This window comes from Spongiibacter sp. C9W (genome assembly GCF_057370015.1).
Window position 1 is genome coordinate 2011637 of record NZ_CM170672.1, and the last position, 457642, is coordinate 2469278.

The window sequence follows — 457642 nt, forward strand, 5'->3', positions numbered from 1 at the left end:
TAAATCAGGCAAAAACTGCAAGTAGCTGCCGTAATGCCAAAGTTGCTCGCGCAGCGGCGGACGCAGCTGGCGATGCACCTCGTCTAACAATCGGTGCAAGCGTTGCCGACGCCACATCCGGTTCATGCCACACTCAACAAAGGGCGCAGCTAGCGGTGTCAGCAGTAATACGCCCACCATCCCCGCCGCCGCACCACTGATTGAAACCCATGCGGGCACACCAACCCAACTCGACCACCAAGCGGCTAACCAGCCTTGATTTGCAATATATAAAGAGCTGGCTGCCGACGCCCCCAACAGAGACGCGCTGCCAAACAACACTTTGTCACTCAGGCCTCTGCCGGCAAGCCCGAGAGCGAGGAACACCAGCATATCGCGACTGCTATCCTGGCTTAGCCCCCATCGCGCGACGGCTTGCTTCAGGCGCCGCTCAGCCAACCCTGGCTGCAAGGGCGCCAACTCGGACTGCAGCTGCGCGACCGCATTGGGGTCGTAATTTGGGTGAGACGCCAGCCGATTCATCAGCAGCGTTTGCAGCCCATAGAGGTCAATCACGTGGTCTGCCAACAGCCGGGCAACAGCCTGCTCTTTACCGGTAAGCGGCCTGACGCTGTGAGGTCTGCGGCGAACGATCCGCCACAGGCTGCGTGGCAGTGCCGCTAAATCCGCCGGAATATCTCGGCGGTGCTGCCAGTGACGGCGCACAACGGCGGGCAAGGCTCTGAACTCGCGACGGTACACCTCATCCAGCCGCTCATGTGCTTGCAGGAAATGCCGGTCGATATCCTCGGCCAGCTCGCTCGCCCACTGCTCCACAGCCTGCGAAGGCTGCCGGCTAGGCCTCACCGCGGCCCCCTGCACTCACTAGGCCCAAGCATTTTTCAAAAATGCCTTGTAAGCTACTGACCATGCAAACAAAATACCCCTATTAACACAGCAAGCGGCCACCGCCATGTCAGAACACACCGAATACGTGAAATGGTTTAGAAATTCCGCACCGTATATCAACGCCCACCGTGGAAAAACCTTTGTACTGATGCTCGGCGGCGAGGCGATAGCCGATGCCAATTTCGCGAATATTGTGCACGATATCGCTTTGCTAAACAGCCTTGGGGTGCGGCTGGTGCTCGTGCACGGCGCCAGACCTCAGATAGAACAGCGCGTCAGCGACGCAGGCCTGTCCAGCCAATTCCACAATGACTTACGCATTACTGACGAACAAGAGCTGCGCTGCGTAACCGATGCTGCCGGCTCACTGCGCGCCCATATCGAAGCCCTGCTGTCGATGGGCGTTGCCAACTCGCCCATGCACGGGGCGGCCATTCGCGTTTGCTCAGGCAACTTTGTCACAGCCCGCCCGATGGGCGTGATCGACGGAGTCGACTTTAAGCACACCGGCGTGGTCCGCAAGGTCGATGCCAGCGCACTCCGCCAGCAGCTGGATCAGCAGGCCATCGTATTGTTGTCGCCACTCGGCTATTCGCCAACGGGAGAAATCTTCAACCTGAGCGCCGAAGACGTCGCCGTTCATACCGCCGCGACCCTAAAAGCCGACAAGCTGATTTTGCTCACTGGCGCCGCAGGTTTATTAGACAGCGAACAGCGCCTGATCCGCCAGTGCGAATACCGTGATGTCGATGCCGAACTGCAACGACAGCCCACCCTGGGTAGAGACAGCATCGTGCAGGCGGTTGTTGACGCCGGAGACCTGGGCATTGATCGCTGCCATATGGTCTCGTATTCCGAGGACGGCGCCCTATTGCAAGAGCTCTTTACTCGCGACGGCGCGGGTACGCTGGTAACCCAGGAACATTACGAGCAACTCCACACCGCCAGCATTGACGATATCGGTGGCATCTTAGCGATAATTGAGCCGCTGGAGGCGAGGGGCGTATTGCTGAAACGCTCGCGCGAGTTGTTGGAAAATGAAATCGGTCATTTCAAGATTTTGGTTCGCGATGGCATGGTCATCGCCTGCGCAGCACTTTACCCTTACGCCGAAGCCGGCGCCGGGGAAATAGCCTGCGTCGCCACGCACCCCGACTACCGCGGCGCCGATCGCGCCGAGCGATTGCTGGCCCAACTTGAGCGGGAAGCCCAGCAACAGGGGCTAAACCAGGTTTTTGTACTAACCACGCAAACCGCTCATTGGTTTCAAGAGCAGGGCTACGTGCAATGCCCCTTTACCGAATTGCCCGAAGCCAAGCAGAAACTCTACAACTTTCAGCGCAACTCAAAAGCGTTTATCAAAGCACTGTAACGGGGAAGGTAGTTAGATAATGCGAATTCCCCGAATCTATACCTCGCAAGCCCTAAGCAATGGCCAGCAGCTTGAGCTGGAGGAGCGCGCAGCACACTACCTGCTGCAGGTGCTGCGCATGAAAGTGGGCCGCTCTGTGCGCCTGTTTAACGGCGACGGCAACGACTATCTGGCCACCATTTCCGACGCCAACCGGCGCCAGTTGTGGTGCTCGGTCACTGATGTCGACAGCTCGCAGGACTGCGAGTCACCGCTGCGAATTGAGCTTGGCATTGGTCTCTCGAAGGGCGACCGTATGGACTGGGTTGTTCAGAAAGCGACTGAACTGGGCGTTGCGCGGATAGTGCCCTTGCGCAGCGAACGGGTCGATGTGAAGCTCAATGCCGAGCGCGAAGAAAAGAAATGGCGGCATTGGCAGCAAGTCATGATCAGCGCCTGCGAACAATCCGGCCGCAGTCAGCTGGTAGATGTCGCCGCCCCTCAGGAACTTGAGCACTGGATCGATAGCTGCCGCGCCGATTACAAAGCGGTACTCAGCCCTCACCACGGCGAGGATGTCGCTCCGCCGCCGGCCCCAAAAAGTGTTGCCTTATTGGTGGGCCCCGAAGGCGGACTCACTGACGATGAGGTTGCCCGTAGCATCGAGCTGGGCTTTCACTGCATGGCCATGGGGCCGAGAATTCTGCGCACCGAAACGGCACCACTGGCGGCGATCAGTGTTCTTCAGGCGCGCTGGGGAGATTTTGCCTAGCGATCACTCCGCCTGCTCTGCAGGGGAGAGTTCCGTGAGGATCTTTTCCTCAAGTACATCAATATCCGGTATCAACAAGCGTTGACCATGCACTTCAACGTCGGCAAAAATCGCCGGCTGGTCCTCACAGTGGTCCAAGGTTTTAACATCGCCGGCGTGAACACTTAACAAGTGGGGCACCGACGACAGCAAGATCGCGTAGTGCGGCAGCCGCTCGCGGTCGTTGAGTCCGGCCATCACCGCCACTTGCCGGATCGCTGGCTCTGCAGGCAACTCACCGTCGCGCAAGCCCTCAAAGCACACCAGTGGAATCTCGCGCTGGCGCCAGCGCAACATCCCCAAGATGAAGGTCGATGACATGGCAGAGCTTAACTGTCGCGCACTGGCAACCTCTACCACGCAGCTATTGGGTAGCAGCAGCCCGCCACCGGCGATGGGCATGATCAGGTTCGCCAAGGAGGCATCAGGTAAGGCATGCATCATTCCGCGTCCACCTTCGACATAACTTCCTCAATCGCTTTTAACAGCTGTATTTCCTGATAGGGTTTACCCAGGAAGCGCGTGACACCCAAGCCTGACGCTCGCTGGCGGTGCTTCTGGCCGGTACGCGAGCTAATCATAATAATGGCAATGTCCTTGAAGCGCGGCGAGCTCTGCAGGCGGCTAGCCACCTCAAAACCGTCCATCCTCGGCATCTCTATATCCAGTAATATGACATCCGGCAGCGCGTCCATTTCCTGCAACTGGTTGACGGCTTCCAGCCCATCGCGCGCCAGCGTGACCTTCATCTGCTGACGCTCAAGTAAGCGCGACGTCACCTTGCGCACAGTCACCGAATCGTCGACGACCATGACATGTTTGACGGGAACGTCGCTGCTGGGCAACTGCCCCTGCATTTCAGAACCACTCAAGCGCCGCGTTGCATCGGCGCGGATGCTTGCCAGCATATCCAAAATCACCACCACACTGCCGTCACCCAGCACCGTGGCGCCAGACAATCCCGGCACGGCGGCAAACTGCGGCCCCAGTGATTTCACCACCACTTCCCGCGAACCCATCAATGAGTCGACCTGCACCGCGGTGGCCGGCTCGGCATTGCGAATCAGCAGTACAGGTTTCGGCTCCAACTGGCCCTCTAAGTGGGGGGCAGACACGCCCATCAACTGGCCCATATAGCGCAGCTTGTATTGCTGGCCGGCATACTCAAAATCCGGCCCACCATCTTCGTAGTAAACCTCCAGCTCATAAGGGCTGACGCGCACGATGCCTTCGATGTTGTTCAGCGGTACGGCATAGACCTCGCCCCCGACACTGACCATCAGTGCGCGGTTAACGGACACCGTAAACGGCAGTCGAATTTCAAAGCGACTGCCCTGGCCTTGCGAGGTGCTCACCTCGATGGAACCGCCGAGCTGCTTGATCTCGCTGTGCACCACATCCATACCCACGCCGCGGCCGGAGATCTGCGTAACATTGTCTGCTGTGGAAAAGCCCGCATGGAAAATAAAATCGAGTAACTGACGCTCGCTAAGTTCAGCCCCCGCTGCAACCAAGTGCATGCGCTCAGCCTTGGCCCGAACCGCAGCCAAATCGATACCCGCGCCATCGTCGCTAATCGTAATCACGACATCACCGCCCTGGCGGTCAAAGCGCATCGACAGTTCACCCTGAGCAGGCTTACCGCTTTGCTGACGCTGTTCCGCCGACTCTATGCCGTGGTCGATGGCGTTTCGCAGCATGTGTTCCAGCGCGGGAATAATCCGCTCTAACACCCTGCGGTCCATTTCGCCTTCGGCGTTGTAAACCTTGAAGTCGACGTCTTTATTCAGCTCGCCACACAGCTGACGAACGCCGCGCCGCAAACGCGGAACCATGCGAGAGAAATGCACCATCTGCGAGTGCATCAGGCCTTCTTGAAGCTCAGTATTTACTCGCGACTGCTGCAATAGCAAGGTTTCCATATCGCGACTTTTATCGACGACCGTATTGCGCAAATCGACCAAATCCGATGCCGACTCCAACAGTGCTCGCGACAGCTGTTGCAGCTGTGAGTAGCGGTCGAACTCCAATGGATCGAAGCCCTCAGCCCCCTCACTCTCCATTTGCTCCTGGCGGTGAATAATTTGCGCTTCGGTTTCCATGTCCAGCCGGCGCACCTGCTCCTGCAAGCGCTCAACGGTCATTTCCATTTCTTCCAGTGAGAAATGAACTTCACTCACCTGTTCTTCGATACGACCACGAGCAATCGAGGTTTCACCGGCGAGGTTGATCAAGCGCTCCAACAACTCAGAGGGTACTTTGATCATCTCCTGCGGGCCGCGAGCCTGTATCGCAGACCACTGCGGCGCCGTGCCTTCAGCAGGTTTAGGAGCCACTTCCTCCGACGCTGGCGCGACCTCTAAGGTCACAACCGGTTCTGCGGGGGTAGGGGCGGCTACCTCGGTGTCCAAACCGTCGAGCATTGCCACCAGTTTGTCTTGCGCCTGCTGAACAACCGGCAGCAAGTCCGCCAACGGCGCCTCGCCTTTGGCGAGGGATTCGGAGATTTCGGTTTCCATCTGGTGGGCGAAATCACCCATCGCCGTTAGCCCGGTAAGGCGCGCACCACCCTTAAAGGTGTGCAAATAACGCTGCACATCGTCTAGGTAGCGGGGATTGTCGCGATCTTCATCCCAACTGTGCAGGGCATTGTCCAAGCCCTCTAGTAAGTCCCTTGCCTCTTCCATAAAGATTTCGAGAATATCCGGGTCGATATCCTCAATATCGGCCGCGGGCAATGGCGCTGCCATCGCGGCACTGTCTTCAGGAAACTCAGCCGATGACGCAGCCGATGACGCAGCCGATGAAGGAGTAGCGGCAAGAGCAGCGGCGGGCGTTTCGACAAGCGCCGAGGCGTCGAAGTCGCGCAGCTGCTCAAGCAGCTCTGCATTCACCTCGGCACTGTTTTCCGCAGCAATTTGATTCAGGTCGTCCATCAGTTGGTCGAGGGCACGCTCGGTCAACTGCAAGAACTCGGCCGGTAATGGGTCGCGACCATGGCTGAGCAATACCTGCAGGGCCTGCGCTATTTCGGCGGTGCTTTCACTGCCAATATCCTCTGCGCGCTGGGCGAACTGCCCCATTATCGGCGCGTACTCCTGCATGACCGAGGCAGTTATCGGCTGATCGGCATCGCGAATTTTATCGATCAAGCCCTGAATATGATCGCCAAAGGTGAGTAAGAACTGATTTAGCGCATCAGGGGCTATTTGGCCGGCTTGTCGCTGGGCCTCGGCGGTTTCCGCCTGCGCCATCAAGCTGATTTCGGCCTGCTGAATACGTTCGCGCAACGCCGATGATGCCTCCAAACTGGAAGCCGGGCTGTGGCGCAAACGCTGCACTAGCTTGCGCGTTTCCGCCAGCACATCAGCGACCAACTGTATGAACGCTTCATCCACCGCGATGCGCATCGAGCGGGCTTCTTTTACCAGCCCTTCCAGCGGCGTAATAATACTGGCCACCGCCCATATTTCGGCCATTTTCGACGAGCCCTTCAAGGTATGTAGGGCGCGCTGCAACTCATCGCTGAGATGAACGGGATAGCTGTAAACACCTTGAAGAAACTGCTCAACCTGGCGCAGGTGAACTTCCGCCTCGCCGATAAACACGGCGGTTAGCTCGGCTTGTTCTCCGTCGCTGGCGGCAGGCGCCGGCGCACTGAGCTCCGGACTTTGCTCCTTTGCCAACAACTCAGCATCGGCAAGTAAATCGCGCAACTGCGACGGTGGTAAGGCCCTTTTATGAGACAGCTCTTCGATCAGCTCGGGGAGTATTTGAGCCGCTCGCTCAACCACACCAAGGCGCAGCGGATCCATCGTGAAGTAACCGTCGACAACCTTGTTGAGCATGTTCTCAATCGCCCAAGCAAAGTCGCCACACTGCTCCGCCCCCGCCATTCGCCCACTGCCTTTCAGGGTGTGGAAGGCTCGGCGTACGTCCGCTAACAGTGACGGCGATGACAGGCCATCGCGCCAGCGAGGTAACTTCTCGCCCAGGCTTGCCTGAACATCTCCAGCTTCCTCGATGAAGATATCGAGCACATCGGGATCTAGAGCCAGCTCTTCTGAGGTGGCGACGGGATCGACAAACTCTTCGCTCTCGTCCTCAGCTAAGGATGCCTCGTCAGCCGCCTTAACCGGCATGGCAACGATATTATCTGGCGCGCTTTGGTCGACGGGATAGCCCAGCCTTGCCACACACTCCGCAGCGACCCGAATCAGCCCTTGGTCTTCTACCCTCGGCCCGTCGGCACTGCGCTCCAGGTAATAATCAACGGAAGTCATTGCATCGGCCAACGCGTCGAGCATTGGCCACTCTGGCACCTGTTCGGCGTCCACTAATTGCTCGCGAATGTAATCCGCTGCCCGTCCCATCACCGCAGCGGCATCGGCGTGTTCGCTGGCCTGCAACGCGAGCGCCAAATCGCTGATACGCTGTGGCAAGCCCTGCAAATAGTGATGCTGGCATTGTTCTGCCACATAGTTGACGAGCGCTTCCTGAATGTCTGCCAATTCGGCGCGCGCTGCACCAATCGTCGACTGCTGCTCACCACTCGCCGGCAGTTGGGGTGCAACAGGCTCTGGCTCAACATCGAGCTGTTCGGCCACTCTCGCAAGCACGCGGCTCAAGCTAAGCTGTGCACTCTCAACCCCGGATTCAATACCGGCAGCCGCGCTGCGCAGCGCATACAGAGGCTGGATTAAGCCCAATATCGCCATGGCGTCGGCAATAACCTCGACCCGTTCATTTAAGCGACTGGCTTCAACGCCGCTATCCAGCTCTGCCGATAAATCCCGCAATGCCACAACCAAGCGCGGCTGGGCGGTGGCGATAAACTGCTGCTGGCCCTCAAAAGAGGTGAGACCGGTGGGGAAACCCTGAGTCTTGCGAAGCCGGCTCAGCGCCTCGCTCTCGTTGGCACTGCACAGTGCGTAGAACACAATATCGTCGAGCAAGGCATGTCGCGACGCATCGGAGGGTGCGCCGTTGGCAAGGGTGCGAATTTCATGCCCCAAGCGGTGCAGGAAGTCGATGCGCACCGCACCCGCGGGGAGACGATCAGCCTGAATCGCCTCAATAAGTACACTCGCAGACTGCCACAGCAAATAGCTGGCCTGCTCACTCTGTAAGCGCGCAACGCGGCTACAGACTTTATGCAGATAGGCGAGATTTTTGTCGTCGTCGCCACCGTCGAGGTAGGCCTTAAGGGCAATTTGGTACATTTTGTGAAGCTTGGCCATTAACTCAGCCAAGTCATCGCGCTGCAGCGAGGGTTCCACCGCGAGCTGTGTTTGCGAGGCCTCAAACAGCAGCCCCGAGGAAAGCAGGCGACCACCGCGCGCCGCGCGCAATTCGTTGAAAACGAGAATAAGATCGACCGGCAGTTCGCTGCGCGCATTGCGCAAAGAGTCGAAATATCGAGGTAACGCCTCACAGGCAACGGCAACTGCTTCCAGCAGGTCTCCGCGCTGCGCCACCGGTACGTCGCGCTCTATCACTCCGGTTACGGCAGCTTCCATTTCTGCCAGCAACAGCGCGGCACCGCTGAACTCGATCATTTGCAGCGAGCCCTGCACTTGGTGCAGCTGACCGCTGAGTGGCTCAAGCGTTGCCGGCTCACTGCTGTGTAACGCAGAATCGCGAATCATCGCAGCACATTGCAGCAGTGTGGCTTTAAGCTCTTCGCTCAGCCACTCCAGCGCAATAAAATCTCGGCGGTCACTCATATCCGTCAGCCTTTGTTCCTATTTTTCACCGACAGCCCCTGTCGGCCAGCGCTCAGGGCTTATGCTATTGGTTCGGCAAGGTGAAACCGGCCACCGAGCTGCGCAGGTCGTCGGTCATGGTGGCCAACTCCCCAATCGAATTCGCTGTTTCGGTACTACCCGCTGAGGTTTGCGAAGTAATTTCTTGAATGATCTTCATCGTTGACGAGATTTGCCCCGCCGACTTCGCCTGATCGGCCGCTGCGTTTGAGATCGTTTCGATCAATTCCGCCAATTCCTGAGATACCGTTTCGATCTCTGTTAGTGCGGCACCCGCGTCCTGAGCAAGGCGTGCCCCCCGGACCACTTCCGAGGTGGTTTGCTCCATGGAAATAACCGCTTCATTGGTGTCGGACTGAATCGTTTTTACCAGGGCCTCAATCTGCTTTGTCGCACCCGACGAGCGTTCAGCAAGACGCTGAACTTCATCCGCGACCACCGCAAAACCACGACCCGCATCACCGGCCATCGAGGCTTGAATAGCAGCATTCAGCGCCAGGATATTGGTCTGATCGGCAATATCGTTGATCAGCGAGACGATGTCACCGATCTCCTGCGTCGACTCACCCAGTCGCTTGATACGCTTGGATGTCTCTTGAATCTGCTCACGGATATTGTCCATGCCTTTTATCGTGTTCTGTACGACTTCAGCACCGGTATTAGCGATCGCTACCGAGCGCTGGGCAACCGCAGCAGATTCACGGGCATTGCTGGATACTTTATCGATCGTTACCGCCATTTCGGTGATGGCCGCCGAGGCACCGGCAATTTCGCGGGCCTGACTCTCTGAGGCCTCGGCCAAATTCAGCGCGGTGGCCTGTGACCCCTGGGCCGCGAGCGACACCTCCTGCGCGGTTTCGTTAATCTGCGAAACCAAGACCCGCAACTGGTCGATGGTGTAGTTAATCGAGTCGGCAATCGCACCGGTGAAGTCCTCGGTCACCGTTGCCGACGTTGTCAAATCACCGTCGGCCAAATCAGCCAATTCATCAAGCAGGCGCAAGATTGCCGTTTGGTTTCGCTCGTTGGTTTCCGCCGTTGCCCGCAAACGCTGCTGCGCAGTGCGGATGGAGTTCATACCCAATAAGCCAAGTGCAATAACAACGACGCCCACAAAGCCAATCGCGGTAACCACCGACAGTGGGCGCTCTTCATCAAGCCGGCTAATGCGACTGGAAAGGTTACTGGTGACCTGCATAATCTCCGGAACATTTACGACAATCACGCCTGCCGCTTCTGCCGACTTCAGTAGCTCCGGAGACACTTGGAAAATTTCGTCCACCGAACCACTAATCATCTGAAAGTCCTGCCCGACCCGCATCAGCAGGTTGCGCGCATTTTTGTCGGCAACCGGGGCCACGCCGATCGCCTTATTGCCCGCCAGCATGCCGCGCAGTACCGTACCAAATTCATTGGCGTCGACCGTAAACTGCTCGGCTGCCGCGGTGGCCGCATCGGTGCCTTCCAACATGCGGTCTACGTTGCGCGCAATCCGCTCCAGTAGCAGGGACTGGCGCTGAGCAATGGCCACTTGGTTCGCCGAGGCATCGCTTTTGAGCATAATGCCTACAACTTTGTTGTAGGCATCTTGAAGTTGGGGGATGAGTTGGTTGAGGTTTGCAGCGACCTCGTAGAGAAAAACGATGCGCTCGCGGTTGCTAACAATGGTTTCTGCAGCACTGTCTACCTGTGCCCACAAGCGATTGAGCTGAGCAATGTCGCCGCCGAGCATGTCCGCCGGCGAGGGCAGGTCTTTGCTCCCCTCCACCAGTTCGCGACGCACCGCACCAAAATTCCGCTGCGCCCTGGCAAGCGTATCAAAGGAGGCGGTGTCACCCAGCGCGGCCTCGCGCGACGCATTGGCCAGCTGCTGCGCATAGAGACGCATTTCACCCGTCAACTCCAAGTAGCGCTGATCGTAGCCGGCATCGCGCAGTATCACATAGGTGTTAAAGCCTGCCCCGATAAACCCAACCAGCATCAATGCGACAATAACACTGGCCGCACGCCCCGTTTTTAGCTTAGCGGCATCGCCTTTTCTTGCTGCTTTCATTTGCCCCGACTCCAGGATATTTCCATGTTTTTCTTGTCGTTGTCGCGCCTATACGGCGACGTCGTAGAAGTCTCTGACTTCCATCAGTTTTAGTGGTCTGAATAGCGCCCATTCCCGGCTGCCCTGCCGATAAACACCGTCGCTGAAGCGCTGCATTGGCGGCAAAATACTGCCGAGCTCTTCACTGAATGCATCCGCGTGAAAATGCTGCATACCGAAAACGTCATCCACGACCAGGCCGGTATAGATCTCGCCGCGCTCAAGCACCAATACGCGGCGCTGACCACTGGCCGTTGCGGATGTGTCATCAAGGAATTGTGCGAGATCCAGCAGCGGCAACAGACGTCCCCGCACATTGGCAACGCCTTTGATCCAGCTTTTCACACCCGGAAGCCGAGTTGCCGCAGGCTCGCTGAGGACTTCAACAATTTCGCCCATAGGCACCACACAGTACTGGGAACCAATAGCGAAACCGATACCGCTCCACAGGGATTCTTGGCTGTCGGTTTGTTCGACAACGTCGCCGTCGGCACGGCGACTGCGACGGGCCAGCTCACTTAGATAACGAAAGGCGCTCTGCGCTTCGGTCATGGTGACGGGCTACCTTAATTCAGAACTGACTCAATGGTTTTGATCAACAGCTTGCCGTCTACCGGCTTAGTCAGGTAGCCCTTCGCCCCCTGACGCTGCCCCCAGAGGCGATCCGTTTCTTGATCTTTCGTGGTAACAATAATCACCGGTACGCTGCTGGTATCAGGGTCCCGGCTGAGCTGACGTGTTGCCTGAAAGCCATTGAGGCCCGGCATCACTATATCCATCAGTACAACGTCGGGGTTTTCCGCTCGCACCAGCTCAATGCCCCGCTCGCCACTCTCTGCAGTAATCACGTCGTAGCCGTTTTTACTGAGAATTTGGCGAATCTTCACAATTTCTGTGGGCGAATCATCAACGATCAATACACGTGGCATTACATCCCTCTCGCAGTAGCACCCCTGTTTTGTAGATTCAGGGGTTTATAGCAGGCCTTTCTGTGCGGCCCTTTTATGTGGTTTATATTTATTATCAGTTTGATACGTGTGCCTGAATGGCATCGAGTAATTCATTCTTACTGAAGGGCTTGGTCAGATACTGATCCGACCCAACGATACGGCCTTTCGCTTTGTCGAACAAGCCGTCCTTACTTGAGAGCATGATCACCGGCGTCGACTTAAACTCGCTGTTGTTCTTGATCAAGGCACAGGTTTGGTAACCATCGAGCCGAGGCATCATGATATCGACAAAAATAATATCGGGCTTGGTATCGGCGATTTTTGCCAGCGCATCAAAGCCATCTATTGCCGTCACCACGGTGCAGCCCGCCTTGGCGAGCAAAGTCTCCGTCGTTCTGCGAATGGTTTTACTGTCATCGATGATCATGACCTTCAGGTCAGAAAAATTGGCTTCCATAAACTCACAACCTTATTCTGTGCCAATCCGATAGCGTCGCGACGGTGCGTCGCAACCTATTTTCAGAGCGAAATTTTTACCACGGAATGCTCGCACCCGCCATCATCTTATTATGTAAAAGCGCCCACTGGCAGGCGGCTTTACCGCAACACCAATTGCCGTAAGCACGGGGAATACGGTATTTTAGTTGAGCGATGAGAGCATGCTCCACAAAAGAGCATAGCGCGTTTACCCGTAGATAGCGCCTCCCTCATGAAGGCCCCTACCCAAATACCTCGCCATCATCGCAAGGCCTTCGGGTTGCGTCCCCATATTCATTAAGGGTTTGGGAGCTGTCTCACATATTTGCCACAGGTGATTAAATGACGATTCGCTTAGGCGTGGTCATGGACCCGATCGAACAGGTCAACTACAAAAAAGACTCCACTCTCGCCATGCTGTGGGCCGCCGACGAGCGCGGCTGGCATATCGATTACATGACGCTGAGCGACCTGTATATCACCGCAGGGGCTGCGCGCGCGCAGGTGCGCAAGATCACCCCATTCAAAAACCCCGACAACTTTTATCAGCTCGACGACGCCCAAGACATCGACCTTGGAGAACTTGACGTCATTTTGATGCGCAAGGACCCCCCATTCGATAACGAGTTTCTCTACGCCACTCACATACTGGAACTGGCCGAACGCCAGGGCGCCATGGTGGTGAACCGCCCCCAATCACTGCGTGATTGCAACGAAAAGCTGTTCGCACTGCAATTCCCCCAGTGCACACCGACCCAGCTGGTCAGCCGTGACCCCGCCCGCTTGCGCGCCTTCCACCGCGAACACGGCGACGTCGTCATGAAGCCACTCGACGGTATGGGCGGCAGCTCTATCTTTCGCCTGCGCCCCGACGATGCCAACGTTTCAGTGATCATTGAAACCCTCACGAACCACGGCCGCACCATGACCATGGCACAGCGCTACCTCCCCGAAATTAAAGAGGGAGATAAGCGCATCTTGCTGGTCGACGGCGAGGTGGTCGATTACTGCCTGGCGCGGATTCCCGCCGCCGGAGAGAGCCGCGGTAATTTGGCAGCAGGTGGCAGTGGGCGGGCACAGCCGCTCAGCGAACGCGACCGCTGGATAGCCGCCCAGGTCGCTCCGGTAGCACGCGAAAAGGGTCTTCTTTTTGTCGGCCTGGACGTTATTGGCGACTCGCTGACGGAAATCAATGTCACCAGCCCTACCTGCATCCGCGAAATCGATGCGCAGTTTGGCACCGACATTGCCGGCCAGCTCATGGATGCAATTTCGAATAAACTGGCAGCCAAACGGGCCCGGTAATCCATGGCCGTCGCCTTCCCTATTCACGAAGAGCGTTCGGACTCGCCCGAGCGCCTCGGCTTTATTTTCTGTTTCGCAGCGGCGCTGCACGCAGCACTTATTTTGGGCATCAGCTTTTCTGCGCTGAGCAGTGATCCAAAACTCCCCAGCCTCGAGGTCACGCTCGCGCAATATCAAAGCGAAAATGCGCCGGAAAAGGCCGACTATATTGCCCAGCACGACCAATTAGGCAGCGGCAGCCTGAAGGACAAAGCAGAGCTTAGCAGCCGGATAGATAGCGCCTTTCACGATAATAGCGCGCCACCTGAACACGTTTTCAAACAAGCGAAGGCCCAGCAGGCCAGTGAAAATCGCGCCATTCTCCACAGTCGCAACGCCAGTGCGCAGCACATCACTACGGACCAAAACGCCGATAAGCGCCAGCCGCAGCCTCTCAATGGCGATGACGATATGACCGAGCTGAGCGAGAACATCGCGGCGCTCGAAGCCCAACTTGACCACCTAAACCAGGCCTATGCCAGCATGCCCAGGCCGAAATTTATCACCTCCGTCGCAACCCGAGGCTCACCCGACGCCTTGTATCTGGACCGCTGGGAGTCACATGTTGAGCATATTGGAAACCTGCACTACCCGGAAAGCGCCCGAAAACAAGGCCTGACTGGCGAGCTACGCATGCTGCTTATGCTTTTCCCTGACGGCCGTATCGATGAGGTGAGAATTATGCGTAGCTCTGGCCACCCGGAGCTCGACAAGGCGGCGAACCGAATCGTCAGACTTGCGGCCCCCTACGAAGCCATTCCCAAAGATGTGCTCGATGGCAAAAATCGCCTGGGCATCGTTCGCACCTGGCGCTTCGAGCGCAACAGTCTGCGCGCGAACAGCCGCTAGCGCTTGAGATTGGCAAAAATTACCCCATACTAAAACTTACTGCGCTAACTGCTTGCCTCGGAGCTGTTATGGCTGAGCCCACCTTTTCGTCAATGCAGGATCACTTCCTTGTCGCCCTTCCCAACCTCGGCGAAGGCATTTTTGCCCATAGCCTGGTGTATCTCTGCGAGCACGACGAGAATGGCGCTATGGGCTTAATCGTCAACCGGCCGCTGGATATGGATGTTGAGGAAATTCTGGCCCAGCTCGACTTTGACGAACCCGGGCAACACCGCAAACAGCCCGTCTTTGCCGGCGGTCCCGTTCATACAGACCGCGGTTTTGTTTTGCATCGCCGCGACAAACAGCGCTGGGATGCCAGCCTTGAAATCAGCCCCAAACTGGCGCTTACCACCTCACTGGACATCCTCGACGCTATCGCACGTGGCAGCGGCCCCGCTGACACACTCATTGCCCTTGGCTATGCTGGCTGGGCGCCCGGCCAATTAGAGGAAGAGCTCGCCGACAATGCCTGGCTGTCACTACCCGCTGACGATAAAGTTATTTTCGATACGCCTGCCGATCAACGTGTCGATGCTGCACTGGCGAAACTCGGCATTAATTTCGCCCAGCTCGGCTCCGATAGCGGCCACGCCTGAAGAAGGCCCTTCGCTGCGCTACAATGCCGCCTCCCCAATAGAAAACTACCCTTATGAGTGCAGCACAACGTTATCTCGCCTTTGACTATGGACTCCGCTGGATTGGTTGCGCCGTGGGCCAAAGCCTCACCGGCAGCGCGTCAGCACTGAAGTCGCTGCGCGCCAAAGATGGCATTCCGCAATGGCATGAAATTGAGGCGCTACTGAAAGAATGGCAACCGCAAACCGTGGTCGTCGGGCTACCGTTAAATATGGATGGTAGCGAGTCAGAAATGTGTCAGCGCGCGCGAAAGTTCGGCAACCGCATTCACGGTCGTTTTGGCGTTGCAGTCGACTTTGCTGACGAACGACTGTCCAGCTTCGAAGCCAAAGGGGAGCTGATTGAGCAGGCAGGCAATCAGGCTTTCAAAGACCGCGGCGTCGACGGACTCAGTGCTGCGATCATCTTGGAAAGCTGGATGCGGGAGCAGGGGCAAAATTAGCCCCCTGCAATCTAGCGGCGGCCAATGCCGCCCGGGGTGTCCTTTTCCACCTCTTGCATCGTCAAGTTACCCGCCGCACTGTGCATCTGGTCAACGTCGTTGTCGGCGCCCAGCTTGATCAGCAGCCGCAGATCGTTCGCCGAATCCGCGTGAGCGATGGCATCCTGGTAAGTAATTTCACCCGCCACGTAAAGGTCGTACAAGGCTTGATCAAAGGTTTGCATCCCCTGCTCGGTGGACTGGCGCATCAGGTCTTTCAACGCGGCCACTTCGCCCTTGCGAATCAAATCCGCGGCCAGGGGTGTATTAAGCAGTATTTCCACACAAGCGCGGCGGCTCTGACCATCGCGGGTCGGCAGCAGCTGTTGCGCCACCATCGCCCGCAGGTTCAATGACAAATCCATCCATAGCTGACTGTGACGCTCAGGGGGGAAGAAATGCAAGATTCGGTCGAGTGCCTGGTTGGCGTTGTTGGCGTGCAGGGTGCAGAGACACAAATGCCCGGTTTCAGCAAAGGTGATGGCGTGCTCCATGGTTTCCCGCGAGCGCACCTCACCGATCATGATGACATCCGGTGCCTGGCGCAGCATATTCTTCAGCGCCACTTCAAAGGACTCCGTATCAATGCCCACCTCGCGCTGAGTAACGATACAACCACGGTGCTGATGCACAAATTCGATGGGGTCTTCCACGGTGATAATGTGGCCGCGCGAGTTTTCGTTGCGGTGACCGATCATCGAGGCCAGCGACGTTGATTTACCCGTTCCCGTCGCACCGACAAAGATAATTAGCCCGCGCTTGGTCATCGCCAGATCCTTGATCGTATCCGGCAGCCCAAGCTCATCGGTGGTGGGAATGCGCGTTTCAATTCGGCGCAACACCATCCCCACCAGATTACGCTGATAAAAGGCACTGACACGGAAGCGACCAATGCCCCGCGAACTGATGGCGAAGTTACACTCTCTATCGCGAACAAACTCGCGGCGCTGTTGCTCATTCATCACGCCCAGCACAACTTCCCGAGCCTGCTCGGGGCTCAGGGCATTACTGCTCATGGGAATCAGCTGGCCATTGAGCTTCACCGAAGGTGGCACCCCTGCCGAAATAAATAAGTCTGAAGCGCCTTTTTCCTGCATGATGCGCAGCAGCTTCTCGATTTCCACCCTACTCTCCTCGGCGCTCGCGCCCTCTTATTCTAAAAATTCTCGGGGAAGCGCGCTTTTAATTTAGCCGCATCGCGCGTGACCTGCCGCTTGGACAGCAGCTCTTTCAGGCATTGATCCATCGTCTGCATACCAACATTCGCCCCAGACTGGATGGCTGAATACATTTGCGCGACTTTGTCTTCACGAATCAAATTACGAATGGCGGGCGTGCCAATCATAATCTCATGGGCAGCAACCCGTCCGCCCTCCGGTTTCTTCAGCAGTGTTTGCGAGATAACCGCCTGCAGCGATTCGGAGAGCATGGAGCGCACCATAGACTTCTCTTCCCCTGGGAATACGTCGACAACCCGGTCAATGGTTTTTGCCGCAGAGGTGGTGTGCAGGGTCCCGAATACCAGGTGCCCGGTTTCAGCGGCCGTCAGTGCCAAACGAATGGTTTCCAAATCGCGCAGCTCCCCCACCAGGATGATATCGGGGTCTTCACGCAGCGCCGAGCGCAGTGCCTCGTTAAAGCCGTGTGTGTCGCGGTGCACCTCGCGCTGGTTCACCAGGCATTTCTTCGACTCGTGTACAAATTCTATGGGGTCTTCAATAGTTAGAATATGGTCAAACTTGTTGTCGTTGATATAGTCGATCATCGCCGCGAGTGTCGTCGACTTACCCGAACCCGTGGGGCCCGTCACCAACACCAGCCCGCGCGGCAACATGGATACGTCCTGAAAGACCTTGCCCATACCCAGGTCTTCAAGGGTCAGCACCTTCGACGGAATTGTCCGAAATACCGCGCCAGCACCGCGGTTGTGGTTAAAGGCATTTACCCTGAAGCGGGCAACACCGGGCACCTCAAAGGAGAAGTCGGTTTCGAGGAATTCTTCGTAGTCACGCCGCTGGCGGTCGTTCATAATCTCGTAAATCAAGCTGTGAACTTCGCGGTGCTCCATGGGCGGCACATTGATGCGCCGCACATCGCCATCGACACGAATCATCGGCGGCAGGCCGGCAGACAAGTGTAAATCCGAGGCATTTTGCTTGGCGCTAAACGCCAGCAACTCTGTAATATCCATGATTCTCCTTAGTTACAGCAATAGTTACAGCAATGGGCAGGCTGCCGCTCTCTATTATTATGCGTAGTAGGATAATGCGTTACCGCAGCGCGCCAACACAATGCTTTTATTATGGCAGCACCCTATCAACCACAACGCGACGTGGAGCAAAAAATAGCGATGACTCACTCCCAGGCACTGTCTTCAAATATAGCATCCCTGCGAGCGCACATTGCTCAATGTGCCGCTGATGCGCGGCGCAATCCAGCAGAAATTACCCTGCTAGCGGTAAGCAAAACCCGCAATGCCGACGAAGTTGCCGACGCAGTGGCCAACGGCCTGGATAATATCGGCGAAAACTATCTGCAAGAGGCCAGGGAAAAACAACAAGCACTGAGCCACCTCGATATCTGCTGGCACTTCATTGGCCCGATACAATCCAATAAAACCCGCGAGATCGCCGAACATTTCTCTTGGGTGCACAGTGTTGACCGACTCAAGATCGCCCGTCGACTCAGCGATCAGCGGCCAGCATCACTAGCCCCGCTGAATATTTGCTTGCAGGTCAACATTAGTGAGGAAACCACAAAGTCGGGGGTATTACCCAGCGACGCACTGGATCTCGCCCGAGGCGTCGCTGCACTGCCGGGGCTCAGACTCCGCGGCCTCATGGCCATCCCCGCCGCCAGCACCGACCTTGCCGAGCAGCGGCAAGCGTTTGCGCAACTTCGGCAACTTCGCGATCAAATCGCATCAGCGCTACCCGGGCTCACCCTCGACACGCTGTCGATGGGGATGTCCGGTGATATTGACGCCGCCATTCTCGAGGGCTCTACTCTGCTGCGCGTCGGCACCGCCATCTTTGGCCCGCGAACACCCGCCACGAATTAGGGCGCGCCCACATTCATCACGCAACCGACGTTGTCTGAAATGGCTTAAGGACGTAAGCCGGGCTGAAAGTCAGCGCCAGCAGCGATAATTTAGTGAGTGTAAACAGCCCCTAACTTCAGCCCCCATTTGCAGCCTGATATACTCGCTGGCCTATTCGCCTTGCCAGCGCGGCAAGATAGCACCGGAGGTTCTCGTTGAGCACAGCAACAATCGGATTCATTGGCGGCGGCAATATGGCTGCCAGCATTATCGGCGGACTGCTCGCCAGTGGCATCGACGCTGAGAATATTCGCGCGGGCGACCCCAACGCCGACAGTCTGTCCAAGCTGTCAGCGCTGGGCAATATTCAAACCAGCCAAGACAACCACGCGATCATTCCCGGTTGTGATGTGATCGTTATGGCAGTCAAACCGCAACTTATGAAAACCGTTGCCGGCGAAATCAGCGCACTGGTACAGCAACATCGCCCGATGGTCATCAGTATTGCAGCAGGCATCACCAGCGACAGCCTAAACCGTTGGCTTGGCGGCGATTTAGCAATCGTGCGCTGCATGCCCAACACCCCCGCGCTACTTCGCTGCGGCGCAACAGGGCTCTATGCCAATGATGCCGTCTCCGAGCAACAGCGCCAGTTGGCAGAAAAAATTATGCAGGCCACGGGCCTGGCGCTCTGGGTAGACAGCGAAGCGGATCTGGACGCCGTTACCGCGGTGTCTGGCAGTGGCCCGGCCTACTTCTTCCTGTTGATGGAAGCGATGCAAGCCAGCGGTGAAAAGCTGGGACTAAGCAGCGAGCTAGCCGCCAAGCTCAGCCAGCAAACGGCCCTTGGTGCCGCCAGAATGGCACTGGAGGGCGATGTGGATGTCGCCGAGCTACGCCGCCGCGTCACCTCACCAAAGGGCACGACTGAGCGCGCGATCACTATTTTTGAAGACGGCGGCTTTCGCCAACTCGTCGACGCCGCACTCAGCGGTGCGGCCTTGCGGGCCGAAGAACTGGGCCGAGAGCTCGAAGGGGAATAAAACCAGCCATGTCAGCATTCAATGATATTTCCTATTTACTGCTTAACACGCTTATCAGCCTGACCCTGCTGGTCTTTATGCTGCGGTTAATTTTGCAGCTGGTGCGGGCCGACTTTTACAACCCGATCTCTCAGGCCATTGTGAAACTCAGCAACCCGCTAGTGCTGCCCCTGCGCCGTTTACTGCCGCCGCTGGGCCGCATCGACAGCGCATCGTTGTTACTCGCCTTTGCGGTGCAGGCAATAGGCATTACGCTGCTGTGCAAAATTCTGTTCGGCGTATTCCCAAACCCTGCGCAAATTCTGCTCTGGTCAGTCATTGGCCTGTGCGCGATGGTTCTTAACCTGTATTTCTTCGCCATCATCGGCAGCATTATCCTTAGCTGGGTGGCTCAGGGTAGCTACAACCCCGGCGCGCAATTGCTCTACCAAATCACCGAGCCGGTCATGGCGCCGTTTCGCAAGTTAATACCACCACTCGGCGGACTCGACCTTTCGCCAATACTGGTGTTTCTGAGTATTAATGTTTTGGAAGTTCTGCTCCGCCATATGGGGGCGTCCGTCGGCCTTCATCCCGCACTGGTAATGGGTTTGTAGCAGCCCAGTGGCAGACTTTTATTCCTGGCAGGACGATACGCTGATATTGCGCTGCCACGTGCAGCCGGGGGCCAGTCGCGAAGAGTTTGCCGGGCATCATGGCGAGCGCCTGAAGGTGCGATTGCGGGCAGCGGCGGTAGACGGCAAAGCCAATCGGGCACTTTGCGCCTTTCTCGCGTCCCAATTCGGGGTAAAAAAAGCCCAGGTCAGCCTGTCGTCAGGCGCGCAAAGTCGACAAAAAACCCTTAGAATTCAAACACCCGGCAAGCTGCCGGAAAATTTGCACATCACCGCCGTTAACAAGGGGTAATTCAGGAAGGTGACACACCAGCCAGAGCAACAAGACAGCGTCGGCATCGTCACGCCACAGACCCTGCATTTTGATCAGCCACTGGCGCTCTCCTGTGGTCGCAGCCTGCCCGAACACGATATCGTTTTTGAAACCTACGGCGAGCTAAATGCCGCGCGCAGCAATGCCATTCTGATCTGCCACGCACTCAGCGGCCACCATCACGCCGCGGGGCGACACCACCCCGATGAGCGCAAGCCCGGCTGGTGGGACAGCTGCATTGGGCCTGGAAAGCCGATCGACACCAATGTGTTCTTCGTGCTCAGCATTAACAATATCGGCGGCTGCCACGGCTCTACCGGCCCCACCTCCACCAACCCGGAAACCGGAAAGCCCTGGGGGCCGGACTTCCCGCCGTTACGCTGTCGCGACTGGGTGGAGAGCCAACGCCTGATGATGGCGCACTTTGGCATTGAGCAATGGGCCGCCATTATCGGTGGCAGTCTCGGCGGTATGCAGGCGATGCGCTGGGCACTGGAGTACCCCGATGCCATGCGCCACTGCGTCGTGATCGCCTCGGCAATGAAGCTGTCGGCGCAGAATATCGCCTTCAACGAGATCGCTCGCAATGCCATTTGCTCCGACCCCAACTTTCACCAGGGCCGCTATCTAGAGCACGACACGCTGCCCCGCCAGGGCCTGGCACTGGCCAGAATGATCGGCCACGTTACCTATTTGTCCGACGACGGCATGAAGGAAAAATTCGGCCGCGACCTCAAGGCCGGAGACCTGAAACTCGGCTCCCAAGGGCCCGTGGAGTTCCAGGTAGAAAGCTACCTGCGCCATCAGGGTTCGCGCTTTGCCGAAAGCTTCGACGCCAACACCTATTTATTGATGACGAAGGCTCTGGACTACTACGACTTGGCCCGCGAGTACGACGACGATCCAGTCGCGGCATTCAGCCACGCCAAGTGCCGATTTATGGTGATGTCATTTACCTCGGATTGGCGCTTTGCCCCGGACCGGTCGCGAGAAATCGTCGATGCCTTAGTCGCGGCGGGCAAATCCGTTAGCTACGCAGAAATTGAGGCGAATCACGGACACGATGCGTTTTTGATTCCCATCCCGCGCTATATGGCGGTATTCAACGCCTACATGAAACGTGTAGCGGAGGGCCTGTGATGCGCTTTGACCTGACCCTGATCCAGCCCTGGATCAAGCCCGGCGCCCGGGTTCTCGACCTGGGCTGCGGCGACGGCACACTACTCAAAACCCTGGCTGAAGAGAAGCAAGTTTCCGGCTTGGGCCTGGAAATCGACCCCGATAATATTACCGAAGCGCTGAGCAAGGGCGTGGATGTTATCGAGCACGACCTCAACACCGGCCTGGGGAATTTTCGCGACGACAGCTTCGATGTTGTGGTGATGACGCTGGCCCTGCAAACGCTGCGGTATCCGCACCTCGTTATCGACGAAATGCTGCGGGTCGGCCGCGAGTGTATCGTCACTTTCCCGAACTTTGGCCACTGGCGCAGCCGTTGGCACCTCACGGGCCGCGGACGAATGCCGGTGAGTAAGTTTTTACCCTACACGTGGTACGACACGCCCAATATCCACTTTTGTACCGTGCGCGACTTTGAAGCCCTGTGCGAAGAAAAATTCATCCGCATTCTCAACAGCAGCGTAGTCAGCGGAGACAACACGCAAGGGGCCCTCGCCCAGCGCTTTCCCAATGTGCTCGGGGTGACGGCGGTCTACCATATTAGTAAATAAACCACTGCAAACGGCAAGGAAATGAACATGAGCGCAGCCCGCCAACTCGTAATGCTGATGATTGTAGGCCTGTGTGCATGGCCCAGCCTCGCCCAAGACCCCGCCGCGCCGGTGTCGCCGCCCACATCGCAAACCTTCGGCGCTGACACCGTTTACTTCAATGTTCTCAACACCGGTTTTCTCACCCCTGAGGTTGCCCGAAGCTATGGCATTACGCGCGGCAAGGACAAATTCCTCGTCAATGTATCGGTTCGACATGCCAGCGATGGCACAAGCGAGCCTATCCGGGCCACAGTCAGTGGCAGCAGCTCAGACCTGATACACCGAACGCCGCTGAACTTTAGAGAAGTCATCGAGCAGGATGCTATTTATTACATCGCCGAGCTGTCCATTGATGGCAAACAGGAAACCCGCGATTTCCGCCTGCGCGTGAACACCGCCACTCGCCCTCAGCCCTACGATATTCAGTTCAATAAAACCCTGCATATAGAGAATTAAGGCATGACCTTAAAAATTGTCGTCGCAACAGGCAACGCTGGCAAACTCGCCGAATTCAGCCAGCTTTTGGGTGAGCGTTTTTCAATGATCAGCCAGCGCGACCTGCAGGTTGAAGAGGCTGAGGAAAACGGCCTAAGCTTTGTTGAGAATGCCCTGATTAAAGCGCGCAATGCCGCCCTGCAAACCGGCCTGCCAGCACTGGCAGATGACTCCGGGCTGTGCGTCGACGCGCTGGGCGGCGCGCCCGGTATCTATTCCGCCCGCTATGCCGGTGCCGGCGCGAAAGACGCCGACAACAATGCCAAGCTGCTGCGCGATCTGGCTGACATCCGCCAACGCAAAGCCCACTTCCACTGCGCGCTGGTATTTGTTCGCCACCCGGAAGACCCCGCCCCGATCATTTGCGAGGGCCGCTGGCTGGGCGAGGTTGTGGATACACCACGAGGCGAAAACGGCTTTGGCTACGACCCCCATTTTTTTATCCCCGCGCTAAACAAGTGCGCGGCGGAGTTGCCCCCCGAGCAAAAAAACCGCCTCAGTCACCGCGGCCTCGCCGTTTCTCAGCTGGTGAAGCGCCTGCCCACCGAATTCGGCGGCAGCTAAGCAGCCCCCCGCCACATTGGCTGACCGCCACGCCCGCGAACCGGCGGCTATCTCCGCGTCACAATTGAGCAAAATGGCGGTTTCGAGGTCACAAGGGAATCGCTATGCTGTCACCACTACTGGGTAAACACCTGCCCGCACCACAATAAGGAGTGTAAGCGCATGATGAAATGGATACTGCGCGGCCTATTACTATTGGTCGTTATTATCGTCGCCACAGTGGCCTTTGCACTGGAACCTATCGCCAAGTGGGCGATAGAGAGCGAAGGCAGCAAAGCCGTCGGCGCCAAAGTCAATGTCGACGACGTTGATATCCAGCTCTATCCGACCCATTTCGCCCTGTACGGATTGACCGTCGCCAACCCCAATGAACCGATGAGCAACCTGCTGGAAAGCGAGAAGGTGTCGGCCGACGTCGACAGCACGGCGCTGATCAAGCGTCAGTTTATCGCCGATCAGGTCTTATTGTCCGGGTTGCAGATGGCCACCGAACGCAGCACGCCGGGCACCCTCGACGGCAGTATGCCGCCCGCCATGCCCAAAGAAGAAGGCGGATTGCCCAGCATTGAGCTGCCCGACGCCAATGCCATTATGGCCGAAGAGCAGGCAATTATTCAGGCCGAGGTGGAGGAGATCGAAAACGGCTTCAAAACCCTGGAGGAAAAGTGGCAAGAGAAATCAAAGACGCTTCCTCAACAGGAGCGCCTCGACGAATTTAAAGCGCGCTGGGAGGCACTGAAAGAGAAGAACACCTTTGAGCGCATTGCCGGTGCCAAACAGCTGCGCGATGACATCAAAGACGAGCTCAAACAATTCAAAGGGCTGAATAAGGAAATTTCCGCCGACGTGGATACCGCCAAAGCCTTAAGTTCACGCGCAGCCCGGCTGCCCGCTGCACAGTCGCAGCGCATTATGAGCAAGTATGGCGTAGACCAAGGCACCGACGGCATGTTGCGCTTCCTGCTGGGTGACGATGCGACAAAGTTCGTGCAGCGCGGCCTAACGCTTTATAAGCAAACGATGGGCGAGCTCGCCGCGAAGGAATCCTCTGCGCCCAGCGAGCCCGCCGGCAGCAGCGAACTGCCCGTCAGCATACTGATTCGCGAAGTGCTGATCGACGGCTACCAGATGGTTGGCGAGCAAAAGCTGGCTTACAACGGAAAAATTGAAGACATAACCGACAAGCTTGAAAAGCCCATTGCCATGAAACTGCAAGGCGGTGTTGAGGAGCAGGCGCAATTGCTCATCGACGGTCTGTTTAAGCAGCAAAATGATGCCATGAGCGCCAACGTAAGCATGACCCTCAAGCAGCTGCTGCTGTCAGGTATCGCGCTCTCACAAAGCCCGCAGCTGCCGCTCCAGCTCGAGCAGGGGTTGGCCGATATTGCCGCGAACTTCTCTCTCAATGGCGACGATCTTAGCGGCTCGGTAAAAGGCCTGGTCAACCAAGCTAAAATTCTCGTGGCCAGTGCGGGCGGCGAAAACCCAACCGCGCAACGCCTGGCTCGCGCGCTGGAGGGTGTCAGCAAGCTGGTGATGGACATGCGCGTGAATGGCAGCGTCGACGACCCCATCGTTAATCTCAAGTCCAACCTTGACAGCATTTTGGGCGACGTTCTGGGTGAAGAGTTGAAGGGCCAACTGAAAGAGCTGGAGGCCTCGCTAAAGTCTGATATTCAAAACAAATACGGCAGCGAGCTCAACCAACTGCAAGAAAAGCGCGAATTGTTGGCCAGTTACAAAGACCTGCTCGGCGACCGCGAAGCGGCAATGGAAGCCTTGATGCAGGAACTGGCGCGCAAAATGCTGTAGCCCTGTGTCATGCTGTAGCCCTACGTCGACCCGGGCCTGCCTTGCACTGACTCATCGAGGCAGGCCCGCTATACTTCCCGCCCCCGTTTAGCCATATTTCGGAACCCCCATGAACAAAGACACTTTGCTCGCGGCCCTGGAGGCCGGCAGCGCCCAATTTACTGATGTTATCGAGTATATCGACACGAACTTCGACTTTACGCCCACGGCTTTTCGCAACGGCGATACGCACAATGCCGCCAACAGCAATAATGGTTCCTGCAAAATTTTTGCCTTTGCCCTGCGCGAAGGGCTGAGCGAGCAGGCCACACTTCAGGCTTTCGGCGACTATTATCGCATCGATGTACTTCAGCACCCCGACGGCGATGATCACGCCAATATCCGCAACTTTATGCGCAGCGGCTGGACCGGCATCGCCTTTGAGGGCGAAGCGCTCACCGCCAAGTAGTCAGTAAGGCTGCAGCCCCCGTCGGTAGGCGCCCGGGCTACGCCCGGTCCAGCGACGAAAGGCGTGGCAGAAATTCGCCGTTTCACTGTAACCAAGGCGCTCAGCAATGGCTTCCAGGCTGAGTGCCGGATCGGCTAAGCACTGTTCGGCCAGCTCCCGGCGCACATCTTCTTGAAGCTGGCGAAAACTGTGGCCCTCATCGCGCAGTTGGCGCCGCAATGTGCGCTCGGAAACACCCAAACGGCGGCACACCACTTTGATCCCCGCAAAATGGCTCTCGGCAATCAATTGACGCAAGCGAATCTCGAAGGGCCGCTCACCATGCTGCTGAGCAATCAGGTCCCGGCATTGGCGCACACAGGCGGACCAGGTAATCGGGTTTGCCTGAGGCAGGGGTTTCAGTAATTCCTCGCGATGAATGTGGGCGCGAGTATGCTCCGCCGCCCACTGAATCTGCACGCCGGCCATTCGCTCCAATTCCGCCGCGTAGTCTGGCCTCGGCAAACTGATCTCCACATCAATGACCGGCAATCGTCGACCTGCCGCTTCCGCGGCAATAATCAAAGTGATCACCAAATCACGCTCAATAACGAAGTTTCTCACCGGACCGGCCGGGTAATCAGCATGCACCTCAACCGTGGCAATGTCGCCATCAAGCTTCAGCTCCAGGCCCGCGAAACTGTGGGTGAGCTCGATAAACTCGTGAGCCACTTCAAAGGCCTGTATTAAATTTTCGCTGCTGGTCAGCGCCAAGCCCCACACACCAAAGGCGCCGTAGTGGTAGCGCAGGCCAACACGAAACGCCAGGTCGGCACGCGGGTTGCTGGCCAGCACATGCTCGATAAAGGCGATTTCCTGCTCCCGACGTATCAACGCGCCGGGCGTTTCCAAAAAGTCCCGAGTCAGGTGAGTGGCGACCAATACGGCATCGGTATCCAGTGCCAGCTCATCGAGCGCCTGGCACAACACGAGTAGTCCCAGCGCGGGGCGCAGCGCATGGTAGTTTGCCGACTCATAATTGTTATTTTTATCCATGATGGCCGAAATTAACAATAATAGAGGTCAGTCGCAACATGGGCAGCTCTAACAAGGCGGACTAAGCTGGGCGAAGATAATAACAAGGCGGAGACCTATCTCATGGCAAACACCACATCTTTCGTGTCGATTACCGACCTTACACAACGCCTGCGCTGGCTGTGGCTGGTCAACGCGGCCGTGATGCCCTGGGTATTACTAATTGGCATTATCCCCGCGGAGCTCACCGGCAACGTCGCGTGGCTGATGATCGGCTATCCGCTGTTTTACATCGGCGTCCCCCTGCTCGACCGCTTACTCGGCCAAGATCCGAATAACCATGCAGAAGAGGACGTTCCAGCACTGGAGGCCGACGGCTATTTCAAAGCCGCATTGTTCTGTGCACTCGGCGGCTCTATCGCTGCGCTCTGCGCCGGTATCTATTATGCGTGGTGGGCCGATCTGTCGATCTGGGGTTTGGCAGCACTGTCCGTTTCCTGCATGGGCTTTGGCGGCGGCCTGCTCAATCTGGGCCACGAACTCGGCCACAAGCGCAATCGCAGCGATCGCTGGGCGGCCAGCCTAGCCTTGGGTATCGCCGCGCTGCCGCACTTCAATGTTGAACACAATCGCGGTCACCACCGCTATGTCGCGACACCTGACGATCCGGCCTCATCAAAAATGGGCGAAACTTTCTACCAATTTATTCTCAGGGAGCAGCCTTTAACCTGGTACCGTGGCTGGAAGCTGGAAGCGGAGCGCCTGGCTAAGAAAGGCAAGTCCGTTTTGTCACTGGAAAATGAAATCCTACCCGGCGTGATCATCGGCCTCAGCTTTTTCACGGCGATAGGCCTGCTGTTTGGCCCTGTGATTCTTGGCTTTGCTCTGTTCAGTGCATGGTTGGGACATATGAACCTATCACTGGCCAACTACATTGAGCACTATGGTTTGCTGCGCGGCAAAGACAGCAGCGGCCGCTATGAGCCCCCTCGCCCACAGCATTCCTGGAATCAAAATGCGCTGGTATCAAACCTGTTTACCTTCCAGCTGCAGCGCCACTCTGACCACCATGCACACCCCAGCCGCTCCTACCAATGCCTCCGCCACTTCGACGACGTGCCTCAGCTGCCATGGGGCTATTACGAAATGTTCTTGCTCGCATATATTCCACCACTGTGGTTCAAAGTGATGGATAAACGCGTTATTGAATGGGCTGGCGGTGACCTGGAAAAGATCAATGTGCTGCCAGGCAAACGCGAAAACTACGCTAAGAAATTAGCGTTCGCCGCGTAACCGCCTCATAAAAAAGGGGGCCTTTTGCCCCCCTGCTCATCACTACAGCGGCAGGCACTCGCCACCAATGCCCGGCACTTGGTCCGGCGCACACAACGGTAACGTCGGCGAGTCATCCGGCTCATCTGAACTGCCGTTACAGGCATCGGCATTGTCGTAACTACTATCAACGACGTCATTGATCCATTGGCTCACCAGCGCAAAGGCGCCGCTGTGGACAGTGCTTCTGGCGATGGGCGGCATCTTCGCTGCCAGGCTGGTGGCCTCTGGCCCCAGTCGATAAGGCAGAATAGACTCCGCGGCACTTCCCGGTACGATGTCATACTCTCGGCCGCCGCGCCCCTCGGTTCCACTGGCAGTCGGCCCCTTACAAATCCCATAGGTGTCATTCACCTCACGGAAGACATCCAGATAGAAGCCGGTATTCTGAGCCAGACCCCGACGGTTATGGCAGTGGGCGCAGTTGACCTCCAGATAACTTCGCACCCGGGCTTCAATATCGGCATCGCTATCCGCATCGGCACCGGAGTCGCCAGGAACATTAAAGATCGGGTTTCTTTCAATATTGGTGATGTAGCTAGTGACTGGATCGAGCTGCAAGCCCGCTGGGCAGTTTTTCATCAGGCCGTTGCGGCACCAATACAAGATCTGGTTTTCACCATTCACCGGGTGTTGCTCAATGCCAGCGCTAATCGGCGATTCACTGGCAAACGGGCGATTCAGATTGCGCACTTTGGGCCCGATCGGGGCCGCACCGGTTTCCGCATCGTCATTCGAATGGCAGCTCAGACACTGATTCGCATTGGGCAGTAGGTATTCGTCGGTGGCGCCGTTATACAGTTCACCGCTGTTTACATCGTGGTAATTCCACGACACGCTGGCAACCCCTCCGCCCTGGGCGAGGCGGGCAACCCGCTTACCATTTTCCTGCCCCCAGATGTATTCCAAACCATCCCAGTAAACCTGTTCGCTGCTGGTTTTACGCTTGATCAGCAAACGCGTCTCCACCACCTCTTCGCTGTTGGTGGCTTCATCGGCAAAAGCAAAGCTCTTCGCGATGATTGTTCCCACCGGGAACAGGATCGTTGCATTGCTGCCATCGGCGCCATCTCGGTAAACGGCCTGCTCTCCCTCTGGGATAAACACTGCGCGATACTTGGTGGAGTAGTCGGAAAACAGCTTGCTGTTTAAGACAAATGGCACACCGCGGCCGTTGGGCATGCTCCGAGGATCCTCCGCATCAGCGAATAGCTGATACTGATCCAACTGCGGACAGTTGACGCGGTAGGCCGCTGCGTTGATCTCGCCCGCGGGGATGGATGCCTCGCACAGTGCGTCGATCTCAGCCTGAGTAGGCGCGGGATCAACGGCGACTGACGGCTCAAACTCAGGAATGACAATAGGCGGCAATAACGGCAAGTTACTGCCGTACTGATCGTCACATTTATGGGGGCTAATATCGGTATCTGCAGCGAAACCCTGCAGCCCTTGCACCACCTCGATAAGGTCATCCGCTGACTCTGGTGGCGCATTAAGCAGTAACTCCAGGCCCTCGGTACCATGGAAGTTGGCGTAGGCTAAGCTGTCACCATCGAAGTTATTGTCATCATCGATACAAGAGAACCACCACTGGGGCTTTTTGCGCTCGGCAGTCGCGGTATCAAACTTGTAAGCGTTGTAGCGGCAATCCGGGTTGGGGTAGTGGTTACCGGAGATGGGCTTGCCCTCTTCATCCCGAGGGATAGGCTGGCCTTGATCATCTGTAGGATAGGGGCAGTTTTCGTCGTAGCTGTCTGCATAGCCATCCCAAACAATATGCGCGCCGCGGTATTGGCCCGTAGCGGCCGCCACCTTCAAGCCGACCAGCAATGGAAACGCCGATGTTACCTGCTCGCCCTCTGTCGCCAAGATTGTCGCGAAATCCGGCTGGGGAACATCATTACCGTTGTTCTTAAAGGTATTGTTGAAAATATGCACACCCTCGGTGTACATATCCAGGCGCCGATCACCGGGTGGCCCCATCAACTCGTAGCTGGTGTGTACGATACCCGCTGTGCCGTGATCTTCGAAAACGTTATCGAACACGTCGATTTTATCGTAGCCGAGGGTGATCATACCGACCCCCCGGGGAACGTTTGCAACCAAACTGCCCGGCTCAGCAAAGTTGTACGTGTTATTGTTGCGGGCAATATTTTGATACATGCGCGTGCGGCTGCCGTAGCGAGTTAGGCCATCGAGGTCGTAGATCAGGAAACCGCCGGTATTACACTCGGCAATATTGCCCATGTATTCGCCGCCGCGCACGTTCTCGATCTCAAATCCGAAGACATTAAATGCCGCGCGACTGTTGCGAATGATCGCATTATCGGTCTGGCCAACGTAAATCCCGGCATCTGAAGCACCGACCGACTCCGCATTCTCAACCAGGATATTCTGCGAATTGACCGGGTATATACCGTAGCGCCCCGACAGAATACTGACGGTGTAATCCGGCGATGTGGTATCGGTTTCAGTGGGGTTTGGGTTATTCGGGTTATGCCGCGCCGGATCGGTACAGGCAACCTGGAGCTTTTCTCGGTAATTTTCTGCCGTCACCGGGTCTTCGTCGGCGGTATTGCGGCCACTCGACCAAAAGGCCCTCACCCGACGCAGGGTGCCGTGATCAACCCCCTGAAGCTTAAAAGCGTCGCCCGGCGAGTCCAGAACGGTGAGGTCCTCGACAACCACCCCGCGGACCGTATTGGCTAAAAAGCCCTCTTGCGAGCTACTCTCCTTGAAGGACAGGATCGTTTCGTTCATCCCCTGGCCTTTGATGTGAATATTTTCCGTGGAGGAAATCTGCAGCCCTGAGCGCAGCTCAAAGTAACCTTCGCTAAATTCGATAGTGTCACCGGGGCGGGCGGCGATCATCGCCGTCACCATATCATTGGTGGCGGACTCTCCCGGCTCAATGACAAACGTTCGGCCAACAACGGGCTCCTGGTCACCGCCACCATTGTCGCCCGGAACATCGCCCGAGCCACCCGACGAACTCGAACCGGAGCCCCCACACCCTGTCAGCGCCGTTAATAATAAAAGTATTCCCGCGAGATAACGCATCATCACTCACTACCTATGGCCAATATAGTTATTCTCATTCATGCATTAGGTGTGCCATAGAAGCTACACCTGCACACCTCAGCAGCAATTTGCCCGAAAGGCTATCAGATACTCACTAATACATAAATTAATAAATTGATGCCGTAGAGGACTGAAAGAAGAAAAATGCGGATAAAAAAAGGGGCCTAAAAAGGCCCCGTAAATTTGGTGTCATCGTATTCGATCACCGCCGCCCATTTCGGCAGTGTCCCGTCATGTGATGTCACCCGTCCCAAAACTGCGACGGCACATCCTTGCTCCAGCTTACTGACGCGTATCAATATCCTTTGCATCGCCGTTTTCTTGCGCACTCGCCGCTTTAACGCTGCGCACCGGCATCAAAGAGTGCCAGGCGACAAGCGCGACTGCGAACGCAAGTAAAAATAGTCCGGGTGTCATAACGGTATACCTTGTTCTCGCTCGGATTCGCCGATTTTCGACGTTTGTTATACGTTAGACGAGCAGGAAATAATTGGTATACGCAGTTACCACAGTCCAGAGAGTAGGATTGTTACATGCCTCTCGCACAGCGGCAAGCCACTGCGCGAGAGAGAGCGCCCCTACCAGCGATAGCTGGCTTGTAAGGCGAAAGTGCGGGGGTTGTTGATCAAACCGTGGTGCGTGGTCGCCCCGGTGATGGTTTTCGCGGTGGGCGCATCAACACCGTAGACAACGATCAGCTCATCACTGAGGTTTTTACCCAGCAGGGCCAGTTCCCAATCGCCTTCGATAGAGGAGATTGCCAAGCGGCCGTTATAGGTAATGTACGCTTCTTGCTTAATACGGTTATCCATATTGGGCGAAGGGTGGTACTCGTCGGTGAAAATCGCATCCACGTTGGCGCGGAACATCAGGAAATCCCACAGCGGGCGCTCGTACGACAGCAACAAGTTACCGGAGTAGTCGGCAACATACTGGTTAGTCTTGCCGCTGTAATCACAGTTGATGCCATTGGGGTTGTCTGGAACTTGATCCTGAATACAGGTACCGAATTGGTGGTCCTGGAACTCAAAGTCAAGGAAGGCCAAGCCACCGGCAAGCATCAGGTTCTCGGTTAATGCCATCCGGCCGTCTAGCTCAATACCCTGAGAGATTGCGCTCGCCGCATTCCCCACGTTGAAACCAAGGGTGCCGTCAAAGACACTGACCTGCAGGTTGTCGAACTCGGTGCGGAATAGCGCAACATTCAACTCAGCGGCACCATCGAGCAGCGTCGACTTAAAGCCCAGTTCGTAACTCAGCGCTTCCTCTTCTTCGAATTCGAAGCTACCGATCAACACTTGCTGGTTAGTACCTGTTGGCGCGTTGGGGTTGATCGGCGTGGGATCAGCGCTGGGTGACGAATTCGAACGAGCGTCGAAACCGCCGGATTTGAAGCCCTTACTTGCCGTGAAGTACGCCATCAACTCATCGGTGGCATCCCACTGGAAGTTGATCGACGGTGCGAATTGCAGCTCTTCGCGCTCGCCTTTGAGGTCGTGACGCTCAGCAGCAAAGCTGACTGCAGCGGCGGTGTCCACTTCGCCAATAGGCTGAATAGAGCCGTCGTCCAAGCCGAACTCTAGTTTGCGAGACGCTTCTTTATTTTCCCAGGTGAGACGACCACCCAATGTCATGCGGAAAGTATCCGCCATATTCCAAGTGGTTTGCAGGAAAGTAGAAGCGATGCTTGATTCGCTGTAGAAGTTACGGGGAGTGCGGATGCCACGCAGTGCATTACCGGCATCACCCACACCCAGCAATTCAAAACCTGTTGCACCGGCCAGCGGATCCAGGTCACCGCGCGCACCGCCTTCCAACAAATCGGCCGCGTTAACAAGCTGCGGAATAATGTCTGAGGGGAGGTAGAGCGAGTCGAAGAAGTCCAGCTCGCTGTATTGGAAGTAGGCGCCACCGATAAATTCAAAGGTTTCGCCAGCGGGCGAGATCCAGCGGAACTCCTGGCTGAACTGCTTGTACTCTTCCTGGAACTCAACCTGGAACAGCGGAGCACCGGTAAAGTCACAGTCACAGTCTTCGTCGTACTCATAACCCATGATGCCGGTGATGGACGTGAACTGATGGTCGTCACGATACCAATCCAGGTTAGCGGTAAAGTTGTAGGTATCGTTGTAACTAAAGTCGCCATTGCTGTGACGCTTACGATCGGCCTTGTTGTTCAGTACGCCTTCATCCGAGTCGATATCAACCAAGGAGCCATTCGGCTGCAATTGAAGAATATTGAGAATTGGCGCCGGCAGAAGACCAACCAAACCACCCAGTCCACCCACGTCAGGAAAGACGGTACGATCCATAATCTCGCCGTAGGTACGTCCCTGGAACAGGAATACATCGGAGTTGGACTCGTAGTTAGTGATGATTTCCGAGTTTCGGCCCACCACGTCGAAGCTACCCGCTTCAACTTTAAACATCGCCGTAACGTTATCGGTGACATCCCAGCCTAGCTTCAAGCGGAATGTTTCTTCATCGCGCTGCGCTTCGTCGCGATCCAGGACGAGGTTTTCCATAAAACCATCGAGTTCGCGCTTACGCGCAGCGAAGCGGTAAGACCAGCGGTCACTGATGGGGCCACTGACAACCAAATCGACAATGCGCTCGTTTTGGTCTGGCTCGTAGGTAACCTGAACGTTACCCTCAAAATCTTCGGTGGGATCCGCTGTTTTGATGTTAATCGCACCAGCGATGCTGTTTTTACCTAGCAGGATGTTCTGCGGCCCTCGCAGCACTTCCACCCGAGATAAGTCCAAGAATGGTGCACGCGCCAACTGAGCGCGGCCAAAGTAGATACCATCGACATACATACCTACAGACTGCTCAAAGCCCTGGTTCTCACCAGAGCCGATACCGCGAATGTAAATATCGGTACCGATGCCGGACTCAGACATGGTGAAGTTGGGAACATAGGCCTGCAGGTCTTCTATTTTCGCCAGGCCCGCCTCCATCATTTTCTCACCACCAATGGCGCTCACCGATACCGGCACGTCTTGCAGGCTCTGCTCGCGCAGTTGAGCGGTGACGACAACCTCTTCTAGCACCGGCGCTGCATGGGCGAGACCACCCACCAAGCTTAACGGTAATAAGGCGCTGATCCGTTTCTTCATTGTGACCCTCGTTTTTCAAGAAGTTAAAGCTGTTACCGAGCTCCACGAAAACCCGGCGATATTGTTGTTATCGGTAAGGCGGCAAGAATGTTGTTTTCCTGTTTTTTTACTTGGACGTTCGCTCTCGGCGAATTATGCTCTCGCTCTCTGCAAACCGAACCTCTATAGCATCCCGCAGCGTGAAGTATGCACAATCTTCATGTGCATACCATTGGCATGAATTACTTTTTTTTAATTTTTTTCAGTCAACGCAAAGAAATTACCCTCAAATTCCGCAAATAACGGCGACGTTTAGTGGAAAATTACCCACAGCACTCCGATTTTTCAGCCGCTGTCCTCTGCAACCTGAGGGTGCAGGCCCGATACAAGATGAAGGTCTCGCTGCGGGAATGGCACCGTAATACCCGCCTCATTCAGCGCGGTATCCAAGGCCCATAGGTAGGCAGAGCGCGTTGAGCTTTGCTGCGCAGCAAATTCAGGCTTAACCCAAACTAACAGCTCAAAATCCAAGCTTGAATCGCCAAAACCTTTCATTTGAAGGGTGGGTTGATGCGACGGCGAATCCAACAGGGTCTGATGCTGCGCCGCTACCGCTGCCAACACAACCTCTCGCAGGCGTTCTTTATCGGTTCCGTAGGCAACGCCAAAGGGAATACGCAGGCGACAGAAGTTATTGCTCAATGTAAAGTTGGTCACCTTCCCGTTCACAAACTCCGAGTTCGGCACCACCACTTCTGCGTTTTCGAGAGTCGTAATTAAGGTTGCCCGAACGCGGATTTCACTGACCACGCCAATCACGCCGCTCTCCAGCTGAACGTAGTCACCGACCTTCAGTGAACGTTCGACCAAAATAATCAAACCGGAAACAAAATTACTGAATATCGCCTGAAGCCCAAAGCCAATGCCCACAGATAGCGCAGAGGCGACCAGGGCCAGCTTAGAAAAATCGATACCGACAACAGAGAGTGCGAAAAAACTGCCCAGCACCAACACAACATAGTGGGTGAGGCGTTCCATGGTGTAGAGGGAGCTGGGACTAAAGCCACTGCGCCGCGAGGCAATACCCCTGAGGCTTCGACGCAGTGTTTTGGAAATCACCAGCGCAGCAACGACAATCACCGCCCCGGCGAGCAGTGTCCCCAGCGTAATGGGCCGCTCACCCAGCGTGATAAGCGGGTAGTTCAAACTACTCTGGACGTTCAGTAGAAAGGCTTCAGGGCTAATAGCGTGTTCCTCACCAGCAAGTACCGCCACGGCAACTTGTTAGATATATAGCGCAGTTGGCGAATTCTACCAGCGATTGACGCTAGCGGCGCCAGCTAATTGTTGCCCCCCACACCACCGGCATAGCGGTATAACGACCGATGGTATCGAGCTGGTTGGTCACGTTATTGTAGTAGTACTCATCGGTGATGTTGCGCCCCCACAGCTGCACCTTCCAAGGCCCCGCCAGCGGCGCAAAGCCTAAGCGCGCATTGATCACCGTATAGTCTTCCATGAAAAAGCGTGGGTCTTTCTGCAAGGAGGCATTGGTCTCACCCCGATAGCTCAGGTCGCCGCCTATGGAGAGCTCATAGTCGTCGAACAGCGGCAAGGTGTATTCAGCAACAACGGAGTATTCCCATTGCGGGCTGTAATTAAAGGGCTTGCCGCTGAAGTCAAACTCTTCACCGTTGCGATCGCCACTGATGAACTCTTGTACTTCAGTGTCCAGATAGGAGGCCTGAAGGGCGAGGAACAGGCCCGCAAAGGGCGTCATTTTCAAGTCCAGCTCAGCGCCGCGCACGGAGGACTTGGGCGCATTGCGAAGCGCTGGCAACGCCCCGAAAATGGGGTCGCGAAAGTTCGTTACCAGCTGCTTGTCTCGGTAGCGGTAGTCGAATACCGAGGCATTCAATTGCATGCGCTCAAATAAGCGCAACTTCGTTCCCAGCTCTATAGCATCCAGGCGTTCCTGCGTCGCGGGCGCATACTGCACCGAGTCCGAAATATTGATCAGCGGGAAGCTTCCCGACTTGTAGCCCCGACTCAAGCCCAAAAACACTAGCTTCTCCGGCGCAAACTCCCAATCCACGGCGATGCGTCCGGACACGTTATCCTCGTGCAGCTCACCAAAAAACCGGCCGGGGCGACGTGTTTCACTGTCGAGGGTAAAACACCCACCGCGCTCTGCTCTGCCCGGTGCATAACCGGCCATCGGCGCCTGCGCCAGGCTGATCAGCGTTATCGCATTGGCCAAGCCTATCCCTCTGTTCTGGGCTCCCGGTGCTTCCTGATCTGCACCGGGGTCGTCCTCCACATCAACATCGCGGGAGCAACCGTTAAACTCACGCAGCTCGTCGGTATAGCGCGCACCAAGAGTCAGCTTCCAGTCCTCAGCGAATTGCCACTCGGTGTTGGCAAAAATCGCCGCCACTTCTGCCGTTTGATTCCCACCAAAGCCGGAGCGATTGTCCAGCAATGCAAAGCCGTCACCGAGAAGGCCACCCAGCGGGCCAACCGGGAAGACGATACTGACGTTTTCGTGGTGAAGACGCTGGAATTCATCGACTTCGTCCTCACTGTAGTTCACGCCTAACTGCCAAAACAGGTCGTCACCCAATTCGCCGGAAAAACGGAGTTCCGCGTTGTAAAAATCGCTTGTTGCGAACACATTTCGTTCTGTATTAACGGTATCCAGACCCGACTGGGGAATAAAGCTACCGTCAGACTCAAACCGACCCGCCGATAGCAACAGCACCATATCGTGGCGCTCGTCCAACTGATAATCCAGGCGCAGCCCACCCGAGACAAAACTATCGTTCAGGCGAAAGTTCAGCCCATTGTTCGGCCAGTCGGCTGCCTGAGCATCGTCAGTATCCGGATCATTAACGGGGTAATTAGCCACGTCAGGGTGCAGGCCAAAATCGCCGAGGATGGCGTTTTGCGACTCAATGGCAATGACCTGAAGCGCTTGCGGTTCTGAGCGATCGCGCCAGCCCGACAGGTGGGTATTCACGCTCCATTGCTCGCCGCCTTCCCAGCGTAGCGACAACCGCGCGGCATCGCGATCAACCTCTCCTAAACGGTCGTAGCCGAAGCGGTCGTATTCATTGCCGGGGTCGCGCCCCGTTTTGCCATTGTAGGCATCACTGCCCGCATAGCGCGTGCGGCTGCGTTGCCAACCCTCTCCCGATTGCGTGGTGGTATAAGCCAGTCGCGCGAACACGGTATCTGTGACCGGGCCCGACACAAAACCCTCGGCAGCCAGCGTATCGAAACGGCTGTAACTGAGGTCGCCGCCGTATTCGAATTCTTCACTGGGCTTATTGGCAATATAATTGATCGCGCCACCAGTGGTATTGCGGCCGTAGAGCGTGCCCTGCGGGCCTTTCAATACCTCAACGCGCGCCAGATCGAGGTTGCTGCCCTTGCTCATAACCGGGAACGGCAGATTGAACTCGTCAACGTACACACCCACTGTGGCGCTGGCAGTCTGGCTGTTTTCGTTAAAGCCGACCCCACGCAGGGTATAAATAGGAACGTTAAACCCGCCATCCGCGTAGGAAAACCCTGGCAGCAAGCGACCCAGGTCGCGCGTATCGGCCACACCGAGGGCAGTCAAATCTTCGCCGGTGTAGGTGGCAATCGCCAGCGGGATACTGTTGGCCCCTTCCTCTTTCTTCTGGGCGGTGACGATAATTTCTTCAATGTCCAAGCCCCGACTGGGCGTCACGGCCTGAGCCTGTTCGCTCAGACCAAATGCGACAAGGAATAAAAACTTAGGAAGCAGAGAGGGCGTTTGACGAGCCACAAAGATCACCTTTTGCTAACACCGCAACGCTAGCGCGGCATAAAATGACGCGAATGCTAGCAAAATGTGTCGTAAAGCTGGATTTTTTATATAGACCGAAGCGTTATATCCATATAACTAATTCTCGGCTAGGCGATTCGTGGCACTGCGCCATTGCCGCAGAAAGGAATCTCGCTGATCCTCACTAACCGCCGCTCGTCCCAGCCACACGCTTAAGATCACCTGCGCGGCCTGCGCGTCTGCCAGGGTGCCAAGGTGAGCCTCGTTGTGATGCAAACTCAAGCCAACATCGGGCTGCCAGCTGAGCCGGTACTTGTCTCCCTTTTCAACACCGAGATACCAACTATTAAAGGTATCAATGGCGCGACGATGAGGTGCTAACTCCTCCTCGCTGTAGCCGTCCGCCAAGCTGTCATCAGTCAATTTGCGAAAACGCTCGGCAGACACCGACAAGCCGTAGCGAATAATAATTTGCTTGGCATAGCTGGGCGTAAGAATGTCTCCCTCCGCGGGCATCGCTTGCTCACCATCCACCTGTAATTCAGTGTAGGTAATTTCCTTCCAGAGCAATTTATAGGTGTCAGCGGCCACTGTTTGCCAGTTCAAGGCCTGGGCAGTCCCCGCCACCCCGGCAAGCAGGGTCATTACCACTACAAATCGCCAACCGCCTGCTAATTTACGCATCGTGCACCTCTTCACTTAAGTAACGCAGCTGTTTGCGTCCGAGTAAGAAAAACACTGCCAGCTTCAATACCACCGGCGCCGCAACATAAGCCGCCGTGATCGCCCAATCAGGCGGCACCGACGCTAATTCTGGTTCAAGCTGGCTACCCAGCCATAAATAGCCCACACCAACAGCCAGCCCCATCGCCGCCTTACCCAGCATGCTCCACAGTGCAAATAGACTGGCCGCGATGGCGGTATTCGGTTTTTCTGCCATCAGCTTCTTTGCCAGACCTGTCTGCATCGCTGAGGGAATTGCCTGATCCGCACCGAGCATCAAACCGGTGCCCACACTAATCGCTATAAACCAGTACGCATCGCCTGCCCCAAGCAGTATGGCAAAGCTAAATAAAACCGCCGACAGCACCAACCCGAGGCGCCAACAGAACAAGCTACCCCACCGCCGCGCGAGACCGTACCACAGCGGCACGGCAAGCAGACCCGCGAGGAAATAGCTCAGTAGCGCGGCCGGAATCATTGCCTCGGCCTCCAACACCTCGCGCATAAACAGCACCAGCACGGTACCGGGAATCGCATTCGCCAACATGTTTAAAAACCAGGGTACCGCCAATGCCGACACGCGCGGCTCGGCCAACAGATGGCGAAAAGGTGCCGCTTCAGTGCCCGGCGGCGGGCGATGACTGCCCTGATATAAAACTGCCACCAAAAGCAGGAGAAGCATGAAAGCCGCCACCGTAATCAGGTACTCCGGTGCAAACACCGCGGGCGCCAACATGGCCAGTAGCGTGCCAAACAGCAACATGGCCTCTCGCGCGCTATTAAACGCTAAACGCTGGTCGTCATCCCGGCTAAGCGTCACTGGTAGCGCAAGCCAGGGCACCGTAATCAGCGTCCACCCCAGCATCAACACTACTAATGCCAACAGCAGGCTAACCGTTGGCCAGGGATGAGGCAGGAATAACAGCGAGGCCGCACTCAGTGTCATGAGCACCCAGCCAGCGAGCCACAATATTCTTCGCGCACCGAGCCGGTCTACCAACGCGCCAACGGGCAAATCTGTGACAACATCGGCAAGTCGCGCTAAAAAGAAAACTGCCCCGACAAGGGCATAACCATAATTGCCCTGCTCAGCCAGCCACAATGGCACGTAAATGTAAAAGGGCAGCCCAAGGGCGGACAGGGGCAAACCGGGCAGGGCATAGCGAAACAGCCTTCGGGATTGGGACATGGTAGTATCTCCTTAGATCGCTGAGCACGGACCGGCACAGCCAACACCCTGTTAATCATTTCCCGAAGTCCGTATAAAGTGACATAAGAACAAGGAAAAGTGATCGCAATAGTGAGGGAATACGTAACTAATAACTCATAAGATCAGAATTGCCCGCACTATGACAATCAAACAAAGCATCGCCATTATCGGCTCAGGTATTTCGGGGCTGAGCTGTGCTTGGCTTCTGCAACGCAGTGGCCACGCCATCACCGTATTTGAAAAAGACGATCGCCTAGGCGGTCACAGTAACACCGTGGAAATCTCCACAACCGCGGGCACCACGGCGGTGGACACCGGCTTCATCGTGTTCAACGACAAGTGCTACCCCAACCTTGTTAACCTTTTCAAGCAGCTCGGCGTCGACAGCCTCGCCACAGACATGTCATTCGGCGTGTCGCTTGACGACGGCAGACTCGAATACAGCGGCTCGAACTCACTGGCCACTATGTTCGCGCAAAAGCGCAACCTACTGCGCCCTCGCTTTTGGAAAATGCTCTCGGACTTGCTGCGTTTCTACCGAGAAAGCGAAAACTGGATGGAAACTTTGCCTGACAGCATGTCGCTGGGAGAACTACTGAAACGAGAGCGCTTCGGTGCGGGTTTCTGCGACGACCACTTACTGCCAATGGGTGCCGCCATCTGGTCAACGCCGGTAAACCAAATGCTCGCCTATCCGGCCAAAACATTCCTGCGCTTCTGTAAAAACCACGGATTGCTGCAGGTAAAAAATCGGCCGACGTGGCGAACCGTGGTTGGCGGTTCAATCGAGTATGTGAAACGGCTGTCTGCGCCGTTCGAGCAGCACATCAAGCTCAACTGCGGCGTTTCCCGCGTTGACCGTTTCGAGGACCACGTGATTGTTGTCGATGACTCTGGAGAGTCTCATCGCTTTGATCAGGTGGTCTTTGGCTGCCACGCCGATCAGGCGCTCGCTATGCTCAGCCAAAGCAGCGAGGCCGAGCGCAAGACGCTTGGCGCCTTCCGTTACGAGGAGAATCGCGCAGTGTTGCATTGCGATCCTCGTTTGCTCCCCAAGAGGCCGACTGTTTGGTCCAGCTGGAATTACATGGGAGACCGCCAGCAAGGTGAGACCAAGGTCTCGGTAAGTTACTGGATGAACGCCCTGCAGCATTTACCATGCGCAGAGCCCATCGTCGTCTCGTTGAACCCGTTGACCGAGCCCCGCGCTCGCCACGTTTTTCGCGAGTTCAGCTATCAGCACCCGGTATTCGATGGCAAGGCACTGGCAGCGCAAACAGACCTCTGGGCATTGCAAGGTCAGCAACGCAGCTGGTTCTGCGGCAGTTATTTTGGCTACGGCTTCCATGAGGATGGCATCCAATCGGGGCTCGCAGTGGCAGAGCGCCTCGGTGGCAGCCTGCGCCCCTGGCAGGTAAAACCGGAGGACGATCGTATCAATCTGCCGCTGCCTGTTGAGGTTAGCAGTTCAGCAGCATGAGTGACGCAAGCAGCGCCCTGTATCGAGGCGAAGTGCTCCACCATCGCTTTCGGCCAGTAAAGCACCGCTTTCGCTACCGTATCGACAGCTTTCTGTTTGACCTGGACAAACTCGAGCAAGACGCCGCGCGCTGTCGCCTGCTGTCGGTGAACCGGTTTAACCTGTTTAGCTTTCACTACCGCGACTTCGGCGCTGGCGATGGCCGGGCGCCGAAAGACTACCTCCAACAAACGCTTCGCGAGCACGGTATTGAGGAGCCACTCTATCGTGCAGAATTATTGTGCTACCCGCGCATCCTTGGCTACACCTTTAACCCCCTCAGCGTTTACTACTGCTACAACGCCAGTAATGACATCTTCGCGGTGCTGTACGAGGTCAGCAACACCTTCGGGCAGCGTCATAGCTACTTAATTACTGCCACAGGTGAAGGCCAGAAAGAGATTATTCGTCAGCGTTGCGATAAAGCGTTTTACGTTTCACCCTTTATCCCTATGGAGGCGACTTACCACTTCCGGCTGCGCAAACCAGGCCCCCGATTGGCTGTTGCAATACGTGAGACCGAGGACGGCAAAGCGCTGTTGCACGCTGTATTTCGGGGTGTTCGCCATACACTAAACGACTGGAATTTATTGGGCAGTTTCTTCCGCCTGCCGTTCATGACCGCCAGCGTGATGGTTGCCATTCACTGGCAGGCGCTTAAGCTCTATATCAAGGGTATGCGAATACTTCCCCGCCCCGCTGAACCAAAATACCCTGTCTCTCGTAATGACTCGTAAACCATAAACGTAATCGTTAACGGGATACGCGATGAAGACAGCCGCCATAGAATTACAGCACCAGCTTGGCACCAGCTGGTGGGGAAAACGCCAACGGAACTTGCTGGCAAAGGTGCTTGCACCGCTCGCCAATGCCAAAATCGGTTCACTCACAGTCACTTTACCCAACAAAAGTCAGCTCAGCTTTGGCGACCAACATGACAAGCGGCTGGCACCCAGTGTGATTCTTAATAACTGGAAAGGATTGCGTAAAGCCTTTAGCGGCGGCTCTGTCGGATGGAGCGAAGCCTATATGGATGGCGATTGGGATTGCCCCAACTTGGCTGAGCTAGTGGAGTGGATCGTGGTCAACGAGGAACACTTCGGCGATATGCTGGCGAGCGGCAAAACCAAGCAGTGGCTGCAACGCCTGCAACACCGGCGTAACGCCAACAATAAGCGCGGCAGCAAGCGCAATATTGCCTACCACTATGACCTGGGCAATCACTTTTATCGCCACTGGCTGGACGACAGCATGACCTACTCGTCAGCACTATTCGACGAGGGCATTGATGATTTGCGCAGCGCCCAGCACCGCAAATATCAGCGCTTAATTGACGAACTGGCGGTGCAAAGTGGCGACCGCGTTTTGGAAGTGGGCTGCGGCTGGGGCGGCTTTGCCGAACAACTCTGCCAACAACAGGATGTCTCCCTCCACGGCATCACCCTATCCAAAGAACAGCTGAGCTATGCCCGGCAACGTATCGCGGACGCTGGCCTTAGCGGCCGAGCCAAATTTAGCCTCACCGATTACCGCGACACCCGCGATCAATACGACCACATTGTTTCCATAGAAATGCTTGAGGCTGTCGGTGAACAGTACTGGCCAACCTATTTCGACACCCTGTATGCCCGCCTCAAGCCAGGCGGCAGAGCGGCAATACAGGTGATCACCATCGAAGAAAAACGTTTTGAAGGCTACCGCGACAACCCGGACTTTATCCAGCGCTACATCTTCCCCGGTGGCATGCTGCCCAGCCCAGATCTCTTCCGCTCCCATGCCAGCAAGGCGGGCTTCGACATAAAAAGCGAGCTACCCTTTGGCCTGTCATATGCCAAAACCCTGGCGCACTGGGCGACGGCGTTTAATGCGCGCTGGGAAGACATCGTCCCGCTGGGGTTTGATCAACGCTTTAAACGCATGTGGCAATACTATCTTGGCTATTGCGAAGGCGGCTTTCGCGCGGGCTCGATAGATGTTTATCAATTCGTGCTTGAGAAGCCCCATTGAGCCCCGTAGCCATCATCGGCGCCGGATTGAGCGGCCTGCTTTGCGCAAAAATGCTCAATGAGTGCGGCCTACCCGTCGCCGTCTTTGAAAAGTCGCGCGGCCTGGGCGGGCGACTCGCCCGGCGCAGACACCCCTGGGGTAACGTTGATATCGGCGCCCCCTTACTTGCCCTGACGCCAGAGCAGTTGCAATACTTCCCTAGGGACGCCATCAGCGCCCAACCATATACCACCGCGCAGTGGCGCGACGGTAAATTACTGCCTCAAGCAACCCAAACACACTACACCGCGGCGGGCAGCAACAACCAACTATGCCATGCTCTGGCTGACGGCATTGAGGTTCGCCGGGGCCAACGGGTAACCGCCATTCACCCAACATCAACAACGCTGTCATTGCGCGATGACAAAGGGGAGGGGCTCGGTGATTTTTCGGCGGTGATTCTCGCCACCCCCGCCCCCCAAGCGCGAGACCTGTTACCCACAACCAGCTCTCTCACCATTGCCGAATCACCCTGGCAAGCGGGCTGGACGGTGATTGTTCAATTTGACGGTGCGTGGGCGCCGAGCGAGATTATCGATATTGAATCGCACGCGATACTGCGTCGAATTGTTTGCTTGTCGTCCCCGCCAGGGCGGGACCATCAGCACTGCTATTCCATCGAGCTGACCGACGATGCCAGCCACCACTTTGAACAACGCAGCGATAACGAAATTATCGATAGGGTGATGACTGAGTTGGCATCGATAGCGCCCACGCCACCACTGCTACACAGCGACATACAGCGCTGGCGTTTCGCCAGACCGGAAACAGCAGTTATCAGCGACTCACGGCGTGCTGACGACAGCTTAAAAATAGCATTGGCGGGGGATTACTGCGTTGGAGGCAATGCGGAAGGGGCGCTACGCAGCGCCACCTTCGCGGTACAGCGGGTAAAACAGTGGTTGGCCAGCGCCTGTTAGCTATCTGCCTCGGCTGCTTTTTTGGCTGCTGCAGCATTGCTGCCGTCAATCCAGGGTTTCAGCAGCTCCAACGCTGTTTTATCGCAGGGCGGCAGATCTTCTTCGCATTCACGCAGCGGCGTCACGCGATCACCCCATTTAATGAGTGCCGCCCCCCAGGTTAGACCTGCACCAAAGGCGGCTGTCAAAATGTGGTCGCCGGGCTTGATGCGGCCCTGCTCAAGCGCTTCACACAACGCGATCGGCACCGTCGCGGCAGAAGTGTTGCCATATTTTTCAATATTAACGATGACCTTTTCTTCCGGCGCCTTCAAACGCTTCATCAGCGTTTCGATAATACGAATATTCGCCTGATGCGGGACCAGCACATCCACGTCTTCAGCAGCCAGCCCGCACTTATCAAGTACGTCCGTTACCGCTTGGCCCATGCCGCGCACCGCGCGTTTAAATATTTCCGGCCCCTCGAAATTGATATCGTAATAACCATCGATACCGGCAAAGCGCTCACGAACGGTACCGGAATCACGCGCCGACAGAATATCGCGCGCGTCGCCATCGCAACCCAAACGCTCCGCAAGCATGCCGCTTTCTTCTTCACCTGCTTCAAGGATGACTGCGCCCGCACCGTCGCCAAACAGCACCGCTACATCGCGCATGCTGTAGTCGAGGAAATAGGGGATTCGATCCGCGCCGATTACCAGTACTTTCTTCATTGCACCAGAACGGATCATGGCCGTGCCCACACTTAGACCATAAACAAAACCCGTGCAGGCCGCATTGAGGTCAAAAACCGCCGCATTGGTCGCGCCGATACTGTCCTGCACGAACGACCCCGAATTCGGAATCAGCGTATCCGGGCAAGCGGTTCCCATAATGATCATGTCCAGCTCGGCAGGGTCGAGGTCGGCAGCGGCCAGGGCGCGCTTTGCCGCCATGCTTGCCAGAGTCGCGGTGGACACATGAGAGATTCTGCGCTCTTTGATCCCGGTACGCGTCGAGATCCACTCATCAGACGTATCGAGGAAGGTTGTCAGGTCTTCATTACTCAGCACAGCGGGGGGAACGCATTTACCCCATCCAGTTATCGTCGCGTATGGCATGCACAGGTATCCTCTTCAGTGATGAGCGGCATTATGCCGAGCCAGATCGTTGCTGTCACGCCGCGCATCCAACGGGATATAGAGAGGCAAGCAGGGCCGTTTTGCACCAAAATGATCACTACTTCACAGGCTATACGTATAATCCCTTAGTCGATTGGGCCTTTTTCTGATCATCTGCAAGATTACAGCGTGCTAGCATAGTGACACACAAACAAGCTGTAAGAACCGTGTTGTAAATTCAGAGCGTGGTAAGTATGAAAACGAACAAACGTTGGGGCAATGGCGCCCGAGTAGATGATCTGGTAACCGGCAAGAAACTCCTGCTTGAGGCGGCCGTAAGCTGCTTTGCAGCGAAAGGCGTTAAGTCTACAACCATCGAAGACATTGCCAATGTCGCCAACGTGACGCGGCGGACAGTTTATCGCTACTTCACCGGCAAATCCGACATCATCTCTTCGCTTGTCGATATTGAGCGCAATCGCATGTTCGAACAGCTCAAGGATGTCGTTGCAGAGTATAAAGAGGATTTCCCTCGTATGCTGGAAGAGTGTATTTGGTTTACTGCCAACTACCGCCCCGCCGAGGACAACCGCCTGGAAATCACCAGCGGCCGCAATTCCGCAGAGATCATGCCGCACATCGACAACGATGAGTCCGACCGCCTGTGGCGCGAACTGCTCATCGAGCCGCTGCGCAACTACAATGCGCAAACCGGCAAGAGCCTGAGCATTGATGACCTCGTGCCGCTAACTGGACGCTTGGCACTGATTTACCGTCAGCACCCTGTTAGCAAAGCTGAATTCCACGCCAGCATGCGCGCACTGCGCTTCTAATCTCAGCTCCCCCCGCTTTATCTAAACGGCCGCTAGCTTCTAGTGGCCGTTTTTTATTTCTCGCTCTTCTATAGTTAGTTGGCTCATATCACTGCTGCATTGCGCACGCGAATCCAACAAACTAATACGGCCGTATTAGATAAAAATAGTAGGAGCCGATCTATGAATTTTGATTTTTCCGACGACCAGAAAACCATTCAGGACCAAGCTCGTTTCGTATTGAGCCGAGAATGCCCGCCAGACCGCGCGCGACAGGCCCTTGAGCACGCGAGAGCCTATGACGAAACACTGTGGAAACAGGTGGCCGAGCTTGGCTGGCCCGCCATCGCGATCGACGAAGAATTCGGGGGGCTCGGCATGGGCTACCTGGAGCTGTGCGTCATCGCCCAGGAGCTGGGTCGCGCAGTGGCACCACTGCCCTTTACCGCCTCAGTCTACCTTGCCACCGAAGCGGTAAAACTCTGCGCCAGCGACACCCAGAAGGCTGAATGGCTTCCTCAGTTGGCCAGCGGCGACGCCATAGCCTGTGTTGCCCTGCCCGAAACGCGCAGTATCAACCACGGCGCGATAAATACCGTTACGGCTAGCGACACCATCTTGAACGGCACGGCTCAGGCTGTTTTGCACGGCCACGCCGCTGATTTCGCCATTGTTGCTGCGCGCGATGACGCCGGCCGCATGGCCTTTTATAAGGCAGACCTCAACAACAGTGCCATACAACGCCAAGTCCAGCCGACAATCGACCCCAGTCAGGCAATGGCCACACTTCAATTTACCGACGCCCCCTCTGAGCCGTTGGGCAATGGCGAAGATTTCTCCCATTGCTATCAACAGCTACTTGATCGCGCCGCCGTACTGCTCAGCTTTGAGCAAGTAGGTGGCTGTGAAGCCGTAATTGATATGGCAAAAACCTATACCGAAGGCCGCTACGCATTTGGTCGCCAAGTTGCCTCCTTTCAGGCGATTAAACACAAGCTCGCTGATATGTTTGTGGCAAAGGAGCTGGCGAAATCCAACGCCTACTATGGGGCGTGGGCCATGACCGATGGCGAACGTGAATTGCCTCTGGCCGCCGCCACCGCTCGCGTCAGCGCGATAAACGCCTACTACTTGTGCAGCAAAGAGAACATTCAGGCCCACGGCGGCATGGGGTTTACCTGGGAGTTTGACTGCCACCTTTACTACCGACGCGCCCAGCTACTCTCAAGCGTTATCGGCAGCGCCCCCGTCTGGAAAAACCGCCTCACCGAACAACTGCTAACTGCTTAAGCACCGGAGCTGACAATGGACTTCAAAGATACCCCCGAACAAGCAGCATTTCGCGCAGAAGTACGCCAATGGCTCACTGCCAATGCGCGCCCAAAACAAACCGGCGCGGGTCGCCCCTCCCAGGCCGAACGCTATGACGATGCCAAACGCTGGTACAAAAAAGTGGCCGACGCGGGATTTGCCTGTCTCGACTGGCCTAAAGAGTATGGCGGCGCCGGCTTGAGCCAGATCCACAAAGTGATTTGGTCTCAAGAAGTGGCCAATTATGCCGAGCCCGATGGCTACTTTGTTATTGGCATAGGCAACTGTGGCCCGGCGATTATGCACTTCGCCAGCGAGCAGCAAAAACAGCACTTGCTACCAAGAATGGCCAGCGCTGAAGATGTTTGGTGCCAAATGTTTTCAGAACCGAGTGCCGGCTCCGACGTCGCCGGGCTGCGCACCAGCGCAGTCAAGCAAGGTAACAAATGGGTAGTAAACGGCCAGAAAATCTGGACCTCTGGCGCCCAGCACTCGGACTACGGTGTTATTTTGTGCCGCACCGATACCGAGGTGTCTAAATACCGCGGCATGACGATGTTTTACATCGATATGCACCAGCCCGGCGTGGAGGTTAAGCCCATCAAGCAAATGGATGGCGACGCGCATTTTAATGAAGTATTTTTCAATGACGCCGAGATTCCAGACAGCCAGCGGCTCGGCGAGGTTGGCGGCGGCTGGGGCGCTGCGCTGTTAGTGCTCATGAACGAACGCCTGGCGATCTCCGGTGTCCAGCCGGACGGCTTCCCAGAGCTCCTGCAATTAGTCAAAACGCTGCAGATAGACGGCGAGCCAGTATCCGACAACCCCTCTGTGCGCGAGCACTTGGCCGATTGGTACTGCCAGCACGCCGGGATCAAGGCCTCCACCAACCGCATGCTCACCGCTGTGGCCAAAGGGGGAATGCCCGGCGCCGAAGCCGCGCTCGGAAAACTGGTCGGTGCCGTGATGAATCAAGACATTGCCAACTATGCCCTGCAATTGCTCGGTGAAAGCGGCCCGGTGATGAACCCCGACTTCGCGCCGCAGCAGGCCCACTTCCAGAAAACCGCCCTGTTCTCTCCCGGTATTCGCCTGGCGGGTGGTACCGATGAAGTCATGCGCAATATCATTGCCGAACAGGTATTAGGCATGCCTCAGGAGCCCAGAGCGGATAAGGGCATGGCATTCAAAGACATCCCATCCGGCAACCAATCTGCTTAGCCAGCATGTACGGAAGTGATAGTCGGTAGCGGCCAGGCCTGTTAACAGGCCCTAGGTAAATGCCGCTACCGACTATTGCGTATACGCAGGAAGATATGACATTGCTACAGTCACTCCAGTATTAAAAATACCGAATCACTGGGGGCTACCATGGCAACGCAATTTTTAAAGCGCCGCTCCAACGCGCAATTATCGGCAAAAAAAGACACCGACAGCATTTTCCGACCTCGGGCCGCCGCCCGCCGTCTTTCTCGCCTAGGCCTCAACCACAGCGAATGGTGGCTGAGCGTGGACTACGCGGAATTCATCGACGCCAGCGCCAACACCGCTCGCGCTTAAGCTCAGCAATTCACGTGATTATCAACACCGATATGCGGTGACACATCAACCAAGGCAACGTGTGCTAACACCGTGCACAGCGCACATTTTTCTGCAGCACTTCACTGATTACGGGCTTTTCCCTATACTGCTGCCGAGCCGCTATCACTATGGTTAACACTCGAACAGCGCAACTAATTAAGCGCACAGCAGAGGACACAGTGATGGCAACAGCAGCGAACAGCACAAACTCTATCTTCAGCGAAAATAAGCATCGCGGCCGCCCTATCGATCAATTCCGTAGCAACCGCGATGAGTGGTGGCTCAATGTGAACTACGCTGAAACCATTGATATGAAAGATGCCATTAGCCACCAGGCAATGCGAGTCAACGCGGCGCGCTAGTTTTCGCCGCGCAATTAGGGCGCGGCACTATGATTAACTGGCAAGACGTCGACACCGTTCTGTTAGACATGGACGGCACACTACTCGACCTGCACTACGACAATTTTTTCTGGACACAGCACCTCCCCCGCCGGTACACCGAGATTCATGGCGGCGACCTCCAAACCGTTAGTGAAGAACTGATCGCGCGCATCATGGCTGAGCGCGGCTCACTGAACTGGTACTGCCTCGACTACTGGTCTGAAGAGCTTCAGCTCGACATCACCGCGCTCAAACGCGAAATTAGCCACCTGATTCGCATGCACCCCAGCACAGAACGATTTTTGAATGCCCTGCAACGCAGCGGCCGGGATGTTTGGCTGGTCACCAATGCCCACCAGGGCGGCCTCGATATCAAGCTGGAAAAAACCGGCCTTGGTCAGTGGGTTCAGCGCATCATTACCTCTCACGAACTCGCACTGCCCAAGGAGGACGACACCTTCTGGCAAAAGCTCGCCCAACACTGGCATTACGAGCCCGCTCGCAGCCTGCTGATTGACGATACCGCCACCGTGTTAGACTCTGCCGCTCGCCACGGTATACGCCACTTAATTACCATGAAGCGACCCGACAGTCGCGCGCCCCTGCGCCAGGGGTTAAGCTACCCCGCTATCGAGCATTTTGACGAAATTCTGCCAATACCACCGCGAGACCGAGATTGAGCAAAGACATACAACGCCTTCGCCTGGATAAGTGGCTGTGGGCCGCCCGTTTCTACAAAACCCGCAGCATCGCAAAACAGGCCATAGAGGGCGGCAAAGTGCATTATAATGGCGCCCGCTGCAAGGTAAGCAAGGAAGTAGAAGTGGGCGGCATGCTAACGCTGCGCACCGGCTGGGACGAGCGCGAAGTCGAGATTATCGCTATCTCCGACCAGCGGCGTGGCGCGCCCGAAGCCGCCTTACTCTACCGCGAAACCGACGCCAGTATCGCCAAGCGCCAGCAGAATGCGGCCGACCGGAAAGCGCTGGGGGCTGCAGCGGGGGTGCTGCGCAGCGAGCGCCCCAATAAGAAACAGCGCCGCCAAATTCACCGATTCCGCGAACAACAGGACTAAACAGCCCCTTATGAGTGATCAAGTTCACCGCTTCATTTTCGACGGCAGTGATGTGCGAGGCGTGCATATCCAGATCCAGCAAAGCTACCGCGAGATGCTGGAAAACCACCACTACCCGCCAGCCGTCGCGGCTTTGCTGGGGGAATTCTTGGTTGCCGCAGCCCTGCTGAGTGTGACCATTAAATTTCGCGGCAGCCTGATTCTGCAGGTTCGCGGGGACGGCCAGGTCCCACTCATTATGGCCGAGGCAAATTCCAACGGCGATATTCGCGGCATTGCTCGCGACGCCGGCCAGGCGATCGGCGAGGACTTTCATAGCCTGCTGGGCAACGGCCAGCTAGCCATCACTATCGACCCTGAAAAAGGGCAACGTTATCAAGGGATTGTCAGCTTAGATGGCGCGAATCTCGGCGCGTGTATAGAGGCCTACTTCCGCCAGAGCGAGCAATTGGCCACCCGCTTGTGGCTATCCGCCGATGGCGAAACCGCCGCGGGCATCCTGCTACAAGAGCTGCCGGAGCAACAAAGTGATGCCGCCGTTTGGCAGCACCTCACCACCCTGGCCGATACCGTTCAACAAGAAGAGCTACTGACACTCAGCGCAGACCGCTTGCTGTACCGCCTGTACCACCAAGAAACGGTGCGGGTATTCGAGCCCAAGTCGCTAAAATTCGTCTGTAGCTGCAGCCAGCAACGCATGGAATCCGCACTGGTTTCTCTGGGTCGAGAAGAGCTGGAGAGCATTCTCAGTGAGCAGGGGAAAATAGATAGCCACTGCGAGTTCTGCCACCGCCAATTCCACTTTGACGCCGGGGATATTGCCAATCTCTTTGGTGACCCAGCGCCCAACACTCGACATTGAGTGAAAAAAAACCAAAATCGCCGCAGATCGGCGGCGATCAGGGTTAGCGCCGCTTGGCGATTTTTGCAATAATAGCCGCCTTCAAAATCTGGCCACCCGCGCGGGGGGTTTACCCCGATCAACTGTGACCTCCTAATGTCCCCAGGGACGACGTGACAGGAATACCGAGAATGAGTGCTGAAACAACTGTTTATAAAGATTTAACCCCCGCCCAATTAATCGAGCAAGCGCTGGCCCGCGGCGAAGGCCAACTGGCCGACACAGGCGCGCTGGTGGTAACCACTGGCAAGCGTACCGGCCGTTCTCCCGGTGACCGCTTTGTTGTTCAAGAGCCATCAACGGCTGACAGCATCGATTGGGGCAGCGTTAACCGCCCCTTCGACGCCGCCAAATTTGATGCGCTGTGGAGCCGTGTAGAAGACTACCTCGCCGACCACGATCGCTTCGTTTCTAACTTGCACGTTGGCGCTCACGAAGATCACTACATTCCCGTTGTCGTTAACACGCAAACCGCTTGGCAAGGCCTGTTTGGTCGCAACATGTTTGTACGCCCTGAGAAGTACAACCCAAAAGCCAAGGAAGAGTGGACAATTCTGAACTGCGCCGGCTTTGTATGCGATCCCGAGCGCGACGGCACTAACTCTGACGGCTGCGTCATCATTAACTTCGCCCAGCGCAAAGTACTGCTGGCAGGCATGCGTTACGCCGGTGAAATGAAGAAAGCCATGTTCTCTGTGCAAAACTTCCTGCTGCCCGAGAAAGACGTTATGCCAATGCACTGCTCAGCGAACGTCGATGAGCAAGGCAACACCACCTTATTCTTTGGCCTGTCTGGCACGGGTAAAACTACCCTGTCTGCCGACCCTAGCTGCTACTTGATCGGCGACGACGAGCACGGCTGGGCGAAGGGCTCGGTATTCAATATTGAAGGCGGCTGCTACGCTAAAACCATCAACCTGAGCCAGAAGAACGAGCCCATCATCTGGGACGCCATCCGCTTCGGCGCCATCGTTGAAAACGTAGTAATCGACCAAAACAGCCGCACCGCAGACTACGATGACACAAGCCTGACGGAAAACGGTCGCTGCTGTTACCCACTGGAAAACGTTGAAAAACGCGTTATCGAAAATGCCGCCGGCGAACCGAAAACCGTTATCTTCCTGACTTGTGACGTGTCAGGCGTTTTACCTCCGATCTCTATCCTGTCCAAAGAAGCGGCGGCTTTCCACTTCCTGAGCGGCTACACCGCCCGCGTTGGCTCAACTGAGCTGGGCGCAGAAGCAGGTATCCACCCCACTTTCTCCACGTGCTTTGGTGCGCCCTTCATGCCGCGTCCCGCAGGCGAATACGCCGAGCTGTTGATGAAGCGCATCGAAGACTTCGACTCTCAGGTTTACCTGATCAACACCGGCTGGACTGGCGGCTCAGGCGCTGCTGGCGGCACCGGTTCGCGCTTCCCCATCCCAGTGACTCGCGCTGTGGTTGCCGCGGCACAAAGTGGCGCGTTGATCGGCGCAGAAACCGAGCAACTGGATATTCTGAACCTGACTATCCCCAAGGCAATTCCGGGCGTAGACGACAAATACATCAACCCACGCAAGGCTTGGGGCGACGAAGCAGCCTACGACCAGGAAGCCAGCAAATTGGCGAAACTGTTCCAAGAGAACATCACCAAGTTTGACGTCTCTGACGCTATCGTAGCCGCTGGCCCGAAAAGCTAAGCGAATAATAGCCGGATAGCAAAAAGGGCAGCCCTTGGGCTGCCCTTTTTTATGCGCGACGGTTTCATACTGAAACCGCCCGTCACTGCGGCACTTCTCTATTAGCGTATTACGCGACGGCCAAGTGCTCACTCACGTGGAATAACCGGCGGCGCAGGCCCGTCAATTCAAAGGGCCGCCACTGACCCTCTCGTTGAGAGAGACGGTCGGCCAAGGCATACAGCACTGCCAAATTATGGGTCATCCCCATATGGCTCGCTGGTACCCGTAAATTTTCGCTCTGTTCGCCCGGTTCCTGATGAACGCAGTACTTCCAATCCACAATACCGTCACTGGCGCTATACATCGCCGTAGAAGGCACTGGCGGCGCACTGCACCACTCCTCCCGCCAATTCAGCATGGGGTCATCCATCGCCCCAGGGTTAAGCATTTCGTATAACTTCAACACAGGGCCGGATACACCGCGCATTTCCGGAATATTTACCGGCGAGCCCAGTGTCACCACCTGGCGAATAAAGTCGGGATTCCGCTGGGCAAGGCTGCGAGCATATATGCCACCCAGGCTCCACCCCACCAGACTGACTTTACGCCCATAGCGGCTCGCCAAATCCTTTACATGGCGCTCGAAATTCAGGTAAACCTGCTCGCGCAGCCCTGTATTCAGCCCCTGCTCCCAACCATAGGCATCGAACCCAGCTTGACGCAAAGCTCGTCGCATTACCGAGGTTGCGACATCGCTGGTCATAAATGACGGCGCAATCACCACTGGGTGACCGTCGCCTGAAGATAAATGACGGTGAAAACCGCGCATGGAGACTGCCGAAAAAATCTCTGCAAGAGAACGCAACTCTTTCGCGGTACTGCGTGAGGCCGCAGCATTAGTGCTAGTTTCCATCTTTTTCTCTCTTATTATTCGGGTTCGTAACAGCGACCCTGTCATATTATCTAAACAATATTCGGCGGCACTGGCAATCCTTTCCGTCACCTCCTACCAGCCGTGAGATAATTCGACCCTCTGCGACACAATGTTTGGAAACGTGCACTTTAGTATGCCCTTTCTAATTTTTATGCGTAACGTTCACCCCATACAGCGAGACCGGCGGCCAGCAGTTTGCGCCGTCGCTGATAACACACATTACGGGGCACCCCCCAAGAGAGGAACGTACTATGAGCGACGCAAAAACTAACTTCGTTGAGAAAGCAAACACTGTTGCCAAAGATGTATTTTTGGCTCAACTGGGCTTGGCTGGTAAAGCGTTTGAGCAAAGCCAAGAGCTGGCTAAATTGGCCGAAGAAAAAATCAAGGCAACTGAAGCTAAGTACAAAGATCTGTACGCAAAGCGCAACGAAATTTTTGAAGGCCTGGTAAGCCGTGGCGAGCAAGTACAAAGCAGCGCCATTGCCAAGTTTGAAGAAAGCAAAGAGCAAGTTGTTGCCAAGATCAACGAAACAAAAACCGAAGCGACTGCCAAGCTTGAGTCAGTAAAAAGCGAAGCGGTAGACGTGCGCATTAAAGAGCTGCGTGAAAGCCTGGAAAGCAACCTCGAAAAGGTAAAAGGCTTGGTTTCTCGCAAGAGTGAAGATGCTATAGCAACAGAAGCTGCTGCATCGTAATTGAGCATTTTGGCGGTCACTTTGACCGCCTACCCCCCTAGGTCCTTACCCTAACTATGCTTTGCACGATGCGCCAACTTGGTCATCGTGCTTTTTTGCATCAGTGCGGAGCTCCACTCTCACTGCTGCGCAAAAACGTTTCGCACATTGGAGAATCTTATGAGCAACGACAGCAAGAAAAGCCTGAAAGACGTTTCTTCTCAAGCCGGTGAACTGGCAAAAAGCATTTGGCTGGCTGGCCTTGGTGCATACGGCCGCGCCTACGACGAAGCACAAGAAGTCTACGAAAAAGCAAGCAAAGACAGCCCACGCCTGTTCAAAGAGTTGGTCGACAAGGGCAACAAACTGGAAGTGCAAGCTCGCGAAAAACTGGGCGAAGCCAGCAATATTGGCAAGACTATTTCCATTGAAGAGCGCATCAGCAAAATGCGCGCAAGCCTGGGCTTTGGTCACACTGCCAGCGCCGACGACCTCGAGCGTCTCGAGAAAAAACTGGATGCACTGAGCAAGAAAGTCGATGCACTGAGCAAGGCCAGCAAAGCGCCAGCAAAGGCGGCCCCCGCTAAGAAAGCTGCCGCGAAGAAAACTGCAGCCAAAAAAGCGCCCGCGAAAAAGGCCGCTGCAAAGAAAGCTGCCGAGTAAGCCCTTCGCGACCCGCTTTTTAGCGGGTCGCGTCCTCTCTGGACAAGCGCCCACAGGCGTGTCACTTTAACGCCCTGTCGATGAATATGGGTGGTTAACTCAGGGATGAAAACCCGCGAAAAAATCCTGCTGGCAAGCTTGGCCCTGTTCAATGACGAGGGCGAAGCCAACGTCACCACCGTCGATATCGCCAATGAGCTGGACATCAGCCCCGGCAATCTCTACTACCACTTCCACGGCAAAGAAGAAATTATCGAAGAGCTGTTCTCTGCCTTTGAGCTAGAGCTCAGCGATATTCTGCAAGCCCCGCTGCAAAAAAGCCTAAGCCCCCAAGACGCTTGGTTTTATCTGTATATTGTTTTTGAGCAACTGTTTAAGCACCGTTATTTATACCGCAACCTCAACGATATTTTACAGCGTTACCCCGATATCGACCGTCGCTTCCGCAAACTACTCAATCTAAAATTACAAGCTGCCGAAGCCGTTGCCGAAGAGCTGGTCGCCGCGGGAATTCTGGACACCACCGGCACACCACTTTCGCGCCTCTGCGACAACGTCGTACTCAATCTCACATTCTGGCTAAACTACAACAGCCTGAGAGAGAAAAATTGCGCCGACGAGATCACCATCCACCGAGGCGTCTTTCATCTTATGTCGCTGGTTGCCCCCTATCTCACGGCGGACTTCCGCTACTTCTACGACGAGTGCTGCACCCTTTTCGACGTATTAACCAAAGACGCCTAAAACCTCGCCGCGAGCGCGAAGTTTCTGCATAATGTGGCGTTTTTACGCGGTATCAGGCCACACATTATGCAAGCAATTTCGAGTCGTATTGCCCAGGAATTGGGCGTAAAGGAATCACAGGTCAGCGCCGCTGTTAACCTGCTTGATGACGGCGCCACGGTCCCCTTTATTTCTCGTTACCGAAAAGAAGTCACCGGCGGGCTCGACGATAGCCAAATGCGCGAGCTGGAGAGCCGCTTAGGCTACCTTCGCGAAATGGAAGAGCGCCGCGATAGTATTCTTAACAGCATACGCGAGCAGGGCAAACTCAGCGCCGAACTTGAGGCAGATATTCTGGCGGCAGATAGCAAGAATCGACTCGAAGACCTCTATCTCCCCTACAAACCCAAACGCCGCACCAAGGGCCAAATTGCCATAGAGGCTGGCCTGGAACCGCTGGCCAATGCCCTGTTCGACAACCCAAACCTCGACCCGAACACTGAGGCAGCCGCTTACATCGACGCCGAGCAGGGTCTTGCCGACAGCAAAGCCGTGCTAGACGGTGCCAAATATATTCTTATGGAGCGCTTCAGCGAAGACGCCAACTTGATCGCCAAGCTGCGTAGTTACCTGTGGGAAAACGCGCAGCTGAGTAGCACGGTAATGGCTGGCAAAGAAGAAGAGGGCGCAAAATTTCGCGACTATTTCGCGCACAGCGAGCCGCTAAAAAGTGCCCCCTCTCATCGCGCTTTGGCCATGTTCCGCGGCCGCAATGAGGGCATTCTGGCGCTGAGCTTGGTCGCGGGTGAGCCGGAGGTCAAAATTCACCCCTGTGAACTGATGCTGGCAGAACACCTATCCATAGAGGATCAAGGTCGCCCCGCCGACAGTTGGCTACGGGAAGTACTGCGCTGGACCTGGCGAATCAAACTCTACACCCACCTTGAGACCGATCTGCTTGGCCGGCTTCGAGAGCAAGCCGACGCCGGCGCCATTGAAGTGTTTGCCAGAAACTTAAAAGACCTTCTACTCGCCGCCCCAGCAGGGCCACGTGCGACCATCGGGCTCGACCCCGGCCTGCGCACCGGTGTTAAAGTCGCAGCGGTTGACGCCACCGGCAAGGTATTGGATCACGGCGCTATTTTCCCGAATCCACCGCAAAATCGACAAGCAGAGGCCGCTGCCAGCCTGCTCGCGATGATTAAAACTCACAATATAGAATTGATCGCCATCGGTAACGGCACCGCCAGTCGCGAGACCGAGCGCTTTGTTAAAGACCTGCTTTCCGCCCACCCCGAACTGGGCTGTACCAGTATCATGGTCAACGAGTCAGGGGCATCGATCTATTCCGCATCGGAGTACGCGGCGCGGGAATTCCCCGACCTGGACGTAACCATCCGCGGGGCCATTTCTATCGCCCGACGATTGCAGGATCCGCTGGCCGAACTGGTGAAGATAGATCCCAAGTCCATTGGTGTTGGCCAGTATCAACACGATGTCTCGCAAACGGCGCTGTCTCGTAGCCTGGAAGCCGTCGTTGAGGACTGTGTTAACGCCGTCGGCGTGGACGTGAATACCGCATCACCTGCGCTGTTGTCGCGGGTGTCGGGGCTCAATCAGTCGATATCGGCGAATATTGTCGACTACCGCAACCAGCATGGCGCCTTCCGCAACCGCGCGCAGCTGATGGAAGTCACTCGCTTTGGGGCCAAAACCTTTGAGCAAGCCGCCGGCTTTTTACGCGTAATGGGCGGTGAAAACCCTCTGGACAGCTCTGCGGTTCACCCAGAGTCTTACTCCGTAGTGGAAAAAATTGTGCAGCGCTGCGGCCGAGAGGTCAGTAACCTGATCGGTGACAGTCGCTTCTTGAAAAGCCTCAACGCCGCCGACTACGCCGACGACAGCTTCGGTATCCCCACCGTCAGCGATATTATTAACGAGTTGGATAAACCGGGCCGCGACCCGCGGCCAGAATTCAAAACCGCCGAATTCAAAGATGGCATTGAAAAGATCTCTGACCTTGAAGCCGATATGGTGCTGGAAGGCGTAGTAACCAATGTGACTAACTTTGGCGCCTTTGTGGATATTGGCGTTCATCAAGATGGTTTGGTCCATATTTCTGCGCTTTCAGAGAGCTTTGTAAAAGACCCTCACAGCGTTGTGAAGGCCGGCGATATCGTGAAAGTGAAGGTCATGGATGTTGATGCCGCGCGTAAGCGTATTGCCCTGTCCATGCGCCTGAGCGATCAGGCCAGCGATCACCAAGCCGAGGGCAGGGGCGGCCGCCGACCTGAACGCAGTAATCGCGACGTCAAACAGCAGCAGAAAAAACAGCAAAACGCCCCCAGCGGCACGATGGCAGCGCTCTTTGCTCAAGCGAAACAGGGCAAAGGCAAACGCCTGTAGCGGCTATTGCGGGAGCCGCTCCGGGCAGCTCCCGCGCAGGGCACTGCCCCCTGGCCGCTGCAGTAAATCATTGCGACTATCCGCAATATTTTCGTCCTGCGGCGCCAAGGCCAATGCACGTTCCAGGGCATCAAGGGCGAGCTGCGAACAACCCTGCGCATGCAGGGCGTAGGCATAGTTATTCCAGACTGACGCGCGTTCTGACGCAATCGTAAGTGCACGCTCATAGCTATTTATCGCACCAGCGAAATCACCCTGAGTATAGGCGGCATTGGCCAGGGCCAGCCATGCCAACACGCTGCCTGGCCATTCATTTACCGCGCGCTGATAAAAGTCCATCGCACGCTTAGTATCACCGGTTTCCTCAAAGGCGTGGGCACTCTTCAAATAGGAAACAGGCATTGCCGTGACCGGCATCACCGATGCCGGAACCAGCACTCTCGCCCAGTGTTTTGCCCGCGCCCACGTTGCAGCAAACGTTGCGAAACCCAGCCGATAATATGCCTTCTCGCCAGAGTGCAGGAGCAGGGTACTGGAACTGAGGTCATAGCCCACTGCCAGCGCATAATGCCACTGCGGCCACCAGCTCAAACCGAGGTTTTGTAGCACCAAAACCGGGTTACCCGCATTGAGCTCTCTTAATAAGTCTTCGAATTTTGGTGCGAGAGGATAGGGCAACAAACCGATGCGTCTTCCCGCGGCTTGCATATCAACCGTTAAACTACCCTTGCGCTCGGGCATAAAACTCATGTCAGCGACAGACTGCTGATCAATGTGAATATCGCGATAATTCGCCACAGAGCTTAACGCCGCGGGACCGCAGTAATAGGCCTGCTGAGCAACGAAGGGAACATCGAGCTTACGAGTCTCTGCCAAGTCATTCAGGGTGGCAGGGGGAAGTGTGGGAACACTGCTGCAGGCAACCAGCAGCAGCGCCCATATAACAAGTAAAGAACGCAACGGTCTTTAGTTGGCCGCGTTCACAAAGGGAAAGATGTCGGTAATCCCGAGTACATCGGTAATGAAAAACACCAGCACAACAAAGGCGAGTAAACCCACCGCACCTGCACCGGCGGGCATATCGTCCATATTTGCTTTTAGGCTGGCCAGCTCATCTGCCGTCAGCGCATCGATGCGGGCATCGACATCGTCGATAGAGATACCGAGGTCAAGCAAGCGCTCGCGAACATCGTCGCGGTCGAGCGCCGACTTCAACGCCGCTTTGTCCTCGGCAAGGCTGTACTCACTGATCGTCACCGACGTATCGACCATGGCCGCAGAGGCCGTCGTCGCGGCCAGGCCCATCCACGAGAGCAATACACTCATAAAGATCGCGGCTAACTTTCGTGATTTATTAAATTTCATACTCTCTCCCATTTTTGTCGAAAAAGATTACCTGCAGAGCTGACCGTGAAACGCAGCGCCATATCGTCCAGCGTTACGTGCTAGCTAGCCCCCTGGGTTTTCCAGCACCAGCTCGCCATTAACAACAGGAATCTGCTCGCCCGGGCGCTGCGCTAAGGTAACGGTGCCCGGCTCACCATCAAGACTATAGCTGACTTCATAGCCAATGACGCGCTGCTTAGGGTCTTGCAGGGTTTGGCAGCGGCGCTCTGTGCGGGTTTGCACATTCTTGCTCTGCATATCTTCCTGAATACGCTTGCCCGCGTAGCCACCTGCAGCCGCCCCCGCCACTGTCGCGAGCTTTTTACCGTTCCCGCCACCCACTTGCTTACCGATAACCGCGCCGAGTACAGCGCCGACTACCGTGCCAGCTATTTGATTGCTGTCGCGGCTCGGTGCCTGCTCCTGCACCACCTCGTCGTAACACTCTTCACGGGGGACAAAATAGGTTTCGGTAATTGGCTCAACAGACAATACCTGCGCATAGCGCGGCTGCGACTCCAGGTAGTGGTAACCGCCATAGCCACCCGCCGTGGCCAGCGCAACCGCACCAACACCAGCGGCAACAACTGCAAACTTAGACATTGTTATCTCCTCTTACTGATACTTCTCTGACCAGCGAGCGCCGACAAAGTGCGCCGCTAAAAGGAACAACAATTTACAGTCGCCGTTCAGCTGCGGTTCAGCGACATCTTTGCCTGCTGACAACTACAGTAAGATCACTAAGTAGATAAGTATTTCACTCAGTTGCTGCGCCGCCCCCAGTGCATCTCCGGTATACCCTTGTATACGGCGCGACAAATACCGCCCAAAACCCAGCCGAAAGCCCCCCAAAATCAGCAACAAGAGCAGCCACTGCGAGGCCTGTGCAAAGCCTGATAACAACAGAACAGGCAGCCCTGCCAATAGCCAGTCACTCAGTGATAGCGCGGTCGCCAGAGGCTTCGACTTTCCTTCACCGCTCACATAGGGCATATCGATCAGAAAGGAGATGGCCAACCAACGGCTCACCACTTGCGCGATAAGGATTCCGCCAACCGCTTGGGCGATCGGCATCGCCGCCAAGCTCGCTGCCTTAATGGCTAGCACCATGAATAACGCGGCGGTGCCATAGCTGCCGATGCGCGAGTCTTTCATGATGCGCAGCACGTCATCGCGGCGCCATCCGCCGCCAAAGCCATCGGCGCTGTCGGCCAAACCATCCTCATGAAAGGCGCCTGTCAGCAACAAGCCCACTGCCATACTCAACAGCACCGCCAACAGCGGGTTATTAAACAGCGCAAAAAAAACCAGCAAGGCAATAGCCGTTACGCCACCAATCAGCAACCCCACGAGAGGAAAGTAGCGCGCTGTACCATCAAGCTTTTCGGGGCTGAAGTCAGGGTCTTGGGGAACAGGAATACGACTCAAAAAGCCCAGCGCCAGCAGGAATATTTGCCACTCGCGACGCAGTGACGCTTTATCAAAGGGGGGCATAGGAGAGGGCTCAGTGATTAAAAACCCTGCGATTCCAGCACAGGCAATTAAGCCCTGCAAGGGCAGGGCTTAACAGGGGGCCTATTGAACGGTGATACGACGCGGCTCCGCTGCCGCAAGTTTAGGTATGTGTAGCGCCAGGACGCCGTTTTCTACCTTAGCAGCAATCTTCTCCTGATCCACGGTATCGGGCAGCGAGAAGCGGCGAACAAATTCTCCTTGCCAGCGCTCGTTTACCGCCAACTTTGCGTCGGCATAGTCGATAGTGCGCTCGCCCTTAACCGTTAGCACGCCGCCGTCAACGCTGACCTCAATCGCCTCTCGGCTGATACCGGGAACATCCATACTTAGCAGGTAGGCGTCGCCCGCCTCACTGATATCCACAGCAGGCGCCCACGCACGACGCGCCTTCTCGGCCGGCTCACCGCGGCTATCAAAATTGCGGCTTAGGTCTCCAAATAATGTGAAGGGCAGATAGCTATTCATAAAACCACCTCCAATAACGCTTCAACACAATTTCAGCTTTCGCTGTTGAACATTATCTGGGTATTGGCGTCGCATATTTCAAGTGCATGTCGACACGCTATTAGCTCTGCTACACTTGTCGCGCAGCACAAACTCCTCTTTTTTCTGGTTAAAGGACAACGATATGAGCATCCAAGCTGGCGATAAAATCCCCGACGTTACGCTCAAAGTTATGGGCGAAAAGGGCCCCCAGGACATCACCACTGGCGACATATTTAGCGGTAAGAAAGTTGTGCTGTTTGCCGTGCCCGGTGCCTTCACCCCCGGCTGTAGCCTCACCCACCTACCTGGCTATGTCGTGCACGCCGACACGATCAAAGCCAAGGGTGTCGACAGCATCGTGTGCATGTCGGTCAACGACGCTTTTGTGATGGATGCCTGGGGTAAGAGCCAAAACGCTGAACAGCTGCTCATGCTCGCCGACGGCAACGCAGAACTCACCGCCGCACTGGGCCTGGAAATGGATGCCAGTGGCTACGGCATGGGCAAACGCAGCCAGCGCTTTGCTTTAATTGCAGAAGATGGTGTCGTAAGCTTTATTGCCGTTGAGCCAGCCGGTGGCGTCGATGTCAGCGCCGCTGAAAAGATTATTGAACAGCTGTGATCCGGGAATGAATAGTGTTGAGCACCGCCCCCAGGTGCTGGTGTTCGACAGCGGTGTCGGTAGCCTGAGCATCGGCGCCGAAATCCACCATTTGCTTCCCGATATTGACCTGCTCTACGCGATGGATCGCGGCGGCTTCCCCTACGGCATGTGGCAGGAGGATGCACTGGTAGAACATATTCTCCAGCGTATTCACACCTTGCTACAGCGCCATCGCATCGATATCGTGGTGGTCGCATGCAACAGCGCCAGCACTGCCGTGCTACCCAGTTTACGACAGCAAGTCTCCCTTCCTGTTGTGGGTGTCGTGCCCGCCATTAAGCCTGCCGCCCTGCAAAGCAAAAGCCGTGTTATTGGCCTGCTCGCCACGCCCGGCACCATAAAACGGCGCTACACTGCCGAGCTAATCGACACCTTTGCCAGCGACTGCACCGTGCTATCGGTAGGAGCAGAAGCGCTGGCACCGGCGGTGGAAACGTTATTCTGGCAGGACGAGGATTCCCCTGACGTTTGGCAGAGTGTGGCAGCCGCATTTCACCAACACCCCAGCGCAAAAGCGCTGGACACAATCGTATTGGCTTGCACCCACTTCCCTCTGGTTAAACCACAACTAGCCAAACACCTCCCGGGAATCCATTGGATAGATTCTGGTGAAGCCATTGCGCGGAGAGTGAAAGATTTGCTTGAAAATAATCGCTACATTCGCGAAGGCAAGGGGCGTCAACGCGCGTGTATTCTCGGGGCAGAAGCGGCCAGCCAGACTCTGGGCGATAAGCTCGCCACCCGCGGCATTGAACTCATCGCAGATTAAAGCGCTCAGCCTCGCGGTTATAACGCTCCACCGCCGCCGACATCTCCGCCATCGCGGTATTGTAACGAGCGATGCGCTCTAACCGGCGTTGCGCCGTGTCATACCCGGTTCCCTTGGCGGTTTTTTCCATGGCGTCCAGGCACTTTAGGTAACGACCTTGCTCGTCGACATAACGCTCGAGTTGCTGGCGCAGCTGTTGCATCTCGTCGCGGCTTGCCGCCTCGCCATCGGGGAACTGCTTGGGCGGCGCAGGCAGTTTGCAGGCCGCCCAGCTGGATAGGGGCATCAGGCAAACGATCCAAAGCAGGATGACTGCGCGCTTCATTGCATCTCCAGAAAGAGTAGGTTGCGCACTAGTATAGCTGCTACCCATACAAAAAAGGGCGCCCAGTTGGACGCCCTTTTCATTTATCTGACCAGATTCACACTTGCCCTTACAGCGAGCGTGGGTCGAAGCCACCGGCATAGAACTGAGAATACCATTTGCGGAATTTCGCGATAGGGCCGTCGCCGTCACACAAAATTGGCAGTGGGCGATAGATCTTGTTTTCCCAGATGGGCTTATCTTCCTCAAGCTGGCCAACGATATTGGCGATAATCGCCGCGTTCACACCACCTTTCTGTACTTCACCGTTAACCTTGGGCTGGGTGAAGGCAAAGCGGACATGCACCGTGTCATCGTCAATCGGCGTAGTTAGCCCCATCAAGAAGGTATCGGCGATACCTTCAAACTTAGTGAAACCCTGGCCGGGGCCAGCGCTACCAGTACGGATTGAGCCGCGTACCTCACCGCGTGGCGTCGGCATGTTGGCCTGCTGCAAACCGCGCACCATAGGGCCGTCGTAGGTGGTTTCCCACTCGGGGAACGACGCCGTACCGTGGACATATTTAAAGTGAGCAGGGTCAGCCGCATTTTCTGCCATTTCCTGAGCGTGAGTATTCAGAATCCATTCGTAGCGATCCAGCGGTGACCAATCGTCAGAGTTTGCCTCGTCGTGCTCAATAACTTCCCACTTCGGCGCTTCGCCTTCTGGGTGGTACCACGCCCAAATAACTTGGTTAATTTCACGCACCGGGAAAGACTTCAAACACTTCTGGCCCTTCACTTTAGGCGGCATATTCTTCGCGTAAGGAACCTCAACACATTCACCTTCCGGGCTAAACTTCCACGAGTGGAAAGGGCAGACAATATTGTTACCTTCTATACGACCACCACCGGTGCCCGAACGCTCGTGAATACCGTGGCCCAGGTGAGCACCGAGGTGGGGACAGTACGCTTCCATCAATACCGCGCGACCGGCTTCTGTACGAAACAAGACCAGCTCTTGGCCGAAGTAATGCACAGCGCGGGACTCGCTGGGAGCCAGTTCGTCAGAAAAAGAAACCGCAAACCACCCATACGGCATGGGCATGGGGTAGCGTTTCACAGTAGTTGTTGTGGTAGTCATTGACTTGTCCTCAGCTCTAACGCAGAAAGATCGCCGCAAGGCGGCTAAAAACCCTATAAAAAGAAGGCCTATTCACGACCTCCAGAGTAAACGTTGCCAGCTGCCAGACAATGACAAAATGAGACATCCCACTGGCAAAATACGACAGTGGGGGATTCTAAGGCCAATAAAAAAACGGTCTCTTCGCTACTGGCGCCAGCTGCGCAGCTTCTCCATGAACACATCGGCGCCCATGCGAATTAGCGACTCATCAGCAGAACCGGGCTTGGCACCGGTGTAAATAATGGCTTCTTGTACAGCGATTTCCTTGGCGACATCTTCCAGTGTTTGCTGGTCCACCTCTTCGCCGTCAGCCGTTTCAATACGCCCCTCGGCCGCCGCACGGATCTGCGCCGCCTGCTCACTGTCTGGATCTATCCCCGCACGCTCCATCACCGCTATGGCAGCAAAACGCTCACTGGCCTGGCGGTGTGAAATCGCTTCACCCTGCGCATTATAAGCACCGTCGTTGGGCTTATCCGCAATTTCTGGCGATTGCCCCATGCTTATGCGAATCATCGCCGCCTCTTGCGAATAGGGGTCGACACCCGCTTTTTTGACCGCCGCCTCTACAGCGACGGCATCTGCTAATGCGCTGGCCGATATCGCCTGACCAAAGCGGTCGTAGACCTGCCAATCGGCACGCGCCTGGGCACCACCTGCGTTGCCCTTGGCGGCGTAGGTATCGCCAGTTTTTTGCTTGTTTTTACCGTGAGCATGCCCCTGTGCGGGCTCTCCCGGTGCTTTATTCTGGCCGGGCGCATGGGCCTTGCCGTAAGCATTGCCATTTCCGGGTTCAGCTTGCACAAGGCTTGCGCAGGCAAGCAGCATTACAATCGCCAGGCTGTATTTCATAAACACTCTCTCAACATGTTATTGCTTACAGGCTACCCGCCCGCAGGCTGTGATAATATCGACGGATGACTACAGCCACTCCGCCACTGCAAGATCGATTTGGTCGCCAGGTAGACTACCTGCGCCTCTCCGTTACCGACCGCTGCGATTTTCGCTGCGTCTACTGCATGGCCGAGGACATGACCTTTCTACCCCGGCGCGACATCCTTAGTCTGGAACAACTCTACGACATTGGCGCCGCATTTGTGCAATTGGGTGTCACAAAAATTCGTTTGACCGGCGGCGAACCGCTGGTGCGCCGCAATGTGCTGTCTCTGGTGGAGCGCTTAGCGTCGCTGGACGGCCTCGAACAATTAAATATGACCAGCAATGGCGCCCAGCTGGATCGCTATGCTGAGCCCCTGTATCGCGCGGGCTTAACCGGCATCAATATCAGCCTGGACAGCCTCCGCGAAGATCGCTTTAAAGAGCTGACGCGCGTTGGCGAACTGAGCAAGGTATTGGCCGGCGTCGACGCCGCCAAAGCCGCCGGTTTTGAGCGGATTAAATTGAATGCGGTCATTATGAACGGCCGCAACGACGACGAGATCCTGGACTTGGTGGATTTCGCCCGCGACCGCCACGTCGATATCAGCTTTATTGAAGAAATGCCCCTCGGCCATATCAGCGAGCACGACCGGGCGCTCAGTTTCTGCAGCAGCGATGAGATTCATCGGCGCATACACGCGCGCTACCCACTTACCGCCAGCGCGGAAACCAGCGGCGGTCCGTCGCGCTATTACCGTATGGCTGACAGCGCAAGCCGGGTTGGTTTGATCTCTCCCCACAGCCACAACTTCTGCCATCTCTGCAATCGCGTGAGGCTGACCGTTGAGGGGCGTTTATTGCTTTGCCTGGGCAATGAATACTCCGTCGACCTCAAAAGCGTGCTGGAAAACCAGCCAGAACAGCTTCAGCAACGAATTATCGACGCCATGGACATCAAGCCTGAGCGCCACCACTTCGACCTGAATGATGAGCCTCAGATCGTGCGTTTTATGAATACCACTGGCGGCTAAGCGCCATGCAAGCGCAGCAAATTATCGAGCAGCTTAAACTGGAAGCCCACCCCGAGGGAGGCTATTTCAGACGCAGCTTTACCCACCCACAAACCACTGGCGACGGCAGTGGACAGCGCCCGCTGATGAGCAGCATCTATTATTTGCTCACCGCCGACAGCACCACTGGCTACCTGCACCGCAATCGCAGCGGCATCCTGCATTTTTGGCAGGGCGGCTCCCCCCTTCACTACACGCTCTTGAAAGAAAACGGCGGTGTTGAGCACCTTGTCATGGGCCCAGACCTCGAAAAGGGACAGCATCTGCAGCTCTATGTGCCCGGCGGATGGTGGAAAGCCTCCCAGCTCAAAGAAGGCGACTACGGCTTGATCTCCGAAGCGGTTAGCCCGGGTTTCGACTACCGCGACCATGAATTTGCCAACGCCGACGATATTCAGGCAGGCTACCCACGGCACTGGCAATCTCTGCAGCAACTAGTGCGGCCCTAGGCAGCGAACACAGGACTCTGTATGAATACGGCGAGACAAGCCATCGATAAACTGATTTCACAGCTGGCCGAGCAGGGCTACATCGCCAGCGAGCAAATCGCTACCACCCTGCACCTTGCCCGCGCGCTCCAGCGCCCTATTCTGATTGAGGGGCCGCCCGGCGTTGGCAAGACCGAGCTCGCCAACGCTAGTGCGGCGATGCTCAAGTTGCCGCTGTTTCGACTGCAGTGTTACGAAGGTTTAGACGAAAGCAAGGCACTGTACGACTGGAAATACAGCAAGCAACTGCTCTATGTGCAAGTGCTAAAAGAGCAGCTACAAGGCATTCTTGGCGGCGCCAACGACCTGTCCGCAGCCGTGGAACGCCTGCACAACTTTGATGACATTTTCTACTCAGAGCGGTTTCTGGAACCTCGCCCTCTGCTCAGCGCGCTGCAAAGCGATGACGGCGCCGTACTCTTGATCGATGAAATCGACAAAGCCGACTACGAATTTGAATCGCTGCTGCTGGAGATCCTCGCCGACTTCGCGGTCACCCTGCCGGAAATTGGCACCCTGCGTGCCAAACACAAGCCGCTGGTGCTTTTGACCAGTAACAATACCCGCGACCTCAGCGATGCACTCAAGCGACGCTGCCTGCACCTGTACATCCCCTTTCCCGAAGCAGAGCTAGAGAGCCGCATCGTGCAAAGCCGGGTACCAGACGTCGCCGACAGCCTGCGCCAACAGCTGGTCACTTTTGTGCACGGGGTTCGTCAGCTCGACCTGAAAAAACAACCGGCCATCAGCGAAACGATCGACTGGGCGCGCAGCCTGCTTCTGCTCCATGCCGACAGCCTGTCCGCCGCACTGGTTGATGACAGCCTGAATGTGCTGCTGAAATACGAGGAAGATATCAACATCGTGCAGCCTGAAATCACCCGCCTACTCAGCCAGCGTTACTGAAACAACGTGGAAGCCACCTTACTGCAGTTTATTCGCCACCTGCGCCATGCCGGGGTCGGTATTTCCACCGCAGAAACGCTAGACGCCATGCAAGTTGCTGTCAGCCTTGGCTATGGTGATCGCCAGCTTTTACACGACGGCTTGGCGAGCTGCCTAGCGAAGTCAGAGGAACAACGTCAGTTGTTCAGCCGCTGCTTCGCCCAATTCTTTGACCTGGCAGAAACACCCAACGACACCACACACACCGTCGACCCAGAGGCACAACAAGACCGCAGTGCCGACGACGGCGAAACCGCGGGCGAGGGCGAGGGCCAAGGGCAGGGTGGCGGTGGCGGCATGGGCAGCGATGCACTGCGCGCGGAGCTGATGCGCGCCGCAGGCGACGTCGACTTGGCCGCAATGCAATACCCCACCCAACGCGGCATATTCCGCCGCCGCATCCTCGACGCCCTCAATGACAGCGGCCGCCGCGAGCGTATCGCCCAATTGGCCAGTGGCAGCCCACCAGAGCAACAACAGGCTCGGTGGCTGGAACGCGAGCGGGAAACGCAACTGGCACAACTCAGCGAACTGCTAGACCGGCAATTATTGCTCAACAACAATGCCGCTACCCGCGAGTTTCAAGAAACCTTAATGCGCGATAGCCAGCTGTCGGCACTGGACACCTACTACCGCGACCGCCTGCCGCCGCTGATACGCAAGCTAGCCAAAAAACTCGCCGCCAAGCACCGGCAGCGTTATCGGCGCGCCAAATGCGGCCGCTTAGACCTCGGCAAGACCTTGCGCCGCAACATCGCACTCGGAGGGGTTCCCTTCCATCGCTACTGGAAAAGCACCCGCCGCGAAAAAAGCGAAATTTTTGTGCTGTGCGACCTCAGTGGCTCGGTTAGCAACTGGTCGCAAGTGCTAATGCTGTTTATGCAGGCCCTGGCCGACGTACTCCCCAACACACGCAGTTTTGTTTTCTGTGGCGAAAGCGTTGAAGTCAGCGAGCTATTCCGCCAGCACGATGCCGACGAGGCCCTCGCGATTATTCAGCAGCGCCACGGTATGGGCAGCAGCGACTACGGCCGCGCGCTGAACAGCTTTCGCCAGTTAGTTGAAGAGCGCGTCAATCGCCGCAGTACCATCATTATTCTCGGCGACGGCCGGGGCAACGGCGGCGACACCGGCATTGCCGCACTGCGAGAGCTCTACCACCGCGCCCGCCTGGTGCTGTGGTTCAATCCAGAATCCCAGAGCCGCTGGAATACAGGTGACTCGGAAATACGCCGCTACCAGACGGCGTGTCACTACGTGGCGGAATGCGGTTCACTGCGCAAGCTCGAGCGTTTGCTGGACGAGCTGCTGACACTGATTCGGTAAAAAACGGCAAATATTGCCATTAGTTTCGCAAGCGGTCGTGCCGAGCGCGAACAAACTGTTTACTATTAGCACCGCCGACAAGCAGGAATCCGCGAGTCATCATGAATAAGTTCAAGCACTTTATCGGCCAGTCATTTATTGGCGGCATCCTTGTTATCGCCCCGATTGTTATCCTGCTGCTGGCATTGCGCTGGGCGGTAAATGCCGTGCAAAGTTTGATCGCGCCGCTCACCGAGCCACTGGTGAAAATTAGCGGTGCGCCACCTGCTTTGATCGATGTTGTTGTTATTGCACTGATTTTATTCGCCTGCTTCGTGGTGGGAACCTTGGTCGCCACCAGCGCCGGTCGCTTCGCTCAGGGCTTTATCGACCGCCACCTGTCACGTTTCGCCCCCGGCTACCGGCTGATCCGCGACATCCTTCAGCAAATGTTTGGCAACGACAGCAACTCGCCCTTTACCCGCGGCGAGGTCGCCATCGTTCAGCTCTACGGCCGCGACGTTCCCACCCAAGCCACCGCCATCGTCACCAGTCGCCACGACAATGGCTGGTTTAGCGTATTCGTTCCCACTGGCCCCAACCCCACCTCGGGCTTTGTATACCACCTTCCCAGTGATTGCGTTACCTTGCGGCCCGATATAAAACTCGACGCGGCATTTAAATCCATTATTGCCTGTGGCGCCGGTTCCGCTGAATTGGGCGTGTGTCGCAATAACGACTTACCACTGGGCGCAGAGTAGGATCCACCATGAGCCCCCAGCGCCTGATGATGCCCGTCGTCAAGGTCTGCAGCTTTACCATCGCCGTCTTCGGCCTGAGCCTGATGCTGCCACTGGCCACCGCATGGATTTACAGCAGTGACAACGCCGCGGCCTACACACTGGTGCTGCTCGTCTGCGAAAGCCTGGCACTGGCCGGCGCCATAGCCACCTGGAATTACCAGATTCACGCGCTCACGCCGCGCCATATGTTCTTAATTACCAGCGTGAGCTGGCTGCTGATGTCCCTGCTTGGTGCCTTACCGCTGCTATTAACAGACACGGTGTTCAGCCTTAGCGATGCCGTTTTCGAGTCGACTTCAGGGCTGACGACAACCGGCTCAACGGTGCTTACCGGCCTGGACAATCTGCCCGCCGACATCCTGCTGTGGCGCTCCATGTTGCAATGGATAGGCGGCCTCGGCGTTATTGCCATGGCCGTGGCGATACTGCCATTCTTACGCGTTGGCGGGATGCGCCTTTTTCAAACAGAGTCCTCCGACTGGTCAGACAAAGCGCTGCCGCGCGCCAAGACGATGATCAGCCGGATCATCTATTTTTACCTGGTACTCACCGCGCTGTGTACCGGCGCTTATATGCTGGCCGGAATGGACAGCTTCCACGCCATTAACCACGCGATGACCACGCTATCGACGGGCGGCTTTTCCACCTCGGACAATTCCTTCGCTCAGTTCGACGACCTGGGAAGCCACTGGGTGGCGATTGTGTTTATGATGATCGGTGCGCTGCCGTTCACCCTTTATGTGCAATCGCTGTCACAACGGCGCTGGCTATTGTGGAAAGATCAGCAGCTGCGCGGCTTCGTATTGATCGTCATCGCTGCCTGTTTAATCCTCAGCCTCTACCAAATACTGGTGAATCATCAGGCGCCGCTGCGCGCCCTGACACTGTCCAGCTTTAACCTTATCTCGGTAATCAGTACGACCGGCTTCGCCAGCGGTGACTACAGTCACTGGGGGCCATTTGCCGCCGCACTGTTTTTCTTCGCGACGTTTATGGGTGGCTGCTCGGGCTCGACCAGCGGCGGGGTGAAAATGTTTCGCTTCCATCTGCTCGCCATTAGCCTGAAGGAATCGCTTTCACGGGCCCTGCACCCCCGCGCGGTCGTACCGAGGCGCTACAATGGCCACAAGGTAGACGACGCGATTCTTCTGTCATCCGTTGCCTATTTATTTGTCATGCTGATCAGCCTGATGCTGATTACCTTATTGCTCAGCTTCAGTGGCGTCGACTTCGATACTGCGCTCACGGGGGCCAGCACCGCACTGATGAATGTTGGCCCGGGGCTGGGGGAGTTGATCGGGCCAGCTGGCAACTTCGCCAGCCTGAGTGATACCAGCAAGTGGATTTTAAGTGTGGGAATGCTACTCGGACGCTTGGAATTTATTACCGTGTTGGTGCTGTTCACCCCGGCCTTCTGGCGCAGCTAAGTTTCACCGCGGGCGAAACTCAGGCGAACCAGCTCACTGCTAGCGGCACAAACAGGGCTGTGAACGCGCCCGTCAGGCACAGCGCCAAACTGGCAAAGGCACCGGCCACCGGGCTGCGCTCGAAGGCGCGCGAGGTACCAATGGCGTGGGCGGCCAGCCCCAGGCAGAAGCCCCACAAACGGTCATCACGGATATTTAGCCGCTCAAACAGCCAGCTGATTGTGGTGATGCCCGCCACCCCGGTGAGAATCACTGACCCAACGGCAACCGACGTAATACCGCCAATTTCTTCAGTCACCGTAATCGCGATCGGCGTGGTGATCGACTTGGTCATCAGCGACAGCAGCGTTTCCTGTGTCGCCCCGAGCCACCACGCTAACAACAACGCCGAGGCGCACGCAAACGTCGCGCCAAAAAACAGCGTGACCAATAAGGGGCCAGCAAGCTCGCGGAGCAGGGGTAATTGCCGATACAGCGGCACTGCCAATGCAACCGTGGCCGGCCCCAGCAAAAAGTTGAGCCAGTTAATATCCTGGTAGTAGGCAAAGTAATCAAGCTGCAGGGCTTTTAAGGCGACAGCAATCAACACGGCCCCGCTAATCGTCGGGTGCAACATCGCCATTTTGCCACTGCGAGTGTAGGCCCACATTGCGCATTGATAGGCCAGCAGGGTTAATGTCAGCCCAAACAGCGGGGTGTGCATCAGCTCAGTCATGGCCTTGCTTCCGACCGCGCGTTAGCATTTTCAATAACAGGCCGCAGGCAATCATCGTCAGCACGGTGCCAACACTTACCGCGGCAATAAAACCCGGCCATTGATCCGCAAAGCCAGCGCCAAGGAAGAACACGCCGGCCGCCGGTGCCATCAACAGCATCGGCAGCAACTCAATCAACCGCTGACTACCTTGACTCAAGCCCTCGGGCACCGCGTCGTCGCGCAGCGCGCCGCGCACACACAGCAGGATAAACAGCAAGAACATGCCCAGCACCTGCCCCGGCAAGGGCAAGCCCAATACCCGCTGCAGCCATTCACCGGCTAATTGGCAGGCAAATAAGGTGAGAAATCCCGCCAGCATTAACGGCGTACCCAGGGCAGGGCGCTCGCCACGGCGGCCAAGGCTAAACCGACAAAGGCGATCAACGACCAGGTTGGCATGCTCATGCCGAACATGGTCCAGACCACTTCTGCGCAGTTGCCATCACCCATCAGCAGTGTGTTGAACGCCTCGCTCATTGGTAGATTCTCAAACATGTATTCCAAACTCGGACCACACGCCGGTACTTGCTCCGGTGGCAACCCTTGCAGCCAGATTTGCCTATAGGCAAAACCGCCGCCCGCGGCACAGCTGGCAAACATAAGGCCACCGGCAATATAACGACCCAGTTGTTGTGGATGGAAGATCAGCGCCATCACCGCAACAACGCCGGTGAAAACAAAGAAGGCCCGCTGGGTAATGCACAGAGGGCAGGGGTGCAGGCCATCAACGTACTGGGTGTACAGCGCGTAGGCCAGTAAACCGGTGCAACAAGCAAAGATAAAAAAGTAAATCCAGCGTGAGCTGATGGCCATGATAATTCCCTTGTTGTGGTTAGCTGCCGCCGGTTCCGCTCGGCAAGTCAGGCGGTAGCTCCGTTGGCAAATTCGTCGCTGAGCTGAGCGAGCAGGCGCGGGTACAAGGCCAGAAAACTGGCTTCGATCTCACCCTGCATAGGCGTCAGGATCGCCCCGCAGTCACTGAGCGGATTGTCCCGCTGCAAACGGCGGGCAATGCGCGCTAGCGTACGCTCAATATTATGCCAGTCTTGCAGCGAGCACAGAACATTGTATTCGGCCAGAAAACGGCTCTGGCGCCGCGCAGCCTGAGGGAAGTGCCGACTGTCTGCCTGCAATTGTTGGTAACACTGCTCGCTGAACGCCGCCAGCGCCTGGGGCGCTGTATCCAGCCAGTCGGCCTGCCAATGGCGACTCAAGAAGTGGTCGTAGCACACGTCCAGGGCAATGCCGCCGTAGCGTCGAAAGTGGGCGGGGAAGGCGCGCAGGCACTGACGCGTGGCTGGGTCGCTATCGGTGAGCGCATCAATGCGCCGATGCAGGCGAATCCCCTGTTCCCAGTGACTGGGATATTCGCCCTTCAGCGGCCCTTTAACATGATCCCCTAACAGTGCACCCACTAGCAGGCCGTGATCGGCCTCTCCACGGCGACGACGGATGACGTCGGCAATATGGAAGTGGGCAAGGAAGTTCACAGGGCTTTATATTGCTGGTAGAAACGCGCCAGATAATCCTCGAAACTGCCACTATTCTCCGCCTCAATCTCAGCCTGCTGGGCCTGCGACTCCACTTTAAGGCCAGCGAAACGGCTGACATCGGAGGGCAGCAGCGGTGACTGCTTAAAGCGCTCAGCGTGCTCCTGGGACTGGCGTAAAGCAAAGTTGAAGAAGCTGCCATCGCGCTGCTGGATTTCATCGAGAATGCGCGCTGAAGGCGTTAGCGCAGGGTTGCGCAGCTTGGCTCGCTGCGCGGCACAGCTTTCCCGGTAGTGTGTTTCACCGTGCGCCCGGTCAAGCTGCTCGGCAAGCGCGTCAATATCATCGAGCAGGGATTCTCCCCACTCGACCAATAAACGTTGTTCACCCGCCTCGCCGGTCAAAGTCAGGCCGGGCTTGCGCCCTTCGTTAACCACTTTTAACAGGTTATCGGTGATCGCCGCATTGGCGTCATCGTCACACAGGTCGCTGTTTTGGCACAGGCAGAACAGCAGGAAAGCATCGATAAAGCGCACCTGCTGCGCATCGATACCCAGAGGCAGTAGCGGGTTCACATCCAAGCAGCGAACCTCTATGTATTCCACGCCACCGCGACGCAACGCACCCAGCGGAATCTCGCCGCTGTCGGTCACCCGCTTGGGCCGAATGGGGCTGTAAAACTCGTTTTCGATTTGCAGCAGACCACTGCTCAGCTGCTCACTGGCGGGAATGCGTTCGTAATCTGCGTGCGAGGTGGTAATGGCGTTGCGCAGTGTGTCGATGTAAAAATCGAGGTGGTTGTAGCAGATATCGAGATTCTTCTGGGCATTGCTCTGGTAACCCAGATCTCCCATTCGCAGCGAGGTCGCATACGGCGCATACAGCGTGTGCTCCCCCCACTCCTGGAGATTGTGGCTCTGGCCATTCACAAAACACTTAGACACCGCCGGGGCAGCGCCAAACAAATAGATCAACAACCAGGAGTAGCGGCGAAAATTACGAATCAGCGCAAAATAGCTGTCGGTAATAAAGTCCTTGTCGGCTTTTCCCTCACCGCCCTGAAGCTGAAAGAGCGCATCCCACAGCGCTGGCGGCAGCGAGAAGTTGTAGTGGATACCCGCGATGGTTTGCATTTTCCGGCCGTAGCGATGGCCCAAACCAAGGCGGTAGCGGGTTTTCATAGTAGCGGAATGGCTGCTGCCGTATTGTGCAACGGGAATGTCGTCGCTGGCTGGCAGACGGCAGGGCATGCTGGCATTCCACAACATCTCGTCGCCAAGACTACCGCTGGCAAAGCGATGAATGCTGTCTAACTCAGCCAGTGTTTCCTCTATGCTCTCGCTCACCGGCGTGATGAATTCCAGCAGCGCTTCAGAAAAGTCCGTCGTGATTGACGGATGGCAGAGCGGTGAACCAAAGGCCTCGGGATGAGCGCTGCGCGATAACAGGCCGTCGCCATCCATTCTCAGGCTTTCCTTTTCGATACCGCGACGGATCGCTCTCAGTAGACTGTGCTGCGCAGGCTCGGCAAGAAAAGCCAGCCTTTGCTCAAAACGTGTAGCCAATACTCTATCCTCGGCGGGGCGCGAAAAGGCCAAACAGTGTAATTCCGCCACCTATTGTGAACAAGCTTTGCCGCAAACGGGATTGCCAGCCCCGCAGCGGCCTGTTAAAAAATGACTTTTCGCACACCAAAAGAGAACACCGCATGAGTCTTCCCCAAGCCGGCATTTTTGTCGAAGGCAGTCATCGTCATATCTTTCTCGAATTTGAATTGTTAGACGCCACCAGTGACGCGGCGTTACAGGCATCGTTGGCAAACGCCATAGGCGCCCTTCAAGACCTCGACGGTCGCCAGCTCAACGTCGTTTGGGCCTTCGGCGCAGACTGCTGGCAGCGGCTGGGCCGCTCTCAACCCGCCGGGCTAAAACCCTTCAGCGCGGTCGGCAATGGCGCCGTCGCCGCCCCCGCCACACAGCGCAGTATTTTACTTTGGCTCAATGGCGACGGATACAGCGCATTGTTTGACGCCGCCATGAAAGCCAGCGAATTACTGGCGGACGTGGCTGCCGTTTCCCTTGAGATAAACGGCTTTCTGTACAAAGACTCCCGCGACCTGAGTGGCTTTATCGATGGTACCGAAAACCCGAAAGGAGAGGGCCAGCGCAAAGTTGCACTGATCCCCGAGGGCCAACCCGGCGCCGGCGGTAGCTTTGTGCTCTCGCAGCAATGGCAGCACAATTTGAAGCACTTTCGCGCAATGTCACAACACGAGCAGGAAAAAGTGATCGGTCGCACCAAGCCCGACAGTGTCGAGCTGAAAGGCGATGCCATGCCGGACGACTCACACGTGAGTCGCAGCGATGTGAAGATCGATGGCGTGGCACAAAAATTATATCGGCGCAGCGTTCCCTATGGCGGAGTCTCTCAGCACGGTCTTTACTTCCTGTCTTTTAGCTGCGAGATCGAGCGATATGACCACATTTTAGCGAGCATGTTTGGCAAAGCCGACGATGGCATTGTGGATCGCTTGAATGATTTTTCGACGCCGCTAAGCGGCAGTTACTGGTTTGCACCGTCGGCGGCGGAACTTTCTGATTTGGCGTCTGACTAAGATTACGAAGTCTCCTACTCTAGGTATGATTAGGGCGCCCCAAGCGGCGCCCCTTTTTTTGCCTGCTAAACCCCCTCAGCCTCTGACAACGCCCCCGCCATTGCCCCCCGGATACTGGCGACCATCGCCCGCACCGCCTCCATACGCGAATAGTTTGGCCTGACCAACAGGCAGATTTCCCTACTCGGCGGCGGCGTACCAAAAGGCACGTAATGCAGCCCCTGATCTTCGTCGGCGGGGCGTACAGCGAGCTGCGGCATCAAGGTAATACCCAGGCCACTGGCGACCATATAGCGCAGGGTTTCCAGGCTGGTAGCCTGAAAGCGTTGGTCCTCTTTCGCCCCTGCTGAAAAGCAATAGTCCAAGGTTTCATCACGCAGGCAGTGGCCATCTTCCAAAGTAAGCACTAACTGACCATCCAGATCAGAGAGCGCAGCGCGATCCAGTTTTGCCAGCGGTGTATGGTTTGGCGCCGCCAACACCAAGGGCTCACGGTAGAGGTTGTAGCGCTCCACATTTTCGATGCTGTCCAGCCACGACAAGATCACCACATCGAGTTTGCCGTCATCCAACTGCTGCAACAGAACATGCGTCTGGTCTTCGTGGAGATAAAAATTCACCTCCGGCAAGTCCCGCCCCAGTGGCCCCATAATATGGGGCAGTAAGTAGGGCGCCACGGTGGGGATCAGGCCCAGGTGGAAGTCACCCGACAGCGGTGCCGACAGTGCCCGCGCACTGTCCTCAAAGTCTTCAGCAGCGCGCAGAACAGCCCTCGCGCGCCCAATCAAGGCCTCGCCCGCGGGCGTCAGCATCACTCGCTTGCGGTGGCGTTCAATCAGCACCAAACCGATCTGCTCTTCCAGTTTCATAATTTGCCCGCTCAGCGTCGGCTGACTGACAAAACACGCCTCGGCCGCACGGCCAAAGTGCTGGTGGCGCGCCACTGCATCGAGGTATTGCAAATCGCGAAGTTTAACCATGGCTCCTCCTTGCTTTAGCGCAGCATACCATAGGATTTATCTATTGAAATAATTATTACGATCGATTAGATCGCATTTAAATCCCTGCGTAGACTCACTCCTGTCTTCACATTTTCGACGCCAAACAATTCAGGAGAGCACTATGTTCCCAACGATTATCAACAGCAAAGTACAGCCCTTCACGGCAACCGCCTTCCACCAGGGTGACTTCATCGACGTTAGCGATGCCGACCTGAAAGGCAAATGGTCGGTCGTGATGTTCTACCCGGCCGACTTCACCTTTGTCTGCCCCACCGAACTGGGCGATATGGCTGACCACTACGCGCAGCTGCAAGAGATGGGTGTTGAGGTTTACTCCGTGTCCACAGACACACACTTCACCCACAAAGCGTGGCACGACAGCTCCGACACCATCGGCAAAATCCAATTCCCGATGATAGGCGACCCCACCGGCAAGATCTCGCGCAACTTCGGTGTAATGATCGAAGAGGACGGCCTGGCCCTGCGCGGCACCTTCGTAATTAACCCCGAGGGAGAAATCAAGGTCGCCGAACTGCATGACCTGGGTATCGGGCGGTCAGCGAAAGAGCTGGTTCGCAAGGTGCAGGCAGCACAGTATGTCGCCGAACACGACGGCGAAGTCTGCCCAGCAGCTTGGCAGCCTGGCGAAGACACGTTGTCACCGTCTCTGGACCTTGTCGGCAAAATTTAAGGCCACACCGGCCCCAAACGGGGCCGCTCTTACCGACTCAATCTACAGGGAGCCACTATGTTAGACCTGAAAATGAAACAGCAACTGGCAAACTACTTGGAAAACCTGAAAACGCCGGTAGAGCTGGTCGCCTACCCCGGCCAGGGCGAGGCCTCCCTGCAACTGGAGGCACTGATTCAAGATATTGATAGTCTTTCCAGCGAAATTCGCGTTCGTCGCGATACCCATGCCGACGTCCGCCGCCCTGCCATGGGCGTGCGCCCAGCAGCCGGCGACACCGAAATTCGCTTTGCCGGTTTACCTCTGGGGCACGAGTTCACCTCGCTTGTGCTGGCCATTCTTCACAGCGGCGGCCACCCAATGAAAATTGACCCGGCACTGATCGAGCAAATCCGCGACCTGGACGGCGAGCTGCACTTCGAAACCTATATTTCGCTGAGCTGCCAAAACTGCCCCGATGTCGTTCAAGCGCTGAACATGATGGCGGCCATCAACCCCAACATCCGCCACGAAATGATCGACGGCGCACTTTTTCAAGATGAGGTCAGCGAGCGCAACATCATGGCCGTACCCTCGGTGTTGTTAAATGGCGCGCCGTTTTCACAGGGCAGGATCAGCCTTCAAGATATTTTGCAGAAGGTCGACAGCAATGCAGGAGAACGTCGCCGCGCCCAGCTGGCCGATAAAGATGCCTTCGATATGCTGGTTATCGGCGGTGGCCCCGCCGGTGCATCGGCAGCCATCTATGCGGCGCGTAAAGGCATCCGCACGGGAATTCTGGCCGAGCGATTTGGCGGCCAGCTGATGGATACCGTCGGTATTGAGAACTTTGTCTCGGTATCAAAAACCGAGGGGCCAAAATTGGCGGCGAACCTGGAAGCGCACGTCAGTAGTTACGACGTCGATATTATGGAGGGACAGTGTGCCCGCGGCCTCAGCACCGACCAGCAAGGCCTTATCCGCGTTGATATCGGCGACGGCATGGCGCTGCGCAGCAAATCGGTGATGCTCGCCACCGGTGCCCGCTGGCGTGAAATGAATGTTCCCGGCGAACAACAGTACCGAGGCAAAGGTGTGGCCTACTGCCCACACTGTGATGGCCCCTTATTCAAGGGTAAGTCGGTAGCCGTAATCGGTGGTGGCAACTCCGGCGTTGAAGCAGCCATTGACCTGGCTGGCATTGTCGAGCATGTCACGGTGTTGGAGTTTGACAATACCCTGCGCGCCGACGAGGTGCTGAAGCGCAAAGCCAACTCCATGGCGAATATCGAATTTATCCTGAACGCGCAAACCACCGAGGTACTCGGCGATGGCGAGCGTGTAACCGGCCTGCGATATACCGACCGCAATTCCGGCGCATCGCACGACCTTGCACTGTCGGGCATTTTTGTTCAGATCGGTTTAGTGCCCAACACGGAATTCCTGCAGGGCAGCGTGGCGCTCAGCGAACGCGGCGAAGTGATCACTGGTGACCGTGGTGAGACCTCAATGCCCGGAGTGTTCGCGGCTGGCGACGCAACCACCACCCCCTACAAGCAGATTGTTATTGCCATGGGGGACGGTGCCAACGCCGCTCTCGGCGCATTCGACTACTTGATTCGCCAATCGGTAAGCGATGCGCAAACCGACGGCGACCAACACCAAGCTGCCTGATTCTCTCACCCTGTGCGACACCCCATGCTTGCCCCGGTATCGGGGCTTTTTTAGTGGCGCGACGTCGTACGCGCTTCGGCTCTGTGGTCCAACTGATTTGCCCAGTCTTCAAGCAGCTTGGCATTGCGATCATTTTTACGAAAGGCTATGTCGGCAATGTCGCCGACGATCGGTACCGCGCCCAGGGCAAAGTCCAGGGCGATATTGCCAAGCATTTTTACCTTCAGTGCCCGCGGCGCCGATGCTTTGTGGGCCTGCCAGACAATGCCCAAGCCGAGCAGCGCACCGACCACGTCACCGGCCACAGGAAGTAGACCCAGCAAAGGGTCAATACCGATACGCCAACGGGTAAACGGAATTCCCCAAGCGCCGTCGAGTAGCGTCGCCCACTGACGGCTGCGACGCACCCGCAGTGCGATGCTGTCATCCGTCATTTTTTGGCAATGATATAAACCGCGTGGATAATGCCGGGAAGGTAGCCGAACAGCGTAAGGATGATGTTAATCCAAAAGTGTTTGCCAATGCCCACCTGCAGGAATACACCGAGGGGCGGCAGCAAAATGGCAAAGATGATGCGGATGATATCCATAAAAAAATCCCTGATAAACAAGCTGTTGAGTAACTTAAGGTAGCACAGAAAAAAAAGCGCCGTGAACCTCGGTAAGGCACCGGCGCAAATGGAGGAAGCGCAAATCTCTGCGGTATAGAGGCGTAACAGCCCCTAGAACTGCACGCGGCCCTCTAGGTAATAAGACCGGCGGGGCTCCAGAGTGCCGCGAAAACCGCCAACATCCAACACGGTTGGCGAGCCAATGCCAATCGTCATCTCGTCGGTAATATTCTTACCCACCAAGGCCAGGGACCAGTCGCCATTGCTGTCGCCGAGCGCCAAGCGCGCATTGAACTTTGTGTAGGCACCCTGAATGCCGCGAGGGTCGAGGTCACCCGAGGTAAAATGGGTATCTTTGAACGAGGCATCAGCCGTGAAGTCGAGCATTAAATCGGCTGGCATGGGAATACTCACCGTACCCGATAGCGTGGCCGTCCACTCCGGCGTCTGTTGATTTTCTTTGCCGCTGAGGTCGCATATATCCTCGTCGGCAGTGGCCACACAAGGCCCCTCTTTGTATTCGAGCCACTCAAAATCCAAGTAGGCAAGCGAGCCGCTGAGCATAAACCATTCACTCATTAGCCAGCGCCCATCCAGCTCTACACCTTTCGTCAATGCACTACCTGCATTGGACACCACAAAACCGGCTACGCCATCAAAGACACTGACCTGCATGTCTTCGTACTCAACGTGATACACGGCAATATTCAGTTCCGCCGCGCCATCAGCCAGCTGCATTTTACTGCCTACTTCTATGGCATCGGCCACTTCGTCTTCAAACTCAAAGTTCTCGCCACCACCGCCCGGCCCATCTTTGGCATTGTTGTTGCGCGCGTCAAAACTGCCTGACTTCGCCCCGCGGGTAACGGTGGCGTAGGTCATAATGTCTTCATTGAGATCCCACTGAACATTGACCGACGGCAAGGTGACACCCACCTCGCGGTCACCCTCGATCTCATGCTCCTCAATGTTCAGCGCACCCAGTACGGTCGCGGTAACCGGATCAACGGGATTTTTCGTTCCCGACTGATAGAGGAATAATTCACGGAAACCGGTTTTTTTCTCGTTCACGTAACGCAGGCCCAGTGTTGTTCTCAGGGAGTCCGTCCAGTTGAACGTTACCTGGGCAAAGGTCGACCACGCCTCGCTGTCCATGTAGAAGTCTTTTTCAAGGTCCGCAGCCACGTTGGTCTGTGTATTGATCAGGCAGCCCACCGGATTGCGGCCCGCATCTGCCAGTGCGCCATTGCGCACCTTCAAGGGCGTAGACTCGTAGAAGGTCATCTCACCCTCCTGATAGAAGGCACCGACAATGTAGTCGATAAACTCTCCACCTGGAGAGGTAAAACGGAACTCCTGGCTGCGTTGGTCGTACTCTTCAATACCTAACAGCGGCACGGTATCAAAACTGCTGGAATCGCCGTCAAACAAGTCCTCTGATTCGAAGCCGGTCGCCGCGGTTACCGAGCTAAACGTTCCCTTCTCAAAATCGATATCGACGTTGAGTGTGGCATTGTAATTATCGATTTCGGCGTACTCTTCGGCGTCGGTATTTTTAATGGTTCTTCGTAAATTCAGGTGGGTAGGTTGCAAAAACAGGCGGGTTATCGGTTGATAGTAATCGACCAAAACCACCAGCAACCGACTTCCCGCCTGTGTTTACTGATTCTGCGCTATCTCAGCATTTATTTGAAGGTTTTCAAGCCGACACACACAAGATAGAGGGGGGCTGGCTACACCTTCACCTGTCCCGCGATCGCGGGGTTCATCCTCGTTGCTCAAACTGTGGCAGAGCCTGCCGACAGGTTCATGACCACCGCCACCGGCGTGTTCGCGACCGGGACTTCTTTGGTTATCAAGTCATGCTGCACATTGAGATCGGGCGCGTTCGCTGTGATACCTGCGGTGTTCGTGTTCAGCGGATTGCCTGGCTTTCTCCTTGTAAGCGTCTGACACGCCGACTACAGAGCCATGTAGAGGGGCTGTGCCGTCTTTTGCCTATCAAGCATGTTGCCTCGTTGCTGGCGCTGAATTGGCACACTGTTAAAGCCATCGACAAGCAGCGATTAGAGCGAGAGCTCGGTGATCCCGACTGGTCATCTGTAACGCGCTTGATGATGGATGAGTTTGCCCTCTTTAAGGGGCACCGCTACGCCACTGTGGTCGCAGATGCGGATACACAGGAAGTACTCTGGGTCGGTGAAGGCCGTAGCCGAGAGTCCATTCGCCCATTCTTTAAACAAATGGGCCGTCATTGCCAGCATATCCAGGCAGTCGCCATGGATATGAATACCGCCTTCGACCTCGAGGTTCAGCAGCATTGCCCCCAAGCCAGGGTTGTTTATGACCTGTTTCATGTCATCGCCAAATATGGCCGAGAGGTGATTGATCGAGTCAGGGTAGATCAGGCCAATCAACTCAAGGGGAACATGACAGCCCGAAAATGGATCAAGCGCAGCCGCTGGGTATTACTGAAAAATCGAGAGAACATGACGGGTGACCAGCAGAGTTATCTCGAGGAGCTATTGGCCGCCAACCAATCCCTCATGACCGTATACCTCCTCAAGGAGCAGCTCAAAGAGGTCTGGTACTGCCGGTCTCAATTAGTGGCTCTGCGGCAATGGAAGCTCTGGTGGAAGCAGGTACAAGATAGCGCTATCAAGCCCTTGCAAGACTTTGCGAGAAAGCTAAAGCCTTACCTTCCCGGTATTCTTGCCTCAGCCATCCACCCACTCAGTACCAGCAAGCTGGAGGGAATGAACAACAAGATAAAGGTGATCAAGCGAATGGCATACGGGTATCGGGATAACGACTATTTCTTCATGAAGATCAGGGCGGCGTTCCACCCTGATTTACGATGAACCTTTTTAATGCCGTCCAAGGTGACATTTTCACCGCTACAACCTGTCAGTGCGCTCTCGTGCGTAATTTCAAACTGACGACCATCCTGCTTGCGATTGGTTTTTTCAAGCTTCAGGCTGGTCGTGACGTCATCGCTGGGCAGCCAACCAAAGGTGATACGGCCTGAGAATTCCTCGACGCCCGGTTCATCGCGATCGACAGCGGGGTTTTCATTGGTCATATAACCATCTTCGTCTCGCGTTCTCACCGCCGCACGAATGCCAAAGGTATCGCTGAGCGGCATCGACAACATTGCAGAGATTTCCCGCTGGCCATCCGGGCCGCCACGCAGCGCGCTAAAGTTCGCCTCCAGCTCGTCGCCAGGCTTGGCGGCAATCAAACTCAGTGCACCGGCAATCGCATTTTTACCGAACAGGATAGACTGCGGGCCGCGCAGCACCTCCACTCGCTCTAAATCCATGAAGGCGCCACGAGTTTGGTGGGGGCGCCCCAAGTGAACGCCATCCGAGAATATGCCCACCGACAGCTCAAAGCCCTGGTTTGAACCGGAGCCCACGCCGCGCATATACACATTGGGAATTAAGCCGCCTTCCACCAGTTTAAAATTCGGCGTGTAATCGGAAAGGTCGCTCAGGTTTTCAATGCCGGCTTTTTTAAGCTTGTCACCGTCCAGTGCGGTTACTGAAACCGGTACATCCGACAAAGACTCCGCGCGCTTCTGCGCGGTCACGATCACTTCTTCCAGCTTGAGTTGCTTGGCGGGCTCAGATTCGGCAGCGCCGGGCAGGGGAGTAGCCATTAGCGCACTCGCCGTGAGTGCGCCAGACAAGGCTTTGTGCATAGTCGATCTCGCTTTTATAGTTATTGATGCGATGCTTAGCGACTTTCAGTATTGCACTATTTTCAATATCTGTACATTAGCCAGCTGTCTGGCCGCCATCAATGGCAAACGCGACACCGGTAACAAAGCGCGCCTCCTGCGATGCCAGATAGGCCACGGCGGCGGCAATTTCCTCGGGCTGACTCATTTCCAACAGGGGGAACATACGCCCCAAAAGCGCGGGGTCGGCCCCTTCCGGCATTTCAAATTTAGCACTCAGCGGCGTTTCCACCGCGCCGGGACAGACGGCATTCACGCGTACGCCCTTGCCCGAGAACTCCATTGCCAGCGACTTGCTTAACATCACTACCGCGCCCTTGGTTGCGCAATAGCCCGCGTTGTAGGCCAAGCCCTCCAGGCCCGCCGTCGACGCCATATTAACGATGTTCCCCCGGGTCTCCACCAAGTGGGGCATTGCTGCCTGGCACATGTAAAACACCCCGTTTAGATTGATCGCAACGATCCGCTGCCATTCCTCTGCGGTAATGTCAGCAAGGTTGCGACACAGCGATATGCCGGCAATATTACACAGCACATCCAGCCGTCCGAAATCGATCATGCATTGGGCAACTGCTTGCTGGCAGCTGTCGATGTTAGTCACGTCCAGCTCTTGGCACTGTACTCGGGCAGAGGGCGGCATGAGGCTGAGCGTTTCCTCTAGACCGCTCATATTCACATCGCAGAGCATAACGCTTGCGCCCTCTTGCGCCAGCCGAATCGCCGTAGCGCGCCCGATACCCGACGCCGCGCCAGTAACCAGCGCAACACTGCCCTTATGTCTTTGCATATAATTATTCTCCCTAACTCAGCACTCTGCCCTGTTAAATTCGCTGGGCCGGCGCCATGTCACCCGGCCCGAGCAACGCCAGCGCCAACATCAAATAGAACACGCCGCCTAGCGCCACTGCCAGCCAATTCCAACCCTGTATTTTATCATTCAGCTCTACAGGGGGTTGCTGAACAGCGTTGATACAGCTCATCGCGGCATTTGCCGGCAGCAGGGCACTAAAAGACAGTATCGCCAACAGGCCCACTGGCGCTTCAAATTGCGACAGCACCTGAAAGGCAAGATAGAGGAGCGCCCACGCGCCGGCGACAAGCGTGCTTGCTATGTACCATTCTTTAAGCTGGTCGCGCAAATGATCAAACAATACATAGGCCCACAGCGGCGCGAACACGGCTCGCCAAAATGGCATCATCTGTGCGCCGGTTTTTTCTTTCACGCGCTGCCAGTTTTTATAAAACCAAAACACCTCATACAGCCCCAGCGTGCATACCGACATGACAATGAACTTTGTCGTTGATACCGCAAAGTAACCGGGGAATTCTGCACCTTGATTGGCCGCTGACTTCTGCTCTAGCGACGAGGATTCTTCCATAATCTATGATCCCTTTAACTGTTCATTGCCGACCTTATCGACGGCCCTGCAGCCAATAAAGCTGACCCGCCAGCGCGCTCAACCAAAGTACCGACACGCCGTAGTTAAGGCGCTGGTATACGCCAAAGTTTTCCCCTGACTCGATGGCTGCAGCCATGGGCCACAAGTTCAGAATTGCCAATGCGCAGCAAGCGGCTGACAGCACAGCCAGCCAGCGACACTGCAGCACGCGCCAGCTGAGGCTACCCCACAGTGCGCTCGCTATCAGTAAACTCAAAAACATCACCGCCCCAAAAAGATTGTGCAGCTGCTGATCAACAGAAGGAGACGGCGGATTACAACCCATGTCGCAGGAAAACAGGCCAGCTCCGATACTGGCCACGCCATGTACACCTATGAGCACGGCGCTAAACTTTGCCAACCGGGAGTGAGGGAAGGTTTTGAAAACCGCATAGGCGAACAGTAGAAACAGCCCGCCCAACGGGAAATTATTGATCAGTGGTGACAGCACATCGGTCGGCGCCCCAGTCGCGCCCAATTCACTCAGCGCTTGGTGGCGATGGCTATAGCCAGGGTAGAACGATGCGGCGAGCATCACCCCAACTAGCAGCCAAAGAGGAATTACAATACCGGCGATATATCCCAGCCGGCGCCAATCTTGCGCCATACACTCATTCCTTGGTGTCACCGCTGGCCATACAGGCTAGCGCGCCGCCGAAGCGCTGTGTGCTCCAGCGGCGCAGCGTGCATTACAGCTGACTGATGTCCCTTACAGCGCCTTTATCTGCACTGGTTGCCATTTTGGCATAGGCTTTGAGCGCTGCAGAAACCTTGCGCGGACGCTCTTTTAGTGGCTTCCAGGCCTCGCTGCCTTTGGCATCCATCGCCTTGCGGCGCTTAGCCAATTCAGCATCATCGAGCAGCACATTAATGGTGCGCGCGGGAATATCAATGCGAATGATATCGCCCTGCTCTACCAAACCAATGGCGCCGCCCGCTGCGGCCTCTGGTGAGGCGTGGCCGATCGACAAGCCAGATGTACCGCCCGAGAAGCGGCCATCGGTCAGCAGCGCACAGGCCTTGCCCAAGCCTTTCGACTTGATGTAGCTGGTGGGATACAACATCTCTTGCATACCCGGGCCACCTTTGGGGCCTTCATAGCGCACAATCACCACGTCGCCGGCTTTTACACGGTCATTGAGGATGTCATCAACCGCATCTTCTTGGCTCTCGCAGATATGCGCCGGGCCTTCAAAGACCAGGATGCTTTCATCCACGCCCGAGGTTTTTACAACACAGCCGTCCTCCGCGATGTTGCCATGCAGCACCGCCAAACCACCTTCTTCCGAGAAAGCGTGCTCCAGCGAGCGAATGCAACCATTTTCGCGGTCGGCATCCAGTGACGACCAGCGCGTGTCCTGGCTAAAGGCGGTTTGCGTCGGAATCCCTGCGGGGCCAGCCTTGTAAAAGGTTTTCACCGCGTCGTTGTCGGTCACCATGATGTCCCAGGTTTGCAGGGCCGAGGCCACACTGCTGGCATGCACGGTAGGCAGGCCGGTGTTGAGCAGGTCAGCGCGCGCCAACTCACCGAGAATACCCATAACACCGCCAGCGCGGTGCACGTCTTCCATATGGTAGAGCGGTGTATTCGGTGCAACCTTACAGAGCTGAGGCACGCGGCGAGATAATTCGTCGATGTCCTTCATGCCAAAGTCCAGCTCCGCTTCCTGAGCGGCGGCAAGCAGGTGGAGAATCGTGTTCGTTGAGCCGCCCATGGCAATATCGAGTGCCATCGCATTATTGAACGCCTCACGACTGGCGATATTGCGCGGCAGCACGCTGTCGTCGTCTTCTTCGTAGTAGCGCTTGGCAAGCTCAACAATTCGGCGGCCGGCTTCCAGAAACAGTTTCTCGCGGTCGGCGTGAGTGGCCAGCAACGAGCCGTTACCCGGCAGCGACAGACCCAGCGCTTCGGTCAGGCAGTTCATCGAGTTCGCGGTAAACATCCCGGAGCAGCTGCCACAGGTTGGGCAAGCTGAGCGCTCATATTCCGCCACGGTCTCATCGTCCGCATTTTCATCCACGGCAATCACCATGGCATCAACCAGATCCAGTTTGTTTTCCGACAGCTTGGTTTTTCCGGCCTCCATCGGGCCGCCAGAGACAAAGATAACCGGAATATTCAGACGCATCGCTGCCATCAACATTCCCGGAGTAATCTTGTCGCAGTTGGAAATACAGACAATGGCATCGGCGCAGTGGGCGTTGACCATGTACTCAACGGAGTCGGCGATGATGTCCCGGCTCGGCAGGCTATACAGCATGCCGTCGTGGCCCATCGCAATACCGTCATCTACAGCAATGGTATTGAACTCTTTTGCCACACCACCCGCTTTCTCAATTTCGCGGGCAACCAATTGCCCCATGTCCTTGAGATGGACATGGCCCGGCACAAACTGGGTAAAGGAGTTGGCAACAGCGATGATGGGTTTATTAAAGTCATCATCTTTCATACCCGTGGCGCGCCACAGCGCTCGGGCACCTGCCATATTGCGGCCGGCGGTGGAGGTTTTGGAACGGTATGCAGGCATGCTGACCTCTTTGTTAAATCGACTCTCCATTTGAGCCAGCCAGTTTAACACAGGGCCGGGCACTCACCCTATGCCTGCACAGGACTATCCGCGACACAGCGAGCAGACTACACTGAGCACCATCAAAGCTCAGAAACTCGGCGAAGGTAAGGCAAAAACGTATGGAACAGGCGATAGACGCAGCACAGGGCATTTTACCTACCTGGCTTGGGCTCTGGGTGCCAGCGCTTGTTGCCCTGCTGCTGATCGTCATTGGCTGGCTGATTACCCGCAAGCTCTTCAGCGTTCAGAAAGAGCACGGCGCCGACATCCGCTACCGCGAGCAGGGCATGCGCCTGGTGTTTCGGCTGCTCGGCCTGGTTGCGCTGATAGCCACCTTACCCATGGACAGCGAATTACGCGGACAGCTGTTTTCGCTGGTCGGTCTGCTCGCCTCTGCGGCAATCGCGCTGTCGTCAACCTCGGTTATGGGCAACCTGATGGCGGGTTTTATGCTGCGCACCGTCAACAGCTTCAAAGCGGGCGACTACATAGAGTTTCGCAATGAATTGGGGCGGGTGAGCCAACTCGGCTTATTGCATGTGGAAATCCAAAACGAAACCAGCGAATTGGTCACCGTACCCAACCTGTTGCTGGTGCAGGAGCCCTACAATGTGGTGCGCTCCTCTGGCACCGTGGTGTCGGCGGACGTATCGCTGGGTTACGACGTTGACCGCCGCGATATTGAGGCCGCACTGTTAAGTGCCCTCAATAAAGCCGAGCTGGAAAACGGCTTTGTGCAAATTCGCGAACTGGGCGATTTCTCGGTGCTCTACCGCGCCAGTGGATGGCTGAAAGAAGCCTCTCTGCTGGTTAGCACGCGCTCCAAATTACGCGGACGCATGCTCGATGCACTTCATGATGCCGGTATCGAAATCGTCTCACCAAACTTTATGAACCAGCGCGTACTCAATGCCGACGAGCCTATTATTCCGGTTAAACGCCGCTATTACCGTGAGACTCACAACGATGGTCACGCCGAAGAGGTTTTATTTAATAAAGCCGAATTGAGCAGTGCCGTTACCGCACTGGAAAATAAAATTAACGCACTGAAAACCCAGTTGAAAAACGAAGAAGAGCCCCTGGAAGGCGAGGCCCGGGAAGCGGTGAAAGCCGAACTCGGCGCGCTTACAGAAGAGCTCGAAGCCGCTCGCCTGCTGGCAAAAAATGAAGCGGAGAAAGATCGCGGCACTGCCAGCGAAGAGGAATAATCAGGCGTCGCGACGCTGCTGCGCCAGCCAGTCATTGATCGCCAGGCCAGTCCCCATATCCCACCCTTTAAGCTGCTCAACAGGAATGATTTTATAGTCGTCCAACTCGTGATTCAGGCGAATCTCTCCGGCCGCTTTCACATGGTAGGCGATGATCACTTGGTTTTGCTGAGCAAAGGGGTAAACCCCCACTAAATCAGTTTCCAGGGCGTGCAGATTAAGCTCTTCCATGGTTTCGCGGCGAGCGCACTCCAGAGGGTCTTCGCCCGCCTCAAGAAAGCCCGTAATAATTGAGTAGAAAGCTTTGGGCCATGCCACATTGTGTGCCAGGACCACGCCGCCGTCCACTTCGACAATCATCGCCACAACGGGCACCGGGTTGTTGAAATGGACGTAGCCGCAGCCCCTGTCCGGGCAGCCACTGCGAATTTCGTTGTCCACCAAAACATCGCCCATAGGACTGGCGCACTGCGGGCAGTAATTCATGGTTTTTTCCTTAAACGATAGGGCGGGGTGAGAGCCCCGCCGCCACGATAACTATTCACAATAAACTATTTAGGTAGCGCACGGCGCAGTAGGAAATAACCCAACACACCGGACATCAACGAGCCGACAATAATCCCCAAGCGTTCGTCAAACAGTTGGTTTACCCCGGTCTCCTCGAAGGCGAGCGACCCGATAAATAAACTCATGGTAAAGCCGATACCACACAGTGCTGCGGTACCGTACAAGCTCATGGTATTCATACCTGAGGGCATCTCGGCCAAACGCAGTTTTATGGCCAGGTAGCACAACCCGAATATACCTATCTGCTTACCCAGGAATAAGCCTGCGGCAATACCCATTGGCACGCCGTGCATCAATTGCTCAACGCCCACACCGCTTAGATTGATACCGGCATTGGCAAAGGCGAACACCGGTAGCACAAAAAACGCCACCACCGAGTGCAGGTCGTGCTCCAGACTTTTTAATGGTGATGGATTATCCGGGTCGTTACTGCGCAGGGGAATGAACATCGCCATCACTACTCCGGCCAAGGTGGCGTGCACCCCCGACTTCAACAAAGCCACCCACATAATGGTGCCAAGTAATATGTATGGGCTGTTGGCACTCACGCCGCGGCGATTGAGAATAATTAACGCGGGAATACAGCTAGCGGCAATCACCAGCGCCGCAATGGAAATATTAGCGGTATAAAACACCGCGATGATAACAATCGCACCGATATCATCAAAAATTGCCAGCGAGGTTAGAAAGATCTTTAAGCTCACCGGCACCCGTGAGCCCAGCAGGCTTAAGACGCCCAGCGCGAAAGCAATGTCCGTTGCGGCGGGGATCGCCCAGCCCTGCATGGCAACAGGGTTTCCAGCATTAAAATAGGTATAAAACAGCGCCGGTACCGCCATACCACCGACGGCCCCGATACCCGGCAATATAATATTGCGGGGGTCAGACAACTCGCCCTCAACAAGTTCGCGCTTTAACTCCAAACCCACCAGGAAAAAGAACACAGCCATTAGGCCGTCGTTAATCCACAATAATAGCGGCTTGGCTATTTCCAGCGCGCCGACGCGGACTTCTACGGGTGTGGTAAGGAGTAATTCGTAATAGGGGGAGAGGGCAGTGTTGGCAAAGATGATCGCCAACAAGGCAGAAAACATGAGTAGCAATCCGCCGGAGGACTCTTGTTTAAAGAAATTAACGATAAATGAACCGTTGGTATTCGCCATAAGTCTCCTTCTGAAAGGGCGTAGTCGCGGAGTGTTGACACCCAATAAACAAAACACTCGACGCTAATATTGCATCAGCCGTCGCCCGCTGTCAGCAAAAACCGGCACTCGCCCCCAGCGAACACTCAGCGACATCGCACCAAGCCGTCATGGATTGCTATGTGCCGGGAAAGGCGATTTCCGACGAAAATTGACTGTGTTGATGACCGACTAGCCCTCAAGGAATTCACTGAGGATGCTATCGATAAAGGCAAAGCCGCGCTCGCTACAGGCGATACGCTGAGGATCGTCAATTAACAGGCCGCGAGCCTGCAGGCGCTCGAGGGTCGGCGCAATAGCCGCAAGAGGCAGGCCGGTGCGCTGTGAGTAAAGCGCGCTCTCAACACCCCCGCGCAGGCGCAGTGCATTCATCATAAACTCAAACGGCAAGTCCGCATCGATAACGCCTTGCGATTGACTGGTTCGCGACGGAGAGCGGCTCAAATAGTCCTCAGGCTTGCGGGTTTTTTGGTAGCGTCGCACGCCGCTAGCCAAAGTCACTTTGCCGTGAGCACCAGCGCCCAGCGCCAAATAGTCGCCAAAGCGCCAATAGTTTAGATTGTGGCGAGCATGGCGACCGTCGCGGGCGAAGGCCGAGACTTCATAGCGCGTCAGGCCAGCGTCTGACAGCAGCGCAAAGCCCGCTCGCTGCATGGTCATTAATGCGCTCTCTTGGGGTAGCTCGGGCGGGCGCTTGTAGAATTCTGTATTCGCCTCGATGGTGAGCTGATACCAGCTGATATGTGGCGCGCCGCTGTCAATCGCGATGCGCAGATCATTGAGTGCATCGGCTTCAGTCTGGCCACTTAGCCCGTGCATCAGATCAATATTGAAGTTGTTGTAACCCGCGTCGCGCGCGCTGGCAATGGCTGCCAAGGCGTCGCCGGCGCTGTGAATGCGGCCGAGCTTTTCCAGCTGCTGGGCATCAAAACTTTGCACCCCAATCGACAAGCGGTTGATACCCAGCTCGCGGTAGGCGGCAAAGCGACCCTGCTCGAGCGTGCCGGGGTTCGCTTCAAGGGTAATTTCAATATCGCGGGAGAACCTCAGGCGCTGGCGCAGGCCCTCAAAGAGTTGCGCATACGCGTTGGCCGAGAACAGACTGGGCGTACCGCCGCCGATAAAGATAGAGGCCAGCTCACGGCCCTGAATGTAGCCGAGGTCTTGGTCGAGGTCTTCGAGCATGGCGGCAATGTATGCCGCCTCCGGCAGGTCGCCGCGCTGGGCGTGGGAGTTAAAGTCGCAGTAGGGGCACTTCCGCACACACCAGGGAATATGAATATACAGCGACAGAGGCGGCAGTTGCGCCCCGACGCTACTCATTCCAGGCCCAGCTCCGACCAAATATCGTCGACTTTCTTCACCACGTCGGGGTCTTTAATAATCGGTCGACCCCATTCCCTGTCAGTTTCGCCCTGCCATTTATTCGTGGCGTCCATGCCCATTTTCGAGCCGAGGCCAGAGACCGGCGAGGCGAAGTCCAGATAGTCGATCGGTGTATGCTCAACCATCACCGTATCGCGCTGTGGATCCATGCGGGTGGTGATCGCCCAAATCACATCGTTCCAGTCGCGGGCGTTGACATCGTCGTCGCAGACGATGACAAACTTGGTGTACATAAACTGGCGCAGGAACGACCAAACACCAAACATCACGCGCTTGGCGTGTCCCGGATATTGCTTTTTAATCGTGACCACCGCCATGCGATAGGAGCAGCCCTCCGGCGGCAGATAGAAATCGACAATTTCCGGGAACTGCCGGCGCAGCAAGGGCACCAACACCTCGTTCAAGGCGACACCCAGCACCGCTGGTTCATCAGGCGGACGGCCGGTGTAGGTGCTGTGATAAATCGGGTTTTCACGGTGGCTAATATGCGTCACGGTGAACACAGGGAAGCGGTCGACTTCGTTGTAATAACCGGTGTGATCGCCATAGGGGCCTTCGTCGGCCATCTCTTCCGGGTCGATGTAACCTTCGAGAATAAACTCACAATTCGCGGGCACCTGCAGATCGTTGCTGAGGCTCTTCACCAACTCGGTTTTTTCACCGCGCAGCAAACCGGCAAAGGCGTATTCACTGAGTGTGTCGGGCACCGGCGTCACCGCGCCAAGGGTCGTCGCTGGGTCGGCCCCCAGCGCAACAGAAACGGGAAAACGCTCACCCGGGTGCTGCTGTTTGAACTCCTGAAAATCCAGTGCGCCGCCGCGGTGAGATAACCAACGCATAATCAGCTTGTTTTTGCCGATCACCTGCATGCGATAAATGCCCAGATTTTGCCGCTCTTTGTTGGGACCGCGGGTAATGACCAGCGGCCAGGTAATCAGCGGCGCGGCGTCTTCCGGCCAGCAGGTTTGAATAGGCAGCAAGTGTAAGTTGACGGCGTCGCCCTGAATCACCTTTTGCTGGCACACCGCCTTGGACACCATCTTCGGGCCCATATTGAGCACTTGCTTGAAGATCGGCAGCTTACTCCAGGCATCGCGCAGACCTTTCGGGGGATCAGGCTGGCGCAAAAATGCCAACAGCTCTCCCACCTCTTGCAGCGCCTCGATATCTTTTTGGCCCATGCCCATGGCCACACGCTTTTCAGTGCCGAATAAATTTGCCAGCACCGGCACGGAGTAACCCTTGGGGTTTTCAAACAACAATGCCGGTCCGCCTGCTCGCAGTACGCGGTCGCAGATTTCGGTCATTTCCAGGTTGGGGTCTACAGGATAGCTGATACGCTTCAACTCGCCTTGTTGCTCAAGGTAGTTGAGAAAATCGCGGAGGTCTTTGTGCTTCATAATCCGGTGTCCGATATCCGGCGCCCGGCGGGCGGGGGCGGGGTTTCGCCACTGCGGCGAACCCCGACAGCGGCCTTATTTACGCTTCATTGAATCGAAAAATTCAGCGTTGGTTTTGGTGTCTTTCAGTTTGTCGATCAGGAATTCGATCGCCGGCGTGTCTTCCATACCGTGCAACAGTTTGCGCAGAATCCACATGCGCTGCAGCTCGTCTTCGCTGGTTAGCAGCTCTTCGCGACGGGTGCCGGAGCGGCGAATATTGATCGCGGGGTAGACGCGCTTCTCGGCAATTTTACGATCCAGGTGCAGTTCGTTGTTGCCCGTCCCTTTGAATTCCTCGTAGATGACCTCGTCCATCTTCGAGCCGGTGTCGATCAGTGCGGTCGCGATAATGGACAAGCTGCCGCCTTCCTCAACATTACGCGCCGCACCAAAGAAACGCTTCGGGCGCTCCAGTGCATGAGCGTCAACACCACCGGTCAACACTTTGCCCGAGCTCGGCACGATCGTGTTGTAGGCGCGAGCCAGGCGGGTAATTGAGTCCAGCAGAACCACAACATCCTTTTTGTGCTCTACGAGGCGCTTGGCCTTTTCGATGACCATTTCCGCCACCTGCACGTGACGCGCCGGCGGCTCGTCGAAGGTCGACGCCACTACTTCAGCCCCGCGAGCACCCACCGAGCGCTGCATCTCGGTTACTTCTTCCGGACGCTCGTCGATCAGCAATACAATGACGTAGCACTCGGGGTTGTTGCGGATAATACTCTGCGCGATGTTCTGCAGCATCAGCGTTTTACCGGCCTTTGGCGGCGCAACAATCAAACCGCGCTGCCCCTTACCAATGGGCGCAGCCAGGTCGATAATACGACCGGTTAAGTCTTCAGTAGAGCCGTTACCCAGCTCTAAGGTTAGGCGCTCATTGGGAAACAGAGGCGTGAGGTTTTCAAACAGAACTTTGTTCTTGGACTGCTCTGGACGCGTGAAGTTAACCTCATCAACCTTCAACAGAGCAAAATAGCGCTCACCTTCTTTCGGCGGCCGAATCTTACCGGCAATGCTGTCGCCCGTGCGCAGATTGAAGCGACGAATCTGGCTGGGTGATACGTAGATATCGTCAGGGCCAGCGAGGTAAGAACAGTCGGCGCTGCGCAGGAAACCAAAGCCGTCTTGCAAGATCTCCAGTACACCATCGCCGTGAATGTCTTCACCACTTTTAGCGTGACGCTTCAGAATCGAGAAAATGATGTCTTGTTTGCGAGAGCGGGCAATATTGTCGAGGCCGATCTCTTTGGCGATGTCGAGCAGTTCTTGGGCGGACTTGGTTTTTAGGTCAGTAAGGTTCATAGGTTTTGGGTTGTTGGCTTCGATTTGATAAGGCTTGGACGATACGCAGGAACGGCAAAGTCGCGGCCGGCGCGTGCTCGACGTATTAAGCAGATATGAAAAAATTAAGGTGTTATTTTTGAATATTTTGGGGATTGATCGAACTCTATCACCGAATGGCAGGTCCGTAAAGCAGAAAAGAAAAGGCCCCGCGTTAGGCGAGGCCTCTTGCTATTACAGTGCGCTGTCAACGAAGTCGCACAGCTGCGACTTGGACAAGGCGCCTACTTTGGTGGCTTCAGCATTACCGCCTTTGAAGATCATCAGCGTTGGAATGCCACGAACACTGAATTTGGCAGGGGTTTCTGAATTGGCGTCAACGTCGATCTTGCAGATCTTGATCTTGCCAGCGTAATCGCCAGAGATCTCATCAAGGACCGGCGCGATCATTTTACAGGGGCCACACCACTCCGCCCAAAAGTCTACCAGTACTGGCAGATCGGACTTCAGCACTTCTTCTTCAAAGCTGCTGTCGGTGACGTGAACGATGTTGTCGCTCATCTTGGTTCTCCAAGTTGATATCGTGATAACGGAATCGCGGATGATAACACAGCTCTAGACGCGATGTGAAAGCCATCAACATCGGCCTGCGCTGGCCAGCGCCGCCAGCGACCGCTATGCTAGCCGCCGTATCACTGACTAAGCTTAACGCCATGCCGCGCCTACTCTACAGCCTGTTCTTCTACCTGATTTTACCACTGGTCCTGTTGCGACTAGGCTACCGAGCACTGCGCGCGCCCGACTACCGCCGCCGCATCGGTGAACGCTTTGGCTTTGTCTCAGCGCCCGAGCAAACAGGGGGGTTGTGGGTACACGCGGTTTCCGTTGGCGAAAGCATCGCTGCCGCGCCGCTGATACAACACATGCTGGACCGACACCCAGAACTGCCCATTGTCGTCACCTGCATGACACCCACCGGCTCCAGCCGGATTCGCGCCATGTTTGGTCAACAGGTGCACCATGTCTACGCCCCCTACGACCTGCCTGGTGCCGTAGCCCGCTTCCTGCGCCGCACCCAGCCGCGCGCGGCAGTCATTATGGAAACCGAGATCTGGCCAAATATGGTGCAAATGACAGCGCGGCGCGGCATTCCTGTTGTGCTCGCTAACGCCCGTCTTTCCGCGCGCTCAGCCAGAGGCTACCAACGCCTATCCGGACTAAGCCGGCCAGTGATACAAGCCTTTAGCCGGATCGTCGCCCAGGGTCAGGACGACGCCGAACGCTTTCTGAGCATTGGCGCCCACGCTGATCAACTGCGCGTTTCCGGCAGCATAAAGTTTGATGTCGCCATTCCCGATACCCTGCGCCAACACGCACGGCAGACGCGTGAGCAATTTGGCCAGGGCCGTCCCGTGTGGATCGCCGCCAGCACCCACGACGGCGAAGACAGCATATTACTGGACGCCCACCAGCGCGTACTCAATCAACAACCCGATGCCCTGTTGGTATTGGTGCCCAGGCACCCCGAACGCTTTGACGCCGTTGCCAAGTTGGTGGCCGCCAAGGGCCTGCGCTGCCAGCGTCGCAGTACCGAGAGCGCCATATCCCCCGACACTCAGGTTCTGCTGGGCGATACCATGGGTGAACTACTGCTGCTGTTGGGCACCGCAGATATAGCCTTTATCGGTGGCAGCCTGGTGCCGCGCGGCGGCCACAACAGTTTGGAAGCTGCCGCCTGGGGCTTACCGGTACTGGCCGGCCCCAGCGACTTCAACTTTGCACAGATTAGTGAATTATTGCAGACCGCTGGCGGCCTGAGCCTGCTAGACAGTGCCGAAAGCATCGCCGCTGAACTCATCGCCTTGTTTGCCGACAGCGAGATGAGAGAAACCCGCGGAGGCAACGCCCTGGCCGTTGTCGAGGCCAACCGCGGCGCACTGGCAAAACTGATTGAGGAAGTTGAGGGCGCGCTAACTCGTTAGTGCGCCCTCCGAAAGGGAAGATTACGCGGCGGGAACCGCGTTAGCAGACGGGAATATCAGCGTTTGCCATTGCCGTTCAGCAATACTGCATCACCTTCCTGCAGCCACTGATTAAGCCCCTGCACATCCGCCGGGCTTAGAGTGCCAGCGTTCAGCTTGAGCTTGAGCATATCGACAACGTAGTCGTAGCGGGCGTTACTGTAGTCACGCAGTGCCGCATATAACTTGCGCTGGGCGTCCAATACATCAACCACGTTGCGCGTGCCGACATCGTAACCGGCTTCGGTCGCATCCAGGGCGCTACGCGCAGAGACAATATTCAGTTTGCGCGCCTTCACGGTTTGCACAGCAGTATTCACCGCAATGTGCTGGGCGCGCGTGCCGGCAATAACCTGGCGCTGCGTTAGCTGCGCGGTGTACTGCGCCGAATTGTATTGCTCGTAGGCTTGGCGGCGACCCGCACTAACGCCACCACCGGTAAACAGCGGCACCGTCAGCGTGACACGCAGGGCCTCAGTTTCATACTCACTGTCTGGCGGCACAGCAAAGGAACTGCTGGGGTTGAAACGCCGCGAGCCGTCCAGGTCTTCCTTGGTGTAGCTGAAGCTACCGCTAATCTTTGGCAAGTGCTCGCTCTTTTTCGCACGGGCATTTTCATAGGCGGAACCAGACGCCGCCGCTGCCACCTTGAGCTGGTAGTTGTTCTTTAAAGCCATATCGACCCAGGCTGCGCGACTGGCAGGCAGTGGATTATCGATAGGGAAACTCTCTTTCAATGACCACAGCTTGCCGTGATCTTTGCCTGTAAGGGTAGTGAGGTTCTCGCGGGCGATCGCCAGTGCGCCCTCAAAACCAAGGCGCTGAGCCACGGTAGAGTCGTATACCGCGCGCGACTCATGCACGTCGGTAATCGCGATCAGGCCAACATCAAAGCGCTGCTGCGTTTGCTCAAGCTGGCGCTTGGCCGCGCGCTCTTCTGCACGCGAGGCATCGAGATTTTCCCGCGCCTTTAGCACTTCAAAATACGCTTCGGATACACGCACAATCAGCTCTTGCTGGTCATACGCCAACTGCGCCTTGGCGCGCTCGGTGACTTTTTGGCCCGCCTTAAAGCTGAACCACGCCGGCAGATCGAAAATGGCCTGGCTCAGGCTCAAGGAGTAATTTTCCGTTTCCGAGCCGGTATGCACCTTCTGGTCAATTATCGACGTCGACCCACCACCGAGACCGCCACCGGAGAACGTTGTGCTCTTTGACTGCGAGTCGGTTTCGGTATCCTGGTAGTAGGCTTGGCCACTCAGCTGGGGTAACAGCGCTGAGCGACTGAGGTTTTCAGACTCCAGATCGGCGCGGTAGGTCGCCTCTGCGGCTTTTAACTGCGGATCGTTATTCACTGCAAGCTCGTAGACATCTAGCAATGTGTCGGCATGGGCGCCGGAAATACCCAAAGCCAGTGCAACAGCTGCACTGAGAAAGTGACGTTTGGCAATCATAGAGTTAACCTGTTCTGCTAACGGAGGGGCTGCGTCAGGCCCGCAGTGTATCAGACTCGTCCTATGCGAGAATGATTATTAAAAAATCTTATTGAATTAGAACGCAAATTCGGGAGCCTTGTGAAGACGCCGAACTACCAAGTTGACCTCAACGCGCATCTCGCCGACTGTGAGATGAATTACCTGCGTTTGCAGAAGTTACTGCCCGACGCCCTTCAGGCCGGTGACGAGCTCTGCATTGGGGTAGGCAATCACGCGCTCAATATTCGTGTGCGCGAGTGCGCGCCGTACACCAGCTTTCTCGACTTGCGTCTGGCCCAGGCAAAAACACAAACCTGGGCCGCTATGTGCTTACAGGTGCGTATCTATCACGACGCAAAACTTGCCGAGGTCAGTGGCGCGGAGCAGGTCTACGCCCTGCGGCAACGCTACGACTACCCGAATAATAAAATGTTCCAACGCGACGAAAAGGCCCAGCTAAACCGCTTTCTTGGCGAATGGCTAAGCCAGTGCTTGCGGCACGGTCACCGGCACGACAGCGCCGTATTAGAAAAGGTCAGCGCGACCGGCACACAATTTTAGCAGCGAGACTGCAGTCGCAAATCACACATTTATTGTCGCGGGGCAACGCCCTCTGATGGACTGCGTCTGGATTTGTGGCAACCCATACCGTATAAAAGCCGAAGATATTAACGAGGCTTACTGTGAACAGCGCCAACGCAACAGCGACTCCCGCTTTCTGCTTAGTGCAGATTACCGACTGCCACCTGGGCGCCAGCCCGGGCAGCTCGCTGTTGGGCATGGATACCGACCACAGCCTCGACGAAGTGCTCGCTTTGGTGCAACGCCAGCACCCACACATCGACATGCTGGTGGTCTCTGGCGACCTCTCGGGTGACAGCAGCGCCGCCGCGTATCAACGCCTCCTTCCCAAGCTCGAGGGGCTCGCGGACACGATTGTATGGCTACCCGGCAACCACGACGAACCCGCCACCATGCACCAATGTGCGGGCGAGGCGCTGATGCCAAAGCAGGCGACACTCGGCAACTGGCAGCTGTTATTTTTAAACTCGGCGGTTAGCGGCCAAGTAGGCGGTCATCTCGCTGAAAGTGAATTGGCGCTGTGCCGCCAACACCCCTGCGACAGCAACACCTTAATCTTTGTTCACCACCACCTGAATAAGCTCGGTGCCGAATGGCTGGATGAGCAACTGATTGATAACGCCGATGCGCTGTTCGATATTCTCGACGACAAACCAGGCGTGGCGGCCATTGTATCCGGCCACGTACACCAAGCCTCAGCGCAGCGCCATCGCCAGCAACGCTTGCTGACGACGCCGTCAACCTGTATACAATTCGCGCCTGGCAGCCGCGACTTTGCCCTGGACGACCTAAACCCCGGCTACCGTTGGTTCGCCCTGCACACCGACGGCAACTGGCAGACAGGCGTGGAGCGCGTTAGCGGTGTGGAATTTACGGTAGATAAAACGGCAAACGGCTACGAATGAGCGCAACAGTCATTTATATACACGGCTTTCTCTCCTCCCCCCAATCACACAAAGCACAACTGGTTAAACACTACTTTGCCCAGCACCACCCGTCGGTCAGGCTGTGTATTCCCAGCATGCCCAACAACCCGGCAGGCGCCTTTGCCAAACTGGAGCAAGTGGTGGAAGAGGAACTGGCTGCAGCGCCGGACACCCTGGCACTTATCGGTAGCTCGCTGGGCGGCTTCTTCTCGACCGTACTGGCCGAGCGCCACCAGCTAAAAGCCGTGCTGGTCAACCCGGCGGTTACCCCGGGAGAGTGGGGAGAGCAGTTCATCGGTGAATACGACAACCCCTATACCGGCGAGCATTTCAGCGTGACCGAAGAAGACCTCGCCTGCCTGCGCAGGCTAACGCCAGCCGACATTACACCCGGGCACTACTGGCTAATGGTGCAAGAGGGCGACGAAACGCTGGATTACCGCCTTGCCGTGGCGGCTTATCACGACTGTAAGCAGCTCGTTGAGCCCGGCGGTGACCACAGCTTCGTGAATTTCGAAGCGCATTTGCCCGCAATAGTGGAATTTCTGGGCGTGGCTGGTTAACAATAGCCGACCCAAACCGATTCATTCACGGCGCCGCGATGCGGCCTCGCAGTGGTAGAGCATGTCACAATACACCTCACAATCGATCGAAGTCCTCACTGGCCTTGAGCCTGTGCGCAAGCGTCCGGGCATGTACACCGACACCGCCCGCCCCAACCATCTGGCGCAGGAAATTATCGACAACAGCGTCGACGAAGCACTGGCCGGCCACGCCAGCCAGATCACCGTCACCCTGCACAACGATGGCTCGCTGAGCTGCGCCGATGACGGCCGCGGTATGCCGGTAGACATCCACCCGGAGATGGGCCTGCCAGGTGTCGAAGTGATTCTCTCCACCCTGCACGCCGGGGGTAAATTCTCCAACGACAACTATCAGTTCTCCGGCGGCCTCCACGGCGTGGGGGTATCGGTGGTCAACGCCCTGTCATCCCTACTGGAAGTCACCATTAAACGGGACGGCCAGGTTCACCAGATGCGCTTTGCCAATGGCGACAAAGCCTCCGACCTGGAAGTCATCGACAGCTGCGGCAAGCGTAATACCGGCACCCTGCTGCGCTTTTGGCCCGATGCCCAATACTTCGACAGCGCCAAGTTTTCCGTGCGCCGCCTCAAGCATGTGTTGCGTGCCAAAGCCGTACTCTGCCCGGGCCTGAAAGTTATTTTCAAAGATGAAACCGGCGAAGAGAGCGAGGAGTGGTACTACGAAGATGGCCTGCCCGACTACCTGGCCAGCCACACTCGCGAATACGAAACGTTGCCTGCGCAACCCTTTGTCGGCCATTTCAGTGGCAATACCGAGGGCGTGGACTGGGCTGTGCAATGGCTGCCCGAAGGCGGCGAGCCGCTGGCCGAGTCCTACGTGAACCTGATCCCCACCGCTCAGGGTGGCACCCACGTTAACGGCCTGCGCAGCGGCTTGCTGGATGCCATGCGCGAGTTCTGCGAGTTCCGCAATATGATCCCGCGCGGCGTAAAATTGACCCCAGACGATATCTGGGACAAATGCAGCTATGTGCTGTCTTCCAAGCTGGCCGACCCACAATTTTCCGGCCAGACCAAAGAGCGCCTCAGCTCCCGCGAAGCCTCTGCCTTTGTATCGGGCGTGGCCAAAGATGCCTTCAGCCTGTGGCTTAACCAGCATACCGAAGAGGCCGAAAAACTCGCCGAGCTGTGCATCAGCAATGCCCAAAGCCGACTACGCAAAGCCAAAAAAGTGGTGCGCAAGAAAGTCTCCGCCGGACCGGCACTGCCCGGCAAACTGGCAGACTGTGCCGGTGTAGAGAGCGAGCGTTCAGAACTGTTCCTGGTGGAAGGGGACTCAGCGGGGGGCTCGGCTAAACAAGCTCGCGACCGTCAGTTTCAGGCCATCTTGCCGCTGCGCGGTAAAATTCTGAATACCTGGGAGGTGGACTCCCAGCAAATTCTCGCCTCGCAGGAAGTTCACGACATCTCCGTGGCACTGGGGGTCGACCCCGACTCCGACGATTTAAGCGGCCTGCGTTACGGTAAGATCTGTATTCTTGCCGATGCGGACTCCGACGGCGCCCACATCGCCACGCTATTGTGCGCGCTGTTCCTGCGTCATTTCCGCACAATGGTCGAACAGGGTCACGTGTTTATTGCCATGCCACCGCTGTACCGCATCGACGTTGGCAAAGAGGTGTTTTACGCCCTCGACAACGATGAAAAGCAGGGCATTATCGACCGCATAGAGGCGGAAAAAATCAAAGGCAAAGTGTCTGTCACGCGCTTTAAGGGCCTCGGTGAAATGAACCCCTTACAGCTGCGCGAAACTGTTATGGACCCGGATACTCGCCGGCTGGTGCGCCTTGGCATCGAGCCCGGCGACGACACCGATGCCCTAATGGATATGCTGCTCGGCAAAAAGCGCGCTGCAGACCGCAAGCAGTGGCTTGAACGCAACGGTGACGAGGCCGACATCATCGTTTAAGCCCTGTCATAAATTCACAGTAAAAGCGTCGCCAGCAAGCATTCACTAATTGTGGCCGCCGCGTAGTATCGGCAGGCACACACTAACAATAATAGGAATGCACCATGGAACAGCAACGGGAACCGATTCCCGGCTGGGCGCGCGCTTTTCTCGCCCTTGTCGACAAACTCATCTGGAACGCACCGGGCAAACCGCGCATTCGCGTTGCCTGGGCGGTGGACTTCCACAAGATTTTTACCCTGTTCATCATCTACGCCATGATGAATTACTACGACAATTTCACCACCACCGCCTGGGTCTACCTTGGCCTGCACGGCATTTATGGTTACTGCTGGCTGATTAAAGACTTCGGTTTTCGCGACCACCAATTCAACGACCGCATCAGCCTACTTGCCTCCATCAACCTCTATGTTTTTCTCATCGGCTGGTACTGGATCACCCCTTGGCTGCTGATTTCACGCTTCATCGAACCCAGCGGCACGGTCGTGTTTGCCGCCATTGCCATTCACACGCTCGGCGTGGTCACCATGATGGCCGCCGACGGCCAGCGCCACTGGATACTTAAATACCGTCAGCAACCAGGGCTGATTACCGACGGCGTCTACCGCTACACCCGCAACCCGAATTACCTCGGCGAGCTAATGCTGTACGCCGCCTACCCGATGCTGGCCCAACACTGGATCGCCTGGGCGATCTACGCGTATATGGCCAGCTATTTCCTGGCGCGGATGAAGAACAAAGATCACGCGATCTCCCGTCACCCGGGCTGGCAGGAATACAAACAACAAACCGGCTTGCTGATACCCTGGCGCTTACTGACCGGCGCCGCCATTGCCGACCGCCTAAAGCAATCCCCCTCGCACCCGGAGGCCAGCATCAATGCAAAATGAAACTTCCTGGAAGCGCTTTTACCGCTTCGCCGCATTCTTCAACTTCGCGGCGGCGTTTATGCTGCTATTTGCCACTGAGGCCTTCTTTGCCCTGCTGCAAATGCAAAGTCTCTATGTGCCCGAGCTACTGCCCTGGGCCCATCAATTTGGCGTGCTGGTATTGGTGTTTGGCTTTGGTTATTGGCGCATTGCCGGCAACCCAAAGGACCACAAAGACATTATCTGGATGGGTTGCATCGGCAAAACCCTGGTCTTCGTTGCGGCCTGGGTGGATACATTGAGCTTTCCGGCACTGATGCCCTTCGCTATTTTTGTGATCGCCGATCTCGCCTTTGCGGTGTTTTACGGTCTGTACCTACTCAACCATGCCCGATACGAGGGTCAGCGCCAATTGCGCTAGCGCTCAACGCACGCGTAGTGCTTGTGGAAGGCTCCTGGGCCTTCCACCTTTTTAATTCTCATCAGACTCTATCGCCCGACGCTCGCGATCATAGTCATCGTAGGGCTGCACCGTCTGCGCGATACATGCCTCGTACTGAGAGGGCGGCAGCTTATCGCACTCGAAACGGTTACTCGCCTGAATACTCTCGTATAACTCTCGGCTCGCACAACCGCTGAGTAAAAACAGCGCGCCAACCGCCAATACACCTTTCATCCGCATACTCCAACAATGTCGCTAGCGCCGACGCCCGCCTGTTTTAGGGCCATTCTGTCGCCGTGGACGCGACTTGCCAGCCGCCCCTGCGTTGCCCGACAAACCGCCCACCGCTTGATTGATCTCCGCCATTTCCTCAGCGCTGAGGTTGCGCCACTGACCGAGCTTCAACGCATCCAGTTTGACGTTCATAATCCGCGTGCGCTTGAGCCGCGTTACTTCATAGCCAAAGTGTTCGCACATTCGCCGAATCTGGCGATTCATACCCTGCACCAAGATAATTTTGAACACATTGCGACTGAGGATCATGACCTTGCAGGGCTTGGTAACGGTGCCGAGGATAGGCACGCCTTTGGCCATTCGCTCGGCAAACTGTCCGCTCAACGGCTTATCGACGGTGACGATATATTCCTTTTCGTGGGCATTTTCAGCACGCAGAATTTTATTCACGATGTCGCCATCGCTGGTCAGAAAAATCAGCCCCTCGGAATCTTTATCCAGGCGACCCACGGGAAAAATGCGCTTTTTGTGGCCGACGGCGTCGATAATATTGCCCGGCACATGGGCTTCGGTGGTACAGGTGATGCCCACCGGCTTGTGGTAGGCGATATACACCCTGTCGGTTTTATCCGGGTTTACCGTGCGAATGCGTTTGCCTTCCACCATCACGACATCGCCAGGCATCACCTGTGCGCCGAGACCGGGGCGTTTACCATTGATACTGACTTGATTCTGCAAAATCAGCTTGTCAGCTTCGCGACGCGAGCAATAGCCCGAGTCACTGATAAACTTATTTAAGCGCCGTCCTTCACCATTACTCACGCTGTATCTCTCTTTACTTGCTACTCACGCCCGCTACCGATGGTGGTCTCGGGATAACAAGTCTGACACAGAAATCATTGAGATAAACTACAAGCGCGGAGCAAAGCAGGGGCGAGGGAGAAAAAAGAGGTGGTCGCCAGGGCGATAGCGGCCACCTCCCTCCCCGAGGGGATTCTTAACGGGCGGTATAGCCACCGTCCATAACCAGTTCCGAGCCGGTCATATAACTTGCCGCGTCGGAAAGCAAAAATACAATACCCTGGGCAATTTCCTCTGCCCGCGCCATACGTCCCATCGGGATACTGGCCACCACGCGCGTAGCAAAGGCATTGGCGTCGTCCTCTGACAGCTTGGCCAGGGCGCCGCTTACCAGAGGCGTTTCTACATAACCCGGGTGAAGGGAGTTCACGCGAATACCGTAGTCGCGATCGGCACAATACAGCGCCAGTGACTTGGTCAGTGCGCGAACGGCGCCTTTGCTGGCGTTGTACGCTGGCAGCATTGGGTCGCCGACAATGCCTTCAATCGAGGAGACATTAACGATCGCACCGCCGCGCGATTTCATGGCCTGAATGGCCGCGCGACTGCCGAGAAAGACCGCGTCGCTATTGATGGTCTGGGTGCGCCGCCACCCCTCCAGACTTTCTTCCTCGGGGCCGCAAATTACTGCGATACCCGCGTTGTTCACAACGCCATCCAGCTGACCAAAGCTGGCGACAACCGTTTCCATGCAATGCTGCCACTGCTGCTCGTCGCACACGTCCAAGGGAAAGAATTCCGCATCGGCGCCCGCCGCGCGCAGTGCCTCACACAGTTCTCGGCCAGCGTCCTGATCGATATCGCTCACCGCCAGCTTCGCACCTGCTGCCGCCAGGGCATGGCACGCCGCCGCGCCAATGCCTTTGGCCGCACCCGTGATCAACACCACTTTGTCTTTACAATGAATACTCATCACACTCTCCTACGCTGCGGTGAAACCGCCATCCACGGTCAGCTCAGCGCCACTGATATAGGCGCTGGCATCACTGGCGAGAAACAGCGCCGCATTGGCAATATCCTCTGCTGTACCGAGCCGCCCCATCGGGATCATCTGCTGCTCCAATACCGCACTGGCTTCCTCGCGAGACTGGGTGAGCCCAACATCCACAAAGTCGTCGTAAACCTGTTCGGCCATGGCGGTATCGATCAAACCGGGGTGCAGCGAATTGACGCGAATGCCGTAGCCAAAGCGGGCGAACTCAACCGCAGAGTGCTTGCTGATGGAGCGCACCGAGCCCTTGGTTGCACCGTAAATGCTGTGGCCAGGGACGCCGATTAAACCGGCGATAGACGACAGGTTTATCACGCTGCCGCCGCGACCAAAGCAGCCGCTGGGCTGCATGGTTTCAGCCGCATAGCGCAGGCCGAGAAACACCGATTGCACATTGACCTCGTGGATACGGGTCAGTTGCTCTACCGAGTTGTCTTCCAGGCGGCCGCCAATGTATATGCCAGCGTTGTTCACCAGAATATCCCAGCGGTTGTGCCACTGTTTCAACTCTGCCACCAAGGCCTGCCAGTCTTCCTCCAGCACCACATCTTGCTGAATAGCGCGCGCGTCAAAGCCCTGTTCATTCAGCTCCGCTGCCAGGCGCTGACAGGCGGCCACATCGATATCACTTAGCAGCACCGAGGCGCCCGAGTAAGCCATGCGCTGGGCGCAGGCCTTGCCAATGCCCGCCGCTGCTCCGGTCACCACAGCGACTTTGCCCTGCAGCGAAAAAGGATTGTTCTCTTTCATTGTTATTTTCCGTTGAGTATTGATGTTCAGCGCGCGGCGATATTCACGACCGCGCGACCACGAATTTGCCCCTGCAAGATTTGCCCAGCGGCGTCAGGAAGATTGTCGAAATCAATCTCAACTGCCATCGCTTCCAGTTTGTTCAGGTCGACAGACTCGGCCAAACGCTGCCATGCGCGCTCACGCAGCGCCATTGGCGCGTGTACCGAGTCCACGCCCAGCAAGGCGACATTACGCAGTGCAAAGGGCATCATATTGCCGGGTAAGTCCAGACCCTGGGCCAGGCCGCACGCGGCCACGGCGCCGTTGTAGTGAAGTTGGGCAATAACATTGGCCAGGGTATGGCTGCCACAGGAATCCACCGCCGCTGCCCAGCGGGGCGCCTGCATCATCTCACCGGCTTCTGACAACTCGCGGCGATCAATCACGGAGTTTGCACCCAGGCTCTTTAAATAGTCGCTTTCTTCAAGGCGGCCCGTCGACGCTGCCACGGTATAGCCCAGGCCCGCCAACAACATAATGGACACGCTGCCCACTCCCCCCGACGCGCCGGTTACCAGCACTTCGCCCGACTCAGGACTAATACCGAGCTGCTCCAGTCGCAGCAGAGACAACATCGCGGTGTAGCCCGCCGTACCCAGCAGCATGGCGTGGCGGGTAGTGAAAGCCTCAGGCACCTTCAACAGGTAGTCGCTCGAAATACGCAGGCGCTGGGTATAGCCGCCATTGTGCGTTTCTGAGGCGCCATAGCCATTCATCAGCACCTTGTCACCGACCTGAAAGCGGCTGCTCTCAGACTTAACCACAGTGCCTGCCATATCAATACCGAGAATCAGCGAAGGCTTTTGAACAATGGGAATGGCGTCGCTCATCGCCAGGCCATCTTTGTAGTTAACGGTAGAGTATTCCACCGCCACCTCCACATCGCCGTCGCCAAGCTGCTCGCTGCTGAGCTGCTGAAATTCAACGCGGTAGCCACTGTCGTCGCGTACGCCAAGCAAGGCTTTGTATGTCTCTGTCATGGTGAGTCCTTTTGTTGTTAGTTACCCAAGCGGCGCAGGGCGCCGTTGGTTAAATAGCGGTTATAAATATCGTGATCGTTCACGCGCATCCGGTGGCCGCCAGAAATTTCTGCCAGTTGTTCTATGCGGGTCATTTTTCCGGTCTGCACATCGAAAGCGTGAACATGGCACCACGACCAATAGGGGTGCTTACCGTCCATTACCCGGCGATCGCCGTCCTCGTATAGCCCATAGGCACCATCGAAGGAACGGAACAGATCGCCGCGCCGGTCAAAGGTGACCATACCCAGCGGCAATTGGGTGCGCGCATCAAACCACACCCGTTTAACGCCGACGGGTGCGCGCGGGAAGCCCGTGGGCTTGGCATCAACGGCAATGGCTTCGGGCACTAATTCCACGTCGGTATCCCAGAAGGTTTCTCCCTGTGGGCCGCCATGGGTGTTGTGCGACCAATCCTCACTTTGTGAGGCCCAGCCACCGCTGACGGCGGCCAGCATGGGGCCGCGCCACACCACTTTGTAGTCGCCCCAGGTGTGCAGGGGGTCACCCGCCGCCCAGGCGTCGGACAGGTATAGCGATGAACCCGGCACCAATGGTTCAAAGCGCTGGTCGGTGGGGAAGCGTCGAATGCGTTTAAAATCGGGAATGTAGCCGTATAACTCGGGAAATTTGTTTTGGTCGTAGTGCCAAATGTTCAAGAAGGACGTGCCGCGTACGCTGTCCGGCGCCGTGAAAAAGACGCTCTGATAGCGCAGCTTGTCTTCGTGGCCCTTCCAGTAAACGCCGGGCAGTACCAAACGCCCCGTCGGCGCATATTCAGCCCAGCCATTTTCGTAGCCGTAGCTGACTTTGCCGTCGCGGTTGAGGTCGTATTCGCGGATCGCATAGAACGAAGCATCGTGTCGCCCCCAGCTTAACGTTAGGCCGGCAAAAAGCTCCACACCGGTCTTGGCATCGGGAAAGGGCAAGCCACCAATCCAGGGTTTGCCGTCGGCCGTCACAACATTGCCATTGTCGTCAAAGCGCGCTTGGCCGCGGTGGCGAAAGCTCGCTTCCATATATTCCCATGGGCTCAGCTTCATCACATCGCGGGTGGTCTCACGCAACCTCAAGCGACGCCCCATGTCTTTGACTTGCATGTACTTTACCGGCTCGAGAAGATCTTTTACCAGCTCGACATTCCCGGCGTCGATCACATCGCCGACCTTGAGCTTGCCGCCGGTATATTGCTCTATCGACAGCAACTCCTCTGGATAAGCCGCCGCATAATCGCCGTGTTTTTCCATTGCCGCCCAAGCCGGCATCAGCAGGCCCGCACCGACAAAACCTGAGCCTACACGCAAAAATTCACGCCGGGAAAACTGCCGGTCAAACCGCCTGATATGAAAACTCATGCAACATCCTCGCGGTAAAAAAGCCGGCGACAAAGTCGCCGGCAAGGTCCCATTACTTCCTGAGGGTGGGGGTAGGGTTCGCTAGAATTGGTAGGCTACGCGCAGACCAAATTCATCGGCCCAGTCCACGGTTTGCATGATATTTTCATTCTCGTTGGCGCCATCAACGTAGCCGTCCATGTGGTTGTAGAACATTTCTATGTTCCAGTTACCGGAGGGCTTCCATTTCAGAGCCGGCTGCACAAACAAGCCGCCGCGCGTGTCATACAACACCGACAAATCTGCTCGCCATACCAAGCCGGGGAAGGGCTGCTGAAGGGCTAATACCAAGCCATTCCAGCCACCATCCACACCTTTAGGCGTGTTGTTTACCGTGCCGCCCATACCACTTAAGTGGCGGCCAAACAGATCGCTCTCGCTGCGGTGCATCCACTGGAAAACCATGTAGGTGGCAGGAAAACTGCGGCTGAAGCGCTGATATTTTTCTAATACCAGGGCAGTCACGTATTCATCTTCAACAATGTATTCCTGCCCCAGGTCGATAGGGGTAAAGGTTTTGTCCGGCGTGAAGGAAACCTCGAAGTTCAGAATCAACTGATCCGTCCAACTGCCGGGCTCGCCACTGAATACATAGCTGACACCAGTGCCGAAAACATCTTCGCGGTGGTAGGTGCGCTCAATGTGGCCGCGCAGACCACCCCCGCCCTGACCAGACAGTGGGTTATTCAGGAAACCACCCGTCAGGATAAAGAACAGATCGAGCTCTTCTTTTGCCGCATCGATGCCCTGAACAGGCCGTGCCAGCAGCAATTGCGATGCGGGGAAGTCGGTAACAATTTTGTTCAGACCTTCGGTGCCGTCAAGGCGCGCCATACCCGCATAGGTAAACCACTCCTCAGCACTCCATACCCCGGTGGGGTCAATTTCAAGCGGGGTCTCCGCAAGGATGGCTCCCGACAAGGGGATGCCCGGTGCATCGCGGTTCACACCCGACTTGGTCCAGCGCACAACACCGTCGGGGTTGTAGCGGTTGGTATACATAAACTGCAGACCAAAGTCGCCGATAAAGCCTTTCAAGCGGAAACCGCTATTCACTTCTTCGTCAACACTGCTGTAACGATCGTGCACGGTAAACTGCGAAGGAATCACGTTGTAGGGCGTGTTCGGGTTGCCGTAAATGGTCGGCTGGAAGCTCTGCGCAAACATGTCCAGTTCCCAGTTGGAATTCAGCTGGTAGGACACGCGGATGGCCGGTGAGGCGATACGCTCATCGGCGTACTCCTCGGAAGCGAAATCGAAGATTGAGTGACGGCGCAAGTCCAAGCCGTTGGCCACGTCGAATACCCGGAAGAACAAGGCCTGTCCCCAGGCAATTTGCTGGTTACCGGCGCGCACCAATAGTGGCCCGTTCTGATAATCCAGGTACAGCGACGGAAAGTCGACCATGTAGTTGTCGCCAGCGATCTCCAGAGGATTCTGTTCACCGCCGTTTTCAAAGTCGTCGTACTCAAAATAATTAGGCTCGCCATAGAGGTAGCCCGCGGCGTTGCTGTTCACCGAGTCCGGATCAAATTCATCGTATTCGGCTGCGTCAAAAATGCCGCGCAGCTTTGCCGTCGCTGACCAGTTGTCACTAAACTTCAGCTGCAGGGTGCTCTCTAAACGCACCTGGCTGTGATTAAAATCGTTGTCGGCCGGAACACCGTTGCGCGTCGCCGTGTCCGAGATCGGTGCACTGATAGGAATGGGTAAATTCAGGCCGAGCAGCGTGCCCACGTTGAGGCCACCGTTACGCTCAACCTCCTTGCCATTAAAGAGGTTACCGCGCTGGTTGTAGGGGTTTTCGTCACTTACCGTTTTGGCAGCCAGCTCTACACGAATCAAACCACTAAGGCTGTAGTCGACACCCAGCAGCTCACCACTGGCCGACCACGATGGACTAGACAGTGCCATCGCCGTTGTGGCGAGAGCCCAATTAAGCCGATTATTATTTTTCATCTCGCTTCTCCGAGGCTATTTTTAAAGAGAAATTTTGATCACTTTGGCTTGTTCACCGACGGCATAAAAAGCGTTACCGAGTACCGCAATGTCGCTGTACCAGCTTTCTAAAAATGCGTCGTGATTCAGTACCCGCGCCTGACTGCTGGTCGGCGAAATACTCAAGGCCTGACGAATTCCCGTCGCGACCGCCTTACCATCCGCGCGGATGGCAACATCCATCAAGATGGCGTCGCTATTACTGGTTATGGCTTTCCAGCTGTCGCCACCATCCTTGCTGCGCAATACCGTTCCGCTCTGACCAACCGCATAGGCCAAACCGGTATCGCTGAGGGCGAGGCCGAACAGCGACGCTTCACCGCTGTGCAGCGACTGCCAGCTTTTCCCGGCGTCATCAGAGCGGGCGATCATGCCAAACTCACCGACAATGTAGATGCGACCGCGCGCATCAATTGCCGCGTTATACACATGTGGCTGATAGTTCTGACCGATCAGTGCTGGCCAATCGATCTGCGACTGCTGCCAGCTGCGACCACCGTCTTGGGAACACAGCACCGCACCAAAAGCGCCAGTGGCAACCGCCAGACCGAAGTCTCCCTGCGCAACGGCAAACAAGCGCTCTTTTACAGGTGCCTCGACGGCCTTCCAGCCGTCGCCGGCATTGTGAAAAATGCCGCCCTGCTGGCCCACAGCCAACAGGTTGCCCTGGCGCTCCGACACCGCCAGTAGCGCGCGACTATCACCAACATTGCTGTTGCTCTGCCACTGGCTACCGTCGCGGCTCTGCCATAAGCGGCCATTGCTACCCACGGCAAGCAAGCCGTCACTGCTGGTATTCACGCCGAAAAGCACATCGTGGGGATGACCTCGGTGTACCTGTTCGCTGCTGGCTGCGGCGGCGGGCATCGCCCCCGCCGTCAGCAGCAGCGCACAAACCCCCGCGGCAACGCGGTTCTTAACGCTAGCCATATCAGCCTCCCAGGCGCTGCATCGCTTGCACGGTGAGGTACTTGTTGTACACGTCGACATCGCCGGGATTGAAGTTGGTCTTGTAACCGCCCGTTACGCCCTTGGCCTGTACAAAACGGCTCATGCGGTTGGACTGCACGTCGTGGCTGTGAACACTGGACCAGGACCACGCGGGATGGGCGCCGTCCATATTGGTCATCTTGTCGTTCGACTGCTGCGCGTAATGCGGCTCGAAGGACTTCCAGATCTCACCGCGACGGTCGTAGGTCACGTAGGCGACATACATTTGGTTGCGTACATCGATCCATACACGGCGCTTACCCACGGGCGCACGTGCATAGCCGGTTGGCTCCGACTCCAGCACGATGCACTCAGGCACCAGTTCCATGTAGGTGTCGAAGAAGGTCTGGTCTTTAGGGCCACCGTGCACGGGTTTTTCCCAGTTGTCGTGATAGCCACCGTGGAAATTGCGCGGACCGATGCAACCCAGCATTGGCTGGCGGCCGACAATTTTGTAGTTGCCCCAGGTTTGCAGCGGGTCACCCGCCGCCCAGGCATCTGACAGGAACAAAGTGATACCCGGTACCAGCGGCTCAAAACGCTGGTTAGTGGGGAACTGTCTTACCCGACGGAAAGCGGGGATATAACCGTGCAGTTCGGGGAATTTACGTTGATCGTAATGCCAAATATTCAGGAACGAGGTACCGGCACTGTCGTTAGGCGCGGTGAAGAATACCGACTGGTAGCGCAGCAAGTCTTCTTTGCCCTTCCAAACCTGACCGTCGGAACGTGACGTGGTATTCAGCTCACTCCATACAAAGTCGTACTGGTAAGACAGACTGCCGTTATTGTCTATATCCCAGTCGCGAACCGCGTACTGCGACCAGTCGTGACGACCCCAGCTCATCGTTAGGTTGTACTGCGCCTCTACACCATTTTTGGGTTCGGGGAAGGGGTTACCGCCAACCCAGGGCTTGCCGTCTTTTGTCCACACATTGCCGTCACTGTCGAGCACAGCCTTACCCTTATTGCGCAGGGTGGCCTCGAGGTACTCAGCGGGGTAGAGCTGCGTAATATCTTTCACCGGTTCAACAATGTGAATACGGCGACCCATGGTTTTTACTTGCATATACGCAACGGGGTCGAGCAAGTGCTTCACATGTTCAACGTTATCGGCGGTAATCACATCGCCCGGTTTGATCTTGCCCTTGGTTTGCATCTCGATAGACAACAGTTCATCGGGATAGGCCTTACTCATGTCAGCGCCGTTGGCGATCAGTGGCCACAGCGGCGCAATCACGCCCGCTGCACCAATACCTTTAACGGTTTTTTCCAGGAAACTGCGACGGCTAAAGTCAGTATCGTATTTTTTAATATGCATCGTTTACCTCCGGGTGGAACCCTTGATTATCTTTTTATTGATTGTCGGTCAGCTCAGGCTCAGCTGACCGCCTCGGCCCTGATTGCAGCGCGTTGCTGAACGGCTGCGCGCTCGTCTTCTTCTAAAAGTTTGCTAATGTCCATGCCCTCGCCCAAGACCAGAATGTCTTTGCTGGACACGAATTTCGGCTTCATTACCCACACCAACAACGGCAGCACTACCAGCGCGATCACCATGTTGATCAGCATCACCAGCACCAGCAGCAAGCCCATGTCGGCCAGGAATTTCAGGCCGGACAGGAAGTACCAGGGGAGAATGCCCAGCAGCATGATGCTGGCGGTGAACATGATGGCTTTACCGGTAGTGGTCAGCGCTGAGGTAATGGCCACGCCATAGTCCTCACACTCGTGATATTCCTCACAGATGCGGCTGAGCAGATAGATGCCGTAGTCGATACCAACGCCGACACCAATGGCAGCAACCATCAGCGAGTTGATGTCCAGACCAATGCCCATGAACGACATGCTGGTGGTTAAAATCATGTTGGACAGGTTAACCGGGATCAGCAGTACCACACCGGCAACCACCGAGTGATAGGCATAGCTCGACACCGCCAAAATGACCAGGTTGAGCAAACCCATAATCAACCAGTGGTAACGCTCTACCACATGGTTAATGGCCTGTTGGATAGCGATGGTGCCGCTGCCGAGGCGCACAGTGAAAGCGTCGTGGTCTGCACCCACTTGCTCCACGGCCGCCCGCGCAGCCGCCAGCGCGTTGTCGACGGTGTCTTGTTTGTTATCGGCATACCAAAAGGACACAGTGGAGTTTTGCAATTCAAAGTCCACGACATTCGAGAACGCTTTGGGGCTCGTTCCCATCAGTACTGCCGACGCCGCAGCGTTAACGGCTCGGTCGTTATTGTCCAGCGGCAACCACTTGCTGTGGCCACCGGAGATCAGCCGGTTGGCATCCATTAAGTAATCGGCAAAAGACAACGTCGCCCGCGGTGCGTGCTCGCCCGATTCCATAATCGACTGCAGCTGCAACATCGTTGCCACCGCATCGGCTTGTTTGGCCACGCGATCGCTTCCGCTGTCGCCCTTCGCCTCCAGGATCACTTCGAGGGTATTCACACCGGGGAAGTGATTATTGATCTGGGCCACCGATACGTTGTACTCAGAGTCCTCCCACAACAGGTTGCTGCCCTCCACCGGATTACCGATCTGAATACGCATCGAGTGGTACAGCGAGAACACACCCACCGCGATCACCACAATCATGGTGTAGGGAGCAATACGACCTTGGGACAGGCGGGAAATACTGGCTAGTGCTGCTTTCACCTTGCCGTGAAAACCACCGGAATGATCGCTGACAATCTTTTTCAGGTTGCGCGGCTCAGGCAGCACTGACAGCAACAGCGGCGCAAGAAATACCCCAGTCGGCGCTAACATCATTGCCCAGAAACCGCAGAACAGCGCGAAGCGTTCCATTGCCGGAATCGGTGCGATAGAGATCAGGAAGATACCCGCAGCGTCGGTGATAATGCCCAGAATAGAGGGCGCCATCATCACGCTGGTTGTTAAACCTGCGGCTTTTACCTTGTCGCCGAGTTGATCGAAAATTTCATAGAAACGCTCGGTGAATTGTACGCAGTGACTAAACGAACGCGCGATCAACAGCAGCGGTACAATCATCAACAATGGCTCGATCGGCATCTTCATCCATCCGGCAAAACCAAAGCCCCAGATCGCGGCCACAATACTGGCAAATATCGGTGTAACAACACCCGCCATGTTCTGCGTATACAGCACCAGGGCGATGACTAATGCACTCAGGGTAATGGCGAAAATACCGATCATTTGATGCTGGTATTCATAGACCCAACCGGTCAGTGCTGGCTGGCCCGCCATGTATACATCGTGATTCGCATCCGTCGCATCATCGGCCAGCTTTTTTACAAAGGCGAAGGCCTCACCGTAGTCCAGGCGCTGCTCAATAAATGTTGCGGTTACCAATGTTGCGGTTTCGTCTTCTGAAATAAGAAACCGACGTGCATTCGGCGACTTGCGAACATTGTCTTTAAATTGCTGCACTTCTTCGGGCGTTGCCGGCACCGAATCACCCATCAAAGGCTGGGCGTCAATACCGAAAGGCGTCGCCTCTGCATAGCGCGCTTTTGCCGATGCGATCGATAGTATCTGGTCGTGATCCACCCCCGGCGACAAGTCTATGTCGCGAGTGAGATCCCAGACTTTTGACAGCGTTTCAGCATTGTATATATCGCCGTTTTTATTCTTCACCATCAAGGTGAATGTCAGTGGATTACCGAAATTCGGATGGTCCTTAAAAACATGAATAAACGGGTCGTCCTTGGGAAGCAGGTCTGAAAAAATGGTTTCTAAACGGACATTTTTCAAACCGGCGGCAAAGAACAGGGTTATTGCGAGAAACAATATCGAAGCAATTATTCGGTGCTCAAGCACCGCCATTGCAATTCGGCCTCTTATATTATTCATCTTGCCGGTCCTTCAAGATCGCGGAAAATTAGTCATTAATTTTCCCGCGTATTATTTTTTTTAACGTATCAACGAGAACGTGATTAGCAGTCAGATTAATCGCTTATTAAAAGGCCGGTAATGCCTGTTCCCGACCCTTTTGCTGTTAATTTACGACAGCGTTTTCCAGCTATGACGCGAAGTCATAAACATGATTTTTTTGCTCTTGGAAAAGCTGATAACAGAAGCGCGCCTGCGGTTTTTCCGAGGCGGTTTTCGGTATTTCTGACATGACCTGGATGTAGCTCGGCAGCTCTGTTCTACCCAGCACGGCTCGACAGTGATCGAGTAGTTTTTGCGGGCTGAACAAACACACATCCACCGGCACTACCGCGGCAATGACATCTTTCTCGCCGGGCACACCACTGGTGGCGGGAATACCATAAACAAAAACATCGGCGACATCGGGATACTCGGCGATGGTTTTTTCAATTTTTGCGGTATCGATAAATTCGCCATTACGGCGAATTTCATCACCCTTACGGCTGTCGAAATAAAACCACCCGTCCTCATCACGGTGACCAATGTCGCCGGTAAAGAACACGCCGTTTTGTACTTTCTTCGCCGATGCTTCTGGATTTTTAAAATAGCTTACTGCCAGTGTGGGTTGCCCTGGCGCCGCCTCGAACACAATTTCGCCGCGCTCATTCGGGGCGCATTCGCGGCCGTCTTCGTCGATGACTTTGGCAATCAGGCTGGCGGGGGGCTTACCGATACTGCCGATGGGGCCACCCGGTGGATTAAAGGTCATCCCACCTTCGGCGGCCCCGTAAAATTCGAACAGCTCAACGTCGAAACGACGTTTGAAATCTTCCCATATTGCGGCGGGCATACCCGCACTGAGAATATAGCGAACCGGATTATCGGCATCGTCGGCTTTGCGCGGCTCACTGTATATTGCCGTGGTCATGCCGCCGAGCAGGTTAAACATGGTGCAGCCATAGTGGCGGCAAATATCCCATAAACGGGATTTACTAAACTTGCGGCTAATGACCCCGCGCAGGCCCATTTTTAACACATTGCCCAGGGTAACCAGTTGCGCGTTAGCGTGGGTTAGCGACAGGCCGGTGTAGGGCCTGTCGTCTTCCTTCAGCCCAATTGCGGGGCCGATCGATGCCACATTATCAAAACGTGTATAGGGCGCGCGTATCGCTTTTGGGTCGCCGGTGGTGCCAGAGGTATACAGCATTTGCATAACCTCGTCGGCGCTTTCTACCCGACAGGCACGCTCTTCATAGGGACCGGAAATCACGTCGCTGTATCGTGCCACGCGCTCGTCAGCCGATTGCAGGCTAACCTTCTCGCCGGTATCCATCACCCAGATCCAGCGGATCTGCGGCATGTCCTTACACACCTGGTAAACGCTATTAAAGCAGTAGTCTGCACAGACCACGCCCGAGCACTCGGCCCAGCTCAGCATATAGCGCAAACGGTCGCCGCCGGTACGCGGATCAATCGGCACGTATACCGTGCCCGCCAGCGAGCTGCCAACCATGCAGTCGATAAATTCCGGGTGGTTTTGCATCACTAAAGCAAAGCTACTGCCGCGCTCCATGCTCTGCTCCAACAAGGCCTGGTTGACTCGCTGGCCTTGTTCCCACAAATCGCGGTAGCTTCGCTTTTCATCTTCAAAGCCACCACAGGGTTTAATGTTTACAAATGTCAGCACGTCCAGATCGGGCTGTTGCTGCATTTTCGCCTCAATTAAATTGGCGAATATTCGTTGATCTTTCATGGTGTCCCCCAACAGTCTTATTCTTTGGACAAAATGCTTAACACCAGCGCAGCAGCGTCGCTGCCAATGAAGCCGCCGCCGTTTTCAGCCAGAGCATGCTTCGCGCCGTGAACTTGTCGGTCTCCCGCCTCGCCGCGCAGCTGTGTTACCAACTCGACGATTTGGGCGGCACCGGTGGCGCCAATCGGGTGACCCTTGCGCATTAGCCCACCCGAGGTATTCACCGGCACGCGGCCGCCCAGCGTGGATTCACCGCGAGCGACAAAGTCGCCGCCTTCGCCTTCTGCACACAGGCCGAGGTATTCGTAGTATTTAATTTCAGAGATCGCCGAAGCATCGTGCAGCTCTACGCAGTCGATATCGTCGGCGCCGATGCCCGCTTGCTGATAAATGGCTTCCGCGGCCTGCGGCACCATTTCCGGCTCGTCGTCAACGCGGTCCCAACCACTGTGCAGAGAAGAGGCGCGTACGCGCACGCAGCGCGACATACCCAGCTCTCGCGCTTTCTTTTCACTCACCATGACCAGCGCCGCCGCGCCATCGCCAATGGGTGCGCACATTGGCAAGGTCAATGGGTCGACAATCGCACGCGCCGACAAGACGTCTTCGGCGGTAATACGGTGGCGAAATTGGGAGAGCGGGTTGAGGCTGCCGTGAATCGAGTTCTTCGCCGACACCGCCGCCAGTTGTTCACGGGTGGTGCCATACTGGTGCATATGTTCACGCGCCCAGGTGGCGTAAATATCGATAAACAGCGATCGACTGATACCGGCCTGGCTCATATCCAGGTCCATGCCGATGGCGGCATTGCGGGCTTGCAGGCCTTCTCGAATACTGTCCATCTGGTCGATATCCACCGCGCCGGTAAATACCGAAAAGGTTTTTTCTTTATCTTGGTGATAGAGCTTTTCGTAACCACACACCAGCACCACATCGTAGACGCCGAGGCTGATCATGGTGGCGGCTTGCTGAAAGGCCGTCGCCGAGGTGGCGCAGGCATTTTCGACATTGATAACAGGGATGCGCCCAATGCCCATGTTGCGCAGCACCACCTGGCCTGGCACACAGACTTGGCCGGTAATAACCGCCGCCGCGCCATTTCCCATGTAGGCGGCGTTCAACTCAGAGGCTTCCACATCAGCATCGCGCAGCGCCTGCTGAATAGCAGCGCCGGCGAGCTGACTCAAACTCTGGTCAATAGCATTCCCAAAGGGCGTCATGCCGACGCCCGCAATATAGGCTTTTTGTTCCACGGGGTTCTCCGGCTTAGTTGCCCAGTTTTTCTTCGTCGATCAAGTAGCTGCCGCCCTTAATAGCGAGCACTTCGTTGCAGCCGTCTTCAATCATTGATGCGCGGGCATCGCGGAGCATTTTTTCCATCGGGTACTCGCGAGTCAGGCCATTGCCGCCGAATATTTGTAGCGCATCGCTGCACACTTCAAAGGCCTGTTGCGTGCCGGTGGTTTTCGAGAACATGGCTGAACACAGCGAGGGAATCGCCGTTGCCGGGTCGTTGTTGTAGTCGAGGGCACGACGCGTCACTGCGCGCGAGGTCTCCACCTTGCGGAACATATGGAAGAGGCGGCTTTTCACCGATTGGTGATGAATAATCTGCGTGCCACCGGCAACGCGCTCGTGAGCGTAGTCCAGCGCCATGTCCGCAGCCGCCTGCGCCAAGCCAGTGAAAGTAGCCCCCATCAGTGCGTTGGCTTCAGCGTGAATGCAGTACACCGCGCGCTGGTAATCTTCAGGACCAGCCAGTAGATATTTGCGTGGCAGTCGTACGTTGTCGAAGAAAATTTCACCCTGGTTCAGCGCGCGCTGCCCCATTTTATCCAGCGGCTTGCCGCGAGAGATGCCCGGCAGGTTCATCGGAAAAACCAGCACGCAGCCATTGTGCGGATCAACACCATTACCGCTGTCGGCCGCGCAGTACAGAATACAAACGTCGGCGATCACGCCATTGGAAACCCACGCCGCTTTCTGGCCATTCAGAATAATGTCGTCGCCCGTCAAATCTGCAACCAGATTGGGGCGGCAGTACTTGCCACCCGGCTGAGCGGCAGCGCCGTTGGGGTCGAGCATGTCTGAACCGTGGTCGGGCTCAGTAATACCCCAGCAGCCAAGCATCGTGTCGGGGAATTCTTCCAGCAGGTCGGCGCGACCAAATTTGGCAGACAACCACTGCGGCAAAATACCGGCACCCACAGAAATCGCCAGACCGGCGTCGCCATAGCCCAGCTCTTCAAACAGTATGCTAAACAGCAGGGCGGCCTCGCGCGGCGGCATCTCTGACAAGGCTTCAATCGTTACGCCCAGCTCCAAGTACTTCTCACGGAATTCCCAAAAGCGCGAATCCTTGGCAATCACCTCTTCCGGGCTCAGCTTATCCAGTTCAATACCAATGGGGCGCACCACGTTAATCGCAAAGTCGCGCAGGGTTTGTTGGAATTCAGCAATATGCTCGGGCAAACTCGCCTCGGCACCTGAGATGGTCAGCTTGCTTTTGGGGGTAGCGGGCCAGCGGTACAGAGGGGCTTCTAAGTTGCGGTAGTCAACATCCACAGGGCCTGTGGCAAGAGCGGTATCGTTCATGACATTTCCTCTACTTCGTTATGTTTGTTATGTGTAAGCGATATCGATGTGAGGATAGTAGCCAGCGCCCCGGCAAAGTTAGATGTTTACAGCAGACAATCTGGTTGTTAATTTACGACAGCAATTTTCAGCGCGTGACGTGTTCATGGAGATTCGATCTTCTTTATCAGTGCCGCCGGCCAGACATCTTGGCTACGGTCTAAACCCCCTGATTACCCTGCTCAAGGAGCATGGTGCAGACCCCTTGCTGGTGCTGGATAAAGCCAATATTCCACCCGAAGCCTTGGACAGCCCTACCTACCAACTTACCCCACAGCAGGAATTGAGGTTTACCTCCGAGGTGATTCGCGCACTGGATAAGCCCGAGCTGGGACTGGTGGTGGGCAGCCGCTATCACCTGTCGGCGTATGGCTTATTGGGACTGGCGGTGATGACCAGCGAGAACCTGCTTCAGGGTATGCAGGTGCTGTATAAAAATATTCTGATGACGTGGACCTATATGCAATGGATAACCACCATTCGCGACGACCGCGCCTATATCAGTTTGGAACCACTGCGCGACCTCGGTGACAGCCACCAATACATGATTGATCGCGGCCTGGTCGCCTCGCATATTATTTTTAAGGAAGCCCTCGGCCAGCCCATTCCCGTGCACGAGGTGCATTTACGCCAGCCGGAACCCAGCTACGCAGAAGAGTACCGACGCTATTTCAACTGCCCAGTGTATTTCGAAGCTGCCGAAAACTGCTATGTCTTCGACAGCGCGCTGCTGTACCAAGAATTGCTGCAGGCCGAACCGGAAACTGCCCGCATTTACGACAGCCAGTGCGAAAAGATATGCGAACAACTGGCCAAGAATTACACCTTCTCGGACGTGGTGCGCAATCAAATCCTGTCATCACCGCGGGAAATTTTTACACTGGAAACCATCGCCGATCGCTTAGGCATGACCGCTCGCACGGTGCAGCGCAAGCTCAGCCAGGAAGACAGCAGCTACAAAACCATTCTGGAAGACGTGCGCAAAAACCTGGCCGTGGAGTACCTGCAAACCACCTCATTTACGCTGGAAGAAATTGCCGTGCGCCTCGGCTATGCGGACTCATCCAGCTTTTGCCATGCCTACAAACGCTGGACCGGTGTTAACCCCGGCGAGCGCCGTCAGGCTGCGGGTGCGCCGCGAAACTGAGAGGGCGGACAGCCCGACCAGCGCCGAAAGGCATGGCAAAAGTGAGCGGCATCGCTATAGCCCAGCAGCGATGCCACCTGCTCAATCGACATTGCCGTGCCCTGTAAATACTCCCGCGCCAACTCATAGCGCAGGTCATCAACAATTTTTTGATAGCCACTACCGCTCGCACTCAGCCGCCTCCGCAGCGTGCGTCCCGAGATATTTAACTTTTCAGCCACCGCCTCAATACCCGGAAAGTAACCCGGCCTGAGCAACAGCATTTCCCTCACTTCATCAACAATATTGTGCTCTTCCGACAGGCGCGCCTTGATGCGCTCGCAGCGGTCGATGCACAGCGCCGCGGTATCGCTGTCGCACTGCAACAAGGGTGTTTCCAATACATCGAGGGAGAAACGCATGGCGTTCTCTGTTGCGCCAAACGTGGGAGCCACGCCAAACACATCCCGGTAACGACTCAACTCCACCTGCCGGGCGTGGCGAAAGCACACCTCAGCAGGGTGGAAGTCATCGCCCAGCAAGCCGCGCAAAATCATGAAAGTGGCGGTCATTTCCCGCTCACTAAGCATCGGCACATCTTCGGCGTGGTAGTCATCGGCAGCCATGGCCATCACCACAAAGCCGTCTTCAACGCGCATGTGATGCTCGTAAAACGCAAAACTCAGCTCCACAAAGTGGTAGGCCAACTTCAGCGCCTCGCGCATTGTCGAGGCACTCATCAATGCGTAGCCATACAAGCCAAATACGCTCAGTGGATAGCAACTGCCCACATACAAACCAATACCGGGGTCACCGCTCACCCGGCGCAGGTTGCGCAGGAAGGTCAGCTCCTGACTGAGGTTAACGTGCTGTTCCGGGCGCTCCAGGATCGACAGCGACAAACCCGTGGCTGTGAGCGACTGCGCGACAGAAATGCCCTCGCTGCGCAGCTTCATCAACGGCGCAAGAATGGTTTTGGCAGAGTGGTATTTGGGCTTCATGGGTCACCGATTTTTTGCTCACGCTAGCATCGCTGTCCTCATTTCGCAAATAGCTGTCCTCATTTCGCATTCAGACGAGAGCATCACTTAATTAACGTAATTAGCGACGCAAATCGCCGCTCAGGCGGCGTGGCCAAGTACTCACTGAAAAACAAAAATTACAGGAGCAAGACCATGTCAGAAGCACCCAAAATTCTCATCTATGGCGCAAGCGGTTACACCGGCAAACTCGTGGCCGAGTGCCTGGCGCAGCGCAACCTGCCCTTCTACTTTGTTGGTCGCAACCAGCAAAAACTCGAAGACGCCCTCGCCATCGTGGAAGAGCGACTGGGCCACAAAGCCCCCGCCACCATCGTTCGCGCCAGCAACGACAAAGCCGAATTGGCGCCACTGTTTGCAAAAGTGGAAGTGGTTATCAACGTTGCCGGCCCCTTCATGCAGCTGGCATGGCCGGTGGTTGAAGCCTGCCTGGAAAACAACTGCCACTACCTGGACACCACTGGCGAGCAAGACTTCGTGATCGCCGTTCGCGACAAATACGGCAAGGCTTTCGCCGACAAAAACCTGTTGCTCAACCCCGCCAACTCCTACATGTGGGCAGCGGGTGCCCTGGCCGCTGAAGTTGTACTGGAAACCGAAGGCGTCGACACTCTCGACATTACCTACCAGATCAATAACGCGCTGCCTTCGCAGGCCTCAACCAAATCCTTCCTGCGCATGGTAAACAACCCGCAGTACATGATTAAAGAGGGCGAAATGGTTGAGTGGCAGGGCGACCGTCACTTCACTGTTTGCGTTCCCCACCTGTCGCAGCCGGTGCTGGCCCTGCCCTGGAGCGGTGGCTGTGAGCCCGCTTGGTACGAGCACGACGACCGCGTGCGCAACTGTCGCGTACTGACCGCTTTCGGTGATGAAATCATCGAAAACGTCGTTGCGGTTATCCATCGCTTCAACGAAGAATCCAAGGGCATGAGTCAGGAAGAGAAGGAAGAGCTCACCAACCGCTACGGCGATGAAATGACCCCCGCCGAGCCACCCAAAGACGATCGCGACCTGCACCGCACCGTGATCACCTGTATTGGTCAGGGCCGACAAGTGACGACGGTGTTCCCGCTGTCGCTGAACGCTCCGTATACCTTTACTGGTGAAATCTGCGCCGAGGCCGCCCAACGCCTGCTCAACGGCCAACTCAAAGCCGCCGGTTTCCAAAGCGCCACAGGGGCATTCGGACACCGCGAGCTGCTACAAACCTTCCACGAACTGGGTTACACCAACCTGCCAGCGTAAAACTAACAAGCCCCGCTTTCGCGGGGCTTTTTGTTTGGCTGACGACGGCTTAAGAATGTAAGAATTAAGGCGAGTAAACGCCGCGAATCGCGGTCAGGGCAGCAGGCAAAACAAAACCGTTGATCTGCCGCCTAAAGCCGCCACGTGTAACTCAAACTTAAACCGAAAGCTTTCGCATCACTCGGTTTGATGGCGTCGCTTTTTAGGTCTAATTTCAAGCCCTGATAATTTACACCCAGCATCAGCGCCTGCTGTTCTATATCCACCCCCAGCTGCCACTGCGTCCCGCTACTCACCCAAGACGCATGAAGCTGTGGGAACAGGTATTTGTCGACACTGCGCAGTCCAGCAGTGAGTTGCACACTGCCGCGCCATTGATGGCTAAGCATGGCGGCAATCCGGCGGGGCAGGGTCTGACTGTGGTCGCGATAGGACTCAATCCCCGACACCGTCGGCTTTACGTCGATAAAGCCCTGATCGTCGTAGCTTACGGTATCGCTTATGGCTGTGGCTCGCGTGTAGGTAACATCTCGCCAACGGATCTCTGACACCAGGTCGCGGGCACGCACATCCAGCGTCCATCGCTCGGCAAATGGCCAGCTCAGGTCAAGGTCGAGGCTGAGGCCATTGCCTCGGACATTTTCCTCTTCGCGCTTTAGCAAGGCATCTCGGGAATAGTTGTAGTCGAGGACAAGATCGGCCTCGACCTTGTCTTCAAGGGTGCGCAGCTGGCCACTCAGCGTGCCATCGGTCAGCTCTTCCGCACGGAGGTAGTTGGCGCGCAGTTTCAGTTTGGCCTTACCCGGTAGCGAAAAATAATAGCCAAGCCCTAAGCCCTTAGCGCGCAAGTGGTTGGGCTCGATATACAGGTGATAGTTACGCTGCTTATCCAGTTCTTTGTCGTTTTTATCAGCATAGGCGACTTCTGCGGTGTCATTGCTGAATTCCAGGAAGTAGTCATAGCGATAAAAGGCGCTCACTTCCCAGTTGCCGTCGCGTTCGCCGACTTCAAATTTATTGTGAGTGAAGGCGAGATCGCCTCGACTGAAGCGCGGACCGTTTAGGTCATCTAATAGCTGCTTTATCGGCGCGATTTCGCTATAGGCATCGGATTCTGCTTGGAAATAAAAAGCATTTTCGGCATGGCTGAGCGGCATGCTAAGTAGCCCTGCCAGCAATACGATTACTGAGTATGTACGTGTATGGGTTTGCGCTTTCACGGTAAACGCTCTGTGTAAGAAATAGAAAAGGGAGGCTAGGCCTCCCTGTTTACGTTTATTTAACGCGCTTACTTAGAACGATTCAAACTCGCCATCAGTATAGGTGATAACCGGCGCGCCGGCGTCTTCATCTATGTCGGCATATTTTACGCCGTCCTGCTCAATGGTACCGCTCAGTTCGCCGTCGGCATCTTCCGTCAGGGTCATAACCACATCGTTGTGGTTGCTAACGGTAACGCTGCCACCCTCAGGCGCATCCTCGGAGAGGTCTGCGGTGTGGGCAATTATCAGCGTATTGCCACTGTAGGCAAGCTCAACATCCAGATCAGCTTCTTCAAGGCCGGTGCGGGTTCCCGTCGCTGTGAGCTTCACAAAGTCGGCTACGCCGTCCAGCGCGATATCAAAGCTGACTGCAATGGCGGCACTGGCGTATTGCTCAGCGCTTTCCTGCAAGCTGCAATCGTAGCTGGCATCCCACTGGTAGGGCTCATCCATCGAATAGGAGTAGCTATACTCGTCTGTGCAAACCTCGTGGATACCGTCAGCTTGCAGAGCCAGGCTGGCGTTGAAGGCATCACCGTCGTTGTCGGCAATGGAACCCGACAGTGTGAGTTCAAAGCCATCAACCATTACCGTGCTTTGGCTATTGTCGTAGCCGCTACCGCTTGCCTCTTGCCAATTGGACTGGTCTCCCCACTCCTCAGAGTAGTCAGAGTCGAAACGCTCAACGCCAAGCTCCAGGCCGCCGCTGAACGTCACCGTCTGCTCACCTTCCAGCGCTGTTTCCAAACTGCCATTGATAATGGCGCGCAAATTGGTAACGGTGAATTCGTCGGTATATTGGCCGTCATACTGGTAGCCGTTTGCTGACTGAGTGTCGGTTTCGCTGCCGCTCCACTCCCCGACCAGGCTGCCTTCAAAAAGCGAGCCTTCGGCGATGGTAAAGGTCACGGTATCCGTGCTGGCTGAGCCGCTAAGCTGCATATCCGCCGTAATTTCCGACGTGCCAGATTCGGTGGTTTCCGTGGTGCCATTCTGCGGGCCTTCAATGGCCACCGCACGCGCGGTTTTCACCTCACCAGCCTGCTCTTGCTCAGCAGGGGTGAACTCGGTGGTCTCGGTGCTTTGCTCATCGATCTCCGAGTCATCCAGCGCCGTCAATACAACCGCCGCACCGTTAATGGTTTGATCGACGCTGTAGCGAATGCCGCCTTCCACTTGTGCAATGGCAACGGTGACACCCTCTTGCTCGAAACTTTCGGGCAGCGGCTCTTCATCCGCCTTGGCATCTTGCACCGCCTCAAAGGCATAGGAAATGGCGTTCAATCCCATCGCCGCCGCTTCCACAACGGCAGAGGCGTCAGTGGACAACACATCGCTGGCCATACCCACTTGCTTGGCAAAACCAGTCAAGGCCTCGCCGTCTTCACCCTCTGGTTCTAGGAAGGCGGCCGTGCCAACATTGCGCAGCTGCTTAACGAAGGCCTTGCTCGCCTGCAAGCCCTGCGAGCCGACATCATCAGGCACATCACCCTGACTGGGTGTCGTCGAACCGTTGGTTTCCGCATCGCCCTCTTCAACATCAATCTCAGTGGCTAGTGCATCAATATCTTCATTGTCTGCCCCGTCGACCTCGGCGACTTTATCCATCAATTCCTGAGCAGCTTCGAGCAGCTCTTCCACAGAAACAGAGGGGTCGCCGTCCTCTTTGTCGGCCATCCCCGTCGACTTATACTGATTGGCAAATGCCGTGAGGGCGTCTTCAATGCGCCCGTCTGCCAGCGCGGCGGCAATGGCCGCTGCGGCTTTCACGTTGTATTCCAGCGCCTCTTTGCCCGCCGCATTCAGTGACTCGGCATTGGTAATGTCGACAATTGGCTGACTCAGCAAGTCGCTGCTTGCCAGGCCAAGTTTATTGGCCACCTGGGCATTGGCTGCAATGGCTGCGTCTCCTGCACGTGCACCAGCGGCGACTTTCTGCAAACCCAGTGCGGCCGCGGCGCTAGTGAGAGGAGTGATGCTGGCTGACACAGTACCCGAGGCAGAAGGCAGCATGGCCTGCATGCTAAAGTCGGCCGCCAATGGGTAATCATCGCCGAAGCTAACCGTTGGCGTGCCTTGGCTGTCACGCTGGCAAACCGCCAAGTCACAGCGCATGGTGGTGCCATCTTCTGCGGTAATTTCTATCAGCAGAGCGCCGCCCTGGTAATTGCGATTAAGGGTCAGAGAATAGCTGCCATCGTCCGCCGTTGTGGCTGGTTCAGCAACGCTGCTGCTTTTGTCTACCGAGCCATCGTCGGCAATGGCGTAGGCGTTAACCACACCACCGATAACAATACCTTTAGACGCACCACCGCTGACAGTGCCCGGCGAGCTGCTACCACCTCCACTGCTGCTACCACCGCCGCCACAGGCGGCTAGCGTGGCAGTGATGGCGGAAGCCAGAATCCAATTCTTATTCATTGCTATTCTCCAGTACAACATGCGGACGGTCGGTACAGACAGCCACAGCATCGCGACGCCAAATTAGCGATACTCTGTGTTGAGGCTGAAAACGCGGCTGCGTCATAGGACTCGTCCTTGATTTATATGAGGGCGTGTAACGTGGCTGTTCTCTGGCTTCCCTTCCGTCGACAACCGCTTGCGCACTAAAATCACACAGGGGCAATATTTAGCAGCGCACTAAATATTTATAGCCGATGGCCTACTCATTGACAAGCAAGTCCTAAAAAACGTGGGCGAAACCGGTTTTCAATCAAGCTCGAACACCCCATGCTGCACAGGTACCCGTCAGGCGTAATACCCGAGCGCCAACCAACAGGAGAGTTTATGTTCCAGCTAGGTAATGCGCATTTTCGCCACCCAGTGATTCAAGCACCGATGGCGGGTTCGCAAGACAGTGAACTCGCGCTGGCCGTCGGCCGTGCCGGCGGGCTGGGTTCGCTGCCCTGTGCCATGCTGAGCCTCGATAAGCTGGAGCAGGAACTCCAGGCATTGCGGAGCTTGGGGAGCTATAACCTCAATTTCTTTTGCCACGATGCAGCAGCAGCCGAGCTCACTCGCAATGCCGAGAAACTCCAGCACTGGCAGCAGCTATTGCAACCTTTTTACGAAGCGTGGGAAATCGCCCCACCCGACCCAATGACACCTGCCAGCCGCCAACCCTACAGTGCGGCGCAGGCAGAGTTGCTGGCCGCGTATCGGCCACCGGTAGTGAGTTTCCACTTCGGATTGCCGAAAGCCGCTTTGCTGCGCCAAATAAAAAGCTGGGGCAGCGCCGTTATTTCAACCGCCTGCACCGTCGATGAGGCAGTGCATCTGCAGAGTGAAGGGGTAGACGCCATTATCTTGCAGGGACTGGAGGCAGGAGGGCACCGCGGTCACTTCCTGCGCGGCGACCTGGCGGGGCAGATGCCCACACTGAAGCTATTGGAAGCTTGCCGAGATAAAATTTCGCTGCCACTTATTGCGGCTGGCGGCCTTAGCACCGCCTCTGCGGTTCGCCTCGCCATTGCCTCGGGCGCCAATGCCGTACAGGCTGGCACCGCCTATTTGTTGTGCCCGGAGGCAAAAACCTCTGCGGTCCACCGCCACGCCATAACATCGGCAGCCGATGCCTCCACAGCTGAGGCAACCCAGCTGACAAATGTATTCTCCGGACGACCGGCGCGCGGACTGAGCAACCAGCTCATGCAAACCCTGGGGGCACTTCGCGACGACCTGCCCGCCTTCCCACTTTGCAGCGGCCTGCTTGCGCCGCTACGCGCGGCAGCAGAAGCGCAAAACCGAGACGACTTTTCGCCGCTATGGGCCGGAACCGCTCTGCAAGACTGTCGCGTTATGTCCGCTGCAGAGGTAACTCAGCGGCTGGTCGCGGAAACTTTCTAGGGCTGACGAGCCGCATACAAGGCTAGGAAAGCGAACACAGATCGTTGCACAATTGGACTGATCGCGAATCGCTAACAGCCTTGTCAGGGAGACAACAATGGAACCACAAAGCGCCAACCTTCGCAGCCCCTTCGACTGCTATATAAACGCATGGCGACATTACGCCGACTTTAGCGGTCGCTCACGGCGGCGCGAATATTGGTTTTTTGTGCTGTTCAATATATTGATCAGCATGGCGCTAAGCATAATCGACAGCGCTTTGGGCCTGGGCAATGCCGAAATTGGCGCCGGGCTGTTTAGCGGCTTGTACGGCTTGGCGGTGTTGTTGCCATCGATCGGCTACGCTGCGCGCCGCCTGCACGATATCGGCCGCAGCGCGTGGTGGCTGCTTGTGATCTTCATTCCGTTGCTGGGCCCCCTGATTATGCTGGTGTTTACCGTGCTCGACAGCCAGCCCGGCGACAATGCCTTCGGGCCCAACCCAAAAGGCATTGACGACCCCGGGCGCTAGGAAATCAGCGTGGCGACATCCTCCAGCGGCGCGCGATCCATAATCACCTTGTTGATCTGCTCACCGGGCTGCTCGTAGCCGAAAGACAGGCCGCAGATAATGCCGTGCCCCTCAGGCAGGTTGGCGATCTCTTTGACCGGATCGGGAAAAAAGGCGAGCGCGCCCTGGGGGATGCTGGCCAGGCCGTAATCGACGAGCAGTAACATTAGCGTCTGCAGGTATATGCCAATATCGATGGCGTTGACCGAACCCATGCCGGTGGGCATAGAAATAAATGCGACGTGCGGGGCGCCGAAGAACTGCCAGTTCTTCAACATTAGGGCCTGACGCTTGTCTTTTTCGTGGCGCTCAATGCCCATGGTGCCGTAGTAGGTCATCGCGCAGTCGAATTGCCGCTCTTTATACACGCCTTCCAAATCGGCATCGCCGGGTTTAAAGGCGGGCGAGGGTACCTTGCCACTGAGAATTTCTGTGACAATGGCATCTTCCAGCTTGTTGCGCGCCTCGCCACTCACCACCGTGATATGCCAGGGCTGGGTATTGCAGTTTGAGGGGGCGTGGCGGGCAATATCCAAAATTTCACGCAACAGTTCTTCAGGCACCGGGTCGGGCTTAAAGCCCCGAATGGAACGTCGGGCTTTTACGGCTTCAGCTACACGCATAATCTCTCACTGTCTTTGGCTCAAACGCCCTAGTCTAAACCAGTCGCGACAATGGGCAAGAGTTCACAGCCCGGTAAAATCATTATGACAGTTCGGCACCTTGTTCCTACAATACAGTAAAGGCAATTAGCGCAGACCCGCAGCAGCACTACGGAGCATACCCATGGCCCTTCGCGGCTTTTTCAACCACTACTACTCCGACGCAGCCGCCGCACGCCTGTTACGGGATGTGCGCTATATCCATATTCTGGCGGCAACAGGCGCCACCGCACTGATGATCCTGCTGAGCCAGGAGCTTCCTCGCTATTTCATTACCAGCTGGTTGAGTACCCTGCTGTGTATACAGGGCGGACTCACCCTTGTTCCACTATTATTCCGCCACTATGGCTGCACGAACACGGTAAAAAACTGGCTGGTGCCTTACGGGGCACTCAGCGCCCTGGGACACCTTACCTGGGGCTGCCTGTTTTTGACGTTTGCCGACCATTTAACGCTGTGGCAGCAGATTTTAGTGATGCTGCTTTTGTTTGTGATTCTGTCCATGTCGATGCCCATGCTGGCGCGTTTTTACCCGCTGTTTTGCCTGGATGTGGTGATGCTTGGCCTGCCGTTTTTGGCGCTTCTGGCCGAGCGGCAGGACTTTGCATGGCAACTATGGTTTGTGGCGGGGCTGCTACTAATGGGCACCCTCAGCCTGTTGTGTCGCGGCCACACTGAGGCTCAACAGCACCTGGATGCGGTAAAGCGCGACCCACTTACCGGCCTGCTAAACCGCGAAGCCTGCATTACCGCCCTGGCAAGCACAGCGGGAGAAACGCGCGGCGCGCTTATTTGCCGCCTGCACAACTATCGCGCGATCTGCGATGCTTTTGGCAATCGCGCTGGCGATGCGGTGCTACAACACTGCGCCAACAGCCTGCGCTATGTCAGCGAACAGCAAAAGCTCACTGGCCGTGTTGGCGAAAACGAATTCTTTCTACCGCTGGCCGTTGCCGACTCGACACTCTGGCAAAAACGCAGCCGACACCTGCTTCGCCAGATCGGCGCACAAATGAGCTGGGGAGAGCACCTTATCGCCCTCGATATCGGCATCGGCCTGGCGGAATTAGCGGGTACGCCCGAAGAAGCCCTGCGTCATGCACAGCTGGCGGCTGCCGTGCGCAACCCACACAGCCAGATCAACCAGTATCACCCCGAATTGTGGGACCGGCTGCAGCGCGATGTCAGTCTGCGCTCGGCACTGCAAAGCACCGCGCTATACGAACAACTAACGCTTCACTTTCAGCCTAAGAAGCAGCTGCGCGACGGCGCAATCAACGGCGCTGAGGCCCTGTTGCGCTGGCAGCATCCCGAGCTTGGGGCCATACCGCCCGACGAGTTTATCGCGATTGCAGAACAGAGCGAGGTGATCAATGACCTTGGCGACTGGGTGATCCAACAAGCCGCCAGGCACCTGGCCGAGATCCCCGGGGATGCGCCGTTTTGCATTGCCGTGAACGTATCGATGGCGCAATTTACCAGCCCGCGCTTACTGGCAAGCCTTCGCGATGCCGTCGCCGAACTGCCGAGCAATCGACGCCTGGAGTTAGAAATTACCGAAAGCGTGATGATGCTGGAGCCTTCGGTGGTTAACGATACGCTGGCAACCCTCGCCAGCCTCGGTGTCAATGTTGCCCTTGACGACTTTGGCACGGGCTACTCGTCGCTGCAGTACTTGGCAACACTGCCCATACACACGCTGAAAATCGATCGCAGTTTTGTCTCTGACCTGACTCAGGATAAACACCGAGCCGTGATCAAGGTCATTATTGAAATGGCCCATGCACTGGGTATTAAGGTTGTTGCCGAAGGCGTGGAGAGCGCCGAGCAACTGGCTGTTCTCGCGGAGTATCACTGCGACGAAGTCCAGGGTTATCACATTGCTCGACCGGCGCCATTTAGCTCGCTTGTTGCCGCACTGCGCTAATCCTGCGCTGGCCGAGTAGGCTTTGCAGCCGGTATCATGCGCCGTCACACCCTTGCGCTGCGCCGTAATTTAAAGAGCTGTAATGACCGAACTCGCACCCCTGCAATATATCCTGATTGGGCTGATTTTTGTCTGGAGTGGCTTTGTTCGCTCCGGCCTTGGCTTCGGTGGCGCCGTGCTCTCGCTGCCCTTTCTGTTGCTGGTACACAACGCACCGCTCGTTTACCTGCCGCTGATCTCCGTTCACTTACTGGTGTTTTCATCGTTAACCATCGCCCTGAATAATCGTCAGCGCCTCGGGGGCAGCAGCGCCCAGAGCACGGTGGACTGGCAGTATTTATGGAAGGCGCTGACAGTGATGATCGGCCCCAAATTACTCGGCGTGTTCGGTTTGATTACCCTGCCCAGCGGCGTACTCAGCGGTATTATTTTTAGTATCGTGATGCTGTATTCACTGAGTTATATTTTTAATAAGCCATTTCGCAGCAACAACCGCCTGGTCGATGCGGTGTTTCTAATGGCCGGAGGCTATATCAGCGGTACCTCACTCATCGGCGCGCCGCTGATCATAGCGGTGGTCGCCCAACACGTCGCCAAGGAGCGCCTGCGCGACACACTGTTTGCGCTATGGTTTATTCTGGTGACGATTAAAATGGCTGCTTTCGTCTGGGCCGGTGTCGACCTGCAGCTCATTCACCACCTCTGGTTGCTCCCCTGTGCTGCCGTTGGTCATGTTATCGGCCTGCGGGTGCACGACCGCTTGCTACAGGCCGAAACGCCGATATTTTTCCGGGTAGTCGGTAGCGTGTTGTTGGCCATTAGTGTGGTTGGTTTAGTTTCAGCGTTTCGCTAGGGCAACGCGCTACCTTCCATTCAGGAGATCGCTTCCGCCACTGGCTGCCAGCGCCGGTAAATACGACTGACCCCATACACCGCCACCCCGGCGAGAATACCGGGCAAGCCTTCATAGACCATGTTGTGAAGGTCGAAATAACGCCACAGTAGTGCCGTGCTGATCCCAACCACACTCATCGCAATACTCACGCCCTGGCCTGGGCGGCCGCCAAAAATAAGCACCAGCAACAGCGGCACAAACGCACTGGCTAATCCGGACCACGCCATAACCACCATGGCGAAAACACTTTGCGCACTGAGTAGCGCCCAAGCCAGAGCCGTGGCGGTAATACCAAACGTCGACAACTTTAGCAGCCAGGGTTTTTCAATATTGTGTGGCAACAAATCGTGGGTCAGTGCCGCCGATGAACTCAAAATTAATGAATCGGCGGTGGAGAGCGTCGCGGCAAACACCCCGGCGAGAATTAAGCCGACCAGCACCGGTGGTAAAAGCTGTTGCGCCATGGTTGGCAGAGCGAGTTCAGCGTCGAAGCTGCCGGCCTCGGGCAGGTAGAGCCGCGACAGCAAGCCAACCGACGTGGCCATTAAGTAAAAAGCGGTAAACCACAGGTAATACCACTGGCGTGCGCGGTTCATATCCCCACCTTCTCGCAGGGTCATAAACCGCACCATCACATGCGGCTGGCCAACCACGGACAGGCCGGCAAACAACCAACCCAATGCGAATAACACCGCCCCCATTACGCCGGGAAAGGCGAGATCCTGGGGAAACCAGTTCATATAATCGGGCACGTCGCGCAACTGAGAGAGGGTCACCTGCGCCCCACCGAGGCCGTCGACCGCCACCCACAACAGCAGCCCCATCGCTGAGATCATCACCATCGACTGCGCGGCATCGGTCCAGATTGATGCGCGGATGCCGCCCGCCAGGCAGTACATCAACACCAGTACGGCACCACTGACCGCCCCCGCCCAAATTGGCCAATCAAACAAGACGTGCAAGGCCTTACTACCGGCAAGCAGTTGCGCGGCGGCGTAAGCGACTAACAGCAACAAACAAATGCTTGCAGCCAGCCGTTGGTAGGCGGGTTTTGTGCCACCGGACCACGACGACAACACGCCGATATAACTGACCTCGCCGCGTTTTTCCGTCATCGTCCGCAGGCGGCGGTGCACAAAGTGGGACGCGATAAAGTCGCCACTAATCCAGCCCAACATAACCCAAAAAGCGGATAAGCCGACGGTGTAGGTATAGCCGATAACGCCAATAAACATATAGCCACTGTTATTCGTGGCCACGGCAGAAAGGCCGACGAGCCACGGCTTAACGCTATTGCTGGCAAGGTAGTAATCCTTGCTCTGGTGACTACTAAAAAAAAGAGAAGAGAGACCGATGAGGACGAATAGGCTTAAAAAAGCAATAAAACTCCAGGCAGTAAGCATAGGCTTCCTATTGTTACTGCCCGGTACCGAGCAGCGTTAAATATTATCGTTCGCTGTTGAATCAAGTAGCTCGTGGACCAAGGGGTGTTCGCGCAGTGATTCCAGTGTAGGATCTCGCTCTAACTCCTCGCGATAAGCTTCAGCCTGAGCAACCGCCTTGGAAAAGTATCGGGCAGCGTCATCCAAATTACCCATTGCCGAGTGTGCACAAGCTAGCTGATAAAAGGCGTGGCCATTGGCGTCGTCGAGGCTGAGGGCCTGATGACACAAATTAACCGCCCACTGGGGTTCACCCTGATCCAGCGCGGCATCGGCCTTGTAGGTGATGGCTTCAATATCGTTGGGGCGAATGGCAAGTATTTGATCGTAGATGCCAATTTTACCCGCCGGACTGGCCTCCTGACTGGCGCGCAACCACAGCGAGTGGATCTCCTGCGTGCGGTTGATTTCCTCGCGATTGGACTCGATGTGCTCAGTTTCTTGCTTGAGTTGCTTCTCGATCGCACGCAATCGCTTTTCGTATTCTTCAACAATTTCGGCCACTTGATCACTGGCAACACTGTGTACCTTGTCGCGAATATCGCGCAGAGAGTTCCAGCCGATCAACACCAGCGCCGAGCTGACACCGGCGATCAGATAGAAAAAGTAGGTAACCGTATTGGTGGCGTAAGACACCGCTTTATCTGCAGCGCCAAGCTCGCGATCCACCACTTCCTGAGTGAGTTCGCGGTGCTTGCGCTCCATATCCACCCGCAGCGAACGCACTTCATCGAGGATATAGCGCTCGATGAAGGGCGAGTAGAGCGGCTCTTGCAGTTGATCAATATGCTGATCAACTTGTGTGTCGCTGACCTCTTGCTCTGAGTCGGCAAACGCCATTAAGGGAAGTAGCGCTGCCACTATCCAGCACAGGGTCAAGCCACGCATATTGCCTCTCCGTGATCATGGACTTCTACTAAACAACGGTGCAGGTTGGCGACCGCTGCCTCGTAGTCATCTTCATTGATCACGAACTGCATGTCCACTTGACGCATAGACTGGTGCATAGCCAGCACACTGATATCTGCCGACGCCAATGCCGAGACCGTTTTTGCCAGCATGCCAGGCACTTTCATATCGCTGCCGATGGCGGACACAATAGCCACCTTGCGCGTACTGACCTCTGCCGTCGTAAACTCATCACTGACCGCTTTAACAATGCGCTTTACCGTTTTCAGGTTGGTGCCCAAGTAGTGGGTGATGGTGTTGGCGTTAATATCTTTGGTGATCACCGTCGCTTTAAAGCGAGAGATCGCACTTAGTATTTTCTGCTCGTAATCCCACAGCGAGCCGACCATGTCTTGGTCGAAAACTTCCAGCGCATACACTTGCTTGCGGCCCGCAATAATTTCTACACAAGGTCGCTCACTGGTGTATTCACCATCGATTAAGGTGCCGCTGTGCTCGGGTTCAAAGGTGTTTTTCACCCGCAACGGAATATTGTCCTGGCGCAGGCCCTTGGCTGCACGCGGGTGAATCGCCTCCATGCCGAGGTTGGCCAGCTGATCGGCAACATCGTAGTTAGTGCGGCCGATCGGCACCACCTTCTCGGCACCCACTAAACGCGGATCAGCACTACTGAGGTGATACTCCTTGTGAATAATCGCTTCGTCGGCCTTGCTCATCACCGCCAAACGGCTAAAGGTCATCTCGCTGTAGCCGCGGTCAAAAGTCGCCATCAAGCCTTCGCTGCAGTAGGCGTAACCGGTGACGATGGGCAGCTCTTTTTGCACATCAATTTTATCCAGCTCGCGCAGAATGTGTGCATCCAAGGGGATTGCCGACTCCATTCTCCAACCGGAAAGGTCAACAAAGCGCGCGTTAATACCGTCGCGCTGCAGCAGCTTGGCGGTATTCCAGGCACTGTGAACTTCGCCAATGCTGGCCAGCATTTCACGCACCGTTAGCAGGTGGTCTTCCAAACCAAAGTGGCCGTGCTGGCACAGGCGGTGCAAGTTGTCCATGCAGCGCTCGGCCTCGAATAAGCGGCCATCAATAAACGCATTGGCCTCATTGAGCTGCTCGGCGTCGTCGAACAACTCCTCATTAATTTGGTGCAGGGCTTTGGCCACATTGCGCAGCGCTTCCCGCCACAATGCTTCGCTGCCTTCGTCGTCGGCAAATAAACCGTAGACACCGGGGTTACCGTTGCGCTTGTTCTCCAGCAGCATGTCGGTCACACCACCGTAGGCAGACACAACAAAAATTCTGCCGTACAGGTGGTCGCCCTCGGCGCCCGCCAGGATGATATTGTCGCGCACCGCGGCGTAATCGCTCATCGACGTGCCGCCAATTTTTTCTACACTGTGTGACATTGTATTCTCCATTCGATCATTAAAAAGGACGTTTTCCGCGCGCTTTTTAACAATCAGTCAATGGGGTAAACACCATTTTCATCGTGAACTTCCTTGCCACTCAGTGGCGGATTAAATACACAGGCCATTTTCATGTCTTCGCTGCCGCCGCGAAGCAGGTGCTTGTCGTGCTTGTCGAGGATATACAGCGTACCGGGTTCAATTTTGTAGATTTTGCCGTCTTCAACCGTTTCAATCTCGCCATTGCCCGACATGCAGTACACGGACTCAAGGTGATTCTGGTAGTGAATCGGCGTTTCGGTCCCTGCAAGAATGGTGGTGATATGGAAAGAAAAACCCATATTGTCGTCTTTCAGCAGCATGCGCACACTTTGCCAATTGCCACCGTCAACTTTGCGTTCTGAATTTTCACACTCTTCTAATGTTCTTACGATCATTACTCGGTTTCCAATTTCTTTAGTCGATACAACGGTCCGCCATTACGGCGGACCCAAATCGAGCCCGGGCAGGCCCGAACACAAGGCGGGATTAAGACGCTTTCTTAACGTCTTTCAACAACACTTCCGAAACGGCATCGGCGACGATGTCCATGCCGCGAATCAGCTCGTCTTTGTCGATGGTCAGCGGGCAGAAACATTTTACGATATGCCCACGGTTACCACAGGTTTCAATTACCAGGCCTCGCTCAAAACAGGCGCGGGCGACTGCATCGGCAGTATCGCCATCGGCAAGGGCAATGCCCTGCATCATGCCGCGACCTTTAACCGCCGCGCGCGTAACGCCGTAGCGGTCAGAAATTTTCTTAAAGCGGTCGCGCACAATCGCCGACTTTTCGATGATCTCGTTAGAGAAGCTTTCATCTTTCCAGAAATGGCGGATGGCAGCCGCTGCGGTAACAAAAGCGTGGTTATTACCACGGAAAGTACCGTTGTGCTCACCCGGTGCCCACACGTCCAGGTCGGGGCGCAGCAATACAATTGCGCAGGGCAGGCCGTAGCCACTCAGCGACTTCGACATGGTCACAATGTCGGGCTTAATACCGCTGGGCTCAAAGCTGAAGAAGGTACCCGTGCGGCCACAGCCGGCCTGGATATCATCCACAATCAACAGGATATCGTGCTTGCGGCACAGTTTTTCCAGGCCGCGCAACCAATCGCTATTGGCGACATTCAAACCGCCTTCACCTTGCACACACTCCACCAGCATCGCCGCCGGCAGATCGATACCCGACGACGGATCACTAAGCAGCTTGTCCATCATCTTGATGGTGTCGGCATCGCGACCGTGGTAACCGCAGAACGGCATACGCGAAATGTCGCCCAGCGCCACACCCGCACCGCCGCGGTGATGGCTGTTACCCGTTGCCGCAACACTGCCCAGAGTCACACCGTGAAAGCCGTTGGTGAACGACACAATGGTATTGCGACCGGTCACTTTGCGCGCCAGCTTCATCGCCGCTTCAACGGCGTTGGTGCCAGTGGGGCCAGTAAACTGGAAGGTGTACTCCATATCGCGCGGCTTGAGGATGTTCTCGTTAAACGCGTCGAGGAAGTCGGCCTTGGCGTCGGTGTGCATATCCAAACCATGGGTAATGCCGTCGCGCATGATGTACTCAACCAGCGCTTCTTTGAGCACTGGGTGGTTGTGGCCATAGTTCAGCGTGCCCGCCCCGGCGAGAAAATCCAGGTATTTGTTGCCGTCAACGTCGTACAGGTATTCACCCTGCGCCTTATTAAACGTTACCGGGAATGAACGTGCATAACACTGCACTTCTGATTCAAGCTGATCAAAAATAGTCATAATAATGTCCTCTTAGCATCCTTTAATGTTGTCGACCGCTATTGTTCTAAAGGGGGTCGAGGGAAGGGTCCGATGCGAAGCAATGCCTCGCTGTCGTGTTTACCGTGGAAGTGGGCCTCGCGCTCGAACCAGATGTCGTGGTTCAGCTCGGTGTTCATATCCCGAGCGAAGCTGCGGAACAGTGCCCATGACGCCTCGTTGTCTGGCGTGATCGTCGTTTCTAAAAATCGCACATTGGCGCAGGCTGGCCGCTGCACAATTTCCTGCATCATTTTCTTCGCCAACCCCCGGCCACGTTGACTCTTATCAACCACAACCTGCCACACGAATACCGTGTCGGGCTTTGCCGGTGGAATGTAAGCGGAAATAAAGCCAACCAGTTGTCCGTTTTCTTCGACGGCAACCGAGGTTTCTGCAAAGTGGGTGCACTGCAGTAAATTGCAGTAGACCGAATTCGGATCGAGGGGGGGGCTGTTCGCCACCAATTGATTGAGTGGATAGCCATCTTCCGCCGTTGGTTGGCGAAAATTTAGCTCAAAAGCGTCCGCTGACGTCGCTTCATTTGATTTCAACACAATTTATTTGTGTTCATTGCAAACAGGGCGCAATAATGGGCAAAAATTAGACAATATTTGCCGTTTTCGGCCTGCTTATGAACTCAACCTCCCAAATAATTACTTAGTACACGAAGCATTATAACCTCGGCGCTGAACATTTTTCAAACAAAGGCTTAGAGAGCGATGCATTATAGCGATGCATTTTTGCCGCAAGCGCACTAAAATGGGCCGATTGCGAGGACATCCAACATGAAAGATGACGACAATATCGAAGAGGTTTTGATTGCTTTGCGGCGCGTTACCCGCGCCGTTGATTTGCACTCCAAACACCTGATGAAGACCTCCGGCCTGACAGCGCCACAGATGCTGATTCTGCAAACTCTGCGCGACCAGGGCGACGCCATCATTTCCGATATCGCCAAGCAGGTGAGCCTGAGCCAGGCGACCGTTACCAGCATCATAGACCGGCTGGAAAAGCGCCAGCTGGTGGTACGGGAGCGCTCCAGCCAGGATAAGCGCAAGGTGTTTGCCTGCCTCACCGAGCAGGGCGCAGAGATTATTCGCAACGCGCCAACACCGCTCCAGGAATACTTCAAGCGGCAGTTCCGCGACCTGCAGGACTGGGAACAAATGCAGATCATCAGCTCGCTACAGCGCGTTGCACAGATGATGGATGCGCAACATATTGATGCTGCACCGCTGCTGGATGTGGGCGCCATCGACCGCCAGAGTGAACATGAGCAACCGAGCTTTGGCTTCAATGAAAAATAGTCGCACGGCCGTTGTTCTTTCAGCCGTGCTGCTGGCCGCTTGCGGCAAGCCCGGCAACAAGGCGGTGATGCCATCATCCCCTGACTTAAAGACGCTCTATATTCAGAGTTGCTATAGCTGCCATAGTCGCGGCACTAAAGGAGCCCCTCGCAGCGGCAATGCCGAAGACTGGCGGCCGCGACTCGAAAAGGGCATGGATACCCTTCTGCAGCACACCGCAGGTGGCTTTAAGGCCATGCCAGCAAAAGGGATGTGCGGTAGCTGCAGTCGCGAAGACTATCGTGCGCTGATTACATTTATGGCCACGCCGCATCAAACCTCGCTTAACGCGGCCGAAAACGACTAAGCTAGAACCTCGTGGCGCTGATCTAGCGCCAATGCAAACACGTATTTTGACTCATAAGAACGTGCGCAGAGGACGCTGCTATGGAACTCCCCCACCCGATTCAAATTGGTATCAGTGCTTGCCTGCTCGGCGACCAGGTTCGTTATGATGGCGGCCACAAGCGCCTCCCTTTTGCTACCGATGAGCTCAGCCGACACTTCGACTTTGTAAAAGTCTGTCCCGAGCAGGCCATCGGTATGGGCGTACCGCGCCCAACCATCCGCCTGGTCGGCGACCCGGATAATCCGCGCTTACAGGGTAGCAAGGAAGGCCCGGATCTGGATGTCACCGAGAAAATGCAGGTTTTCGCCAGCGACACTGCCGCAAAGCTCGACCATATCAGTGGCTATATTTTTTGCGCCAAGTCGCCCAGCTGCGGCATGGAGCGCGTTCCCGTCGTCTCTGAAACGGGTCAGGGCCTCGGCAAGGTCGGCGTGGGCATATATGCGCGCAAGCTGATGGAAGCCTTGCCGCTACTTCCCGTCGAGGAAAATGGTCGCTTGAACGACCTGCCCCTGCGAGAGAACTTTGTACTGCGCGTTATCGCTTACTCTCGCTGGCAGGCCATACAGGCAGAGGGGCTGACGGTGGCCGCACTGCAGGAATTCCATCGCCGACATAAGTTTTTATTGCTCGCACACAACCAGTCTATCTATCGGCAATTGGGGCCGCTGGTTGCCGACACCCTTAGTGACAACCTAGAGAAAAGTGCCGACGAGTACATCCGCCGCTTTATGGACGCTCTGAAGAAACCCGCCAACCCCAAAAACCATCGCAACACGCTGATGCATATTCAGGGCTTTTTCAAAGACCACTTGGAAAAAGAGGACCGCGCACAATTAAGCAAGGTGATTGAGGACTACTCCAAAGGCCTGCTGCCACTGCTGGTGCCACTGGAGATGCTGGCCATGTTTTTGAAAAAGTACCAAGTAGACTACTTATTGGATCAATACTATTTCGATCCGTATCCGCGCGACCTTAAATTGCGGGTGGGTCTGTGACAGCACTGGCCTGGTTTCGCAACGACCTTCGCAGCCTCGACCACGCCGCTCTCAGCGCCGCAGTGGCAGCCGGCCCCTGCCGGGCCGTCTACTTCCTGTGCCCGGCGCAGCTCGACGAACACGGCATTGCACCGATACGTCGCCACTATTTGCGCCGCGCATTGCAGGCCTTGGCAGAACAGCTCGCCGCATTGGGAATACCCTTCGACATTATCGATGCGGCGCATTTTCGCCATGTTCCAAAGATGCTGGCGGACTACTGCCAGCAATACGGCATTGCACAAGTATTCGCGCATGAAGAGCTCCTGGTTGATGAAATGCGGCGCGATGCCGCCTGCAAGCGGGCGCTTTCAATTCCTTTGACGCTGCTTGATGATTGCCTGATTCATCCCAGCCTTGGTACCAAAGACGACGGCAGCGCCTATAAAGTGTTTACGCCGTATTCGCGCCGTGCCCGCCAGCGCTTGCGCGAGCACTTCCCACGCGTATTGCCGCGCCCCCAAGCGCAAGCGGCCGCTACGGCGACCGCCCGCATTGAGGCCTTTGGCGAAGAGCGCGACTCCGACCCCTGGCCGGTGACAGAAAAGGCGGTGCTTGATCAACTTCGCGAATTCTGTGCCCAGCGCGCCGTCAAATACAGCGACCAGCGCAATTTTCCCGCTGTCGACGGCACCTCGCGTTTATCGGCGGCCTTAGCGCTGGGCGTTATCAGCCCCAGGCAATGTTTGGCGCGCCTGCAACTGGAGTGCGGCGAGGCCATGTGGGACGCCAAGTCCAGTGCCGGAAACTGGTTTAATGAATTACTGTGGCGCGAGTTTTACCGGCAGGTGGCCTTCCACTTTCCCCAAGTGGTTAAGGGCCGCGCCTTTCAAGCCGATACCGAAAGACTACGCTGGCGCAACAAGCGCGAACACTTTGCCGCCTGGCAAGCCGGGGAGACCGGCTACCCGATCGTCGATGCCGGCATGCGCCAGCTCGCCCAGACCGGCTGGATGCACAACCGCTTGCGCATGGTCACCGCGTCGTTCCTGTGCAAACACCTCCACATTGACTGGCGCTGGGGTGAGCGGCATTTTCTCGAGCAGCTTATCGACGCCGATTTCGCATCAAATAATGGCGGCTGGCAGTGGGCGGCCTCCACCGGCACCGATGCCGTGCCTTACTTCCGCATTTTTAATCCCACCACGCAGAGTCAGCGCTTCGACGCCGATGGCGAGTTCATCAAGCAGTTTATTCCCGAACTGCGCGAGCTCTCCGGCAAGGCGCTGCACCAACCCGAAAATGTCGCCGGCTACCCCCAGGCGATTGTCGACCACAAAGAAAGTCGCGAAACCTGTTTAGCACTTTTTCAGGAAATTAGAGACTAAAGCCCGGCAAGCCCTGTTGAGACTTTAACGCTGGCGCCGTCACAGCGCGGTGTTCTATGCTAGAGAACCAACGACGACGCCACCATCGATTACCGGGAGAAGATGTGAAACTACTTCGACACAGTCTATTGATCGTTAGCGCCGCCATGAGCCTGTCGGCAGCCGCCATGTCCAATGCGCAAACCGTGAGCGAGGCGAAGACCGTCTTCGGCATCAGTGAGTATGTCTATATCGAAGAACTGGGAGTCCGCTACAAAGCCAAAATTGACACTGGTGCAGAGAGCGCCTCCATCAACGCCATTAACCCAAAAGTGAAGAAGGGGCGCGGCGACGAGCCCGACATGGTGCACTTCGACTTGGTACTGCCCAGTGGCGAGCTCAAATCCGTTTCGCAGCCATTGGAGAAACACATCCGTATTATTCGTCGGGCTGGCGACATGGATGAAGACGACAAATACTACCACCGCCGCCCAGTGCTTGAATTGACCCTGTGTATCGGTGGCACCTCTCGTAAAGTTGAAGTGAACCTGGCCGATCGCCGACAATTTTCAAAGGCCATGCTGGTCGGCTCTGACCCATTGATAGCCTTCAACGCGATTGTCGACCCCAGCGAAAAATACCTTCAAGACAAAAACGCCTGCGCAAAAAAGGCAAAAAAACTCGATAAGGAGAGCGCCGAATGAAAGGCGTCAAACTGCACGTTAAAGTGCTTGCCGCAGCCCTGCTGTTACTCGGTGCGGCGGCCACGGCTTGGCAGATTTTTGCGTTGAACATTCCGGTCAGCGCGGAGACCACCGAGCCGGTCTGGGTTATCGACACCAAAATCAGCTTTAACGCGCGGGAAAAAACGCCAGTGAAGGTGCAGATGTATCTGCCACCAAGCTGGAGTAAATTCATCACCCTTGATGAAAGCTTCATCGCTCGCAACTACGGGGTGAACATCGATGAACTAGAACAGAACCGGCGTGCTGTGTGGTCGGCGCGCCGCGCCGAAGGCCAGCAGCAACTGTTCTACCGGCTGATGCTGACCCAGCGCAGCAATACGCGCCTGTCGAATGAAGAACCCGGCCCCCAGTTTCGTGAGAGCCCCAATCTCAAAGGTGTTGAAAAAGTGGCCGTTGAGGCCCTGCTAAAACCCATTCGCGAACATTCCGCCGATATTGAAACCTTTATTCGCGAAGCCATTAAGCTGATTAATGACAGCAGCAACGACAATGCGCGGCTGTTGCTGCGCAACGACTATTCTCAGCTGAGCAAGTCCCGCGTACTCGAGCTGTTGCTGTCTTCGGCCCACATTCCCGTTGAGCAGGTGCACACCCTGCGCCTGTTAAGCAGCGGCACCCAACAGCCTGAGCTGTGGATGCGCAGCTACAATGGCCAGCGCTGGCTGTACTTCAATACCGAAACCGGCGTCTTTGGCCTGCCCGATGACCGCATTGTGTGGTGGACGGGGCGCGACCCACTGGTGAAAGTAGATGGCGGCCGACAGGTTAAGGTGGAAATTAATTCAACCCGGCAAACCATGAACTCCATTATGCTGGCGCAGAGCATTAATGAAAGCCGCCAGGAAAACAGCTGGGCGCTGTCGATGTACAGCCTGCCACTGCAGTCTCAGCAGACCTTTGAAATTATTCTGATGATTCCCATTGGAGTGATGTTGATCCTGTTCCTGCGCAACATTGTCGGCATTGAAACACTGGGCACCTTCACCCCCGTGTTAATCGGCTTGGCCTTCAGGGAAACGCAGGTGGTGTGGGGCATCATCCTCTTCACCACCATTTCCGCCCTCGGCCTGGGGCTGCGTTCCTACTTGGAGCACTTGCACCTGCAGTTACTGTCGCGGCTTTCGGTTGTGCTGACCTTCGTCGTCATTGTGATGGCGCTGATCAGTGTGCTCGGCCACCAACTGGGGCTCGACCGCGGCCTGTCGATTGCGCTGTTCCCAATGGTGATCCTGACCATGTCGATAGAGCGACTGTCGATCGTCTGGGAAGAGCGGGGCGGGCTGCACAGTCTAAAAGTGGGCATCGGCACCTTAATTGCCGCTACGCTGGCCCACTTGATGATGAGCTATGCACCGTGGATTTATTTCGTGTTTACCTTCCCCGGCGTGTTATTGATGCTAATGGCGATTATGCTGGCCATGGGCCACTACCGAGGCTATCGCATCAGCGAGTTATTCCGCTTTAAAGCAATGCTTAAGGACGGCCAATGACTTCGCTATTCAAAACCTGGAAGACCCTTCGCGAGAAGGGGATTATGGGCATCAACGAGCGCAACTCAGACTATGTGTTGCGCTATAACGCTCGCCACCTTTACCCCTTGGTCGACGACAAAATTCTCACCAAGCAAAAGGCGATAGACAACGGCATTCATGTGCCGCCCATGTACGGCATTATTGATTCCGAGAAACAAATTAGCCGGATTCGCGACATTATCGGCAGCCACCGTGACTTCGTCATCAAGCCGTCTCAGGGTGCTGGCGGCGATGGCATTATGGTGATCGCCGATCAATTCGAGGGCTATTACCGCAGCGCCGGGGGCCGCTTACTCAGCCTTGAGGATATTGAATTCCACCTGTCGGGCATACTCTCGGGAATCTACTCCCTCGGGGGTCATCGCGATCGCGCGCTAATCGAGTACCGCGTGATCCCCGACCCTATCTTCAGTGCCATCAGCTACGAGGGCGTGCCCGATATTCGCATCATCGTGCTCAAAGGCTATCCCGTTCTGGCGATGTTGCGCCTGCCCACCCGCCAGTCTGGCGGCAAGGCCAACCTCCACCAAGGCGCCATTGGCGTCGGCGTTGACCTGGCCACCGGCATCACCCTCGACGGCACATGGCTGAACAAAAAGATTCAAACCCACCCCGACACCACCAACCCCGTTCGCGGTGTTGAACTGCCGTTTTGGGAGGGCTTTATTTCCCTGGCAACGCGCTGCTATGAGCTGACCGGCCTGGGTTATATCGGAGTTGATATGGTGCTGGACAAGGATCTGGGCCCTATGATGTTAGAGCTCAATGCGCGGCCGGGGCTCAACATTCAAATCGCCAACGACACCGGCCTGTCGGCGCGCTGCCAAGCCGTCGAGGCCGAGATAGAGCGCCTGGCTAAACAAGGGCTTCACAACCCGCCACCAGAACAGCGCCTTGCGTTCTGCCAGAGCACCTTTGCCAACGCGCAGTGCGCTGCCTTAGCGAAAGAACTCGCTGAGCAACGCGCCGCACAAGAGGCGGCCGATGAAGAAGCGGCGATACGCGCGGCAAGCAAGCCGGGCGCAGACGATCCCTCAGTCGATGCCGGTATTCGGGTGCCCCAGTCGGGCAATCCACCGCCGGCCCGACAGTAGCGGCCATCGGCCCCTATGCAACCGCCTGCTCCAGAATCTCGCGGCTTTCCTTTGGCGTTATCGCGCGATTTTCACCCAGCTTGACCATGCCGTGCGCTTCCAGCTGCGCAACAATTGCATCGATCGCTGCCGCTTTGTCAGCGCCGTGCTCAGTGAGCTGCGTGGCAACACCCAGACTGTGATAAAAGTGCTCAATCGCGTCGATGCAGCGTTCAGCGAGATCTTCAGAATCTGCCAAGCCAAAGACATTGCGCGCCATTTGCTCCAGTTTGTCGCGCTTGACGGCAATTTGATGGCGCAACAATGAGGGTTGCACAATGGCCAGTGAACGACCGTGATCCACCCCATAGAGGGCGGTAAGTTCGTGGCCGATCATATGGGTAGCCCAGTCCTGCGGCACACCGCTGCCAATAAAACCGTTCAACGCCTGGTTGGCAGCCAGCATCAAGTTGGCCCGCCAGCTGTCAGCATCGCGCTCAGCGTAACGCTCGCCCAGGCTTTTAAGCGTTCTGAGCAGTGCTTCCGCATAGCCTTCCTGAACCATTGCCTCGGTGGGTAAGGTCAAATATTGCTCACACGTATGCACCCAGGCATCGACCAGGCCATTGGCAAGCTGGCGCTCGGGGAGTGTCTTCATCACGTCGGGGTCGAGCACGGCAAAACCGGGTTGAACCGCTGGCGACATAAAATTCAACTTATCGCGGGTCGCCTTTTTCGTAATCACCGAGCCACCGTTAGACTCTGAGCCCGTCGCGGGCAGGGTCAGCACGGCGCCAATCGGCAGCGCTTGTTTTACCCGGTGTTTGCCCAGCAAGATATCCCAGCCCTCGCCGTCATACAGCGCGGCGGCGGCAACATATTTAGCGCCGTCAATAACCGAGCCTCCACCGACCGCCAGAATATAATCCAGACCACTGTCTTTTACTTGAGCTACCGCTTTGTCCAGGGTCTCAACCGTCGGGTTGGGTTCGACCCCGGCGAACTCCTGCCACTGATGCTCGGCTAAGGCGCTAACCACCTGCTCATACACACCGTTGGTCTTTATCGAGCCACCACCATAGAGCAGCAAAACCTTGCGATCAGCGGGAATAGCGTCGGCGATACGGGCAATCTGGCCCTGGCCAAAATGAATTTGAGTTGGGTTCACAAACGAAAATTTCATACTAAACCTCATTGCTAACACAGGGAGTCGCGCCAACAGCAGCGCCACCATGTGATGTACAATACGAGCTATTAATGGGAATAAAAACCGCAATTACTGGATTTTATTTGCCTATTCCTGCCAAAATACAAAAAACACCCCACAAGCAATAATTCTATGAATACGATTAGTGAGCTGCTTCAGCGCTATATCAGCAGCCAATCGCTGGATACATTGGAAGGCAGCCGTAGCACGATCATTCCCGGTGTTCACATCTACCGGGCAAGCCGCGGCAGCGCCCGCCAGCCCTTTGTGTATCAGTCTGGCATTATCGTGATGGCCCAGGGCCGCAAACGCATTTATCTCAACGGCCAGCAAGTAGACTACGGCCCCGGCCGCTACCTAGTGCAAGGTGTACCGCTGCCACTCGAGTGCGAAGCACATAGCGACGGCAACTTACCCTTGCTGGGCATATCCATCAGCATTAATCCCGCATTGCTCCAGGAGCTCATTGACGCCACACCCAGCCTCGGCCAAAAGCGCGGCGATAGTGGCGACTGCGGCCTAAGCTCCGACCGTTTGAGCCCGAATATGAGCGACACACTCAAACGCTTGCTCGAGGCCCTGCTTAGCCCTCAGGACGCACAGGTTCTGGGGCCGGCAATTGTTCGAGAGTTTATCTACCGAATACTGATTGGCCCGAAGGGGCATGTACTCACCGAGCTTGCTCAACACGATGGCCACTACGCACGCGTAGCGCGGGTATTGGTGCATATGCACCGGCATTATGCCGAAGACCTGAATGTCGATGCCCTGTCTGACTATGCGGGAATGAGTCCCTCGAGTTTTCATCGCGCCTTTCGCCAGGTGACCCGAGAAACACCCCTGCAATACTTAAAGAAACTGCGCCTGAGCAAGGCGAAAGAACTAATGGCCAACGAGGGACGGCGCGCAAATGAAGCCGCAATACTGGTCGGCTACCGCAGCCCCTCGCAATTCAGCCGCGAATTCAAACGCCACTTTCAGCAGGCACCGGCGCGTATGCTCAGCCAACGTTCGGCTTAGCGATACCCGCTATTGAGGGCGCAGCCCGGTTTTTTCGACGCGCTGTGATTTACTGAATATCACCAGTGCCAAGCCACCAATAATTGCCGCCGACACCAGCAAAAAGTGCAGGGTGAAAGGCTCGGCAAGTAGCAAAATACCGCCCAATGCCGTCATTAGTGGCACGCTCAGCTGCACACTTGCCGCCGTTGTCGCCCGGAGCGCCGGCAGTGCGGAATACCATACGATATAGCCCAGCGCCGAAGCGCCAGCGCCGGATAGCAGGGCGTATACAACACCCTCTGCGCCTAACCGGGGCGGCTCAACGGCCCACATCGCCAGGCTGAGAAGCGCGGCAAAAGGCAGGGAGTAGAGGAAGTTGTGCGCAGAGATCACGCGCGGATCGCCCACCCTTCGCCCCAGCAAAGAGTAGACTCCCCACGCCGCGCCCGAGATCAACATAATGAGGTAAGCCAGCAGCGAGGGGGCGCCCTCTAATGCGCCCGTGGCACTGGGCAGCATGAGTGCCAACAGGCCACCGTAGGCAAGGAGCAGACCCAGCCATTGCAAGCCGTTAAAGCGCTCCCCGCGGTAGAAGCCGTAGCCGATCATCACCGTTTGCACCGCGGCAAATAGAATCAGGGCACCCGCGCCAGCGGATACTCGAGCGTAGGCATAGGAAAACGCGGCGGCATACGCAAACAATACAAAACCGGAGATAACGCGCGCGGATACCGGGGGAGAGACGTCGCGATGGGGAATGTTGCGCACCGCAATAATCGCCCACAACATAGCGGCGCCCGACAGCAGGCGCAGCGCTGTAAAACTGGCCGCATCTATCGTGCCGCCCAACAGCGCTGCACGACAAATAAGCGCATTGCCGGTGAAGGCCAACATCGACAGGGCGGTGAAAACAGCGATACGAAGTGGCGACATAAAACGGTCCACAAAGCGCGGTAAAGAAAGAGTATGAAGGGGCGTTTCGCTGGTGCATAGGCGACTTTAGTCGCCACATAGCCGCGTCGCTAAGCCAGCGCGACTGGGCCGCGCTGGCGGGTTCAAACTGACAGGCAGAAGCGCTTAGCGGGCGGCGCGCTCTTGCTCAATAAGCTGCTCAGCCACCTTCAACATATTGGCTTTGCTGCCTGCTGCGCGGCCAGTAACCCGGTATTTGCCATTGACGATCAACTCCGGGGTACCCGCGATACCATAGCTGCGTGCGCGGGAATCGGCTTGCCGTACCTGGCTCTTCACACCAAAGGAGTCAAAGGTTTTACGAAAGGTCTCGGCATCAATATTGCTGTGCTCAAGAAACAGTTTTTCAATCGCATCGCGATTTCGCAGCGGATTTTTCTTGAGGTTGATCTCGTCAAACAGCGGCTCGTGCACTTGGTCGAGGATGTTCAGCGCTTTGGCGGTGTAAAAGGCCTGAGCGTGCAGCACCATCAAGTCGTTCCACATTGCCGGTGACTGCACAAACGCCACATCCTCGGGCAACTGTTTCGCCCACGCGCTCACCATAGGCTCGAAGTCAAAACAGTGGCTACAGCCGTACCAAAACACTTCCACGACTTCGATTTTATTCGCATCGGATGTGCGCACCGGCTGAGCAATACGAACAAAGCCTTCGCCGTTAACCGCTGTGGCTGGTGGCGCGGTGCGCGTTTCAGCGGTCGTTTTAGCAGCAACCTGGGCGGCCTGCCCGCCTGTCGCATCACCATTGCTACAGGCCGATACCAACAGCGCCATCAGGCCAAACAGATACATTGAGATGTGTTTCTTCATCATTCCCATCCTAGTTACTTATGCGAGTCGAGTGCGCGATGCCGATAGAGTGTATCAGACACACCGACGGCTGTGCGGTTCCTACAGCTCAACCAATTCAACGGCGAAAAAAAAGGCGGCTATTGCCGCCTTTCACAAGCTCTGCACGCCTTAGTTATGCAGACCTTGAATGAAGTTTGAGACCGCTTCAATCTCGGCATCGCTCATTTTGAAAGCGATCATGCGCATGGTCTTCGCTTCGCCGTCATTATCGCGACCTTCGCGTCCATCCATTGCTGCACGGAAAGCCTTAAGCTGCGCTGCGGTGTAGTCAGCGTATTGGCCGCTCAATTTGGGGAAGCCAGCTGCTGCCATCCCTGCACCCGTAGGTGAGTGACAAGCAGAGCACGCTGGAATACCGCGCTCGGCAATGCCGCCACGGTAAATCGCTTCGCCTTTCTTAACCAGCGCCGGATCCGCTTGGCCAACAGAGCCAGTCTGGCTCGCGTAGTAAGCGGCGATATCGGCAATGTCCTGATCGCTCAGGTTGTCGGTCTGGCCGGCCATCATTGGCACAGGACGCGCACCCGACTTGATGTCATGAATTTGCTTGATCAGGTAGCGCTCACCCTGGCCAGCCAATTTCGGAAAGGTGGGTGCCGGGCTGTTGCCGTCTTGACCGTGACAGGCGGCGCATGAGGCAGATTTTGACTTGCCGGCAGCAGCGTTACCTTCCACAGCCACCGCAACATTACTCAGCAGCAGGGAAGCAAGAAAAACTAGCAAAGGTTTGTTCATGATCACTTACTCTTTAAAAACAGAAGTTCTAGCGCGCCTTACTTGGCCGTCGCCATATACTCAATCAGCGCTTGGAAGTCGGCATCGCTACAATCAAAGCACAAACCCATTGGCGGCATAGTGTTAAAGCCTTTACGAGCGTGTTTTACGAGCGTTTCCATTCCCTTTTCCAAACGCGGAGTCCAGGCGGCAACATCACCAGTTTTCGGCGCGCCATTGGCACCAAAACCGTGACAGGCGTAACACGACTTCTTGTAACGCGCCTCGACATCGGCGTTGGCACTAGCGGCTACGCTGGTAATGGCAAGAAGTACTGCGAATAAGCATTTTTTCATGGTTTACCCTCTCTTCTGACCGGCGCCCGCGATGAAAGCTGCGACACGCTGGGTGATGACCCCCAGTAAAAACTGCGGCATTATACACAACAAGCCCGAGTCTGGGCCATTTTTTGGCTCCCCCAGACTTGCTATGCACCGCAATACTCGCCCGGATATTTTATGCCCAAGGCCAATTCTGTTAATTACCGCCGTGCCGTCTACATGAAAAGTGCACCCAAACTTGCCCAATGCCCCGAAGACAGCGGCGCGGAGGTCGCATTTGCCGGCCGTTCGAACGCAGGCAAGTCGAGTGCCATTAATCGCTTGACGGAAAACAGCAAGATGGCCAAGACCAGTAAAACACCAGGTCGTACCCAGCTTATCAACTTTTTCTCTGTGAACGAACAAGACAGCATGCGACTTGTTGACCTACCCGGCTACGGTTTCGCCAAAGTGCCGCTGAAGGTGAAGCAAGAATGGGAACGCAATCTGGAGTATTACCTGCAGCACCGCCAATCACTGCGCGGCCTGGTGCTAATGATGGATATTCGCCACCCGCTCACCGACTTCGACACCACCATGCTGAATTGGGCCCACCAGGCGGGGATGCCGGTTCGCATCCTGCTGACAAAGGCCGACAAACTCAAGCGCGGGCCGGCGATGTCGACCCTACTACAAGTGCGAAAAGCCCTTCAGCCCTACGGCGGGCTGGTAAACGCGCAGCTGTTTTCAGCACCGCGTGGCGACGGTCTGGATGACCTTCGCGAACAGCTCGACGTGTGGCTAACCGCTCGCTTTGAAGAAGACGAGGAGCTCGACGACCTCGACTGAGACCCGGCGCTAGTGCGCCTCGTCCCAGTTATCGCCACTGCCCACTCCTACCTCTAACGGTATAGCCAGCTCGGCAGCGCTCTCCATCAACGCGACAACACGCTCTTGAACGCTATCGAGCTGATCCTCGGCAACCTCAAGAATCAGTTCGTCGTGAACCTGCATAATCATTTTCGCGTCGGGCTGCTGCTCGCTCAGATAGGCATCCACGGCGATCATTGCCCGCTTGATAATATCAGCAGCAGTGCCTTGCATGGGGGCATTGATTGCCGTGCGCTCGGCAGCCTGACGCCGCTGGCCATTGCGCGCGTTAATTTCCGGCAGGTGCAGGCGGCGGCCGAACAGGGTTTCCACATAACCTTTTTCCGCCGCGAGCGCGCGGGTGTTGTCCATATACTCTCTGACCCCCGGGTAGCGCTCAAAGTAGCGGTCGATATATTGCTGGGCCTCGTTGCGCCCAATATGGAGCTGGCGCCCCAGGCCAAAGGCCGACATTCCGTAGATCAGCCCAAAGTTAATGGCTTTGGCGTTGCGGCGCTGCTCATCGCTCACAGCGTCTAACTCCACCCCGAATACCTCGGCAGCGGTGGCGCGATGAATGTCCTCACCATTTTTAAAGGCGTTGATCAGGCCCTCGTCACCAGAGAGGTGGGCCATTATGCGAAGCTCGATTTGCGAATAGTCCGCCGCCAGTATTTTGTAACCCTGCGGCGCCACGAAGGCCTTTCGTATGCGGCGGCCTTCGGCACTGCGAATGGGAATGTTCTGCAGGTTAGGGTCAGACGACGACAAACGCCCGGTAGCGGCAACAGCCTGATGGTAGGAGGTATGCACGCGCCCGGTTTGCGGGTCGATCAACTGCGGTAACTTGTCGGTATACGTCGACTTCAGTTTCGCCAACCCGCGGTAATCGAGAATAACTTGCGGCAGGGGGTAGTCGTGAGCCAGCTCAACGAGCACTTCTTCAGCCGTAGACGGCGCGCCCTTGGGCGTTTTGCGGATGACGGGGATTTCCAGTCGTTCAAACAGAATTTCACCCAGCTGCTTGGGCGAGGACAAATTAAACTCGCCACCGGCAATATCGTAGGCCTGCTGCTCCAGCTGCTTGAGCTTGTCGGCAATCTCCATGCTCTGCACCGCCAACATGTCTCGGCTAATCAGGGCGCCGTTGCGCTCGATCCGTGACAGCACTCCCACCAAGGGCAATTCAATATCCCGGTACACGGAAACAAGGGATGGCGCCTCGCTGAGCTTGGGCGCCAGGGCCTGATGCAGGCATAGGGTGACGTCGGCATCCTCAGCGGCGTAGGGGCCGGCTTGCTCGAGTGCGATTTGATTAAAACTAAGCTGCTTAGCGCCTTTGCCAGCAATGTCTTCAAAGTGAATGGTTGATTGGCCCAGGTATTTCAACGCCAGGCTATCCATATCGTGACGACTGCCCGTGGAATCCAGCACATACGACTCAAGCATGGTGTCTTCGGCGATACCCCGCAGGGTAATGCCGTGGTTCGCCAAGACATTCGCATCGTACTTAAGGTTTTGCCCCAGCTTGGCGACCTTGGCATCTTCCAACAAAGGCTTTAACGCGCCGAGCACGCGCTCTTCACTGAGCTGCGTTGGCGCGTCGATATAGTCGTGGCCAAAGGGCACATAGGCCGCCTCGCCGGGCTCAATGGCAAAAGACACCCCAACCACCCGCGCCTGCATATAATTCAGACTGGTTGTCTCGGTATCGAAGGCGAACAATGCCGCTGCGCTCAGTCGATCCAGCCACTGCTGAAAACTCTCCTCGTCGAGAATAACGCTGTACTGCTTTTCCGAGGAGTTACCAGGCTGATCGTCGCCTACCTCGGCTGCAGCTGCCCCCTCATTGCGCTGCAGCTCGTCGACCCAACCTTTAAACTCCATGTCGCGAAACAGCGCCAATAACTGCTCATTGTCGACGCTACCCGGCTGAAGATCCGCCACCGCAACATCGAGCGCCACATCGCACTTAATCGTGGCCAACTCGTAGGACAACTCTGCCGCCTCGCGCGAGGCCTCTAACTTTTTCGCCAGGCTCTTGGCGCCGCGAATGGATAGGTCCGCAACCTCATCTAGCCGGGCATAGATATCTTTTATGCCACCCAGGGCCTGCAGCAGGGCCAGGGCGGTTTTTTCGCCAACGCCAGCCACGCCCGGAATATTGTCGACCTTGTCCCCCATTAACGCGAGGTAGTCGATAATCAGCGAGGGTGGGATACCAAATTTTTCGGCGACGGCAGCCTCATCCATTTTGGTATCGGTCATGGTGTTCACCAGCGTGACATGGGCATTCACTAGCTGCGCCATATCTTTATCTCCGGTCGACACCACCACCGGCCGCTCCGCGCCCGCCTGGGCCGCCAGGGTGCCAATCACATCGTCGGCTTCCACACCGTCGATCACCAGTCTCGGCAAACCCATGGCGTCGACAATGTCGTGAATAGGCTGAATTTGCACCCGCAGGTCGTCCGGCATCGGTGGGCGGTTGGCCTTGTAGTCGCTGTACATGTCGTCGCGAAAGGTTTTGCCCTTGGCGTCAAATACCACGGCAATGGGGCTATCGGGGTAATCCTTCTGCAGGCGGCGCAACATGCTGATAACCCCTTTCACCGCACCGGTGGGCTGCCCTTTGGAATTGGTCAGCGGAGGCAAGGCATGGAAGGCCCGGTATAAATAAGAAGAACCGTCTACCAGTACAAGAGGGGTTGTCGCAGTCATTGTCCAAATATTCATTGCCAGCCGAAGAAGCCGCGAGTGTATCACGAAGCCAGAAATCGAGTGACCCACATAGCAAGACCAAGTGTTACCGAAAATCTCCCCAGGTAACACCCAAATACCCTTATGAACAGCGCATTACACCAACATGAACAAAGTTTAAGCATATTGAGCCGCCGGCAATGTGTTACCTTACGTAACACAAGGTGACAACAGCATCTTGTTCCGGGGCAACAGCGCCCCACAGAGGAGAAAGAGAGATGAAAAAGCTAAGCAGCGCAGTACTACTTTTGATTGCCAGCACCGCAGCGTTTGCCGCTGACGAGGACACGGCGTCGGGCGCGCCGCTGGTATTAGCCTACAGTGAAGCCACCGCAAGTTATGCACCGGAAAATACGGCTGTTAACAACACCGTTAATGCCGAACGCGTACTGGCAAACACACTGGATGTGGTCTCAGCCTCACTGAGCGTAGCACTGGACAACTTCGAAGCGCCGTCACTGCCTGGCGCCAAAAACCTCGACCAGTAAACGCTAAGGACTTGCGACCAAACAGCTCGCAAATGCCTCACCAAGCTGGCGGTAAAAGCCCATAAAGCCGCCAGCTGTCGTGGTCTCACCCGCCATCGGGTCCAGCTCGACAACCGGCACGTCCAGTCCCTGCGTCAACACCCTCAACATTGCGGCAGGATATTGCGGCTCGCGAAACACACACTGTATCTCACCCGCCTGCAATTGCTCGCGCAACTCGGCCAGGTGCCGCGCTCCCGCCATACGACCCTCACCACCCGACAGCACCAGCCCGCCACGCAAATCATAGCGAGCCTCAAAACGGGAAAAGCCGTCATGCAAAAACAGATAGCGCTGATCACTTGCTCGCTGCAAGCGGGACGCTAATGATTTGTCATACAGGCGCAGGGCAGAAGTGAGGCGCGCCGCGTTGGCATGGAAGTATGCACTGCGACTGGGCACCCGATCTGACAGCAGCTTAGCGATGCGCCGCGCCATATAGTGAATTTGCTCAACATCCAGCCAGTAGTGGGCATCAACATCGCCGGGCTGGTCATCCGGATACAGAGCAACCGCATGGTCAAAGCGGCGGATGGGCTTGCTCAGGTAGTGCTCCAACGCGGGCCCAAACCACAGCACCATATCCGCTTTAGCCAAACGGCCGAGATCAGAGCTGCGCAACTGAAAATCGTGAGGTGACGTCGCTGCAGACTGCAGCAACGCAACCTCGGCGGCATCGCCGGCAATGTCGGCCACTAACAACTGCAGCGGCTTAACGGTAGTAATCAGTTGCAAGGACGACGCGTAAGCCGGCACAGAAATACAGCAAAAACACAGCAATATCAGCCAGCAGCGGCGCATGATCGACAGTAACCTCAACGTCAGGTGGTGTAACAGAAAGAAAATTGAAATATTATAACATTATTATTTCTACTAGGTGCTGACCAATGCCTACCGAGGCACCCGAGCAACATCACAACCATCAACATTGCATTGATGAAGCCCTGCAGCGTGCGCGCCAGATATGTGCCGCCCGCGGTGCACGACTCACGCCGATTCGCGAGCATGTTCTCAGCCTGATCTGGGAAAGCCACAAACCGGTGGGCGCCTATAGCTTGCTGGAGTCGCTCGATGCGCAAAGCGAGCGTCGCAGCACACCCCCCACCGTCTATCGCGCCTTGGATTTTTTACTGGAGCAGGGGCTGGTTCACCGCATTGCGTCGCTCAACGCCTTTGTCGGCTGCGCGGACCCGAGCCACCGACACTCCGGGCACTTCCTCATTTGCCGGCACTGCAATACCGCCATTGAACTCGACGCTGAGGCGATCGATAGCGCCATCCGCCAAGCCGCCGAGGGGCGCGGCTTCCACGCAGAAGAGCAGTGCGTAGAGGTTGTCGGCAGCTGCCAGCGCTGCCAGGAGCAACCCGAGAGTGCGTGACGGCCAACTTCTGCAGCTTGAAAAGGTGTCGCTTAGCCTCCGCCAGCAAACCCTGCTGTCAGAGATTGACCTGAACCTGGCGAGGCGCGAAATCATGACAATTATCGGCCCGAATGGCGCCGGTAAAAGCACCCTGCTCCGCATCGCCCTGGGCCTGCAGCGCCCCGATAGTGGCACCGTGACGCGCGCGCCAGGCCTGCGCATTGGCTACATGCCGCAGCGCCTGAGCATCAATCCACTGATGCCGATCAGCGTTAGTCGCTTTTTACGCATGTCGCAGCAGCGGCGCTGCAGCATCAAGCAAGCCCTGTCCCGCACGGGCATTGCCCACCTGGCTGACCGACCACTCCACGATATCTCCGGCGGTGAAACTCAGCGGGTGCTACTTAGCCGCGCACTGCTCGCCGAGCCCGAGCTATTGGTACTCGACGAGCCGGCTCAAGGGGTGGACATCACCGGCCAAACCGAACTCTACGAGTTGATTGGCGAGCTGAGAGATCAGCTGGGCTGCGCAGTGTTGATGGTTTCTCACGACCTTCACTGGGTAATGGCGCAGACCGACACCGTTATTTGCCTCAATCAGCACGTTTGCTGCCACGGACATCCAGAGACGGTTAGCAATGATCCGGCTTATTTATCACTTTTCGGCCGTCGGCATGCCGAGGCGATTGCCCTCTATCAGCATGACCACGATCACCGCCACGACATGCATGGCGAAGTTGTAAGGGAGAAGGGCGACGGCCCCTGCCATCATGACTGATATTTTACTCAACGCACTGGCGGCCGGACTGATATTGGCGCTGGTGTGCGGCCCCCTTGGCACGCTGGTCACCTGGCAGCGCATGGCCTACTTTGGCGACACTCTTGCGCACTCGGCACTATTGGGGCTCGCGCTCGGTTTAAGCTGGCAAATACGCTTGGAGTGGGCGGTGTTACTCGCCTGCACCGGCATCGCCGTGCTGCTGTTCGCCCTGCAGTTATGGCGCGACACCGCCCTGGACAGCTTACTGGGCATTCTCTCCCACACCAGTCTGGCACTGGGCTTGGTAGCGCTGTCATTTATGGATGGCCCGGCATTTGATCTCAATAGCTTTTTATTCGGCGACTTGCTGGCGGTAATGCCAGAAGATTTGCGCTTACTGGCGGGCATCGCCACCGTTGTATTGCTATTACTGGGCTGCTACTGGCGCGGCCTGGTAGCGGTAATCGCTCACGCCGAGTTAGCGGCTGTAGAGGGCCGCAATGTGAACGCTCTGCGCCTTTTGTTGATGCTGCTGATTGCCGCAACCGTCGCGGTCGCGATGAAGGTTGTCGGTGTGCTGCTGATCACCGCGATGCTCATTATTCCCGCGTCGGCGGCAGGCAGATTATCCCGCAGCCCTGAGCAGTGTGCGGTAATTGCGATTTTATGCGGCGTCGCAGCGGTGGCCTCAGGGCTGGCAGCCGCCTGGACGTGGGATAGCCCAGGCGGGCCAAGCGTTGTCTTGTGCGCAGCACTGATCTTCGTTGCGGCGCAGTTTAGCCGCGGCTTTCGTCAGGCATAAAAAAACGCCGACTCGCGGCGTTTTTAGCGCTTTTATTTCTACCCTAATAATGCTCGCGGATCGTCAGGAAGCTGCGCTTCATCTTACTGATGTCTAGCGGCGCCCTGAAAAAGCCAAGTGAATGCCCCTGAGGATTAACTAAGGCAACGTTGGCGCTGTGATCCACCATGTAATCGTCACCGCCGCCCGGCACTTTGGCGAAGGGGATATTCAACGCCGTGGCAAAACGGTGGATCTCGAGAAAATCCCCCGTGATCCCGCGAAATGACGGATGAAAAAACGCTAAGTAGCTGCGCATTTGCTCGGGCGTATCCCGGGCTGGATCAACACTGGCCAGCCAAATTTGAGTGTTCGCCTGAACGTCCGGTTCCAGCTCCTGATACAGCAGCTTGAGCTGAGCCAGGGTGGTGGGGCAGATATCAGGGCAGTAGGTAAAACCGAAGAAAATCAGATTCCACTGGCCTTTGAGGGCCTCCGGGGTCAGCGTTTTCCCCTGTTCATCAAGCAAACTAAACCCGGGAATCATGCGCGGGTTCTCATAGAGGTAGGCCCCCTGATCACGCAGTTCGTCCTTGGTCATCACCCGTGCTTTGGTGAAGGCGTAAAAGAAACCCGCAACCAAGCTGCCGGCAATCAGCACAATTATTAATACCGTTAGACGTATGCCGCGCCGCTGCTTATTTGTCGCTTCCGTGGCCTCACTCATAGCCAGACACCTCGTAAATGATCGTTGCGGGCAGCATATAATGATCCAACAACATAACAATAAACAGGGCCATCAAGTAAATAATGGAGTACTTGAAGGTCGCCATCGGCGCTTTCGGGTCATTACCGCGCAGCAGCACGATAGCCCAGTAAATAAAGCCCGCCCCCAAACAGATCGCCCCCAACAGGTACAACATGCCGCTCATTCCAGTGGCGAAAGGTAGCAGCGTGACCACGAACAACAACAGGGTGTAGAGCAGGGTATGCAATTTGGTGTAACCAATGCCGTGGGTCACCGGCAGCATGGGGATATCGACCTTGGCGTAATCATCGCGCCGGTGGATCGCTAGCGCCCAGAAGTGTGGCGGCGTCCACACAAAGATAATCAGCACCAGCAGCAGAGCATGCCCGTGAATCTCACCGGTAACCGCCGTCCAGCCCAGTAGCGGCGGCGCCGCACCAGCAATACCACCGATGACGATATTCTGTGGTGTCGCGCGCTTTAAGTACAGGGTATACACCACGGCGTAACCAAGCAGCGAGGCGAGGGTCAACCAAGCCGTCAGGGCATTGATCTCAACTAACAGGATCGCCATTCCTGCAACCCCAAGAACCGCAGCAAAGATCGCCGCATTAACCGTTTTCAACCGGCCCTGCGCAATCGGCCGGTTGTGGGTACGGGCCATAATGAGATCGATACGGCGATCCACCAAGTGATTGACCGCCGCCGCGGCCGCCGCGCACAAGCCAATACCCAGGTTGCCAAACACCAACACCCGCCATGGCACCATACCGGGGACCGCCATAAACATACCGATGATCGATGTCAGCAGCATGAGAAAGACGACATTCGGCTTACACAGCTCGTAGTAATCGCGCCAACTCACCGCCGACGATTGCGGCTCGGCCTCGGCGACATTTTCCCGACTCATACTCGTACACCCCCACGGTTTACCGTTGCGGTAAACACGCAATAATTCATTGTCACCATTACCAATAGCAGTAGCGCGCCAACCAGGTTATGCGTCACCGCCACAGCAATGGGGAAGTTAAATACTATATTGCTAATACCCAAAAGCACCTGGGCAACGAGGACGGCAAGCATTACCACCGACAGACGTTTCGCAGGCGCCGTCGCCAAGCCGCGCAGTTTCACAAACAAAAACAGCAAGTACAGGCTCGTTATGATCGCGCCGATGCGATGGCTGACATGGATGGCCACCCGCGCGTCGTTGTCCAGCACGCCACCAAGGTAGTTCGGCCCAACCTGCTGAGCGATATTAAAGCCATTGGCGAAGTCCATCGGCGGCAACCACGCGCCCTGGCAGCGCGGAAAGTCGGGGCAGGCAATGTCGGCGTAATTGGAAGTGGTCCAGCCACCGAGCGCGATTTGGCCGACAACAATCAGCAGCCCGACAACAACCAAAGGCCGCAGAGCGGTCAGCTTTGGCTCAACAATAGCGGGCAATTGCCAGCGCTGATTATTTAATCGCAGGGTAAGCAGCCACAATAAACTGATGGTTGTGAAGCCGCCCAACAAGTGGGCAGTGACCACTTGCGGCCACAGTTTCAGCGTCACCGTCCACATGCCGAACATGCCCTGCAAGATAATGAAGGCCAGCAGAAAAACCGGCAGTTTCAGAGGTTGCTCTGGGCCGCGGTTGCGCAGCGCAAACACCAGGATGCCAATGGTGAACAATCCCAGGCTCGTCGCTAAATAACGGTGCACCATCTCCGGCCAGGTCTTATCGTGCTCCACCGGCATTTCCGGGTAGGCTTCATTCGCGCGAGCAACTTCGTGGTCTTCGGTCGGCCATAACACGTGGCCATAGCAACCCGGCCAATCGGGGCAACCCAAGCCGGCGTCAGCCAAACGGGTAAACACCCCCATGCCCAACACAATAATGGCAACCAAGCAGGCACTGAATGCCAGACGAAATCCGGGCTTACGCAAATCGGGACTATTAAACAGCGTCATCTATCTCTCTACCAATCTGTTTTGTATTCGCCAGCACCGCACTACTTAAGCAAGCGGCGCATGTCTTTGAGCACGTCCTTGCCCAGGGTTGTTAACGTTTCCGTGGTGGTATCCTCTGCACGGTAGACCATCATCACCCACCCCAGCGGATCGACAACGTAGAAGCTGTGCTTGTCCAGTGGCGAAGTTGGCAATGCCGAAAAGGCCTTGAGGAAGCGACTACCATCAACATTTACTACCGTGATGTCACTGTGCTCTTGCTCGATAAAATCGCGAAGCTGTGGCGACAAAGGCCCCTCAGTAGCAAGGTAGACGCGCTCGACCCGGTCCGTTTTCTTGCCCAAGGCCACATGTGTCTGCCGCGTTAAATACAGCATGCGCTCGCAAGCGCCCTGGCACTCGCGACCACCGACAACCATAAACACCCAACGCGACTCGGCGGTGTCAAACAGGTACTCGCTGCCATCAACACGGGTCGGCGTTAATTCGCTAAGCTGCACCGGCGGTTGAATTAAGCTACCGCGATTGACCGTGCCAAAATCCAATACTCGCTTTTGCGCCAACAAAAACATTACGCTGGACACGGCAATAACCAGCACCGGAATGGCAAGAATTAGCGCAACCTGCTTTTTACTACCTGAAGGCAGCTCCGACGTCATGATTTTCCCTCTTGTTTTAAACGCTGTTTAATTACCGCCAGCACATTGCTGTTGCGAATTAAAAATATCACCGCCAACATCGCCGCCATCGCAAACCACTGAACGGCATAGCCGTGGTGCTTTTGTGGCGAAACGTTTATCAGCACACGATCTGTACGTAGCGCAGCCGGGCTGCGTTCACTCAGGCGCATTACCGTCGGTAATACCCCATCTATTTCCTGCGCGACCTCGTCGGCATCGAACCACTGCTGACGCCGTGGCCAGTTTGTCGGCGACTCTTCTCCTAAGCTGAACGGCTCTTCCAGCGATTTATATAGCTCACCCTGTAGACGAAGCTTGCCCTCAGGCCACGTAATCTGCGGCAAGGTTTGGCGGCTCGGATCAGCAGCAATCCAGCCGCGTTCGACAAGCACTTTACGTCCATCAGCCAAATTCAGGAGCGCGATTATCTCATAACCGAATTGCCCCTGCCTGATCCGATTGTCCAATAACCAGTATCGTTGGGTGTCAAATTGTCCCAGGGCGAAAACCGGGCGGTAATTCGGGTAGTCGTTAAGCACGGCGATATCCACGGCGGCTTGTTGCCGACGCTCCTGAGCGGCCGTCAATAGCTGTTGCTTCTCGTCAGCACGCTGCAGCTGCCAAAAGCCCAACCGTATCGTCAGGGGCAGGGCCAACAAGATAACGATCAAAGACTTCCAGTCGAGCGACCATTGCAAAGGCGTGCGCGTGTAAGGCATGTCGAGATTCCGATTGTGTATACTGCGGCAAACGCTATGGGAGAGTTCTAATGTGGTTAAAAGTCGTCATTGTAGTGCTATTTATTGCACTGTGTTTCAGCCTGTTCAGCGGCCTGTTTTTTCTATTTAAAGATCGCGGCACAACGATGCGCACCTGGCAGTCACTGAGCGTGCGCCTAGCGATTGCGACGCTGCTGATGGGCTTTCTGTTTTATGGGGTGTATACCGGCCAGCTTGGCTCAAAGGCTCCCTGGGATCAGCGCTACCTGGATGACGGCCGCGCCACACGCTAAGCACCACATAAAAAAACGGCCGGAAACGCCTATTTGCCATGCAAACTCACGTATCCGGCCGTTTTCGGCGTCGTTAAACGCTACTTACAAGATATAGACAAACAGGAACAGGAATACCCATACCACGTCTACAAAGTGCCAGTACCAAGACGACGCTTCAAAGCCAAACTGATCATCGGCGGTGAAATGCCCCTTGCTTGTTGAACGCAGCCACTGGATCAGCAGCATGACGGTACCCATCGCCACGTGGAAGCCGTGGAAGCCGGTCAACATGAAGAACGTAGTGCCGTAAACACCGCTGTTCAGCTTGATGCCATATTCAAACAAGGCTTCGTGGTATTCCATGTACTGCAGGTACAGGAAGATCGCACCCAGCGCCACAGTAATGAACAACCACAGGTTAAACTTCTTGCGGTTGTTTTCCTTGATGCCCATGTGAGCAATGTGGCAAGTGAAGCTGGAGGTCAGCAGGATGATGGTGTTGTACAGCGGCAGCCAGTGGCCGATGTTAGCAAAACCAGGGAAAGACAAGTGCTTCTCTGCACCGGTAAATTCACCATTGTTCGCCAGATGCCCCGCAGCCGCCTGACCGGAAACACCACCAATGGCGTCCTGAGGCGTTTCCATCAACGGCCAGCTGTACTCAAAGCCCGGCCATAGCAGCGTGTTCATCGCACCATCGCCTTCGCCCGCCAGCCATGGGCCAGCCAGGTTACGAATGTAGAACAGTGCGCCAAAGAAGGCTGCAAAGAACATCACTTCCGAGAAGATAAACCACTGCATGCCAATCACGTAAGAGTGCTTGAGCTGAGCACTGTTCATGCCCTGGCGGTTTTCACGAATAGTGGTTGCGAACCATACCCACAGGGTGGCGGCGAAATACGCCAAACCAGCAAACAGGATAAAACTAGAGTTGGTTTCTTCACCGGGGCGATAGCTGGCGTCGTTAATTACGCTGGCCGCGCCATAAACCGAAGCTACCAAACCGATAGTTGCGTTGATAGCAAGGCTACTTTTCTCCGGCACGTAATAGGTTTCGTGCCCGGCATTGCTTTGACCCGCCATGATTAATTCTCCGTTTTCTCGCTTGAGAAAAATCTCTTTCTATTTAGACGCCGCAACAGAATCCTGCTTTGCGGCCATCTCGGTTACGTCAAAAATCGTGTAGGAAAGGGTGATTACGTGTATGTCTTTGGGTAGATCCCGGTCGACAATAAAACGCAACGGCATATCGGCTTCTTTGCCGGCATCCAGCGGTTGCTGGTTAAAACAGAAGCACTCGGTCTTGTGAAAGTACTCTGCCGCACGCGAGGGAACGATGCTGGGAATGGTCTGCGATACCATATAGTGGCTCTGGGTGTTCTTGGCGTAGAACGTCACCATCGCAGGCTCCCCGGGATGAACCTCTACCTGACTGGTATTCGGGCCAAACTCCCAGGGCATCAGCTCGTTATTTTGCGCGACAAACTGCACTTTTACCGTGCGGCTTTCGTCAACCGCACTGTCAACCACTTCATAGCGGCCACCTGTCTTACCGTTGATACCCAACACCTCACAAAGTGCATTGTAAAGTGGTGGCATCACCCACATGGCAAAGGCAAACATTGCGACAACAAGCACCAGTAACTTACCAGTGGTTTGAATAACGTTACGCTGCGTTGCATTTGCCATGTTTCCGACTCCTCTTACTTAACTTCCGGTGGTGTGCTGAAAGTATGGTAAGGCGCCGGGCTAGGTACGGTCCACTCCAGAGTGGTTGCACCATCCCAAACTTTGTCGTCGTTGACCGGCTTGCCGTGCGTGATGGTCCGAACAATGTTGAACAGGAACAACAGCTGGCTAGAGCCATAGATGAATGCACCGATAGACGACATCATGTTGAAGTCAGCAAACATCAGGTTGTAGTCAGGGATACGACGCGGCATACCTGCCAAGCCCACGAAATGCTGCGGGAAGAAGGTCAGGTTGAAACCGATGAATGATACCCAGAAGTGCACTTTACCCATGGTCTCGTTGTACATTTTGCCTGTCCACTTAGGCAGCCAGTAGTACACGGCAGAAGACAGAGCAAAGATCGCACCCGCCACCATGGTGTAGTGGAAGTGAGCAACAACGAAGTAGCTGTCGTGGTATTGGAAGTCAGCCGGCGCAATCGCCAACATCAGACCCGAGAAACCACCCACGGTGAACAGGAATACCTTGGCGATAGCAAACAGCATCGGCGTTTCAAGGGTAATAGACCCCTTGAACATCGTGGTAATCCAGTTGAACACCTTCGCCGCCGTTGGTACTGCGATCAGCATAGTGGCGTACATAAAGAACAGCTCACCAGCGATCGGCAGACCTACTGTGTACATGTGGTGAGCCCACACGATGAACGATAGGAAAGCGATAGAAGCCGTCGCGTAAACCATCGATGCATAGCCGAACAGAGGCTTGCGCGAGAAGGTTGGGATAACCTCAGACACCACACCGAAGGCAGGCAGAATGATGATGTATACCTCGGGGTGACCGAAGAACCAGAACACGTGCTGGAACAGAACAGGGTCACCGCCACCCGCTGCTGAGAAGAAGCTGGTACCGAAGTGAATATCCATCAACATCATGGTAACTGCGCCAGCCAGTACGGGCATTACCGCAACCAGCAAGAAAGCAGTGATCAACCACGTCCACACGAACATCGGCATTTTCATGTAGGTCATGCCAGGCGCGCGCATGTTCACAACCGTAGCGATAATGTTGATCGAGCCCATAATGGACGAGATACCCATCGCGTGTACGGCGAAAATGAAGAAGGTCACGCTCGGTGGCGCATAGGTCGTCGACAGCGGCGCGTAGAATGTCCAACCGAAGTTAGGACCGCCACCTTCCATGAACAAGGTAGACGCCAACAACAGGAATGTGGGCGGCAGGATCCAGAAGGACCAGTTGTTCATACGCGGCAGTGCCATATCTGGCGCGCCGATCATCATTGGAATCATCCAGTTCGCCAAACCGACGAAGGCCGGCATAATGGCGCCGAATACCATGACCAGGCCGTGCATGGTGGTCATCTGGTTGAAGAACTCCGGCTCAACAATTTGCAAACCGGGTTGGAACAGCTCTGCTCGAATAATCATGGCGAACGAGCCGCCAAGCAGGAACATAGCGAAACTGAACCACAAGTACATCGAGCCGATGTCTTTGTGGTTGGTGGTGGTTAACCACCGGGTCAAACCTTTAGCAGGTCCGTGAGCACCCATGGTGAATCCTCCTACTGACCTTTCTTGAAGTTATACACATCGATCGGCTGTACCTTGTCACCCATATTGTTGCCAAAGGCATTACGGGTATAGGTAACGACTGCCGCCAAGTCGACGTCGTTCAGCTGACCACCAAAGGCCTGCATCGCAGAACCTGGGACGCCGTTAACCAGCACATCGATGTGCGCAGTAACTTCGCCGGTAGCAATAGGGCTATTGGCAATGGGTTTACCCACACCGCCTTCACCGTTGGCACCGTGACAAGCCATACAAGAGCGGTTGTAAATGCCCTTGCCGCGCTCAACCAGCTCATCCATAGAGAAGGTTTGCGCCATCAGCTTTTTGATCTCAGCGGCCTCAGCTTGCTTAGTCGCCATCCACGCTTTGTATTCAGGCTCTTCAACAACGTTGACAACGATCGGCATAAAGCCGTGATCGCGACCACACAGCTCGGCACACTGGCCGCGGTATACACCGGTTTCAGTCGGCTTGGTCCACGCCTCGTTGATGAAGCCCGGAATCGCATCACGCTTAACGGCCAGTGCAGGTACCCACCACGCATGCAGCACGTCGTTTGCAGTGACGAGGAAGCGAACTTTGGTATCAACCGGAATCACCAGCGGCTCATCTACTTCGATCAAGTAGTTCGAACCCTTGGCTTCGGTGTTACCGATTTCAGCTTTGTCAGTCAGCAGGTTAGAGAAGAAGCTGACATTGTCGCCTTCGGGATTAATGTACTCGTACTTCCACTTCCACTGATAGCCGGTGATCAGAACGTCGAGCTCTGCATCATCGGTGTCATAAATTTCAATCAGGGTGCTGGTCGCAGGCACAGCCATAACGATCAACAGCAGGAATGGCACGACGGTCCATGCGATTTCCAACTTAGTGTTTTCGTGGAAAGTGGCTGGTTCTTCGTGACGCTCTTTGCGATAGGCAAAAACCGAGTAGAACATCACGCCAAAGACGATAATGCCTACTACCACACACACCCAAAACACAAACATGTGCAGATCGTAGATTTTGGCACCAACTTCCGTTACGCCCGGCGTCATATTTGTTTGCCAACGCTGGGGGTTACCCTCCGTCGCCCATGCGCCAGTACTAAGCAGGCTAAGCAGCATCAGCACAGGACAAAGCGCCAGCTTATACAGCCGTTTCGCTTGTTGATACATCTCCCGTGTCTCCGTATAAGTTATAAGAATCCCTTCGCCGATCGACGACAGGCAGACACGCTAGACGCTTTCTTATATATGGAACGCAGTTGCGAACTCACGGTCAGAACAGCTGTACGGACGCAAAAACGCTGCCCTGGCCCACCGCCAAGCAACGTCACTCCCCCCGAAATTGCGCGCTTGCCCACACCGAAATAGCTTTGGGTGCGACAAAACGCCGCAATTATAAACCTGAAGAAACCAGCAAGGCTACTCCGAAACACCGAAGGACGCGCTCACCGGGGCGCCAAATTAACGCGCAGTCCGTGAAAATATACCAGTTAGAGCATTATTACCCAGCGCACACCACTAGATATAGGCAATGAGAAAAGCCGCACCGTTTAAAAAATAGGCGGTGAGATGCACCGCAGCTGTGCACATCCGCGCCAGCCGATTACACTTGCGGCAACGCCGAGATACCAGAAACATGTCCAACACCCCCACAGCCACACCCTTGAATGCGAAAATTTGGTCGCTAGCCTGGCCAATGATTCTCGCCAACTTATCAGTGCCACTACTCGGCTTGGTCGACACCGCCGTGCTCGGCCACCTTGCTGACAGCCGTCACCTCAGCGCCGTGGCGATCGGCGCAAGCATTCTGTCACTGTGCTACTGGACCTTCGGCTTCCTGCGCATGGGCACCACCGGCGCCAGCGCCCAAAGCCTTGAGCATAGCGACAGCCTACTAATCAAAGCCGTACTACTAGGCCTGGCGCTCGGCAGCGTAGTTTGGCTGATATCGCCAGCATTGCGGTCGCCCGGCCTGACCTTAATGAATGCAGAGGGCCATTTACGGCCACTGGCCGACAGCTATTTGCAGATCCGCCTAATCAGTGCGCCGGCCGTGCTTGCCAGCTACGCAATCACCGGCTGGCTACTCGGGCAACAGCAAGCACGCTGGCCACTGGCAATTGCCCTGTTTACCAACATCCTGAACATCTTTTTGGATTTGTTGCTGATTGTCGGCCTGAACATGGCCAGTGAGGGCGCCGCAATCGCCAGCGCTATCAGCGAATACGCTGGTTTCACCCTCGGCCTCTATGCCGTTCGACAGCCCCTTGGTAGCGCCATACGACGGGGCCTGCTCAATAGTCTGAAAAGAGGCATGCCGATGCGGCGCCTGCTGAGCGCCAATGCACAAATTCTTGTTCGCACCGCCGCACTATTATTCAGTTTCAGCTTCTTTACCGCCCAGGGAGCCAAACACGGCGAAGTGATTTTGGCGGCCAACACAATTTTAATGCAGCTCGCACTGGCCGCCGCCTACGGTATGGACGGCTTCGCCCATGCGGCAGAAGCGCTAGCCGGCCGCGCTTACAAACAGGCCGACAGGGGCGCCTTTCTGGAGGTTTGTAAAACCTGTGGCCGCTGGTCATTGTATTCTGCCTTGTCGGCGAGCCTGATCCTCGCCACCGGCAAACCACTCATCCTGTCACTGATGACCAGCATCGCTGATGTTCAGGCCACCGCCAACCACTACTACCCCTGGCTGATCGCGCTGCCACTGCTAAGCGTGGCCAGTTATTGTTACGACGGCATTTTTATCGGGGCGCTGCGCACCGGCGCCATGCAGTACTGCATGCTGTTCAGCGTATTTGTTGTGTACCTGCCACTGTGGTGGGCATGCACGTCCTGGGGCAACCACGGCCTCTGGCTGGCCTTTGCAGCCTTCAATGCCACACGCGGCCTGACGTTGGCCGCGTGTTTCTTCTGGTTATTCTCAGAAAAACGCTGGAAGTACAGCACACCTAGCGGTAACACTTCACTCCAATAAAGATGCAAGCACATTTGCTGAATTTCATTAACTTTTTGTGATAAATCAACAAAACCTCATCCAAACAGAAAAACCGGGCGTAACCACTGTTACAAAATTTGTTTCGTTTGGTAGCATGCGATCCAACAGACATGCCCGTACTCTGAGGTTTTTAAAAATGAAAGTTTTCCCTCTCGTTGCTCTTTTCACTAGCTTGGCGACTTTTTCAGCGGGAAGCCAAGCGGCCTGCGCCCTGGCCGCGATAATGGGTGCGCCAGCGCTGCCCGCTAGCGATACCAACAATCTGGAGCGCCTGGCAGACTTGCGCGACAGCGTTGATAGTTATTTGACTAGCGCCAGTGCACGTTTGGAGTCTTGCACAGGCTCTGATCCGTTCGTGTATAACTACGCCGTTGATCGCCTAGAGGATTACGCAAGCGCCTTCAATGCGTTAGCCCAACGCCACAACACGCAGATCATCGCGTCGAACTAATTGCGCATCAGCGTTGGCGATCGCAGGTCAACGCGGCCGCGGCGTTTTTTATTAACGCCTCGGCCCGCCGCGCTGCGGGGCCTGCCAGCTCCCGCTCTGGCAATACAATGAAGAGTTCGGCGAAACGTTCGCGACCCTCGTTCAGCGGCAGCGGCTTGAGTAACCCGCTGTTGAGCGGTTCTTGAATCACAACTTCAGGCAACCAAGCAAAGCCCACCCCCCGGCACACGGCTTGCACTGAAAAATCGATTCGACTCACCGTCAAGCGCTGCGCGGCCTCGAGCCACCCGGAGTCCCTGCGACGTCTCGCCCCGGAGTCGCGCACCACAACCTGACGATGGGCACGCAGGTCCTGGTAACTCAGCGCTCGGTCAAGCTGGTGCAGGGCATGGTCGCGATGTGCGACGGCAATGAACCGGACTCTCAGCAGCGGGTCGCCCAAAAAGCCCGGCGGTACAATGCCCGTGATCGCGAGGTCACACCGCTGTTCAAGCAGCGCTTCCTCGGCGCCACTGAGCACCGTTTCCACGCACTCCAGGCGCGTTTCGGGGCACTCTATGGCCAGCTGCTCGAGGCAATCCAACATAGCGGTTTGCGGGAACAACGCGTCGCTGACAATCCGCAGCTGTGGCTCCCAGCCCTGGGCGAGGGTTACGGCAGACGCCTCCACCCGCAACGCCTCATCGAGCAGGGCGCGGCCGCGGCGGTAAAAAAGCTGTCCGGCGTCGGTCAACTCGGCTTTACGACCCTTTATTTCAAACAGGGCGACCGCCAGTTGCTCTTCAAGCTTTTGAATTGCATAGGTAACGGCCGACTGGCTCTTGTGTAATTTTTCCGCCGCTCTGGAGTAGCTCCCCTCATCCACTACCGCCATAAAACAGTGCCACTGGTCGAGATTCGTTCGAGGTCCGCGCATAATACATCAACTTATTCGATTGTTTAGCCGCTAAAATTGCGCTTTTTAAACAATTAAATCAATAGTTAACTACTCCCATCGCAACTCACCACACGTAGCAACGGGAGGCACCATGCCTAATATTCTCTACATCAGCAGCAGCCTGTCAGGCGAACAGGGACATTCCAGCCAAATGGCACAAGAGTTCATCGCGGGCCGGCGCGCCCAAGGCGAGTCAATCAACGTGATCCACCGCGACCTGCACGCCCAGGCATTGCCTCACCTGGACGCACAGCGCTTCGCCGCACTGACCACTGCGCCAGAAAACCGCTCAGCAGAGCAGTCTGCCATCGCGGAACAGTCCGACGCGCTCATTGCAGAAGTCCGCAGCGCCGACGAAATCGTCATTGCAATGCCCCTGTACAACTTGGGCGTACCGTCAACATTTAAGGCGTGGATCGACCATATTGCCCGGGCAGGGGAGACCTTCCGCTATACAGAAAATGGCCCGCAGGGTTTGCTCCATGACCGCCCCGTGCACATTTTTGCGGCCCGCGGTGGCCAGTATGTCGGCACCGCAATGGATACCCAGAGCCCCTATCTGCGCCATATTTTCGGCCTTATGGGCATTGAGTCTATCCACTTCATTTACGCCGAAGGGCTAAACATGGGACCAGAAACCGCCGACCAAGCCAGGCAGCACGCCCGCGAGGCGATGTTTAAACACGCCTCTTAAATTTAGAGTGAGGAGTTAGGTATGACACAGCGAACCGTTACTCGCCGTATTACCGCTCGCGACACCCGCGATGGCGCGGGGGTCAGCCTCAAGCGTAGCCTGGGCAGCAGCCCCGGAGATCGCATAGACCCCTTTCTAATGCTCGATGAGTTCTACTCCGACCGCGCAGAGGACTACATTGCGGGGTTTCCCGCCCACCCTCATCGCGGCTTTGAAACCGTGACCTACATGCTCGCCGGAAACATGCAACACCGCGACCATATGGGAAATGAAGGCAACCTCGGGCCGGGAGATGTGCAGTGGATGACGGCCGGGCGGGGAGTGATTCACTCGGAAATGCCTCAGCAGCGCGAGGGTTTGCTGCGCGGCTTTCAGCTATGGGTGAACTTACCGGCTGATGAGAAAATGCGACCGGCTGTGTATCAAGACATCAACTCAGCGCGCATTCCGGTGTATCACGGTGAAGGTTTCTCTCTCCATCATATCGCCGGAGAACTTGCGCTGCCCAGCGGGCACAGCTTGGGCTACGTTAACGGCGTAGATGAGCAGCAATACAGTACCCAACCGGTCTACGCCGACATCCGCTTTACGTCGACGCAGGCACTTAAGCTTGGCCTGCCTGCTAGTCACAACGCCGCAGTGTACTGCTATGACGGCAGCCTGGAAATCGGCGGGGAGCGTATTAGTGCTGGAACCGCAGCGCTACTCAGCCCAGGCGACAGCGTAATACTTGATGGCGAGCGAGGTAGCGGCGCGCTGTTGATAGCCGGTAAACCCATTGGCGAACCGGTGGTGCAATACGGCCCCTTTGTGATGAACAGCAACGCGGAAATTGAGCAAGCGCTGCGCGACTATCGCGACGGCACCCTCACTGACTAGGGCGGCGTTGAATCGTCGCTCTTTGTCCCCATCTAAACACTGACAGCAGCTTAGCTAGGGGCGTATAGTGTTCACAAATGGAGGAAGTACAATGAGCAACAGTATTCGCGTCCGTGACATCATGACCAGCCCCGCACCCTTTGTGCGCATGCACACACCACTGGGGGAAGTCGTCGACACCCTATTGCGCAGCCGGGTTATGGGCCTGCCCGTATTAGACGATAACGACCGCGTTGTCGGCTTCGTCTCTGAACAGGATTGCATCCATTCTATGCTGGTCAGCAGCTACCACTGTGAAGGCGTGCCGAACGTTGACGATGTCATGCACAACGAGGTGCTTGCCGTCGAAGCCGAACAGAATATTGTCGACCTCGCGCAAAATATGGGTAAGAACAAACCCAAACTCTACCCAGTGATTGAAGACGGCAAACTTCTCGGCTTGATTACCCGCAGTGCCATCTTGAGTGCGCTTTGGGAAAACCGCGCACACTGCGACTCTCAATGACCGCCGCTCAAGCGCTCACCACCGCCGCCCTGTGCGCCATACTCGGCGCCTGTGGCAGCGGTCAGTACGATCAACAACGAGAGTGGGCCCTGCAAGAGTGCGACAAAATACTCGACCCCGATGATCGCCACCACTGCCGGCAAGACACCCCTCACTACCTGCGCTAACGACTTCGCAACCAGACATCGGAGATCATGGTAAGTCGCATCGCCCCAGCTACACTAGTGCCTATTCATTACCGTTTGATAGTTACAGTCCTCGGCAGCAGCTCTGCACCGAGTCAAACACAAGCTATATAACAACACTGCCGTTCCGCGGTGGACACATGCATCTTGATAAGGAGTGCTACGTGAGCGAAACCCAATATGAAATCATCGTCTTTGGCGCCAGCAGTTTCGTTGGTCAGATTATCTGCGAATACTTGAGCACCTACCAAAGCGAAGACACGCCCTTACGCTGGGCAATGGCGGGGCGGAGCGAGAGTAAACTGCAGGCAACCCGCGATGCGCTGAGCGGCGAGAAGCCGGACATTATATTGGCAGACTCAAACGACGAGGCATCACTGCGCCAGCTCGTTGAAAAAACCCGTGTTGTTCTCAGCACCGTTGGCCCTTACGCGCTTTACGGCGAGCCTCTAGTAAAGGTCTGCGCCGAGACTGGCACCGACTACTGCGACCTGACTGGCGAGGTGCACTGGATTCGTCAAATGGTGGATCGCTACCAAACCACCGCCCAACAATCCGGCGCGCGTATCGTACATTGCTGCGGCTTTGACTCCATACCCTCCGACCTCGGCGTCCTCTTCACGCAGCAGCAATTCGAGCAACGCCACGGCAAACCGAGCAGCGACATTCGTATGCGCGTAAAAGCTGCCAAGGGTGGCTTGTCTGGCGGCACCTTCGCCAGCTTACTCAACGTAATGAAAGAAGCCTCCAAGGACCCAGCGCTGCGCAAGCAAATGGCCGACCCCTATCTAATTGCTACCGACGCGTCCTACAGTGCTCGTCAACGCAACCCAGGCCTGGCCGAACACGACCCCGTTACCGGGCGATGGATGTCACCCTTCATCATGGCGGCAATCAACACCCGCGTGGTTCACCGCAGCAATGCCTTACTTGCCTCCAAATATGGCGAAAATTTTCGCTATGAAGAAACCATGCTCACGGGCAAGGGGCTGTCCGGACGCCTCAGCGCCTACGGTATTGGTAGCGGCCTGGCCGCATTCATGGTTGGCGCAGCGATAAAACCCAGCCGCTGGCTGCTGGAAAAGCTTCTTCCCGCGCCGGGCGAAGGCCCCAGCCCTGAAGACCAACTGAATGGCTTCTTTGATATGCGCTTCTACGCACTTGAAGACGGCAGCAGCAAACTGCAGTGCAAGGTGACCGGTGACCGCGACCCCGGCTATGGCTCAACCGCCAAAATGATCTCTCAAGCTGCACTGTGTTTGGCGCGCGACATCGATGCCAAGCAATGCGGTGGCGGCATCTGGACACCGGCGAGCAGCATGGGCACCACACTGCAGGGTCGCTTAGAAAGCTACGCTGGATTACGCTTTGATGTTGTGGATGGCTAACGCCATTCCATACAGGGAGGGCGAATATGAAACTGCGCGATATTATGGCCTCACCGGTCGTTACCGTTGAAAGTGACGACCGTTTGAGCACCGTGCGAGAGTTGTTTATGAAGACCCGGTTCCACCACCTGCTGGTGGTGGAGGGCGGAAAGCTTAGGGGGAGTATTTCTCAACGGGATCTTGCCGCCGCCATCAGTCCAAACATCGGCACCATGGCGGAACTGCCTAAAGACCAGGCAACCCTCAATAAGCACGCCCACCAGATCATGCGCAGGCAGCTGCTATGCCTGGCACCTGACGACGATGTTCACGCCGCCATTGCCGCCTTTAACCGCAACGATATTGCCTGCATCCCCATTGTGGATAGCGCGCAGCTAACCGTCGGCATTGTCAGCTGGAGAGACATATTACGTCGCGCTGAGGAATGCGGCTTTAACGGCGACTAATGCGTCGCCGCATCAGCCAGAGAACGCACCGGCATCGCGCTCACTTACCCAGATCAACGCTTCATCACGCTGAATTTCCGTGAAGTGCTCAATCTCTGCATTGGGCATCCAGTGGGTAATCAGCTGCGCGCCACGGCTGTACCAGCGCGGCTCACCGACCAATGCTGTGCGGGTAATATGTTTGAAAAAGCGCGCGAGCAATCGCATTTCTTTTAGCAGGCCACGCAAGGTGAAGCCTTTGAAATGCTCTAACTCGATATAAATACCGAGGTATTCCTCGTTTTCCAGCTTGTGTTCAACGGCGTCATAGATTTCCGCCATGTCGTCGTGATTTACCTTGCCAGACACCTTTACCCCAATTACATGGGAAGAAGGTATTGGCAGCAGCTCCAACATCATGTTACCTCCGCGAACCATTTCAGGCGGCCTAGACCGCTTACATAACAGTATAGATAAGCATTACTGAAATGCGTTCCGCGAAGCGTGGATATTACCAATCTCAGTGATCGCGGCGCTCAGGCTTGGCCTTGGGGTCGAGGATGGAAACGACTCTTACTTCATCTTCATGAGCGAGCGGTGCTTCGCCAGCCCGGGGTTGATTAACACGGGTCGGCGGCTCGTTGACCGCAACGTCATCGTCGCGGATCGACTCTTTAAAGCCACAGCGAATACACTCGCGCACTTGCTCAACCTCTGAGACGCGATACATCACGGTTTTATCCATCTCAGCGCACTTGGGGCACACCGCCCCCGCAATAAAACGCCTGGGTTTAAACTCCGTTGCCATGCGTGGCCCCTCCTGTATTTACCGCGATGCCGCTGTGCCGCAGTAGCGCGTCATTGGCAGGCTCTCGCCCACGAAACTCAGTAAATAGCAGCGCCGCATCACGCGCACCGCCTTGTTCCAATATCACCTTGCGGAACCGCAAACCGGTATCTCTGTCCATCACGCCGCGCTCTTCAAACAGCGAAAAGGCGTCCGCAGACAACACCTCGGCCCACTTGTAACTGTAATAACCCGCGGCGTATCCACCGGCAAAAATATGCGAAAAACTGTTTTGAAAACGGTTAAACGCCGGCGGACGCAACACCGCAACCTGGTCGCGCACCTCAGCCATCAGGGCATCGATTTGCGACTCACTGACAATATCCGCCTGCATATGCAGACGGAAATCAAACAGTGCAAACTCTATCTGGCGCAGCATCTGCATACCCGACTGAAAGTTTTTCGCCGCCAGCAGCTTTTCCAACAAGGCCTCGGGCAGCGGCTCACCGGTTTGGTAGTGACCGGAGATATCGGGAATCACGGATTTTTCCCAGCACCAGTTTTCCAAGAACTGACTGGGTAGTTCTACGGCATCCCAAGCCACTCCGTTTATTCCGGATACGGCGAGGCAGTCTATCTGGCTTAACATGTGGTGAAGGCCGTGACCAAACTCGTGGAAAAGCGTCGTCACCTCATTGTGGGTCAATAACGAAGGGCGGTCGGCACTCGGCGGCGTAAAGTTGCACACCAAAAAGGCAACGGGGCGCTGCATGTTGCCATCGCCAAGCATCCGCCGCCCCCGGCAGTCTGCCATCCACGCACCGCCACGCTTATTGGCGCGGGCGTATAGGTCGAGATAGAACTCCGCAATGGTATCGCCGCCACGACGCAGCGCGAAACACTGCGCATCGTCGTGCCAGAGTGGTGCCTCTTGCTCGACAATATCCAGGTCGAACAACTCACCCGTTACCTTGAATAAGCCTTCGAGCACACGCTCCACCGGGAAATAGGGACGCAGCTCTTCCTGAGACACGGCGTAGCGGGCCTCCCGCAGCTTTTCGCTAAAGTAGGGTACATCCCACGCCTCGAGCTCGTGCTGACCCTGTTCGGCGGCAAAGGCCTGCAATGCTTTCAGCTCCTGCTCGGCCACGGGTTTACTGGCAGTCGCCAACTCCGACAGAAAACCCAGCACCGCATCACATGACGGCGCCATTTTGCTCGCCAATGACTTTTCAGCGTAACTGTCAAAACCCAACAGGCGCGCTTGCTCGGCACGCAATTGCAATATCTCCACCATCAGCGGGCCGTTGTCCCACTGGGCGCCGCTTGGTGACTGCGCAGAAGCGCGGGTCACGTAGGCCTCGTAGAGCTCACGGCGGATCTCCCGGTTGTCGCAGTACTGTATTACCGGCAAATAACTCGGTATGTCCAAACTCAAGCGATAACCTTTTTGGCCCGCCGCCGTTGCGGCAGCGGCGAGGTTATCCAGCACCGACTCCGGCACACCGGCGAGCGACTCCGCATCAGCGACAAACTTTTCCCAACCGTCTGTGGCATCCAGTACATGGTTGGAGTAGGCGGTCGACAGCTCACTGAGTCGCTGCTGTATTTCACTAAAGCGAGTGGCTTCGTCACCATCCAGAGCAACCCCGGACAGCGTGAAATCGCGCAGCATGTTTTCCACCGCCTTCTGGCGAGCAAATGATAGCTGCTGAAACTCGTCACTCTCTGACAGCGCCTTCACGCGCTCATAAAGGGGGCGATTCTGACCCATCTCACTGCTGTAAGCCGTCAACAGAGGCAAGCACTTATTGTAGGCATCGCGCCAGGCATCACCGCTGATCACCGCATGAAGGTGGCTCAAGGGTGCCCAGAATTGCTCAATGCGATCGTTGATCTCTTCCAGCGGCTGCATGAGCGATTGCCAGCTGAGCGGCGTATCGCTGGCTAACAGGCCTGCAACATCGGCGCGGCTGCGATTAAGCAGTTCCTCGCACTGGGCGGGATAATCGGCCGGTCGCAATTGAGAAAATTCCGGAAGAGATTGCTCTGCATACATGAATAAGCACTCACATGATCAAAAAAATGAACAAGCCCTAGCTTAACAGATCGCAGGCCCAGGCTGGGCCAGAAAGCATGTTCGCCGACCACCCGGCTCGCTACAATAGATCTTTCGTCAGTGCTTCGAGGATCATTGCAATGGGCTACCGCGCCGAGAACTACACCCGCCGCTTTGAGGGTCATCAACCTCAGTTGGAAGAGGGGGTATTTATCGACCCCAGTGCCGTTGTCATCGGCGATGTCCACATTGGTCGCGACAGTTCCATTTGGCCGCAAAGCACCGTTCGCGGCGATATGCACAGCATTCATATCGGCGAGCGCTGCAGCATTCAGGACAACAGCGTGTTACACATCACCCATGCTGGCCCCTACAACCCCGACGGATATCCGCTGCGCATTGGAGACGACGTGACTGTTGCCCACAGCGTGACGCTGCACGGGTGCGAAATTGGCAGTCGAGTATTGATCGGCATGGGAAGCATCGTCATGGACGGCGCAATTATCGAAGACGATGTCGTGGTAGCGGCCAACAGCCTGGTACCGCCTGGGAAGCGGCTTGCCAGTGGTCACCTCTATGTCGGCAGCCCCGCTAAAGCTGCCCGGCCGCTGAGCGAAAAGGAAATGCGCTATTTCTGCTACAGCTCGGCAAACTACAGCAAGCTAAAAGATCGCCAAATCGCTGAATTAGAAACTGATAGCGCCGGTGTCGACGAGTAGATAAGCCAGATAGGCAAGGTATACCGACAACAGCAGCCCGCCCTCGTAGCGGCGGATTTCCGGGGCCCGACGCGGACCGAAGGCAACGAGGTAGAAGCCCGCTGTTAGCATCAACATCAGCGGGTAATCGCGGTCGACGATCGCCATATCAATGGCGCCGGGCGCAATCACACCGGGCAGCGCCATCACCCCCAGCAAGTTAAATAGGTTTGAACCGATCACATTGCCAATGGCAATGTCGTGCTCGCCCTTGCGCGCCGCAGCGACCGACGCCGCCAACTCGGGCAAACTGGTACCAATGGCCACCACCGTTAGGCCGATCACCAAATCGCTAACACCGAATATTTGCGCCAACTCCACCGCGGACCACACCAGCATGCGCGCCGATGCCATCAGTAAAATCAGGCCGACTAACAGCCAGCCCAGGGCAACGGGCAGCGACATATCCTTGGGAATTTCTTCGGCGTACTCGGCCTCCAAGGCATCGCCGCGGCTGTGCTTGGCTTCCCACAGTTGCCGCAACACTACCGCTAAAAACCCGCCCAGTAGTATGCAGCCATCCGTAACATTAAGCTCACCATCGCGCAGCAAAAAATAGCCGCCCAGCATCACCAGCAGCAGCAGGGGGATTTCTCGGGTTATCAACTTGCTTTGCACGCGCAGCGGGATGTACAGCGCCGTCAGGCCGAGAATCAGCGCGATATTTGTGATATTCGATCCCAGCGCGTTCCCCACCGACAGCCCCGACTGACCGTCAGCGGCGGCCATTGCCGAGACCAGCATTTCCGGTGCAGAGGTACCAATCCCCACCACCAAAATACCTACCACCAGGGTCGACACACCCAAAATCGACGCCGTCGCCGACGCGCCGATAACAAACCTGTCGGCACTCCATACCAGAATAACCAAACCAAGGATGAGGGTTGTCAGGATCAACAGCATACAACAAGGGCCCGCAAAGCAATTTTCAGTGAGAAAGGGATTGGCGAATCAACTCAATGACTGGCCGTGTATCAGGGCGAACGCCTCGCCAAATGCAAAATGACTCCGCGGCCTGCTCGACCAACATGCCCAGCCCGTCTGATACCGCCCAGGCTGCTTCAGCCGCCGCCCAACGCATGAACGGGGTGGGCTCAGCGCCGTACATCATATCGTAGGCACTGCCTTCATTGCTGAGTATGTGGGAGGGCAGCGGCGGCAAATCGCCACTCAAACTAGCGCTGGTACCATTGATAATTAAATCGAACTGGCGGCCCGGCAAGGCTTCGAAAGGCTGCCCACTCACGGGCCCCAGTTCAGCAAACAACTCGGCCAGGGCCTCGGCTTTTTCCAGGGTGCGGTTCGCAACCACCAATTCATCGGGGCGCTGTTTTAACAGCGGGCCGAGTATTCCCCGCACTGCACCGCCGGCGCCAAGCACCAAAATTCGCTTACCCGCCACTGGCCAGCCGAGATTGTCGTTGATATCGCGCACCATACCCACGCCGTCGGTATTGTCGCCGTAGATACGGCCGTCCTCGCCACGCGCCAGCGTATTCACGGCCCCGGCGCGGCGCGCACGGCCACTGAGCTCGTCGGCAAATTCGAAGGCATCCAGCTTGAAGGGCACGGTGATATTTAGCCCGCGGCCACCATTGCGAAAGAACTCCGATGCCACTTCGGCAAAACGCCCCAGCTCAACCTTATGCGCCCGATAGTGCAGTGCCTGCCCGGTTTGCTCGGCAAACGCCGCGTGAATTTGCGGGGAACGACTGTGTTTTATGGGGTTACCAAATACGGCGTACTGATCCACTGCATCCATCATTACTGGGCCAACCAATCCCGAGGGGGCAAAAACTGCGTGTACAGCGCCTGCTCGGCGCTGCCTTCGTCTGGCTGCCAATTGTACTCCCATCGCACCAGCGGTGGCAGTGACATCAGAATCGACTCGGTGCGGCCACCGCTTTGCAAACCAAACAAGGTGCCGCGGTCAAAAACCAGATTGAACTCTACATAGCGGCCTCGACGATAGAGCTGGAACGCTCGTTCGCGCTCGCCCCAGGGCGTGTCACGGCGGCGCTCCAGGATGGGCAGATAGGCATCCGTGTACGAATTTCCCACGGCCTGCATAAAGGCGAAGCAGCGTTCGAAGCCGCCCTCGTTAAGGTCGTCGAAAAATAAGCCACCAACGCCGCGCGCCTCGTCGCGGTGCTTCAGGTAAAAATAGTCATCACACCACTGTTTATAGCGGGGATAAACGTCTTCGCCAAAAGGCTTGCAAGCGTCAAAGGCCACTTGGTGCCAATGTACGCAGTCCTCTTCAAAACCGTAGTAGGGCGTTAAGTCATAGCCGCCACCAAACCACCAAACCGGCTCTTCTCCGGCTTTTTCTGCCACAAAAAATCGCACATTGGCATGGCTGGTTGGCAAATAGGGGTTGAGGGGGTGAATAACCAGCGACACCCCCATCGCCTGGTAACTGCGCCCCGCCAGTTCAGGCCGGTGCGCCGTTGCACTGGCGGGCATCGAGTCGCCTTGCACGTGGGAGAAGTTTACCCCGCCTTTTTCGATCAGGGCGCCGTCGGTCATCACTCGACTGCGACCCCGCTCCCACTTGTCTTCGACAAAGCGGGCACCGCCATCGCATTGCTCAATGGCGGCGCAAATTTGGTCCTGCAGGTCCAGGAGATACTGCTTAACGGCGGCGATATCGATACTGCTCATGTGATGCTCCTAGGCTGAACGCAGCGTGTCGCCGCTAAGCGCATCGCGAATACAGCTGGGTTGACGGCGGCCACCGAGGCGACCGGGCAAATAGTAGTTTACAGCGCCGGCAAAATACCGCTCTGCCTGTTGTTGGCTGCGAGCAGGCTCCAGTGATGCCGGGTTAGCGGAGGTAGACACCAAACATCCACCCACCGCCTTGCACAAGGCAGCGGTGAGGGGATGGTCAGTCACTCTTACCGCGACGCTGCTAAAGCGCCCCCTCACCCAACTGGGAGCAAAGCCTTCATCGGGAATCACCCAGGTATAGGGGCCGGGCCAGCTCTCTAATACCGCTTCGCGCCGCGAGTCAGGCAGCGGCGCCAACAATGTCTGAAGGCGATCGACGCTATCGGTAACCAGCAATAGACCTTTTTCGGGGTCGCGCCGCTTTAAGGTGCAAATCCGCGCCACCGCGGCGGCATTCTCTGGCACACATGCCAGCCCCCAGACAGCTTCGGTGGGGTGACAAACGACACCACCAGCACGCAGTAGGTCGGCAGCATAGCGCAATCGATAACGGGATAGTTCTGTCATGATAAGCAAGACCCTGCACAGGCAAAGGCCAGCAGTGGGGCGCCGGCAGCGGAAGACGCGGCAAAAGTACCCAAAGGCGAACGGCTTTGCAACTTAGCGGCAGCGTTGCCAACCACCGCTACACTGCTCAACCCAGCCCGCCAGCTCTAATTCGCCCAGCGCGCTGAGCAACTCCGTTACCGGCAGGGTGCTGCGCGCGGCCAGCTGGTCCAAAGTAAGCGGCGCAAATTCTAACAGCGCCAGCAACGCAGGCGGCTCAGCCTCAGGGCTCTCCAGTACGGCACCCGCGAGCCCCGGCGGTAAGCAGGGGAGTTCTTCGACAATGTCCTCTAAGGTCTCGACCAACTTTGCCCCTTGGCGAATCAAGGCATTGCAGCCGCGACTGGCCGGACTGTGTATCGAGCCAGGCAGGGCAAACACCTCGCGGTTCTGCTCTAAGGCCTGGCGCGCAGTGATTAGCGAACCGCTTTTGATTGCCGCTTCAATGACCAAAACCCCGAGGCTCATCCCACTGATAATGCGATTTCGACGCGGGAATTGATGGGGCAGGGGCGGGCTGCCCAGAGGGTACTCGGACAGCACAAGCCCGCCCTCAACCATCGCGTCATAGAGCGCCTTGTTGCGTCGCGGATAGCAGATGTCCACTCCGCAACCCAGCACCGCTACAGACGCTGCCGCTTCCTGCATGGCGCCGGTATGGGCCGCGCCATCGACCCCCATTGCCATACCGCTAACCACCGTAATGCCGTGCGCAGACAAGGCCTGGGCAAAGGCATGCGCATCTTGCTCACCACGGCGGCTGGGGCGACGACTCCCCACCACCGCAATCATAATGCTCTGCAGCAGCTCTCGCCGCCCCCTCATAAATACGATTGGTGGTGGGTCGACAATCTCGCTTAGAAGCAAGGGGTAGTCTTCATCGGTCAGGCAAACCAACTCGCAATGAGCGTGTTGCTCCGCCAGTGCGGCGAGGGCGTTGCTATCGCTTAGTACCCCGGCGATACGGTCACGCATCGGCGCGCTCAGCAGCTGTTCACTGCGGGCCTCTTCGCCGTAGCGCTGCACGACAAACTGCTGAACCTCGTCCGCAGAAATTTCCGCCAAGCGACGGGGTTGTCCTGCCAGGCTCATCAAGGCGCGCAGTTGCGCAGGGGGGATAGTCAAATGCTGCTGAATCAGCAGCCAAAGAAGGGCATCAGCGTCCATGGTCTGCATCCTTGCCGACAATGGCCCGCGCAGCGCAAGGCTACGCGGGGGAGTAGTTAGGGGTTACGAACTTTGTCGCCAACCTTTAAGGTTTGCTCGGCCTTCAGGACCAGCGCATAGCTAACTTTATCGAACACGCGGAACACCATTAGGATTCCCGCGCGCACATCTGGTGCCTGCAGGCGCTCGCCCGTCAGGGGATCGCGAACCATCACACCCGTGGTGTAAATCGCCATAACATCGCCTGCCTCGATCGCATTTCGCTCACCGAGGTTCAAGGTCACGACATCCATACTGCCAATTTGAGTTAAACCACCCTCGACAGCAATGATTGACCCGCGGGTGTCTTGGTCTGGGGCCTGGGGTTCAAAGCGCGCGGTGAGCTGGCGCGACTCCAGCGGTAAAAAGCGGTCGGCTCGGCGAATTTCTTGCGTACTGCGATTCAGTGCCAGGGTGGAGATATCGCCCTCGGTATGCAGTAGGTGGGCGGTGCCGATGTCGATCGCCTCAACCCCCAACAGCTCGCGGCTGCGCGGATCCACATACACTTTACCCCGGCGGTAAATACCGAAATTTTTGGCATCCTCAAAATCGCCGCGACCCAAAATTTCATCGCCGGCACCCGCGACGATATTGCCGCGCTTGCCCGCCAGCACATAGGGCGCTGACTCAAGCTCGCCCTCGTCGACAACGCGGCTGCGCGTTAAGAAGGGGGCAATCACGTCCAGGGGGATCGCGGGAATCGCATCGCTGACATCGGAAATCCGCATCTGCGGCGTCAATTTCACCACCGCGTCGCGCGGCTCGGGGTTGCGAACCAGTACCGGCTTGCCGTCCACCCACATCAACTTAAGCAGGTCGCCGGGGTAAATAAGATGAGGGTTTTCAACCTGGGGGTTGTAGTACCACAGCTCGGGCCACAGCCAGGGGTCATCGAGGAACATCGCCGAGATATCCCACAGGGTATCCCCTCGTTTCACCACGTAGGTTTGAGGGTGACCGGCTTTCAGTGACAAAACATCACCCGCATGGGCAGCGCTCAGTAGCGCACAAAACAGCAAGCCCAGCACAGTTTTTCTCATAACACTTTCCTTCAAGCGACCTCAGCAAGGGGGTAGCACCCCGGTCGTTCGCGACAATCAGGCATTTCCGCCGTTCTCACGGTATAATAGTCGGCCGTCGCGGCGACTGCATATTGTTATCGTTGTAAAAAGCAGAAGGCGTTGCCACCCTATCCGATACACGGCTCTGCAATTGCGAATACTCTTTATAGTAGCAATAGTTGGGCAACATACACGACAACTTGGTCACAATCATTTATGGCTGTACTAGAGATTCTCGAATTTCCCGATCCGCGCCTGCGCACCGTCGCCAAACCCGTGGAAAACGTCGACGACCGCATTCGCAAGATTATCGACGATATGTTCGACACCATGTACGAGGCGCCGGGCATCGGTCTGGCTGCCAGCCAGGTGGATATACACGAGCAGATCGTCGTCATTGACGTGAGCGAAGACCGCAGCGAACCGCTGGTGTTCATCAACCCCGAAATTACCGTTCTCGATGAAGAAATCTTCCAGTACGACGAGGGCTGCCTGTCTGTACCCGGCTTCTATGAGACCGTCGAGCGCCCCCGCCACGTTCGCGTGAAGGCCCTGGATCGCAACGGCGACGTTTTCGAAATTGAGCCCGAGGGACTGCTGGCGGTATGTATTCAGCATGAGAACGACCACCTGTTGGGCAAGTTATTTGTCGACTACCTGTCGCCGCTTAAGCGCAACCGCATTCGCGGAAAGCTGGAAAAACAACACAAACGCAAGGCATAGGAGACGGCAGTGGCCGCCACTTCACAAAAGCTGGTATTTGCCGGCACCCCGGAATTTGCAGCGCAACATTTGAAGGCACTGCTGGACGACGGCCACCACGACATCGTTGCGGTATACACCCAACCTGACCGCCCAGCGGGCCGCGGTAAAAAGCCCCGCCCCAGCCCCGTTAAACAACTTGCCGAGCAAGCCGGAATCAGCGTTTACCAGCCGCTCAACTTTAAAGACCAGGCCGACCGCGACGCACTGGCCGCCCTCGGCGCCGACCTAATGATAGTGGTCGCCTATGGCCTGATCCTACCGCAAGCGGTATTGGATATACCGCGACTGGGCTGCGTAAATGTTCACGCCTCCCTGCTGCCACGCTGGCGCGGTGCCGCCCCCATCCAGCGGGCCATTGAAGCAGGCGACAGCGAAACCGGCGTTACCATTATGCAAATGGCAGCAGGCTTGGATACCGGCGACATGCTGCGCAAAGTGCACTGCGACATTGGTCCCCATGACACCAGTGCCAGCCTCCACAACCTCTTGGCTGAGATGGGTGGTCCGGCCCTGATAGACGCTATTAACCAGCTGGCCAGCGGCACCGCTCAGCCTGAAGTGCAGGATGATGCACTGAGCAATTACGCCGCCAAGATCGACAAGCAAGAAGGCGAGATAAACTGGCAGCGCAGTGCCGCTGAAATAGATCGTCAGATTCGCGCATTTATTCCCTTTCCCGTTTGCTACACCAGCGTCGGTGAAGACCGTTTGCGTGTATGGCTGGCGGAGCCAACCCGTGGCGAAGGTTCGCCGGGGGAAATTCTCAGCTGTGACAAGCATGGCATCGTCGTCGCCTGTGGCGAGGGCGCCCTGCGACTTCTCTCACTGCAACTGCCCAATGCGCGCCAAATGGCTGTCGCCGATGTGCTCAATGGTCACGCGGCACGCTTCTCGGTAGGCACCGTCTTGGGTGCGGCATGAGCTGCCCTCGCGTTGCCGCGGCGCGCTGCCTCGTCGCCGTCGTCGATGGCCAGTCACTGAGCCGCCAAATTCCCCTGCAGGAAAAGTCGCTGCCGGAAAAACAGCGACCACTTTATCGCGAGCTTTGCTACGGCACGCTGCGGCGCTACTGGCAGCTCGATGCCGCTCTGAAGCCCTGCTTTAGCAAGGGCTTAAAGCGCAAAGACAGCGATATACGAATGCTGATTTACATCGGCGCCTATCAGTTATTTTTTACTCGCATTCCCCCACACGCCGCCATCAGCAGCGCCGTGGAAGCCTGTAAAACACTGAAAAAGAAATGGGCGGCCGGGCTGTGTAATGCCATTTTGCGCCGCTGCCAACGCGACGGCGAAGCACTGTTTAAAGACCTCCCCGCCGACGCGGCGAGCGCTCACCCCGCCTGGTTGTATAACGCGATAACGCGCGCCTGGCCCGAGCAGGCCAGCGCTGTGTTCGAGGCTAATAACACCCACCCGCCAATGTGCCTGCGCGTCAACCAACAGCAATATAGCCGTGACGCCTATTTGGCGAAACTAAGCGCCGCCGATATTGACGCCACCACCTGCCAATACGCGCCTATGGGCCTGCGCCTCAGCAGCCCCTGTGGTGTGGAAGCCCTACCCGAATTTTTTGCAGGCGCGGTGTCGGTACAAGATGAGGCCGCCCAGCTGTGTACCCGCTTACTCGAGCTGCAACCGGGCCAACGGGTACTCGATGCCTGCGCCGCCCCCGGCGGTAAAAGCGGCGCCATTTTGGAAGCGGAACCGGCGCTACAGGAACTGGTAGCCCTGGATATTGATGAGGGCCGCTTAGAGCGCGTGGCCGACAATCTGCAGCGCCTGGGCCTTCGCGCCCACTACCACGTGGCGGATGCCGCCGACCCCCAAGCCTGGTGGGATGGCCAAGCCTTCGATCGCATTTTGCTTGATGCCCCCTGCAGCGCCACCGGTGTGTTGCGCCGCAACCCCGATATTCGCTTGCACCGTCGCGCCAGTGATATTCCCGAGTTGGTTAGCTTGCAGCGCCGCATTCTGGATGCCATGTGGCAGTGCCTGGCACCGGGTGGCATATTGGTTTACGCCACCTGCTCGGTACTGCCAGAAGAAAACGAGCAACAAATCGCGGACTTTTTGCAGCGCCACGACGACGCCCACAGTGCAGCATTGGATGTGGCGTGGGGCATAGATAGAAAAGTCGGTCGCCAGCTACTCCCTTCAAATGAGGGTGCCGATGGCTTCTTCTACGCTAAGCTGGTAAAAGCAGCGGCAACAGGGCATTAACCCTTGAGCCCGAGCGGCTAAACAACGCACAATTGGCGCATATTCTGCGGCGGCGACAAAACAGACATGAAAATCATTATTCTCGGTGCCGGCCAGGTCGGCGGCACACTGGCTGCCAACCTGGCCAGTGAGCACAACGATATTACCGTTGTCGACCAAGATCAGGATCGTTTGCGAGAGCTGCAAGACCGGCTGGATATCGGCACGGTGTGTGGCTCGGCCTCCCACCCGGACATACTCGACCGCGCCGGGGCCGAAGACGCGGATCTGCTGATCGCCGTGACCAGCAGCGACGAAATAAATATGGTCGCCTGCCAAGTTGCCGCAACGCTTTACCGCACACCGACGAAGATCTCGCGCATACGCTCTAGCTCCTATACCAGCCAGTCGAAATTGTTCGGCAGCGACGCCATTCCCATCGATGTTTTTATCAGCCCGGAAGAGCTGGTTTGCCGCTATATAAAACGTCTGCTGCAATACCCCGGTGCCCTGCAGGTGCTGGACTTCGCCGACGGCAAGGTGCAATTGGTCGCTGTTAAGGCCTATTACGGCGGCCCGCTGGTTGGCAACGAGTTGGCGACAATCCGCGAGCACATGCCACAGATCGACACGCGTGTGGCGGCAATCTTCCGCCGCGGGAATGCCATTGTGCCCAGCGGTACAACCGTTGTTGAAGCCGGCGATGAAGTATTTTTTATCGCCGCCAAGAAGAACGTTATGCCGGTAATGAGCGAGCTGCGGCGGGTAGATACACGCTACAAACGCCTGATTATTGCCGGCGGCGGCAATATTGGTGAGCGGCTTGCCAGCGCCGTAGAGAACCGCTACAACGTTAAAATTATCGAGCGCAGCTACGATCGCTGCCGCACCCTGTCAGAGCAGTTGCGCAAGGCCATTGTGCTGCACGGCAGCGCCTCGGACCATGAATTACTGGCCCAGGAAAATATCGAAGAAACCGATGTTTTTCTCGCGCTGACCAATGACGACGAGGCCAACATTATGTCGTCGCTGCTGGCCAAGCGCATGGGCGCAAAAAAAGTCGTCACCCTGATCACCAACCCGGCCTATGTGGATCTGGTGCAGGGCGGCGAGATCGACATAGCAATTTCCCCCCAGCAAATTACCATCGGCAGCCTGCTTACCCACGTTCGTCGCGGGGATATTTACAACGTTCACTCACTGCGGCGCGGCGCGGCGGAGGCGTTGGAAATTATTGCCCACGGGGACAGCCGCTCCTCCAAAGTAGTGGGCCGACGGCTAGACGAAATAGACCTGCCCGAAGGCGTGACCATTGGCGCCATCGTTCGCGGCGACGAGGTGCTTATTGCCCACAGCCACCTGACGGTAGCCAGTGAAGACCACCTGATCCTGTTCCTGGTGGATAAAAGCAAAATTAAGGCGGTGGAAAAGCTATTCTCCGTCGGCTTCACCTTCTTCTAAACGAGACCGCGCATGCACCTGATCACGATAAGTCGCATTATCGGCATGTTGCTCATGGTATTTAGTCTGACCATGGCGTTGCCCGCGGCGCTGGCGGCGATCTATCAAGACGGAGCACTGCACGCCTTCGGCTACGCCTTTGCACTCACCTTTAGTGTCGGGCTGGTGCTGTGGCTGATCAGCCAGGGCAAGCAGCCCGACCTAGGCATTCGCGATGGTTTTTTGGTGGTGTCGCTATTCTGGACGGTACTGGGCGTTTTTGGCTCGCTGCCGTTCTTCCTTGCCGACAATCCGGGCCTGTCCTTTAGCGCGGCGGTATTTGAGTCGATCTCCGGGTTAACCACCACTGGGGCAACGGTAATCGTTGGGATCGATGAACTGCCGGTGTCGGTATTGTTCTACCGACAATTTCTCCAGTGGCTGGGGGGCATTGGTATCATCGTTATCGCCGTGGCGATCCTGCCGATACTCGGCATCGGGGGCATGCAGCTCTACCGCGCAGAAACACCCGGGCCGGTTAAGGATAACAAGCTGACGCCACGTATTACCGGCACCGCAAAAGTGCTGTTCCTGATGTACGTGGCGCTAACGGCAAGCTGCGGGCTGGCCTACTGGCTGGCGGGGATGACACCCTTTGATGCGATCTGCCACGCTTTCTCCACGGTGGCCATCGGCGGCTTTTCAACCCACGATGCCAGCATGGGCTTTTTCGACAGCCCGTTAATTTTGATGATTTGCAGCGTGTTCATGCTGTTGTCCGGCATGAGCTTTGCCATCCACTTCCACGCCTGGCGCGCGCGCAGCCCCCGCACCTATTTAATGGACTCCGAAACCAAGTTCTACCTTGGCGTAATGGCGACCGCCGCGGTTTCTGTGTGCGGCTACCTATTACTGAGCGGCACCCAGGACTTGCCCGATAGCGTGGTGAACGGCATTTTCCACACCGTGTCTATTGCGACGACAACAGGGTTTGGCGCCGACGACTTCTCGGTGTGGCCCAGCTTCTTGCCAATCGGCCTGTTGATGCTGTCGTTTATTGGTGGCTGCGCCGGTTCAACTGGCGGTGGTATGAAGGCGGTCAGGATCATGCTGGTCGCCAAACAGGGGATTCGAGAGCTCAAGCAGCTGATTCACCCCAGCGCCGTGATTCCATTGAAGATCGGTTCACAGCGCGTAGAGGCCAAGGTCGTCAGCGCCGTGTGGAGTTTTGTCGGCGTGTATTTGATCTCTTTTATGGGTATCACGCTGGCAATGATGGCCTGCGGCCTCGACTTCTTATCGGCGTTCTCGGCAACGGCCGCGTCGATCAATAATATGGGCCCAGGCCTCGGCGAAGTGGCCGCGAATTACAGCACTGTTAGCAACACCGGCAAATGGATTCTCTGCTATGCCATGTTGCTGGGGCGGCTGGAAATATTCACGCTGCTGGTATTGTTGCTACCGGCTTTTTGGCGCCGCTAATGTCCCGGCAAAAATGGCAACAACGCTATGCCGACGCCAGACTGCCTCAACCGCCGTGTTGGCTGCTCAATACCTACAGCCACTGGCTGCCCGACAGAGGCTACGGCCTGGATATCGCCTGCGGCCTGGGTGGCAATGCGATGGCACTCGCCAGGGCTGGGCTGACGGTCGACGCCCTCGACTACGCAGACAACGCCGTAGACAAGCTCAACGACTATGCACGCCGTGAGCAGCTGTCGATTAGCGCCAAATGGGGAGACCTGGAATCGCAGGGCCTCAACGCTGAGCAGCGCTACGATGTTATTGTGGTGAGTTACTATTTGCACCGGCCGCTATTGGCTCAATTGGCTGACGCCCTCGCTCCCGGCGGACTATTGTTCTACCAAACCTTTAATTCGCGCCGCCCGGCGCTCCGCGGCCCAAGCAACCCGGATTTTTTGCTCGGCGAGGGCGAACTGAGCCGCGCCTACGCCGGCCTCGAAACACTGCTGCACCGCGAAGACCTCGACTTGCGAGGCCCCGAGCACGCGCTGCAGACCGGCTATATCGGCCGCAAACCCGCCACTATTCGCTAAGGCGCAATACCTCAACGGTCTTTTCGGCAATCTCGGCTTCAGTCCACGGGAATTTGATCCAGTTTTTGGCCGAGTAAGCTTCCGTCATATTTTGGTAGTAAGGCGACGCCGGATCAGTGGATTGCGAATAGGTGATAAAGCCTTCGGCCTTGGGCGTGCCCTCGGCATCCCAGGTCACGGTCTGCACATAGCTGTTGCCATAGGTGACGTCGTAAGTACCGTCGTCAATGCCTGCCGGGCTACTGGCAATCGTGAATGAGCCTGCAAAACTCTCACCACCAACAATGGGAATGTCCTGCTCGTGGACGCCTGATCGCTGTATATCCCGAATGGCGGCAGTCTCGCTCACCCCCGCACTTTGCAGCGCCTGCACAGCATCGGCAAAGGCCCGGGCAATATCCGGGTTCAGCACATTGAGGCCGCGAGGGGTATTCACCGGATCGTCGGCCGAGAAGGGCGTGGTCCAGCGCAGCGCAGCGGGAATCGAACTGGCGTTAACACCGCGCCAGAACTCGCGCCAAATATGACCGCCGACCGAATCGAGATTATTTTTACCATCCCAGGCCGACAGCACCGAACAGGCCTGGCTGATATCAACGGGTCCGCTGCTGCCGAGCAAGGTCGGCAACTGGCAGTAGCTATCCAACACCGCCTGCCGACCCAGCTCCGCCGAATACACAGCGCTATCGAGCGCCACGGTTTGCAGCAAGTCTGGTGTAAAGCGGTTGCCAGGCAGCGCGTCACTGCCATCTAAACGACGCTGAACCTGCAGCATGCACAGTCGCGTGCGCAGCGTTCGCTCGGCACCTTCATCGCCAATGATGGCAGCAAAGCCGGTCAGTGGCTGCGCCGGGTTGCTCAGCCAGTAACTGTCGTTGCAATTGTGAACCCAGTCATTGCGCTCCAGCGACGGCAGATTAGCGGGCCCGAAAATACCCGGCGCGGGCGCATCCGGGTCAGTATCCCATTCACAGGCTGCCCGCGACCCATCGAGTATGGGCAAACCCGGCAGCAGCGCCCCCAGCGCCGTTTGCAGCGGCTGGGCACCACAACTCTGCACCTTGCTGTCGGGCACATTGGGCACCACCGTAATATCGCCATAGTAGGCGGGCTTGCCCGGCCCCGTCGCCGTTGTATTCACCCACGGCACACCCAGCACACTGCCGTGTAAATCGACAAATTCCTCGTAACTTTGCGCGCGATTCCAGCGGAAGAACTGGTTGATTAGGCGGTTGTTCTCAGCATTGGCATCGCGCAGGGTATAAGCCTTAGCAGGTGACCACTCCAACACCGGCACGCCGGAAACGGCCAGCTCAAGCATGGGGCCGAAGTGCGAGCGGTACAAGGTTCGCGTTTCACTGCCCAAGGTACCGTCACCCTCGAGAATAGGGACGGTTATTTCGCTGGCTTCCATATCGCGAAGCTCCCCCTCATAGAAGTACTGAGTGGGATCAGCGGGATTCAGGGTAAGCTCGTAAAAAGTAAAGCGGTATGCGGTAGACACCGTGTGGCTCCAGGCAACATGTTGGTTGAAGCCAATTAACGCTGCCGGAACACCGTAAAGCGACGCCCCCATAATCTCGGCATCGGGCAGTTGCATATGCGCCAGATACAAGCGTTCAGTGCCCTCCCAGGGAAAGTGAGGATTCACTAACAGCATGGATTCATCGGTGCTGGCCTCGGCGCCCAAGGCATACATATTGCTGGCAAAAGGCTGCTCACCTGCCAGCGGCATCTCAGAGGGGTCGAGTGCAGAGATTGCAGGAATGCTGACCGGTAGTGGCAGGTTATCGGGGGAGGGTGGCGCGGCATTGGCCACCTCGCTCACAAATACCGACGACGACGCCAAAATAGACAAGCGGAAATAGCGGCGGTAGAGGTCATCAACGCTGATTTCCGTCAGCCACGCGGCATCGCGACAGGCGAGGTGGCGGCCACTGTGTTCGCCCGACTTCAGCTCCCTCAGGTAGCGATTGTAACCGGCAACAAAGCCGCGGGTTGCCTCGACGACCTCTGGGTCACTGTTTGCTTTGATCGGCGCAATCGCGTCATCAGTCGCCACCGCCCGCCAAAAGAAGTCCGAGTCGACATTCGACGCCGTCGAGCCGTTAGGAATAATGGTATAGCTGCCGTCGCGACCGAGGTATTGGGCGCGCTCACCGCGAATGGTCATCAAGTCCTCGGCCAGCACGCAAATATTGTCCTGCGCATGCACATAGCCGTAGCCATAACCCATGCTGGCGTAATTGTCGGCCTTAATGTGGGGAATGCCGTGCTCGCTGCGCCTCACTTCAACATCGTACTGCTTCGCCTCGCCCTGGCCACCCCCGGAGCTACTGCCGCTACTTCCGCCGCCGCAGGCAGTGAGCAGAACCACGGCGCTCAGTACAGCGCCTTTCATAATTTGATGAGAGTGAATCATCCTTAGCCTCGTTTACAGCAGATTTATCGTTATTGGGCGACACTAATACCCTATTATTAATAAATGCGCCATTGCAAGGAAGGACAGTCAGCAACAATGCTGGCGAAAATGGCCCTTGCCTGCCATCATAGCGCCGTAATCTGACACAAAAGATGGACTATGGCTTACGCGCAACTCGCCCTAGCACTCGCCAGCTCGGCCTCCTTAGCAGCCGCAAGCCTGTTACTGCCTGAAAACCGCTACGATTCGGCGGTATTAGCCCTGGCCATCTTCACGATGAGTATGCTGTGCTTCTTGATCGCCTTTAGCGGCAAGCTGGACGCGCTGCGCACACGACTCGGCCGCAGCCAGGCGAAAGAGCAGCAATTGCAGGCCTTGTTGGATCACAGCCCCGCCGCATTGATTTTGCTCAACAAGCACTTTCGGCCCATCTACACCAACCAGAAGTTTCACAGCCTCAGCGGCATCAGTGATGACAGCGTTCCGGACACCGCCGACATAGAGCGACTGCTATCGCTGATTTCCGAGGAAACGCGCCAACGCATTCGCAGCACAATTGAGCAAGGCCGAAGCTGGGAGGGCGAGCTACATATTCAGCTCGCCGACCGCGAGGAATATGTTGCCGCGGTGGCCTCTGCGACCAAAGACGAACAGGGCAATATAGAACACTATATATTCAGCTGTGAGGATATTTCTGAGAACAAGGCGATCGCCAACCGGCTTTTTGTTCGCGAACACTACAGCGTGTTAACCGGCTTGCCCAATCGCCAGCTGGCATTAAAAAATCTGCAGCGCACTATTGAACAGCAGGGCGAGGACGCCAGCGGATTTGCCATTTTGCACCTCGACCTCGACCGCATCCGCTTTATAAACGACTCGCTGGGCCACCACGTGGTGGATCGCTTATTTCGCGAGACAGCCGAGCGCCTGCGACGCTGTATCAACGACGAACAGCTACTCGCTCACTTGGGCGCCGACGAATTCTTGATCATTCTCGGCGAGGGCAGCTGCAGTGATGAAGCCAGTATTTTCGCCGAAACCGTGCTGAGCAAGGTGAGTGAGCGCTACCTGATAGACACCAATGAGATTAACGTCTCAGCCAGTATTGGTATCAGCCAGTATCCCGACCACGGCCGCGACGCCGAAACCCTGTTACGCAGAGCCGAGGCGGCAATGTTTGCGGCGAAGGGCAAAGGCGGCAACCAATTCTCTTTCTATCAAGCGGGTATGAGCAGCCAGGCCGAATACCGGCTGGAAACAGAGTCGCAACTGCGCCGCGCGATAGAGCGCGATGAATTTAAGCTGCACTTTCAACCTGTTATCGAGCTTGGCAGCAACCGCCTGGTTGCCGCGGAGGTGCTGCTGCGCTGGCACAATAACGAACTGCGCAACCCCGGCCCTGATCAGTTTATCTCCGTTGCAGAAGAGTGCGGCATGATTGGCATGATCGGCGAGTGGGTGATGATCAACGCCTGCCAACAGGCAATGCGGTGGCGGCGCGCCGGGCTGCCCGAGATTAACATTGCTGTGAATATCTCTGCGCGGCAGTTTGAAGAGTCCGAGATTGTCGATACGGTGCGGCGCGCTCTGCAGCAATCGGGTCTGCCGGCACGGCAGTTGGAACTAGAAATCACCGAAGGCCTGTTGATCAACGATACACCCAATCTTCGCCAATGCTTCCAGGAATTGAAGGCGCTCGGCGTTCGCCTGTCGCTGGATGATTTCGGCACCGGCTACGCTTCGCTCAGCTACTTGAAGCGCTACCCCTTCGATATTCTAAAAATCGATCGCAGCTTTGTTCACGATATCGACCAAAGCCAAGATAGCGTCACGCTGGTAAACGCCATTATTGCGATGGCGCACAGCTTCGGCATGTCGGTTATTGCCGAGGGTGTCGAAAACCTGCAACAGCGACGCCTGCTAAAAGATCATCACTGCGACATGGTACAGGGCTTCCTCTACACCCCCGCGCTAAATGCCGAAGCCTTTTCAGACTGGGCTAAACGCTACGCCGACGTCCACGAAGCTCAGCATATTTAAGGCAGCTCGGGGTATAGCAAACTATCCCCTTCCCAGACCGAAGGCGGGCGGCACAATGGCAGCGGCGCGTCGCCTGGCAGCAGCCAAATCGGCGCTGAAAACGCCACCGGACGGTTATTATTCGCCGAATCTAACACCCTAAAAAAGGCGTATTTTTTGTTGCTGCCAACGGAGATCTCACCCTGTAGCTCGCCGCCTGTCGCCTGTGCTAACACGGTGTTCCCCGGCCCAACCAACTGCACCACCGCGCTCGACATAACTTGGCCATGCAGGCTCACCGACACTCGATAAGGTAACACGCTGCCCGCCGGTTGACGGATTCTTGCTCCTAGGGTGGCATCAGCCACGCGGTAGTCCAAACGCAAGTCACTGTAGTGTTGCGCCACGGCATATATCCGCCTTGCCAACATCGCCTCTCGCAAATCATCAAGGCTGCGAGAGCGCGCCCGGATCACGGTTTTAGGCAAGTCGGGGTCACCCCAGTGAATGCCGTGATGGTCTTCTGAACTGATCGGCGCGAGGTGCCAGCCCTTATCCAGGGCATAACTCAACCAGCTCCCGCCAGGCCCATCGCTATCGTATTCACTGCCCTTGCCAAAGACCTCAATACCGACAACGCGGTAGTCAGCGGTATCGACATAGCGAAAATCATTGAATGTAAAAGCCGGGTCACCGCCGGCAAACTCAAAGGCGGATTCCAAGGCATCTTCACGGCCGGGGTGATTAAAGCTAAGCAGTCCATCACTGCCGCCGCCAAACTGCGCAGGGTAGGTAAACCACTGCCAGAACAAGGCCATACTCACCGCGTATCCGGGGCCGGTTTTGGCATTGATGATATTGCGCGAGAAGTAGACATTCGCATGGCCGAATCGGTCCGAGGTCCATTCAAAGCCGCGTATAGCCGTGAAATTATCGGTAGTGGCGGCATTGCTTTGACTCAGCGTCGCTGCCCACTTGGCCAGTGCATCCTGCGGGCGTTGCTCATCAACCAAAAACAGGCAGTAAAGAAAGTTTTCAGGTGGGCATTCTGCCCGGCCTATACCCGTGGAGAGGGGAATGCCCAGGTTATCGGAATGGTCAGAGGAGGCAACGAAGTCGTAGCCAAGTTCCTTCACCCGACGATACACATCCGCAGGCTTGGTTAGCGGCGTGCCGTCAGAGTAGGCGGTGTGCTCGTGCATCGCACCGATGTAATCCTCGAAGCTATCCGGATCATACGCGGGGGTGCAGGCATCGGCGGGTGCCTCCGGGCCAATTTGCTCAAGCACATAGCTTGGCTCGGTAACATCCAGCAGGGCCTCCGCGCAGCCCTCGGCAGAAGGTTGGCGCAAGCATTGGCGCAGCGACGGGCCGATGAGGTCGCCAAGTATGCAGTCGCTGCTTAACGGGTCTGAACAGGCCAGAAAGGCTTGCGGATCAAGTATCGAAGAAAGCGGGTAGAGGGGACAACCGGGTTGCAGTGGGTCCATTAAGCACGACAGAGGATCCGGGCTTTGCGCTTCCCGCGGCACCAACTGCAAGCTGCGACGCTCCTCGGTCTGCGCGCGACCATCGCTCACCTGCCACGCTATTTCAACAAGCACGGGCTCACTGAGCGCTGGAACAATAAAGCTGGCATTGGGCTTGTCGGCATCGCGCAGGCCCAAACGCACATCGCCGCTCGTTTCGCCCTGCTGCCAAATTGTTTGCAGGGCATCGGCGTCAGCGTCGCTGGCGATGCCGCGCAAGAAAACGGTTTCGCCGCTGTAGGCAACCCCGGGGTCGACCTCAACACGCTCGATTTGTGGCGCCCGATTTGCGACCGGCAACAGATGGATACGCAGGTCGGCGCTGGCACTACCGCCGCTGTTGTCGGTTGCCGTCAACCTCAGTACCAGGTCTCGTGCCTCGCTGGGGTTGGGTGCAACAAAACTTGCCTGCAGGGTGTCGGCCCCATCTATCACAAGGTCGCTATCTGCACCCAAGCCCTGCCAACGCACACTGACAATGTCGCCATCGGGATCAATCGCCGATGCACTAAGGCTCACCCGCTCGCGGCCACGCGCGTCGAAACTATCGCCCACATCGACAAGGGGTAGACAGTTTTGAAACACATTGCGCAACTGCACCGAGGTGTTGTCACTACCGATAAAGCCGCCGCTATCCCGGGCACTCAGACGAAAGCGCAGGGTGTCATCGTGCTCAACCTGGGGCAGGCGGAGGTGCAAGCTGTCTTGGTCACTGGCGCCAATAATCGTGGCACTCGGTCCCGCCGTTTGCTGCCAGGAAAGGGCTCTGATACTGCGGCCGTTGCGCGCCGTTACCGAGGAATAGAGCGTAATTTCTTCCCCTTCATCAGCCACTTTATCTGAACCGGCATCCACCCCCGGCGCCATTGCTGTATCGTTAGCCGGCCTCAACTGAATCGAGGTTTCGGCAGATCGCGGCTCCCCGTCGGCAGCCTGGCGCTGCACACGCACACGAATACTGGCAGGGCCGTTTAGCGCCACGCTGCGATATTGAAAACGCTCTTCATCAACCTCGGCGGTTTCCAGCAGGGACTGGCCGGAGACGACCGTCCACTGCCACGGCGCAGTCGTCGCGCTATCGCTGTTATCCTGCGCTAACAGAATTTGCGTACTTTGCGCGGCGACTTCCGTTTCGCCAATAATCGTCAGCTCGCTGTTATCAGCGGGCGCACTACTGTTGTCACTGCCCGATGAACTCCCGCCACCACAGGCGCTGAGAATGATACAACAGGCGATAAAACCGCTTCGAATGGCAAACACGTCGACAAGACCAATCAGTGAAAACGGGGAGTGTAGCGCCACTATGTGACATCGACGTTAAATGTGACAGGAGGGTTACTTCACACCTCGATGACGGCGAATCAGATCGTAAGCCGCCCTGATTTCCTGAGACTTTTCGGTCGCTATCTTCAGCATATCCTCAGGTACACCGCGCGCAATGAGCTTGTCTGGGTGATGCTCACTCATCAGCCGGCGATAGGCCTTCTTCAATTCAGCATTGCTGACATCAGCGCTAACCCCAAGGGCGGTGTAGGCATCCTCCAGGTCACTGTGTTGCTGGCGGTGGGCCTGTTCTCGGGATGAATGTTGGTGGTAATTAAAGTGCTGCTGAGCGCGACTCATTTTTAGCAGTTGCTCAAAGTCTCGCGTGGCAAAACCGAGGAACTGCGCCACGCGGGATAAAACGGCCTCTTCGGCGGCATCTATTTCGCCGTCGGCGATCGCCATTGCCAGCAAGGCCTCTATCAGCATTTGCTTTAACAGCGGCTGAGCCGCGCAGTGTTCCAAAAAGCGGGACACCTCTTCCTCGAGCACAAAGGCGTCGCCGCTACCTTCCTTAAACCGCTCAATAGCGCTGCGCCGCCGCTCGCTGCTCAAGCCCAGCTGAGTAAAAATGGCTTCTGCCTGATGAATTTCTCGCTCGCACACGCGGCCATCGGCTTTAGCGAGATGCCCCATAATGCGAAAGGTGCTGTCAAAAAACGCCTGCTGAAGCTGCTCCCGGCGCGCGGCGTAGTTGAAGCCCATCGCCTGCTTCAGGCCTCGGTCGAAAAAATGCCCAATGGCCAATCCGACCACTGCCAATAGCACTCCGCCGGTAAAATAGCCGAGTACTGCGCCGATGAGTTTTCCCATGCTGTGTTGCTCCACACCACTGTGAACAGGTCCTAGATCATAACAAGTCTATTCCTCGGCCACACGCGTCGCCGCGAGCCACGCAACGCTGTATAATCCTCGCTTCTTTTATTCCACGCACAGCGGTAGACGGGGATCACAGTGAACCAGGCAGATGTAAGCAGCTTCCAGGGACTCATCCTGAGCCTGCAACAGTTTTGGGCCAAGCAGGGCTGCGTTGTTTTGCAGCCCCTCGATATGGAAGTCGGTGCAGGCACCTTTCACCCAGCCACATTCTTGCGGGCCATCGGCCCCGAGAGCTGGAATGCCGCCTATGTGCAGCCATGCCGACGCCCCACCGACGGCCGCTATGGCGAGAACCCTAACCGCCTTCAGCACTACTACCAGTTTCAGGTAGTCATGAAGCCTTCGCCCGATAATATTCAAGAGCTCTATCTCGACTCCCTGCGCATGCTGGGTATCGATCCAAGGGTTCACGACATACGCTTTGTTGAGGACAACTGGGAGTCGCCGACACTGGGCGCCTGGGGACTCGGCTGGGAGGTGTGGCTAAACGGCATGGAAGTCACACAGTTTACCTACTTCCAGCAAGTGGGCGGTATTGAGTGTTTCCCGGTTACCGGCGAGATCACCTACGGTCTGGAGCGTATCGCCATGTACCTGCAGGGCGTGGACAGCATCTATGACCTGGTGTGGACCGACGGGCCCGAAGGCAAAGTGACCTACGGCGATGTGTTCCACCAAAACGAGGTGGAGATGTCGACCTTTAACTTTGAAGAGGCCGACGTCGAACAACTGTTCAGCAATTTCGACCACTACGAGGCAGAAAGCCAGCGCCTGGTAGAGAAAGGCCTGCCTCTTCCCGCCTATGAGATGGTCATGAAGGCCTCACACGCCTTTAACTTGCTCGACGCTCGCCACGCCATTTCGGTCACCGAGCGCCAGCGCTTTATCTTGCGTGTTCGTGGCCTGGCCCGCGCAGTGGCCCATGCCTACGACGAAGCGCGAAACCAACTTGACTACCCGCTAGCCAGCGACGAGCGAAAAGCCGTATGGCGCGAACAATTTCGCGCAGACAAAGGAACAGCCTGATGAGCAAGCGTGATCTGCTGATAGAGATCGGCACAGAAGAACTCCCCCCGAAGGCACTCAGCAGCCTGTCCGAGGCCTTCACCAACAGCATTACCCAGCAATTGGCCGCTGAGGAACTGAGCTTCGATGGCGTAGAAGGCTTCGCCTCGCCACGTCGCCTTGCTGTGGTCGTTAGTCAACTCGACGAACAGGCGCCCAGCAAAGACATAGAAAAGTGGGGGCCACCTGTCAAAGTCGCCTTTAAGGACGGCCAGGCCACCAAAGCCGCCGAGGCCTTTGCAAAGAGCAATGGTTTGGCACTGGATGAGCTGAGTAATTACATTGCCAATGACGGCAAGCAAGACAAGCTGTGCTTCCGCTCTACCGCCGAAGGCAGCCAAGCCAGCGAAAAACTGCCAGGCTTTATCGACCAGGCCCTGGCGTCTCTGCCCATCCCCAAGCGTATGCGTTGGGGTGCAAAGCGTGAGCAGTTTGTGCGCCCAGTACACTGGGTGAGCGTTATTTTTGGCGACGAGGTTGTTAGTGGTGAGGTGATGGGTCATCGCATCGGCCGCAGCAGTCGCGGCCACCGCTTTCACAGCGAAGGCGAGCTGCAACTGGGCAAGCCCGCAGATTACGCGCGCCAGCTGGAAGAAGAAGGCCGTGTTATCGCCGACTTTAGCCGTCGCCGTGAGTTAATTCGCCAACAAGTCACCGCACAGGGGCAGCGCCTCGGCGGTGAGGCGGTGATCGACCCGGCACTGCTGGACGAAGTCACCGCACTGGTTGAATGGCCGGTGGCCTTAGCGGGTAATTTTGAGCAGCGTTTCTTGCAGGTTCCCGCCGAGGCCTTGGTGTCCTCGATGAAGGAACACCAGAAGTATTTTCACGTGGTAGATGCCAAGGGGGAGTTGCTCCCTCACTTTATCACGGTGTCTAACATCGAAAGCCGCGAGCCGGAAAAAGTCATCGATGGCAATGAGCGGGTTATTCGCCCGCGCCTGAGCGACGCCGCTTTCTTTTTCGAAACCGACTGTAAAACATCATTGGCAGAGCGCCGCGAGCGGCTGAAGAAAGTCGTTTTCCAGGAAAAGCTTGGCAGCATTTTCGACAAAACCGAACGCGTTGCCGAACTCTCGGCGCTTATTGCCTCGCAATTGAATGTCGACGCCGCGCAGGCGCGCCGTGCCGCCGAGCTTAGCAAAAGCGATCTGGTGTCAGAGATGGTGCTGGAATTCGACGATATGCAGGGCATTGCCGGTACCTACTACGCCAAGAATGATGGCGAGCCCGCCGCGGTTGCCCAGGCCATGCAGGAGCAGTATCTGCCTCGCTTTGCCGGCGATGAATTACCGGCTGGTGATGTCGGCACAGTCGTCGCCCTGGCAGACCGCCTGGACACCATAAGCGGTATTTTCGGCATCGGCCAACTGCCCACCGGGTCAAAAGACCCCTTTGCCCTGCGCCGCGCGTCACTGGCGGTCATGCGCATTCTGATCGAAAAAGCCTTGGACCTGGATCTGCGCCCGCTGGTCGTTAAAGCCATTGCCCAACACAGCGCGGTGAAGGGCAGCGACGAGCTGGTAGAGAGCATCCTCGGCTACATGTTCGAGCGACTGCGCGCCTGGTATGACGACAAAGGCGTGGCCAGCGAAATCTTCCTCGCCGTCAATGCCAAAGGCATCACTCATGCCCTCGACTTTGATCGCCGCGTTAACGCTGTTCAAGCCTTTACCCAGTTGAAGGAAGCCAGTGCATTGGCCGCCGCCAACAAGCGCGTATCGAATATTCTCGCCAAAGCGGAAGGGGATGTAGCGCCGACAGTCGATGCGAGCTTATTGCAAGAAGACGCCGAGCAAGCGCTGCACTCAGCCTTGGGGGCGTGCTCGTCAGAAGCCCTGGCGCTATTTGAATCCGGCGACTACACCGCGGGCTTGAAGTCACTGGCGGTCTTGCAAGGCCCCGTTGATCGCTTCTTTGACGATGTCATGGTGAACGCCGACGACCCGGCTCTCAAGAATAACCGCCTCAGCTTACTCAAACAGCTACAAGCCTTGTTCTTAGAAGTGGCCGATATATCACTGCTGGTGCCTGCTAAAAAATAGCGGGCAAGCGATGCGAAGGGAGCAGGGATGACGTTACCGTACAAAGTGTGGCTCGGGCTGCGCTCAGGGCTGTTTTTTGTAAGCTATGCGCTGATTACGCTGTTTTTTAGCGTTACAGGTATTGTGTTCACGTGGTTCCTACCCTTCCATGTTCGCGGCCGCTACTTTGTCATCGGCAATGCGCTGATCATTTTCAGTCTGCGGCTATTTTGTGGTGTACGCACGCGCGTCGTCGGCGAATTGCCTGCGCAGCAGCCCTATGTCGCCCTGGCAAAACACCAAAGCCAGTGGGAAACCTTTTATTTGCAGTGGTTTCTTTTTCCCGTTACCACCGTGGTTAAAAAGGAGCTGTTGTCCGTGCCGTTCTTCGGCTGGGCGCTGCGCATGATGAATGCGATCGGCATCGATCGCAGCAACCCCCGGGCGGCCATGCGCCAAACCATGGAGCAGGGCACCCGACACCTAGCGAATAACTGCAACCTGCTTATCTTCCCAGAGGGAACCCGTGTCCCCCACGGCGTGCGCGGTAAATACGCCAGGGGAGGGGCAGGCATTGCCGTCAAAGCCGGCGTACCCATTTTACCCATCGCTCACAACGCCGGAAGGCTGTGGCCACCCAAGAGCCTGCTTATTCGGCCAGGCACCGTCACGCTGTGGATAGGGGAGCTGATTGACACTCGCGACGGTGACCCAAAGGCCCTGGCCGAACAGGCCGCAGAATGGATCGAGCAACACTGCGATAAAATGCCTTAGCCAGAATCAACACAAAAAAAAGCCCGCGAATCGATGCGACTCGCGGGCTTTTTTAGAGCCTGGGATCAGACATCCAAGTTAGCCACTTTCAGGGCATTGCTTTCAATGAAATCGCGGCGAGGCTCGACTTGATCACCCATCAAGCAGGTAAAGATCTGGTCGGCGGCAATCGCGTCTTCAATAGTGACCCGCAGCATGCGTCGGGCATCTGGATCCATGGTGGTTTCCCACAGCTGATCTGGGTTCATTTCACCCAGCCCTTTATAGCGCTGCACGTTGATGCCGCGCTCTGCCTGGGCCATTAGCCAGTTCATCACCTCGTCGAAGCTTTCCACCTCTTGGGTGCGCTCACCGCGTTTGATATAGGCGCCGCCTTCGAGCAGCCCCTGCAGGCTTTCACCGAGTTCTGCAATGCTTTGATAATCTGAAGACTTGAAGAAATCGCGACCAAAGCGATAGTGGGTACTTACTCCGTGAGAGGTTATTTCCACTTCAGGGACAAAGATATTCAGTTCATTGTCTTCCACCACTCGCACATCGTAGCGGTGTTGCGGATCGCGGGCTTCTAGCTCTACGGTGACCTCAGCCAGTGCGGTGCACCATTTATCCATCACGGCCCGGTCGCCGAGTTGATCGGCCTTAACGGTGGGTAGGTGAACAACTTCACGCAACAATCGCGCAGGATAAATACGCGACAGCCGCTGGGTGATATCTTCAACTTTCCTGAAGTTGGTCACCAACTTTTCCAGGCCTGCACCAGTGATCGGGGCCGCGTCCGGGTTTACGTATAACGCTGCACCATCTAGCGCGTTCTGGGTTAAGTAGCTGGCCAGTGCAGCCTCATCTTTCAGATACTGATGCTGCTTACCGCGCCCAATTTTGTACAGGGGCGGTTGGGCAATATAGACATAACCGTTTTCAATCAGCTCCGGCATTTGACGGAAGAAGAAGGTCAGCAGAAGGGTACGAATGTGCGAGCCGTCTACGTCGGCGTCGGTCATGATGATGATGTGGTGATAACGCAGCTTTTCTAAGTTGAATTCCTCTTTGCCAATGCCGCAGCCAAGGGCCGTAACAATGGTGCCAACTTCAGCAGAGGAGAGCATCTTGTCGAAGCGCGCCTTCTCAACATTCAATATTTTACCTTTGAGGGGCAGAATAGCCTGAGTGCGACGGTCGCGGCCCTGCTTAGCCGATCCACCCGCCGAGTCACCCTCCACCAAGTACAATTCAGAAAGACCGGGGTCTTTTTCCTGGCAGTCTGCAAGCTTGCCTGGCAGGCCTGCAATATCCAGCGCGCCTTTGCGGCGGGTCATTTCCCTTGCTTTACGAGCAGCTTCACGGGCACGGGCCGCATCCAGCATTTTCTGGACAATCTGCTTGGCTTCGTTGGGGCTCTCCAGTAGGAAGTCACCAAACTTGGCCGTCATTGCTTGCTCGACAACCGTTTTCACTTCGCTGGAAACCAGCTTGTCTTTGGTCTGTGAGGAGAATTTGGGGTCGGGAACTTTAACTGAAATAACGGCGGTGAGACCCTCTCTCGCATCATCGCCTGTAGTGGAGACCTTAGCCTTCTTCGCCAGGCCTTCACTTTCAATGTAGCTATTCAGGTTGCGCGTCAGACCGGCCCGAAAACCCGCCAAATGGGTGCCGCCGTCGCGCTGAGGAATATTGTTGGTGTAACAGAATATATTTTCCTGGAAGCCGTCATTCCACTGAAGGGCGACCTCAACACCTATGCCATCTGCTTCGGTAGTGAAGTGGAAAACATCGTTAACAGCGCTTTTATTGTTGTTGAGATACTCAACAAAGGCGCTAAGACCACCTTCGTAACAGAAAACTTCTTTTTCACCACTGCGCTCATCGATCAGCTCGATGTTGATACCGGAGTTCAGGAATGCCAGTTCACGAATACGCTTCGCTAGATAATCGAAGTGGAACTCAATATTGCTGAAGGTTTCTTTACTGGGCTTAAAACGGACTTCCGTTCCGCTGCGTTCAGTATCACCAATAATCGCCAGAGGCGCGTCGGGCACACCGTGGCGATAGACTTGCTCGTGAACTTTACCGCCCCGACGAATGGTGAGGCGCAACTCTTCAGAGAGGGCATTTACCACGGATACACCAACACCGTGGAGACCACCAGAAACCTTGTAAGTATTGTCGTCAAATTTCCCGCCCGCGTGCAGGACGGTCATGATAACTTCAGCCGCCGATACACCCTCATCATGGATCTCGGTGGGAATACCGCGCCCATCGTCACAGACGGTAACGGACTCATCGGGGTGAATAATAATTTGTATCTTGCTGCAGTGGCCTGCCAGAGCCTCATCAATCGAGTTATCGACGATTTCGAACACCATATGGTGAAGGCCTGAACCATCATCGGTGTCGCCGATGTACATGCCGGGACGCTTACGCACGGCGTCGAGGCCTTTTAGCACCTTGATACTGGAGGAATCGTAATTTTTGTTTTCTTCTGTCATTCTTTGAACCTCTACACACAAGAGCCTTGCCCAGCAGCAAGTCCTTTTTATTTACCTGTCGCCCACACGCCATTGGCTGGAATCAGGCGTTGGTAAAATGTTCCACGTGAAACCTTCTTATCTCTTTTGCGTCACCCAGCCAAGCGTCATCAAGATCTGATGCTTCTATGGATGTCGCGAAAACCTGCATATCCATGCTCGCGATCACACCAAACAGGGCAGCGCGGCGCTCTCTATCCAACTCTGCGGGTAAGTCATCGACTAACAACAGCACATCTAGGTTTTGCCGTCGCATCAACCCGCATTGTGCTAATTTCAGCGCACATACCAGCGTTTTAATCTGCCCGCGCGACAATACCTCGGCCGCATTAGTACCACCGTAACTAAAGCGAATATCGGCGCGGTGCGGACCTACTCGCGTAAACCCTTGCCGCAGATCTTGCTCTCTGGATTCATTTAAGAGCCTACGCAAATCCTCTGCGCCCAAACGACCCTCGTCGTCATCCCAGCCACTGATAAAGCGCATAGTAAAACGCGAGGCATCCAGAAGGTGGCTTGCGTCCTGCCCAGACCCACCCTGAAGCTCGTTAAGCAGACTTACAAACGCTTCCTCTAGCTCCGCAAACTGAGCGCGGCGCATAGCGGTGATTTTCGCCCCTGTCAGCGCAATTTCCTCCTCCCAGGGGGAGAGCATTGCATCCGATAGTTTACCACGTCTGAGCAGTGTATTTCGCTGCTTTACCGCTTTTCTATATCTTGACCACTCCTCGTAAAAACCAAGATGTTTCACGTGGAACACTGACCAATCGAGAAACTGCCGGCGCACAGTTGGTGAACCTTCAAACAATTGAAAGCTATCGGGGTTGACCAACTGCACGGGAAGCAAGCCCGCTAAATCCGAAAAGGACCTGAGTCGTTCGCCGGCATACTTAACCAGCAGCGACTTATCCCGCCCGCGCTGGATGCCAAGCATCCGACTATCGTCAAAGGCACCGTCAACCAACTCTCCCCTTACCAATAGAGAAGGGGAGTCAAAATTCACCACACTATTAATTTTTCGTGAACGAAATGACCGGGTGAGGGAAAGCATATGTATCGCCTCAAGCACCGAGGTCTTACCACTACCATTCACACCATGGATGAAATTAAAGGTAGAGAGATCACTCAACACACAGCGCCGCAAATTACGAAAATTGGAAATATGTAATTCACTTAACCGCATCGGGCGTCACAAACTCCGCAAACAGGAGGGAAGAGGAAGAATACAAAAACGGCCACCATCGCTGGCGGCCGCTATCAAAATCGCAAACATCAGTAATTGCCGACAGCTTACAAGCGCATTGGCATAACAACGTATTGGCTATCGCTGCTCTCAGACTCTTCAACCAAGGCTGAGCTGTTGGCGTCCGACAGCGAGAACTTCACGGTCTCGCCATTGATTGCCGACATCACATCCAGCAAATAGCTCACGTTAAAACCAATTTCCAAGCTATCGCCCTCGTAATCCACCGCTACGATTTCTTCCGCTTCTTCTTGCTCGGGGTTGTTAGCCACTATCTGCAAGTTGCCACTGCTGAGTAACAGGCGAATGCCGCGGTATTTTTCGTTAGACAAAATTGCAGTACGTGCGAAGGCTTGCTTAAGCTCGGCGCGGCTACCTAATACCGTCTTGGTGCTGCCACGGGGCAGTACACGCTCGTAGTCGGGGAATTTTCCGTCTATCAACTTAGACGTGAATGTGAAATCACGGGTGACCACGCGGATGTGGTTGCTACCCACAAAAAGCTCCGCATCGTCGTTTTCATTAATAAGCAGACGACCCAGCTCGATAACCCCTTTACGTGGCAGGATCACCTGAGCGCTGTTAGACACATTGATGTCGCCATTGAAGCTGGCCATCGCCAGCCGGTGACCATCTGTCGCAACCACTCGCAACAAACCTGGGTTCACCTCAAACAGCATCCCGTTCAGATAGTAGCGAACATCCTGCTGCGCCATGGCAAAGCTGGTGCGATCGATCAAGCGCTTTAAATCACCTTGCTTCAGGCTGAAACGCTGACCGCCGTGACCCTGCTCAACACTGGGAAAATCACTGGCGGGAAGGGTGGACAGCTGGAAGCGGCTGCGTCCCGATTTAATAATGAGCTTCTGCTCGTCCTGGCTGACATCGATCACCGAGCCCTCGGGCAGGGCCTTACAAATATCCACCAACTTCTTGGCGGGTACCGTGATTTCTCCCGGCTCGCTTGCCTGGCCCTCTTCCGCCAAATCCACACGACCGATCAACTCCACCTCGAGATCCGTACCCGTCAGCGAAAGTTGCTGACCATCCAGCACTAACTGAACATTCGCCAAAATAGGCAGTGTTTGGCGGCGTTCAACAACACCGGCAACAAGGTTCAGGGGCTTGATCAAAGCGTCCCTAGAAATAGAAAATTTCATTCGTTGTCTTCCCGTTGGTTTTTGCTGGTCGCAGGGCCGCTTTCCCAGGCCATAACAAACTACACTTTATTATAAAAACTGACCTAAAAACATTAGGTTGTCAGAAGTCTTATCAAATTCTTATAGTCTTCCCTGATATCGGCATCAGCGTCGCGCAATTCTTTTATTTTACGGCAGGCATGCAACACGGTCGTATGATCCCGACCACCAAAACCCTCGCCGATTTCGGGCAAACTGTGGTTGGTTAACTCTTTGGAAAGCGCCATCGCTAACTGCCGCGGACGCGCCACCGAACGACTGCGACGCTTGGACATTAAATCGGCAATTTTAATCTTGTAATACTCTGCAACGGTGCGTTGGATATTATCCAAACTCACTTGCTTATCCTGCAGCGCCAGCAAGTCTTTTAGCGATTCTTTAATAAGCGGAATATCGATGGGCTTGGCCATAAACCGTGAACTCGCGATAACCCGCTTCAACACACCCTCAAGCTCGCGGACATTCGAGCGAACACGCTGAGCAATAAAAAACGCCGCATCAGAGGGCAGGGGGATATTCTCTTGCTCTGCCTTTTTCAGCAAAATAGCTACCCGCGTTTCCAACTCTGGCGGCTCTACCGCAACGGTAAGCCCCCAACCAAAACGCGACTTCAACCGTTCTTCCAGCCCCTTAATTTCTTTGGGGTAGCGGTCACAGGTAAGGATCATCTGCTGACCGCCTTCCAGCAAGGCGTTAAAGGTGTGGAAGAACTCCTCCTGGGAACGCTCTTTTCCTGAGAAAAACTGAATATCGTCAATTAACAGCGCATCCACCGAGCGGTAATAGCGCTTAAATTCATTGATCGCATTGAGCTGCAAGGCTTTAACCATATCGGCAACAAAGCGCTCAGAGTGAAGATATACCACGCGAGCATTGGGGTTTTGTTGCACCAGGGAGTTACCCACCGCGTGCATAAGATGCGTTTTACCCAAGCCAACCCCACCATATAAAAATAGCGGGTTATACGCGCGCCCCGGGTTCTCAGCGACCTGGCTTGCTGCCGCGCGGGCAAGCTGGTTGGACTTACCCTCTACAAACGTTTCGAAGGTATAGCCCTCCATCAAAGAGCTTTGATGGCGAATACCGCCTTCAACTTCCACTTGCCGCTGGGGGGTGGTAGCGGGTGCTGCCGCAGTGGAGGACTGGATAATTGCCGGAGCAGGTACCGGGGCAACGCCCTCATCCCCCGCGGGTGCACTTTCTGTGGCAGCAGGGCTTTGACTCAGGTCCTCACCATAACTGGCAGGAGGAGTAGGGCGTTGGCGCGCCATTGCCGATTGCTGGCGATCGGCAATGGCCAGCTCAACATTGAAGCCTTGGCCGCCGGCGAACTCTGCAACCAGCTCTTCAATCCGAGCAAAAAACCGATCGTTGACCCAATCTTTAACAAAGCGATTAGGCGCCAGCAGGCGCAACCAACCTTCTCCAGCCTCTAAACGCAGCGGCCGAATCCAGGTATTGAACTGCTGCGCGGGCAACTCCTCTTGAAGAACCGCTAAGCACCGCTGCCATATGGCGTCAGACAAAATAACACTCCCAAAACCAAAAATACCCGCCCAGCGAACGCCAGCCTTACAACCACAACAAAGGCGCCGCGTAAACGAGGTAAAACCCAGCTAAACCTATAAACAGGCCGGACATTCTACGCCTTCAACCCAAACTTATCCACACCTACGCGACTTTATCAACAATCGCGAGTCGTTAAAAAATACCTAAATTTCAATGATATATAACAATAAACAATAAGACTCTATGGATAAAACAGAACAACATGTGGATAACCCCGGGATCAAGATGTGAATAACTTGTCAATAGGGTGTTATCATCGAAAACATCTAGCGAAGACCCTCAACCAGCCGGAAATTCCGATAACGAAGCCGGTGAGAGGCTTGGCAAATAAACCCCTTACAGGCATTGCTATTAGCGGTGCTGTCCACTAAAATTCGCGATCCGATTTTTCGTGCTCCAGCCACTTATTCCGGCAGGAGACAAAGAACTCGTCGTATAACGACACTGTGAACGGACAAGATCATGAAAAGAACTTTTCAACCAAGCAACCTGAAACGCGCCCGCACTCACGGTTTCCGTGCTCGCATGGCAACCAAGAACGGCCGCAAAGTATTGAACCGTCGTCGCGCTAAAGGCCGTGCTGTTCTGTCTGCATAATTAAGCGCTAGATTAAGGTACCGGTATTGCAGTGGAATTCGGCTTTGATAAATCACTGCGTCTACTCAATGCCGGCGACTACCAGGCTGTATTCGACCAATCTCGTCTGAAGGTCTCTACCGCCGAGTTATTATTTCTAGCGAATGCCAACGGCCTCGACCATCCCCGGCTTGGCCTTGTTGTTGCCAAGAAGAACGTACGCTTAGCCGCACAGCGAAATCGCCTGAAACGCATCGTTCGAGAGAGTTTCAGAATGCAGCAGTCGCGATTGCCGGGTATCGATGTTATCGTGCTGGCTCGAAAGGGCGTCGACAAGCTCGACAATCCCACTTTGCATAGAACCTGCAAACAGTTGTGGCGACAGTTAGAAAAGCGCGCCGAGAAGCAACTGCGCAAGCAAGAGGGTTAAACCTTGCAGCGCCTACTTATTGCCTGCATCAAGTTTTACCGCCTGTGCATCAGTCCGCTGATGGCACCACATTGCCGTTTCTATCCCAGCTGTTCCCATTACGCTATCGACGCGATCCGCGAGCACGGTGCCCTGCGTGGCAGCTGGCTTGCCCTGCGCCGCATCGGTCGCTGCCACCCGTTAAATCCCGGCGGCTACGACCCCGTTCCACCCTGCCATCACTGCCAAAACGAAAACAACTCAATCAAGGCTATTAAGCAATGATCGATATTCAGCGCTACCTACTTATCGCCGCCATCGCCGCGCTCTCATTTATGCTGCTGGTTGAATGGAAAAACTTTGATGGCGGCAACACTGCTCCGCTGGCCGCGGCCGCTGCACTGGCTGAGCAACCGGCCAACGCCGACGTTTCTCTACCCACCAACGACGCTGGCAGTGACGATTTACCCACCGCCGACAATGTCGACAACAGCGTTGAAGACTTCGCCGATAAGGGCGTAGACAGCCGCTACATCCATATTCGTAACGATGTTCTGGACCTGAAAATCGATCTACAGGGCGGCGACATTGTCTATGCCGCAACCTTGGAGCACCGCGACAGCATCGAGGAAGAAGAAGCCTTCGTACTGCTGGAAAACAACCAGCGTCGCAGCTATGTGGCCCAGAGTGGCTTAATCGGTAAAAACGCCACCGACACGGCGCAGGGCCGACCCATGTTTAGCGCCAACCTTGAGAGCTTCTCCTTGGAAGAAGGTCAGGACAGTGTTTCCGCGAATCTGCGCTATCAATACAGCGACGACATTCTTATCACCAAACGCTACACCCTGCAGCGTGGCGATTATCTGGTAAAACTCGACTACCTTGTTGAAAACCGCTCTAGTGAAGCGTTTAGTGCCTCACTGTTTGGCCAGCTGAAGCGCGACAACAGTGTCGACCCCGGTGTCAGCGACGACGGCCTGTTCGCCATGAAACCCTTTATGGGTGTCGCCTATTCCAGTAGCGAAGACCCCTACAACAAATTGGCCTTCCACAAGCTGAAAGAAAAACCACTCAACGAGCAAATGGAAGGTGGCTGGGTCGCCATAATCCAACACTACTTCCTTAGCGCCTGGGTGCCCGACCAATCTGCCAACAACAGTTTTAAAACCGTTGTTACACGCCAGGGCTTAAATATTGTTCGCTTCACCTCGCCGTCGCAAACGGTTGCTGCCGGTGAGCAGGGCACCTTGAGCGCGGCGATTTATATCGGTCCTAAAGACCAATACCGTTTAGAGGAAATCTCTCCTGGTCTGGAACTCACCGTCGATTACGGCTGGCTGTGGTGGATAGCGCAACCCTTGTTCTGGCTGCTGACCAAACTCTACAGTGTCTTTGGCAACTGGGGTTGGGCGATTATCGGCGTTACCGTGTTGGTAAAAGCCGCCTTCTTCCAGCTCAATGCCAAGGCCTTCACCTCCATGGCGAATATGCGCAAGGTTCAGCCTAAACTAATGGAGCTGCGCGAGCGCTACGCCGACGACCGTCAAAAACAGTCCCAGGCGATGATGGAGCTGTACAAGAAAGAAAAAATCAACCCTGTCGGCGGCTGCCTGCCCATGCTGGTGCAAATGCCGGTATTCATCGCCCTCTACTGGGTGCTGATGGAAAGTGTTGAGCTGCGCCACGCACCCTTTATGCTGTGGATTAATGATCTGTCAGCAATGGACCCTTATTTTGTCTTGCCGCTGATTATGGGTGCGTCGATGTTCATTCAGCAGAAGCTGAACCCGCCACCGGCAGATCCTATGCAGGCGAAAATCATGCAGTGGATGCCCATCGTCTTCACCTTCTTCTTCCTGTTCTTCCCCGCGGGCTTGGTACTGTACTGGGTGGTCAACAACACCCTGTCGATTATTCAGCAGTACATTATTACCAAGCGCATCGAAAAAGCTGGCTTGCCGTCTCGTTAAGCGATGAGCCAGCAAGACACCATCGCCGCCATTGCCACGCCGCCCGGCAAAGGCGGCGTTGGTATCATCCGCATTTCGGGCAGTAAAAGCCTGGCCATTGCCGCTGCGCTGATGGATCGCAGCCCGCAACCTCGGCGTGCCCACTTCGCCCATTTTCGCGAGATTATCGACAACGAAACGGATGTTATCGACCAGGGGCTGGCGTTGTTTTTCCCCGGCCCCAACTCCTTTACCGGCGAAGATGTTCTGGAACTGCAGGGTCACGGCGGCCCGGTAATTATGGACCGCCTGCTCAAGGCCTGCCTGCGTGCCGGTGCTCGCATGGCGCGGCCTGGCGAGTTCTCCGAGCGCGCGTTTCTGAACAACAAAATCGATCTCGCCCAAGCTGAAGCCATCGCCGACTTGATCGATAGCGCCTCAGAGCAGGCCGCTCGCCAGGCGATGCGTTCACTAGACGGCGCCTTTAGTCGCGAGATCGACCAACTGGTCGAAGCGGTCACCGTATTGCGGATCTATGTCGAAGCGGCGATAGACTTTCCGGAAGAAGAAATCGACTTCATTAGCGACAGCCGAGTCGCCGAAGACTTGAGCGCCATCAAACAGCAGCTTCAACACGTCAGCAACGCCGCCCAGCAAGGCAGTTTGCTTCGCGACGGTATGACCGTTGTTATTGCTGGGAAACCCAATGCGGGTAAATCCAGCTTGCTGAACGCCCTGGCCGGGCGAGAGTCTGCCATCGTTACTGACATTGCCGGCACCACGCGGGACATACTGCGCGAAAACATTCTGATTGACGGCATGCCGCTGCACATTATTGATACCGCCGGTCTGCGTGACAGCGATGACCCGGTGGAACAAGAGGGCATTCGTCGAGCCTGGCAGGAAATTGACAAAGCGGACCGCGTCCTACTGATCGTCGATAGCCACCAACAGCGCCACGCCGATATACCCGATACCTTCGCCGAGCACGCCAATGCCGGCAAACTCAGCCTGATATTCAATAAATGTGATTTGAGTGGCGAAACGGTGCGCGAGGACACGCAAGGCGAGCTGCCCACGCTCTACCTCAGTGCCAAGGCAGAGCAGGGCATCGACCTGCTGCGCAACCACCTCAAACGCTGCGTTGGTTTTGAAGACGGCGACAGCCCGTTTATTGCCCGGCGGCGGCATATTGAAGCACTGAATACTGCCCGCGAGCACCTCCTGCAAGGCGAACACCAGCTCCACCACTACAATGCCGGCGAACTGCTCGCCGAAGAGCTCCGCCTCGCCCAGCAAAGCCTGTCAGAAATCACCGGTGCCTTCACATCCGACGATCTGTTAGGCCGCATCTTTTCCAGTTTTTGTATCGGAAAATAGCTATCCCTATTATCACTTCATGCGCAGTACAATTTGCGACATAGTTGTGAGACCCCAGCTACACTTATCGTAAGTTACTACCGTTAAAATTTTCCACCACAAGGACGTCTCTATGGCTGACGCTACCCGCCACTCTCTATTATTACTACTGGTCGCTAGCAGCGCCGCCACCATGCCCAGCCATGCCCAGTTGTGGGATAACGAGGCACTTCCCGTTGTGCTTACACCTGCCCGCCTGAAACAAAGCCGCAGCGAGGTTCCCGCCAGTGTCAGTGTGATCGACCGTCAAATGATCATCGCATCGGGAATACGCCGTATCCCCGAATTATTCCGGCTGATACCCGGCACATCAGTTGGTGCACGCGACGGCTGGAACCACGTGGTCAGCTACCACGGCACAAATTATCGCGACTCGCGGCGCATGCAGGTGCTGGTAGATGGACGCAGCATCTACCAAGCGGGCCTGGCAACGGTAAACTGGAACGATATTCCCCTGGCAATTGAAGACATCGAACGTATCGAAGTCGTCCGGGGCCCCTCCACGGCAAGTTACGGCGCCAATGCGTTTTTGGGCGTCATCAATATTATTACCCGTCACCCCGACGATGCCGACAAACTCTACCTACAAGCCCGCAAAGGTGATAATCAGGTCGAGGACTACCTGCTCAGCCACGCCGGTAGCTTCGAGGGCGGTAAGTACCGATTGAGCCTACAAAGCCGTCGCGATGATGGTTTTGAAGTCAACCGCGACGGTGAAGGCCGCCGCGACAGCGATAATAGCGACACACTCAACCTGCGCTATGAAAAGGCCCTCAACCAGGCCAATATCAGCTTGGCGATGGGCTACAAACAGGGGTGGATAAGCGACGACTTTGCCGATATCGATATCACCGCTCCCGATACTCGTCACCGCAACCATTTTTTTTCCGCCAAAATGAGTTGGGACTTAAGCAAAGACCACCATCAACACTTGCGCATTGACTACTCCGGCCAAAAGCAGCAAAAAGAATGGCAGGCGGTACTGCCGCCGGCGTTTATTGGTCAGCCCACCCATCCCTCACCACTGGTGCGCGTTGATGCCAACGAAAACAGCCGACAAACTCGCCAGGACATTGAGTTTCAGGACACCATGGTGTGGTCAGCAGACTTAAAAACAGTGGCTGGCATTCACATCAAGCACAACCGCGTTAGCTCCGAGACCTACTACAATGGTAACCGCCGTAGCGACAGCACCCAGCTGTTTGCCAATGCCGAATACCGAATCAGCGACCGTGTTACGGGCAATGTTGGTGCCTCGTGGGAACGAGACAGCAACGACAACAAAGACCATCTCTCGCCCAGGGTTTCACTGCACTACCACCTGAACAATCACCACAGTTTTCGCGCCGTCTACTCCGAAGCGGTGCGCAGTCCCGACTTATTGGAAACCACGGCCGATTGGACCTATCGCGCTAAAAACATCACCCCCACGCACAATGGCCAAACCACCGGCGAGTACGTTGTTAAAGCTACGGGGAACCCAGATTTGCGCGCGGAGAAAATTTCCTCTCGCGAAATTGGCTACTACGCCAACTTTCAGCACATCGGCTTACAGTGGGATATAAAACTGTTCCGCGACCACCTAAGCAACCTTGTATCAGACTCAACCGCACTGGATAAATTCTCCCCCGAGAACAGCAACCGCCTGCGCCAACAAGGCATAGAAACCGAGCTGGATTATCGCCCATCGCCCAACTGGCTTTTCCACGCCAGCTACGCCTATATTAATTCCGACACCACAACCCAAAATGAAGAGAGCTTCACCCCCAGCAATAATTTCAGCGCGCTGCTCAGTTATAAATTTTTAAGTAATACTCAACTTTCACTCAGCCGCTACTACAGTCAAAACACACGTCGCCGGGGGAAAAATACCTTTTCACGATCAGATTTACGGCTGGCTCACACCCTGAATCTGCGCGGCACCGAAGTGCAGTTAGCCTACGTGGCACGATATCAGCATGACGATAACAGCGAACTGTTATCGGATAACTTTTACCGTGAAGAACTGCGACAGCTATTCACACTGAGCCTGCGCTACTAAGGCCTGTGACCTGGCAACCATCGAGGAAGGAATCCTTGAAAAAACTGCTTAAAGGACTTCAATACGCGCTCTTACTGCTCCTGGCAGTGGCAGCGTATGGCAGTGATAAACCCCCTATAAAAGTCGACCTAGTGCTCCCTGTGGATAACGTTTCCCTGCGGCAACTTGCCAGTGAAATTGCCAGCCCGAGCGACTACCAATTACAGGTCTACATCAACGAACTCCCAGACCCAACGCAGGCCGGAGATGTGCTGTTGCTTGTCTCCGACGGCCTGCTGCCAATGATCAACAGCGCTCACTACCCGGCCAAACTGGCGCTGTATGCAAACAGTGTGCGCTTTAGCCACTATCACGCCGAGAATGCCAGCGCCGTTTACTCAGACCAACCTATCGCACGACAAATAAAGTTGATTGACGCAATACTCAAGGGCAAACCGGCGCGCATTGCCATGGCCTGGGAAAGCCCCAGTTACCATCAACAACTCCAGCAGCTCACCGACCAATATCCTCAGTACCAATTTAATAGTGAGCAAATACCAGCCGACGGATCCGCCTCGCAGCGCAAGCTAAACCGCTTAATCCAGCGCAGCGATGTGCTGCTGGCAACACCCGAGCAAAATCTCTACAACGCCGCCACCATCCGCGGCGTACTGCTGGCAACCTATCGCCACCAGAACTTTCTTATTGGCCCCAACGCCGGTTTTGTCAGCGCCGGTGCACTGGCGTCTGTCGTATCAAAGCCCAGCGACTACGCCGCTGAAGCAAAGGCAATGATCAACCATTACCGCGATCACGGCCGTCTGCCCATGGCGCGCTATCCACAGCGCTACAGTGTCACCATCAACCGCAACGTCGCCGATTCTCTGGGCCTGGTTATCGACGATGAACAAAGCCTACTCAACACCTTGAGGGGGCAGTAAATGCGCGCGCGAAGAAGCCTCTTTCAACAGATTTTAATTGCCAGCCTGGCTCCGATGCTGGTGTTGTTTATTGCCCTGTTTTCCTACTCACTTGCCGCACGACTCAGCGACGCTCAACGCTATCAGATCGATCTGGGTGAACGCATTGCAGAAAACGTCGCGGCCTTGATTGAGCTGCCGCTGATTAGCGGTAACGACCAACAACTCAATGACATTCTCAAGTCGGCGCTGCAGGGCGATATCATCGCCTTACGCGTCTATCGCTTTGGCGATAGCAAACCCATTAGCGTCAGCCGAAACACCGCTAACGGGCCCGGCAACACCATCAGTATCCTGCTGGAGCAGCGCAGCATCGCGCTAACTGACCCCATCACCGGTGAACAGCTGCCGCCCATCAACAATATTCTTGGGCGACTGGAGCTGGATATCTCCAATGCCGGGCTCAACGCATTGCAGCGCAGCATAATCGCCGTGTCCATCAGTATTGCATTGCTGGCAATTCTTCTTGGCGCCGCCTTTGCCCTTCGCGTCAGCCGCCGTTTGTCGCAACCGCTCAGCGAAATCCAGCACGTCACGCAAGAGATCGCCAGCGGCAAGCACGGCAGCCGTATCCAGCATTTAGAGCGTGGCGAACTCGGCGAACTGCAGCGCCATATCAACGACATGGCCGACGCCATCGAAGCCCAGCAGCGCGAACTCAGCGACTATGTCGAAGAGCTAAAACTCGCCAAAGGCAAAGCGGAAGAGGCCAGCATGGCCAAGAGCCTGTTCCTGGCCACCATGACCCACGAACTCAGAACGCCGATGAATGGCGCACTGGGCATGCTGCAACTGCTAGCCAAGAGCGAACTGAATGAATCCCAACGCCACTACCTGGATATTGCCAAAAGCTCCAGCGAGCATTTACTCCACATCGTAAACGATATCCTCGACTACTCGCGCATCGAAAAAGGCGATATGGAGCTCGAAGAGCGCTTCTTCCCACCCCAGTCTCTGCTGGGTGAAATCCTTCAACCCATGCAGCTGGATGCGCAAAGTAAAGGCATCGTTTTCAATACTCAGATCGACCCCGTTCTGCGCCGTATCGAAATACGTGGCGATGAAACCCGACTGCGACAAATCGTTATCAACCTCGCGGCCAATGCGGTCAAATTCACCCATCAGGGCAAGGTCGATGTCAGTCTGGAGCAACAGCCTGTCGATGCAGAAACCCTGCAATTAACACTGCGCGTTAGCGACACCGGCATCGGTATTACCCCAGAACAACAAGCCCACATATTTGAGAGCTTCCACCAGGCCGATAACTCCACGGTTCGCCGCTATGGTGGCTCGGGGCTGGGTCTGGCCATCGTCAAGCGACTGAGCGAGCTGATGAAGGCCGACATCCAGCTGAGCAGCCAGCCCGGTGAGGGCTCCAGTTTCACCGTGGTGTGGCGTACGCGCTATCGCAAGCTGGCTGCACAAGCGCAGGAAAACACAGTGGATGACGAGCAGTGTTTCTCTGGGCTCACCGCAATGGTGGTTGAAGATAACCCCGTCAATCAGCTGTTGGTCGCTCGCAGCCTCGAAGGTTGGGGGGCAGACGTCATTACGGCTAACAATGGCGCCGAAGCGATTAGTCAATTGGAGCAACACCACGCCGATGTGATCTTAATGGATCTGCAAATGCCGATAATGGACGGTTTTGAAGCGACGCTGCAGCTCCGCAGGCGCTTGCACCAACACATCCCTGTGATCGCCCTAACGGCTAACACTGATCCAGAAACCCAACGTCGCTGCTTAAATGCAGGTATGAACGCCTTCCTCTCCAAACCGGTTTCGCTAGAGCAATTGCGCAATAGCATTGCTGAACAGCTGCCCTAAGCCCATTTTTCTACTATTTATCCCAAGGATAAGATCGGGATAGCCGCGTCTGAGCCTGTGAAAAACCCGTCGATAAGGCGGCACTTACTCACAAGCCGCCAACGCGCGCCGATTTATCCACATTTCATCCCCAAACGGCTCACACCAAGATGACAGGATATCTGTGGATAAAAACGGTAGTTATACATCAAGAAAAATATTTAAATACAATGACTTAGATAACTTACTCACAGAAAAGCGGTTCCTTAACATCAGTATCAAGAATAAAAAAACATAAAACTATCAACATATATATTCATAAAATCTTATTCTTTAAACACAAAAAAAGAATTGATTAAAAATTCACCAATTCATTGCAGCGCATCCAGAACCCCGTATAATTTCGCCCCCAGTAAAATTACTCATTCAGGTGTTTTGTGGACTATCCGCAGCGATTCGATGTCATTGTTATCGGTGGTGGCCATGCCGGTACTGAAGCCGCCTTGGCCGCTGCCCGTATGGGTAGCCAAACCCTTTTGCTTACCCACAACATCGAGACGCTGGGGCAAATGTCCTGCAATCCCGCCATTGGTGGCATTGGTAAGAGCCACCTTGTCAAAGAAGTGGATGCACTCGGCGGCGCAATGGGCCTTGCAACAGATCGCGGTGGCATCCAATTTCGAGTGCTTAACGCCCGTAAAGGGCCCGCGGTGCGGGCAACCCGCGCACAAGCTGACCGCGTGCTCTACAAAGCCGCCGTGCGAGAAATACTGGAAAACCAAGCAAACCTCGCCATTTTTCAGCAGGCCGTAGACGACCTGATCGTCGAAGGCGACTGTGTTCGCGGCGTCGTGACAAATATCGGCCTGAAATTCTATGCCAGCAGCGTTGTCCTGACGGCGGGCACCTTCCTCGGCGGAAAAATCCACATCGGTCTGGATAACCACAGCGGTGGTCGCGCCGGAGACCAACCCTCCATTGCACTTGCACACCGCCTTCGCGAACTGCCTTTCCGGGTAGATCGCCTTAAAACCGGCACGCCGCCACGCATTGACGCAAAAACCGTCAACTTTGCTGGCCTGGAGCAACAGTGGGGCGATGAACCCCGTCCGGTAATGTCGTACCTGGGTGACCGAAGCATGCACCCCGAGCAAGTCTGCTGCTGGATTACCCACACCAACGAGCACAGCCATGAGATTATTCGCAGTGGTTTAGACCGCTCGCCCATGTACACCGGCGTAATCGAGGGAATCGGCCCCCGCTACTGCCCGTCGATCGAAGACAAAGTCCATCGCTTTGCCGATAAAAACTCTCACCAGGTGTTCATTGAGCCCGAGGGCCTGAAAACACACGAGCTTTACCCCAATGGCATTTCCACCAGCCTGCCGTTTGATATTCAGTTGGCGCTGGTTCGCTCGATCAAGGGCTTTGAAAACGCCAATATGACGCGCCCCGGCTACGCCATTGAGTACGACTTCTTCGAGCCGCGAGACCTGAAGAACTCGCTGGAAACCAAATTCATTGCCGGTTTGTTTTTTGCGGGTCAGATCAACGGCACCACCGGTTACGAAGAAGCCGCTGCCCAGGGCTTGTTGGCCGGTGCCAACGCCGCCTTGCTGGCGCAGGGCAAAGAGTCGTGGTGTCCGCGACGCGACGAAGCCTACATCGGTGTGTTGGTTGACGACCTGATTACCATGGGCACCAAAGAGCCCTACCGCATGTTTACCTCGCGAGCGGAATATCGCCTGCTGCTGCGCGAAGACAACGCCGACCAACGGCTCACCGAAAAGGGCCGTGAACTGGGCTTGGTCGACGATGCGCGCTGGGCCGCGTTCTGCGAAAAGCGCGAAGCCATTGAGCGCCAGCGCCAGCGTATGGCCAGCACGTGGATTCAACCGAATACCCCGCAAGCCGAGCAATTGGCGGCCAAGTTCAGCAAACCGATCAGTCACGAATACAACCTGCTCGACCTGCTAAAACGCCCGGAACTTGGCTATGCCGATTTGGCGGACATGGTGCAAGATGGCGAAGCAGTGGTGGACGATGTCGCCGAGCAGATTGAAATTGGCGTGAAATACGCGGGCTACATCGAGCGCCAGAAAGACGAAATCGAGCGCCTACGTCGCCATGAAGAAACGCCGTTGCCACTGGACTTTGACTACAGCGTGATCGAAGGCCTGAGCAACGAGATCAAACAAAAACTGGGTGACGCGCGACCGCAAACCCTCGCCCAAGCCTCGCGGATTCCCGGCGTGACCCCGGCCGCGGTATCGTTGTTACTGATTACGCTGAAAAAGCGCGGTCTGCTGGAAAGGAAGTCCGCCTGAGGTGAATGACGAACGCCAATTTCTAACGCGGGGTGTCCAAAAACTCGGGCTCTCGCTTACCGACGCCAATATCGACGCACTGCTCAACTACCTCGCCTTGCTGGTGAAGTGGAACCGCGCCTACAACCTCACGGCGGTGCGCGACCCCATGCAAATGGTCAGCCGCCACTTGCTGGATAGCCTGAGTGTTGCCAGCCTGGTCGATGGCCAGCGCATTCTCGATGTGGGTACCGGCCCCGGGCTGCCGGGCATTCCGCTGGCAATACTGTTCCCCGAGCGCCAGTTTGAACTGCTCGACAGCAACGGCAAGAAAACGCGGTTTTTGATCGAGGCCAAATTACAACTCGGCCTCGACAATGTGCAGGTGCACTGTTGCCGCGTAGAATCCCTGCGCGATGAACAGGGATTTGATGGCATTACCTCGCGGGCATTTGCCTCGCTGGCCGACATGGCTGGCGGTTGTGAGCACTTACTCGCCCCGCAGGGAAAACTCTATGCCATGAAGGGGCAATACCCAGAGCAAGAGTTGAGTCAGTTGCCAAAACACTTTATCGTCGAAGCCTGTCATACTCTTTCCGTTCCCGGTGTCGACGAGGCCCGCCACTTGATGGTGATCGCCTCCCAGCACAGCGGTGAACATTCTGCGAGCGATCAATAGGGACCGGGCCGTGGCCACCATATTCGCGATCACCAACCAGAAAGGCGGCGTGGGGAAAACCACCACCAGTGTTAACCTGGCTGCGTCTCTGGCGGCGACAAAACGCCGCGTGCTGCTTATCGACCTCGACCCGCAAGGCAATGCCACCATGGGTTGCGGGGTGGATAAAAACGCGGCGGAGCACACGGTGTACGACGTATTGGTCGCCCAGCGCGCCATTGCAGATACCCGCACTGTGGCGCCTGAAAGCGGCTTTGATGTACTGCCCGCCAACCAGGATCTCACCGCGGCAGAGGTTGAGCTGATCAATGAGATCGGTCGCGAATTCCGCTTGCGTGAAGCGCTTGGCGATATCGCTGACGACTACGACTACGTGCTGATCGACTGCCCGCCGTCGCTCAATATGCTTACCGTTAACGCACTGGCGGCTGCCGATGGCGTGATCATTCCCATGCAGTGTGAATACTATGCCCTGGAGGGCTTGAGTGCGCTGCTCAATACCATCAGCCGCGTGACTCAGCTGATAAACCCGCAGCTGCGGATTGAGGGAATACTTCGCACCATGTTCGACGGCCGTAACAGCCTGACCAATCAGGTCACCGACGAACTGCGCCACCACTTTGGCGATAAACTCTATAGCACTGTCATCCCGCGCAATGTGCGCCTGGCCGAGGCGCCCAGCCACGGCCTGCCGGTACTGTACTACGACAAACAATCCAAAGGGGCTCTGGCCTACCTGGCCTTGGCCGGGGAAATTTTGCGTCGCGCAACATCCACTGAAGCGCCTGCCAAAGGCGGCCAGAACGAAAAACAGGTTGAACACATTAATGGCTAAGAAACGAGGTTTAGGACGAGGCCTAGACGCCCTGCTGGGCGCCTCCGCAGAACCGGTAGCGATCGCCGATACCGCGACAAGTGTGGAGCAAGCCAGCGAGACAACCTCAGCGGCAGTGAGCGACGCCGCCGTGGATGGCGAATTGAAAAACCTGCCCATCGAATACCTGCAACGCGGTAAATACCAACCGCGCCGCGAAATGCCCGCCGAAGGCCTGGAAGAACTGGCCGAGTCCATTCGCTCCCAGGGCATTATGCAGCCGATTGTTGTGCGCCCCATCGCCGACAATCGCTATGAAATTATCGCCGGTGAGCGCCGTTGGCGCGCCAGCCAATTGGCCGGTTTAGAATCCGTACCCGCGCTGATTCGCGACGTGCCCGACGAAGCCGCGGCGGCGATGGCACTGATCGAAAACCTGCAGCGTGAAGACCTCAACCCCATGGAAGAGGCCTTGGCACTGGTTCGCCTGCAACAAGAATTTGAACTCACCCACGCCGAAATTGCCGGTTTAGTGGGCAAATCGCGCACCACCATCACCAACCTGCTGCGCCTCACCGGGCTGCGCGACGACGTGCAAACCCTGCTGGAAAATGGCGATATTGAAATGGGCCACGGTCGCGCCCTGCTGGGCCTGCCCGCCGAGCAACAGAGCAGCGCCGCTGCTACCGTTGTCAGCCGCGGTTTATCGGTGCGCCAGACCGAAGCCCTGGTGCGACGCTTGGTTGACGAGGCCAAAAGCCCCGCCAAATCCAGCCCGCGCATCGACCCCGACATCAAACAATTACAAGACAGTCTGTCCGAAAAACTCGGCTCCCCTGTGCAAATTCAGCACGGCGCCAAAGGCCGCGGAAAACTCACCATAAAATACAGCAGCCTGGACGAATTGGACGGAATTCTCAGCCATATGAAATAGCTTATTTGGTGGCAACAATGTAGCGGTGCTACCCCATCTGGTAGCCAGGTAAAATAACCCCGCGAATTGTGCTGCTAAATTCCTGATATTGTTAACGAATTGCGAATTGTGCTTATTGCAGACTTTGGTCGCATAAATGGTAAATCGGTTGATCCTTAGCCAATGACCACCTATAATTCGCCCCGCTTTTTGGACAAGCGAAAAATGCGTTGCAGCGGCAGGTAAACAGGGCAATGACAGCAACACAGCGGCAGCAGAAAACTGCGCTAGCCACCGTCAAACCCCCACTGCTAAAAATTTATGGCCTGCAATGCATCGTGCTGCTTGTCGCAAGCGGGTTTACATATTCAATTAACGGGGTGGTAGCAAAATCCCTGTTAATCGGTGGGCTGATTTCCGTTTTACCCAATGCCTATTTTGCGCGCCAGGTTTTTAAGTACGCCGGCGCGGCATACGCGCGCGAGGTAAATCAATCATTCTACCGGGCAGAAGCGGGCAAATTTATTGCGACGGTTGGGCTGTTTGCCGCCACGTTCGCAATGGTCAGACCCCTCTCTGCCGTCGCCGTATTTTCGGCATACCTGGTGGGTATGCTTTTAAACACCTTGCTGGTGGCCGTGTTGAGAAACCCCGGCGCAAGGTAAAAAACAGTTTCTAAGTTTTGCAATGAGAGTGACATATGGCAGCTGAATCGCAGTCGACTGTTGGATATATCCAGCACCATTTAACCAATCTCACCTATGGCAAGCTCCCCGCTGGCTACGAGCGCCTTGATAGCGAAGGCCACGTGCACGAAGTGCTGGCGGCAGACACTTGGACGCTGGCACACAGCGGCCAGGAAGCGGCGGACATGGGTTTCATGGCTATCCACGTTGACTCCATGTTGTGGTCAATTGGTCTGGGCTTTTTGTTCCTGTTGTTTTTTGCCCGCATCGCCAAGCGTGCTCACAGTGGCATTCCCCGCGGCGCACAAAATGCCGTCGAAATGGTTATCGGCTTTATCGACCAAACAGTTAAAGACGGTTTCCACCACAAAAATGCCATGATCGCGCCAATGGCACTGACTATTTTCATGTGGATCTTCCTGATGAACGCGATGGACCTTGTGCCCGTCGACTGGATTCCACAGCTTGCTGCATTGATCAGCGGCGACCCGCACTTCTACTTCAAAGTGGTTCCCACAACTGACCCCAACATCACCTTGGGCATGGGCTTCACCATTTTCGGCCTGATGGTTTACTTCACCATCGCTAAAAAAGGCTTTATGGGCTTTGTAAAAGAACTCACTCTGCACCCGTTCCACCACCCCAAGTGGTACGTGAACGTGTTCCTGGTGCCGATCAACTTCGCGCTTGAGGCGATCTCGTGGATCTCCAAGCCGATTTCACTCGGTCTGCGACTGTTCGGTAACATGTACGCCGGTGAGATGATTTTCATTCTGATCGCCACAATGTTCGGCGCCGGACTGATTCTGGGACTCTTTGCAGGTGTGTTGCAGTGGGCGTGGGCAGTTTTCCACATCCTTGTTATTACACTGCAGGCCTTCGTCTTCATGGTACTGACCATTGTCTACATGGCAACGGCGCACCAGATCGAAGAAGAAGACCAGTTCCACTAAGGTATTTGCTTTAACTAACTAAACTTTTCTTAACTTAAAATGTAGGAGAACTACCATGGGTTTGGCTCTGATTGCTGTTTCACTGATGATCGGTTTTGGCGCACTGGGTACTGCGATTGGTTTCGCACTGCTGGGCGGTAAACTGCTGGAAGGCTCTGCTCGTCAGCCTGAACTGGCGCCAATGCTGCAAGGTAAAATGTTCCTGATCGCTGGTCTGCTCGACGCCGTTCCTATGATCGGTGTTGGTATCGCTATGTACGTTCTGTTCGTTGTTGTTCCCGGCCTGCCCGCTTAATTGCACGCATTCGGAATACGACACGTTCAGCAACTTGATATAGCAGAGGTATCGGCGTGAATATTAATCTCACACTGATTGGACAATCGATCACCTTCCTGTTCTTCGTATGGTTCTGCCACGCATTTGTGTGGGGATACATTCGCAAGGCAATGGAAGAGCGTGAAAAGCAGATTGCTGACGGTCTTGATGCCGCAGACCGCGCGGGTCGCGATCTTGAGCTTGCTCAGGAAAAAGCTGCCAAGCAGCTTCGCGAAGCCAAAGCGGAAGCGGCTTCCATCATTGATGCTGCCAACAAGCGCGCCAATCAAATTATTGATGAAGCGAAAGAGTCTGCACGTACTGAAGGCGATCGCCTGAAAGCAGCAGCCCAAGCCGAAGTAGAGCAGGAAATGAACCGTGCGAAAGAAGCACTGCGTTCACAGGTGGCGAAACTGGCATTGGCAGGTGCTGAAAAAGTACTGGAAGCGTCTATCGATGAGTCTGTTCATAAAGACATGGTCGACAAGCTGGCCGCAGGCCTGTAAGCGAGGTTGACATGGCTGAATTGAGCACAATGGCTAGACCCTACGCCAAGGCGGCTTTCGAGCACGCCCTGGCTTCTTCGGCATTAGGTGAGTGGTCACAAATGCTGGCAACGGCAGCCGCTGTCGCCAGCCAGGAAGCGGTAGCCAAGCTGCTGTCTTCTCCGGCCATCACCAGCGAGCAGCAAGCGCAGAAATTTATCGACGTCTGCGGCGATGCACTCAATGCCGGCGGTGAAAATTTCATCAGGATTCTCGCAGAAAACAAGCGCTTGGCATTACTGCCGTTAATCAGCGAATTGTTTGACGCGCACAAAGCCGTCCAGGAGAAATCCGTGGACGTCGAGCTGACGACAGCCTTCGCGCTGGACTCAGAATCCGAGCAACGTCTTGCCGACGTTTTGAGCAAAAAACTGCAACGCCAGGTGAAGGTAAGCAGCCACGAAGATCGCAGCCTGTTGGGCGGCGTTGTGGTTCGCACCGGCGACCTGGTTATAGATGGCTCGGTGCGCGGTCGCTTAGCGAAACTCGCTGAAGCAGTAAATTCCTGAGCGTTTAAGAGAATAGGATTGAGGAACAGAGCATGCAGCAACTGAACCCCTCCGAGATTAGCGATATTATCAAGCAGCGCATCGAAAAATTAGATGTGACCGCTGAAGCCCAAAACGAGGGCACTATCGTCTCGGTATCAGACGGTATCGTACGTATCCACGGCCTGACCGATGTGATGTACGGTGAAATGATCGAATTCGAAGGTGGCCATTTCGGTATGGCACTTAACCTCGAGCGCGATTCAGTCGGCGCGGTAGTCCTGGGTGACTACTTTGACATCGCCGAAGGCCAAACTTGTAAATGTACCGGCCGTATTTTGGAAGTACCCGTAGGCCCCGAACTTCAGGGTCGCGTTATCGACGCACTGGGTAACCCCATCGACGGTAAAGGTCCCATCGACGCTAAACTCACCGACGCAGTTGAAAAAGTTGCACCCGGTGTAATCTGGCGTAAGTCGGTTGACCAGCCCGTGCAAATCGGTCTGAAAGCCGTTGACTCCATGGTACCCATCGGCCGTGGCCAGCGTGAGCTGATCATCGGTGACCGCCAGATCGGTAAAACAGCCATCGCTGTTGACGCCATCATCAACCAGAAAGACTCAGGCATTAAGTGTGTCTACGTCGCTGTTGGCCAGAAGGCCTCTTCTATTGCCGCCGTTGTGCGCAAACTGGAAGAACACGGCGCAATGGACCACACCGTTGTTGTAGCCGCGACCGCGTCTGATCCTGCTTCTATGCAGTTCATCGCACCGTTCACCGGCTGTACTATCGGCGAATACTACCGCGACCGCGGTGAAGACGCGCTGATCATCTACGATGACCTGACCAAGCAAGCCTGGGCCTACCGCCAAATCTCGTTGCTGCTGCGTCGTCCGCCAGGTCGTGAAGCCTACCCCGGTGACGTATTCTACCTCCACTCGCGTCTGTTGGAGCGTGCTGCACGAGTTTCTGAAGAGTACGTAGAAAAATTCACCAACGGTGAAGTAAAAGGCAAAACCGGTTCATTGACCGCACTGCCTGTTATCGAAACCCAGGCTGGTGACGTTTCTGCTTTCGTACCGACCAACGTAATCTCGATCACCGACGGTCAGATCTTCCTCGAAACCGACATGTTCAACGCCGGTATTCGTCCGTCAATGAACGCCGGTATCTCGGTATCGCGTGTTGGTGGTGCAGCGCAGACAAAAGTAATCAAGAAACTGTCCGGTGGTATTCGTACCGCTCTGGCTCAGTACCGCGAACTGGCGGCCTTCTCCCAGTTTGCTTCTGACCTCGACGACGCAACCAAAGCTCAGCTTGAGCAAGGTGAGCGCGTAACTGAGCTGATGAAGCAGAAGCAATACAGCCCAATGAGCATTGCCGACATGGCTCTGTCACTGTACTGCGCGAACGAAGGTCACCTGAAAGACGTTGATGTTAGCAAGGTACTGGACTTCGAAGCGGCGATCCTGGCTTACGCACACGCTGAATACGGCGATGTGATGAAGCAGATCAACGACACCGGCAGCTGGAATGACGAGCTGGAAGGCAAGTTCAAAGAACTGGTCGAAAAGTTCAAGTCAACACAGACTTGGTAAGACGGATAAAGCGCTCTCCCGGGAGCGCTTTACTGCTTGAGGATTTTTAATCATGGCAGGTGCAAAAGAAATACGCACCCAGATCTCCAGCATCAAGAGCACGCAAAAAATCACTAGCGCCATGGAAATGGTTGCGGCGAGTAAAATGCGTAAAGCTCAAGATCGCATGGAAGTGGGTAAGCCCTACGCGCAGCGTATGCGCGCAGTGGTTGGGCATATCGCCAATGCAAATCCGGAATACCGTCATCAATATATGGAAGAGCGCGACGTTAAGCGCGTTGGCTTTGTTATCGTTTCTACAGACCGCGGTCTGTGTGGCGGCCTGAACACCAACCTGTTCAAGCAAGCTATTAAAGAAATGCAAAGCTGGTCCAACAAAAACGTCGACGTTGATCTTTGCCTGATTGGTGGCAAAGCAGCGGGCTTCTTCAACAGCTTTGGCGGCAACATTGTTGCATCAGTGCGCGACATGGGCGAAGCGCCCAGCGTTAGCGACCTGATCGGCTCTGTTAAAACCATGCTGGACGCCTATAGCGAAGGCCGGATTGATCGTCTTTACCTGGTGGGCAATGAGTTTATCAACACCATGACTCAAACGCCGTTTGTTCGCCAACTGCTGCCACTGGAAGCAGAACAAGACGACAGCTTGAAACATCACTGGGACTACATTTACGAGCCCACTCCAGAAGAACTGCTGGAAGGTCTGCTGACTCGCTACGTTGAGTCACAGGTATACCAAACAGTGGTTGAAAACGGAGCATGTGAACAAGCTGCCCGGATGATCGCGATGAAGAGCGCTACCGACAACGCTGGCGAAATCATCGACGGTCTGCAACTGGTATACAACAAAGCCCGTCAGGCAGCCATTACGCAAGAGCTGTCAGAGATTGTTGGCGGTGCTGCAGCGGTATCGTCATAACACGATACCGGCAACGGATTTTGAAATTTTTAAGGTTTTTAAGAGGAACCTAACATGAGTAGCGGACGTATCGTACAAGTCATCGGCGCCGTTATCGACGTGGAGTTTCCGCGCGATTCTGTGCCACAGGTTTATGATGCACTGAAAGTGACTGACAGCGGCCTGACGCTGGAAGTACAACAGCAATTGGGTGATGGCGTGGTTCGCGCGATCGCGTTGGGTTCTTCTGAAGGCCTGCGTCGCGGACTGGATGTCGACAACACCAAAGAAAAAATCAAAGTACCCGTGGGCACCGAAACACTCGGTCGCATCATGGACGTACTGGGTAACCCCATCGACGAATGTGGTCCCATCGGTGAAAAAGAGCGCATGGAAATCCACCGCGCCGCACCGAAGTACGAAGAGCTTGCAGCGTCTTCTGACCTGCTGGAAACCGGCATCAAGGTTATCGACCTGGTTTGCCCGTTTGCCAAGGGTGGTAAAGTTGGTCTGTTCGGTGGTGCCGGTGTTGGTAAAACCGTAAACATGATGGAACTGATCAACAACATCGCAACTGAGCACAGCGGTCTGTCTGTATTCGCAGGTGTTGGTGAGCGTACTCGTGAGGGTAACGACTTCTACCACGAAATGCAGGAAGCCGGCGTTGTAAACGTTGAAGAATTCGCGAAATCAAAAGTAGCGATGGTATACGGCCAGATGAATGAGCCACCGGGCAACCGCCTGCGTGTAGCACTGACTGGTCTGACCATGGCTGAAAAATTCCGTGACGAAGGTCGTGACGTACTGTTGTTCGTCGACAACATCTACCGTTACACACTGGCCGGTACCGAAGTATCAGCACTGCTGGGTCGTATGCCTTCAGCGGTAGGTTACCAGCCCACACTGGCGGAAGAGATGGGTGTTCTTCAGGAACGTATCACCTCAACCAAAACCGGTTCTATCACTTCTATCCAGGCGGTATACGTACCGGCGGATGACTTGACTGACCCCTCGCCAGCAACCACCTTTGCTCACTTGGATTCAACGGTAGTACTTAGCCGTGACATCGCAGCAAAAGGTATCTACCCAGCGGTAGACCCACTGGACTCTACTTCTCGTCAGCTCGACCCACTGCTGGTTGGTCAAGAGCACTACGAAGTAGCCCGCGGCGTACAGACTGTACTTCAGCGCTACAAAGAGCTGAAAGACATCATCGCCATCCTGGGTATGGACGAGCTGTCTGAAGAAGACAAAATGACTGTAGAGCGCGCACGTAAAATCGAGCGCTTCCTGTCACAGCCTTTCCACGTTGCCGAAATCTTCACCGGCAGCCCCGGTAAGTACGTGTCTCTGAAAGACACCATCGCCAGCTTCAAAGGCATTCTGAACGGTGACTACGATCACCTGCCAGAGCAGGCTTTCTACATGGTTGGTACCATCGAAGAAGCAATCGAGAAAGCGTCGAAACTGTAAGTCCGCGCAAGCGGGCTTCACGCCTAAGAGGCTGAAGATATGGCTATGACAATACATTGCGACATCGTAAGTGCCGAAGAAGAAATCTTCTCCGGCCGCGCCAAGCTGATCGTTGCCAATGGCATTCAGGGTGACCTGGGTGTGACCTACGGTCACGCCCCGCTGTTAACCTCGCTCGAGCCCGGCCCCGTACGCCTCGTACTGGACAACGGTGAAGAGCAGGTTTACTACGTCTCCGGTGGCTACCTCGAAGTCCAGCCCAATGTTGTGAGCATTCTTGCCGACACAGCATTGCGTGCCGACGACCTCGACGAAGCCGCCGCACTGGAAGCACAAAAGCAAGCTCAGCAAGCCATGCTGAACCAAAGCGCCGACGTAGACTACTCGCGCGCCGCGGCTCAATTGGCAGCAGCCACTGCACAGCTGCGTACCCTGCAGCAAATTCGCAAGGCGATGGGCAAGTAATTCCCACCGGGAATTGCAGAAAAAGGCGGCTTGGGCCGCCTTTTTTTATGCCTGGAAAAAAGCCCTACCAACTCAACAATTCCCTTCCTTTCAATCAACGTGCCCGCATCAATGTAGGAGTGCTTTGGCACTGCCTACCATCATAGTGGCTGTAGATACCCTGTTCAGGCGCAAGCATTTTTTGCATGGCAATCACTAAAAAGCAGCGATGAATCGAATGGGGTGTCCGTCTTAACACAGGCCCACAGGCCTGTCAGATATTTACGCATTACCGCCACCAGGGCCTGTAACTTGGTTTTCCCGCGGGCCACCAAGGCCTCGTAGAATGCCTTGGTATTCGGGTCAAAGCGCACGGCTGACATGGCCGGCATATACAACGCGGAGCGTATGTACACATTCCCCGCTTTACTGATCCGTGAGGCCTGATGAACGCTGCTTCCTGATTGGTGCAGGCGTATATCCAGCCTCGCATGACGGCTTACCTGAGCGGATTTAAGGTGATCCGGCAAGACGCATAGCTCAGCTAGCAACGCGAGGGCAGTTGCCTCCGCGATGCCCTTGGCTGCGCAGAAGTGCGTATACAAGCGTTTGAGCTCAGCTGATTGTTCCAGAAGCTCCATCGCAGCCTGTTTGAGCCGGTCAATACGCCGATCCAGCATCTCAATCGCCTCCTGCTCATCTTCAACAAGCAACGTGGGCGTAGACTGTGTGGCCTTCATGGCATGAAGGCGGTTCTTTGCCTGTACTCGACTGCCGGTCAGGCGGTTAATCTGCCTTCCCAGGCTTCGAATGGCTTGGCGGTGCTGATCCGGTGATGTCCACAATCGCGGCTCCATGCGCATGCCATACTCGGCCAGCAGCGCCGCATCTATGCTGTCGGTCTTGCTGTTTTGCAGCTTTATGTTGGCGAAGTGCTTGGTGCTCTTTGGGTTGATCACCGCCACAGGCAGACCTGCCTCAGCCAGAGCCACCGCCAGATCAAAGTAATACACGCCGGTTGCTTCCATGACGATGCACTTCGGTTGAAGCTTCATCATCGCAGACACCAGTGAATTGTGTCCATCCGGAGACTGCTTGTACTGCTTGGGCTTGCTAAACTTCCCTTCCCCACAGCTCACAACATCCACACAGCTAGCACCAACATCTATCCCGACAAATACAGACATACCCTTCACTCGTAACGCTAAATTAACGACAATAGTCACCGGTTCCCCGACCTCGTACTGACTTACCTGCTACCGACCTTGTGATACGAAGTCACGCGCAAGCGGCTTCGGGATACCCTTCGGAGTAGGTAATGAGGCGGGGAGCCGCTCTACAGACGAAGTCAGAGCAAGCTGCTTCCAGGAGCGAACGGCCTCCCCGGTAACCGGTAAACCATAATCCATCTGACGCGTTGGCAACATACAAGGAGCGGGCCTGACCGCGACCAATCCGGCTACGGAACAGGGTATCTACGTCAATGAAAACTGGCAGTTCGACGAGCGCGGCCTAATGGCCTACCGCCACGCCAGCATTAACGACATGGCGATTAGCGAGGCCGACCGCAAGTTCCACTGGCCGCTGGGCCGTCGCCCGGATGATCACCCGGGCTTGAGCGAGCTGGGCCTGTGAGGTGAGCGATAAGGGCGGCCTAAGCCGCCCCTTTTATATGATTGGCCGGTTAGCCAGCGATAGCATTGCGAACCAAAAGAGCAGGTCGGGCAATCTCTACCGTATTCATTGCGTTTATAAACTTAGCTTTCGCTTTGGTTAAATAAAAATATTTCACGTCTTAATCTGCTGTACTTTGTTAGGAATGAAGCTCATGGCACGTTCTGCCAGAGCGGTAATGGTCAGACTCGGATTAACGCCAAGATTTGCGGACAGCATAGAGCCGTCGATGATGTAGAGGTTCTTATAATTAAAAACGCGGTTTTTTGCATCGATCACGCCGGTCTCGGGTGAGTCAGACATGGCGCATCCGCCCATACAATGTGCGGTCGTAGGAACGTTAAATGCAATTTCCGATAATGAGCTTAGTCCGTTGCCGCCTGTAGCCCGAGCGACTTTGCCGGTGAAATCATTGGCTTCCGGAATAAATGTAGGGATAGGCTTACCCTCACTATTAAGGCTCTTAGAAAAGGGCCAATACCAGCGACGTTTCCAGCGCATGTTGATATGCCCTTCGATGGTTTGCATAACCAGAAAGATGACGGTCTCTCGTGAAAATCGCCATGGAAGTAGACTTCGCAAGCCACTGATAGGCTGGGTGCATAGTAGTTTTATTATTGCCTTGAGCCAATATAGGATTCGCACAACACCGGGTCGGCCACCAGTCATTACGGTGAAAAGCCCGCTTAGTAAGTTGGAGCCGTCGGGATAGCGAACTGCTTCAATATGGGTATTCTTATCTATGTGGATACCTGAACCTATAGCGATACCTTTTGACAAGTCCTCATCTGTACCGGGATAACGAACTCCTAATATTGATTCTGAGTTAGTACGAACGCGATTACCTAGGTCAGAGGAAATATTCGGTAGCGAGCCCTTGTCTTTAAGATCAAATAACAAGCTCTGCGTACCTAGGGATGAGGCTGAAAAAATTACCGATCGCGCAGTATAGAATTTCGGTTTTTTTGAAAAAAAAGCAAAGCTGTTAACCGTCTTTACACGATAGCCCTCGTCACCGTCACCGGAGGTGCCCAGTGGTGATACATCCACAACACGCGTTTCAGGAAGCAACTGAACGCCATTATGTTCAGCCAGGTATAAGTAGTTTTTGTCTAAGCTGTTTTTCGCATTATAATGGCAGCCCACCATACAACCACCGCAACCGATACAGGAATTGCGAGAGGGCCCCTTGCCGCCAAAATAAGGGTCGCTATATTCAGTGCCAGGTGCGTCGTGCTTTTCTCCGAAGAAAACGCCAACATCGGTATAGTAAAAGCTATCTTCTACGTTTGCCGCCTTTGCCATCTGCCGAAGTTTTTCATCCGCCGCCGCTCCGCGTTCATTGCGCGTGACGCCTAACATTTTCTTGGCCATGGCATAGTACGCTGGCATGATATTCTGCCAATCATCAAGAGACGACCAGCCACCATCATTCCAAACTGAATCGGGGGGAACAAGCAGAGTTTGGGCATAGGTGATAGAGCCTCCGCCTACGGCATTGCCATGAAGGACCATCACATGTTTAAAAAGACGAAGCCGGAGAAAGCCGTGCAAACCTAGTATTGGTTGCCAAAGGTAAGACCAAATTTTCCAGTTCGTCGACGGTAAATTCTCAGGAGTCCACCGCTTTCCTTGTTCGATGACCAGTACACTATAGCCTTTTTCGCTTAATCTATATGCGCTAACACTGCCACCAAAACCCGAACCGACGATAATATAGTCATAATCGAACTTATTCATAATATCGGCCAAAATAGTAAAAAAGCCTCTCAGGAAAAATCCTGTGTGATAATAAGCGTGCCAGATCCGATCACATAGAGGCGTAAGGGGAGGGTGATTAGTTATAATAATTACGAGGCTTTAGGAATCACTTTAACTTGCATATTTACATAACCATTCACAAAATTTGAATGTACTCTCTCTGGCTGTTTAAGAACTTCTATATTATCGAATCGCTTGAGTATCTCTTCCCAGGTAATTCGAAGCTGCATCTCGCCAAGCCGATTACCCATACAGCGATGAATTCCCATCCCAAATGATAGGTGTTGACGCACTCGAGGCCGATCAATAATTACCTTATCAGGATTGTCGATCACTCTTTCATCGCGGTTTCCGGAGATATACCACATAACGACCTTGTCGCCTTTCTTGATCAATTTTCCATTGAGCTTGAAGTCAGATTTAGCTATGCGGCGCATATAGGACAAGGGGGTCTGCCAACGAATAATCTCGGAAACCATGCTGGGGATTAGATCCGGATTATGCTTAAGTTTCTCGAGCTCACCTGGAAACATGTTCATGGCTAGAACACTACCTGTGATCGAATTGCGAGTTGTATCATTGCCGCCGACGATTAACAGGCCTAAATTGCCAAGAAACTCAGCAGGGCGATTGATCATATCTCTGGTGTCGGCATTAGCTTCCATTAAGCTAATTAAATCGAAGGTGGGTTCATGTCCGGCTTCTCTTAGTGCCGCTTTCTGAAACCACATTTTCGAAAACGTTTCTGCCATATCTTGGAGTGCCGCATTCCTCTCTTCTTTATCGGCGGTGCCTCCCGACAGTTCGGGGGCGCCTGTGGCAATATCAGACCAATACGGCAACTTATGACGATCTTCATAAGGAAAGTCAAAAATCGTTGCCAGCATTTGCGAGGTTAGCTCGACGGAAACTCGAGATACCCAGTCAAAGCTTTCATTGAGTGGCAGATTATCTAAGATCACGCCGATTCTTTCGCGAATGAGGCCCTCCATTGCCGCTAAATTCCGCGGCGCCACGACCGGTTGAACCGCTGCGCGCTGAACGTCGTGTTTTGGCGGGTCCATCGCAATAAAATTTTCTAGAGGGAGGTCGGGCTCCGGGTCACCGATCATAATAAAAGGTTCAGCAGAGAAAACCTCATGATTGGTGTCTACGGCAACGATATCCTCAAAACGAGTAATAGACCAAAAAGGACCGAATGGACTGTCCTCTAGAAAGTGCACAGGGTCTTCGTCACGAACGCGCCGGAAGTATTCCGGCCACCTGTGTTGTGAATAAAGACGCGGATCGCTGAGATCGATTCTATCTAAGGGAACACTGGTCGCATCCGGCAAGGTATTATTTTGTGGGTCTAGCTGATTTGCCATTACTATCTCCTGATGAGCTACATCTGAAATTCTGGAAGTTTTACAACCAATCCGTTTAAAGGCGTCTCAACAGTTATTTGGCAAGCTAACCTGGACATTTCGTTTTTTTCTGGGGTCATTTCCAGCATTGCACACTCCGATTCGCTGGGCTTGCCGGCTTTGTCCATCCAGCTAGTATCGATGAAAACGTGGCATGTGCCGCAGGCACAGCTCCCACCACAATCAGCATCAATACCTGGGACGTTGTTATCCAGCGCAGCCTGCATCAGATTGGTACCAGGTGCAGCGCGTACGTTATGTACTTCGCCGTTATGTTCAATGAAAGTGAGTTCAATCAACGTCGTTCTCCTTATTTTGGGTAATGCTGATATTGTCGAAAGAAATATAGGCTGGAACGACTTGTCATTTTCAGTCCATTCCTGTTCATAAGGCGACAGCATGCACAGCCTGTTGGAACTCAAGGAGAGAAATTATCTGGATGGAACGAAAAATTGTGCGCCGATTTGGACTACGGATAAAATATTTGAAATATATAAGGAGGAGAGCAGGCAATATCAACGGTTTTAAGCCTATTGATCTTGACGAAATCTCTTGGGTGTTTTGCCGGTAAAATTTTTGAAGGCGCGTGAAAAATTGGAGTCGCTGTTATAGCCACAAGCGTGCGATATTTTACAAATTGGATCGTCGGTGCTGGCTAGTAAAAACTTCGCATGTTCGATCGAAACTTGTTTTTTTAATTCAAGAAATGATGTGTTTTCGCTCTGTAGATGGCGCGCGAGCGTGCGCTCTGAATAATGCATTTGTTCGGCAATAAGAGCGATATGTATCGATAAGCCCTTGGTGAGTCGTTGCCGAAGAAGGTTTTTTACTTTACTGGCTAATGACGTCGTGGACGGTGGGGTAGCGGTTTTTAAACTAGCGTAGACCTGCTCAAACGTGGATTGGTTATGGGTGTGAAGGTGTTGAATTAGATGATGGTTGTCGAAAATTACCTCAATAATGCGCTTTGAGAAAGCAAAGGTCGCTTTGAAATGATATTCATACCGGGAAATATCATTTTCAACGCAATGAGTCAGATGAATTCTTGGGGCAGGCAAAGGCAAATTACAAAAATATCGTAGGTTTAAAAAATAGCCTGCAACAACCTCATCTAAGTAATGCTGTACATCACCAAAATCGATGACCGGACGCATAACTATGTGGCACTTTCCGCCGCTATCAATTCTTTCGAAGTGATATGCGGGCATTACGGTATGTGAGTAGTCAACCATTAATTTCAGTGCCTGATCCACTGTTTTGGCTGTGAAGGATGCTAATCCAAACATACCGCCAGGTACCGTTATCGGCGCAAACTCCGAAAGTAAGACGGAAAGTGGTTGGCCCGGAATGGCGATGTCTCGACAGCTGCGGAGCATCTCGCGTAGTTGCCAGCCTGAAATATAGCTATCGCTACGGCTAATCTGATCGGCTGTGATCTCGCAGCGGTCGTATAAATTTTTTACATCTACTTTTCTGTGTTCAAAAAAATTTTCTCCTAAGTCCAGTAAGGAGATAGAGAAGGTTGAACCATCAATAGGGAGGAGCGTTGCTGTCGTCATTATTATCGTGTCTATTTTTTTGCGGATGGCGGGAAATGAATATAAACACTGAGCGTTAAAGAGTCCAGAGGATTGTGATTTACCGATATGGCGGTGATGCCCGCTTTGGTAGTTATCGTGTATCTACCTTTGGCGACGGGCAATAGCTTGACCTGATTTGAATATTAATGGCGGCTATTCATAAACGCACAGGCGTATCTTGCGTGAGGCTATAAATCATAATATCTAAGGTTGCGGGAGATAATAATAATGGAGTCGCGGAAGTTATTGCTAGGCAGTGCTATTAGTATTGGTCTGCTTAGTGTTGGGAGTACAGCAGTCGCTGCTCCTATGCTCGAGGAGGTGATTGTTACAGCTCAGAAAAAATCTGAGAGCACGCAAGACACACCAATCGCAATTACCGGTATGTCGGAGAATCAACTGGAAAAATTTGGATTTTCCAGTGCTAATGACATATCGGCCCAGGTGCCAAATATGCAAGTTAGTGGCCCTTACGGAGAAGTACAGCCGATTTTTTCGGTTCGCGGCGTTAGCATGTCGGACTATAGCTCAAACCAAGCAAGCCCAATAGGTGTTTATAACGACGAAGCATATATGGGCGCCGTGTATACGCATGGGATGAGTTTTTTTGACGTAGCTCGGTTGGAGGTATTGCGCGGTCCTCAAGGAACACTGTACGGCAAGAATACTACCGGTGGAGCTATCAATATTGTTACGAAAACTCCGCAGATCGACGATGGTCTTCACTTTGATGCTAAGCAGGGGGTTGGGAACTACAACAGCCATAAAGGCGATTACGGTGTAGAGGGTACGTTAGTCGAAAATACCCTGGCTGCGAGGCTTGCTTACTCTTATTCGCGTCGCGACGGCTACTATAAAAATGCGCTTGGCGGACCAGATCTATCTCAGCAAGATTTCCAGGGTGCGCGCCTAGTACTTAACTATGATATGACAGATCATATCAATATGGTCTTCAAGTATACCAAGGCAAGAAACGACGCCTTGGGTAGCCCCAGTCGCAATGAACCGCGTGGCAGGTTGGCAAATAATCCGGCATTGGTGACTGCGTTAGAGACTTCTGGGGTCGGTGTCTACGATCAGCCTAACAATGGATATATCGACAATACCGGCTACTCCCGGCCTGCGAGGGGCTTAGACTATTACGAGGTTGAGGATAATTACACTGGTGCTTTAGTAGTTAATTTAGACCAGTACGTGCATAAAATAGATTATATCCATGATGCCTTTACGGTTACCTCGGTTACGTCTTACACCGACAATGATTATGCGCAACAGCAAAATGTAGATGGTAGTCCTGATGGGCTTCTCGAAATCGATTGGGCGGTCGCTACCCAGGCATTTAGCCAAGATCTACGGATATCGACGACGTTTAAAGAGGATTTTGATCTGATAGCGGGCGCTTACTACCAGTTCGAAGATCAACAGCTAAACAACGTTTATCGATTGTATGAAACGCCGCCGGATACGCGTGCAGCAGCTACCTTCCCAGGAGTTGGGGGTTACTATCCATATCTACTGGATTTTGGTGCGCTCGACCAAAAAATGGAAACGGAGAAAGAGAGCTTTGCACTCTATTCGCAGATGCGTTGGAACGTCACCGCAGACTTTGGTATCGATTTCGGCGTACGCTATACCGACGACAAGATAGACCTCCCCTATTTAAATATCTCACGCGTGGGCTATGACGGCTCGCCCAGGGGTACCTACGTTCCAGGGAATAATACGGGTGTTGATAATATCTTCATTCCAGCAAATGTAGCGGGGCAAAGTCCCTTTGAGCCTGGGGTGTTGATACAAGAGCTCCTCGCCGGAAAAATAAGTGTGAATGACCTTTTGCTAACGGCACAAACTGGCTATACCCACGGTCCCTACACCGAGGAGTCAGCGACCCCCCTGAGTGCTCACGAAAAAGAATGGACCGGAAAAATAGGCATGGACTACCGTCTGAATGATTCCCTGATGATATATGGCTCATATAGCAAAGGCTTCAGAGCGGGCAACTTCAATGCTGGCGTGTATTACGAAGAGCGTGAATTTGAAGACGCCTATGCCGCTCCTGAATTCCTGGATGCTTATGAAATAGGCATTAAAGCTGACTTTTGGGATCGGCGCGCTCGCATCAATAGCGCGTTCTTTTACTACGACTACACCAACCAACAATTTATCAATGTAGTCGGGGTGTCTAACTTTCTTGAAAACGCGGGTGGTTCTAAGATCATTGGCTTTGAATCTGAAATGTTTTTCGCGATAACGGAAGCGCTTACCGTCCAGCTGGGTATGGGAATTCTTGAGACGGAATATACCGAACTGGAACTATCAAACGTGCAAACGGTTAACGATGACGATGATGTTGTGGATCTCTCTGGTAATGAGTTGATTTCAGCACCCAAGATCAGCGCAAACGTATCAATCGATTGGGAAATATTCAGCAATAACGCTGGCTACCTGAGCATGAATCTGAATGGTAATTACCAAGACGACCAATGGTATAGCGCTTACAACGACAAAATTGGCTACGAAAATATAAAGCAGGATGCCTACGCAATATACAATGCGCGGTTTACCTGGTTTAGTTCCAATGACGACTACACTATTGCTATTTGGGGAAAAAACATCACTGAAACTAAGTACGATAGTTATGCGATTAATCTGCAGGCTGGTTTCGGGTTCGATTATTACCAACAGGGCGCGCCGGCAACCTACGGTTTAGAAATGACATATCGTTACTAAAATCGATTTATTATGATGTGATAATAGGGTTATAAAAATGAAAATAAAAAATTATATTTATACGCTTATAACAATTTTTTTACTAAGTTCAGCAAATTCTGCGAGTAGTATGGGTATTCCCGTCGTCAGTGGCGGTTCGCTGGGCTCCTTAATACCGGTGGGTGTCTTGTCCCAGGTAGATGGATTGTTTATTGGCCGCGATATCCCGGTGTTAAGTGACCTCGTTTTGGTGGAAGACCTCCCTGTTATTGACGGCAGAGGCATACCGGTTATTAGAGGTGTTGATGAGTCGCTGAGGATTAGCGAGGGACTGGTTGCGGTAGTCCTTGGAAACCCAAACCTTGCAGCTAGAGAGTCGCTTCCGGCAGCTGACCCCTTGTTCATTATTGAGCTACTGTCGCCCCCCGATGCTCTGGTCAACGTAATTTCTATCAATGAATTATTTTTTTGAATAAACGTAAATAATGAGATGTTGGCATGACTGATTTTTACAGCTGCCGGCTGGTTCGGCAGGGTTTTTGGGCGCTGCTAGTCGCGTTAATTTCTGGGTTTACGCTAATTTTTTCAATGATAGGTGGGGTTTCGCTTAGTCCGATTCCCTTACACATTCCCGTTGACATTCCTGGCACGACCGAGGGCTGGAGAACGGTTCATACTGGAATGCTTATGAATGCATTAATGGCGATATCTATAGGCTCGTCGGTTAGATTGTTGGGCGTAGATGGCGATTCAAGTCGAAAAATATTTTTAGGATGCTCAATCGCCATTTGGGGGAATTTTTGCTTCTATGTATTTGGCATGTTCGCCCCGAATCATGGCCTTACACTGCAAAGCAACACGCTGGGTGCGGCATCGCTGTCAGGTGCACTGGCTTTCTTTCCCGCGTTATTAGGAGCTGTCTCATTGATATATGTGGTAGTCATTGTGTTGCTCTCTAAGCCCGGCAATCGCTTTTAAATTGGGGGTACCTATGTCTGTAGATAATTGCTTGATTATTGGCGGTAGCCACGCGGGTGCGGCCCTGGCTGCGTCACTAAGGCAGGAAGGTTGGTCTGGCAAAATAGCTCTTATTAGTGCCGAAGAATCCCTGCCGTATCATCGGCCGCCACTTTCAAAGAGTGCTTTGAATGGTGAAAAAGAGGATAGCGAAATATTAATTCGTCCAGCCGATTTTTATAAGAAGGCTGACATTGACGTGGTGCTTGGGGCGCGTGTACTAAAAATTGACCGCGTGGATAAAAAAATAGCTCTCGAAGGCGGGCGTGAGCTGTCATACAGCAAGCTGGCCTTAACTACCGGTGCCAGCGTACGGAGAATTAAACTTCCAGGCATTCATTTGCCGGGAGTGTGTTATCTGCGTGACCTTCAAGATGTTCATGAAATTCGTAAGTACATTGGCAAGGGGCGGTCAGCGGTCGTTATCGGTGGTGGCTATATTGGCCTTGAGGCTGCAGCGTCGTTAAGGGCATTGGGCATGGACGTGACAGTACTAGAGGCATTGCCGCGAGTACTGGCTAGAGTGACATCGCCAGAGATCTCCGAATTCTATGCCAGAGTGCATCGCGAAGAGGGCACTCGGGTACTCACAGATGTGTCCATTGATAGAGTCGCGGGAGAAGGCTCTGTGACCGGCGTTCACCTGGCCGATGGCAGTTACATTCCGGCCGACCTGGTATTGGTTGGTATAGGGGTTTCGCCGGCGACTGGGCTTGCAGAAGCGGCTGGACTAGATGTGGACAATGGCATTGTTGTAGATGAGTTTGCCCAAACCAGTGATGAGGATATCGTTGCCGCGGGTGATTGTACCCTCCATTACAATCCGATCTATAAAACCACCCTGCGTTTGGAGTCGGTGCAAAATGCCAATGATCAGGCCAGGGTTGCTGCAAGGACAATATGTGGTAAGTATCAGCCATATCGTGCCTTGCCGTGGTTTTGGTCTGATCAATACGATGTAAAATTGCAGATTGCCGGATCTTGCGCTGGTTTTGACAAGGTGGTCTTACGTGGTGATCCGAAAAGTGGTCGCAGCTTCGCTGCTTTCTATTTTAGTGGCGATACACTTTTGGCTGTGGATGCGATAAACCAACCTAAGGCATTCTTATTGGCCAAGCGATTTTTAAGTGAGGGAAAAACGGCGGATCCATTAAAGGTAGTGGATGAAACCGTTGATCTAAAAGACGTATTTTTCGACCCTAGATAGTGCCAGTGTAAATGGGGCGCTATCTTGATGCCGCCCTTCGCTGTCGGGAGAAGTTACCCTGCTTTGTATGTTGATTGAAAGCCAGCCAGATGCTTTCCATTTTCGGTGTGCCCAATAACTACGCCGCGTTGTGTACAATGTGTGTAATTTCATGTGCATTTCTTGGCAGTTTCTATGAGCGTCTCCGGTTACCGTATTGTCAACACGTGTTTCCAACTCGGGTGTTGGAAAAAACAGCTTCTTCGTGGCTTGGTTGTTCCTTTACTCATTCTTTCCCTTGTAGCCTGCGGTGGCAGCAGTAGCAGTAATAGCGCTAGTGCAGGCTCAGGCAGCAGCTTAAGGCAGTGGCCGGCCTCGCAGCCCGGTGAAGACCCCCCGGCTGCGCCGGAGGAATTGGCGCCACTGATCACCAATTTGTCGCTGCTGTCAGCGGCCCTGCCGCGCGATGTGGCCGCCCGCCTGTTCGACCCCGTGGCCTTTGGCTACACCATCAACGATATTAGCGACCCGGTGATTGTCGAGCACATGGTGCGATCAACCCTGGCACAGGGGCAGGATGGCTCGCGCATTGAGCACGCCTATCACTGGTACGGTCACCCTTACGAAAACCCCAATGTGGCGTTGGTGCCGGTGGAATTTAATAACCGCTATGGCACTCGCCTGCACGGCGAAATCGTGCTGCCCAAACAGGGTTTGGTGCCGCCTACGCAGGGGCCGTTTCCAGTGATTGTCGCCCTGCAGGGCTTAAATACCAACACTGCAATGTACCGCTGGTGGCACCGCCTGTTCGCCGACAATGGCTATGTGGTGTTCGCCTTCGACTTCAGCGGCCAGGGCCGCTCGGATGATGCCGGCGAGTCCGACCCGGACAACAACCTGCACGATGCCCAAGATGCCATTCGCTATTTGTTTGAGGACTCCCCCGTGGCGGCTGCACTGGATGCCGACCGGCTGGGCGTGATTGGCCATAGCATGGGTGCGGCTGCGGCGCTGCGCGTGCAGGAACAAGAGGCTGCCGATGCCGCCGAGCCCAACCCGGTTCGCGTTCGCGCGGTTGTGGCAGCGGCGCCAGTATTCGAGTCGGTCACCGCCAGCCCGATACCGGTGATGATCCAAACCGGCGATCACGATGGCCCCATTGCGCCACTGCCCTTTGTAAACCCCGCCGTGGTGCGTCCGCTCTACGACAGCCTGAGCAGTGACCGCGCCTTTATTGTTGCCGAGGCAGCCAGTCACGCCCAGCACACCAATTATCCCTTGCTGCCCACCTCAACCTGGGGCCGCGAAATTGCCGCGAATTACTCGCTGGCGTGGATGGAGTACTACCTGAACAACAACACTCAGGCACTGGTAACGCTGTTTGGTGGTCACCCGCATTTGTCATATTTGCACGACAGTCTGGTTCGCATTGGTGACAGCGAGCAAAGCTATCGCGGCAATGGTTTAGCGCCGTCTGAGGACGAGCTGTAGCGGCCAATATTGCGTATGATGGTCGGCGCAATGGCCTACGCCAAAATAGTCTGAATAAGGAAGCATCGCCGTGTCGCTAATGTTTGAAGAAATTGACAGCCAGGACTCTGCCCTGGGCGAGATTTCCCTGCGTCGGCGGCGCATTCCCGCACTGGGTGAGCGCGATATTTACGAGGTAAAACTGGGCGACGAGTTTCTGATGTCGAGCATGTTTTACGATGCCGAGGAAGCCCTGTCGACTCTGGGCTTAGCCGCTGTGCAGGGCGAAAACCTCAGCGTGGTGGTTGGCGGCTTGGGCCTTGGCTACACCGCTGTTAAAGCTCTGGAAGACGCGCGCATTGATGAGTTGTTTATCGTTGAGGCGCTGGAAACGGTGATCGGCTGGCACCGCGATGAAAAAGTGCCACTGGGTAAAATACTCAACGCCGATGCCCGCAACCACTATGTGCTGGGCAGCTTTTTTGAACTGGCCACCCAGCCCGAGCTTGGCTTTGACCCGGCCGTGCCCGGCAAGCGTTTCGACGCCATATTATTGGATATCGATCACTCGCCGTCGGAGTTTCTCAACGCCGCCAACGCCGGTTTTTATACCACGCAAAACCTCTCCCTAATGGCTAGTCAGCTCAAGCCCGGTGGCGTTTTTGCCATGTGGTCGCAGAATTTGCCCGACGCCGAATTTGAAGCGCTGCTCGGCAGCGTATTCGCCAGCGTGGCGTCCCACGTGGTGTCGTTTTACAACCCCTTTCAAAATACCGAGTCCACCAACTCGGTGTATGTGTGCACCGTGGCGGCCGAATAGTCGTTAACCAGGGCAGCAATATGTTTGAAATTCGCTTTACCGAAACCGTGGCGGCCCCGGCCGAAAAAGTCTGGCAGGTCCTACTCGATACCGGCCACTACGCCGAGTGGAATCCGTTTATCGTGGCCTGCGAGTCCAGTTTTGTTGTGGGCGATCCTATTGTTATGCAGGTACAACTGCTGCCCTCGCGCTGTATTTCGCAAACCGAAACCATCCGCGCAAACACGGCGGCCGAATACCTGGAGTACGGTATTCAATTGCCGCTGGGCCTTTTATCCAGTTCACGCCAGCACCGCCTAACAGCGTTGGATAACGACAGCTGCCGCTATGAATCGGTGTTTATCCTGCGCGGCGCCTTGTCGCCACTGGTGCGCCTGCTATTGGGCAAGCACTTGGCGCGCGGTTTTCAGGGCATGACTCGCGGCTTGGTTGGCCGCGCTGAAGCACAGCGTTAACACAACCCGCTTTATCCACCCATGTTCGGCGGCAGTGGTCAGCTTTTCCATTTATAGCAAGTACTTACGTTCGCCGCGCTGGTGGCGGTGGGCGGCATTCGTTACCATTCTCCTGTCGCTACGGTATTGAAGGGATCATCGGTGTCTTTAGAAGTTATTATCCTCGCAGCGGGTCAGGGTACTCGTATGCGTTCGGCCTTACCCAAAGTGTTGCACCCATTGGCGGGTAAGCCGATGTTGCAGCACGCTATTGATGCGGCTGCGCAAACTGATCCGGCCGCTATTCATGTGGTGGTGGGACACGGCGCCGAGCAGGTGAAGGCCGGGGTTTCGCACCCCAATTTACAGTGGGCCTTGCAGGCGGAACAGAAGGGCACCGGCCACGCGGTGGCTCAGGGCTTGGCTGCAGTAGCCGAGGATGCCACGGTGTTGATTACCTACGGCGACGTGCCACTGGTGCGCCCCGAAACCTTGCAGGCCATGGTTGCTCGCTGCCGCGACAACCTGGTATTGCTCACCGCCACGCTGGACGATCCCACTGGTTATGGCCGCATTATTCGCAATGCCGACGGTGCGGTGCAGGCCATTGTTGAGCAAAAAGATGCCAGCCCCGAGCAATTGGCCGTTCGGGAAGTGAACACTGGCATGATGGCCCTTCCTGCCAAGTACCTGCGTGAGTGGCTGCCTGCACTGTCGGCCGACAATGCGCAGGGCGAGTACTACCTAACCGATATTATTGCCATGGCGGTGGCGGCGGGAGTTGCCGTTGATGTGGCTCAGCCCGAGGCGCTGTGGGAAGTGGAGGGCGTGAACAATCGCCTGCAACTCAATGCGCTGGAGCGCCAGTACCAGCGCTTGATCGCCGAGCAGTTAATGACCGACGGTGCCACCCTGGCCGACGCCCAGCGTATTGATGTGCGCGGCGCGCTGACCATTGGTCAAGATGTCAGCATTGATGTGAACTGTGTGTTTGAAGGCGAGGTCACGCTGGGTGATGGCGTCGAGATCGGCCCAAACTGTGTGATCAGCAACAGTCGCGTGGCGGCGGCTACGGTCATCAAGGCCAACTCGGTGTTAGAAGATGCGGTGGTCGGTCAGCAGTGCACCATTGGCCCCTTTGCGCGTTTGCGCCCCGGCACTGTGCTGGCCGATGCAGCGCGCATTGGCAATTTTGTGGAAACCAAAAACGCGCAGGTGGGCGAGGGCAGCAAAATCAATCACCTTAGCTATGTTGGCGATGCCAGCCTTGGCGCGGGCGTAAATATTGGTGCGGGAACCATTACCTGCAACTATGATGGAGTGAACAAGTCGCGCACCGAGATTGGCGATGGCGCCTTTGTCGGCTCCAATACCGCGCTGGTCGCGCCGGTGTCGGTGGGCGAGGGCGCGACGGTGGCGGCGGGCTCAACCATCACCGGAAATGTCGCCGACGGCGAACTGGGCGTTGCTCGAGGCCGCCAACGCAATATCAAGGGCTGGAAGCGGCCCGTTAAAACATCCTGATCGCTACTATTTATTAGGGCTCGAATATGTGTGGAATCGTCGGTGCTGTGGCCCAACGAGAAGTTGCTGGAATTCTGCTAGAGGGCTTGCGTCGCCTGGAATACCGGGGCTACGACTCAGCCGGTATGGCGGTTATCTCAGCCAATGGCGACAACGACTGCCGCAAGCGTGTGGGTAAAGTCGAGGCGCTGGCACAGGCGCTGGGCGAGCAGCCGCTGCCGGGCCACACTGGCATTGCCCACACCCGCTGGGCCACCCACGGTGAACCCTCGGAAGCCAATGCCCATCCCCACAATTCCGGCAAGCTGTCGCTGGTACACAACGGCATTATCGAAAACCACGAAGCGCTGCGCAGCAAACTCAAAGCGCTGGGCTATACCTTTTTATCGGCCACAGACACGGAAACCATCGTGCATTTGGTCCACCACTATTACCAACAGCAGCGCGACCTGCTCAGCGCGGTCAAGCTGGCGGTAACGGAGCTGGAGGGCGCCTATGGTCTGGCGGTTATCCACGCCGACCAACCCGACAAACTGGTGTGCGCGCGCAAGGGCAGCCCGCTGGTGATTGGTATGGGTATTGGCGAGAACTTTATCGCCTCTGACCAACTGGCGCTGCGCCAGGTGACCGATCGCTTTGTGTATCTGGAAGAGGGCGATATTGCCGAAGTGACCGTTGGCCACTACCGCATTTGGAATGCCGACCTGGAGCCGGTCACCCGCGAAGTCAGCCAGATCGATGCCGCCGCGGAATCCGCCGACAAGGGCCATTATCGCCACTACATGCTCAAGGAAATCTACGAGCAGCCCACGGTTATTCAGCGCTCACTGGCTGGGCGACTGGGCAGCAAAAAAGTGCTGGCCGAGGCAATGGGGCCGCGCGCGAACGACATTTTACAGTCGGTGTCCTCGGTGCAGATTGTGGCCTGTGGTACCAGCTATCACGCGGGCATGGTCGCCAAGTATTGGATCGAAGGCATCGCCGGTGTGCCCTGCCGGGTCGAAGTGGCCAGCGAGTTTCGCTACCGCAAATTCAAAGTGCAGGAAAACACCCTGTTCGTCACTATCAGCCAGTCCGGTGAAACGGCCGATACACTGGCCGCCCTGCGGCTGGCCAAAACCCTCGGTTACAGCGCCAGCCTCACCATCTGTAATGTGGCGCTCAGCTCGCTGGTGCGCGAGTCCGATCTCTATTTAATGACCGAGGCCGGCCCGGAAATCGGTGTGGCATCGACCAAAGCCTTCACCACCCAGTTGGTGGCACTGTTGCTGCTTACTGTTGCGCTGGGCCGCCACCACGACCTCACCGAAGAGGAAGAGCAAAGCATTGTTGCCGCCTTGCACCAACTGCCCGCGCGACTGGACGAAACCCTGACCTTGGATGCAGCGATCCAGCAAATGTCAGAAGCCTTTGCCGACAAGCACCACGCCTTATTCCTGGGGCGCGGCGCGCAGTGGCCAGTGGCGATGGAAGGCGCGCTTAAGCTGAAGGAAATTTCCTATATCCACGCCGAAAGTTATCCCGCTGGCGAGCTTAAACACGGTCCGCTGGCGCTGGTGGACAGCGACATGCCGGTTATCGCTGTGGCCCCTAACGACGAGCTGCTGGAAAAGCTGAAATCCAATCTTCAAGAAGTGCAGGCGCGCGGCGGACAGCTCTTCGTATTCGCCGACAAAGCTGCTGGCTTTAGCCCCGAGCCCAGCTTGCAGATTATTGAGCTGCCCCATGTCAGCGATATCGTCGCACCGATTTTGTACACCATCCCCCTGCAACTGCTGAGCTACCACGTGGCGATTTTAAAAGGCACCGATGTCGATCAGCCGAGAAACCTCGCCAAGTCGGTAACGGTGGAGTAAGCGCCCTTAGCGGCGCTCTCGCTCACGGCGCGGTGACCCGGCCGCGCTGTTGGTTGGAGCCACACCGCTTTTTTATATTCACTAGGTGTTTTACAGGCCGCTATGAAAAGAAGATGCCCACACTGCAAAGAGACGTGCATCGCCCCGCAAGACTTTAAAGTGGGCGTCTTATATCGCTGTCCACGCTGTCAGGCCGGGGTGGAAGTGGGGAGGTTTTTTACGGTGGCGCTATCACTGGTTCTGGCGTTGCTCTGCGCTTACTTTTTCAGTGTGGGTAAGCCAGAGGTGGGATTTTTACTCTTTACCCTAATACTATTCAGGGCGTTTCATTCAAAAGCGGTGGATGCCCTTTTTCTGCCCTTACAAAAAAGTGTGGATAAATAGCGTTTGGCTCATTGCCTAAGTTGTTGTTTTTCTGAGCGGCCTCGGCGCTGGTAGGCCGTATTCACCACAGTTAGATAAATAAAATAAATGGTAGGGATTTCCTCTGTTTATTGTATTGATGTCGGTACTCGTTATAGTAGCGCCTACCTTGCGACGCCCTGGCGCAGTGCTGGTGGGGCCTGTACGCTACCGTTGACTAAACAGGAGAGAATTTCATGACCCAAGATGTTGTTGTATTGAGCGCGGCCCGTTCGGGCATTGGGACTTACGGTGGCGGCCTGAGCGGTATCGAGCCCCATGAGTTGGGCGGCCAGATTATGAAGGCGGCCATTGATCGCTCTTCTGTTGATCCTCAGAACATTAACTACGTGACAGTGGGTAACTGTATTCCCACTGACTCTCGCTATGCCTATGTGGCGCGTGTGGCGTCAATTCAGGCTGGCCTGCCGATGGATTCCGTGGCGATGGGTGTAAACCGCCTGTGTAGCTCGGGCCTGCAAGCCATTGTTACCACTGCTCAAAACATTATGTTGGGCGATTGCGACTACGGTATTGGCGGTGGTGTGGAAGTCATGTCGCGCAGCGCTTACTTGTCACCCACCATGCGCAACGGTGCGCGCATGGGCAATGTGGAAATGCTCGACGCGATGACCTCGGCGTTGACCGACCCCTTCGGTGTGGGCCACATGGGTATTACCGCTGAAAACCTGGCGGACAAATGGGAGATCAGCCGCGAAGAGCAAGATGCCTTTGCCGCCGAGTCTCACCGCCGCGCTGCCGCTGCCATTGAAGCGGGTTACTTCAAAGAGCAAATCGCGCCGGTGACGCTGAAAACCCGCAAGGGTGAGGTGGTATTCGATACCGACGAGCACGTGAAGCCCGGCACCACCGTCGACACGCTGGCGAAACTGCGCCCCGCCTTTAAAAAGGATGGCACCGTAACCGCGGGTAATGCCTCTGGTCTGAATGACGGCGCTGCCTTTATGGTACTGGCCTCTGCACAAGCTGCTGAGAAAGCGGGTCAGAAGCCCATCGCGCGTATGGTGTCTTATGCGGTAGCGGGTGTGCCCAACCATATTATGGGTGAAGGCCCGATTCCGGCGTCGACTAAAGCGCTGGCCAAGGCCGGTTTATCGATCGCCGATATGGACGTGATCGAATCCAACGAAGCCTTTGCATCACAAGCCCTGGCAGTGGCGAAAGGTCTGGATCTGGATTTGAGCAAAACCAACCCCAACGGTGGTGCCATTGCACTGGGTCACCCAGTAGGTTGTTCTGGCGCGTTCATCGCCACTAAGGCGATCTACGAACTGCAGCGCACTGGCGGTAAATATGCGCTGGTCACCATGTGTATTGGTGGTGGTCAGGGTATCGCGGTTATCTTCGAGCGCGTATAAGCCTTTCAACACCGGCGGCTGCAATAGCCGCCGGTGAATTCCACACTTACTTCTCTCCGTTCAGTTTCCCCAACACGCTTTTTCAGCAAGCTAGGCGCGTCGTCTTAGTGCGCAAACCAGTGGCGCGTGCGATTCGCAAACCACACCAGCGACAGCATTACCGGCACTTCTACTAACACCCCAACCACTGTGGCGAGGGCGGCACCGGAATGCAGGCCAAACAGCGAGATCGCCACGGCCACTGCCAACTCGAAAAAGTTGGAGGTGCCAATCATGCAGGCGGGGGCGGCGACATTGTGCGGCAACTCTAATTGCTTGGCGGCAAAGTAGGCGATGGCGAAGATGCCGTAGGTTTGTATGAGCAGGGGAACAGCGATTAACGCGATCACCATGGGTTTGGCGATAATGGTTTCTGCCTGAAAACCAAACAGCAGCACCACGGTTGCCAGCAAGCCGATAATTGACCAGGGTTTCAGTGTGGCAACAAAGTTATTCAGGCGGCTGTGGTCGTTAGCGCTGTCCAGGCGGTGACGGGTAATGGCGCCGGCGATCAGCGGCAGTACCACATACAGCACCACCGAAAGCAGCAGCGTTTCCCAGGGCACTTGAATATCGCTAATGCCAAGTAAAAACGCAGTAATCGGCGCGAAAGCGAAGATCATAATAATGTCGTTGATCGACACCTGCACCAGGGTGTAGTTGGCATCCCCTTTTGTGAGCTGGCTCCAGACAAATACCATCGCGGTGCAGGGCGCAACGCCGAGTAAAATCATCCCGGCGATATACTCGCCAGCGGATTGTGGGTCTACCCAGTCGGCGAATATCACCTTGAAGAACAGCCAGCCCAGCATGGCCATGGTAAAGGGCTTGATAAGCCAGTTAATGGTGAGTGTTAGCAGCAGCCCCTCGGGTTTTTTACCCACGCCTTTTAGCGAGGCAAAGTCGATCTGAATCATCATCGGATAGATCATCAGCCAGATCAGCACCGCCACCACCAGGTTAACGTGGGCAAGCTCAAGGGCGGCAACCTGTGCAAATACACCGGGGATGGTATTGCCCAGTACAACACCGGCGGCGATACACAGCCCAACCCAAAGCGAAAGATAGCGCTCAAAAAGTCCCATGGTTTGTCTCTCTTGATTACAGCTTAATTGCGGCTTAAATAGAGCGTTGGTTAACGCGTTCCATTAATTTTTCGGCGCTTTCCAAGCGCTCGGAATAGCGATCGACCAGGTAGTCGCTGTTATCGCGGGTGAGCAGGGTGAACTTCATCAGTTCCTCCATAACATCCACAATGCGGTTGTAATAGCTGGAGGGCTTCATGCGGTTATTGTCGTCGAACTCGAGAAAGGCCTTGGCCACCGACGACTGGTTGGGGATGGTGATCATCCGCATCCAGCGGCCCAGCACCCGCAGTTGATTCACCACATTAAAAGACTGAGAGCCACCTTCCACCTGCATCACCGCCAGGGTTTTACCTTGGGTGGGGCGCACTGCGCCCTGCGACAGGGGAATCCAGTCGATCTGCGCCTTCATAATGCCGGTCATCGCGCCGTGGCGTTCGGGAGAGCACCACACCTGCCCCTCCGACCAGATGGCCAGTTCACGCAATTCTTTTACCTTGGGATGATTCTCGTCAGCGCCGTCAGGCAGTGGCAGGCCCTCGGGGTTGAAGATACGCACTTCGCCGCCCATATGGCTAAGCAGTCGCGCGCATTCTTCGACCACTAAGCGGCTAAAGGAGCGCTCGCGCAGTGAGCCATACAGCAGAAGAAAGCGCGGTTTGTGGCCGGAATAGTTCGAGTTAAATTGCTCCGTGCTCGGGCTGGCGAACTGGCTGTCATCCACATTGGGCAGAGACATATCATCAAGACTCATTACTTCGCTCCCAGGTCTGCCAGCGCGGCAGCCCACTCAGACTTTTCGAGGGTGGCAATGGTTTTGAGCGCCGCGACACGCTCACTGATCAGCGCAATGCTGGCGCGGAATGCCGCGTCGATCTCTTCCTCTGTGCCAGTGAGTTTGGACGGGTCTTCCAGGCCCCAGTGCACTTTCAGTGCCTTGCCGAACCACAGCGGGCAGGACTCGCCAGCGGCCGAGTCGCAAACGGTAACCACCAGGTCGGGGGCAAAGCTCTCCAGCTCGTTCCAGGACTGGCTTTGTAGGCCGCTGGTATCAATACCGGCGGCGCGCAGGGCTTTTAGTGAGGTGGGGTGCACTTCACCAGCGGGCTGGCTGCCGGCACTGCGCGCCTCGATAAGGTCGCTGGCAAGGTGGCGAGTGATCGCCTCAGAGAGGATGCTGCGACAGCGGTTGTGGGTGCAGATATATAAAATCTTCATAGTAGCCTCGTGGCAATTAACACTGGGAAGACAGCTCTTCCAGGCGGCTTTTAAGGTAGTTGGCATTGTTGCTAAGGGTGACCTTGAGTATGTCGTGGGCCCATTCAGGCAGTGCCGGATGAAGTTGGTAGTACACCCACTGCCCCTGCCGACGGTCCTGAAGAATGCCGCGCTTTCGCAGCTGCGCGAGATGGCGGGAGATCTTGGGTTGCGACTCGTTAAGCGCTTCCATCAGGTCGCACACGCAGAGCTCGCCGCGCTCGGTAATTAACAGCATCGACAGCAAACGGGTGTCATCCGCCAAGGCCTTAAAAAAGTCCACAGGGCTGAGCGGCGGTGTGCTGACCGTTTTGCTGTTCACCAATAAAAACAGCCGAATGCGTTCGCAGATCTCCTGCAGGGTGTGAGCGAAGGCCTGGGGCTGGTCGCTGGCTTTCGGGTCTGGAAAATCCCAGGCCATGACAACACCAGCACCTGGCCACTGCTGACAGGCATTGTGCGCCTTGTCGCAGAGCGTAATGACATAGTCAAAATGCTGATCGGCGAAGTTCTCCACTGGCTTTGACGACAGCCCAGCCGTGGACACCCCGGCGTCGGTGAGGGCGGATAGGGTTCTCGGGTCGATGGCCTGCGGCGCAGTGCCAGCACTAAAGACCTCTATGCCTTCGACTGCCTGGTGGCGAAGCACCGCTTCGGCCATTTGCGAGCGCACGGAATTCCCCGTGCACAGAAAGAGTACTTTCATGATGATCTCAAGCTGAGAAATGACGTGGCATATGCTAACAACTATATATATGAAATTCCATATATATAGTTTGGCGAATTTGAGCGGCCGGTTTTCGGCACCAGTTTTTGGTTCAGGAAGAGGCAAATAAGAGTTGAATAGTTGAACCAGTCGAAGCCGGGCAAAAATATTTTTTAATGAATTCGCCTTAACTGAAGTGTTTTCTTATTGCGGAGGACGACTCGGTTACAGGTCAGTAACCCGATTTTTCGTGATAAAAGCCAACCATTTCGCACTAGTTCACGATTGTTAGCGCCTGCTATTACTCAGCATTTTTATTATCGCTGTGGTAACTACGTATCCCATTAGGGGTTACGGATTATTAACTTTTGCGCCGCTGAAAAAGCAAAAATCCATAAAAATTAGAAGTTTAACAACCCACTGACAAAATACTGGCAGGGAGAGTGAAAGTGAAATCTAACGAAAATGATAAGGGGTGGCTGTCGCTAGTGGCATTGCTGGCCGCGCCAATGGCCATGGCACAACCCGGCGACACCCAGCGTTACGCATTGGAAGAGGTTGTTGTCACCGCGCAGAAAAAAGCGGAGTCACTGCAAGACGCGCCCATTTCGCTGACTGCGTTCGGCCAACAAGCACTGGAAAACAAGGGCATCAACAGCCTTGCTGATATCGGTGCCAATGTGCCGAGCATGAGTATTGAACCCTTCCCCATTAACAATGCGACCCTGCGTATTTTTATCCGTGGTATTGGTATTTCTGACGCGCAAATCACCCAAGACCCGCCGGTGGGCATCTACATGGACGGTGTGTACATCGCCCGTTCTACAGGCACCGCGCTGGACGTTGCCGACCTGGAACGCATCGAGATTTTGCGTGGCCCACAAGGCACACTTTATGGCCGCAACACGACCGGCGGCGCTATCAACTTAGTTAGCAAGCGACCGAATACTGAAGCCTTCGAATTCGAGCAAAAATTCACAGTGGGCGACCGCTACCTGCTTACCTCGAAAACCTCTGCCAATATTCCCATCACCGATACCCTGGCAGCGAAGCTGGCCTTCCTGCATACCGAGCAAGATGGCTTTGTGGAAAACACCGGGCCGGGTGGCGATTTTGGCGATCGCAAAGTCCAAGGCTACCGCATGGATGTGCGCTGGGATATCAACGACAGTCTGACTCTGGACTACGCCTACGACCACTCCGAGCTGGATTACTACAACTCCATGTATCAGTCGGTGACACCGCCTCTGGGTAATAAGGGGCAGGCCGAGCCAATTAAAGAGCACGCCGCCGAGCAAAGCGTATTCAGTAAAAAACGCTTGGACTCACTCGCAACCGGTATGCCGCTGGAAGAATCGAATACCGAAATTACCGGCCATGCCATCACGCTGACGGCGAATTTTGATGCGGGTGAATTCAAATACATTGGTGCCTACCGCGAGCTTAGCGACTCCTCTTATGCTGATTTGGGTGGCGGTGCCGGCTCTACGGAATTCCGTTTGGACAGTCACGGCTACGACGGCCAGGCAACCGATAAAGTAATCGGTGGCCCAACTGAGCTGGTAAAACCGCTGGTAACCCAACGCCAGCGCTCCCACGAGCTGCAATTTAGCGGCGATGCGGCGGATGGCCGTGTAGAGTTTTTGACCGGCGCTTATTACTTTAGCGAGTCGGCCATTGAGGATAACTCACCTCTTCACCACCAGCTCAGCGCTGATGCGCGTGTGCCGGGTGTGCCTTTCCGTACCCATGCGGTTAACTTGCTGTCGCAGCATTACAAGATCGACAACGAAGCGCTGGCGTTGTTTGGCCAGGCCACCTGGACACCGGCCATCATGGAAGATCGCTTGCACCTGACCTTCGGTGCGCGCCACTCCCGTGACAAGCGCGCCGCGGTTAAGAATCAGACCGACCTGAATATTGTCGAGCTATACGGTCTGGTAATGGATTTGCCCTGGGGCACTATTGACCAAACCGACCCATCTCGTCAGTTCGACGACGTAAAAGCGGAGAAGGATTTCACCGATAACTCCTTCAGCTTTGTGGCCGAGTACGACCTGAGCGACACCGTGAATATCTACGGCAAAATCAACGAGGCCTATAAGAGCGGCGGCTTTAATACTCGTGACCCACAGCGCGACGGTAATCAGGGGCCGGCCAGTGATGGCGTGAATTATGGTTTTGGCTTTGCCGAAGGCTTTGATGAAGAAAAAGTGCGCTCCATGGAGCTGGGTATTAAGAGCGAGCTGATGGATCGCCGCCTGCGGATCAACGCCGACATCTTCCGCAGTGTGTACAGCGACATGCAGCTGAACTTTATTCTGGCGGGCACCGTGGCAGACACCAAGATCACCAACGCGGGTGAAGCAGAAATGCAGGGCTTTGAGGCTGATATTACCTTCATGGCAACGCGTAATCTGCTGCTGATGCTCAACTACGCCTACCTGGATGCCGAGGTGACTAAAGCTGAAGACGTGTCTGGCAAGGATGTCAGCGACGAATTTGTATTCTTTGCCGCGCCTGAGCAGTCCTATACCGCAGCGGCGGATTGGACGCTGGCCGATGCCGACTGGGGCCGTACCTCGTTGAACCTGAGCTACAACTACATGGATGAGCGCAACGGCGGCTCGCGGGCAGAAAATGTGAAAAACACGCGCCTGGAAGCCTACGGTGTGTGGAATGCGCGCTTCGGTGTGAGCGACATGCCCTTTGCGGGTGGCAACCTCAGTGTTGCAGCCTGGGGTAAAAACCTCACCGACGAGGAGTACGCGATTACTGCCATCGACAATCAGCCGCAATCCGACCGCTCGGTATTGTGGGGCGAGCCACGCAGCTACGGCCTCGACCTGATTTACCGCTACTAATCTCCCACCCATCACCCTTCGCCGCCTAAGGGCGGCTTTTTTATGCCTGGGTGAAACGCGCGCGTGCATCGCCGCGGTGGCAGTTTAAAAATCTGCGCCCCGACCGTATTTAGGCGCTGCGCGGACGTTAAAGGTTTGACGGTCTTCACCATCGAAAATACAGTGCCGTAAGCAGATCAGGAATGGCCGCCTATAACCGAGTTCAATAGCCGAGCTCAATAATTGCTGCGCCAAATAATAATGGAGAATTGCGATGCAACTAGGCTTTACCTCAATGAACACCGTGCACGACCAACGCCCAGCGGAGCTGGCGCGCATTGTGGAAGATGCCGGCTTTGACTCACTTTGGTATGGCGAGCACAGTCATATTCCCATGTCGCGGAAAACGCCCTATCCGCCCGGTGGTGAGTTGCCCGAACCCTACAAAGAAATGATGGACCCCTATATTTCCTTAATGGAAGCCGCTTCAGCGACCACAACGCTAAAGCTGGGTACTGGCATCGCCTTGCTTATGGAGCGCGAATTGCTCTCCCAGGCCAAAACCATTGCTACCCTGGATAGGTTGTCGGGTGGCCGTGTGATTATTGGCACCGGGGTTGGTTGGAATGAAGAAGAATTTACCAATGCCACCTCACTGCCCTGGAAGAAACGCTACAGCGGCTTGCGCGAAACCGTTCAAGCGACACGTGCCTTGTTTCGCGACCCTGCGCCGGAATTTCACGGCGACATGATCGACTTCGATCCCGTGTGGTTTGAGCCCAAGCCCGTGCAGGCGGGCGGCCCAAAGTTTCTGTTCGGTGCGATGGGGCCGCTGGGCATTAAACACGCTGCCGAGTGGGCCGATGGCTGGATGCCGGTGGATGTGGTGATGCCCGATGTCGGTGAGGGTATTGCCCAATTTCGCCAAGCCGTGCGCGACAACGGTCGCGATCCCGACCAAATAGACATCACCATGGTGGCCATGGGCGAGCTTAGTGTCGACCTGCTCAAGCGTTATCGCGATATGGGCATCAGCCGCGTGAACATCGGTGTGGGCATGGAAAACTGGAACAAGCCGGAAATTGTTATGCCGATGATCAGCAAGTTCTCAAAGATCATTCCGCAGCTATAAACTCCAGGCGGAACGCCGCGGCTCGACGGGTGTCGTAATTCCAACACCAGAGAGAGCCGCCATGACCTTGTTCCGCCGACCCTGGTGTGGCCCCGTTATTTTATGGCTGGCCGCGCTGTTCTGTATGCTGGGTTTTCAGCAAATTGGTTCCTATGTGGATGAGCAGGGTGTTCTTCGCGAACCCTTTGGCCTGATTCCCCTCGGCTACCTGTTTGCCACTGCCGCACTGTGTTGGACGGTGTGCTTAGTAATCAGCGCGGTGCGGCGCCGCAATTGACGCCAAAACAAGCCAAGTAAATGATTCGGTATTGGCCGATTGCTAGCGGCACAGCTGCTGGTGCAGGGCGCGGCGATAGGCACTGATGCCGGGAATCAGCGCAATAACGACGGTGCTTAATAGTAGTAGCGCTAATACGATAGCGGCGGGTTTTGCCAGCAGCGCATAGTCGATAAACAAACTGAATTTCTCTGCCAGTTGCGGCGCGGCGAGCGCGGTAGTCGCCGTCAACGCGCCGCTCGCCAAAACAAAACCGCTCAGCGCAATCAGCGTGGCCTCGCCTTCAATTAATAGCAGTAAAAACCACGGCGGCGCGCCAATAGCGCGCATAACGGCAATTTCCTGCTGGCGCTCGCGAATGCTGGCAAGCAGCATCGCCGCCAGGCCAAGCAGCGCAGCAAAAAACACCAGTGCGGAAATCAGCCGCAGGGTATTTTCCATCACCGACATTAACTGCCAAAGCTGGCTGAGTGTTACCCCGGGCAAAATGGCCAGCAGTGGCTCCGCTTGAAAGCTATTAATTTGTCGCTGTAGCGAGAAGGTGGCCATTTTAGATTGCAGCCCCACCATAAAGGCGGTGATGCTCTCGGGGGTGAGGTCAACATGCTGGGGTGAGTGATGTGCATTCAGGTGGCGGGGCAGTTGAACACCGTTTTGCCAGCCCAGATGAATCGCTTCGATTCCTTCGAGGCTAACGGTCAGCGTTTGGTCTACGGGCGTGCCGGTGGCGTTAAGAATGCCCACCACGGTAAAGGGCTTGTCGCTGTGTTTGCTGAAACTGGTACGACCCAGGCCGTGGGCCAGAACAACCTTGTCGCCAAGCGTGTAACCCAATGTTTTAGCGACCTCACTGCCCAACACCAGGTCGAAGGTGTCGGCGAAGGCACTGCCTTTTGCAAAAGCCAGCGGCTGTTTTTGGCCGTAGCGAAAGTGCTGAAAATAGTCGCTGCTGGTACCCATGACCCGATAGCCTTTGTGCGAGTCACCCAGGGAGATGGGAATGGTCCAGGCCACTTCGGGCTTGTCGGCGATCTGCCGATAGCTTTCCCAGGAAATAGTATTGGTGGCGTTGCCAAGGTGAAACACCGAGTAAAGAAGAAGGTTGATGTCGCCGGTGCGCGCACCCACGATAAGGTCAATGCCGGAAACCGTATTGTAAAAGCTGTTTTTCGCTTGGCCGCGTACCAGCTCGACCCCTAGCAATACGAATACGCTAACGGCGATGGCCAACAGAGTGAGCAGGGCTGACCCTTTGCGATTCCACAAACTGGCGATGGCGAGGCGTACTAGCATTACAGTGCAACCTCGGCGCGGTTGATATCGAGCAGCGACTCCACGCGATCGAAGGGTTTGGCCAAACGCGGGTCGTGACTTACAAAAATCAGCGCGGTATTGCCCTCGCTCAACTGCTCCATTAATAGCCCCATAAACTTATCGGCATTTTTTTTATCCAGCGCCGAGGTGGGCTCGTCCACAATTAATAGCTCGGGCTGATTGATTAGCGCCCGCGCTATGGCAATGCGTTGTTGCTGACCAATACTCAGGCGGCCCGTGGCGCGGTGCTGGTCGGACTCCGCCAAACCCAATGCGGACAGCAACGCTTTGGCGCGGGCGGTGGTGTTTTTGTTGCCGGCGAAATGCCCGGCGAGCTTGATATTGTCTACCGCGCTAAGAAAGGGAATGAGATTAAACTGTTGAAAGACCACGCCGATATGTTTGGCGCGCAGCGTATCGCGTTGGCGGCCACTAAGCTGTGCGGTGTTGTTACCGAGTATCTCGATGCGGCCCTGGCTCGGCAATAATACCCCGGCGATCAGGTTTAGCAGGGTCGATTTGCCGGTACCGGAGGGGCCGTGCAGGAACACCTGCTCACCGCTGGCGAGCTGCCAGTGAGGAATATTAAGAATGGCGGCGTGATCGGCGCGGTAGTGAAAACGCAGATCGTCAATCGTCACGAGCAAGGCCTGACTCCGGTTCTGATCGTTTGGCAAACTATGATATAACATTTCTTTTGTGAGATATCTCGCCACATAGGCCTGCGGTTACGACGCACTGCGCGGCCGGGGCCGAGCTTCGGAGTTACTTTGATAAACACACTGATAAGGATGCTCGCGGCGGTAGTGCTGCTGCCTGGCTTGCTGGCGCCCAACGCCGCCCTGGCGAAGGACTACCGCACCATAGAGTGGACGGATCTCATGCCAGCGGACGATCTGGATGCACTGCTGAACCCGCCGGAGTACCTCAACGAGATTGAAGATGGCTCTGAGGAAGACCGGATTGCCAGCCAAGTGTATTCAGCAGTTAAGCAGGCGAATGATAGCGCCTATCAGCGCGCGCTTAGTTCGACGAGGGTCCGGCCTGAATTTGATGGTCAGTCACTGCGGGTGCCGGGGTTTATCGTACCACTTGAATTTGGCGCCACAGAAAAACACGTAACGCGCTTTTTCTTAGTCCCGTATTTTGGCGCCTGTATTCACGTACCGCCGCCCCCGCCGAATCAAATTATCTACGCCGAATACGACAAGGGCTTTGTGCTGGAGTCGCTTTACGATCCGTATTGGATCTCCGGCGTACTGACGACCAGCCTCACCGAAAACGACACCGCGACCTCCGCTTACTCGATAAAGGTCGAGAGGGTGGCGCCCTATACCGAGTAAAGCGTTGACGGGGCCTGTTCAATAACGCAGTTCAACAGCGCGGCTTCCATGCCCTCAAATACGGCTGGGTCGGCGCTAATGCATTCCACGCGGCTGTCCATACATTCATCAAGCGGCACCTCCGTTAGCACGCCGTCGGCTTTGTTGTAGGCAGTGATGCCTCGGTCAGTAATAAACACGCCTTTTAGGCGCTCCGCGTTAATACCCAGCAGCAGGTCATAAAGTTGCTGACTGTTGAAGGTCCACTCTGGCTTGAATATCCAGCCGCGACTAAAAAAGCCCTCGCCCTGATTGTCGATACTGAGATAGCCCGCCTCGGGTATTTCCGGATCGATAACCGCCGCTTCGGCTTCATGGTGGTGATGGTGATGAGGGAGCTGATGTTCGCGGGCCGGTTCTGCCAACCACTCAAGCGCTAATTGCCCGTGGCTCACTTGAAAGACCGACTTCGCGTCCAGCCCGATGTCTGCTTCAAGAAAGCTCAACAGGGCAGGAAAGGCCTCTGCCTGGTATTGGTCGGCCTTGTTGGCAACAATCACGTCGGCAATCGCTAATTGCTGTAAAAATGTCGGGTGCTGGGTGTAGCGTTCATCACTGACTTTGCGCGCATCTACCAGGGTAACGGTGGCGCGAAGATCGAGCAGGTCTTTATAGTGGTCGGCAGACAACACCGCCAACACCTCTTTAGGGTGGCCGAGGCCGGTGGGCTCGATAATGAGTCGATGGGGTCGAGAGCGGGACAGCAGTCGATTCATCGCGATCTGCATGGGCAGCCCCGCTGCACAACACATACAGCCGCCGGGTACTTCGCTGATGAATACACCGGAGTCCTCCGACTCGCGGCCGCCTAATACACTGCCGTCGATACCGATTTCACCAAATTCATTGACTAGTACCGCCCAGCGCTCATCGGCGGGTTTTTGCTGAAGCAAATGAAGAATGGCGGTGGACTTGCCCACGCCGAGAAAGCCAGTAATGACATTCGTGGGGATGGCGCTCAGTTTTTCTTTGCGGGAACTCATTACATACCTTTATGGCGGGTTATCGTCGCGCCGTCGCTACAAAGACCGACCGCAGCATTTTTTGAATTTACGTCCATTGCCGCAGGGGCAGTTCGGTTGCTGGCAGAGTCGATGATTTATCCAGTGCCCGACAGCTATAAGTGACGCGCCCAGAAGCGATGCCAGTTTTTCCCCGGTTTCGCCCAGTAGGTCGTGGCCCCACAGCGCGGTGAAAGAAAGAATCAACAAGCCGGGAATACCCCAGCGCAAGGTGCTGAAATTGTGATGCCGGCGGCAGCCAAGGCCAAGCGCCACCACACTGATCGGCAACACGGCGATAAGTAGCCATTGGTGGAAAGCTTCGCTGGCAAAACCGGAGGCAGCCAGCGTTGGTGCCATTACCAGTGCTACAGGTAATAACAGGCAATGTATGGCGCAAAATAAAGAAAGGCCAATGGCCGTTTTATCCAAGCTGACAGCGGGTGTCTTCACATGGTCTCCAAAATCACGGGTAGAGGTATTTCGTATTCCCTCGCCACATCGTAGGTGGGGTTACTTAAATATAATGTGTTGTTGGTTGTGGTTTATGTTGGCCGCTCCCTGACGATGATTCAGTACCCACTGAGCGTTCAGCGAATGTATGCTGGGAAAGACGCGTTGGATGCTGGTAGAAAGCGACCGCAATGTCTCGGCGCGCTTGCACTGATACACATAGCTTGCGACCACATCGTTGTGACGCTGATGGGCGCTGTCGTTTGACGAGCCCGCGATGTCGATCGACACCGTTGCGAGTTGGCAAGCCCCGCCTTCTAAGCGAAAAAGTGAACCGCTGTCAGACAGCTTTGCCCGCGCTTGCTCGGCGGCCTGCAAGTAGTCGGCGTGCTCTACCGGGTGTTCAAATCCCAAGATGTTCAGCGCTGGCGAGCGCAGCTCGATACTCAGCATTTCGCCATCTTGTAGTAGCTGAAGTTCCGCCACACCGTGAACGTGGGCATGGTGCTGAGCATGCAGCGGACTACCCGCTAGGGCGCAGACCACAATGGCGAGATACGCGGTGTATCTCGCCACGCGTGTTGCTAACCGGGAGCCCGCCGGCCTCACTTAGAAGCTACCCCGAACGCCGAGGCTAAAGCCGCGGCCTGGCAGTGGTGCGCGATCCTTCAGGAAGGAGGAGTGCACGCGCGCTTCTTCATCAGTCAGGTTGCTGCCCTTTACGTAGACAGTGACGTCGCCGGGGTATACCGCAAAGGTATAGGCGAGCTCCGCATCGATCATGGTGTAGGCGCCGGTAACGGTTTCCAGCTCAGCCACTTGGTCCTGTTCCAGATAACGTGTGGCGCTGATCTCTGCATCCCAGCCATTGCTGCTGTAAGCCAACTGGCTGCCGAGTCGCGCGGGCGGAATGCGGGGCAGGTCACCGCCGTCGTCGAGTTCACCCCAGGTGCGGTCCGCCCACAGGCTAAGTTTAAAGGGCGATGAGAGTTGCCATGCCAGCTGAGCTTCCATGCCGTACAGCGTGGCATCGGCCTGTTCAAATACGTAAAGGGGTAGCTCGCTGTGCGCGTGCTCTTCCTCTGCGCCGGCGTCGTGCTCGTCATGCTCATGGCCTTCAATATCTTCGCTGCTTAGGCCGGTATTGCGCTCGTAATAAAAGTTATCCACTTCGTTGTAGAACACATTCAGCACCCAGGCGACATTGCCGGTGTGTTTGCGAAGGCTTAGGTCAATGTTGTTTGAGGTTTCTTCTTCCACATCGTTTAGGTAGTGGAAGTGCGGATCGTCGCCTTCGTGTAAACGCAGCAGGGCGCCGACTTCAAAATTGCCGGTGGCTATGTGCGGGCCGTAGGAAAACAACTCCGCAGCACTCGGCGCGCGCTGGGCATGGGTAAGCGAGATACCGGCGTTGTAGTCAGGTGCGAAGTCCCACACTACGCCAGCGGAAACACTGTAGGGCGTGAAGTCGAGGTCGTCGAAGTGCAGTAACTCGTGGTCATGCTCTTCTTCTTCCATTGCCTCTTCGCCGTGGTGGTGGTGCTCCCATTCAATGGGGTCGGCTTCAATGCTGACTTTCTCGGCGCGTGCACCCAGTTGCCAGAGGAAATTGCCGACATGTTTTTCTTGCATCACCGCAATGGCAAAGCTCTCGGTGCGGCTCGGTGGCGTAAAGGCTTCCTCGCCAATCGCTTCGAAGTCAGTGCTTTTTGCTTCAAATGACAGCGCGCCTTTCCAGCCGGAAAATTCCTGCAGCAATAAATCAATGCGGGCTTGCAGCGTTTCATTTTTAAACACAGTGCCGGTTTCGCCGCCTTCAATTTCAGCGTGCTCGTAGTCGGTGTAACCAAGGCGAGTGTTAATACCGCTCAGTAGTGCGTTGTCCAGCGACAGTTCGCTGATCAACTGCCAGCGATCTTGTGTAAGGTCGGAGAGCACGCCTTCATCGTCGTGGTGCTCTTCGTCATGGTGCTCGTCTTCGTGCTCGCCATGACTGTGGCCGGGTACGCCATTCAGGCGCTCAAGGCGACCATAGGAAACACCCACGTAGCCGCTGTCCAGCAGTAAGCTACCGCCAATATTGAAGCCCTCGCTCTCTGAGGCGCTGTCTTCAAGTACACCTTCGCGGTGCTCCTCGTGACCTTCTTCCTCGTGCTCTTCTTCGGTTTCCAGAACAGCGATGCCGGGAATCTCGTAGTCGTTCCCTTCGCGCCAGAAGCCATCAACATGAAAGGCGAAGAACTCATTGCCGCCGGTAAAGGCCAGAGACGCTTCGTTTTCGTCGGCGACCGTATTGTGACCAAACGAGAATGCGCCAGTGGGCTCGCTGGACGAGGGCACGCGATCATCGACGATGTTGACGACACCGCCAATGGCGCCAGAGCCGTAAAACAGGGTGGCAGGGCCGCGCAGAATTTCAATTTGCTGGGCGGTCATCGCCTCGGTGGCAACAACGTGGTCCGGGCCAACCCGGGATGCATCGCTGACATCCAGGCTGTTTTGGGTGATCAACACCCGTGGGCCGTTCAGGCCGCGAATAATCGGGGTGCTGGATACCGGGCCGAAGTAGCTGGAGTGAACACCCACTTCGTTTTTCAGCGTTTCGCCGAGGGTGGATGCCTGCTTACGGCGAAGTTCTTCGCCGCTGACAACGGTAACCGGCTGAGCCGATTCCATTACCGAGATGTGCAGTGGCAAACCCACAACATCAACCTGCTCAATGGGTGAGCGACGCAGGGTGATGCTCAGCTTGTCGCTGCCGGCATCCAGGTGCAGTGTCTGGTGGCTAAAGCCAGGCGCGCTGATGTGAATCTCTTCAGGCAGTTCCGCGCCGGTATCGAGGTTGAAGCGACCATCGGCAGACGTGCTGGCGGTTTGTTTGCTACCCACTGCTTCAATGGTTGCCCCGTAGACGGGTTTACCCTGGGTATCGCTGACCTGGCCGGTCAACGCATGAGCGGCACTGGATAGCGCCAGCCCCGAAATGCCGATCAGGGCGCAGTGCCCCAAAACTACTTTCATTGTCCGCTCCTATTGGTATTGGGTTTTGCCTGTATGTTCAGGCTTATAAAAAGTCGAGAGTTAACAGTAATCGCTGTTGGCCCGGCGCGACGGCGGGTGAGCGGTGAACCAGGCCAGCACCCTCGTTCCCCTCCCAGTTTTCGCCTTTTAGCAGGGCCACATGGTGTGTTTGCAAGGTATTGATGTCGCTTGCCGCGGGATACAAACCGCTATCGGCATCGCTGAGGCCGCGGCTACCCGCGCCCAATTTGCTGCGGTCTACGCAGTGGTGCGGCAGCCATTGGGTGCCGGGGCCGCTGTAGCTGGTTACCAGCCGACAAGCCACGTTGTCGGTGTGGAACTTGGGGCACATCTTGCCGCTCAGGGGGGTGAGCCGCAGGCCGACGGCGTCCAGTTCAAATAGCAGGCTAAACATATCGGCCAGAAGCTGGATGTCGCTGCTTAGTGCTGGATACGCTGTTAATACTGGCTCGGCCTCGCTCAGTGTACTGAGCTGGCTTGTTGGCAAAGAGAGACTGCAGCCGCGAAAGCGGCCTTCTTTTAATAAGGCGTCGCACTCGGCGTTAAGCGCCGGGCTAACGGCGCGCTGCCAAACCGCCATATTGACGTCGGCCCGGTAGATATCGCCGAAGATTTCCGCGCTGTCACCGGCGACGGTGTACACCTCGGGCATCGATGTTTGCAGTGGGATAGCCATATTGTCGCGCCTCCGCGGTGGTCACGCCTATCAGCCTATTGCCGTCACCCGTTGTTTTCGCCGTGGTGTTCTGCGACGACGGACAAACAAAATGGGTTCTGCCAGTGAGTAATTGGGTAAAAATGATATGTTATAACATGTCTAAAGAAAAGAGGGAGGTGACATTTCTCAGATCGGGTATGGGTATTGCTTGCTTATGAGGGGAGTGGTCGGGTCTATCAATAGCGGCTGTGAACAGAGCCGAGGGGCCGCGAGTTGACCAAACGCTTGTTGGGCCGCCCTCTAAATTGGGGATTCATCTGCCGTTGAGCGCTGCTAAGATGATCTGCGCCGCTGAAAACTTTCTCTGGGAGCCGCCATGACTCGTATAAATACCTTGTTCTCCAAAGGCTTACTCGCCCTTTGCTGCGTACTGCTCTCTGCCTGTGCCAGCTTCTCGGACTACACCACCGCTGCAAACCAGGGCGATATGGCCTTTATCGACAGCTACCTTGCCGAGGGTGGCGCGGTCGATGAGCGCGATGGCATGGGCTACACCGCCCTGCACCGCGCTGCACAAAGCGGCCGATTGGCGGTCGTGACGCGTTTACTTGATGCCGGTGCGAACCCCAATGTGGAAATGGGAGAAAGCCAGGAAAATGCCCTGATTGCGGCCGCAGGTGCCAGTGCCAATAGTGCTGACATGGTGGCGGCTCTGCTGCGCAGTGGTGGCGACCCCAATCAGGCCAATGCATTTGGTAAAACGCCGCTGTGGGCCGCGGTGAGCATGAATAATGTCGAGGCCGCGCGCCAGCTGATGGATGCCGGTGCCGACCCCGACGTGCAGGTGACTGGCTATACCCCCCTGATGTTGGCCGCCCATAACAAGTACAGCGAATTGGTGCGCTTGCTGCTGGTGCGCGGCGCCGATGTTGAGGCCGTGAGCAATGGCGTTGTGGCCGGTTACAACGCGCTGTACTTCGGTGTTGAACGCCGCAACTGGAACCAAAAAAGTGGCTGGCAGAGTGCGACCCGCCTCGGCCCGGTGGCGGCCTCTCATCGCGGTGTAAACGGTGTTAATGAAGCCTTTTTGCACAGTGAGCAGCAAAAAGTCGTGGATATGTTGCTGGCTGCCGGTAGCGACCCCAATATCAGCGGCAAGTGGACGCCGCTGACACGAGCGGCACGTCAGGGCGCGGATGCAGGAGTTGTTGAGTCGCTGTTGCTGGCAGGTGCCGAGGCGGATAAGAAAACCCCCGACGATTACAGCGCCCTGTATCTCGCTGCGGGCTGGAACCGCGACGAGCAGGTCGGCCTGTTATTGGCGGCGGGTGCCGATGTGAACCTGGGCAATGACAACGAATTTGAGACCGCCTTATTCAACGCGGCAAATAACGGCCATGTTGGCCCGGTAAAACGCCTGCTGGCGGCTGGGGCAAATGTCGAGCTAGCCGATACGGAAGGCTTCACGCCGCTTTATTTGGCCAGCTATGAAGGCTATGCAGAAGTGGTTCGACTTCTGCTGGCGGCGGGTGCGAATACTGATACACGCAATGGCAAAGGCGACTGGAGCCCCCTGCAAACGGCAGCGGAAAAAGGCCATACCGACGTGGTTCGTGAGTTGGTGGCGGCCGGTGCCGATGTGAATCAACGAAGTAAGCGGGGTTCGACAGCGGTTTACTTTGCGGCGAAGTCCGGTAAGAAGGCCGCAGGCGATATTATCAAGATGCTGGTGGTGGCGGGCGCCGATGTTAACGCGCGCTGTGACGGCTATTACGCGTTGCATATTGCCGCTGACAACGGTTACTACGACACCGTAAAAACCCTGCTTTCCTTAGGTGCCAATCCCAACCTGCGCGACAAAGACAATGAGTCGGCGCTGGATATTGCTATGCGCCACGGTTACAAAAATACCACGGCCTATATTCAGCAGTACGGTGGCCAGACCAACTCCTATAAAAAGTCCAACAGCGGCGATATGTTCGGCAAAATCTTCGCCACGGTGGCGATTGGCGCCATTGCCGGCAGTGCCGATATTCCCATCGAAAACTCGCTGGATGTGATGGGAGCGGCCGTTGGCGATATTTGGGTAGACGACGGCAAGGGCACGCGCCTGGCGCAAATGCAGCAACAGGTTGCTCAGGGCACTTACCAAATTAAAGACCCTGCGCTGCGCCGTTTGGCAGAAACCCGCGTGCAACTTGAGCAGCAGAATCGCGAGATTCAACAGCAGGTTGCGGCCTATAACGCCGAACAAAAGCGTCGCCAGGAAGAACAGCGAGCGCAAATCGCAGTGAAGCAGGCCCAGTACGCCGAGCAAAAAGCGGCGTATGAACAACGCCAACGAGAAGCCGCAATAGCGCGCCAGGAAGCTGCCCGTGCGGCAGAGCAGGCACGCCGAGAAGCGGAGCAGCGCCGCCGAGAGCAACAAGCCCAACAGCAAGCCCAGCAACAGCAGGAGGCCGCGCAGGCACGCGAGCGTGAGGCCGCCAAGCGCGCGGCAGAAGCGGCGCGACCCAAACCGCGCTCGGGCAGTATTAACAGCGGCCGCATGAATACCGCAGAGAAGGCGAATTGTGATTGTGAGGGAACACTGACCAAGCAGAACTTCTCTGTTGGCGCGTGCCAAGTGGCCTCGTTGAAGGTGGCCTACGAGGTGAGCCACTTCTTTGGTGAGCCCTTGGTGAAAGGCGACTACAAATGGCAGAAGGGCGGCGCAGAAGATGACTGCCTGCCGAGCGACTTCACCCTATGGCTGAAAATCCAAAATGGCGATGCCTTTGGTTATGTGGAAATCGACCCTGCGATCCCTCGCGCGGGCCAGGTGTCTTTTTCTGGCACCGCCAGCAGCCCCGACTGGGACAGCTTCATCTGCGGTTACCAGGGCGGAACACGCACGGCGTGCTTCGACGCGGAAACCGCGAAAACCCTCTACAAGCAGGGCCGAGTGGTTGGCTTTGAGGTCTCCCACCAATGATCGTCCCCTATGAACCCCGCGACTGCCAGTATCTGGATACATGGCAGCTTGGGGATTGGCGCATGAAGGCCTACGGCATTCGCTATGGCGACGCGCCAATCCAGCCGCAGTTGTTGCGCGCAGCAAAACAACTAACTGCAGATAGGCTGGCAGAGAGCGCCGATGTTAGTGCTCACTATCACGTGGGTTATGTCGGCGTTCATCAGGGTAAAACGGCGCACTTTATCTTCGTTGATTGGTGGGCCGATGAAAACGAGCTTCACCACCATGTGTACGTGGCACCGCTGGAAGACCCAACGGCCTTTCGCTATACCACGCCCTCGGGTTTAATCGCCTGTGTGTGGGATATGAAACTGATGGCCTTTGAGCGCGACGCCTGGGTGGAAACGGTATTGGCAAACCCGGCGGGCAGCGTTGAGGACTACCTGGCTCGACACATGAACGGGCCGCTTTAACGGGAGCACGCGGTAATGGAACACCCCTTTGCAGAACATATCGGCTTGCAGGTGCTGGAGCAGCGCGACGGATACAGCGAATGTGAACTGACCCTGGACCCGGCCCGTCACATGAACCCCCATCAGGTGGTGCACGGCGCCGTGTTGTATGCGCTGGCCGACACCGGCATGGGGGCCGCGGTATATCCCGGTTTGGCGGCAGACGAGTACTGCGCCACGGTCGAGATCAAAATCAATTATTTTCGGCCTGCTATCTCTGGCACCGTGCGCTGTGTAACGGAAATGGTTAATCGTGGGCGTAGCCTTGCTAACCTTGAGTCGCGACTTTACTTCGGCGATAAGCTATTGGCGCAGGCCAACGGCAACTTCGCCATTATTCCCCGCCGCTGAAATTCCCCGCGCGCCCAGGGTGAACGGCCCACAGCAACCGGGCCACCAGCGTAGACAGTACCAGGCCCAGAGAGCTTAGCAGCCACACCAACACTGCGATATCGCGAATCGCGTGTTGGGAGAGGGTCGCCTGCACATTTATCGCAAAGGTCACGGCCGCGATGGGCGCCAGCGCGGCGGCGATGGCGACGGTGGTATAGGGTTTGTGGAATAAAGAACGGCTGCGGAAGTAGGGTTTGATGGCCACCGCGAGCACCAGGCCGATCAAGCTGAGCAATACGCCGCATACCCAGGGCGTGATCGCGAGTAGGGAGTCAGAGGGCATCCACAAACAGGCTGCTGCGCCGAGAAGGCCCCACGCGGGCAGCAGTGTGCGGCAGGCAATGGTGAACACGATCTCTCCAAGCGTTGGCGGCTAAACAACGTTATACGGCGTATCGCGTTGGAGAGATTTTTCGCCGCAAACCGGCAGGCTGGAGCCATTCAATGAGAGTAAGTGGGCCCTAGGTTCTTACCTTGGAGAACTCTTCATCCATTCGCATAAACATATACACGCCCATGCGGTTCTCGTCATCGTTGAAGTTGTCGGTGATATTGCGAATCACCTCGCAGGCACTGGCGATCATATCCTCGCAGTGCTGCTTGCCCGCCGGGGTCATGGTAATCAGCTTTTCGCGTCCTGAATTGGGGTCTTCGGTTAGCTCGATGTACTCCAAAGGGGCTTTCGCGAGTGCGCGAAGGGCCTTGGAGACACTGCTGCTGGTAATGTCATACCAGTTGGTCATCAGCCGCACAATTTCCTTGCGATTAATCGACGGCTTACCGCTGCGCTGCATCTCTGAGCGCAGAATCCACATAATCACGGTTTGGTGTCTATCCAGCTGGCCACAGCTCATCAGGCCGGCTTCTATTCGCATGCCTATAGAGAAGTGAATCGGATAGAAATAATCCAAAAACATCCTCGGTGCATTGCTGCTGTTGGCCGGCACATCTTCAAATTTTTGCCATTCCTTGTCCAAGCTGACCTCCAACCTGCTGATTTATAAGGGCATTCTCTTCCTGGAAACAATTTATGTCAAGAATAATAAGCAATAGAAATATTGTTAAACAATTAATAGTGTCGAGTTGACACTATTTCCAAAAGAAAATAATATCGCCCCAACAATAACAAACAGAGACGGATATTCAGGTGGATATGTCTTCGCTTAACCAGGCTTTCGCTGGCCTGCGCGAAGGGGCCTTGGCTTTGCCACACCCCTGCGCCGCACAACGCCGAGATCGTTTGCGTCGCCTAAAGCAGCTTTTGTTAGAGAACGAGACCCGCTTTTGCGAGGCCTTGTCGGAAGACTTTGGCTATCGCTCAGCAGACCAGACGCGCTTTGCCGATATCACCACAACCATCAAGTCGGTGAATCATGCGCTGGATAACCTTGGTTTTTGGATGCAGCCACAGCGTCGCGCGGCGGATTTGAGCTTGCGCATGGGCGGTGGCCGCGCACGCGTTCACTTTCAGCCCAAGGGCGTGGTGGGCATTGTTAGCCCCTGGAATTTTCCGGTGAACCTGGCGCTGTCGCCACTGGTGAGCGCATTGGACGCGGGCAACGTTGCCTTTATCAAGCCCTCGGAGCTCACCCCGCGCTGCGCTGATGTACTGCGCGAAGGGGTTGAGAAATGGTTTTCGCCCCAGGAAGTCAATGTCGCCTGCGGCGATGCCGAGCTGGCCCGCGCCTTCGTTAACCTGCCTTTTAATCACTTGATCTACACCGGCGGCGAACGCATTGCCAAATCGATAATGCGCGATGCATCCGAAAAGCTAACGCCACTTACCTTGGAGCTGGGCGGTAAGTCACCGGTGATAGCCGGGCGCGGCACCAACTTGAGTGAGCTCGCGGAAAAACTCATCTTCGGTAAGTTTTTCAATGCCGGGCAGGTGTGCATTGCCCCCGACTATCTGATGATCACCGAGGAGCAATTGCCGCGCCTTATTGCCGAGCTGCGCCGCGCGCTGGACGCGATGGACAGTAATACCGGCCGCGATGCTGTGCAGGTGATCAACGACAACCACCGCCAGCGCCTGCAGCGGCTTTGCGAAGATGCCGAGTTCTACGGCGGCAGCGTTCACCATCTGGCGGTAGATGGCTCCCCCTATGCGCTGACCCTGGTGGTAAACCCCGGCGAAGATGCGCTGATCCAGCGTGAGGAAATTTTTGGCCCCGTGCTGTTGGTGAATACCCACGACGACTTTAGCGACATGGTAGATGACCTTCGGCATCGGGAATCGCCCCTGGTGTCTTACTACTTTGGCCGCAGCAACGATGAGTTTACCCAGTTGCGCGAATCGACCCGCTCCGGCGCGCTGGTAAAAAACGATGTGGTGTTTCAGTACGCCAACGACGATCTGCCATTTGGCGGTGTCGGCAACTCCGGAATGGGGCGTTACCGGGGCATTGACGGTTTCCGCGAATTCTCCCATGCGCGCGCAGAGTTCCACGCGCCAATTCTCGACGTGGCTGCAATGGTGACACCGCCATTTACCGGCCTTTTCTCAACAATAAATAAGATGATGAGGTGGCTATGAGCGCTATCACTGCAGCGCCGCAAAATGCGGCCGACATTCTCGACAATATGTTGTCGCCTGAATGTATCCAAAACCCCTATCCGGTTTACAAGCAACTTCGCGAGCTGGGCTTGGTATATGGTTTGCGAGACTTCCCTCCCGGCACGGTACCGGGTGTGGATACACCGTTTCCGGCCTGGGTGGTGACCCGCTATAACGACGTCGATTTTGTATTGAAAAACGCCGACCTGTTTTCATCAGAAGACCCAATGCAGGCAAACTCCAGCGCCCCGAGCTTGATGCTGGTGAATCACGACCGACCACGCCATACCTCATTGCGTAATCTGGCCAAGGCGGCCTTTACGCCGAAACGCATTCACGACGATATCGTCGATCGTCTGCGCGACGATGTCGCCGGAATCATTGGCGGTATTCAGGGCAAAGAAGTCGACTATATGGAAGCGGTCGCCGGTGTCATTCCCGCACTGGTTATGACCTATCTGTTCGGCTTGCCGAGAGAAGACTACAAAAAGCTCGTCAACTGGGCCAACGCCTTTATGGTGTCGTCAGACTTTACCCCCGAGCAGCGTCTGGCCTGTAACGAAGAGTTGCTCCACTACTTTGTGAATAAGGTCGAACTGCGCGACCGCGCGATCGCCAACGGTGAAGAGGTGCCGGATGATTTGATGTCGGCCTTTATTCGCGCCGAGTGTGATGGCGATGTGCTGACCAAAGACGAAGTGGTGTTGTTCTGCATTACGCTGGTTGTGGCCGGTGCAGAAACCACTACCTACTTCCTCGGCAACCTGATGGGCGTGCTGCTGGAAGACAAGTCATGGTTCGACAAGCTCAAGCAGGATCGCAGCTTAATTCGTCCGTTTATGGAGGAATGCCTGCGTCGCGATGGCCCGCCGCAGCGTCTGTTCCGCGTGGTGAAAGAAGACTGCGAAATTGCCGGGCAGCCAATTAAGGCCGGTGAGTGGATCGCTTTCTTTATGGCCGCGGCCAACCACGATGAAAGCATGTTCCCCGAGCCTGAAAAATTCATTATCAACCGCCCCAATATTTCCCGTCACCTGACCTTTGGTCGCGGTATTCACCACTGCCTGGGTGCGCCGCTGGCACGGGTAGAGGGCGAAATTCTGCTTAACACACTGCTGGATACCTGCGCGGGCATTGGTGGCTCATTGGATGACTCTCGCCGTCAGTCCGGCGGTTTATTGGCCTACGGATTCGCTTCATTACCTGTGCGCTTGCTCACGGAGGCCGAGGCATGAGCGACTGGCAGAATTTTTCCCTGAGCACTGAGGGCGGTCTCTACCGCCTCACGCTGGATACCCAGTGCAAGGGCAATGCCTATAACCGCTTGTTCTGGCAGGAACTTGACGCCTTGTTGTGTGAGCTCAAGCAAGATCGCGACTGCCGAGTGCTGGTACTCAATGCCGAGGGCCGCCATTTTGGCGGCGGTATGAATGTGGATTACCTCGCCGAGCTCAACGTGAGCAAAGGCGATGATCCCGCCCGCTACAACCATTGGGTACGAGAAAAAGTGCTTTATTTGCAGGCGGTTATCAGCCGTCTCGAAGCGCTGCCGATGCCGGTTATTGGTGTGGCGCGCGGCGCTTGTATTGGTGGCTCGCTGGCGATATTTGCGGCCTGCGATCTGCGCCTGGCCGACAGCAGCGCGTTCTTCTCTATCCATGAAACCAACATCGGCATTATGTGCGACCTGGGCACTATCCAGCGCCTGACCTACCTCTGTGGTGAATCGGCATCGGCGCGCCTATCGCTGACCGGCGAACGTATCGACGCTGCCGAAGCCAAGCAATTGCAATTGCTGAGTGCCGCACCTAGCGCCCCCGAGGAATTGGACGCCACCGCGCAGGCAATGGCACAGCGTTTATTAAACCTGTCGCCGCTGGCCTTGAGTGGTGTGAAGCGCACCTTGATAGAAGGTCGCGATATGCACTTCTCGTCATCGCTGGCGATGTCCGCCACCTGGAATGCCGGTATGTACACCAGCAGTGAAATTAGCGAAGCCATTGATGCCCAGCGTCAACGCCAGCCAATGCGCTATCGCCCGCTGTACGGAGAAGTTGAGTAATGAGAGTAGAAGTAAAAGATCGCCAGCAGCAGAGCGCCGAATACCTGGTGGAAGATTTTCAGGAGTTGTTTGACGAGCTGTCATCGCAAATGAAGATCGACGCCCTGTGTGGCGGCTGTTGTTCCTGTGCCACCTGCCACGTGTATGTCGATAAGCCAGACGCTGTTGCGCCCGTGCAGGACGCCGAACAAGAAGTATTGGAAGGCCTGATTCACTACCGTGAAAACAGCCGACTACTGTGCCAGCTGGAAGCGGCGCAAGACATTAACGAGCTCAATATTGAAATCGCCCCCGCTGAATAAGGAGATAATAATGAATAATCTTGAGGTCACCCAGGAAATCTTTGCGCGCTTTGGCGCTCACGATGTCGACGGCATTGTCGAGTTGCTGCACGAGCAGTGCATCATCGATTTCTACGGCCCGGAAGTGATTCCCTATGCCGGTCACTACGAGGGTTTGGCTGAGTGTCGCGGCTTCTTCGATACGGTGCTGTCGTCGGTGGATATTCATGTGTTCGACGCCGACCAGTTTATCTGTGAAGGGGATCACGTTGTCGTGGTGGGTAAGCTGCGTTTAACCACCAAGCGCGACGGTCGCGAGATAAAATCTCCCTTCGTTCACGTTATTCATTTGCAGGACGGCAAGTGGAAACACTTCCGCGACTTTATGAATACGGCGGTTGCTCAGGAGGCATTTCGTGAGCTTTGAAAACCGCCATCGCCTGGTTTACCACGCTGACTTAGGTCTGTTCCTTGTGCTTGCTGCGCCATGGGTGAACGCGCAGCTACTGACGCTGATATTTTCCTTCGGTAATACCGAGGTCTATCAGGGTAATTCGGCACTGGCAATCAATGCTTTTGTTGGTTTGATGGGCGTACTGGGATTTGGATTAAGTTATTTGCGCCTGAGCATAGACGATAGTCGCGTCGTCGTTGCTCGCAGTGCACTGGTTAAGGCACTGGCAGCCATGTGGCTGTTCTACGCCTATGCGTGTGGACTGTCGCCGCTGTTTCTTGTGTTGGCGTTGATGGATGCAGGCGCACTGCTGTTACTGCTAAGTAGTTTGCGCCGGCGTTAGCACCGGTTCGAATTGCAAAATAACTAACGATAAAAAATAACTAGGGTGAATGAAAAATGAAACAACAGCCCAGAAAACTGGCCTTGTCGCTGTTGGTCGCCGCGGTTACCGCCGCGCAATCAACACAGGCTGCTGAAGGTAATACAACGCGTGGTAGTCGCCTGTTGGAAGAAGTCATGGTGACGGCGCAAAAGCGTGAAGAAGATTCGCAAGACATTCCTATTATGATCAGCGCCTTCGGCGCGGATAAACTCGATGCTTTCGGTATAGAAGCTACTGCCGATCTGCAAAAAATCACTCCGGGACTGACCTTTACCTACGCCTATGGCTACACGGTTATTTACCTGCGCGGTGTGGGGACGGACGCCTTTCTACCCAACGCCGACCCGAGTATTGCTACCTATATAGACGGTATTAACATTGGCCCCAGTCAGGGTAAGCAAGACACCCTCGGCGCCGTTCAGCGGGTAGAGGTACTTAAGGGGCCGCAGGGCACCCTGTTTGGTCGCAACGCGACGGGTGGTGCGATCAGCATCGTGACTGAAGATCCGCCGGAGGAGTTTGTCGGCACCCTGAAAACGGAGTTCGGTAACTACAATGCCGAGTCCTACCAGTTATATATGGGTATGCCGATTACCGACAATATCGGTGCCACGGTATCGCTGTTTAAAAGCCATCAGGACCTCTACGGCCGCAACGAAGTGTTCGGTGAGCCGGGACCAATGCGCGACGAGTTCGCCGAAGGCGCGCGGGTAAAAATTCGCTGGGATATCAGCGACACCTTTAACGCCACCCTGATCGGTTCCTACGGTAACCAGTTCACCAGTAACTCACTGTCGCAGGAAAATACGCGGCCATCGCCCGTGTTGTTGGCCGGTGTTGAGCCCGACGAGCGCGACCGTGTTTGGCACAACAACAAGCTCGGTGGTAACTCCACCATGAACGAGCTTTACGGCGGTATTTTTGAGTGGTTGCCGGGCCCGGTTGATGTGAAGTTCATCTACTCTGAAAACTACGCCGATGTTGATGAGGCGCACTACGACCTGGACTCCACCGAAAAGTCGGAGGCCTACTTCTATAGCGCGGACCAGTTCAACAATCAGAAGACCTACGAATTGCAGGTGCTTTCTAACGAAGATACCTGGTTGTCCGAGCATGTTGAATGGGTGGCGGGCTTGTACCGTTTGGAAGGCGAGGGCGGTTTTGGCAGCTTGTACCTAACGCTTAACCCGCTCGGCTTAGCGACTAACCTGGTGGGCTTGCCACTGCCTGATCTACTCGAGCCAATCCTCGGCCCCATTATCAACCAAAGCCCGGATGTGGTGCTGGGTAATGGCGGTATCCTGACCACCGAGTCCAACTCGGCCTATATGCAGGCGACGTGGTTTACCACCAGCTGGCTGAACCTGACTGCCGGTGTGCGCTACCAGGAAGAGACTCGCGGTATAACCAATAGCTATCTCGATGTCGTGAACCCGCTGGTGGGTAACCCCCCCAACGAGTACTACAAGTCGGGTGATCAGTCGCAGAATATTCGCCTGGCGGATTTCAGCGCGCCCGATCTGGAAGAAAAAACCTTGTCGCCCCGTTTGGCTGTGCAGCTTTTCCCCACTGAAAATCTGCAAATTTTCGCCTCGGCGCAGCGCGGCTATAAGAGCCCGACTTACAATATCGTTAACTTCTTCACCAACCCCAACCCGGTGGAGCGCGAAGAAGTTACCGCCTTTGAACTCGGCTTTAAGTCCGACCTGCTCGATGGCGCACTGCGTTTGAACGGCGCAGTGTTTAAAACGAAAACAGAGGGACTGCTGACCGCCTTGGTGGCCATTCCTTCGGGCGGTATTGTAAGTTTCCGCAACGCCGGAACCGCTGAGATTGAAGGTGCAGAAGTCGACTTCCAGTGGCAGCCAATGCCTAACTGGAATGAAGGGCTGGTAATCACCGGCGGCGCGACCTACCTGGATGCGTACTACACCGAGTACAAAGACGGTGCGGGTTTCGACGACGACACCGGCTTGTACTTCGGCCCCGACAGTCTGCTAGGGGATACCTCGCGCGACTTCTCGGGTAACCGCATTGTGCGCACACCGCGTTTGACCTCCAGCTTGTCGTTGAACCAGTTCATTCACGCTGGCGACTGGGGTGCCTTTGAAGTGGGCGTGGATTACTACTTCAACAGCGGCTTTAACACCACCGCGCAAAACTCTCCCCACTACGAGCAGGATCAGTACGAGCTGTGGGATGCGCGTCTGTCTTATTTCTACGACCCACTGGGCATTCAAATCACCAGCTTTGTTCGCAATGCCAAAGACAAAGAATATGCCCAAGCCATTATTCAACAGGACTTTGGTCGCACCGAAACACTGGCGCCACCCAAAACCTATGGCGTGAAACTGAAGTGGGACTTCGACACCTTGTTCTAAGCATGTTGTAGGGCGTGTGCCCAACTAGCGTTTTGCCGGGATCCCTGCTTGCACATCCCGGATTTTTCCACCATCCAATAACAAGAGGAATCGCTATGAAAACGTTAATTACTCACCTTGCGGGTTTGCTCGCTGGCGCGACATTGTGTGTAGCCAGCGCATCGGCGCAAGCGCAGCAGGGCCTGTTGGCGATCTTGCCGATCGGTGGCGGAGCGCCGTCGCTGTCTGCACTCGATCCGGTAATTATGCCGCTGACCGATGCCGGCGTGCTGCCACGCGGTTTGCAGAACATGGACCTGTTAATCGGTGTGGGCATGGAAGTGCTCACTAATGAAAACGGCCCTATGGATACGCTGGGCGGCCTTGGCGGCCCCATCACTGCCCAGTTTGTGCCAGTGTTGGATGTGCTGATGACTGACCCCGGCAATACACCCAACTATTTGTTCTTTGAGGGCGGCACCATCATTGGCCCCAATCTCGCTATTCCGTTTGATATTCCCTTGGTTAACGCGCCGCTGTAAGCGGCGATAACCACCCCTCCACTCCAGTGTGACCTTTGCCAGCGCTGACCCCGCTGGCCTTTTTTTGCCTGCTATTTTCTCCGTCACGCCTATTGAGGCGCTGTGCGTTCTGCGTTTCACTAAGCGCAGCACGGTGTCGGGGTGGGCAAATGATCATTGCGCGAAAAACAGCTTACTTGATTGCTACGGGCACTCTGATTGCTGCGGCTGCGCTTTACCTGGGGCGCGGCGCCGATACCTCTCCCAGTGCGGTAACGCCCACTCCAACAGGCCAACAACGCAGTGAGAAAAGCGTACGTCACCAGGCGTTGGTGCAAAGCCCCAGGGGGGATGCCAGCCAAACAACTGAGGGTTTGACCGACATGCAGCGCCGAGCCCAGCAGCGCGAGCAGGCATTCACGGCGGCGTTTACGGCGTGGTATCAACCACCCGCCGAGTGCGAAGACATCCAGTCGGACGCGCAAATGCTGAAATGCGCCAGCGATAAATTGGCCGCCAAGCGCCGTTTCCGCCAACACTATGAGGCCGCGGAGCCCTAGGCTGCGTGGAAGGCAAGTTAATATGGATTACTCATTGATCAAGGCGCTACACATCAGCGCGGCGTTGAGCAGCTTTGCATTCTTTTTGCTGCGCGCCACGTGGTCACTGCGTGCCTCGCCTATGATGCAGCGGCGGTGGGTGCGGGTGTTGCCCCATGTGCTCGACACCGGCCTGTTGGTGCTGGGTGTCAGCCTGATGATTATGCTCAGTGCCTGGCCGCAGCAAACGCCCTGGCTGGCGGCAAAGCTCTCTGCCTTACTGCTGTACATCGTACTGGGTAGTGTTGCGATAAAGCGCGGTCGCAGCGCTGCGCAAAAGGCGGTTTTCGCTGCGTTGGCGGCGCTGGTCTTTCTCTATATGCTCAGCGTGGCCTTTAGCCATAACCCACTGGGCTTCCTGGCGCTGCGCTAGTAGCGCTTTTATGCCACGCGTTGCAGCCGTCGCGGCGGCCTGCTGGGATAGTTGGGGCCGGTGGGTTCGGAGTGCTCCAGCAGATAGGCCTGCACCGCATCGCGTACCGCGCGTCCGCCACCCTCAACACCGTGATGCCCAAACAGCCGATTAAACTCCAATACATAGGGGTGACTGCCGACCATGGCAATATCGAACCCTGCGTGATTGATATCCAGGCTGCGCGCTAAGTGCAGGGCGAGCTGAGTGGCCGCCTCGGGAACGGCGCCGTGGTCGCACAAGCCGCCCTTGGCGACATTGTTGTAAAAGCCCTGTTCAGATTGCAGACGCCAGTACGCCGAGAGCACCTTGTCGCCGATCACTACCACGCGAATGTCGCGGTCGATCGGCAGGTACTCCTGAACGTAGATCACGTCGCTGCGTTGCAGGTAGCGCTCCCAATCGGCGCGATCGCCGATCAGCCATACCCCGTCGCCCTGAGAGGCCTTGGGTAACTTGGCGACAAAGGGCAGCAACATGTCGTGCCATACCCGCTTCGCGTTTTCGGGGGTGTTCGCCAGGATAAGCGTTTGTGGGCAATGCCCGGGGGCGACAATTTCAAAGGCGCGCGTCATCTCAATTTTATTGTGGCCGAGCCGATAACTGGCCTCGCTGGGGAAAACCCGCGCGTTCAGGCCATAAACCAGTGCATTGAGCTGCCAGTACTCCGGGTAAAGCACCCAGTCGGCATTGCTTATATCTTCGCGACAACGAAAAATATCGTCGGGCTTGAGGACTTGTGTATCGGCGAATCCGAGGCTGCGAAACACATCGAAAGAGATCCAGGCCATGGTATAACACACGCAATTGAACGGCGGGTTTTTACGGTGAAATGTCAGGTCCGTCAATAGTAGTAAAACGGAATTTTTAGCAGTTTTTTCAAGGAGTGATCGGCAGTGAAACAATGGTTATTCAAAGGGGGGATTGTCGTCACCGGGATGGCGTTGCTGTGGATGTTTCGCGTGGCAATTATCGAGCAATCTGGTCAGCGCATGATGAATAACGTCCAGCAGTTACAAACGCAAAATCTGGAGCGCATCGCCGCGCACCAGGCGGCCCAGCAAGCGCAGCGGGACGCCGAGCAACAGCGCATTCTCCAGCGAAAAGCGGCGGCGCGGGCAAAGGCAGAGCGGCAGGCGAAATTGGAGCGGGCTTTCGAGCAGCAGTACACGGCGCCGGGCGGCTGCCATAACTGGCAATCCGATCGGCACATGGTTGAGTGCGTTAATCACCGCATGCGCGCCAGGCGGGCATTTTACGAGGCGCAAGATAAGCGCCTGCCGCCAACGCAACGTGACGGGGCGAGCGTGCGCAGCGCCGGCTGACGGCGAGCACGATATACCGCCGCCTAAGCCGTTTGTGCCTTGCGACGCTCCGGGTAGCAGGGCAGCATAACGAACCACTCTCACCGGACGAGCGCCGCAATGACCGCCTTTACCGACAGCAGCTACTACTCACAGACCTTCTCAGAGCTTGAGATGCAGGATCAATGCATCGAGGGGGTGGAGTTTGAGGGCTGTCACTTCAAACAGTGCAATTTCTCTCAGGCCAGTTTTCAGCGCTGCAATTTTGTCGACTGCGAATTTGAACAGTGCGACCTCAACTTACTGGACCTTGGCTACAGCAAATTTTCAGACAGCCTGTTTCGCGACTGCAAAATGCGCGGCGTGGATTGGTCGAAAGTTTCCTGGCCACGGGTATTGTTTGCCGCGCCGGTGCAGTTCTTTCAGTGCCTGTTGGACGACGCCTCGTTTTACGGCCTGCAATTACCGGAATTGATCGTGGAAGACTGCCGGGCCTGTCGCGCAGATTTTCGTGAGGCAGATCTGAGTCAGGCCAGTTTTCAACGCAGCGATTTAAGCGGTGCGCAGTTTTCAAAAACCGTTCTTGAGCGCGCAGATTTTCGCGACGCACAGAATTATCACATTGATATTTTTCACAATCGCATTAGCGGCGCAAAATTTAGTCGCTACGAAGCGCTTAGCCTGCTCGACAGTTTAGATATTGAGCTGAGTGACTAGGGCACCTCTGACTAATTGAGTTACGCCTGTTGCGGCTAAAAATTCGCCAACCCAGGAATGAGAAGAGAAGTTTGGAATAACCAGGCGTCGCTTCCTTCGCCCTGCTGGAGGCAAGGATGACCTCGGGCAGGTGCATCTCAATTAGTGTTAGCAGGCCCTGGGTTTTATCGCTAAAAACACGGGTTTTTACCGCATTGATTCACGGCCTCAATACTAATTATTGCTGCGCTGAATGCGTAAAATGTATGTATGATCGCGACATAAATAATGCGGTAGAATTTGTCCGTTTTCCCTTGCGATCCGCTTTTTCAATCTATATCGTGCCCGACAAATTTGCTGTCGATAGGTGATGCGCGGTGTATTTCACGCCTTGCATAAACTATCGAACAGCGTGTTCATTCCCCGGCGATGTAGAAGGAAAACACCATGCGTAACACATTCTCTGCTTTGGTTCTGGCAAGCGGTATTGCTGCAGCGTGCCCAGCGCTTGCTGAAGAAGACCGTTATTTTGGCGCCGCAGCGGGACAGTTCACCGTGACCGAGAGCGGTGAAGAAGCGGAACCGGCGTTTGCCTTTTTGCGCTATGGCATGGAGTTTAACGACTACCTGGCGGCCGAGTTCCACGCGGGTATGGGGCTGGGCGATGACAGCGTCAATATCGAGGGAATGGCAGTGGAAACTGAGCTCAAGCAACTGCTCGGCGCCTACCTGAAAGTGGGTTACCCCGTAACAGAAAGCATTTATCCCTATGTATTGCTCGGCGCGTCGCACACTAAGTTTAATGCCTCAGTGGCGCAGCGCCTCGGCCGAGTCACGGTTAGTGAAAAGCGCGACAGTGTTTCCTACGGCCTGGGCGTCGCGTTTGAAGTGAGCGACCTGCTGGCGATTACCGTTGAGCAAACCCGCTACACCGATAAAGACGAGCTGGAAATGGACGGCTTGAGCATCGGTTTTAGCCGCAACTTCTAACGCAAGGCGGGCGTCTTGCCCGCTTACTGCCGCGTTTTCAGCAGGTAGTCAAAAATCGGCAGGGTGATGTTGAAATTGCACGCGGCCATTTTATCGCGCTGATGATGAACGCGGTGGCTGTGTCGCAGTAAGCGCCAGCCAGGAATACAGGCAAATACCCGTTCGGCCGCCGCGCCCTCGGGAATGTGATAGCTAAAGTGCAGCACCTCGTACAGCAGGTAGCCGCCGATCGCGGCGATCACATAGAGGTAGGCGATGTTCGGGCTGGCGATCTGGTTCAACACCAGCGCGCCGGGTATTGCCAAGCCGACAATAAACGCCACGATCAAATAGCTGGGAAACAGCACCACGCGCCAGTCCCGCGAGTTGGCGTAGTCCATATCATCGTGCAGAAAAAAGCTGTGATGATCGCCGGTGTGGCGTTTGTAAAATAATCCGCCCAGTCGGGTTTTGCGGTGCCCCAGCCAGCGATGGGCGTAGTACTCGGCAAAGTTCACCACTATTAAGGTAATCGGCAGCGCCAGGTACTCGGCAGGGGAGGGCTGCTCGGTTTGCATAACGGCGTAGGCGATCACGGCTAACCCCATCGCCGCCACAATAAACATGTGCAGCCAGCCGGAATAGTAGGGGCTGATGTCGCGGCGGTAGCGCTCTCTAAACGCCAGCATGGCATCGCGTTGCATGGTGTCTCCTCCTGTAAAGCTGCCCAGAGCATAGCTATTGAAGTGGGTCTTGGGTAGTGGCTTACGAGAGTTGTTTGAAGCACCGATTTTCAATCTTGAGCGTGGCGCGGGCCGGGCGGTAGTGGAAATGGCGGCAGGCCGTTACTATAAGCGCTACATATTTATCGCCATGGACCCTGCCAGTGCCGAGCCAACCCGCTGATACCCCGTCGCCTGCCAGCACCCTGCGCCGCGTTGCGCTGCTGCTCGGCCCTGGCTTGCTGGTTGGTGCGATGCTGCTGCCTGCACCGGCGGGTATGAGCGATACCGCCTGGCTGTGTGCGGCGCTGGCGTTGTGGATGGCGCTTTGGTGGGGCACCGAGGCCATTGCCATTCCCGCTACGGCGCTGCTGCCGCTGCTGTTCGCACCCATCATCGGTCTGTCGCCCCTCAAGGCGGTGGCGGCCGCCTATGCCCACCCGATTGTGTTTCTGTTTATGGGCGGCTTTATGCTCGGCCTGGCCATGCAGCGCTGGCAGTTGCACCGGCGTTTGGCGCTGACCATATTGTGCCGCGTGGGCGCGGAGCCGCGTCGGCAAATTGCCGGCTTTATGGTCGCTACCGCCTTTCTAAGTATGTGGGTAAGTAATACTGCCACCTCGGTAATGATGCTGCCGATAGCGATGTCGGTAATTGGTCTGTTGCCTGAGTCCCTGGGCGCCGCAAGGCGCAATTACGCTATCGCGTTGCTGTTAGCCATTGCCTACAGCGCCAGTATTGGAGGCATGGCTACCCTGATTGGCACGCCTCCCAATGCTCTGCTCGCCGCCTACTTACAAAGCAGTCACGGCATTGAGGTGGGATTTGCCCAGTGGATGGGCTTGGCGCTGCCGCTGTCGCTTGCAATGTTAGTGATCTGCTGGCGGCTATTATGTCGCCGCGACTTTAGCGGCGTTGCCGACTACAGCAATGCCGACATCAGCCGCCAAGCGCTGAGGGAAATGGGGCCGATCACCACTGCCGAGCGCCGCGTGGCCATTGTTTTTTGCGTGGCCGCTGCGGCGTGGATCGGCCGTCCCTTTGCCGAGCAACTGTTGCCGGGCTTAAGTGATACCGGCATTGCACTGGCGGCGGCGCTGAGTTTGTTTGTGATTCGCTCCGGTGTGCCGGGCAGCGCACTACTGGACTGGAAAACCACCGAAAAGCTGCCCTGGGGTGTGCTGCTGTTGTTCGGTGGCGGGCTTGCGCTGGCAGCGCTGATTGGCAGCTCGGGGCTGGCCGAGTGGATCGCCAGCCGTTTTGAACAACTGGCGGCGCTGCCACTGGCGCTCATATTACTGTTGATCGTGAGCGTAATGATCTTCCTCACCGAGCTAACCAGTAACACCGCCACCACGGCGGCGTTTTTGCCACTGCTCGGTGCGCTGGCGGTGGCTCAGGGGATATCGCCCCTGCTGTTTTGCTGCGCGGCGGCGTTGGCGGCCTCCTGCGCGTTTATGATGCCGGTGGCGACACCGCCCAATGCCGTGATCTTTGGCAGCGGCGAGCTGGAAATTCGCGATATGATGCGCGCCGGTTTCGCCCTGAATCTGCTGGGTATTGCGCTGGTGTCACTGTGTAGTTACGGTGTCATCACGCTGCTATGGCTGGCTTAGGAAAGCGCTTATTACGCGCACACTAACAACAACGATAACGAGGTAAACATGAATATTCCGATGATCTGCATCGCGGTACTGGGGCTGCTGTGTTTTGTGCTGGGTTTAAACGTCAGTATTGCGCGCACCAAGGCCAAGCGCGGTAGCGGCTGCCCAGACGACCCGAAAGACCCACTGCACAAGGCCATTCGCGCCCACGCCAACACGGTTGAATACGCGCCGGCGCTAATGGTGTTGATCTACATTGCCAGCCAGGCACAAATGGCCCTGTGGGTGATGTGGACCATGGTGGCCGTTACCGCCTGCCGCGTGCTGTTTGTGCTGGGCATTCTCACCACGCGCACCATGGCGCGCCCCAACCCCATGCGGTTTATCGGCGCACTCGGCACTTATGCGGGCGGTATAGCGCTGGCGGTTGAGGTGCTGTTTCAGGCGATGGGCTGGCGGGTAATGTAAGCCTGCCCTAGTCATCAAAGCGCGGCGGCCGTTTCTCAAAAAAGGCCGCTGCTGCCTCTTCAACATCCCCGCTTAAACCGTTCAAAATCTGATTGCGATTCTCCAGTTGCAACGCCTGCTGCAGTGACTGGGCGTTGAGGTTTTCCCACATTGCCTGCTTGGTCGAAATCACGCCATAGGGGCTGAATTCAGTGAGCGAGCGCGCCAGTGCTCGGGCGTCTTCGGCCAGTGCGTCATCGCTGGTCAGGCGGGTGACTAAGCCCCATTGCTCGGCGCGCTCGGCATCGACCACACGGGCGGTCAGCATCATGTCGTGGGCGCGACTGGCACCGATCAAACGCGGCAGGGTATAGCTCACACCAAAGTCGCAACCGGAAACCCCCAGACGAATAAACTGGCTGCAAAAGCGCGCCGAGCTTGCCGCTATGCGCAGGTCGCAGGCCAGTGCCAGTGCCAGTCCGCCACCGTAGGCGTGTCCGTGCACGGCGGCAATAATCGGCTGCTGAATGCGGCGCATCAGCAGCGCAATATCGGCCATGTATTCCTGGGCGCGCATACCGGCGCGGCTTCCGGCTTTGATCTCGCCAATGGTGTCGCGCAGGCTGTCCGGGTTGTTTTGGTCGAGTAAATCCAGGCCCGCGCAAAAGGACTTGCCCGCGCCGCTGAGAATAATCACTCGCACGCGGTTGTCCTGATCAAGCAGGTGCAAAGCGGCCTTTAATTCGCGCATCAGTTCCCAGCTCAGCGCATTGCGGGACTGCGGGCGGTGCAGTTGCAGCTCGACAACCTGGCCTTCCAGCGGCGTGATGCGCAGGCAGTTAAAGTCGGGGTAGTTGCTCATCGTGCTAATCCTTTTACGCTGCCTTACAGCACCATAAAGCCGCCGTCGGCGACGACAGTGCTGCCCGTGGTGTAGCGCCCCAGGTCGCTGGCCAAATACAGTACCGGACCGAGAATTTCGTCCGCGTCGGCAATACGTTTTTGTAAATTGCTTTGCAGGGTGGCCTCTTCAAAGCCCGGTACCTGGAAGCTGTTTTTCACCATGTCGGTCAGGTAGGTGCCGGGGGCCAGCGCGTTAACGCGAATGTTCTTATCGGCCCACTCGGCGGCCATCACTTTTGTCATGGCATTCAGTGCGGCTTTTGTGGTGGCGTAAAAGCCCATCAGTGCCGAGGGCTTTAAACCACTAACAGAGATGACATTGATAATGCTGCCACCGCCGCTTTTTGCCATATGGGGCGCCAGCCGCGAGGCCAAATACCAAGGCCCCTTCAGGTTCACGTCCACCATTTTGTCGAACATGGCGGGTTCCAGTGCCGAGAGTTCGCCAAAGGCGGGGTTAATGCCAGCGTTATTGATCAAAATATCCACCTTGCCCATCGCCTCCAGTGCTTGGCTGATTAAGGCGTCGAGGCTGGCGCAGTCGCCAGCGTGGGCAGCAATGGCCACGGCGCGGCGGCCGCAGGCGCGCACTTCCTCGCACACGGCTTCGCAGGCCTCCAGCTTGCGACTGGCCACAATAATATCGGCGCCGGCTTTCGCCAGGCCAAGGCTCATGGCGCGTCCCAGGCCGCGACTGCCGCCGGTAATTAACGCGACTTTGCCGCTGAGGTCGATGTTGTGCATGGTGATGGCTCCCTGTTTTTATCGTTAGTGGGCTGGGACCATAGTAGGTGGCAAAGTGGCGGCCCGCCAATGGCAGAGTCGGCCAAGCTGTTAGCCACACTACCGACCGTGCTATAAACCTTGGCAGTGCCACTACCTTCAGTTTCGGGCAGCGCCAAACTGCCGCCAAAGGATGTATTCATGTCTGCACCGTTATACGACGAGATTCACTGCCTCACCCTCAATCTGCTGCGCGCCGCGGAGGGCAACGACCGCAAGGGCGAGGCCAAAGCCTTTCAGGCCTTAAAGGCGCTGTGCGCAGACAATGCCGACACCGAGGCCGACCACCCCCTGCAATGGGAGGCCCTGGGCGATTTTTCCAACAACGTGGAGCAGGCCATTACCGCCTACGAAACCGGCTTAGCCTGCGCTGAGCGCGCGGGCCTGGATGAATATGTCGCCTCATTAAATTTCGCCCTGGCAGAAGTGTTTGCCGAGCAGCAAGACCTGGCGCGGGCGTTAACGCATGCCCAGCGGGCCAGTGAGCTGAGCGAACAGCTCGATGACGGCAAGTTTACCGAGGCGGTTAGCGAGCTGGTGGCGCAACTGGAGCAGGCGACAAGCGAGCAGTGAAACTACCCCAAAAAGGAGAGTGTGATGACCAGTGAAACGCAGCAACACGGCAGTTGTTTATGTGGCAAGGTGTCGGTTTTTGCCACCCCGTCCTCTATGCATATCGATGCCTGCCACTGCGACATGTGTCGCCAGTGGGGCGGCGGTCCGCTATTGGCCGTGGAGTGTGATGGCGAGGTGCGGTTCAGCGGCGAGGAATATATTAGCCGTTATCAGTCTTCTGAGTGGGCCGAGCGCGCCTTTTGCAGCCAGTGCGGCACCCACCTGTTTTATCGATTAACGGCCGACAATCATTACGCTCTGCCGGTGGGTTTGTTTGGCGATGTGGACTGGCAATTTAGCAAGCAGATCTTCATCGACCAAAAACCAACGTACTACGCGTTTGCCAATGCCACCGAGAAGTTGACCGGCGAAGAAGTATTTGCCGCCTACGCTGCTAAGTAGCGTTGCTCCGGCGGCAAAAAAAGCACCCGCGGCGCAATGCCAGCGGGTGAAGGGCTTAGAATTGATAGCGCGCCTTGATCCAGTACTGGCGCCCGGGTTCGTTCACGCGAACGGCCGTTGGGTCGAAGGGGTCAGATGAGGCGGTGTTAACGTGGTAGGCGTAATTCTTATCCGCCACGTTTTCCACACCGGCTTCCAGCGATAGCGCGTCAGTCACTTCCCAGTTCCCGTAGATATTCACCACACCAAAACCGGCAGTTTCTTCCGGTACATCGTTGTCGACATCAATGCGGTTTTGACGATCGGCAACAATCCACTGAACGCCCACCGACCAGCCATCGCGCTGATAATCAACATGGGTGGTGGCTTGCAGCGGCGAGATAGTCGCCAGGTCGCCGTTGTCGCCTTCACCCTCGGTATAGGCAATACCCACCCGCGCAGATACGCCGCCAAACAGTGGTTTGTCCGCCTCCAATTCCACGCCGCGCAACTGGGCGTTGGTGTTGCGGTACAGGGTGGCGGTGCCGCGATTGTAGCGCTCGATGTAGTCGGTCACTTCGTCCCAGTACACCGTGGCCGACCAGTGGCTGTCGCCCTGGCGAGACAGCAAGGTCAGGTCTAGCTGCTGGTGAATTTCCGGGTCGATATTGGGGTTGCCCACCCAGCTCTTGCCCATGGCGCTGCGGGCAATAAAGTTCTCGCTGGCATCCGGGTGGCGAACCGAGCGGCTAAGGTTGGTGCTAAACAAGGTGCTTTCGCTCAGCTTGCGGTCCCAGCCCAATACCAAGCCCAGGTCATTGGTAGTGGCCTTGTTGCTGCGCGTGCCGTAGTTAGCCTGATAAAGGTTGGCGGGGGTGGCCGCGCCCATCATGCCGGCGGGTTTTTCGCTGGAGGTAGCCTCTGAGCGGAATTGGTCATAGCGCACGCCTACACGCAGCTCATCCACCGCGTTCAGCTCGTAGTCCAGTTCGGCAAACAGGCCCGTTAGGCGCTGCTCAATATCGGGCCACATGCGAGACACCAGCATATCGAAGCTACCGTCTTTGCCGGCATCCATAAACAGGTCGGCACGGCGGTCATTGGCGCGGTGGTCGATACCCACTCGCCATTCGCTGTTGTCGCCATTTAGCGTGGCCATAAAACGGCCGCCCCAGGTGTCCGATGAACTTGGCGCTGCCATGCCGTTCGGCATCGCATTGCGCGGGCGTAGCGTGTAATTGTCCATCAAGTGCGTAACATCGCTGCGATACAGATTCAGCGACAGCGCATCTACCGGGCCAATCGAGGCGTTGTAATGCCACTTAAAGCGGCTGGTGGTGGAATCGGCATAGGGCGCATCCATGCCGTTCCCGGCATAGAACAGGTCTTCCTCGTTGGCCACCTCATGAGAGGCTTCAAGATAGTGGTTGCCGATATCGCCACCTACAATCACGCCGAAGCTGTTGGAGTCGAAGGCCGACGACACGGTGTTGCCGTCACCATCATCGTAGTTGTCCGATTCAATGTTCTCGCTGAATACGCGAACAAAGCCGCGGTCATTGCCTGCGGCAAAATCCACCGCAGCGCTGCGCAGGTCGGAGTTGCCGGTGTAGCCAAGGCGAACATTGCCGCGATAACCGCTTTCATCAAATTCCGGGCGTTGGTGTTCAAACAATAGCGTGCCGCCGCTGCCGCCAGCGCCGTAAATCACCGAGCGATTACCCTTAATCACAGAAACCTGATCAAAACTGTCAAAGCCGACATAAGTGGTGGGTGGATCCATGCGGCCGGGGCAGGCGCCGTAGTTAAACGCGCCATCGGAAATAATATTCAAACGGTTCTGGCTCTGGCCGCGAATAATTGGCTCAAAGCCGCGACCGCCACGCCGTGTGGCACTCATGCCCGTTACCGAACGCAGCAACTCACCGGCGTCGTGCACCGGCTTGGTGAGCGGCGCATCGCTAAAAATCTGATCCGCTGTTGGGTCCAGGTCGCGCTCAGCCGTCACCTCAACCAATTCAATGGCCAAGTCATGGTTGGCCAACCCCAGTGCGGGCGCCATCGCGAACGCCGTCAGTAAAAATTGCTTCTTCACAGAAAAATCGCCTAATTATAGATGTCGGCAATAGTCTAATGACTGACTCAACGCCTGAGGATGTGACATGGTGTCGCACCAAACCCGCGGCAAAACACCGACGTCGGCAATTAAATTCACAAATAAAAGAACGCTTGGCGGTTAGCGCACCGTTAATTCGCCGGTTCCAGGCCGCCAAAGAGTGTGGAATACTCAATGCAGCATGAGTACCTGATTATGGCGCTGCAGGCCGCAGCAAAACGCTACCGCGTACTTCAGAATGGAGTCAATAGTGACTACGGCATGGATGTGAAGCCCTCCTTAAAGTATACCCCACAGCAAGCCCGCACCTGGCGTGTTTCGCCATTGTTATCGTGAAACGCTTTTTTTTAAGCCTGTCTTCTTAGTCGATAATAATATTACGTGACAGCAGGTAGCATTTGATCCGATGACTCATACTGGTGTAAAAACTCAAAGCAGGTGCAAAGGATTAGACAATGATTTTGAAAGCTTGGCTGCTAAACGGGTTATTTCACAGTGCCCCAGGTTACTTGTCGATTGAGGGTGACGAGATTGCATTCTCACTCATCGACACAGGGACGTTTGGTAAGAAGAAGCTCGACTTGATGGTGGATAAAGAGGGCGCTTTTGAGGAGATCTCCGAGGGTCAAAATATCGAAGTGTTTCGCACTCAGCGGTCAAATGCCAATTTCCACTCGCCGTGGTATATGTTTATGGGTGGTGGCGTGTTGAAGCTTCCTAATGGGACACACAAATTGTCATTCATGCAACCTCAGAATACGAAGTTTCCTTATCAGCGTTTAGGTATTATTCGAGAGAGTGATATCACCGACTTTAAGGACGGGCGGGAGCTAGGAAAACGGTTTAACGCGTATATTAATAATAAAAATAAAACTTGGTAAATCGATAAAGAAATCCCCACTCAATTAAGGCTTACTAAAGCAGTGCGCTACACCAGATATAGAATATTTTTGTCATTTTGGTAACTAACCGCGTAAATCATATCCAAATGAGCAGGCTTGTATAGAGTAATAGCATCCGACGCTGACAAGGCGTTGTAGATTTCTTCAGTCACGTCCCACCGCCCCTCAGCCGTCAAAAGTCGAAATTTAGTTTTTGCCAGATTCGATGTTGTAGCGAATTTGTCTTTTACCCTCGTTCTAATTTCCACTTTGCCAAGATCAGTATTCGTAAACCGTCGGTAAAGATTGTAGGCTGAGAAAAGACCTAAAGCCTTGTATAGCAGAACAATGGCCAAAGGAAATGAAAAAAGGATCAAATTGGTCGTAAAGATAGGGAAAAACAGAACCAGCATGGCGATAAAGAAATAAAGCTTCTTTCGCCATTGTTTGAAGAAAAGCTTCTTAACTATTGATCGTTCAGTAGGAGAAATATGTAATTCTCGTTTCTTCCGCGAAGAACTAACCTTTCGAGATTCAGGAGCTTCTTCAGTTCGCTCATGAATGTGAGCATTTAAAATCTCAAAATTCAGAATCAGCTTTTTCTTGGGGCTGATATGTAATGAAATTTCGTCCCCTACGGACGCTTGATGATATTCTTTAGGCGTTACCTTTAGCTCTTCGCCATTAATTGACAAATAGTGTGTAATGGTTGTTCTGGTTCGGCTTCCCCCGTTACCTGCGCGATTTGGGGAGCGATGATTTCCTGTTCTGGAGGTATGCTTGTTGACACGCTTATTGGTTACCACCCCTGTGTAACAGTGTTTGATCCCGTCTCTGAGCTCGATGTGGTTTTGCCGGGCGATGCTTGTAATAACAGCAAAAAAAATCACAGCGAAAAAACCAAAAATGACCATTGGAATGGCGCTGTTATGGGTAGAAGAAACAATCGAGGTAAAAATCACATAGAAGATCGCTCCGGCAAAGAGTGAAAAACCGCCAATCAACCAATATTGATTTTGTATGCGCTTTCTATCCTGGGGTGATAAGCGTTTTATATCGTATTTAGCCGTTTTCATGTTCTTCCCATAAATTAGCTAATAGTGTTTCTAATTTGCAGTTGTCGCACTCGACGCCACTCTCGTGCCGCCCCCATTGACGTGCCCACAGGAAATACAGAAATAGCAATTAAAAAATAATTGAAAGCGCCACTCCTGAATCCCTCAAATAACGCGATTGCCAACAGCTGAAGAAACCCAATTATCCCTAAGACCCAAAAGGCAGTGATGGTTCGGCTGATAAACGGTGTGACACGCTGCGTAGTCGAGCTTTGAAACACGAACAGCCACCTCAGCAGAGCTGCGGCCAAATAAGCCAGCGCCACAGCCAGGCAGGGATAAATAAACGTCGACAGCGGATCTTGCTGCGTCACCAAGCCAAATAGCAGCGTTATTGCACCCCAAAGCCACACGACACGAGGCATCCACCACTCAGAGTGTACGATCCATTTCGTCATGGCGAACTATCGCTTTGAGGTAAAGCAGGTTTCTGTGCCGTCATAATTGTTGTAACAGTCCCGTCGGTAGCCGTTGTAACTGTTGTTGCGGTTATTGATCTGACCTTGCTTAATCATCGCATCACCCCAGGCATTCAATGCATCGCCAAAGCTCTGTGAGCTGTTACGATTGGACGGGTGGGCGGCTTGAAAAGCCTGTTGTTTACGCCACTCTTCTTGTGCTGCCCTATAAGCGCGTTCACGCTCTTCTTCTCTACGGCGCTTCGATTCAGCAATTTTTGCCTCGTAGGCCCTCTTGCGAGCCAGGCTATCTGCACGGGACTTTAGCGCATTCTGGTAGACCGTTTGAATCGCGGTAAATCTGTCATCCCATCCGTATCGATTTGGTCCATATGCCGTTGCCAGTTTCGCTTTATAACCCGTATCTACCACCATGCGGCTTCCTATCCATGGCGATAGCGAGTGCCATTTTCCGGGATAGGCGCTAGCCTTTGGTGTCACACCATCGGCTTCGTAGGCGGTATAGAATTGAATAAAATAGGATTGCCAAATATCGCTATTTGACTTGTACTCCCGCGCTCCTTCTTCTCTCTGATAATCAAAATCAGCCAGCATGACGTAGTCAGCCTCCGAGGCTAAGATACTGATCGGAGAAGATTCGCTATTGTTTTTGACTTGACCGCGCGTAGCCAGCCCGGCAATTTTGTAACTGAAGCCAGTGGGTGTTTTGTACACTAGCAACCAGTCTTTATATTTTTTCTGCCGCTCATTAAAGCCCCAGTAATTGTCATAAAGCGGCGTCATACCCACAAAGTTTTTAGGGCCCTTCACGGGTTCTCCCTGTTCATCCAGTGGTACATACAACGTGTGATCGGGCAGATCCGTTTGCAGAGGAAGGCGTCCGACTGCCTGCATCAGATAATTAGTGAATTTCTTTCTGTCTAAGTCATAGATCGACTCAATAATATCGATCTTCGGATAATAGCCGAGAAAGTCTCCCATAGGTCCCCAGCGGACGGAGGCCTCATTCCCGGTTTTAGGGTCAATCGCTTTGGCAAAGATCAAGCCGGATTCATTTTGTGTATAGAAGGTCAGCTTTGCCTGAGAGAAGATAATATTGTCGTAAGTCGCGACCACTCTTCCATCTGGCCCCAGTTGCTCAAACTTGACAGTATTCTCACCTACACTCGTAGTGCCCCTGGCAATAAAGACCCTTACCGGGCTCTGCATGGAGTAGCCACCCATGGTGTAGTAAGTTCTACCCTTTCCCAGTGGCTCTTTGAGCTTTTTGAGTTTGTTATCAATTTCCACAAGGTAGTATTCATCGTTCCAATGACAGTCGATGTCCTTGTAGGGCTGGGCGATTGCAAATTTATCCGATATTGGAATGATGAGTTGGTAAGCGGCAGGCTCTACCGGAGAGGCACCATTTGCTTCGATTAGCCCCCATGGGTGTTTCCTTCCCCAGTCTTTTTTGCATTTACTCTCCGGGATTCTCTCGCGTTTGCCTCCAAACTTTTTGGAGATCTTTTTCATGTCCTTATAGGTAGGCGAACTCCTCACAAACCCCATCACCATCGTGCCAGAGCCATCGGCCTTCATGACTAGCCAGCGCTCTCCGGCTTCGCGACAGAGCTCAGGCTGACTTTCCAGCGGGATACACTTTCCTCCGGTCATCGACCGTATCGGCCCACCTGCGTGGGCCGTCAAAAGAGGTAGCGAGAGAAGCAATAACACACTAATAAGATGACTTTTCATTCGGATTCCTTACCGCAATACATAATTTTTATTCCATTCATAAATGATGAAGACATTTGAAAAATATCCGCAACACCTTTTGTACTACTAGGATGAGAGCTGGCACTGGAGCAGGTAGTTACTCAGGTCCACAACGTCACGCAAGCCTTTCTATGTGTGGTCAATTTCATAACGCGCTACCAAGTCGCCAAGCTGGCGAATTTGAATGGCCTCGATACCGTGGCTGGAGAGGGCGTCTGAAATCACCACCACTTTATCGGTTTCGCTGAATTCGTCGCGGCTCATCATTATGTGGGCGGCGTTGGCGAGCGTCTTCTCTGGGTCGGAGCTGAAGTTGATGCGGTAGCTAAGCACGTTGCGATTTAACACCAGCTTGCGGCGGGTGCGACTATCGTTAGTAAACGCGCAGATGATGGAGCTTTGGGGGTGGCAGTTGGTAACCAGGCTGGCCATCAGTCCGCGCCGTGTTGGCACAACAATCGCCTTGGCTTGAATGGATTCAGCCAGCTTCACCGCGGCGGCGGCAATTTCCTGTTTGTCGTTGCCCATGATCAGTTCATCGCTAAAGCGCAGGCCGCGATTCTTCTCAATGGAACGGGCAATGCGGTCTAACACCTCCACGCATTTCACCGGGTATTTGCCCACGGTGGTTTCCCCCGACAGCATAATGGCGTCGGCCTCTTCGTACACGGCGTTGGCGACATCGGTAACTTCGGCGCGGGTAGGCATGGGGTTTTCGATCATCGATTCCAGCATGTGGGTGGCAACAATCACGCGGCGGCCGTATTTCGCGCACTGGGAAATAATTTGCCGCTGCACAATGGGCAGTTCTTCAAAGGGAATTTCCACACCCAGGTCGCCCCGGGCGACCATCACACCGGCGGCTTCTTGAATAATGGCGTCGAGGTTTTTAACGCCTTCCTGGTCTTCAATTTTGGCGATAATTTTTATCTTATCGACCTTGTCGCCCAGCAGGGTTTTCAATTCTCGTATGTCGTCGGCGCTGCGCACGAATGACAGGGCGATAAAGTCCACCTCTTGTTCCATGGCAAACAGAATATCGCGGCGGTCTTTCTCGGTAATGGCGGGCAGGTTTACGCGAATACCGGGCAGGTTAACGTGGCGCTTGCTCTTTAATACGCCGCCGTCGATCACTCGGCACTGCATGGTGCGCTGTTCTTTGCTGAGCACTTCCAGATTGATCAGGCCGTTGTCGACGGTGATCTTGTCGCCGATATTCACGTCGTTGATCAGGTCTTCGTAATTGATCTGGATCGAGCTGGCCTCGACATCGGCCTCGCCCCGCGCGACCACCGAAATCACATCGCCGGTTTTCAGGCTGAGTTCGTTATTGATATCGCCGGTGCGAATCTCCGGCCCCTGTGTGTCGATCAGCACCGCGACCGGGTGGTGGAGTTTGCGGTTGAGGGTTTTGATGGACTTAATAATTTGCGCGCAGCTGTCGTGTTCACCGTGGGACATATTCAGGCGTACGATATTCATCCCGGCGTCGGCCAGTTTGTGCAGTGACTCGTAGTCGCTGGTTGCTGGCCCAATGGTGCAGATGATCTTCGTTTTGCGCATAGCTTGCCCGCTGTTTGATTGTCTATGCAGTGATTATGGCAAAAAACGTCGTGGGCGAAAGGCCACTTTAGGTGTGTTTATCGATTGATTCGCCGGTTTTTTCGAATCGTGATCAGGGCGTTAAGCGTGTTGGGATGATGGCGAGCGTGTTCGGTGGGACTTCGCTGCTCTGACTCCCGTTTTTGCTCATATTTGCCTATTTGCGCAATAACAGGTCCACTGGTAGGATAAGTTACCTCAAGGGAGAGTAGCAGCTATGTTCAAGGCCATACAGAAGCGGTCTGTGTCGGATGAAGTGTTCGACCAATTGCGTAATCGCATCGTCTATCAGGAACTGAAAGCCGGTGAGGAATTGCCCTCGGAGCGGCTGCTGTCTGAAATGCTGGGGGTGAGCCGTAATGCCGTTCGCGAAGCGATCAAGCGCCTGCAACAAGCGCGCTTGGTTGAGGTTAAGCACGGCGGCATGACAACGGTGCTGGACTACCGCAGGGAGGCCAGTGCCGACTTACTCCCCAGTTTATTGTTTGACCAGGACGGTCAAATTCAGGTCGATGCGGCGCGCAGCATTGTGCGGATGCGTCAGGTCTTGTCTCCGGCGATTGCCGCCGATGCCGCGGTGAATGGCGGCGCAGCTACCGCTGATCGTTTAGATGCCTTGGTCGATGACATGACGGCGGCAGTGGCCCCCGTCGACTTGCAGCGCCTCGCGTTTGAATTTTGGGAGGAGCTGGTTGATGGCAGCGGCAATATCGCCTACCGCCTGGCCTTTAACTCGCTGCGCAAAACCTACGAACCGCTATGGGAGCTACTGACCCAGATGCTGGATCGCGACCTTCGCAAGTTGGACTCATTCCGTGGCCTCGCGATGCTGGTGCGTGAGGGGAAAGCTGACGAGGCGGCGGAGTTAGCACGCGACTATATCGATGGCAGCAGCAACGCCATTAACCAGTTTTTAGATCTGTACGAGCAACACACGCAAAATCATTTAAATAACAATGCGTAGAGGACTATCCCATGACGAGCAGCGTTCAATCATCTGGTGGCGCGGCCCAACCAGCCAACCCGGCAAAGGCTAGCGACTTTTTTAAAGCCTTTTATGGCCATATGAGCCCGATCATTCTTACGGCATTGGCACTGGGCTTTACCGGCTTTCGGGTTTACCTCGGCAACTGGAGCTATGCGGATCTAATCGCTCCGCTGTGCATTCTGGCTTTCTGGCCGATACAGGAATGGCTGATTCATGCTTACATTCTGCATTCCAAGCCGCGCAAAATTTTTGGTAAAACGATCGACCTCAGTGTGGGCCGCTCTCACCGTGCCCACCATGTAAACCCCTCTGACCTCAGTGATATCACCATCAACAAAGAGGTGTTCCCCACCGTGGTGCCGGTGCTGATTGCGCTTGCCTACCTGTTGTTGCCCAGTGTCGAACTGGCAACCGGTGCCCTTGCCATGTTTTTTACTTTGGCGCTGCACTATGAGTTTTGTCATTTCATGGGCCACACCACCTGGTGTATGCCAGTGAATTACTACCGTCGCCGCCAGCGAATGCATCGCCTGCATCATTACCGCGACGAAAAATTATGGTGGGGCGTGTCAACCGGATTGGGCGACTTGCTGTTGGGGACCGCGCCTGACCTGAAGGCCGTTGATAAGTCGCCAACGGTGCACAATGTTCACGGGCTGCTCTCGGACGAACCGCGCTGAACACAATTATTTCTAGCGTCAAAAGTATAAATACAATAATAAGCAGTAGGGGAAGCGTAAATGTCAGTCGACACAAGAGGGTGTTTCAGCGCGCTCAATCACTTTTTATTTAAGCGGAGCAAACCCTGCTTACAACCACTGCTTGTGGCGAGCCTACTGGCGGCTCCGGCTCTGGGTTTCGCAGCGCCGGCCGCTAATCCCGAGGTTAGCGCGGAGGAGCAATCGCTTAAGCGGCAGCGCAATGCCCTTGAAGAAGTTGTCGTCACGGCGCAGAAGCGAGAGGAAGACATACAGTCCGTACCGCTATCTGTTACCGCGATTAGTGGCGATGACATTGTCGACAAAAACATGGCCGACATGAACGAAGTGGCGGTATATGTGCCCAACCTGGACGTGCTGGCAACACCGTCGTTTCCCAGTATTTATATGCGCGGTTTGGGGTCGAGCTATAACCGAGGTTTTGAACAATCGGTGGCATTGCTGATCGACGATGTTTACTACGGTCGCGCTTCATATATTAATCAGGCCACCATGGACCTGGCGGCGATTGAAGTGCTGCGCGGCCCGCAGGGTACCCTGTTTGGTAAAAATGCCTCGGCCGGTGCGATACATTTTCGCACCGCCATGCCCGACACAGAATTTGGTTTTAAGGGTGACGTGCTACTGGGTGACCTGGACCAACAGCGCGTACGCCTGATGGCCACGGGGCCCATAACGGATACGCTCAGGTGGCGAGTCGCGCTGATGAGTCAGCTTCGCGATGGCAGTGTTTACAACACCACGGCAGAGATCGATGAAGAGAATATCGATACCCAAAATGCGCGCCTGCGCGTCGTATGGGACGCCTCCGAGGATTTGACCATTGGCCTGACACTGAACGCAGCGCTGATCCGCCAGCATGGCGAGGGTAGTCAGCTTATTCGCGCGCGTGACCGCCATCTCGCGGCCATGCAGGTGTTTGACCCGGAAACCACGGCAGACCCTTTCGACGAGCGAACAGCGAAAGATACGCAGGGCCGTGTAGCGCGCGACGCCTATGACGTTACCTTGAAAGCCGACTGGAGTTTCGGCAATGACTACCTGCTTACCAGTATTACCAACTACACCTGGTTGGACGAAGAGGTGAGGTTGGATGCCGACTTTTCACCGATTCCTTTTCTTATCCTTGATAACAATGAAGTGCTGGAGCAGTACAGTCAGGAATTTCGCATCACTTCACCACCGGGGGATGTTGAGTTTGTCGGTGGGTTATTTTTCATGAAGTCGGACTTGCAGGCCGATTACAACATCCAACAATTTTTACTGCTGACCGAGTTGCTACAGGTCACGGGTGAAGGCGAGCGCATGGCCTGCTTGCAATCGCCCGACCCGGAAGCGTGTCAGGATCAGGTGCTCAACGATGCCAACAGTGGCCAGTTGGCAGGTCAATTGATCCAGGCGCGACAAACACTGGCCGGTGGTCCGTCACCCATCGAAACGGCGTTAACGCGCTTCGACCAGATCACCGACAGCGCTGCCCTGTTTGGGCAGGTCACCTGGCATTTCACTGAGCGCTGGTCGGCCACTTTTGGTGGGCGTTTAAATTATGAAGACAAAACCCTCGATACCGGCCACCGACTGATTAATAACGTTACCGGTGGCGAGGGGAATGCGGTTATCTCTGGCGCGGCGTGCAACCAGCTGCTGCCTGTGGATTTGCCTGGGCTTAGCGGCATCCCGTCCCCAGCGGGTTATTGCCTCGGCCCGAACCCTCAAGGGGCGACTATCTTTCCGGTGATTATTGCCGGGGATACACAGTTTGAAGCGGAGCGTGAACGGGAAACCTTTAACTTCATTCCCAAATTCTCTGTGAAGTATGACTTCGCCGATGCGGCAATGGCGTATTTTACTGCCGCCAAAGGGTATAAGTCTGGTGGCTTCACCGGCCAGCCAAGCAACGACATAAACCTGGAGTTTGACGACGAAACCGCGCTGACTTACGAGCTGGGCGCTAAAACCGAATGGTTGGGCGGCGCGGCGCGTTTTAATGCGTCACTGTTTTACACCGACTTTCGCGATCTTCAGGTATCGACCTTCAATGGCGTGGCCTACGTGGTGGAAAACGCAGCGTCAGCAACGATCTACGGTTTGGAATACGAGGGCATGTTGATGACGCCCTACGGCATCCTGCTCGGCCTGAATGGCGCCTTCACGGAATCGGAATATTCTGAATTTAGCCAGGCCGCCTGTACGGCTGAAAATACCAACCCACCTCCGTGTGACCTCACCGGCCGACGCCTGCGGTTGGTACCGGAAATTAAGTCCACCTTCACGGCGGGCTGGCAGGGGCAGCCCTTCAACTGGCCCTTCCTAACGCTGGCAGGCATTACCGCGAGCTACTCATCCGAGGTGGCCCTGGCCACTGACCTCGACCCAATCGATACGCGCATTTCTGGCACTACCTACGGTGTGCGGCTTGGCCTTAAGTCGATGGACGACACTTGGCATATTAGCTTTTTCGGCGACAACATTACCGGCCGTGAATCGCTGGCTGCCGCTCAGGATACACCGGGCTTTCGGGGCACTCACTTCGGTGGCGCTTATGTAGATACAACCTATGAAGTCGAACTTGGCTACCGTTTTTAGAGGCCGCGTGCGCGCCAGCGGCGCGCTTCGTCTGCTGCTTCGCTGCGCCGCAACAGTGGCCTTCTTCGTCCCGCTCAGTTTGTGGGGCGGGGAAAGCATGACGGTGTGGCGGGTTGATAAGTATGAGGACGGCATAAAAGTCTCCAGCCGCGAGATCCATGACTCGGCAACGCGTGAAGTGAAAGCCGAGGTGGACATTAATGCGCCCTTCGAAAAAGCCTTCGCTCTGTTACTTGATGCCGGTCAGCGGCCGCGCTGGGATAAGGTGTGCACCGAGGCATCGGTATATAAAAAACTGTCGGAAAGCGAAGATATTATCTACGTGGTTAATGACTTGCCCTGGCCGGTTAGCGACAGAGACATGCTGCTACGCCGACAGTGGTCGGTAGCGCCCGATGGTTCGCAGGCGCGCATCCTCTCCCACGCTGACAACACCATACCGTCAATTGTCGATGACCGCGTACGTGTGGAAAAAGCCGAGGGAACATGGACCCTGGTACGCACCGGTTCCTCTAGTGTTCGCCTAAGCACGGTGATCCACGCCGAACCGGGTGGGCCGATCCCAGGCTGGCTTATAAACGCGCTTTCGGTCAATGGGCCGTACAATGCCTTGCATAGTCTTCGCCAAATTCTCGAATCTGAAAATCAGGCCTTGGCGGCAAGTGGCGATAATTATAAAAATCGAAATTCGCAGCACAGTTATCATGTTGGTCGGCCGGAAGAGGCGGAGTGATGAGGAACCAACAAAAGCCATTTTCACTCGATCAGCGCAGTGAACTGTATACCCTCATTACCTTGAATCTACTGAAAGCCTTGACGGTGATGGCGGCACTCGTCGCGCTGCTTTGGCTAGTAAGGCCGTATCTCGCGGTATATCAGGAAGGCTTGCGGATTTTTATTGAGCAGCGCTTGCCGCCGGCCTATGTCTTCCCGCTGTTTTATGTTTCTGAATCCATTCTTGGGTTGTTGCCGCCCGACCTGTTTATGCTGTGGGCGAAGTCGCGATTCCCGGAAGCACCTTACCTGATGGTGACGGTACTCGCGGCTATCTCATACCTGGGTGGTATTACGGCGTACGGCATAGGCAGTCGTATTGAACACATTCCCTCGGTGCATCGTTATCTTTTTGAACGCCACGCCGAGCACGTCGAGTTTATGAAAAAATGGGGCGGTGTTTTTATCGTCATCGCTGCGCTATTGCCAATTCCGTTTGCGATGGCGAGCACGATTGCTGGGATGATCGAGTATCCTTTCCGAACATTCCTATTGATCGGCTTAACCCGCTTTCTGCGTTTCTACGCCTACGCCTTGGTGCTGTTTAACATTCTTTAAGCGCTGAGTTCGCATCGCCCTTTTGCAGACGTAGCGAACCTGCCGCTACCGAGAGTCTATCCGCCCCGCAATGGGGTGGCACGTAATGGCTAAGCCTGTGGTATCCCGAGAATGAGTCCGTCTGTGCTGAGTTGGGTAGATCTGTCAGATGTAGCTACACTGGGAGGCAGGTTTTGCTACGACACGGGTGAAATGGATGACGACTTTTACATTGAACGGCAAGAAGATGTCCTCAGATGCGCCGGGAGATACCCCCTTACTTTGGGTTATTCGCGACGAGTTTGGGCTAAAAGGAACCAAGTTTGGCTGCGGTATAGCGATGTGTGGCGCCTGTACGGTGCACATGAACGGCAACCCCATGCGTTCGTGCTCGCTGCCGCTAAGTGCGGTGAACAATGCGGATATTCGTACCATTGAGGGTTTGGCGGGTAGCCACCCCTTGCAACAGGCTTGGGTGGAGGAGCAAGTGCCGCAATGTGGTTACTGCCAGTCTGGTCAGATCATGCAGGCGGCGGCGCTACTGGCGAACAAGGCGAATCCCTCAGACGAGGAGATTGTGCAGCATATGTCGGGCAATCTCTGTCGGTGCATGTCTTATGTGCGCATTAAGCGGGCGATAAAAAAAGTTGCCCAGAGCAGTGATGGCACCATTCAAATTTACGACCCTAAGCGCAATACGGTGGTGGATAGCACCACGACGCAAGCGTCTGAAAAACAGGGGGTAAGTTAAGATGTCACGGATAAAAAATGCCAACAACACGGGCGTGAATCGCCGCCAGTTTCTTATTGCATCGGCGGGGGCAGGGGTAATGCTGGCCTTCGCGCCGATCTTGTCTGGGTGCAGTTCTGAGTCGGCGTCCGAGCGACTAAACAGCAAGCGTTTCAACCCCACTATCTGGTTTGAGATTGACCAAAGTGGCGCCATTTTAGTGAATGTAACCCGTGCGGAGATGGGGCAGCACGTGGGCACAGCGCTGGCGCGTATCGTGGCCGATGAACTGGGTGCCGATTGGAATAGGGTGAGCTTTAATCACGTGGATACCGACCCCAAGTGGGGGTATATGGTGACGGGCGGCTCCTGGTCGGTATTTCAGTCGTATGTGCCGATGTCGCAAGCCGGTGCTGCGGGTAGAGAGGCGCTGGTTGAAGCGGCTGCCGAGCTGCTTGGGGTGGCAGCGAAAGACTGCCGCACGGAAAACAGCCAAGTGATTTGTGGCAGCCAGCGTTTGGATTTTGCCGATATTGTGAAGCGCGGCAAGATTGATAAAACCTTCAGCGAAGACCAGCTCGCCAAATTCTCTCCGAAAAAACCTGACAACCGTCAGTTAATTGCCAAGCCGAGTCGGGCCTTGGATATCCCGGTGAAAACGACCGGTGAGGCGCAGTATGGTATCGACGTTGAGCTGGAAGGAATGATCTACGCGCGCCCCCTCATTCCGCCAACCCGCTACGGTTCGACTGTGTTGAATGTTGATGACAGCGGCGCAAAAGCCGTGAAGGGGTATTTGGGCTACGAGGTGCTCAGTGATCCCAGTGATATTTTGCAGGGCTGGGTCTCTGTTTTGGCCGACAGTTACTACGGCGCGGTTAAAGCTGCCGATGCTATCAAAGTGGAATACCGCGCGGGGGAAACGGCCAATGTCAGCGAAGAGGATCTTATCGCTGAAGGTGAGAAGCTAGTCGCCGATAAAACAGCGGGTGGCTTGTTTGTCGATCATGGAGATATCGACGCAGCGGCGCAGCGCGCGAAAAAATCCATTGAAGGCAGCTATCGAACCGCGTCGGCACTGCATTTTGCATTAGAGCCGGTCAATGCTGCGGTGGAGTTTAAAGATGGTGTTTGCCACGTGTATACGGGCAACCAATGGCAGTCATTGTTCTTGCCGGTGGTGGCTAAGGCAGTCGGCCTCGGCGAAGACAAAGTGGTGATCCATCAGCACTATCTCGGTGGTGGTTTTGGCCGGAGGTTAGCGGGCGATTATATGGTGCCTGCCGCACTTACTGCTAAGGCCACTGGTAAGCCGGTGAAGTTAGTGTTTACCCGTGAGGATGACTCTCGCTTTGACTGCATTCGCTCACCGTCTGTACAGCACTTTGCGGCCTACTGGAGTGGCGAGGGTGATCTGCTGGGCATTGAGCACGCCGCCGCGGCAGGCTGGCCAACACTCACCATGGCGCCCGGGTTCATGCCCGATAGCGTCGATAAGAAAACCAAGGTCGATAGTTTTTCTATCAGCGGCGCCGACCATTGGTACAGTCTCGACCATCACCGCGTGCGGGCCATCAATAACACCTTGGCACAAAAGACCTTTGTACCGGGATGGTTGCGTGCGGTGGGGCCAGGCTGGATAGGCTGGGGGGTTGAGTCCTTCATGGATGAGGTCGCCCACGCCCAGGGCGAAGATCCCGCTGAATTCCGGCTGAGCTTGCTCGACGCTAAGGGAAAGAATGCCGGCAACGCGCCGGAGGCGGTAGGTGGCGCTAAGCGGCTGGCCAATGTCTTGCGGGAAACCACTCGCAAGGCGGGCTGGGGTCGCAAGCTACCGGCCAACGAGGGCCTGGGTGTGGCCGTTGCCGCCGGTCAGGAGCGCACAATGCCAACGTGGAGCGCCTGCGTGGCCCACGTCAAAGTGGACCCCGAATCGGGGCAGGTTACGGTGCTTAAGCTCACCAGTGTTATGGACTGCGGAACCGTGGTGCACCCCGACGGCGCCCTGGCGCAAACTGAAGGTGCCATGTTGTGGGGCCTGAGTTTGGCCTTGCATGAGGGCACGGCAATTAAGGATGGCCAAGTTGCTGACAACAACCTCAATAGCTATCAACCCTTGCGTATGAAGGATGTTCCAGACATGGATATCAGCTTTGTACAAAACACGGAGTTTCCCACGGGGCTCGGCGAGCCGGGTTTGATCGCGGTGGCTCCGGCAATTGGCAATGCCATTTTTAACGCGGTGGGTGCGCGCTTGCGGAACTTGCCAATTCGTCCCGCGGATGTCAAAGCGGCGATGCAGGCATAGCTGGCTGCGCGGCGGGACAGTCTGCCCGCCGCGCGCCCGTTTTGTAACGGTATTTGTCGCCATGGCGGGCAAATCGCATCCGGCTCAGGCCTTTTTATCCAGCGATTTTGCCCACAGTGCCAAGCGGTGGCGAATGCTTTGCTGGGATACTTGTAGCTCGGGCATGGGTTGGATGAGTTTGTCGCGCACTAACAGGCGGTAGATAAATTCCAGCCGTTCGTTGCTGGAGTCGCCGTCTTCAAACTGGGCGGCGCCGCGCTTCTCTGCGTAGGCGCTGCCAATATTGATGGCCTTTCTTACCCACTCTTTCTCGTTATCGATTTTTTTCATTGGTCGTTTCCCCGCGCGCAAAGTGAAAGCGCTGCACTCAAGGTACAGCAGAAACGCCAGGCATTGCGACAGGAATACAGAAATAAGGCATCACTCATTCGTCAGAAGGGGTTTTCCCCATCCGCCGAGGCCCTTGCTACACTCAATGCAGTGAGAAAATTTTGTGCTGAGGAGATGGAATGCGAGTCGCGATATTTGGAGCCAAGGATTACGATCGCGAGTTTCTTGCTAAGGCGAACCAGCCCCACGGCCATGCGCTGGCGTTTTTCGATGCCCACCTGGGTGCGGCGACGGCGGGTTTGGCCAAGGGTTTCGATGCGGTTTGCGCCTTTGTAAACGATGAGTTGGGCGATGACTGTTTGGCGGAGTTGGCTGCGCTGGGCATTCATACGGTGGCGCTGCGGTGCGCGGGCTTTAACAATGTCGATCTCGACGCCGCAGCGGCCCACGACATTACCGTAGTGCGTGTGCCCAGGTATTCGCCGGAAGGTGTGGCAGAGCACGCGGTGGCCTTAATTCTGGCGCTGAACCGAAAAATTTATCGTTCATACAACCGCGTTCGCGAGGGCAATTTTTCATTGGAAGGACTGCTGGGCTTTAACCTGCACGGTAAGACGGTGGGGGTGATTGGTACGGGTAATATCGGCGAGGCGTTTTGCCGCATTATGAGCGGCTTTGGTTGTACGGTGATTGCCGCCGACCCCTTTCCCAATGAGCGCTGTACTCGCCTTGGCGTGGAATACACCGAGCTGGACGCGCTGCTAACGCGCGCGGATATTATCAGCCTGCACTGCCCTCTGACCCCGGACACCCACCACCTGATCGATGACCGCGCCCTCGCCAAAATGAAGCCGGGCGTGATGCTGATTAACACCAGCCGCGGCGCACTGGTGGATACCGTCGCGGTGATTGCCGCGCTCAAGACGATGAGAATTGGTTATCTCGGGCTGGATGTGTACGAAGAGGAGGGCGATATGTTTTTCGAGGACCTGTCGGGCAAGATTATTACCGACGATGTGTTCTCGCGTTTACTGACTTTCCCCAATGTGCTGATTACCGGCCATCAGGGCTTTTTCAGTGCCGAGGCGCTGGCGAGCATTGCCGCCACCACACTGCAAAACCTCAGCGATGTGGAGCAGGGAAAGGCCTGCAACAATGAAATTTCAGCCGCGCAGCTACGCGGCTGAATTGCCCTTTCCCGCTGGACTTAGATATCCCAGTTTTCGGTGTTGTCGGCGTTTTGTTGGTTCATTTCCTCAACAATGCCGGTAACGGCAAGGTGCTGCGACAACCACACTTTGCCGGTAAGTTGCTTGAGGAAGTGGGTTTTACACAGCACATCCATGACCGGCCCTTTCAGCTCAGATAAGTGCAGGGCAATATCGCGCTCGCCCAAACGTTCGTTGATCGCTTCCAGTGCCTCCAGTGCGCTGAGGTCCACCTCGTTCACAGCGGTGCACATCAGCACCACGTGGCGGGTATGCGGGTAGTCCTCCAGCAGGGCGTAGATGCGATCTTCAATAAAGCTGGCATTGGCAAAATACAGGCTTTCGTCAATGCGCAGCGACAGAATCTCGTCGTGGGTAATGACAGCGTGGCGGTTGATATTGCGGTAGTGCTCGGTGCCCGGCACCTCGCCGACCACGGCCATATGGGGCTTGGAGGTTTTGTATAGGTGAAGGGCTAACGAGGCAAATACCCCGCAGGCCACGCCGCTTTCAACACCGGCCACTAAGGTGACGAATAGAGTGCTGGCAACGGCGATAAAGTCGGAATAGCCGTAGTCCCAGGTCTTTTTCAAAATCGATAAATCGACCAGTGACAGCACGGCAACGATGATGGTTGCCGCCAGCGTCGCCTTGGGAAGGTAAGCCAGATACGGCGTGAAGAAGATTGCCGCCAGCCCGATGCCGATGGCGGTAAACATGCCCGCTGCGGGGGTTTCTGCGCCGGCATCAAAATTCACCACCGAGCGCGCAAAGCCGCCGGTAACGGGGTAGCCGCCCGATACCGACGACGCGATATTGGCAGCGCCGAGGCCGATGAGTTCTTGGTTGGGGCTGATCTTCTGGCGTTTTTTCGCGGCCAAGGTGTGGCCCACCGACACCGACTCCACAAAGCCAATGACCGAAATGAAGATCGCCGAGATCAACAGTTCCTGCCAGGCCTCGTGGTGCAGCGGCGGCAGACGCAGGGCGGGCAGGCCGCTGGGCACATCGCCGACCAATGCCACGTTTTTTACGCCGAGGTCGAAGGCGACAGCGGCAACACTGGTCATCACCACGCCGACAACAGGGCCCGCTTTACTGACCATGGCGGCGGCAAAGGGCGACAGGCCGGCTTTTTCCAGCAGCGGTTGCAGGCCTTTGCGCACCCAGAATAAAAAGATCAGCACCGGCAAACCGACCGCTAAGGTGTAGAGGTTAGTATGACTGGCTTGCTCGGCAAGGCTGAGCAGAATTTCGTAGAGGTTGTCGCCGTGGGCGTGCACGCCCAGTAGGTGACGAAGCTGGCTGACGGCGATAATAATACCCGAGGCGGTGATAAAACCGGCGATCACCGGATGGGACAGAAAGTTGGCGAGAAAGCCCATTCGCAGAACGCCCATCAGTAGCAGGAACGCCCCGGAGAACAGTGCCAGCAGCACGGCGGCATCGAGGTAGCCCATGCTGCCGACCTCGGCAATGCGGCCGACGGCGCTGGCCGTCATCAGCGAAACCACGGCCACCGGGCCCACCGACAGGCTGCGGCTGCTGCCCAGCAGACCGTAGGCGATGAGCGGCAACATACTGGCGTAGAGACCAACTTCGGGAGGCAAGCCGGCAAGCAGGGCGTAAGCCAGCGACTGCGGGATAAGCATGATCGTCACAATGACGGCCGCCAGCAGGTCGGAGGCGAGCTGGCCGCGGTTGTACTGCTTTCCCCATTCCAGGATGGGTAAGTATTGGCTGAGTGCGCCTTTCAAAATGCTGTCCTCTCCAGTCGCGGCTGTGGTGTTGCACATAAACGAAAAAACAGCGCCGCATCAGCGGCGCGAAAGGGTGGGTTATTTTTTCGCTGGTGCGTCTTCACCAATGGTGGGCTTAACCAGCCACTCGTGTCCCTTGAGCATGCCCTGCCAGTAAATGGGCGGCAGAATTTTCTCTTTCAGCAACCACGCCAGGCGAGACGGCTTGGTGCCGTCGAGCATCATTTTGGGGAAGCTGGGTAGCAGCTTGCCGCCGTAGCCAAATTCCGCCAATACGATCTTGCCGCGCTCTACGGTAAGCGGGCAGGAGCCGTAGCCATTGTAGTGGGCAATGTCGCCGCCGCGACCGCTGATATCGGCTGCGATGTTATTGGCAACAATGGGTGCCTGCATGCGCGCCGCCGCTGCGGTTTTGGCGTTAGGGGCGTTCATTACATCGCCCAGTGCCCAGATATTGGCGTACTTCTTGTGCTGTAGCGTGGCCTGGTCGACATCGACCCAACCGGCGCCATCGACCAGCGGGCTATTGCGGATGAAGTCGGGGGCGACTTGCGGCGGTACCACGTGGATCATGTCGAATTCGCGGCTGACCTCCACGTCGTTACCCTGTTCGTCTTTGGTGGCGAACCAGGCGGTTTTTGCCGGGCCGTCAATGCGGGTCAGGGTGTGGCCAAAGTTGAGTTTGGCCTGGTATTTGTCGATGTATTTCATCAGTGCTGGCACGTAGTCGGCAACGCCAAATAGCACCGCACCAGCGTTGTAGAACTCCACGTCGATATTGTTTAAGCGCCCCTGACGGTGCCAGTGGTCGCACGACAAATACATGGCTTTTTGCGGAGCGCCTGCGCACTTAATCGGCATGGGCGGCTGGGTGAATATCGCGCGGCCGCTGCGAACCTTGTTTACCAGCTCCCAGGTGTAGGGTGCGAGGTCGTAGCGGTAGTTCGAGGTGACGCCGTTCTTGCCCAGGGTTTCGCTCAGGCCGGGAATGGCGTCCCAGTTCAATTTGATACCGGCGGCTACCACCAGGCGTTGATAGTTCAGTAGGCGGCAGCCTTCAAGTACCACGGTGTTGTTGTCGGGGTCGAAGGCGGCGACGGCGGCCTTGATCCATTCCACACCCTTGGGAATGAGTGAGGCCATGCTGCGCCGGGTTTGCTCAGGGGTGAAGACACCGCCGCCGACCAGGGTCCAGCCGGGTTGATAGTAGTGGTTTTCTGCGGGGTCGATAATGGCAACGGAGATGCCTTTGCAGCGTTTCACCAAACTGGCGGCCGTGGAGATACCGGCGGCACCGCCTCCGACGATCAGCACATCGTAGCTGGCAATGCCCTCGGCGGTATTGTCGCCATTGCGGGCGGCGGCGATACGCGCGGCCACGCCACTCATGTCGTAACCGGCCTTGGCGGCAGCATCGACGATGTCTGTCAGGCTCATCTCTTCACCGCGGCTCAATGCCCACAGGGTGGTGGAGCGCATGCCGCTGCGGCAATAGGCATGGACCGGCGCGCTTTGGCCGCTGAGCAGCTCGCCAAAGCTGGCGGCATCTTCGTCGCTGACTTTGCCACTGACGACCGGCAGGTAGTGACAGCTCATGCCCAGCTCGGTGGCTTTGGCTTCGATTTCTTTAAAGCCCGGCTGATCGCCGCCCTCGCCGTCGGGACGGTTGCAGATCAGCGTTTTTACGCCTTTTTCTGCCAGTGCCGGCAGGTCGTTAACGGTGAGCTGGCCGGAAACCGTCAGCCCCGAGTCTATTTGCTTGTATTCCATGCCTTGCCCAGCCCTTAGAGTACGTTCAATGGTAATTTTAGATACACCGTGCCGTTGTCGTCGGCGCCGGGTAGGTGGCCTGCCCGCATGTTTACTTGCAGAGATGGCAGGATCAGCCGCGGCATATCGAGGGTGGCGTCGCGGGCCTCGCGCATGGCGACAAATTGCGCCTCGCTGGTGCCGGTGTGTACGTGGATGTTGGCTTGTTTCTCTGCGCCGACGGTGGTTTCGTATTCGACCTCGCGGCCGCCGGGCATATAGTCGTGGCACATAAACAGGCGGGTTTCATCGGGCAGCGATAGCACGCGCTGAATGGATTGATAGAGAACGCGAGCGTCGCCGCCGGGGAAGTCCGCGCGGGCAGTGCCGCCGTCAGGCATAAACAGGGTGTCGCCAACAAATGCCGCGTCGCCCATTACATGGGTCATGCACGCCGGGGTGTGGCCGGGGGTGTGAATGGCGCGGCACAGCATATTGCCCACGTGGTATTCGTCGCCGTCGTTAAACAGCTTGTCGAACTGCGAGCCGTCGCGGGCGAACTCTGTACCGGCGTTAAAGATTTTGCCGAAGGTTTCCTGCACCACTGTAATGTTGGCGCCAATGCCGATCTGACCGCCGAGCGCTTCTTGAATATAGGGCGCAGCTGACAGGTGGTCGGCGTGTACGTGGGTTTCGATGATCCATTCGAGGCTCAGTTTATTGTCGCGAATGTGCTGAATGATTTTGTCGGCACCCACCAGCGACAGGCGGCCCGCGGCATAGTCGATTTCCATTACCGAGTCCACGACCGCGCAGGCGTTGCTGCTGGGGTCTTTCACCACATAGGAAAAGGTGTTGGTGGGTTCGTCGAAGAAGGCGATAACTTCGGGTTTGTGGTCGATATCGATGGAGATATTGTCGAGCATGATGCAATCCTCTTACTGTTGTCGCGAGCGGTATCGGTCCCTGATGCGTACAGCGATAACGCGGCCTCGGTTATGCGTAATTGGAATAACTATATTCCGTATGATTGTAGTAACAGGATTCGTGCCAAAACACGGTAAAAACGAATATTTAGCGTAAGTTATTGTAATTGTTGAAAATTAAATTTCATTCGGGCTTGCTTGAGCTGCCGTCGCAAATAAAACCTCTTTGCTTTTGCCAGATCTGACAGAAACTTCGTCACATTTGGCAGAGTTGTGTTCTGTGGGGGCTGGAGGCGGCTGATAGATGACGTCGACTGAAGGCGCGGGCATAAAAAAGGCGGGCCCGCTTGCGCGCAGCCCGCCAATGAGCAGTGGCTGTTGCTGCTCAGTCGTAGGAGAGGTGGGTCGCCTTACCGTGGAAGATGCGGTAGACGAAAATGGTGTAGCCGATAATGATCGGCAGGGTCAGTACAACGCCAACCAGGGTGAATTGCAGGGCGTTGACCGAGGCGGCGGCATCCCAGATCGTCATTTGGCCAATGATGATGTTGGGGAACAGACTGTAGCCAAGGCCGAGGCTGGCCAATACGCAGATGGCCACAGTGCTGGCATACAGCTTCCAGCCGTGGCCGCGGTAGATGCTGTTGTCGCTGTTAAGCAGGGCAACAATCGCGGCAAACGCGGCCAGAGACAGCACCGGGATGGGCGCCAGAATCAGGAAGTTGGGCCAGCTGAACCACTTCTCCGCAATCGTGTCGCTGACCAGCGGCGTGGCGATAGACACCAGCAACAGGCCCAGGCCCATGGGCCACACGGACTTGCGCGCCCAGCCAATGGCTTTGGTGAGCAGGTCGCCCTCGGTTTTCATCAGTAGCCAGCCACAGCCCAGTGTGAGGTAGAGCGCGGGCAGGGTTAGCGCAATGAGGGCCGAGAACAGCAGGCTGGTGGTATTGGATTGCAGGCCCGTGACGTAGGCGCCGAGCATCCAGCCCTGAGCCATCGATGCGACCAGTGAGCCGACGAAAAAGGCGCGGTTCCACAGCGCTTTGCGGTGGTCACCCGCTTTGACGCGCAGGTCAAAGGCCACGCCGCGCAGTATCAAGCCCATTAGCATGATCGTTACCGGCAGATACAGCTCGGTGAGCACGATGCCGTGGGCCATGGGGAAGGCGATTAATAGAATCCCCACGCCGAGCACAATCCAGGTCTCGTTGGCGTCCCAGAAGGGGCCAATGGAGGCGACCATAATGTCTTTTTCGGCGTCGTTGGCCAGCGGCATAAGCATGCCAACACCGAGGTCGTAGCCGTCGAGAATAACGTAGATCAGCAGGGACAAGCCCATTGCCGCCATATAGATAATCGGTAGCCAGTATTCCATTACGATTCTCCCCCTTTCGCGGTGTTATCGCCGGTGTTGGCTGACGCCGTGCCAGCCGGGTTTAAGATCAACGAGGCAGCGGGCTTGGCTGACAAATTGCGCAGCGCGCCGATGTAAGAAGCCAGTAAGAACAGGTATAGAAGGATATAGCCGAACAAGGTGCCGCTAACGGTGGCAGCGCTGTGGTCGGCGACAACGTCCTGGACTTTTAGCACGCCGTCGACGATCCACGGCTGGCGGCCAATCTCGGTAACGTACCAGCCGGCCAGCACCGCGATCCAACCGGAGAAGGTCATCGCTGAGAGCGCCGCGAGTACGGGTTTACTGGCCTGCCGGCCGTTTCGCAGTGCCCAGGCGGCCCACCACGCGACCAGTACCATTAGTCCGCCGATGGCGAGCATCACGCGGAAAGACCAGAACACGATCGCGACGGGTGGGTGCTCGCCAACAAACTCATTCAGGCCCTTAACTTCGCCCTTGAGTTCGTGGGTAAGTACCAGGCTTGCGGCGTAGGGAATTTCCAGCGCGAATTTATTGCTGCGGCTCTCTTCGTCGGGAAGCGCGACAACAGTGAAGGGAGCGCCTTCCTCAGTTTCCCAAATGGCTTCCATGGCGGCGACTTTTGCCGGCTGGTGTTCAAGGGTGTTGAGGCCGTGCAGATCGCCGATGAAAATTTGCAGCGGGGCCAGCACCGCGGCAACCATCACGCCGGTGCGCATAATCTTCCAGGTGGCGGGGCCGTCGACATTCTTCAGTGCCCGCCAGGCGCTGACGCCAGCAACGAGGAAGGCGCTGGTCAGTACAGAGGCGATTACCATATGGAAGAAGCGGTAGGGGAAAGAGGGGTTGAAGATCACTTCCCACCAGCTTTCCACCATGACCACGCCGTCTTCCAGGTAGTAGCCGGTGGGGGTTTGCATCCACGAGTTCAGGCTGAGAATCCAGAACGCCGAAAGCGTCGTGCCGAATGCCACCAGAAAGGTACTGATCAGGTGCATGCGATTGGATACGCGGTCTTTGCCGAACAGCATAATGCCTAGGAATGAAGCTTCCAGAAAGAAGGCGCTCAGTACCTCATAGCCCAGCAGCGGCCCGGCGACATTGCCGGCTTTTTCCATAAAGCCCGGCCAGTTGGTGCCGAATTGGAAGCTCATGGTAATGCCCGAGACCACGCCCATGGCGAAGGTCAGGGCAAAGATCTTCACCCAGAAGTAATAGGCATATTCCCAGGCCTTGTCGCCGGTTTGGGTAAAGCGCACCCGAAAAAACAGCAGCAACCAGCCCAAGCCAATGGAAATGGCGGGAAACAGGATATGAAAGCTGATATTGGTGGCGAACTGTATGCGCGCCAGCACAAGGGGGTCGATATCCATAAGCTCCTCTCTATATTACTAAACGGAATTCCAATATTCCGATTTGTACTAAGATACACAGCAATGTGTGTGCCAGTGCGCGAAAATTCCGCAACGCATTGATTTTGATGGATAAAAATCAGGCGAGCGGTTTTCAAAAGGCAATGTGTATCGCAGCGTGCCAGGTTTTGTGTCAGTCTTGTCAGAATACCTGTCATTTCTGGCAAAGACGATGCGACAAATTGCTACAGACCTCGACCTCGATTTTCGGTCTCTGCTCGACGGCTTAGAGCACCCGGCCATTCTACTGACGCCCGATTACCAGATTGTGGCGAGTAATCAGCGTTACCAGCAAAGCTTTGGCGACGTGCCGGTGGGCGATCACTGTTTCAGGGTGTCTCATGGCTACGACAAGCCCTGCGACCAGGCGGGCGAGAGCTGCCCCCTTCAGGCGTGTACCCACAGTGGCGAGCGTGAGCGCGTGCTGCATATCCACAATACCCCCCGTGGTCGCGAGCATATTGATGTAGAGATGCTACCCATTAAAGGTCGCAATGGAGAGTTGCGCTACTTTATTGAAATGCTCAAGCCAGTGCGCAGCGCCAGTGCGGAGATCAGCAGCGACCATATGGTGGGACGCAGCGCGGCGTTTAACACCATGTTGGAGCTGATAAATCTGGTTGCTCCCCACGACACCTCGGTGTTGCTACTCGGCGAGTCCGGCGCCGGCAAGGAGCTGGCAGCGCAGGCGATCCACAGTACCGGTGGGCGCTGCGACAAGGCGATGGTTACTGTTGAATGTGCGGGCTTGACCGACACCCTGTTTGAAAGCGAGCTGTTTGGCCATGTGAAGGGCGCGTTTACCGGCGCGGTGAGCAATAAGCCGGGCCTGCTTGAGTCGGCTCGTGGCGGCACCCTGTTTCTGGACGAGATCGGCGATGTCCCGCTGGGTATGCAGGTAAAATTGCTGCGCCTGCTGGAAACCGGCAGTTATCGCGCAGTGGGCAGCACCCAACCTCAGCTGGCCGATTTCCGCTTGATCTGTGCCACCAACAAAGACCTGCCAGCGATGATCGCCGAGGGTCAGTTCCGCGAAGACCTTTACTACCGGATTAATACCTTTCCCATCCACCTGCCACCGCTGCGTGAGCGCCGTGCCGACCTTGCGTTGATCTCCCGCTCGATCTTGAAAAAGCTCAGCCCCAATGGCGGTTATCGCCTCACCGACTCTGCGGTAAAGCGCCTGCAGGACTATGATTTTCCGGGCAATATCCGCGAGCTGAAAAACATCCTGGAGCGCGCCACCATCTTCGCCCATTCCAGTATTATCGACCTCGCGGTGCTGGAGCGCTGCTTTGGGCAAGAGGGTCGCCAGGCAGAGCCCGCGCCAAGTCCCGCCGCGCCTCACAAGGGCCCCTGGCTGGACTTAAAGGCGCAAGAGCAACAGTATCTCAAGTCGCTGCTGCAGCATTGCAATGGCGACAAGGAAAAAGCCGCCGATATTGCCGGTATCAGCCTGCGGTCGCTGTATCGGCGGCTGGAGGAGTAGTCGGCGAGTTACCGATTCAATATTAGGGGCGATTTCGACCGAGCTGATCGTGGCTGGATACCCACTCATCGGAAACAACGGCGGCTGCCAGCGATAGGTCTCCGGCTAGGACGGTTGCCGCGATAATTTCCGCGAGTTTGTGGGCTTTGCCCTCACCGTAACAGCCCATCATTTCCAAGCATTCACGCTGGGTCGCCAAGCCGGTGCCACCGCCATAGCTGGCGCAGATAATCGAGGGCAGCGTGACGGAGTAATACAGGTCGCCGTCGTCGGTGAGATCCATAAAGGCAATCCCGGCGTGAGACTCAACGACATTGGCTTCGTCTTGTCCGGTGGCGATAAACATCGCGGCAATGCCGTTCGCCGAGTGCGGGCCATTGTAGGCTGAGCCAGCCAATAAGCTCCCAACAATTGTGCGTTGGCGCAGGCGCACCATGCGTTCGGGTTCGGCGCGCATCAGGCTCTGCAGCAGCTCTTTTTTAATGACGGCTTCAGCGACCACCTTTTTTCCACGGCTGTGAAGCAGGTTCATATGGGAGTGCTTCTTATCGGTTTCTATGCCGCCCGACAAGGAAAAATTTTGAATGCCGGAGAAGTTTGAAAGGACCCACTGGCACGCTTTGTGGGTCGCTTTGCCCGTCATATTTTGGCCGGCGGCATCACCGGTTAGGTAGTTAAAGCGGGTAAACAGTTTATTGGCGATTACCCAGCTTTGAATATTTTCCAGTGTGCCAACGCGTGTTGTGCTTTCGGCCTCGGCTTTAATTGCCGCAAAATTTTCCTCAAGCCATTGTGATAACGCGCGTGCCTCGCGGGCAGAGGCAAGCTCAAACAGGGGCGCGCGCTGCATGGCTTCGCCAACGACGGTAACAGTGCATCCTCCTGACTCGCTAACCAACCTCATGCCCCGGCTATACGAGGCGATCAACGTTCCCTCTGTGGTTGCCATGGGGATGTAAAAGTCGCCTTGAGCATGTTCGCCATTGATGCGATAGGGCCCGGCCACGCCCAGCGGCATTTGTACAACGCCGATAAAGTTCTCGGTGTTTCCCTCCACGCTTGCTGGGTCGAGAGAGTAATGCCGGGTGTTCGTCAGTGACGTACCTGTTTGTTCTTCAATGAAGCTGCGGCGTTGTTGCGCGGCCTGTTCCGAGTAGTCATTGCCTTTAAGGCGCGGGATACGCTTGCGCTGGCTCATCGGCGGCTGCCCTGATTAATGGCAATGGCTGTTTGTTCGCCTTCACTACGGGCGATTACCACGGCGGCGCAGGAGTCGCTAAATACATTCACCGCGGTGCGCATCATATCCAGAATCCGGTCGGTCACCAGCAGTAGGCCGATGCCCTCCAGTGGCAGGCCAATGGTGCCAAGGATGACGGAGATGGCCACCAGGCTGGCGGCGGGAATACCGGCCACGCCGATCGAGGTTAGCAGGGCGACCATTACCACGGTGAACTGCTGGGCGAAGCTCAAGTCCAGGCCGTAGACCTGGGCGATAAACATGGCCGCTACGCACTCATACAAGGCGGTACCATCCATATTTACGGTTGCGCCTAACGGCAACACGAAGCCGCTGGTGCGTTTGGATACGCCGGATTTGTCCTGCACACACTCCATCGTGAGCGGCAAGGTCGCCGAGCTGGAGGCGGTGGAGAAGGCGGTGAGCATTGCCGGTGCCATGGCCTGATAGTGTTTGACTGGCCGCACTTTGCCCAGGTAGCGAAGCACCAGCGGCATGGCGACAAAGGCGTGTAGCGCTAGCGCCAGCGCGGCGGCAAAAAAGAATTTGAGCATGGGCGCAAAGGCGTCAAAGCCGGTGCCGGCGACGGTTTTTGCCACCAGACCAAAAACCCCAATGGGGGCAAATTTCATCACCCACATGGTCATGCTGGTCATAATATCCATCAAGCCCTGCCAAAAGTTCAGCTGAACTTCGGCGTGCTCGGAGTCGCTGCGGGCGAGGAAAAAGCCATACAGCAAGCTGAAAAATATCAGCCCCAGCATTTGGCCATTGGCCGCCGCCGCGATCACATTGGGGGGGATCATGCGCTCAAACACTTGCACAATATCGGCGGCGCTGCGGCCTTCGACCTTGACGAGGGTGGCGTTGAGCTCGGCGTTGTCGCTGCTCAAGCTGGCGGCGAGGGCTTCGGTGTCGCCGACGCCGGGCTGGATAATATTGACGACCGTCAGTCCGATCAGAATCGCAATGAGGCTGGATGTGGCGTAAAACAGCAGGGTTTTACCGCCCAGGCGCTCCAGATTGTCGCCGCCAATACCGGCCATGCCGCTGATAATCGAGGCGCTGACCAGAGGCACGATTAACATCTTCAGGGCGTTTAAAAACAGCGTGCCGAGAAAGGCGTATACCGCCAGTAATTTAATGCCGGCAATTTCGGCATCGGCGCCGCCGAGCATGCCAGCGATAACGGCGAGGGAAATGGCAATAGCAATTTGCCAGTGCAAAGCGAGTTTGGGCATAGTGCGTCCGAATTTTTTATTGGAAGGGCCCAGCGTTTGACGGGCCTATGCCGCACTCTAGCGTGCCGATGCCGTAGAGGCTAGTCCGCAACGCGTTTGCGGGCACTGCCGCTGTAGACATAACCGGCGATACGCGGGGCTTTTTCCAGATAGCGGCGCTCGAGTTGGTCGATGGCGAAATGGCCTTCTTGCAGTAACTCGGCGATGGGGCGGTTCAGGTGGCAGCCTCCGGCAAAGCGTTTCCAGACCGGCGTAATGCGATTTTGCCAGCGCGCCACGGCGGGTTCTTCTGACAGGCCGTGCTCGCAAAACAGCAGTTGGCCGTCAGGTTTGAGCACGCGGTGCATTTGCGCCAGTGCACTGCGCCAGTCGGGAATGGTGCACAGGGTGAAGGTTAACAGCACGGTGTCGACGCTGTTGTCGGCCAGCGGGATCTTCTCGCCCGGCAGATCGAGCCAGCGTACATCCAAGGCGCTGGCGGCCAGGTTCTTTTGCGCTTTGCGGCGCATTCCCTCTGAGGGTTCCAGGCCCCAGATATAGTCCACCTTGCTGGCATCGTAGAGAGGGAGATTAATACCACTACCCATACCGACTTCCAGCACCGCGCCCTGGCATTGGGGCACGACGTCGCGGCGCGCCTCCATAACAGCAGGCATGGAGCAGGCTCTGTCGATCACAGCGGGTAGCACGTAGGTATCGTAAAGGCTCATGGCGGTCTCGTTATTATCGTTTTGCAATGGCAAGGCAGCGTTATGCCCAGGCATTTCAGCGCAGCGCTGATGCACTGGCAATGTGCAAAGCGGACAGTAGCGCCTTTGTGCAGGCACAAAAAACCCCGCCGTAGCGGGGTTTATTATGCTCAGCCGTTAAGGCTTAGGGCATGATGGCGGGCAGTTCTTTCTGCAGCGCCATTTTCTGCTTGGTGCCTTCGCCGGTCAGTGCAAAGCCCAGCAGGTCGCCGGTGGCCGTGTCGACAAACTTGGCGACAACATTGTTGCCGTCTTGCTCGATTTGCCATTCGCCTTTCGCGTCGCGAGGAGCGGGAGACACGCACACGGGGCAGGCCGGCGTTTTAATGGTGACAGGCATCGCCGGGTAGCTCACCTCGGTCGGCTCGCCGGTGAGGGTTTTGGCCAGGGCGCGAGCCTGAGCCATCAGCGGTGCGACGTATACCAACACGTGACCGGCGACTTCGGCGCAGTCACCCATGGCGTACACATTGGGTGCGTTGGTTTCCAGCAGGCGGTTGGTCACCACGCCGCGATTCACTTCAATGCCCGCAGACTTGGCCAGCTCGACTTGTGGGCGAACACCCACGGCCGACAGTACCAGGTCACAGCTGATGGTTTCGCCATTGTTCAGTGTCACTTCCACACCGTTGTCGGCTTTGTTCACCTCGGTGACCAATGGGCCAAAGTGGAATTTGGCGCCTTTGTCTTCCAGTGCGCTTTGCACGGCTTTACCGGCAGCTTCTGGCAGCAAGGTGGGCAGGCAGTAACCCAGTGGGTCAACCGTTTCTACTTCGAAGCCACCATTGATCAGGTCGTTGGTGAACTCACAGCCGATCAGGCCGCCACCGATGATGCAGACCTTCTTCACATTGTTGGCGTCGACGGCTTTGCGGAAGTCGTCGTAGTCCAGCAGGTCGTTGACCGAGTACACGTAGTCCTGGCCGTTGCCGCCAATAGGGGGGCGAATCACGTCGGCACCCAGTGCCAGTACCAGCTTCTTATAATGCACCTTGGTTTCGGCGTCGCCGGTGGAGATGGTCTGCGCCGCTGTGTCGATCGCCGTGACCTTGGTCATGGTCCAAACGCTGGCGTTGAGGTCTTCACCCATGCCGCCGGCGTCTTTCTGCGCCAGTGCATCGGCATCTTGTTTCTTGGTGTAGCCGGTGGACAGCATGGGCTTGGAGTAGGCGCGGCCGTCGTCAGCAGTGATCATAATGATAGGCGTGTCTTTGTCTTGCTTGCGCAGTTCGCGCACCAGACCGTAGCCTGCCAAGCCGGTACCGATGACCACGATGGGGGCATCCTGGCTGGCAGTAGAGGGTTCGTCGTGGTGAGGCAGGCTGCTGGGCTCAGACTGTTCGATCATTTCGAAGTCTTCTTTGCCTACGCCGCAGTCCGGGCACAGCCAGTCATCGGGGATATCTTCCCAGCGAGTACCGGGCTCAATACCAGAATCCGGATCACCGGTTTCTTCGTCGTATACCCATCCGCAAACAATACATTCCCACTTACTCATACTCTTTCGTCCTGCCGTCATCGGTTTGTCTTATGCGGCCACCTTTATCGACACTCTGTGCCTTATGGTTACGGCGGCGGCTGGCTTGCAAGTCGGCGGCGATTCACGCATTCTGCCGCACTCAGCGAATTGGCTGTCTGTGTATCAACAGCCAGTGTTCAGTGATCTAGCCACTGGAAGCCCGACATTGTACGCCCTTCGATTAAACCGATGCTACCGCCAAGAGCCCAACTGGCGGCCAGCTAATCAATTTGTAGGAGTTCCAGCGCTTCAGGACGACGCGCCCTGGCTGCTGGACACCGGCTCATTGACCGCCCATTTGCGCCGCCAATCGGCGGGAAATTTCCGTGTGCAGGTGCTCAGCCAGCACTGGGGGCTACCGCGTTTGTCGGAGCGCAGGCTACTGGCCATGGGCGATCGCGACTGGGGTTTAATTCGCGAAGTGCTGTTGTGCTGCCACGACGAACCCTGGGTTTATGCCCGCAGTGTGATGCCAGCGCGCAGTTTAACGGGGCATCTGCGCCGCCTGCGCGGCCTGGACAGCCGGCCGTTGGGACACCTCCTGTTCACCGACCGCTCAATGCGTCGCATTCCCTACGAGATCTGCCGATTGCCAGCCGCGCAGCTGCCTTTGGAGGGCTTGCCTGATCAGGAGGCGGCCTTGTGGGGGCGCCGTTCCTGCTTTGTTTTCGATCAGCGCCCGATCATGGTCAGCGAGATTTTTCTCCCCGAGTTTCAGCCGTGGTGTTAGCGCTCTGTTGATAGCGGCGGGACGCGTTATACTCTGCACCTACGTTCAACGATGAGTCACGGAATGAAGGTGCAGTTCCCACAATTTCGCCAGCAGCTTCCCCACTATTTGGCGCTGATGCGTGTTGATCGCCCCATTGGCACTTATCTTGTGCTGTGGCCAACCCTCTGGGCACTGTGGCTGGCGGCCGAGGGCCTGCCCGATTGGCATTTGCTGCTGATTTTCGTTCTGGGCACCTTTTTAATGCGCTCGGCGGGCTGTGTGATCAACGACTACGCCGACCGCCACATCGACGCCCACGTAAAACGTACCGAGGCGCGGCCCTTTGCCACTGGCAGCGTGACGGAAAAAGAGGCGCTGACCGTGTTTGCGGTGCTGTGCGGCGCGGCCTTTGTGCTGGTGCTGTTTACCAATATTCAAACGATTTTGCTGTCGTTTGCGGCGGTGGCGCTGGCGGCGTGTTATCCCTTTATGAAGCGCTACACGCACCTGCCCCAGGTGGTGTTGGGCGCCGCGTTTGCCTGGGGTATACCCATGGCATTTTCGGCGCAGCGCGGTGAATTGCCCGCGAGTTTGTGGTTGATCTACATCGCCGTGCTGATGTGGACGGTGGCCTACGATACCTTCTACGCAATGGTTGACCGCGATGACGACCTGAAAATTGGCGTGAAGTCGACGGCAATACTCTTCGGCGACGACGACAAGGCGATCACCGCCATGCTGCAAGTCTCGGTGATTCTGGTGATGTTGCTGGTCGGCAAGCAATTTGCCATGAGCTTTATCTACTACGCCGGCTTGATGGCGGCCAGCGGCCTGTTTATCTACCAGCAAAAGCTCATTAAATACCGGGAGCGCGACAAGTGCTTCCAGGCCTTTCTGAATAATCACTACGTCGGCATGGCGATCTTTGCTGGCATTGCGCTGCACTATGCGCTGCCGGCATGACATCGTGCGGCTTTGCTAGCGCGTATGCACAGCTGATGGTTTGTTGGATATAGAACATGCTGGAATTGCAGTTTATCGACAGCATTCACCGCGTTGCCGCCGACGAGTGGAATGCGGTCGCCGGTGACAACTACCCGTTTTTGCAGCACACCTTTCTAGCCGCGTTGGAAGACAGTGGCGCAACCACCGCCGAGACCGGCTGGCTACCTCAGCATTTGGTTATTCGCGAGGGTGGCGTGTTGTGTGGCTTATTGCCGCTGTATATCAAGTCACACAGCTACGGCGAGTATGTGTTCGATTGGGCCTGGGCCGATGCCTATCGCCGCCACGGCCTGGAATACTACCCTAAGCTGTTGTCGGCCATTCCCTTCACCCCGGCAACGGGGCCGCGCCTGTGCTTGCGCGATGACCTGGAGGCTGACGCGCTCTACAGCGTGGTTGTCGAGCAATTGCAACGCCGCGCCCATCAGCTGGGCGCCTCGTCAGCCCACGTTCTGTTCCCCGATCTTAATGACGCCGAGCGCTGGCAACGCGCTGGCTTATTGCAGCGCATTGGCCCGCAGTACCATTGGTTTAATCGGGGTTATCAAGGCTTTGACGACTTTCTGGCGACCTTCAGTTCGCGCAAGCGAAAAAACCTGCGCAAGGAGCGTCGTACAGTGGCCGATCAGGGGCTGCGCCTGGAGCGCCTGCCCGGCAGTGATGTGAGCGAGTCGCAGTGGCGCTTTTTCTTCCACTGTTATCAGATGACCTATGCCAAACGCAGCGGTCACGGCGGTTATTTATCGGAGGCCTTTTTTCAGGCCATTGCCCAGTCAATGACAGACCGGCTGCTGTTGGTATTGGCCTACGAGGGCGATGTGCCGGTGGCGGCGGCCTTAAATTTTCAGGGCGCGGATACCTTGTTCGGGCGTTATTGGGGCTGTATTCGCGAATACGATTTCCTGCATTTTGAAGCCTGCTATTACCAGGGCATTGAGCATTGCATTGAACAGGGCTTAAGCAAGTTTGACCCGGGCGCACAGGGCGAGCACAAAATTCAGCGCGGCTTTGAGCCGATCACCACTTACTCCCAGCACTGGTTGGCCGACGCCAGTTTTAGCGATGCGGTGGCGCGCTTTCTTCACACCGAGCAGCGCCATATTGCTGAATATCTGCAAGAGGCTGCGCAGGCGCTACCCTTCAAGCAGGGGGAATAGCGGGACTTATTGCTGCGCTTTTTTCAGGCTGCGTTCCACCAATAGCAGGCAGGCGATAGGAATGAGGTAGCTGCAGCTGATTTCCACCAGCATCAATACCTCGGTGGCGCTCCATTGGGAGTCGCTGCCGTACCAAAAAATGGCGACGGGTAAGATCACAAAGGTGAGGGTCGGCAACAGCCGCCAGAGTGTGTAGGCCAGTCGGCTGGCGTCCTCGCGATCGGCGCGGCGGTAGCAGTAAAAGGTGAGCAGTACGCCGAATGCGCCCAAGGCCATCGCGCCGTAGTTGCCGAGCAGGCTCGCCAAGATATGGATGGCGGCGCCGAAGATCAGACTTAACAAGCTAATGTTAATTAAGCCGCGCAAGCTGCGCAGTTTGCTTCGCTCCATGGGCGTCTCCTGTTCGGCCTTCACTCAGCGTAACAGCCTCAACCGCCGGCGTGAATATCCTTTACGATCAGCCCGTAACGCAGTGCCTGTTCGTCGAGTTGTCCGTCGAGAGGAATGCGCATGCGATGGCCGGAACCGGGGGCAACGTCTGCCGCCTCGCCGTTTTTGTCGAGCAGGGTGTTCAGGGTGAAGCGCTGGTTGCCCTGGGGCGTCATCAGTTGCACGGTATCGCCAACGGCGAAGCGGTTTTTCACGTCAACGACAATATCGCTACCGCTAACATCCACCACTTCGGCAACAAACTGTTGCTGCTGGGCGTTGCTGCTACCCATCTCGTAATTTTGATATTCCTTGGGAGGGTGGCGCCGGTAAAAGCCTTCGGTGTAGCCGCGGTTGGCCAGGGTTTCCAGCTCGTCCATCAAGCCCATATCGAACTCGCGGCCGGCGGCGGCGTCGTCGATGGCGCGGCGGTATACCTGAGCTGTACGCGCCACGTAGTAGTGCGACTTGGTGCGCCCTTCAATCTTCAGCGAGTGAATCCCCATTTCCTGCAAGCGCTGCACATGTTGCACGGCGCGCAGGTCCTTGGAATTCATAATATAAGTACCGTGCTCGTCTTCGTAGGCGGGCATGTATTCGCCGGGGCGCTGGGCTTGTTGCAGCAGCACCGGTTCGACCTGGGGCTGTGGCTCGTAGTTTTGCACGGCGATCAGGTCGCCGGTGGCATCTTCCTTCGCTTCGTGCGCTTGATACTGCCAGCGGCAGGCATTGGTGCAGGCGCCTTGGTTCGGGTCGCGGTGGTTCATATACCCCGACAGCAGGCAGCGCCCCGAGTAGGCAATACACAGCGCGCCGTGAACAAACACCTCCAGCTCCATTTCTGGTACGCGCTGGCGGATCTCTTCAATTTCGTTCAGGGAAAGTTCGCGCGACAGAATCACCCGGCGAATGCCATTGCGATGCCAAAATTTCACGCTTGCCCAATTCACCGCGTTGGCTTGAACAGAAAGGTGAATGGGGAGGTCCGGCCAGCGTTCCTGAACGAGCATCATTAAGCCGGGGTCGGCCATAATCAGTGCGTCGGGGCCGAGCTCGACCACGGGTTCTAAGTCGCGCAGATAGCTGCGAATCTTGTCGTTGTGTGGCGAAATATTCGACGCCAGATAAAACTGCTTGCCCTGGTTGTGCGCCTCGTTAATACCAGTGGCGAGGGTTTCCAGGTCTTTGAATTCATTATTGCGCACGCGTAGGCTATATCGAGGTTGGCCGGCGTAAACGGCATCGGCACCGTAGGCAAATGCGTAACGCATATTGCGAAGGCTGCCAGCAGGAGAGAGCAGTTCAGGCGTCATAATCAAAACCCGTATAAAAAACGCGGCTATAGTAACGTATATCGGCGTTGGGGGTGGCGGCTACAGAGAACAAATCTTCTGCAAAGCGGCAAACTTAGTGGAAAAATACCAAGGGAGTGACTCTTTTCGCTAAACGTGAGTCGTAATATCGGTTAGTATCAGGGGCTATCAAGCCTTTGTTGAATGTAAATTTATAACTAATAACTGGGGGATTGCTATGAGCAAGCAATGGATTTCTGCTCTGACAGCGGGTGTACTGCTCGCGTCTGCAGGTGCTGTCAGCGCCGAAGAAGAGAAAGGTTTTTACATCGGCGGTAAAGCCGCTTACACCGAAGTATTCGATGCCGATGGCACGCTGACAACTGAAGCGGCTGCGCCTGGCGACCCACTTACACAACTGTTGACCGACCTCGGCCTGTTGCCACCGCCAGTGGGTGCTTCGATCGAAGTGGATACCGAGTACGACGACGACTGGGGCTACGGTGTTAACTTCGGTTATAAAACCGCCGGTGCGCTGCGTCTGGAACTGGAATACAGTGAAGGCGAAAACGACGTAAGCAACTCAGACTCTGCTCTGGAAGTACAGTCTCTGTTGGGTAACGTTTGGTACGACTTCCGCGCTGGCGAGCGTCTGCGCCCCTACGTGGGTTTCGGTCTGGGTATGGCCAACATGGAACTCAACGGCAGCGACGATGACGTATTCATGGGCCAGTTGGGTGCCGGTGTTAACTACCACCTGACACCACGCCTGGTGATGGATGCCGGTTATCGCTACGCGGTATCTGAAGATCCCGAGTTTGCCAGCAGCGGCTCAAAACTCGAAACTGAATACGAAGCACAGAGCCTGATGATCGGCCTGCGCTACAACTTCTTCGACGCCCAATACGGCGCCAAAGACGGTGACGGCGACGGTGTGGTTGATGAAACCGATCAGTGCCCAGGCACACCACGCGGTGTTCAAGTAGACAGCGTAGGCTGCCCGCTGGATGGCGATAACGACGGTGTTGCTGACTACCTCGACAAGTGCCCCAACACGCCTGCCGGCGAGCAAGTGGATGCCCAGGGTTGTTCACTGGATAGCGACGGCGACGGCGTTGCAGACCGCGACGACGCGTGCCCCAACACACCTGCTGGTGAGCAAGTGATGTCAAACGGCTGTGGCCAAGAGCAGTCAGTGGTTCTGCGCGGTGTGAACTTCGAAGTGAACAGCGCACAGCTGACCGTGAATGCAGAAACGATTCTCGACGGTGTTGCCTCAACGCTGAACAGCTCGCCCGGCTTCAACGTTGAGCTGCAAGGCCACACTGACAGCTCAGGTAGCGATAGCTACAACATGAACCTGTCTCAGAATCGCGCCAAGTCAGTGAAAAACTACTTGGTTGGCCAGGGTGTTGACGGCAGCCGCCTGACCGCTCGCGGCTACGGTGAAGAGCAGCCTATCGCCAGCAACGACACTAAAGACGGCCGTGCGGAAAACCGCCGCGTTGAGCTGAAAGTGTTGGGTGATGAAGAAATGGTGGTAGAGCCCGCTTACGTACCGACCGTTGAAGAAGAGCCCATGGTCGAAGAAGCTGCGGCTGAAGCACCTGCTGAAGACGCCGCGATGGATGAAGACATCTATGACTACGACCCCTCTGCTGATGTTCAGGAAGAGGAATATGACTACGACTATGATTACGACGCAGAGGAAGAGCTGTAAGGCTTACCTTAGCAAGTAATTGGAAGTAATCAGAAAGCCGCGACTCAGGTCGCGGCTTTTTTTTGCCCGACGTTTAGCGCTTCCAGATTAGCAGGCGGTTATTGGCCGGCATTTCACAGTCGCTGTGAAGTGCAAAGCCTGCCTTTGCTGCCAAACCACTCACCGCCTCGGCATCGCGGATGCCACTCATCGGGTCGCGGCTTTTTAACCACTGATCAAACTCGGTGTTGCTGGCCGAGGTGAATTGCCCCTGGTAATTGAAAGGGCCGTAGATAAAAAGCCACTGCAAGTCGGCGCCGTGTTCAGCAATGCGGGCGAACAGTCGCTCCACCGAGGCCCAACTCATAATGTGTAGGGTATTGGCTGAGTAGAGTGCCTGAAAATCGCCGCTGGGCCAGGGCGAGGTATTCACCTCAAAGGGCTGCGGCGCTGGAAGGTTGTCGAGCTTGGCCTCGTCCAGCCACTGTTGTATGCCGGGCAGGTATTCCGCCTGGTCGCAACACTGCCACTGCAATTGAGGGTGAAGGCGGGCGACATGCACCGCGTGTTGCCCGGTGCCGCTGCCAATCTCCACCACGTTTTGTAGGGTTTCGAGAATGGGTTGTAAGGTACTAAAGATCGGCTGTTTGTTGTTTTCGCAGGCCTGGGAGTAGGGTTTTTGCATTTCAGGTACCTAGCTGGACTTTCCAGGGAGGATGGACGGCCATAGCGACAGGCCGCTACACTTTTTGTTGGTGCACAGTGTCAGTGCAGAGGAGGAGTGATGCAATACTGGTTGGTAAAATCCGAGCCGGATGCTTTTGGCATTGATGATTTGGCGGCCTGCAAAAATGCCACCGAGCACTGGGATGGAGTGCGCAATTACCAGGCGCGCAACATCATGCGCGACAACATGCAGGTGGGCGATCAGGTATTTTTCTATCACTCTGCCTGTAAAACGCCGGGCATTGTCGGCATTGCCGAGGTCGTGCGGGAGGGTTATCCCGACCACACTGCGCGCGACCCCGAGTCCAAATACTACGACCCCAAGGCCAGCGACGAGGATCCGCGCTGGTATATGGTGGACATTCAGCTGCGCCGCAAGCTGGGGCGCCTGATTCCCTTGAGCGAACTAAAAAGCCATCCGGCGCTAAGCGATATGGCGTTGCTGAAGAAGGGTAATCGCCTGTCGGTGATGCCGGTAGAAGAGCGTCACTGGCAGACGATACTCAGTCTGGAATAGGACTTAGGCGACCTCGTCGCGAAGGAACACCCACTCAGTGGCAGTGGACTGCTCAGGGCAGTAATAGTAGCCGTCGGTGTCGAATTGCTTCAGTTTCTCGGCGTCGGTAATGCGCTGCTTAATCACATAGGCGCTCATCAAACCTCGGGCCTTTTTGGCGTAGAAGCTGATAATTTTGTACTTGCCGTTTTTGTAGTCTTTAAACACCGGGGTGATAACGTCGGCGTTCAGCAGCTTGGTTTTCACGGCGCTGAAGTACTCATTCGACGCCAGGTTAAGCAGCAGCGGGCCGGCATCGCTAAATTGGGCATTGATGGCATCGGTGATACGCTCGCCCCAAAATTCGTAGAGGTTTTTGCCGCCGCTGTTGGCGAACTTTGTGCCCATTTCCAGCCGATAGGGCTGAATCAAATCCAGCGGCCGCAGCAGACCATATAAGCCGGAAAGGATGCGCAGGTGCTGCTGGGCAAAGGCGAAATCGTCGTCGCCGAAGTCGTCGGCATTCAGCCCTGTGTATACATCGCCGCGAAAAGCCAATACCGCCTGCTTGGCGTTGTCGGGCGTAAACGGCGTTTGCCAGTCAGCAAAGCGCTGGTAGTTGAGTGTTCCGAGTTTGTCGCTGATCTTCATCAGCGCGGAAATATCCTGAGGCGCCAGTTCGCGCAGCTCATCGATAAGCTGCTGCGACGCGTCCAGAAAATCCGGCTCGCTGCGCTGCTGAGTGTGAGCGGGGGTGTCAAAGTCCAGCGTCTTTGCCGGTGAAATCAGTATCAACATGCTTGGCTCCTTTCGCCGCTACGCTTTTAACAGGTCCTGCCACCAGTTCAGCGGCTCGCCTTGGTCGTCGTAGACATTGCCATACAGCCAGCGGGCCTCGCCGGTCTTTACATTGGCATCGAGTAATTTTTCAATCGCCTGAAAACCTACGCCAAAATGAATGCTGTAGACCAAAGCGCGTTCGCTGCTAATGTCCAGGTGGCCGCCCAGTTTTTCGATCTCGCCGGTCAGTTGCTGCTCCAGCGCTTCATTGGGCTCGCGCATAAATACGCGCAGGCAGAGGTTGCCGCCGCGCTCAACCACTTTAAAGCGACCGCGCGATTCATTATTCAGTTCCAGGGTGTCCAGTGCCGCCACGCCGCGTACAAACAGCGGTGACTTTAATAAGCGATACTGGCCCTCGGTTTCGCAGGGGCTGGCCAGGCACTGTTCAAACACGGGTTGCTGGTTGTTGGGGTGAATGCCGGCGAAGAGTTCCAGTCGGGTTTCTTTATCGGCGAGAGGCGGATGGCTCATAGCAGTAATGAATTTACCTTAAAAGGCGCAATGATAGCGTGTTTGCCGGTCATTCGCATGGCGAGAGGGGGGCTGCTGCGACTATAATATTGCCCCACTTGGGTCGACATGCAGTTAATTACAATAATGAGAGCGACACTACGTTTCATCGACGCCTTCACCGAGGCGACTGGCCGCTTACTGGCCTGGTGTATTCCCATCATGATGCTGGTTACCGCCGCGGTGGTGGTTATGCGTTACGGCTTTGGCTATGGCCTGACGGCCATGCAGGAGTCAGTCAGTTATCTGCACGGCTCAGTATTTATGCTCGGCGCCGCCTATGCCCTGAAACACGGCGCCCATGTGCGAGTGGATATTTTTTATCAGCGCTTTTCTCCGCGCCAGCGCGCATGGATCGACAGCCTGGGCACGCTGATATTTTTATTGCCGCTGTGTGGGCTCATTTTGCTCAGCAGCTGGGATTTCAGTGCCAAGGCCTGGGAAATTCGCGAGGCCTCGGTTGAGCCCGGCGGCATTCCAGCCGTGTTTCTACTCAAGAGTCTGATACCGCTAATGGCGGTCAATCTTGCTCTGCAGGGCCTTGCCGAACTACTGCGCAATGCCCTGGTGCTGGTAGAGGGCGACGGCGCGGAGGTGAACCGTGCTGATTGAGTTGTTGCCACTGCTAATGTTCATCACCATTTGCCTGGTGCTCATGCTGGGCTACCCGGTGGCCTTTAGTCTGGCCGGGGTGGCGATGATCTTTGCCGGCCTGGGTATCAGCCTCGGCCACTTCGACCCCAGTTTCCTCGCCGCGCTGCCCAACCGGATATTTGGCACCATCAACAACATCACCTTATTGGCGGTGCCGCTGTTTGTATTAATGGGCGTACTGCTGGAAAAGAGTCAGCTCGCCGAGGAATTGCTCAGCAATATGGCGGCACTGTTTGGCCGCCGGCGCGGCGGCTTGGGTATCTCGGTGATTGTTGTCGGTATGTTGCTGGCGGCCAGCACAGGTATTGTGGGGGCTACAGTGGTGACCATGGGCCTGCTCTCGTTGCCGTCGATGCTCAAGCGCGGCTACGACCCGGCACTGGCCACCGGCACCATCTGCGCGACTGGAACATTGGGGCAGATCATTCCGCCCTCTATCGCCCTGGTACTACTCGGCGACACACTCTCCAGCGCTTATCAGCAAGCGCAGTTGGATCTTGGGGTGTTCAGCCCCAAAACCCTGTCAGTGGGCGATCTGTTTATCGGCGCTCTGATCCCCGGCTTGCTGTTGGTGAGCTTATACATTTTATATATGGGCGGCATGGCGATTCTTCGCCCGGAAAAAGCGCCCCCCGCCAGTGACCTGCAAGCGCCGCCAATCGGCCAGTTGCTGCGCGGCTTTGTTCCGCCAGTGCTGTTGATCGTTACTGTATTGGGTTCCATCCTCGCCGGCGCCGCCACGCCTACCGAGGCGGCGGGCGTTGGTGCCCTGGGTGCAGCGCTGTTGGCGCTGCTGCGTGGCCGTCTGTCGCTGGCGCGTTTGGCCGAAGTGTCGCGGGAAACCATGAAGGTCACCTGCATGGTATTTATGATCCTGATTGGCGCCGCGGTGTTTTCCTTGGTGTTTCGCGGCTTCGGTGGCGACGAGCTGATTCACGGCGCCTTTACGGCGATGCCCGGCGGTGTGGTGGCAGCCACCGCGCTGGTGATGTTGGTGATCTTCCTGCTGGGCTTTATTCTCGACTTTATTGAAATCACCTTTGTGGTGGTGCCTATCGTCGGGCCGATTTTGCTGGCCATGGGCGTAGACCCAATATGGCTGGGCATTATGATCGCGCTCAACCTGCAAACCTCTTTTCTTACGCCGCCGTTTGGCTTTTCGCTGTTCTACTTGCGCGGTGTGGCTCCGGCCTCGGTGGCAACCTCGGACATTTATCGAGGCGTGGCGCCCTATATCTTTCTGCAATTAATGGTGCTGGCGATCCTGGCGCTGTGGCCCGGTTTGGCTACGTGGTTGCCAGCGCTGGTGCGAGGCTAGAAATTAGATTGACAATACTAGGCGTCATCCGTTAACTGGGCGCTCGATGAATAATTCAAACAGTAGGAATACAAACCTATGCGTGACATAGATGATGTGCCCCGCCCCAACGGCGAGTTAGCCATGCAGGTGATCGCTATGCCTGCAGATACTAATGCCGACGGAGATATCTACGGTGGCTGGTTAATGTCGCAAATGGATCTTGCAGCCGGTATTACTGCCGGGCGACGCGCAGGTGGCAGGGTCGCCACAGTAGCCGTTGCGAGTATGGCGTTTTTGTCGCCGGTAAATGTTGGCGCGGTGGTGAGCTGTTATACCGATGTGCTTGAAGTTGGACGCAGCTCCATTCGCATCAATGTGGAAGTCTGGATCACCGAATACGACGACGAAGAGCCGATAAAAGTGACTGAGGGCGAATTTGTATTTGTCGCCATCGACGACAACGGCCGCACGCGGAGCGTCGATTAAGTTAAACCAAAACCAATAGTGCAAGGACAATAATAATGAGCATGACGGGAAAAGTGTGTTTGATTACCGGCGCGACCAACGGCATTGGCCGCGCGACCGCCAAGGCGCTGGTAGAGCAGGGTGCTGAGCTGTTTATTCTCTGCCGCAATGAAGAAAAGGGCCAAGCGCTATTGGACGAACTGCGCAGTTTACGACCCGACGCCGAGTTGTCTCTGTTAATTGCTAACCTCGGTAAAATGGCCGACATTCGCCGCGCCGCGAAACAGTTTCTCGATACCGGCAAACCGCTTCACCTGTTATTGAACAACGCCGGTGTGGTGAACACCGAGCGCAAGCTCAGCGCCGACGGCATAGAAGAAACCTTCGCCGTGAATCACCTCGCCTATTTTCTACTGACTGAGCTGCTTCGAGAGCGCATCGTCGCCAGTGCGCCAGCGCGTATTGTGTCGGTGGCGTCGGAAGCTCATGCTTTCTGCAAAGGCGTGCAGTTCGACGACCTGGAGTTTGCCCGCCAGAAATACAAAACCTTCAAAGTGTACGGCCACTCCAAACTCTGCAATATTCTGTGGACCCGCCATCTGGCCAAGCAACTCGAAGGTACTGGCGTAACGGTAAACTGTGTGCATCCTGGCGCAGTCAGCACCGGCCTCGGCCAGCAAGACAATGTCATCATCGGGAAAGTGTTAGGGCTCGTGTTAAAACCCTTTTTCCGCAGCCCCGACAAGGGCGCCGAAACCTCCATTTATGTGGCGACCTCGCCCAGCTTGGAAGGGGTTACCGGCGAATACTTTGCCGACTGCAAACCCAAGCGCATAAAGCCCTGGGGCAAAGACGACGCGGCGGCGGAGAAGCTGTGGTCGTTCAGCGAGGCCTACACCAAAACCACCGTTAGCTAATGGTGTGAACAGGCGCCTAGAGAGCGCCTTTCTCTATCTGCCGTTCAATCCACTGCGTGGACTTGGCGACGCCAACGCCCGGTAACCATTGCCGGGTCAGCTTGGCTGCCGCTGCCAAACCCGCCAGGGAAATTCCGGTGTTGTAGCCTTGCTGATTCAGCATCAGCACTAGATCTTCCGTGGCAATATTTCCCGAGGCTCCCGGTGCAAAAGGGCATCCCCCCAAGCCTGCAATAGACGCGTCAAAGCGCCGCACACCGCTTTCGAGTGCAGCATAGGCATTGGCGATGCCCATGCCTCGGGTGTCGTGAAAGTGACAGGCGATTAAAGCGCTACCAAATTCGCGACATAATTTATTAGTTAGAGTTGCAGATTGCTGCGGCGTCGCCGCGCCAATCGTATCGGCTAAGACAATTTCTTTTGCGCCTGCGGCGATTAATACTTCGGCTTGTTGCAGGATAATGTCTTCATTAATGCTCCCTTCAAAAGGGCATTCCCACGCGGTGGCGATATAGCAGCTGGCATGCACGCCATCGTGGCTGGCTCTGGTCAGTACTGTTTTGGCAAAACGGAAGGCCTGCTCGTTGTCCATGCCAATATTCTTCTGGTTCATGGTCTCGCTGCTGGCCACCACAATAGCGATGTGGCGTGCGCCGGCTGCGGTCGCCAAGTCGTAGCCCTTCTCATTCGGAATCAGCACCGAAAATTCACCGGTGGTATTTGCCAGGGCGCTCACCACGTGGTCGCTGCCTGCCATGGCGGGAACGGCGCGCGGCGATACAAAAGCGCCAGACGCAAAGCTGACACGGCCACAAGAGAGCGCAATTGCGCTGGTGCGCGCTCTGGAACCGGAGATGAATGACAGCCTCACCTTGTCGGATTTATTGCGGGCCTCGGCTATTCCCGATCTCTACAGTATGTTGGGCTTGGCGAATATTGATGCCCTGCCCGAACTCGACTTTGGCTTGCTGGACCCGCTGGATATTGACCTGAACCCGACCTATGAAGGGCCGAATAGCGACAGCATGATCTCGCGTACCGGCCATGTTCCCTTTCAGTGGCCTAGCCCCGACGGCTACCCGGATAGCGAGGGCTACTGGGCCAGTGTCAATGGTCTACTCGAGCGTTGGCGCCATGTTATCAGTGTCGCGGGGCAGTCCCGCAGCGAGGGCGTGAGTAACGCCGCCTGGGCTGCAGACCAGCAGGAGGAGCCCGGCGAGGCACTGGCGGCCATGCGCCGGAAGTTGCTGATGCGCGATATCGACGACGCGACGGCCAGCCGTTTGCTGGCGGCTGCCCAGACTCACGCGAGCGGCGAACGCGCGGCATCCACCGAACAATTTTGGCGGCGCTTAATGGCGCTGTTGCTGATCTCTCCCTATGCCCAACGGCGTTGATGGACTTCGGTAGTAAAAGGAAGGAAATACGATGACTTATACTCGCCGAGAGCTTTGGAATACCCTCGTCGATAGTGAGGTGAGCAGGCAGAGCCAGTTTACCTCGGCAAAACACACCCTGGTTGTGGTGTTTATGCGCGGCGCGGTGGACGGCTTGAATGTTGTGGTTCCCCACGGCAGCGACGATTACTACGCGCGCCGCCCGGTGGTGAGAGTGCCGCGGCCGGATCAATCCAACGGTGCCTTGGATCTGGATGGTTTCTTCGGTTTACACCCCTCGCTGGCTGGGCTGCTGCCCGCCTGGCAAAACGGCCGTATGGCCGCTGTTCACGCCGCTGGATCGCCCCATGAAAGCCGTTCACATTTTGATGCTCAGGCGATTATGGAAAGTGGTGTTCAAGACCCCAGTGCGACCTTAACCGGGTGGCTTGGTCGACACATTGCGCATACTCACAGCGGTCCGTCGGCGTCGCCGTTTCGCTCGGTAGCCATCGCCTCTGCGGCACCACAGAGTTTGCAGGGCTCGGTGCCGCCACTGGCGCTGGCGCAGTTTGACCGCTTCAATTCGATAGTGAAGCAGGGAGATGACTTCCTGGACGCCGTGCGCAGCATGTACGGTGACGAGACGGCGTTGTCGATTCAAAGCCGTTTGTCGTTGGATGTTGTGCAGGCGCTTGCCGCCGCCGATCCCGCGTCACTTGAGCCCCGAAACGGCGCGCAATACGCCAACAATGCCTTTGCCCGAAATATGCGTAAGGCTGCGCAGTTGATTCGCGCGGATATAGGCAGTGAATTTATCAGTGTTGATATTGGTGGCTGGGACACCCATGTGAATCAGAACGGGGCGTTGCGCAATAACCTGGCGGCAATGGGTGATGGCTTAGCGGCTTTCATGCAAGACCTCGGCGACGCCATGTCGCGAGTGACGCTGGTAACAATGAGTGAGTTTGGTCGCCGCGCGACAGAGAACGGGTCGCTGGGTACCGACCACGGTCACGGCAACGCCATGTTGCTAATGGGCGCCGGCGTCAATGGCGGGCAGGTTGTCAGTGACTGGCCCGGCTTGCAAGACGATGACATTGATCGCGGTGATCTGCAGGTCACCACGGATTACCGCCAGGTGTTGTCGGAGTTGCTGCAGACCCAGAGTAGTCGTCTCGATATCGCCAGGGTATTTCCCGGATACAACTACCCCGGCGGACTTGGTCTTTTTCGCTAAATTATAAATCGCGAGCGTTGATGTAAGCCTGCTCGGAAATATGGTGGTAGTTTTTCGCGCCTTCCAGGAATTGCTTCCAGCTGGTGTAAACCCGCTGGGTGAGCTCATCAGTTTGCGCCAGCTCCGCCAGGTAGTCGTCAGAGGTTTTGTGCAGCGCGCGAATTACATCATCGGGCAGCTTGCGTAGCTGCACGTCGTGTTGCTCTACCAACTCCTGTAAGGCGTTATTATTGCGCGCGGTATATTCGTCTAGCATGTCGGCGTTGGCGTAGCGCGCCGCAACCTCAACAATGGCTTGCAGGTCTTCGGGCAGAGCTTCAAAAGCCTGCTTGTTCACGATGAGTTCGAGAGTCGAGCCGGGCTCATGCCAGCCTGGATAATAGTAATAACGCGTGACCTCGTGAAAGCCGAAGGCCAGATCGTTGTAGGGTGCCACCCACTCGGTGGCGTCGATCACGCCGGTTTGCAACGAGGTGTATAACTCGCCGCCCGGCAGCGTTACCGAGGTGCCCCCCAGGCGGTTTAATACTTCACCGCCCGAGCCGGGAATGCGCATTTTCAGCCCTTTGAGGTCGTCGACCGAATTAATCTCTTTGTTAAACCAGCCCGCCATTTGCACGCCGGTATTGCCGCCGGCCATGGGGATCAAATTAAAGGGGGCATAGGCCTCGCGCCACAATTCCAAGCCGCCGCCGTGGTAGAGCCAGCCATTCATTTCCTGTGCGCTCATGCCAAAGGGCACGGCGGTGAAGAAGATTGATGAGGGCAATTTGCCCTTCCAATAATAGGCCGCGCCGTGGCCCGCCTGAACGCTACCAGCAGAGACGGCATCGAACACGCCGAGGGCAGGAACCAGTTCACCGGCACCATAAACGCTGATTTGCAGGCGGCCGCGGCTCATGCGGTTGACGACCTCGGCAAACTTTTCTGGTGCGGTGCCCAGGCCGGGAAAGTTTTTCGGCCAGGTGGTGACCAGTTTCCATTGATACACTCGCTCACCGCCTAGGGCGGCAGTTCGCGCGCTGTCATCGGCGACATAGTGCCGGCTGCGCTCGCCCACATAGAGCCAGCTCATGGCGACCAGCGCGGCAACCAGGGCCAGAATAATGAGCGGTGTAGTGCGCGCGTTTGAAGAGCGGTTCATAGCGTTACCTTATTATTGTTGTGAGCCGGTGCGATTACAGCAGCTCCAGATTGGCGTACTGCAACACCAGCCATTTGCTGCCTTCGTCCTCAAAATTTACCTGTACCCGAGCGCTGGCGCCCTGGCCCTCGAAGCTGAGCACGGTGCCCGCACCAAAAATACTGTGCAGCACGCGCTGGCCCAGAGCGATACCGCAGTCGGCGGCGGCCTGAGCAGCAATATTGCCGCTGGCAAAGCTGCTCGGACGGGTCACAGTATTGTTAATACGCACTTCGTTGATGAGGTCGTTGGGGATTTCGCGGATGAAGCGTGACAGGCTGTTGAAGTTCTCTTGCCCGTGCAGTCGCCGTGACTCGGCGTAACTCAGAAACAACTGCTGCTCGGCGCGAGTAATACCCACATAGGCGAGGCGACGTTCTTCTTCAAGGCGTGCGGGGTCGTCCATCGACATCTTGTGGGGGAACAGGTTTTCCTCGACGCCCACCATAAACACGATGGGGAACTCCAGACCTTTGGCGGAGTGCAGAGTCATCAGTTGAATGCTGTCCTCGTGCTCGTCGGCCTGCTGTTCACCGGCATCGAGGGCCGCTTGGTCGAGGAATTCGCGCAGCAAATCGGCATCCGGGTCTTCCGGGGTAAAGCTACGCGCGGCGCTGACCAATTCCTGCAGGTTTTCTATGCGCGCCTGACCCTTCTCGCCTTTTTCCTTTTGGTGGAAGGCGATCAGTCCCGCTTTGTCGATGACTAAATCCACCTGCTCATCCAGCGACTGGTCACTGCACTGTTCGGCGAGGTCTTCGACCAGTGACAGGAAGCCGCGCAGGGCATTGCCGGCGCGCGCGGTTAGGGCGCCGTTTTGAATCATCGCCATGGCCGATTGCCACAGCGACAGTTGGTGGTCGCGAGCGTATTCACGCAGCATTTCCACCGTGCGATTGCCGATGCCGCGCGTGGGCGTGTTGATCACCCTTTCCATGGCGGTGTCGTCGTCGCGCAGGGCGATCAAGCGCAAATAGGCGAGGGCGTTTTTAATTTCGAGGCGGTCATAGAAGCGCTGGCCGCCGTAGATGCGATAGGGTTGGCCGCTGCGAATCAGCGCTTCTTCCAATACCCGCGACTGGGCATTGCTGCGGTATAGAATACCAATATCGGCGCGGCGATAGTCCTGGCGGAGCAACTCGTCGATACGGTCAGTGACAAAGCGCGCTTCGTCCTGCTCATTGAACGCGGCAAACAGGGTGATGGGCTCGCCGTCTTCGCCGCTGGTCCATAGCTCTTTGCCCAGGCGCTGGCTGTTGTTTTTGATCACCGCATTGGCGGCACTGAGAATGGTGCCGGTGGAGCGGTAGTTCTGCTCCAGGCGAATAATGCGGGTATCGGCAAAGTCCTTCGAGAACTGCTGAATGTTCTCAATGCGCGCGCCGCGCCAGCCGTAAATGGACTGGTCGTCATCGCCCACGGCGGTAATGGGCATGCCATTGCCGGCAAGAATCTGCAGCCAGGCGTATTGCACGGCGTTGGTGTCCTGGAACTCGTCGACCAGCACATGTTTAAAGCGCTGTTGATAGTGGGCGAGTACCGCCGGGTTGTCGCGCCATAACTCCAGGGCGCGGAGCAGCAACTCGGCAAAGTCGATAACCCCCTGCTGCTGGCAGATCTCCTCGTAGCGCCGATAAACCTTCAACATGGTTTGCAGGTACAGGTCGCCACCGGGGTCATCAATGTGGGCGCTGCGTCGGCCCTCGTCTTTGTGGCCGTTGATAAAGTAACAGGACTGGCGCGGTGGCCAGCGCGAATCATCCAGTTGCAGTTCGCGGTGGATGCGCTTCACCAGCCTAAGCTGGTCGTCGCTGTCGAGAATCTGAAAATTCTCCGGCAGACCGGCTTCGCGGGCGTGGGCCTTTAATAGGCGGTGGGCAAGGCCGTGAAACGTGCCCACCCACATACCACCTTGCAGGCTGCTGCCCAGCAACTCCTCAATACGGCCGCGCATCTCCCGCGCCGCCTTGTTGGTAAAGGTAACCGCCATAATGCTGTACGGCGACAGGCCCTCTACCTTTATCTTCCAGGCTATGCGGTGAACCAGCACGCGGGTTTTGCCACTACCGGCCCCCGCGAGCACCAGTGTGCCCGGGCTGTCAGCGGTTACTGCGTCGCGTTGCGCGTCATTGAGTTGATCGAGAATATAAGATACGTCCATGGGCGGCTATTCTATCGGGAATGGCGGGTTCTGGCACCGTCGCTGAGCAGGAATCTCGTCATCGGCGGCCTTGGGTTACAATACGCGGTAGGGCTTGCTCGGTGAGCCGCTGTTAGCCAAGCCGGTGGAGAAACGCTTGAAACCCAGAAATATCATCCGCGCCATTGAAACCAGCCGCGAGGCCATGCGCCGCAGCGAGCGCAAGGTGGCCGACTATATCCTCGCCAATCGCCGCGAAGTGATTCATATGCGCATTGTCGATCTGGCGCAGGAAGCCCACGTTAGCGAGCCAACTGTGGTGCGCTTTTGTCGAGCGGTCGGTTGCGACGGTTTTCAGAATTTCAAAGTGGCCCTGGCTCAGCATGTGGCGCACAGCCCTGAATATGAGGCGGTGAGCTACGGCGACGAAGACAGTGCTCGGCAGTACACCTTTAAGGTGTTCGACGCCACTATGGAAGCGCTTAAGCGGGTGCGCGACAGCATAGAAGTGGATGCCATTGAAAAAGCCGTGGAGCTGCTCAGCAATGCGCGCCGGGTGGAGTTTTACGGTTTTGGTGCTTCGGCAGCGGTTGCCCACGATGCCCAGCACAACTTCTTTCGCCTGCAAATCAGCGCCAGTGTCTATGCCGACCCCCACGTGCAGGCCATGTCGGCGATGTCCCTGCACGCCGACGATGTGGTGGTGGCTATCTCCCAGTCCGGCCGTACCCGGGCCTTGCTAGATGCCATCAAACTGGCCAAGAACAACGGCGCGCCGGTTATCGCCCTGGCGCCGTCAGGCAGCCCTATCACAGAGCTGAGCGACCTACCAATCTACGTGGATGTCGATAACGACAAAGGCGCTTACACGCCGCTGCCTTCACGGCTGGCCCATATGACGGTGCTCGATATTTTGGCGGTGGGTATTTCCGCCAGCAAAGCCGGCTTGCGCGAGCACCTTGAAAGTATTGAGCAGGGCCTGCAGTCGTTGCGTTTGGAAGGGCCTGAGTAGTTTTGCCGCTACCGGGCTTTGGCGCTCCGTTTCTGCCACCGCTTGTAATAGTGTAAGCCGCCAGTAAGGCACAACCACGCCAGCGCGATACCGCTGAGAAGGGTTAACAGGCGGTAGGGGGTGTTCATGCCGAAGCCGGAGTGGAGGGGGTAGAGCTGGTTCAGCAGCCTACGTGTTGTTGGCATGTTGTCGGCGCGCTCGGTGCGACGGAGTTCTCCGCTGCGAGTATTGAGCCACACGGTAGTGCGGCCATTGAGGTGCCATTCGCCATTGAGGCGAAACCTCACTTTTAGCATTACATCCCCTTGTTCGCGGCCAATGGTGATGTAAGTGGGCCAGCTTCCGTCAATTTCCCGATGTGCCAGCAGGTAGCCTCTGCTTATTGCCGATGTCGGGGTTTGTGGCTCAGCGCTTTTCACCGTGAAGACGGGGTTGGGTGGCAGCAGGGGAAAAATGAGTTTTTGCCAGAGCATCAAGCTGCCGGTGAGTAGGATCAGTAATAGAATGGGGCTGCTCACGGCGCCGGTATGCCGATGGTATTGCAGCCATTGTGAGGGGCGTAATTTTTTGGGGAGCACCCAGCGCCAGCGAAATCCGCGGCGGCCTGGCCACCACAAGATGACCCCGCTAATACAAAGAAATAATGCGAACACGCCAGCCACCAATAACAACGCTTCGCCGATCTCACCGCTGAGAAGATCGACGTGCAGCTCGCGAATAAATGAGATGACGTCGAGAAACCAAAGATTATTGGTATAGGGCTGAAGGCTGCCCAGGGCCAGCAGTTCTAAACCCTCTGCGTGGCGCACCGTCCAGTAGGGCTCCAGTTGGCTGGGGGCTTTTAATTTCAGCGCCGGGTCGATACCCCGCTGGCTTGCCAGTGCCGAAAGCTCCTCGGCCAATTGTTGATGGCGGTAGTCGGCAGGCAGGCTTGCACCGGGAGTGACAATCGCCGCGACTAACTCCTTCTGATAGACCAACAAGGCACCGCTGACGGCCGCGACAAGTAATACGCCAAGCCCGGCAAGGCCGGCCCATAAATGCCAGCGCCACAGGCCCGGCGCGCGAACTTTGCGCGGCCGCCGGGGTGGGTTTGAGGCCGTGTTAGACACTGCGAAAAGCGCCTTAGAAATTCAGCTGGTAGGCCATACCAAAGCTGCGACCAATGCCTTTGAAGTTGCGCAGGTCGTTGGGGCTGCTCTGCGAATAATAGGTGTAGTAGTCGCGGTTAGTCAGATTCTGGACTGACACGCTCAGCACGCCGGGCCCGACATTGATCTCAGCACTGGCATCGACGGTGGTGTAGCCGTCAAACTGATTGACGGTAATATCGTTGCTGTCTTTCACACGGCGTTCGCGCAGGTGGTTCACCTGAATACGCGAGCTGAGCGCAGGGGTCCACTGGCGCTGCCAACTGAGGTTCACGCGGTCCGGTGAAATGTTGGTGCCGCCGAGGTCTGAGTCCACTTTACCGTCCTGGTCAGAGTCGTAACGACCCTCTGCCTGTGCGTAGCGCAGGTCAAAGATGTCGGCCTCCGTGGCATTCCATGCCAGGCGCATTTCAATGCCATCAACTTCGGTTTTCTCGCGCTTAACGGTGTATATCCCGTCTGCGCCGCGTTGCAAACGCTGGCCGAAGTCCGAGTCGGAAACATAGTAGCTCAACTGTGCATTCACGGTGCCGTTGTCGTATTCAACGCCCAATTCGCTGTTTTCAGTGAGAATAGGCTGCAGGTTCAAAAAGGACTCAACGTCCTGGTCTGGCTGATCAATGCCTCGCAATACGCGGCCGACATCGGGCATGGAAAAGGCCTCGGCGTAATTGGCAAATGCGCGCCAGCGCTCGGTGAACTGATACGTGCCGCCGATGTTGTACAGGGTTTCTGAAAAATCGGGCGCGCCGCCCTTCACGAATTGGCTGCCGTAGCGGAACAGGGTGGTAAAGTCGTCCACATCGAGCTTGGATTCTTCGTGGCGTACTCCCGCCGTTAGTGTGGCATTTTCAATGCCGGTGAACTCGGCTTGCAGGTAGGGCGCGTAGTTGTTGTAGCGGGTTTCTGGTACCCAGGCGCGGCCGGTTTGCACCAGCTCTTGCCAGGTTTTGTCTTGCAGGATGTCGATGCCGTAAACCAAGGACAGCGGCAGGCCGCCGACCTGATCTTTGGCCAGAGTAATTTTGGCGCCAATTTTCTCGGAGTTATTCTGCGACTGGTCAATCAGGTCTGGCCCGTACGCTGGGTCCTGAAACGTGGCTATTGGGGTAATTTGAGCCCCGTATGTGGCTTCGAAATCTTGCTTGAATGCCTGAACCCGCAGGCTATGCCCGAGTATCTCGGGGTTCTCGTAGCTTACGCCGATAGTGGTAACGCGGTTGCGCGCACCTTCGGCGGGCAGTTCTGCGCGGATGGCGGTGGTGGGGATGTCGGCATCCACGTCGCCGGGAACCGAGGTCCACTTGTGGTCGCTTTCGACATTGAAGCGATTGACCATCAGTTCGATGCGCTGGTCATTCCAGTTGTAACCGGTTTTCAGGAAGACATCATATTGCTCAGAGGCCATGGTATCGCCCTGTGTGTTGTCGACCCCGATCACCTCACCGTTGGCGTCGTATGCGATGCCATTGTCGCGAAAGCCCACGCTGGCCAACACGTCGAATTGGTCGATGCGATTGGAAACGCTGTAGTGCACCCCCCGGTCCAGGCTTTCGCTGACGCGCTCGGTTTGAAAGCCGACGTCAACGCGCAGGCTTTGCTCAAGGGTTTCCGTGGGGCGTTTGGTGATCAGGTTAATGATACCGCCGGCCGCGCCGAGCCCGTGAATGGCGTTGGCGCCGTGCAAGACTTCCACACGTTCGAGCATCAGCGGCGAGATGGTATGGCCGTCGCGGCCACCGCTGCGCAAGGGGTTGGATTGGGGAATGCCGTCAATCAAATATAGCGGCTTGCGGCCTCGCAAGGTCTCTCCGGCGTTGGTCATCTTTTGGCGCGCTGGCGAAAAGCTGGGGATCAGTTTTCCCAACACACTGGACAGATCGTTTTGAATAGACAGCTGCTGAGCAAGTGCTGCTTGATCAATAACCGTGACGGTATTGGGGATCGTGCTCAGTGGTTTTTCGACACGGCTGGCAGTGACTACCACTTCTTCAACCTTGTCATCGGCATGGGCTGGCAATGCCAGTACGGTGAGGCTGGTGCAAAGTAGGCAGCGGTAAAACGAAGGTGGCTGGCGCATGGTCGGTCCTTGAGAGGGCGAGAAATTTTGGGAATGGTAGAGTAGTTGATAATCGTTATCAATACTAAATTAGTCTCGCCAGGGTTCCAGTTGCCAGTGCGGCGGGCTGAGTCGTAGTCGATGGCTTAATTGAAGCTCAGATAAAAAGTAGCTGTCGTGAGAGACCACCACCAAACAGCCGGAATAGTCGCGCAGCATAGATTCCAGAGCGCTCAGTGAGGGCAGGTCGAGATGGTTGCTGGGCTCGTCCAACAATAGCAAGTTGGGTGGTGAGTCGGCGTATAACAGGCAGGCCAGATAAGCCTTAAGTTGCTCACCGCCGCTGAGCTCGCGGCAGGGGGCAAGCAATTTATCGGGCCCTAAACCCAGTTGGGCCAGGCGCATGCGCTGCTGTTCTTCGGGGGTGCCGGGGCTGATCTCACGCAACTGTGCTAACGCCGAGCGCTGCGGATCCAGGGCGCTGAGGTGTTGGTCGAGGTAGGCGCATTGCTTCGTTGTATAAACGTCGCCACTGCGGGGTTTCAGTACCCCGGCAATCACCTGCAGCAAAGTGGATTTGCCGCTGCCATTTGGGCCGACAATCCCGACCTTATGCTGCGTGGTGAGCGTAATGTTCAGCGGTGTAGAGTGCGAAACGAAGGGCAGCTGAACGTCGTTGAACTCGGCAACACGGCGGGAGTGGCGGCCCTGGTTGGGGCTGTGCACCGCGATAACGGCGGCGTTATCGAGCGCTTTTTGCGCGCTGTGAATGGTCTCCACCAGCGAGTTTCGTCTGGCATCATGTTGGCGTTGCAGTTTTCCAGATGCGTTTTCGCTGCGCTGCTGCCGGCTGTCGAGGATGAGCTTTGATTGGCTGCCTTCCCTGCGCTGCGTTTTGCCCCGCGCCTGACGACGAGCGATACGCTCGCGGTGTTGCTGCATGCCGCGCTCCTCGCGCCTGCGTTGTCGTTTACTCTGTTGAAGGGTTTCCAGCGCCACACGCTGTTCAGCTGCCTTGCGCTGTGAATAAAAGGCGTAGTTGCCGCCGTAGTGACTCAGGCCAGACGGAGAAAGCTCGATGATATGTTCAAGCGTATTAAGCAGCTGCCGGTCATGGCTAATGACGAGCAGGCCACTCTTCCAATTTTGTAGTTGCTGAATAAGGGCCTGGCGATGCTCGCCATCCAGGTGATTACTGGGCTCGTCCAAAATCAGTAAGTCGGGCTTTGCGTGCATTGCTCCGGCCAGCGCGATGCGCATGGCCTGGCCACCGCTGAGTTTGCAAGCGAGCGTTGCTGCGGGGGTGGCGGCGAGTCCGGCCGAGGCGACTATTTGCTGTAGTTCCTGACGAATGTCCCAGCGCTCCCCGAGTAACTTGAAATCATTGGGGTCAACACTGCCTTGCTCAATACGTGCCAGCGCACTGATTTCGGGGCCCACCCCGGCCAGCTCGGCCAGTGTTGTCTTGGCGGTTAGCGGCAGTTGTTGCGGCAGGTAGTACACCGACCCGTAGTGATGGCAATAGCCCGATGTCGGGGCCACTTGCTTGGCGAGAATGCGCGCTAACACACTTTTTCCCACGCCATTGCGGCCCACCAAGCCCACTGACGTGTTGCTGAGTTGAGCGTGTACATTTGTGAAGAGCGTGCTGCCATTCGGCAGTGAATAAGACACATTTTCCAGTGTCAGAAGAAGCTTCGTCATAGTGAGTACCATTAATGCTTAGGACCACCCCATAGCGTTGGGGACGGGAGCGGGCCGTCATTGAGACGGAAGCATTAATTGTTCACTGGACAAATACCTCTGTGCGGTGGAGTAGCGTCTCTTCTGTAAAAAACTTACGCCGATCAGTAAACCGTCTTTTCTTAATGTTCCCTTAAGTCTGTATTTGTATGGTTTGCCAACATGCAGAAATCCTGTGGAAATTTTATGAAAATTTGGCGAACGCTAATGGTACTTTTCATCGGGCAATTATTGCTCTGTGTAAATTGTAGTTTGGCAGCTGATGAGGTCTTTGCCGCGGGCAGTTTTGACCTAGACAAATATCGCGGAAAGGTGGTGTACCTGGATTTCTGGGCCTCGTGGTGTGGCCCTTGCAGAGCCTCCTTTCCTTTTATGAATCGCCTGGTCAGTGAATACGGCGACGACTTGGCAGTGGTCACCATCAACCTAGATGAAGACGCCGACAGTGCCAGGGCGTTCATCGAAGAATTTCAGCCAGCCTTTCCTGTGTTTTACGACCCTGACGGAATTCTTGCTACGCAGTACAAGGTGGCGGGCATGCCCAACTCCTTTCTATTTGACCGCCACGGTCAACTGCTGCTGAAACACATCGGTTTTACCAAGCGCACCCCTGACGAGCTGGATAGCCAGATCAAAAATGCCATTCAGCAGTAGCGACTTCACACCTCACCGTTAAGCGAGAACACCATGAAAAAGTTAGTGTTTATCTTACTCGCCGGACTCTCCCTCAGCGCCTGCAGCAACATGGGTGTAGAGCCTTGGGAGCGGCAAAACCTGGCCAAGCCGGAAATGGCGCTGGACAGCTCACCGCTGCGTTCGTCATTGGACGATCACATTTACTTCAGTAAAGAAGCCTCCAGTGGTGGCCGCAGCTTCGGCGGCGGTGGCTGCGGTTGCAATTGATAGGGAGCCAGGAAACGCGATGAAAACCCACAGTAAGAAATCGATTCGCCTGTCGCTGGCAGCTGCCAGTTGCGCGCTGGTTGGCGCTAATGTTGCTGTTGCCGAGAACGCCCACGATGTGGGTGATTGGGATGTGAGTGCCGCGCTGCTGTTTTACAACGAGGCTGACCGGGTGACGGCGGCCGAGCCGGTTATCAAGGCGGTCAAACAACTGGATACCGACGAGACCCTGTCGCTGAAACTGACACTGGACACCCTGACCGGCGCCTCGGGCAGTGGTGCGGTGCCCACGGATCGTCCGCAAACCTACACGACGCCATCGGGAAATAGCAGCTACACCGTCAACGCCGGCGATATTCCACTGGATGAGTCCTTTAAAGATACCCGAGTTGCGCTCAACGCCGCCTGGGAGCGTCCAATCTCGAAAGACCTCACCATGGTGCTGGGTGGCAATCTATCGTCGGAATACGATTACCAGTCGCTGTCGGCCAATACCTCCTTTGCCTGGGATACCAACGGCGGCAATACCACCTGGATGGCCGGTGCCTCGGCAGGTGTGGACAGCATCGACCCGGTGGGCGGCAAGCCGATAGCCTTTGGTGTGATGCAGGAAGCCGATGCGACGCAGCCCCGCGACGGCAGCAATGACACCAAGTCGCTGTTCGACGTAATTGTGGGCGTTACCCAGGTCATCGACCAGAACAGCCTGTTCCAGCTCAACTACTCGCTGAGCCAGTCCAGCGGTTACCTGACCGATCCCTATAAGATTATCAGCGTGGTTGACCCGGTTACCGGTCGCCCGCTGTTTACCAATATCAACGAGCCCAACCTGCCCACAGTGGTGTATGAGAACCGCCCGGACAGCCGCTTGAAACACAGTATTTTCGGTCAATACAAACGCTATATCGGCGGCGATGTGTTGGACACCTCCTACCGCCTGATGGTGGATGACTGGGGCATTACCTCGCATACCATCGACCTGCGCTATCGCTGGAAAATGGGCGACACCCTGTACATTGAACCCCACGTGCGGGTCTACCAGCAGAGCGCGGCGGATTTCTATACCCCGTTCTTTGTGGATGGCACGCAACCCGTGGCAGGCAACGACAAGGTGGAAGCCTCAGCGGACTACCGGCTTGGCGAATTCAACGGCTATACCTTTGGTGCCGAACTGGGACAGGACACGGCTGACAATAGCTGGAGTGTCGCCCTGGAGTACTACCTGCAAACCGGCAATGAGCCCGACGGCACGTTTGGCGAGCTGACCCGGCAGGAACTGTACCCCGACGTCGATGCGGTAATGCTCCGTGTGGTGTACGACTTCTAAGCGGTTTTACTCCCCCGCCGCCAGTGTGGTGCCGGAAGGCAGCACTGGCGGCCCTTCGGGCGCCTTTCCTGTGAAGCGGCGCCTTTTTTATTCCCTGCTGATCCGGAAGGGTGGCTGATATGAAAAAATGGATTCTCTCGCTGGCGATGTTATCGGGCGTGCTGATGTCGAGCCTGTTATCTGCTTCGGTGGCTTCCGCGCTTGATCCGGCCGTGGAATCCAACGACGGGCAGTTTCTGTCGGTGGAGACCGCCTACCGGATGACGCCGCGTATCGATGGCGATGAGCTGGTGATGCAGTGGGACATAGCCGACGGCTATTACCTTTACGGCCACCGCTTCGAGGCGTCGGTCGTGGCGGGCGGGCAGCCTAACAAGCTGGCACTGAAGTTGCCGCAGGGTAAGCATAAACAGGATGAATATTTTGGCGATGTGGAGGTGTATTACCATCAGGCTATTGCACACCTGCCGCTTCCCAGTGATGGACCGATTACGCTCAAGCTGAGCACGCAAGGCTGTGCGGATGCCGGTCTGTGTTACCCGCCTAATCACCGCCTCTACCGGATTGACCCCGGCAGTGGCTCGGTGACACGGATCGATGTACCGGCACAGCCCGATGCCGTGATTGCTGAGTCGGTGTCTGCGGCTAGCGAGAGGGCCAGTGCGCCTGTCGAGGTGTTTTCTCTGCAACAGTTATTGGCGATGGCGGCGCTGGCTTTTGCCGGCGGCCTGATCCTGAACCTGATGCCCTGTGTGTTTCCGGTACTCGCGCTAAAAGCGATCAGCCTGCTGGAAAGCAGCGACAGCACGGCGGGCGAGCGTCGGATGCATGGCCTGGTGTATACCGCCGGTGTGGTGTGCAGCTTTATGCTGGTGGCCGGTGTGTTGGTCGCGCTGCGCGCCTCCGGGCAGGAGCTGGGCTGGGGCTATCAGTTGCAGTCACCGTGGTTTGTGGCAGCACTGGTCTACCTGTTCTTTTTGATGGGCTTGAGCTTTTCTGGAGTTATCGAACTGGGTGCGGGGCTGGCGGGTGTCGGTCAAGGGCTGGTGGAAAAAGGCGGCTTAAAAGGCTCGTTTTTTACCGGCGTGTTGGCGGTGGTGGTGGCCAGTCCCTGTACGGCGCCGTTTATGGGCGCCTCGCTGGGTTTTGCCCTGACTCAGCCGATGGCTATTGCGCTAACGGTGTTTCTGGCGCTGGCGCTGGGGATGGCGACACCCTTTCTGCTGCTGTCGATTGTGCCCGGACTGGGGCGTTTGCTGCCGCGCCCCGGCAATTGGATGGTGACCCTCAAAGAGGTGATGGCCTTTCCGATGTATCTGACCGGCATCTGGCTGCTGTGGGTGCTGGGCCGTCAGGCGGGTATCAATGCCGCGATGCTGGTGTTGATCGGCTGCCTGCTGATTGCCGTGGCCGTATATTTCTGGAAAAGGCCGGTTCGCTGGCAGCGTGGTCTGGCGCTTGTCGCCAGTCTGGGCGCAGTGTTTGTACTGACCACGACGTCGCCACTGAGTGAGCCCGTGCCAGTATTCAGCGCCGCTCGCGATGACGGCAGTGCCTTTCCCCTGACTGCCGACGGCGATGCCCTGCGTTACAGCCCGGATCGCCTCGCGTCTCTACGCAGTGATGGTGGCCCGGTGTTTCTGAATGTGACGGCCGACTGGTGTATTACCTGCAAGGCCAACGAGAAAGTGGCGTTGGGCACCGATACCATCAAGAATGCTATGACGGCACAGCATATTCGTTATATGAAGGCCGACTGGACCAACCGCGACGCGGAGGTCAGTCGCCTACTGGCTCGCTACAGGCGTTCCGGGGTACCGCTGTATGTGTTTTTCCCTGGCGATGGCAAGGCGGAAGTGGTGCTGCCACAGTTGCTCAGCAAGGAAAAAGTCCTGACGGCTTTTAAAGTCGGTCAGGGTAGCTGATACTTTCCCGATAATTCACCGGTTATGGCATTGCACTGAGTATGGAAAGGGAACTTGTCCTCACGAAAACTGATACCGGCATGGCCGGGCAGTTTCAGGCCATGGCCAGCCCCTGTGAGGTGCTGATCGACAGTGAGGACGAGGCGCTGGCCCGGCGTATTGCCGATACGGTAGCCGCCGAGGCCTGGCGTATTGAAACCACCTTCTCCCGCTATCGCGATGACAATATTGTGTACCGCATTAACAATGCCAATGGCGAGCCGGTGGAGGTCGATGCTGAAACTGCCCAGTTGTTGGACTTTGCCGAGCAGGCTTACCAGCTCAGCGACGGTGCGTTTGACCTGAGTTCCGGTGTGCTGCGCCGGGCGTGGAAATTTGACGGCAGCGATCGTCTGCCCGGCCAGTCGCAGATCGACGAGCTGCTGAGCATCGTCGGTTGGGACAAGCTGCGCTGGCAGTCGCCGGTACTGTGCCTGCAACCGGGCATGGAGATCGACTTTGGCGGGATTGGCAAGGAATACGCGGTAGACCGTGCCGCCTCGCTGGTGAGAGCCTTTACCGACACGCCGATTCTGATCAACTTTGGCGGCGATCTGTTTGCCACCGCGCCGCCTGCCGGTCAGCCCCACTGGCTGGTGGGGGTGGAGAATATCGGCGGCCTGCAATCGGCGATGATCCAGTTACAGCGCGGCGGGCTGGCCACCAGTGGCGATGCCCGCCGCTTTCTGTTGAACAATGGCAAGCGCTACCCCCATGTACTCAATCCCCGCACCGGCTGGCCGGTGATGGACGCCCCGCGTTCGGTCACTGTGGCTGCGGGCAGTTGCGTGGAAGCCGGTCTGCTGGCCACGCTGGCCATGCTCAGCGGTCGCGAGGCGGAAAGCTTTCTTGCCGCCCAGGACGTGCTGCACTGGATTCAACGCTGAGTGACGGCTTAAAGGCGGCCGCTGCCACCCACATCCTGATACCAGTAAAATATATCGCTGCCCACGTTGTCGCGAAGGCCCTCGAGCACAGTGCTGATTTGCTCGGCGTTCAGAATCAGTTCGAACTGCACCCGTTTTTGCCGCCCGGTCACCTGCTCGGCTATCGATAGCTGACGGTTTTCGCCGTGCCCGCGCACCGGGTAGGAGGTAAAGCCGCTGACACTCTCCAGGCTCAGTAGGTAGTCCACCAGCTCATCTTCCAGACTGGGCGGAACGGTCAGTATTAAACGCTGTTGTGTCGACATAAGGTGAACTCCTAGGCGTTTCTGGCGTTGTCGGGAAGGGCCTGGTGAAAGCGGCGATAAATAATCGGCAGCAGGAACAGGGTCAGCAGGGTGGAGCTGATCAGCCCGCCGATGACCACAATCGCCAGCGGCTTTTGTATTTCTGAACCGGGGCCGCTGGCCAGTAGCAGTGGCACCAGTCCCAGCGCGCAGGTCGTCGCGGTCATCATGACGGGACGCAGGCGTCGCACCGCGCCTTCTGTCACCACCGTTTGGATATCCAGCCCCTTGGCGCGCAGCTGATTAAAATACGACATCATCACCACGCCGTTCATGACCGCGATGCCCAGCAACGCAATAAAGCCCACCGAGGCCGGTACCGACAGAAACTCTCCGGTGAGCCAGAGCGCGACCACGCCACCCGTGAGGGCGAAGGGAATATTCGAGAGAATGATCAGGGTCTGCTTGAGTGAGCCAAATGTAATGAACAGCAACAAGGCAATGAGCCCCAAGGCGACTGGCACTACCAAGCCCAGGCGCGCGGCGGCGCGCTGCTGGTTTTCAAACTGGCCGCCCCACATCAGCGAATAACCTTCGGGGAGAGATAGCTGCGCTGCAATAGCCGTTTTGGCCTCATCCACAAAGCCGACTAAGTCGCGCCCCGCCACGTTGCTGCGCACAACGGCGAAGCGTCGTCCGGTCTCGCGTGATACGCCAACCGGGCCATCGGTGAGTTCGACACTCGCCAAAGAAGAGAGCGGTATAACCTTGCCGTTGGGCAGCGTTAGCAAGCTGTTTTGCAGCTGGGCCATGCCATCACCAACAGGTTTTTCAAAACGCAGTACCAGAGGAACCCGGGCACTATGTTCAATAATATTGCCAAGGGGTAACCCTTCAATTTCGGCTCGCAGGCGCCGCTGCAGGGTATCGGCATTCAGGCCGAGTTGACCCGCGCGCAGGCGGTCGACGTTCACCTGCAAATATTGCGCACCTTCATTGAGGGTGGCGGTGGTGTCGACGGCGCCGTCGACAGTGCTCACCACTTCGCTAATTGCCTGCGCCAAGCGGTTAAGTGTTTTGAGGTCGGGCCCAAACACTTTAATGGCAATATCGCCCCGCGACCCGGTAAGCATTTCTGACACGCGCATATCAATGGGCTGGGTAAAGCCGTAATTGATTCCCGGGAATTGCTCGAGCACCGCGCGCATTTTTTCTTGCAATGCCGCCTTGTCTGCAACCTGCCATTGGTCGCGCGGTTTGAGCTGAAGGAACACATCCGTTTCGTTCAGGCCCATTGGGTCCATGCCGATTTCATCGGAACCACTACGAGAAACAATACGTGCAATTTCATCGACGTTTTCAAGCAGCGCCCGCTCCACCTGCTGCACCATGCGAATGCCACTGTCGAGGTTTACCGACGGAATCGATTCAAGCTGCACAATGAGGTCACCCTCGTCCATGGTTGGCATAAAGGTCTTGCCCACAAAGGGGAAGAGCAGCGCCATAAGGGCCAGCAGTGCACCGGCAAAGGCGACCACGATAGCCGGTCGTTTTAGGGCTTTGTTCAGTAGCGGGGCATACACGGCGATAAGCTTTCGGCTCAGCCACGGCTCTCGATCACTGGTTTTCTTTAGCAGGAGCGAGGCGATCACCGGTATCACGGTTAGCGACATGGCCAGCGCCCCAAATAATGCGAAGACGATGGTCAGGGCCACGGGAACAAACAGCTTGCCCTCCAAACCCTCTAGCGTGAGCAAGGGCAGGAAGACAATGACGATGATGATCACGCCAGAGGTCACCGGCACGGCGACATCTTTCACGGCGCGAAACAGAATATGCAGCAGTGGCAAGCGACGTGAAGACGCGGTATTGACCTGATGCCTGGCCATTAGTGAGACCATGTTTTCAACCACGACAATGGCGGAGTCCACTAACATGCCAATCGCGATGACTAAGCCGCCCAGGCTCATCAAATTGGCGCTCATGCCCATTTGATCCATCATGAAAAAGGTAAACAGTGCCGACAACGGTAAAATGCTGGCCACGGTGAGCGCGGCACGCACGTTGCCGAGAAATAGGCCGAGTACAATCAACACCAACAATACTGCTTGTAATAGCGCCTCGCCGACGGTGCCTACCGCTTGTTCGATGAGTTGGCTGCGGTCGTAGAACACATTTATTTCGGTGCCGTCTGGCAGTGCTGGCTGCAACTCAGCCAGCTTTTCCTTCACGCCCTTCACCACATGGCGGGCATTCGCACCGCGCAGGCCAATGACGAGCCCCTGCACGGCCTCGCTGTTTCCATCTACGGTCACTGAGCCGTAACGCTCCATGGCGCCGAGTCGAATATCGGCCAATTGACGCAGGGCAAAGCTGTTGCCATCGACATTGCTGATACGAATATTTGCAATTTCTTCCAACGACGTGAGCGCGCCAGCCACGCGCACCAGAATGGCCTCTTCACCTTGGTCGAGGCGCCCCGCGCCATCGTTGCGGTTATTGCGTCGCAGGGCCTCAATGATCTGCTCGGCGCTGACTTTAAGTGTTGCCATATCGGCGCGGCGCGGCGCCACTTCATAGGTTTTAACGAAGCCGCCCAGCGCGTTTACATCGGCCACACCCTCCACGGTGCGCAGCGCCGGTCGTATCGTCCAGTCAAGTAAGTAGCGGCGCTCACTCAGTGACATGGTGGGGTTGTCGACGGTAAACATAAACATATCGCCGAGCGGCGTGCTCATTGGAGCCAGCCCGCCGCTGATACCGGCAGGCAGTTCGTCCCAGATATTATTCATGCGCTCGGCGACTTGTTGGCGGGCCCAATAAATATCGGTGCCCTCTTCAAAATCGAGGGTGATGGCGGATAGCGCGTACTTGGAAATCGAACGCAGCATGGATTGCCGCGCTATGCCCAGCAGCTCCACCTCGATGGGTTGGGTAATCAGGTTTTCAACTTCCTCCGGTGTCATGCCCGGCGACTTGATAATGATCTTGACCTGCGTTGGTGAAATATCGGGAAAGGCATCGATAGCGATATTTGTAACCGCACGGCCGCCCAAGCCGATCAGCAATAGGGTTAGCATGCCGATTAACAGCCGTTGGCTAAGCGAGAACTGAACCAGTTGTGAGAGCATTATTCGCCGCCTCCCAGGCCCAGTGTTATGCCTTTGAGTTGCGCGGTTCCCTCAACAGCGACAGTGTCGCCGGGCGCAAGCGTGTCGGTGGCAAGGTAGTCTGCGCCGAGCGGCGTTAGCTGCACATCGCGCTTCTCGAAACCCTCGTTATTGCGCAGGTAGATAGAGGTGATCGAGCCGCTGTGGGTCACTGCGCTAGCGGGCACTCGAACACCGCTGTGCACACTTGAAAGCACCAAACTCAGGCTCTGACCGGGGCGAAGGTCGGTGGCCTCGGTGAAGCGCGCGAGGATCTCTACCCGCTGGGTGTCATCGTTAAGTTGATGGTTTTTACTGACCAGTATCAGCGACGCGTGTTGGCTTCCCGTGGTCGCCTGAAGTGTTTGTCCAAGTGCCAGGCCATCGGCCAGCGGCGCACTGACGGTGGCGCGCAACCACAGTGCTTGCGTTGAGGTAATCGTCGCGACGGTCTGACCGGCCGCAACCTGGTCGCCAATGCGAATAAAATGACGGTTGAGCTGGCCGGGCTGCTGCGCAATCAGCGGATAGTCGCCGGGCTTACCCTGGCCATCGCGCAGCGCTTCCAAGGCCTTGGTATCAAAGCCGGCGAGCTGTAGTTGGTTATTCGTCGCCTCTCGTTTGAAGCGAGCTTGCTGGTAGGCCCGCTGGGTCTGTTCCAGACGCTGGCGGGAAATAATGCCCTCGCCGAAAAGCTCGCGATCGCGTTTGAGCTTTGCCTGTTGGTTTGCAAGCTCGACCGAGGCGTCCAGCCACTGTTGCTGTGTCTGCGCGAGCTCGGCGCTATTGAGGGTGGCGACGATATCTCCGGCCTCTAACTGCGCGCCGCCGGTTTGATGCCAGCGTTGCAGGACGCCGACGTAGCGGCTTTGTAGAATCGAGGGCGTGTCGGGAGAGGGGATCACCACCGCCGGAACCCGCATGCCGGATTGGCTGCTAGCTGCGCCTAGCGCCTGGCTAACAATGCCAAGGCGGGCTTGCTCCTCAGTTGACAGGATAATGCGTTCCGCGGAGCACAAACCCGGTAGAGCAATTAGGGCCAGGGCCGTTAATACGCGCTGCGGGCGCTTGAAAAAAAATGTCATAGGGTTTCTCCAACGGTTTGTCTCAGGGAGGAAATCAAGGCTTGCTGACGCAGCGTGAGCAGCTGCCATTGCAACTGGCTTGCGCGGTAGTGCTGTAGGGCAACAATGGTAGGTCGAATATCCGACTCTCCAGTGGCGAAAGCTTTTTTGGCCATTTGCCATTGGCGCTTTGACAAATCACGTGACTGCTTGGCATAGGTAATGGATTCGGCGATCACATCAAGCTCGTGTTCAACTTCGTGAAAGCGCTGTTGTAACTGCTGTTGCGCCTGCTTTAGCGCAACGTCCGCGTCGCTCAATGCAATGGCCGCATTGGAGCTGGCCGCTGCGGTATAGGAGGCGCCGCCAAAGGGGATCGACAGGCTGAGCCCCAGGCTTTCTATCTCTGGCTCTATGTTGCTGCCGCGCTCTCGACGCACGCCAATCGCCAACGTGGTGTTTCCCGCGGCAGCGTGGCGGGCTTGGTTCAGGCGGTCCTGTTGCTGTTGGCGTTTCGCCAGCAATAGGCGCAGCCGGGGGTGCTGTGTGCTGATGTTTTGTCGCGCTGGCGGGCTTTCGCTGAATTGCGCCGGGCGCTGCCGCAGACCGGTCAGGGTTATGTAAAGGCGCTCGGCATCGACTAATTCTGCATCGGCATTAAGCAGCTGCTGGCGCGCTTCAAGCAGCAATGCTTCGCTTTGCATTCGCGCAGCCCGGGAAATATCGCCAGCGCGTAAACGCTTTTCACTAACGGCGAGCAGTGCCTGGGCGTCGGCCACCGCGTTCACGGCGTGTTCCCGGCGCGCTGTGCTGGCATTGAGTTGGTGCAGTGCGTTGCGCAGCCTGCCAACGACGATCAGCTGTTGATAGTCCTGCCAGGCGTCGGCCCCGCTGGCATAGCTTCGCGCTAGCGATTTGGCATTACTGCGCTCGCCCCAGCGCCAGAGGTCGACCTCCAGACCCAATTCCATTTCCCTCAGGCCCGTATCATCGGCGTTCTGGTCGTCCCAATAACTTGCATTGAGGCGGGGGCGTCCGGCGATTATTCGGCGGCTGACTTGCTGCTGTGAAGTCGCCTGCTGCTGGTAGGCATTGCCCATTGATTGCTCCGGTGCAAGGCGCAGCGCGGCATTAAGTACCTGCTCAATAGTCAGGGTCGGGCTAGCCGCTAGATGGGGGTGTTCGGTGTGAGGGTGGTCGACCGCTTCGCCGTCATGCACGGCGGCAGCGGTTGCCGGAAGTGCGATAGCAACCGCGCTGAGTACTGCGCAGCACCGGCCAAAGAATAAGAGAGCTTTCACATTAATGTCCGCAGAGAGTTAGTGTTAACAGGCCCTAGGGTACGGGGGCAGTTGTCAAAAATATGTCGACATTGCGGCGCTATCTATGAAACGAAATTTGACATTCTTTTGGCGTTTACCGTGATAAATTGGTGGGACGATGAGGGGCAGGTAGGCAAGGACTGGCAAAGACATAGATGAACTTACTGATCGTTGAAGACAACCGCGATATCGCGGAGAACATCGCTGACTACCTGGAGCCCCGAGGGCACCAGCTGGACTTTGCAATGGACGGTAGACAAGGCTTGGCGTTGGCGCTGTCAGGAGATTTCGACGCTATTGTGTTGGATCTTACTCTGCCAAAAATGGACGGCATTGAACTGTGTAAAAACCTGCGAGCCCATCACGGTATGACGCCGGTAATAATGTTGACCGCACGTGATCAGCTAGACGACAAACTGCTTGGTTTTGAGGTGGGAGCCGACGATTATCTTGTTAAACCGTTTTCCGTTAAGGAGTTAGAAGCTCGCTTGCTGGCCCTGCTAAAGCGCTTAAATCCCAGCGAGCAATTGAACACAATGCAGGTTGCCGATCTGAGTTTTAATCTTCAAACGCTGGAGGTTAGTCGCCGCGGACAGGCCCTGGATTTGAACCCCATTCAAACCACCTTGCTACAGTGCCTTATGCAGCACAGTCCCAATGTGGTTAAGCGAGCACAGTTGGAACAGCGTGTATGGGGGGACCATCCGCCCGATAAAGATATATTGCGTACCCACATATACAGCTTGCGAGCAATTATCGATAAACCATTTGATACCCACCTGCTGCATACCGTTCATGGTGTCGGTTATCGGCTGGTGGCGTTGGGGGGCGAGTGAGCGGGAAAAAAGTACAGACGCTACGGCGCCGATTAATTCTGAGTACGGCTATTATTGTCACCGCGACCAGCACCTTGTTTGCCGGTGGTCTATTGCTGATCAAGCAGCAATTGGAAAAAGCCACCTTCGGGAATATCGTTGGCAAGCACATTGAAATGTTGGTGGAGGACCCAGAGAAGGCCAGCGTGCTCAATAACCCGCTCTTGAATGAGTGGCGCTATTATCGCGGCAGCAACGCTCAGCACTTACCGGAGGCCATTCGCAGTTTGCCCCTGGGAACACACCACAGTGTGCTGCTCGACGGGGTGCAGTATCACCTGCAAGTCGCGCGGGCCAGCGACGAAAAAATATATCTGCTCTACGACATTTCTGAATGGGAGCGTCAGGAGCATACCTTGCTCAGCTTTCTGTTGATGGGGGTTGTCATAGTATTGGTGTTGGCATTACTGATTGCCGGCAAGGCCGCCGATACCATTCTTGAGCCAGTGAGAAGGTTGTCTGAGCGGCTCAGTGGCCTTTCACCAACACAGCGCGACGTGAGAATTCAGCAGGAGTTTAATGACAGTGACATCGGCCAAATCGCCGCGGCGTTTGACACCTACTTGGAACGCATTGACCAATTCGTTGAACGTGAACGCTCGTTTACCGCTGCGGCAAGTCACGAGTTACGCACACCGCTCTCGGTGATGATGGGCGCCGTCGATATTATCGAGGCGGACTGTCCCAATCCGGCGACCCAACGCGCCGTGCTGCGCATCCGTCGCGCGTGTCGCGACATGCTGGCGTTTATCGAAGCGGCGTTATTTCTATCCCGTGAAGAGGAGCGCTCAATCAGTCAGAAAGCGAGTTGCGAAGTCGCCGATGTGCTACGCCAGTTGGTCTACGATTTAGAGGAGGCCTTTTCGGCAGCAGATATCACCGTGAAGACAGCGGTGGATCAGCCCTTGGCGCTGCGGGTGCCGGAAAGTTTACTCAAAATCACCCTAACAAATTTACTGCGCAACGCTATTGAACACAGTGCTGGCGGCACAGTGAGTATTCATCTTAAGGGCGATACTCTGAGTATTCGCGACACCGGAAAGGGAATCGCCGCCGCCGACTTACCCAATATCTTTGAGCGCAGCTATACCACCAAAGCCGAGGGCACGGGTCTGGGACTAAATATGGTGCGCAGAATTTGTGACCGCTACGGCTGGCAGGTAGCGGTGCACAGTGAGCAGGGAAAAGGCACATGCGTGGAACTGGTGTTTTAGCTGGTAAGCGTCAGCCCAAGTTGCTAAGTGCAATACCAACAACAACCCAACATAGAAACCCCGCACTGAGCCAACTGGAAAAAATATACAGCCAATACAGTGGGCGAATTTTATGGATTGCCGAGGTGGTTAGGCCGTGCTCTGCTGAGCGCATTTTGATGCATCGATAGATTTCCCTCATGCCGGCGTCAGCGCTTTGTTTGTCGGTGTAGCCGGAATAAGAGACACAAACCAATGCTAGGGCTTTGCCGCTTAGCACCCATAGAAAAAAGCACAGCCAGCCGAATGCCATCATCGCTAAATCCACTTGAGTTGCTGCAAGTAATTAAGAAGCAGAAGCAGTACAGCACTGCAGAGGGGTCGGTTCAACAGTGTGTGGTGTTTGAATATTTTTTGGCCTCAGGCGGTATTCTTAAGTTTCTTTTAATAGTGGCCGGATATGCTGCACCTCCATTGGGGTAAGCTCGGTACTATAGAATGAGAAAAAGGTGTCGAGATTTTGCGAATTCTATTGGTAGAGGATGACAACTCACTGGCCAGCGGCATCAAGACCGCCTTAACTCGGGCGGCCCATGCGGTTGACCATGTGGACAATGGCGCCGAGGCGCTGCGTTTTGCCCGTGACACTCCTGTCGATATGGTGGTGCTGGACCTGGGCCTACCGGATATGGATGGCCTGTCGGTGCTGCGCGAGTTGCGCGCGGCGGGCAGTGCGGTGCCAGTACTAATTCTCACGGCACGCGATGCCCTCAATGACAAACTCTCCGGGCTGGACAGCGGCGCCGACGATTACCTGACCAAGCCCTTTGCAGTGGAGGAATTGCTGGCGCGTATCCGTGTGCTGGGCCGTCGCGGCAACGAATTGCAGGACAATGAGCTGAATCTCGGTCCGGTGCAGATCAGTCTGGCGCGCCATGAGGTCAGCCTGCACGGCGAGCCGGTCAAATTGTCGCGCCGGGAGTTTGCCCTGCTGCGGGCATTGGCTGATCGCCCCGGCCAGGTATTCAGTCGCGAGCAACTGGAAGAGAAGCTCTACACCTGGGACGACGATGTCAGCAGCAATACCATCGACGTCTATATCCACAATCTGCGCAAAAAACTGGGCTCCGGGCTGATAAAAAATATTCGCGGTGTGGGCTATGTGCTGGAGCCGGGTGCGTGAGGTCACTGCGTCGCTTCCTGCTGATCAGTCTGCTAGCGGTGCTGATGCTCAGCAATTTTGTCGCGGCCTTGCACGGTTATCGGGCGAGCATGGCCAAGGCCGAGCAACTGCTGGACGACAAGCTGTTCGACATGGCGGGACATTTTTTGGCAATGCCGCTGCCCGATGGCACTTCGCCGCCGGTGGACGAGCAGCTTCAGGCCTTTCAGGTGGTCGATGCCGAGGGAAAGCTGCGCTGGCGCTCAGTGCAGATGCCCGCGACCGCGCTGCAACTGCCCGACGGGTTTTCTGAATACAATGCAGGGGGCTACCGCTGGCGCATGTTGCAGCGGCGCGGTGGCGAGCCACTGCGCACGGTGATTGTCGCCGAGCGCCTTGACCTGCGTTATCAGCTTGCCGAGAACGTGATTATGGAGTCGGTGGCGCCGGTGCTGCTGGTGGTGCCGATAGTGGGCTTGCTGCTGTGGCTGATTGTCGGTCGCGGGCTGAGCAGTCTGACCCGGCTGGCGAGTCTGCTGCGCGGCAAACGCAGCGATGATTTCAGTCCGGTGTTGGTGGAGCGCGCCCCAGAGGAGTTGCAGCCGGTGCTGGATTCCATCAATCAGTTGTTGCAGCGCCTCGATGCGGCCTTTGAGCGGGAGCGGCGGTTTTCGGCTGATGCCGCTCACGAGCTGCGCACGCCGATTAGCGCGATTCAGATTCACCTGCATAACTTGCGTGCCGAGCTGAGCGAACCCAGTGAGTCGTTGGATTGCCTGAGCGCCGATGTGTCGCGGTTAGCGCATTTGGTCGAGCAGTTGCTGTTGTTGCACCGCACCAACCCCGAGCATTACCCACGGCAATGGGAAACGATTGATCTGGCGGTGCTGGCGAGGGAAGTGAGTGGCGCCTGCTTTGCCGATATCGACGCCCGCCAGCAACAGCTCAGTCTGCATGGCTGGGGGAGTATTCAAGGCGACCGCTTTGCACTCGGTATTCTGGTGGAAAACCTGCTGCGCAACGCCAATAAATACAGTCAGCCGGGGGCGCATATCGATGTGTTGATTGGCGAGGCAGACGGCGTGGTCAGCCTTTGTGTGGACGACTCCGGGCCGGGGATTCCGGAGCCACAACTGGCGCGAGTGCGTGAGCGCTTCTATCGGGTGGGGGGGGACCGCCACCATTCCGGGCAATCGGGCTGCGGTCTTGGCCTGTCTATTGTTGAGCATATTGCCCAGTTGCACGACGCGGAGCTGCGACTGGAAAATCGGGCGGAAGGCGGCTTGCGGGTGTGTGTGCAATTTGCCGGACAGAGTTATGAAGGGAGAGGGTCCGATGCTGCGGGCAGTCATTAACGGGACGCTGTTGCTGATGCTATCTGCGGCTTGTCTAGCGGACAAACCGGTGGTCGAGCTGGTGATTCGCGACCATCTGTTTTATCCCTCGCAGCTTAAAGTGCCGGCTAACGCCAAGTTTAAGTTGCGAGTCGACAATCAGGACCCGACGCCGGAAGAGTTCGAGAGCTATGAGCTGAACCGCGAAAAGGTCATCCTTGGTAAGCGCAGGGCGATTATTTTTATCGGCCCGCTGGCGCCGGGGGTGTATCCCTTTTTTGGCGAGTTCAACCCAAAAACGGCTCAGGGCACGATGATCGCCGAATAGCGGTAAAGAGAAGCTGCCATGTTATTAACCAGTGTCATTATTGTGTTGCGCGAAGTGCTGGAAGCGGCGCTGTTGATCAGCGTGCTGGCCGCGCTGCGACAGATGCAAGGCGGCAGTCGGCGCGGCCTGTTGTGGGGAGTGCTTGCCGGGTTGATGGCGTCGCTGGTCATGGCACGCAGCATGGGCGCCATTTCCGAGTTGGCCGACGGCGTTGGGCAGGAACTGTTTCTGGCCTCTCTGCACGGGGTGGTCTATCTGGCGCTGCTGTGTATCGGCGTTCTGGCGCTGCGTGAATCGTCATCCCATACTTTGTTGATGGGTGTGCTGATGGTAACCGCTGTGGCCGTGGCGGTGAGTCGCGAAGGCGAGGAAGTCTTTCTCTATATTTCGGCGTTTCAGCAGAACGATGAAGTGCGCAGCAGCCTGTACAGCGGTTCACTGATCGGCCTGGGTATTGGTGCCAGCGCGGGTGCACTGCTGTATTACGCTCTGTGTCTGCTGCCGCCCAAGTGGGGATACCGGATGATTTTGCTGTTGCTGACGGTGGTGGCGGGCGCGATGATCTTGCAGGCGTCGGGCCTGCTGGTACAGGCGGATTATCTGCCTGGCGGAATGGCGTGGGACAGCTCGGATTGGTTGCCTGAAGACAGCGTTGCCGGACAGCTTCTTTACGCCATGCTGGGATATGAGGCGACACCCGCGCCCGCGCAACTGTGGGCTTACAGCGGGGCGGTGTTATTGATGGCGTCAGTATTGCTTTGGCAATGGCGGCGAAGCAGGAGCGCATCATGATAAGGCGGCTGGCTTTGGGGCTTGCGCTTAGCGTCAGCACGACATCGTGGGCGGACGGCTTACCCGTTGACCGTCTTTATTCGCCTTATGTGCAGCCTCTGGAGAAAGAGCTGGAGTACCGCTATATACAGGCTGATGGCGGTCTTCAGGCCCCAGACGGGCTGCATGTGCAAAAGCTCGGTTTTGGCGCGGCGATCAGCGAGCGAGTGGCACTGGAAGCCTATGTGATTGCCGCCGATACACAGTTCAGCGACCGTATTGAAGCTGTTGAACTGGAGGCGCGCTGGCAGCTCACCGAGCAGGGGGAGTACGACAGCGATTGGGGTTTGCAATTGGAATATGAACAGGACCGTGAGGGCGACGAGCGAGAATTGGCCGTCTCGCTGCTGGCACAGAAAGACTGGGTATCCTGGCAGGGGGTTGCCAATGCCTCACTGATTCACGAAAAACAAAAAGGTCTGCGCAGTGAACTGGAAACCCGCTTGGCACTGCAGGCACGCTACCGCTATCGGGCGGCGCTGGAGCCCGGGGTGGAGCTGTTTCTCGGTGAAGATTACCAAGGCATTGGTCCTGCGCTCTATGGCGTGGTGAAACTGGCGGCGGGACGCTCGCTGCGTTGGGAACTGGCGGCGATTGCAGGCCTGGATAATGATAGTGCTGATCAGGCGGTTCGCCTGCTGTTGGAATACGAATTCTTTTAGGGCATTTACACGCTGGCGTAAAGTGTGCGCTCGGCCAGCCAGCGGTCGATGAGTGGCTGAACATTTTGTGGGTGGTGCTCACTGAGTAGGCGCGCCTGTTCTCGCACGCTGTCCAGTAGGTCTTCGTCGCGTTGCAGGTCGGCAATTTTAAAGCTCATTAGCCCGGTTTGACGGGTGCCGAGGACTTCGCCGGGGCCGCGAAGTTGCAGGTCTTGTTCGGCGATGACAAAGCCGTCGTTGCTGTCGCGTAGTGCAGATAAGCGCTGGCGGCCATTGCGCGACAACGGGCTTTGGTAAAGCAGTACGCAGTGACTTTGTAGGTGTCCTCTGCCCACTCGCCCGCGCAGTTGGTGGAGTTGTGCTAGCCCTAAGCGCTCGGCATTTTCGATAATCATCAGCGTGGCGTTGGGGACATCAACGCCGACTTCAATAACCGTTGTTGCGACCAGCAAATCGACTTTTGCGGCCTTGAAGTCTGCCATCATAGCGGCCTTTTCGGCGGCTTTCATGCGTCCGTGCACCAAGCCGACGTTCAATTCCGGCAGTGCGTCTTTCAGTTGTTGCCAGCTCACCTCGGCGGCTTGCGCCTGTAATTTGTCTGACTCTTCGATCAAGGTGCATACCCAATAGGCTTGTTGGCCACTTTGGCAGACGGCGCGCAGCCGCTCGACAATTTGCTCGCGCCGGTCGTTGGCGAGCACTACGGTATTGATCGGGCTGCGCCCCGGCGGCAATTCGTCGATGACGGAGGTATCCAGGTCGGCGTAGGCAGTCATTGCCAGGGTTCTGGGAATAGGGGTGGCCGTCATAATCAATTGGTGGGGGTGGCCAGCGTGATCCTCGCCTTTTTGTTTGAGAGCGAGGCGCTGGTGCACGCCGAAGCGGTGTTGTTCGTCGACAATAACCAGGCCGAGTTTGGCGAATATTACCTCGTCTTGAAACAGCGCGTGGGTGCCTACCACGACGTGCGCTTTGTGCTCGGCAACGCGCTGTTGGGCAGAGGCTCGGGCCTTACCTTTTTGCTTGCCGCTGAGCCAGGCAACGTCCAGATTGAGTGGGGCCAGCCATTGGCTGAAGTTGTGGAAGTGCTGCTCGGCGAGGATCTCAGTGGGCGCCATGATGGCAACCTGATAACCGCTGGCGGCGGCGCGCAGCGCGGCGAGTGCAGCAACGGCGGTTTTGCCACTGCCGACATCGCCTTGCACCAAACGCAGCATGGGCGCGCCCTGGCGTAGGTCGCGGCGGATTTCATCGGCAACGCGCTGCTGCGCTGAGGTGAGGCTGAAACCCAGGCCGTCGAGAAAGGCGTTTTCGAGATCATCGGGGCCGTCGAGCCGGGGCGCGCCGAAGCGGCGGGCCTCGACGCGCAATTTTTGCAGCGCCAGGTTGTGGGCCAGCAATTCCTCAAAAGCGAGGCGCTGCTGACTGGGGTGCTGGCCGGATTGCAGTAGCTCAAGCGAGGCGTCTGCCGGTGGATGATGCAAATAGCGCAGTGCCTCGGCCAGTGTCCAGCGGCCTGGCAGTGCCGTCTGCGGTAGCCATTCGGTAATGGGGTGAGTATCGAGATAGTGCAGGGCCTGGCCGCATAGTTTTCGCCAGCTGGTTTGAGCAAACCCTTCCGTGCTTGGGTAAATGGGCGTCAGCCGGTCTTCGACGGGAGCGACTGCCTCCCCTTGCAGAACGGTGTACTCCGGGTGGTAAAACTCCAGGCCGCTGGCGCCGCGCCGCGCCTCGCCAAAACAGCGCAGTCTCGCGCCTTTACTGAGCTGTTGTTTCTGCGCGGCGTTGAAGTGAAAGAAGCGCAGTGTTGTGGTGCCGGTGCCGTCGCGCAGCCGGCAAACCAGGCTGCGTCGTCGCCCGAAAGTGATATCGGCGGCGAGTACTTCGCCTTCGATAACCACATCGTTGCCGGGTCGCAAGGCGCCGATAGGGCAGATGCGGGTGCGATCCTGGTAGCGCAGTGGCAGGTGGAAAAGCAGATCTTGCACACTGTGCAGCCCGAGCTTTTTGAGCTTTTCTCTCAGCTTTGGACCTACGCCCTTGAGCGAACTTACATCAAGTTGGTGCAGGGCTTGGGTCATGTGGAAGGATGATCGCTGTGGGCGGTTTTGATCGCCTGGCTGATAACGTCGATGGCTTGGTGGCGGGGGAAACTGGCCCGCCAGGCCAGGGCAATTTCCCGCGTGGGCGGTGTGCCGGCAAAGGGCCGAGTGCACAACATACCGTCGCCGTAGGGCCCGACTTGGGCAGCGGACAAAGGCAAAATGCTGATGCCAAGTTTGGAGGCCACCATGTGTTTGAGGGTTTCCAAAGAGCTGCCCTCAACCACTGACTGAAGCAGGCGGTCACTGCGGGCCAGGTGCTGCTGTAGTCCGGGGCAAGCGGCGAGCACTTGGTCGCGAAAACAATGGCCTTCGCCCAACAGCAACACGTTTTGCTGATACAGGTCGCTGTGCTCAATATGGGACTTCGCGGCCAGTGGGTGATCGCCCGGTAGCAGCACCACAAACGGCTCGTCGTAGAGCGTTTGGGTAACCACCTCGGGTTCATTGAAGGGCAGGGCAATAACGATGGCGTCGAGCTTGCCACTGCGCAGGCGGCCGCGAAGAATCGCCGTCATATTTTCTTCAACGTACAGTGGCATTTGGGGCGCGAGTTCGCGAATGCGAGGAATGGCGCGCGGGTAAAGATAGGGGCCGACGGTGTGAATGGCGCCAAGCGCCATGGGGCTGCCCAGAGGGTCGCGTCCCTGAGCGGCCAGTTCGCGAATCCGCTCGCTCTGTTCCAGCACATAGCGGGATTGCTCGATAATCTGCTCGCCGATAGGTGTGCAGGTCACCTGGCCGCGGCTGCGTTCGAACAGGCTTACCGCTAATTCCTCTTCAAGCTTTTTAACAGCCACACTGAGGGTGGGTTGGCTGACAAAGCAGCGCTCGGCGGCCTTGCCAAAATGTCCGGTTTCCTGGAGCGCGATGATGTAGCGTAATTCTGTTAGCGTCACAAAATTGCCTGGTTCGATAGTTTTAGACTATAGCGCTGCAGTGTACACCGACGACTCTGGCCTGCCTACTATTGGCGCTGCAGATCCAGTATCAGCTTGCCAATATGCTCGCTGCTCTCCATGCGCGCGTGGGCGTCGGCAACCTGCTCAAGGGGGTAGACACTGTCGATGGCGGGCTGCAGCTCACCGCGAGCCAGCAATGGCCACACGCGTTCGCGCAGGGCGCTGGCAATGGCGGCTTTTTGGTCGCGGCTCTGTGCGCGGAGCGTGGATGCGCTGAGAGTGAGCCGTTTCATTAACACCGGCAAGAAGTTCAGCTCGGCGGCAAAGCCACCTTGGAAGGCGATAAAAACAATGCGGCCATCCTCGGCGGCAAGGTCGATATCGCGGCGGATATAATCGCCGCCAACCATATCCAGAATCACATCGACACCGCGACCGTTGGTGGCCGCGTGCAGTTGTTCGACAAAATCCTGCTCCCGGTAATTGACGGCAATGCTCGCGCCAAGCGATTCGCAGGCGGTGCATTTTTCGGCGCTGCCTGCGGTGGTGAATACCTTAGCGCCGAAGGCACCAGCAAGCGCGATGGCGGTGGTGCCGATACCGCTGCTGCCGCCGTGTACCAGAAATGACTCGCCGGGTTGCAAGGCGCCGCGCTCAAAGACATTGTGCCAAACGGTGAAGTAGGTCTCGGGCAGTGCCGCTGCCTCGGCATCATTTAAGGCATCGGGAATGGGTAGGCATTGCCCGGCGGGCACGGCGACGTAGTCGCTATAGCCACCGCCGTTGCACAGCGCGCACACGCGGTCGCCAATTTGCCAGCCGTTTACGCCTTCGCCGATGGCGGCGACGCGCCCGGCAACCTCCAAGCCTAGAATCGGACTGGCGTCAGCCGGAGGGGGGTAAAGGCCATAGCGCTGCATTAAGTCGGGCCGGTTAACACCCGCAGCAGACACGGCAATCAACAGTTCGCCGGCGCCGCATTTAGGCAGTGGCTGCTCGCCGATTACCAGGCTGTGGTCGTCGTTGACGTTAACGCAGCGAACGTGTGTTGGAAGCGCTGTCATTGTTGTTCCCCTTTGCTATGCTCCCCGACCTGCGAGGGCGAATGTGCCCAAGTATGCCTGAGCTGAGCTTGGGCTTGAACCGACTAAGGTGGGAACATGAACGCGAGTACTAAGCGGCTGTTGATTGTTGGTTGTGGCGATATTGGTGGTGGGCTGGCGGCGCGCTACTTGGCCAAGGGCTGGCATGTGCAGGGTATGCGCCGTGATGGTAGCAAGTTGCCAACGGGTGTAGAGGGTTTGTCAGCTGACCTTGCGCAGCCCAGCAGCATACGGGCTTTGGGGCCTTTGCAGGCCGACTACATCGTAATGACGCTCACGCCCAATGGCTATAATCCGGAAGGCTATCGCAAAATTTTTGAAGAAGCGCTCGCGGTGATTTTGGAATCTATCGTCGAGCCGCCCAAGCTGCTGTTATTTGTTTCCAGCAGTGGTGTGTATGACCAGAGTGGCCACGAATGGGTCGACGAAGACAGCCCGACGGCCCCCAGTCGTTTTTCCGGGCAAAGCATTTTGCGAGCAGAACAGCAGATTGCCGACACGGGCTGGCCGCACAGTATTGTCCGTTTTGCCGGTATTTATGGCCCGGGGCGTTTGCAAATGATCGCTAAGGTGAAGGCGGGTGAGTGTGTGCCGGATGAGCCACTGCACTATAGCAATCGTATTCACCGCGACGATTGCGTCGGGGTGCTGGCGCACTTGATTGATAAGGTTGACGGCGGTGAGTCAGTGGCGAGCTGTTACTTAGGTGTTGACGACCTGCCGGTAGCGATCCAAACCGTGCAGCGCTGGTTGGCCGAGCAACTCGACGTCCCCTACCGGCAAAACGGGGCACCCATTTCGCGAACCGGCAGCAAGCGCTGTAGTAACCGCCGCCTGCGCGACAGCGGCTACGAATTCCTGCACCCCAACTATCGCAGCGGCTTTGTTCAAGTGCTCAGCGACGCGCGGTCGGCTTGACTGTTAAAGGGCGAGAATAACCTCAATCTCCACCATCGCGCCGCGCGGTAAAGCGGCAACTTGTACGCAGGCGCGCGCGGGGTAGGGCTCATCAAATACCGACGCCATCACCTCGTTTACGGCAGCAAAGTCGCCGAGGTCGGTGAGGGAGATATTCACTTTTACTGCATCGTTCAAACTGCCGCCAGCGGCCTCGGCAACGGCGGTCAAATTTTTAAACACTTGCTGGCTCTGTTCGCTTATCCCGCCTTCGATCATTTCCATGGTTTCGGGGATCAATGGGATCTGGCCCGACAAAAACACCATGTTGCCGGTTTTTACCGCTTGCGAGTAGGGGCCAATGGCCGCTGGGGCCTTGTCGGTGCTGATGATGGTTTTAGTGCTCACAGAAGTATCCTTATCGCCACGCCGGTGGCCGACTAATGAGTGTTAACAGGGGCTAGTGTTTTTCGCGGGTCACTTTTATTACCGCGGGAATATTGCGAATACGGCGCATGATGCTGGCGAGGTGAATACGTGAGCGCACGCCGATCACTAAGTGGATGGTGCTGATCTTCGGGTTTTCGTCTTCCACACTGATCTTTTCTATGCTGGCCTCGGCGCCATTCACCCGGGTGGCAAGCACGGCAATAATGCCGCGCTGCTTGCTCAGCTCGACTTTGAGCTCTACGGAGAAGTCGCGGTCAATGTCATCGGCCCAGCTCAGCGGTACGACGCGCTCAGGGGTGTTTCTCAGGTCAATGCTGTTGTGGCAGTTCTCACAGTGCACCACCACGCCTTTCTCTGCGCTGACGATACCAACGATGTGGTCGCCGGGAATGGGGTAGCAGCAGCGGGCGAAATTAACCAAAAATCCTTCGGTGCCGTGAATGACCATGGTCTGCCGCTGGCTGGTGGCAGGCGGTGCATTGTCATCGTCGTCGCTGAGTTGGTCGCGCAGGGTCAGCAACTGTCGGGCGGTGAGGTAGGCAACGCGGTTGCCCAGGCCTATTTGTTCAAAAATATTGTCGGCCGATTTGCTCTGCGTGGCGTCGACGAGCTGTTCCAAGTGCTCGTCGCTGAAGTTATCCAGCTGCTCATCCATGCTGCCTAAGGCGCGCTCCAGCATTCGGCGGCCGAGGCTCACTGCCTCGGTGCGGCGCTGATGTTTGAGGAAGTGGCGAATGCCGCTGCGCGCTTTTGCGGTAACCACAAAGTGCAGCCACGCCGGGTTGGGCTGGGCGCCGGGGGTGGTAATGACCTCAACGGTCTGCCCGCTTTGCAAGGCTTCAGACAGTGGTGCCAGGCGGCGGTTGATTCGGCATGCAACACAGGAATTCCCCACATCGCTGTGTACCGCATAGGCGAAATCGACCGCAGTGGCGCCGGCCGGCAATTCCATAATGTCGCCGCGCGGGGTGAACACATAGACCTCGTCCGGGAAGAGGTCGATCTTCACGTTCTCGATAAATTCCAGCGAGTCGCCAGCGCGTTGCTGCATTTCCAGCAGGCCTTGTACCCACTGGCGGGCGCGCGCATGGCTGGAATTGCCACGGGCATCTTGCTCGTTGGACTTATACAGCCAGTGGGCAGCAATCCCGTTATTGGCCATTTCCTCCATTTCCTGCGTGCGGATCTGAATTTCAATGGGCACGCCCTGCATGCCGAAGAGTACTGTGTGCAGGGATTGATAGCCGTTGGCTTTGGGAATGGCAATGTAGTCTTTAAATTGCCCCGGCACAGGCTTGTAGAGACCGTGAACGCAGCCGAGAACGCGGTAGCAGCTGTCGACGGAGTCGACGACGATGCGAAAGGCATACAGGTCCATGATTTCTTTCAGCGACTTCCGCTTGTTGCGCATTTTGCTGTAAATGCTGAACAAGTGTTTCTCGCGGCCGACAACGTGGGCTTTATGCCCCTCTTCCAGCAGGCAGTTTTCCAGGCTTTCCTGAATATTGGCGATGGTTTTGCTGCGGTCGCCAAAGCGTGTGCGAATGGCCTTGCTGATGCGCTGCGCGCGCATGGGGTGCATGGCCTGAAAGCCGAGGTCTTCAAATTCCACGCGGATGTTGTGCATACCCAGGCGCTGGGCAATGGGGGCGTATATTTCCAGTGTCTCGCGGGCGATACGGCGGCGCTTTGGCGGCGGCATCACACCGAGGGTGCGCATATTGTGCAAGCGGTCGGCTAATTTGACGAGAATAACGCGAATGTCCTTGGCCATCGCCAGGGCCATTTTCTGAAAGTTTTCAGCCTGCTGTTCGGCTTTGGACTGGAATTCGATCCGGGTCAGCTTGGACACGCCGTCGACCAGCTCGGCAACCGCATCGCCGAATTGCTCGCTGAGGTCTTGCTTGCTAACGGCGGTGTCTTCGATCACGTCGTGCAGCATTGCCGCCATGAGGCTCTGCGCATCTAGGCGCATTTCCGACAATATGCCGGCGACGGCTAAAGGGTGGGTAACATAGGGTTCGCCGCTGCGGCGATTCTGACCTTCGTGGGCTTGTTCGGCGTAGTAATAGGCGCGCCGAACCTGATCCACCTGTGAGGCAGAGAGGTAATTACTCAGGGTTTCGGCGAGGGCGTCGATGGATTGCGCCGGTTCAGGCTTACCGTGTTGGTAATTGAAAAAGCTGTATTGGTGCATCGACACCCCGGGCCAAGGTTTTTACAGAGGCTGAGCGCCCAGCTCAACACCCAGGTCCAGCTCGGGCTCTTCCGCTACCGCGTCGGCGGCCATGATTTCTTCGCGGGTAATTTTGCCTTCGGCAATTTCACGCAGCGCCAGTACTGTTGGCTTGTCGCCTTCTTCGGCAACCAGCGGGTCTTTGCCGCCGGTGGCAAGCGCACGGGCGCGCTTGCTGGAAACCATTACCAACTCAAAACGATTGTCTACTGCCGACAGGCAGTCTTCTACAGTAATACGGGCCATGAAAATGTTCCTGAATGTGCTGAATCGCAGTGGTAACAGGCACCACCGCCAGTTATCCACAGTCTATCAAACTTCGCTGCGCTATGTCAGCAGTGCCGTGAGTAAGTCACGGTGACGCTGCTGCTGGCGGTTCAGGCGCAGGCGGTGGCTCAGCAGAATGGCCTTTAGCTCTTGCAGGGCGGTTTCAAAATCGTCGTTGATCACAACGTAGTCGCCTTCAACAAAGTGCGACATTTCTTCGACGGCGGCGGCCATGCGGCGGCTAATCACCGACTCTTCATCCTGGCCTCGTCCGGTCAGGCGTTCGCGCAGAGCGTCTTGGGAGGGGGGTAAAATAAAGATGGATACCGTTTCCGGCAGTAATTTGCGCACCTGCTGAGCGCCTTGCCAGTCGATCTCGAGAATAACGTCGCGACCGCAGTTTAACGTGTCCTCTACCCACTTTTGGGAGGTGCCGTAGTGGTTGTCAAAAACCTGGGCATGCTCCAGAAAGGCGGCACTGCGCAGCATCGACTCAAAGGTGTCGTGGCTGACAAAGTGGTAATTGACGCCGTCCACCTCACCGGGGCGCATATCGCGGGTGGTGTGAGAGATCGAAACTTGCACGTCGTCCATTTCGTCGAGCAGTCTTGCAACCAGGCTGGTTTTGCCGGCGCCCGAGGGGGCGGATACGGTAAAAAGGGTGCCCTGGCTTTGCTGCATTGTGGCGGTGTCCTGTGATGTGGTTATCGGTGACGGCTGGTTATTGTGGGTATGTTCGCACGGTTTGCAGACTATTTGAATAATTGGTCGCGAGCGTTTTCAGTCAGCGCGATGACCGCCGCTTTCTTCAACTTTTTCTCGGTGGAAATAGCGTAAAACTGCTCGCGAATACCGTCTATGCGCCCGGCCAGGGCGACGGAGTATTGTTTACACACCTGCTCTTCAATGGCGCTTGGGCAGGCAAAAAAACCGGCGCCGGCGTGGCCGAAGGCTTTTACCAGCGCGCTGTCGTCAAACTCGGCCACAATGTGGGGCGCGATGCCCTGCTCGGCAAACCATTGCTCTAGTGCACTGCGAAGGGTGTTGTTCGTGGTTGGCAGCAGAAACGGTTGATGATTCAGATTATTGGGGAACTCGCCCGCCGCGTCGTCGATCAGCGACGGCGCCGCCAGAATGCTAACGCCACACTCGCCCAAGCGGTGATTGTATAGCCGGAGGTTCGGCGCAGGAGGAACCGGCCGATCACTGAGTAGCACATCTAATTTATGCATTGCCAGTTGGGGTAGTAGCTCGTCAAACTTGCCTTCTTTGCATACCAGGCTGGGGCTGGATGCTTGGCCGATAAACGGTTTTAGCACCAAGTGAGTAATCAGTTTTGGCAGAACATCCACCGCGCCAACCGTGAGTTTTTCGGCCTGATCCAGCTGCTGTTGCTGCAGGGCGATGTCTAACTCGGCACCCAGCGAGAAGATCGCATCGGCATAGCTCTGCACAAATTTACCGGCTTCGGTCAGGCGCAAGCTTCGCCCCTCGCGGGTGAATAGCGGCACCTCCCAGCGTGATTCCAGCGTGGTGAGCTGGGCGCTGATGGTTTGCGGTGTAATATTTAACGCTTCGCTGGCGCGACTAATCGAGCCTTCGCGGGCGACCACCCAAAAGTAATAAAGATGCTTAAAGTTGATATTCTGCATGGCAACTATTATCAACAAAAAGTTGATTATTAGTCATTAAAAATCGACTTTTTCGTTATTTTGCGCCTCGCTAAGCTAGCACCTCCACCTGCTAGGAGGGAATGTTATGCGCTTAGAAATTCAAACAAAGGAAGTGGTATTAAGCCCGAATCTCATCGCTAGGATTGAGTCTAAATTCAGTGCTCTGCGCCGGCGATCCTCTCGTAAAGTGATGGCGATACATGTTTTGCTCAGCCGGGTCGCCAGCAAAGGTGGCCTGTGCTGCCTGCTGGTCGTGCAGCTCAGGCGTCGGCGGCAGTGGGTTTTTCAGGCAGTGTGCGATGACATTTTGCTCGCTGTAGATGGTGCTTGGCAGCGTTTGCACAATGAACCTCAACTCGTGCCACTGGCCCTGCCGCCAGCTAGGGAGGGGTGATGGAGTCGCTACTTGCCACGGCGATTGCCAACTTAACCAGCCCGGCGATCTTGTTCTTTGTGCTGGGGGTGCTCGCCGCAAGTGCCAAGGCCGACCTCGAGCTTCCCGAGGGTATGGGCAAGGCACTGTCCATATATTTACTGCTGGCTATCGGCTTCAAAGGCGGCGTCGAGTTAAGCGAAAACGCGATCACGCCCGCGCTTATCGCGCTGCTACTTGCCGGCATTGCACTGAGTTTTCTCATCCCCTTTATTGCGTTCGCCTTGCTGAAATTTGCCACCCGCGTGCAGCCGATTGATGCGGCGGCGATTGCCGCACATTACGGCTCGATTAGCGTTGTGACCTTTATGGCGGCGGTGGGCTTCCTAACCCAGCAAGGCATTGACTACGAAGGGTATATGGTGGCGATGCTGGCGCTAATGGAAACCCCTGCCATTCTGTCGGGTCTGATTCTGGCGGCGCCGTATTTGCGTCAACAGGGCAAGCAGAATAGCCGTCCAAAACTGCGCTTAAAAGACAGCTTGCTCAACGGCAGTGTTGTGCTGTTGCTAGGGAGTTTGGCGATTGGCTACCTGGTCGGTAAGCCTGGGTTAGCGCAGGTAGACGCCTTCGTTAAAGCGCCTTTCTACGGTTTGCTCTGCTTGTTCTTGCTCGACATGGGCTTATTAGTGGGTCGCCGCCTTGGGGAGTTTCGCCGAGTGGGCGTTGCGCTGGTCGCCTTTGGTCTCTACATGCCGCTAATTGGCGCCGCGCTCGGCTTGGCCGTTAGTGCCTTGCTGAACTTAGGGTTGGGTGAGACCACATTGCTGGCAGTGCTGTGCGCCAGCGCATCATACATCGTTGTGCCCGCCGCAATGCGCCTGGCACTGCCGCAAGCCAAGGCATCGTTGTACATCACCACCTCCCTGGCGGTCACTTTTCCCTTCAACGTTATCGTGGGTATTCCGCTGTATTTTCAACTGGCGATGTTACTGCAAGGAGTGAATTAACATGCTGCAGAGACACCGGAAAAAGCGTATCGAAATTGTCGCCGAAGCGCTGTTGTTAGATCGGCTGCTGGAGTTGATAAAAGAAGCCGGGGCGACGGGTTACACCGTTCATCACTATGTTTCAGGGGCCGATTTCAACGGTCGGCAGGGCGAGCCCGACGACCTGAGCTTAGTGCTGAAAAACATCCAGCTCAACGTGATCGCCGACGATGAGGTTGCCGAGCGGATTGTCGAAGGCTGCGCAGAGTTCTTTGACGACTACGCGGAGATCGTGGTGATCTCCGACGTCGAAGTCATACGACCTGAGCGGTTTTAGGGGTTACTCAATATTCTGGATCTGTTCGCGCATTTGCTCGATCAGTACTTTCAGTTCAACTGCGGCCTGGGTGCTTTCGGCAACAACGGCTTTGGAAGACAGGGTGTTGGCCTCGCGGTTGAGTTCCTGCATTAAGAAGTCGAGCCGACGACCCACTGCGCCGCCTTTTTTGAGTACGCGGCGCACTTCTTTTACGTGGGTGTCGAGGCGGTCGAGTTCTTCGTCGACATCGGCTTTCTGGGCTATGAGGGCCATTTCCTGTTCGAGCCGCTCGGCGTCGAGCTCCGCTTTCAGGTCGGCGAGTCGCTGGCGAAGTTTATCCCGCTGTCCGCTGACGATTTCCGGCATGCGCTGACGTAAATCGGCGACGATGCTGTCAATGCTGACGAGGCGTTGCTCGATCAGGTCGGCGAGTGCCAGGCCTTCGCGTTGGCGATTGTCGCATTGGTCTTGCAGGGCTTGCTCAAAGCTGGTCAGCAGCGCCTTGCTAATGGTGTCGCTGTCGACCTGGGCATTTTGCATGACGCCAGGCCAGCGCAATACTTCTAGTACGTTGATAGGCGCAGCATGGGCAATATCGGCCCGCAGGGCGTTTGCAGTGTTGAGCAGCTGCTCGGCCAGCTCTTGGTTAAGCGTCAGGCTTTGCTCTTGTTCTTGCAGGTTAATACGCAGCGAGCATTCCACTTTGCCGCGTTGCAGCGTCTTGCGCAGCCGGTCGCGCAGCTCTGGTTCCAACTGGCGCCAGTTCTCGGGGAGTTTAAACGACAGCTCCAGGTAGCGGTGATTGACGGAGCGCAACTCCCAGATGGCAGTACCCCAGTCATGTTCACTGCGGCGGTGGGCGAAGGCGGTCATACTGCAAATAGTCACGGGCATCCCCTGTTGGTAGCGTCTTGTCACGGTATTGATACGCAGGCTTGGCATTGTAGCGGGAAACGGGTTTCGCTTCAGTGCCTGTGCGGCAGGTATACTGTCGCGCTTCAGTAGAGGAGATTGCTATGAGTTTTGTTCGACCGAGTGGCCGCAGCGCCGATGAAAAACGCGAGCTGCGTATTACCCGCAACTACACCTGTCACGCCGAGGGTTCTGTATTGATCGAAACCGGTGCAACGAAGGTGCTGTGTACGGCCTCGGTTGATGCTAGCGTTCCGCCGTTTTTGCGCGGCAAGGGACAGGGCTGGATCACGGCTGAATACGGCATGTTGCCGCGCAGTACCGGCAGTCGGATGGGGCGCGAGGCGGCGCGCGGTAAGCAGTCGGGCCGCACTCAGGAAATTCAGCGTTTAATTGGCCGCTCGTTGCGTGCCGCGGTGGATTTGAGCTTGCTGGGTGAGCACACCATTACGCTGGACTGCGATGTAATCCAAGCTGATGGCGGCACGCGCACAGCATCCATTACTGGCGCTGGCGTTGCATTGGTTGATGCCATTCGGCATTTGCAGCGCAGCGGCGCGATCAGCGCTGACCCCCTCAAGCAAATGGTGGCTGCGGTTTCCGTTGGGGTTTATGAAGGTCAGCCAGTGTTGGACCTGGACTACATTGAAGACTCGTCAGCAGAGACCGATATGAATGTGGTCATGGACGAGGCGGGCGGCATAATTGAAGTGCAGGGAACCGCTGAGGGGGCAACTTTCAATCGCAATGAAATGAATGCGATGCTGGATTTGGCAGAGAAGGGTATAGCCGAGTTGATCGCGGCGCAGCAGGCCGCTTTAGCGGAGTAGCGGGCGTGCGGCGGAGGCTCAGCCTCCGCCGCTTATAAGCTTAAAAGGCGCTTTCTGGCAATTCGTAGTCGTAATCCATGATTACCGGCGCGTGCTTGCCGAATTGCTGCACTTTGTAGATGGCGCCGTACTCAACGCGCGGAATCAGCCTTTCTGACACCACCTGATAGTCTACGCGCCAGCCGTTTTTGCCTGGCTCGCCGTCGGGCCAATAACTGAACTCATCGGCATCGGTATTCACCAGGCGGAAGGCGTCAGCGTAGTGTTCTTCATGGAACAAGCGTTCCATCCACTGCTGCTCTTCAGTAAGGCTGCCTGATACGCCGTGGTTGCCCTTCACATCCTGAATATCAATGCTTTTGTGGGCGATGCCCCAGTTGCCGCAAATGACGAAGTCGCGGCGCTTGTTGCGGACTTTGTGCAGGTGGTTGTAATACTGCTCAAAGAAGTTATTTTTGCGGATCTGCGCCTCGCTGTCGCCGTCGGGGACGCTGGGTGCCAGCAGGCTGCCGATGCTGATATTGTCGAAATCGGCCTGGATGTAGAGGCCATCCATATCAAAATCCATGAAGCCGAGGCCAGTCATAATGGCTTTGGGTAGCTGTTTGCAGTAAATCGCGACACCGTTACTTTTGCCATCGGCGGCATCGAAAAAGTACGGGTTATACTCGCGGGGGAAGAAGACGTCGTCGCGAAGCTTATACTCGGCTATACCCAGGTTTTGCAGGCAGATGATATCCGCGTCCTGCTTGACGACCCAGTCAAAAAAGCCTCTTTCCGCAGCATCAGTGATGCTGTCAGCGCAAAAGCTGATGATTCTCATGTGCTTCCCGTGTGTCTACTATGCGGGCCTGATGCCCTTATTCAACGATACTGTCGCCCGCCATTATTGGGGCAGAGTAGGCCGTGCTGTGTGTTGCAAGCCTCTAAAGGAGATTGCGATGCGACGAGATCGACACTTGCAAAGTCCGTACTAAACAGGTGTTTAGACTACAATGAAACCCTTTTTACGACAATCAATTGGGCGTGAATGTCGGCAAAAACACCATGATTGAGGGCGTTCCGCGGAGTTTTGCCTACAATGCCCGCGCTTCGCTCTGGGCCGCGGCCACTGCGGTGCGTACAATAAGGGGCTCTACAATCCAGCTTTTGTGAGATGAGTCGTAGCCGCCCATGAGTATTAAGCCTTTCCAGCAGCAGTTTATCCGCCAGGCCATCGACAGCGATGCGCTGTGTTTTGGTGAATTCACCCTGAAGTCGGGACGTGTCAGCCCGTATTTCTTTAACGCCGGCCGTTTTAGCAGTGGTGGCGCCTTAAGCGCATTGGCGGCCTGCTATGCCGACGCCATTGTGGACTCGGGGGTGCAGTTCGACGTGTTGTTTGGCCCGGCATACAAGGGGATTCCTCTGGCTGCGGCAACAGCCTGTGCACTTGCAGAGCGCCACAATATCGACATTCCCTTTGCCTATAACCGCAAAGAAGCCAAAGACCATGGCGAGGGCGGTACGTTGGTGGGCGCGGCGCTGCAGGGCCGAGTATTGATTATTGACGACGTGATTACTGCGGGTACGGCAATACGCGAGGCCATTACAATGATCGAAGCCGCGGGCGCCAGCGTGGCGGCCGTGGCGATTGGTCTCGACCGTCAGGAGCGCGGCAAGGGTGAGCTGTCGGCGATTCAGGAACTGGAACGCGAGCGCGACCTGGCAGTCATTAGTATTGTTGGCCTTAACGATATTGTTGAGTATCTGAATGCCGGTGCAGGTGATCCTGAACTAGTATCTAGGGTAAGTGCGTATCGTGAGCGCTACGGTGTGTCGTTATAGTTCACAAAAAACAGGAGAGTGAGAGTTTATGCCTTGTTGGTCGTTACGGTTTCTCAGCCCACTATGCCTCGCGTTGGCCGTAGTGAGCGCGCCTGCCCTGGCGGCAGAGAAGCTGTTTTATCGCTATGTCGATGCCAACAATAAGGTGGTTATCCTCGATCGCTTGCCACCTGATGTCGTGCCGCGCGGCTACGATGTGATCCGCGCTGACGGCAGTGTAGTGAAGAGTGTGGCCGCGCAGCTGACCGGCGCCGAGCGGGAGGCGTGGGAGCGCGAGAAAGCGGTGGCAAAAGCGCGAGCTGAAGCCGAGGAAAAAATGCGCGCCTGGGATGAGTCCCTGTTGCTGCGTTACAGCGACACCGCCGATATTGACCACGCCAAGGCGCGCGCTCTCAACGATATACGGGTACGTATTTCGATACTGAAGAGCAATTTGTCGGCGCTGAAAGGCAAGGTTAGAAAGAATCAGTCGGAAGCGGCCGAACAGGAGCGCCGCGGTCGTCCAGTGCCAGAGGCACTGGCGAAAACGCTAAATGACTTGCGTCGCGAAGTCAGTGCTACCGAGAACGACCTTGAGCGACGCAACGCGGAATTGTTCGAGGTGGAAGAGGCCTACGAACGAGACAAGGCCCGATTCTCTCAGCTGCAGGAAAACGTAAAACGACGCCGCGCCTTTCACAGCGAAAACAACTAGCGGCTAGCGGAATACGGTCGCTCGCAGCAGCTGCCACTGGTCATCCCAGTCTGCACTCGGCAGGCGCTTGAATTCACTGCGCACAAATTGCCCGATACGCCCCTCTACGCAGGCCATCAGTAAGTTTGCTGTGGTATTCGCGGTGGCCTGGGTGCGCAGCCCCTCGCGAAGTTCGGCTTCGCGCAAGATTTGTCGCAGCTGCATTTCCAGTCGGTCGTAAAATTGTTGCACGCGGCTGCGCAAGCGCTCGTGCTCGCCCGCCAGGGCATCGCCATTGAAAATGCGAGTAATGCCGGGGTTGCGTTCGGTAAAAGCCAGCAGCAGGTGAAGGATTTTAGCGAGCTGTGCTTCTGCCTGCTCCTCTTCGCTGCAAATCAGCGCAACGCGACTGAAAATAGCCTCTTCTACAAACTCAATAAGGCCCTCAAACATCTTCGCCTTGCTGGGGAAGTGGCGGTATAGCGCCGCCTCGGAAACACCGACTTCGGCAGCCAGTTTTGCCGTGGTAATACGGCTGCCCGGCTGACTTTCCAGCATGGTTGCCAGAGACTGCAGAATTTCGTCGCGGCGAGAAGGTCGCTTAGTCATGGCCTGCCTTATTCGCCGCTGTCTGCAGCTTGCACGCTGCTGTTGGTGATGAGGGTGCCCACACCGGTGTCGGTGAAGATTTCCAGCAGGACGGCATGGGGCACGCGGCCATCGATAATATGGGCGCTGTTCACGCCGGCATTCACGGCACTGAGTGCGCAGCCGATCTTCGGTAACATGCCGCCATAAATAGTGCCGTCTTCAATCAGCGCGTCGACCTGTTCGGTACTCAGCCCGGTGAGGACTTTGCCTTCTTTGTTTTTCAGGCCCTCGATATTGGTGAGCAGCATCAGCTTCTCAGCCTTCAAGACCTCGGCAATTTTCCCTGCAACCAAGTCGGCATTGATGTTGTATGAGGCGCCGTCTGGGCCGACCCCGATGGGAGCAATCACAGGGATAAAGTCGCTGTTTACCAACATATCCAGCACGTCGGTGCTAACACTTTCCACCTCGCCAACATGGCCAATATCGATAATCTCCGGGGCCGACATTTCTGGTGTCTTGTGGCGAACCTTGAGCTTGCGGGCGCGAATTAATTGGCCGTCTTTGCCCGTTAGGCCCACGGCCTTGCCGCCGTTGTGGTTGAGCAGTGAGACAATTTCTTTATTGACGCTGCCGCCCAGCACCATTTCGACCACGTCCATGGTGTCGCTATCGGTCACGCGCATGCCTTCTACGAAGCGCGATTCGATTTGCAGCCGTTTTAGCAGGTCGCCGATCTGCGGGCCACCACCGTGAACCACCACGGGATTCATGCCAACCAGTTTCATCAGCACGATGTCTCGCGCAAAGTGCTCCTTGAGCTGGTCGTCGACCATGGCGTTGCCGCCAAACTTTACAACGATGGTTTTGCCGGTGAAGCGCTGAATATAAGGCAGTGCTTCGGTCAGAACGCGGGCGACATCGCCCGCAGCGTCGCGGCTGAGTGACATAGTGTTTCTCGTGCTGGGGGCCGATTAGTCGGCCGTATAAAAAGGGTGACTATTAAAGACCATCTGCCAGGGTCGGATCAATCTTCGCCAGGGTTTGTGCGAAGCTTTCACGAATTCCATCCAGGGCGGCTGGGCTGTCTGCTTCAAAGCGCAGGGAGATTGCCGGCCCGGTATTCGAGGCGCGCAATAAGCCCCAGCCATTGCGAAATTCGTAGCGCAGGCCGTCAATGTCGATAAGTTGGGCGTCGTCAAACTTGGCGTGATTCGCGAAGCTTTGCACCAACGAGAATTTTCGCTCGTCGTCCACGGCGATCAGTATCTCCGGGCTACTGTGCAAGCTCGGGTAGCCGGCTAGTTCGTCGTCGAGGGTGGTGCCGGCCAACGTGAGCGCTTCAAGCAGGCGCGCCGCCGCGTACATGCCATCATCAAAGCCATACCAGCGCTCTTTAAAGAAGATGTGGCCGCTGAACTCGCCGCCGAGCAGTGCATCGCTGTCGGCCATCTTGCGTTTCATATGTGAGTGGCCGCATTTCCACATGGTGGGGCGGCCGCCGTGATTCACAATAAGCTGGCTGAGCAGCCGGCTGCATTTTACGTCGAACAACACCTCGCAGCCGGGGTTGCGGCTCACCATGTCGTCGGCGAGCAGCATCAGTAATTCGTCGGCGCGGGGGCGTCGGCCACTGGCGCTTACAACCGCTACGCGATCGCCGTCGCCGTCAAAGGCGATGCCGATATCCGCCTGGTGCTCGCTAACCGCCGCGGCGAGAGCATCCAGGTGCTCCGGGATAGTGGGGTCGGGGTCGCGGTTGGGAAAGCTGCCATCGATGTTGCAGAACAGTGGCACCACCTCGCAGCCCAGTTCTTCAAACAGTGGCACAACAATGTTGGCGGTGGCGCCATTGCCGGCGTCGATAACCACTTTCAAACTCTGTGCGACCACGACATCACTGCATATTCGGTCTATGTAGCGCTGCTCAATGCTGTCGTTGCTGAGTTGGCCGTCGCCACTGGCGAAATTCTGGCTTTCAATGCGTCGCGCCAGGGACTGTATGTCGTCGCTCGTGAGGCTCTGAAAATCCAACAGCATTTTCATGCCATTGTGGTCAGCGGGGTTGTGGCTGCCGGTGATCATTACGGCGCTGCCAATATTCAGGTCGTAGCAGGCGAAGTTGAGCATGGGCGTCGCGATAATGCCTAAATCGACAACATCAACGCCACTGCCTAACAGGCCTTTGAGTAAGGCTTCGCGAATGCGTGGGCTGCTGTTGCGGCCATCGCGGCCCAGCAGCATTTTGCTGTGGCCGCGGGCCTGGGCCTCGCTGCCCAGCGCCAGGCCAATTTGCACGCAGTGCGCATCGCTCAGGTCGCGGTCGGCAATGCCGCGGATGTCATAGGCGCGAAAGCAGTTCAATGCCAAAGCCGGGCCGCTCTCTTCCGGCTCTGTATCTGCCGCTGGCTGGGGAGCGGGTGGCTCGGCGTGCGCGGCGGCGGCTTTCTTCCGCAGTGGTGCTGCTTCGGGGAGAGGCGGGGTTAGGCTGCCTTGGGGGTTAAATGGCGCCGTACCTTGGTCGCTTTCACTGGGCTTTCGCGCAGCCAGTTTGCGGGCCAGCTGCTGCTCGAGGCTGGGTGGCGGTGACTTGGCGGCAGGGGCGGGTTGCGGCGTTGGGCTGCTTTGCTGTTGATCGGCGCGAAGAAAGAAAATGCTGTGGCTACCGACGATGATGCCAAGGCAAAGCAAACCCGCAAGCCAGATAAGTGTACCGTCGACGCGCAGTGTCTCTAGCATTGCCGACTGCGGCAGCACATGCAATGTCCAGCCGGGCACGGGTAGGTTCCGGCTCACCATATACTTGCTAAATTGTTTTGAGTCAGCGGCAATGACGATGTCTTCTCGGTCTTTGTAGCGCTGCACCAACTCGCTGTGCACGCTGGTGCCTGCAATATTTCGCAGGATGCGCGCAAAAAATTGGCTATCAAAGCTAACGATAATGGCGCCGCGTGCATTCACTTGCTGCAGCATCGAGATGATCCACTGGCCGTCGTGGCGGTAGGCTTCTATGGTGAGCTTGCCGGTGTCAGTGGCTTTGCGCAGCATGTCTATTTCTATGTGGTTGCGCAGCCGATCCGTTTGGCTGCGCTCGTCGGCGATACCCTGATCGCCCAGCTGAATAAGCTTGGCATCTATTGCCGCAGGGAAGCTGCGTTGCAGGTCGCGCTCCTGCTGCTTAAGCCGCTGTTGATCTCCGCGGATCAGTGCCTCGGCGATGGCGGGACTTGCCGCCTGGGCGCTAACCCGCTTGCCGATGGAGTCGACAACATCAATAACGACTTTGCGCTGGTGTTCGGCGATATTGCTGGTAACACCAATAACGTTTTGATTCAGGCTGCGCGGCAGCTCGATGGTTTGGATCCAGTAGAACGCGCCGATTATCAGCGCGGCGCAGACAATACCGGAGGCGAGAATATCTCTGCGCGCAGGAGAAAGTGGAAATTTAATGGCCGCTTTGGCGCTACGCTTTTTTGTCATGGGCCTGGCTGATCTTCTGCAAAAGTTGGTTTAGAACTTTCATCATGGTAGTGCATTGGGCTGCTGTCTAGCGAAAGGCGGCACAAGCGGAGAATCTTTGCCCGCCTCAGCCGTTGTGATCGCGCTTTTGCTCGGCGTACCGCGCGGCGATAAGGTCGATCAATTGTTTCGCGAGTTGGCGCTTACCCATCTGCTCCAGTTTTTGTTGTCCGTTGGGGTCGATGATCGTCACGCTGTTCTCATCAGAATTAAAGCCGATACGTGTGTCCGAGACGTCATTGGCAATAATCATATCGAGGTTCTTTTTCTCGAGTTTGCCTTTAGCGTAGTGAATAACGTCTTGCGTTTCGGCAGCGAAGCCCACCGTGAAGGGCCGCTGAGCGTGGCTGGCTACAGCGCTAACGATATCTGGGTTGCGCACCAGCTCGATATGCATCGACGTGTTCTGCTTCTTTATTTTCTGCTCTTCGATGTGGGCCGGGCGGTAGTCTGCGACTGCGGCGCAGGCGATGAAAATATCGCAACTGCCCATATTTGCCATGCTCGCCTGATACATGTCGTCGGCGCTGATGACATCTACCCGTGTCACTCGCGGCGGGCAGGGCAGCTGGGTCGGGCCGCTAATTAAGGTGACGCGGGCGCCGGCGTCGGCAGCCGCCTCGGCCAGTGCGTAGCCCATTTTGCCGGAGCTGTGGTTGCTGATATAGCGAACCGGATCAATCGCTTCACGCGTGGGGCCGGCGGTAATGCTCAGGGAAATACCGTCCAGCGCGCGGCTGTTAAATAACCCGGCTGCCAGCTCTGCCAGTTGCTCGGCTTCGAGCATGCGGCCGGGGCCAATATCGCCGCAGGCCTGTTCTCCGGCTGCGGGGCCGAACAGGGCGACACCGCGTTGGCGCAGCGTGTCGGCGTTCGCCTGGGTTGCGGGGTCGCGCCACATCCCCTGGTTCATTGCCGGGGCCAGCGCGATGGGCGCGGGTGTTGCCAGGCACAGGGTGGTCAGTAAGTCGTCGCCGCGGCCGCTTGCCAGGCGCGCCATAAAGTCGGCGCTGGCCGGTGCGACGAGGATCAAGTCCGCCCAGCGCGCCAGTTCAATGTGGCCCATACCGGCTTCGGCTTCGGGGTCGAGCAGTGTCGTGTGCACCGGGTTGCCCGACAGCGCTTGAAGGGTGAGCGGGGTAATGAACTCCATTGCGGCGGCCGTCATTACCACTCGCACATCGGCGCCGTGATCTTTGAGGCGGCGCACTAGCTCGGCGCTTTTGTAGGCGGCGATGCCACCAGTGATGCCGAGAAGGATTTGTCGATTACTGAGCTGCTTCATGCCTGGGCTCGATATTGCCAATAAAGCCGCTATTATGAACTTTCAAGGCGGTTGGCACTAGGCGGAGCGTCCATAAACATCGCTTTGCTTTGCAGCATCACCAAGGAGGGTGGTATGGCAATCTGTGATTGGCCCGCGGATGAACGGCCCCGTGAAAAACTGTTGCAGCGTGGCGCCCAGGCGCTGTCCGATGCCGAGTTGCTCGCCATTTTTCTGCGAACCGGCGTACGCGGCAAGTCGGCGGTTGATCTCGCGCGGGAGTTGTTGGCGGAGCACGAGGGGCTGGCGGCACTGATGTCGGCCTCCCAGCAGCGCTTCTGCCAGTCAAAGGGGCTGGGCGACGCCAAGTACGTTCAGCTGCAAGCAGTGATTGAGATGTCCCGCCGCTATTTGGCTGAGGCCCTTCAGCGCGAGCAGGTGTTCGCCAGCGCGGCCGCGACGAAACAGTATTTGTGCGCGCAGTTACGCGGCGAGCGGCGTGAGGTTTTTGCGGTGCTATATCTGGACAACCAGCATGCGCTGATTGCCTATGAGCCGCTGTTTTTTGGCACGATTGACGGCGCCGCTGTCTACCCGCGGGAGATTGCTCGTCGCGCTCTGGAGCTAAATGCCGCGGCGATAATAGTTGCCCACAACCACCCCAGTGGGGTCGCCGAGCCCAGCGACGCCGATGTGCGAATCACGGCCCGCATCCGCGAGGCCGTGCAGCTGTTGGATATTCGTTTGTTAGATCACTGCATTGTGGCCGGCCCCGAGGTGATTTCCCTGGCGGAGCGCGGCCTTTTGTAAAGCGCTCTAGCTCAGGGCCATCATCGACTTTACATCAAAGCTTTGCAGCTCGTCTTCGCGGCCATCGCGCAACTTGGCGACCCAATTGGGGTCTTGCAGCAGTGCCCGGCCAACCGCGATCAGGTCGAACTCGCCGTCGCTCATGCGCCGCTCGAGTTCGTCCATGCGCTGGTGCTGGTCGCGCTCAGATGACATCCCTTTGGCTAGTGTGTCGAGGAAGTCGCCCTCAAGGCCAACCGAGCCGACGCTGATCGTGGGTTTGCCGGTCAGCTTCTTCGCCCAGCCGGCAAAATTCAGTGACGACCCCTCAAACTCTGGCTCCCAAAAGCGGCGCTGTGAACAGTGAAAAATATCGGCCCCGGCGTCGCTGAGCGCCTCAAGCCAGGCGGCCATTTCCTCGGGGGTGTCGGCGAGTCGGGCCTGATAGTCCTGCTGCTTCCACTGGGAAATTCGCAGGATCAGCGCAAAGTCTTCACCCACCGCTGCACGTGCCGCTTTGAGAATCTCCACCGCAAAGCGGCTGCGCTCTACCAGGGTCTTGCCGCCATATTTGTCGTCGCGCTGGTTGGTCGGCCCCCAGAAAAATTCATCAATCAGGTAGCCGTGGGCGCCGTGAAACTCGGCGGCGTCGCAGCCGATTTGCTTCGCGGCGAGGGCCGCTTGGGCAAAGGCTTCAATGGTGTCGGCAATGTCGCTGTCGGACATGACGCGGCCACGGGTTTTTCCGGGTGAGGGAATCCCTGACGGGCTTTCTAATAGCGCGTCGTCAATGCGCTCGGCGCCGCCCGCGGCCCGCATCGCGCCCACGTGCCAAAGCTGGGGGGCAAAGTGGCCACCGGCGTCGTGTACCGCTTCGACAACCTGCTGCCACGCGGCGAGCTCGGCTTCGCCGTGAAAACGGGGAACCTTGGCGTCGTTGAGCGCGCCGGGGCGGCCAATGCCGGTTCCCTCGGAGATGATCAGGCCGACGCCGCCTTCGGCGCGACGCTGGTAGTAGCCGCGCATGGCATCGGAGACAATACCGCCGGGCGAGTGCGAGCGCGTCATCGGTGCCATGGCCAGGCGATTGGGTAGCTGCAATGACTTGCAGGAGAAGGGGGTAAACAGAGCGTCGCGTGACATAACTGGGTGGCCTCCACGGGGCTGATTCTCAAAATGTGTGTGGGCGCGAATTTAGTCGCGCGCGATACAAATTTGAGCTTAACACGCAACTGGCAATGGCGATAGCGCCACATCTGCACCGCAATGCTGGTTTTTTCACCAGTTTCATTGATTAGGGGGGAGGCTTCTGGTATAAAGTCGCGCTCAATTTGGGTCTGACCGCTGCGCGGTGTCAAGCGAGCCTGATTCGGGCACTGGTTTTCCCGGTGCTGCGGCCCATATTTTTTAAAGCGAAAGTTTTGAAGCAGAATTCATCGGGCTTTTTTGCGTAAAAAGCTTAAAGAGGCGAAGGAAAATCATGTCCAGAGTATGTCAAGTTACTGGTAAGCGTCCGGTAACCGGTAACAATGTATCCCACGCAAAAAACCGCACCCGTCGTCGTTTTTTGCCAAACCTGCACAGCCACCGTTTCTGGGTTGAAGCAGAAAAACGTTTCGTAACCTTGCGCGTATCTGCCAAGGGCATGCGTATCATCGACAAAAAGGGCATCGATGCAGTTCTGGCTGATCTGCGCGCCCGTGGCGAAAAATACTAAGGAGAACCATCATGGCGAAGAAAGGCGCTAGCGATAAAATCCGTCTGGTCTCCAGCGCGGGCACTGGTCACTTCTACACGACCACTAAAAACAAGCGTAACACCCCGGACAAGTTCGAATTTAAAAAATACGACCCGGTTGTTCGCAAGCACGTGATCTACAAAGAAGCCAAAATCAAGTAAGGCCTCTTCGCGAGATTGCAAAAAGCCGCGCTGGTCGCGGCTTTTTTTATGCCTGACGTTTTTGCCTCGGGCTTTTGCGATAATACTGGCTTTGGCTACACGCAGATTAGCCACACCCAGATTAGCAACACAAGGATGCTGAATGACGCCACTACACTTTGAAGAGCTGCTCAACCTGGACGGCAAAAGTGTGGTGCTCGTGCCCAGTGATGCCAGTGCCCGCCAGTTACGCGAGCGCATTGCGGTGGCGCGGGGCGAGCACGATCAGGCCTTTTTGGAAACCATGAGCGTTGTTCCTGTTGCGCAGTGGTTGGCTGAACTGTGGGACGAGAGCCTGCCCAGTCGCCAGGTGTTGCGGCCCATTCAGCTGTTGGCAATCGCGCAGAAGATCATCGAAAGCAGCGAGTTCTTCCCAGCCAACTGTCTCAATAGCCTCGCCATTGTTCGCCAGTTTGTCGATGCTTTCCAAATTCACGCCGCCTACTGCCTTGGCAGTAACCGTGAAGACTACCTGTTTTCCGCCGAGTACCAGGCTTTTTTCCATTGGCGCAGCGCCATGCAGGAGGCGCTGGACGAGCTGGACGCGATGAGTGCGGAGCAGTTACCAGCAGCGCTGAGTGCCGCGTTACCCGAGGGGCTATTGCAGTTGCCGGCGCGTTTAATTCTCTCGCCCTTGCTGCATTTAACACCCGCCACGCACGCATTTGTCGAGCAGTGTCGCGCGCAGGGTGTGCAGTGTTTTCAGCTCGACGACACGCCGCCTGATGCAGTGCCGAGCTTGTACGGCGCGACCCAGCTTGAGCAAGAGTGCGACGCCATTGCCAATTGGTTGGTCGGGCAGCTATTGCAGCAGCCCGAGGCGAATCTGGCGGTGTTGGTCGCCGACATGAATAATTACCGCGCCCCGCTTGAGCGCGCCCTGCAACGCCGGGTATTTCCGCAGTCGCTCTATGTCGAGGGCGAGGCGCAGGAAGCGCCCTGGGCCTTTGAGGGCAGCGAGAGCCTATATGCGTATCCACTCATTCGGGCGGCTTGGGATGTGATCTCTCTGCGCCAGGGCGCACTGCCCTTGGAGCAGCTGAGTCGCGTGTTGCGCAGCCGCTTTGTGGCGGACTGGCCAGCCATGCGCCAGCCGCGCGCACAGTATGATCGTTTCTGTCGCGACCGCTTAGCGGTGCAATGTCAGCTTGGCGACATGCTGGCCTTGGCGCCGTACTTTGGCGAGGACGCCGGGGTCGATGTTTTGCAGGCCTTGCACTCACACATTAGCGCGCAGCCGTCGCGGCAGCTGCCCTCGGCCTGGGTGCGCAGTTTCGACCAAATGCTGTTGGCGGCGGGGTGGCCGAATGCTGACAGCGATGACCCCGTGGTTGCAGACTGTCGCCGCGGTTTTAGTCAGGCGATGGATGTGTTTCGCGCCTTGGATCGCCAGTTGGGGGAGGTTGCTCATAGCGATGCCCTGCACTGGCTGCAGCATATTCTGACCACCAAACGCTTCGCCGTCAGCAGGCGAAGCCCGGCCCGCATACGGGTCTTGCAGTACGAGGAGGCTCTCGGCCTGCACTTCGACGGCGCCTGGATCGCTGGGCTCGATGATGCAGCCCTGCCGCGCCGCGCTGAACCGTCACCGTTTTTACCGCTGCACCTGCAGCGCCAGGCGCAGGTTGATGGCTGTGAGCCCGGTTTGTGTTTGCAGCGCGATCGCGCCTTGCTTGCAGAGATATTGCGCAGCGCCCCGGTGTTGATGTGCAGCTATGCAGGCGAAGACCCCAGCGGCACACCCCGGGCGCCCTGTAGTTTGCTGCCAGCGATGGCCGCGGCAGAGATGGCCGATGGGGAGTTGCCGGTTCGCTGTCAGGGGCAGTTAACACTTCCGCAGTCAGATGCGGTACGCCCGGTGGCCCCGGAGCAGCGGGCGCGGTTGCGCGGCGGCAGTGGTTTGTTTAAAGAATACGCTCAGAGCCCCTTTCTGGCCTTTTTAAAATACCGTTTGCGCCTCAAGGAATTTCCCCGGCCCGCAGAGGGGCTGGATCATCGCCTGCAGGGGATTTTGGTTCACGACAGCCTGGAAAAAGTGTGGCAGCGTTTGGGGGACAAGGCCGCGCTGGACGCACTGGACTTTGCCGGGATAGAGCGGCTGGTGGCGCAGTGTGTGGACGAGGCCTTGCAGGGCTCGGAAATTAACCCGCAACGCTTTGGCGAGTCGCTGATGCAACTTGAAAAGACGCGTGTGGTGGCGCTGATTAGCCATTGGCTGGAATACAAGGAGAAAGCGCGCCTGCAGGACTTTGACGTCGTCGCCCTGGAAACAGCGATGGATACCCAGTTAATGGGAATTCCGCTAAAGCTTCGCATCGACCGCATTGATCGCATCGGCGACAAGCGCCTTGTTATCGATTACAAAACCGGCAGCATTGATGGCAAGGCGCTCAATAGTGACTCGTTGACTGAGCCGCAACTGCCTATTTATGCGCTGGCCGCGAGCGAAGATAGCCCCGTCGATGGGGTGATGCTGGCCCAGCTGCGCAGCCCTGACGATTTGAAAGTGCATATGCGCAGCAACTGGGCCAACAGTGTTATTGCCAAACAGGCCCACGGCAATGATGTCGACAGCCCCGAAAAGTGGCAGGCCGAACTTCGCGCCTGGGAAGGCGCCCTGCAAAGCATGGCGGAGGGCATTTTGGCGGGCAATATCGCCCACGATTACAGCACGCAATTGGATCGCAGCTTTAGTGCGTATCTGCTGCCGCTGCTGCGCGATAGCGCCACTTCGGAGGACGAATAATGAGCGAACTACTCAGTCCTCCCGATCAATCCCAGCGCGAGCAGGCGGTTGATCCCGCTCGTTCGGTGCTGCTCAGTGCGCCCGCAGGCTCGGGAAAAACCGGCGTGCTGCTGTTGCGTTATCTGCGCTGCCTGCTCTGTGTGGAACGCCCGGAGCAAGTGGTGGCCATCACCTTCACCAATAAAGCGGCGGGCGAGATTAAAGAGCGGGTGATGGCGGCTTTGCAGTCGGCAGAGGCAATGCCGATCAACAGTGTGTTCGACCGCGATATTCGCGACGCCGTATTGGCGGTGCGTGAGCACCAGGCCCGCTTGGGCTGGAACCTGCTGGAAAATAGCGCCCGCCTGCGTATTGCCACCTTCGACAGCTTTTGTGGCAGCCTGGTGCGGCGCTTGCCACTGCTGTCAGGCTTGGGCGCCGCCGCCCCGGTTAGCGACAGCGAGGCGCTTTACCGCGAGGCAATTCTTGAGCTATTTCGTCAACTCGACGACCCACAGTGTCCGGCGCCGCTGCGCGAGGCGCTGGAGAGTTTGCTGCGCTACGGCAGCAATCGCATCGAAACCTTGCAGCCGTTGCTGTCGGCCCTGTTGGCCAAGCGCGACCAATGGCAGGAAGATATCCTCAGCGCTGATCTCGATGTGATGGACGAGGCACTAACGGCATTGGTGAGCGAGGCGTTTGAGCGCCACTGGACGCCGCTTAAGCATTTTGGCATCGACGAGCTGTTTGCCGCCTACCGGGAGTCGTCCGGTAGCTGCGATGCACACAGTTGGGCGGCGCAGCTGCCCCAGCCGGAGGCGATTACCGTAACGGATCTGCCGGTGTTGGCGGAGGTGGGCCGCAGTATTTGCAAAGGCAGCGGTGAGCTCTATAAGCCGGGATCGGTGCAGCACGCCAAATTTAAAAAGGGCCAGCCGGGAACCGAACAGGCAAAAGACTGGTTGACGCGCGCTCAGGAAAGCGAACCGGAGGCGCTGGCGGCGCACTGGCAGGCGCTGGCAACGCTGCCACCTGCTACCTTACCCGACGGTTCCCGCGAGCTGGTGGGGCATTTTTGCGTGGCGCTGCGCTACCTGCTGGCGCAGCTGCGGCTGGTGTTTGAACAGCGCGGCGGCGTCGACTTTGGTGAAATTGCCCTGCGCGCCATTCATGCCCTTCGCACTGGAAGTGCAGGGGAGGTCAGTGACGCCATGCTGGTCGAGGATCGCATTGAGCACATCCTTGTCGATGAAATGCAGGATACCTCGGTCAGTCAAATCGAACTGCTCAAGGCGCTGTGCCAGGACTGGGCACCGGATGACGGGCGCTCGGTATTCTTCTGCGGCGACTTACAGCAATCCATCTACGCCTTTCGGGGCAGCTTAGTCAGCCTGTTTGATGACCTGCGCCAGTCCGCCGGCTTTGCGGGAAAATCCCTCGACTTGCTGCAGTTGCGCGCTAACTTCCGATCATCGCCGACCTTGGTCAACTGGGTTAACGGCTGTTTTCGCGGCTTGTTTGCCGAGCGTGACAGTGCCTATGTAGAAGCGCTGCCACAGCGGCAAAACATCGGACGACTGCAGGTTCACCCCATTGCGGTGGCTAAAGATGTCGATGCCAGCGCCAGTGCGGCCCGCCGCGAGGCAGAGGGCGTGGTGGGAATTATCCAGCGTGTGCGGCGGGAAACGCCCGAGGCGAGTATTGCGGTCCTGGTGCGCGGCCGCAGTCACTTACGGGAGATTACCCCAGCTCTCAAAGCCGCCAATATTGCCTTTTCTGGTCAGGATATCGACAGCCTGGCGCAATTACCGGCGGTAATGGATCTGCTGTCTATGCTGCGGGCGTTGTGGCACGACGCCGATGAGGTTGCCTGGTCAGGCCTGTTGCGAGCGCCCTTCGTGGGCCTGAGCTGGGACGATCTATTGTGCCTGCGCGAAACCGAAATGCCTCTGCGCGACGCCCTCTACGCCAGTGCCGAGAACACCGCGCTCAGTGACGAGGGGCGGCGCGTTTGCACACGCCTCGTCGAGGCCCTGAATTGGCTGGACTCACGGCCGGAGAGCCGCGACCTGCGCTGGGCGCTGCGCAGCCTGTGGCACCGCTTGGGCGGGCCGGCCTGCATTGCGCCGCACCAGCAAGCTGATATCGACCGTGTGCTTGCGGTGCTCGACGAGCACGCGCCCTCGGGTATTCTCGAAGACATCGCGGCCTTTGAATCGTCGCTGGCACGGTTGTTCGCCGCGCCGCCGAGCAGCCGCGTGGAGTTGATGACCATTCACAAATCCAAGGGCCTGGAGTTTGATGTGGTGATCCTGCCGGGCCTGGGCAATCGCGGCCGCAATGATGACCGGCCACTATTGGCCTGGCAGCGCCTGCAACAGCACATGCTGTTTGCCCCCAAGCCGCAGCGCAGTGGCGGTGATGAGCAGCGGCTTTACGACTACCTGTGTGGCGTGCAGAAGCAGGCGCTCAGTGAAGAGTTGGATCGCCTGCTCTATGTGGCACTCACCCGCGCGAAGGTGGAACTGCACCTGTTTGGCGTGGCGAGAATGAACAGTAAAGACGACCTCAAGCCCGATGCGGCAAGTTTTCTGGCGCGGCTATGGCCGGTGGTGTCGGCTGACTTCGAAGCCGCCGAGTTGCTGCAGGAAGGCGATGAAGCGTCGCCGCTGCGAGTGCCGCTGGCACCGAGGTTACGCGACTTTTCTGTGACACTGCAGCCGCCCTGGCAGGCGGAGGTGTACCCGGAGTCGCCGCTGCAACGGGTGCAGCGCCAGACCGAAAACGCGGTGCTTGAAGACAATATTGAAGAGCGCGCTGTTGGTATTGTGTTCCACGAATTAATGGAGCGGCTCGGGCGCCAGCAAACGAGCCGGGTGCTGATAGATGACCGCGCCAGATTGGCCGGCGCATTGCGACAGCGGCTGCGCCATCATTGCCACCCCGAGCCGGGCCTGGAAGACAGTCTGGCACGAGTGCTGCACTTACTCGACAACACACTGGCCTGTGAGCAGGGGCAGTGGATTCTGCAAAGTTACGACTGGCAGGCCAGTGAACAAACCATTCGTCGCTTGATGGCAGGACAGTGGCAAACACTCATTCTCGATCGCGCGTTTATCGACAATCGCGGCGAGCAACCGCGCTGTTGGATTATCGATTATAAAACCGCTGAGGCACGGGGCTCTCTGGAGATCTTTCTGGCGGCCCAGCGTGAGCGCTACAGCAATAAAATGCAGATATACCGAGAGGCCTTGCAGGCAACTGGGTTAGAATGTCCGATTTCGTCGGCGCTGTATTTTCCTGCTCATCAGCGCCTGCTTTGTTTGGATGGACAAGATGATTAAATTCTCTGGCTTGGGCAGCCTGGTGTTAACGGGCATTCTGGCAGCCAGTTTGTCGGCATGCAGCTCAATGGTAGACCGCCAGCAGGTGGAATTTGAGGGTGCCAGCCTTGCTGCCACGCCCGCCGTGGAGTCTCGGGGTGACGTTCGTTCCGCGCCGGCAGATGGTAGCGGCCTGACTACCGCGCAGGCGCGCAAAGCCCTGCTGGGTAAGTGGTATGGCATTGCCAATAGTAAAACCGGTATTCGCAAAGAGTGGTTAGTAGAGCGAGCCGAAGATGGCACCTATCGCACAGACTTTCGCAGCACGCACCCCGACGGTCGGGTAGAGAGCCAGGCCGAAGTGGGCTTTTGGGGCGTTTCGGGGGATGTGTACTTTCGTATTTTTCGCGGCTGGGTGATGGTTGACGGTATGAAGCTGGCCAATGCGAAGAACCCGTCGCACTACGACGCCTACCGCATTGATCACCTTAGCAGCGAATTGATGCGCTACCAACATGTGGACAACGGCCGCCGCTATATTATGAAGCGCATGCCGGAAAACTTCCGATTGCCGGTGGTGTTGGAACAGAAAAACACCGCGCCGCTGAAGTTCGAGTTTTAGCCAAACCGTCAGGCGATTGGCAGAGCGCGCTTTGGCAAGCTAAAATCGCCGACCTTAATTTAACCAACACGCGGAGCTGCGTAATGGGCAGAGCCTACCAAAACCGAAAAGAGTCTATGGCCAAGACGGCCGCCGCCAAAACCAAGGTCTACAGCAAGTATGGCCGCGAAATATACGTGGTGGCGAAGTCGGGAGGGGCAGACCCCGATGCCAACCTGGCTCTGCGCAGTTTGTTGGACCGCGCAAAGAAAGACCAAGTCCCCAGCCACGTTATCAAAAATGCCCTGGATAAAGCGCAGGGCGGTGCCGGCGAAGACTTCTCCCCTGCGCGCTACGAGGGCTTTGGCCCCGGTAACTGCATGGTGATTGTGGATTGTTTAACCGACAACCCAAACCGTACCTTTGGCGATGTGCGCCTGGCGTTTACCAAAACCAACTGCAAGATCGGTACTCAGGGCAGTGTCAGCCACATGTTTGACCACTCTGCGATCTTTGTTTTTGACGGTGACGACGAAGAGGCGGTGTTGGAGGTGCTAATGATGGCTGACGTGGACGTCAGCGATATTGAGTGCGAAGACGGCAAAATCAGTGTGTTTGCGCCGCATACGGAATTCTTTAAGACCAAACAGGCACTGCAAGAAACGTTTGAAGGCATCGATTTTGATGTCGAGGAAATTCAGTTTTTGCCCCAAACCACCGCGCCGATCAGCCAAGACGATATGCCCATGTTTGAAAAATTCATGGACATGCTCAACGAGCTGGACGATGTGCAAAATATCTACCACAGCGCCGAGCTACCGGCTGACTAATCAGCCTGTAGGCGCAGTACCTGCACCTCGCTGCTAGTAATATCGGCGAGCGTGTAGGGTGCCAGGCTTTTCAGGAAAGCGCCCACGGCGTTGCCCAGCAGTCCTTGTAAGGCGCAGTCGCCCATAATTCTGCAGGGCTGCTCTGCACAATTGATCGGCTGCAAAGTGGTTTCAAACTCTTTTACGATGTCCAGCAGCGCGATGTCCTCAGGGGCCTTAGCCAAACTCAGGCCGCCACCTTTACCCCGCACAGATTCAACCTCACCCCTGCGCACCAGTTGCATGATGACCTTCGATACATGGTTCGGGGAGATGCTGTAAAAGTCGCAAATATCCTGAATCGTAACGCGCTGCCCCGGCGGCTGCCCCGCCAAAAATATCAGGCTGCGAAAGGCGTAGTCCGTATGTTTACTTAATTTCATCTATCAGCCCTTTACCTGACACTGGAGTCGTGGCTATTATAGCGTCTCAAAACATGCATTTACTATGCATCTTTAATCGGAGAGAGATAATGACAACATTATATGAGCGTATAGGTGGCGAAGCAGCGGTAGACAAGGCCGTGGATATTTTTTACGAAAAGGTGCTGGCAGATGAGCGCATCAATAGCTTCTTTGAAAATATTGATATGTTCGCCCAGGCCCGCAAACAGAAAGCCTTCTTAACCATGGTGTTTGGTGGCCCCAATGATTACACCGGTGAGGACATGCGCAACGCACACGCCGGTATGGGCTTGAACGATGAGCACTTCAACGCCGTTGTTGAAGACTTGGCCGCCACGCTGTCAGAGCTGGGCGTGGGCGAGGGTGATATTCAGGAAGTGGCCAATATTGCGGAAAGTGTGCGCGACGACGTACTGAACCGCTAATTAAAGCCGGGCCAGGGAAGAAAACACCACGCTTAGCAGTTCCGACTGTTTGCCCACGCCCAGCTTTTGGTAGCTGGATTTAATGTGGCTGCGCACGGTGCTTTCTTTCACCCCCAGTTGTTGGGCAATGGCTGCCGCTGAGCAGCCGTCTGCCAGGCCCTGAATAACGCTGGCCTCGCTAGCGGTAAGGCCGAATAGCTTGCGCAAGCCCTGGTGGCTCAATTGACTGCGCAAGGTGTTGGGTTTGAGCTGCAGCAGTGCGCCAAGCTCCTGGTAACCGGGCCGTATCGACGGAATCAGCCAGGGTTCCACACTCATTTGATAGCCATTGTCGCTGTCGCCAATTCGGGCAAAGCGGCGCGCTTGGCGTTGTTTATTGTCGGTGAATGCCATCAAGTCATTGAAAAGTTGCGCGGCGTGACGATCCAGCTGTGGGTGGTTGAAACGCAGTTGACGACCGCGATGCAGGGCAATGCCACGTTTCAGTAGCGCTTCTGCCATGCTGTTGTGAGACAGCAGTTCGCCCCTTGGGCTGAGCAAGAAGGCCGCGCTATCGACAATTCGTCCTACCGCCTCCAGGCCCATGCGGGTAATTTCGCCATCGATATTGCGCTTGTGAATGGCCAGCGCGTTCTGAATATGGGGGACAAAGGCATCCAGAGAGGTCAGCTCGTCGCGACTAAAGGGCTGGTGACTGTGGCTGCGTTGCAGGGTAACGCGAAACGCCCGCCCCTGACTTGGGTCTTCTATATAAGCGCCGCAAGCATGGCGAACATCGGCGGGGCGTGCATAGTCGGCGTAGAACTCAGAGGCTAGCAAGGCTTTGTCCGACAGTTCCTGACTGCCGTGAAATTTTTTCGGCGGGCGTTTAATCAGCTCGGCCGACCAGACATCCCGCTTGAGGTAGTAGTCGATATAGCTTTGCATATCGCTTTCATCGATATGCCGGTTCAGCACGACGTCGCCGTTTTTATCCTGCGTGTTTTCCAGCATTAAGGTGGTAGAGCGGGTGGGAATGTCGGATTCCAGCAAGGAGAAAAAGGCTAGCCACCCGTCTGCCTGATCCGCGTGGCGATAGAGCTCTCCAATGAGCTGCGACAGTCTGTCGTTGTCCATGTATGTTTCATTACGCCGGTGCATCCCTGGCAGTGAACAGCGATTCCTTTCGCCGTCCCCAATTTTGGGGAGGTAGAGCCTCGACTATATAGTTAGTCTTGGCGCTGGGCAAACCCGTCCCGCCACATTCACTGCTTGTTAGGTCGGCAGTGAGTGTCTGCGGCGAGAAGTGTGTCGCTTGCGAATGTCACAGGGACTTCGCCGTGGAGCCGGGCCGACCAGGACGTTCGCCCACGGGAAGGGATGCCCACTTACGCTACTGATTTTGTGATGAGAGCGTCTACCCGGCGTTGAATGTCGAGAGGACAGTCGCGCCGCGAGACGACAATAATTGATGTACACAACGTTCAGGGTGTGTGTCCTGATGGATTTGCCCGCCACCTGCGAGAAGGTTGCGTACTACGCAGCGGAGCAATGAATACCCTGCAAGCTCCACTGACAGATATGGGGTCGACTGGTTTTTAAGCTTTTCGGTGTAATCCGTTTGGCTATGAATGGCACTTGGGGCGTAGGTCCACAGGTGGCTGGAAATCCGCAACCCACAGCAAATGTGGGCCTGATATGACGATTGGTAAAGGCGAAATACCATGAGCAGATACAAACTGAAATTGAGCGCGGCGACGGCCTGCTGTGCGGTGCTAGTCGCATGTGGCGGAGGAGGGGGGTCTGGCTCCGGCTCATCGTCGGGCATTGCTTTGACCGGCAGTCCGGTGAAAGGGCCGATGGCTAACGCCGAGGTTAGGGCTTACCGCTTCGCGGCCGATGAGAGCCACTATCAGGGCGATGTCTTGGATGCTGGCAGTACCGATGACCAAGCGGAGATTACTGGCTTGGCCGTCGCCAATAGCCACAGCGGCCCGATTCTGCTGGAGATTCGCGCTGTCAGTGGCACTGTAGATCTTGCCTCCGGGGTGGCGCCGGTGCTTACGGTATTTCGCACTGTTCTCGCCGATACGGAAGCGCTGCAGAGCCCAGTCTACCCTTCGCCGTTGACCACTTTGGCGTACGACTTAGCAGTCGCCAATGCTGATACCCTAGCCTACGGAGGCAATGCCGACGGCGTCGTCAGCGAGGCTGAGTTTGTCGCTGGTTTTGAGTGGGCGTCACGGCAGGTGGTAAGTACATTAGGCTTTGGGTTGGATACGGATACTGACCTCAATAGCACCGCGCCCATGCTCACTGCGCAGACAGTCGATTCGACCTCCCAGGCCAAGGCAGCATCTTACCGAACAGCCATCGAGGCCTTGAGCGCCATTGTGGTGAATATGCGCGCCACGGCCGTTGCCAACAACAGTGTCAGTACCGTTAGTACTGACCAGATGCTGGCGGGCTTGGTACAGGACCTTAGTGATGGCGAGCTTGATGGACAGCAGGCTGGTCAGGCGATAGCCGCATTTAGCGATGTGCCCGACGTAGTGGCTGAAATTACTGTGGATCCGTCAAGCTTACTGATACCCGGTACGTCGACGTCGGTTGTTGATGTCGAGAGCATTTTGATCAGCGAGCGCAGCGCCACAGGCGTCAATGTTGACAGTAGTGCACTGGAAAGTGGTGGCGATGCCAATCGAGATCCGGAGCCTGCCAATACGGTTCCGGATACGGATGGAGATGGCATCGCCGACGATGATGACAACTGTCCTCTTGTGGCTAACGGTGACCAAGCTGACCTGGATGCAGATCAGCAGGGCGATGTCTGCGACGATGACCGCGATGGTGATGGCGTGATTAATGCGGACGACGCTTTTCCTGATGACCGCACAGAAGCGGTTGATACTGACGACGACGGCACCGGTAACAATGCCGACACGGATGATGACGGTGATGGCGTTGCCGATGCGAATGATGCCTTCCCACTGGATAGTACTGAGAGTGTTGACACCGACGGGGATGGAGTTGGTAACAATGCCGATTCAGATGACGACGGTGACGGTGTTGCCGATGCTGATGATGCTTTTCCCTTGGATCGCAATGAATCCGTCGACAGCGACGGGGATGGCACCGGAGACAACAGCGATATCGACCGCGACGGTGACGGCATCGAAAACGAGATTGATAACTGCCCAAATGCTGCCAACGAAGATCAAGCCGACAGTGACGGGGACAATATCGGTGATATCTGCGATGACGACAATGGTCTGCCGCAGGCCCAGTGGGACGGTTTTAATTGGGATCAGGCCGTGTGGCAGTAGCAAGTGCCGCCAACAATATTACTTATAACGGATTACCTAAATTTAAAAGGTGGATACCATGAAAAAATTACTGACTACAAGTGCTGCCATACTACTCACCGTGCCGATGGCGATGGCCGGTACGGTGGGCTCCAGTGATATAACAACTTTTGAAAGTGGTACGGCCGCAAGGGCCGCTGATGTTAATGCGACTATCTCGGCACTGGTTGCGGCGATCAATGATAATGCTGATCGATTGACGGCGCTGGAGCAGGCAACACCGGATAATTCAGTGGTCGGTAATAGCTACCAGTTACTGAGTATTAATAGCTCGATTGCGGCGGGAGGTGTGCCCCCGGAAGGCTCGTTCAATGCTCATGCCTTTACCAATGTCAGCAACGGTAGCTTGAAGGCGACAATCAGTTTTTCTGAGGGTGGCAGCGCTAATTTTTCGATCGCCGCTGGTGACGATGCAGAATATGAAGTGAATATTCCCGACAACAAACTGCGCAACTATTCTGATGAGCCAGCTGAGAGCCAGACTGTGACATACGTGCAAAATGGCAGCGTTGTTGTAGTCAGCTTCCCTGAGGATGGCACGGTATTCGATGTTGAGTTCCTCGTTAGTGGCGATGGCTCACTGCTGACATCGGCAAATAAAGAGTATGATGCAAACGCGTCATTTGATGATGGCTCTTCAGGTGAGCTCGCCTTCGTCGAACTAATTATCGGCACCCGCACTGGAAATTGATCTGAGCATCGGCGCAGCCTGTCATATCGAGATGCTGCGCCCGCCATCAACGGCAATAATCTGGCCGTTGATATAGCTATCGCTTTGGAGCAAAAACCAGACTGTGCCGGCAATATCTGCGGCGCTCCCCCAGCGTTGCAATGGCACGCGCTCACTCACATTTCGCTGTTCGATCTCACCAAAGGCATCGCTGGCTACCGGCGGCAATATTGCGCCGGGGGCAATGCCATTCACGCGTACGTCCGGTGCCAGCTCCACCGCCAGTGATCGCGTCATCATTGCCAAGCCAGCCTTGGCAATACTGTAGACCGGGTGGCCCTGCAGGGGTTTGTCGCCGTAGATATCGACAATATTCACAATGGCGCCGCGGTGCTTGCGCAGCGCCGGAGCCAGCGCCTGGCTGAGAAAGAATGCGCCTTTGACATTGCTACCCAGCAGACTGTCCCAGTCGGCCTCGCTTACCTCGCCCAGCGCCGTCGGGTAAAACCCCGAAGCATTGTTGACTAAGGCATCCAGCCGCTGCCATTGCGCGAGGGCGTCGCTGGCCAGGCGCTCCACGTCGGTGATCTTTTCCAGATCGGCGTACAGCATAACGGCCGAGTCGCTTCGCTGCTGATTGAGCTCTTCGAGCAGGGCCGTGCCAGCGGCGCTTTCGCGGCGGCAGTGAATAATCACGCGGTAGCCCTGCGTGTGCAGTTTGCGACAAATGGTTGCGCCTATGCGCTGACTGGCACCGGTAATCAGTGCGACGGGGGGCGGGTTCATAAGCTCTCCGGCGGGGTTGGCGCGGAATTATCGCAAGTCACGGCGCGCTTTATAAGGATTTTGTTGCGGAATCTCCACTGTGTATTTGCGCCTCGCGGATGTCGCGCTATGCTCAGCGTTTTCCCATTGCGAGTATTGATCATGTTTGAGTGGATCGCGAGCCCCGAGGCCTGGGTTGCCCTGGCATCACTCGTTGCACTGGAGATCGTGCTGGGTATCGACAATATTATTTTTATCTCGATCCTGGTGGGTCGACTGCCGGCGGCGCAGCGTGAGAAAGCGCGTCGCCTGGGCTTGGCTCTGGCAATGTTGGCGCGCTTGGGGCTGTTGTTTAGTTTGGTTTGGATTATGGGCCTGATTGAGCCCTTGTTTGTGGCGTTCGGGCAAGAGATATCGGGGCGCGATATCATTCTGGTGGTCGGCGGCTTATTTCTGCTGGCGAAGTCCACCCACGAGATTCATGCAAGTCTGGAGATTAGCGACGAAACCAGCACGGCGCCGGTGTCGGCCAGTTTTGCGTCGGTGATGGTGCAGATCGCGATGCTGGATATGGTGTTCTCGCTGGACTCGGTGGTCACCGCCGTGGGCCTGGTCGACCACATTTCCGTGATGGTGATCGCCATTGTGGTGTCGGTGGCGGTAATGCTGTTTGCGGCAAAACCCATCGGCAATTTTGTCGACAGTCACCCCACTATCAAAATGCTCGCCTTATCATTTTTGCTGATGATTGGCCTGACGCTGATGGCCGAGGGCCTCGATGTTCACGTTCCCAAAGGCTATATCTATTTTGCGATGGCGTTTTCCTTTGCAGTGGAAATACTCAATATTCGCGTGCGCAAACGCAGTCAGATCGCCTTGAGCAAGCGCCTGAGCGAATAGCTGCCGGTGGGACGGGCCTGCGACAATTGGTCGCATTTCGGCAAACCCTGTAGATAACTAGAATGTTCGCCTTTTTACGCACTTGGGGCGAACTATGTCATCTCGTTTACCTGCCGGCCTGCTGACACTGCTGGCGGCGCTATCTAGTCAATGGGCGGCGGCGGAGCACAGCAAGCTCGAAACCGTATTGGTTACCGCCACTCGCGAGGCGCGTCAGCTGCAGGATGTCGCCGCCAGTGTTGGTGTCCTTGGTCAAGACGAGTTGGAAGCGGTAAACCCCGGCCACTCGGCCGAGCTATTAAATCGCATTCCGGGTGTCAATATTGTTCAGCTGGGCTCCAGTGGTGAGAGCGCTGCCGCGGCGATCCGTCAGCCTGTGTCCTACGGCCCGGTTTACCTCTATTTGGAGAACGGCGTGCCCACTCGCAGCGCGGGTTTCTTCAATCACAATGCCTTGTATGAGGTGAACACCGCACTGGGTAACGGTGTGGAGGTGATCAAGGGGCCGGGGTCGGCGCTTTACGGTTCCGACGCAATAGGCGCCGTCATCAACAGCCTGGTGGGGCAGCCGCCGTCGCATGACCGGGCGAGTGTGAGTGTGGAGGCGGGCGAGCACGACTGGCTGCGCGCGCAGTTGCGCACGGCCAGTGTAGGCGACGAGAACAGCTACACCCTCAGCGCCTCGCTGAGCCACAACGGCGGCTGGCGCGACAACACCGATAGCGAGCGTCAGGAGTTGGTGGCGTCGTGGTATCGTCAGCTCGGCGAGCGTTGGACGGTGAACACCGTGGCCAGTGGCAGCGTGATCAATATGGCGACCGGCGGTTCGGGGCTGCGCTACGATGACTTTCGCAACGACCCGCAGCAGGCGGGAAACACCATCGGCTTTCGCGACGTAAAGGCCTTCCGTCTCTCCAGCGCTTTTGAAAAAACGACGCATAAGGGGCTGTTGAGCCTGACACCCTACCTGCGCAGCAACCAGTTGGAATATATCGCGACGTGGACGCTGAACACCGGCCGCGTGCAGCCACCACCGCCGTGGTGCCCCAGTTGCCCCGCGGCGCTGGATTCGCAGGACGCGCATATCAACCAGAGTGGCCACGATTCTCTCGGCCTGCTCGCCAAGTTTCGGCGCGACTTTGCCGAAAGCAGTTTCTACATTGCCGGGGTGGATATCGACGTCAGTCGCGGCGACACCCGCCAGAACTATATCGAACGCAGCGACAACGATCCCGGTAATTACTGGCAGAGTTATCGTCGCGCCGGCAGGCTCTATGATTTTACGGTCGACTTCACCTCGGTATCGCCCTATGTGCATATAGAGCACCAGCTCTCTTCACGCCTGCGCGCCACGGCGGGGCTGCGTTACGACGCTATTCGCTATGACTACCGCGACCATTTATCCGGCCCGGACACGCCGCTTCATTTGCGCCCCCGTGACCAGGCCATCGACTTTGAACACCTGAGCCCGAAACTGGGGCTGATCTACGACATCAACGAGCGCCTAAACGCCTATCTGGCCTACCGCCATGCCTTTCGTATTCCCTCGGCCGGGCAGCTCTTTCGCAGTGGCAGTACGCAGGACTCAGCCGCTCTGGAGCCGGTGAAAGCCGACAGTATTGAAGTGGGGCTGCGAGGGGAGTGGGGGAATCGCGGCAGCTTTGAAATCAGCCTTTACGATATGCGCAAGGAAGACGATATCCTCAGCATTCAAGACACCGGCGCGGGCGCGCGACGCAATACCAACGCCGGTGAAACCCGCCACCGCGGTATTGAACTGGGCGTGGCTCAGCGGCTGGGCAGCAGCCTGGATGTGAGCGTGGCATACAGCCGCAACCAACATGAATATCGCGACTGGGTCGACCGCAGTGGCGACTTCAGCGGCAACGACATGCCCGATGCCCCGCGCAGCTTCGCCAATATCCGGCTCAACTACCACCCGCTGGCGCTCAAGGGCGGCTATCTGGAAGTGGAGTGGTCCCATCAGGGCCCGCACTGGTTGGATGAGGCCAACGGGGACGACGGCAATGCCAATGACCGCGACCGCTACAAGGGCCATGCGCTCTTAAATCTGCGCGCAGAATACCCGCTCAGTGACACCCTGAGTGTGTATGGCCGCGTGCTCAACGTCGACGACCGTCGCTACGCGGAAACCACCAGCAAGTGGGGGCCGAGCTATACACCTGGACGCCCCCGCACAGCGATACTCGGTGTGAAGGTGGATTGGTAATGGCGATGACACGCACCGCGCTGGTCGGCCTGCTGTTGCGCTGGCACATGCGGCTGGGGGCACTGGTCTCCGCCGGTATTATTGCCTGGGGGTTGAGTGGTCTCGCCCACCCCATTATTTCTCGCCTGCAGCCGGTCGCCGATCAACATCGCTACCCCCTGAATGCAATGTCGGGTAGTGAACTGCTGAGTCCGGCCGACGCCTTGCAGCGCGCCGGTATTGCCGCGCCCGTTACGGCGCTGCGACTGGTTGACTGGGGTCAGGGCGCGCAGTATCGCGTGGCCCTCGCGGGGCAGGTTTTGTGGCTCGACGCCCGCAGCGCGGCGCTGCTGCCGCACGCCGAACAGGCCTATGCAACGCAGCTGGCACGGCACTTTAGCGGCGACCAGGCCAGCCCGGTGGCGCAGCTGACGGAGCAGCGGCAGTTCAGTGAAGACTACCTGTTTATCAATCGCTTGCTGCCGGTGCAGCGCGTTGCCTTTGCGCGCGATGACGCACTGCGGGTGTATGTCGACACTGCCAGCGGGCGTCTGGCCGCGATGGTCGATGCCAATAAGGCGGCGGGGTCGGCACTGTTTCGCAATCTGCACAACTGGGTGTTTATCCCCAGTGAGCAGCTGCGACACGGGGCGATGCTGGTGTTTCTGTTCGGCGGCATTGTCGTCGGTGTAATGGGCGCTGGCCAATATGTTATGCAGGCGAGGTCGGGCCGCGGTTGGCGCAAGGGCAGCGCGGCGCGAACCTGGCACCGTCGCCTGGGCATCGTGGTGGCGTTAACAACGGTGACCTTCAGCGTCAGTGGCGCATGGCACCTGCTGCAAAAACACAACCCGGCGCCGAGCCACGCAACGCCGAGCGTCGCCTTTTCACCCAGTGCATTGTTGCTGGACTGGGGCCTGATTGGCGATGGCATTCGCCAGGCCGAATTGGTTGCGGTGCAGGGCCAGCCCTATTTTCGCGTATGGCAGTCCGGTAAACTCAGCTATGTGCATGCTGCCAGCAGTCAGGAGCTCGCCGGTGGTGAGGCGCAGCACGCCCGAGAGCTTGCCCGCTATTATTCCGGCAATGCCGAATTGGGCGAAGCAGTGTGGATTACACGCTTTGAAGGCGAGTATGGCTTCATCAATAAGCGCCTGCCGGTGGTGGCTTTCGAGAATCTGCAAAATGGCGATCGCTATTATGTTGAGCCTCGCAGTGGCGTGTTGGCCGCCCATGTTCGCGATAGCGACCGGGCCGAAGGCTGGAGCTTTGCGTGGCTACATAAATGGCATTTTCTCGACGGCTTGGGGCGCGATGCACGCGATGCGGTGGCGGCGCTTTTCGCCTTGGGCATTGCCGCCAGTTTTGCGCTCGGTGTCTTCCTGTACTGCCGGCGACTGCGTCAGGGCAAACCGGGCTGATGCTACCCGGCCGCCCGAGTGCGGCGCTATACTCATGCTTTTGTTTGTGAGGCCTTCCCGTGACTCCGGCTATTGAACTCGCACGCAAGGCGGGTATTCGCCACTGCGTTCACGAATATCAACACGACCCCAGTGCCGCATCGTATGGCTTAGAAGCGGCGGACAAGCTGGGTTTACCGCCCGAGCGGGTGTTTAAAACGCTGGTGGCCGCGCTCGCCACCGGCGAATTGGTGGTCGCCGTGGTGCCTGTTGCCGCCATGTTGAACATGAAAAAACTGGCCAAGGCAGCCGGGGCCAAAAAGGCGGCGATGGCGGAGGCGAAAGCGGTGGAGCGCAGTTCTGGTTACGTGCTCGGTGGGGTAAGCCCGCTGGGACAGAAAAAAGCGCTGCGCAGTTTTGTCGACGAGTCTGCCGCAGATTTACCGTCCATATACATCAGTGCCGGGCGTCGGGGGTTAGAAATCGAGTTGGCCGCCGACGACCTGCTGTCACTCTGCCGAGGGTGTTACGCGCCCCTCTGTTGAGGCCGGCGGCGCAAGGCAAAAGCGTGTAACCAAATTCTGAATTAACGCCACGGTGGGCTGTATCTGGTCGTGAGCAATAAATTCATCGGGCTGGTGGGCCTGGTCGATAGAGCCGGGCCCCATGACGATGGTTTGCAAACCCAGCTGCTGGAAGAATGGCGCTTCTGTCGCGAAGTTGACCACATCGGCGCTCTGCCCCGTGAGTTGTTCTGCAACCTTCACCAGCTCCGAGTCTGCAGGCTGTTCAAAGGCATCTACCCCGCCGATCAGTGAGCGCAAACCAATATTGATTTTGCGGCGCTCTGCAATGGGGCTGAGGTGTTGCTGAATGCGTTGGCGAACCTCGTCGGTATCCATGCCGGGAATTGCGCGAATATCAAAATGCAGCTCGCATTGCCCGCAAATACGGTTGGGGTTGTCGCCGCCGTGAATGCAGCCCAGGTTCATGGTGGGTGTGGGTACCGCGAAGCCGGGGTGGTGGTATTTCTCTTGCAGCTCGCCGCGCAGGTTCAGCAGTTCGCCAATCACTTCGTGCATGGCCTCCAGGGCGCTGTTGCCCAATAGCGGGTTCGAGCTATGGCCGCTGCGCCCGGTAATGGTAATGCCTTCCATTAATATGCCTTTGTGCGCGCGTATCGGTTTTAGCCCGGTAGGCTCGCCCACTACCGCGTAGCGCGCGCCCGAGATATCACTCTGCACCAGCGCGCGGGCACCGTCCATGCTGCTTTCCTCATCGGCGGTTGCCAGAATAATCAGCGGCGCTTTGAAGTCGTGGCTCAGCAAGCTACTCACGGCCTCAATCACCAGGGCAAAGAAGCCCTTCATGTCGGCGGTGCCCAAACCGTAAAAACGGTTGTCGCGATCGCTCAGTGCAAACGGGTCGGACTGCCAGCGCGCATCGTCATAGGGCACCGTGTCGCTGTGCCCGGCCAGCACTAAACCGCCACTGCCGCTGCCATAGCTGGCAATCAGATTGGCTTTGCCCGGTGTGGCCAGCGGCATAACGCGCACCTCGAAACCGAGGGGGCGCAACCAGTTGGCCAGCTGCTCGATCACAGCTTGATTGCCCATATCCCACTTTTCGCTTGTGGCGCTGATCGACGGCAGCGCGATGAGCTCGCGAAGCATATTTACCAATGGCGGGTGTTTCATGGTGTGGTTTGCACTCAACGGCAGTAAAGCCACCATTGTAGGCAGGAAAATGGGCAGCGAATAGGGTGTGAGGGGGGAATCGGTTCAGCCACCACTGCCCAGCGCTATGGCCTCGGCAGTGGCGGCGAAGCGCTGGCTTAACCCAGCGTGGCTTTGAAAATGAAGAAGAAAATAATGGCCAGGCCGGCACCCGCGGGCAGGGTCACGATCCACGACATGAAGATATTGCGGATCACGCGCAGATTCAGCGCCGCAATACCGCGCGCCAAGCCTACGCCCAACACGGCACCCACCAGTGTGTGAGTGGTTGAGATGGGCAGGCCGGTGGCCGATGCCAGCACAACGGTTGAGGCTGCACCCAGCTCGGCCGCAAAGCCGCGGCTCGGGGTCAGCTCGGTGATCTTGGTACCGACGGTGGCGATAACCTTGAAGCCGTAGGTCGCCAGACCGAACACAATACCGCCAGCACCCAGCAGCAATACCCACCAGGGCAGGGCTGCTTTTGCGGCGATTTCGCCGCCGGACTGAATAACGCTAACCACCGCTGCGACCGGCCCGATGGCGTTGGCCACATCGTTGGAGCCGTGGGCAAAGGCCATGGCGCAGGCAGTGAATACCATGAGTACCGCAAAGACACGCTCGACGCTGGCAAAGCGCGAATGGCCAGTCGGGTCGGGCTCGTCCTTAATGCGGCGCAGGAACAGGTTGCCGATAAAGGTAATGATCAGGCCCGCTACGGCGGCGTACATCAGGCTTTGGCCAAAGGTCAGGCCCAAACCAATATGCTTGAGGCCTTTCACCATGGTGACCATGGAGATCATGAAACCGACCAAGAACAGGTAGTAGGGGATGTAGCGTTTCGCAGCTTCGAACGGCTTTTCGGCGCGCAAGATCAGGCTTTGCGCGCTGATAAACAGCCCGAAGGAAATTGTCCCCGCGAGCACCGGAGATACCACCCAGCTGGCGACAATTTGTCCGACTTTGCCCCAGGCGACGGCGTCGACATCAATACCCACGGCGGCAAAACCGACCAGTGCGCCAACAATGGAGTGGGTGGTGGAAACCGGCCAGCCCATTAAGCTGGCAACCAGCAGCCAGGTGCCAGCGGCAAGTAGCGCCGATAACATGCCGTAGACGAGTAATTCGGGACTGTCGGCGACATAGGCGGGGTCGAGTATGCCCTTGCGAATAGTCTGGGTGACTTCGCCACCGGCCAGGTAGGCACCGCAGAATTCAAACAGCATGGCGATAAGAATCGCCTGTTTAATGGTCAGCGCCTTGGCGCCAACCGAGGTACCCATCGCGTTGGCCACGTCGTTGGCACCAACGCCCCAGGCCATGAAAAATCCAAAGAGGCAGGCGAGAATCAGCAGCAGTTGCCCGTGTTCAGCAATGATAGACATGAGTCTTCCTTAAATACGTGTGAAACCCTTGCTTAGCGGGCAATAATGATTTGCAGGCGTGAGCCGACTTTTTGTGACTTGTCCGATAGCTCGCCGATCAACTCAATAATTTTGTAGAGGAACATGGCGTCCACCGGCGGCAATTCGCGCTCAATGCCGTAGAGGCTGGCGCGAATTTTGACTTGCAGTTGGTCGGCCTCGTATTCCAGTCGGTCGAGCTCCTCGATCATTTTCTCAACCAGTTTTACCTCGTGGCCGCGAAAACCGGTTTCCAGCAGTTCATCCAGCTCTTCGATGGCCTTCTTGGCCTGCGACGATGTGGCAATGGCCAGGTCGACGTAGCTGCGCATATCGTCGACAAGTGATGCCGGAATCTCCATGCGGCGACCGAGCATCAGGCCTGCGATATCTTTGGCGCAGTTGGCAATGCGGTCTTGCATGCTGATTAATTCGAGAAGGTCGGAGCGGGGAACGGGGAGGAAAAGATTGCTGGGGAGGTTGAGGCGGATTTGCTTCTTGATCAGGTCTGCCTCGTGCTCCAGCTTAACAATTTGCTGCTGAGCGGTTTCGGCGCCTTGCCAGTCTTTGTCGATAACCGCATTAATAAATGGCTGCAAGGCTATCGCACAGGCCTCGGCTTTCTTAATATGCTCCTGTATGGGTTCAAAGGGTGACTTACCAAACAGGTTGTTTAGCTTATTTAAGGGCACGTTAAGGCTCCTATACGCACATGAGTAGTTGAGTGGCGGCGATTATACGGACGCAGTGTCGCCCCCTCCAGTTTTTTGCACGGTAGCCTCTCGCTGGCTGAGCGGCTTGCCGTACTATAAATACAAAATATGACAATTCGGAGCTTCAATGCCCAACTTGCTGAAAACACAGGGCCCCCTCGATACCGCAGTGCTACTCCGGCAGCTGGTTGACGACGGCCTGCTTGAGCCAGTTGCTGCCAAGCGCGCCGGTGTTAATCCACCGCGCAAGGGTGAGCGCCTCCAGCACCCGCTCAATTACCTGGCCAGCCAGCAACTTGCCGATGCGCGGCGCAGCGGGGCGACCCTCAGTATAGACACTCTGCTGCAATGGTTGAGTAGTCACTGTGGGCTGGGCTTTCAGCGCATTGATCCTTTAAAAATTGATGTGCCCTCGGTCACTGAGGTTATGTCCTTTGCCTTTGCTCAGCGCCATCGCATTCTGGCGGTGGCGTCCACGCCGGCCGAGGTGGTGATCGCCTGCGCCGAACCCTTTGTTGATGGCTGGGTGAGTGACTTGCAGCAGGTATTGAATCGCCCTATTCGCCGGGTGATCGCCGACGCCGACGCCATCGACCGCTATACCGTGGAGTTCTACAGCCTGGCGCGCTCGGTGCGCGGCGCCAGCACCGGGGAGCGCAGCGGCACGACCAACCTGGAACAGCTGCTCGAAATCAGCAAACAAAAAGACCTGGATGCCAACGACAGCCACGTGGTGAATATTGTCGATTGGCTGCTGCAATACGCCTACGACCAGCGCGCCAGTGATATTCATATCGAGCCCCGCCGCGACCAGGGCAATGTGCGCTTTCGCATCGACGGCGTGTTGTGCACGGTCTACCAGTTGCCCGCAACCGTGCTCACGGCGGTGGTCAGCCGCCTTAAGATTCTCGGCCGTATGGATGTGGCAGAAAAACGCCGTCCCCAGGACGGCCGCCTGAAAACCAAAAACCCCGCCGGGCAGGAAATAGAACTGCGGCTGTCCACCCTGCCCACCGCTTTCGGCGAGAAGATGGTCATGCGTATCTTCGACCCCGAGGTCTTGCTGCGCAGCTTTGACGAACTCGGCCTGCGCGGCGACGACCTGCAGCGCTGGCAGTCGATGATCGGCGCGCCCCACGGCATAGTGTTGGTCACCGGCCCCACCGGCTCGGGTAAAACCACCACGCTCTACTCCAGCTTGCGCAAGATCGCCAGCCCCGAGGTGAATGTTTGCACCATTGAAGACCCCATCGAGATGGTCGAAGAGGCCTTTAATCAGATGCAGGTGCAGCACAATATCGGCCTGGACTTTGCCGGGGGCGTGCGCGCGCTGCTGCGTCAGGACCCAGACATTATTATGATCGGCGAGATCCGCGACCTGGAAACCGCCGAAATGGCCATCCAGGCGGCGCTTACCGGTCATTTGGTGATCTCTACCCTGCACACCAACGACGCGCCCTCTGCGGTTACCCGCTTGCTGGAGCTGGGCGTGCCCGCCTACCTGATTCGCGCCACCGTGCTCGGGGTGATGGCGCAGCGTTTGGTGCGCACATTGTGCCCGCACTGCAAAACCGCCGTCGACAGCAGTGAAGCCGACCCTGCCGGCAGTGAATGGGCCGCCTTGGCCGCGCCCTGGAAATTGTCACCGCCTGCGCGCTACTTTGCCGCCACTGGCTGTCTGGAGTGTCGCAACACTGGCTACTACGGCCGTCAGGGCATTTATGAAATTCTCACCCTCGAAGGCGAGTTGCAGGCAGCGATTCAAGACGATGTGGCGCTGGACCAGATGCGCCTGTTGGCGATGAAAAAAGGCATGAAAACACTGCGCCTCAGTGGCGCGAGAAAGGTGGCCGCTGGCGAGACCACCATTGCAGAAATTATGCGCGTGGCGCCGCCGGTGCAGTCGCACTAAGGTGCGTACCGAATCCATAACCGCCCGCCTGATGGGGATGATGTATGAGCACAGCATTAAACGTGCAAACCGATGAGTTACCTGCGCTGCTTGCCGAGGGTTTAGATGCCCGCTGGCAGAGTTTTCTTCAGCGCTGCAGCGAGCCGCAGGGCCAGTGGTATCAGGAATTTGCCCAGTCGGAGGCGCGCCCCAAACTGCTGCTGGCGATCGCGGCCAGCCCGATTTTTCTCGACTACTGCCAGCGTTTTCCACAGGCGCTGATCGACCTGCAGCAGCAGGGTTTATTGGATGCACCGCTGTCCGCCGGCGAGTTAACTGAGCAACTGGCGGCCGAGTGCGACGCCTGCAGCAATGCCGACGAGCTGGCCAAAACCCTGCGTCAGTTTCGCTACCGCTACTGGTTAAGATTGGTGTGGCGCGATCTGAACCGCCTTTGCGATATGGTCGCCACCACTGCCGAACTCTCGGCTCTGGCCGATGTATGCGTGCAGCAAGCGCTGGCTTTTTTGCACCGCGAACTGTGCCGGGAATGGGGTGAGCCGCAGTCTGCCGACGGCCGCCCACAGCAGCTCAGCGTTATTGCCATGGGCAAGCTGGGCGCCGGTGAACTGAACCTCTCGTCAGATATCGACCTGATCTTCAGCTATCCCGAAGCGGGCAGCACGGTGGGTGGCTCGCGCAGCGTCGACAATCAGGAATTCTTTATTCGCCTTGGGCAGCGCTTGATCAAGGCCTTGGATGCGCGCACCGCCGACGGCTTTGTGTTTCGCGTGGATATGCGGCTGCGCCCCTATGGCCAGAGCGGGCCGCTGGTGGTCAGCTTCGACGCCATGGAAGAGTACTACCAAGACCAAGGGCGGGACTGGGAGCGCTACGCGCTGATCAAGGCGCGCTGCATCGCCGGTGACGAAGCGGCAAATCAACGCCTGATGGCCAGCCTGCGGCCGTTTACCTACCGCCGCTATCTGGACTTTTCTGCTATTGAGTCGCTGCGCGATATGAAGGCGATGATCCAGCGCGAGGTCGCGCGCCGCAGCCTGCACAACAACATCAAACTCGGTGCGGGCGGTATCCGCGAAATTGAATTTATCGCCCAGTGTTTCCAGTTGATTCGCGGCGGTCAGGAAATCAGCCTGCAGCAGCGTCCACTGCGGATTATTCTCGATGAGCTGCGCGACATGGAGCTGTTGCCCGCCCCGGTGGTGGACGAGCTGCAGGCGGCCAATGTCTTCCTGCGCAACGCCGAGCATGCCATTCAAGCCTGGCGCGACGAGCAGACTCAGCAGCTGCCCGATGCACCGGCGCCTCAGGCGGCGTTGGCGCTGAGTATGGGCTTTGACAGCTGGGAGGCCTTCACGGCGGCGCTGGCCGAAAACCGCCAGCGTGTCGATGAGCACTTTGCCAATATTATTGCCGCGCCAGAAGAGGAGAGCAGCACCGATCGCGCAGCCATTCAGCGCTGGGAAGTGCTGCTGAACGACCCCGACGCCGACTCGCTGACCGAAGAGCTGCAAGCGGCGGGCTACAACGATGCCGCCGAAGTCGCCCGGCGCTTACTGGCGCTGTTAACCGGCGCGGGCGTGCAGCGCATGCAGGGCAGCGCGCGGGAGCGCCTGGACGATTTCCTGCCGCTGTTGCTGGAGCAGGTTCAGGAGGCGGAAGACAGCGGTCGCGCCTTCCTGCGGTTGATCCCGTTGATCGAAGCCGTGCTGCGCCGCACCGCGTATCTGGTGTTGTTAATGGAAAACCCCGCCGCGCTGGGGCGCTTGGTCAGGTTGTGCGATGCCAGCCCCTGGGTGTCGCGGCAGTTGGCGGCGCACCCGGTGTTGCTGGATGAATTGCTCGACGCCAGCAGCCTGTACTCAGTGCCCGACAAAGACGGTCTGCGCAGCGAGTTGCGCCAGCGCCTGCTGCGCATTCCCGAGGACGACCTGGAAGCGCAAATGGAAGCGCTGCGCTACTTCCGCCTGGCCCATGTTCTCAGGGTGGCGGCCTCGGAAATTACCGGCAGCCTGCCGCTGATGAAGGTCAGCGACTACCTGACGTTTATCGCCGAAACGGTAATGGAATTTGTCGTGGATATCGCCTGGCAGAATCTGGTGGAGAAACACGGCACCCCCTGTGGCGATGACCCGCGCCGCCATTTTGTAATTCTTGCCTACGGCAAGATGGGCGGTATCGAGTTGGGCTATGGCTCAGACCTGGATTTGGTATTCGTGCACGACGTACCCGCCGGCGTGGTCAGCGATGGCGAGCGCCCGCTGGATGGCACCATGTTCTATACCCGCCTGGGGCAGCGCATCATCCATATTCTTACCGCGCAAACCCGTCTCGGTCAGCTCTACGAAGTGGATATGCGCCTGCGGCCGTCGGGTAACTCGGGGCTGTTGGTAAGCTCCTTCTCGGCCTTTCGCGACTACCAGCGCGGTCAGGCCTGGACCTGGGAGCATCAGGCATTGGTGCGGGCGAGGGTGGTGGCCGGTGACCCGGTACTGGCCGAAAAATTTACCGAGCTGCGCGCCGATGTGTTGGGCAGCGAACGCGATCTTGCCAAGCTGCGCGAAGACGTACTGAGTATGCGCGACAAGATGCGCCAGCACTTGTTGCCGTCAGGCGGTGAAAAAAACCACGAATTTGATATCAAACAAGGCCTTGGAGGTATCGTTGATATAGAATTTATGGTGCAATATGCGGTTTTAGCTTGGTCGCATCAGCACCCGCCACTGCACTACCACACCGACAATATTCGGATCCTGGAGTCCCTTCAACAAGAAGGTTTGATTCCCGAGGCTGATGCCCGGGCCTTGATCGAGGCCTATATCGCGTTTCGTAGCCAGTCGCACCGGGCCAGCTTGCAGGAACAAAAGGGACAACTCAGTGGTGAGGCCCTCGCAGAGGAACGCGGCGCCGTGCGTCGAATCTGGCAACAGATATTCGACGAGCAATAACCGCATAACAGTAATTTTCAGGAGTAAACGACAATGTCCATGGCCGATCGCGATGGTCTAATCTGGTTCGACGGTGAAATGGTGCCCTGGCGCGATGCCCGTGTACACGTACTCACCCACACGCTGCACTATGGCATGGGCGTATTTGAAGGCGTGCGCGCCTATCACGCTGGCGATCGTGGAACCTGCATCTTCCGCTTGAACGAGCACACCGACCGCCTGTTCCGCTCAGCCCATATCATGAATATGAGCATGCCCTTCGACAAAGACGTGATCAACGGAGCGCAGCGCCAAGTGGTCCGCGAAAACAATCTCGACGAAGCCTATCTGCGCCCGATGGTATTCCTCGGCTCGGAAGGCATGGGACTGCGCGCGGACAACCTGCGCACTCACGTTATTGTTGCGGCCTGGGACTGGCCCAGCTACATGAGCCCGGAAGCGCGTGACAAGGGTATTAAGGTGCGTTGCAGCTCTTACACCCGCCACCACGTCAACATTTCCATGTGTAAGGCGAAGGCCAATGGCCACTACATCAACTCGATGCTGGCGCTGCGCGAAGCGTTGGACAGCGGTTGTGAAGAGGCCTTGTTGCTGGACAACGAAGGCTACGTGGCCGAAGGCAGTGGTGAGAACATTTTCATCGTTCGCGATGGCAAACTCTACACGCCCGAGCTGACCAGCTGCCTGGACGGCATCACCCGCAACACCATCTTTGCCTTCTGCAAAGAGCTGGGTCTGGAAGTGGAAGAAAAGCGCATCACACGCGATGAAGTGTATGTTGCCGATGAGGCCTTCTTCACCGGTACCGCAGCGGAAGTTCTGCCGATTCGCGAGCTGGATGGCCGTCAAATCGGCAGTGGTGTACGCGGCCCGATCACCACCGAGCTGCAAAGCCGCTACTTTGACCAGGTCAAAGGTCGTCGCGAGCAATTCCCTGAGTGGTTAAGCCCCGTCGCTTAAGCCCTGTGCGTGAGCTGCCCGGGCGGCTCACGCATTGCTTCTCCCCTTATTAGCTTTCCCCCTGCGGTGCCTGATAGCGGCATTCTCCGCGAATCTTCAATGCATCGAGCACTGCGTATTGTTCCAGCGTGATATAGCCGTAGGGGCAATAGGCCTGCAGGCGGCTGTCGTTGCGCAGCATGCGCTGCGCCTGTTTCAGCAGCTCGTCGTCACTGGGTGGGCGTTTTTGTGGGCGATTCGGGTCCACCGTGTGGCGAATTGGTTTCACCGGCGGGAGGGCGATTCGCAGTTGGTATTCAAACAGCTTCAGGTCGCCACCGCGATTCAGCGGCGTGAATAATCCCCTGTCTTGCGGTGGGCTGGGCTGGCTGCTGCAAGCGGCGGTCAGGGCGCAGGCGATAAAAGCGCTGTAAATGGCACGCATCTTTATGGTTTTCCTGGCATTTTTGCGGGGCCTGGCAGTGTAACATGACAAACTGGTAATCCCTCTAGTGGGCCGCGAGACGGGCCGTCGGTGGATTTATCCACAAGCGATGGTTAGAATCCGTTCACTTACGAGGCGTCATGCCCCGCAATAGCTGCGGCGGCCCAAGGCCCGCACGCGAGCCGCCAGTGTGAACAGGGCGGTCGCGGCGATAAGAGGCCGGGCACGTCAGAAACAATCCTAACAAACAGCGATAACGGCTATGTCATCAGACCCAACCGCGCTTGCCCAGTCCGCCACCGCGGCGACCGGGTCGGCCCAAGTTATTCCCATTGAAGAGGCGCGTCCGCAGCGTCGCCTTCATATCTGTCTGCTCGGTTATCGCAGTGCGCCCTTTGGTGGCGGTCAGGGTATTTACCTCAAGTACCTCAGCAAGGCTCTGGTGGATGCCGGTCACGAGGTCGATGTGATCTCGGGGCAGCCCTATCCCCATCTCGACCCGCGGGTGAAGCTGATCAAAATGCCGGGCATGAACCTGTTTGAAACCGGCCTCGGTTCGCTGCGCCCCCATCACCTTAGCTCGCTCACCAATATCATCGAGTGGAGTAGTAAGCTGACCGGCGGTTTTGCCGAGCCCTACTGCTTTGGCCGCCGCGTGGTGAAATACCTCAAGCGACACGGTCGCCACTACGACATTATTCACGACAACCAAAGCCTCAGCTTTGGCATGCTCAAACTGCAAAAGCTCGGCTTTCCGCTGGTCACGACCATTCATCACCCCATTACCAGCGACCTGGATATTGCCCTGAAGGCTGCTAACTCCCTGGTTGATCGCGTGCTGATACGCCGCTGGCACAGTTTCATCCAAATGCAGCGCCAGGTTGCGCCGCAGTTGCACCACGTGGTCACCGTTTCTGAGCGCTCCCGCGAAGACATCGCCGCCGCCTTTGGTATGCAGCCCGCTGCGATCCAGCTGGTGCACTGTGGTATCGACACCGACGAATTCCGCCCGCTGCCCAGCGTGAAAAAAATACCGCGCCGCTTAATGGCAACCGTGTCGGCCGATGCGCCATTGAAGGGCATGAGCTACCTGTTTGAAGCCGTGGCAAAACTGCTGCCGCGCTACCCCGACCTACAGCTGTTGATGGTGGGCAAAATTCGCGAGGGTGGCGAGGCCGAAGCGCTGATCGAAAAGCTTGGCCTGCACAATCATATTGCCACCGCCTCGGGCATCAGCACCGAGCAATTGGTGCGCTATTACAATGAAGCCGAAGTCGCCGTCGTGCCCTCGGTTTACGAAGGCTTTGGCCTGCCCGCGGGCGAAGCCATGGCTTGCGGTACAGCGCTGGTGTCCACTACTGGCGGTGCGCTGCCAGAAGTCACCGGCGACGCGGCCCTGCAAGTGCCGGTGCGCGACGCCCAGGCTCTGGCCGATGGCATCGATGCGCTGCTGAGCAACGCCGAGCAACGGCGCGCTCTGGAAGTGGCTGGCCGCGAGCGCATGGAAGAATTGTTCTGCTGGAGCCGCGCCGCCCAGCAGATGCTGGACTATTACGAACAGGTATTACGCAGTGAAAACGGTTGATTTTAAACACTTTGCACTCCAGCCCGGCGACCGCCTGCTGGATCTGGGTTGCGGCGAAGGCCGCCACGTTATCTCTGCTTATGTGGAAGGTGAAGTCACGGCGGTAGGCGTCGACCTGTGCCTGAAAGACCTGCAAACCGCCCAGCAGCGCGCCGCTGATTTTGTTGATGGCAGCGACGACAAGCGCGCCTTTGGTCTCGCCAATGCCGATGCCATGAACCTGCCCTTTGCCGACAACAGCTTCGACAAAATCATCTGCTCAGAAGTGTTGGAGCACATCCCCGACTATCAGGCCGTGCTCAAAGAGATCGAGCGCATCCTTAAACCTGGCGGCCTGTTTTGCGCCAGCGTGCCGCGCGCCTGGCCAGAAAAAATCTGCTGGGCATTGAGCGATGCCTACCACCAAGTGGAAGGCGGTCACCTGCGTATTTTCAAAGCCAGCGAGCTGCGCAAGCAGATCCAAGGCCTGGGTTTCCGCTTCTATCGTCGGCACTGGGCACACGCCTTGCATTCCCCCTATTGGTGGCTGAAATGCGCCTTCTGGGAGCAGGACAACAATCCGCTGGTAAAGAGCTACCACAAACTGCTGGTCTGGGATCTGATGGATCGGCCGTGGATCACCCGCACCGTCGAGCGTGGCCTCAACCCGGTAATGGGTAAATCAGTGGTCATGTATTTTGAAAAAGGACAGGCAGCATGAGCGGACTGTTTCTCAGCAAGGGGTTGTACCCGGAAGACTTCTTCCGCGCCACCATTGAGTTCCTGAAGCGCGAGCAACAGGCCGACGGCAGCATCCCCTGGTTTGAGGGCGGTCACGCCGACCCCTGGGACCACGTCGAGTCCGCAATGGGGCTGAGTATTGGCGGCGAATACGACGCCGCCGAGCGCGCCTACTTCTGGCTGCGCGACAGCCAGCTTGCCGACGGCAGCTGGTGGGCCGCCTATCGCAACGGCGAAGTGGACAACCGCGAGCGCCGCGAAACCAACTTCGTTGCCTATATTGCCACTGGCGTTTGGCACCACTACCTTATTAGCCAGCGCCGCGAGTTCCTGCAAGCCATGTGGCCCTGCGTGCAGCGCGCCATCAATTTTGTGGTGGGCCAGCAAAGCCCCCACGGCGACATTAACTGGGCGGTCGATGCCGATGGCCAGTCGATGGAAGACGCGCTGGTCACCGGCTGCGCCTCCATCTACAAAAGCCTGGAGTGCGCCTGGAATATCTCGGTTGTACTCGGCGAGCCCCGCGACGAATGGCGCACCGCCCGCGCCGCCCTCGGCGACGCCATGCGCAACAAGCCCGAGCGCTTTGACCGCACCTGGGAAAGCAAAGCCCGCTACTCCATGGACTGGTTCTACCCCGTACTCACCGGTGTTGTGCCGCCCGCCAAAGGCAGCGCCCACCTGCAAAAGCGCTGGGGCGAATTCGTTGAAGACGGCCTCGGTTGTCGTTGCGTGTCCGACGAGCCCTGGGTCACCGTTGCGGAATCCTGCGAGCTGACCATGGCCCTGCTCGCCGCCGGCGATCACGCGCGCGCCGTTAACGTTTACAGCTGGCTGCACCAATGGCGTGACGGCAACGGCGAATACTGGACCGGCTACCAAATGGTCGAAGACCTGCTGTGGCCCGATGAGCGCCCCACCTGGACCGCCGCTGCCATCCTGCTTGCCGCCGATGCGCTCACCGAGCACACCCCGGCCCATCACCTGTTTAAAGAAGTGCGTCTGCTGGAAGTTGAAGCAGAGCTGGCGGAAGAAGCCGAGCGCTATACCAGCGGGCGCTAATAGCGTTCGCGCAACCCCGCCTCTGACCGCGATTGGGTTACGTGGCACCTTCCTGATGGCCCGAAAGGCTTATTCCTGCGCAGATCCCGCCGTGCTCGGCAGCGCGGGCATGTTGCCTGTCGTGTAGGAGCGGGCCTGACCGCGACCGACCTAGCGCTTGTAGGAGCGGTTCCAACCGCGATTAGGTTTTGGGGCCTCTGACTTATGGCCCGATGAATGGCTCTTTCTCGCAGATGCTGATGGCATTGTTGTTGCCTACTTATTTTTTCGCACAAAAAATAAGCAGGTCGCCCAGCAAGGGCGAAAACCAAAGCCATCAGCACTAATGAAAATGAGCGTTGCGTAGGGCTTGCAGAACGGAGCCACCTTAGCCGCGTTGAAGGTAAAGGTCGCGGTCAGGCCCGCTCCTACATAAGCATGATTCGCGTGCATGCCATTGAAAAGTAAGCTGGTTGCCCAGTAAGGGCGAAACGCTCACCATCAGCAAATCCCGCGAATATTCCTCTCTACCAATTCCCGCCATAGCCGCTCGTGATTCTCCAGCTCCAGGTGCTGAGAGGTGCTTTGCAGTTGCGCGGGCAGGTCGAGAAATTGGCCGCTAATACTGGCCTGGCTGGACGAGCTTTCGAACAGGGCAAAGCCGAGGGTCATCCACAGCAGTGACTGGGCGTGGCGCACGGCGAGGCTGTCCTCTATCTGCATGGCTTTGATGGGCTCTGCCAGTGCGGCAATGGTGGCAACCATGGCTTCGGCGGGCAGGCTGTTGTTGAACTGGGGCAGCAGGCCGGGGAAGGCGAGTACTTGTTGGCGCAGTTGGTCGAGGAGTTTTTCCAGGCGTTGGGCGTGGCTTAACCCTGCAGGCAAAGCACTGACATCCACGCTGAGTACGCTTTCGCCGATGGCGGTGAGCAGTTGTTGTTTGTTTTCAAAGTAGCGGTATAGCGAGGTGGGGCTAATGCTCAGCTCTTTTGCCAGTTGCCGCAGGCTGAGCGCCGCGAGGTCTTGCTGTTGGGCGAGTTGCAGCGCTACAGCGAGAATCTGCTCTTTGCTGGTGCTGCTGGGGCGGCCAACGCGGCGCGTGTTACGGGTCATGGTTTATCCTTCTTTTTAAATATAGTAACACCGTTAACTAATTCGTGTTAGCATCGTGTCATTGGCGTTCAATAACATAACAATGAGGCCTCGCATGAGTAACGATCAGCGCCCCACACCGGTATTGGATAACCCGGACGAAACCCGCAGTAAACTGGAAAATTGGCTGTCTGCCCAGCTTGACGACACGGTCAGTATCCCGTCGCTCAGTGTGCCCGAGGGTACCGGCATGTCGAATATCACTATGGTCTTCGACGCTCAGCACGGCGGCGCCGAGGCGGCTTATGTGGCGCGCATTGAGCCGCGTGGCGAGTACCTGGCCTTCCCTGAATATGACCTGGGCATTCAGTGCCGCGTAATGGAGATGCTGGCGGCCAATAGCGATATTCCGGTGCCCGAGATCGTTGCCAAGGAGCTTACCGGCGAGGTGCTGGGGCAGCCATTCTACATTATGAAAAAGACCGACGGGGTGATTCCGCCGGATATGCCGCCCTACCATATGGATGGCTGGGTAACCGAGGAAGCGCCGGATACTCGCCGCCAGCTCTGGTTGGCGGGCCTGAAGCGCCTGGCGCAGGTGAACACGCTCGACATCAGCAGCACGGCTATCCAGTCTGCCCTCAATGCCTGCGCCATTCCCCGCAGCCTCGATGAACAGCTGACGTACTGGGAAAATTATTACCAGTGGGGCTATCAGCGCAATGGCGAGCGGCTTCCCCACGATGTCGCCGCAAGCACCTTACAGTGGCTGCGCGATCATCAACCCAAAGAGCAGGCGGTCGCTCTGTGCTGGGGTGATTCCCGAATGGCGAATGTGATTTTCAGCCCGGATAAAACCGACGTTGCCGCCTTGCTGGACTGGGAAATGGTCGCACTGGGCGACCCCCTGCAAGATGTGGCGTGGTGGATTTACATGGATGAGTTGTTCAGCCACGGGTTGGATTTTCCACCGCTGGAGGGCTTCCCTAGTCGTCAGGAGTCAGTCGAGGCATGGGCGCAGCTCAGCGGGTTTAATACCGACCAGCTTCACTATTACCTGGTGTTTGCTGGCTTGCGTTTCGCGTTGTTGCTGGGGCGTATGTCGATAGGCATGGGCAACGAAGACAGCATTAACAGCCATTTCAGCAGCTGCTTTGAAGTGAAGTATCTGGAAAAAATTCTCTCGGAAAAATCGGCCTGAGGACGCGTAGCCATGATCAGTAAACTCGACGATTATCCCATTCACCAAACCGCTGAGCCGGTCGCGCAAACTGCCACCAGTGACCGCTTCACCTATGACCGCTTCTGGTATAACGGCCACGCCAAAGACAGCGCATTTTATTTCGGCATCGGCCTTTGCCGGTATCCCAATTTGGGCATTGTAGACTGCAGTTTTAGCGTGGTGGTGGACGGCCGCCAGTACGCCTTTCACGGTTCCCGTCGCGCCTCTGATGAGCCGATGGATTTGGATGTTGGCCCCTTCAAACTCAGCATTTTAGAGCCGATGGGTCGCCACCGTTTGGTGATTGAATCCAACGACACCAATATCGAATGCGACCTGGTGTTCACCCCTAAAACCGGGGTGATTCCCGAGGGGCGGCAAACCCTGCGCAACGCCCGGCATGTGGTGATGGACGCCACTCGCATCGACCAGTTTGGCCACTGGCAGGGCAGTATTTCCGTTGAAGGTCGCAAGATTGCGGTGAACAGCGAAACCACCTTCGGCCTGAAAGACCGTTCCTGGGGGATTCGTCCGGTGGGCGCACCGTATGAAGGCGGCGCACCGCTGGACAGCTTCCAGGCGGTGCACTTTATGTGGCTGCCCATTCACTGGGAAAACCGTTGCACGCTGGCCGGTTGGTTTGAAGACGACAGCGGCTACCAGTGGCACACCGACCAGGCCATCGCCCCCATTCATGCAGAGGGCGAGAGCATTCCGGTAAATGATCCGGCCATGACGCTGTGGCAGGGCTGCGTTGGCCACCAATTGACATTCAAGCCCGGTACCCGTCAGGCCGAGTCGGGCACCTTTCTGATGAACCATAAAAACGGCGAGCAGATCGAAATTACTGTTCAGCCTGTATTGCTGCACCGCATGAAAGGGCTGGGCTATATGCACCCCGAGTGGGGGCACGGCAAATGGCATGGCGAACTCGTTATCGCGGGCGAGAGCTGGAACTGTGACGACGCGCCGCCGCTGAACCTGGAGAATATTCATATTCAGCAAACGGTGGTTGCACGTTGTGGCGATGAAGTGGGCTATGGCGTATTGGAGCAGCTACATATTGGCCCCCACGCCGAACTGGGTTTTAAAGACTGGTTTGATGGCGCGGAATAAAGCGGCCGGACCCCGCTTGGCTTAAACCACGTTGATTTAATAACGGTAGGATGAATAAACGAGAGGCGCGCTGCCTGGAGGTATAGAGGTAGCGCGCCTTTTTTCGTTGCTTAGGCAGGTCTGTACAAACCCTTGCCGTTGATCTTTGGCAGGTCGTAAGCGGCGACCATGCCGGGCTCTTGTTCCACCACAGCGGGAATGGCATTGACGATGGCGGTAGCGGTTTGAATCACGCCGCCCACCGCGTGGTCGCCGTGCTTGTCTTCCATGTCCATGCTGATCGTCATTTTGGGCTCACCTTCAATAATCACTTTGTAACCCTTGCCCTTAGGCCAGTCGGGAGCGATGTCGTCGGTGATGCGGGTGATGTGTTCCAGTACGATGGCGTCGCGGCCATCGACCACGGCGCGCACTTCAAAGCGCATGGCGCCGGTGGTGCCCTTCTTGAAGATGCCCATGGCATTTTCGGTATCCTGCTCCAGGGGCAGGCGCTCGTGCACTTCGTACACGCGCTCTACCTCCAGCCCCAGGGCCGCTGCCACCGAACGCACCGAGCCGCCCCAGCCCAGCGACAGCATGCCGGGTGCAAACAGCACGCAGTCGTGATCGACCGGATAACCAAAGCCCATCACCTCGCGAATGGTGTCTTCCTGTTCGTAGGTGGCGTAGTTGATGATCTCCTGCATGCGTATGCTCGACCAGTGCTCGCTCAGGCCGGTGAACACCAGCGGCATGGTGTCGTTGGCAAAGCCGGGATCAATACCATTGTTAAAGCAGGTGGCTTCGCCGATCTCGCAGGCTTCTTTGATCGGCTCGGCAATGAAGGCCACGTCGGGGTTGTCGGGGTATTGCAGCATAAACAGCGACGAGGCCACCACGTTGATGCCCCGGCGCAGGCAGCGCGCCTGGTCTTTGGCCGCTTCCATCATGCGGGTCTCTGAGTGGGCGGTGTACACCACGCAGTCCGGGTTGAGGTCGAGTACCGCGTCAATGTCGGTGGAGGCCGCAACGCCACAGGGCGTGTCGAGCTCAGCCAGGGTGGCGGCATCGACACCGGCCTTGGCATCACTGCTGACAATGTGTCCAATCAGTTCCAGCTCAGGGTGATTCAGTACCGCGCGAATGGCGTATTTGCCAACGTTGCCGGTTCCCCAGGTAACCACTTTTAACGACATAGTATTTCCCCACTCTTTATTGTTAATGGCTGACGGCTATACGCGCCAGCGCTGTGCTTGGATAGCCAGCCGTCATGCTAGCAAGGGCGGCGGTGCGGCAAAGGCTGCGCTGGTATGACATAGAAAACCGCCGCTGGCTGTCGCGAGGGCAAGCAGGGCAGAATAGCGCGGTGGTTTAGCAATTTAGTATGAAACTGATCGGTGGTGACGAAACCATGCAAGGCTTGAAGACGCCGCGCTTGTGTATGCGGCAGTGGCGCGAAACGGATGCGGCGGCCTTCGCGGCGATGAATGCCGACCCTAAAGTAATGGAGTTCTTTCCTCGTGGTTTATGCCGTGAAGAGAGCGACGCTCTGCTGGTTCAGTTGTCGGCGCAAAACGCGCAGCAGGGCTGGGGGATATGGGCCATGGAGCGCCGCAGCGATGCGCGCTTGCTGGGCTTTGCGGGTTTGAAGACGGTGGCAAGTGATTTACCGTTTGCGCCAGCCACCGAAATTGCCTGGCGTTTGGCCGCCGATGCCTGGGGGCAGGGCTACGCTTATGAAGCGGCGCAGGCCGCCCTGGATTATGGCTTCGCTACGCTGAATATGGCTGAAATTGTGGCGATGACAGCCGTCGTGAATACGCGCTCGCGAGCATTGATGGAGCGCCTGAACATGCAGCGCGGTGACGACTTCGAGCACCCTCAATTGGCCGTGGGCTCGCCGCTGCGCCGCCATTGTTTGTACACACTGGCGGCGCCCGCCCAGCAAGCGTTTTAGTTGCTGGCCGGGCTGTCTTTCAGTTCCTTCTCAAGCTGGTGCGCCACATCCTGCGGGGAGCCTGTGTGGCGAGCCAGGAAGCGATACGCCATTGGCACTACAAACAAGGTGAACAAGGTGGCGGCACTCACCCCGGAGACCACCACCACGCCAATCACGTAGCGGCTTTCGCTGCCCGCACCAAAGGCCAGCAATAGCGGAATGGCGCCCATAATGGTGGTGATGGCGGTCATGATAATGGGGCGTAGGCGCTGTTCGGCGGCTTTACTAATTGCCTCTTCAAACTCAACACCGTCGTCGCGCAATTGGTTGGTGAACTCCACCAACAAGATGCCGTTTTTGGCGGCTAAGCCCACCAGCATAATCAGCGCCACCTGGCTGTAGATATTCAGGCTCTGCCCGGTGAGGTAGAGCCCGAGCAAGGCCCCGGCAATGGCCAGCGGCACGGTGAGAAGAATCACCAGTGGGTGAACAAAGCTTTCAAACTGGGCGGCAAGTACCAAATAAACCACAAGCAGCGCCAACACAAAGGTGAAGTAGACGGCATTGCCGGAGTCTTTGTAGTCCAGCGATTCGCCCTTGTAGTCGATAATGGCATCCGGCGCGACCTTGCGTGTGACCTCTTCCAAATAGCTCAGTGCCTCGCCCAGTGAATAGCCCTCTGCCAGGTTGGCGTCCAGGGTGATGGCGCGCACGCGGTTATAGCGCCTGAGCACCGCCGCGTCGCCGCGCTCGCTAATGCTGACCAGGTTGGAAAGCGGAATGAGTTGGCCGCTGCTATTCGAGCGCACATAGATATTGCCGAGGTCGTTGGGCGTGTTTTGTTTGTCCGGCTCGCCCTCCAGCACCACGTTGTACTCTTCGCCGTCGAGCATAAAGGTGGTTACCCGGCGGGAACCGAGCAGGGTTTCCAGACTGCGGTTAATTTCCTGCGTACTCACGCCGAGGTCGGCGGCGCGGTCGCGCAGAATCGTTACTTCCAGTTGCGGCTTGGTTTCCCGGTAGTCGCTATCGATACCCAGCAGCTTCGGGTTATTGCGAGCCTCGTCCATTATGGCATCGCGCCACGCCGCGAGGTGCTGGAAGTCGCCACCGCCAATCACAAATTCCACGGGCTTGCTAAAGCCGCCACCCAGTGCCTGGGGCATAATTGGGAAGGTCGTCAGCGCGGTAAAGCCCTGCAAGCGTTTGCGAATATCGGCGACAATGGCAGTGTTGGGGCGGCGGGTTTCCCAGGGCGCCAGCACCATAATGGCAAAGGCTTCGTTGTAACTTTCAGCGCCGCCGCGACCAGCGGGGGCGCGCACCAGGAAGCGATTAACCTCGCCGCTTTCCACCAGCGGCATCAGGCGTCGTTCGATTTCTTCCATGTGTTTGCTGACAAAGTCGAAGGACGAACCCTCGGGGCCGCGAATCATCATAAAGATCACGCCGCGGTCTTCTTTGGGGGCGAATTCTGCCGGGACTTTTTGCATCAGTACCACGCAGCCCAAAACCGCTAAGCCCAAAATAGAGGCTGACAGCAGCGGCCGTTTCAGGCTGGCATCGAGGCTGCGGCGGTAGCGGGTTTCCATGCGGTGCAGCAGGCCCTCGACGAAGTCGGCGAGGCGGCCGTGAATGGCGTCTTGCTTGAGTAATTTCGAGCAGATAACCGGCGATAGCGTCAGCGCGACAATGCTGGAGAACACAACGGCGACAGCCATCGCGACGGCAAATTCGCCGAACAGTCGCCCGACATCGCCGTCGAGCATGGTGATGGGAATAAACACCGCGACCAACACCGCCGTGGTGGCGACCACGGCGAAGCCGACTTGGCGACTGCCGCGAAAGGCGGCCACTAACGGCGACTCACCGTTGAGCAAGCGGCGGTGAATATTTTCCAGCACCACGATACTGTCATCGACCACCAGGCCGATGGCCAGTACCAGCGCCAGCAGGGTTAGCAGGTTAATGGTGTAGCCCAGGGCGTAGAGCACGGTAAAGCTGGCGATCAGCGATACCGGCACGGTCACTGCGGGCACTAACATGGCGCGGAAGTCGCCGAGGAAAATAAAGATCACCAACACCACCAGGCTTGCGGCGATAAAGAGCGTGGAGTAGACCTCGTCGATCGCGCTGTCGATAAACACCGAGCTGTCGTAGCTGTCGTGTAACTCGGTGCCCGCCGGCAAGATGCTGCGCATAGCATTTACTTCGCGGTGCGCAGCCTTGGCCACTTCCAGCGTATTGGCGGTACTTTGCTTCACGATGCCGACGCCCACCTGCGGAATGCCATTGCCGCGGAACATAGTGCGGTATTCTTCGGCGTCCAGCTCAACCCGAGCCACTTCGCCTAGGCGCAAAATATTGCCGCTGTCATCGCGGCGCAGCACCAGTGTGGCGAAGTCATCGGGGGCGAGGAACTGGCGCTCTATCTTGATAACAAAGTCGCGGTCGCGCGCCTTAAGTGTGCCGGCTGGCAGCTCGACATTTTCGCGCCGCAGGGCATTTTCGACATCGCCAATGGTCAGGTTGCGGGCGGCTAGCGCCTCGTGGTCCAGCCAAATGCGCATGGCATATTCCGGCCCGCCGCTCACCCGCACCCGTGCAACACCATCCAGCACAGACAGCCGATCCACCAGATAGCGCTGGGCATAGTCGGCCAGTTGCAGGGTATTCATTTTGGTGGAAGTGAGGTTAAACCACATGATCACCCGTTGGTCCGAGTCAGCTTTTTGTACCTCTGGGGCATCGGCTTCTTCGGGCAGGTTGTTGCGCACACCGGCCACGCGGTCGCGCACATCGTTGGCGGCGGCGTCGATATCGCGGCTCAGTTCAAATTCAATGCTAATCGTCGAAAAGCCATCCTGACTGGTCGACGATACGGTTTTGATCCCCTCAATGCCGGAGATGCGATCCTCGATAACCTGGGTGATTTTCGACTCGACCACTTCGGCTGAGGCGCCGGTGTAGTTGGTGCTGACCGAGACGATAGGCGGGTCCACATCCGGGTACTCGCGCAGCGCCAGACGTTCGAATGACAGGGCGCCAAAGGCGACCAGCAACAGGCTAATAACGGTGGCAAAGACGGGGCGCTTTACCGCAGTGTCTGACAGCAACATGGCTTATGACTCCTGCGGGGTGACGGGGCTGCCGGGGCGCAGCATCAGGAAACCTTCACTAATAAGCTGCTCGCCAGCACTGAGGCCGTTGACCACTTCCACGCCGTCAACCAGACGGGTGCCCAGTGTTACCTCGCGACGCTCGGCCTTTTGCTCGCCGTCTACCAGCCAGACATAGTGGCGATTTTCGATACTCTGCAGAGCCGCGGCGGGCACGACAATACCCTCGCGCTTGTCTTTCAATAACGACACTCTCATTAGCATGCCGGGTTTTAATGTGGCGTCGCCATTGGGAATGTGGGCGCGCACCATTACGCTGCGCGACAGCGGGTCGATGCGCGGATTAATGGCGACGATCTTGCCCTGAAAGGTTTTATTTAAGGCATCGCTGCGGGCATCCACCGGCATGCCCACCCTGAGTGAACGCAGCAACAGGCTGGGCAGGTTGAGGTCGAGGCGCATGGTACTTAGGTCGTCGAGGCTGGTTATGCTGTCGCCCGGCGACACCAGCGCGCCGGGGCTAACATTGTGCAAACCGGTCACGCCGCCAAAGGGTGCGCGCAGGGTGCGCTCATCAATTTTCGCCTGAACCTCGGCGATCTTGGCCTGGGCGCGGTCGCGGGCACTCAGGCGTTGGTCGTATTCGGTTTGCGCGGCCGACTGTGTGGCCAGCAGGTTTTTCAGACGACGGATTTCCCGCTGCTGCTCGGCCAGGTCGGCCTTCGCCGACGATAGCTGGGCCTGCTCTTCCGCTTGTTCCAGTGTTGCCAGTAAGTCACCTTGCTTCACGTCTTGGCCTTCGTCGAAATGCAGGGCGCGCACTTTTTCGCTGACGGTGCTGGTTATGCGCACCGATTCCTTGGCCAGTAGCGAGCCGATGGCAGGCAGCCGCTCTTCAATGGTTTGCGGGGCGAGTGTTTGCACCTTTACTGCGGCGGCGGGACGCTGGCCGGGGGTGGCCGCCGCATTGGGCTCGCAGGCGCTAAGCGCGGCAAGTAGAGGCAGGCAAAACGCAATTACGCGTGCGCGGGGCGCAGTGAACATGGTGAGGACTCCTGTCATTCCTGGTGTGCTACGCCCGAGATGAAGAGATGGATGTGTCGCGGGCAGTAGTAATGTAACACCGCAGCGAGAGAAATCCCTCGCGGCAGTGGATAAGAATTTTTAAAGAAGCGGGGAATCGCGGCGGGCAGGACGCCCGCCGACGAACTTAGCGCTGTTGCAGTCGGGTTTCTGCGCGATCAGCGGCGGCGCGTACCTGGGCAGGTGCGGTGCCGCCAATATGGTTGCGGGCGTTGATAGAGCCTTCCAGCGTGAGCACGTCAAAGACGTCGTCTGTAATGTCGGCGCTGAACTGCTGCAGCTCTTCCAGACTCATTTCAGACAAGTCCTTGCTCTGAGCAATACCGTAGGCCACTGACTTGCCAACCACCTCGTGGGCGTCGCGGAAGGGCAGGCCTTTGCGCACCAGGTAGTCGGCCAAATCGGTCGCCGTAGAGAAACCGCGCATCGCGGCTTCGCGGGTAACGTCGGCATTCACGGTAATGGCCGGCACCATATCCGCGTAGGCCTTGAGGCTGTCTTTTAAGGTGTCGATCACATCGAACAGCGGTTCTTTATCTTCCTGATTGTCTTTGTTGTAGGCCAGCGGCTGGGACTTCATCAACGTGAGCAGGCTGATCAGGTGACCGTTAACGCGGCCGACTTTGCCGCGAATCAGCTCGGGCACATCGGGGTTTTTCTTCTGCGGCATAATCGAGGAGCCGGTGCAGAAGCGGTCGGGCAGGTCGATAAAATTAAACTGCGCCGAGGTCCACAGCACCAGCTCTTCGCTGAAGCGCGACAGGTGGGTCATGATCAGGCTGCCAGCGGCGGCAAATTCAATGGCGAAGTCGCGGTCGCTTACCGAGTCCAGGGAATTCTCGGTAGGGCGGTCAAAGCCCAACAGCTGTGCGCTGTATTCGCGGTCGATGGGGTAGGTGGTGCCCGCCAGTGCGGCGGCGCCAAGGGGGCTTTGATTCAGGCGCGCGGCGCAGTCCTGCAGGCGGCCAAAGTCGCGCTCCAGCATTTCATTCCAGGCCAGCATGTGGTGGCCAAAGCTCACCGGCTGGGCAGTTTGCAGGTGAGTAAAGCCGGGCATGATGGTGTCGGCTTCGCGGCGCGCCAGTGCCACCAGACCTTGCTGCAGGCGGGTGATTTCGCTGCAGATGCTGCCAATCTCGTCGCGCAGGTACAGGCGAATATCGGTGGCGACCTGGTCATTGCGCGAGCGGCCGGTGTGCAGTTTCTTGCCGGTAATACCGATCTTGTCGGTCAGGCGCGCTTCGATATTCATGTGCACGTCTTCAAGGCTTACCGACCAGTTGAATTCGCCCGCTTCAATTTCGCTGCGAATCTCTTCTAGGCCGGTTTGGATCTGCTTGAGCTCGTCCTCGCTGAGTACGCCGACTTTCGCCAACATGGCCGCGTGGGCCAGCGAGCCGTTGATGTCGTGATGGTAGAGGCGTTGGTCAAAGCTCACCGACGCGGTGAAGCGCTCAACAAACTGGTCGGTGGCCTCGCTGAAACGCCCACCCCAAGGTTTGATAGCCGGCTCTTTGTCACTCATTGCAAACAGGTCCTGTGTCATTGGGCGCTGCGCGGGCAGCCCATCGGAAAAGCGGCAGAGTATAGCAGAAATTACCGCGCTCTCGCTGGCTGTCTGCGCCGGGGCTGCCACTCACCGCCGTAACGTTTATGTAATATAGCGTGGCCATAATTTCGCGTGCCGAAAACTCCTGTGAAGTAAGGATCCGCCATGACCCAGGCGACTGCGCCGCGCGCCAAATTAGTGGAGCAATTGTGGCAACTAAAAGCTGCTTTTGAGCAGGCCCAGGACGGCCGAAGTATTCATTTTGACACCTTGCTGCGCGACTCGGATTACCGTCGCGAGCTGATCAACGAAGCGGCGATGAGCCGTCATCGGGAGATGCGTGACCTCGGGCGCAGCCTCAGAGTGATCAATACCGATGGCGAGCTGCGTGCCTCCCAGCATTCGCGCAAACCCGTTAACCCCGACATTGCCGAGATGATGGACTGGCAGTCGCAGCAGCCGGCCGAAGAGGCCGTCCGCTCTCGGCGCTGGTGGCTGTGGTTGCTGCTGCCCGCGCTGTTGCTCGCCGTATCGCTATGGTGGGTATTGGGGCGCGGACACGAGCAGTTTGTCAGTGGCTCCCTGCACGGCGATCACGTGTGGACGGCAGACAAAACGTGGATTCTCGACGACATTGTCTATGTTGAGGCCGCTGCCACGCTAACGATCGAACCTGGTGCCGTGGTGCTGGGACAGCCCGGTAGCGCCCTGGTGGTCACCCGCGATGGCCAAATTATGGCGCGCGGCCGCGCTGATGCGCCGATTGTCTTTACCAGTGCGCAGCCGGAAGGGGCGCGCAAGGCCGGCGACTGGGGCGGTCTGGTACTGCTCGGCAATGCGCCGGTGAATACCCTGGATGCTCAGGTAGAAGGGGTGCCGACCAGCGATACGCGAGGGATGTTCGGCGGTGTCGACAGCCGCGATAACTGCGGCGTGCTGGAATTTGTGCGCGTGGAGTTCGCGGGGTATGAGGTGTATGCCAATAACGAACTCAACGGCTTAACGCTGGGGGGCTGCGGCAGCAATACCATTGTGCGCCACGTGCAGGTGCATCGCGCTTCCGACGACGGCATAGAGATTTTTGGCGGCACGGTGGATATGAAGCATATCCTCATTAGTGGCGCTGCCGATGACTCGCTGGACTGGGATATGGGGTGGCGCGGCCGCGTGCAGTTTCTGCAGGTGCTGCAGTATCCGGGTATGGGTGACAATGCCATCGAGGCAGACAACCGCAATGGCCGCGAGGATGCCCAGCCAATCTCCGAGCCGCAGTTCTACAATGTAACGCTGCTGTCGCTTAACAGCGACGATAAATACCAGCGCGCCATGACTCTGCGGCGCGGCACCGGCGGCCACTTTCACAATATGATTATCAGCGGCTTCTCCGGTGAAACTATCGATATCAAAGGGCGCGTCAGTGCCAGCCGGCTATCGACGGGAATGATGAGCTTTGGCGGCCTGCTGCTGTATAACAACGGTCGCGATGGTCGCAGTCACTTTATTGAAGAACTCGGCAAGCAAGACGACGACGGCGGCTTTGATGAAGCGGCGTATTTCGCCTCGCTGGCGCGCCGCGACATCTCGCCAGAGTTCAGCGTGCCGGTTGACCCGGTTCGCGTTCCCGATTTTCGCGTCGGCAGTAAGTCTCCTGCCGGGCAGGGGGCTGTCGCGGTTCCCGAAGGCGAATTTTGGGATCAGGGCGCCAACTATCTCGGCGCCGTGCGGCCGGGCAGCGCCAGTACCTGGATGAATGGCTGGACGGCATTTGCGCCAAACTGACGCGCGCCGATGAGTTGGGCGGTTTAGTCTGCCAGGCGGCTGGCGTATGATACGGCGCTGATGCTTTACACGGACCCACGCTAATCATGTCTGAACAGCCCTCGCGCACGCTGCGCATTGCCACCCGCGAAAGTCTGCTTGCTCTCTGGCAGGCCGAATATATCAAAGCCCGCTTGGAAGCCTGTCACCCGGGGCTACAGGTTGAACTGCTTGGCATGACTACCCGCGGCGACCAGCTGCTGGACTCGCCGCTGTCGAAAATTGGCGGCAAGGCGCTGTTCGTTAAAGAGCTGGAACAGGCACTGCTCGATGGCCGAGCGGATATTGCCGTGCACTCGATGAAAGATGTGCCGATGGAATTTCCCGAAGGCCTGGGGCTGGCAATTATCTGCGAGCGTGAAGATCCCCGCGATGCGTTTGTCAGTAACCATTACGCCGACGTCGACGCCCTGCCGCAAGGGGCGAGAGTGGGCACCAGCAGCCTGCGTCGCGAATGCCAGTTGCGCGCCCGGCGCCCCGACTTGCAGATCAGTAGCCTGCGCGGCAACGTGCAAACCCGCCTGCGCAAGTTAGACGACGGCGAGTTCGATGCCATTATTTTAGCCTCAGCCGGTTTGATTCGCCTGGAACTTCAGCAGCGGATCGCCTCCTATATGAATGTTGAAGACAGTTTGCCCGCTTGTGGTCAGGGTGCGGTGGGCGTTGAAACCCGCTTGGACGACAACTGGGTACGTGAACTGCTGGCGCCGCTGCACGACGCAGACAGCGCGGCCAAAGTGATGGCCGAGCGCGCCATGAACACGCGCTTACAAGGTGGCTGCCAAGTGCCGATTGCCGGTTATGCCATTACTGACGACAGCCGCGACGACCACTTGTGGCTGCGTGCGCTGGTGGGCGAGCCCGATGGCAGCCGCGTATTGCGCGCAGAATTAAGCGCACCGGCGGCCGACCCCGAGGCCCTTGGTGTGGCGGTTGCCGAGGCACTGCTGGCTCAGGGTGCGGGTGACATTTTGGCGGCGGTTTACGGTGACCAGCAGCGCTGATCTGCAGGGTCTGCGCATTCTTATCACCCGGCCCGAGGGCCGCAACGAAGAATTGCGCAGGGCCCTGGTTGCCGCTGGTGCTCAGGTCTGGGTGCAACCGCTGCTGCGCATCATTCCCCTGGACGAAAACGACGAGCGCTATCAGCACGCGCGTCGCTGCCTATTGGACCTGGACCTTTACCAGCACATTATTTTCATCAGTGTGAACGCCGTTGCCTGCGGTATGGCCATGATCGATGATCTATGGCCGCAGTACCCGCTGGGTGTGCGCTGTCACGCCATCGGCGCTGCCACGGCCAAAGCGCTCTATGACTGGCCGTGGCCTGCCGGCGCGCTTACGCCCTTGGAGGCGCAACAAGGCGGCGCGATGGACAGCGACAGCCTGCTGGCCAGCGCGGCGTTTAACGGGGTTGACGGGCAGCGAGTGTTGATTGTTCGCGGCTGCGGTGGCCGCGAGCAGTTGGCGCAAAAACTCCGTGAACGCAACGCGCGGGTAGACTATGCTGAGTGCTATCAGCGCTGTGGGCCGGGTGAGGCCGCCGATGATTTACAGTCGCAGTTAGAGGCGGCGTCGATTCAGTTGGTATGCCTGAACAGCGGGGACACATTACAGCAATTTACCCAGCGCATTGCCGCTGCGCGACGCGATCAGTACCACCTGGTTCTACCCAGTGCGCGGGTGCAGCAACTGGCCCAAGAGGCCGGTTTTAGACATACCCTTCTTGCAGAAAATGCCGGTACAGCAGCGACGCTGGCGGCGATAAAAACGTGGCAGAGAGAACACAATGTCGGAAACCCAAAATGACAACAAGGACGTGGCGGTAGCCGCCGACGATACACCAACCACTTCAACGCCGTCGCAAAAAACACCTGCTGCCAAGAGCAAGTCTGGCAAAGCGGGCGCCGTGGCAACGCTGGCTCTGCTGGTGTCGCTATCCGCGCTGGCAGCGGCTGCCTGGCTGTACTACCAACTTATCTACCTCAACCAGCAGCAGAGCGCGCAATTCCTCAGCGATATCACTGCGCAGGTGCAGGGCCTTGATCAGCGCAGTCAATCGAGTGCGACAGCGCTGGACCGCCAACGCGAACGCCTGACCGAACTCGACAGCGCACTGGATCAGCAGCGCGCGGTTGTTCAGCGACAAATTCAACAGTTGAGCGACAAAGTACAAAGCCTCAGTTCGGTCGACCGCAATGACTGGCTGCTGGCCGAGGCCGAGTATTTATTGCGACTGGCCAATCAACGCTTGCAGCTCAGTGGTGACAGTCGCGCCGCAGCACAGTTGTTAGCCAGTGCCGATGCTATTTTGCGCGAGCTGGATGATCCGGCGTTATACCCCGTGAGGGAAGCGCTGGCGGCAGAACTCGCTGCCTTGCAGGGCAGCTCCAGCTTTGATCTGGAGGGTGCCTACCTGCAACTGCAAGGACTGGCGGACGCTGCCGAGTCACTGGCGGTCTACGAGGCTCCGAGCTATCAGGCTGAGCCGCAGCCGGCGAGAGACGCCTCCTGGCAGGAGGGCTTGAAAGCCGGGTTTGAACGCGCTTGGGCGAAGTTGCGCAGCTATGTGCGCATTCGTCAGCACGATGAAAAATTCAAAGCAGAGCTTGCGCCGGAGCAGGCGACCGCCCTGCGCGCCAGTTTGCGAATGATGCTGGAGCAGGCGCAATTGGCATTGTTGGCAGAGCGCCCCGCCCTGTACCGCCGCTCGCTGGATAAGGCGCTGGCATGGCTGGAGCGCTACTACCCGCTGAATGATGGCAGTCAGGCGCTGGCTGCATCCCTGGAAGAACTGCGAGCGGCCGAGATTCGCGCCGAGCGCCCGGATATTTCTGCGTCGCTGCGGGCCCTGAAGGACTACAGCAAAACCCGCCGCTGGCAGCGCGAGGTGGGCCAATGATCCTGTTTCTCGCGGCACTGTTTGCGCTGGCCGCTGCCGCCGCGATTGCGGTGGCGATTCAGTACGACAGCGGCTATGTCTTGTTGGCCTATGGCCATACCACCGTTGAGATGACCCTGTGGGTGGCGCTGGCGCTGCTGGCGCTATTCTTGTTTGTGGTGTGGTTGCTGTTCAGCCTGTTGCGCCGCAGTGCACGCCTGTCTGACAAGTTGGGCGCCCTGCGCGGTCAGCGGCGTCAGCAACGCGAGCGTCAACGCAGTCACCGTGGGGTCATCGCCTATACCCAGGGCAACTGGTTGCAGGCCAAGCGCTTGCTGCTGTCGAGCGCCAGTAGCGACAAACCGCTGATTAATTATTTACTGGCAGCGCGTGCCTGCCAGCGCTTGGGCGATGAGCGCGGCGCACTCCAGGCGCTGAGCCAGGCAAAGAACTGCGGCACTCAAGCGGGCCTTGCGGCAGCCCTGACACAGGCGGAGTTGCAACTCGACAACGGCCAGTTGGAAGAGGCATTGGCAACCTTGAACCGCTTGGGTAAAAGTGCCGAGCGTCAACCCGCAACGCTGCTGCTGCTCGCGCGTGCCTATCGCGGCCTGGGTGATTGGCAGGCGTTATTGGCGTTACTGCCGGAATTGAACAAGCGGAAATTGCTTCAGGAGTCGGCGCGGCGAGAGTTGGAACTCGAAGCCCTGCGCGGCCAATTGCTGCGGTTGCGCCACGGTGGCGATGCCGAGCCGCTGCTTAAATGGTGGCAGCAGCTGGGGCGAAGCAGCCACCTTCGCAGCGAACTGCTGGAAGACATGGTGCCGGCGCTGCTGTCGCTGGGGCGTAGCAGCGAGGCCAGTAAATTAGTTCGCGCTGCCATTAAACAGCAGTGGCGCGACGAGCTGGTGTTGTTGTTTGCGGCGATCAATGACGACCCCGCCCGACAGCTGCGCGTTGCCGAGTCCTGGCTGAAAGAACAACCCAACAACCCTCAGCTGCTGCTGGCACTGGCGCGTATTTGTCTGCGCAATGAGCTGTGGGGCAAAGCGCGGGAATACTTGGAAAGCGCTCATCGCATCGCGCCCTCGGCGACGGTGTGCTTTGAATTATCGCGCTTGCTGGAACATCTCGGCGACGCCGATCTGGCGGCGTCGATGTTGCGCGAAGGGCTGCTTTTGCAGGGGCAGCAATTGCCGGATTTGCCAATGCCGCACTTGAGCCATCAGTCATGAATATCGATGCGCTGCGTAAAATGCTGGCGCGAGGCCAAGACAGCGCCATGCTGCGGTTCGGTTTGGGTAAAGCCTTGCTCGATGACAAACAGCCCGCTGAAGCGGCTGAGCACTTGCAGTGCTGTGTGGAACAGGACGCCGATTACTCAGCGGCTTGGAAGCTGCTTGGCCGCGCTCACCAGCAGCTTGGCGACGTCCCCGCCGCCCGCGCGGCTTGGCAGCAGGCCCTGCAAGCCGCCGCGCGCAAGGGTGATAAACAAACTGAGCGCGAAGTGCAGGTATTTTTGAAAAAGCTCGATAAGTAGGCGCGGGCCTGAGCGCGACGCTTAGCTAATAAACGGGCCGCGCATCAGTTTCGGCAATACCCGGTTGATTACCTCGGCAATGTAGTCGAGGAAGAGGGTGCCCATGCTGGATTTGAAATGTTGTGGGTCCTTGCTGGCGATGGCCAATACGCCGTCGATATTCCCCGGTTTAATGGGAATCAGCGCCGCCGAGCCAATGTGGTCGGCGTGTTTGCCAAACAGAAAACTTAACTCCTCGCCGCGCAATACACCGCACACGCCCTTGCCGCCACGCAACAAGCTGCCGATATGTTGTTGGGCGGTTTCCGGGCTGACCACCCGCAGTTGTGCGTTGCCCATTTTTGATGGGTCGCCGAATAAGGTCAGGCTGGCGTAGTCGATCATATCGAAATCATTCACCAGGCGGCGGCATAGGGTGTTGCTCAATTCTTCTGGCCGACGGGCTTCCAGCATGCCGAGAATCAGCGCCTTGCTGCGCTCAAAAATCACGTCGTTGTGCTGGGCGTTGTCCAGCAGGTTGCTCATGCGTGAACGCATATCCATATTGCGCTCGCGCAACACTTCCACTTGGCGCTCCAGCAAACTGACGGCTTTGCCGCTGTGATGGGCCAGCTTTAACTCGGCCAGAATGTCTTCGTTCTGCAAAAAGAAACCGGGGTGGTTTCGCAGATAGCGCGCAACATCGTCTTCGCTGGGGAGACCGTCTTCTTTAGGTTTGGCTGTGTCCACAGTGCATCCTTATTATTGCTGGCTGGCGTGCCGCTAAAGCTGAATTTGCCCTTCAAAGACCGTGGTCGCGGGCCCCGTCATAATAACGGGCTGCCCGGGCCCCGGCCAGTCGATGCTGAGCTTGCCGCCCGGCAATGTGACATTCACCTGATTATCGAGCCGGCCCTGCACAATACCCGCGACAACGGCTGCGCAGGCGCCCGTGCCACAGGCCAGGGTTTCGCCAACACCGCGTTCGAAGACGCGCAGGCGGATATTTCGGCGGTCGACAACTTGCATAAAGCCGACGTTTACGCGCTGGGGAAAGCGCGGGTGACTCTCGGCAATGGGGCCAACGCGCTCAACGGGGGCGGTGTCGACATTCTCCACGGGCAACACCACATGAGGGTTGCCCATCGATACGGCGCCGACCTGCCAGGTCTGGCCGTCGATTTCCAGTGCGTAATCGACGGCCTGCTCGGCCGCGTCGAAGGGAATGTCCGCAGGGCTTAACACCGGGGCGCCCATATCCACGCGCACTTCGCGGTTTTCGGTAATTTCCAGTTCGATGATACCGGCGAGGGTTTCCACGCGAATGCGCGGTTTGCCGGTCAGACGCTTGTCGCGCACAAAGCGTGCAAAGCAGCGTGCGCCGTTGCCGCACTGTTCCACCTCGCTGCCTTCGGCGTTGTAGATTCGATAGCGAAAATCCACCTCGGGTTGGGTGGGAATTTCCACCGCCAATACCTGGTCGCAACCAATGCCAAAATGGCGATCGGCAATTTTGCGAACGTGGTGGGGCTTGAGCTTGAAGCGCTGGGTAATGAGATCGACAACCACGAAATCATTGCCCAGGCCATGCATTTTGGTAAAGCGTAGCTGCATCGTATGTCCTGTGCGGCGCCTCGCCGGTGGCGCAGTTCAACGATGCGGGGGCCACTGCTGCTGGGCGGGCCAGCGTGCGGAGTTTACTCCGGCAGTACGGCTTCGCCACGCATCAGGTCGGCGACAGTTTCACGCGCGCGAATAAGGTAGTGTTGGTCGCCGTCGACCATCACTTCTGCGGCGCGTCCTCGGCTATTGTAATTGGAACTCATGGTAAATCCATAGGCGCCGCTCGATGCCAGTGCCAACAGGTCGCCACTTTCAATGCGCAACTCGCGGTCTTTGGCGAGAAAATCGCCGGTTTCACACACCGGCCCCACCACGTCGTACAGGCGGGCTTCGCCGTCGCTGCGCGGGCTAACGGGTAGTAAATCCATCCACGCCTGGTAGAGCGAGGGGCGCAGCATGTCATTCATGGCCGCGTCGATTATGGCGAAATTCTTGTGCGGGTTGAGCTTCAAAAACTCCACCTTGGTCAGCAGCACACCGGCGTTGGCGGCGATAGAGCGGCCCGGCTCAAACATCAGTTTCACCGCCCGGTCGCCCAAGCGCTGGCGAATAGCGGCAATATAGTCGGCCGTGGAGGGGGGAACTTCGTCGCGATAGCGCACGCCCAGGCCGCCACCCAGGTCCAAATGCTTGATCTGAATGCCCTGCGCTGCCAGCTCATCGAGCAGGGCCAGCAAGCGGTCGACAGTGTCCAGAAAGGGACTGGTGTCGGTGAGCTGGGAGCCGATATGGCAATCAACGCCCTTCACGTCCAGGTGTTCGAGACTGGCGGCGCGCGCGTAGACGGCGGGGGCGCGGGCAATATCGATACCGAATTTATTGTCGCGCAGGCCCGTGGAAATATAGGGGTGGGTATTGGCGTCGACATCGGGATTTACGCGGATGGAAACCGGCGCCTTGCTGCCAAATTCGCCAGCCACCTCGTTGAGGCGCTCTAATTCGGCCTCGGACTCAACGTTAAAGCAGTAAATACCCACTTCCAGCGCGCGGCGCATTTCCTCTGCGGTTTTACCGACACCGGAAAACACAACGCGATCAGCCTGGCCCCCTGCGGCCAGTACCCGCTCCAGTTCGCCGACCGAGACAATGTCAAAACCGGCGCCGAGGCGGGCCAGAACATTCAAAACGGCAATGTTGGAGTTGGCCTTTACCGCATAGCAGACAAGGTGATCCTGACCCTGCAGGGCGTCGCTGTATTCCGTAAAACGCTGCTCCAGATAGGCCCGCGAATACACATAGCAAGGGCTGCCATAGTGTTGGGCGATATCGCGCAGTGAAACGTCTTCGGCAAATAATTCGCCGTTCTGGTAGTGGAATGCAGTCATGCGTAATCTCTAATTCTGAGGGCTGGCGGGGGCGGCGTCTTCGCTGGGCAAGACCAGTGGTCCGGTTTGTCCGCACGCGGCTAGAGCGAGGCACAGCAGTGCAGTGGCCCAGCCAAGGTTGATACGGCGTTGCGCGGTCATGAATACACCCCCGAAAAAATAAGCGCGTAGTATAGCGCTGCCCGCGCCTGGATGCACCGCAGCGCTCGTCGGTGACGAGCTGAGCTTGCTATACTGGCCGACAAATTTTCAGGATGTGATGGCAATGAATGAAGTGGAATTTCACGATGTGCTCGACACCCTCTACGAGACGATTGAGGACGCCGTGGATACGTTGTCGGTCGACGTAGACTGCGAGATCGCCGGCAGCGTGTTAACGCTGACATGCCCGGATGGCAGCGCCCTGATTTTTAGTCGGCAGGCGGCGAATCGTGAGCTGTGGTTGGCGGCGCGCAGCGGCGGTTATCACTTTAGTTGGGATGGCCAGCAATGGTTCTGTCAGCGCGAGCAGCAGTCGCTGAGTGAATTATTGCAGCGCTGTGCGCAGGATCAAATCGGCGAGGCGCTGGATATTTAACGCCGCTACGCGGTGTGGAGCCTGTCGACTTCCCGCTGGATAAGCTCTTCCAAATAGCGTTTGTAGCGCATGTACACCGTGGTTTGCTGCGGCGGTTTATTCCCCAGATTCACCCGGTCAATCGCAAAGTGCCGCTGTTTCGGATAGCGCTCCACCAGTTGGGTTGCCAGCCGGGTAAACAGCTTGGCACCCTCATCGCGATAATACAGTTGCTGGTTGTTCCAGCGCACATCAAATACCGGGCGAGCGCGCTGACGGGCGTGGGCGGTGGCCTCCAGATACAGCGGCGATTGCTGTGCTGGCGGTGCCTGAAGGGGGCGACTCTGCCAGCGGCCGTCGTGCTGAATGAGCTTGTAGAGCCGCACCCGGTGGCGCAGCCCCTGCTCCTTGCGTGAATGCTGAAGAAATTGCAGCAGCTGATAAATCAGCGCGTCAGGGGCGCTGCTTTCGGCCGGCAGATAGATTAGCGAGCCGCGTTCATCGCGCAGAAAAATATCCACCAAGGTCGCGCGCAGGTGCACAAAAATATAGCAGTCGTCGCTGCGACAGGTGTCGATAATACTGGCAAGGGCAGAGTTGGGCAGGCAGTGGCGATCCATGCGCAGCGGGCTAAAGCGGCTTTGGCCGCGTTCCAGGCACTGAATAAGCTCGCTATAGCTGTCGGCATTGACCACATCCAGCTCGTTATTGCGCTGTTGCAGAATGTGAAAGCCATCGGCCAGTTTCAGAATATAGCGGGTGTTGGCCTCGGTATTTTCAAAGCAGGGTTGCACGCCCGCAGCCAGGCCCATCAGTCGCCGCGCCAGCCGTTCACCCGGGTCATTGAAGCACAGTATGTCGATTTTCGGCGGCGAGCTGCCGCTGGCGGCGGCGACCGTCAGCTGTTGATAAGCATGTAGCGTGTCGAGCAGGGCCTCACCGCCGGTAAAGGCCATCGACGATACTTCTCCCCAGCTGTTCAACACCACCATCTCCACATTGGCCACGGGATAGCAGCTGCTGTGCTGGCCAATGCCCTGGCTGCTGAGCTGGCTGAGGCTGTCCTGCCCGAGGTTAATGCAAAACAGGGTGTACAGTGGCACCTTGGGGCGAGTAAAAGCGGTGTGCTGGGCAGGGTCTGCGGCGGGCAGACGTTTGGGTAAGTGGGCGTGCAGCCAGGTGGCCAGGCGGTTTAAATCGACCTCGCTCACGCCCTGACTGCGACTGCTAAGCCGCAGGCGGCTATTCTCTTTGACCAAGCCATTGCAGTAACACCAACACAACAGGCCGCTAAGATGTTCGTCTTCCTTGAGTACGGCGCCGCTCTCGAAGTCGTGGCGGGCGCTGGCACTCACTGTCCAGCGGCGCTGATTACCAAAGCCAAGGGTGTGGAAATACAACTGCTGCTCGGAAAGGTCGGGGGCGATGCCGGGGTTGAGCCACTCTACCTTGTGCCGCTTGCGCTCGAAGGCGGCATAGAGCTTGCGGCCGAGCAGGGTCATTTCCTCTGAGTTAATTAGCGCTGATTGCTGGCTGTGGGCAGCGAAATCTTGCAAAAACCGGTAGCTGTTGGTCAGCTCCGCCACCAAAAAGCGGTGTTCGTCACGCACACGCCGCAGTTTCCAGCGGTGGCGGGTGTCGAGGTTGAGTAAGGTCTCCGACTGCCAGTGCCACTGGCTGGCGAGGACGCTCATGCGTTGATGGCGCTCGACTTGCTTGCTCGCCGCCGGCCGCGACAGGTGTAACCCGGTTTTGAAGTAAAAGGCGCGGCGCACCAGCTCCAGTCGGTCTTTCTCTCCACGCTCTGACAGGTAGTGCTCCAAGCGTTGGTATACAAGGATATAGGGGTCGAGCTGGTCGGCGTCGCATTCGCCGTTGTACACGCGTTCTTTTAAGGCGAGGCAGATCGGCTGCACGTTAGGGTAGTGGCGAGCGTAGGCCTCGGTAAGCAGCAGTTTCAACAGTGCTTTGTAAGGCGAAGCAATGGCCTTGTAGAGCTGCCACACACCCGCGCCAATAAATTCACCGGCGGGAATGGCGGCAACACCGCCGAAGTTAATCGACTCATCGGGGCCGATATGCTGTTGCGCGTGGAGCAGGGCGGTGTATTCGTCGTAATTTTCCTCTTCTTCCGGCGGCACCAGCCACCAAATTGGATAGCGACCGGCAACCACCACCACGCTGCGGTAGAACTCGTCCAGCAGCAAATAGTGCTGGCTGGTACCCGCGCCCTCGGCGCTTAAGCGCTCGCGCTTGCCGCGCCGAAACTGCTCGTTGTCCATTAAGAAAAAGTGCAGTTCCAGGCCCAGCTCGGCGGCCCACTGACTAATATGCTCGGCTTTTTCCTGTAACTGCTTGCGTGCCTCACTGGGCAGGGCATTGCGATGGCACAGCCAAACATCCAGGTCGGAGTCTTCGGCCTGCGCGATACTGCCGCAGGAACCCATAATGAAGATGCTGTGGATCAGGTGTTGTTCGGGGGGGCGGTAGTGAAAACCGCTGGCGATGTATTGTTGCGCGCGTTCCACCAGTTTGGGCGTTGGCTCAAAGCAGTCGATGCCGCAGGGCGTGTCTTTGCTGCTGTAGCCAGGCAGAGAGGGGTGGTTCACATGGAACAACAGAGGAACCAGGTCGAACAGAATACGCTGACGTTCCTGCAGGGCCGCCCGAGTGCGCAGCAAGCGCTCGGCGTTCAGCTGCAGAAAACGCTCGCGAACATCGGCGATGCGTTGTCGGCTAATGCCGCGCTCAAAGAGCGATGGAGGAGCGTGTTTTGCCGACATAAAAGCCTGTAAAACCGTGGGTGACGGCTTTCACTGTAGCGTGAGCCAACGCAGATGTCATGGCGCGATGCGCTTGAGCAGCAAGTGGCCTTGTGGGTCGAGCCGGGCTTGCCAGCCCTCGGCCAGCCAGGTTGTGGCCACCGCCTCGCAGATCAGCGCGGGCCCGGCCAGTACGTCGCCGGGCTGCAGCTGTTCGCGTTGGTAGCGGGGCACCGGCTGGCTGATAAAGGCAACGCGCTGGTGGCTGGGTTCGCGCTGCGCCTGCCCTTGGTGTGGCGGCAGTGCCTGTAATGCGGCGGGGGCGCGCAGGGCAAGACGCAAGTTCACCAACTGTACCGGCAGCCCTAAGCGGTGGCCGTAGCGCTTGGCGTGGGCGCGGTGAAAGGCTTCTTCGCAGTCTTCAATACTGCCGTCAAAGGGCAGATTCAAGGTGTAGGACTGCCCCTGATAACACAGGTCCAAACTGGCTTGTGCCTGTATGGCGTCGCTTGCTACCCCTTCATCGGTGAGGGCCTTCTGGCCTTCATCGCGAAGGTCGGCAAAGGCTTGCGCTAATGCATCGCTGGAAAGCGTGGCCAGGGCCTGATTAAGCGTTCGGGAAAGCTGTCGCTCTCGCGGGGCCAGCAGCATCCCCAAAGCGGAAAATACCCCGCCATAATTGGGAATAATGACCTCGTTGGTGCCCAGTGCCTCGGCCAGCGCGCAAACATGCAAACCGCCGGCGCCGCCAAAGCAGCACAAACTAAACTCAGCGGGGTCGTAGCCGCGCTGCAGGGAAATGACCCGCAAGGCGCGCACCATGTGCTCGTTAGCAATATCAATAATGCCGGCGGCCGTGTCTTCTACCGACAAGCCAAGCTCACTGGCCAGGGCCGCGACGGCGGCCGTTGCCGCGTCATGTTGCAGCGGCAGTTTTCCGCCCAGGCGGGCGTCATCGGGTAAGCGGCCGAGCACCACATTGGCATCGGTCACTGTAGCGCGCAGCCCGCCCTTGCCGTAGCAGGCGGGGCCGGGAGAGGCACCCGCCGATTCCGGACCAACGCGCAGCAGACCGCCTTCATCCAAGTGAGCAATAGAGCCGCCGCCAGCGCCGATGGTGTGCATGTCCACCATCGGTACCGCGACGGGGTAAGGGCCGATATGCCCCTCGGTGGTCAGGGTAATATCGCCATCAATCAACGCGACATCGCTGGATGTGCCGCCCATATCGAACGTAATCAGTGCATGCCGGTTCAGTATCCGGCCGAGTTGGCGGGCCGCTGCCAAGCCCCCGGCGGGCCCGGAAAGTAGTAAATTTACCGCGCGTTTTGCCGCGTTAGTGGCATCTAAGGTGCCACCGGACGATTGCATGATTGCCAGCGGCGTGCGTGGCATGGCCGCCTGCAAACGCTGCAAATAGCCCTGCACCTTTGGCCCCAGCCAGGCATTGAGCCAGGTTGCCATGCCGCGCTCATACTCCTTGTATTCCGGCAGTACTTCGCTGGAGCGGGAACAAAACAGGTGGTCGGGCAGGGCGGCAGCAATGGCTTTCTCGTCGGCGTCGTTCAGGAAGGAAAACAGCAGATTAATCGCCACCGCTTCGGGCTGTAGCTCGGCGAGTTGTTCGCGTAGTGTCTCTAGCTCTGAAGGGGACAAAGCCTTCAATACTTTTCCCTGGGCATCCACCCGGCAGTCCACCTCCAAACACAGCTCGGCGGGAACCGGCGGCGCGACGGGGGGCGGGCACAAGTTATACAACTCGCGGCGGGTTTGTCGGCCAATGCCGAGCACATCCGCAAAGCCGCGGTTTGTTATATATGCCGTGCGCACGCCCTTTCCTTCCAGCGCGGCATTGGTGGCCACCGTGGAGCCGTGGACCACGGTTAACGAACCATCTTGGATGCGGTCTTCCAGACCCAGTGCGCGAATACCCTGCAAGATTGCGCGCTCGGGTTGGTCCGGCGTCGACAAACATTTGTGCAAGCGTATGCCGCTGCCATCCACTGCAACAAAATCAGTAAACGTGCCGCCTGTATCGACGCCCAATAAACACAGTGATGACATAGGAATACGCGTATCCAAAAAAGCGATATTGTCGCGGCTTCAGCGCCATAAGTCATTATTGGATAGCGCAGGTCAGGCCCGTTCCTGCAGGTATGAGGCACGGATCATGTGGTGTGCTGGAACAGGGCGGTGTTTTTGTAGGAGCCCGCCTGAGGGCGACCAGAACGAACGGTAGGGGTTGGATTAATCGCGGTCAGGCCCGCTCCTACACTGCATAAAGCACGACTTTAGTCGCGAAGATTCGTCGCGCGAAACCTCAAAAGATCATCAGCAATATTTTCGGTAGAATTGGCCCACGCAAATACGAGGTAGCGCTGTGCCAGAACTTCCAGAGGTCGAAACGGTATGCCGGGGCATTCGCCCCCACTTACAGGGGCGAGTGTTCACTCAGGCAACGGTGCGTCAACCGCAGCTGCGCTGGCCGGTGCCCGACAAGCTCAACGAATTACTGCGCAACCAAACGGTTCACAGCGTGACTCGACGGGCGAAGTACGTACTGGTCGAAATGGACCGGGGCAGTCTCATGGTGCATTTAGGTATGTCTGGGCGTTTGTATTTTGTGCCAGCCGGAACGCCCGCAGCCAAGCACGATCACGTGGATTTTGCCCTCGACAGCGGTCAACTACTTCGTTACACCGATCCCCGCCGCTTTGGCGCGGTGTTATGGCTTGGCGGCGAAGCCTCAGAACACCATTTACTTTCGCACCTGGGGCCCGAGCCGCTGTCCGAGGATTTTAATTCCGATTACCTATTCAGCCGAGCAAAGGGGCGTAAGGTTCCGGTGAAAACCCTGCTGATGGACGGCAGGGTGGTTGTCGGCGTGGGTAACATCTACGCCAATGAAGCACTGTTCATGGCAGGTATACGCCCGGACCGAGAGGCAGGCAGTATCAGCAAAGCGCGTTACCAGCGCCTGGTCACGTGCGTAAAGCAAGTGTTGGAAAAAGCCATTGCCCAAGGTGGCACCACCCTGAAAGACTTTGTGGGCGGGGATGGCCGCCCCGGCTACTTTAAACAAGAACTACTAGTGTACGGCCGCGCGGGCTTACCCTGCCCAACCTGCTCGGGGGCACTAAAAGAAATCCGCCAGGCCCAGCGCAGTACCGTTTTTTGCTCACGCTGCCAGCGCTAGCTGCGAGCAGTGCGAGTGCCGCCTGAGGGCGGCTGGAGCGAAGGGTAGGGGTGGGTTTGGGTCGCGGTCAGGCCCGCTCCTACGTGCCTGACTACGGAGCGTGTTTTCGTAGGAGCGACTTACCCAAAGCACTCCCTGCGGTCGCGGGGCACGCTGTTATACAGGGTATGAGGCACGGATCAGGCTGTGCTGGAACAGGGCGGTGTTTTCGTAGGAGCCCGCTTGAGGGCGACCAGAACGAACGCTAGGGATTGGAATCAATCGCGGTCAGGCCCGCTCCTACGTGCCTGACTACCTAGCGTGTTTTCGTAGGAGCGACTTACGCAAAGTACTCCCTGCGGTCGCGGGGCACGCTGTTATACAGGGTATGAGGCACGGATCAGGCTGTGCTGGAACAGGGCGGTGTTTTTCGTAGGACAGTGTGGCCCGCGAGTGGAGCGAGTGCTGTGGCCAGCCCGCCTGAGGGCGACCAGAACGAACGCTAGGGGTTGGAATCAATCGCGGTCAGACCCGCTCCTACAAAATTCTCGGCTGGTTTATCGCGCGAGCCATAATGACGACTTAAAACCCGGCAATACTGCCCTCGCGCCGGGGGTCGGCACCGCCCAGTAAGCCCTGCTCGGTAAGGTGAATTACATGCAGACCGCTGGTTTGGTCGCGCAGTGCCACGGGGTGGCCTCTGCCGCGCATCCTTGCCACCGTGGCGGGGTCGGCTTTGCCGCTTTCCATCTCCACGCCACGCCCCATGGCAATGATATGGCCTTCGGCGATGGCCTCGGCCACGGGCATATTGAGCGCAAGAATGCGGTACAGGCTGGCTGCAACATAGTCGATAATACGCGCTCCACCGGGGCTACCCAGCGCCAAAACAGGTTGCTGGTTTTTAAACACAATGGTGGGAGCCATAGACGAGCGTGGCCGTTTGCCAGCGGCAACACGGTTGGCAACCAGCGCCCCGTCATTGCTCAGCGGCGAAAATGAAAAGTCCGTGAGCTGATTGTTCAGTAGAAAACCCCCTACCATCACGCGGGAGCCGAAGGCAGTTTCAATGCTGCTGGTCATACTCACCACATTTCCCCAGCGGTCAACAATGCTGAAATGGGTGGTGGAGGGGAGTTCAGGCGACGAGGCCGAGCGGCGTTTGGGGGCTGCTGTCGGGTTGCCGGGCTTCACGTCTGTGAGGACGGCGGCGTTATCGATTAGCGTTGCGCGCTGGCGCAGGTAGTCGCTGTCTACCATTGCTTGGCTGGGCACTTCGACAAAAGCTGGGTCGCCCACGTAGTGGTTGCGGTCGGCGAAGGCCAAGCGCGAGGCCTCAATAAAACCGTGCTGCCAATCGGCGCGCAAGCCCATGCGTTGTTCGTATGCCTCTAGCATTCCCAGAATGGCCAGTACCGTGGTTGCCCCTGACGACGGCGGCGGTGCGCCACATACCGAGTACTCCCGGAAGGGCGCGCACAGTGCGTCGCGCTTGATCGCACGGTAATTCGCCATGTCTTGCAGGGTGAGTTCACCGGCACTATTTGGGTCATTGCGAACGGCATCGACAATGGCCTGGGCAAGCTTTCCGCGATAAAAGTCCTCGCTGCCGTGTTTTTGTATGCGACCTAGTGTCGCAGCGTAAGCGGGGTTCTTCAGTACATGCCCCACAGGCTTAGGCTGCCATCTGCCATCGGCGCGCGTAAAAAAGTAGCGTTGAATATAGGGGTTTACGGCCACCTTCGGCATGCGCTCAAGCAGAATATGCAGGCGTTCTGATACTGCAAAACCCTGCTTGGCAAGGCGAATTGCTGGCTCAAACAGTGTCGCCCAAGGCAGTTTGCCATGAGCGCGATGGGCCGATTCCAGCATTGCCAATACGCCGGGTACGCCCACCGAGCGGCCGCCAATCACGGCGTCGAAAAAACGCATGGGCGTGCCATCGGCCTGTAAAAAATACGTGTCGTTGGCGGTGGCTGGCGCGGTTTCCCGGCCGTCCCAACTCTCCAGCACCCCGCGCTGTGCCTGCCAATGAAGCATAAAGGCACCGCCGCCAATGCCAGACGACTGCGGTTCAACCAAACCGAGCACCAATTGCGCCGCAATGGCCGCGTCGACCGCGGAGCCACCTTTTTGCAGCACCCATTTCGCGGCGTCACTGGCATGAGGGTTCGCGGTAACCGCCATGGCGGTTTGGTATCGCGCCGACTTAATTTGGCCAAAGCCGCTCGCCGCTTCCGGAACAATAAGGGGGTCGCTGGCGTGGGCGAACGTGCCCAGGCATAACCAAAGCAACGTCAGCAAGGTTTTGTGCGCTTTCAACAAATTATCCTCCAGTGCAGCGGTGGGAAATGCTCGCCGTGGGCCAGTGTAGCGCAAACCCAGTGGTGGCCTCACAATTTTGTCAAGGGGTGACATAGCGCGCGAGCTTTGTTTATGATCAGTTTCACTTGCGATACCGAACCGTTATCGCGCGCCACGAATTGGTGTCGGTATCCAGGGAAGGAAACGAGATCGGTACAACCATAACAATAAGACGCAAACGATAGCGACCTAGGGAAGGGATTACGATGTTAGAACAGCTCCCCGCTGTGTATATTTTAGCGAACCGAGAAAGTGGCAGCCTGCACAGTGGTGTAGCCGCCAATTTACGACAACACCTCCATGACTATCGCCAGGCCTTGGGTGAGATTCGCAAAGAGGTATTCGAGCTCGTGTATTTTGAGCTTTTTGAAGACCTCGAACAGGCCTATATGCGGGAGAAACAAATCCAGGAATACTCCCACCGCCGCAAAACCGCCTTAATCGACAGTATTAACCCCAGGTGGGACGATCTCTACCAGACCGGGGAAGAAGCCTGAGCGCCGCGCTTGTTCGTATTCGGTGAATTCGATACCATCTGCCGCCTTAATTGCAATCCGGTGACTTATGAAACGCATCGTATACCCAGGTACTTTCGACCCGATCACCCGCGGTCATATCGATCTGGTAGAGCGCGCCAGCAAATTGTTCGACACCGTTGTGCTCGCCGTCGCGAACAGCGAGAAAAAGCAGCCGATGTTCGCCTTGCAAGAGCGCATGGAACTGTGTGCCGAAGCGCTTTCCCATTTGCCGAATATCGAAGTGTGCAGCTTCACCGGACTGACCGTGGAACTGGCGCAAGAGCAAAACTGCCACAGTATTTTGCGCGGCGTACGCACCGTGGCTGACTACGAGTACGAACTGCAGTTAGCCAACATGAACCGCGCGCTGGCACCGGATTTGGAAACCGTATTCCTGACCCCTGGTGAGTCCCTCTCTTACGTCTCCTCCTCACTGCTGCGCGAAATTGCCAGCATGGGCGGCGACGTTTCACGTTTCGTGCCCGACAACGTCATGGTGGCACTCAACGCCCGCTTCTCACGCAAGTAACGGCAATAGCATGGCACTGCTGATCACCGACGAATGCATCAACTGCGACGTATGCGAGCCAGAGTGCCCTAACGAAGCGATCTATATGGGCGAGGAAATCTACGAAATCGATCCCGCCCGCTGCACCGAATGCGTCGGTCACTTCGACGAACCCCAATGCCAGCAAGTCTGCCCCGTAGACTGCATCCCCCTCGACCCCAACCACATCGAAACCGAAGAACAACTCCTCGCCAAATACCATAAATTGACCGGTTGAGCGGAACCGGTCGCGGTCAGGCCCGCTCCTACGGTTGGCGTACATTTTGGTGTAGGGCAGTGTGACCCTTGTAGGAGCCCGCCTGAGGGCGACCGGAACGAACGGTAGAGCGTGGAATCAATCGCGGTCAGGCCCGCTCCTACGGTTGGCGTACATTTTGGTGTAGGGCAGTGTGTCCCTTGTAGGAGCCCGCCTGAGGACGACCGGAACGAACGGTAGAGCGTGGAATCAATCTCGGTCAGGCCCGCTCCTACGGTTGGCGTACATTTTGGTGTAGGGCAGTGTGACCCTTGTAGGAGCCCGCCTGAGGGCGACCGGAACGAACGGTAGAGCGTGGAATCAATCGCGGTCAGGCCCGCTCCTACGGTTGGCGTACATTTTGGTGTAGGGCATCGTGTCCCTTGTAGGAGCCCGCCTGAGGGCGACCGGAACGAACGGTAGTGTGTGGAATCAATCTCGGTCAGGCCCAATAAAACTGCGAATTACAATGGTTTCATAGCGGCCCTAAAGGCAGGTTTTCAACAAAACTGCTAATTTATAAAAAATGCCTGACACAAGGACGTGCTCATGCCGAAAAAAATATCGCGTGGTTATGCGCTACGAACGGGACGGCGCTCAATAATGGGCCAAACCTACATGGTCACAACGGTGACGTGGCAGCGACAAAGTCTCTTCCACAACCTCCAGCTAGGTCGTTGCGTTTCACGATCAATCTGTTCGTCACCCTACGCACATACTCTGGCCCATGTTGTAATGCCTGACCACTTTCACTGGCTTTTTGAGCTAAAAGATCGAAGCCTTTCAGAAGTCGTTCAGCGAGTTAAAACCGAATCTGCCAAACAGATAAATCACACTCTAAATCGCCCCTCAGCAAAAATCTGGCAACCCGGTTTCTATGATCACGCCTTGCGCTGCGACGAAGACCTGCGCGCAGCGGCGCGATATATCATCGCCAACCCGATTCGCGCAGGATTGGTTGACGATATCGGTCAATATGCGCTGTGGGATGCGGTGTATTTATAGTTCAGGGGGTATAGCGGTCTACACACCTGACTGCGTAGCCCTGCATGAATAAAACGGTGGTTTTTGTAGGACAGCGTGGCCCTTGTAGGAGCCCGCCTGAGGGCGACTGGAGCGAACGGCACGTCGCGGTCAGGCCCGCTCCTACACGAACGGCCAAGGCAGGTTCATGGTAGGACAGCGTGGCCCTTGTAGGACAGCGTGGCCCGCGAGCAGAGCGAGTGCTGTGGCCAGCCCGCCTGAGGGCGACCGGAGCGAATGGCACGGATGGTACGGATGGGGGGTGGTCGCGGTCAGGCCCGCTCCTACACGAACGGCCAAGGCAGGTTCATTGTAGGACAGTGTGGTCCTTGTAGGACAGCGTGGCCCGCGAGTGGAGCGAGTGCTGTGGCCAGCCCGCTAGAGGGCGACTGGAGCGAATGACACGGATGGATTTGGTCGCGCTCAGGCCCACTACCTACGACACTCCCTTCGGTCATGGCGCGCGCCGAGCTGCAGGTTATGGCTGGTCGTAGTGCCCACCAATGGCGAAGATATAAATGGATTTATCGTCGAACCGATATATCAACCGGTCTTTCTGTGAAATCCGTTTTGACCAAAGGCCGGAAAGGTTATGTTTCAGTGGCTCGGGTTTTCCCAAGCCGGAAGAGGGGTCGTCGGATCGCAGCATTTCTCTGAGCAATTTACATAAGGCTTTGTGCAAGCGCTTATCTTTCTCGCGCACGGCCTCATAGACTTCCCAGGTATTCCCCTCAAATACCAGTGATCTCATTCATTTGCTCGTCAGTCGGGTTGTAGCCTTGGCTGCGGGTATGGGTATCAAGGGAGTCGGCAATTTGCTGCATTAGGCCTTTGTTCTGGAGCACGTAAAGAGTTTCTTGCTCTCGCTCCCAGTCGTCGGCACTGATGACCACAAATGCCTCGCCAGCCCTTCTCGTCACCTTGAGGGGCTCATGCCGGCTAACTACTTCTTCTACAACACTTTTCAGGTTGTCTCTAAACTTGTTTACGCTAATGGTGTCCATGCGGGCATCCTCATGTACGGAAATGCCGTACAACTATATACCGTAAGTCTTAACAAGGCCAAGGATTTTGGTCGCGGTCAGGCCCGCCCCTACGCACCTGCGTAGTCCTGCATGAACAATGCGGTGGTTATTGTAGGACAGCGTGGTCCGCGAGCAGAGCGAGTGCTGTGGCCAGCCCGCCTGAGGGCTACTGGAGCGAACGGCTCGGATGGATTTGGTCGCGGTCAGGCCCGCTCCTACACGAACGGCACAGATGGGATTTGGTCGCGGTCAGGCCCGCTCCTACAATACGCAGGCCGCGCCGCGCCTGTACTACTTATCCGACTTGTATTCGTAGTGGTAGTAACCATACCCGTAGCCGTAGCCATAACCCGACGCACGGCGCTCTACGGCGTTAAGGACAACGCCCTTCACGGTAATGCCGTTTTGTTCGAAGCGCTGTTTAGTCACTTCCAGCTCTTTAATCGGGTTCAGGCCAAAGCGGGCAACGATCATGGTCACGCCACACTGGCGGCCCACAATGGCGGCATCGGTAACGGCCATAATTGGCGGGGTATCGACAATAACCAGGTCAAACTGTTCTTTTACTTCGTTGAGCAGATCAGTCAGTTGCTGGCTCATCAATAATTCTGACGGGTTGGGAGGAATCACCCCACGAGGCATGATAAACAGCTCGCCAACGCGCGTCGGTTTTATCGCTTCTTGAACGCTAATGCGCTTGCCCAATACGTCGCTCACGCCATTATCTGGCTGCATGCCAAACATTTTGTGCATATAGCCTTTGCGAAGGTCCATATCGATCAGCAGTACGCGCTGCCCCGCCTGGGCAACTACCGCCGCAAGGTTACCGGAAACAAACGACTTACCCACATTGGGGCTGGGGCCGGAGATCATCATCACATTGTTTTCAGCTTCCAGCATGGCAAAGTGCAGGCTGGTGCGCAGGTTGCGCAGGCTTTCTACAGCGATATCGGTCGGGTTTTTGTGGGCCAGCAAGTCGTGTGGGTGCTGGTTCTTCTGTTTCTTGCGAATGGCTTGGCGACGTTTGCCCGCACCATCGAGCCTACGCTGCTCATCGGAAAGCGGAATGCTGGTATACACCGGCAAGCCAATAGCCTCGATGTCTTCGGGATTAGTAATGCCCTTATTTAGAGCGGCGCGCACCAGTACTAACGCCACAGAGAACACGCCACCTAACATCGTAGCCAGGATAACAATAAGTGCCTTTTTGGGCTTAACGGGCTGCTCAATATTTACTGCTGCGTCATCAACAATGCGTACATTGCCCACAGTACCTGCGCGAACAATATCCAGCTCCTGAATATTGTTGAGCATTTGCGTATAAATTTCGGTACCCACCTCTAAGTCGCGCTTCAGGCCCACTAGCTCCTGCTGGGTTTCCGGAAGATTTTTAATACGACCGCTCAGTTCATTTTTGCGTTTACTGAGCTCGCTCATTTGTTCGCGCCAAGCTTGATAGGTGGGGTGATCCCGTGTGTACTTGCGGTCAAGCTCTGCCTGCTCTAGCTGGAGTTCTGCAATGCTCGTTTCTAACTCAACCACTTGGTCTAGCAGTGCTTCTGCTTCGGCGGTAATGTTTACCGACCCCACTTCAACCTGATAGCTATTAAAACGCTGCTCAGCGGTTTCTAAGTCTTGCTTAATGCCAGGCAGCTGGTCGCGCAAAAATTCGAGGCTTTTCGATGCTTCGGCGGACTGGCGCTCAACGTTTTGGCGCAGGTAGTTTTTTGCCACCTCATTCAATACATTTTCAGCGAATTGTGGCGATGAATGCTCGAATGAAAGGTTGATAATCCCCGAGTCTTTACCGCGCTCAGACGCCCCTAGTGAAGACTGCAATGAAAGCACAGCACTAAGACGGCGTTTCTTTGTGAGGGTGAAGCGCGTACCTTCACGGGCATTTAGTGCAGCAACATACAGCGAGTAGCCACCCTCACTAATACGCTCACCGACCATGCCAGTTAGCAGAGCGTTGCCATCGGCGTCAGTAAAGATGAAGTTTCCTTCGCCAGCGCTTACGATATAATGCCTTTTGTTGTAGGCAGAGCTGGGAACCTCCAGTTCGCGAACGATAATCTGCTCACCACCCCAAGCGTAAGAGCTCAGCCCCAGGATAGGGGCAGCAATTTCACCACTCTTGGGGGCGCGGCGGGCAAGGGCCTCACCAATAATTGGGAAGTATTTGGGCTCAACAACAATATCTAAATTTAGCGTATCAACGGCCTTTCCCAGCACGCTGCGGCTCTTAATCAGTTCTATTTCGGTAGAGGACGCAGATTCACCGGCAAACAGTTCATTCATCTCACTTAAGCCGGGCAAGCCTGGCGATTTTTCTTCTACCTGAACTACGGCGTTCGCCTTAAAAATCGGCGTTGCCAGTAGCGCGTAAGCAATGCCAAAGAACGAAAATACAAATGTAATACAAAGAATCAGCGCCCTTGAATCCCAGAGCGTGCCGACGAGTGCTCCCAGGTCGATTTCATCAGTTTGAGCTTGTGATGGACGGTTAGGGGTCCCTGAAGAGTTTTCTATACTCATTTTTTTTCCAAACAATAGATAGGAGCAGATGCTGCAACGGATAACTTACGCATCATCTCGGCCGTAAGCTTAATTCGTATTTTCAATATCACCAATGGTATCGGTAGCAATGATGCTAGGAAGCAGTTGGCTCAAGAAACGATTCCAACGTGTAATTGGCGCCGGGGATACATAAACGATGTCTCGGGGTTCAAGGTCAAACTTATCAGCAAGCATAAACCCTACAGCGGAGGCGGCGTTTAAATGGTATACCGTTGCCGTATACACTGGCTCGCGGTTTTCGCCCTCAGTAATACCAGTATTGCGAAGCACATAAATGCCTCGACCATCGGCCTTGTTCTCGTTAATACCATTCGCGCTAGCCAGCGCCTCCGCGAGGGTGGTGCCAGTGCGAGACATCGCAATACCTTGTGGGCGGTTTACTTCACCCAGCACAAATACTTTATCGGCATCGTTGCGGGGCACGTGCACTTGGTCGCCATGCTTAAGAACAATGTTCTGACTCCATGCCCCTTGCTCATAGAGAGACCGTAAAGATATAACCTCAGACTTGCCATTGCGGGTGAAGCGTACCTCGCTCCATGCAGCATCGTCCGCCAGGCCACCACGTTGTTCAATGGCATCAATTAAAGTGAGCGGTACGTTAGTTATCGGGGTCATACCCGGAGTGTTCACAGCGCCACTAATATAAGCGCGCTGGCTCTTAAATGATGCAACGCGCACATCAACTTGCGGGCGTTTAATCACCGAAGAAAGTCGCTCGGTAACCTGTTTTTTTACCTCTGCGGTGGTTAGTCCAGCTACCTGAAGGTTGCCTGCATAAGGGTAAAAAACCGTACCGTCTGCTTTTACTTCGTTGCCGCTCTCCTCGGCATTTCGGAATGAGCCAGAAGGAATGGTCAACTCAGGATGCTCCCACACCGTAATGGTCAGGATGTCGCCAACACCAATTTCGTATTGATAGTCGGTTAATTGGGCGTGGAAGGCGTGTTGGTTAAAGGCTTCGAGCTGTTTGTCACGATTGAGGTGCGCCAGCACTGTCGCATTAATGGGAATATATTTTATCTCAGTCTCGGCAGGAGCATAGTCCTCGGGGGTATCGTCAAACCATACCGAATTCATACGGCTCATGTTACTACCCGGCACTACCGTACAGGCGGTACTACTTATCACCAGCGCTCCAGCCACCAAAAACTTAAACTTCATTCCCTAACCCTTGCAGTAAACACTGACCATTTTTCAGCCAGATCGTTTGTGTTCCATATCGTTTGTCTGCGTGAACGCAATAGTATTGGTTACCAGCGATAGCTAGCTTCTATAAATGCAGTTTCCACGCCTTGCTCGCGACCGTACAGACGTAAGCCGTCATCTACCTTTAAATAGCCGACTTCGGTGTTTAGCCCTGCCCACCGCCAGTGATAACTCAACTCCAATGAGCTTCCTTCACCATTACTCCGCCCTGCCAGCGAGCGAGCGTTGCCACCGCCATCGATATTCAGAGAAACATCTGAGTAGCGTAATGAATAGCGGCTACCGTCAGGAAGCATCCAGTCCAAGCCAAAAGTGTCCAGCTTGCTGTCGTTATCAATACTTGCGCCCAATGACCGGCCTTTATAGCGATAGCCAGTTGAGTAAGTGCCGTGCTCATAGGCTAGGTTGGGGCGCTCGTCGCCAATAACGGCGCCAATGGTAGTTCGGGTCACCTCGTAAAACCAGTGCAGCCGATGGTGCGCTATGCCAATTAATCCATTTGCACCAAAGGAGTGCATGAGCCGGGAGGGTTGCAGCCCTGCCTCGTCTTCACCTATGTGCTGTATGTAAAACCCTTGGTTACCCCAGGGGGTCTGCCACAAGGTTTTTATATCAAAGCCGGCAAGCTGATTGCTCGGGTCATCTGTATTCTGTGGCGAAGGGTTGTTATCAACGTTGCCAATAATCACATCTTTGAAGTTAGAAAGGCTCTCGCTCCGGCCATCGCCGCCCCATTGGGCAGTGCGGCTGGCAGCAACCTCCAGCCATTGTGTCGGTTTTGCTGATACGCGCAGCCCCAACAGCTTGGCTTGCGGTATGCTGCGGTCTTCTTCCATTTGTCCAATAAAGGCCTGGAGTTGCCAAGGGCCAAGCCAGCTCAACAGCGGCGTTTCAAATTCATGGGCGCGGTTACGTTGCAGGCTAATGCCTGGAACCGGCCGCGCATTGTTGGAAAGCAACAAACTGCTCTGCCAGCCAGCGCCCCACCAGCGGTCAATGGCGCCCAGCGTTACGCCCCAATTGCCAAAGGCCCGTGCAAGATAGCTGCCATCTAAACGGCGGTGTTCGCGCGGCGCATCAGGAATGTCATAGCTAAGGCGCAACTCGCCTGCCCAACTGCTGCTCATAAATTCAGCGGAAACAGCGCCGTATTCGGGGGCATTGTTGCTGTCGCCGAAGCCGGTTAAAAATCGACGTTCCTGCTCGCTGTGAGCAAGTTCAATACTGGCGCTAAAGGGTTTGCGCTCCTGCTCAAAGCGGGCCAGCAAAGCGTCCAGTGCCCGGCGTTCCAGCGCACTAATATTGCGGGCCTGGGCACGCTTCAGGTCAGGTAAAATACTGCCCCACATCAGTGGCCATTGAGTGGTTGGCGCGGTGATAATGCCGGTGCTGGATAGCAACTCAATATGGTGGCGCAAATCCAGCTCGTTTGGCCCAATCCAAGGCTTTGCGCTGGCAATAGAGGGCGCCACAGCACTAGTGGCCAGTAAACAGGCAGACAAAGAAAACGCTTTACACCGCTGGCCGATCAACATGCCTTGGAATTCCATCCTTTTTAGTAATTACGCGAACACCCCACGCCGCTGTTCACAACGCCAATATTCCAAACAGGCGAATGCGCCGCAATGATACGCGTGACGTGGTGAGAAGGACAAGGATCATGCCAACGAACTGTGACAATGTCACGACATTGCCAATATTGACCTACAGCCGCGATACGAAGCCACTAGCATTGCTGGAGCGACTCCAGTCGCGAATAGCTATGTGTCGAAAATTTGTAGCCAGGAGCGATCGTGAAAAAACAGGTCGTAAAGCCCCTCGTCGTGCCTTGGGCCTCAAAACCTGATTCTTAAGTCAGTTGTGGGTGCTGACGTCATTGAAATAGAGCTAGCTGTTAGTTGGAGTCACAAAATTGTCGTTATCTTGCATTATGCTTCGCCAGCAATGTGGGTGGAGTCTGCTGATTTAGCAACAAGAGCAGTATAAGGCTGGCATAAAAGCTGCAGGTGGCCTTTGCGTAAGGTATGCGGCTTATCTCGTTAAGCGGCTTGGATAGGATGCATAAGGATTGCGTTAGTAATTAAGGGTTGGTTTTCTCGCCGATATCGCGCAAAATGCGGGCCTTTCTAGGAACCCTCGCTCGTTCCGCCTTCAAGGAAAATTACCAGAGCTACCAAAGTATCGGAGAAAAAAGGAAATGTCGAGTGTGGATTACTAGGTAAGGGGCGCAAGAAATGCAGCGAGTGACTTTCGAGAATATGTAGGGTTTACATTATCAGTAACCATATGTAGGCATTCGTGGCATGTGTATATGGTGGGGCTGGGGCATCCAGCTGTTTGCGTGTGTTTTTTCGCGCCGATTCCTTGGGCACGAGTGTGATGCGATAGAAAGCCCTTGCCAAGTTTCTGGTGGCTGTGTCGATATTCAAGGTGTCTGTTGCGTTTATTGCAATTCAAGATTGGGTTTGATGAGCGTACTAGGAGTGCGGGTCGCGCTGAACGGCGTGCATGAGAGAGCTGCGCGGTCAGTGTATCAATCAATATTTCGTTGTGCTGGATAATTGTAAAAAAGTGATGGCGTTTGGGGTTTGCGCTAATGAGGCTGGATCGTTTATAGCGACTTATACTGAAATGTGCTGCAGGTGCGTATAAGCGTGAGTGTAGCGCCAGCAGCTTAAAGCAAAATGCTTGGTGGCGAGTGAGGCGGGCATGTTCAATGATTCTTGGTTTATTTGGGGCTCAGTTGGTGTCAGGCGATGAATAGGGATAGTTTGTTTTCTAAGGTTGCGCCATTTTTAAGCAGAGGGTTGGCCTTGTGCGCGACAGTGGGTCTTAGTGCATTGGTGGCAAGGTTCGAGAATGAAAAGAGCGCCGCTTTATTCTTCCTAAACATTACCTTGATCACTGCGGCTTCGATCTTTTCACGGTGGGGGATGGATAATTATCTTATCCAAAAAGTACCTGTTGGTAACGCAAAAGCTATTTTGGTTGAGGCGGTTAGCTTCGTCATCTCTCTCTCTGTTCTGGTTGCATGTATTGGGTTTGTTGTAACTTCTTGGATATTTAATGAAGTAAATTACATAATTTTGGCTCTTCCTTTCTTTTCAGTCGCAGTGATTTTTTCGTCCTATTACAAGTCTATAAATAAGGCTGTGGTCGGACTGTTTCTTGAAACTGGTGCAATTCCGGCCTTTTTTTGTGTGTTCTATCTGGTGGGCTTTAATGCCTCTATAAGCTATTTTTTTGCGGGAGCAGGGATTTCATTTTTTCTATTGTCAAGGAAAGGTTTGTGGAGAGAGATTAAATTAGGTCTGAGGAATGAAAATGAGGTGGCATTTTGGAATATGCTGTACTCAGTCGCCGCTTATGTGTTCGTTTGGGTGCCGGTTTGGATGTTATATTTGAGCGATGATTTCCTTGGGGCTTCAGTATTCTTCGTTTTGATGAGGGTGTCGACGCTGATGACTATCCCTCTTTTGGTTCTGCTATCTGTTTCAGCTAATAAGCTTGTGGTGATGAGAGTTGATGGCTTGCGAGAAGATATAAATTTGGTCATTAAAAAAAACGCAAAGATAATTATGCTCGTGTCTGGTTTTTTGGTTGCTGCAATATCCGTTTTTGGCAAAGAGGTGTTGATGATTTTCAATGATGGATATGCTGTTTTTCAAAACGAACTTGTAGGTATGGCGGTATTTCAATTTTTTAATTCGGCTTTTGGGTATTCTGTGTATATGCTCCTGTGGGCAGGTGAGTCAAAGAAGATTTTCGTCACCTTGCTGTGTTTGGGGGTCGGGATGGTTGTTCCGGGTTATTACCTCGTGGTAAGTCAGGGTGTGGCTGGTGCAGTGATGTACTCGGGAGTGATGATGGTCGTTCCTAGTTTGGGGTTTGCGATGATGCTTTACAAAGAAGGGATTGGGTTGTTTTTTTCGGCGACGAAATCGTGAAGGTTAATGTATTTCTAGTCATTTTGTTCCCGCTGTATTACGTTTTTTTGGCTGCATTTTATTTGTCTGGGTGGCCGCTGGAGTTCGCGGGAGAAAATGGAGGGGTTGTTTTCTTATTGTTTTTACTCAGTGGGATAATGTTTTTGCTTGGTATTTTCTTAGCTAGCGTAATATGGGATAGGTTTAGGCTTCCATGTTTTGGTTTTGAAATTAAAGCGTCAGTTGTCAAATTTTCATTGGCGATTTTCTTGTTGTTTTCTTTTTTCTCAGTTTACGTGTATACAGGGAAAGGGCTGCTAGATTTTTGGTATCTTGTTGGAAATCAGGGCGAAGCATACCGTAATCTTCAGGAGGTGATTTCTAGGGGGAGAGATGGTCGGCTTGGGTTTTTGATTGCTCAGCTTTTTATGTCCCCATTTATTGTTTTGTCTGTTCCCGCGATTATCGCTTTGGTCTTGAGAAGAGAGTTAAGCGTGCTATATGTCGTTGGGGTTTTCTTTGTTTATTTTATTATTTCCGTTTTTAGAGGCACTGATAAGCAGAGTTTTGATATTCTGATACTTGTGCTTTCTGTTGCGTTGGTTTTGCTTGCCACCAGAGAGTTAAGGCTAAGGGAAAACGTTCAGAGGTTTCTCGCTGGAGCGGGTTTTGCTTGTCTTGTTTTGTTTCTTTTTTATTTAAGGAAGTCTGATCGTGTCGGTATCGATGAGGTCATATGCTTTGATGGTCTGGCTAGATGTAAAAATGTATCCGAAGTATTGTCAGGGTTTGATTTTTTTATTTCTTATTTTTCATATTATTTGCTTCAAGGGTTACATGGGTTGCAGGTTTCTATAAACATTGAATATTTTCCTGAATATTTTTTGTCGCATTCTCGGCCCATGGGGGCTGTTATTAATTCTATCGTGGGCTATGAATCTGGTTATCCGCTGACATCAAGGCTTCAAGAGTTTGGGTGGTCGGATACGGGGAAGTGGTCGTCGGGCTTGGTTTGGATTGGGAATGATGTTCCGCTTTTCGCGGCGCCTTTGGTGTTTGTTTTTTTTGGTTTTGTGTACTGGTCATCTTACCGGGATTATTGTTTGAATGGTTCTTTGATATCGTTGGCTGTCTTTTCATACTCTTTCTTAGGGATGGTTTACATGCCTTCCACACTTCAGCTTGCTCAGTCTTTGGATGTGTATTTTGGCTTTTGTGTTCTTTTGGTTTTTATGTTTTCAAAAATTATTCTTAAGGGGTTCAGTAAATAGTGAAAGCTTTGATTCTTGCGAAGAGGTTTTCTCAGGCAGGAGAAGACCCGTGGCTGATTGATGAGTTGGTCGGCGCTCTTCGCGATAAAGATGTTGAGGTAGATGTTTTTCTTATGGATCTATCGGGAAGGTGGTCCTTGGGTAAGCATGTTTCTTCGAATAAGGTTTCGATAAGGGCATTTCCTGTTTTTGTGGGAAATAAATTTTTGCGAATGTCTAGTTTTCTCTTCGGAATTTCTTATTTTATCTTTTTTTCCATGCTTAATAAAAAGAGATATGATTTTATTTTCTCGTTTTCGGTGGGCTCGATCTTTTGGCCGGTTTCAAGGTTGTTGTCTATTAAAAACAAAAAAGGGTTTAGTGTGTTTTTTTTATGGGATTTTTTCCCAATACATCAGTACGAAATTGGTAAAATAAAGAGTCGATGTCTGTTAAAAATTTTTTCTTGGTTGGAGAGGTCAACTATAGAGTCGTTCGATTACGTTTGCTTGATGAGCAAGGCGAATCTTCGGTTTTTTTTTCGGACATATCCCAGATTTAAAGGTGGGGCATTTGTTTTTCCTGTTTGGGGTAGGGTTGAGGGAATTCAAGATAAAGCTCCTTTCCCTAGCTTTAGCGGGAATAGGTTGAAAGTTGTTTTTGGTGGGCAGCTGGCAAGAGGGCGCGGAGTGGAAGATATCGTCAAACTTGCAAAAAAAATTGATGAGGTTCGTAGCCCTATTGATATGTTTGTTGTAGGTGATGGTGAGTTAAAGTGGGTTGTTGATGATTATATTTCAGGTGTTGATGGTTCTGGGTGCTTGAGTTGTCTCGGTCGAGTACCAAGAAAAGAATATAAAAACTTCCTTTCTGATTGTGATGTGGGGTTGGTCGTGACGGTTCCTTGTGCGAGTGTGCCAACCTTTCCGTCGAAGGTGATAGATTATTTTTCGGCTGGGATTCCGGTATTGGCTTGTGTTGAGGCAGAGTCAGACTTTGTTGAATTTATTGAAATTGAGGCTCGTGCAGGTATTGGGGTGGCTGCAGGCGATGTTGAGGCAATGCATGCTGCTTTGGTGAAATTTTTCAATATGAAGGCCTCGGGATTACTCGCGGAATATGGTGCAAATGGGTATGAGTATTATTTGAATAATATGCAGTCTGATATTTTGGTTGATTTTATACTTTCTTTAGAAATGGTAGGTTGAGGTCGTATATGCGAAAGGGTAGTAATTCTGTGCTAGTTACTGGTGGTACGGGTTCTTTTGGTAAAACAATGGTGAATAAACTATTGGGTGAGGGTTATCAAGATATAAGGATTTTAAGTAGAGATGAGGCGAAGCAAGAAGAAATGAGAATTTCATATAGTCGCCCGGAGTTAAAATTCTATATCGGCGATATTAGAGATCGTGCCGCTGTCGATAAGGCGATGAAGGGCGTTGATCTGGCTTTTCATGCTGCGGCATTAAAGCAGGTGCCGTCTTGTGAATTTTTTCCGATGGAGGCCGTAAAAACTAATATAATTGGCAGCCAGAATGTTATTGATAGTGCTATAGAGGCGGGCGTGAAAAATATTGTTTGCCTAAGTACAGACAAAGCAGTTATGCCTGTGAATGCGATGGGTATGTCTAAAGCGATGATGGAGAAGGTTGCGCAGGCATCCAGCAGGCAATTGGGTAACGACGATACCATAATTTCTTGCGTGCGTTATGGGAATGTGATGTGCTCAAGGGGGTCTGTGATACCTTTGTTCATTAAGCAAATAAAGGAGGGGAAGCCATTAACGATTACCGAGCCTTCTATGACTCGCTTTATGCTTTCGCTGAACGATGCGATAGAGCTTGTTTCATTTGCTTTTGAAAATGCAAAACAGGGTGATATTTTTATAAAAAAAGCGCCTGCGTGTACCGTGCAGGAATTGGCCGAGGCGCTGCTTGATATATTTGATGCGGATAATGAAGTTCGTTGTATCGGCTGGCGCCATGGAGAGAAGCT

General features: G+C 56.3%; 426 protein-coding genes and 1 pseudogene (2 of these 427 cut by a window edge). 230 read left to right on the forward strand and 197 right to left on the reverse strand.

Going from position 1 to position 457642, the window contains the following annotated elements; translation table 11 throughout:
* Nucleotides 1–846: the 5' portion of a hypothetical protein gene (locus AC2Q8J_RS09625; protein WP_486451158.1), read on the reverse strand. 27 nt of this gene lie to the left of the window's left edge; the window shows 846 of its 873 coding nt (coding positions 1–846); it begins with the start codon at nt 844–846; its stop codon lies beyond the left edge, outside the window.
* A gap of 106 nt (nt 847–952) precedes the next feature.
* On the opposite strand from AC2Q8J_RS09625, the gene argA reads away from it, so the two are divergent.
* Nucleotides 953–2260 (forward strand): amino-acid N-acetyltransferase, encoded by a 1308-nt coding sequence (gene argA, locus AC2Q8J_RS09630; protein WP_486451159.1) that lies wholly within the window; start codon nt 953–955, stop codon nt 2258–2260.
* A 19-nt stretch (nt 2261–2279) separates the two neighbouring features.
* Complete coding sequence (locus tag AC2Q8J_RS09635) at nt 2280–3011, forward strand: 16S rRNA (uracil(1498)-N(3))-methyltransferase (protein ID WP_288363738.1); 732 nt, start codon at nt 2280–2282, stop codon at nt 3009–3011.
* A gap of 3 nt (nt 3012–3014) precedes the next feature.
* Here AC2Q8J_RS09635 and AC2Q8J_RS09640 read toward each other — a convergent pair whose 3' ends face one another.
* The 6 genes from AC2Q8J_RS09640 to pilG all read right to left on the reverse strand — a co-directional run bounded on the left by AC2Q8J_RS09640 (nt 3015) and on the right by pilG (nt 12314).
* Nucleotides 3015–3494 (reverse strand): CheW domain-containing protein, encoded by a 480-nt coding sequence (locus tag AC2Q8J_RS09640; RefSeq protein WP_288363736.1) that lies wholly within the window; start codon nt 3492–3494, stop codon nt 3015–3017.
* Nucleotides 3491–8776: a hybrid sensor histidine kinase/response regulator gene (locus AC2Q8J_RS09645; protein WP_486451160.1), complete on the reverse strand. Its 5286-nt coding sequence runs from the start codon at nt 8774–8776 to the stop codon at nt 3491–3493. The genes AC2Q8J_RS09640 and AC2Q8J_RS09645 overlap by 4 nt, the downstream gene beginning before the upstream one ends.
* Before the next feature lie 64 nt (nt 8777–8840).
* Nucleotides 8841–10868, reverse strand: coding sequence for a methyl-accepting chemotaxis protein (locus tag AC2Q8J_RS09650; RefSeq protein ID WP_027873257.1), 2028 nt, complete (start codon nt 10866–10868; stop codon nt 8841–8843).
* Between the two features lie 48 nt (nt 10869–10916).
* Nucleotides 10917–11459 carry a chemotaxis protein CheW gene (locus tag AC2Q8J_RS09655; RefSeq protein ID WP_486451161.1) on the reverse strand — a complete coding sequence of 181 codons (543 nt, stop codon included), beginning with the start codon at nt 11457–11459 and terminating at the stop codon, nt 10917–10919.
* A gap of 14 nt (nt 11460–11473) precedes the next feature.
* The gene (locus AC2Q8J_RS09660; RefSeq protein ID WP_204994777.1) at nt 11474–11836 is read right to left on the reverse strand and encodes a response regulator; all 363 of its coding nucleotides are present in this window, start codon (nt 11834–11836) and stop codon (nt 11474–11476) included.
* Nucleotides 11837–11930: 94 nt separating this feature from the next.
* Nucleotides 11931–12314, reverse strand: coding sequence for a twitching motility response regulator PilG (pilG, locus tag AC2Q8J_RS09665; RefSeq protein ID WP_027873260.1), 384 nt, complete (start codon nt 12312–12314; stop codon nt 11931–11933).
* Between the two features lie 362 nt (nt 12315–12676).
* Here pilG and gshB point away from each other — a divergent pair, with 362 nt between their 5' ends.
* From gshB to ruvX, 4 genes are all read left to right on the forward strand, one after another.
* Complete coding sequence (gene gshB / locus AC2Q8J_RS09670) at nt 12677–13639, forward strand: glutathione synthase (RefSeq protein WP_288364085.1); 963 nt, start codon at nt 12677–12679, stop codon at nt 13637–13639.
* A 3-nt stretch (nt 13640–13642) separates the two neighbouring features.
* Nucleotides 13643–14527 (forward strand): energy transducer TonB, encoded by an 885-nt coding sequence (locus AC2Q8J_RS09675; protein WP_204994779.1) that lies wholly within the window; start codon nt 13643–13645, stop codon nt 14525–14527.
* A 68-nt stretch (nt 14528–14595) separates the two neighbouring features.
* Entirely contained in the window at nt 14596–15165 is a 570-nt protein-coding gene (locus AC2Q8J_RS09680; protein ID WP_204994780.1) for a YqgE/AlgH family protein, read from the forward strand.
* A gap of 53 nt (nt 15166–15218) precedes the next feature.
* Entirely contained in the window at nt 15219–15647 is a 429-nt protein-coding gene (ruvX, locus tag AC2Q8J_RS09685; protein WP_204994781.1) for a Holliday junction resolvase RuvX, read from the forward strand.
* A gap of 11 nt (nt 15648–15658) precedes the next feature.
* Here ruvX and AC2Q8J_RS09690 read toward each other — a convergent pair whose 3' ends face one another.
* Together AC2Q8J_RS09690 and AC2Q8J_RS09695 are read right to left on the reverse strand one after the other, a co-directional pair.
* The gene (locus AC2Q8J_RS09690; RefSeq protein ID WP_239547484.1) at nt 15659–16783 is read right to left on the reverse strand and encodes a PilT/PilU family type 4a pilus ATPase; all 1125 of its coding nucleotides are present in this window, start codon (nt 16781–16783) and stop codon (nt 15659–15661) included.
* A 59-nt stretch (nt 16784–16842) separates the two neighbouring features.
* Nucleotides 16843–17877: a type IV pilus twitching motility protein PilT gene (locus AC2Q8J_RS09695; protein WP_027873266.1), complete on the reverse strand. Its 1035-nt coding sequence runs from the start codon at nt 17875–17877 to the stop codon at nt 16843–16845.
* Nucleotides 17878–17988: 111 nt separating this feature from the next.
* Here AC2Q8J_RS09695 and AC2Q8J_RS09700 point away from each other — a divergent pair, with 111 nt between their 5' ends.
* The 10 genes from AC2Q8J_RS09700 (at nt 17989) to AC2Q8J_RS09745 (ending at nt 25787) form a co-directional block, all read left to right on the forward strand.
* Nucleotides 17989–18747, forward strand: a complete 759-nt coding sequence (locus AC2Q8J_RS09700; RefSeq protein WP_486451162.1) for a YggS family pyridoxal phosphate-dependent enzyme — start codon at nt 17989–17991, stop codon at nt 18745–18747.
* 194 nt (nt 18748–18941) lie between these two features.
* A complete protein-coding gene (gene proC, locus AC2Q8J_RS09705) occupies nt 18942–19769 on the forward strand; it encodes a pyrroline-5-carboxylate reductase (RefSeq protein ID WP_424142532.1) in 828 nt (275 codons plus the stop codon).
* Between the two features lie 8 nt (nt 19770–19777).
* Nucleotides 19778–20365, forward strand: a complete 588-nt coding sequence (locus AC2Q8J_RS09710; protein WP_204994784.1) for a YggT family protein — start codon at nt 19778–19780, stop codon at nt 20363–20365.
* A gap of 7 nt (nt 20366–20372) precedes the next feature.
* Nucleotides 20373–20675 (forward strand): DUF167 domain-containing protein, encoded by a 303-nt coding sequence (locus AC2Q8J_RS09715; protein ID WP_286837402.1) that lies wholly within the window; start codon nt 20373–20375, stop codon nt 20673–20675.
* A 9-nt stretch (nt 20676–20684) separates the two neighbouring features.
* Nucleotides 20685–21836 (forward strand): homoserine O-succinyltransferase MetX, encoded by a 1152-nt coding sequence (gene metX / locus AC2Q8J_RS09720; RefSeq protein ID WP_204994786.1) that lies wholly within the window; start codon nt 20685–20687, stop codon nt 21834–21836.
* Complete coding sequence (metW, locus tag AC2Q8J_RS09725) at nt 21836–22426, forward strand: methionine biosynthesis protein MetW (RefSeq protein ID WP_204995023.1); 591 nt, start codon at nt 21836–21838, stop codon at nt 22424–22426. Before metX ends, metW begins: the two co-directional genes overlap by 1 nt.
* 27 nt (nt 22427–22453) lie before the next feature.
* The gene (locus AC2Q8J_RS09730; protein WP_286837404.1) at nt 22454–22924 is read left to right on the forward strand and encodes a DUF4426 domain-containing protein; all 471 of its coding nucleotides are present in this window, start codon (nt 22454–22456) and stop codon (nt 22922–22924) included.
* A gap of 3 nt (nt 22925–22927) precedes the next feature.
* Entirely contained in the window at nt 22928–23527 is a 600-nt protein-coding gene (rdgB, locus tag AC2Q8J_RS09735; RefSeq protein WP_286837406.1) for an RdgB/HAM1 family non-canonical purine NTP pyrophosphatase, read from the forward strand.
* A gap of 162 nt (nt 23528–23689) precedes the next feature.
* The gene (locus AC2Q8J_RS09740) at nt 23690–25339 is read left to right on the forward strand and encodes a TIGR03545 family protein (RefSeq protein WP_486451163.1); all 1650 of its coding nucleotides are present in this window, start codon (nt 23690–23692) and stop codon (nt 25337–25339) included.
* A gap of 109 nt (nt 25340–25448) precedes the next feature.
* Nucleotides 25449–25787 (forward strand): HopJ type III effector protein, encoded by a 339-nt coding sequence (locus tag AC2Q8J_RS09745; RefSeq protein ID WP_286695203.1) that lies wholly within the window; start codon nt 25449–25451, stop codon nt 25785–25787.
* Here the strand turns inward: AC2Q8J_RS09745 and AC2Q8J_RS09750 are convergent, their stop codons facing one another.
* The gene (locus AC2Q8J_RS09750) at nt 25788–26822 is read right to left on the reverse strand and encodes an AraC family transcriptional regulator (protein WP_486451164.1); all 1035 of its coding nucleotides are present in this window, start codon (nt 26820–26822) and stop codon (nt 25788–25790) included. It lies immediately after the preceding gene.
* 102 nt (nt 26823–26924) lie between these two features.
* Here AC2Q8J_RS09750 and AC2Q8J_RS09755 point away from each other — a divergent pair, with 102 nt between their 5' ends.
* Nucleotides 26925–28094 (forward strand): alkane 1-monooxygenase, encoded by a 1170-nt coding sequence (locus AC2Q8J_RS09755; RefSeq protein WP_486451165.1) that lies wholly within the window; start codon nt 26925–26927, stop codon nt 28092–28094.
* 42 nt (nt 28095–28136) lie between these two features.
* Here the strand turns inward: AC2Q8J_RS09755 and AC2Q8J_RS09760 are convergent, their stop codons facing one another.
* From AC2Q8J_RS09760 to AC2Q8J_RS09790, 7 genes are all read right to left on the reverse strand, one after another.
* On the reverse strand, nt 28137–31196 hold the full coding sequence (locus tag AC2Q8J_RS09760; protein ID WP_486451166.1) for a parallel beta-helix domain-containing protein: 3060 nt from the start codon (nt 31194–31196) through the stop codon (nt 28137–28139).
* A gap of 300 nt (nt 31197–31496) precedes the next feature.
* Nucleotides 31497–31631 (reverse strand): hypothetical protein, encoded by a 135-nt coding sequence (locus AC2Q8J_RS09765; protein WP_275587286.1) that lies wholly within the window; start codon nt 31629–31631, stop codon nt 31497–31499.
* A gap of 161 nt (nt 31632–31792) precedes the next feature.
* A complete protein-coding gene (locus AC2Q8J_RS09770; protein WP_486451167.1) occupies nt 31793–34333 on the reverse strand; it encodes a TonB-dependent receptor in 2541 nt (846 codons plus the stop codon).
* A gap of 324 nt (nt 34334–34657) precedes the next feature.
* Nucleotides 34658–35587, reverse strand: coding sequence for a mechanosensitive ion channel family protein (locus AC2Q8J_RS09775; RefSeq protein WP_424142536.1), 930 nt, complete (start codon nt 35585–35587; stop codon nt 34658–34660).
* Between the two features lie 52 nt (nt 35588–35639).
* Nucleotides 35640–38126: a TonB-dependent receptor gene (locus AC2Q8J_RS09780; protein WP_486451168.1), complete on the reverse strand. Its 2487-nt coding sequence runs from the start codon at nt 38124–38126 to the stop codon at nt 35640–35642.
* Nucleotides 38127–38243: 117 nt separating this feature from the next.
* Nucleotides 38244–38810, reverse strand: coding sequence for a chalcone isomerase family protein (locus tag AC2Q8J_RS09785; protein WP_486451169.1), 567 nt, complete (start codon nt 38808–38810; stop codon nt 38244–38246).
* Nucleotides 38803–40038: an MFS transporter gene (locus AC2Q8J_RS09790; RefSeq protein ID WP_288363314.1), complete on the reverse strand. Its 1236-nt coding sequence runs from the start codon at nt 40036–40038 to the stop codon at nt 38803–38805. The genes AC2Q8J_RS09785 and AC2Q8J_RS09790 overlap by 8 nt, the downstream gene beginning before the upstream one ends.
* Nucleotides 40039–40198: 160 nt before the next feature.
* On the opposite strand from AC2Q8J_RS09790, the gene AC2Q8J_RS09795 reads away from it, so the two are divergent.
* The 4 genes from AC2Q8J_RS09795 to AC2Q8J_RS09810 are packed head-to-tail and all read left to right on the forward strand — an operon-like array spanning nt 40199 to nt 44544.
* Entirely contained in the window at nt 40199–41539 is a 1341-nt protein-coding gene (locus tag AC2Q8J_RS09795; RefSeq protein WP_486451170.1) for an NAD(P)/FAD-dependent oxidoreductase, read from the forward strand.
* On the forward strand, nt 41536–42315 hold the full coding sequence (locus tag AC2Q8J_RS09800; RefSeq protein ID WP_486451171.1) for a DUF1365 domain-containing protein: 780 nt from the start codon (nt 41536–41538) through the stop codon (nt 42313–42315). The genes AC2Q8J_RS09795 and AC2Q8J_RS09800 overlap by 4 nt, the downstream gene beginning before the upstream one ends.
* Before the next feature lie 31 nt (nt 42316–42346).
* Nucleotides 42347–43585 (forward strand): class I SAM-dependent methyltransferase, encoded by a 1239-nt coding sequence (locus AC2Q8J_RS09805; protein WP_486451172.1) that lies wholly within the window; start codon nt 42347–42349, stop codon nt 43583–43585.
* Nucleotides 43582–44544: an NAD(P)/FAD-dependent oxidoreductase gene (locus AC2Q8J_RS09810; protein WP_486451173.1), complete on the forward strand. Its 963-nt coding sequence runs from the start codon at nt 43582–43584 to the stop codon at nt 44542–44544. Before AC2Q8J_RS09805 ends, AC2Q8J_RS09810 begins: the two co-directional genes overlap by 4 nt.
* Here AC2Q8J_RS09810 and AC2Q8J_RS09815 read toward each other — a convergent pair.
* Nucleotides 44541–45644 carry a ketoacyl-ACP synthase III gene (locus tag AC2Q8J_RS09815; RefSeq protein ID WP_286695215.1) on the reverse strand — a complete coding sequence of 368 codons (1104 nt, stop codon included), beginning with the start codon at nt 45642–45644 and terminating at the stop codon, nt 44541–44543. The two genes, AC2Q8J_RS09810 and AC2Q8J_RS09815, sit on opposite strands and share 4 nt — an antisense overlap.
* Nucleotides 45645–45898: 254 nt before the next feature.
* Here AC2Q8J_RS09815 and AC2Q8J_RS09820 point away from each other — a divergent pair, with 254 nt between their 5' ends.
* The 9 genes from AC2Q8J_RS09820 (at nt 45899) to AC2Q8J_RS09860 (ending at nt 53389) form a co-directional block, all read left to right on the forward strand.
* Complete coding sequence (locus AC2Q8J_RS09820; RefSeq protein ID WP_286695216.1) at nt 45899–46477, forward strand: TetR/AcrR family transcriptional regulator; 579 nt, start codon at nt 45899–45901, stop codon at nt 46475–46477.
* A 162-nt stretch (nt 46478–46639) separates the two neighbouring features.
* Nucleotides 46640–47746, forward strand: coding sequence for an acyl-CoA dehydrogenase family protein (locus tag AC2Q8J_RS09825; RefSeq protein WP_486451174.1), 1107 nt, complete (start codon nt 46640–46642; stop codon nt 47744–47746).
* Nucleotides 47747–47761: 15 nt separating this feature from the next.
* Nucleotides 47762–48988, forward strand: a complete 1227-nt coding sequence (locus tag AC2Q8J_RS09830) for an acyl-CoA dehydrogenase family protein (protein ID WP_486451175.1) — start codon at nt 47762–47764, stop codon at nt 48986–48988.
* A gap of 150 nt (nt 48989–49138) precedes the next feature.
* On the forward strand, nt 49139–49327 hold the full coding sequence (locus tag AC2Q8J_RS09835) for a hypothetical protein (protein WP_204994807.1): 189 nt from the start codon (nt 49139–49141) through the stop codon (nt 49325–49327).
* A 203-nt stretch (nt 49328–49530) separates the two neighbouring features.
* Complete coding sequence (locus AC2Q8J_RS09840) at nt 49531–49710, forward strand: hypothetical protein (RefSeq protein ID WP_204994808.1); 180 nt, start codon at nt 49531–49533, stop codon at nt 49708–49710.
* 29 nt (nt 49711–49739) lie between these two features.
* Nucleotides 49740–50411, forward strand: coding sequence for a GMP/IMP nucleotidase (gene yrfG / locus AC2Q8J_RS09845; RefSeq protein ID WP_286695219.1), 672 nt, complete (start codon nt 49740–49742; stop codon nt 50409–50411).
* 8 nt (nt 50412–50419) lie between these two features.
* Nucleotides 50420–50806: an RNA-binding S4 domain-containing protein gene (locus AC2Q8J_RS09850; RefSeq protein ID WP_027873293.1), complete on the forward strand. Its 387-nt coding sequence runs from the start codon at nt 50420–50422 to the stop codon at nt 50804–50806.
* Between the two features lie 10 nt (nt 50807–50816).
* Entirely contained in the window at nt 50817–51668 is an 852-nt protein-coding gene (gene hslO / locus AC2Q8J_RS09855) for an Hsp33 family molecular chaperone HslO (RefSeq protein WP_424143550.1), read from the forward strand.
* A gap of 170 nt (nt 51669–51838) precedes the next feature.
* Nucleotides 51839–53389: a phosphoenolpyruvate carboxykinase gene (locus tag AC2Q8J_RS09860; protein ID WP_204994811.1), complete on the forward strand. Its 1551-nt coding sequence runs from the start codon at nt 51839–51841 to the stop codon at nt 53387–53389.
* A 109-nt stretch (nt 53390–53498) separates the two neighbouring features.
* Here AC2Q8J_RS09860 and AC2Q8J_RS09865 read toward each other — a convergent pair whose 3' ends face one another.
* On the reverse strand, nt 53499–54284 hold the full coding sequence (locus tag AC2Q8J_RS09865; protein ID WP_204994812.1) for an esterase/lipase family protein: 786 nt from the start codon (nt 54282–54284) through the stop codon (nt 53499–53501).
* Nucleotides 54285–54556: 272 nt separating this feature from the next.
* Here AC2Q8J_RS09865 and AC2Q8J_RS09870 point away from each other — a divergent pair, with 272 nt between their 5' ends.
* The 4 genes from AC2Q8J_RS09870 to AC2Q8J_RS09885 all read left to right on the forward strand — a co-directional run bounded on the left by AC2Q8J_RS09870 (nt 54557) and on the right by AC2Q8J_RS09885 (nt 58774).
* Nucleotides 54557–55003, forward strand: a complete 447-nt coding sequence (locus AC2Q8J_RS09870; protein WP_486451176.1) for a hypothetical protein — start codon at nt 54557–54559, stop codon at nt 55001–55003.
* 159 nt (nt 55004–55162) lie between these two features.
* Entirely contained in the window at nt 55163–55645 is a 483-nt protein-coding gene (locus AC2Q8J_RS09875) for a phasin family protein (protein WP_036255753.1), read from the forward strand.
* 105 nt (nt 55646–55750) lie between these two features.
* Nucleotides 55751–56389 (forward strand): TetR/AcrR family transcriptional regulator, encoded by a 639-nt coding sequence (locus tag AC2Q8J_RS09880; protein WP_204994814.1) that lies wholly within the window; start codon nt 55751–55753, stop codon nt 56387–56389.
* Between the two features lie 66 nt (nt 56390–56455).
* The gene (locus tag AC2Q8J_RS09885; protein WP_486451177.1) at nt 56456–58774 is read left to right on the forward strand and encodes a Tex family protein; all 2319 of its coding nucleotides are present in this window, start codon (nt 56456–56458) and stop codon (nt 58772–58774) included.
* A gap of 3 nt (nt 58775–58777) precedes the next feature.
* Here the strand turns inward: AC2Q8J_RS09885 and AC2Q8J_RS09890 are convergent, their stop codons facing one another.
* The 5 genes from AC2Q8J_RS09890 to AC2Q8J_RS09910 form a co-directional block, all read right to left on the reverse strand.
* Nucleotides 58778–59734, reverse strand: coding sequence for a PA2778 family cysteine peptidase (locus AC2Q8J_RS09890; RefSeq protein WP_486451178.1), 957 nt, complete (start codon nt 59732–59734; stop codon nt 58778–58780).
* Between the two features lie 6 nt (nt 59735–59740).
* On the reverse strand, nt 59741–60139 hold the full coding sequence (locus AC2Q8J_RS09895) for a PA2779 family protein (RefSeq protein ID WP_204994817.1): 399 nt from the start codon (nt 60137–60139) through the stop codon (nt 59741–59743).
* Between the two features lie 84 nt (nt 60140–60223).
* Entirely contained in the window at nt 60224–60763 is a 540-nt protein-coding gene (locus AC2Q8J_RS09900; RefSeq protein WP_424145518.1) for a glycine zipper 2TM domain-containing protein, read from the reverse strand.
* Nucleotides 60764–60886: 123 nt separating this feature from the next.
* On the reverse strand, nt 60887–61654 hold the full coding sequence (locus AC2Q8J_RS09905; RefSeq protein ID WP_486451179.1) for an adenosylcobinamide-GDP ribazoletransferase: 768 nt from the start codon (nt 61652–61654) through the stop codon (nt 60887–60889).
* Between the two features lie 81 nt (nt 61655–61735).
* On the reverse strand, nt 61736–62140 hold the full coding sequence (locus AC2Q8J_RS09910) for an Hsp20/alpha crystallin family protein (protein ID WP_288362660.1): 405 nt from the start codon (nt 62138–62140) through the stop codon (nt 61736–61738).
* Between the two features lie 163 nt (nt 62141–62303).
* On the opposite strand from AC2Q8J_RS09910, the gene AC2Q8J_RS09915 reads away from it, so the two are divergent.
* Both AC2Q8J_RS09915 and murI read left to right on the forward strand, forming a co-directional pair.
* Nucleotides 62304–62783 (forward strand): peroxiredoxin, encoded by a 480-nt coding sequence (locus tag AC2Q8J_RS09915; protein WP_286837446.1) that lies wholly within the window; start codon nt 62304–62306, stop codon nt 62781–62783.
* 7 nt (nt 62784–62790) lie between these two features.
* Entirely contained in the window at nt 62791–63594 is an 804-nt protein-coding gene (gene murI, locus AC2Q8J_RS09920; protein ID WP_486451180.1) for a glutamate racemase, read from the forward strand.
* Here murI and AC2Q8J_RS09925 read toward each other — a convergent pair.
* The 3 genes from AC2Q8J_RS09925 to AC2Q8J_RS09935 all read right to left on the reverse strand — a co-directional run bounded on the left by AC2Q8J_RS09925 (nt 63581) and on the right by AC2Q8J_RS09935 (nt 65936).
* Nucleotides 63581–63919, reverse strand: coding sequence for a hypothetical protein (locus AC2Q8J_RS09925; RefSeq protein ID WP_027873305.1), 339 nt, complete (start codon nt 63917–63919; stop codon nt 63581–63583). The genes murI and AC2Q8J_RS09925 overlap by 14 nt on opposite strands.
* 109 nt (nt 63920–64028) lie before the next feature.
* Nucleotides 64029–65042: a Rieske 2Fe-2S domain-containing protein gene (locus tag AC2Q8J_RS09930; protein WP_288362663.1), complete on the reverse strand. Its 1014-nt coding sequence runs from the start codon at nt 65040–65042 to the stop codon at nt 64029–64031.
* Nucleotides 65043–65228: 186 nt separating this feature from the next.
* Nucleotides 65229–65936: a hypothetical protein gene (locus AC2Q8J_RS09935; protein WP_486451181.1), complete on the reverse strand. Its 708-nt coding sequence runs from the start codon at nt 65934–65936 to the stop codon at nt 65229–65231.
* A gap of 65 nt (nt 65937–66001) precedes the next feature.
* Between AC2Q8J_RS09935 and moaA the strand changes: the two genes are divergently transcribed.
* The 6 genes from moaA (at nt 66002) to AC2Q8J_RS09965 (ending at nt 72001) form a co-directional block, all read left to right on the forward strand.
* On the forward strand, nt 66002–66994 hold the full coding sequence (gene moaA, locus AC2Q8J_RS09940) for a GTP 3',8-cyclase MoaA (RefSeq protein ID WP_486451182.1): 993 nt from the start codon (nt 66002–66004) through the stop codon (nt 66992–66994).
* Nucleotides 66995–66999: 5 nt separating this feature from the next.
* Nucleotides 67000–67482 carry a cupin domain-containing protein gene (locus AC2Q8J_RS09945; protein WP_486451183.1) on the forward strand — a complete coding sequence of 161 codons (483 nt, stop codon included), beginning with the start codon at nt 67000–67002 and terminating at the stop codon, nt 67480–67482.
* Nucleotides 67483–67503: 21 nt separating this feature from the next.
* Nucleotides 67504–68427, forward strand: coding sequence for an AAA family ATPase (locus AC2Q8J_RS09950; RefSeq protein WP_486451184.1), 924 nt, complete (start codon nt 67504–67506; stop codon nt 68425–68427).
* Between the two features lie 6 nt (nt 68428–68433).
* A complete protein-coding gene (locus AC2Q8J_RS09955) occupies nt 68434–69792 on the forward strand; it encodes a VWA domain-containing protein (protein WP_486451185.1) in 1359 nt (452 codons plus the stop codon).
* A gap of 101 nt (nt 69793–69893) precedes the next feature.
* Entirely contained in the window at nt 69894–70532 is a 639-nt protein-coding gene (locus AC2Q8J_RS09960) for a DUF502 domain-containing protein (RefSeq protein ID WP_286695234.1), read from the forward strand.
* 8 nt (nt 70533–70540) lie between these two features.
* Complete coding sequence (locus tag AC2Q8J_RS09965; protein ID WP_486451186.1) at nt 70541–72001, forward strand: TrkH family potassium uptake protein; 1461 nt, start codon at nt 70541–70543, stop codon at nt 71999–72001.
* A 19-nt stretch (nt 72002–72020) separates the two neighbouring features.
* Here AC2Q8J_RS09965 and AC2Q8J_RS09970 read toward each other — a convergent pair whose 3' ends face one another.
* The 5 genes from AC2Q8J_RS09970 to gshA are packed head-to-tail and all read right to left on the reverse strand — an operon-like array spanning nt 72021 to nt 75813.
* On the reverse strand, nt 72021–72716 hold the full coding sequence (locus AC2Q8J_RS09970; RefSeq protein ID WP_286695236.1) for an LrgB family protein: 696 nt from the start codon (nt 72714–72716) through the stop codon (nt 72021–72023).
* The gene (locus AC2Q8J_RS09975; protein ID WP_204994831.1) at nt 72709–73077 is read right to left on the reverse strand and encodes a CidA/LrgA family protein; all 369 of its coding nucleotides are present in this window, start codon (nt 73075–73077) and stop codon (nt 72709–72711) included. The genes AC2Q8J_RS09970 and AC2Q8J_RS09975 overlap by 8 nt, the downstream gene beginning before the upstream one ends.
* Entirely contained in the window at nt 73077–73571 is a 495-nt protein-coding gene (locus AC2Q8J_RS09980) for a disulfide bond formation protein B (RefSeq protein ID WP_204994832.1), read from the reverse strand. The genes AC2Q8J_RS09975 and AC2Q8J_RS09980 overlap by 1 nt, the downstream gene beginning before the upstream one ends.
* Nucleotides 73572–73618: 47 nt before the next feature.
* Nucleotides 73619–74248 carry an acyl carrier protein phosphodiesterase gene (locus AC2Q8J_RS09985; RefSeq protein WP_288362671.1) on the reverse strand — a complete coding sequence of 210 codons (630 nt, stop codon included), beginning with the start codon at nt 74246–74248 and terminating at the stop codon, nt 73619–73621.
* Nucleotides 74245–75813 (reverse strand): glutamate--cysteine ligase, encoded by a 1569-nt coding sequence (gshA, locus tag AC2Q8J_RS09990; protein WP_486451187.1) that lies wholly within the window; start codon nt 75811–75813, stop codon nt 74245–74247. The genes AC2Q8J_RS09985 and gshA overlap by 4 nt, the downstream gene beginning before the upstream one ends.
* A 143-nt stretch (nt 75814–75956) precedes the next feature.
* On the opposite strand from gshA, the gene AC2Q8J_RS09995 reads away from it, so the two are divergent.
* Nucleotides 75957–76862, forward strand: a complete 906-nt coding sequence (locus AC2Q8J_RS09995) for a Dyp-type peroxidase (RefSeq protein WP_486451188.1) — start codon at nt 75957–75959, stop codon at nt 76860–76862.
* A 65-nt stretch (nt 76863–76927) separates the two neighbouring features.
* On the opposite strand, the gene oxyR is transcribed toward AC2Q8J_RS09995, so the two are convergent.
* Nucleotides 76928–77842 (reverse strand): DNA-binding transcriptional regulator OxyR, encoded by a 915-nt coding sequence (gene oxyR, locus AC2Q8J_RS10000; protein ID WP_027873319.1) that lies wholly within the window; start codon nt 77840–77842, stop codon nt 76928–76930.
* Nucleotides 77843–77984: 142 nt separating this feature from the next.
* On the opposite strand from oxyR, the gene ahpC reads away from it, so the two are divergent.
* Both ahpC and ahpF read left to right on the forward strand, forming a co-directional pair.
* Nucleotides 77985–78554 carry an alkyl hydroperoxide reductase subunit C gene (gene ahpC, locus AC2Q8J_RS10005; protein ID WP_027873320.1) on the forward strand — a complete coding sequence of 190 codons (570 nt, stop codon included), beginning with the start codon at nt 77985–77987 and terminating at the stop codon, nt 78552–78554.
* A gap of 57 nt (nt 78555–78611) precedes the next feature.
* A complete protein-coding gene (ahpF, locus tag AC2Q8J_RS10010) occupies nt 78612–80207 on the forward strand; it encodes an alkyl hydroperoxide reductase subunit F (RefSeq protein WP_486451189.1) in 1596 nt (531 codons plus the stop codon).
* A 50-nt stretch (nt 80208–80257) separates the two neighbouring features.
* Here the strand turns inward: ahpF and AC2Q8J_RS10015 are convergent, their stop codons facing one another.
* The 3 genes from AC2Q8J_RS10015 to AC2Q8J_RS10025 all read right to left on the reverse strand — a co-directional run bounded on the left by AC2Q8J_RS10015 (nt 80258) and on the right by AC2Q8J_RS10025 (nt 82452).
* Nucleotides 80258–80641: a DUF4112 domain-containing protein gene (locus AC2Q8J_RS10015; RefSeq protein WP_486451190.1), complete on the reverse strand. Its 384-nt coding sequence runs from the start codon at nt 80639–80641 to the stop codon at nt 80258–80260.
* Complete coding sequence (locus AC2Q8J_RS10020) at nt 80638–80796, reverse strand: YqaE/Pmp3 family membrane protein (RefSeq protein ID WP_036255757.1); 159 nt, start codon at nt 80794–80796, stop codon at nt 80638–80640. The genes AC2Q8J_RS10015 and AC2Q8J_RS10020 overlap by 4 nt, the downstream gene beginning before the upstream one ends.
* A gap of 132 nt (nt 80797–80928) precedes the next feature.
* Entirely contained in the window at nt 80929–82452 is a 1524-nt protein-coding gene (locus AC2Q8J_RS10025; RefSeq protein ID WP_486452614.1) for a TonB-dependent receptor, read from the reverse strand.
* Between the two features lie 20 nt (nt 82453–82472).
* On the opposite strand from AC2Q8J_RS10025, the gene AC2Q8J_RS10030 reads away from it, so the two are divergent.
* Complete coding sequence (locus AC2Q8J_RS10030; RefSeq protein ID WP_486451191.1) at nt 82473–83678, forward strand: ISL3 family transposase; 1206 nt, start codon at nt 82473–82475, stop codon at nt 83676–83678.
* Here the strand turns inward: AC2Q8J_RS10030 and AC2Q8J_RS10035 are convergent.
* The 5 genes from AC2Q8J_RS10035 to ilvD all read right to left on the reverse strand — a co-directional run bounded on the left by AC2Q8J_RS10035 (nt 83630) and on the right by ilvD (nt 88529).
* Nucleotides 83630–84520 (reverse strand): TonB-dependent receptor, encoded by an 891-nt coding sequence (locus tag AC2Q8J_RS10035; protein WP_486451192.1) that lies wholly within the window; start codon nt 84518–84520, stop codon nt 83630–83632. The two genes, AC2Q8J_RS10030 and AC2Q8J_RS10035, sit on opposite strands and share 49 nt — an antisense overlap.
* 76 nt (nt 84521–84596) lie before the next feature.
* Nucleotides 84597–85346, reverse strand: coding sequence for an SDR family NAD(P)-dependent oxidoreductase (locus AC2Q8J_RS10040; protein ID WP_027873323.1), 750 nt, complete (start codon nt 85344–85346; stop codon nt 84597–84599).
* A 34-nt stretch (nt 85347–85380) separates the two neighbouring features.
* Complete coding sequence (locus AC2Q8J_RS10045; protein WP_486451193.1) at nt 85381–85938, reverse strand: hypothetical protein; 558 nt, start codon at nt 85936–85938, stop codon at nt 85381–85383.
* Between the two features lie 34 nt (nt 85939–85972).
* Nucleotides 85973–86605, reverse strand: coding sequence for a DUF998 domain-containing protein (locus AC2Q8J_RS10050; RefSeq protein ID WP_486451194.1), 633 nt, complete (start codon nt 86603–86605; stop codon nt 85973–85975).
* Nucleotides 86606–86687: 82 nt separating this feature from the next.
* Nucleotides 86688–88529, reverse strand: a complete 1842-nt coding sequence (ilvD, locus tag AC2Q8J_RS10055) for a dihydroxy-acid dehydratase (protein ID WP_204994848.1) — start codon at nt 88527–88529, stop codon at nt 86688–86690.
* 161 nt (nt 88530–88690) lie between these two features.
* On the opposite strand from ilvD, the gene AC2Q8J_RS10060 reads away from it, so the two are divergent.
* On the forward strand, nt 88691–89779 hold the full coding sequence (locus tag AC2Q8J_RS10060; RefSeq protein WP_204994849.1) for a mechanosensitive ion channel family protein: 1089 nt from the start codon (nt 88691–88693) through the stop codon (nt 89777–89779).
* Here AC2Q8J_RS10060 and AC2Q8J_RS10065 read toward each other — a convergent pair whose 3' ends face one another.
* The 6 genes from AC2Q8J_RS10065 to trxA form a co-directional block, all read right to left on the reverse strand.
* Nucleotides 89780–90265 carry an NUDIX domain-containing protein gene (locus AC2Q8J_RS10065; protein ID WP_204994850.1) on the reverse strand — a complete coding sequence of 162 codons (486 nt, stop codon included), beginning with the start codon at nt 90263–90265 and terminating at the stop codon, nt 89780–89782.
* A gap of 65 nt (nt 90266–90330) precedes the next feature.
* Nucleotides 90331–91509 (reverse strand): Na+/H+ antiporter NhaA, encoded by a 1179-nt coding sequence (nhaA, locus tag AC2Q8J_RS10070; RefSeq protein WP_286837481.1) that lies wholly within the window; start codon nt 91507–91509, stop codon nt 90331–90333.
* Nucleotides 91510–91719: 210 nt separating this feature from the next.
* Complete coding sequence (gene hemW / locus AC2Q8J_RS10075) at nt 91720–92871, reverse strand: radical SAM family heme chaperone HemW (protein ID WP_486451195.1); 1152 nt, start codon at nt 92869–92871, stop codon at nt 91720–91722.
* Nucleotides 92868–94334: a 4-hydroxy-3-polyprenylbenzoate decarboxylase gene (gene ubiD / locus AC2Q8J_RS10080; RefSeq protein ID WP_486451196.1), complete on the reverse strand. Its 1467-nt coding sequence runs from the start codon at nt 94332–94334 to the stop codon at nt 92868–92870. The genes hemW and ubiD overlap by 4 nt, the downstream gene beginning before the upstream one ends.
* A gap of 75 nt (nt 94335–94409) precedes the next feature.
* Nucleotides 94410–95678 carry a transcription termination factor Rho gene (rho, locus tag AC2Q8J_RS10085; RefSeq protein ID WP_027873331.1) on the reverse strand — a complete coding sequence of 423 codons (1269 nt, stop codon included), beginning with the start codon at nt 95676–95678 and terminating at the stop codon, nt 94410–94412.
* A 213-nt stretch (nt 95679–95891) separates the two neighbouring features.
* Nucleotides 95892–96218 (reverse strand): thioredoxin TrxA, encoded by a 327-nt coding sequence (trxA, locus tag AC2Q8J_RS10090; protein ID WP_027873332.1) that lies wholly within the window; start codon nt 96216–96218, stop codon nt 95892–95894.
* A gap of 65 nt (nt 96219–96283) precedes the next feature.
* Between trxA and waaA the strand changes: the two genes are divergently transcribed.
* Nucleotides 96284–97639: a lipid IV(A) 3-deoxy-D-manno-octulosonic acid transferase gene (gene waaA / locus AC2Q8J_RS10095; protein ID WP_486451197.1), complete on the forward strand. Its 1356-nt coding sequence runs from the start codon at nt 96284–96286 to the stop codon at nt 97637–97639.
* A gap of 56 nt (nt 97640–97695) precedes the next feature.
* On the opposite strand, the gene AC2Q8J_RS10100 is transcribed toward waaA, so the two are convergent.
* Complete coding sequence (locus AC2Q8J_RS10100; RefSeq protein WP_486451198.1) at nt 97696–99132, reverse strand: TolC family outer membrane protein; 1437 nt, start codon at nt 99130–99132, stop codon at nt 97696–97698.
* Between the two features lie 120 nt (nt 99133–99252).
* Between AC2Q8J_RS10100 and AC2Q8J_RS10105 the strand changes: the two genes are divergently transcribed.
* The 6 genes from AC2Q8J_RS10105 to AC2Q8J_RS10130 all read left to right on the forward strand — a co-directional run bounded on the left by AC2Q8J_RS10105 (nt 99253) and on the right by AC2Q8J_RS10130 (nt 104465).
* Nucleotides 99253–99714, forward strand: a complete 462-nt coding sequence (locus AC2Q8J_RS10105) for a DUF1249 domain-containing protein (RefSeq protein ID WP_424144501.1) — start codon at nt 99253–99255, stop codon at nt 99712–99714.
* Between the two features lie 122 nt (nt 99715–99836).
* Nucleotides 99837–100640 carry a 3',5'-cyclic-AMP phosphodiesterase gene (gene cpdA / locus AC2Q8J_RS10110; protein WP_486451199.1) on the forward strand — a complete coding sequence of 268 codons (804 nt, stop codon included), beginning with the start codon at nt 99837–99839 and terminating at the stop codon, nt 100638–100640.
* On the forward strand, nt 100637–101224 hold the full coding sequence (locus tag AC2Q8J_RS10115; RefSeq protein ID WP_486451200.1) for a YqiA/YcfP family alpha/beta fold hydrolase: 588 nt from the start codon (nt 100637–100639) through the stop codon (nt 101222–101224). Before cpdA ends, AC2Q8J_RS10115 begins: the two co-directional genes overlap by 4 nt.
* A gap of 61 nt (nt 101225–101285) precedes the next feature.
* Nucleotides 101286–103175, forward strand: a complete 1890-nt coding sequence (gene parE / locus AC2Q8J_RS10120; RefSeq protein WP_286695254.1) for a DNA topoisomerase IV subunit B — start codon at nt 101286–101288, stop codon at nt 103173–103175.
* 104 nt (nt 103176–103279) lie between these two features.
* Nucleotides 103280–104065 carry a methyltransferase family protein gene (locus AC2Q8J_RS10125; RefSeq protein WP_486451201.1) on the forward strand — a complete coding sequence of 262 codons (786 nt, stop codon included), beginning with the start codon at nt 103280–103282 and terminating at the stop codon, nt 104063–104065.
* Nucleotides 104055–104465 carry a hypothetical protein gene (locus AC2Q8J_RS10130; protein WP_374973108.1) on the forward strand — a complete coding sequence of 137 codons (411 nt, stop codon included), beginning with the start codon at nt 104055–104057 and terminating at the stop codon, nt 104463–104465. Before AC2Q8J_RS10125 ends, AC2Q8J_RS10130 begins: the two co-directional genes overlap by 11 nt.
* Nucleotides 104466–104516: 51 nt before the next feature.
* On the opposite strand, the gene AC2Q8J_RS10135 is transcribed toward AC2Q8J_RS10130, so the two are convergent.
* The 13 genes from AC2Q8J_RS10135 to AC2Q8J_RS10195 form a co-directional block, all read right to left on the reverse strand.
* The gene (locus tag AC2Q8J_RS10135) at nt 104517–104720 is read right to left on the reverse strand and encodes a hypothetical protein (RefSeq protein WP_424143380.1); all 204 of its coding nucleotides are present in this window, start codon (nt 104718–104720) and stop codon (nt 104517–104519) included.
* A 21-nt stretch (nt 104721–104741) separates the two neighbouring features.
* A complete protein-coding gene (gene rluF, locus AC2Q8J_RS10140) occupies nt 104742–105542 on the reverse strand; it encodes a 23S rRNA pseudouridine(2604) synthase RluF (RefSeq protein ID WP_286695258.1) in 801 nt (266 codons plus the stop codon).
* 175 nt (nt 105543–105717) lie between these two features.
* Nucleotides 105718–106494: a glucose 1-dehydrogenase gene (locus AC2Q8J_RS10145; protein WP_486451202.1), complete on the reverse strand. Its 777-nt coding sequence runs from the start codon at nt 106492–106494 to the stop codon at nt 105718–105720.
* 9 nt (nt 106495–106503) lie between these two features.
* Complete coding sequence (locus AC2Q8J_RS10150; RefSeq protein WP_027873342.1) at nt 106504–107322, reverse strand: SDR family NAD(P)-dependent oxidoreductase; 819 nt, start codon at nt 107320–107322, stop codon at nt 106504–106506.
* A 26-nt stretch (nt 107323–107348) separates the two neighbouring features.
* Nucleotides 107349–108344 (reverse strand): MDR family oxidoreductase, encoded by a 996-nt coding sequence (locus AC2Q8J_RS10155; RefSeq protein ID WP_486451203.1) that lies wholly within the window; start codon nt 108342–108344, stop codon nt 107349–107351.
* Between the two features lie 17 nt (nt 108345–108361).
* On the reverse strand, nt 108362–109738 hold the full coding sequence (locus AC2Q8J_RS10160) for a DUF1329 domain-containing protein (RefSeq protein WP_286695261.1): 1377 nt from the start codon (nt 109736–109738) through the stop codon (nt 108362–108364).
* An 81-nt stretch (nt 109739–109819) separates the two neighbouring features.
* Nucleotides 109820–111736 (reverse strand): DUF1302 family protein, encoded by a 1917-nt coding sequence (locus AC2Q8J_RS10165; protein ID WP_286695262.1) that lies wholly within the window; start codon nt 111734–111736, stop codon nt 109820–109822.
* Nucleotides 111737–111757: 21 nt separating this feature from the next.
* Complete coding sequence (locus AC2Q8J_RS10170) at nt 111758–112705, reverse strand: WD40/YVTN/BNR-like repeat-containing protein (RefSeq protein WP_486451204.1); 948 nt, start codon at nt 112703–112705, stop codon at nt 111758–111760.
* A 1-nt stretch (nt 112706) separates the two neighbouring features.
* Nucleotides 112707–114086 (reverse strand): DUF1329 domain-containing protein, encoded by a 1380-nt coding sequence (locus tag AC2Q8J_RS10175; RefSeq protein ID WP_286837502.1) that lies wholly within the window; start codon nt 114084–114086, stop codon nt 112707–112709.
* 59 nt (nt 114087–114145) lie between these two features.
* On the reverse strand, nt 114146–116605 hold the full coding sequence (locus tag AC2Q8J_RS10180) for an efflux RND transporter permease subunit (protein ID WP_286837504.1): 2460 nt from the start codon (nt 116603–116605) through the stop codon (nt 114146–114148).
* A gap of 169 nt (nt 116606–116774) precedes the next feature.
* Nucleotides 116775–118379, reverse strand: coding sequence for an AMP-binding protein (locus AC2Q8J_RS10185; protein ID WP_372878074.1), 1605 nt, complete (start codon nt 118377–118379; stop codon nt 116775–116777).
* A 17-nt stretch (nt 118380–118396) separates the two neighbouring features.
* Nucleotides 118397–119632: a thiolase family protein gene (locus AC2Q8J_RS10190; protein ID WP_486451205.1), complete on the reverse strand. Its 1236-nt coding sequence runs from the start codon at nt 119630–119632 to the stop codon at nt 118397–118399.
* 13 nt (nt 119633–119645) lie between these two features.
* Nucleotides 119646–120974, reverse strand: a complete 1329-nt coding sequence (locus AC2Q8J_RS10195; protein ID WP_486451206.1) for an acyl-CoA dehydrogenase family protein — start codon at nt 120972–120974, stop codon at nt 119646–119648.
* 82 nt (nt 120975–121056) lie between these two features.
* Between AC2Q8J_RS10195 and AC2Q8J_RS10200 the strand changes: the two genes are divergently transcribed.
* Entirely contained in the window at nt 121057–122160 is a 1104-nt protein-coding gene (locus AC2Q8J_RS10200) for an AraC family transcriptional regulator (protein WP_486451207.1), read from the forward strand.
* Here AC2Q8J_RS10200 and AC2Q8J_RS10205 read toward each other — a convergent pair.
* Nucleotides 122133–123140, reverse strand: a complete 1008-nt coding sequence (locus AC2Q8J_RS10205; RefSeq protein ID WP_372878080.1) for an AraC family transcriptional regulator — start codon at nt 123138–123140, stop codon at nt 122133–122135. The two genes, AC2Q8J_RS10200 and AC2Q8J_RS10205, sit on opposite strands and share 28 nt — an antisense overlap.
* Before the next feature lie 174 nt (nt 123141–123314).
* On the opposite strand from AC2Q8J_RS10205, the gene AC2Q8J_RS10210 reads away from it, so the two are divergent.
* Complete coding sequence (locus tag AC2Q8J_RS10210; RefSeq protein ID WP_027873352.1) at nt 123315–124427, forward strand: saccharopine dehydrogenase family protein; 1113 nt, start codon at nt 123315–123317, stop codon at nt 124425–124427.
* A gap of 131 nt (nt 124428–124558) precedes the next feature.
* On the opposite strand, the gene AC2Q8J_RS10215 is transcribed toward AC2Q8J_RS10210, so the two are convergent.
* Nucleotides 124559–125647 carry a hypothetical protein gene (locus AC2Q8J_RS10215; protein ID WP_424142602.1) on the reverse strand — a complete coding sequence of 363 codons (1089 nt, stop codon included), beginning with the start codon at nt 125645–125647 and terminating at the stop codon, nt 124559–124561.
* A 72-nt stretch (nt 125648–125719) separates the two neighbouring features.
* The gene (locus AC2Q8J_RS10220) at nt 125720–128110 is read right to left on the reverse strand and encodes a hypothetical protein (RefSeq protein ID WP_486451208.1); all 2391 of its coding nucleotides are present in this window, start codon (nt 128108–128110) and stop codon (nt 125720–125722) included.
* Nucleotides 128111–128476: 366 nt separating this feature from the next.
* Between AC2Q8J_RS10220 and AC2Q8J_RS10225 the strand changes: the two genes are divergently transcribed.
* Nucleotides 128477–129535: an NAD(P)H-dependent flavin oxidoreductase gene (locus tag AC2Q8J_RS10225; protein ID WP_486451209.1), complete on the forward strand. Its 1059-nt coding sequence runs from the start codon at nt 128477–128479 to the stop codon at nt 129533–129535.
* A gap of 97 nt (nt 129536–129632) precedes the next feature.
* Nucleotides 129633–130046, forward strand: coding sequence for a DUF805 domain-containing protein (locus tag AC2Q8J_RS10230; RefSeq protein WP_424144484.1), 414 nt, complete (start codon nt 129633–129635; stop codon nt 130044–130046).
* Here the strand turns inward: AC2Q8J_RS10230 and AC2Q8J_RS10235 are convergent.
* Nucleotides 130043–130708, reverse strand: a complete 666-nt coding sequence (locus AC2Q8J_RS10235) for a nitroreductase (protein WP_486451210.1) — start codon at nt 130706–130708, stop codon at nt 130043–130045. The genes AC2Q8J_RS10230 and AC2Q8J_RS10235 overlap by 4 nt on opposite strands.
* Nucleotides 130709–130871: 163 nt before the next feature.
* Here AC2Q8J_RS10235 and AC2Q8J_RS10240 point away from each other — a divergent pair, with 163 nt between their 5' ends.
* Both AC2Q8J_RS10240 and AC2Q8J_RS10245 read left to right on the forward strand, forming a co-directional pair.
* Nucleotides 130872–132674, forward strand: a complete 1803-nt coding sequence (locus tag AC2Q8J_RS10240) for a putative bifunctional diguanylate cyclase/phosphodiesterase (protein WP_424142599.1) — start codon at nt 130872–130874, stop codon at nt 132672–132674.
* Nucleotides 132675–132756: 82 nt separating this feature from the next.
* A complete protein-coding gene (locus AC2Q8J_RS10245; RefSeq protein WP_486451211.1) occupies nt 132757–133527 on the forward strand; it encodes a TSUP family transporter in 771 nt (256 codons plus the stop codon).
* 20 nt (nt 133528–133547) lie between these two features.
* On the opposite strand, the gene AC2Q8J_RS10250 is transcribed toward AC2Q8J_RS10245, so the two are convergent.
* From AC2Q8J_RS10250 to ectA, 6 genes are all read right to left on the reverse strand, one after another.
* Nucleotides 133548–134972 (reverse strand): sodium/proline symporter, encoded by a 1425-nt coding sequence (locus tag AC2Q8J_RS10250; protein ID WP_486451212.1) that lies wholly within the window; start codon nt 134970–134972, stop codon nt 133548–133550.
* A 36-nt stretch (nt 134973–135008) separates the two neighbouring features.
* Entirely contained in the window at nt 135009–135899 is an 891-nt protein-coding gene (locus AC2Q8J_RS10255; RefSeq protein WP_486451213.1) for a TPR end-of-group domain-containing protein, read from the reverse strand.
* Nucleotides 135887–137326 (reverse strand): aspartate kinase, encoded by a 1440-nt coding sequence (locus AC2Q8J_RS10260; protein ID WP_204994866.1) that lies wholly within the window; start codon nt 137324–137326, stop codon nt 135887–135889. The genes AC2Q8J_RS10255 and AC2Q8J_RS10260 overlap by 13 nt, the downstream gene beginning before the upstream one ends.
* A 53-nt stretch (nt 137327–137379) precedes the next feature.
* Nucleotides 137380–137763 (reverse strand): ectoine synthase, encoded by a 384-nt coding sequence (locus tag AC2Q8J_RS10265; protein ID WP_204994867.1) that lies wholly within the window; start codon nt 137761–137763, stop codon nt 137380–137382.
* Nucleotides 137764–137854: 91 nt separating this feature from the next.
* Nucleotides 137855–139126, reverse strand: a complete 1272-nt coding sequence (gene ectB, locus AC2Q8J_RS10270; RefSeq protein WP_204994868.1) for a diaminobutyrate--2-oxoglutarate transaminase — start codon at nt 139124–139126, stop codon at nt 137855–137857.
* Nucleotides 139127–139164: 38 nt separating this feature from the next.
* Nucleotides 139165–139701, reverse strand: a complete 537-nt coding sequence (gene ectA, locus AC2Q8J_RS10275) for a diaminobutyrate acetyltransferase (RefSeq protein WP_286695278.1) — start codon at nt 139699–139701, stop codon at nt 139165–139167.
* A gap of 231 nt (nt 139702–139932) precedes the next feature.
* Between ectA and AC2Q8J_RS10280 the strand changes: the two genes are divergently transcribed.
* The 7 genes from AC2Q8J_RS10280 (at nt 139933) to AC2Q8J_RS10310 (ending at nt 146558) form a co-directional block, all read left to right on the forward strand.
* Entirely contained in the window at nt 139933–140454 is a 522-nt protein-coding gene (locus tag AC2Q8J_RS10280) for a MarR family winged helix-turn-helix transcriptional regulator (protein WP_036255765.1), read from the forward strand.
* Entirely contained in the window at nt 140444–140800 is a 357-nt protein-coding gene (locus AC2Q8J_RS10285) for a c-type cytochrome (protein WP_486451214.1), read from the forward strand. The genes AC2Q8J_RS10280 and AC2Q8J_RS10285 overlap by 11 nt, the downstream gene beginning before the upstream one ends.
* Before the next feature lie 80 nt (nt 140801–140880).
* Nucleotides 140881–141840, forward strand: a complete 960-nt coding sequence (locus AC2Q8J_RS10290; RefSeq protein WP_486451215.1) for a YbgA family protein — start codon at nt 140881–140883, stop codon at nt 141838–141840.
* On the forward strand, nt 141837–143207 hold the full coding sequence (phrB, locus tag AC2Q8J_RS10295; protein ID WP_486451216.1) for a deoxyribodipyrimidine photo-lyase: 1371 nt from the start codon (nt 141837–141839) through the stop codon (nt 143205–143207). Before AC2Q8J_RS10290 ends, phrB begins: the two co-directional genes overlap by 4 nt.
* Before the next feature lie 104 nt (nt 143208–143311).
* The gene (locus AC2Q8J_RS10300; RefSeq protein ID WP_204994872.1) at nt 143312–143890 is read left to right on the forward strand and encodes an ATP-dependent zinc protease family protein; all 579 of its coding nucleotides are present in this window, start codon (nt 143312–143314) and stop codon (nt 143888–143890) included.
* Nucleotides 143887–145422 carry an inactive transglutaminase family protein gene (locus tag AC2Q8J_RS10305; RefSeq protein WP_204994873.1) on the forward strand — a complete coding sequence of 512 codons (1536 nt, stop codon included), beginning with the start codon at nt 143887–143889 and terminating at the stop codon, nt 145420–145422. The genes AC2Q8J_RS10300 and AC2Q8J_RS10305 overlap by 4 nt, the downstream gene beginning before the upstream one ends.
* On the forward strand, nt 145419–146558 hold the full coding sequence (locus tag AC2Q8J_RS10310; RefSeq protein ID WP_486451217.1) for an alpha-L-glutamate ligase-like protein: 1140 nt from the start codon (nt 145419–145421) through the stop codon (nt 146556–146558). The genes AC2Q8J_RS10305 and AC2Q8J_RS10310 overlap by 4 nt, the downstream gene beginning before the upstream one ends.
* 13 nt (nt 146559–146571) lie before the next feature.
* Here the strand turns inward: AC2Q8J_RS10310 and AC2Q8J_RS10315 are convergent, their stop codons facing one another.
* Nucleotides 146572–147720 (reverse strand): iron-containing alcohol dehydrogenase, encoded by a 1149-nt coding sequence (locus AC2Q8J_RS10315; protein WP_486451218.1) that lies wholly within the window; start codon nt 147718–147720, stop codon nt 146572–146574.
* Nucleotides 147721–147876: 156 nt separating this feature from the next.
* Between AC2Q8J_RS10315 and AC2Q8J_RS10320 the strand changes: the two genes are divergently transcribed.
* The gene (locus tag AC2Q8J_RS10320; protein ID WP_286840006.1) at nt 147877–148764 is read left to right on the forward strand and encodes an AraC family transcriptional regulator; all 888 of its coding nucleotides are present in this window, start codon (nt 147877–147879) and stop codon (nt 148762–148764) included.
* 9 nt (nt 148765–148773) lie between these two features.
* Here AC2Q8J_RS10320 and AC2Q8J_RS10325 read toward each other — a convergent pair whose 3' ends face one another.
* The 4 genes from AC2Q8J_RS10325 to AC2Q8J_RS10340 form a co-directional block, all read right to left on the reverse strand.
* The gene (locus AC2Q8J_RS10325) at nt 148774–149679 is read right to left on the reverse strand and encodes a DMT family transporter (RefSeq protein ID WP_204994877.1); all 906 of its coding nucleotides are present in this window, start codon (nt 149677–149679) and stop codon (nt 148774–148776) included.
* A gap of 144 nt (nt 149680–149823) precedes the next feature.
* Nucleotides 149824–150531: a thiol:disulfide interchange protein DsbA/DsbL gene (locus AC2Q8J_RS10330; RefSeq protein WP_486451219.1), complete on the reverse strand. Its 708-nt coding sequence runs from the start codon at nt 150529–150531 to the stop codon at nt 149824–149826.
* 147 nt (nt 150532–150678) lie between these two features.
* A complete protein-coding gene (locus tag AC2Q8J_RS10335; RefSeq protein ID WP_027873374.1) occupies nt 150679–151305 on the reverse strand; it encodes a c-type cytochrome in 627 nt (208 codons plus the stop codon).
* 38 nt (nt 151306–151343) lie between these two features.
* Nucleotides 151344–151640, reverse strand: coding sequence for a c-type cytochrome (locus tag AC2Q8J_RS10340; protein ID WP_486451220.1), 297 nt, complete (start codon nt 151638–151640; stop codon nt 151344–151346).
* 162 nt (nt 151641–151802) lie between these two features.
* Here AC2Q8J_RS10340 and yihA point away from each other — a divergent pair, with 162 nt between their 5' ends.
* Nucleotides 151803–152453: a ribosome biogenesis GTP-binding protein YihA/YsxC gene (gene yihA / locus AC2Q8J_RS10345; protein WP_286695287.1), complete on the forward strand. Its 651-nt coding sequence runs from the start codon at nt 151803–151805 to the stop codon at nt 152451–152453.
* A 9-nt stretch (nt 152454–152462) separates the two neighbouring features.
* Here yihA and polA read toward each other — a convergent pair whose 3' ends face one another.
* Nucleotides 152463–155195 (reverse strand): DNA polymerase I, encoded by a 2733-nt coding sequence (polA, locus tag AC2Q8J_RS10350; RefSeq protein WP_486451221.1) that lies wholly within the window; start codon nt 155193–155195, stop codon nt 152463–152465.
* A gap of 257 nt (nt 155196–155452) precedes the next feature.
* Between polA and AC2Q8J_RS10355 the strand changes: the two genes are divergently transcribed.
* Nucleotides 155453–155722: a hypothetical protein gene (locus tag AC2Q8J_RS10355; protein WP_204994881.1), complete on the forward strand. Its 270-nt coding sequence runs from the start codon at nt 155453–155455 to the stop codon at nt 155720–155722.
* Between the two features lie 3 nt (nt 155723–155725).
* Here AC2Q8J_RS10355 and AC2Q8J_RS10360 read toward each other — a convergent pair whose 3' ends face one another.
* Nucleotides 155726–156562 (reverse strand): metal ABC transporter solute-binding protein, Zn/Mn family, encoded by an 837-nt coding sequence (locus AC2Q8J_RS10360; RefSeq protein ID WP_286695289.1) that lies wholly within the window; start codon nt 156560–156562, stop codon nt 155726–155728.
* A gap of 86 nt (nt 156563–156648) precedes the next feature.
* On the opposite strand from AC2Q8J_RS10360, the gene AC2Q8J_RS10365 reads away from it, so the two are divergent.
* From AC2Q8J_RS10365 to AC2Q8J_RS10375, 3 genes are read left to right on the forward strand one after another with little or no spacing between them, the layout of a single operon-like run.
* Nucleotides 156649–157140, forward strand: coding sequence for a Fur family transcriptional regulator (locus AC2Q8J_RS10365; protein WP_204994883.1), 492 nt, complete (start codon nt 156649–156651; stop codon nt 157138–157140).
* On the forward strand, nt 157133–157900 hold the full coding sequence (znuC, locus tag AC2Q8J_RS10370) for a zinc ABC transporter ATP-binding protein ZnuC (RefSeq protein ID WP_286839989.1): 768 nt from the start codon (nt 157133–157135) through the stop codon (nt 157898–157900). Before AC2Q8J_RS10365 ends, znuC begins: the two co-directional genes overlap by 8 nt.
* Nucleotides 157893–158684 carry a metal ABC transporter permease gene (locus tag AC2Q8J_RS10375; protein ID WP_027873381.1) on the forward strand — a complete coding sequence of 264 codons (792 nt, stop codon included), beginning with the start codon at nt 157893–157895 and terminating at the stop codon, nt 158682–158684. Before znuC ends, AC2Q8J_RS10375 begins: the two co-directional genes overlap by 8 nt.
* 43 nt (nt 158685–158727) lie before the next feature.
* Here AC2Q8J_RS10375 and AC2Q8J_RS10380 read toward each other — a convergent pair whose 3' ends face one another.
* From AC2Q8J_RS10380 to AC2Q8J_RS10400, 5 genes are read right to left on the reverse strand one after another with little or no spacing between them, the layout of a single operon-like run.
* Nucleotides 158728–159390: an SCO family protein gene (locus AC2Q8J_RS10380; RefSeq protein WP_424142500.1), complete on the reverse strand. Its 663-nt coding sequence runs from the start codon at nt 159388–159390 to the stop codon at nt 158728–158730.
* Nucleotides 159383–160321: a heme o synthase gene (gene cyoE, locus AC2Q8J_RS10385; protein ID WP_027873383.1), complete on the reverse strand. Its 939-nt coding sequence runs from the start codon at nt 160319–160321 to the stop codon at nt 159383–159385. The genes AC2Q8J_RS10380 and cyoE overlap by 8 nt, the downstream gene beginning before the upstream one ends.
* Entirely contained in the window at nt 160318–161367 is a 1050-nt protein-coding gene (locus AC2Q8J_RS10390) for a COX15/CtaA family protein (protein ID WP_204994886.1), read from the reverse strand. Before AC2Q8J_RS10390 ends, cyoE begins: the two co-directional genes overlap by 4 nt.
* A 41-nt stretch (nt 161368–161408) precedes the next feature.
* Nucleotides 161409–162026: a hypothetical protein gene (locus tag AC2Q8J_RS10395; protein ID WP_036255773.1), complete on the reverse strand. Its 618-nt coding sequence runs from the start codon at nt 162024–162026 to the stop codon at nt 161409–161411.
* Complete coding sequence (locus AC2Q8J_RS10400; protein WP_486451222.1) at nt 162023–162766, reverse strand: SURF1 family protein; 744 nt, start codon at nt 162764–162766, stop codon at nt 162023–162025. Before AC2Q8J_RS10400 ends, AC2Q8J_RS10395 begins: the two co-directional genes overlap by 4 nt.
* A gap of 50 nt (nt 162767–162816) precedes the next feature.
* On the opposite strand from AC2Q8J_RS10400, the gene AC2Q8J_RS10405 reads away from it, so the two are divergent.
* A complete protein-coding gene (locus tag AC2Q8J_RS10405) occupies nt 162817–163059 on the forward strand; it encodes a DUF2909 domain-containing protein (RefSeq protein WP_027873386.1) in 243 nt (80 codons plus the stop codon).
* An 84-nt stretch (nt 163060–163143) separates the two neighbouring features.
* On the opposite strand, the gene AC2Q8J_RS10410 is transcribed toward AC2Q8J_RS10405, so the two are convergent.
* Genes AC2Q8J_RS10410 through coxB form a run of 4 tightly spaced genes read right to left on the reverse strand, consistent with a single transcriptional unit; the run spans nt 163144 to nt 167476 of the window.
* Nucleotides 163144–164124 carry a cytochrome c oxidase subunit 3 gene (locus AC2Q8J_RS10410; RefSeq protein ID WP_204994889.1) on the reverse strand — a complete coding sequence of 327 codons (981 nt, stop codon included), beginning with the start codon at nt 164122–164124 and terminating at the stop codon, nt 163144–163146.
* A 39-nt stretch (nt 164125–164163) separates the two neighbouring features.
* Entirely contained in the window at nt 164164–164730 is a 567-nt protein-coding gene (locus tag AC2Q8J_RS10415) for a cytochrome c oxidase assembly protein (protein ID WP_027873388.1), read from the reverse strand.
* A 14-nt stretch (nt 164731–164744) separates the two neighbouring features.
* Nucleotides 164745–166301 (reverse strand): cytochrome c oxidase subunit I, encoded by a 1557-nt coding sequence (ctaD, locus tag AC2Q8J_RS10420; RefSeq protein WP_027873389.1) that lies wholly within the window; start codon nt 166299–166301, stop codon nt 164745–164747.
* Between the two features lie 11 nt (nt 166302–166312).
* On the reverse strand, nt 166313–167476 hold the full coding sequence (gene coxB / locus AC2Q8J_RS10425; protein ID WP_204994890.1) for a cytochrome c oxidase subunit II: 1164 nt from the start codon (nt 167474–167476) through the stop codon (nt 166313–166315).
* A 466-nt stretch (nt 167477–167942) separates the two neighbouring features.
* On the opposite strand from coxB, the gene AC2Q8J_RS10430 reads away from it, so the two are divergent.
* Together AC2Q8J_RS10430 and AC2Q8J_RS10435 are read left to right on the forward strand one after the other, a co-directional pair.
* Nucleotides 167943–169289 carry an MATE family efflux transporter gene (locus AC2Q8J_RS10430; protein ID WP_486451223.1) on the forward strand — a complete coding sequence of 449 codons (1347 nt, stop codon included), beginning with the start codon at nt 167943–167945 and terminating at the stop codon, nt 169287–169289.
* 157 nt (nt 169290–169446) lie between these two features.
* On the forward strand, nt 169447–169761 hold the full coding sequence (locus AC2Q8J_RS10435; RefSeq protein WP_286695296.1) for a hypothetical protein: 315 nt from the start codon (nt 169447–169449) through the stop codon (nt 169759–169761).
* 7 nt (nt 169762–169768) lie between these two features.
* Here the strand turns inward: AC2Q8J_RS10435 and AC2Q8J_RS10440 are convergent, their stop codons facing one another.
* Nucleotides 169769–170677 (reverse strand): LysR family transcriptional regulator, encoded by a 909-nt coding sequence (locus AC2Q8J_RS10440; RefSeq protein ID WP_486451224.1) that lies wholly within the window; start codon nt 170675–170677, stop codon nt 169769–169771.
* Between the two features lie 112 nt (nt 170678–170789).
* Here AC2Q8J_RS10440 and AC2Q8J_RS10445 point away from each other — a divergent pair, with 112 nt between their 5' ends.
* The 6 genes from AC2Q8J_RS10445 to AC2Q8J_RS10470 all read left to right on the forward strand — a co-directional run bounded on the left by AC2Q8J_RS10445 (nt 170790) and on the right by AC2Q8J_RS10470 (nt 174795).
* Complete coding sequence (locus AC2Q8J_RS10445; protein WP_286839973.1) at nt 170790–171392, forward strand: FMN-dependent NADH-azoreductase; 603 nt, start codon at nt 170790–170792, stop codon at nt 171390–171392.
* A gap of 21 nt (nt 171393–171413) precedes the next feature.
* A complete protein-coding gene (locus AC2Q8J_RS10450; protein WP_486451225.1) occupies nt 171414–172271 on the forward strand; it encodes a pirin family protein in 858 nt (285 codons plus the stop codon).
* A gap of 91 nt (nt 172272–172362) precedes the next feature.
* On the forward strand, nt 172363–172776 hold the full coding sequence (locus AC2Q8J_RS10455) for a CBS domain-containing protein (RefSeq protein WP_036255781.1): 414 nt from the start codon (nt 172363–172365) through the stop codon (nt 172774–172776).
* Nucleotides 172773–172943: a hypothetical protein gene (locus tag AC2Q8J_RS10460; protein ID WP_288364308.1), complete on the forward strand. Its 171-nt coding sequence runs from the start codon at nt 172773–172775 to the stop codon at nt 172941–172943. Before AC2Q8J_RS10455 ends, AC2Q8J_RS10460 begins: the two co-directional genes overlap by 4 nt.
* Before the next feature lie 182 nt (nt 172944–173125).
* Entirely contained in the window at nt 173126–174349 is a 1224-nt protein-coding gene (locus tag AC2Q8J_RS10465) for a saccharopine dehydrogenase family protein (protein WP_286839964.1), read from the forward strand.
* A gap of 26 nt (nt 174350–174375) precedes the next feature.
* Complete coding sequence (locus AC2Q8J_RS10470; RefSeq protein ID WP_204994897.1) at nt 174376–174795, forward strand: CBS domain-containing protein; 420 nt, start codon at nt 174376–174378, stop codon at nt 174793–174795.
* 12 nt (nt 174796–174807) lie between these two features.
* On the opposite strand, the gene AC2Q8J_RS10475 is transcribed toward AC2Q8J_RS10470, so the two are convergent.
* The 3 genes from AC2Q8J_RS10475 to AC2Q8J_RS10485 all read right to left on the reverse strand — a co-directional run bounded on the left by AC2Q8J_RS10475 (nt 174808) and on the right by AC2Q8J_RS10485 (nt 177620).
* Nucleotides 174808–175194 carry a SpoIIAA family protein gene (locus AC2Q8J_RS10475; RefSeq protein WP_161624243.1) on the reverse strand — a complete coding sequence of 129 codons (387 nt, stop codon included), beginning with the start codon at nt 175192–175194 and terminating at the stop codon, nt 174808–174810.
* A gap of 100 nt (nt 175195–175294) precedes the next feature.
* Nucleotides 175295–175582: a YheV family putative zinc ribbon protein gene (locus AC2Q8J_RS10480; protein WP_027873422.1), complete on the reverse strand. Its 288-nt coding sequence runs from the start codon at nt 175580–175582 to the stop codon at nt 175295–175297.
* Nucleotides 175566–177620: a M3 family metallopeptidase gene (locus AC2Q8J_RS10485; RefSeq protein WP_486451226.1), complete on the reverse strand. Its 2055-nt coding sequence runs from the start codon at nt 177618–177620 to the stop codon at nt 175566–175568. The genes AC2Q8J_RS10480 and AC2Q8J_RS10485 overlap by 17 nt, the downstream gene beginning before the upstream one ends.
* 140 nt (nt 177621–177760) lie before the next feature.
* Between AC2Q8J_RS10485 and AC2Q8J_RS10490 the strand changes: the two genes are divergently transcribed.
* Nucleotides 177761–178339, forward strand: coding sequence for a gamma carbonic anhydrase family protein (locus tag AC2Q8J_RS10490; RefSeq protein WP_486451227.1), 579 nt, complete (start codon nt 177761–177763; stop codon nt 178337–178339).
* Here AC2Q8J_RS10490 and AC2Q8J_RS10495 read toward each other — a convergent pair.
* The 6 genes from AC2Q8J_RS10495 to AC2Q8J_RS10520 form a co-directional block, all read right to left on the reverse strand.
* Nucleotides 178307–179281: a calcium/sodium antiporter gene (locus AC2Q8J_RS10495; RefSeq protein ID WP_486451228.1), complete on the reverse strand. Its 975-nt coding sequence runs from the start codon at nt 179279–179281 to the stop codon at nt 178307–178309. The genes AC2Q8J_RS10490 and AC2Q8J_RS10495 overlap by 33 nt on opposite strands.
* A 25-nt stretch (nt 179282–179306) precedes the next feature.
* Nucleotides 179307–180140, reverse strand: coding sequence for a shikimate dehydrogenase (gene aroE / locus AC2Q8J_RS10500; protein ID WP_486452615.1), 834 nt, complete (start codon nt 180138–180140; stop codon nt 179307–179309).
* A 2-nt stretch (nt 180141–180142) separates the two neighbouring features.
* On the reverse strand, nt 180143–181042 hold the full coding sequence (gene hemF, locus AC2Q8J_RS10505) for an oxygen-dependent coproporphyrinogen oxidase (protein ID WP_372878156.1): 900 nt from the start codon (nt 181040–181042) through the stop codon (nt 180143–180145).
* A 9-nt stretch (nt 181043–181051) separates the two neighbouring features.
* Nucleotides 181052–181618: an L-threonylcarbamoyladenylate synthase gene (locus tag AC2Q8J_RS10510; protein ID WP_286695306.1), complete on the reverse strand. Its 567-nt coding sequence runs from the start codon at nt 181616–181618 to the stop codon at nt 181052–181054.
* Nucleotides 181619–181711: 93 nt separating this feature from the next.
* On the reverse strand, nt 181712–182824 hold the full coding sequence (gene dprA / locus AC2Q8J_RS10515) for a DNA-processing protein DprA (protein WP_486451229.1): 1113 nt from the start codon (nt 182822–182824) through the stop codon (nt 181712–181714).
* A 56-nt stretch (nt 182825–182880) separates the two neighbouring features.
* Nucleotides 182881–183906 (reverse strand): LysM peptidoglycan-binding domain-containing protein, encoded by a 1026-nt coding sequence (locus AC2Q8J_RS10520; protein WP_286695308.1) that lies wholly within the window; start codon nt 183904–183906, stop codon nt 182881–182883.
* Nucleotides 183907–184143: 237 nt separating this feature from the next.
* On the opposite strand from AC2Q8J_RS10520, the gene def reads away from it, so the two are divergent.
* From def to AC2Q8J_RS10550, 6 genes are all read left to right on the forward strand, one after another.
* Nucleotides 184144–184650, forward strand: coding sequence for a peptide deformylase (gene def, locus AC2Q8J_RS10525; protein ID WP_204994905.1), 507 nt, complete (start codon nt 184144–184146; stop codon nt 184648–184650).
* A gap of 9 nt (nt 184651–184659) precedes the next feature.
* Nucleotides 184660–185613: a methionyl-tRNA formyltransferase gene (fmt, locus tag AC2Q8J_RS10530; protein WP_486451230.1), complete on the forward strand. Its 954-nt coding sequence runs from the start codon at nt 184660–184662 to the stop codon at nt 185611–185613.
* Nucleotides 185610–186914, forward strand: a complete 1305-nt coding sequence (gene rsmB, locus AC2Q8J_RS10535) for a 16S rRNA (cytosine(967)-C(5))-methyltransferase RsmB (protein ID WP_486451231.1) — start codon at nt 185610–185612, stop codon at nt 186912–186914. The genes fmt and rsmB overlap by 4 nt, the downstream gene beginning before the upstream one ends.
* A gap of 66 nt (nt 186915–186980) precedes the next feature.
* Nucleotides 186981–188354, forward strand: coding sequence for a Trk system potassium transporter TrkA (gene trkA, locus AC2Q8J_RS10540; protein WP_486451232.1), 1374 nt, complete (start codon nt 186981–186983; stop codon nt 188352–188354).
* Nucleotides 188355–188366: 12 nt separating this feature from the next.
* Entirely contained in the window at nt 188367–189815 is a 1449-nt protein-coding gene (locus AC2Q8J_RS10545; protein WP_486451233.1) for a TrkH family potassium uptake protein, read from the forward strand.
* Nucleotides 189815–190390, forward strand: a complete 576-nt coding sequence (locus AC2Q8J_RS10550) for a class I SAM-dependent methyltransferase (RefSeq protein WP_486451234.1) — start codon at nt 189815–189817, stop codon at nt 190388–190390. The genes AC2Q8J_RS10545 and AC2Q8J_RS10550 overlap by 1 nt, the downstream gene beginning before the upstream one ends.
* Here the strand turns inward: AC2Q8J_RS10550 and AC2Q8J_RS10555 are convergent.
* Complete coding sequence (locus AC2Q8J_RS10555) at nt 190380–192812, reverse strand: penicillin acylase family protein (RefSeq protein WP_486451235.1); 2433 nt, start codon at nt 192810–192812, stop codon at nt 190380–190382. The genes AC2Q8J_RS10550 and AC2Q8J_RS10555 overlap by 11 nt on opposite strands.
* A 159-nt stretch (nt 192813–192971) precedes the next feature.
* On the opposite strand from AC2Q8J_RS10555, the gene AC2Q8J_RS10560 reads away from it, so the two are divergent.
* Nucleotides 192972–194852 carry a putative bifunctional diguanylate cyclase/phosphodiesterase gene (locus tag AC2Q8J_RS10560; protein WP_424143218.1) on the forward strand — a complete coding sequence of 627 codons (1881 nt, stop codon included), beginning with the start codon at nt 192972–192974 and terminating at the stop codon, nt 194850–194852.
* Here the strand turns inward: AC2Q8J_RS10560 and AC2Q8J_RS10565 are convergent.
* Nucleotides 194849–197662, reverse strand: a complete 2814-nt coding sequence (locus tag AC2Q8J_RS10565) for a PKD domain-containing protein (RefSeq protein ID WP_486451236.1) — start codon at nt 197660–197662, stop codon at nt 194849–194851. The two genes, AC2Q8J_RS10560 and AC2Q8J_RS10565, sit on opposite strands and share 4 nt — an antisense overlap.
* A 33-nt stretch (nt 197663–197695) precedes the next feature.
* Nucleotides 197696–198496 (reverse strand): co-chaperone DjlA, encoded by an 801-nt coding sequence (djlA, locus tag AC2Q8J_RS10570; RefSeq protein WP_286837358.1) that lies wholly within the window; start codon nt 198494–198496, stop codon nt 197696–197698.
* Nucleotides 198497–198637: 141 nt separating this feature from the next.
* Here djlA and glyQ point away from each other — a divergent pair, with 141 nt between their 5' ends.
* Genes glyQ through AC2Q8J_RS10585 form a run of 3 tightly spaced genes read left to right on the forward strand, consistent with a single transcriptional unit; the run spans nt 198638 to nt 202425 of the window.
* Nucleotides 198638–199588, forward strand: a complete 951-nt coding sequence (glyQ, locus tag AC2Q8J_RS10575) for a glycine--tRNA ligase subunit alpha (protein ID WP_286837356.1) — start codon at nt 198638–198640, stop codon at nt 199586–199588.
* Entirely contained in the window at nt 199588–201672 is a 2085-nt protein-coding gene (gene glyS, locus AC2Q8J_RS10580) for a glycine--tRNA ligase subunit beta (RefSeq protein WP_486451237.1), read from the forward strand. Before glyQ ends, glyS begins: the two co-directional genes overlap by 1 nt.
* A gap of 27 nt (nt 201673–201699) precedes the next feature.
* Nucleotides 201700–202425: a lysophospholipid acyltransferase family protein gene (locus AC2Q8J_RS10585; protein WP_204994917.1), complete on the forward strand. Its 726-nt coding sequence runs from the start codon at nt 201700–201702 to the stop codon at nt 202423–202425.
* 65 nt (nt 202426–202490) lie between these two features.
* On the opposite strand, the gene gyrB is transcribed toward AC2Q8J_RS10585, so the two are convergent.
* The 4 genes from gyrB to dnaA all read right to left on the reverse strand — a co-directional run bounded on the left by gyrB (nt 202491) and on the right by dnaA (nt 208918).
* Nucleotides 202491–204911, reverse strand: coding sequence for a DNA topoisomerase (ATP-hydrolyzing) subunit B (gene gyrB, locus AC2Q8J_RS10590; protein WP_486451238.1), 2421 nt, complete (start codon nt 204909–204911; stop codon nt 202491–202493).
* Nucleotides 204912–204993: 82 nt separating this feature from the next.
* Nucleotides 204994–206133: a DNA replication/repair protein RecF gene (recF, locus tag AC2Q8J_RS10595; protein ID WP_486451239.1), complete on the reverse strand. Its 1140-nt coding sequence runs from the start codon at nt 206131–206133 to the stop codon at nt 204994–204996.
* A gap of 107 nt (nt 206134–206240) precedes the next feature.
* A complete protein-coding gene (gene dnaN / locus AC2Q8J_RS10600) occupies nt 206241–207353 on the reverse strand; it encodes a DNA polymerase III subunit beta (RefSeq protein WP_286695320.1) in 1113 nt (370 codons plus the stop codon).
* Between the two features lie 92 nt (nt 207354–207445).
* Nucleotides 207446–208918 (reverse strand): chromosomal replication initiator protein DnaA, encoded by a 1473-nt coding sequence (dnaA, locus tag AC2Q8J_RS10605; protein ID WP_486451240.1) that lies wholly within the window; start codon nt 208916–208918, stop codon nt 207446–207448.
* A gap of 505 nt (nt 208919–209423) precedes the next feature.
* Between dnaA and rpmH the strand changes: the two genes are divergently transcribed.
* From rpmH to AC2Q8J_RS10710, 21 genes are all read left to right on the forward strand, one after another.
* Nucleotides 209424–209558, forward strand: coding sequence for a 50S ribosomal protein L34 (gene rpmH / locus AC2Q8J_RS10610; protein ID WP_084497939.1), 135 nt, complete (start codon nt 209424–209426; stop codon nt 209556–209558).
* A 31-nt stretch (nt 209559–209589) separates the two neighbouring features.
* Nucleotides 209590–209967 (forward strand): ribonuclease P protein component, encoded by a 378-nt coding sequence (gene rnpA, locus AC2Q8J_RS10615; RefSeq protein WP_027873444.1) that lies wholly within the window; start codon nt 209590–209592, stop codon nt 209965–209967.
* Between the two features lie 3 nt (nt 209968–209970).
* The gene (yidD, locus tag AC2Q8J_RS10620; RefSeq protein WP_027873445.1) at nt 209971–210231 is read left to right on the forward strand and encodes a membrane protein insertion efficiency factor YidD; all 261 of its coding nucleotides are present in this window, start codon (nt 209971–209973) and stop codon (nt 210229–210231) included.
* Nucleotides 210228–211916, forward strand: coding sequence for a membrane protein insertase YidC (gene yidC / locus AC2Q8J_RS10625; RefSeq protein ID WP_286695322.1), 1689 nt, complete (start codon nt 210228–210230; stop codon nt 211914–211916). Before yidD ends, yidC begins: the two co-directional genes overlap by 4 nt.
* 3 nt (nt 211917–211919) lie before the next feature.
* Nucleotides 211920–213275 carry a tRNA uridine-5-carboxymethylaminomethyl(34) synthesis GTPase MnmE gene (gene mnmE / locus AC2Q8J_RS10630; protein WP_486451241.1) on the forward strand — a complete coding sequence of 452 codons (1356 nt, stop codon included), beginning with the start codon at nt 211920–211922 and terminating at the stop codon, nt 213273–213275.
* A gap of 112 nt (nt 213276–213387) precedes the next feature.
* Nucleotides 213388–215355: a TonB-dependent receptor plug domain-containing protein gene (locus tag AC2Q8J_RS10635; protein ID WP_486451242.1), complete on the forward strand. Its 1968-nt coding sequence runs from the start codon at nt 213388–213390 to the stop codon at nt 215353–215355.
* A gap of 35 nt (nt 215356–215390) precedes the next feature.
* Nucleotides 215391–216275 (forward strand): type 1 periplasmic-binding domain-containing protein, encoded by an 885-nt coding sequence (locus AC2Q8J_RS10640; protein ID WP_288363438.1) that lies wholly within the window; start codon nt 215391–215393, stop codon nt 216273–216275.
* Nucleotides 216276–218138 (forward strand): ATP-binding protein, encoded by a 1863-nt coding sequence (locus AC2Q8J_RS10645; RefSeq protein ID WP_486451243.1) that lies wholly within the window; start codon nt 216276–216278, stop codon nt 218136–218138.
* Between the two features lie 416 nt (nt 218139–218554).
* Nucleotides 218555–220444 carry a tRNA uridine-5-carboxymethylaminomethyl(34) synthesis enzyme MnmG gene (mnmG, locus tag AC2Q8J_RS10650; RefSeq protein WP_286695327.1) on the forward strand — a complete coding sequence of 630 codons (1890 nt, stop codon included), beginning with the start codon at nt 218555–218557 and terminating at the stop codon, nt 220442–220444.
* A gap of 1 nt (nt 220445) precedes the next feature.
* Nucleotides 220446–221102, forward strand: coding sequence for a 16S rRNA (guanine(527)-N(7))-methyltransferase RsmG (gene rsmG / locus AC2Q8J_RS10655; protein ID WP_036255790.1), 657 nt, complete (start codon nt 220446–220448; stop codon nt 221100–221102).
* Nucleotides 221103–221112: 10 nt separating this feature from the next.
* Entirely contained in the window at nt 221113–221937 is an 825-nt protein-coding gene (locus tag AC2Q8J_RS10660) for a ParA family protein (protein WP_486451244.1), read from the forward strand.
* On the forward strand, nt 221930–222850 hold the full coding sequence (locus tag AC2Q8J_RS10665; RefSeq protein ID WP_486451245.1) for a ParB/RepB/Spo0J family partition protein: 921 nt from the start codon (nt 221930–221932) through the stop codon (nt 222848–222850). Before AC2Q8J_RS10660 ends, AC2Q8J_RS10665 begins: the two co-directional genes overlap by 8 nt.
* A gap of 233 nt (nt 222851–223083) precedes the next feature.
* Complete coding sequence (locus AC2Q8J_RS10670) at nt 223084–223494, forward strand: ATP synthase subunit I (RefSeq protein WP_204994932.1); 411 nt, start codon at nt 223084–223086, stop codon at nt 223492–223494.
* A 35-nt stretch (nt 223495–223529) separates the two neighbouring features.
* Nucleotides 223530–224468 carry a F0F1 ATP synthase subunit A gene (atpB, locus tag AC2Q8J_RS10675; protein ID WP_204994933.1) on the forward strand — a complete coding sequence of 313 codons (939 nt, stop codon included), beginning with the start codon at nt 223530–223532 and terminating at the stop codon, nt 224466–224468.
* Nucleotides 224469–224523: 55 nt separating this feature from the next.
* Nucleotides 224524–224763, forward strand: coding sequence for a F0F1 ATP synthase subunit C (atpE, locus tag AC2Q8J_RS10680; RefSeq protein ID WP_022958922.1), 240 nt, complete (start codon nt 224524–224526; stop codon nt 224761–224763).
* A 56-nt stretch (nt 224764–224819) separates the two neighbouring features.
* Nucleotides 224820–225290 carry a F0F1 ATP synthase subunit B gene (locus AC2Q8J_RS10685; RefSeq protein WP_027873453.1) on the forward strand — a complete coding sequence of 157 codons (471 nt, stop codon included), beginning with the start codon at nt 224820–224822 and terminating at the stop codon, nt 225288–225290.
* A gap of 11 nt (nt 225291–225301) precedes the next feature.
* On the forward strand, nt 225302–225838 hold the full coding sequence (locus AC2Q8J_RS10690; protein WP_027873454.1) for a F0F1 ATP synthase subunit delta: 537 nt from the start codon (nt 225302–225304) through the stop codon (nt 225836–225838).
* Between the two features lie 32 nt (nt 225839–225870).
* Nucleotides 225871–227415, forward strand: a complete 1545-nt coding sequence (gene atpA, locus AC2Q8J_RS10695; protein WP_286695331.1) for a F0F1 ATP synthase subunit alpha — start codon at nt 225871–225873, stop codon at nt 227413–227415.
* 52 nt (nt 227416–227467) lie between these two features.
* Nucleotides 227468–228334: a F0F1 ATP synthase subunit gamma gene (gene atpG, locus AC2Q8J_RS10700; protein ID WP_027873456.1), complete on the forward strand. Its 867-nt coding sequence runs from the start codon at nt 227468–227470 to the stop codon at nt 228332–228334.
* Between the two features lie 54 nt (nt 228335–228388).
* Nucleotides 228389–229786: a F0F1 ATP synthase subunit beta gene (atpD, locus tag AC2Q8J_RS10705; protein ID WP_027873457.1), complete on the forward strand. Its 1398-nt coding sequence runs from the start codon at nt 228389–228391 to the stop codon at nt 229784–229786.
* A 39-nt stretch (nt 229787–229825) separates the two neighbouring features.
* Nucleotides 229826–230251: a F0F1 ATP synthase subunit epsilon gene (locus tag AC2Q8J_RS10710; protein WP_204994937.1), complete on the forward strand. Its 426-nt coding sequence runs from the start codon at nt 229826–229828 to the stop codon at nt 230249–230251.
* A gap of 164 nt (nt 230252–230415) precedes the next feature.
* Here the strand turns inward: AC2Q8J_RS10710 and AC2Q8J_RS10715 are convergent, their stop codons facing one another.
* The gene (locus tag AC2Q8J_RS10715) at nt 230416–231417 is read right to left on the reverse strand and encodes an IS110 family RNA-guided transposase (protein ID WP_486451246.1); all 1002 of its coding nucleotides are present in this window, start codon (nt 231415–231417) and stop codon (nt 230416–230418) included.
* A 286-nt stretch (nt 231418–231703) separates the two neighbouring features.
* Here AC2Q8J_RS10715 and AC2Q8J_RS10720 point away from each other — a divergent pair, with 286 nt between their 5' ends.
* Nucleotides 231704–231865: a DUF1348 family protein gene (locus AC2Q8J_RS10720; RefSeq protein ID WP_486452616.1), complete on the forward strand. Its 162-nt coding sequence runs from the start codon at nt 231704–231706 to the stop codon at nt 231863–231865.
* A gap of 153 nt (nt 231866–232018) precedes the next feature.
* On the opposite strand, the gene AC2Q8J_RS10725 is transcribed toward AC2Q8J_RS10720, so the two are convergent.
* The 4 genes from AC2Q8J_RS10725 to AC2Q8J_RS10740 all read right to left on the reverse strand — a co-directional run bounded on the left by AC2Q8J_RS10725 (nt 232019) and on the right by AC2Q8J_RS10740 (nt 236630).
* Complete coding sequence (locus AC2Q8J_RS10725) at nt 232019–233644, reverse strand: GMC oxidoreductase (protein ID WP_486451247.1); 1626 nt, start codon at nt 233642–233644, stop codon at nt 232019–232021.
* 110 nt (nt 233645–233754) lie between these two features.
* Complete coding sequence (locus AC2Q8J_RS10730; RefSeq protein ID WP_374972549.1) at nt 233755–235032, reverse strand: cytochrome P450; 1278 nt, start codon at nt 235030–235032, stop codon at nt 233755–233757.
* Between the two features lie 17 nt (nt 235033–235049).
* Nucleotides 235050–235370 (reverse strand): 2Fe-2S iron-sulfur cluster-binding protein, encoded by a 321-nt coding sequence (locus AC2Q8J_RS10735; protein ID WP_027874990.1) that lies wholly within the window; start codon nt 235368–235370, stop codon nt 235050–235052.
* 231 nt (nt 235371–235601) lie between these two features.
* Nucleotides 235602–236630, reverse strand: coding sequence for a helix-turn-helix transcriptional regulator (locus AC2Q8J_RS10740; protein WP_286838217.1), 1029 nt, complete (start codon nt 236628–236630; stop codon nt 235602–235604).
* Nucleotides 236631–236879: 249 nt separating this feature from the next.
* Between AC2Q8J_RS10740 and AC2Q8J_RS10745 the strand changes: the two genes are divergently transcribed.
* The 10 genes from AC2Q8J_RS10745 to AC2Q8J_RS10790 all read left to right on the forward strand — a co-directional run bounded on the left by AC2Q8J_RS10745 (nt 236880) and on the right by AC2Q8J_RS10790 (nt 249448).
* Nucleotides 236880–239381 (forward strand): TonB-dependent receptor, encoded by a 2502-nt coding sequence (locus AC2Q8J_RS10745; protein ID WP_374972548.1) that lies wholly within the window; start codon nt 236880–236882, stop codon nt 239379–239381.
* A 37-nt stretch (nt 239382–239418) separates the two neighbouring features.
* On the forward strand, nt 239419–239832 hold the full coding sequence (locus tag AC2Q8J_RS10750; protein WP_374972547.1) for a hypothetical protein: 414 nt from the start codon (nt 239419–239421) through the stop codon (nt 239830–239832).
* Nucleotides 239833–239858: 26 nt separating this feature from the next.
* Entirely contained in the window at nt 239859–240338 is a 480-nt protein-coding gene (locus AC2Q8J_RS10755; protein WP_286838212.1) for a styrene oxide isomerase, read from the forward strand.
* Nucleotides 240339–240351: 13 nt separating this feature from the next.
* Entirely contained in the window at nt 240352–241584 is a 1233-nt protein-coding gene (locus tag AC2Q8J_RS10760) for an NAD(P)/FAD-dependent oxidoreductase (protein ID WP_286838211.1), read from the forward strand.
* 174 nt (nt 241585–241758) lie between these two features.
* Nucleotides 241759–243054, forward strand: coding sequence for an alpha/beta hydrolase (locus tag AC2Q8J_RS10765; RefSeq protein ID WP_286838209.1), 1296 nt, complete (start codon nt 241759–241761; stop codon nt 243052–243054).
* A gap of 79 nt (nt 243055–243133) precedes the next feature.
* Nucleotides 243134–243853, forward strand: a complete 720-nt coding sequence (locus tag AC2Q8J_RS10770; RefSeq protein WP_486451248.1) for a polyamine aminopropyltransferase — start codon at nt 243134–243136, stop codon at nt 243851–243853.
* A 20-nt stretch (nt 243854–243873) separates the two neighbouring features.
* Nucleotides 243874–244308, forward strand: coding sequence for an SRPBCC domain-containing protein (locus AC2Q8J_RS10775; RefSeq protein ID WP_486451249.1), 435 nt, complete (start codon nt 243874–243876; stop codon nt 244306–244308).
* A gap of 141 nt (nt 244309–244449) precedes the next feature.
* Nucleotides 244450–245811, forward strand: a complete 1362-nt coding sequence (gene glmU, locus AC2Q8J_RS10780; RefSeq protein ID WP_486451250.1) for a bifunctional UDP-N-acetylglucosamine diphosphorylase/glucosamine-1-phosphate N-acetyltransferase GlmU — start codon at nt 244450–244452, stop codon at nt 245809–245811.
* A 26-nt stretch (nt 245812–245837) separates the two neighbouring features.
* Complete coding sequence (glmS, locus tag AC2Q8J_RS10785) at nt 245838–247667, forward strand: glutamine--fructose-6-phosphate transaminase (isomerizing) (RefSeq protein ID WP_486451251.1); 1830 nt, start codon at nt 245838–245840, stop codon at nt 247665–247667.
* A 599-nt stretch (nt 247668–248266) separates the two neighbouring features.
* Nucleotides 248267–249448 (forward strand): acetyl-CoA C-acyltransferase family protein, encoded by a 1182-nt coding sequence (locus tag AC2Q8J_RS10790; protein WP_286838202.1) that lies wholly within the window; start codon nt 248267–248269, stop codon nt 249446–249448.
* Between the two features lie 104 nt (nt 249449–249552).
* Here AC2Q8J_RS10790 and arsB read toward each other — a convergent pair whose 3' ends face one another.
* The 5 genes and pseudogenes from arsB to AC2Q8J_RS10815 form a co-directional block, all read right to left on the reverse strand.
* A complete protein-coding gene (gene arsB / locus AC2Q8J_RS10795) occupies nt 249553–250572 on the reverse strand; it encodes an ACR3 family arsenite efflux transporter (protein WP_486451252.1) in 1020 nt (339 codons plus the stop codon).
* 34 nt (nt 250573–250606) lie between these two features.
* Nucleotides 250607–251326, reverse strand: a complete 720-nt coding sequence (arsH, locus tag AC2Q8J_RS10800; protein ID WP_486451253.1) for an arsenical resistance protein ArsH — start codon at nt 251324–251326, stop codon at nt 250607–250609.
* Complete coding sequence (locus tag AC2Q8J_RS10805) at nt 251326–251790, reverse strand: arsenate reductase ArsC (RefSeq protein ID WP_486451254.1); 465 nt, start codon at nt 251788–251790, stop codon at nt 251326–251328. The genes arsH and AC2Q8J_RS10805 overlap by 1 nt, the downstream gene beginning before the upstream one ends.
* A 16-nt stretch (nt 251791–251806) precedes the next feature.
* Nucleotides 251807–252067 (reverse strand): metalloregulator ArsR/SmtB family transcription factor, encoded by a 261-nt coding sequence (locus tag AC2Q8J_RS10810; protein ID WP_239547535.1) that lies wholly within the window; start codon nt 252065–252067, stop codon nt 251807–251809.
* 99 nt (nt 252068–252166) lie between these two features.
* A pseudogene (locus AC2Q8J_RS10815) lies at nt 252167–252535 on the reverse strand (arsenate reductase ArsC); the annotation flags it as partial.
* A gap of 449 nt (nt 252536–252984) precedes the next feature.
* Between AC2Q8J_RS10815 and AC2Q8J_RS10820 the strand changes: the two are divergent.
* The 3 genes from AC2Q8J_RS10820 (at nt 252985) to AC2Q8J_RS10830 (ending at nt 256787) form a co-directional block, all read left to right on the forward strand.
* On the forward strand, nt 252985–255399 hold the full coding sequence (locus tag AC2Q8J_RS10820; RefSeq protein ID WP_486451255.1) for a TonB-dependent receptor: 2415 nt from the start codon (nt 252985–252987) through the stop codon (nt 255397–255399).
* A 253-nt stretch (nt 255400–255652) separates the two neighbouring features.
* Nucleotides 255653–256510: a TIGR03619 family F420-dependent LLM class oxidoreductase gene (locus AC2Q8J_RS10825; RefSeq protein ID WP_204994955.1), complete on the forward strand. Its 858-nt coding sequence runs from the start codon at nt 255653–255655 to the stop codon at nt 256508–256510.
* A gap of 61 nt (nt 256511–256571) precedes the next feature.
* The gene (locus AC2Q8J_RS10830; RefSeq protein ID WP_486451256.1) at nt 256572–256787 is read left to right on the forward strand and encodes a DUF3955 domain-containing protein; all 216 of its coding nucleotides are present in this window, start codon (nt 256572–256574) and stop codon (nt 256785–256787) included.
* 42 nt (nt 256788–256829) lie between these two features.
* Here the strand turns inward: AC2Q8J_RS10830 and AC2Q8J_RS10835 are convergent, their stop codons facing one another.
* Nucleotides 256830–258080 (reverse strand): ABC transporter permease, encoded by a 1251-nt coding sequence (locus AC2Q8J_RS10835; RefSeq protein ID WP_486451257.1) that lies wholly within the window; start codon nt 258078–258080, stop codon nt 256830–256832.
* Nucleotides 258080–258742 carry an ABC transporter ATP-binding protein gene (locus AC2Q8J_RS10840; protein WP_486451258.1) on the reverse strand — a complete coding sequence of 221 codons (663 nt, stop codon included), beginning with the start codon at nt 258740–258742 and terminating at the stop codon, nt 258080–258082. The genes AC2Q8J_RS10835 and AC2Q8J_RS10840 overlap by 1 nt, the downstream gene beginning before the upstream one ends.
* Nucleotides 258743–258871: 129 nt before the next feature.
* On the opposite strand from AC2Q8J_RS10840, the gene AC2Q8J_RS10845 reads away from it, so the two are divergent.
* The gene (locus tag AC2Q8J_RS10845; RefSeq protein WP_486451259.1) at nt 258872–259444 is read left to right on the forward strand and encodes a DUF3299 domain-containing protein; all 573 of its coding nucleotides are present in this window, start codon (nt 258872–258874) and stop codon (nt 259442–259444) included.
* Here AC2Q8J_RS10845 and AC2Q8J_RS10850 read toward each other — a convergent pair.
* Genes AC2Q8J_RS10850 through AC2Q8J_RS10870 form a run of 5 tightly spaced genes read right to left on the reverse strand, consistent with a single transcriptional unit; the run spans nt 259432 to nt 264655 of the window.
* The gene (locus AC2Q8J_RS10850) at nt 259432–260466 is read right to left on the reverse strand and encodes a CobW family GTP-binding protein (protein WP_486451260.1); all 1035 of its coding nucleotides are present in this window, start codon (nt 260464–260466) and stop codon (nt 259432–259434) included. The genes AC2Q8J_RS10845 and AC2Q8J_RS10850 overlap by 13 nt on opposite strands.
* 36 nt (nt 260467–260502) lie before the next feature.
* Nucleotides 260503–260937: a MerC domain-containing protein gene (locus AC2Q8J_RS10855; protein ID WP_486451261.1), complete on the reverse strand. Its 435-nt coding sequence runs from the start codon at nt 260935–260937 to the stop codon at nt 260503–260505.
* Nucleotides 260938–260997: 60 nt separating this feature from the next.
* Nucleotides 260998–261513, reverse strand: a complete 516-nt coding sequence (locus AC2Q8J_RS10860; protein ID WP_486451262.1) for a ZrgA family zinc uptake protein — start codon at nt 261511–261513, stop codon at nt 260998–261000.
* A 33-nt stretch (nt 261514–261546) separates the two neighbouring features.
* Complete coding sequence (locus AC2Q8J_RS10865; protein WP_486451263.1) at nt 261547–263958, reverse strand: TonB-dependent receptor; 2412 nt, start codon at nt 263956–263958, stop codon at nt 261547–261549.
* 43 nt (nt 263959–264001) lie between these two features.
* Nucleotides 264002–264655: a DUF1826 domain-containing protein gene (locus AC2Q8J_RS10870; RefSeq protein ID WP_424146015.1), complete on the reverse strand. Its 654-nt coding sequence runs from the start codon at nt 264653–264655 to the stop codon at nt 264002–264004.
* Between the two features lie 358 nt (nt 264656–265013).
* Between AC2Q8J_RS10870 and AC2Q8J_RS10875 the strand changes: the two genes are divergently transcribed.
* Genes AC2Q8J_RS10875 through AC2Q8J_RS10885 form a run of 3 tightly spaced genes read left to right on the forward strand, consistent with a single transcriptional unit; the run spans nt 265014 to nt 268456 of the window.
* On the forward strand, nt 265014–267611 hold the full coding sequence (locus tag AC2Q8J_RS10875; RefSeq protein ID WP_486451264.1) for an ankyrin repeat domain-containing protein: 2598 nt from the start codon (nt 265014–265016) through the stop codon (nt 267609–267611).
* Nucleotides 267608–268066: a hypothetical protein gene (locus AC2Q8J_RS10880; protein WP_486451265.1), complete on the forward strand. Its 459-nt coding sequence runs from the start codon at nt 267608–267610 to the stop codon at nt 268064–268066. The genes AC2Q8J_RS10875 and AC2Q8J_RS10880 overlap by 4 nt, the downstream gene beginning before the upstream one ends.
* A gap of 15 nt (nt 268067–268081) precedes the next feature.
* On the forward strand, nt 268082–268456 hold the full coding sequence (locus tag AC2Q8J_RS10885; protein ID WP_486451266.1) for a PaaI family thioesterase: 375 nt from the start codon (nt 268082–268084) through the stop codon (nt 268454–268456).
* On the opposite strand, the gene AC2Q8J_RS10890 is transcribed toward AC2Q8J_RS10885, so the two are convergent.
* Nucleotides 268440–268850, reverse strand: coding sequence for a hypothetical protein (locus AC2Q8J_RS10890; RefSeq protein ID WP_372879346.1), 411 nt, complete (start codon nt 268848–268850; stop codon nt 268440–268442). The two genes, AC2Q8J_RS10885 and AC2Q8J_RS10890, sit on opposite strands and share 17 nt — an antisense overlap.
* Before the next feature lie 109 nt (nt 268851–268959).
* Complete coding sequence (locus tag AC2Q8J_RS10895; protein WP_154653921.1) at nt 268960–269475, reverse strand: winged helix DNA-binding protein; 516 nt, start codon at nt 269473–269475, stop codon at nt 268960–268962.
* A 176-nt stretch (nt 269476–269651) separates the two neighbouring features.
* On the opposite strand from AC2Q8J_RS10895, the gene AC2Q8J_RS10900 reads away from it, so the two are divergent.
* The 10 genes from AC2Q8J_RS10900 (at nt 269652) to AC2Q8J_RS10945 (ending at nt 278090) form a co-directional block, all read left to right on the forward strand.
* Complete coding sequence (locus tag AC2Q8J_RS10900; RefSeq protein WP_486451267.1) at nt 269652–271034, forward strand: aldehyde dehydrogenase family protein; 1383 nt, start codon at nt 269652–269654, stop codon at nt 271032–271034.
* Nucleotides 271031–272290 (forward strand): cytochrome P450, encoded by a 1260-nt coding sequence (locus tag AC2Q8J_RS10905; RefSeq protein ID WP_486451268.1) that lies wholly within the window; start codon nt 271031–271033, stop codon nt 272288–272290. Before AC2Q8J_RS10900 ends, AC2Q8J_RS10905 begins: the two co-directional genes overlap by 4 nt.
* The gene (locus AC2Q8J_RS10910) at nt 272287–273117 is read left to right on the forward strand and encodes an enoyl-CoA hydratase-related protein (protein WP_486451269.1); all 831 of its coding nucleotides are present in this window, start codon (nt 272287–272289) and stop codon (nt 273115–273117) included. The genes AC2Q8J_RS10905 and AC2Q8J_RS10910 overlap by 4 nt, the downstream gene beginning before the upstream one ends.
* Entirely contained in the window at nt 273117–273419 is a 303-nt protein-coding gene (locus tag AC2Q8J_RS10915) for a 2Fe-2S iron-sulfur cluster-binding protein (protein WP_374972525.1), read from the forward strand. The genes AC2Q8J_RS10910 and AC2Q8J_RS10915 overlap by 1 nt, the downstream gene beginning before the upstream one ends.
* 10 nt (nt 273420–273429) lie before the next feature.
* Nucleotides 273430–273825 carry a nuclear transport factor 2 family protein gene (locus tag AC2Q8J_RS10920; protein ID WP_486451270.1) on the forward strand — a complete coding sequence of 132 codons (396 nt, stop codon included), beginning with the start codon at nt 273430–273432 and terminating at the stop codon, nt 273823–273825.
* Entirely contained in the window at nt 273815–274195 is a 381-nt protein-coding gene (locus AC2Q8J_RS10925) for a hypothetical protein (protein ID WP_027874956.1), read from the forward strand. The genes AC2Q8J_RS10920 and AC2Q8J_RS10925 overlap by 11 nt, the downstream gene beginning before the upstream one ends.
* 56 nt (nt 274196–274251) lie before the next feature.
* Entirely contained in the window at nt 274252–276618 is a 2367-nt protein-coding gene (locus AC2Q8J_RS10930) for a TonB-dependent receptor (protein ID WP_486451271.1), read from the forward strand.
* Between the two features lie 95 nt (nt 276619–276713).
* On the forward strand, nt 276714–277139 hold the full coding sequence (locus AC2Q8J_RS10935) for a hypothetical protein (RefSeq protein ID WP_486451272.1): 426 nt from the start codon (nt 276714–276716) through the stop codon (nt 277137–277139).
* Nucleotides 277140–277288: 149 nt separating this feature from the next.
* Nucleotides 277289–277678, forward strand: a complete 390-nt coding sequence (locus AC2Q8J_RS10940) for a hypothetical protein (RefSeq protein WP_486451273.1) — start codon at nt 277289–277291, stop codon at nt 277676–277678.
* A gap of 22 nt (nt 277679–277700) precedes the next feature.
* Entirely contained in the window at nt 277701–278090 is a 390-nt protein-coding gene (locus tag AC2Q8J_RS10945) for a SirB2 family protein (RefSeq protein WP_486451274.1), read from the forward strand.
* Nucleotides 278091–278098: 8 nt separating this feature from the next.
* On the opposite strand, the gene AC2Q8J_RS10950 is transcribed toward AC2Q8J_RS10945, so the two are convergent.
* Nucleotides 278099–278920 carry an ATP-grasp domain-containing protein gene (locus AC2Q8J_RS10950; RefSeq protein WP_486451275.1) on the reverse strand — a complete coding sequence of 274 codons (822 nt, stop codon included), beginning with the start codon at nt 278918–278920 and terminating at the stop codon, nt 278099–278101.
* 105 nt (nt 278921–279025) lie between these two features.
* On the opposite strand from AC2Q8J_RS10950, the gene AC2Q8J_RS10955 reads away from it, so the two are divergent.
* The 3 genes from AC2Q8J_RS10955 to AC2Q8J_RS10965 all read left to right on the forward strand — a co-directional run bounded on the left by AC2Q8J_RS10955 (nt 279026) and on the right by AC2Q8J_RS10965 (nt 281119).
* Entirely contained in the window at nt 279026–279454 is a 429-nt protein-coding gene (locus tag AC2Q8J_RS10955; protein ID WP_486451276.1) for a hypothetical protein, read from the forward strand.
* A 99-nt stretch (nt 279455–279553) separates the two neighbouring features.
* On the forward strand, nt 279554–280150 hold the full coding sequence (locus tag AC2Q8J_RS10960; RefSeq protein WP_286839400.1) for a pentapeptide repeat-containing protein: 597 nt from the start codon (nt 279554–279556) through the stop codon (nt 280148–280150).
* 426 nt (nt 280151–280576) lie between these two features.
* Entirely contained in the window at nt 280577–281119 is a 543-nt protein-coding gene (locus AC2Q8J_RS10965) for a porin family protein (protein WP_486451277.1), read from the forward strand.
* A gap of 23 nt (nt 281120–281142) precedes the next feature.
* On the opposite strand, the gene AC2Q8J_RS10970 is transcribed toward AC2Q8J_RS10965, so the two are convergent.
* On the reverse strand, nt 281143–281802 hold the full coding sequence (locus AC2Q8J_RS10970; RefSeq protein ID WP_486451278.1) for a sterol desaturase family protein: 660 nt from the start codon (nt 281800–281802) through the stop codon (nt 281143–281145).
* 37 nt (nt 281803–281839) lie between these two features.
* On the opposite strand from AC2Q8J_RS10970, the gene AC2Q8J_RS10975 reads away from it, so the two are divergent.
* The 3 genes from AC2Q8J_RS10975 to AC2Q8J_RS10985 are packed head-to-tail and all read left to right on the forward strand — an operon-like array spanning nt 281840 to nt 283892.
* Nucleotides 281840–282004: a hypothetical protein gene (locus AC2Q8J_RS10975; protein WP_486451279.1), complete on the forward strand. Its 165-nt coding sequence runs from the start codon at nt 281840–281842 to the stop codon at nt 282002–282004.
* The gene (locus AC2Q8J_RS10980) at nt 281985–283436 is read left to right on the forward strand and encodes an SLC13 family permease (protein WP_286839407.1); all 1452 of its coding nucleotides are present in this window, start codon (nt 281985–281987) and stop codon (nt 283434–283436) included. Before AC2Q8J_RS10975 ends, AC2Q8J_RS10980 begins: the two co-directional genes overlap by 20 nt.
* Nucleotides 283437–283484: 48 nt before the next feature.
* Nucleotides 283485–283892, forward strand: coding sequence for an MAPEG family protein (locus tag AC2Q8J_RS10985; RefSeq protein ID WP_204994977.1), 408 nt, complete (start codon nt 283485–283487; stop codon nt 283890–283892).
* 7 nt (nt 283893–283899) lie between these two features.
* Here AC2Q8J_RS10985 and AC2Q8J_RS10990 read toward each other — a convergent pair whose 3' ends face one another.
* Together AC2Q8J_RS10990 and AC2Q8J_RS10995 are read right to left on the reverse strand one after the other, a co-directional pair.
* Nucleotides 283900–284733, reverse strand: a complete 834-nt coding sequence (locus tag AC2Q8J_RS10990; RefSeq protein ID WP_486451280.1) for an enoyl-CoA hydratase/isomerase family protein — start codon at nt 284731–284733, stop codon at nt 283900–283902.
* A gap of 23 nt (nt 284734–284756) precedes the next feature.
* On the reverse strand, nt 284757–285518 hold the full coding sequence (locus AC2Q8J_RS10995) for an SDR family NAD(P)-dependent oxidoreductase (protein WP_286695379.1): 762 nt from the start codon (nt 285516–285518) through the stop codon (nt 284757–284759).
* Between the two features lie 180 nt (nt 285519–285698).
* On the opposite strand from AC2Q8J_RS10995, the gene AC2Q8J_RS11000 reads away from it, so the two are divergent.
* Together AC2Q8J_RS11000 and AC2Q8J_RS11005 are read left to right on the forward strand one after the other, a co-directional pair.
* Entirely contained in the window at nt 285699–286130 is a 432-nt protein-coding gene (locus AC2Q8J_RS11000; protein ID WP_486451281.1) for a hypothetical protein, read from the forward strand.
* Between the two features lie 24 nt (nt 286131–286154).
* Nucleotides 286155–286574: a GFA family protein gene (locus AC2Q8J_RS11005; protein ID WP_486451282.1), complete on the forward strand. Its 420-nt coding sequence runs from the start codon at nt 286155–286157 to the stop codon at nt 286572–286574.
* A 55-nt stretch (nt 286575–286629) separates the two neighbouring features.
* Here AC2Q8J_RS11005 and AC2Q8J_RS11010 read toward each other — a convergent pair whose 3' ends face one another.
* Nucleotides 286630–288648 (reverse strand): TonB-dependent copper receptor, encoded by a 2019-nt coding sequence (locus tag AC2Q8J_RS11010; protein ID WP_486451283.1) that lies wholly within the window; start codon nt 288646–288648, stop codon nt 286630–286632.
* A gap of 195 nt (nt 288649–288843) precedes the next feature.
* Between AC2Q8J_RS11010 and AC2Q8J_RS11015 the strand changes: the two genes are divergently transcribed.
* Together AC2Q8J_RS11015 and AC2Q8J_RS11020 are read left to right on the forward strand one after the other, a co-directional pair.
* The gene (locus AC2Q8J_RS11015; protein WP_204994982.1) at nt 288844–289005 is read left to right on the forward strand and encodes a hypothetical protein; all 162 of its coding nucleotides are present in this window, start codon (nt 288844–288846) and stop codon (nt 289003–289005) included.
* A gap of 119 nt (nt 289006–289124) precedes the next feature.
* A complete protein-coding gene (locus AC2Q8J_RS11020; protein ID WP_204994983.1) occupies nt 289125–289550 on the forward strand; it encodes a hypothetical protein in 426 nt (141 codons plus the stop codon).
* 47 nt (nt 289551–289597) lie between these two features.
* On the opposite strand, the gene AC2Q8J_RS11025 is transcribed toward AC2Q8J_RS11020, so the two are convergent.
* From AC2Q8J_RS11025 to pyk, 4 genes are all read right to left on the reverse strand, one after another.
* Nucleotides 289598–290626, reverse strand: a complete 1029-nt coding sequence (locus tag AC2Q8J_RS11025) for a hypothetical protein (RefSeq protein ID WP_486451284.1) — start codon at nt 290624–290626, stop codon at nt 289598–289600.
* 14 nt (nt 290627–290640) lie between these two features.
* On the reverse strand, nt 290641–291063 hold the full coding sequence (locus AC2Q8J_RS11030; protein WP_486451285.1) for a hypothetical protein: 423 nt from the start codon (nt 291061–291063) through the stop codon (nt 290641–290643).
* A gap of 6 nt (nt 291064–291069) precedes the next feature.
* Complete coding sequence (locus tag AC2Q8J_RS11035) at nt 291070–292821, reverse strand: hypothetical protein (RefSeq protein ID WP_486451286.1); 1752 nt, start codon at nt 292819–292821, stop codon at nt 291070–291072.
* Nucleotides 292822–292971: 150 nt separating this feature from the next.
* Entirely contained in the window at nt 292972–294405 is a 1434-nt protein-coding gene (gene pyk / locus AC2Q8J_RS11040; RefSeq protein ID WP_204994987.1) for a pyruvate kinase, read from the reverse strand.
* 256 nt (nt 294406–294661) lie between these two features.
* Here pyk and AC2Q8J_RS11045 point away from each other — a divergent pair, with 256 nt between their 5' ends.
* From AC2Q8J_RS11045 to AC2Q8J_RS11075, 7 genes are all read left to right on the forward strand, one after another.
* Entirely contained in the window at nt 294662–295408 is a 747-nt protein-coding gene (locus tag AC2Q8J_RS11045; protein ID WP_204994988.1) for a FadR/GntR family transcriptional regulator, read from the forward strand.
* Between the two features lie 11 nt (nt 295409–295419).
* Nucleotides 295420–296112: a sterol desaturase family protein gene (locus AC2Q8J_RS11050; RefSeq protein ID WP_204994989.1), complete on the forward strand. Its 693-nt coding sequence runs from the start codon at nt 295420–295422 to the stop codon at nt 296110–296112.
* Nucleotides 296113–296172: 60 nt separating this feature from the next.
* Nucleotides 296173–298737, forward strand: a complete 2565-nt coding sequence (locus AC2Q8J_RS11055; RefSeq protein ID WP_486451287.1) for a TonB-dependent receptor — start codon at nt 296173–296175, stop codon at nt 298735–298737.
* The gene (locus AC2Q8J_RS11060) at nt 298709–299470 is read left to right on the forward strand and encodes an START domain-containing protein (protein ID WP_486451288.1); all 762 of its coding nucleotides are present in this window, start codon (nt 298709–298711) and stop codon (nt 299468–299470) included. The genes AC2Q8J_RS11055 and AC2Q8J_RS11060 overlap by 29 nt, the downstream gene beginning before the upstream one ends.
* A complete protein-coding gene (locus AC2Q8J_RS11065) occupies nt 299470–300069 on the forward strand; it encodes a YqaA family protein (protein ID WP_486451289.1) in 600 nt (199 codons plus the stop codon). The genes AC2Q8J_RS11060 and AC2Q8J_RS11065 overlap by 1 nt, the downstream gene beginning before the upstream one ends.
* 196 nt (nt 300070–300265) lie before the next feature.
* The gene (locus AC2Q8J_RS11070; protein WP_204994993.1) at nt 300266–300799 is read left to right on the forward strand and encodes a (2Fe-2S)-binding protein; all 534 of its coding nucleotides are present in this window, start codon (nt 300266–300268) and stop codon (nt 300797–300799) included.
* A 1-nt stretch (nt 300800) separates the two neighbouring features.
* Nucleotides 300801–303086, forward strand: coding sequence for a xanthine dehydrogenase family protein molybdopterin-binding subunit (locus tag AC2Q8J_RS11075; RefSeq protein ID WP_486451290.1), 2286 nt, complete (start codon nt 300801–300803; stop codon nt 303084–303086).
* Between the two features lie 84 nt (nt 303087–303170).
* Here the strand turns inward: AC2Q8J_RS11075 and AC2Q8J_RS11080 are convergent, their stop codons facing one another.
* The gene (locus AC2Q8J_RS11080; protein WP_036256911.1) at nt 303171–303416 is read right to left on the reverse strand and encodes a DUF5062 family protein; all 246 of its coding nucleotides are present in this window, start codon (nt 303414–303416) and stop codon (nt 303171–303173) included.
* A 179-nt stretch (nt 303417–303595) separates the two neighbouring features.
* Here AC2Q8J_RS11080 and AC2Q8J_RS11085 point away from each other — a divergent pair, with 179 nt between their 5' ends.
* Nucleotides 303596–304603: a 2-hydroxyacid dehydrogenase gene (locus AC2Q8J_RS11085; RefSeq protein ID WP_424144802.1), complete on the forward strand. Its 1008-nt coding sequence runs from the start codon at nt 303596–303598 to the stop codon at nt 304601–304603.
* A gap of 20 nt (nt 304604–304623) precedes the next feature.
* Here the strand turns inward: AC2Q8J_RS11085 and AC2Q8J_RS11090 are convergent, their stop codons facing one another.
* The 5 genes from AC2Q8J_RS11090 to AC2Q8J_RS11110 form a co-directional block, all read right to left on the reverse strand.
* Entirely contained in the window at nt 304624–306381 is a 1758-nt protein-coding gene (locus AC2Q8J_RS11090) for a SulP family inorganic anion transporter (protein WP_486451291.1), read from the reverse strand.
* Nucleotides 306382–306462: 81 nt separating this feature from the next.
* A complete protein-coding gene (locus AC2Q8J_RS11095; RefSeq protein ID WP_286839443.1) occupies nt 306463–308154 on the reverse strand; it encodes a bifunctional protein tyrosine phosphatase family protein/NAD(P)/FAD-dependent oxidoreductase in 1692 nt (563 codons plus the stop codon).
* Nucleotides 308155–308168: 14 nt separating this feature from the next.
* Nucleotides 308169–309059 (reverse strand): MBL fold metallo-hydrolase, encoded by an 891-nt coding sequence (locus AC2Q8J_RS11100; RefSeq protein ID WP_486451292.1) that lies wholly within the window; start codon nt 309057–309059, stop codon nt 308169–308171.
* Nucleotides 309060–309444: 385 nt separating this feature from the next.
* Nucleotides 309445–310437, reverse strand: coding sequence for a cytochrome d ubiquinol oxidase subunit II (locus AC2Q8J_RS11105; protein ID WP_486451293.1), 993 nt, complete (start codon nt 310435–310437; stop codon nt 309445–309447).
* Nucleotides 310437–311810 (reverse strand): cytochrome ubiquinol oxidase subunit I, encoded by a 1374-nt coding sequence (locus tag AC2Q8J_RS11110; RefSeq protein WP_486451294.1) that lies wholly within the window; start codon nt 311808–311810, stop codon nt 310437–310439. The genes AC2Q8J_RS11105 and AC2Q8J_RS11110 overlap by 1 nt, the downstream gene beginning before the upstream one ends.
* A 211-nt stretch (nt 311811–312021) precedes the next feature.
* On the opposite strand from AC2Q8J_RS11110, the gene AC2Q8J_RS11115 reads away from it, so the two are divergent.
* Nucleotides 312022–313338 carry a sigma-54 interaction domain-containing protein gene (locus AC2Q8J_RS11115; RefSeq protein WP_204995001.1) on the forward strand — a complete coding sequence of 439 codons (1317 nt, stop codon included), beginning with the start codon at nt 312022–312024 and terminating at the stop codon, nt 313336–313338.
* Nucleotides 313339–313360: 22 nt separating this feature from the next.
* Here AC2Q8J_RS11115 and AC2Q8J_RS11120 read toward each other — a convergent pair whose 3' ends face one another.
* The 4 genes from AC2Q8J_RS11120 to AC2Q8J_RS11135 form a co-directional block, all read right to left on the reverse strand.
* A complete protein-coding gene (locus tag AC2Q8J_RS11120; protein ID WP_486451295.1) occupies nt 313361–314536 on the reverse strand; it encodes a hydroxymethylglutaryl-CoA reductase in 1176 nt (391 codons plus the stop codon).
* Nucleotides 314533–315819, reverse strand: coding sequence for a dicarboxylate/amino acid:cation symporter (locus AC2Q8J_RS11125; RefSeq protein ID WP_486451296.1), 1287 nt, complete (start codon nt 315817–315819; stop codon nt 314533–314535). Before AC2Q8J_RS11125 ends, AC2Q8J_RS11120 begins: the two co-directional genes overlap by 4 nt.
* 80 nt (nt 315820–315899) lie before the next feature.
* Nucleotides 315900–316529: a class I SAM-dependent methyltransferase gene (locus AC2Q8J_RS11130; RefSeq protein ID WP_486451297.1), complete on the reverse strand. Its 630-nt coding sequence runs from the start codon at nt 316527–316529 to the stop codon at nt 315900–315902.
* Between the two features lie 163 nt (nt 316530–316692).
* Nucleotides 316693–318066, reverse strand: a complete 1374-nt coding sequence (locus tag AC2Q8J_RS11135; RefSeq protein WP_424143055.1) for an FAD-dependent oxidoreductase — start codon at nt 318064–318066, stop codon at nt 316693–316695.
* Between the two features lie 64 nt (nt 318067–318130).
* On the opposite strand from AC2Q8J_RS11135, the gene AC2Q8J_RS11140 reads away from it, so the two are divergent.
* The 3 genes from AC2Q8J_RS11140 to AC2Q8J_RS11150 all read left to right on the forward strand — a co-directional run bounded on the left by AC2Q8J_RS11140 (nt 318131) and on the right by AC2Q8J_RS11150 (nt 320961).
* Nucleotides 318131–318817 (forward strand): chorismate--pyruvate lyase family protein, encoded by a 687-nt coding sequence (locus AC2Q8J_RS11140; RefSeq protein ID WP_239547549.1) that lies wholly within the window; start codon nt 318131–318133, stop codon nt 318815–318817.
* A gap of 63 nt (nt 318818–318880) precedes the next feature.
* Complete coding sequence (ubiA, locus tag AC2Q8J_RS11145; RefSeq protein WP_374972489.1) at nt 318881–319762, forward strand: 4-hydroxybenzoate octaprenyltransferase; 882 nt, start codon at nt 318881–318883, stop codon at nt 319760–319762.
* Nucleotides 319763–319818: 56 nt separating this feature from the next.
* Entirely contained in the window at nt 319819–320961 is a 1143-nt protein-coding gene (locus AC2Q8J_RS11150) for a GNAT family N-acetyltransferase (protein WP_486451298.1), read from the forward strand.
* Nucleotides 320962–320967: 6 nt separating this feature from the next.
* Here the strand turns inward: AC2Q8J_RS11150 and AC2Q8J_RS11155 are convergent, their stop codons facing one another.
* Both AC2Q8J_RS11155 and trhP read right to left on the reverse strand, forming a co-directional pair.
* A complete protein-coding gene (locus AC2Q8J_RS11155) occupies nt 320968–321351 on the reverse strand; it encodes a hypothetical protein (protein ID WP_204995009.1) in 384 nt (127 codons plus the stop codon).
* A 38-nt stretch (nt 321352–321389) separates the two neighbouring features.
* Nucleotides 321390–322703, reverse strand: coding sequence for a prephenate-dependent tRNA uridine(34) hydroxylase TrhP (trhP, locus tag AC2Q8J_RS11160; protein ID WP_486451299.1), 1314 nt, complete (start codon nt 322701–322703; stop codon nt 321390–321392).
* A 217-nt stretch (nt 322704–322920) separates the two neighbouring features.
* On the opposite strand from trhP, the gene AC2Q8J_RS11165 reads away from it, so the two are divergent.
* Nucleotides 322921–324402: an OmpA family protein gene (locus AC2Q8J_RS11165; protein WP_286695411.1), complete on the forward strand. Its 1482-nt coding sequence runs from the start codon at nt 322921–322923 to the stop codon at nt 324400–324402.
* 73 nt (nt 324403–324475) lie between these two features.
* On the opposite strand, the gene AC2Q8J_RS11170 is transcribed toward AC2Q8J_RS11165, so the two are convergent.
* Nucleotides 324476–325066: a DUF938 domain-containing protein gene (locus AC2Q8J_RS11170; protein WP_486451300.1), complete on the reverse strand. Its 591-nt coding sequence runs from the start codon at nt 325064–325066 to the stop codon at nt 324476–324478.
* 99 nt (nt 325067–325165) lie between these two features.
* Between AC2Q8J_RS11170 and AC2Q8J_RS11175 the strand changes: the two genes are divergently transcribed.
* Nucleotides 325166–325624, forward strand: coding sequence for an EVE domain-containing protein (locus tag AC2Q8J_RS11175; protein ID WP_204997075.1), 459 nt, complete (start codon nt 325166–325168; stop codon nt 325622–325624).
* A gap of 3 nt (nt 325625–325627) precedes the next feature.
* On the opposite strand, the gene yaaA is transcribed toward AC2Q8J_RS11175, so the two are convergent.
* Both yaaA and AC2Q8J_RS11185 read right to left on the reverse strand, forming a co-directional pair.
* The gene (gene yaaA / locus AC2Q8J_RS11180) at nt 325628–326401 is read right to left on the reverse strand and encodes a peroxide stress protein YaaA (protein ID WP_486451301.1); all 774 of its coding nucleotides are present in this window, start codon (nt 326399–326401) and stop codon (nt 325628–325630) included.
* Nucleotides 326402–326419: 18 nt separating this feature from the next.
* Entirely contained in the window at nt 326420–326917 is a 498-nt protein-coding gene (locus AC2Q8J_RS11185) for a DUF4265 domain-containing protein (RefSeq protein ID WP_204997077.1), read from the reverse strand.
* A 126-nt stretch (nt 326918–327043) separates the two neighbouring features.
* Between AC2Q8J_RS11185 and AC2Q8J_RS11190 the strand changes: the two genes are divergently transcribed.
* The 4 genes from AC2Q8J_RS11190 (at nt 327044) to AC2Q8J_RS11205 (ending at nt 330292) form a co-directional block, all read left to right on the forward strand.
* Nucleotides 327044–327568, forward strand: coding sequence for a TRAP transporter small permease subunit (locus AC2Q8J_RS11190; RefSeq protein WP_286839464.1), 525 nt, complete (start codon nt 327044–327046; stop codon nt 327566–327568).
* Nucleotides 327561–328928 carry a TRAP transporter large permease gene (locus AC2Q8J_RS11195; RefSeq protein WP_486452617.1) on the forward strand — a complete coding sequence of 456 codons (1368 nt, stop codon included), beginning with the start codon at nt 327561–327563 and terminating at the stop codon, nt 328926–328928. Before AC2Q8J_RS11190 ends, AC2Q8J_RS11195 begins: the two co-directional genes overlap by 8 nt.
* A 78-nt stretch (nt 328929–329006) precedes the next feature.
* Nucleotides 329007–329396: an acyl-CoA thioesterase gene (locus tag AC2Q8J_RS11200; RefSeq protein WP_027874832.1), complete on the forward strand. Its 390-nt coding sequence runs from the start codon at nt 329007–329009 to the stop codon at nt 329394–329396.
* A gap of 35 nt (nt 329397–329431) precedes the next feature.
* The gene (locus tag AC2Q8J_RS11205) at nt 329432–330292 is read left to right on the forward strand and encodes an SDR family oxidoreductase (RefSeq protein ID WP_486451302.1); all 861 of its coding nucleotides are present in this window, start codon (nt 329432–329434) and stop codon (nt 330290–330292) included.
* 16 nt (nt 330293–330308) lie between these two features.
* Here the strand turns inward: AC2Q8J_RS11205 and AC2Q8J_RS11210 are convergent, their stop codons facing one another.
* Nucleotides 330309–331163 (reverse strand): hydroxymethylglutaryl-CoA lyase, encoded by an 855-nt coding sequence (locus tag AC2Q8J_RS11210; RefSeq protein ID WP_486451303.1) that lies wholly within the window; start codon nt 331161–331163, stop codon nt 330309–330311.
* Here AC2Q8J_RS11210 and AC2Q8J_RS11215 point away from each other — a divergent pair.
* Together AC2Q8J_RS11215 and AC2Q8J_RS11220 are read left to right on the forward strand one after the other, a co-directional pair.
* Entirely contained in the window at nt 331048–331689 is a 642-nt protein-coding gene (locus tag AC2Q8J_RS11215) for a DUF1800 family protein (RefSeq protein WP_486451304.1), read from the forward strand. The two genes, AC2Q8J_RS11210 and AC2Q8J_RS11215, sit on opposite strands and share 116 nt — an antisense overlap.
* Nucleotides 331690–331720: 31 nt before the next feature.
* Nucleotides 331721–332908: a DUF1501 domain-containing protein gene (locus AC2Q8J_RS11220; protein ID WP_486451305.1), complete on the forward strand. Its 1188-nt coding sequence runs from the start codon at nt 331721–331723 to the stop codon at nt 332906–332908.
* 1 nt (nt 332909) lies between these two features.
* Here AC2Q8J_RS11220 and AC2Q8J_RS11225 read toward each other — a convergent pair whose 3' ends face one another.
* Together AC2Q8J_RS11225 and uvrD are read right to left on the reverse strand one after the other, a co-directional pair.
* Complete coding sequence (locus AC2Q8J_RS11225; protein ID WP_486451306.1) at nt 332910–334052, reverse strand: TRAP transporter substrate-binding protein; 1143 nt, start codon at nt 334050–334052, stop codon at nt 332910–332912.
* 34 nt (nt 334053–334086) lie between these two features.
* Complete coding sequence (gene uvrD, locus AC2Q8J_RS11230) at nt 334087–336252, reverse strand: DNA helicase II (protein ID WP_486451307.1); 2166 nt, start codon at nt 336250–336252, stop codon at nt 334087–334089.
* 136 nt (nt 336253–336388) lie between these two features.
* Between uvrD and AC2Q8J_RS11235 the strand changes: the two genes are divergently transcribed.
* Complete coding sequence (locus AC2Q8J_RS11235) at nt 336389–337243, forward strand: SIS domain-containing protein (protein ID WP_486451308.1); 855 nt, start codon at nt 336389–336391, stop codon at nt 337241–337243.
* Nucleotides 337244–337251: 8 nt separating this feature from the next.
* Here the strand turns inward: AC2Q8J_RS11235 and AC2Q8J_RS11240 are convergent, their stop codons facing one another.
* The 3 genes from AC2Q8J_RS11240 to AC2Q8J_RS11250 form a co-directional block, all read right to left on the reverse strand.
* A complete protein-coding gene (locus AC2Q8J_RS11240) occupies nt 337252–338355 on the reverse strand; it encodes a PepSY-associated TM helix domain-containing protein (RefSeq protein ID WP_486451309.1) in 1104 nt (367 codons plus the stop codon).
* 13 nt (nt 338356–338368) lie between these two features.
* Complete coding sequence (locus AC2Q8J_RS11245; RefSeq protein ID WP_486451310.1) at nt 338369–340474, reverse strand: TonB-dependent receptor; 2106 nt, start codon at nt 340472–340474, stop codon at nt 338369–338371.
* Nucleotides 340475–340543: 69 nt separating this feature from the next.
* Nucleotides 340544–342157, reverse strand: coding sequence for an ABC-F family ATP-binding cassette domain-containing protein (locus AC2Q8J_RS11250; protein WP_486451311.1), 1614 nt, complete (start codon nt 342155–342157; stop codon nt 340544–340546).
* A gap of 225 nt (nt 342158–342382) precedes the next feature.
* On the opposite strand from AC2Q8J_RS11250, the gene AC2Q8J_RS11255 reads away from it, so the two are divergent.
* From AC2Q8J_RS11255 to AC2Q8J_RS11275, 5 genes are all read left to right on the forward strand, one after another.
* Nucleotides 342383–342850, forward strand: a complete 468-nt coding sequence (locus AC2Q8J_RS11255; protein ID WP_486451312.1) for a TlpA family protein disulfide reductase — start codon at nt 342383–342385, stop codon at nt 342848–342850.
* A gap of 33 nt (nt 342851–342883) precedes the next feature.
* Nucleotides 342884–343099 carry a DUF4266 domain-containing protein gene (locus AC2Q8J_RS11260; protein ID WP_022959021.1) on the forward strand — a complete coding sequence of 72 codons (216 nt, stop codon included), beginning with the start codon at nt 342884–342886 and terminating at the stop codon, nt 343097–343099.
* Between the two features lie 19 nt (nt 343100–343118).
* Nucleotides 343119–344426, forward strand: coding sequence for a DUF3570 domain-containing protein (locus tag AC2Q8J_RS11265; protein ID WP_288363534.1), 1308 nt, complete (start codon nt 343119–343121; stop codon nt 344424–344426).
* A gap of 119 nt (nt 344427–344545) precedes the next feature.
* On the forward strand, nt 344546–346351 hold the full coding sequence (locus tag AC2Q8J_RS11270) for a protein-disulfide reductase DsbD family protein (protein ID WP_289083582.1): 1806 nt from the start codon (nt 344546–344548) through the stop codon (nt 346349–346351).
* Nucleotides 346352–346392: 41 nt separating this feature from the next.
* Nucleotides 346393–347277 carry an FAD:protein FMN transferase gene (locus tag AC2Q8J_RS11275; RefSeq protein WP_289083583.1) on the forward strand — a complete coding sequence of 295 codons (885 nt, stop codon included), beginning with the start codon at nt 346393–346395 and terminating at the stop codon, nt 347275–347277.
* 8 nt (nt 347278–347285) lie between these two features.
* On the opposite strand, the gene AC2Q8J_RS11280 is transcribed toward AC2Q8J_RS11275, so the two are convergent.
* Genes AC2Q8J_RS11280 through AC2Q8J_RS11295 form a run of 4 tightly spaced genes read right to left on the reverse strand, consistent with a single transcriptional unit; the run spans nt 347286 to nt 353075 of the window.
* Nucleotides 347286–347582, reverse strand: coding sequence for a DUF3240 family protein (locus AC2Q8J_RS11280; protein WP_289083584.1), 297 nt, complete (start codon nt 347580–347582; stop codon nt 347286–347288).
* A gap of 11 nt (nt 347583–347593) precedes the next feature.
* Complete coding sequence (locus AC2Q8J_RS11285) at nt 347594–350692, reverse strand: efflux RND transporter permease subunit (protein WP_289083585.1); 3099 nt, start codon at nt 350690–350692, stop codon at nt 347594–347596.
* Nucleotides 350692–351795: an efflux RND transporter periplasmic adaptor subunit gene (locus AC2Q8J_RS11290; RefSeq protein ID WP_288363666.1), complete on the reverse strand. Its 1104-nt coding sequence runs from the start codon at nt 351793–351795 to the stop codon at nt 350692–350694. The genes AC2Q8J_RS11285 and AC2Q8J_RS11290 overlap by 1 nt, the downstream gene beginning before the upstream one ends.
* Nucleotides 351792–353075 carry a TolC family protein gene (locus AC2Q8J_RS11295; RefSeq protein WP_288363668.1) on the reverse strand — a complete coding sequence of 428 codons (1284 nt, stop codon included), beginning with the start codon at nt 353073–353075 and terminating at the stop codon, nt 351792–351794. Before AC2Q8J_RS11295 ends, AC2Q8J_RS11290 begins: the two co-directional genes overlap by 4 nt.
* Nucleotides 353076–353251: 176 nt before the next feature.
* On the opposite strand from AC2Q8J_RS11295, the gene AC2Q8J_RS11300 reads away from it, so the two are divergent.
* The 7 genes from AC2Q8J_RS11300 to AC2Q8J_RS11330 all read left to right on the forward strand — a co-directional run bounded on the left by AC2Q8J_RS11300 (nt 353252) and on the right by AC2Q8J_RS11330 (nt 359481).
* A complete protein-coding gene (locus AC2Q8J_RS11300; protein WP_288363669.1) occupies nt 353252–353932 on the forward strand; it encodes a response regulator transcription factor in 681 nt (226 codons plus the stop codon).
* Nucleotides 353929–355185: a sensor histidine kinase gene (locus tag AC2Q8J_RS11305; RefSeq protein WP_288363670.1), complete on the forward strand. Its 1257-nt coding sequence runs from the start codon at nt 353929–353931 to the stop codon at nt 355183–355185. The genes AC2Q8J_RS11300 and AC2Q8J_RS11305 overlap by 4 nt, the downstream gene beginning before the upstream one ends.
* A gap of 499 nt (nt 355186–355684) precedes the next feature.
* The gene (locus AC2Q8J_RS11310; protein ID WP_288363671.1) at nt 355685–356347 is read left to right on the forward strand and encodes a response regulator; all 663 of its coding nucleotides are present in this window, start codon (nt 355685–355687) and stop codon (nt 356345–356347) included.
* A complete protein-coding gene (locus tag AC2Q8J_RS11315; RefSeq protein WP_288363672.1) occupies nt 356344–357681 on the forward strand; it encodes an ATP-binding protein in 1338 nt (445 codons plus the stop codon). Before AC2Q8J_RS11310 ends, AC2Q8J_RS11315 begins: the two co-directional genes overlap by 4 nt.
* Entirely contained in the window at nt 357662–357988 is a 327-nt protein-coding gene (locus AC2Q8J_RS11320) for a cupredoxin domain-containing protein (RefSeq protein ID WP_288363673.1), read from the forward strand. The genes AC2Q8J_RS11315 and AC2Q8J_RS11320 overlap by 20 nt, the downstream gene beginning before the upstream one ends.
* 18 nt (nt 357989–358006) lie before the next feature.
* The gene (locus AC2Q8J_RS11325; protein WP_288363674.1) at nt 358007–358780 is read left to right on the forward strand and encodes an FTR1 family protein; all 774 of its coding nucleotides are present in this window, start codon (nt 358007–358009) and stop codon (nt 358778–358780) included.
* Nucleotides 358777–359481 (forward strand): hypothetical protein, encoded by a 705-nt coding sequence (locus AC2Q8J_RS11330; RefSeq protein ID WP_288363675.1) that lies wholly within the window; start codon nt 358777–358779, stop codon nt 359479–359481. The genes AC2Q8J_RS11325 and AC2Q8J_RS11330 overlap by 4 nt, the downstream gene beginning before the upstream one ends.
* Nucleotides 359482–359486: 5 nt before the next feature.
* Here the strand turns inward: AC2Q8J_RS11330 and recG are convergent, their stop codons facing one another.
* From recG to AC2Q8J_RS11345, 3 genes are all read right to left on the reverse strand, one after another.
* Nucleotides 359487–361562, reverse strand: a complete 2076-nt coding sequence (gene recG / locus AC2Q8J_RS11335) for an ATP-dependent DNA helicase RecG (protein ID WP_289083586.1) — start codon at nt 361560–361562, stop codon at nt 359487–359489.
* Nucleotides 361559–362482: a hydrogen peroxide-inducible genes activator gene (locus tag AC2Q8J_RS11340; RefSeq protein WP_286695472.1), complete on the reverse strand. Its 924-nt coding sequence runs from the start codon at nt 362480–362482 to the stop codon at nt 361559–361561. Before AC2Q8J_RS11340 ends, recG begins: the two co-directional genes overlap by 4 nt.
* A gap of 68 nt (nt 362483–362550) precedes the next feature.
* Nucleotides 362551–363549 carry an NAD(P)H-quinone oxidoreductase gene (locus tag AC2Q8J_RS11345; RefSeq protein WP_288364453.1) on the reverse strand — a complete coding sequence of 333 codons (999 nt, stop codon included), beginning with the start codon at nt 363547–363549 and terminating at the stop codon, nt 362551–362553.
* Nucleotides 363550–363645: 96 nt separating this feature from the next.
* Between AC2Q8J_RS11345 and AC2Q8J_RS11350 the strand changes: the two genes are divergently transcribed.
* On the forward strand, nt 363646–364506 hold the full coding sequence (locus tag AC2Q8J_RS11350) for an SDR family oxidoreductase (protein WP_286695474.1): 861 nt from the start codon (nt 363646–363648) through the stop codon (nt 364504–364506).
* A gap of 3 nt (nt 364507–364509) precedes the next feature.
* Here the strand turns inward: AC2Q8J_RS11350 and AC2Q8J_RS11355 are convergent, their stop codons facing one another.
* From AC2Q8J_RS11355 to AC2Q8J_RS11380, 6 genes are all read right to left on the reverse strand, one after another.
* Nucleotides 364510–364893 carry a RidA family protein gene (locus AC2Q8J_RS11355; RefSeq protein WP_204997093.1) on the reverse strand — a complete coding sequence of 128 codons (384 nt, stop codon included), beginning with the start codon at nt 364891–364893 and terminating at the stop codon, nt 364510–364512.
* Nucleotides 364894–364945: 52 nt separating this feature from the next.
* Complete coding sequence (gene spoT / locus AC2Q8J_RS11360) at nt 364946–367132, reverse strand: bifunctional GTP diphosphokinase/guanosine-3',5'-bis pyrophosphate 3'-pyrophosphohydrolase (protein WP_289083587.1); 2187 nt, start codon at nt 367130–367132, stop codon at nt 364946–364948.
* A 21-nt stretch (nt 367133–367153) separates the two neighbouring features.
* Nucleotides 367154–367417, reverse strand: coding sequence for a DNA-directed RNA polymerase subunit omega (rpoZ, locus tag AC2Q8J_RS11365; protein WP_027874800.1), 264 nt, complete (start codon nt 367415–367417; stop codon nt 367154–367156).
* A gap of 81 nt (nt 367418–367498) precedes the next feature.
* The gene (gmk, locus tag AC2Q8J_RS11370) at nt 367499–368119 is read right to left on the reverse strand and encodes a guanylate kinase (RefSeq protein WP_286836865.1); all 621 of its coding nucleotides are present in this window, start codon (nt 368117–368119) and stop codon (nt 367499–367501) included.
* A 71-nt stretch (nt 368120–368190) separates the two neighbouring features.
* Nucleotides 368191–369090 carry a transcriptional activator NhaR gene (nhaR, locus tag AC2Q8J_RS11375; protein ID WP_286695477.1) on the reverse strand — a complete coding sequence of 300 codons (900 nt, stop codon included), beginning with the start codon at nt 369088–369090 and terminating at the stop codon, nt 368191–368193.
* 139 nt (nt 369091–369229) lie between these two features.
* The gene (locus AC2Q8J_RS11380; RefSeq protein WP_288364241.1) at nt 369230–369454 is read right to left on the reverse strand and encodes a hypothetical protein; all 225 of its coding nucleotides are present in this window, start codon (nt 369452–369454) and stop codon (nt 369230–369232) included.
* Nucleotides 369455–369504: 50 nt separating this feature from the next.
* Between AC2Q8J_RS11380 and AC2Q8J_RS11385 the strand changes: the two genes are divergently transcribed.
* Nucleotides 369505–370494, forward strand: coding sequence for a sodium-dependent bicarbonate transport family permease (locus AC2Q8J_RS11385; RefSeq protein ID WP_288364242.1), 990 nt, complete (start codon nt 369505–369507; stop codon nt 370492–370494).
* Between the two features lies 1 nt (nt 370495).
* Nucleotides 370496–370810 (forward strand): P-II family nitrogen regulator, encoded by a 315-nt coding sequence (locus tag AC2Q8J_RS11390; protein ID WP_286695480.1) that lies wholly within the window; start codon nt 370496–370498, stop codon nt 370808–370810.
* A gap of 3 nt (nt 370811–370813) precedes the next feature.
* Here the strand turns inward: AC2Q8J_RS11390 and AC2Q8J_RS11395 are convergent, their stop codons facing one another.
* Nucleotides 370814–371665 carry a YicC/YloC family endoribonuclease gene (locus AC2Q8J_RS11395; protein WP_286695646.1) on the reverse strand — a complete coding sequence of 284 codons (852 nt, stop codon included), beginning with the start codon at nt 371663–371665 and terminating at the stop codon, nt 370814–370816.
* Nucleotides 371666–371808: 143 nt separating this feature from the next.
* Between AC2Q8J_RS11395 and rph the strand changes: the two genes are divergently transcribed.
* On the forward strand, nt 371809–372534 hold the full coding sequence (gene rph / locus AC2Q8J_RS11400; RefSeq protein ID WP_286695498.1) for a ribonuclease PH: 726 nt from the start codon (nt 371809–371811) through the stop codon (nt 372532–372534).
* 40 nt (nt 372535–372574) lie between these two features.
* Here the strand turns inward: rph and AC2Q8J_RS11405 are convergent, their stop codons facing one another.
* Complete coding sequence (locus tag AC2Q8J_RS11405; RefSeq protein WP_286695499.1) at nt 372575–373357, reverse strand: exodeoxyribonuclease III; 783 nt, start codon at nt 373355–373357, stop codon at nt 372575–372577.
* 350 nt (nt 373358–373707) lie between these two features.
* On the opposite strand from AC2Q8J_RS11405, the gene pyrE reads away from it, so the two are divergent.
* Nucleotides 373708–374361 (forward strand): orotate phosphoribosyltransferase, encoded by a 654-nt coding sequence (gene pyrE / locus AC2Q8J_RS11410; RefSeq protein WP_027874795.1) that lies wholly within the window; start codon nt 373708–373710, stop codon nt 374359–374361.
* Between the two features lie 82 nt (nt 374362–374443).
* Nucleotides 374444–375055 (forward strand): hypothetical protein, encoded by a 612-nt coding sequence (locus tag AC2Q8J_RS11415; protein ID WP_486451313.1) that lies wholly within the window; start codon nt 374444–374446, stop codon nt 375053–375055.
* Nucleotides 375056–375058: 3 nt separating this feature from the next.
* Here the strand turns inward: AC2Q8J_RS11415 and slmA are convergent, their stop codons facing one another.
* The 4 genes from slmA to coaBC form a co-directional block, all read right to left on the reverse strand.
* Nucleotides 375059–375643, reverse strand: a complete 585-nt coding sequence (gene slmA / locus AC2Q8J_RS11420; protein ID WP_286695501.1) for a nucleoid occlusion factor SlmA — start codon at nt 375641–375643, stop codon at nt 375059–375061.
* Nucleotides 375644–375651: 8 nt separating this feature from the next.
* Nucleotides 375652–376575, reverse strand: a complete 924-nt coding sequence (gene argB / locus AC2Q8J_RS11425; RefSeq protein WP_204997116.1) for an acetylglutamate kinase — start codon at nt 376573–376575, stop codon at nt 375652–375654.
* Between the two features lie 52 nt (nt 376576–376627).
* Entirely contained in the window at nt 376628–379105 is a 2478-nt protein-coding gene (locus AC2Q8J_RS11430) for a phosphomannomutase/phosphoglucomutase (protein WP_486451314.1), read from the reverse strand.
* A gap of 106 nt (nt 379106–379211) precedes the next feature.
* Complete coding sequence (gene coaBC, locus AC2Q8J_RS11435) at nt 379212–380429, reverse strand: bifunctional phosphopantothenoylcysteine decarboxylase/phosphopantothenate--cysteine ligase CoaBC (protein ID WP_486451315.1); 1218 nt, start codon at nt 380427–380429, stop codon at nt 379212–379214.
* A 114-nt stretch (nt 380430–380543) separates the two neighbouring features.
* Between coaBC and radC the strand changes: the two genes are divergently transcribed.
* The gene (radC, locus tag AC2Q8J_RS11440) at nt 380544–381218 is read left to right on the forward strand and encodes a RadC family protein (RefSeq protein WP_204997121.1); all 675 of its coding nucleotides are present in this window, start codon (nt 380544–380546) and stop codon (nt 381216–381218) included.
* 6 nt (nt 381219–381224) lie between these two features.
* On the opposite strand, the gene AC2Q8J_RS11445 is transcribed toward radC, so the two are convergent.
* Nucleotides 381225–382340, reverse strand: a complete 1116-nt coding sequence (locus AC2Q8J_RS11445; RefSeq protein WP_486451316.1) for an NADH:flavin oxidoreductase — start codon at nt 382338–382340, stop codon at nt 381225–381227.
* A 337-nt stretch (nt 382341–382677) separates the two neighbouring features.
* Between AC2Q8J_RS11445 and rpmB the strand changes: the two genes are divergently transcribed.
* From rpmB to AC2Q8J_RS11475, 6 genes are all read left to right on the forward strand, one after another.
* Nucleotides 382678–382914: a 50S ribosomal protein L28 gene (gene rpmB / locus AC2Q8J_RS11450; protein ID WP_022959071.1), complete on the forward strand. Its 237-nt coding sequence runs from the start codon at nt 382678–382680 to the stop codon at nt 382912–382914.
* An 11-nt stretch (nt 382915–382925) separates the two neighbouring features.
* The gene (rpmG, locus tag AC2Q8J_RS11455; RefSeq protein ID WP_022959072.1) at nt 382926–383096 is read left to right on the forward strand and encodes a 50S ribosomal protein L33; all 171 of its coding nucleotides are present in this window, start codon (nt 382926–382928) and stop codon (nt 383094–383096) included.
* A 142-nt stretch (nt 383097–383238) separates the two neighbouring features.
* Nucleotides 383239–385881 carry a PD-(D/E)XK nuclease family protein gene (locus AC2Q8J_RS11460; protein ID WP_486451317.1) on the forward strand — a complete coding sequence of 881 codons (2643 nt, stop codon included), beginning with the start codon at nt 383239–383241 and terminating at the stop codon, nt 385879–385881.
* A complete protein-coding gene (locus tag AC2Q8J_RS11465) occupies nt 385881–389204 on the forward strand; it encodes a UvrD-helicase domain-containing protein (RefSeq protein ID WP_486451318.1) in 3324 nt (1107 codons plus the stop codon). Before AC2Q8J_RS11460 ends, AC2Q8J_RS11465 begins: the two co-directional genes overlap by 1 nt.
* Nucleotides 389197–389805 (forward strand): hypothetical protein, encoded by a 609-nt coding sequence (locus AC2Q8J_RS11470; protein WP_204997128.1) that lies wholly within the window; start codon nt 389197–389199, stop codon nt 389803–389805. Before AC2Q8J_RS11465 ends, AC2Q8J_RS11470 begins: the two co-directional genes overlap by 8 nt.
* Before the next feature lie 83 nt (nt 389806–389888).
* Nucleotides 389889–390614 (forward strand): YebC/PmpR family DNA-binding transcriptional regulator, encoded by a 726-nt coding sequence (locus tag AC2Q8J_RS11475; protein ID WP_486451319.1) that lies wholly within the window; start codon nt 389889–389891, stop codon nt 390612–390614.
* Here AC2Q8J_RS11475 and AC2Q8J_RS11480 read toward each other — a convergent pair.
* Nucleotides 390611–391036, reverse strand: coding sequence for an RrF2 family transcriptional regulator (locus AC2Q8J_RS11480; RefSeq protein ID WP_286695507.1), 426 nt, complete (start codon nt 391034–391036; stop codon nt 390611–390613). The genes AC2Q8J_RS11475 and AC2Q8J_RS11480 overlap by 4 nt on opposite strands.
* An 89-nt stretch (nt 391037–391125) precedes the next feature.
* Here AC2Q8J_RS11480 and AC2Q8J_RS11485 point away from each other — a divergent pair, with 89 nt between their 5' ends.
* Entirely contained in the window at nt 391126–391482 is a 357-nt protein-coding gene (locus tag AC2Q8J_RS11485; protein WP_486451320.1) for a group I truncated hemoglobin, read from the forward strand.
* Here AC2Q8J_RS11485 and AC2Q8J_RS11490 read toward each other — a convergent pair whose 3' ends face one another.
* Nucleotides 391483–392598 carry a helix-turn-helix transcriptional regulator gene (locus AC2Q8J_RS11490; protein ID WP_486451321.1) on the reverse strand — a complete coding sequence of 372 codons (1116 nt, stop codon included), beginning with the start codon at nt 392596–392598 and terminating at the stop codon, nt 391483–391485. It abuts the gene before it with no gap.
* Between the two features lie 587 nt (nt 392599–393185).
* Between AC2Q8J_RS11490 and AC2Q8J_RS11495 the strand changes: the two genes are divergently transcribed.
* Both AC2Q8J_RS11495 and AC2Q8J_RS11500 read left to right on the forward strand, forming a co-directional pair.
* Nucleotides 393186–394787: a thrombospondin type 3 repeat-containing protein gene (locus AC2Q8J_RS11495; RefSeq protein WP_486451322.1), complete on the forward strand. Its 1602-nt coding sequence runs from the start codon at nt 393186–393188 to the stop codon at nt 394785–394787.
* A gap of 58 nt (nt 394788–394845) precedes the next feature.
* Complete coding sequence (locus AC2Q8J_RS11500; RefSeq protein ID WP_486451323.1) at nt 394846–395517, forward strand: hypothetical protein; 672 nt, start codon at nt 394846–394848, stop codon at nt 395515–395517.
* Nucleotides 395518–395538: 21 nt separating this feature from the next.
* Here AC2Q8J_RS11500 and AC2Q8J_RS11505 read toward each other — a convergent pair whose 3' ends face one another.
* Nucleotides 395539–396282, reverse strand: a complete 744-nt coding sequence (locus AC2Q8J_RS11505) for a pteridine reductase (protein WP_486451324.1) — start codon at nt 396280–396282, stop codon at nt 395539–395541.
* Between the two features lie 108 nt (nt 396283–396390).
* On the opposite strand from AC2Q8J_RS11505, the gene AC2Q8J_RS11510 reads away from it, so the two are divergent.
* From AC2Q8J_RS11510 to ybaK, 4 genes are all read left to right on the forward strand, one after another.
* Entirely contained in the window at nt 396391–397161 is a 771-nt protein-coding gene (locus AC2Q8J_RS11510) for a TerC family protein (RefSeq protein ID WP_486451325.1), read from the forward strand.
* A gap of 94 nt (nt 397162–397255) precedes the next feature.
* Nucleotides 397256–399391, forward strand: coding sequence for a TonB-dependent receptor (locus tag AC2Q8J_RS11515; protein ID WP_486451326.1), 2136 nt, complete (start codon nt 397256–397258; stop codon nt 399389–399391).
* Complete coding sequence (locus AC2Q8J_RS11520; RefSeq protein WP_486451327.1) at nt 399391–400791, forward strand: PepSY domain-containing protein; 1401 nt, start codon at nt 399391–399393, stop codon at nt 400789–400791. The genes AC2Q8J_RS11515 and AC2Q8J_RS11520 overlap by 1 nt, the downstream gene beginning before the upstream one ends.
* 59 nt (nt 400792–400850) lie before the next feature.
* Complete coding sequence (gene ybaK, locus AC2Q8J_RS11525; RefSeq protein WP_204997139.1) at nt 400851–401315, forward strand: Cys-tRNA(Pro) deacylase; 465 nt, start codon at nt 400851–400853, stop codon at nt 401313–401315.
* Here the strand turns inward: ybaK and argE are convergent.
* The 3 genes from argE to AC2Q8J_RS11540 form a co-directional block, all read right to left on the reverse strand.
* Nucleotides 401280–402467 carry an acetylornithine deacetylase gene (gene argE / locus AC2Q8J_RS11530; RefSeq protein ID WP_289083590.1) on the reverse strand — a complete coding sequence of 396 codons (1188 nt, stop codon included), beginning with the start codon at nt 402465–402467 and terminating at the stop codon, nt 401280–401282. The two genes, ybaK and argE, sit on opposite strands and share 36 nt — an antisense overlap.
* 137 nt (nt 402468–402604) lie before the next feature.
* Nucleotides 402605–403870: an inorganic phosphate transporter gene (locus AC2Q8J_RS11535; RefSeq protein WP_204997141.1), complete on the reverse strand. Its 1266-nt coding sequence runs from the start codon at nt 403868–403870 to the stop codon at nt 402605–402607.
* A gap of 32 nt (nt 403871–403902) precedes the next feature.
* On the reverse strand, nt 403903–404580 hold the full coding sequence (locus AC2Q8J_RS11540) for a TIGR00153 family protein (protein WP_486451328.1): 678 nt from the start codon (nt 404578–404580) through the stop codon (nt 403903–403905).
* A 148-nt stretch (nt 404581–404728) separates the two neighbouring features.
* Between AC2Q8J_RS11540 and tfpB the strand changes: the two genes are divergently transcribed.
* From tfpB to AC2Q8J_RS11555, 3 genes are read left to right on the forward strand one after another with little or no spacing between them, the layout of a single operon-like run.
* Nucleotides 404729–406513: a type IV pilus assembly ATPase TfpB gene (gene tfpB, locus AC2Q8J_RS11545; protein ID WP_486451329.1), complete on the forward strand. Its 1785-nt coding sequence runs from the start codon at nt 404729–404731 to the stop codon at nt 406511–406513.
* 44 nt (nt 406514–406557) lie between these two features.
* Nucleotides 406558–409461 carry a bifunctional [glutamate--ammonia ligase]-adenylyl-L-tyrosine phosphorylase/[glutamate--ammonia-ligase] adenylyltransferase gene (gene glnE / locus AC2Q8J_RS11550; RefSeq protein ID WP_486451330.1) on the forward strand — a complete coding sequence of 968 codons (2904 nt, stop codon included), beginning with the start codon at nt 406558–406560 and terminating at the stop codon, nt 409459–409461.
* Nucleotides 409462–409494: 33 nt separating this feature from the next.
* Nucleotides 409495–410421, forward strand: coding sequence for a branched-chain amino acid transaminase (locus tag AC2Q8J_RS11555; RefSeq protein WP_486451331.1), 927 nt, complete (start codon nt 409495–409497; stop codon nt 410419–410421).
* Nucleotides 410422–410470: 49 nt separating this feature from the next.
* On the opposite strand, the gene AC2Q8J_RS11560 is transcribed toward AC2Q8J_RS11555, so the two are convergent.
* Complete coding sequence (locus AC2Q8J_RS11560) at nt 410471–410845, reverse strand: hypothetical protein (RefSeq protein ID WP_486451332.1); 375 nt, start codon at nt 410843–410845, stop codon at nt 410471–410473.
* A 262-nt stretch (nt 410846–411107) separates the two neighbouring features.
* Here AC2Q8J_RS11560 and AC2Q8J_RS11565 point away from each other — a divergent pair, with 262 nt between their 5' ends.
* From AC2Q8J_RS11565 to AC2Q8J_RS11575, 3 genes are read left to right on the forward strand one after another with little or no spacing between them, the layout of a single operon-like run.
* Nucleotides 411108–412430: a glycosyltransferase family 4 protein gene (locus AC2Q8J_RS11565; protein ID WP_204997147.1), complete on the forward strand. Its 1323-nt coding sequence runs from the start codon at nt 411108–411110 to the stop codon at nt 412428–412430.
* Complete coding sequence (locus tag AC2Q8J_RS11570) at nt 412417–413130, forward strand: class I SAM-dependent methyltransferase (protein ID WP_204997148.1); 714 nt, start codon at nt 412417–412419, stop codon at nt 413128–413130. The genes AC2Q8J_RS11565 and AC2Q8J_RS11570 overlap by 14 nt, the downstream gene beginning before the upstream one ends.
* The gene (locus AC2Q8J_RS11575; RefSeq protein WP_289083592.1) at nt 413127–414212 is read left to right on the forward strand and encodes a prenyltransferase/squalene oxidase repeat-containing protein; all 1086 of its coding nucleotides are present in this window, start codon (nt 413127–413129) and stop codon (nt 414210–414212) included. The genes AC2Q8J_RS11570 and AC2Q8J_RS11575 overlap by 4 nt, the downstream gene beginning before the upstream one ends.
* A 480-nt stretch (nt 414213–414692) precedes the next feature.
* Here AC2Q8J_RS11575 and AC2Q8J_RS11580 read toward each other — a convergent pair whose 3' ends face one another.
* Complete coding sequence (locus tag AC2Q8J_RS11580; protein ID WP_486451333.1) at nt 414693–415304, reverse strand: TetR/AcrR family transcriptional regulator; 612 nt, start codon at nt 415302–415304, stop codon at nt 414693–414695.
* A gap of 94 nt (nt 415305–415398) precedes the next feature.
* Between AC2Q8J_RS11580 and AC2Q8J_RS11585 the strand changes: the two genes are divergently transcribed.
* Together AC2Q8J_RS11585 and AC2Q8J_RS11590 are read left to right on the forward strand one after the other, a co-directional pair.
* Nucleotides 415399–416484, forward strand: a complete 1086-nt coding sequence (locus tag AC2Q8J_RS11585) for a phosphotransferase family protein (protein WP_486451334.1) — start codon at nt 415399–415401, stop codon at nt 416482–416484.
* A gap of 12 nt (nt 416485–416496) precedes the next feature.
* Nucleotides 416497–417621, forward strand: a complete 1125-nt coding sequence (locus tag AC2Q8J_RS11590; RefSeq protein ID WP_486451335.1) for an Rv3169 family protein — start codon at nt 416497–416499, stop codon at nt 417619–417621.
* Between the two features lie 110 nt (nt 417622–417731).
* Here the strand turns inward: AC2Q8J_RS11590 and AC2Q8J_RS11595 are convergent, their stop codons facing one another.
* Entirely contained in the window at nt 417732–418796 is a 1065-nt protein-coding gene (locus AC2Q8J_RS11595; RefSeq protein WP_486451336.1) for an NAD(P)H-dependent amine dehydrogenase family protein, read from the reverse strand.
* 188 nt (nt 418797–418984) lie between these two features.
* Here AC2Q8J_RS11595 and AC2Q8J_RS11600 point away from each other — a divergent pair, with 188 nt between their 5' ends.
* Entirely contained in the window at nt 418985–419557 is a 573-nt protein-coding gene (locus tag AC2Q8J_RS11600; protein ID WP_486451337.1) for a GNAT family N-acetyltransferase, read from the forward strand.
* On the opposite strand, the gene AC2Q8J_RS11605 is transcribed toward AC2Q8J_RS11600, so the two are convergent.
* The 3 genes from AC2Q8J_RS11605 to argH all read right to left on the reverse strand — a co-directional run bounded on the left by AC2Q8J_RS11605 (nt 419554) and on the right by argH (nt 425266).
* Nucleotides 419554–422658, reverse strand: a complete 3105-nt coding sequence (locus AC2Q8J_RS11605) for an efflux RND transporter permease subunit (RefSeq protein WP_372878817.1) — start codon at nt 422656–422658, stop codon at nt 419554–419556. The two genes, AC2Q8J_RS11600 and AC2Q8J_RS11605, sit on opposite strands and share 4 nt — an antisense overlap.
* Nucleotides 422659–422661: 3 nt before the next feature.
* Nucleotides 422662–423702 (reverse strand): efflux RND transporter periplasmic adaptor subunit, encoded by a 1041-nt coding sequence (locus tag AC2Q8J_RS11610; RefSeq protein ID WP_486451338.1) that lies wholly within the window; start codon nt 423700–423702, stop codon nt 422662–422664.
* 166 nt (nt 423703–423868) lie between these two features.
* The gene (argH, locus tag AC2Q8J_RS11615; protein WP_372878819.1) at nt 423869–425266 is read right to left on the reverse strand and encodes an argininosuccinate lyase; all 1398 of its coding nucleotides are present in this window, start codon (nt 425264–425266) and stop codon (nt 423869–423871) included.
* 189 nt (nt 425267–425455) lie between these two features.
* Here argH and AC2Q8J_RS11620 point away from each other — a divergent pair, with 189 nt between their 5' ends.
* From AC2Q8J_RS11620 to AC2Q8J_RS11645, 6 genes are all read left to right on the forward strand, one after another.
* Entirely contained in the window at nt 425456–427069 is a 1614-nt protein-coding gene (locus AC2Q8J_RS11620) for a hypothetical protein (RefSeq protein WP_486451339.1), read from the forward strand.
* An 86-nt stretch (nt 427070–427155) separates the two neighbouring features.
* Nucleotides 427156–428112 carry a hydroxymethylbilane synthase gene (gene hemC, locus AC2Q8J_RS11625; protein WP_486451340.1) on the forward strand — a complete coding sequence of 319 codons (957 nt, stop codon included), beginning with the start codon at nt 427156–427158 and terminating at the stop codon, nt 428110–428112.
* Complete coding sequence (locus AC2Q8J_RS11630; RefSeq protein WP_486451341.1) at nt 428096–428917, forward strand: uroporphyrinogen-III synthase; 822 nt, start codon at nt 428096–428098, stop codon at nt 428915–428917. Before hemC ends, AC2Q8J_RS11630 begins: the two co-directional genes overlap by 17 nt.
* Entirely contained in the window at nt 428898–430010 is a 1113-nt protein-coding gene (locus AC2Q8J_RS11635; protein WP_486451342.1) for a uroporphyrinogen-III C-methyltransferase, read from the forward strand. Before AC2Q8J_RS11630 ends, AC2Q8J_RS11635 begins: the two co-directional genes overlap by 20 nt.
* A complete protein-coding gene (locus AC2Q8J_RS11640) occupies nt 430007–431224 on the forward strand; it encodes a heme biosynthesis HemY N-terminal domain-containing protein (RefSeq protein WP_486451343.1) in 1218 nt (405 codons plus the stop codon). The genes AC2Q8J_RS11635 and AC2Q8J_RS11640 overlap by 4 nt, the downstream gene beginning before the upstream one ends.
* Nucleotides 431221–431529 (forward strand): tetratricopeptide repeat protein, encoded by a 309-nt coding sequence (locus tag AC2Q8J_RS11645; RefSeq protein WP_286836450.1) that lies wholly within the window; start codon nt 431221–431223, stop codon nt 431527–431529. Before AC2Q8J_RS11640 ends, AC2Q8J_RS11645 begins: the two co-directional genes overlap by 4 nt.
* 21 nt (nt 431530–431550) lie before the next feature.
* Here AC2Q8J_RS11645 and AC2Q8J_RS11650 read toward each other — a convergent pair whose 3' ends face one another.
* From AC2Q8J_RS11650 to lptM, 4 genes are all read right to left on the reverse strand, one after another.
* Entirely contained in the window at nt 431551–432258 is a 708-nt protein-coding gene (locus tag AC2Q8J_RS11650) for a DUF484 family protein (protein WP_027874752.1), read from the reverse strand.
* A gap of 33 nt (nt 432259–432291) precedes the next feature.
* Nucleotides 432292–433122, reverse strand: coding sequence for a diaminopimelate epimerase (gene dapF / locus AC2Q8J_RS11655; RefSeq protein ID WP_486451344.1), 831 nt, complete (start codon nt 433120–433122; stop codon nt 432292–432294).
* A gap of 83 nt (nt 433123–433205) precedes the next feature.
* Nucleotides 433206–434456, reverse strand: a complete 1251-nt coding sequence (gene lysA / locus AC2Q8J_RS11660) for a diaminopimelate decarboxylase (RefSeq protein ID WP_372878825.1) — start codon at nt 434454–434456, stop codon at nt 433206–433208.
* A gap of 9 nt (nt 434457–434465) precedes the next feature.
* The gene (gene lptM, locus AC2Q8J_RS11665) at nt 434466–434597 is read right to left on the reverse strand and encodes an LPS translocon maturation chaperone LptM (RefSeq protein WP_486451345.1); all 132 of its coding nucleotides are present in this window, start codon (nt 434595–434597) and stop codon (nt 434466–434468) included.
* A gap of 124 nt (nt 434598–434721) precedes the next feature.
* On the opposite strand from lptM, the gene cyaY reads away from it, so the two are divergent.
* On the forward strand, nt 434722–435033 hold the full coding sequence (gene cyaY, locus AC2Q8J_RS11670; RefSeq protein WP_286695540.1) for an iron donor protein CyaY: 312 nt from the start codon (nt 434722–434724) through the stop codon (nt 435031–435033).
* A gap of 5 nt (nt 435034–435038) precedes the next feature.
* Here the strand turns inward: cyaY and AC2Q8J_RS11675 are convergent, their stop codons facing one another.
* Together AC2Q8J_RS11675 and AC2Q8J_RS11680 are read right to left on the reverse strand one after the other, a co-directional pair.
* Nucleotides 435039–437795 carry a class I adenylate cyclase domain-containing protein gene (locus AC2Q8J_RS11675; RefSeq protein WP_486451346.1) on the reverse strand — a complete coding sequence of 919 codons (2757 nt, stop codon included), beginning with the start codon at nt 437793–437795 and terminating at the stop codon, nt 435039–435041.
* Nucleotides 437796–437852: 57 nt separating this feature from the next.
* A complete protein-coding gene (locus tag AC2Q8J_RS11680; RefSeq protein ID WP_486451347.1) occupies nt 437853–439838 on the reverse strand; it encodes a hydantoinase/oxoprolinase family protein in 1986 nt (661 codons plus the stop codon).
* Nucleotides 439839–440154: 316 nt separating this feature from the next.
* Here AC2Q8J_RS11680 and mutM point away from each other — a divergent pair, with 316 nt between their 5' ends.
* A complete protein-coding gene (gene mutM / locus AC2Q8J_RS11685; RefSeq protein ID WP_486451348.1) occupies nt 440155–440970 on the forward strand; it encodes a bifunctional DNA-formamidopyrimidine glycosylase/DNA-(apurinic or apyrimidinic site) lyase in 816 nt (271 codons plus the stop codon).
* A gap of 561 nt (nt 440971–441531) precedes the next feature.
* On the opposite strand, the gene ggt is transcribed toward mutM, so the two are convergent.
* Nucleotides 441532–443271, reverse strand: a complete 1740-nt coding sequence (ggt, locus tag AC2Q8J_RS11690; RefSeq protein WP_486451349.1) for a gamma-glutamyltransferase — start codon at nt 443269–443271, stop codon at nt 441532–441534.
* A gap of 248 nt (nt 443272–443519) precedes the next feature.
* Here ggt and AC2Q8J_RS11695 point away from each other — a divergent pair, with 248 nt between their 5' ends.
* The 4 genes from AC2Q8J_RS11695 to AC2Q8J_RS11710 all read left to right on the forward strand — a co-directional run bounded on the left by AC2Q8J_RS11695 (nt 443520) and on the right by AC2Q8J_RS11710 (nt 445639).
* A complete protein-coding gene (locus AC2Q8J_RS11695) occupies nt 443520–443810 on the forward strand; it encodes a GIY-YIG nuclease family protein (protein WP_204997172.1) in 291 nt (96 codons plus the stop codon).
* Nucleotides 443811–443877: 67 nt separating this feature from the next.
* On the forward strand, nt 443878–444360 hold the full coding sequence (gene coaD / locus AC2Q8J_RS11700; protein ID WP_027875205.1) for a pantetheine-phosphate adenylyltransferase: 483 nt from the start codon (nt 443878–443880) through the stop codon (nt 444358–444360).
* 10 nt (nt 444361–444370) lie between these two features.
* Nucleotides 444371–444616 (forward strand): YfhL family 4Fe-4S dicluster ferredoxin, encoded by a 246-nt coding sequence (locus tag AC2Q8J_RS11705; protein ID WP_486451350.1) that lies wholly within the window; start codon nt 444371–444373, stop codon nt 444614–444616.
* Nucleotides 444617–445183: 567 nt separating this feature from the next.
* A complete protein-coding gene (locus AC2Q8J_RS11710) occupies nt 445184–445639 on the forward strand; it encodes an REP-associated tyrosine transposase (RefSeq protein WP_486451351.1) in 456 nt (151 codons plus the stop codon).
* 496 nt (nt 445640–446135) lie between these two features.
* On the opposite strand, the gene AC2Q8J_RS11715 is transcribed toward AC2Q8J_RS11710, so the two are convergent.
* The 5 genes from AC2Q8J_RS11715 to AC2Q8J_RS11735 all read right to left on the reverse strand — a co-directional run bounded on the left by AC2Q8J_RS11715 (nt 446136) and on the right by AC2Q8J_RS11735 (nt 451973).
* Nucleotides 446136–446408: a Txe/YoeB family addiction module toxin gene (locus tag AC2Q8J_RS11715; RefSeq protein ID WP_486451352.1), complete on the reverse strand. Its 273-nt coding sequence runs from the start codon at nt 446406–446408 to the stop codon at nt 446136–446138.
* Nucleotides 446389–446661 (reverse strand): type II toxin-antitoxin system Phd/YefM family antitoxin, encoded by a 273-nt coding sequence (locus AC2Q8J_RS11720; RefSeq protein ID WP_486451353.1) that lies wholly within the window; start codon nt 446659–446661, stop codon nt 446389–446391. The genes AC2Q8J_RS11715 and AC2Q8J_RS11720 overlap by 20 nt, the downstream gene beginning before the upstream one ends.
* Nucleotides 446662–446973: 312 nt before the next feature.
* A complete protein-coding gene (locus AC2Q8J_RS11725) occupies nt 446974–449220 on the reverse strand; it encodes a polysaccharide biosynthesis tyrosine autokinase (RefSeq protein WP_486451354.1) in 2247 nt (748 codons plus the stop codon).
* Nucleotides 449221–449289: 69 nt separating this feature from the next.
* Entirely contained in the window at nt 449290–450426 is a 1137-nt protein-coding gene (locus AC2Q8J_RS11730; RefSeq protein WP_486451355.1) for a polysaccharide export protein, read from the reverse strand.
* A gap of 89 nt (nt 450427–450515) precedes the next feature.
* Entirely contained in the window at nt 450516–451973 is a 1458-nt protein-coding gene (locus tag AC2Q8J_RS11735) for a capsule assembly Wzi family protein (protein ID WP_486451356.1), read from the reverse strand.
* Between the two features lie 1254 nt (nt 451974–453227).
* Here AC2Q8J_RS11735 and AC2Q8J_RS11740 point away from each other — a divergent pair.
* The 4 genes in view from AC2Q8J_RS11740 to AC2Q8J_RS11755 are tightly spaced (at most 8 nt apart) and all read left to right on the forward strand, a layout consistent with a single transcriptional unit that may run on beyond the window.
* Entirely contained in the window at nt 453228–454418 is a 1191-nt protein-coding gene (locus tag AC2Q8J_RS11740; RefSeq protein ID WP_486451357.1) for an MATE family efflux transporter, read from the forward strand.
* Nucleotides 454415–455668: a hypothetical protein gene (locus AC2Q8J_RS11745; RefSeq protein WP_486451358.1), complete on the forward strand. Its 1254-nt coding sequence runs from the start codon at nt 454415–454417 to the stop codon at nt 455666–455668. Before AC2Q8J_RS11740 ends, AC2Q8J_RS11745 begins: the two co-directional genes overlap by 4 nt.
* Nucleotides 455668–456855, forward strand: coding sequence for a glycosyltransferase family 4 protein (locus AC2Q8J_RS11750; RefSeq protein ID WP_486451359.1), 1188 nt, complete (start codon nt 455668–455670; stop codon nt 456853–456855). The genes AC2Q8J_RS11745 and AC2Q8J_RS11750 overlap by 1 nt, the downstream gene beginning before the upstream one ends.
* Before the next feature lie 8 nt (nt 456856–456863).
* A protein-coding gene (locus AC2Q8J_RS11755; protein ID WP_486451360.1) for a polysaccharide biosynthesis protein crosses the window boundary here: on the forward strand, nt 456864–457642 show its 5' portion. It continues 235 nt past the right edge of the window; the window shows 779 of its 1014 coding nt (coding positions 1–779); it begins with the start codon at nt 456864–456866; its stop codon lies beyond the right edge, outside the window.

Excerpts from the sequence above, each read along its gene's own strand:
- argA (WP_486451159.1), top strand. The coding sequence starts at position 953 with ATGTCAGAACACACCGAATACGTGAAATGGTTTAGAAATTCCGCACCG.
- AC2Q8J_RS09635 (WP_288363738.1), top strand. The coding sequence starts at position 2,280 with ATGCGAATTCCCCGAATCTATACCTCGCAAGCCCTAAGCAATGGCCAG.
- AC2Q8J_RS09640 (WP_288363736.1), bottom strand. The coding sequence starts at position 3,494 with ATGATGCATGCCTTACCTGATGCCTCCTTGGCGAACCTGATCATGCCC.
- AC2Q8J_RS09645 (WP_486451160.1), bottom strand. The coding sequence starts at position 8,776 with ATGAGTGACCGCCGAGATTTTATTGCGCTGGAGTGGCTGAGCGAAGAG.
- AC2Q8J_RS09650 (WP_027873257.1), bottom strand. The coding sequence starts at position 10,868 with ATGAAAGCAGCAAGAAAAGGCGATGCCGCTAAGCTAAAAACGGGGCGT.
- AC2Q8J_RS09655 (WP_486451161.1), bottom strand. The coding sequence starts at position 11,459 with ATGACCGAAGCGCAGAGCGCCTTTCGTTATCTAAGTGAGCTGGCCCGT.
- AC2Q8J_RS09660 (WP_204994777.1), bottom strand. The coding sequence starts at position 11,836 with ATGCCACGTGTATTGATCGTTGATGATTCGCCCACAGAAATTGTGAAG.
- pilG (WP_027873260.1), bottom strand. The coding sequence starts at position 12,314 with ATGGAAGCCAATTTTTCTGACCTGAAGGTCATGATCATCGATGACAGT.
- gshB (WP_288364085.1), top strand. The coding sequence starts at position 12,677 with ATGACGATTCGCTTAGGCGTGGTCATGGACCCGATCGAACAGGTCAAC.
- AC2Q8J_RS09675 (WP_204994779.1), top strand. The coding sequence starts at position 13,643 with ATGGCCGTCGCCTTCCCTATTCACGAAGAGCGTTCGGACTCGCCCGAG.
- AC2Q8J_RS09680 (WP_204994780.1), top strand. The coding sequence starts at position 14,596 with ATGGCTGAGCCCACCTTTTCGTCAATGCAGGATCACTTCCTTGTCGCC.
- ruvX (WP_204994781.1), top strand. The coding sequence starts at position 15,219 with ATGAGTGCAGCACAACGTTATCTCGCCTTTGACTATGGACTCCGCTGG.
- AC2Q8J_RS09690 (WP_239547484.1), bottom strand. The coding sequence starts at position 16,783 with ATGCAGGAAAAAGGCGCTTCAGACTTATTTATTTCGGCAGGGGTGCCA.
- AC2Q8J_RS09695 (WP_027873266.1), bottom strand. The coding sequence starts at position 17,877 with ATGGATATTACAGAGTTGCTGGCGTTTAGCGCCAAGCAAAATGCCTCG.
- AC2Q8J_RS09700 (WP_486451162.1), top strand. The coding sequence starts at position 17,989 with ATGGCAGCACCCTATCAACCACAACGCGACGTGGAGCAAAAAATAGCG.
- AC2Q8J_RS09710 (WP_204994784.1), top strand. The coding sequence starts at position 19,778 with ATGTCAGCATTCAATGATATTTCCTATTTACTGCTTAACACGCTTATC.
- metW (WP_204995023.1), top strand. The coding sequence starts at position 21,836 with ATGCGCTTTGACCTGACCCTGATCCAGCCCTGGATCAAGCCCGGCGCC.
- AC2Q8J_RS09730 (WP_286837404.1), top strand. The coding sequence starts at position 22,454 with ATGAGCGCAGCCCGCCAACTCGTAATGCTGATGATTGTAGGCCTGTGT.
- rdgB (WP_286837406.1), top strand. The coding sequence starts at position 22,928 with ATGACCTTAAAAATTGTCGTCGCAACAGGCAACGCTGGCAAACTCGCC.
- AC2Q8J_RS09740 (WP_486451163.1), top strand. The coding sequence starts at position 23,690 with ATGATGAAATGGATACTGCGCGGCCTATTACTATTGGTCGTTATTATC.
- AC2Q8J_RS09745 (WP_286695203.1), top strand. The coding sequence starts at position 25,449 with ATGAACAAAGACACTTTGCTCGCGGCCCTGGAGGCCGGCAGCGCCCAA.
- AC2Q8J_RS09750 (WP_486451164.1), bottom strand. The coding sequence starts at position 26,822 with ATGGATAAAAATAACAATTATGAGTCGGCAAACTACCATGCGCTGCGC.
- AC2Q8J_RS09755 (WP_486451165.1), top strand. The coding sequence starts at position 26,925 with ATGGCAAACACCACATCTTTCGTGTCGATTACCGACCTTACACAACGC.
- AC2Q8J_RS09760 (WP_486451166.1), bottom strand. The coding sequence starts at position 31,196 with ATGATGCGTTATCTCGCGGGAATACTTTTATTATTAACGGCGCTGACA.
- AC2Q8J_RS09765 (WP_275587286.1), bottom strand. The coding sequence starts at position 31,631 with ATGACACCCGGACTATTTTTACTTGCGTTCGCAGTCGCGCTTGTCGCC.
- AC2Q8J_RS09770 (WP_486451167.1), bottom strand. The coding sequence starts at position 34,333 with ATGAAGAAACGGATCAGCGCCTTATTACCGTTAAGCTTGGTGGGTGGT.
- AC2Q8J_RS09785 (WP_486451169.1), bottom strand. The coding sequence starts at position 38,810 with ATGCGTAAATTAGCAGGCGGTTGGCGATTTGTAGTGGTAATGACCCTG.
- AC2Q8J_RS09790 (WP_288363314.1), bottom strand. The coding sequence starts at position 40,038 with ATGTCCCAATCCCGAAGGCTGTTTCGCTATGCCCTGCCCGGTTTGCCC.
- AC2Q8J_RS09795 (WP_486451170.1), top strand. The coding sequence starts at position 40,199 with ATGACAATCAAACAAAGCATCGCCATTATCGGCTCAGGTATTTCGGGG.
- AC2Q8J_RS09800 (WP_486451171.1), top strand. The coding sequence starts at position 41,536 with ATGAGTGACGCAAGCAGCGCCCTGTATCGAGGCGAAGTGCTCCACCAT.
- AC2Q8J_RS09805 (WP_486451172.1), top strand. The coding sequence starts at position 42,347 with ATGAAGACAGCCGCCATAGAATTACAGCACCAGCTTGGCACCAGCTGG.
- AC2Q8J_RS09815 (WP_286695215.1), bottom strand. The coding sequence starts at position 45,644 with ATGCCATACGCGACGATAACTGGATGGGGTAAATGCGTTCCCCCCGCT.
- AC2Q8J_RS09820 (WP_286695216.1), top strand. The coding sequence starts at position 45,899 with ATGAAAACGAACAAACGTTGGGGCAATGGCGCCCGAGTAGATGATCTG.
- AC2Q8J_RS09825 (WP_486451174.1), top strand. The coding sequence starts at position 46,640 with ATGAATTTTGATTTTTCCGACGACCAGAAAACCATTCAGGACCAAGCT.
- AC2Q8J_RS09830 (WP_486451175.1), top strand. The coding sequence starts at position 47,762 with ATGGACTTCAAAGATACCCCCGAACAAGCAGCATTTCGCGCAGAAGTA.
- AC2Q8J_RS09835 (WP_204994807.1), top strand. The coding sequence starts at position 49,139 with ATGGCAACGCAATTTTTAAAGCGCCGCTCCAACGCGCAATTATCGGCA.
- AC2Q8J_RS09840 (WP_204994808.1), top strand. The coding sequence starts at position 49,531 with ATGGCAACAGCAGCGAACAGCACAAACTCTATCTTCAGCGAAAATAAG.
- yrfG (WP_286695219.1), top strand. The coding sequence starts at position 49,740 with ATGATTAACTGGCAAGACGTCGACACCGTTCTGTTAGACATGGACGGC.
- hslO (WP_424143550.1), top strand. The coding sequence starts at position 50,817 with ATGAGTGATCAAGTTCACCGCTTCATTTTCGACGGCAGTGATGTGCGA.
- AC2Q8J_RS09860 (WP_204994811.1), top strand. The coding sequence starts at position 51,839 with ATGAGTGCTGAAACAACTGTTTATAAAGATTTAACCCCCGCCCAATTA.
- AC2Q8J_RS09865 (WP_204994812.1), bottom strand. The coding sequence starts at position 54,284 with ATGGAAACTAGCACTAATGCTGCGGCCTCACGCAGTACCGCGAAAGAG.
- AC2Q8J_RS09870 (WP_486451176.1), top strand. The coding sequence starts at position 54,557 with ATGAGCGACGCAAAAACTAACTTCGTTGAGAAAGCAAACACTGTTGCC.
- AC2Q8J_RS09875 (WP_036255753.1), top strand. The coding sequence starts at position 55,163 with ATGAGCAACGACAGCAAGAAAAGCCTGAAAGACGTTTCTTCTCAAGCC.
- AC2Q8J_RS09880 (WP_204994814.1), top strand. The coding sequence starts at position 55,751 with ATGAAAACCCGCGAAAAAATCCTGCTGGCAAGCTTGGCCCTGTTCAAT.
- AC2Q8J_RS09885 (WP_486451177.1), top strand. The coding sequence starts at position 56,456 with ATGCAAGCAATTTCGAGTCGTATTGCCCAGGAATTGGGCGTAAAGGAA.
- AC2Q8J_RS09895 (WP_204994817.1), bottom strand. The coding sequence starts at position 60,139 with ATGAAATTTAATAAATCACGAAAGTTAGCCGCGATCTTTATGAGTGTA.
- AC2Q8J_RS09900 (WP_424145518.1), bottom strand. The coding sequence starts at position 60,763 with ATGTCTAAGTTTGCAGTTGTTGCCGCTGGTGTTGGTGCGGTTGCGCTG.
- AC2Q8J_RS09905 (WP_486451179.1), bottom strand. The coding sequence starts at position 61,654 with ATGCCCCCCTTTGATAAAGCGTCACTGCGTCGCGAGTGGCAAATATTC.
- AC2Q8J_RS09910 (WP_288362660.1), bottom strand. The coding sequence starts at position 62,140 with ATGAATAGCTATCTGCCCTTCACATTATTTGGAGACCTAAGCCGCAAT.
- AC2Q8J_RS09915 (WP_286837446.1), top strand. The coding sequence starts at position 62,304 with ATGAGCATCCAAGCTGGCGATAAAATCCCCGACGTTACGCTCAAAGTT.
- murI (WP_486451180.1), top strand. The coding sequence starts at position 62,791 with ATGAATAGTGTTGAGCACCGCCCCCAGGTGCTGGTGTTCGACAGCGGT.
- AC2Q8J_RS09925 (WP_027873305.1), bottom strand. The coding sequence starts at position 63,919 with ATGAAGCGCGCAGTCATCCTGCTTTGGATCGTTTGCCTGATGCCCCTA.
- AC2Q8J_RS09930 (WP_288362663.1), bottom strand. The coding sequence starts at position 65,042 with ATGACTACCACAACAACTACTGTGAAACGCTACCCCATGCCCATGCCG.
- AC2Q8J_RS09935 (WP_486451181.1), bottom strand. The coding sequence starts at position 65,936 with ATGAAATACAGCCTGGCGATTGTAATGCTGCTTGCCTGCGCAAGCCTT.
- moaA (WP_486451182.1), top strand. The coding sequence starts at position 66,002 with ATGACTACAGCCACTCCGCCACTGCAAGATCGATTTGGTCGCCAGGTA.
- AC2Q8J_RS09945 (WP_486451183.1), top strand. The coding sequence starts at position 67,000 with ATGCAAGCGCAGCAAATTATCGAGCAGCTTAAACTGGAAGCCCACCCC.
- AC2Q8J_RS09950 (WP_486451184.1), top strand. The coding sequence starts at position 67,504 with ATGAATACGGCGAGACAAGCCATCGATAAACTGATTTCACAGCTGGCC.
- AC2Q8J_RS09960 (WP_286695234.1), top strand. The coding sequence starts at position 69,894 with ATGAATAAGTTCAAGCACTTTATCGGCCAGTCATTTATTGGCGGCATC.
- AC2Q8J_RS09965 (WP_486451186.1), top strand. The coding sequence starts at position 70,541 with ATGAGCCCCCAGCGCCTGATGATGCCCGTCGTCAAGGTCTGCAGCTTT.
- AC2Q8J_RS09970 (WP_286695236.1), bottom strand. The coding sequence starts at position 72,716 with ATGACTGAGCTGATGCACACCCCGCTGTTTGGGCTGACATTAACCCTG.
- AC2Q8J_RS09975 (WP_204994831.1), bottom strand. The coding sequence starts at position 73,077 with ATGCTGGCGGGATTTCTCACCTTATTTGCCTGCCAATTAGCCGGTGAA.
- AC2Q8J_RS09980 (WP_204994832.1), bottom strand. The coding sequence starts at position 73,571 with ATGGCCATCAGCTCACGCTGGATTTACTTTTTTATCTTTGCTTGTTGC.
- AC2Q8J_RS09995 (WP_486451188.1), top strand. The coding sequence starts at position 75,957 with ATGAGTCTTCCCCAAGCCGGCATTTTTGTCGAAGGCAGTCATCGTCAT.
- oxyR (WP_027873319.1), bottom strand. The coding sequence starts at position 77,842 with ATGGTTAAACTTCGCGATTTGCAATACCTCGATGCAGTGGCGCGCCAC.
- ahpC (WP_027873320.1), top strand. The coding sequence starts at position 77,985 with ATGTTCCCAACGATTATCAACAGCAAAGTACAGCCCTTCACGGCAACC.
- ahpF (WP_486451189.1), top strand. The coding sequence starts at position 78,612 with ATGTTAGACCTGAAAATGAAACAGCAACTGGCAAACTACTTGGAAAAC.
- AC2Q8J_RS10015 (WP_486451190.1), bottom strand. The coding sequence starts at position 80,641 with ATGACGGATGACAGCATCGCACTGCGGGTGCGTCGCAGCCGTCAGTGG.
- AC2Q8J_RS10020 (WP_036255757.1), bottom strand. The coding sequence starts at position 80,796 with ATGGATATCATCCGCATCATCTTTGCCATTTTGCTGCCGCCCCTCGGT.
- AC2Q8J_RS10035 (WP_486451192.1), bottom strand. The coding sequence starts at position 84,520 with ATGCACAAAGCCTTGTCTGGCGCACTCACGGCGAGTGCGCTAATGGCT.
- AC2Q8J_RS10040 (WP_027873323.1), bottom strand. The coding sequence starts at position 85,346 with ATGCAAAGACATAAGGGCAGTGTTGCGCTGGTTACTGGCGCGGCGTCG.
- AC2Q8J_RS10045 (WP_486451193.1), bottom strand. The coding sequence starts at position 85,938 with ATGGAAGAATCCTCGTCGCTAGAGCAGAAGTCAGCGGCCAATCAAGGT.
- AC2Q8J_RS10050 (WP_486451194.1), bottom strand. The coding sequence starts at position 86,605 with ATGGCGCAAGATTGGCGCCGGCTGGGATATATCGCCGGTATTGTAATT.
- ilvD (WP_204994848.1), bottom strand. The coding sequence starts at position 88,529 with ATGCCTGCATACCGTTCCAAAACCTCCACCGCCGGCCGCAATATGGCA.
- AC2Q8J_RS10060 (WP_204994849.1), top strand. The coding sequence starts at position 88,691 with ATGGAACAGGCGATAGACGCAGCACAGGGCATTTTACCTACCTGGCTT.
- AC2Q8J_RS10065 (WP_204994850.1), bottom strand. The coding sequence starts at position 90,265 with ATGAATTACTGCCCGCAGTGCGCCAGTCCTATGGGCGATGTTTTGGTG.
- nhaA (WP_286837481.1), bottom strand. The coding sequence starts at position 91,509 with ATGGCGAATACCAACGGTTCATTTATCGTTAATTTCTTTAAACAAGAG.
- hemW (WP_486451195.1), bottom strand. The coding sequence starts at position 92,871 with ATGAGTAGCGTCGGGGCGCAACTGCCGCCTCTGTCGCTGTATATTCAT.
- ubiD (WP_486451196.1), bottom strand. The coding sequence starts at position 94,334 with ATGAAGCACAAAGACCTCCGCGATTTTCTCAACTACCTTGAGCAACAA.
- rho (WP_027873331.1), bottom strand. The coding sequence starts at position 95,678 with ATGAACCTTACTGACCTAAAAACCAAGTCCGCCCAAGAACTGCTCGAC.
- trxA (WP_027873332.1), bottom strand. The coding sequence starts at position 96,218 with ATGAGCGACAACATCGTTCACGTCACCGACAGCAGCTTTGAAGAAGAA.
- AC2Q8J_RS10100 (WP_486451198.1), bottom strand. The coding sequence starts at position 99,132 with ATGATTGCCAAACGTCACTTTCTCAGTGCAGCTGTTGCACTGGCTTTG.
- AC2Q8J_RS10115 (WP_486451200.1), top strand. The coding sequence starts at position 100,637 with ATGAGCGCAACAGTCATTTATATACACGGCTTTCTCTCCTCCCCCCAA.
- parE (WP_286695254.1), top strand. The coding sequence starts at position 101,286 with ATGTCACAATACACCTCACAATCGATCGAAGTCCTCACTGGCCTTGAG.
- AC2Q8J_RS10125 (WP_486451201.1), top strand. The coding sequence starts at position 103,280 with ATGGAACAGCAACGGGAACCGATTCCCGGCTGGGCGCGCGCTTTTCTC.
- AC2Q8J_RS10130 (WP_374973108.1), top strand. The coding sequence starts at position 104,055 with ATGCAAAATGAAACTTCCTGGAAGCGCTTTTACCGCTTCGCCGCATTC.
- AC2Q8J_RS10135 (WP_424143380.1), bottom strand. The coding sequence starts at position 104,720 with ATGAAAGGTGTATTGGCGGTTGGCGCGCTGTTTTTACTCAGCGGTTGT.
- AC2Q8J_RS10145 (WP_486451202.1), bottom strand. The coding sequence starts at position 106,494 with ATGAGTATTCATTGTAAAGACAAAGTGGTGTTGATCACGGGTGCGGCC.
- AC2Q8J_RS10150 (WP_027873342.1), bottom strand. The coding sequence starts at position 107,322 with ATGAAAGAGAACAATCCTTTTTCGCTGCAGGGCAAAGTCGCTGTGGTG.
- AC2Q8J_RS10155 (WP_486451203.1), bottom strand. The coding sequence starts at position 108,344 with ATGACAGAGACATACAAAGCCTTGCTTGGCGTACGCGACGACAGTGGC.
- AC2Q8J_RS10160 (WP_286695261.1), bottom strand. The coding sequence starts at position 109,738 with ATGAGTTTTCATATCAGGCGGTTTGACCGGCAGTTTTCCCGGCGTGAA.
- AC2Q8J_RS10165 (WP_286695262.1), bottom strand. The coding sequence starts at position 111,736 with ATGAAAAATAATAATCGGCTTAATTGGGCTCTCGCCACAACGGCGATG.
- AC2Q8J_RS10170 (WP_486451204.1), bottom strand. The coding sequence starts at position 112,705 with ATGGCTAGCGTTAAGAACCGCGTTGCCGCGGGGGTTTGTGCGCTGCTG.
- AC2Q8J_RS10175 (WP_286837502.1), bottom strand. The coding sequence starts at position 114,086 with ATGCATATTAAAAAATACGATACTGACTTTAGCCGTCGCAGTTTCCTG.
- AC2Q8J_RS10180 (WP_286837504.1), bottom strand. The coding sequence starts at position 116,605 with ATGAATAATATAAGAGGCCGAATTGCAATGGCGGTGCTTGAGCACCGA.
- AC2Q8J_RS10185 (WP_372878074.1), bottom strand. The coding sequence starts at position 118,379 with ATGAAAGATCAACGAATATTCGCCAATTTAATTGAGGCGAAAATGCAG.
- AC2Q8J_RS10195 (WP_486451206.1), bottom strand. The coding sequence starts at position 120,974 with ATGAACGATACCGCTCTTGCCACAGGCCCTGTGGATGTTGACTACCGC.
- AC2Q8J_RS10200 (WP_486451207.1), top strand. The coding sequence starts at position 121,057 with ATGTTTACAGCAGACAATCTGGTTGTTAATTTACGACAGCAATTTTCA.
- AC2Q8J_RS10205 (WP_372878080.1), bottom strand. The coding sequence starts at position 123,140 with ATGAAGCCCAAATACCACTCTGCCAAAACCATTCTTGCGCCGTTGATG.
- AC2Q8J_RS10210 (WP_027873352.1), top strand. The coding sequence starts at position 123,315 with ATGTCAGAAGCACCCAAAATTCTCATCTATGGCGCAAGCGGTTACACC.
- AC2Q8J_RS10220 (WP_486451208.1), bottom strand. The coding sequence starts at position 128,110 with ATGAATAAGAATTGGATTCTGGCTTCCGCCATCACTGCCACGCTAGCC.
- AC2Q8J_RS10225 (WP_486451209.1), top strand. The coding sequence starts at position 128,477 with ATGTTCCAGCTAGGTAATGCGCATTTTCGCCACCCAGTGATTCAAGCA.
- AC2Q8J_RS10230 (WP_424144484.1), top strand. The coding sequence starts at position 129,633 with ATGGAACCACAAAGCGCCAACCTTCGCAGCCCCTTCGACTGCTATATA.
- AC2Q8J_RS10235 (WP_486451210.1), bottom strand. The coding sequence starts at position 130,708 with ATGCGTGTAGCTGAAGCCGTAAAAGCCCGACGTTCCATTCGGGGCTTT.
- AC2Q8J_RS10240 (WP_424142599.1), top strand. The coding sequence starts at position 130,872 with ATGGCCCTTCGCGGCTTTTTCAACCACTACTACTCCGACGCAGCCGCC.
- AC2Q8J_RS10245 (WP_486451211.1), top strand. The coding sequence starts at position 132,757 with ATGACCGAACTCGCACCCCTGCAATATATCCTGATTGGGCTGATTTTT.
- AC2Q8J_RS10250 (WP_486451212.1), bottom strand. The coding sequence starts at position 134,972 with ATGCTTACTGCCTGGAGTTTTATTGCTTTTTTAAGCCTATTCGTCCTC.
- AC2Q8J_RS10255 (WP_486451213.1), bottom strand. The coding sequence starts at position 135,899 with ATGCGTGGCTTGACCCTGTGCTGGATAGTGGCAGCGCTACTTCCCTTA.
- AC2Q8J_RS10260 (WP_204994866.1), bottom strand. The coding sequence starts at position 137,326 with ATGTCACACAGTGTAGAAAAAATTGGCGGCACGTCGATGAGCGATTAC.
- AC2Q8J_RS10265 (WP_204994867.1), bottom strand. The coding sequence starts at position 137,763 with ATGATCGTAAGAACATTAGAAGAGTGTGAAAATTCAGAACGCAAAGTT.
- ectB (WP_204994868.1), bottom strand. The coding sequence starts at position 139,126 with ATGACTATTTTTGATCAGCTTGAATCAGAAGTGCAGTGTTATGCACGT.
- AC2Q8J_RS10280 (WP_036255765.1), top strand. The coding sequence starts at position 139,933 with ATGAAAGATGACGACAATATCGAAGAGGTTTTGATTGCTTTGCGGCGC.
- AC2Q8J_RS10285 (WP_486451214.1), top strand. The coding sequence starts at position 140,444 with ATGAAAAATAGTCGCACGGCCGTTGTTCTTTCAGCCGTGCTGCTGGCC.
- AC2Q8J_RS10290 (WP_486451215.1), top strand. The coding sequence starts at position 140,881 with ATGGAACTCCCCCACCCGATTCAAATTGGTATCAGTGCTTGCCTGCTC.
- AC2Q8J_RS10305 (WP_204994873.1), top strand. The coding sequence starts at position 143,887 with ATGAAAGGCGTCAAACTGCACGTTAAAGTGCTTGCCGCAGCCCTGCTG.
- AC2Q8J_RS10310 (WP_486451217.1), top strand. The coding sequence starts at position 145,419 with ATGACTTCGCTATTCAAAACCTGGAAGACCCTTCGCGAGAAGGGGATT.
- AC2Q8J_RS10315 (WP_486451218.1), bottom strand. The coding sequence starts at position 147,720 with ATGAAATTTTCGTTTGTGAACCCAACTCAAATTCATTTTGGCCAGGGC.
- AC2Q8J_RS10320 (WP_286840006.1), top strand. The coding sequence starts at position 147,877 with ATGAATACGATTAGTGAGCTGCTTCAGCGCTATATCAGCAGCCAATCG.
- AC2Q8J_RS10325 (WP_204994877.1), bottom strand. The coding sequence starts at position 149,679 with ATGTCGCCACTTCGTATCGCTGTTTTCACCGCCCTGTCGATGTTGGCC.
- AC2Q8J_RS10330 (WP_486451219.1), bottom strand. The coding sequence starts at position 150,531 with ATGATGAAGAAACACATCTCAATGTATCTGTTTGGCCTGATGGCGCTG.
- AC2Q8J_RS10335 (WP_027873374.1), bottom strand. The coding sequence starts at position 151,305 with ATGAACAAACCTTTGCTAGTTTTTCTTGCTTCCCTGCTGCTGAGTAAT.
- AC2Q8J_RS10340 (WP_486451220.1), bottom strand. The coding sequence starts at position 151,640 with ATGAAAAAATGCTTATTCGCAGTACTTCTTGCCATTACCAGCGTAGCC.
- yihA (WP_286695287.1), top strand. The coding sequence starts at position 151,803 with ATGCCCAAGGCCAATTCTGTTAATTACCGCCGTGCCGTCTACATGAAA.
- polA (WP_486451221.1), bottom strand. The coding sequence starts at position 155,195 with ATGACTGCGACAACCCCTCTTGTACTGGTAGACGGTTCTTCTTATTTA.
- AC2Q8J_RS10355 (WP_204994881.1), top strand. The coding sequence starts at position 155,453 with ATGAAAAAGCTAAGCAGCGCAGTACTACTTTTGATTGCCAGCACCGCA.
- AC2Q8J_RS10360 (WP_286695289.1), bottom strand. The coding sequence starts at position 156,562 with ATGCGCCGCTGCTGGCTGATATTGCTGTGTTTTTGCTGTATTTCTGTG.
- AC2Q8J_RS10365 (WP_204994883.1), top strand. The coding sequence starts at position 156,649 with ATGCCTACCGAGGCACCCGAGCAACATCACAACCATCAACATTGCATT.
- AC2Q8J_RS10375 (WP_027873381.1), top strand. The coding sequence starts at position 157,893 with ATGACTGATATTTTACTCAACGCACTGGCGGCCGGACTGATATTGGCG.
- AC2Q8J_RS10380 (WP_424142500.1), bottom strand. The coding sequence starts at position 159,390 with ATGAGTGAGGCCACGGAAGCGACAAATAAGCAGCGGCGCGGCATACGT.
- cyoE (WP_027873383.1), bottom strand. The coding sequence starts at position 160,321 with ATGAGTCGGGAAAATGTCGCCGAGGCCGAGCCGCAATCGTCGGCGGTG.
- AC2Q8J_RS10390 (WP_204994886.1), bottom strand. The coding sequence starts at position 161,367 with ATGACGCTGTTTAATAGTCCCGATTTGCGTAAGCCCGGATTTCGTCTG.
- AC2Q8J_RS10395 (WP_036255773.1), bottom strand. The coding sequence starts at position 162,026 with ATGACGTCGGAGCTGCCTTCAGGTAGTAAAAAGCAGGTTGCGCTAATT.
- AC2Q8J_RS10400 (WP_486451222.1), bottom strand. The coding sequence starts at position 162,766 with ATGCCTTACACGCGCACGCCTTTGCAATGGTCGCTCGACTGGAAGTCT.
- AC2Q8J_RS10405 (WP_027873386.1), top strand. The coding sequence starts at position 162,817 with ATGTGGTTAAAAGTCGTCATTGTAGTGCTATTTATTGCACTGTGTTTC.
- AC2Q8J_RS10410 (WP_204994889.1), bottom strand. The coding sequence starts at position 164,124 with ATGGCGGGTCAAAGCAATGCCGGGCACGAAACCTATTACGTGCCGGAG.
- AC2Q8J_RS10415 (WP_027873388.1), bottom strand. The coding sequence starts at position 164,730 with ATGGCAAATGCAACGCAGCGTAACGTTATTCAAACCACTGGTAAGTTA.
- ctaD (WP_027873389.1), bottom strand. The coding sequence starts at position 166,301 with ATGGGTGCTCACGGACCTGCTAAAGGTTTGACCCGGTGGTTAACCACC.
- coxB (WP_204994890.1), bottom strand. The coding sequence starts at position 167,476 with ATGTATCAACAAGCGAAACGGCTGTATAAGCTGGCGCTTTGTCCTGTG.
- AC2Q8J_RS10430 (WP_486451223.1), top strand. The coding sequence starts at position 167,943 with ATGTCCAACACCCCCACAGCCACACCCTTGAATGCGAAAATTTGGTCG.
- AC2Q8J_RS10435 (WP_286695296.1), top strand. The coding sequence starts at position 169,447 with ATGAAAGTTTTCCCTCTCGTTGCTCTTTTCACTAGCTTGGCGACTTTT.
- AC2Q8J_RS10440 (WP_486451224.1), bottom strand. The coding sequence starts at position 170,677 with ATGCGCGGACCTCGAACGAATCTCGACCAGTGGCACTGTTTTATGGCG.
- AC2Q8J_RS10445 (WP_286839973.1), top strand. The coding sequence starts at position 170,790 with ATGCCTAATATTCTCTACATCAGCAGCAGCCTGTCAGGCGAACAGGGA.
- AC2Q8J_RS10450 (WP_486451225.1), top strand. The coding sequence starts at position 171,414 with ATGACACAGCGAACCGTTACTCGCCGTATTACCGCTCGCGACACCCGC.
- AC2Q8J_RS10455 (WP_036255781.1), top strand. The coding sequence starts at position 172,363 with ATGAGCAACAGTATTCGCGTCCGTGACATCATGACCAGCCCCGCACCC.
- AC2Q8J_RS10460 (WP_288364308.1), top strand. The coding sequence starts at position 172,773 with ATGACCGCCGCTCAAGCGCTCACCACCGCCGCCCTGTGCGCCATACTC.
- AC2Q8J_RS10470 (WP_204994897.1), top strand. The coding sequence starts at position 174,376 with ATGAAACTGCGCGATATTATGGCCTCACCGGTCGTTACCGTTGAAAGT.
- AC2Q8J_RS10475 (WP_161624243.1), bottom strand. The coding sequence starts at position 175,194 with ATGATGTTGGAGCTGCTGCCAATACCTTCTTCCCATGTAATTGGGGTA.
- AC2Q8J_RS10480 (WP_027873422.1), bottom strand. The coding sequence starts at position 175,582 with ATGGCAACGGAGTTTAAACCCAGGCGTTTTATTGCGGGGGCGGTGTGC.
- AC2Q8J_RS10485 (WP_486451226.1), bottom strand. The coding sequence starts at position 177,620 with ATGTATGCAGAGCAATCTCTTCCGGAATTTTCTCAATTGCGACCGGCC.
- AC2Q8J_RS10490 (WP_486451227.1), top strand. The coding sequence starts at position 177,761 with ATGGGCTACCGCGCCGAGAACTACACCCGCCGCTTTGAGGGTCATCAA.
- AC2Q8J_RS10495 (WP_486451228.1), bottom strand. The coding sequence starts at position 179,281 with ATGCTGTTGATCCTGACAACCCTCATCCTTGGTTTGGTTATTCTGGTA.
- aroE (WP_486452615.1), bottom strand. The coding sequence starts at position 180,140 with ATGGATGCAGTGGATCAGTACGCCGTATTTGGTAACCCCATAAAACAC.
- hemF (WP_372878156.1), bottom strand. The coding sequence starts at position 181,042 with ATGAGCAGTATCGATATCGCCGCCGTTAAGCAGTATCTCCTGGACCTG.
- AC2Q8J_RS10510 (WP_286695306.1), bottom strand. The coding sequence starts at position 181,618 with ATGACAGAACTATCCCGTTATCGATTGCGCTATGCTGCCGACCTACTG.
- dprA (WP_486451229.1), bottom strand. The coding sequence starts at position 182,824 with ATGGACGCTGATGCCCTTCTTTGGCTGCTGATTCAGCAGCATTTGACT.
- AC2Q8J_RS10520 (WP_286695308.1), bottom strand. The coding sequence starts at position 183,906 with ATGAGAAAAACTGTGCTGGGCTTGCTGTTTTGTGCGCTACTGAGCGCT.
- def (WP_204994905.1), top strand. The coding sequence starts at position 184,144 with ATGGCTGTACTAGAGATTCTCGAATTTCCCGATCCGCGCCTGCGCACC.
- rsmB (WP_486451231.1), top strand. The coding sequence starts at position 185,610 with ATGAGCTGCCCTCGCGTTGCCGCGGCGCGCTGCCTCGTCGCCGTCGTC.
- trkA (WP_486451232.1), top strand. The coding sequence starts at position 186,981 with ATGAAAATCATTATTCTCGGTGCCGGCCAGGTCGGCGGCACACTGGCT.
- AC2Q8J_RS10545 (WP_486451233.1), top strand. The coding sequence starts at position 188,367 with ATGCACCTGATCACGATAAGTCGCATTATCGGCATGTTGCTCATGGTA.
- AC2Q8J_RS10550 (WP_486451234.1), top strand. The coding sequence starts at position 189,815 with ATGTCCCGGCAAAAATGGCAACAACGCTATGCCGACGCCAGACTGCCT.
- AC2Q8J_RS10555 (WP_486451235.1), bottom strand. The coding sequence starts at position 192,812 with ATGATTCACTCTCATCAAATTATGAAAGGCGCTGTACTGAGCGCCGTG.
- AC2Q8J_RS10560 (WP_424143218.1), top strand. The coding sequence starts at position 192,972 with ATGGCTTACGCGCAACTCGCCCTAGCACTCGCCAGCTCGGCCTCCTTA.
- djlA (WP_286837358.1), bottom strand. The coding sequence starts at position 198,496 with ATGGGAAAACTCATCGGCGCAGTACTCGGCTATTTTACCGGCGGAGTG.
- glyS (WP_486451237.1), top strand. The coding sequence starts at position 199,588 with ATGAGCAAGCGTGATCTGCTGATAGAGATCGGCACAGAAGAACTCCCC.
- AC2Q8J_RS10585 (WP_204994917.1), top strand. The coding sequence starts at position 201,700 with ATGACGTTACCGTACAAAGTGTGGCTCGGGCTGCGCTCAGGGCTGTTT.
- gyrB (WP_486451238.1), bottom strand. The coding sequence starts at position 204,911 with ATGACAGAAGAAAACAAAAATTACGATTCCTCCAGTATCAAGGTGCTA.
- recF (WP_486451239.1), bottom strand. The coding sequence starts at position 206,133 with ATGCGGTTAAGTGAATTACATATTTCCAATTTTCGTAATTTGCGGCGC.
- dnaN (WP_286695320.1), bottom strand. The coding sequence starts at position 207,353 with ATGAAATTTTCTATTTCTAGGGACGCTTTGATCAAGCCCCTGAACCTT.
- rpmH (WP_084497939.1), top strand. The coding sequence starts at position 209,424 with ATGAAAAGAACTTTTCAACCAAGCAACCTGAAACGCGCCCGCACTCAC.
- yidC (WP_286695322.1), top strand. The coding sequence starts at position 210,228 with ATGATCGATATTCAGCGCTACCTACTTATCGCCGCCATCGCCGCGCTC.
- mnmE (WP_486451241.1), top strand. The coding sequence starts at position 211,920 with ATGAGCCAGCAAGACACCATCGCCGCCATTGCCACGCCGCCCGGCAAA.
- AC2Q8J_RS10635 (WP_486451242.1), top strand. The coding sequence starts at position 213,388 with ATGGCTGACGCTACCCGCCACTCTCTATTATTACTACTGGTCGCTAGC.
- AC2Q8J_RS10645 (WP_486451243.1), top strand. The coding sequence starts at position 216,276 with ATGCGCGCGCGAAGAAGCCTCTTTCAACAGATTTTAATTGCCAGCCTG.
- AC2Q8J_RS10665 (WP_486451245.1), top strand. The coding sequence starts at position 221,930 with ATGGCTAAGAAACGAGGTTTAGGACGAGGCCTAGACGCCCTGCTGGGC.
- AC2Q8J_RS10670 (WP_204994932.1), top strand. The coding sequence starts at position 223,084 with ATGACAGCAACACAGCGGCAGCAGAAAACTGCGCTAGCCACCGTCAAA.
- atpB (WP_204994933.1), top strand. The coding sequence starts at position 223,530 with ATGGCAGCTGAATCGCAGTCGACTGTTGGATATATCCAGCACCATTTA.
- atpE (WP_022958922.1), top strand. The coding sequence starts at position 224,524 with ATGGGTTTGGCTCTGATTGCTGTTTCACTGATGATCGGTTTTGGCGCA.
- AC2Q8J_RS10690 (WP_027873454.1), top strand. The coding sequence starts at position 225,302 with ATGGCTGAATTGAGCACAATGGCTAGACCCTACGCCAAGGCGGCTTTC.
- atpA (WP_286695331.1), top strand. The coding sequence starts at position 225,871 with ATGCAGCAACTGAACCCCTCCGAGATTAGCGATATTATCAAGCAGCGC.
- atpG (WP_027873456.1), top strand. The coding sequence starts at position 227,468 with ATGGCAGGTGCAAAAGAAATACGCACCCAGATCTCCAGCATCAAGAGC.
- atpD (WP_027873457.1), top strand. The coding sequence starts at position 228,389 with ATGAGTAGCGGACGTATCGTACAAGTCATCGGCGCCGTTATCGACGTG.
- AC2Q8J_RS10710 (WP_204994937.1), top strand. The coding sequence starts at position 229,826 with ATGGCTATGACAATACATTGCGACATCGTAAGTGCCGAAGAAGAAATC.
- AC2Q8J_RS10715 (WP_486451246.1), bottom strand. The coding sequence starts at position 231,417 with ATGTCTGTATTTGTCGGGATAGATGTTGGTGCTAGCTGTGTGGATGTT.
- AC2Q8J_RS10725 (WP_486451247.1), bottom strand. The coding sequence starts at position 233,644 with ATGAATAAGTTCGATTATGACTATATTATCGTCGGTTCGGGTTTTGGT.
- AC2Q8J_RS10730 (WP_374972549.1), bottom strand. The coding sequence starts at position 235,032 with ATGGCAAATCAGCTAGACCCACAAAATAATACCTTGCCGGATGCGACC.
- AC2Q8J_RS10740 (WP_286838217.1), bottom strand. The coding sequence starts at position 236,630 with ATGACGACAGCAACGCTCCTCCCTATTGATGGTTCAACCTTCTCTATC.
- AC2Q8J_RS10745 (WP_374972548.1), top strand. The coding sequence starts at position 236,880 with ATGGAGTCGCGGAAGTTATTGCTAGGCAGTGCTATTAGTATTGGTCTG.
- AC2Q8J_RS10750 (WP_374972547.1), top strand. The coding sequence starts at position 239,419 with ATGAAAATAAAAAATTATATTTATACGCTTATAACAATTTTTTTACTA.
- AC2Q8J_RS10755 (WP_286838212.1), top strand. The coding sequence starts at position 239,859 with ATGACTGATTTTTACAGCTGCCGGCTGGTTCGGCAGGGTTTTTGGGCG.
- AC2Q8J_RS10760 (WP_286838211.1), top strand. The coding sequence starts at position 240,352 with ATGTCTGTAGATAATTGCTTGATTATTGGCGGTAGCCACGCGGGTGCG.
- AC2Q8J_RS10765 (WP_286838209.1), top strand. The coding sequence starts at position 241,759 with ATGAGCGTCTCCGGTTACCGTATTGTCAACACGTGTTTCCAACTCGGG.
- AC2Q8J_RS10770 (WP_486451248.1), top strand. The coding sequence starts at position 243,134 with ATGTTTGAAGAAATTGACAGCCAGGACTCTGCCCTGGGCGAGATTTCC.
- AC2Q8J_RS10775 (WP_486451249.1), top strand. The coding sequence starts at position 243,874 with ATGTTTGAAATTCGCTTTACCGAAACCGTGGCGGCCCCGGCCGAAAAA.
- glmS (WP_486451251.1), top strand. The coding sequence starts at position 245,838 with ATGTGTGGAATCGTCGGTGCTGTGGCCCAACGAGAAGTTGCTGGAATT.
- AC2Q8J_RS10790 (WP_286838202.1), top strand. The coding sequence starts at position 248,267 with ATGACCCAAGATGTTGTTGTATTGAGCGCGGCCCGTTCGGGCATTGGG.
- arsB (WP_486451252.1), bottom strand. The coding sequence starts at position 250,572 with ATGGGACTTTTTGAGCGCTATCTTTCGCTTTGGGTTGGGCTGTGTATC.
- arsH (WP_486451253.1), bottom strand. The coding sequence starts at position 251,326 with ATGAGTCTTGATGATATGTCTCTGCCCAATGTGGATGACAGCCAGTTC.
- AC2Q8J_RS10805 (WP_486451254.1), bottom strand. The coding sequence starts at position 251,790 with ATGAAGATTTTATATATCTGCACCCACAACCGCTGTCGCAGCATCCTC.
- AC2Q8J_RS10810 (WP_239547535.1), bottom strand. The coding sequence starts at position 252,067 with ATGCTGTTAATTACCGAGCGCGGCGAGCTCTGCGTGTGCGACCTGATG.
- AC2Q8J_RS10825 (WP_204994955.1), top strand. The coding sequence starts at position 255,653 with ATGCAACTAGGCTTTACCTCAATGAACACCGTGCACGACCAACGCCCA.
- AC2Q8J_RS10830 (WP_486451256.1), top strand. The coding sequence starts at position 256,572 with ATGACCTTGTTCCGCCGACCCTGGTGTGGCCCCGTTATTTTATGGCTG.
- AC2Q8J_RS10835 (WP_486451257.1), bottom strand. The coding sequence starts at position 258,080 with ATGCTAGTACGCCTCGCCATCGCCAGTTTGTGGAATCGCAAAGGGTCA.
- AC2Q8J_RS10850 (WP_486451260.1), bottom strand. The coding sequence starts at position 260,466 with ATGAGTTCCCGCAAAGAAAAACTGAGCGCCATCCCCACGAATGTCATT.
- AC2Q8J_RS10865 (WP_486451263.1), bottom strand. The coding sequence starts at position 263,958 with ATGAAAGTAGTTTTGGGGCACTGCGCCCTGATCGGCATTTCGGGGCTG.
- AC2Q8J_RS10870 (WP_424146015.1), bottom strand. The coding sequence starts at position 264,655 with ATGGCTATCCCACTGCAAACATCGATGCCCGAGGTGTACACCGTCGCC.
- AC2Q8J_RS10875 (WP_486451264.1), top strand. The coding sequence starts at position 265,014 with ATGACTCGTATAAATACCTTGTTCTCCAAAGGCTTACTCGCCCTTTGC.
- AC2Q8J_RS10880 (WP_486451265.1), top strand. The coding sequence starts at position 267,608 with ATGATCGTCCCCTATGAACCCCGCGACTGCCAGTATCTGGATACATGG.
- AC2Q8J_RS10885 (WP_486451266.1), top strand. The coding sequence starts at position 268,082 with ATGGAACACCCCTTTGCAGAACATATCGGCTTGCAGGTGCTGGAGCAG.
- AC2Q8J_RS10900 (WP_486451267.1), top strand. The coding sequence starts at position 269,652 with ATGTCTTCGCTTAACCAGGCTTTCGCTGGCCTGCGCGAAGGGGCCTTG.
- AC2Q8J_RS10905 (WP_486451268.1), top strand. The coding sequence starts at position 271,031 with ATGAGCGCTATCACTGCAGCGCCGCAAAATGCGGCCGACATTCTCGAC.
- AC2Q8J_RS10910 (WP_486451269.1), top strand. The coding sequence starts at position 272,287 with ATGAGCGACTGGCAGAATTTTTCCCTGAGCACTGAGGGCGGTCTCTAC.
- AC2Q8J_RS10915 (WP_374972525.1), top strand. The coding sequence starts at position 273,117 with ATGAGAGTAGAAGTAAAAGATCGCCAGCAGCAGAGCGCCGAATACCTG.
- AC2Q8J_RS10920 (WP_486451270.1), top strand. The coding sequence starts at position 273,430 with ATGAATAATCTTGAGGTCACCCAGGAAATCTTTGCGCGCTTTGGCGCT.
- AC2Q8J_RS10930 (WP_486451271.1), top strand. The coding sequence starts at position 274,252 with ATGAAACAACAGCCCAGAAAACTGGCCTTGTCGCTGTTGGTCGCCGCG.
- AC2Q8J_RS10935 (WP_486451272.1), top strand. The coding sequence starts at position 276,714 with ATGAAAACGTTAATTACTCACCTTGCGGGTTTGCTCGCTGGCGCGACA.
- AC2Q8J_RS10940 (WP_486451273.1), top strand. The coding sequence starts at position 277,289 with ATGATCATTGCGCGAAAAACAGCTTACTTGATTGCTACGGGCACTCTG.
- AC2Q8J_RS10945 (WP_486451274.1), top strand. The coding sequence starts at position 277,701 with ATGGATTACTCATTGATCAAGGCGCTACACATCAGCGCGGCGTTGAGC.
- AC2Q8J_RS10950 (WP_486451275.1), bottom strand. The coding sequence starts at position 278,920 with ATGGCCTGGATCTCTTTCGATGTGTTTCGCAGCCTCGGATTCGCCGAT.
- AC2Q8J_RS10960 (WP_286839400.1), top strand. The coding sequence starts at position 279,554 with ATGACCGCCTTTACCGACAGCAGCTACTACTCACAGACCTTCTCAGAG.
- AC2Q8J_RS10965 (WP_486451277.1), top strand. The coding sequence starts at position 280,577 with ATGCGTAACACATTCTCTGCTTTGGTTCTGGCAAGCGGTATTGCTGCA.
- AC2Q8J_RS10970 (WP_486451278.1), bottom strand. The coding sequence starts at position 281,802 with ATGCAACGCGATGCCATGCTGGCGTTTAGAGAGCGCTACCGCCGCGAC.
- AC2Q8J_RS10985 (WP_204994977.1), top strand. The coding sequence starts at position 283,485 with ATGAATATTCCGATGATCTGCATCGCGGTACTGGGGCTGCTGTGTTTT.
- AC2Q8J_RS10990 (WP_486451280.1), bottom strand. The coding sequence starts at position 284,733 with ATGAGCAACTACCCCGACTTTAACTGCCTGCGCATCACGCCGCTGGAA.
- AC2Q8J_RS10995 (WP_286695379.1), bottom strand. The coding sequence starts at position 285,518 with ATGCACAACATCGACCTCAGCGGCAAAGTCGCGTTAATTACCGGCGGC.
- AC2Q8J_RS11000 (WP_486451281.1), top strand. The coding sequence starts at position 285,699 with ATGTCTGCACCGTTATACGACGAGATTCACTGCCTCACCCTCAATCTG.
- AC2Q8J_RS11005 (WP_486451282.1), top strand. The coding sequence starts at position 286,155 with ATGACCAGTGAAACGCAGCAACACGGCAGTTGTTTATGTGGCAAGGTG.
- AC2Q8J_RS11015 (WP_204994982.1), top strand. The coding sequence starts at position 288,844 with ATGCAGCATGAGTACCTGATTATGGCGCTGCAGGCCGCAGCAAAACGC.
- AC2Q8J_RS11020 (WP_204994983.1), top strand. The coding sequence starts at position 289,125 with ATGATTTTGAAAGCTTGGCTGCTAAACGGGTTATTTCACAGTGCCCCA.
- AC2Q8J_RS11025 (WP_486451284.1), bottom strand. The coding sequence starts at position 290,626 with ATGAAAACGGCTAAATACGATATAAAACGCTTATCACCCCAGGATAGA.
- AC2Q8J_RS11030 (WP_486451285.1), bottom strand. The coding sequence starts at position 291,063 with ATGACGAAATGGATCGTACACTCTGAGTGGTGGATGCCTCGTGTCGTG.
- AC2Q8J_RS11035 (WP_486451286.1), bottom strand. The coding sequence starts at position 292,821 with ATGAAAAGTCATCTTATTAGTGTGTTATTGCTTCTCTCGCTACCTCTT.
- pyk (WP_204994987.1), bottom strand. The coding sequence starts at position 294,405 with ATGCGCAAAACGAAGATCATCTGCACCATTGGGCCAGCAACCAGCGAC.
- AC2Q8J_RS11045 (WP_204994988.1), top strand. The coding sequence starts at position 294,662 with ATGTTCAAGGCCATACAGAAGCGGTCTGTGTCGGATGAAGTGTTCGAC.
- AC2Q8J_RS11050 (WP_204994989.1), top strand. The coding sequence starts at position 295,420 with ATGACGAGCAGCGTTCAATCATCTGGTGGCGCGGCCCAACCAGCCAAC.
- AC2Q8J_RS11055 (WP_486451287.1), top strand. The coding sequence starts at position 296,173 with ATGTCAGTCGACACAAGAGGGTGTTTCAGCGCGCTCAATCACTTTTTA.
- AC2Q8J_RS11060 (WP_486451288.1), top strand. The coding sequence starts at position 298,709 with ATGAAGTCGAACTTGGCTACCGTTTTTAGAGGCCGCGTGCGCGCCAGC.
- AC2Q8J_RS11065 (WP_486451289.1), top strand. The coding sequence starts at position 299,470 with ATGAGGAACCAACAAAAGCCATTTTCACTCGATCAGCGCAGTGAACTG.
- AC2Q8J_RS11070 (WP_204994993.1), top strand. The coding sequence starts at position 300,266 with ATGACGACTTTTACATTGAACGGCAAGAAGATGTCCTCAGATGCGCCG.
- AC2Q8J_RS11075 (WP_486451290.1), top strand. The coding sequence starts at position 300,801 with ATGTCACGGATAAAAAATGCCAACAACACGGGCGTGAATCGCCGCCAG.
- AC2Q8J_RS11080 (WP_036256911.1), bottom strand. The coding sequence starts at position 303,416 with ATGAAAAAAATCGATAACGAGAAAGAGTGGGTAAGAAAGGCCATCAAT.
- AC2Q8J_RS11085 (WP_424144802.1), top strand. The coding sequence starts at position 303,596 with ATGCGAGTCGCGATATTTGGAGCCAAGGATTACGATCGCGAGTTTCTT.
- AC2Q8J_RS11095 (WP_286839443.1), bottom strand. The coding sequence starts at position 308,154 with ATGGAATACAAGCAAATAGACTCGGGGCTGACGGTTTCCGGCCAGCTC.
- AC2Q8J_RS11100 (WP_486451292.1), bottom strand. The coding sequence starts at position 309,059 with ATGCTCGACAATATCTCCATCGATATCGACCACAAACCCGAAGTTATC.
- AC2Q8J_RS11105 (WP_486451293.1), bottom strand. The coding sequence starts at position 310,437 with ATGGAATACTGGCTACCGATTATCTATATGGCGGCAATGGGCTTGTCC.
- AC2Q8J_RS11110 (WP_486451294.1), bottom strand. The coding sequence starts at position 311,810 with ATGGATATCGACCCCCTTGTGCTGGCGCGCATACAGTTCGCCACCAAT.
- AC2Q8J_RS11115 (WP_204995001.1), top strand. The coding sequence starts at position 312,022 with ATGCGACAAATTGCTACAGACCTCGACCTCGATTTTCGGTCTCTGCTC.
- AC2Q8J_RS11120 (WP_486451295.1), bottom strand. The coding sequence starts at position 314,536 with ATGAGCCAGCGCAAGCGTATCCCGCGCCTTAAAGGCAATGACTACTCG.
- AC2Q8J_RS11125 (WP_486451296.1), bottom strand. The coding sequence starts at position 315,819 with ATGCCCAAACTCGCTTTGCACTGGCAAATTGCTATTGCCATTTCCCTC.
- AC2Q8J_RS11130 (WP_486451297.1), bottom strand. The coding sequence starts at position 316,529 with ATGAGCCTTTACGATACCTACGTGCTACCCGCTGTGATCGACAGAGCC.
- AC2Q8J_RS11135 (WP_424143055.1), bottom strand. The coding sequence starts at position 318,066 with ATGAGTAAGTGGGAATGTATTGTTTGCGGATGGGTATACGACGAAGAA.
- AC2Q8J_RS11140 (WP_239547549.1), top strand. The coding sequence starts at position 318,131 with ATGGTTACGGCGGCGGCTGGCTTGCAAGTCGGCGGCGATTCACGCATT.
- ubiA (WP_374972489.1), top strand. The coding sequence starts at position 318,881 with ATGAAGGTGCAGTTCCCACAATTTCGCCAGCAGCTTCCCCACTATTTG.
- AC2Q8J_RS11150 (WP_486451298.1), top strand. The coding sequence starts at position 319,819 with ATGCTGGAATTGCAGTTTATCGACAGCATTCACCGCGTTGCCGCCGAC.
- AC2Q8J_RS11155 (WP_204995009.1), bottom strand. The coding sequence starts at position 321,351 with ATGGAGCGAAGCAAACTGCGCAGCTTGCGCGGCTTAATTAACATTAGC.
- trhP (WP_486451299.1), bottom strand. The coding sequence starts at position 322,703 with ATGACGCCTGAACTGCTCTCTCCTGCTGGCAGCCTTCGCAATATGCGT.
- AC2Q8J_RS11165 (WP_286695411.1), top strand. The coding sequence starts at position 322,921 with ATGAGCAAGCAATGGATTTCTGCTCTGACAGCGGGTGTACTGCTCGCG.
- AC2Q8J_RS11170 (WP_486451300.1), bottom strand. The coding sequence starts at position 325,066 with ATGCAAAAACCCTACTCCCAGGCCTGCGAAAACAACAAACAGCCGATC.
- AC2Q8J_RS11175 (WP_204997075.1), top strand. The coding sequence starts at position 325,166 with ATGCAATACTGGTTGGTAAAATCCGAGCCGGATGCTTTTGGCATTGAT.
- yaaA (WP_486451301.1), bottom strand. The coding sequence starts at position 326,401 with ATGTTGATACTGATTTCACCGGCAAAGACGCTGGACTTTGACACCCCC.
- AC2Q8J_RS11185 (WP_204997077.1), bottom strand. The coding sequence starts at position 326,917 with ATGAGCCATCCGCCTCTCGCCGATAAAGAAACCCGACTGGAACTCTTC.
- AC2Q8J_RS11190 (WP_286839464.1), top strand. The coding sequence starts at position 327,044 with ATGAGAGCGACACTACGTTTCATCGACGCCTTCACCGAGGCGACTGGC.
- AC2Q8J_RS11200 (WP_027874832.1), top strand. The coding sequence starts at position 329,007 with ATGCGTGACATAGATGATGTGCCCCGCCCCAACGGCGAGTTAGCCATG.
- AC2Q8J_RS11205 (WP_486451302.1), top strand. The coding sequence starts at position 329,432 with ATGAGCATGACGGGAAAAGTGTGTTTGATTACCGGCGCGACCAACGGC.
- AC2Q8J_RS11215 (WP_486451304.1), top strand. The coding sequence starts at position 331,048 with ATGGCGGGAACGGCGCGCGGCGATACAAAAGCGCCAGACGCAAAGCTG.
- AC2Q8J_RS11220 (WP_486451305.1), top strand. The coding sequence starts at position 331,721 with ATGACTTATACTCGCCGAGAGCTTTGGAATACCCTCGTCGATAGTGAG.
- AC2Q8J_RS11225 (WP_486451306.1), bottom strand. The coding sequence starts at position 334,052 with ATGAACCGCTCTTCAAACGCGCGCACTACACCGCTCATTATTCTGGCC.
- uvrD (WP_486451307.1), bottom strand. The coding sequence starts at position 336,252 with ATGGACGTATCTTATATTCTCGATCAACTCAATGACGCGCAACGCGAC.
- AC2Q8J_RS11245 (WP_486451310.1), bottom strand. The coding sequence starts at position 340,474 with ATGCGCCAGCCACCTTCGTTTTACCGCTGCCTACTTTGCACCAGCCTC.
- AC2Q8J_RS11250 (WP_486451311.1), bottom strand. The coding sequence starts at position 342,157 with ATGACGAAGCTTCTTCTGACACTGGAAAATGTGTCTTATTCACTGCCG.
- AC2Q8J_RS11255 (WP_486451312.1), top strand. The coding sequence starts at position 342,383 with ATGAAAATTTGGCGAACGCTAATGGTACTTTTCATCGGGCAATTATTG.
- AC2Q8J_RS11260 (WP_022959021.1), top strand. The coding sequence starts at position 342,884 with ATGAAAAAGTTAGTGTTTATCTTACTCGCCGGACTCTCCCTCAGCGCC.
- AC2Q8J_RS11265 (WP_288363534.1), top strand. The coding sequence starts at position 343,119 with ATGAAAACCCACAGTAAGAAATCGATTCGCCTGTCGCTGGCAGCTGCC.
- AC2Q8J_RS11270 (WP_289083582.1), top strand. The coding sequence starts at position 344,546 with ATGAAAAAATGGATTCTCTCGCTGGCGATGTTATCGGGCGTGCTGATG.
- AC2Q8J_RS11275 (WP_289083583.1), top strand. The coding sequence starts at position 346,393 with ATGGAAAGGGAACTTGTCCTCACGAAAACTGATACCGGCATGGCCGGG.
- AC2Q8J_RS11280 (WP_289083584.1), bottom strand. The coding sequence starts at position 347,582 with ATGTCGACACAACAGCGTTTAATACTGACCGTTCCGCCCAGTCTGGAA.
- AC2Q8J_RS11285 (WP_289083585.1), bottom strand. The coding sequence starts at position 350,692 with ATGCTCTCACAACTGGTTCAGTTCTCGCTTAGCCAACGGCTGTTAATC.
- AC2Q8J_RS11290 (WP_288363666.1), bottom strand. The coding sequence starts at position 351,795 with ATGACATTTTTTTTCAAGCGCCCGCAGCGCGTATTAACGGCCCTGGCC.
- AC2Q8J_RS11300 (WP_288363669.1), top strand. The coding sequence starts at position 353,252 with ATGAACTTACTGATCGTTGAAGACAACCGCGATATCGCGGAGAACATC.
- AC2Q8J_RS11320 (WP_288363673.1), top strand. The coding sequence starts at position 357,662 with ATGCTGCGGGCAGTCATTAACGGGACGCTGTTGCTGATGCTATCTGCG.
- AC2Q8J_RS11325 (WP_288363674.1), top strand. The coding sequence starts at position 358,007 with ATGTTATTAACCAGTGTCATTATTGTGTTGCGCGAAGTGCTGGAAGCG.
- AC2Q8J_RS11330 (WP_288363675.1), top strand. The coding sequence starts at position 358,777 with ATGATAAGGCGGCTGGCTTTGGGGCTTGCGCTTAGCGTCAGCACGACA.
- recG (WP_289083586.1), bottom strand. The coding sequence starts at position 361,562 with ATGACCCAAGCCCTGCACCAACTTGATGTAAGTTCGCTCAAGGGCGTA.
- AC2Q8J_RS11345 (WP_288364453.1), bottom strand. The coding sequence starts at position 363,549 with ATGACAGCGCTTCCAACACACGTTCGCTGCGTTAACGTCAACGACGAC.
- AC2Q8J_RS11350 (WP_286695474.1), top strand. The coding sequence starts at position 363,646 with ATGAACGCGAGTACTAAGCGGCTGTTGATTGTTGGTTGTGGCGATATT.
- spoT (WP_289083587.1), bottom strand. The coding sequence starts at position 367,132 with ATGCACCAATACAGCTTTTTCAATTACCAACACGGTAAGCCTGAACCG.
- rpoZ (WP_027874800.1), bottom strand. The coding sequence starts at position 367,417 with ATGGCCCGTATTACTGTAGAAGACTGCCTGTCGGCAGTAGACAATCGT.
- gmk (WP_286836865.1), bottom strand. The coding sequence starts at position 368,119 with ATGCAGCAAAGCCAGGGCACCCTTTTTACCGTATCCGCCCCCTCGGGC.
- nhaR (WP_286695477.1), bottom strand. The coding sequence starts at position 369,090 with ATGCAGAATATCAACTTTAAGCATCTTTATTACTTTTGGGTGGTCGCC.
- AC2Q8J_RS11385 (WP_288364242.1), top strand. The coding sequence starts at position 369,505 with ATGGAGTCGCTACTTGCCACGGCGATTGCCAACTTAACCAGCCCGGCG.
- AC2Q8J_RS11390 (WP_286695480.1), top strand. The coding sequence starts at position 370,496 with ATGCTGCAGAGACACCGGAAAAAGCGTATCGAAATTGTCGCCGAAGCG.
- AC2Q8J_RS11395 (WP_286695646.1), bottom strand. The coding sequence starts at position 371,665 with ATGACCGCCTTCGCCCACCGCCGCAGTGAACATGACTGGGGTACTGCC.
- rph (WP_286695498.1), top strand. The coding sequence starts at position 371,809 with ATGAGTTTTGTTCGACCGAGTGGCCGCAGCGCCGATGAAAAACGCGAG.
- AC2Q8J_RS11405 (WP_286695499.1), bottom strand. The coding sequence starts at position 373,357 with ATGAGAATCATCAGCTTTTGCGCTGACAGCATCACTGATGCTGCGGAA.
- pyrE (WP_027874795.1), top strand. The coding sequence starts at position 373,708 with ATGAGTATTAAGCCTTTCCAGCAGCAGTTTATCCGCCAGGCCATCGAC.
- slmA (WP_286695501.1), bottom strand. The coding sequence starts at position 375,643 with ATGACTAAGCGACCTTCTCGCCGCGACGAAATTCTGCAGTCTCTGGCA.
- argB (WP_204997116.1), bottom strand. The coding sequence starts at position 376,575 with ATGTCACTCAGCCGCGACGCTGCGGGCGATGTCGCCCGCGTTCTGACC.
- AC2Q8J_RS11430 (WP_486451314.1), bottom strand. The coding sequence starts at position 379,105 with ATGACAAAAAAGCGTAGCGCCAAAGCGGCCATTAAATTTCCACTTTCT.
- coaBC (WP_486451315.1), bottom strand. The coding sequence starts at position 380,429 with ATGAAGCAGCTCAGTAATCGACAAATCCTTCTCGGCATCACTGGTGGC.
- radC (WP_204997121.1), top strand. The coding sequence starts at position 380,544 with ATGGCAATCTGTGATTGGCCCGCGGATGAACGGCCCCGTGAAAAACTG.
- AC2Q8J_RS11445 (WP_486451316.1), bottom strand. The coding sequence starts at position 382,340 with ATGTCACGCGACGCTCTGTTTACCCCCTTCTCCTGCAAGTCATTGCAG.
- rpmB (WP_022959071.1), top strand. The coding sequence starts at position 382,678 with ATGTCCAGAGTATGTCAAGTTACTGGTAAGCGTCCGGTAACCGGTAAC.
- rpmG (WP_022959072.1), top strand. The coding sequence starts at position 382,926 with ATGGCGAAGAAAGGCGCTAGCGATAAAATCCGTCTGGTCTCCAGCGCG.
- AC2Q8J_RS11460 (WP_486451317.1), top strand. The coding sequence starts at position 383,239 with ATGACGCCACTACACTTTGAAGAGCTGCTCAACCTGGACGGCAAAAGT.
- AC2Q8J_RS11465 (WP_486451318.1), top strand. The coding sequence starts at position 385,881 with ATGAGCGAACTACTCAGTCCTCCCGATCAATCCCAGCGCGAGCAGGCG.
- AC2Q8J_RS11470 (WP_204997128.1), top strand. The coding sequence starts at position 389,197 with ATGATTAAATTCTCTGGCTTGGGCAGCCTGGTGTTAACGGGCATTCTG.
- AC2Q8J_RS11475 (WP_486451319.1), top strand. The coding sequence starts at position 389,889 with ATGGGCAGAGCCTACCAAAACCGAAAAGAGTCTATGGCCAAGACGGCC.
- AC2Q8J_RS11480 (WP_286695507.1), bottom strand. The coding sequence starts at position 391,036 with ATGAAATTAAGTAAACATACGGACTACGCCTTTCGCAGCCTGATATTT.
- AC2Q8J_RS11485 (WP_486451320.1), top strand. The coding sequence starts at position 391,126 with ATGACAACATTATATGAGCGTATAGGTGGCGAAGCAGCGGTAGACAAG.
- AC2Q8J_RS11490 (WP_486451321.1), bottom strand. The coding sequence starts at position 392,598 with ATGGACAACGACAGACTGTCGCAGCTCATTGGAGAGCTCTATCGCCAC.
- AC2Q8J_RS11495 (WP_486451322.1), top strand. The coding sequence starts at position 393,186 with ATGAGCAGATACAAACTGAAATTGAGCGCGGCGACGGCCTGCTGTGCG.
- AC2Q8J_RS11500 (WP_486451323.1), top strand. The coding sequence starts at position 394,846 with ATGAAAAAATTACTGACTACAAGTGCTGCCATACTACTCACCGTGCCG.
- AC2Q8J_RS11505 (WP_486451324.1), bottom strand. The coding sequence starts at position 396,282 with ATGAACCCGCCCCCCGTCGCACTGATTACCGGTGCCAGTCAGCGCATA.
- AC2Q8J_RS11510 (WP_486451325.1), top strand. The coding sequence starts at position 396,391 with ATGCTCAGCGTTTTCCCATTGCGAGTATTGATCATGTTTGAGTGGATC.
- AC2Q8J_RS11515 (WP_486451326.1), top strand. The coding sequence starts at position 397,256 with ATGTCATCTCGTTTACCTGCCGGCCTGCTGACACTGCTGGCGGCGCTA.
- AC2Q8J_RS11520 (WP_486451327.1), top strand. The coding sequence starts at position 399,391 with ATGGCGATGACACGCACCGCGCTGGTCGGCCTGCTGTTGCGCTGGCAC.
- argE (WP_289083590.1), bottom strand. The coding sequence starts at position 402,467 with ATGAAACACCCGCCATTGGTAAATATGCTTCGCGAGCTCATCGCGCTG.
- AC2Q8J_RS11535 (WP_204997141.1), bottom strand. The coding sequence starts at position 403,870 with ATGTCTATCATTGCTGAACACGGGCAACTGCTGCTGATTCTCGCCTGC.
- tfpB (WP_486451329.1), top strand. The coding sequence starts at position 404,729 with ATGCCCAACTTGCTGAAAACACAGGGCCCCCTCGATACCGCAGTGCTA.
- glnE (WP_486451330.1), top strand. The coding sequence starts at position 406,558 with ATGAGCACAGCATTAAACGTGCAAACCGATGAGTTACCTGCGCTGCTT.
- AC2Q8J_RS11555 (WP_486451331.1), top strand. The coding sequence starts at position 409,495 with ATGTCCATGGCCGATCGCGATGGTCTAATCTGGTTCGACGGTGAAATG.
- AC2Q8J_RS11560 (WP_486451332.1), bottom strand. The coding sequence starts at position 410,845 with ATGCGTGCCATTTACAGCGCTTTTATCGCCTGCGCCCTGACCGCCGCT.
- AC2Q8J_RS11565 (WP_204997147.1), top strand. The coding sequence starts at position 411,108 with ATGTCATCAGACCCAACCGCGCTTGCCCAGTCCGCCACCGCGGCGACC.
- AC2Q8J_RS11575 (WP_289083592.1), top strand. The coding sequence starts at position 413,127 with ATGAGCGGACTGTTTCTCAGCAAGGGGTTGTACCCGGAAGACTTCTTC.
- AC2Q8J_RS11580 (WP_486451333.1), bottom strand. The coding sequence starts at position 415,304 with ATGACCCGTAACACGCGCCGCGTTGGCCGCCCCAGCAGCACCAGCAAA.
- AC2Q8J_RS11585 (WP_486451334.1), top strand. The coding sequence starts at position 415,399 with ATGAGTAACGATCAGCGCCCCACACCGGTATTGGATAACCCGGACGAA.
- AC2Q8J_RS11590 (WP_486451335.1), top strand. The coding sequence starts at position 416,497 with ATGATCAGTAAACTCGACGATTATCCCATTCACCAAACCGCTGAGCCG.
- AC2Q8J_RS11595 (WP_486451336.1), bottom strand. The coding sequence starts at position 418,796 with ATGTCGTTAAAAGTGGTTACCTGGGGAACCGGCAACGTTGGCAAATAC.
- AC2Q8J_RS11600 (WP_486451337.1), top strand. The coding sequence starts at position 418,985 with ATGAAACTGATCGGTGGTGACGAAACCATGCAAGGCTTGAAGACGCCG.
- AC2Q8J_RS11605 (WP_372878817.1), bottom strand. The coding sequence starts at position 422,658 with ATGTTGCTGTCAGACACTGCGGTAAAGCGCCCCGTCTTTGCCACCGTT.
- AC2Q8J_RS11610 (WP_486451338.1), bottom strand. The coding sequence starts at position 423,702 with ATGTTCACTGCGCCCCGCGCACGCGTAATTGCGTTTTGCCTGCCTCTA.
- argH (WP_372878819.1), bottom strand. The coding sequence starts at position 425,266 with ATGAGTGACAAAGAGCCGGCTATCAAACCTTGGGGTGGGCGTTTCAGC.
- AC2Q8J_RS11620 (WP_486451339.1), top strand. The coding sequence starts at position 425,456 with ATGACCCAGGCGACTGCGCCGCGCGCCAAATTAGTGGAGCAATTGTGG.
- hemC (WP_486451340.1), top strand. The coding sequence starts at position 427,156 with ATGTCTGAACAGCCCTCGCGCACGCTGCGCATTGCCACCCGCGAAAGT.
- AC2Q8J_RS11635 (WP_486451342.1), top strand. The coding sequence starts at position 428,898 with ATGTCGGAAACCCAAAATGACAACAAGGACGTGGCGGTAGCCGCCGAC.
- AC2Q8J_RS11640 (WP_486451343.1), top strand. The coding sequence starts at position 430,007 with ATGATCCTGTTTCTCGCGGCACTGTTTGCGCTGGCCGCTGCCGCCGCG.
- AC2Q8J_RS11645 (WP_286836450.1), top strand. The coding sequence starts at position 431,221 with ATGAATATCGATGCGCTGCGTAAAATGCTGGCGCGAGGCCAAGACAGC.
- dapF (WP_486451344.1), bottom strand. The coding sequence starts at position 433,122 with ATGCAGCTACGCTTTACCAAAATGCATGGCCTGGGCAATGATTTCGTG.
- lysA (WP_372878825.1), bottom strand. The coding sequence starts at position 434,456 with ATGACTGCATTCCACTACCAGAACGGCGAATTATTTGCCGAAGACGTT.
- lptM (WP_486451345.1), bottom strand. The coding sequence starts at position 434,597 with ATGACCGCGCAACGCCGTATCAACCTTGGCTGGGCCACTGCACTGCTG.
- cyaY (WP_286695540.1), top strand. The coding sequence starts at position 434,722 with ATGAATGAAGTGGAATTTCACGATGTGCTCGACACCCTCTACGAGACG.
- AC2Q8J_RS11675 (WP_486451346.1), bottom strand. The coding sequence starts at position 437,795 with ATGTCGGCAAAACACGCTCCTCCATCGCTCTTTGAGCGCGGCATTAGC.
- AC2Q8J_RS11680 (WP_486451347.1), bottom strand. The coding sequence starts at position 439,838 with ATGTCATCACTGTGTTTATTGGGCGTCGATACAGGCGGCACGTTTACT.
- AC2Q8J_RS11695 (WP_204997172.1), top strand. The coding sequence starts at position 443,520 with ATGTTAGAACAGCTCCCCGCTGTGTATATTTTAGCGAACCGAGAAAGT.
- coaD (WP_027875205.1), top strand. The coding sequence starts at position 443,878 with ATGAAACGCATCGTATACCCAGGTACTTTCGACCCGATCACCCGCGGT.
- AC2Q8J_RS11705 (WP_486451350.1), top strand. The coding sequence starts at position 444,371 with ATGGCACTGCTGATCACCGACGAATGCATCAACTGCGACGTATGCGAG.
- AC2Q8J_RS11710 (WP_486451351.1), top strand. The coding sequence starts at position 445,184 with ATGCCGAAAAAAATATCGCGTGGTTATGCGCTACGAACGGGACGGCGC.
- AC2Q8J_RS11715 (WP_486451352.1), bottom strand. The coding sequence starts at position 446,408 with ATGAGATCACTGGTATTTGAGGGGAATACCTGGGAAGTCTATGAGGCC.
- AC2Q8J_RS11720 (WP_486451353.1), bottom strand. The coding sequence starts at position 446,661 with ATGGACACCATTAGCGTAAACAAGTTTAGAGACAACCTGAAAAGTGTT.
- AC2Q8J_RS11725 (WP_486451354.1), bottom strand. The coding sequence starts at position 449,220 with ATGAGTATAGAAAACTCTTCAGGGACCCCTAACCGTCCATCACAAGCT.
- AC2Q8J_RS11730 (WP_486451355.1), bottom strand. The coding sequence starts at position 450,426 with ATGAAGTTTAAGTTTTTGGTGGCTGGAGCGCTGGTGATAAGTAGTACC.
- AC2Q8J_RS11740 (WP_486451357.1), top strand. The coding sequence starts at position 453,228 with ATGAATAGGGATAGTTTGTTTTCTAAGGTTGCGCCATTTTTAAGCAGA.